Raw genomic sequence first — 452,465 nt, forward strand, 5'->3', positions numbered from 1 at the left:
GCGCTGAAGCTCAAGCCCAAGCCGACCACCGGACGCCTCGGCTGGCTGCAAGCCGGCGTCGAGATCTACGGCGGCCCCCTGCTCACCTCGTGGCTCGATCGCGAGCTGCGCCTCGCCGGACGCCTCGTGCTCGATGACGGCTCGGCCGTGCTGGCCGCGACCGGGCCGCTGCTGCGGCTCCCGCAGCTCGCCATTCACCTCGACCGCGAGGCCAATGACCACCTCGCTCTGCACAAGCAGACCCAGACCCAGCCCGTCTGGGGGCTCGGTGATGCCGCGTCCGCCGACCTGCTCGCCGAGCTCGCCGCCGCCGGCGGCGTCGACGCCGGGCGCATCCGCGGCTACGACATCGTCACCGCCGATGCCGCCCGCGGTGCTGTCTTCGGCAAGGACGATGTCCTCTTCGCCAGCGGCCGCCTCGACGATCTCGCCTCGGTCCACGCCGGCGTCACCGCCCTCGCCGCCGTGGAGCCCGACACCGCGCACATCCCGATGCTCGCCGTCTTCGACCACGAGGAAGTCGGCTCGGCCACACGCTCCGGCGCCGCCGGCCCGTTCCTGTCGGACGTGATCGAGCGGGTGCAGCGCGGGCTCGGGGCCGACCGGGATGAGCAGTTGCGCGCGCTCGCGGCATCCTGGTGCGTCTCCAGCGACGTCGGTCACTCCGTGCACCCGAACTATCCCGACAAGCACGACCCCGTCGTCCAGCCCGTCCTCGGCAGCGGTCCGATCCTGAAGATCAACGCGAATCAGCGCTACGCGACGGATGCCGCCGGCGCGGCCGCCTGGCACGGCTGGTGCGACGCGGCGGGTGTGCTCTCGCAGGAGTTCGTCTCGAACAACGCCGTGCCGTGCGGATCGACGATCGGCCCCATCACGGCGACGCGTCTGGGCATCCGCACCGTCGACGTCGGCATTCCCATCCTGTCGATGCACTCCGCGCGCGAACTCGCCGGCACAGCCGACCTGTTCGCCCTCACCCGCGCGGCGGAGGCGTTCTTCTCCTCCTGAGCGCTGTCGACCTCAGTAGCGGCGGTGCGCCGCCGACGTCGCCAGCAGGTTGACGAGGGCGAACAGGGCGCCCGCGCCGAACAGCAGCGGATAGCCGATCATCGGGCTGAGCGAGGCGAGGACGGCGGGCACGAAGAAGCCGAGGTAGCTGAGCGAGTAGTAGACGGCGGTCAGACCTGCCAGATCGTCGGGGCCGGCGATGCGCTGCACCTCCTGCAGTCCGGTCACCAGCAGGAAACCGTAGGCCGTGCCGAGGGCTGCGGCGGCGATGATCGCGACGGGCAGCGACATGCTCACCGCAGCTCCCGCCGCCAGGGCCAGCCCGATCGTCGTCGCCGCGAATGAGGCGACGATCGTCCGCGCGCTGCCGGCCCGATCGATGCGCCGGACGAGGCTCTGGGCGGCCACACCGCAGCCGAGCGCGATGAGGCACAGCAGGCCCGCGAACCCGACCTCGAAGCCCGGCACCTGGGCGGAGAAGAGCACGGGCAGGATCGCGTAGGCGCTCGCCGCCGTGCCGAACACCCACGGGGCGAGGGGGGCGACGACGAAGAGGAACCGGCGGTGAGCCGCGGCCGGGATCCGGAGGTCGTCGCGCAGTCGACCCGGGTGCGCGGCGCGCGTGCGCGTCTCGGGCGCCGACCACATGAGCGTGAGCGCGAGTGCGCACAGCACGACGTTGACGAGGTAGGGCAGCACTTCCGGAGCCGTCCCCGACTGGGCGATGGCGGCCGCCACCGCCGCTCCCAGGGCGAACCCGACCGTCAACACCAGCGCCGCGCGCCGCGCGCCGGCTCCGGCATCGGCGTCGGTGTCGAACGGGGCCGTCGAGAGCTCCTTGATCCACGCCGTCCCCACGGCCATCACGAGACCGAGTGCGAGGCCGGAGAAGACCCGGCCGACGAACAGTTGCGCGGCCGAGCCGCCCCCGGCGGCGAGCACCGCAGACCCGGTGAGGGCGAGCAGCGGCGCGGGCAGGGCGAGAGCCCGGCGGCCGAACCGATCGGAGAGCGGACCGCCGATGAGCAGGGCCGGCACGATGCCGAGGACATACGCGCCGAGGAGGAGGTTGACGGTCAGAGCGCTGAGGTGCTGCTCCAACCGGTATGTGACCAGCAGGGGGGTGAACTCATTGCCGCCCCACGCGACGGCGAAGACGGCGGCGCTCACCCGCACCCATGGCGTCAGGTGTGTGCGACGGGCGGCCGCAGCGACCGGAATCGGCAGTGAAGAGGTGGCGAGTGACATGCGGTGCCCATCTGTGAGGATGCGGCGCCGTTGTCGCTGGCGGTCGGGGACCGTTCGATGCTACCCCGTTTTCGCGATGTGGTCAGACCACCGAAGATCCTCGTCCGGTACAATCGAGTGTCGTGCTCCCTCGCGGAGCGCGAAGTGCATCTACCTGCTCCACCCAGCCATCCGACCGCGGCGTCGCGGACGGCACCCGGCCCCGGATTCGTTCGGAGGGCAAGGCGGCACGTGAATAACGAGCCCATGTCCCGGAGGAACCCCGTGCACCACCCCTCGACCGCCAGCGGTCGTTCATCGCTGATCGCGCACACCGGCTGGGCCTACTGGCCGATCGCTTTCGTGGCGCGACTGCCCTTCGCGATGATGACCGTCGGCGTGCTCATGCTCGTCGTCCACGCGACCGACTCGGTCGGCTTCGGCGGCCTCACCTCGGCCGCCGTCGGCATCGGCGTCGTGATCGCCGGTCCCGTCATGGGCGACCTCGTCGACCGGCACGGCCAGCGGCGTGTCCTCGTTCCCGTGGGGTTGGCCAACGGCGTGCTGCTCGCGCTGTTCCCGCTGGTCGCGACCGCAGACACGCCCCCCGGGGTGATCCTCGCCGCTGCTCTGGCGATCGGACTGACCGGACCGCAGGCGGCGGCCATGTCGCGCAGCCGGCTGCTGGCGATCGTGGCCGCGCGCATCGCCCCCGAGCGCCGCACGAAGACGACCTCGCGTCTGATGTCCTACGAGTCGGCCGCCGACGAGACGGCCTTCGTCATCGGTCCGTTCCTCGTCGGCATCCTCGCGGCCCTCATCGCGCCGTGGGCGCCCATCGCGGTGGCCGCCGCGCTCAGCTTCGGCTTCGTCCTCGCCTTCGCCCTGCACCCCACCGCGCGCCTGCTGCAGAACCGCGCCGACGCCGCGGCGGAGCGCGCCGCCTTCCGCGCGGTGCTGACGTCGTCGATGCTCGTGCTCGTGGCGGCGACCTTCGGCGTGGGGATGTTTTTCGGATCGGCGTTGACGTCGTTGACCGCCTTCGCGCGCGCCGCGGGCGACGAGGCGCAGGCGGGCCTGCTCTACGGGCTCATGGGCATCGGCTCCGCGGTGCTGGCCCTCGGCGTCGTGCTGCTGCCCGCGCGCTTCGCCCTGCGCCACCGCTGGCTCGTCTTCGCAGGGGTGCTGACCGCGGCATCCGTCGGGTATGCGACATCGTCGAGCCTCGGCGTGGTCGCCGGCTGGCTGCTCGTCATGGGGCTCGGCGTCGGACCGACGCTCGTCACGCTGTTCTCCCTCGCAGGCGAGCGCGCTCCCCGCGGACGATCGGCGACGACCATGACGCTGCTCGCCTCTGCCCTCACGCTCGCGCAGGCGCTCGCCGCGGCGGCCACCGGCTGGATCGCCGAAGAGGTCTCGCTGGGCGTCGCGATGGCCGTGCCCGCAGCGGCCGCGGCGGTCGTGTTGTCGCTGGGCGTCGTCAACATCGCGATCGGCCGCCGCCGCGCCGTTCCCGCTCATCCGGCCGCAGATGTCGCTGCGGACGAGGCGTGGCGACGCGACGGGACGGACGAACACGCCCGCGCGCACTAACACTGCCCGGCAGCGCTGTCAATCCACCTGCGCGGCGGCGCCTCGTCCCCGAGACTGCCGGGATGACCCGCGACCAGTGCACGTTCAGCGATCCGGCCGCCCTCCGCGCCGATCTCTGCGACGACACACGCCGCGGCGCCGGTCGCGTCCGCGGCCATGTCATCGGCGAGACGCCGAACGTCGAGGGCGGCATCCCCTCGCCCTGACCCCTGAACTCCTGTCGGGTCGCGGTCATGCAGGGGGCGGCCCGGCAGGACCCTTCGTCGGCGGACGTAGACTCGCGGGATGACCGAGAACGAGCCCCGCACGATCGTGATCACCGGAGCCAGCAGCGGCATCGGTGCCGCCGCGGCCCGACAGCTGGCCCTCGCCGGGCAGCGGGTCGTGATCGTGGGGCGCGATCCGCGTCGCACGCGGCAGGTCGCCGAGGGACTCGGCGTGCCCTTCCACGTCGCGGACTTCGCCGTGCTCGCCCAGGTGCGTGCGCTCGCCGACGAACTGCGGGCGAGCTACCCGCGCATCGATGTGCTCGCGAACAACGCGGGCGGCATCTTCGGCGATCGTACGGTCACTGTCGACGGGTTCGAGGCGACCTTCCAGACGAACCATCTGGCGGGGTTCCTGCTCACGAATCTGCTGCGCGATCGCCTCGCCGACACGGGGGCCTCGGTCATCCAGACCTCGAGCGTGGCGGCGCGACGCTTCTCGCGTTTCGACATCGACGACCTCAACGCGCAACGCCGGTATTCGGCGAGTTCTGCCTACGGCAATGCGAAGCTCGCCAACATCCTGTTCACGAAGGAGATCGAGCGCCGCTGGGGCGACGACGGCGTCGCCGCGGCCGCCTTCCACCCGGGCGTGATCGGCAGCAGTTTCGCCTCGACGGCGAAGGGACCGTGGCGCTTCCTGTACACCAACCCGATCACGAGCCGTCTGCTGACCTCGACCGACGTCGGCGGGGCACGGCTGGCCTGGCTCGCGTTGGGCAAGCCGGGTCTGGATTGGGCGCGCGGTGGGTACTACATCGCCAACCGCCTCGCGCGGACCTCGCCGGTGGCCGCCGACCCGGTCATCGCCGCGCGCCTGTGGGAGCGCAGCGCGGAGATGGTCGGTCTCTGACCCGGTTCATCCGTCCGCTCCGGTCGCCTCCGGGATGCGAAGGCGGCCAGACGGGACGGATGAACGTGGGTGTCAATCGATGAAGCGCACCCAGTTGGCGCCGTTGCCGGTCTCGGCCCGCTGCAGCAGTTCCAGGCGCTCGCCGTCGACGGCATACAGCGAGACCGTCGTCGACTTCTCGCCGGCGGCCACGAGGTAACGGCCGTCGGCGCTCGTGTCGAAGCCGCGGGGCTGCTGTTCGGTGACGGTGAAGGTCGCGGCATCCGAGAGGCTGCCGTCGGCGGCGACGGGAACCGCCGCCAGGGTGCTCTCCGTGCGCTCCGACGCCCACAGCACGCGTCCGTCGGCGCCGGCGTGCAGGTCGGCGCCCCAGATGTAGTGGTGCGCGAGAGGATCGGCGCCGAACTCGCTGTGGCCGAGATCCTTGGAACGGTCGAAGGCGGATGCCGCGCCCACGAGCTCGAGCGTGCCGGCGGCCGTGTCGCGGGCGTAGTGGAGCACCTCGCCGGAGAACTCGGTCATGACGTACACGGCATCCTGCGCCTCGTTCACGAGCAGATGGCGCGGGCCGCTGCCGGCCGGAGCCGCCGCGGTCGCGGGCTCCAGCGGGACGAGGGCGAGCTCGTCGGCGATCGCGTACTGGGCGACGAGGTCGGCCCCGAGCGAGACGAAGTAGGCGAAACGGCCGTCGGCGCTGGGCAGCACGGAGTGCAGATTCGGGTAGGAGATCTCCGACACCGGCTTGCCGACGGTGCCGTCGGTGACGGGGGAGAGGATGCCGTAGCCGCCGCCGTAGCTTGCTCCGAGCAATGCCGATCCATCACGCGTGAGGGCGAGGTAGTTCATGCCGCCGGCGGGCAGATCGCGGCGCGAGAGGGGGGTGAGCTCACCGCTCGTGCGATCGAGCGAGAGGGTGACGATGCCGGCGGGATCGCCCTTGACCGCCGCGTAGACGAGGTCGCGCGTAGCGTCCACGGCGAGCGTGGAGCACCCCGTCAGCCCCTCGGTCACGGCGATGCGCTCCAGTGCGCCGTCGGTGAGACGGAAGGTCGAGAGGGAGCCGTCTGCAGCGTTGGCGACGAGGACGAGGGCAGTCGTGGCGGTCATGGTTCCAGCGTAGGTGGCGCCGCGTACGCTGGAACCATGGCACGCATCCTCATCATCGGCGGACACGGCAAGGTGGCGCTGAAGACCGAGCCGCTGCTCGCTCGGGCCGGCCACGAGGTCAGCGCGGTCATCCGCACCGCGGACCACGTCGACGACGTGACGACGGCGGGTGCGCATCCCGTGATGGCCGACGTTGCGAGTCTCGACCTCGCCCAGCTGACCGACCTCGTCCGCGGGTTCGACGTCGTCGTCTGGTCGGCGGGCGCCGGCGGCGGCGATGCGGCACGCACGTACGCCGTCGACCGCGACGCGGCGATCCGCACGATCGACGCCGCCGCGACGGCGAACGTCGACAGGTTCGTCATGGTGTCGTACTTCGGTGCCGGGCCCGACCACGGCGTCGACCCCGACAACGGCTTCTTCGCCTACGCCGAGGCGAAGGCCGTCGCGGATGCGCATCTGCGCGCCAGCGGCGTCGAGTACACGATCCTCGCTCCGTCGGCCCTGACCGACGATGACCCCACCGGGCTGATCGAGACCACTGCCCCGTCGGGCACGTCGGTGTCGCGCGCCGACGTCGCCGCGGTGCTCGCGGCCACGGTCGACGAGCCCGCGACGCGGGGGCGCACCGTGAGCTTCAACGCCGGTTCGACGCCGATCGCGCACGCGCTGGCGGACGGCTGAGGGGCGGCATCCGCGCGGGCGCCCGTACGCTGGAGGCATGAGCAAGAGCACCCTCTGGAGCATCGTCGGCGTGATCGTGGCGATCGCGATCGCCTGGGTGATCGTCAACGTCGTCTTCAGCGTGCTGTGGTTCGTGGCGAAGCTCGTCGTGGTGCTGGTCGTCGCGGTGATCGTCTTCTTCGTGCTGCGGCGGCTGTTCGCCCGCAGCGACGGGTGAGTCAGCGCGCCCCTGCTAGCGTCGAAGGGCGCGGCCCGGGTGGGTGCGCGCGGATGCCGAGGGAGGCAACGTGACGGATCGCACCAGCTGGATCCTCGTCGACGGCGAGAACATCGATGCCACGCTCGGCGGATCGATCCTGGGTCGTCGCCCGCAGCCCGACGAGCGCCCCCGGTGGGATCGCCTGCTGAGCTTCATCGAGGAGCGCTGGCAGCAGCCGGTACGCGGCCTCTTCTTCCTCAACGCGTCGACGCATCTGCCCATGCCTTTCGTGCAGGCGCTGCTGGCGCTCGGCTACACCCCGGTGCCGCTGTCGGGTCCGGCCGATGCGAAGGTCGTCGACCTCGCCATCCAGCGGACGCTCCGGGCTCTCGAGGATCGCAGCGGCGACGTCGTCCTCGTCAGTCACGACCGCGACTTCGTCGACGACCTCGCAACCCTCGTCGACGATGATCGCCGCGTCGGGCTGATCGGGTTCCACGAGTTCCGCAGCAGCGAGTTCGCCGCCGTTCCCGGCATCGAGTTCTTCGATCTCGAGTACGACGTGCACGCCTTCGACGCCCAACTGCCGCGCGTGCGCGTCATCCCCATCGAGGAGTTCGACCCCGCCGAGTTCCTCGGCTGAGGACGCGCGAACTCACGGCGCGAACACAGGTGAACGATATATCGTTCACTATCGCCGAGTGGTCGGCGCGATTTCGGGAGGCATCATGAACGGTTCATTCTCCGGTCCGGGCTTCGGCGGACGCGGGTTCGGCTCCGGCCCCTTCGCGGCCGGGTCGGCGGGCATGTGGGACGCGATGGAGAATCTCCGCGCATCCTTCGAACAGCGCACCGGCCCCCGCATGGGACGCGGCGACGTACGCGCCGCGGTGCTGGCCCTGCTCGCCGAGCAGCCGATGCACGGCTACCAGATCATCCAGGAGATCGAGCAGCGCAGCGACGGCGCCTGGAAGCCCAGCGCCGGCTCGGTGTATCCGACGCTGCAGATGCTCGCCGACGAGGGCCTGATCGTCGCCGACGAGGCGAACGGCCGCAAGACCTACGCGCTCACCGACGCCGGCCGCGCCGAAGCGGAGACCTCCGCCGATCGTCCGGCACCCTGGGAGACCCCGGGCCAGCGCGACGGTGGTCGCATGAGCGCCCTGCCCAAGGCCGGCTTCGCGCTCGCCCAGGCCGTCGGGCAGGTCGGGCGCACCGGTACGCCGGAGCAGGTGCAGAGCGCCGTCGAGATCCTCGACGAGGCCCGCCGACGCGTCTACGCGCTGCTCGCCCAGGGCTGATCTGCGGTGCAGTCGGGCTCACGCGCGCGGTACCGGCGCATCCTCCGCTTCGCCGCACTGTCGCTGGCGCAGACCTGGTGGTACGACCTGTTCCTGCCGCGCGTGGGCCTCGGGCGCCTTGCCGAGCGGTCGCGCAGCGCGCGGATGCAGCGCATCGCCCGTCGCTTCCACGCGCTCGCCGTCGACCTCGGCGGTCTCATGATCAAGGTCGGCCAGTTCATGTCCTCGCGCCTGGACGTGCTGCCGCCGGAGATCACGAAGGAGCTGGAGGGGCTGCAGGACGAGGTGCCGCCGGTGCCGTTCGCCGACATCCGTGCCGCCGCCGAGACGCAGCTCGGGATGCCGCTGGAGCGCGCGTATGCCTGGTTCGACGAGACGCCGGTGGCCGCGGCATCCCTCGGTCAGGCTCACCGCGCCCGACTGACGCCGGCCGATGCGACGCTGAGCGGCTTCGGCGCCGTCGTCGTGAAGGTGCAGCGCCCCGGGATCGACGAGATCGTCGACGTCGACCTGGCGGCCCTCCGCCGGGTCGCGGGGTGGCTGAGCCGCGTGCGACTGGTTTCGGACCGCGTCGATGCGCCCGCGCTGGCAGAGGAGTTCGCCGCGACATCGCGGGAGGAGATCGACTACCTCCACGAGGCGCAGAATGCGGAGCGCTTCGCCGCGGACATGGCGGATGACCCTGCCATCGCGGTGCCGGAGGTCGTGTGGGAGCGCTCGACGCGCAAGGTGCTGACGCTGCAGGACGTCACCGCGATCAAGATTTCCGACGTCGCGGGGCTGCGCGCGGCCGGCATCGATCCCGTCGAGGTGGCCGAGGCCTTCGCCACGACGATGTTCACCCAGTTGTTCCGGACGGGCTTCTTCCACGCCGATCCGCACCCGGGCAACGTGTTCGTGACGCCGCGACCGTCCGGTGCCGACCCCGCGGCTCCGCCGTGGACGCTCACTTTCATCGACTTCGGCATGATGGGCACCGTCGACGATCGGCTGCGATCGGGGCTTCGCACCGTGCTGCTGGCGGTCGCGGCCCGCGACAGCAAGCGGCTGGTGCAGGGCATTCTCGACGTGGGCGCTCTTCTGCCCGGCGCCGACACCCGCGAGCTCGAGCGCGCGTACGCGAAGCTGTTCGCCCGCTTCGGCGGCATGGGGTTCGCGCAGCTGCGCGAGGTCGACCCGCGCGAGTTCCGCGACTTCGCGGAGGAGTTCGGCGATGTCGTGCGGAACCTGCCGTTCCAGCTGCCGGAGAACTTCCTGCTGATCGTGCGCGCGATCTCGCTCACCTCGGGCGTGTGCAGCACGCTGGAGCCCGAGTACAACATCTGGGAGAGCGTCGAGCCGTTCGCCGGCCAGGTGCTGCGCGATGAGGGCGGCAACGTGCTCAGAGACGCGCTCGCTCAGATCTCCGAGGTCGCCACCACCGCATGGCGCCTACCCGGCCGTCTCGACGGCCTCATCACCGGGTTCGAGGAGGGGACGGTGTTGGTCGACATGTCGCGCCTCGAACGCCGACTCGACCGCCTGGAGCGGATCGCGCAGCGAGGACTGGCGGCGGTGGTCTTCGGCATCCTGCTCATCGGCGGCATCCTGCTGCGAATGACCGACGAGGCCTTCGGCGTCGCGATGATGATCGCGTCGCTCGTCCCGCTGGCCGTCAGCCTCCTGCCGCGCGGTCGGCGCCGGCGTCGCTAGGGCGCTCAGCCCGTTGCCGCGGTGAGCAGTGCGTCGACGACGGCATCGGTGGCGTGCGGCGCGACGTGCAGGTTGAGGGCGGGCTCGACGAGTTCGACCTCCAGCAGCGCCAGCCCGTATGCGCGCGAGCGCACCGTGTCGACGCGGGCGTACAGGGGGAGCGGGCCGCCGGTGACCGTCTGCACGACCTGCACGACGGCGGTGGCGAAGGCGATCTCGTCGTCGTAGGCGGGCACCTGCTCGGGATGCTCCTCGTAGACGCCGCCGATGAGTCCGCCGCCCACCTCCAGCAGAGCGCCCTTGGAGATGGCGTGCGTGAAACGTCCGTCGATCAGGTAGAGCGCCTTCTCCCACCCGCGTGACAGTTCGGGCACCTCGGGCTGGATCATCGCGGTGCCGCCGGCCTCGATGATCCGTGTCGCCAGTTCGAGCGCTCGCTCGTCGTCGGCGTCGAAGAGGCCGGTGTCGCGCGCCCCCGCCGATACGGCTGGCTTGACGACGACCCGGGCGTGCGCGGCCAGCGCCGCGCGGACGTCGTCGACGCTCGTCGCGTACGCGGTCGGCACCACGCGGATGCCGGCGCCTTCGAGGTCGGCGAGGTAGTGCTTGTCGAGGTTCCAGCGCATCGTCGCCGGAGCGTTGACGACGCGGGTGGATGCCGCCGCGCGCTCGAGCCATGCCTGGAACTCGGCGGGGCGTTCGGGATAGTCCCACGGGGAGCGGATCGCGAGCAGGTCGAAGGCTGCGAGATCGAGGGTGTTGTCGTGCCAGACGACGGCCTCGGCCGCCGCGCCGCGAGCGCGGAGCGCGTCGAGGAGGACCGGCGTGTCGTGGTCGGGGTCTTCGTCGGAATAGAAGGCGGCGTCGGTGACGACGATGCCGATTCGCGGTGCAGGCGAGGTCACGAGAGACCACCCTACCGAGGGCGTTCTCCTTGACCGGGCCCCTGCCGGGCGGCAGGCTGGCAGGAAGAGTACGGAGGTGTTCATGGCAGCCACGGCCGTTCCCCTCTTCGAGAGCAGTACGCTCCCCGGCGTCGTCCTCGTCGAGCGCGTGCGCCGACTCGTCCTGCTGTCGGTGCTTCTCGCGTGCGGCTACGGCATGTTCGTGCGCGGTCAGAAGCAGTCGTGCATCGGGCAGACCTCGGGGCCGGCCGCGTGCACGGAACTCATCATGAGTCCGAGCCCTCTCGTCTTCGTCGCGGCCGCCGTCATCGTGCTCATCTCGCTGAAGCGTGTTGTTCATCACGCGGCATCCGACGACGATGCGCGGCGGATTCTCGGGTGCGCGGCCACGGGCGTCGTCGTGCTCTTCGTCGTCGCGACGGTCGTGTCGCTGACGTGGCTCGCCTTGGTTCCGGTGCCGGACCCCGCCGGGCCATACGCGATCGTCTTCCCGTTCCCTTTCGCTTCGGGTGAGTTCCGTGCGTCGCCGTAGCGGTCGGCGCGTCGTAGCCTGAACGGGTGCCCTCCGACTCCGCCGCTCCCGTCGTCGGGGCACGCGCCGAGCTGACCGCTCTGGCTCGCGATGGCCGGGACTGGACAGTGCCGCTGCGGCACCTACCCGCAGCCGTCTCGCCGCGCGCCGCCGCGGTGCTGATTCTGTTCGGCGTGCTCGATGACGTACCGAGCGCACACGCGGCGCAGGATGCCGCGGTCTCGCGCGACCTCGACGTGCTGCTGCTGGAGCGTGCGACCACGCTCCGCGCTCATCCGGGACAGGTTGCGTTTCCCGGAGGACGCCTCGACCCCGCGGATGCCGGGCCCATCGCGGCCGCGCTGCGCGAGGCCGAGGAAGAGACGGGGCTCGATCCTGCCGGTGTCGAGGTGCTGGGTGCGCTGCCGCCGGTGCCGCTCGAGTTCTCGGGGCACCTGGTGACTCCCGTGCTGGGGTGGTGGCGGCATCCGTCTCCCGTTCGCGTCGTCGACGACGCCGAGTCGGCCGCCGTGTTCCGCGCGCCGGTCGCCGACCTGCTCGATGCGCGCAACCGCGGGGTGACCGTCATCGACCGTGATGGACAGACGTGGCGCGGGCCGGCTTTCGAGGTGCAGGGCCACCTCGTCTGGGGCTTCACCGCGATGGTGCTCGACGCGCTGTTCGACCGGCTCGGCTGGACCGAGCCGTGGGACTTCGGAGCCGACACCCGGCGCATTCCGCTGCCGATCTAGGCTGCCGATTTAGGCGGGGCGCCCTGTGCCCGCGGCGGCGCGGGCCCGGATCGGGGGCGCGATCTGCGGTTTGCGTGACGTCGTGAGCGCCGTTTGTGACCCCGATCGGGTCGCCCGTCGCGCTCTTTGGCGGATCGGTGGCGCGATCTGCGGTTTGCGCGACGTCGTGAGCGCCGTTTGCGACCCCGAGTTTCGGTGGGGTTGCTGGGCGTTTCGCCAGCACGCCCGATGAACCTGCTCGGTCCGTGGAGTTGGCGCGGACCGGCGTGTGACGATCGGCGGGCACGATCGGAGAAGGAGCACATGGACGAACGTCGGCAGGCGCGCGACGCACTCTCGCGACGGAGCCTCCTGACCGCGGGCTTGGGTTCTGCAGCGGCGTTGGCGCTCGCGGCGTGCTCCGCGGTGGCGACGGGCGCTTCTCCGACGCACGACCACGCGACCTCGGCATCCCCTTCTGCGAACGACGCGCCGCTGATCATGCTCATCCGTCATGCGGAGAAACCAGCGGCATCCGGGGCGCCGTACGGTGTGGGGCCCGACGGCTCGCAGGATGCCGAGTCGCTCACCGTCGCCGGATGGCAGCGTGCCGGCGCGCTCGTGGGGCTGCTCGACCCGCGCACGTCGCAGGGCCCGGTGCCCGTGCGTGCGGGTCTCGGACGCCCGACGCGCCTCATCGCGGCCGATCCGGAGAAGGGGAGCAAACGCCCCGCGCAGACGGTGACCCCATTGGCCGCGCGGCTGGGGCTCACTCTGGAGACGACGTGGAAGAAGGACGACACGGCCGCGCTCGCTACGGCCCTGCGCACGACGACGGGGTGCACGCTCGTCGCGTGGGAGCACGAGCTGATCCCCGACATCCTGAGCCGTCTCGGATCGATCGACCCGTCACCGCCGGCCGCGTGGCCCGGGGATCGATTCGATCTTGTGTGGTGCCTCAGCCCCGCGGATGCCGGGGCGTGGCGGTTCACGCAGGTGCCGCAGCTGCTGCTCGCCGGGGACCTTCTCGCGACCGCGTGAGCGACAACGGCCGTCGCGGCGGCTGATAGGATCGTCGACGGAAGTGTGTCCGAGCGGCCTAAGGAGCATGGCTGGAATCCATGTAGGCGGGGTAACTCGCCTCGCAGGTTCAAATCCTGTCACTTCCGCTCAACCGAGAACCCCGTCCACGCGAAAGCCTGGGCGGGGTTCTCGCGTTACGGCGCTCCGTCGGGGCGACGCCGTTCCACCAGGATCGTGTCGCGCCACTGACCCGCCCACGGTCCGTAGGTCATGAGCGCGATGCGCTCCCGGTGACCGACGCGGCGGAAACCCGCCCGCTCGTGAAGGGCGAGGCTCGCGTGGTTGTCCGGGAAGATGCTCGACTGCACGGTCCACGCTCCGGCGGCATCCGTCGCCTCGACGAACGCGGCAAGCAGCGCCCGTCCCACGCCGCCGCCGCGAACCCGGGCGGCGACGTACACGGAGTGTTCGACGACGCCGCGGTACACCGCGCGGGTCGAGACGGCGGATGCCGCGGCCCATCCCGTGACGCCGCCGTCGGCGTCGACGGCGACCAACCGGCCGACGCCCAGCTTGCCGGCGTCGAAGGCGTCCCAGGTGGGCGGCTCAGCCTCGAAGCTGGCGTTGCCCGTGGCGAGTCCTTCGCGATAGATCGCCTCGACCTCCGGCCAGTCCTCGGGCCGCATCGGGCGGATGTCGACAGTGTTCACGGGCGGAGGGCGCTCGCGGCCTGGTCGAGGGCGTCGGTGACGACCCGGAAGTAGGCCCAGCGGCCGCGCTGCTCACGCGTGGCGAGTCCGGCATCCACGAGAAGCTTCATGTGGTGGGAGACGGTCGGCTGGGAGAGGCCGACCGGCTCGGTGAGGTCGCAGATGCAGGCTTCACCGCCCGGCGACGCCGCGATCAGCGACAGCAGGCGCACCCGCGTGGGGTCGCCGAGCGCCTTGAAGGTGCGGGCGAGGGTCTCTGCCTCCTCCGCCGTCAGCGCGTTCGCGGGCGCGGCTGAGCTGCACCCGTCGGCGGTGGTCGTCAGGAGGGGCAGCAGCGTCGGCATCCTTCGATTGTGCACCTCGTATTGACATCTGTCGATGCATGCCGGAATCTTTATCCATCGACAGGTGTCGATACGAAGGAGGAGTCCGGTGGATGACACGCTGCCCGTCGTCGTGATCGGCGCCGGACCCCAGGGTCTCGCCGCTGCCGCCCATCTCATCGAACGCGGGATGCCGGTCGTCGTGCTGGAGGCCGGTGCGACGCCCGCCGCCGCCGTGGCCGAGTGGGGCCATGTGCGGCTGTTCTCCGACTGGTCCGAGATCGTCGACGCGGCGGGTGCCCGGCTGCTGGAGACCACCGGGTGGACGGCGCCGTCGACCGGCTATCCGACCGGCGCACAGTGGATCGGTCGCTATCTCGCGCCCCTGGCCGACGTGCTCGGCGACCGTGTGCGCTGTGGCGCGCGCGTCATCGGCGTCTCCCGCTCGGGACGCGACCGCCTCGTCGATGCGGGTCGTGGCGACCAGCCCTTCACGGTGCACGTCCAGCCGAGCGAGGGCGGCGAGTATCGCCTCACGGCACGCGCCGTCATCGACGCCTCGGGCACGTGGGGTGCGCCCAACCCCGCCGGTGCGGACGGCCTGCCCGCCCTCGGCGAGCGCGCGGCGGCCGACCGGCTCACCTATCGCATCCCCGACTTCCGCGACCGCTCCGGTTTCGAGGGCCGACGCACCGTCGTCGTCGGCTCCGGACACTCCGCCATCACCGCCGTGCTGGCGCTGGCGCGAATGGCGCGCCGCGATCCGTCCACCACGGTGACCTGGGCGCTGCGGCGTGCGAGCGCGGGGAACGCCTTCGGAGGTGGCGAGGCGGACGAGCTGCCCGCGCGCGGAGCCCTCGGCATCCGTGCGAAGGAGTTCGTGGATGCCGGTCTCGTGTCGCTCGTGACGGGGTTCCGTGTCGAGCGCGTCGCGGCGGACGGTGACGGCGTCGTCCTCGTGGCAGAGGATGGCCGTCGCCTCGCTGCCGACCGGGTCGTCGTCCTCACCGGCTTCCGCCCCGACCTGTCGTTCCTGTCGGAGCTGCGCCTGGAGCTCGACTCCACCTTGCAGGCTCCCGTTCGCATCGCCGCCGAGGTGGATCCCAACGTGCACTCGTGCGGCTCGGTCGCCGCCACCGGCGCCGCCGACCTCGCCCACCCCGAACCGGGTTTCTTCATCGTCGGGGCGAAGTCGTACGGCCGCGCGCCGACGTTTCTCGCGCTCACCGGGTACGAGCAGGTGCGCAGCGTCGTGGCCGACGTGGCGGGCGACCACGAGGCCGCGCGGCGTGTCGAGCTGATCTTGCCCGATACTGGCGTGTGCGGCGGTGCCGGGCTCTTCGACGCCTCGGGCGTCTCGCTGGGCGGCGCCTGCTGCGCTCCGCCCCCTCAGCCCGTCTCGATCATCCCGACCGCATCCGCCCTTTCCTGACACCCGAACGAGGAATGCCATGACCGACTCCACCAAGCCCGCCGTTCTCTTCGTCTGCGTGCACAACGCCGGCCGCTCGCAGATGGCCGCGGGCTACCTCCGCGCGCTCGCGGGGGACCAGATCGATGTGTTCTCCGCCGGCAGTGAGCCGGGCAACGCGGTCAACCCGGCCGCCGTGGCCGTGATGGCCGAAGAAGGCATCGATCTGTCCTCGGCGACACCGCAGATTCTGACCACGGATGCCGTGCGCCAGGCCGACGTCGTCATCACGATGGGCTGCGGCGACGCCTGCCCCATCTTCCCCGGAAAGCGCTACGAGGACTGGCAGCTGACCGACCCGGCGGGCCAGCCCGTCGAGGTCGTCCGCGGGGTGCGTGACGACATCAAGGGGCGGGTGCAGGAACTCATCGCCAGCCTGAGCTGAGAAGCTGCGGCTCTCGAGGGGAGCGGGAACCGAGTCCCGACCGCCGGGAATGCACCGGTCATCGCCGTCGTTGGGCTGACGGGCGGTCCGCGCTCGCGTGTCACCCGCGTCATCGTGCGTCATCGTGACTCGCGAGTGCGCCGGCCGCGACGTAACGTCGACACCCTGCGAAGTTCCACCCGGCATCCGCCGAAACAGGAGATATCCCCCCTCATGAGTTCCACCCGCACCACCGCGCCCGCCGCGCGTCCGCCCCAGCCGAAGAAGCCCTTCTACCGCTCGTTCGGCTTCCAGATCACGCTCGCGCTGATCGCCGGCATCCTGCTCGGCATCCTCGCCCTGAATCTGGGTCCGGATGCCGCGGGCAATCCCAACGGCCTGGCCGCGACCCTGTCGACCATCGGCAACGCGTACGTCACGCTGCTGAAGGCCGCCGTCGTCCCGCTGATCTTCCTCGCGGTCGTGGCCAGCATCACGCAGCTGCGAAACGTCACCAACGCCGCCCGCCTGGCGGGTCAGACGCTGCTGTGGTTCGGGATCACGGCACTCATCGCGGTGACGATCGGCATCGTCCTGGGCATCACGATCCAGCCCGGCAACCGCGTCGCGCACGACCAGCTCACGACCGGCGCCCCCTACGCCGTCGGCACGTGGTGGAACTTCCTCAAAGGCCTGATCCCGCAGAACTTCCTCGGCCTCACCGTGTCGAGCTCGGCGAGGGAGTCGACCGGTGCGATCACCTCTACCGTCGGCTTCAACGTGCTGCAGGTCATCGTCATCTCGGTCGCCGTCGGCATCGCGGCGCTCAAGGTCGGCAAGCGCGCCGAGCCGTTCGTCGCGTTCACGCAGTCGTCGCTGAAGATCGTGCAGCGGGTGCTCTGGTGGATCATCCGCATCGCGCCCCTCGGCACGCTCGGCCTCATCGCCTCGGCGGTCGTGCAGTACGGCACCGACAAGCTGCTCACGCTCGTCTGGTTCGTCGTGGCCGTGTACGCAGGCCTCGTGCTGGTGCTCTTCGTCGTCTACCCGATCCTCGTCAAGAGCCACGGTCTGTCGATCAAGCAGTACTTCTCGGGCGTCTGGCCGGCCGTGCAGCTCGGCTTCGTCTCGCGCTCCTCGATCGGCACCCTGCCGCTGACGCAGCGTGTGACCGAGCGCAACCTCGGCGTGCCGCGCGAGTACGCGTCGTTCGCGGTGCCGCTGGGCGCGACGACGAAGATGGACGGCTGCGCCGCGATCTACCCGGCCATCGCCGCGATCTTCGTCGCCCAGTTCTTCGGCATCGAGCTGAACATCGTGTCGTACCTGCTGATCGCCCTCGTCTCGGTCGTGGGCTCGGCGGCCACGGCCGGCACCACCGGCGCCACGGTCATGCTCACGCTGACCCTCTCCACGCTCGGCCTGCCGCTGGAGGGCGTCGGGCTGCTGCTCGCGATCGACCCGATCCTCGACATGGGCCGCACCGCGGTCAACGTCGCAGGTCAGGCCCTGGTGCCGACGATCGTCGCCAAGCGCGAGGGCATCCTGAACCGCGAGCTGTACGACGCTCCGCGCGACGGCGAGCCGTTCGCCGACGACTCCGCCGACGACGCCGACGAGCAGGCCCCCGCGCTGTCGCGCAGCTGACGCCGGATCGCGGCGCGCCGGTTCAGACCGGCGCGCCGCGATCGGCGAATCCCGAGCCCGGCCGCACCACCAGCGACCACGGCAGCGCCAGCGTGCGCGCCCGCCGCGCCGCCGGCATCGCCGCGAGCATGGCGGATCGGATGCCGAGGGCGGCCCTCATCGCCGCGGCATCCGGGCCCCCGCTCGCGGCGCCCGCCGCGTAGTTCGCACGCTCGACGGCGGCCACGAGCCGCGACATCTCCTCCGCGGGCGCGCTGCCGGATGCCACGAGGAAGGCGCCGAAAGCACGCGGAGAGCGCGACGAGGGCACGGGAAGTCCCGCATCGATCGCGGTGTCCTGCACGAGTCGCCAGGCGGCGGCGACCGTTGCGCGCCGGCGCAGCATGAGCCGCCGGAGCGCCCCGGTCAGTCCCGGCAGTGCGGCGAGTACGACGACGCCGCCCAGGACGGTGAGGAGCGGACGCAGGTCGACCAGGGCGGGCCCGGATCCCGCGGCATCCGTCTGCGCCCCCTGCTGCGGGTCGTTCACGTCGGCCGTCGGGGCGGTCGTGGCCGCGGAGGTCGCCTCCGGACGGGGCGACGTCGTCGGCGCCGCGGTCGCGGTCGAGGCGGCGCTGTCGAAGCGCGTCTCGGTGCCGAGGCTCTTGGTCGGCTCGAACGGGACCCAGCCGATGCCGCGGAAGGAGACCTCAGGCCACGCGTGCAGCTGGCGACCCGTCACGTCGATGACGCGCTGACCGTCGATGACCTGGCCGGTGAACGAGCCGGGGAGGAACCCGACGACGATCCGGGTCGGCATGCCGAGGCTGCGTGCCATGAGGGCAAAGGCGCCCGCGAAGTGCACGCAATATCCGGTCTTGGCCTGGAGGAAGGCGGCCACGGCGTCGACGCCCTGCCCGTCGAAGCCCTCCTGCACGGGCGCGTCGAGCGAGTACGTGAACTCCGGACCGCGGAACCAGTCCTGCAGCGCGATGAGTTTGTCGTAGTCGGTGTCGGCCTGCGCGGTGACCTGACGGGCCAGCTGCGCGATGATCGGCGGGCTGCCGGCGGGGAGGGAGTCCACGTCGAGGCTCACACCCGCGCCTCCCGCCGACGACGCGCGGATCTGCTCGAGCGTCGGCTGGGCGATGTCGGAGACGACGGTGTACTCCTGGCCCTGCGTCGCCCCGGCCGCGCCGGCGACGGTGCGGTTGTACGGGGCGAACTGCCACGCGCCGGCCAATCCGTCGACCTCGGTGGCCGGGTACGGGACGGGCGCGTAGGCGGACGCGAGGTTCTTGATCGTGACCGTCGTGCGCGTCGGGGTGACCGCGATGTCCGGGGACACATCGACGGGCTCGAGTGGCGCCGCGCTCAGATCGACGGTGCTCGTGCGGTCGGGCTGCCAGACCGTGCCGTCGAACAGCGACAGCGTCGCCACGCGCAGGTACGGCACGCGGGTGCCGTCGGTACGCAGGGTGAGCACGGTCGCACCGTCCTGACGGCGCAGGTCCTTGCCGAGATCGAGTGACGGATCGATCATCGTGGAGGTGCCGAACCCCGCCGCGGGCACCGACGCCTGCAGCGTGGGGCCGACGGCGAGAGCGGCGATGATCGCGACGGCGCCGATCGCGGTGGCGACGACCGTCACCCCTGCGGCGTTGACCGTGCGCGAGGATGCGCCGGCGGTACGCGCCTCGCGGGTGCGGGTCTCGGCGCGGATGAGCAGCAGCACGGATGCCGCGAGCACCACGAACGCCACGATGTCGACCCCGGCCGGCACGGCGATGGCGGGGATGAGCCAGACGGCGACCAGGGCGATGCTGGCCAGAAGCGGCATCCGCGCCGTGACGACGACGTGATCGAGGGCGACGGTCAGAAGCCCGAGCGATGCGACGATGAGGAACACGAGCGGCTGCGTCGGCGTCAGGGGAGCGACACCGTCCGTGATGAGAGCGGATGCCGTGGTGATCATCCGGGGCAGCGCCTCCACGACGCCGCCGGTCGGGATCGCACCCAGAAGGGCGTTCGCCGGGAAGAAGACGGCGGTGACCGCCCCGGTCCACGCGGCGAGCTCGATGATCGTGACGACGATGACCGGCAGTCGCAGCCGGCGCAGCCCGTAGCCGAGCGCCAGCAGCGCGAACGGCAGGGCGATCGCGCCCCACAGCCACGAGCCGCTCTGCACGACGCGGGTGAGCGGAACGAGCGTGCTCAGGATGCCGAGCCACAGCGCCAGTGCGAGGCGCAGCTCTCCGCGGCGGCGCCGCTCACGAGGCGGCACGGTGCACGCTCCGGGGCTCGCGCGACGCCAGGGCGTCGCTCCAGGCGGCCGCGACGTCGCCGCCCGCGGTCAGCGCGCCGACGCGCCACCCGGTGTCGGCGGCGGCCGCCAGCACCTCCTGTGCCTCCGACACGAGGAGGAGGATCGGCATGGTGCTGTGGTGCGGCACGGGTGCGAGCGCGACGACATCCGCATACGCCAGGCCACCGGTCACGACGATGACGGGACCGGCCGCGATCCCGCTGAACAGCCGTGCGAGTGCGTCGAGGGGCAGATCGCGCCGCGCGGTGATGGTGGCGAGGGTGACGGCGAGATGCTCGACGCCCGCCGTGTCGCCGCCGTCGATCGGGTCGCACAGTACGGCGCCGTCGGCGTCGATGACGGTGACGAGGTAGCCTTCGCGGACCAGTCGCGCCGTCGCCGAGACGCAGGCGGAGACCGCCGTCTCGAAGGCGGGGTCCGCGCCGGCGGCGCGTCCGGCGGCGGGCGACCAGCGCGCCGCGCCGCGATCGAGCACGACCACGGCTTCCGGGGTGGTCTCCTGCTCCTCCTGACGCACCATCAGCTCGTCGCGGTGGGCGCTGGCGCGCCAGTGGATGCGTCGCATCGAGTCGCCGGGCGCGTACGTGCGCGGGATGAGGTTGTCGGCGCCCTGGCCCATCCGATCGGTCACGCTGCGGGTGCTCCCTCCGGCGTCGCCGGGGAGATCATGCAGTTCGTCGAGGTCGACGATCTCCGGCACGATCACCAGCGGCGAGGTGTCGCCGACCGTGCGACGGCGTCGCGTGAAGCCGAACGGATCGGTCGTCACGAGTGCCAGCGGCCCCACACGGCGAAGGCCACGGCGCTCGGCCCGCACGGCATAGTCCACCTCGACCCGCGACGGGCCCGCCATCGCCGACCCGGTCGCCGGCAGCACGCCGCCCGGCGCCGTGTCGACAGCGGATGCCGGGATCACGCCGTCGGGCACGGCGTCTCGCCACCGCGCCTCGCTGGAGGGCAGCGAGGCGCGGATCTCCACGGTGAGCCGTACTCGCACCTCGCTGCCGGTGGCGGCCACGTCGGGGGAGAAGGCGCGGGTCACCCGCGCCGAGCTCGGGAGCAGGTACAGGGTGGCGGCGCTGACGACCACGGCGGACGCCAACAGGGCGCCGACGTAGGCGAGCTCGGCGATGCCGAAGCGCTGGGCGAGCACGCCGCACACCCCCGCGAGTACCAGCGCGCCCACGCCGCGCAGCGTCAGCGGCAGACGGGACAGCAGGGGCCAGCGGGGCATCGCGTGCTCTCGATCAGCGGGTCGCGAGCGGCACGCGCACGGCGCCGACGATCGCGCGCAGCACGGTGCCTATCGTCTCGGCGCCGGAGCGGCCGCGAGCCGATGCGGTGCCGCGCGAGGCGATCAGTCGATGGGCGAAGACGGGCTCGACGAGCGCCGCCACGTCGTCCGGGATGACGAACTCTCGGCCGTCGAGCGCCGCACGCACCTTGGCGGCGCGGACGAGCTGCAGGGTGGCTCGGGGGCTCGCCCCGAGGCGCAGGTCGGGGTGCTCGCGTGTCGCCCGCGACAGCCCCACGGCGTATTCCTCGACGGCGGGGGAGACGTGCACTCTGCGTACCCAGGAGATGAGGGCCCGCACGTCGGCGGCGCCGAGCACGGGCCTGAGCGCGTCGAGCGGGTTGACGCGCTCGCGCTGACGCAGCATGAGGACTTCGCTCTCGGCATCCGGATAGCCCATCGAGATCCGCATCATGAAGCGGTCTCGCTGCGCCTCGGGCAGGGCGTAGGTGCCCTCCATCTCGAGCGGGTTCTGTGTCGCGACGACGAGGAACGGGTCGGCCAGCGCGTGGCTGGTGCCGTCGACGGTGACCTGATGCTCCTCCATCGCCTCCAGAAGCGCCGACTGCGTCTTGGGAGAGGCCCGATTGATCTCGTCGGCGATGACGATCTGCGCGAAGACGGCACCCGGCTTGAACTCGAACTCGCGATCGACCGGGTTGTAGACGCTCACCCCCGTCACATCGCCCGGGAGGAGGTCGGGCGTGAACTGGATGCGGCGCACGCTCGCGTCGACGGATGCCGCGAGCGCCCGCGCCAGCATCGTCTTGCCCACCCCGGGCACATCCTCGATGAGGAGGTGTCCTTCGGCGAGAAGGCAGACGAGCGCGGCGCGCACGGCATCCGGCTTGCCGTCGATGACGCGCGTGATCGAGGACTCGACGGCCTCGGCCGCGCGGGCGAACGATTCGGCGGTGAGCGGGTGGTCGGGCATGCGTCTCCCTGTCTCAGCGGCGGTGCTCGCTCGATGCTAACCCGACTGGCGAGGCAGGAGCCCGTCGTCGGGTAAACTCGCATACAGCTCTCCGCGAGGCGGCATCCAGGCCAACTCCCCCAGGACGGAAACGTAGCAAGGGTAACCAGGCTCTGCCGGGTTCGCGGAGAGTCTTTCTTTTGCCCGGGGACTTTCCGCGCGTGCGTCGGCGTGCGCCACCCGTCCGGATCGCTGCTTCCGTCCCGGCGGAAGGTTTTCTCCGGCAGATCCCTGCCGGGCTCCAGCAACCCCCACCTAGGCTGGAACCCGTGGCGCAGAGCATCTACATCACCTCCACCGAGGGACTGTCCGGCAAATCGACCATCGTCCTCGGAGTGCTCGACGCACTGACCCGCTCCACCCCTCGGGTGGGCGTGTTCCGGGCCATCGCCCGTTCGATCGACGAACGCGACTACGTGCTCGAGATGCTCCTCGATCACATCGGCGTCGACCTCGACTACGAAGAGGCGGTCGGTGTCACCTACGACGACGTGCGACGCGACCCGGATGCCGCGCTCTCGCGCATCGTGGAGCGGTTCAAGGCGGTCGAGGCGAAATGCGATGCCGTCGTCGTCGTCGGCAGCGACTTCACCGACGTCGGCTCCACGAGCGAGCTCGGCTACAACGCCCGCATCGCGGCGAACCTGGGCGCGCCGGTGCTCGTCGTGCTCAACGGCCGGGCCGACCAGGGCGATCGTCTCGGGGTGAGCGTGCCGCGCACGCCGCAGCAGCTGGCACAGGTGACCGAGCTCGCCCTCACCGACATCACGCACCAGCGTGCCGAGCTGTTCGCCGTCATCACCAACCGCGCCGACCCCGCGCACCTCGACGAGATCAACGCGGCGATCGGCGACGTCGTGCGCGGCGTGCCCGCCGTCGACGGCAACCGCGAAGCCGAGGTGGCGGTGTGGTCCATCCCCGAGGACGTCTTCCTCGTCGCGCCTGCCGTGCGCGACATCATGCTCGCCCTCGGCGGCACGCTCCTGCGCGGCGATGAGGCACTGCTCCTGCGCGAAGTGCTCGACGTGGTCGTCGCGGGCATGTCGCTCAACAACATCCTTCCGCGGCTCACCGAGGGTGCCATCGTGATCGTCCCGGCCGATCGCACCGAAGTGCTGCTCGGACTGCTGCTGGCCAACTCGTCGGGCACATTCCCCTCGATCGCGGGCATCATCCTCAACGGACCGTTCCCGCTGCCGCCGGCCGTGCAGGACCTCATGGTGGGGCTCGACTCGCCGCTTCCGATCATCCAGACCGACCTGGACACCTACGACACGGCCGTCCGGGTCATGAGCACGCGTGGCCGCCTCGCGGCCGGCTCGCAGCGCCGCTACGACACGGCGCTGGCCCTGTTCGAGCAGCACGTCGACACCGACGAGTTCACGCGTGCTCTGGGATTGGCCCATTCCACGGTGGTGACGCCCCTGATGTTCGAGTACCAGCTCCTGGAGCGTGCCCGCACCGGCCGTAAGCGCATCGTGCTGCCCGAGGGCGGCGACGACCGCGTGCTGCGGGCCGCGGCGACCGTGCTCGCCCGCGGCATCGCCGACCTGACGATCCTCGGCGACGAGGCCGAGGTGCGCGGTCGCGCCGTCGAGCTCGGTCTCGACCTGAGCGCCGCGCAGGTGCTGAGCCCGTTCGACCCGCAGATCGTGCACCGCTTCGCCGAGGAGTACGCGGAGCTGCGCAAGCACAAGGGCATCACGTACGAGAAGGCGGCCGACACCATCACCGACGTGTCGTACTTCGGCACCATGATGGTGCACCTGGGTCTCGCCGACGGCATGGTCTCCGGCGCCGCCCACACCACGGCGCACACCATCCGGCCCGCGTTCGAGATCATCAAGACCCGTCCGGGCGTCTCGGTCGTCTCCAGCGTGTTCCTCATGGCGCTCGCCGACCGCGTGCTCGTGTACGGCGACTGCGCCGTGATCCCCGACCCCACCGCCGCACAGCTCTCCGACATCGCGATCTCGTCGGCCGCCACGGCGCGTCAGTTCGGCATCGAGCCCCGCATCGCGATGCTCTCGTACTCCACCGGCGAGTCCGGATCGGGCGAGGACGTCGACAAGGTGCGCGAGGCCACGGCCTTCGTCCGCGAGCGCGCGCCCGAGCTGCTCGTCGAAGGACCGATCCAGTACGACGCGGCGGCCGACGCCGCCGTCGCCAAGGCGAAGATGCCCGACTCCGCGGTCGCGGGCCGGGCGACGGTGTTCGTCTTCCCCGACCTCAACACCGGCAACAACACGTACAAGGCGGTGCAGCGCTCGGCCGGAGCGATCGCCATGGGACCGGTGCTCCAGGGACTCAACAAGCCCATCAACGACCTGTCGCGCGGAGCGCTGGTCGAAGACATCGTCAACACGATCGCCATCACCGCGATCCAGGCGCAGAACCAGCAGCAGGGAATCAACGCATGACCGTCGTCCTCGTCATCAACAGCGGCTCCTCGTCGTTCAAATACCAGCTCGTCGACGTCGAGTCCCAGACGGCGCTCGCGTCGGGGCTCGTCGAGCGGATCGGCCAGGAGAGCGGTTCGGCTCGTCACAAGGTGGGGGATGCCGACCACTCGCGCGAACTGCCGATCCCGGACCACACCGCCGGCTTCCGCGTAATGCTCGACGCCTTCGAGGAGTACGGCCCGTCGCTCGTCGAGACCCCGCCGTCGGCGGTGGGCCATCGCGTCGTCCAGGGCGGCGCCCGGTTCTTCCGCCCGACGCTCATCGACGATCTCGTCGAGATCAACATCGACGAGCTGTCGGTGCTGGCGCCGCTGCACAACCCCGGGGCGCTGCAGGGCATCCGCGCCGCGCGGGCCGCCTTCCCGGCGCTGCCGCACGTCGCCGTCTTCGACACGGCCTTCCACCAGACGCTGCCGCCGGCGGCCTACACCTACGCGATCGATCAGACGATCGCCCGCAAGCACCGCATCCGCCGCTACGGCTTCCACGGCACGAGCCACAAGTTCGTCAGCGAGGCCGCCGCGGCCCACGTGGAGCGGCCGCTGCGAGAGCTGAAGCAGCTCGTACTGCACCTCGGCAACGGGGCCTCCATCACCGCGATCGACGGTGGGCACTCCGTCGACACCTCGATGGGGCTCACCCCCCTGGAGGGCCTGGTCATGGGAACCCGCTCCGGCGACCTCGACCCGTCGGTGCTCCTCGTCCTCGCCCGTCGCGAGGACATGAGCCCGGGGGAGCTCGACGAGTTCCTCAACAAGCGCAGCGGTGTGCTGGGCCTGGCCGGCGTGTCGGACATGCGCGACATCGAGGACCGCCGCGCCGAGGGCGCGGGGGCGGCCATGCTCGCCTTCGACGTCTACATCCACCGTCTGCGTGCCTACATCGGCGCCTACATCGCACAGCTCGGCGGCGTGGACGTGATCTCCTTCACGGCCGGAGTGGGGGAGAACTCGCCGCTCGTCCGCGCGGAGGCGATGGCGACGCTGGGTTTCCTCGGCATCCGCATCGACCCGACGCGCAACGAGGCGCGCGAGCGCGGCATCCGCACCATCTCCACCGACGACTCCGCCGTCACCGTGCTCGTCGTTCCCACCAACGAGGAGCTGGAGATCGCACGGCAGACCCTCGCGGTCGTCGCTTCATGACGCGCGGGCCACACCGGGCCACTACGCTGAACCCGTGACAGCCGAGCTTCCCGACCTCAGCGCTCTCGACGGCGTGCTCTTCGACCTGGACGGTGTGCTGACGCCCACGGCCGATGTGCACATGCACGCGTGGCAGTCGATGTTCACCGAGCTGTTCTCGGCCTGGGGCCTCGAGCCGCCGTACACGGAGGACGACTACTTCCGTCATCTCGACGGAAAGCAGCGCTACGACGGCGTCGCGAGCCTGCTGCGCTCGCGCGATGTCGAGGTGCCGTGGGGCGATCCGTCCGACCCGGTGACCGCCGACACGGTCTGCGGCATCGGCAACCGCAAGAACGAGGTGTTCGCCCGGGTGCTGCGCACCGAGGGCATCGCCCCCTACCCGGGATCGCTCGCGCTGATCGAGCAGCTGCGCGCCGCCGGCACTCTGATCGGTGTCGTGTCGAGCTCGAAGAACGCCGAAGAGGTGCTGACGATCGCCGGCATCCGCGACTACTTCCCGGTCGTGGTCGACGGGGTCGTCTCGGCGCGCGAGGGGCTGCGCTCCAAGCCCGCCCCCGACATGTTCGCCGCCGGGGCCCGCCTGCTCGGCGTCGACCCCGCCCGCAGCGCCGCCGTCGAAGACGCCCACTCCGGTGTCGCCTCGGCCGCGGCCGCCGGCTTCGGCCTCGTCGTCGGCGTCGACCGCGGTGCCGGAGCCCAGGCGCTGCTCGATCTCGGCGCGACGCTCGTCGTCGAGGACCTCTCGGCTTTCGTCACCCGATGACCGGCCCCTCCGACGAAAGGATGGACAGGATGGATCGCGACCGCTTCCCGATCGACCCGTGGCGCCTGGTGGAGACGCGCTTCTCGCTCGACGACGTCGGTGTCACCGAGACGCTGTTCGCCCTCGGCAACGGCTACCTCGGCCTCCGCGGCAATCAGCCCGAAGGCCGCCACGCGCACGAGCACGGCACCTTCATCAACGGCTTCCACGAGATCTTCCCGATCCGCCATGCCGAGCAGGCCTACGGCTTCGCGGAGGTCGGCCAGACGATCATCAACGCCCCGGATGCCAAGGTCATGCGCGTCTACGTCGACGACGAGCCGCTGTCGTTCGACCTCGCCGACATCCGCGAGTACGAACGTGCGCTCGACATGCGCAACGGCGTGCTCACGCGTCACGTGCGCTGGATGACGCCCAGCGGCAAGGACGTGGTCATCGACTTCGAGCGGCTGGTGTCCTTCGAAGAGCGCCACCTCGCGGTGATGCGCCTGACCGTGACGGTGCTCAACAGCGATGCGCCCGTGACCGTGAACTGCCAGATCATCAACCGGCAGGACGGCGAAGACGTGTACGGCGGGTCTGCTCCCGGGCGCGGGACGGCGAAGGGCTTCGATCCCCGCAAGGCGGAGAAGATCGAGGACCGTGTGCTCCAGCCCGAGGAGTACTGGCAGGACGGCGACCGTGCCGCCCTCGCGTATCGGGTGACCGCGTCGGGGATGACGATGGCGGTCGTGGCCGACCACGTCGTCGAGACGGAGAACGAGTACTCGTCGCGCACGCTGGTCGAACCGGATATCGCCAAGAACGTGTACCGCGTGCAGGCGAAGGCCGGGGTGCCGACCACGGTGACCAGGCTGGTCAGCTATCACACCTCCCGCGGGGTGCCGGCGCGCGAGCTCGTCGACCGCGGCCGCCGCGCCCTCGACCGCGTCCGCGCGGAGGGCATCGCCCACCAGTTCACGCGTCAACGCGAGTGGATGGACGCGTTCTGGGAGCGCTCGGACGTCGTCATCGCAGGTCACGACGACCTGCAGCAGGCGAGCAGGTGGTGCCTGTTCCAGCTCGCGCAGGCGGCGGCCCGCGCCGACGGTCAGGGCGTTCCCGCCAAGGGCGTCTCGGGCTCGGGCTACAGCGGTCACTACTTCTGGGACACCGAGATCTACGTGCTCCCGTTCCTGATGTACACGACGCCGATCTGGGCACGCAACGCGCTGCGCATGCGCTATCTCATGCTCCCGGCGGCACGGCGCCGCGCGGCGCAGCTGAACGAGGCGGGTGCCCTCTTCCCCTGGCGCACGATCAGCGGCGAGGAGGCCTCGGCGTACTACGCCGCCGGCACCGCGCAGTACCACATCAACGCGGACGTCAGCTTCGCCCTCGCCAAGTACGTGCGCGCGACGGGCGACGACGAGTTCCTCTACCGCGAGGGCGTGGACATCGCCGTCGAGACGGCCCGGCTGTGGGCCACGCTCGGGTTCTGGCGCTACACCGAGGACGGCCAGCCCGAGGTGTTCCACATCCACGGCGTGACGGGACCCGACGAGTACACGACGGTCGTCAACGACAACCTGTTCACCAACGTGATGGCGCGCTTCAACCTGCGTTTCGCGGCGCGTGTGGTGCGCGAGATGGCAGAGGACGCGCCGGAGTACTACGCCCAGATGGTCGAGCGGCTCTCGTTCGACCCCGCCGAGGGCGACGCGTGGGATGCCGCCGCGGAGGCGATGCACATTCCGTACAGCGAGGGCCTCGGCATCCATCCGCAGGATGAGGTGTTCCTCGAGCGCGAGGTGTGGGACCTGGAGAACACCCCGCCCGAGCAGCGTCCGCTGCTGCTGCACTTCCACCCGCTGGTGATCTACCGCTACCAGGTGCTCAAGCAGGCCGACGTCGTTCTGGCGCTGTACCTGCAGGGAAACCACTTCTCCGACGAGGAGAAGCTCGCCGACTTCGAGTACTACGACCCGCTGACCACCGGCGACTCGACGCTGTCGGCGGTCGTGCAGGCGATTCTTGCGGCCGAGGTCGGGTACCAGGACCTGGCGCTCGAATACTTCTCGCAGTCGATCTTCGTCGACCTCGGCGACCTGCACCACAACGCCTCCGACGGCGTGCACGTGGCCTCGGCGGGGGGCGTGTGGACCGCTCTGGTCGCCGGCTTCGGCGGCATGCGTGATCACTACGGCGAGTTGAGCTTCGATCCGCGTCTGCCCAAGGACTGGCCGTCGCTGGCGTTCACCCTGCACTGGCAGGGCACGCCGCTGAAGATCGAGATCACGGCGGAGCAGCTGAGGGTGGATGCCGGGGCCGGCGAGCCGGTCTCCTTCTCGGTGCGCGGCGAGGCGTTCGTCGTGGCCCCGGAGTCGACGTTGACGGTGCCGCTGCGCGGTCAGGGGCCGGAGCTGTCGGGTCGTCCCACGATCAGCGACATCGGCGACGCCCTCCGCGAGGACGGGACGCTCCTGTCGGCATCCGTTCCGACCATGACGACGACGATTCCTGTGATCACCGGGAGCGTGCCGATCGTCGGCGCCTTCCCGCCAGACGACGCCAACCTCGGCATCGACTCCTGACGCGGCTCACGGGCCGGCGGCGTTCGGCCGTGCGCGTCCCCGATCCGGCGCGTCGCTGCGATCGGGGGCGCGAACCGTCGCTACGCCGTTGCGGAGGCGACAGTCTGCGACACTGATTCGCCGGTCACGGAGAGGTCGTGCGCGGACGCGTCGGCCACGATGGCGCGCACCGCATCGCGCCCGGCGCGGTTGGCGCCCACCGTGGACTGCGAGGGTCCGTAGCCGATGAGGAACAGGCGCGGCTCGTCGATCGCGCGACCGTTCGCCACGCGGACGCCGCCGGCTGCGGTACGCAGTCCCAGCGGGGAGAGGTGGGCGATGTCGGCGCGAAAACCCGTCGCCCAGAGGATCACGTCGGCGGGTTCGAACGTGCCGTCCGGCATCCGGACGCCGTGCTCTTCGATGCGTTCGAACATCGGATGCCGCACCAGCACTCCCCGCTCGTGGGCGGCTCGCGCCCACGGCGTCCAGTGCTGCCCCGTCACGGAGATGACGCTCCCGGGAGGGTCGCCGCGACGCACGCGCTCCTCGACACCCGCGATCGCCACCACCCGGGCGGCGGTGTCGAACTGCGCGGCATCCCAGGTCACGTCCTTCCGCGTCACCCAGAACGTGTCGGTGACGCGGGAGATCTCCTCCAGCAGCTGCACGGCCGAGATCCCCGCGCCGACGATGACGACGCGCTGCCCGACGAACTCGTCCGCGGAGACGTAGTCGTGGACATGCAGCTGTCGGCCGGCGAAGTCCTCCTGGCCGGGGTAGTGGGGCCAGAAGGGGCGCCGCCACGTGCCGGTCGCGTTGATGACGTACCGCGCGAACCACACGCCGTGGTCGGTGTCGATGCGCAGGAGCCCATGCGGGTCGTCGTCGACCCTCCGTACCGCCCGTGCGTGCACCGGCCGGTGCACCCGCAGATCGAAGCGACGCTCGTAGTCCGCGAAGTAGGCGGGCAGCACGTCCACGCTGGGCGCCGTGGGATCGGCGGGCGGTACGGGTGCGCCGGGCAGCTCGTGGATGCCGTTGACCGTGCCCATCCGCAGCGACCGCCAGCGATGCTGCCAGGCCCCGCCGGGCGCAGCATCGGCGTCGAGCACCGCGAAGGTGCGGGCGCCGCCGTCGCCCGGGGCGGGGACGAAGCCGCGGCGGCGCAGGTGAAAGGCGGCCGACAAGCCGGCTTGGCCGGCGCCGATGACGAGGACGTCCACCGTCTCGGCGGGGGAGTCGTTGGTCATGCCCCCTTCAACGCGTCACGCCGAAGGATGTTCCCGTCCTGCATGTCGGGAGCACACCGTAGTCTGTTCTGGTGACCACCGCCCTGTACCGCCGCTACCGACCGGAGACGTTCGGCGAGATGATCGGGCAGGCGCAGGTCACCGAACCGCTCATGACGGCGTTGCGCAGCGATCGTGTCGGCCACGCCTACCTCTTCAGCGGCCCTCGCGGCTGCGGCAAGACGACGTCGGCCCGCATCCTCGCGCGCTGCTTGAACTGCGCTGCCGGTCCGACCGACACGCCGTGCGGCGTCTGCGACAGCTGTGTCGAGCTCAGTCGCGGCGGCGGCGGGTCGCTCGACGTGGTCGAGATCGACGCGGCATCCCACAACGGTGTCGACGACGCCCGCGATCTGCGTGAGCGCGCGATCTTCGCCCCCGCGCGCGACCGCTTCAAGATCTTCATCCTCGACGAAGCGCACATGGTGACGGCTCAGGGGTTCAACGCGCTGCTCAAGCTCGTCGAAGAGCCCCCCGAGCACGTGAAGTTCATCTTCGCGACCACCGAGCCCGAGAAGGTCATCGGCACGATCCGCTCGCGCACCCACCACTATCCGTTCCGTCTCGTCGCCCCCGCGGCGATGCTCGAGTACGTCGAGCAGCTCTGCGTCCAGGAGGGGGTGCAGACCGAGGCCGGTGTGCTTCCGCTGGTGGTGCGGGCCGGCGGCGGGTCGCCCCGCGACACGCTGTCGCTGCTCGATCAGCTCATCGCCGGCTCCGACCCCGTCGACGGTGAGAAGGGTGCGACCGTGCGATACGAGCGCGCCGTCGCGCTGCTCGGGTACACCCACGGGGCGCTCCTCGACGAGGTGGTCACGGCCTTCGCAGCGCACGACGCGGCGGCCGCTTTCGCCGCGATCGACCGGGTCGTGCAGACCGGACAGGATCCGCGGCGGTTCGTCGACGACCTGCTCGAGCGGTTGCGCGACCTCATCATCGTCGCCGCAACGGGGGAGGGCGCCGGGGCGGTGCTGCGCGGCATCCCCGCCGACGAGCTCGAGCGGATGGGCCGTCAGGCCTCGGCGTTCGGCACCGATCGTCTCTCCCGCATCGCCGACCTCGTCGTCGGCGCCCTCGACGACATGAACGGGGCGACCTCTCCGCGTCTGCAGCTCGAGCTGCTGGTGGCGCGAGTGCTCGCGCACACCGCCGATGCCGCCGCCGCTTCCGCCCCGGCTGCCGGCGCTCCTGCCGCGGCTGCCGCCGCTCCCGCCCCGGCTGCCGGCGTTCCTGCCCCGACCGCTCCCGCCGCGGCTGCCGCCGCTCCCGCCCCGGCTGCCGGCGTTCCTGCCCCGCCCGCTCCCGCCGCGCCCGCCTCCGAGGCGCCGACGACTCCGGTCGTTGAGCGAGCGAGCGCAGCGAGCGAGTCGAAACGCCCCGACCCCGCGCCGGCCGCCGCCGATCCCGAGCCCACGCCCGCATCGCCCGCGCCCGCCCCGGTCGCGCCGAGCGGTCCGGTCACCCTCGCGCAGGTTCGCGACGCGTGGCCCGAGATCCTCCAGCGCCTCGAGCCGGTGAGCCGGTCGTCGTGGATGATCGCCGTCGACGCCACCCCGGTCGCGTTCACCGACGACGTGCTGACGTTGAGCTTCCGCACGCAGGCGGATGTCGCCGCGTTCAAGAAGCTTGCGGCCGGCAAGGGCCCCAGTGAAGACCTGCGCGGTGCGATCCGCGACGTTCTCGGCATCCGTGTGAAGTACGTGGCGCGTTTCGATGCCGATGCGCCCGCGGGTCCGTCGGCCCCGGGCGGTGCGACGGCGTCGGACGACGGGCCGCGCACCGACGACGGCCCTTCCGGGTCTGCTCGCGCCGACGGCGGCGAGCGGCCTCGATCGACGCCTACCGTCGCATCCTCCGCAGCCGCTCCGGTGACGGAGTGGGCGGTGGCGCGGATCCCGAGCGACCCCGCGCCGCGCGCTTCGGCGCCGAACGATCCTGCTCCGGGTGCACCGGCGGCATCTGCACTCCTCGCCCCTGCCCCGGCGGCGGTCGGGCTGGCGGTCGACGACGAGCCCGAGGACGCCACCGCCGAGACGGTGCGCACGCTGACGATCCCCCGGGACGGCGCCGTTCTGCCCGCCTCGGTGGAGTACACGCACACCGACGACGACGCCCCGGAAGAGGATGAGTTCCCGCCTCCGCTCGAGGACGCTCCGCTGCCGCCGCGTGCTCCCGTCGCGGTCGAACGCCCTGCGCCGCCCCGCGTGCCCCGTCCCGGTGGCATCGAGCGCGTCGGTGAGGCCGTCGTGCGGCAGGTGCTGGGGGCGACATTCGTGCGCGAAGAGCCGTACACGCCCCCGACGAGGTTCAACTAAGCCATGTACGACGGCATCGTCCAAGACCTCATCGACGAGTTCGGCCGCCTTCCCGGCATCGGGCCGAAGTCCGCGCAACGTATCGCGTTCCACATCCTTCAGACTCCGACGTTCGATGTCGCGCGTCTGTCGCAGCTGCTCGGCGAGCTGCGCGAGCGCGTGCGCTTCTGCGAGATCTGCGGCAACGTGAGCGAGCAGGAGCGGTGTGCGATCTGTCGCGACCCCCGCCGCGATCAGACCTTCATCTGCGTGGTCGAGGATGCCAAGGATGTCTCGGCCATCGAGCGGACGCGGGAGTTCCGGGGGCTCTACCACGTGCTCGGCGGCGCCATCAGCCCGATCGCCGGCATCGGGCCCGACGACCTGCGCATCACGCAGCTGATGCAGCGCCTCGCCGACGGCACGGTGCAGGAAGTCATCCTCGCGACCAACCCGAACCTCGAAGGCGAGGCCACCGCGACCTACCTCAGCCGGCTGCTGCACACCCTCGAGATCCGCGTGACACGGCTGGCGTCCGGTCTTCCCGTCGGCGGCGACCTCGAGTACGCCGACGAAGTCACCCTCGGCCGCGCCTTCGAAGGGCGCCGGAGCATCTGATCGCGGTGCCGGCGAACCGGTCCGCCGCGCCCTCGCCCTGCCGGGGGTGGGTGTCGGCCAGCTGAGGCGCTACTCCTCGTCCGCCAGATCGACGCCCGGCGTTCACCGGTGCGTCCGGTCGGTGTCGCCTTGGGCCGCCACTCTTCCCTCGCGGCCGTGTGCACGATCTCCGGTGTCGCGAAAGGGAGAACCATGTCCGCGCGTCTTCTCTACGCGCATTTTCCCGCGGCCTCGCACAAGACCGCACTCGAATGGATGCGCGTCGTCGCCGAGATCGCGGCCGGGCATCCCGGTGTCGGGCCCTTCGCGAGCGGACAGGAACCGCTTCCGGCCGTCGAACCCGCCGTCGCCTGGCGGCTGGTGAGCGAGAACCGGCGCGAGATCGCGCGAGGATGCCGCGTCTTCACCGACGAGGCGGTTGCCCGCGCCGACCTGGCGCAGGTGCTGCGCGCGGCGTCGACGTTCGAGATCCACACCAACCCGGCGCCGCGCTTGCGCAGCACGGGGTGGTTCGTCAGCGCGCGCGGCTCGCTCGTGATGATGGGCGCCCGCCGCTATGAGAAGCGCTCGGCGGCCGAAAGCGCGGCGGCTCTCGCGGTGCGCCTCATGCAGGAGCTGGCCGCCACCTCATCGGGCGGCGCCGACCTCGGGCTCAGCCGGCCGGCGCCGGTGGATCCGCTGATCCTGCAATGAGCGACGGCCTCATCGCCGGGCGGTTCCACCTGCGGAATCTGCGTGGAAGCGGCGGTACGGCCGCCGTGTTCGAGGCCGACGACACGGTGCGCGCGCAGCGCGTGGCGTTGAAGCTGCTGCATCCGCACCTGGCCGTCGGGCCGGCCGCGTGGGAGGCGTTCTTCGAGGAGGTGCGAGCTGCCCAGGCGATCGCCCACCCGAACCTCGCCGAGGTGTACGACGCAGGCCTCGCGCCCGGTGACCCACCCGTCGCGTGGATCGCGATGGAGCTCATCGACGGTGTCAGTCTCGCCGACCACGTGCGTGAGCGCGGGCCGCTCACCGTCACGGATGCCGTGGCCGTCTTCGCCGCCGTGGTCGACGCGACCGGCGCCGCGCACACGGGCGGCATCGTCCACCGCGACATCACGCCCTCGAACATCATGTTCACCCTCAGCGAGAGCGACGACGCGGACTTGCGGGTGAGCGGCATCCGGCTCCTCGATTTCGGGCTGGCCGACGTCCCGGGGCGCACGACGCGCGGCGGCGACGCGTTGCTGAGCGGCGCGGGATCCGACGCGGCGGGTGCGGGCGTCGTCGCCAGCGTCCCCTACGCCTCGCCCGAACAGCTCTCGGGCGCGGCGATCGGGGAGTCGAGCGACCTCTACCAGATCGGTGCCACGCTCTTCTTCGCGCTGACGGGGAGTCCCCCGTTCGAGGGCGAGACCGCGGCGGTCGTCCGTGCGCATCTGTCGTCACCGCCGCCGGTGCCCTCTGCGCGCCGTCGCGGCATCCCGCCCGCTCTCGACCGGGTCGTCACGACAGCCATGCTGAAGCGTCCCCAGGACCGGTACCCGGATGCCGCGGCGATGCGCTCCGCGCTCGACGCCGTCATCGGGGCGTCGTCGGACGCGGCGATGGCCCCATCGACCACGGCCGCGACGCGCGTGTACCGCACGCGGCTGCCCGGTGTCGACGCACCCCTCAGCCCTCCCCGCCCGACGGTTGCAGCGGAACCAGCGGCGTCGTCCCCTTCCCTCCCTCGCGCGCGCGGAGCCTGGCGGGCGCCCCTCATCGCCGCCGCCCTCATCGCCGCCGTGACCGCCGCCGCCGGCTGGTCGGCGATGGCGGCATCGACGGGGGGGAGTCCGACGGCGACGGCGTCGGCCTCGCGGACGGCGTTGGCGACGCCGTCCGCGAGCGCGGCGCCGACCGACACCGCGACGGCGAGCACGCGACGGGTGGTGCCGGAAGTCCGAGGACTCGCGGTCGACGAGGCGGTAGGCGTGCTGGAACGGGCCGGCTTCACGGTCGGCGACATCGGCCGCGACGATGGGCCTGCCGTGCGCGACATCGTGCTCGCGTCCGTGCCCGCCGCGGGCGACCGCGTGTCTGCGGGGGCCGTGATCGCCCTGCGCGCGGCATCCGGCCTGAACGCCGTCCCCGCCGTTGCGGGCATGGCCCTCGCGGAGGCGCAGGGCGCGCTGTCGACCGCCGGCTTCGCGTCTCGCGTCGCCGTCGGCGGATCGGGCGCCCCGGGCGTCGTGGCCGCCACCGTGCCGACGTCCGGACAGTCGGCGCCGGTGGGCACGGTCGTGGTCCTGCAGGTTCCGGCCGAGACCTCCGCGACGCCGAGCGCATCGGCGAGCCCGTCGATCACGCCCGTGCCGTCGTCGAGCCCCACCGCGACTCCCGCGGCGATGGAGCCCCCGCGACCATGACGGATACCTCCCGCACGCGAAGCGGTCACGTGTGCGACACGATCGCAGCGGCCGTCGTTCACCCTCCCGCGTCATCCTGGCTCCGCGAAGCCTGTCCCGAGGGCTCCGCCGCGCACGCGCCCCGGAACGACAGGCGTCGCTCGGTCCCGAGATCCGCTCACCCGTTCCGCACGCCAGGGAGGCGCCATGACCACTGACTCCGTCACGGAGGTCATCCCCGCGGCCCCGACCCCCCGGCCGCGCTCGCTCGTCTCGCGGCCCGTGCAGGCCGACCGGGTCTTCCGTGCCCTGTGCTACGCCGCCGGCGGCATCACGGTCGCGATCATGCTCGCGGTCGGGGTGTTCCTCTCCGGCCGAGCCGGGGAGGCGCTCGCCCGGTCGGGCCCCGCATTCCTGTGGACCCAGGCATGGTCGCCGGAGGGCGGAGACGGCCAGTTCGGCATTGCGGCGGTGCTCTTCGGCACCGTCACGATCGCGTTCATCGCGCTGTCGATCGCGCTGCCGCTGTCGCTGGCGACGGCGCTGCTGATCAGCGAGGTGGTGCCGGGGCGCATCAAGTCCACGCTCATCTCCCTCGTCGACCTCATGGCCGCGGTGCCGAGCGTCGTGTTCGGCCTGTGGGGCGTGTTCTTCCTGCAGGCGAACGTGATCCCGGTCTCGCAGTGGATCTCCACGTACTTCGCGTGGATCCCCCTCTTCGCCGTCACCGATCCCTCGGGAGCCCGCGTGACGGATGCCGGGGCCTTCACCTCTTCCGCCTTCATCGCCGGCATCGTCGTCTCGCTCATGATCGTCCCGACGCAGACCTCCGTCATGCGCGAGGCCTTCTCGCAAGCGCCGTTGGGTGAGCGGGAGGGTGCGCTCGCGCTGGGATCGACCCGGTGGGGGATGATCCGCACGGTCGTGCTGCCGTTCGGGCGCGGCGGCATCATCGGCGGCACGATGCTCGCGCTCGGACGAGCGCTCGGGGAGACGATCGCCGTCGTCATGATCATCTCGCCGATCTTCACCATCAACTGGCAGGTGCTGAAGACGGGTACCAACTCCGTGTCCGCGCTCATCGCCCTCCGCTACGGCGAGGCGAGCCAGTTCGGACTGTCCGCCCTCATGGCCGCCGGTCTCGTGCTGTTCATCATCACGCTGATCGTCAACTTCACGGCATCCACCATCGTCGCCCGCAGCCGCTCGGGCGCGGAGAGCAACTGATGACGATCGTCGACGCAGCGCCGCGCTCTCCGGCCGCGCAGGAGCAGGCGCCGGCCGCGCGCACGGAGATCCCCGTCCGACACGAGGCGGTGGGAGAGCGCCGTGACCTGCGCAGCGTGCCGCTCGACGACGCGTTCAACGTGGTCGGCGCGGTCGCGGCGGGCATCGCGGTGGCGACGCTGCTGTTCGGCTGGCTGACGCCGATGACCGGGTTCATCGGGTGGCTGGTCATCTCCTTCATCGCATTCCTCGGCATCTACGCGGTGCTCTCGTCGCTGCGTGCCGACCGGCTCACCGTCAGCGAGCGGATCATGACGGCCCTCTTCTACTCGGCCGGCGCGATCCTGCTCGGCGCCCTCGTGTTCGTGCTCGGGTACACGGTGGTCCGCGGTGTTCCGGCGCTGATCAACCCGAACTTCTTCGTCGAGACGATGAAGCTCGCCGGTCCGCTCGAACCGCTCAGCGTGGGGGGCATCGCGCACGCGATCGTCGGCACGCTGATCCAGATCTCGATCGCCCTCGTCATCACGATTCCGCTCGGGATCACGACGGCGGTGTTCCTCAACGAGGTCGGTGGACGCTTCGCGAGGTTCGTGCGGACGATCTCCGACGCCATGACCGCGCTGCCGTCCATCGTCGCCGGCCTGTTCATCTACGCCGCGATCGTCACTCTCGTCACGCACCAGCGGTCCGGGTTCGCGGCGGCGCTCGCGATCAGCGTCATGATGCTGCCGATCATCATCCGCGCCTCCGACGTCGTTCTGCGGCTCGTGCCCAACAACCTCCGGGAGGCGTCGTACGCCCTCGGCACGACCCGGTGGCGGACGGTCTGGCACGTCGTGCTCCCGACCTCGCGCTCGGGACTGGTCACCGCGGTCATTCTCGGCACCGCGCGGGGTGTCGGCGAGACGTCGCCGGTGCTGTTGACCTCGGGCGTGACCGCGGAGATGAACCTCAACCCGTTCAGCGGGCCGATGATCTCGCTGCCCCTGCAGGTGTTCGACTTCGTCAAGTCGCCCGAGCCGAACATGGTCGCCCGCGGCTTCGGTGCGGCCGCGACCCTCGTGCTGCTCGTGCTCGCCCTGTTCTTGATCGCACGCCTCATCGGCGGGCGTGGGCCCGGGCAGCTGAGCGACCGGCAGCGTCGGGCTGTCGCGGGCGCGTCTGCCCGCGACCTCCGACGCATCGAGGATGCCGGTGCACGCCGAGAGCGTGCGCTGCCCTCGGCATCCGCATCGACAGAGCCCACCCATCCGATCGAGGAGAACCCGTCGTGACCGCGCGAGCCCGCTGGTACCGTTTCGCCGCCGCGACCGTCGTCGCCGCGCTGATCGCGCTGATCCCGCTGCCCGCGCAGGCGGCCGAGTCGTATGTGCCCATCTCCGGCTCCGGATCGACGTGGTCGCAGAACGCGCTGGATCAGTGGCGCAAGAACGTCGCCGGCAACTACGGCATGACGGTCAACTATTCCGGCACGGGCTCGTCGGCCGGTCGGCAGGACTTCATCAACCAGACCGTCGACTTCGCGATCAGCGAGATCCCGTTCCAAGCGCGCCCGGAGGACGGATCGGCGCCCGAGGTTCCGGCCACGACCTACTCCTACATGCCGATCGTCGCGGGTGGAACCTCGTTGATGTACAACCTCAAGATCGCGGGCAAGCAGGTGACGAACCTGCGCCTGTCGGGCGAGGTCATCGCGAAGATCTTCACCGGTGCGATCACCAACTGGAATGATCCCGCCATCCAGGCCGACAACCCTGCCCTGGCCATGCCAGACAAGTCGATCACGCCGGTCGTGCGTTCGGACGGGTCGGGCACGAGCGCCCAGTTCACGCTGTGGATGTCGTCGCAGTTCCCGAGTATCTGGACGCGAGGCATGACCTCGCAGTTCCCGTCGCTGAGCGGGGCGTTCAAGGCGCAGAGCGGATCGCTCGGCGTCGCAGGCTACGTCAGCCAGAACTACGGCGAGGGCGCGATCACCTATGTCGAGTACTCCTACGCCCTGAAGTCGGGCTTCCCGGTCGCCAAAGTCCTGAACAAGGCGGGGTACTACGTCGAGCCGACCTACCAGTCGGTCGCGGTCGCGCTCATGGGAGCGGCGATCAACTCCGATCTCACACAGAACCTCGACGGTGTCTACAACAACGCCGACGCGCGCACCTACCCGATGTCGAGCTACTCGTACATGATCGTTCCCACCCAGCCGACGAAGGTCTTCACCGCGGAGAAGGGGAAGACGCTGAGCAAGTTCGCGGACTACATGATCTGCGAGGGGCAGCAGCAGGCGTCCGCGCTGGGGTACTCGCCCCTGCCGATGAACCTCGTGCAGGCGGCATCCGACGTCATCAAGACCATCCCCGGAACCGTGGGCGGTGTCGACTTCAACAGCTGCAACAACCCGACCTTCAAGCCCGGCGACTCACCGTCGGACAACCAGCTCGCCGCCACGGCCCCGATGCCGGCCGACTGCGACAAGCAGGGAACGACGCAGTGCGCCACCGGCACGGGGGGAGCGACCGTCGACACGCCCGTGACGGGTACCGGCGGATCGGGGCAGGCGACGAGCGGCTCCGGGGCAGCCGACGCCGCCGCTCCGGCGGCCGCCGCTGGCGCTGCGGCGAGCGGGGCCGACCCGGTCTACGACGCGAACGGCAATCTCGTTTCCGGCTCGACGGGGGGAGGTGCGAAGGCGGTGTCTTCGCCGTTCACCCTTGCCGCCGGTGACTGGGGGACCCCGCAGCTCACGATGCTCGCTGCCGCCGCCCTGCTTCTCGCCGCGATCGTTCTGCCCCCGCTCCTGTCGCGCCGCCTTCGCGGGCCCAAGCGGTAACACCGCGTCTCTCCTCAAAGCGCACTCGCCTCGCCGGGAGTGCGCTGCACTGCGCTGGAATTTTTCGGCCGCTGATCTGGGAATTAGAGAGTTCTCATGTTGAGTACGAGTCGGAGCAGGCTCGTTCCCAGTGGATTCATCTGATGTCCACAACCCGCCCATACCTTGATCACATCCGGCGCAGGTCGCCGCGAATCCCTGGAGAAAACGTGAACGTGTTGCCGCGTGCCCGACGCCGCACGTGGGTCGCATCCGGTCTCACCGGCGTGCTCACCGCGGGTGTCGTCTTCGCCTTGGTCGCGGGTCCCAGCGTCGTCGTCGCCACCGCCGCTCACGCCGATGAGGTGACCTCCAGCGCCGTGACGGTCACCGCCAAGGACCAGGACCCGACCGGCTATCAGGACGCGCCGTTTCCCGATCTTGCGGTAACCGTCTCGCAGACGAAGGGACTGATCGCGCAGGGCATCACCGTCAGCTGGACCGGCGGTCTGCGCTCGACGGAGCCGACGGCGGGCAACGGGGGAGCGAACTTCCTCCAGGTCTTTCAGTGCTGGGGTGACGACCCCGGCTCACCGCGCACGCCCCGGCCGGACCGCACGACCTGTCAGTACGGCGGAGCACTCACCGCGGGGGGCATGCGTGACTCCACGCGACAGATCCCCTACTCCGACATCCCCCTCCAGGATCAGCCCTACTCCGTACCGGGCCGAGGGATCTTTCCGCCGTACACCTCCATCCCCTTCGTCGCCCGTGACAAGACCGTCGTGTCCTCGATCGACACTGCGGCCGACGGGACGAAGCAGGTGAACGCGACGAGCGTGAACACCAACCAGTTCTTCACCAAGTACACGACGAACGAGGTTCCGTGGGCGGGATCGAGTGCGGACGGGGCGGGATCGATCTCCTTCGAGGTGCAGACGGCGGCGCAGTCGCCCGGTCTCGGCTGCGGCAACGCCGTCACGGAAGCGGGGACGACTGTCGGAGCATCGTGCTGGCTCGTCATCCTTCCGCGCGGCACCGCCGACAACGGATCGACCGCGATCACGGACTCGGGCCTGTTCTGGGATTCGTGGCGGCACGCCCTCGCCGTGCGGCTCGGGTTCCAGCCGATCGACGCCCGCTGCCCGGAGGGCGCTGCGGAGCGGCAGTTGGCAGGAAGCGAGCTCGTGGCGCTGGCTGTGACCTCATGGCAGCCCGTTGTCTGCAACCAGCAGGGCGGGTCGGTGTATGCCCTTCTGACGCTTCCCGAATCCGACGCTCTCGCGACGGCCAATCGTGCGGACAGTGCGGCTCCGATGGCTCTCACGAGCCGGTCCCTCCCGTCTGATGCCGGGCCAGATCGGCTGTCTTATGCTCCCGTCGCCCTGACCGCACTGACGATCGCCTTCGGTATCGATCGCGCTCCGTCGCCCTTCGGCCATGTCGACGACAAGTACCGGGCGCGCGCGCGGCAGCCGTTCACGTCGCTGAATCTCACACCGCGCCTCGTCGCGAAGCTGCTCACCGACTCGTACAAGCGAGCGATCCCCACCGGCGCTGACCTCGCCTACCTCGGTAAGAACCCGGAGGTCATCACCTCCGATCCCGACTTCCTCGCCGTGAACGATCCGGAGTGGGCATCGCAGCTGTATCAAACGCCGGCGCTCGCCGACGTGATCTCACCCCAGGGGCGTTCGGACGCCGCCTGGGCACTGTGGAGCTACGTTCTCGCCGACCCCGAGGCCGTTGCGTTCCTCAACGGAGAACCGGATCCGTGGGGAATGCGGGTCAACCCCTGGTACTCGACGTCGGCGGCGGTCAACGCCGGCGGGACTGCGCTCACGCTTCCGCGCGAGGACTTCCCGCGCGCCGACCCCGTCGAAGTCCGTCCTGAAGGGCAAGCGCCGATCAACCTGGTCGCCTGGCGGCCCTACGCGAACGACCTCGACAGCGTCAGTGGTCTGGTTCTGCGAGGTGACGGCTTGACGCTCGGACAATGGGATCCCACGAAGCAGCCGCCCGGCTACTCCAAAACGGGTCGCACGACCGCCGGGTATCACGCATTGATCGGCGTGAGCGACTTCGCCGCCTCGTCCCGGTATCAGGTGATGACGGCCTCGCTGCGAAATCCGGCCGGTGCCTTTGTCGCCGTGTCGGAGAAGTCCTTGACCGCGGCGGCATCCGCCATGACCGGCGCAGGGGCCGGCGGAGCCGTGCTCGCATTCGACAGTTCTTCGGCGGAGGCGCGCCGGGCCGCCGACGCTTACCCCCTGGCCCTCCCCGTGTACGCGGCGGCATCGCCGCGTCTCACTGATTCGGTGCTGCGGAAGTCGTACGCGGACTTCATCCGCTACGCGGCAGGGGTCGGACAGCGCCGAGGTCCCGACGTCGGCCAGCTCCCCGACGGGTACGCACCGCTTCCACAAGCCTGGGTCGACCAAGCGCGGGTGGCGGCTCAGGCCATCGAGGACGGTGCGACGGCACTCGCCACACCCGTCGCGACGTCGACGGCATCGTCTGTCGCGACTCCCCTTCGGGCCGCGACGGCCGTGTCCGCAACTGGTGATTCGGGGCAACCGTCGGTGGCGCCCGCCCCTGTGCCCAGTGCCACGGGTGCGGCCTCAGCGGCCCTCGCAGGCGCGAAGACCCCCGACGATCCGGGCCCCGGAGCTCTCGCCGCCGCCGTACCCGGCAGCCTGCTCGCCGGTGCCGGTGGAGCGGTCGCCGTGCCCCTCATCTCCCGCCTGCGCAGGCGGGTCCTGTGAGTCCTCGTGCTCGCGATGGCTCACCTGCATCACCCGACAAGGAAAAGGAACTCATGAAAATCAAGAAGATCGCTGCGTTCGGCGCTGCGTTCGGAATCGTGATCGCCGGTCTCAGCGTCGCTTCGGCTGCCAACGCAGACCCCGTCACCGACGGCTACGCGTTCGTCGGCTCGGACACACTTCAGGACGCCGTCGGCGCCCTCGCCAACGGCACGAACGTGACGGGTCCCTCGGTCCGCACCCTTGGTGCGGGCAAGTTCGTCGCGTCCTGGAACGCCTTTACGCCCGGAATCTCCGGCGGGCGCGGTCTGATTCAGACGAAGTCCGGCACCGCGGCGTTCCCTCGCCCGACGGGCTCGGGTGACGGAAAGAAGTCGCTCCTGGCCTCGATCGGCGGCGTGACCGGCACCAACCACACCTGGGCGGCCCCCACCTACACCTTCAACGGTGCGTCCGACGGGCTGAACGGCAACTACACGATCAACACCAACACCGTTGACGGGGCGCGTAGCTCCGACGGGCCGACCGCGGGCAACGAGTCCGACGGCGTGCTCTACTACGTGCCCTTCGGCCAGGATGCCGTGACGTATGCGCTGAAGGTCGGATCCAACGTCGACGCCTCGGCGGTGAGCGCTGCGCAGTCCCTCACGGCGTCGCAGCTCGAGGCCATCTACAAGGCGTCGTCGCCGACGCCGATCGGCAGCTCCGACGATGTCATCGTGCCGGTCGAGCCGCAGGCGGGTTCGGGAACCCGGAAGTTCTGGAACAAGGCCCTCAACTCCGCCGACCACAGCACCGAGATCTCGATCGGTGCTGCCGTCGTCAGCGGCGGACCCGAGAACGACGGCACCAACTCGACGCTCGCCGCCGCCGCCGGCGCCGACAAGATCGCGATCATCCCCTTCTCGGTCGCGTCGTACATCGCCCAGAACAACCTGGACAACACGCAGTCCGGCTTCGCTGCCAAGGGCATCGTCAACACCACGACCGGGCTCTCCCTCGGAAGCCTCGGTGGCGTCGCCGGTTACACCGGCAGCGGTCACGCGCTCACGCCGAACACCAGCTACTACAGCGGCTCGAACCCCTTCAGCCGCACCACCTACGTCATCGTCTCCTACGACCGCGTCAACCCGAGTTCGAGCAACTATGACAAGGGCCTCGCGAACGCCGTCGACCCGACTATTCCGACGAGCCTCGCCTACTGGAGCGCGGGCGACAACGGTACGGCCGCGACCTCCGAGAAGGTCAAGAAGACCTTCGGCTTCGCCAAGCCGGTCAGCGCCGCGAAGCGTTCGAACTGATTCCCGCAACCCGCATCACACGAAGAGGAAAACCTGCAATGAAGAAGTCTGTGAAGAGCACCCTCGCCGCTGTCGCGGTCGGGGTCTCGATGACGATGCTTGCTCCGCTCGCGGCGCACGCGGACACCTCGACGCCTCCCCCCATCGGAACCGGTGCCGGGCAGAGTGCGGACAACGTCTACCTGTACAACACCGCCGACTACTCCAAGGTCACCGCGACGTCCCTGCCGTGGGGTGCGTCGGTCGTCGGGGCGCCTGACTCGACAGACGCGAACGTGCCGTTCTCCACCCCCGACTATCTCCAGGGGTTCATCTTCATCTCCCCTCGAGGTCACGAGAACCACAAGACCGACTGGAACTCTTACCTGGCGTTCGCGATGGATGGCGGGAAGGTCTACGCTCCGAGCCTGACGCCGGAGAACACCGCCACGGTCGGTGAAGCCGCCAGTGGCGGACCGGTCGGCGCGGCGGCCGTCAAGGCCGCCGGTGGCGACTACTCCCTTGGGTTCGCCGTCTACGACAACGCGACCTCGACGATCAAGTACGAGTCCTTCCTCTACATCACGGTCACCGCGGGCACTGGAGACTGGACCTACTCGACCCCGGCTCCCGCCGCGACCGCCCCGGCGATCACGACGCAGCCGGCCGACAAGACGGTGCTGCCGGGCCAGTCGGCCGTGTTCACGGCCGCGGCATCCGGCTCGCCGGCGCCGACGGTGACCTGGCAGTCCTCGACCGACGGCACCACGTGGTCGGATGTGGCGGGCGCCACCTCGGACACCCTCACGGTGTCCGACGTGCAGCTGGCGCAGTCGGGTACGAAGTACCAGGCCGTCTACACCAACTCGGCCGGTTCGGCGACGACGACCGCCGCGACCCTCACGGTGACCAACGTGGTGCCCACCGAGCCGACCGGTTCGGACGCGGGCAAGGTCACGATCGCCGACCCTGCCGACGGTGCGACCACGGTGACGATCCCCGCCGGTGTCGGCCTCAAGGCTCAGACGCTGACCGCGTGGGGCTGGTCCACCGCGACCAACCTCGGTCAGGTCACCGCCGACGCCACCTCCGGTGACGTCGTCGTGAACATCGCCGCGCTGGCTCCCGGTGCGCACACCATCGCGCTGACCCAGCCGGGCAGCTCGACGGTCGTCGTGTGGGGCACCTTCACGGTCCCCGTGCCGAGCTACCCTGCGAAGACCGACACGGTCGACCTGCAGGCGGCGGTCACGGCCAGCGACCTGTGGTCGTTGAACGCGGCGCAGACGGCGATCGACTTCGGCAACGTCGCGCGCAACACCGCGTCGACGAAGTCGCTCGGCAAGGTCACCGTCATCGACGACCGCAAGGTGCTCAAGGGCTGGACCCTCGACGCCGCGTGGTCGAAGTTCACGGCGGGCTCCGACGAGATCCCGGCCTCCGCCCTGACGATCACGCCGAAGGCGTTCGACAACGGTTCGCTGCTGCCGGGCGTGACGCTCGGCGCCAACGGCACCAAGATCGCCGAGAGTACGGCGGTGTCGACGCTCACCGACGGTGCGCTGCTCGATGCCGACCTGAAGTTCGCGGCGCCGAAGGATGCCGCGGCTGGTCAGTACCACTCGACGCTGACGCTGACGCTCACCTCCAAGTGAGCCCTGCAGCCCGGCGCTGAGCCGTGTGGGGAGGTCGTTCGCGACCTCCCCACACGGTGCGTTCACGATGCGATCGGGCCGACGCGGCATCCGTCATCTTCCGGAGCCGTCCCGATCACCCCTCGTTCATTCCCGCGACCACCCCTCGTCGCCCATATCTGCGGAGATTGACCGTGCAGTTCTCGACCACCCGATCGGGAAGGCGCATCCGGCACACGTTCGGTGCGTTCTTCTTCGCGCTCGCTCTCGTGCTCCCCGTCGTCGCGGGTGCGTTGCCCGCCCGAGCCGACGACGCCCCCGCGGCGGCTTCAGTGGGTGTCGCAACCCGCCCCGCGGGAGCGGACGGACGCCCCGACGGACGCACCCGGTTCGCGTACGCAGCAGACCCGGGCCAGAGCGTGACCGACCAGGTGCTGGTCGGCAACACGGGCACGCAGCGACAGGACTTCACCGTCTACGCGACCGACGCCTACAACGCGACCAGCGGCGAGTTCTCGCTGCTCGCCACCGCCGAGACCCCGCAAGCCCTGGGTACGTGGGTGCGATTCGAAAACGGCCAGGACCGCATCCAGTTCTCCCTCGAGCCGCAGGAACTGCGTCTGCTCAGCTTCACCGTCGCCTTCCCCGCCGACGCCACCCCTGGTGACCATGCGGGCGGGATCGTCGCCTCGGTCACGGATGAGGGGCAGCAGGTCAGTCTCGATCGCCGGGTGGCGACGGCGCTGTTCGCCCGCGTGTCCGGCGATCTGCAGCCTCGACTGACCCTCGCGAGCTTCGACGCGACCTACCAGGGTGACTGGTGGAACCCGTTCGGCGGCACTCTCAAGGTGCTCTACACGGTCGACAACCCCGGCAACGTCGCGCTCGCGGCGAACGTCTCCATGGGGGCGGTGACGTGGTTCGGCATCCCCGCCGCCGACACGCAGGGTGGAGCGATCCCCGTGCTGCTTCCGGGCAACTCCGCCACGTACGAGTTCGATCTCGTCGGAGTTGGACAGTGGGGCTACCTGAACCCGGCGGCGAAGCTCATCCCGTTCGTCGACGCTCAGGATGCCGCGATGCAGGTCGCGGTCGCGCCGGTGACCCGCGACACGGTCGTCGTCGCCGTCCCGTGGATGCTGCTGATCGCCGCGGCCGTCGTCGCGGCCATCGTGCTGTTGCTGCGCTGGCGGCGGCGCCGCGACGAGGCGCGCGCCCAGGAGTGGATCGCCTACACCGAGCAGCAGGCGGCCGCCGCGGCCGAGGCGAGGGTGCATGCCGCCACGGCGACCGCCCCGGCGGATTCATGACCGGGGTCGTCCGCGCACTGGCGGCCGCGGGAGTCGCGCTCGGGTTGCTGCTCGTGCCCTCCACGCTCGTCCACGCCGCCGACGACGACGGCAACGACGGTGCGAACCTCACCGTCACTGTCACCGACGGATCGACCGCCAGCCCGACGCCGCGACCCGCGTCTTCGTCACCCGCACCCACCCCTTCTGCCTCGTCTGGCGGGTCGGCGCCGAGCAAGGGTGGGACGAGCGGGGGCAAGGGAACCGGCGCTGGCGACGGAACGGGCGGCGGCAGCGGCGCGGGCGCCGGCGGCGGCGCGGGAGCGGCCGGCACCGTCAGTATCGCCGGGATGGTCTACGTGAGCGGCGTGAACTCATCGGTTGCGCTGTCGCCCGATCCCGCGCAGGGGGATGTCACGCTGTGGCTCTCGGTGCGAAACGCGTCCTCGAGCGTGATCGATCTGACCGCCGACTTCTGGATGGACAGCGTGCTGTTCGGCACGGCGCTGGACTCGGCATCCGCCGTGCCTGTGACGGGGCTTCAGCCGGGCGAGACGCGCCTCATCTCGGCGCGTCTGCACGGCGCCGGGCAGTGGGGGCTGGTCAACACTCACGTGACGATCACGCCGCCCGCCACCGTCGACGGCACGCCCCTGACGCCCGTCACCCGCGACGCGCTCGTCGTCGTCTTTCCGTGGCTGAGCACCTCGCTGGCGGCGACGCTGGCGATCGCCTTGCTCGCGTGGCGCGCCGTCGCGCTCGCCCTCGCCGCGAAGCCGTCGGAGGCCGCGGTATGAGCGTCGTCGACGACGCGACCCAGGTCGTCGCGCCGGTCGCGGTATCCCCGGCATCCGCTCCGCCTCCGCCTCCGCCGCGTCGTCCCCGCCGGATGCCGCGGCCCGCGCCGCAGTACGCGCCGCTCACGCCCGGGCAGGCGCTTGCCCGCGGCATCCTCTCGCTCATCGCCGCGCTCGCTCTCGCCTTCGTCTTCCACCTCCTGGTCCTCAGTCACGTGCTCCACTTCGCCGCCCAGCAGCAGCTCTCCGACACGTACCGGGCGCAACTGGCTGCCGGCACGGCGCCGGTCAGCGAGGGCGACTTCAACGACGTCCTCCTCGCCGACGGCGCGCCGGTCGGCATCATCGACATCCCGCGGCTCGGGGTGCACGAGGTGATCGCGGAGGGGACATCATCGGGCGTCCTCGCCGGCGGCCCCGGCCACCGCCGCGATACGGTGCTGCCGGGCCAGGTCGGTGTCAGCGTCGTGATGGGTCGCGCCGCAGCTTTCGGCGGTCCGTTCGGGCGCTTGCAGTCGCTGCAACCGGGGGAGCGGTTCGAGGTACGTACCGGGCAGGGCTTGAACACCTTCGAGGTGCTCGGCGTCCGCTACGCGGGCGACCCGACGCCGCCCGCGCCCGTCCGCGGAGAGAGCCGTCTCATCCTGCTCACGGCGCGCGGGGCGCCCTACGTGCCGACCGGAATCGCGTACGTCGACGCCCGGCTCGTCGACAAAGGCCAGCCCGCGGGGGCCCGCCAGACCACCCCGATCACGCTGCCGCCGTCCCACGCGGCGCTCGCGACCGACACGACGACCGTCTGGGCTCTCGTCTTCGCGCTCCAGTTCCTCGTCGCCGCCGAGGTCGCCGCCGTCTGGGCGTTTCGCCGTGTCGGTGCGCAGAAGACCTGGATCGTCTTCGTGCCCATCCTGCTGCTGGCGAGCGTCTTCGCCTGCGACCAGCTCGTCCGCCTCCTTCCCAACCTCCTCTGACCCTGACCTCCTCTGACCCTGACCTCCTCTGACCCTGACCTCCTCTGACTCGGAGCCTCCGCCATGACTGACGATCTCGACCCCTCCGCCTCTCCCGAGGGACCGACGGGACGCGCCGAGCACCGCGCGCAGCGTGCCGAGGGCACGCGAGGGCCACGGTTCCTGGGTCGTAAGGCGGGGCGCGCTCCGGTCGTCTCCGAGACGCTGGTGGTCAGCGGTCAGGGGGCACCGGAGGGGCACCGTGGCGTCAGTCCCGCACTCGCCGCGCCCGCGCCGGTGCTCGTCTCAGCGCCGGCATCCGCGGTGGCGCTCCTGCCGCCGTCGCAGCTCGAAGCCCGCGCCATCTCCGCGTGGTTCAGCGACCACCAGGTGCTCCACGACGTGTCGCTGCAGATGCCCGCCGGCCAGGTGACGGCGCTCATCGGGCCGTCGGGGTGCGGCAAATCGACGTTCCTGCGCATCCTCAACCGCATGCACGAGCTGGTGCCCTCGGCATCCCTCGCCGGTGAGGTGCTGCTGGACCACGACGACATCTACGACGCTGGACACCGTCTCGTGGACGCCCGCAAGAAGATCGGCATGGTCTTCCAGAAGCCGAACCCCTTCCCGGCGATGTCGATCTACGACAACGTCGTCGCGGGGCTCAAACTCGCCGGCATCCGCTCCAGCCGCAGCGAGAAGGACGAGCTCGTCGAGACGTGCCTCACCAAGGCCGGGCTCTGGCGCGAGCTCAAGGACCGCCTGCGCGCGCCCGGCGGCGGCCTGTCGGGCGGGCAGCAGCAGCGCCTGTGCATCGCGCGTTCCCTCGCCGTACGGCCGCGCGTGCTGCTGATGGACGAGCCGTGCTCCGCGCTGGACCCGACCTCCACGCGCGTCATCGAGGAGACGATGACCGAGCTCGCGCGCGAGGTCACGATCGTCATCGTCACGCACAACATGCAGCAGGCGCAGCGGGTCTCCCAGCAGTGCGCGTTCTTCCTCGCCTCGCAGGGCCAGCCCGGCCACATCGTCGAGCACGGCGACACCGACGCGATGTTCTCGGCGCCGATCGACCCCCGTACGTTCGACTACGTCAACGGCCGGTTCGGCTGAGGCCGGTGCGAGTGGTCGCGCGGTGCTCGTGGCGCGAGGGCGGGCTCGCGCTCGGCGCTGCGGCGCTGCTCGCCGTGTTCCTCGGCGGCGTGATCGCCCACGTCGACGTGGCGTCGTCCGGCCTTGCCGCATCGCCCGCAGCAGCCCGCATCGACTCGCTCGTGGGAGCGTCCGCGAGACGGGATGCCGCCGCCACCGCACCGGCCGCGGGTGATGCGGCCGTCGTCTCGTCGGCCCCGGTGACGCCCGGTCCTCGCGTGGACCCGGTCTGGCTCGCCCGCGTCTCCGCGGCCACCGGCATCCCCGCCCGTGCGCTCCGGGCGTACGCGGGTGCGCAGCTCACGATCGCGGCCGAACAGCCCTCGTGCGGGTTGGGGTGGAACACGGTCGCCGCGATCGGGGCGATCGAGTCCGATCACGGACGGCACGGCGGCGCGGTGCTCGGTGAGAACGGGTACTCCACTCCCGCCATCCGCGGGCCGTCCCTCGACGGTGACGGCGTCGCCGCGATCGCCGACACCGACGGAGGCCGCTGGGACGGCGACACCACGTGGGACCGTGCGGTCGGGCCGATGCAGTTCATTCCCGACACGTGGGACCGTTGGGGCGCAGACGGCAACGGCGACGGTGTCGCCGACCCGAACCAGATCGACGACGCGGCGCTCGCGACGGCGCGCTACCTCTGCGCCGCCGGCACGATGACGGATGCCGCGGGCTGGCGCGCCGCGGTGTTCGCCTACAACCACCTCGACGTCTACGTCGACGACGTCGCCGCCGCCGCGAACCGTTACGCCGCTGCCGTCGCGACCGCTGCCCGCTGACGCGTCCGAGCTTGCGAGGCAGCAGTCACGAACTCCGCAGAAGATCACGTACTCCGCATCCCGCGCGTCATTCGGCTGCGGAGTTCGCGGCATTCTGCGGAGTTCGTGCGCAGGCGCTGCGCGTCGGGGCCGTCGTCACATGGCTCGGGGAGCATGCGCCGATCCCTAGGATGGGGAGGTGGGCGCGGCATCCGAGTGCCCGTCGACATGTCTTCAGGAGTTCCACACGTGGCGCTGATCGTCCAGAAGTACGGCGGCTCGTCCGTCGCCGACGCCGAGAGCATCAAGCGGGTCGCCAAGCGCATCGTCGACGCGCGCCGCGCCGGGCACGACGTCGTCGTGGCGGTGAGCGCGATGGGTGACACGACCGATGAGCTGATCGACCTCGCCTCGCAGGTCGCGCCGATCCCGGCACCCCGCGAGCTCGACATCCTGCTGAGCTCCGGCGAGCGCATCTCGATGGCGCTGCTGGCGATGGCGATCCACTCGATGGGCTTCGAGGCGCGCTCGTTCACCGGCAGCCAGGCGGGCATGATCACCACCGCCGATCACGGCTCGGCCCGCATCGTCGACGTGACCCCGGTGCGGCTGCGCGAGGCGCTCGACGAGGGCGCCATCGTCATCGTCGCCGGCTTCCAGGGCTTCAACCGCGACACCCGCGACATCACCACGCTCGGCCGCGGCGGCTCCGACACGACCGCCGTCGCGCTCGCCGCGGCGCTCGACGCCGACGTCTGCGAGATCTACAGCGACGTCGACGGCATCTTCACCGCCGACCCCCGCGTCGTGCCGAAGGCCCGCAAGCTCGATGTCATCTCCGCGGAGGAGATGCTCGAGCTGGCCGCCAACGGTGCCAAGGTGCTGTACATCCGCGCCGTCGAGTACGCGCGTCGCCACGGCGTGATGATCAACGCCCGCTCGACGTTCAGCTCCGGACGAGGCACGTTCGTGCTCGGCCCGGGCATGAGCGTTCCCGATAGCCTCGCTCCCGACAGTACAGAGGAGTCCTCCATGGAAGAGCCCATCGTCGCCGGTGTCGCCACCGACCTCGGCCAGGCCAAGATCACGGTCATCGGCGTGCCCGACGTTCCCGGCAAGGCGGCGGAGATCTTCACCGTCATCGCCAAGTCGGGCGCCAACGTCGACATGATCGTCCAGAACGTGTCGGGAGCAGCGACCGGTCGCACCGACATCTCCTTCACGCTGCCCAAGTCGGATGCCGCGACCGCCCTGCGGGCGCTTGCCGCCGAGCAGGCGGGCATCGGCTTCGAGAGCCTCGTGCACGACGACCAGATCGGCAAGCTGTCCGTGGTCGGCGCCGGCATGCGCACCCACTCCGGTGTGTCCGCGACGCTGTTCGAGGCGCTGTCGACGGCGGGGGTGAACATCGAGATGATCTCGACGTCGGAGATCCGCATCTCGGTCGTGCTCCGCGGTGACGAACTCGCTCAGGCCGCCCGCGTGGTCCACACCGCCTTCGGGCTCGACAGCGACACCGAGGCCACGGTCTACGCCGGCACCGGTCGCTGACAGTCCTGCGCCGTATCCTCGGTTCATGGCGCCGCGATCCGACTCTGATGCCGCGGCGCACGACGCGGCATCCCGCTCCAGCATGGGGCGCGGCTTCGACGTGCTGTCCGCCCTCGCGGGGCTGACCGCAGAGAACGCGGCGGGCGCGAGCGTGCAGCAGGTGGCGCACGCGCTCGGTCGTGAGCGCTCGCAGATCTCCCGCACCCTCGCGGCGTTGCACGAGCGGGGTCTCGCGGTGCGTGACGATGACGGGGGGTATCGCCTCTCGTGGAGCTGGTACGCCGACGCTCAGGAGCTCGTGCACCGACGGCTGCGCACCGACGGCCTCGCCGTGCTCGACGCCCTGTCGGCGACGACGGGCGAGGCCTGCTTCCTCGGTGTGCTGGCCGGGGACGCGACGGTCACGATCGTGGAGAGCATACCCGCCGGCTCCCGCATGATCGGCTCGTGGATCGGGCGGGCCTACCCGGCGTTCTGCAGCGATGCGGGACGTGCCGTGCTGTGGGATGCCGACGACGACGAGATCCGCGCGGTGTTCGCGGACACGGATTTCGCGAGCGGCGGCCCGCGGGCTGCACGGTCCGTCGACGAGTTCCTCGGCCGGCTGGCGGAGAGTCGGCAGCGGGGCTTCGCGATCGTCGATGAGGAGGCGGAGCCCGAGCTGTTCTCGGTGTCCGCGCCCGTCTGGGACTTCCGGGGCGAGGTCGTCGCGGGGCTGCAGATCGTGGGGGAGCGCGCCGCGCTGTCCGCCCGCGTGGATGAGCTCGGTGCGCGCTGCATCGCGGCGGCGAGCGCACTGTCGCACGCGCTGGGCGCGCGCGCCGCCTCGATCTAGTCCGCGTCGCGGGCGATCGCGCTCAGGCGGTCGGCGATGCGGCGCAGTGCCTCGCGCGTCTCGCGCGTGCGCCGGGATCCGCGTGGGGACATGGACACGGCGACGGCGCCGACGATCCCCGATCCGCCGCGCAGCGGGAGCGCGTACTCCTGCACGCCCTCGACGTACTCCTGCGCGGCGTCGACGATGCCGCTCTCGCGGTCGCGCGCCTGCAACCGCAGCACGTCGGCGACCGATCGGGCCGCGGCGGGCCCCCCGACGCCCACGAACTGCACGTCCCGCAGGAGCACGGCGATGTCGGCATCCGTGTTCTCCCACAGCAGCGCGCGGCCGGCACCCGTGCACCAGATCGGCACGCGCGCACCCGGGTGGAGGTATCCGCCGTCCGCGCCGTTCGGCCTCTCGACCCGCAGCAGCACGGCCGCGGGCCCGTCGGCCGCGGCGATCATGCCGGTCACGCCCTGTGCCCCCGCGAGACGGCGCAGGTCTGCCCGCGCGGCGCGCAACCACGGCCGGGTGAGGGCGGATGCCGTCCGGAACCAGTCCGCGCCGGCACCGAACAGGGCGTCGTCGTCGCGTTCCAGGAAGCCGACGTCGCGCAGCTCCTGCGTGAGCCGGGAGACGCGGCTGCGCTCGATCCCCGTCGCCTCCGACAGCCGCGATGCGTTGTGGACGAGGCGTCCCGACCGCTCCCGCCGCACGACCTCGTCGACGAGCGCGAGGCCCTGCAGGAAGGACGACGGTGATGACATGGGGTGCTCTCGCGGGCCTCAGACGGGAAGGGGCAGCGCGCGCCGCGGCATGAGCCGGCCCCAGGATGTATAGAGGTTAGCCGCGATCTGCCCGCTCGCGCGTTCCAGGTCGGCGGCGTCGATGTGCCCGGCGCCCTGGCGCCCGTACAGCACGACCTCGTCGCCGATGGCGGCGTCGGCCGCATCGCTCACGTCGACGAGCAGTGTGTTCATCGCGAGACGGTCGACGACCGGCATCCGGCGGCCGCGCACGAGCACCTCGGCACGGCCGCCCAGGGCGCGCTGGTAGCCGTCGGCGTATCCGAGCGGCACCGCGGCGAGGCGCGCCGTCCGGTCGAGGCGGTGCGTGCGGTCGTAGCCGACGGTGCGCCCCGCCGGGTACGTCGAGATCGCCGCGATCCGCGACACCAGCCGCATCGCGGGGCGCAGGCCCGGCACGGACGCCGAAGTGTCGCCGTACAGTGCGGCCCCGATCCGCACGAGGTCGAACCGCGAGGCGGGAACGGTCAGGGCGGCATACGAGGTCGCGCAGTGCCGTTCGAGCGGACCGGATGACAGCAGTGCGCCGGCGAGCCGGGACTGCGCGTCGAAGGCCCGCGCGCCGGCGCGCACGTCGTCGGCGTCCTCGCAGGGGAAGTGCGAGGCGACGCCGACGACCGTCAGACGTCGGTCCCCGCCGATCGCGGTCAGCTGCTCCGCGGCGTCGGGCAGGTCGAGGTCGATGCCGTCGCGGCTGATGCCGGTCGCGTTGATCGAGACGTGCACCCGGGGTCGTCGCCCCGTCGCGGCGCCCGCAGCCGCGACGACGCCGGCGTGCGCGGCCCCGGCGACCCACTCTTCGATGTCCAGGTCCGCGGCATCCTCGACCTCGTCGCGAAGCGCCGCGCGCAGGCGCAGGATGCGACCGAAGAACCCGGCCGCTCGCGCCGTGCGGGCCTCATCGTTCGACGTCACCCCGATGCACGCGACGCCGTGTGCGGCGAGCACCGGCACGATCAGATCGGCGCCATGGCCGTAGGCGTCCGCCTTGACCACGGCGCAGATCGGGGTGTCGGGGCCGAGGCCGACCCGCACCGCCGCGAGGTTGTCTGCGACGGCCGCGGTGTCGACCTCGACCCAGGCAGGGCTCGAGCTCACGCCGAGGCGCTGTCGTCGACGCCGACCGGGGCCTCCTCCGACACGGGAGCCCGGTGCGCCGCGCCGCGCCGCCCGTAGCGCCACCAGAAGAACAGGTAGCAGGCGGCGACGAAGGGGATGCCGAAGTACAGCGCGGCGACCTGGTTGGGATCGAACGCGATCGCGACGATCGAGATGAACAGCAGCGCGAACGCGACGATCGGCACGACCGGGAACAGCGGCGTGCGGTAGGCGAGGGTGCGGATGTCACCGCCTTCGCGGACGAAGCGGCGGCGGTGGAAGTACAGCGACGCGACGATCGACATCCACACCGCGACCACGGCGAACCCGGCCACCGAGACGAGCACGAGGTAGACGGTGTCGGCGGCGATGATGCTCGAGATCAGCGAGACGAGCGCGAGCGCCAGGCTGACGCTCAGGGCGACGATCGGGATGCCGCGCGAGGTGAGGCGCATGAGCGCCTTCGGCGCGTGGCCCTCCTCGGCGAGCGAGAAGAGCATGCGCGCGCAGGAGAACAGTCCGCTGTTGCCGGCCGACAGCAGCGCCGTGATGATGACGAAGTTCATGACGTCGGCGGCGAACGGCACGCCCACGTACTGGAAGACGTCGACGAACGGGCTGCTCGTCAGGCCCGCCTGGTCGTAGGGGAGGATCGCGGCGATCACCGTGATGGAGCCGACGAACAGCACGAGCAGGCGCAGCACGGTGGAGCGCAGGGCCCGCGGGATGTTCTTCGCGGGGTCCTTGGTCTCGCCGGCGGCGACACCGATCAGCTCCGAGCCGCTGAAGGCGTAGAAGACGGCCAGGGCCGTCACGACCACGCCGCCGACGCCGCCGGGGAACAGGCCCCCGGGCGTCTGGAAGTTGCTGAAGAGAACCGCCGCGGGGTGCTCGGTCGACAGGGGCGTGAAGCCGAAGATCGCGGCACCGCCCAGGACGATCAGGGCGACGATCGCGAGCACTTTGATGAGCGACAGCCAGAACTCGGTCTCGCCGAACACCCGCGCCGAGATGGCGTTGATCGTGAAAAGGGTAGCGGCGAAGATCAGGCACCACACCCACACCGGCACGGTCGGGAACCAGCGCTGCATGAGGATGCCGGCGGCGACGAACTCGGAGCCGAGGGCGACCACCCAGCACAGCCAGTACAGCCATGCGGTCGTGAAGCCCGTCGCGGGACCGATCGACCGGGCGGCGTAGATGTGGAACGCGCCCGAGACGGGGTAGGCGATCGCCAGCTCGCCGAGGCACGCCATGACGAGGTAGACGACGATCGCGCCGACGAGGTAGGCGATGATCGCGCCGAGCGGTCCGGCCTGGTTGATCGTGTAGCCGGAGCTGAGGAACAGGCCCGATCCGATGACGCCGCCGAGGGCGATCATGATCAGGTGGCGGGCGTCCATGGAGCGCTGCAGACGGCGCAAGGGCACCTGCGTCGCGGTGGTGTGGGGCAGGACGTTCGGGAGGTCCTGCGCGGAGGTGGGGCGCATGTCGGTCTCTCAATCGAGTCGAGGTCGTGAGGATTGGAGGTGCTGCATTTTCACATCGTTGTGATGATGATGCACACCACGTGTTTCCGGGAGATTACTGAGGCGAGCCGTCGGGCACAAGGGTTCGCACCGAACCGGACAGCGCATTCTCGCAGACCGACGAAATGTCAGCCGCGCGGTCAGGTTGTCAGTCGGCGCGGGCGCACCGACAGGCGCGCACCGACATCGGCGCGCAGAAGACTGATCGGGCCCGTCCCCGACCTCACCCCTGACCTGAAGGAGCCCGACGTGGACCGACACGACATCGCACTGATCGGATTCGGCGGCGTGAACCGCGCCCTCGCCCAGATCGTCCTCGACCGCGGCGACGCGCTCGCCGACGACCTCGGCTTCACCCTCCGGATCGTCGCGATCACCGATCTGCGCCTCGGCTCGCTCATGCAGGCCGACGGCATCGACCTGGCGGCCGTCTTCGCGATGGATGCCGACGACACCTTCGCCGGCTGGCGCGGCGGCACCGCGGTGCCTCAGAACGAGTACGTCATCCGCCACACGACGGCCGACATCGTCGTCGAGGCGACCTTCACCAACCCGCGGGACGGGGAGCCGGGCATCTCCCACGTGCGCGCCGCGCTCGAAGCGGGCAAGAGCGTCGTGACGACCAACAAGGGACCGGTCGCGCTCGCCGCCGCCGAGCTCAACCGCATCGCCGCCGCGCACGGCGTCTTCTTCGCATACGAGGGCTCCGTGATGAGCGGCACGCCCGTGCTGCGCTTCGCGAGCGAAACGCTGAAGGGCCTGCGCATCTGCGAGGTCCAGGGCATCCTCAACGGCACGAGCAACTACGTGCTGGGTCGCATGGAGGCCGGCCTGTCGCTCGACGCGGCCGTCGCGGAGGCGCAGGCGCTCGGCTACGCCGAGGCCGACCCGACGGCGGACATCGGCGGCTCCGACGTGCAGTTGAAGGTCGTCATCCTCGCCAACGAGATCCTCGGCGCCGACATCACCCCCGCCGACGTCGAGCGCGTGGGCATCACCGGGGTGAGCGCCGACGACATCCGGCGCGCCGCCGCGGACGGCGCGCGCTGGAAGCTCATCGGCTCTGCCCGGCGCGACGCCTCCGGTGCGGTCGTGGCGAGCGTGCGCCCGGTCGCGCTGCCGGGGACCCACCCGCTGGCCGGCATCTCCGGGGCGACGAACGCCGTCTCGTTCGACACCGACCTGCTGGGGACGGTGACCGTCTCCGGCCCGGGCGCCGGACGCATCGAGACGGCCTACGCGCTGCTGTCGGACATCATCGCGATCGACGCGAAGCGCCACGCCGCGCTCGAGGTGGCCTCGTGAGCGCCCCCGCGATCGACCGGGCTCCGGCGGGCCGGTCCGACCGGCCGGAGCCGCTCGTCGTCACCGCCCCCTACGACGGTCGCGTCATTGGGACGGTTGCCCAGAGCGTCCCCGCCGACGTCGACGGCATCCTGGAACGCGCCCGCACCGGCGCCCGCATCTCGCGCGGGCTCTCCCGCTTCGCGCGACACGAGATCCTCGACCGCGCGACCGCCCTGCTGCGCGAGCGCGCCGAGGAGGCCGCGACGCTCATCGTCGCCGAGGCCGGCAAGACGATCCGCCAGGCCCGCAAGGAGGTGCGCCGCGCCGTGATGACGATCTCGCTGTCGGCGGATGCCGCGCGCTCCCACCCCGGTGAGGTCATCGCCTTCGACGCGTTCGAGGGGTCCGAAAGCCGTCGCGGGTGGTTCACCCGCGAGCCGCTGGGCATCATCCTCGCGATCACCCCCTACAACGACGCGCTGAACCTCGTCGCCCACAAGCTGGGGCCGGCCATCGCCGGCGGCAACGCCGTCGTGCTCAAGCCCTCGCAGCTGACGCCGCTGACGGCCCGGTTCCTCGTCGACCTCCTCGTCGACGCGGGCCTGCCGGACGAGATCGTCACCGTCGTCCACGGCGACCGGGACCTCGCGCAGGCGCTCGTCGCGGCGCGCGAAGTGCGGATGGTGTCGTTCACCGGCGGTTTCGCGACGGGTGAGGCGATCGCCCGCGGCGCCGGGCTGAAGAAGCTGGCGATGGAGCTCGGCGGCAACGCGCCGGTCATCGTCTTCGCGGACGCCGACCTCGACACCGCCGCCGAGGCGTGCGTATCGGGCGCGTTCTGGGCCGCAGGGCAGAACTGCGTCGGCGCCCAGCGCCTGCTCGTCGAGCGTTCCGCGTACGACACGTTCCGCGAGCGGCTGGTCGCCTACGCGGTGGCCCTGCGCGCCGGCGACCCGAGCGACGAGGCCACCGACGTGGGACCGATGATCTCCGCGGAGGCCGCGCACCGGGCGGAGCGGCTCGTCGACGACGCGGTCGCCGCCGGAGGCCGCGTGCTCGTCGGCCACCGTCGCACGGGTGCGGTGTATGCCCCCACCGTGGTGGAGGACGTGCCCGCGTCCTGCGAACTGTGGGCCGACGAGGTGTTCGCGCCGGTCGTCGTGCTCACCGCCTTCGACACCGAGGAGGAGGCGATCGCCCGTGCCGACGACACCGAATACGCGCTGCACGCCGCGACGTTCACGTCCGACATCGCCCGCGCGCTCCGCGTCGCCGACCGACTTGAGGCCGGCGGCGTGATGGTCAACGATTCGTCCGACTACCGCGTGGACAGCATGCCCTTCGGCGGGGCGAAGTACGGGAGCATGGGGCGCGAGGGCGTCCGTTTCGCCTACGAGGAGATGACCCAGCCCAAGGTCATCTGCATCAACGCATGAACGCCGTGCGCATCGAGCACGACGGGCTCGGCCGGCGGGAGATCCCCGCCGATGCCTACTGGGGCATCCACACCGCCCGCGCAACGCGGAACTTCGCGATCAGCGGGACACCGATCTCCCGGCATCCCTCGCTCGTCGTGGCCCTGGCCGAGGTCAAACTGGCCGCCGTGACGGTCAACGCGCGGCAGGGCCTGCTTGAGCCGGTGATCGCGCAGGCCATCGCTCAGGCCTGCCGGCGCATCATCGGGGGAGAGCTGCACGACCAGTTCGTCGTCGACGTCATCCAGGGCGGCGCCGGCACCAGCTCGAATATGAACGCCAACGAGGTGATCGCCAACGCGGCCCTCGAGACGCTCGGCATCGCGCGGGGCCGTTACGACGTCGTGCATCCGATCGACCACGTCAACCGCAGTCAGTCGACGAACGACGTCTATCCCACCGCCATTCGTCTCGCGACGGTCCGCGGTCTTCACCGGCTGTCGCCCGAGCTGACCGCCCTCGCCGCTTCCTTCGAGGCGCGCGGCGACGCGTTCGCGCCGATTCGCAAGGTGGGCCGCACCCAGCTGCAGGATGCCGTGCCGATGTCGCTCGGCGATGAGTTCACCGCCTTCGCGGTCGCGATCGCCGAGGACGTCCGCCGGCTCGAGGAGACCGTGCCGTTGCTGCTGGAATGCGCCCTCGGGGGCACCGCGATCGGCACGGGGGTCACGGCGCCGGACGCGTATCGGGAGGAGATCGTGGCGGCGCTGGCCGCGGCATCCGCTCTGCCGGTCACCCCCGCCGCGCACCTGTTCGAGGCGAGCTGGGACACGAGCGCGTTCCTGCAGACCTCGAGCCTGCTGCGGCGGATCGCGGTGAAGCTGTCGAAGATCAGCAGCGATCTGCGGCTGCTCTCCAGCGGCCCCCAGACCGGGCTGGGCGAGATCCGCCTGCCCGCGCAGCAGGCGGGCTCCTCGATCATGCCCGGCAAGGTCAACCCGGTGATCCCCGAGGCGATGAACCAGATCGCCTTCGCGGTGATGGGAGCCGACGTCACGATCGGGATCGCCGCCGAGTCCGGCCAGCTCCAGCTCAACGCGTTCGAGCCGGTCATCGCGCACACTCTCCTCCAGGCGATCGCGTGGCTGACCAGCGGTGCGCGCATGCTGCGCGAGCGCTGCGTCGACGGCATCCGCGCCGACGAGGACGTGCTGCGGCGCAACGTCACCACCGCGGTCGGCGCGGTCACCGCCCTGGTGCCGGCCATCGGCTACGAGGCGGCGGCACGCGCGGCGCGGCAGTGCCTCGCGACCGGCGAGCCGCTGGCCGATGCGGTCGCCGCCCACGCGGGCCTGCAACGCGACGAGGCGGCCCGGCTGCTGGCCGCGGTGTGAGCCGGGTGTCGACCGCTGCGGGGGCGCCGTCAGGACCGGTCGATCGCGCGCGTGAGCGACACGGCGGTCACGGTGTTCTCGACGCCCGGGAGGGCGGCGATCTGCTCCCAGATCTCGCCGATGCGGTCCATGCTCGCCGCGTGGAGGGTGACGAACAGGTCGTACTCGCCGGAGAGCACGTCGCAGCGGACGACCTCGGGGATGCCGCGCAGGGCGCCGACCACGCGGTCGTCGCGCATGCGATCGGCGCGGTAGATCATCACGATGGCCGTCACACCGCGTGCCGCCGCGGCGCCGGGCACGACGGTGTAGCCGGCGATGACGCCGTCGCGCTCCATCCGCTCCATCCGCTGCTTGACGGCGTTGCGGGACAGGTGCACGCGCGCGGCGATCGCCACGAGCGGGATGCGCGCGTCCGCGGTGAGTGCCGCGAGGATCTCGCGGTCGATGCCATCGAGGGCGCTGCCGATCATGCGTTCTCCGTGCATTAAAGACAATTGTGAGTGCTGATGAAGCACAGTACCGTGTACCGTGAGCGTTCGGAAGATCCGCACCGCCCGGAGAGGAATCCCATGACCGCACGTCCCGACCGCCGCCGCGCCGGCACGCTCTCGGATCTCAGCCTCGCCGTGCACGGCGGCATCCACCTCGACTCCACCCGGGCCCTTCGCACCCCTCTCGTGATGGCGAACTCGTACGAGCTGCCCGAGGATCCGAGCGAGATCAGCTGGTCGGCGACGGCCCCCGGCCTGTACACCCGCAACACCGGCACCAACCAGCAGGCGCTGCAGGACAAGCTCGCCGCGCTCGAGGGCGGAGAGGATGCCGTCGCGCTCGCCTCCGGCGTCGCGGCGCTGCACGCCGTGTTCTTCACCCACGTGAAGGTCGGCGACCACGTCGTCGTCAGCGACGAGACCTATGAGGCGACGTGGCGGCTGTGGACCGAGCTGCTGCCCGGGCGCTACGGGATCGAGGCGACGTTCGTCGACGTGAGCGATCTCGACGCCGTCCGCGCCGCGATCCGGCCCGAGACCCGTCTCGTCTGCATCGAGGCGATCGCGAACCCGACGACGAAGGTCGCCGACGTCGCCGCGCTCGCCGAGATCGCACACGAAGCCGGCGCCCTTCTCATGGTCGACTCGACCTTCACACCCCCGCCGCTGTACCGGCCGCTGGGCGACGGCGCCGATCTCGTCGTCCACTCGCTCACCAAGTACATCAACGGTCACGGCGACGCGATGGGCGGTGCGGTCATCGGCGCACGGGGGCTCATCGAGCCGATCAAGGCCGATGCGATGGTCGACGTCGGCGGGGTCATCTCGCCCTTCAACGCCTGGCAGATCCAGCGCGGCTCGGTCACGCTGCCGCTGCGGATGCGCCAGCACCTGGCATCCGCTCAGGAGATCGCCGCCTTCCTCGAGGGCGACCCGCGGGTCGCCTTCATCCGCTATCCGGGCCTGGAGAGCCACCCCGAGCACGCGCTCGCGGAGCGCCAGTTCGGCGGGCGTGGCTTCGGCGGCATGATGGCCTTCGCCGTCGACGGCGACCCCGACACCCAGAACCGCTTCGTCTCGCGGCTGCGCCTCATCACGTCGGGCTTCTCGCTCGGCCACGACGATTCGCTGATCGTCCACACGGGCACCGGGGGAGGGCGGGTCGCCGCCTACCCGGAGGAGTTCCGCCGGTGGGGACACCTGCGCCTGTCGGTCGGGCTCGAGGACACCGCCGATCTGCTGGCCGACCTCGCCGCGGCTCTCGACGAGACGTTCCACCGGCGCTGAGATCGGCAGGAAAGCGCCCGCACCCGACCGGATGCCGCCGTCACACGGCGCCGGCCCCCGATGCGCGGCCGGTAGAATCTCGGCATCCGCCCGTTCGGGCACCACTCCGCACCGCTGCAAGGATCTGCCATGACCCGCATCTCTGACTCAGGACTCTCTGTCGCCGTCGTCGGCGCCACCGGACAGGTCGGCACGGTCATGCGCGAGATTCTCGCGGAGCGTGCGTTCCCGATCCGCGAGCTGCGCCTGTTCGCGACGGCCCGTTCGGCGGGCACGGCGGTCGAGTTCGGCGGGCAGACGGTCATCATCGAGGACGTCGCCACCGCCGACCCGGCGGGCATCGACATCGCGCTGTTCAGCGCCGGCGCCACCGGCTCCCGCGCGCACGCCCCGCGCTTCGCCGAGGCCGGTGCCGTCGTCATCGACAACTCCAGCGCGTGGCGCATGGACCCCGAGGTCCCGCTCGTGGTGAGCGAGGTCAACCCGCACGCGACGGTGAACCCGCCGAAGGGCATCATCGCCAACCCGAACTGCACGACGATGGCGGCCATGCCCGTTCTCAAGCCGCTGGATGCCGCGGCCGGCCTCGAGCGCCTGATCGTCAGCACCTACCAGGCCGTCTCGGGCTCGGGTCTGGCGGGGGCGCAGGAGCTCCTCGGCCAGGTCGAGGGCGTGCTGGCCCAGGGGCACACGCTCGACCTCGTGCACGACGGGTCGGCCGTCGACTTCCCGCAGCCGGAGAAGTACGTCGCCCCCATCGCGTTCGACGTGATCCCGTTCGCGGGAAACCTCGTCGACGACGGCGACAACGAGACCGACGAGGAGAAGAAGCTCCGCAACGAGAGCCGCAAGATCCTCGAGCTGCCCGACCTTCGCGTCGCCGGCACGTGCGTGCGCGTTCCCGTCTTCACCGGCCACTCGCTGTCGATCCACGCGGAGTTCCGCGACGACATCACGCCCGAGCGGGCGCGCGAGATCCTGGCATCCGCTCCCGGCGTCGTGCTCGAGGAGGTGCCGACGCCGCTGCAGGCCGCCGGCAACGACCCCAGCTACGTCGGCCGCATCCGCGCAGACCAGTCCGCCCCCGAGGGCAAGGGTCTCGTGCTGTTCATCAGCAACGACAACCTGCGCAAGGGCGCCGCGCTCAACGCCGTGCAGATCGCCGAGATCGTCGCGGCGCGTCTGGCCGCCCCCGCCGCCTGACGCCGGTCCGAGCCCGAGCACCGCTCACCGCGAGACCGCCTGACTGCGAGACACGGTCCGCGCACCGAAACACCGCCGGACGGCGCGTGTCTCGGTGCGGAACTCGTTTCTCGCGGAATTGAGCGAGGCGAAAGAACCGCAAGAGTTGACGGCGGTGGATGCCGCGCCTCGCGGAGGCCGTGGAAAACGGCGCCTAGACTGGGTGATCGTGAGTGAACCCGTCGACGTCGTCCTGATCGGCGGTGGCATCATGAGTGCCACCCTCGGAACCCTGCTGAAGCAACTGCAGCCGGACTGGAAGATCGTGGTGCTCGAGCGCCTCAGCGACGTCGCCGAGGAGTCCTCGAACGCCTGGAACAATGCCGGCACGGGGCATGCGGCGCTCTGTGAGCTCAACTACATGCCCGAGGCCAAGGACGGCTCCGTCGACCCCGCCAAGGCGATCTCGATCAACGAGCAGTTCCAGCAGAGCCGTCAGCTCTGGGCGAGCCTCATTGAACGCGGCATCCTCGATGCGCCGTCCACCTTCATCAACGCGACCCCGCACATGACGTTCGTGCGCGGGGAGAATGACGTCGCCTACCTCAAGAAGCGCTACGAGGCGCTGCGCACGCAGCCGCTGTTCGAGGGCATCGAGTACTCCGAGGACTCCCGCGTCATCAACCAGTGGGCGCCGCTGCTCATGCAGAAGCGCAAGAAGTCCGACGAGCCTTTCGCGGCCACGCGGGTGCCCGCCGGCACCGATGTGGATTTCGGCGCGCTCACGCGACAGCTGTTCTCGCACCTCGCCGACCAGGGCGTCGACGTCGTCACCAATCGTGAGGTGCGAAAGCTCCGCAAGAACGCCGACGGCACGTGGAACGTGTCGTATCGTCACACGCTCGGGCGCACCCCGGGGAGCCTGTCGGCCCGCTTCGTCTTCGTCGGCGCGGGCGGCTGGGCGATCAAGCTGCTGCAGTCCTCGCGCATCCCGGAGATCGCCGGCTACGGCGTCTTCCCCATCGGCGGGCAGTGGCTGAAGACCTCCAACCCCGCAATCGTCGCCCAGCACAAGGCCAAGGTCTACTCACAGGCCTCGGTGGGGGCGCCGCCGATGTCGGTGCCGCATCTGGACACCCGCGTCGTGGACGGCGAGACGTCGTTGCTGTTCGGGCCGTTCGCGACCTTCAGCCCCAAGTTCTTGAAGAACGGCCGCATCACCGACATCGTCGCGCAGGTGCGTCCGGGCAACATCGGGCCGATGCTCAAGGTTGCCGTCGACAACCCCGGCCTCATCAAGTACCTCGTCAGCGAACTGCTCAAGAGCCACAAGCGCAAGGTCGACTCGCTTCGCGAGTTCATGCCGACCGCGAAGGCGGAGGACTGGGAGCTGCTGCAGGCCGGCCAGCGTGCACAGGTCATGAAGAAGGATCCGCAGAAGGGTGGCGTCCTGCAGTTCGGCACCGAGGTCGTCACCTCGGCCGACGGGTCGATCGCCGGCCTGCTGGGCGCCTCCCCGGGCGCCTCGACGGCTGCATCCATCATGCTGGGCCTGTTGAAGACGTGCTTCCCCGACCGCATCTCCGCCTGGGAGCCCGAACTGAAGGCGCTCATCCCGAGCTACGGGTCGACCCTCAACGGCAACCCTGCCGCCGCGGACGCGTCGCTCGACGCCACGGCCGGCGTGCTCGGCATCAACCGCTGAGCCGGATCGGGGCTGCACGCGCATGGCGAAGCTGTACTTCCGCTACGGAGCGATGAACTCCGGCAAGTCGACGGCTCTGCTGCAGGCGGCCTTCAACTACGAAGAGCGCGGGCAGCACGTTCTGCTGGCCAAGCCCGAGATCGACACGAAGGGTGCCGATCAGATCTCCAGCCGACTCGGCGTGGAGCGCCAGGTCGACTTCCTCATCGCTCCGGATGCCGATCTGCGCGCCCTCGTCGCGGAGCACGCCGCCCGCTACGGCGGACGGGTCGCATGTCTTCTCATCGACGAGGCGCAGTTCCTCACACCGGCCCAGGTCGACGACCTGCTGCGGATCGTCGTCGACGACGGCATCCCCGCCCTCGCGTACGGCATCCGCACCGACTTCCAGACGCGCGCCTTCCCCGGCTCGGCCCGGCTGCTGGAGCTCGCCCACAGCCTCGAAGAGCTGAAGACGATCTGCCGCTGTGGGCGCAAGGCGCTGTTCAACGCGCGCCTGGTCGGAGGACGATTCGTCTTCGACGGCGATCAGGTCGCCATCGACGAGCTTTCGCACGAGAAGGTCACCTACGAGTCGATGTGTGCAGAGTGCTACCTGCGCGAGTCGGGCGGCCGGCTCAGCTGACGCGCGCGCCGTCTCGGCGGCGCGGCAGCGGCATCAGCATCGAGGTCGTCCGCCGATACTGCGCGTAGGCGGGGTACTTCGCGGCCGAGATCGACTCGGTGAACACGGTCGATCCGACGAACAGGAGTGTCAGCAGGATCGCGCCGATGATGGTCGGGTTGATCACGCCGCCCCACACGCCCGCTCCGGAGGCGACGGCGGCGGTGGCACCGAACGCGTAGACGGCCCACCACTGCGCCTGCTCGAAGAAGAAGTTCGGATGCCGACTGTAGGCGAACAGGCCCGTCGTGAGGAAGCCGTCGGCATCGCCGCGCGCCTTCGCCCGATGGAAGTTCCACTGCTGCTGATCGGCGACGCTCTCGCCGAGGAGAAAGCCGACGAAGAGCACGGCGATGATCACATCGGCCGCTGTCAGCGGAGCCGGATGAGTCCGCGCCATCGCCGCAGGGAGCGTGATGAGCACGAGCAGCGTCATCTGGTAGAGCACGATGAACAGCAGGTTGAACACCTGGAACAGCGCCGGCGACATGCGCCCGCGCAGGATCGCCCAACGGTAGTCCTCGACGCCGGAGTAGCCGCCCTTGCGCGCGAAGTTGAAGGTCAGTCGCGCACCCCACGCGGTCACGAGGACGGCCATGACGACCAGGCGCGCGGCATCCTGAGCCGAGGCGAGGGCGGACGCCGCGAACACCCAGACGTACGCCACGGGGACGATCGACCACAGACGGTCCACCCAGGAGGTGTCCCCGCTGACGAGCGACGCCACCCAGCAGAAGGCGGACGCGACGGCGGCGAGGACGATGACGAGCAGGAGGGGGTCCATGGTCCGAGAGTAGGCCCGTGTCTTCCCCGTCCGGCGATTATTGCCGGTCCGTCGCCGGTGCGCTAGTGTGGCCTGACCATATAGGGATGACGGAATGAGAAGCCGACGATGACGGAGAACACCCCAGCCCGCGCCTGGCGCGTCGTGCTCGAGAAGATCGAGGCCGACCTGCTCAGCGGCGCCCTCGGGCCGGGCGACCGTCTGCAGCCCGAGCGTGAGCTGGCTGCCACCCTCGGCGTCGGCCGCTCCAGCGTCCGCGAAGCCCTCCGCGTGCTGGAGGTCATGGGGCTCATCCGCACCGCGACGGGCTCAGGCCCCACCGCGGGCGCGATCGTCACCGCCACCCCGCACGGTGGTCTCGCACAGTTGCTGCGTCTGCAGGTCGCGGCGCAGGGCTTTCCCATCCCCGACGTGTACGAGACGCGGCTCCTGCTGGAGGAGTGGGCGGTCGCCCACCTGGCCGATCTCGACGAGCCCGATCTCGCCGAAGCCCGGGCGACCCTCACCGCCATGGAGGACGAGCAGCTGACGGCAGACGATTTCCTCGCGCTCGACGCGCAGTTCCACCTGCGTCTGACGGATGCCGCGGGCAACCTCGTCGTCGCCGCGACGATGGCCGGTCTTCGCACGACGATCGAGAGCTACATCCGCGCCGGCGCGCGTCGGATCTCCGATTGGGACGCGACCGTGGAGCGACTGCACCGCGAGCACGGCGACATCCTCGGCGCGATCGAGTCGGGCGACGCGGAGCGCGCCCGTGAGCTCGTGCGCGCCCACATCACCGCCTACTACGCCGATGCCGGTATGCCGGCCCCGTCGACCGCCGTCGTGGCTGTCGACGGCTGACGTCAGCGACGCGCCAGCGTCGGGATGAGGTCGGTGAGATAGGCGGCCGTGTGCTCCCAGCCGTCCACGGCCTGGCAGGTCACGCCCATCGCCAGGACCGGGTAGTCGTTGCCGTGCTCGTCGAGACGGTCGCCGACGAACAGCATGTCGTCGAGGGGGATGCCGGTGACTTCGGCGAGCTTGCGCATGCCGTACGCCTTGTCGATCCCGCGGTGGGTGATGTCGACCGACGTCGAGCCGCCGGAGCGGACCTCGAGATCGGGAATGCGCGCGGCCACCGCGTCGCGCAGCGCGTTCTTCTTCTCGCCCGTCGGGTCCCAGGCCATCTTCGCCTCCAGGGGAGCGCTCTGGCCGAGAGCCGAGAAGGTGATCTGCGAGCCGCGGTCTTCCAGGATCTCGCCCCAGGGCTCGGCCTCCCAGAGGCCGAGGCGGCGCGCCTCCTCTTCGACGGCAGCGAGCGCGCGGGACTTCTCGTCGTCGGTGAGCGCGTGCGCGTACACCGTGCGGACGCCGCCCTCCTCGAGCCGGTAGTACTGCGTACCGCAGGTGGGCATGAGGTGGAAGCGGTCGAGGGTCTCGGCATCCGCTGCGGGCAGCCGTTCGACGACCTGCGACTGGAACTGCTGGAGCTGGCCGCCGGAGATGATCGCCACCTCGACGCGCGCCGCGAGCTCGAGCAGGAGCTCGCCGATGCGGGGGTTGATGGCGCTCTTCGAGGGGGCGAGCGTGTCGTCGAGATCGAAGGCGATCAGGCGGGGGGTGGTCATCGGGTGCTCCCATCCGGTGAGTGATCCGCGAAAGGCTCCGCCCGGATCTCTCCAGGCGGAGCCTCTCTGCTGTCGGGGTGACAGGATTTGAACCTGCGGCCTCTTCGTCCCGAACGAAGCGCGCTACCAAGCTGCGCCACACCCCGTGGCAACCCTCCGAGTCTACCCCGTCGATGCCCCTCGTGACGAATCGAGCAGGCCGTCGTCGTCACGCCGTGCGCGCAGCGTGAGCACCGACGCCTCTGGGCGGCATCCGAAGCGCACCGGGGCATAGATCGAGTGTCCGAGCCCGGCCGAGACGTTCAGCGGCACACGGCGTCCGGCGGCTGTCCATGTGCTGAGACCGCGCGCCTGGTCGAGGGGGATGTCGCAGTTGGCGACCAGCGCGGAGGGGGAGAAGGGGACGCGCACCTGACCGCCGTGCGTGTGCCCGGCGAAGATGGCCTGGGCGCCCAGCTCGACGAACCGGTCCAGGACGCGCTGATACGGCGCGTGCGTCACGCCGATCACGAGATCCGCATCGCGCGCGGCGTGGAAGGGGCGACCGCGTCGCGCGGCCGCGATCGCGGCGGGCAGCGCGGGCAGATCGTCCCACTCGCGATGCGCGTCACTGACCCCGAAGGTCTCCAGCCGCAGGCCACCGGCCTCGACGACGGCCGCGGTGTTGTTCAGGTTCGTCCAGCCGAGCTCATCGGTGAAGTAGGCGTCCATCGCCGCCGTGTCGAGTCTCTCGACGTTGTGCGGGCCGCCCGAAGGGCCGCGGAAGTAGTTGAGAGGATTCCGGGCCGACGGTCCGCTCACGTCGTTCGAACCGTGGACGAAGACGCCCGGCACGCCGCGCAGAGGCGCGAACGCGGAACGGATGCCGCGGAGCCCCTCGGCATGGCCGAGATTGTCTCCCGTGTTCACGACGAGATCCGGTCGGACCGCGTCGGCGAGCAGAGCGATCCACTGCTGCTTTCGATGCTGCCACGGCGCCATATGGGCATCGGAGAGGTGGAGCACCGTCAGTGAGGCAGACCCGGCCGGCAGGATGTCGAGCTCGTGGCGACGGACCGTGAACAGGAAGCGCTCGATGCACGTTCCCCAGATGGTGGCGCCGACGGCCACCGCCCCCGCCGCCGATACGGCGGCGAGGGCGGTGCGTGCCGACGTCACGGACGTCCGCCGCAGTTCTTGGCCTGGTACTGCACGGTGATCTGCGTGCCGCGGTTGACCACGGTTCCCGCGGCAGGGTCTGTTCCCGTCACGGTGCCGTTGTCATCAGCCGTGGGCGAGGCGGTGCACTGCTGGCCCACATTGCTGAAGCCCTGCGCCTTGAGGTTGGCGACCGCGTCGGCGGGCTTGCCGCTCACGGCCGGAACGGCGATGCCCTGCCCGTTGCTGGGGCGGATCGTGACGGTCGTTCCGCCGGCGACCTTGCCCGCACCGGGATCCTGCTGGATGATCGTGCCTGCGGCCTCGGTTCCGTCGACCGGGTCGCCCACCGTCACCGAGAATCCGGCCGTGCTCAGCGTCTGCTGCGCCTGGCTGACGGTCATGCCGATCACCGACGGCAGGTCGGTGAGCTGACGCTTGGTCAGCGCGGTATCCGGGTCGGGGAAGCGGTCGCCGCCGTACTTGGCGTTTGCGGCTCCCTGCATCGCGGGCCAGATCGAGTTGCGGATCCGCGACAGGACGTAGCCGTTCTCGGAGTGGTCGCTCAGCAGGTCGGTGCCTTCGACGTTTCCGACCCAGACGACGGTCGCGACCTTGGTCGATGAGCCGTCCATCCAGGTGTGCAGGTACTCGTGGATACCGGTCTTGCCGAAGACCGGGATGCCATCGCCGATCTGGGCGCCCGAGCCGGTTCCGGTCATGACGCCCTGCAGCGTGTACGCCGCGGTGGCCGCGACCGCTTCGCTCATCGCCGGCTGGCACGTGATCTGCGGGGTGATGTCCTTACCCTGCGCATCGATCGCCTTGTCGATCGCCTTCGAGGGGCACAGCGTTCCCTTCGCGGCGACAGAGGCGTAGACCTGGGCCATGTCGATGGGTGCCACGGCCTGGTCGCCGAGCACGTTGTAGGCGTAGTTGGTCGTATCCAGCGCCCCGCCGCTGCCCGTCATGACGCCCATCTTCATCGCGAGCCGGTTCGTGCTGCAGACCGAGATCTTCTCCGCCATCGTGAGGAACCCGGAGTTGAGGGAGTCTCTCGTGAAGTTGTAGACCGTGCCCACGTAGCCCGAGTTGTTCTCGAAGTTTCCGATCTGGCCGTTGCCGTTGTTGCCGGCGACCACGTTCTGGATCGTCCCGTCGCACTGGTCGACCTTCTTCGGGCCGATGCGCCCGTTCAGGGTCTCGTTGACGGAGTGACCCTGCTCGAGCCAGTTCAACAGGCTGAAGATCTTGTAGGTCGAGCCCGCGGAGTGACCTCCGCCGCCGCCGTTTTCCTCACGCACGTTGTAGTTCACCTGCGTGGTGGGGGCGTTGACGGCGGCATCGTCCGTCGAGAACGGGCGGTTCTGCACCATGGAGAGGATGCGTCCGGTGCCGACCTCCACCTGCACGGCAGAGGCTCCGAGGTTCATGTAGTCCACGTGTGCCGGCACGATCGAGATGGCCTTCAGGCCCTCGTCCTGCAGCGTCGGGTCGAGCGTCGTGTAGATCTTCATGCCGCCGCGGCGCAGGTTCGCCGCGCGCGTGTCGTCGTCGGCGCCGAAGGCAGGGTCCTTCAGAAGGATCGTGCGCACGTACTCGCAGAAGAACTCGGCACCCGTCGCGTTCTGGCAGCCTTGGCTGCGGTTCGTGATGTTCGGCGTGATGGGCGAGGCCATCGCGTCGTCGTACTCCTGCTGCGAGATCTTGCCGTTGGCCAGCATCCGGCCGAGAACGTAGTTGCGTCGATCGAGGGTCAGGGAGTAGCCGTCGGCCTGACTGTTGACCGGGTTGCCGGCCTTGTCGGTCGTGGAGCCCTCTGGCATATCGATGCGGTAGACGTTGGGCGCCTGCACCATGCCGGCGATGGTCGCCGCCTGCGCGATCGTCAGATCGGCGGCAGAGACGCCGAAGTAGTGCTGCGCCGCGGCGCCGATCCCGTAGACCAGGCCACCGAAGTTGGTGATGTTGAGGTAGCCCAGCAGGATCTCATCCTTGGAGTACTGCTTCTCGAGCTGGATCGCGTACCGCATCTCCTGCAGCTTGCGCTGGTATCCCTCGGACCCCTGGTTGGCCGTCGTCGTGGCGTAGCATGCGGCGACTTCGTCGGAGTTCTGCGCCTTGCTCTCACAGTTCTGCTGCAGCACGTTCTTGACGTACTGCTGAGTGATGGAGGAGCCGCCTCGATTCGAGCCGTTGGAGGCGTTGCCCACCAGGGCGCTCAGCGTCCCGACGAGGTCGACGCCGCCGTGCGTGTAGAAGTTCTTGTCCTCGCTGGAGGTGATCGCGTCGTACATCACCGGGTTGACCTGGTCGAAGGTCACCGGAATGCGGTTCTGGTCGTAGAACTCCGCCATCAGTGCATCGTTGCCGTTGGCGTCCTTGCGGTACATCTCGGTCGGCAACATGAGCGGATCGATCTGGAGGAAGCCCGGCATGTTCTCGAACGTGTCGAGGGCGCTGGAAGCGGCGTAGCCGGAGACCGCGATCGCCGGAGTCACGGTGGCCGTGACGAGGATGCCGGCGATGGCGCTCAGACCGACGAGTCCCGCGATGCCACCGAGCACACCGGTGGCCGTCCGTTTGAGTTGGGGCATAGGGTTGATCGTAAGGGAGAACCCTGGGGGATCCCTCGGTGCACCGGGGCGCGCCCCCGTACGCCGCGCCGATTTCCGGGAGTTCGCATGACCACGTGGGAGTACCTCACGACCCCGCTGTTGATCCACAACACCGCCGCCATCCTCAACAACTGGGGAAAGCAGGGGTGGGAGCTCGTCCAGGTCGTCCCCGGCCCCGAAGGCGGGCTCGTGGCCTACTTCAAGCGTCCCACCGGGGGCGGAGCGGCCAACGCCGGTCTCGGAGCGGCCGCCGTGGCTGCCCAGCAGTTCGGAGAGGGAGCATGAGCGTCTCCACCCGCCTCGTCGAGCTCGGCATCGAGCTGCCCGCTGTCGTCCCGCCGGTCGCCGCGTACGTCCCGGCGGTCGTCCACGGCGACCTCGTCTACACGTCCGGTCAGCTGCCGATGGTCGCCGGCGCGCTGCCGGCCACCGGCAAGGTGGGGGAGCGCGACGGGCTCGTCGCGGCATCCGAGGCTCAGGGGCTCGCGCGCCAGAGTGCGCTGAACGCGCTCGCGGCGGCCGCCGACGTGGTCGGCGGCGTCGACCGCCTGACCGGTGTCGTCAAGGTCACCGGCTTCGTGGCATCGGTGCCGGAGTTCACCGGACAGCCCGGGGTCATCAACGGTGCCAGCCATGTGCTCGGCGAGATCTTCGGCGACGCCGGGCGTCACGCCCGATCCGCCGTCGGTGTGCCGGTGCTGCCGCTGGACAGCCCCGTCGAGGTCGAGGTCGTCTTCTCCTTCGCCTGAGCGCCCGCACCGCAACGCCGCGGCGCCACCCGCGGCGCCCGTGACAAGTGCCCATCGTCGATTCCGACGGTGGGCACTTTTCTATGGCTCAGAATTAGGTTAGCCTTACCTAAGAGCTTGGTGAGAGCCGGGGCGGCGACTGTTGGTAGCGGCAGCCGCCCCGGCACCTCATCGGCTCATCGAGCGCCCGCACGAGTGCGGGCGTTCCACCGAGTGCCGAGAGGCACTCCAACCCTAACGATTGGAGTACTCCCTGATGTCCCGAACTCTGCGAAAGCGCACGATCGCCGCCTCGATCGCCGGGCTGAGCCTCGCCCTCGTCGGACTCGTCGGCGTTCCCGCCTTCGCCGCGACCGACCTCAGCCCCGCACCGGCGGTCGACGCCGCCGGCGCGCGCTACTTCGTCGACGGCGATGCCACCACCACGACGGTCACCGGCCTCGCGGCGAACACCGAGTACTACGTCGGGCTGTGCGCGAACGCCTCCTACCTCTTCGGCATCCCCGCCTGCGCCGGCTTCCAGTCGGTGACGACGGATGCCGCGGGCTCGCTGACCGCGACCGTCGTGCTGCAGAGCAACGGCGCGAACACGCATGCCAAGGCGCCCGGGCAGCCGGCGAGCGTGGACTGCACGGCGACGGACGCCTGCGCCATCAAGGTCGCCACCCACGGCAGCAACAAGCAGATCGTCGACGAGAGCGTCTCGTTCCGCGTCGACCAGTAGCCGACGCCCGACCTTCGCGGGTGGGGTCGACCGCTCGACCCCACCCGCCGATCCGCGCGTCGTCACGTCGTAGCGGCATCCGACAGCTTTCACACCCGACCGAGGTATTCCCGCATGTCCGCGCTCCGCCGCATCCCCGTCTTCGCCGCCGTCCTCGCCCTCATCGCCGGGCTTCTCTCCGTGCTCGCGCCCTCGCCCGCCGTCGCCGCGACGACCGACATCACCTCCGGAACCGTCCACTGGGGCGTCAAGGAGTCCTGGCGCAACTACATCGGTTCGGGTGTCATCATGACCGGCGGCGTCACCCGCGCCGACGACGGTGCTTTCGACTTCCCCGTCGCCGAGGGCGCGTTCGACGACGCCGGCAACGCGCTCACGCTCCGCCTCGCGGGCACGGTGCGGTTCGCGGCCTACTGCGACGACGCATCCGCGTTCACCGGCTGCCTGCTGGACTCGACGTTCTCGAACCTGCGTCTCGTCCTCACCGCCGAGCACCAGGAGATCCGCGGCGACTACGACGGCATCTCCCGCGACACCCCCGGCGGCGCGATCACCCACTACGGCGACGTCGTGATCGCGACGGTCGATGCCCTTGGCGCGACGCCGACCACGGAGGGCGGCGCCACGACCTGGCCGGCCCTGCCCACGGTTGCGGGCGACGGATTCCCCCTGTACCCCGTCGGCACCACGATGGACCCGGTGTCGCTGACCTACACCGGTCCCGGCGGCGCGCCCGACCTCGGCGAGCACTGGAGCACGCCCGGTGCGCCCGCGTTCACCGCGGGTGCGACGTGGGTGGGCGCCGCCGACCCGGCCGGCCGCGACGTCCTCGTCGGTGCGCACGCCGTGCACCTGGTGGAGCGCGCCGGAACGACCGCGACCAGCATCAGTGTGCGAGCCCTCGACCCCGCGACGCTCGCGCCCGTCGCCGTGACGCAGATCGCACTGGCGGCATCGGCGACATACGCGGTCGTCAACGACCCGGCATCCGACCGCGTGTTCGTCCTGACCCAGGTGCGGACGAACGTCGGCGGCGTGCGCGGCGGCGACGCGACCCTCACCGCGCTCACCCTGAGCGGGGACCACTACGACGCCGCCGTCGTCGGAACCATCACCGGCAGCGCGTACACCCTCAACGCGATGGCGTGGAACCCGGTGGTCGGTGAGGTCGCCATCGTCACCCAGACCCGAGGCACCGCGGCCGAGCGGTTCACCCTCACCCGTTCCGCCGGCGGCGACGGGGCGCTCTCGTCCGTTCCCATCGTGCTGCCCGCGTCGCTGACGACCGCGCAGCGTGCGGCCGCGCTGTTCGGCGCGAACACGGCGAAGGCGGGCGGCGCGCTCATCGCGCTCCGCGACGGCAGCTACCTCGCCGTCGGCGGCCTCGCCGACGGCAGGCCGCTGCCCGCGCGCCATCTCGTCGCGGCGTCGGGGTCGGCCGCGGTGTCGCTCGTGGACGGCAGCGTCCCGACGGTCCAGCCGTATGTCGCGGAGTGGAACCAGTACTTCGCGTACGAACTCGCGACCCGCGCCGCGGACGGCGGCGTGCTCCTCTACGGCGCCAACTGGACGGGCGTGGTCGGCTATCTCGACGTCGTCGACGGGACGCCGCGCATGCTGGCGAACGACGTGGCCCTCGGCATCCAGGGGTACGCCGATCAGGCGGGCTCCGACCCCGCCCACGGGCTCGACTACGTGCTCAGCCAGACCTCCACCGCCATCGACGTGCTGCGCGAGCACCGTCTGATCTCGAGCATCCCGATCGCCGGCTACGCCCGCGACGCGCTCAGCCGCGACGTGTTCGCCGTGCTGCCGGACGGCGCCGTCATCGTGCAGGTGACCGATGCCGCGACCTCGCGGCGCGCGATCCAGCGCCTCGATCTCGTCGGCACCGCCCCGGTCGTCACTGCCGACCCCGCGGACCGGACGCTCACGCTGCCCGCGGGCACCGCGGCGGCTCCGATCGCCTTCCAGGCCACCGGCTCCGGGCAGGTGCAGTGGCAGCTGCGGCCCGCGGGGGCCACGCGCTTCAGCGACATCCCCGGCGAGACCGCGCCGCTGCTCGCGCTGAACGCGACCGTGAACAGTGACGGCACCCAGGTGCGTGCCGTGTTCACGACCGCCGGTGGCCGCGTGGCCAGCGCGGTGGCGACGATCCGGGTGACGACGGCGCCGATCATCGAGGCCCAGCCGACCGCGACGACCGTCTACGCGGGTCAGCCCTACGAGTTCTCGGTTCTGGCGACCGGGAACCCCGCGCCGACGGTGACGTGGCAGCGCCGGACGGGCGACGGGTGGACGGATGTCGTCGAGGGGGTGGACGGCACGCGCCTGCGGATCGCCGCCGCCGCGGCGAGCGACGACGGCGCGGTCTACCGCGCCCGACTGACGAACAGCGTCGACACCGTCTACAGCGCGGAGGCGAGCGTCACCGTGCGCGAGCGCCCCACTGTTCCCGAGACGACCACCTACTCCGGGGTCGCCCTCGAGTGGACGGGTGCTCCGGAGTGGCAGCACCGCCCGCCGAACGGCAGCACCGCGAACTACTTCTCCGCCGGCGTCTCCGACGGCACTGCGACGACCTACCGCGTGTCCGCCGACGGTATCGAGATCCTGCAGCGGGCGTCCGACGGCGCGAGCACCGCAGCGACCTGGGACACCCGCGGTGCGCACATCGGCGCGGGCGGGCAGGCCGCTCAGGTCATGCGGTTCACCGGCGGCACGGCGGTGATCGAGGCAGGCGGGGCCACCACCATCGCCTGGCCGGGGACGGCGAGCGTCAACTTCTACGACGGTCTCGTTCCATTCACGCTGACCGCACCGCGGCTGGCCGTCGCGGCAGACGGCACCGGCACCCTGACCGCCGACCTGTCCGGCTACGCGGGGGACATGGCGAACCCCGACAAGCCCAAGGAAGCGGTCGCCGCGCGCCAGGGCGTGACCGTCGCGACGTTCCGCGGCGTCGTGGTCGACCCGCAGCGCGGCATCGTCGTCACTCCCGACTTCGCGGGCGTCGAGATCGATCCTCGCGGCGGCACCGCCCAGGTGCGGACGGGGTCGGGGTGGGGCGCGTGGCCGCAGTCGTTCGTCGACTTCCACACGACGACGCACCTGGCGGCGTACTTCTACTCCACCGGCGGATCGATGGATGCCGCGAAGCGCCCGGCATCCTTCGCGGTCGGGTTCTCGGGCGCCGGCATCCCCAGCACACCCGTGACGCCCGAGACGCCGGTGGTGACCCCGCCGGTCGTCGCGCCGAGCGCGCCGACCACGGTCGTCGCCGCGCGCGAGGGCGCGCTGCTGTGGGGCGTGAAGAGCTCGTTCCGCAGCTACATCACCGGGCCGATCGCGAAGGGGGCCATCGCGGTGTCCGGCGGTGCGAGCGCGGAGGACGGCCTCTTCCGCTTCGGCCAGACCGCCAGCGCCCTGACCGACGGGCGCGGCACCGCCAGCTACGGCGGATCCGTCCGCTTCACCGGCCACGCCGGGGTGCTGGATCTGACGTTCTCCGATCCGCAGGTGCGGATCGACTCCGCCTCCAGCGCGGCCCTCATCGTGAGCGTCGGGGGGCGGCGCACCGAACTGGCCGCGCTCGATCTGTCGGCCGGCACGCGCAGCGACGCGGAGGGCGCGATCGCCTACTCGTCGGTGCCGGCGACCCTCACCGCGTCCGGCGCGGGCGTGTTCTCCTACGGCTCGTCGCAGTTCTACGCGCCCGGCACGGTGATGGATGCCGTCACGTTCGTCGTCGGCGCGGATGCCGCCCCCGGCGCCGGCGGACAGGCGCGCACCGTCGCGGCGGCCAGCGCCGTCGCCGCGTGGGCGGCACCGGCCGACCCGCCGTCCCGGACCGGGCTGACGATCGACGCGAGGTATGCCGCGGGCGTGCCCGCCGGCGGCGAGATCTCGGCGTCGGGCGCAGGGTTCGCGCCGGGCGAGACCGACATCAAGGTCGTCGTGTACTCGACGCCGGTCATCCTCGAGCAGGCGCTCACGGCCGATGCCGACGGTGTCGCGACGTGGCGCGGACTGCTGCCGGCGACGCTGTCGCCGGGGGAGCACACGCTCACGTTCCAGGGCAAGGACCTCGCGCTCGGCGCGCCGATCACGGTGCTCGCGCCCCTGCCCGTGAGCGGCTGCACCGTGCAGGACGCGTCGATCGACTGGGGGTTCAAGGAGTCGTTCCGCTCCTACATCTCCGGATCGATCGCGCACGGCACGTGGGAGGTCTCCGACGGCGCCGCCTACACGACCCCGGTGTTCCAGTGGCGCGGCGGAACGGGCACCGCCGAGCTCACGGCCATGACCGGACAGGTCGACTTCGCCGGAACAGTGACCTTCACCGGCCACGACGGGCTGCTGCGGACCACCGTCGGAAACCCCCGCATCCGTCTCGTCGACGACGCGCACGCGCAGCTGCTGCTGGACGTGTCGGGGGTGACGATGGAGGACGCGCTCGCCGGGCGCACCGACCACGTCGTCACCGTCAGCGCGGTGCCGTTCGTCGACATCGATCTCTCGCAGGCGCAGCTCACGCGCGATGGCAGCACGCTCACCGTCACGGGTGCTCCCACGACGATCACGGCCCAGGGCTCCACGGCGTTTCCGAACTACCCCGCGGGCACCGCGTTCGACCCGATCGCCTTCTCCATCACGGTGACCGACTGCGCCGCGCAGGCGCTGCCCGGCGACAGCGGGGTCTCCGCCTCCGGCGCCTCCGCGGACGCCGCGGGGTCGGCGATGCCGGTGTGGGGATGGGCGCTGATCGGCGCCGTGGCGCTGCTGTTCGCGGCCGGGGGATCGGTCGTCACCAGCGTGGTGTCGCGGCGGCGCAGGAACACGGAGGCGTTGCAGTGACGCGCGAGCGACGACAGAGTGGATGTCATGCCGACCCTCGCTCTCCTCGTCTTCGTGATCATGGTGCTGGCGCTGATCGACGCGATCACGCGCCGTGACGACCAGGTCCGCCACCTGCCCAAGTTCGCCTGGATCGTCTTCATCGTCCTGTTGCCGCTCGTCGGCTCGATCCTCTGGTTCGCCCTCGGGAGGGAGTGGGCGCCGGCGTCGGAGGCCATGAGCTTCGGTGACCCGCGGCGATGGTCGCGCGAGCCCGAGCCGGATGCCGCGCCATCCCGCCCGCGGGACACGCGCAGCACCGAGCAGCAGCTCGCGGACCTGGAGCGCGAGGAGCGCGCGGCCCGGCTCGAGGCGGAGATCCGCCGTCGCCGGGCCGCGCAGGAAGGCGGCGGGGACTGAGCCCGCCGGCCGCCGGCGCTACTTCTTCGTGATCTTCGACTGGATCGTGCTCATGACCATGGTGTCGGCCAGCGTCGTCGTGTCGCCGACCTCGCGCCCCTCGGCCACGTCGCGCAGGAGCCGTCGCATGATCTTGCCCGAGCGGGTCTTGGGCAGCTCGGTCACGATGTAGACGTCGCGCGGTCGGGCGATCGGGCCGATCTGCTCGCCGACCCATCGGCGGAGGATGTCGACGATGCCGTCGACGTCGTGAGCCTTGAGGAACGACTCCTTCAGCACGCAGAACGCGACCACCGCTTGGCCGGTCGTCTCGTCGGCGGCGCCGACCACCGCCGCCTCGGCGACAGCCTCGTTGCCCACGAGCGCCGACTCGATCTCCGTTGTCGACAGACGGTGCCCCGACACGTTCATCACGTCGTCGACCCGGCCGAGGAACCAGACGTCGCCGTCCTCGTCCAGGCGCGCGCCGTCGCCGGCGAAGTAGAAGCCCTTGTCGTGGAACTTCTCCCAATAGGTCTCGACGAAGCGCTCGGGGTCGCCCCAGATGCCGCGCAGCATCGACGGCCAGGGCTGGGTGATGACGAGCAGCCCTCCGTTGCCGTTGCCGACGTGCGTGCCTTCATCGTCGACGACGTCGATGCCGATGCCGGGAAGCGGCACCTGAGCCGATCCCGGCTTGGTCTCGGTGACGCCGGGCAGTGCGGACACCATGATCGCGCCCGTCTCGGTCTGCCACCACGTGTCGACGATGGGGGCAGTCTCGCCGCCGATGATCGATCGATACCACATCCACGCCTCGGGGTTGATGGGCTCGCCCACCGAACCGAGCAGACGGAGCGAGGACAGATCGAACCTCTGCGGGATCTCGCGACCCAGCTTCATGAACGAACGGATCGCCGTGGGGGCGGTGTACAGGATCGTGACACCGTACTTCTCCACCAGTTCCCACCACCGACCCGGATGGGGGGTGTCGGGCGTGCCCTCGTAGAGCACCTGGGTGGCGCCGTTGGCCAGCGGGCCGTAGGTGACGTAGGAGTGTCCGGTGATCCAGCCGATGTCGGCCGTGCACCAGAACACGTCGGATGCCGGGTGAAGGTCATGCACCACGCGGTTCGTGAACGCCGCCTGCGTCAGATAGCCGCCCGAGGTGTGCAGAATGCCCTTGGGCTTTCCTGTCGTTCCCGACGTGTAGAGGATGAACAGCGGGTTCTCCGCCGGGAAGGGTCGAGCGTCGTGCTCGGCTGATGCCGCGGTGACCGCCTCGTGCCACCAGATGTCGCGCCCCTCGGTCCACGAGATGTCGTTCTCGGTGCGGCGCACGACCAGCACATGCTCCACGCTCTCCTGCGGTCCGGCACCGCGGTCTCCCAGCGCCTGATCGACGGCCGGCTTGAGAGGCGATACGCGTCCCTTGCGGTAGCCGCCGTCCGCGGTGATGACGAGCTTCGCTCCCGCGTCGTCGATGCGCGAGCGCAGGCTGTCGGCCGAGAAACCCCCGAAGATCACGGAGTGGATGGCGCCGATCCGGGCGACGGCGAGCATGGCGGCGATCGCCTCGGGAATCATCGGCAGGTAGATGGCGACGCGGTCTCCCACGCCGATGCCGAGCCCTTCGAGCACGTTCGCGGTCCGCTTGACCTCCTCGGTCAGCTCCGCGTAGGTGATGCGTCGCTCGTCGCCAGGCTCGCCCTCCCACAGCAGCGCGACGCGGTCTCCGTTGCCGGCCGCGACGTGGCGATCGAGGCAGTTGTAGGCCACATTGAGCTCGCCGTCCGCGAACCACCGTGCGAACGGCGGGTTGGTCCAGTCGAGGACCTGGGTGAACGGGGTGTGCCAGTGCAGGCTGCGAGCCTGCTCGGCCCAGAAGCCGTCGCGATCGGCATCCGCCTGCGCGTAGAGATCGGCGGTGGCGACGGCATCCGCGGCGAACTCAGGGGAGGGGGCGAACCGGCGGGTTTCATTCAGCAGGTGGTCGATCTGGCTGCTCATCTGCGCGCTCCTTTGCGGCGGTGACGGGATCGGGTCCCGGACGATTCACGAAATCTAGCGACGACGCACGACACGGCACTACCTCCGGAAGGAGGGGGCGACGGCGCCCCGCGGTGGGTCGGTGGTTCCACCGATATATCAGCTCCGACACGCCTTTTCGAGTGGAGTGGTGCGGATCGTCTGCGTAAGCTCAATGCGGCCGAACTTTGATTCAGGCAGCGCGACTCCCGACCACCCCCGATTCCGGGATGTCGCGTGGCGGCATCCCATCTCCCCCTATGGGATGCCGCCCTCTCTCTTTTCGCCCACGGGTTCCTCCCCAGGGCCGGCGGTCGATGCGTTCCTCCACGGATGCCGCCGTTCGCTGTCCCCTCGGAAGGGGCGCTCTTAGCGTCGGGGTATGTCCGAGCCGTTCATCGCCCATCGCCGCGGCGCGCGTCGCGCTCCGGAGGCGGTGCGCCGGTTCCCCGTCGACGGATGTGGCGTTGAGGCCGTCGCGGGTGCCCCCGCCGCCGCGGCGGTGCCCACGACGCCCTCAGCGCCGGTTCCGCTGCGCCGCGCGCGCCGCCGGCGCCTTCCCGATCATCCGGCCCTCGACCCGCTTCGTCACCTCCTGAGCGATCCCGACGTGACGGACGTGTTCATCAACGGCACGGACGGTCTGTTCGTCGACCGTGGGGCCGGCGCGGTGCAGGTGGTCGGATGGCGGGCGGATGCCGAGGAGCTGCGCGAGCTCGCCGTCGCGCTCGTCGGCGTCGGCGGGCGACACCTCGATGACGCGTCCCCCGTGGTCGATGTGAGGTGGGAGCACGGCGCGCGCGTGCACGCCGTGCTCCCACCCGTCTCGTGCACGGGCGCGGCCATCTCGATCCGTCTGCCCCAGGTCGAGGTTCCGGACCTCGACGAGCTCGCTCGGCGCGGCCTCTGCGATTCTGAGACCCGCCGGCGGCTCGAGCAGCTGGTGACGGAGCGCCGCAACATCCTCGTGTCGGGTGCGACGGGGGCGGGGAAGACGACGCTGCTGTCTGCGCTGCTGGGCCGCGTGCCCGCCCACGAGCGGATCGTCACGATCGAGGACGTCGCCGAGCTGCGGGTGGACCATCCGCACCACGTGCGGCTCGAGGCGCGCCAACCCAACCTCGAAGGGGCCGGCGCCGTGTCGCTGTCGCGCCTCGTGCGCGAAGCCCTGCGGATGCGGCCCGATCGCCTGGTCGTGGGGGAGTGCCGGGGCGAGGAGGTCCGCGAGCTGCTGACCGCGCTGAACACGGGCCACGAGGGCGGAGCGGGCACGGTGCACGTCGGCCGCATCGTCGATCTTCCGGCTCGACTCGAAGCGCTCGGTGCGCTCGCCGGGATGGACGACCGGGCGCTCGCCCGCCACGTCGTCAGCGCGATCGGTGTGATCGTGCACGTCGAGCGCGGTGCGGATGGCATCCGTCGCGTCGCCGGCTTCGCTCGGCCCGCGCTCGACGTGCATGGTCGGTTGGAGATGGCGGCGGTGCCATGAGCGTCCTGACGGTCGGGCCCGCGGATGCCGCCGAGACGCTCCAGCGGCTCGCCGTTCTGCTGGAGGCCGGTGTCGCGCCGGCGCGGGCGTGGACGCTGTTGGCAGAGGACGGTGATGTCACGGCGCAGCGGATGCTCGGAGACGTCGCACCCGACGGTGAAGGTGTCGGAGGCGCCCTCCCGCGTCCGGATGAGCACCCGCTGCTCGATCCCGCCGAGAGCATGCGTCGCCTCGGAGGCTGCTGGGCCGACGTCGCGGTGGCCTGGCGTGTCGCCCAGACGGTGGGGGCTCCGCTTGCGCCGAGCCTTCGTCAGTTCGCCGGCGCTCTGCGATCGGCCGCAGAGGTGCGCGACGACGTCGCCGTGGCTCTGGCCGATCCGCGGGCGACGGCGCGCCTCGTCGCGTGGTTGCCCGCTGTCGCGATCGTTCTCGGGCTCGCTCTGGGTTTCGACGTGGCCGCGGTCCTCGTGCATCCGGTCGGCATCGGCTGCGTGGTCGCCGGTGCCGCGCTCATGCTCGCGGCGCGCCTCTGGACGGTGCGCCTCGTCGCGCGGGCCGAGCCCGACCCGCGTCTGGCGGGACTGCAGAGCGAGATCGTGGCGATCGCTCTCAGCGGGGGCGTGTCCCTCGAGCGTGCACTCACCGTGACCTCCGCTGCAGGCGCCGGCGAGATTGAGACGGAGGTCCGTGCGGTGCTTCGGCTCTCGCAACGCGCCGGTGCGCGCGCCGTCGAGCTGCTGCGCGCAGACGCGGCCGAGCAGCGTCGCAGTGCGCGCACGCAAGGGCGGCTGCGCGCCGCTCGACTCAGTTCGCGGCTGCTGTTGCCGATGGGCGTGTGCACTCTGCCCGCGTTCCTTCTGCTCGGCGTCGCCCCTCTGCTGATCTCGGTCCTCAGCGGGTCGACGCCCCTCCTCCTCACGTCCGCGGGACTCGCCGCGGCCTGACGTGCCCCCGTCCATATCGAGAGAAAGCAGGAGTTCGCATGTTCCATCCTTCGCCCACCACCGTCACGATCGGCGGGCCCGTCGCCCTGCCGCCGCTCACGCTGCGACGCGCGCGCGAGCTGTACGCCGACGAGTCCGGAGCCGCCACCGCGGAATACGCCGTGGCCACCATGGCCGCCGTGGCTTTCGCTGGCCTGCTCGTCATGATCATGCGCAGCGATGAGGTCCGCGGCATCCTCACCGACCTCGTCCGCCGCGCGCTGACCGTCGCATGATCCGCCGGTGCGATGATGGCGGATCCGCGACTGCCGAGTTCGCCGTCATCGTGCCCGCGGTGGTGCTCCTGATCGCCCTGACCGCGGGGTCGCTGAGCGTGGTCGGTCGCCTCGTGCGGCTGGAACACGCGGTCGCGCAGGCCGCGCGACTCGCCGCTCGCGGGGAGCCCGGTCGCGTTGCAGAAGTCGTCGCGGCCATCGCGGATGCGCGTGTCGATGCGATTGCCGCGGAGGGTGACCTCGTGTGCGTGACGGCGTCCGCCGTCCCCGGCGTGCCGCTTCCGCTTCCTGAGCAGAGCGCGCGTTCCTGCGCACTCGTGGGAGGACGGTGACCATGACGTTCGCGGGTACGGATGACCTGTGCGCCGGAAGGGTCACCTGATGGCCGGGTCCGCCGCCGCCATCGGGGCCCTCGCGGTCGCCGCCGCCGCTGCGATGGGAGTCGGCGCGGTCGGCGCTGCGTCGGTCCACGCCGCACGTGCGGCGGGGGCGGCGGATGCTGCTGCTCTGGCCGCTGCGGACGCCGCGACCGGAGCAGCCACCGGCGTGCCGTGCGATCGTGCCGCCGAGGTCGCCGCCTCGGTGGGGGCGGATCTGATCGCGTGCACGCTCGCCGAAACGACCGCCACCGTGCGCGTCCGCGTCGGCGCCGGCCTGCTCGGCGGCGAGGCTCGGGCGCGTGCCGGACCGCCGCCGGGGCAGGAATGACCGGCCCGCTCCCAGCGTCTTCTCCATCGGGCGGTGTGTATGGTGTGCATCGGAGAAAGGACGCCACGTGGCAGCTGTCAAGAGTGCTGGGGGCAAGAAGCTCGTCATCGTCGAGTCGCCGACGAAGATGAAGTCGATCCAGGGATACCTGGGCGACGGATACGAGGTGCTCAGCTCGGTCGGTCACATTCGTGACCTTGCGGACAAGAAGGACATCCCCGCTGAGCTGAAGAAGACCTCGGTCGGAAAGTACTCGATCGACATCGAGAACGGCTTCACTCCTCTTTACGTGGAGAGCGAGCGCGGCAAGAAGACCGTCGCCGAGCTCAAGCGCGCCCTGAAGAACGCCGACGAGCTCCTGCTCGCCACCGATGAAGATCGCGAAGGCGAAGCCATCGCGTGGCACCTGCTCGAGGCGCTCAAGCCCAAGGTCCCCGTCAAGCGCATGGTGTTCCACGAGATCACGAAGGACGCCATCCGCGCCGCCGTCGACAACACCCGCGAACTCGACCTCGCGCTGGTCGACGCTCAGGAGACCCGCCGCATCCTCGACCGTCTGTACGGGTGGGACGTCTCTGACGTCACCCGACGCAAGGTCGGTCAGGGCACCTCCGCCGGGCGCGTGCAGTCGGCGGCCACCCGCCTGGTCGTCGACCGTGAGCGTGAGCGGATGGCGTTCGTCTCCGCCTCGTACTGGGACGTGGAGGCGCTCGCCGCCTCTGGACAGGAGTCCTTCGCCACGCGACTCGCCCGCCTCGATGGTGCGCCGCTGGCCCGCGGCACGGACTTCGACGACGCCGGTCAGCTCAAGAAGGCCGTCGTCGTGCTGACGGAGACGCAGGCGCGCGAGCTCGCCTCCGCTATCGAAGCGCGCGGCGACGCCACCGTCACCGCGGTCGAGGCAAAGCCCGGCACACGCAGCCCCAAGCCCCCCTTCACCACGTCCACTCTCCAGCAGGAGGCAGGACGCAAACTCTCGATGAGCGCCAAGCACGCCATGGGCGTCGCGCAGCGGCTCTACGAGAAGGGCTTCATCACCTACATGCGCACCGACTCGACCGCCCTGTCGACACAGGCGGTCACGGCGGCGCGCACGCAGGCCGTCGCCCTGTACGGCGACAAGGCCGTGCCGGCGAACCCGCGCAGCTACCGCAACAACAGCAAGAACGCGCAGGAGGCTCACGAAGCGATCCGACCGTCGGGGGAGTCGTTCCGCACCCCGGCATCCGTCGCGTCCTCGCTCGACCGCGACGAGCTTCGTCTGTACGAACTCATCTGGAAGCGCACCGTCGCCTCGCAGATGTCGGACGCCAAGTACGAGACCACCACGGTCACCCTCGAGACCGAGGCCGCCGGCCGCGTGGCCGCTTTCACCGCGTCGGGAACCGTCTACACCTTCAAGGGCTTCCTCGAGGCCTACGAGGAAGGGCGCGATGAGAAGCGGGGCGACGCGGACAAGTCCGACGATCAGTCGCTTCCGGCGCTGGCCGTGGGCGACGTCCTCTCGCTGCGCGACGTCGAGCCCAAGGGCCACGCGACGAGCCCGAAGCCCCGCTACACCGAGGCCTCGCTCGTCAAGGCGCTCGAGGAGAAGGGGATCGGCCGCCCGTCCACCTTCGCGAGCATCATCGACGTCATCATCAACCGCGAGTACGTCACCAAGCGGGGTCAGGCGCTCGTTCCGAGCTGGCTCGCGTTCAGCGTCGTCCGGCTGCTCGAGGAGCATTTCGCCGACCTCGTGGACTACGACTTCACCGCCGCCCTCGAAGACGACCTCGACGCGATCGCCCGCGGCGAGCAGCAGCGCGTGGCGTGGCTGCAGGAGTTCTACTTCGGCTCCGAGAACCACGTCGGCCTCCGTCACATCCTCGACAACCTCGGCGAGATCGACGCGCGCGAGATCAACGCCACCAAGATCGGCGACGTCGCGACCCTCCGCTTCGGACGCTACGGGCCGTACCTCGACGTGCCCAACGACGACGGAACGACCCGCATCGTCAACGTCCCCGGCGATCTGGCCCCCGATGAGCTCACCCCCGAGAAGGCGCGCGAGCTCATCGACGCCCCGATCGCCGGCGACCGCGTGCTCGGGCAGAACCCGGACAACGGGCGCGACATCGTCGTGAAGGACGGACGCTTCGGCCCCTACCTCGAAGAGGTGTTGCCCGCCGAGCCCGAGCCCGAGCCCGAGCCGGTGGTGGCTGAGGGGGCTCCGAAGAAGCGCGTCGCGAAGAAGAAGGTCGAAGCGCCGAAACCGCGTCGTGCGTCGCTGTTCAAGAGCATGTCGCCCGAGACGATCGACCTCGAGACCGCTCTGAAGCTCTTCTCGCTGCCGCGCACCGTCGGCGTCGACCCCGAGACGCAGGCGCCCATCACGGCCCAGAACGGTCCCTACGGTCCGTACCTGAAGAAGGGGACGGACTCGCGGTCGCTCACGAGCGAGGACCAGATCTTCGACATCACGCTCGAGCAGGCTCTGGAGATCTACGCGCAGCCGAAGTACGCGAACCGCGCCGCGAGCTTCCTCAAGGAGTTCGAAGCCGACCCGGTGTCCGCCAAGCCCATCCGCATCAAGGACGGCCGGTTCGGCGCGTACGTCACCGACGGCACCACGAATGTCACCATCCCGCGTGGGCAGACCGCCGATGACATCACGTTCGAGGTGGCTGTGCAGATGCTGGCGGACAAGCGCGCCAAGGGCCCTGCGCCCAAGCGCACGACCCGCCGGGCGACGACCACGCGCAAGCCGGCCGCCAAGAAGAAATGACCCGGGGGCTCTGGGTCACCTTCGAAGGCGGCGACGGCACCGGCAAGACCACGCAGGCCACGCGGCTGGAGACCTGGCTGCGCCAGCAGGGGCGCACGGTCGTGCGCACCCGCGAACCCGGCGGCACCGAGGTCGGCGTCCTCATCCGAGACATCGTCCTTCACCATCGGGGTGAGGTTTCGCCGCGGGCCGAGGCCCTGCTGTACGCCGCAGATCGCGCCCAGCACGTCGCCACGCTCGTGCGGCCCGCGCTCGCGCGCGGCGAGGTGGTGATCCAGGACCGCTATCTCGATTCCTCCGTGGCTTACCAGGGCGCCGGACGAGTGCTGGATGCCGAGCAGGTGCGCGATCTGTCGATGTGGGCGACCGAGGGAGCATTGCCGGATCTGACCGTGCTGCTGGATCTCGATCCGGCGACCGCGCGGCGCCGTCTCGATGCGGCCGACAAGCCCTTCGACCGCCTCGAGGCCGAGAAGAGCGAGTTCCATGAGCGCGTGCGCTCCGCGTTCCTCGCCCTTGCGGCGGCGGACCCCGCCCGCTTCCTGGTGCTGGACGCCGCGCTGCCCGCCGACGAGCTCGCCGCCGCCGTGCGCGCCCGTCTCCACCACCTCCTGTCCTGACCCCGCCCCCTTCGCCGAGCCGCTGTCTTCTCGCCGAGCCGCCACGCTCCGGTGCGCATGATCATGGCGGCTCGCGGGAGGGCGGGCGGGGGGACGGGGGCTTGTCGGTGCGGGCACGTAGGCTGGGGGCATGACGGCGGAGGCGGCGATTGCCACGGGGCGGGAACCGGGCGGTGGCGTGCGTGAGGTGCCGTGGGGCGAGGTGTGGGGACAGGACGAGGCGCTGCAGCAGCTGCAGGCCGCGGCATCCGATCCCAGCCAGCTCGCCCACGCCTGGCTGATCACGGGTCCGGCCGGATCGGGCCGCTCGACGCTGGCGGCGGCCTTCGCCGCCGCGCTCATCGCCGAACCGGGCGACGAGGCGGCCATGCGGCAGGTGCTCGCGGGAACGCACCCCGACCTCACGGCGCTGCGCACCGAGGGCGTCATCATCTCCATCAAGGATGCGCGGGCCCTCGTGGAACGCTCCTACTTCTCGCCGTCGCTGGGTCGGTACCGCGTCATGGTGATGGAAGATGCCGATCGCATGATCGAACGCACCAGCAACGTGCTGCTCAAGGCACTCGAAGAGCCTCCCGAGCGCACGGTGTGGATCCTCTGCGCGCCCAGCGAGGCCGACCTCCTGCCCACGATCCGCTCGCGCGTGCGCACACTGCGCCTGCGCGAGCCCGACATCGCCGACGTCGCCCGGCTCATCGTCGCCCGCACGGGTGTGGACGAGCAGACCGCCGAGCAGGCGGCGCGCCTGTCGCAGCGTCACATCGGCATGGCCGTGCGCCTCGCGACGGATGCCGACGCGCGGGCGCGCCGTGACGAGACCCTCCGCGCCGTCATGTCGGTGCGCGGAGTCGGGTCCGCGGTCGAAACAGCGGCGCGCATCGTGCAGCTGGCCACCGACGACGCGAAGGCGCTGACCACCGAGCGCGACGAGGCCGAGCGGGAGGGACTGTTGCGGACGCTCGGCATCACTCCGGGAGCCGCGGTGCCGCCTGCCGTGCGCAGCCAGCTCAGCGCGCTGGAAGACGATCAGAAGCGCCGGGCCACCCGGAGTCTGCGTGACGGCATCGACCGCGTCCTGACCGATCTCGAGTCGATGTTCCGCGACGTCCTGATGCTGCAGTTCGGCCGCGACGACGATCTCATCAACCGCGAGTTGGCCGACGCGCTGGCAGCACTCGCGGCCGCGTGGAGCGCCCCGCGGACGCTCGTCGTGCTCGACGCGATCGCCGCCACCCGCACCAACCTGGAGGGTAACGCCGCCCCCGCCCTGGCCCTGGAGAGCATGCTCGTGACCGTCGCGAGCGGGAGGACCCTGTGACCGAGACACCCCGCCGTCCCCGCCGAACCCTCATCCGCCGTGCGCTGATCGCGGTCGCATCCGTCGCCGCGGCATCCACGATGCTCACCGGATGCCTCTATGCGGCGATCCCGCCCGAGAGCGCGGCCACGCCGGCGCCGAGCCGCCAGCCCGACGTCGAGGGCGTTCCGGCCGGGTTCGAGCAGTTCTACGCGCAGACGCTGGACTGGAAGGCGTGCACCGGGAGCGATGCCGGCCGCTTCGACTGCACCACGGTGACGGCCCCGCTGGACTGGTCCGACCCTGCCGTCGGGACGATCGATCTCGCCGTCATCCGACGCGCCGCGACGGACGGGGCGCCGATCGGCTCACTCCTGACCAACCCGGGAGGTCCGGGCGCGAGCGGGTACGACCTGATCGCCCAGTCCTCGTCGTTCGCGGTGGGCTCTGCGCTGTCGAACGCCTACGACGTCATCGGTTTCGACCCCCGCGGCGTCGGCCGCTCGACCGCGGTGCGGTGCTTCGACCCGTCAGCGATGGACGCCTACCTCTTCGACATTCCCGCCGATCCGCGCGGCAGCCAGGGGTGGACCGACGAGCTGACAGCACGAAACCGCGACTTCGTCGCGGCCTGCGAGGCCAACAGCGGCGGCATCCTGCCGTACATCACGACCGACAATGCGGCGCGCGACATGGACCTGCTGCGTGCGGTCTTCGGAGACAGCAAGCTCAACTACCTCGGGTACTCCTACGGCACGTTCTTGGGCGCCACCTACGCGAAGCTGTTCCCCGAGCGCGTCGGGCGGCTCGTGCTCGACGGCGCGATCGACCCGTCGGTCTCCGGGCTCGACGTCAGCACGACGCAGGCGATCGGATTCGAGTCGGCGCTGCGGGCGTACATGGCGGACTGCCTGCAGAGCCGCAGCTGTCCGTTCTCCGGCACGGTCGATGAGGGCATGGCGGCGCTCGGCACCCTGTTGGCCAGCGTCGACCGCGTGCCGCTCACCGCTTCGGACGGCCGCAAGCTCGGCGCCGACACGCTGATGACGGCGATCATCGCCGCCCTGTACTCGCAGGACAGCTGGACGTATCTGTCCACCGCTCTGTCGGATGCCCTCGCCGGCAAGCCCGACACGGCGTTCCAGCTCGCGGACTTCTACTACGCGCGCTCCAACGGCACCTATCAGGACAACTCCACCGAGGCGTTCCGTGCCTACAACTGCATGGACTACCCGCTCGACACCGCGCAGGCCGACAAGGATGCCGCGGACGCACTCGTGAAGCAGAAGGCGCCGACGATCGCCCCGTACTGGCAGGGCGTCGACGTCTGCGAGGTGTGGCCGTATCCGCCCACCGGCGTGCGTGAGAAGATCACCGCCGATGGGGCGGCTCCGATCGTCGTCGTCGGCACGACGAACGACCCGGCCACCCCGTACGAGTGGTCGGTGTCGCTCGCGCAGCAGCTGTCTTCAGGCGTGCTGATCACCCGCCAGGGCGAGGGTCACACCGGATACAACAAGGGCAACGCCTGCGTCGACAAGGCGGTGGAGTCCTACCTCGTCGACGGCACCGTTCCGACGAACGGCCTGACCTGCTGACCGCTACCGGCGCAGCACGCGGCGGGCGAGCCCGTTGCCGAGGAACTGCACGAGCTGCACGATCACGACGATGACGAGCACCGCCGACCACGTCACCCACGGGTTGAACTGCTTCGAACCGTAGTTGATGGCGAACTCGCCGAGGCCGCCCGCGGCGACCACGCCGGCGATCGCGGTCATGTCGACGAGGGCTACTACGACGAACGTGTAGCCGAGGATGAGGGGACCCAGCGCTTCGCGCGGAACGAGGCGGAAGAGGATTCGCGACCGGCTGGCACCGGCCGCGCGCGCCGCCTCGATGACGCCGGGGCGCACCGTGAGCAGGTTCTGCTCGACGATCCGACTGATCGCGAACAGGGACGCGATCGTGATCGCGAAGATCGCGAACGGCACCCCGATGCCGGGCAGGCCGATGCCGCGTGCGACCGGTTGGATCGCGAGCAGCAGGATGATGAACGGGATCGGTCGGAACGTGTTGACGATCACGTTCAGGATGCCGAAGACCACCGGGTTCGCGAAGAGGCTGCCCGCGCGAGTGGCGTACAGGGCCATGCCCAGGACGAGGCCGAGCGCTCCTCCGAACAGCAGCGCCGCGGTCGCGACGTAGAGGGTCTCGAGGGCCGCGTCCCACAGCAACGGCAGGAGCTCGATGAGCCTATCCACGGGTGTCCTCCTCGATCAGCGGTGCGTGGACGGATGCCGCGACGAGCGCGGAGGCGACGGCATCCTCGTCCCCGGTCACGGCGAGGGTCAGGTGGCCGAACACCTGCCCGGCGATGTCATTGATGCCACCGTGCACGACCTCGAAGCGCACGCCGTGGGCGGACAGTGCGGCGAAGACGTCGGCCTGCGCTGCTCCTTCCGTCACGTTCAGCGTGACGATCCGTCCGTCGTGGCGTGCCCGGAGCGCGGCGAGCTCGTCCCCGCGGGGAACATCGTCGATGACGCTCGCGACGAAGCAGGCCGTCGCGGGGTGCTGCGGCGCAGAGAGGATGTCGAAGACGGGCCCCGTCTCGATGACTCGGCCGTGTTCCATCACGACGACCCGGTCGGCGAGGCTGCGGATCACCTCCATTTCGTGCGTGATGAGCACGATCGTCACACCGAGCTCGCGGTTGATCCGCCTGAGCAGGCCGAGCACCTCCTGTGTGGTGTCGGGATCGAGCGCGCTCGTGGCCTCGTCGGCCAGGAGGATGCGGGGATTCGTCGCGAGCGCACGGGCGATGCCGACGCGCTGCTTCTGCCCGCCCGAGAGCTGCTCGGGGTACGCGCGCGCACGCGCCGTCAGCCCGACGAAGTCGAGGAGCTCCGCGACGCGGTGACGGATCTCGTCGCGCGGTCGGCCGGCGACCTCGAGAGGGTAGGCGACGTTGCCCGCGACGGTGCGGGAATCGAAGAGGTTGAACTGCTGGAAGATCATGCCGATGTCGGCCCGCAGGCGACGAAGCTGCCGCTCGCCGAACCGCGTGATGTCCGCGCCGTCGATCTCGACCGTCCCCGACGTCGGGGTCTCGAGTGCGTTGAGCAGCCGCAGCAGGGTGGACTTGCCGGCTCCCGAATAGCCGATGACCCCGCACACCTCCCCGGCGGCGATCTCGAGCGAGACGTCGTCGAGGGCGACGACCGGTGCGGCGCCCTTCGTCTGCGGGGGATAGGTCTTGGTCGCGGAGGTCAGCCGGATGAAGCTCATGAAATCTCGCTCGGGTCGGTGGTCGGCACGCACGTGTGTGCGGCCCGGCGAGAGAGCCCGGCCGCACACCGCGATGGTCACTGCGTCGCGCGGATGTCGTCCTCGGTCTTCTTGAGCGCGCTGACGAGGTCGGCGACCGGCGTCTTCAGCAGCACGGCGCTGCCGCCGGATGCCTCGAGCACACCCTGCTGCACCGATGCCGTCTCCTGGTAGATCTTCACGAGCTTCTGGTACGTCGGGTTGTCGGCATCCTTCGCCTTGGCGGCGAAGATGTTGATGTACGGGAAGGCCGCGGGATCGGACGGGTCGTCCTGCGCGAGAAGCTGGTCCTTGGCCAGTCCGGACTTCGCGACGAAGTCGTTGTTGACGACGGCTCCGGCGAAATCGGGGAGGGAGGATGCCGTGAAGTCGGCGGCCACGGCCTCGACCTTCGCCTTGGACCCGGGCTGGATGTCGGCGGGGGTGGAGAAGATCGAGCCGCCGTCCTTGAGCGAGATCAGCCCGGCCGACTGGAGCACGAGAAGCGCGCGGGCCTGATTGGATTCGTCGTTGGGGATGGCGATGGTGCCGCCGTCGGGGATGTCGGCGACGCTCTTGTACTTCGTCGAGTACAGGCCCAGCGGGTAGATCGCGGTCGCGCCGACCGGAACCAGATCGTCGCCCGCCTTCACGTTGTAGGTCGCGAGGTAGATGATGTGCTGGAACTGGTTGAGGTCGAGTTCGCCCGCGGACAGGGCCGGGTTCGGCTGGTCGTAGGCGTCGAAGTTCACGATCTCGACGGTGATCCCTTCGGCGGCCGCGGCATCCTTGTACGTCTGCCAGTACGGGTCGCCCGCGCCGACGACACCGATGCGGACGGGACCCTGCGCGCCGGCGGTGCCGTCGGCGGGAGCGGCGGCACCGGACGCGCAGGCGCTCAGCAGCAGGGCGAGGGGAACGGCCAAGATGGCGGCCAGGGACTTTCGGGACATGGTGGTGCTCCTTGTGGATCGGGGCACCGCATCGCGCGGGATCTCTCGGCTGTCCGCGCTCGCCTCGTTGCGGTGCCTGATCGACGGTAGGCAGAGTTCATCTGCGCTGCAGAATCGCTGCGTAACATGGCGACACCGCCCGGGTGGGCCCGTCGTCTTCGTGGTTCGCGACGAGGCTTGAGACCCTGTAAGATCGATCATCGTGCATGGCGCTCCGGCTCCTTGCGCCGCCTTAGCTCAGACGGCAGAGCGATTCACTCGTAATGAATAGGTCAAGGGTTCGATTCCCTTAGGCGGCTCCACTTCTTCACCGACATCGGGGAGACCCATGGATCACGCGATCGACGCGCTGATCGAGATCTTCACCTGGGTGGGTTTCGGTGCCTTCTTCGTCCTCGCGATCGCCGTCGTGGTCGCCTGGGCGGCAGACGGGACGTGGCTGCCGGCGGAGGCCATCATCGACCGTGACGGCGGTGATCCGATCGTCCGCTGGTTCGACGCAGACGGTGACGCCAACAGTGCGCCGTTGTCTGCGTCCGACGCCGCGGTCATCGGCGACGTCGACGCGGCATCCATCTGGTATCGCCATGGCTGGCAGGGGCGCATGCGCCTGCAGCGACGGCCCGCCGGACTGCGCGCGCTGACGTGGTCGGCAGCGGGCATGCTCGCGTTGGGGGTCGTCAGTCTCGTCGCGGGATGGGTGCTCTACTTCGCCCGCGGCTGAGGGCGGCGCGCGCCCGCAGATCGGGGTGGCGCACTCGGATTATTACTAGATAAGCTAGCGACATGACTGGTCGCACCGACACCCCCACCCGCTGGCTGCGTATCGGCATTCCTGTGCTGCTCGTCCTCATCTGGTTGGTGGGCGGCTCCATCGGTGGCCCGTACTTCGGCAAGGTCGACGAGGTCGCCACCAACGACCAGTCCTCGTTCCTGCCGTCGTCGGCGGAGTCGACGCAGGTGCAGGAGCGGCTCTCGCAGTTCACCGGCGGCGACAGCATCCCGGCCGTGGTCGTCGTCACCGGTGAGGGAGCGCTGAGCGCCGCACAGCTCACCCAGATCAGCGAGCTGGCGACCACGATCTCCGGTGTCGACGGCGTCGAGCAGGTCTCGCCGGCCATTGCGTCCGAGGATGGCGAAGCGGTGCAGTTCTTCGTGCCGATCTCGACCGCCGGCGACGTCGGTGAGACGGTCACCGCGGTCCGCGAGAGCATCGAGAAGAACCTGCCGACGGGTCTGGAGGCCTGGGTCACCGGGCCCGCCGGCTTCACCGCCGACCTGGTGGCCGGGTTCCTCGGCATCGACGGGATTCTGCTCGCCGTCGCGCTCGGCGCCGTGTTCATCATCCTGGTGATCGTCTACCGATCGCCACTGCTGCCCATCCTCGTGCTGCTCACCTCGACGTTCGCCCTGTGTGTCGCACTGCTGACGGTCTGGTGGCTGGCCAAGGCCGGCATCTTCGTGCTCAACGGACAGGTCCAGGGCATCCTCTTCATCCTCGTGATCGGTGCCGCCACCGACTACGCCCTGCTCTACACGGCACGCTTCCGCGAAGCGATCGGCACGGGGGCGAAGCGCTGGGATGCCGCGCTCATGGCCTGGCGCGGCGCCTTCGAGCCGATCATCGCCTCCGGCGGCACCGTCATCGCGGGCCTGCTCTGCCTGCTGCTCAGCGACCTCGCCAGCAACCGCGCGCTCGGGCCGATCGCCTCGATCGGCATCGCCTTCGCGGTGCTGTCCGCCCTCACCTTCCTGCCCGCGCTGCTCGCGATCTTCGGCCGGGCGGCCTTCTGGCCGTTCATCCCGAAGGGTGCCGACGGTGACCCGGGCGACAACGCCGAGCGTCTGGTCACCGACCCGAACGCTCCTGTCCGCGGCTTCTGGGGTCGCCAGGCGCGCCTGGTCGCGCGCCACGCGCGGCCGGTGTGGATCATCTCGACGGTCGTGCTGCTCGCGGCATCCGTCGGGGTGCTGCAGCTCAAGGCCGACGGCGTGCCGCAGAGCGACCTGGTGCTGGGAGCCTCGCAGGCTCGAGACGGGCAGGACGTCCTCGCGCAGCACTTCGCTGCGGGGTCGGGGAGCCCCGCGTATGTCGTCGTACCCCAGGATCGCGTCGCGGATGCCGTGACCGTGCTCGAGAAGGCGCCCGGCGTCGAGTCCGTCGCGGCGACCGCCAAAGACACCGCCTCGGGTCAGGTCGGCGTCTCGGTGCAGGGCGGCACCCCGGTGTACACGCTGGCCGGTCCGCCGAGCGCCACCCCGCCTGAGCCGACGGTGGTCGACGGTGACGTGCTGCTGGTGGCGACGCTGTCGGATGAGGCCGACTCGCTCGCGGCGGAGCAGACCGTGCGCGACCTGCGGACGACCTTCACGAGCGAGCTCGGCGCGAACGTCGCACTGGTCGGTGGCCCGACGGCGATCGATCTCGACACGAACGACACGTCGATCCGCGACCGCACTCTCATCATCCCGGTGATCCTGGCGGTCATCCTCGTCATCCTGATGCTGCTGCTGCGGGCGGTCGTCGCCCCGGTCATCCTGATCCTGAGCGTGATCCTCTCGTTCGGTGCTGCGCTCGGAGTCAGCGCGCTGGTCTTCGACAACCTGTTCCACTTCCCGGGAGCCGATCCGGCGGTGCCCCTGTACGGCTTCGTCTTCCTCGTGGCGCTCGGCGTCGACTACAACATCTTCCTGATGTCGCGCGTGCGGGAGGAGTCGAAGCGTCACGGCACCCGGCCCGGCATCCTGCGCGGACTGGTCGCGACGGGCGGCGTGATCACGTCGGCCGGACTCGTGCTGGCGGCCACCTTCGCCGCGCTCGGGGTGATTCCGATCCTGTTCCTCGCCCAGCTCGCGTTCATCGTCGCCTTCGGGGTGCTGCTGGACACCTTCGTCGTGCGCTCGCTGCTGGTGCCGGCGGCGACCTACGACCTCGGGCGGCGGATCTGGTGGCCCTCGCGGCTCGCGCGCTCGGACCTCGACGCTGCTCCGAACTCCTCCATTCCGGCGGCGGAGGCCGCGACACGCAGGTCGCGGCGGCAGAACCGGAACGACGCCCGGGAGTTGTGAACGGGCAGCGCTGACCGCAGCGGTGTCGAAGGGTTAGCCTCGGTGGTATGACCAGAGCACTGTTCATCGTCGATGTCCAAAACGACTTCACGGAGGGCGGAGCGCTCGCCGTCGCCGGTGGCGACGCGGTCGCGCGCGGCCTGACGGCATACCTGTCCGCCCACGCCGGCGACTATGACCTCATCATCGCCTCGCGCGACTGGCATGAAGGCCACACCGACAACGGCGGTCACTTCGCGACCGATGCCGCCCCCGACTTCGTCGACACCTGGCCGGTGCACTGCGTCGCCGACACGCCCGGGGCCGACTACGACGCCGAACTCGTCACGGATGCCGTGACCCACCATGTGAAGAAGGGACAGGGCATGCCCGCCTACTCGCTGTTCGAAGGAACCACGGATGCCGGTGAGAAGGTGTCGTCGCTGCTGAGCGTGCACGGCGTCACGGACGTGGACGTCGCGGGGCTTGCCACCGACTACTGCGTGCGCGCGTCAGCGCTCGACGCGATCGAACACGGACTCCACGTGCGCGTTCTCACGGAGCTCGTCGCGGGTGTCGCGTCGGAGACCTCCGCTGCTGCGCTTGCTGAGCTCGCTCACGCGGGCGCCGAGCTGGTCGGAGTGGCAGCGTGAGCGCCCCGGCCGGCTGGTACCCCGACCCGGCCGACGCCGCGGCCCGCCGCTGGTGGGACGGGACGCAGTGGACGGCGCAGACCGCCCCGGCGCCCCGGTTCGGCGAGTATGCCCCCACGCCCGGAGCGCCGACCAGCGCCGTCGCCCCTGCAGCGCCCGTCGGGCCGCCGGCTCCCAACCCGCAGGCGGCACCGGCCGCGGGTGGCTCTGCGGTGTATGCCGCCGCACCCGCCTACGTGGGCCCGGGGTCCACCCCGCCTGTCGTCGATGTTCCGACCAGTACGGTGTGGGTGTGGCTGGCGATCGCCGCATCGGTGCTGCCGATGCTGTCGATCTTCCTCATCGACTGGAACGGCTACATCTCGGCCGTCGTGGCGATGTCGCGCGAGGCGTCGTCGGGCATGACCGGCGTGCCGACGGAGCTGATGTCGTGGGAGGCGCGCACGATCGGGATCTCGCTGATCGGATGGCTGTTCTACGCCGCATTCGTGATCTTCAGCTGGCTCGACTGGCGTGAGCTGAAGCGTCGCGGCGTTGTCGCTCCGTTCAGCTGGGCGTGGTCGTTCTTCGTGCTGGTCGGCCTCGGGTCCGCGGTTTACATGATCGGCCGCGCCGTGGTGCTGCGCCGACGCACCGTGGCCGGTGGCTGGGCGCCGCTGTGGACGTGGATCGCCGCCACGGTCATCGCCTTCATCGCGTCGATATCCCTCGTCGTGTGGGTCATCGGAGAGATCGTGCAGGCGGTGTCCTTCACCGTCCAGGGCAGCTGATCGCGGCATCCGAACCGGGGCAGGCGGTGCTCAGCCGCCGCCCTTGCCCGGTCCGCCGCCTTTGCCGCCCCCGTTGTTGCCTCCCGGGCCGCCTTTATCCTTGCCGTTGTCCTTCGGGGCTACCGGTGTGGCCGGTTTCTCCTCGGGGTTCGAGACGGTGTTCGCGTCGGTCGCGGCGGGCGTCGGTGTCGTGTCGACGACCCCCGTCGGCGAGGGCTCGCCGGTATGCGCACCGGACAGTCCCGACCACGCTGCCAGCGCGATGACGACCGCGGCCACCGCCGCGCCGGCGCCGACGAGCACGCGGGTTCGACGCCACCATGGCAATGCGGACGGCGTCGCCGGAGCGAAGCGCGCGGCCGCGGCGGCTGCCGGCTCGGCGGGTGGAGCCGGTGCGGCGAGAACGCGGGTCTCGTCATCGCCGGCGCGGCGCGGGGGAGCGGTGAGCGTGTCGGAGATGGCCGCCGCGCTCGGGCGCGCGGCCGGGTCGCGGCTGAGCATCGCCGGAAGCAGCTCCGCCCACAGCGGAGACAGGTGGTCGGGAACCGCGGGATCCTGCGCGAGCCTTGCGAGTACCTGTGCTGCGCCCTGGGCGGAGGGGAAGGCGCGTGTCCCGGTGAGGGCTTCGAGCAGGACCAGTCCGAGAGAGTAGACATCGGATGCGGGAGCGGGGGCGTGCCCGAGCGCGACCTCCGGGGAGAGGTAGGCGGCGGTGCCGATGAGGGTGCCGGGCTGGGTGATGCGGTCGGAGCCGAGCAGGTGCGCGATGCCGAAGTCGGCGAGCTTCGCCCGCGGCGGACGGTTCGGCGTCGCGCCGGGGGCGAGCAGGATGTTCGACGGTTTGATGTCGCGGTGGACGACGCCGGCGGCGTGCACCGCGCTCAGCGCTTCGGCGAGCTCGCCGGCGATGCGGGTGACCTCGGCATCCGTCATGGGGCCGTCCGCCAGTCGCGCCGACAGCGACGGGCCGTCGACGCGTTCCATGACGAGGTAGCGCGGGCCGGGGCCGGTCAGGCGCGCATCGTGCAGAACGACGAGGTTGGGGTGGGTGAGGGCGGCGAGTGCGGCCGTCTCCACGCGGACCCGCTGTCCGGCATCGAGATCATCGCCTGTCGCCGTGATGATCTTGATCGCGACAGTACGACCCAGCAGGAGATCCTGAGCCGCGTAGACGCGGGACATGCCGCCGGTGCCGATGAGCGCGTCGATGCGGTAGCGCTCGTCGAGCACGGTCCCGGCATCGACGTCCGGTGTCTGATCGTCCACGTTCCGAGAGTAGTCGGGCGATGGATGCCGTGGTGCTGCGCGCTTGCTAGGCTGATGCCGCCCCTATAGCTCAGTTGGTTAGAGCAACGGACTTCAACAGAACACAATGGAGCGCCAGCGTAGAAATGCGTTGGATGACCGCCGCTATATGCTGGAACGCCCTGAGAGCCCGAGGTACTCGCCGGATGCTGGTCATCTGGCAGTGAAAATCCGAGGGATTGGGTAATCAGCAGGTAACCGCAAGGGAACCTCAGAGACTACACGCGGCGCACCTGACCGGTCAGGCCGAAGGTGAAGATATAGTCCAGACTGCAAGCCGGTAGAACGGTGGCGGGGGAAACCTCGTGCAGCAGGTTAATCCGTGGGTCCAGGGTTCGAGTCCCTGTGGGGGCACCACGCAGCGATGTCCGACGATGGTTGTAGACCACCTGTCGTGAATGCAACCGTGCGTCTTCGCGGCGCTACTACGCGGAGCATCGCGAACAACATGTTCGCGTCGTCGTCGCGCGCACCGCGAGGCGTCGGGTCGAGGCGAAAGAGCACCTCCTCGCCTACCTGCGTTCTCATCCGTGCGTGGACTGCGGGATAGGGGACATCCGTGTTCTCGATTTCGACCACAGGCCCCAGAGCTCCAAACGCAAAGACGTGATGCAACTGGTGAAAGAGGGCTTCAGCATCCGGATCATTCAGGACGAAGTCGACAAGTGCGACGTGAGGTGCCGAAACTGCCACGCGATCGCCACCCTCGAGAGGGCCCCACAGAACTGGCGTTCGTGTGCGGAACGAGCACGCTGACGCGACGAGGCCGCCGGCGCGCAGTGCGCCGGCGGCCTCGTCCGGGGGGATGACCGAAACGATCAGTTGGTGGGCATGAGCACCGAGTCGATCAGGTACACCGTGGCGTTGGCGGTCTGAACGCCACCGCAGATGACCTTGGCGCCGTTGACCATGATGTTGTCGCCCGAGCCGGTGACGGTGACGTCGCCGCCCTCGACGGTCTTGTGGGTGCCGTCGATCTCCGACGGGGCGAGCTGGCCGGGAACCACGTGGTACGTGAGGATCTTGGTCAGCGTGGCGCTGTCGGTCTTCAGGGAGTCGATCGTGGCGGCGTCGATCTTGGCGAACGCGTCATCGACGGGCGCGAAGACCGTGAACTGGCTGCCGTTGAGCGTGTCGACCAGGTTCACGTCGGGGTTCAGCTGGCCGCTGACTGCGGCGACGAGCGTCTTCAGCAGCGGGTTGTTCGAGGCGGCCGTCGCGACGGGGGCCTGCGACATCCCCTCGACGGAGCCGGAGCCGGACGGGACAGCCTCGGCGTAGGCGGCGCAGCCCGGGCCGACGAGGTTGGCGGCCGGGTCCATGGTCGACGGAGACGGAGCCATCGACTGCGTCTCTTCGCTCATCGCGGGCGGCGTGGTCGCCGACGTCGACGAGGAACCCATCGAACATGCCGACAGAGCGAAAGCGCCGGCGAGGGTGAGTGTCAGAGCGGCAGTGATCTTCTTCGTCTTGCTGAGCATGATGTCCTCCATGTGAGCGGAATGGTTAGTCCTGCCGAGCCGCGTTGTGCGGTCTCGATAGGTCCTTCGGAGCCCGAGAGATATCGGATGGGAGAAAGTTCGGATCCGTTCGATCTGGTCCGAGATCAATCCGATCGGTCGGTGCCACCGAACAACGCTCGGGCTCCGAGAATCTGCCGGCAGACGGGCGCTCAGCGCCGGGAGGCGCGGTCGTAGCACACGCGGTCTTTCCGCGCCACCCGCGCGCGGGCTGCACGACAGGAGGACGGTGATACGGCATGCTGAGAGAGATGGTCATCGACGGTGTGGACGTACCCGAGGATTCGCCGGCACGCGATCACGCCGGGGAGCTTCTGGTGCGCGTCGCCGCGGGCGACCGCGCCGCGTTCGGACAGCTCTACGACATGCTCGCGCCGCGCGCGTTCGGACTCATTCTGCGGGTGCTGGTCAACCGTGCGCTCAGCGAGGAAGTTCTTCAGGACGTGTTTCTCGAGGTGTGGCAATCCGCTTCGGGCTTCGCTCCGAACAAGGGACAGGGACGGTCCTGGGTCCTCACCATCGCCCACCGTCGCGCCGTCGATCGGGTGCGTTCCACACGCGCCAGCACCGAGCGCGACGAGAAGGCGGGACTGCGCGAACTGAACAGCGGCCAGGACAGCGTCGACGATCAGGTCGCCCTGCGTATCGAAAGCAGGCGCGTCGCCCGAGCGATGGACGCACTTCCCGATGCGCAGCGCGAAGCACTGCTGCTGTCGTATGTCGGGGGATATTCTCAGAGCGAGATCGCCGCACTGGTGGGATCGCCCCTGGGGACGATCAAAACAAGAATGCGCGACGGTTTGTCGCGCCTGAGGCAGGAGATGGGGGTGACGTCATGAACGACCGCGAGTACCGAGACATCGGAGCAGACGAGTTTGCCGAGCTCTCGGCAGGGCACGCGCTGAATGCGCTGTCGCTCGACGACGAGCGCGCCTATCAGGCTGCCCTGGCCGCGCACCCCGAGTGGGAACAGGTCGCCCGCCTCGACGCGGCCACCATCGACGTCCTGGCCGACGGCATCCCGCCCGTCGCTCCGCCGATGGATCTCCGCTCGCGACTGATGCGGGCGATCGACACCGACGAGTCGCCGACCGCGGCGGATGCCGCGGCATCCGCCGTCGAGGAGGAGGAGCGCGCCGCAGCCGCTCCGGTCGCGCCGCCGACAGAAGTGGTGCAGGCGGTGCAGCGTCGAAACTGGACGCGCGGACTTTTCGCTCTCGTCGCCTCGGTCGCACTGCTCGTCGCAATAGGGTGGGGCACCGGAGCCGTCACCAACCTGTGGCGTACGCCGGCCGCGGTGACCGCGCTGGAGCAGATCCAGTCGGCCCCCGACGCCTCGTCGGCGCAGGTCAGCTTCCAGGGCGGCGAGGCCACGGCGCACTGGTCGGCCAGTGTCGGAAAGGTGGTGCTGGTCGCCGACGGGTTGCCCGAGCTGCCGAACGATCGCACCTTCGAACTGTGGTTCGTGCGCGGAACCCAGCCGATCGCGGCGGGCACCTTCGACGCGTCCGGCTCGGTGACCACCGCGGAGCTCAGCGGGACGATGCAGCCCGGCGACACCATCGCCGTGACCATCGAACAGGCCGGAGGCTCGCCCGACGGCAATCCGACCACCAAGCCCATCATCGCCATCCCGACCACCGCCTGAGCCCACCGCTGCGGCCGCCGGTAGCCTGGAACGATGAGCGACGAGCCCCGGGACTATCACCGCCCCGTCCATCGGCCGGCGGACACGTTCGACCGTCGGTTCGGCTCCACCGACCCGGCCGACGTGTCGCGGATCGCGCACGCCACGGCATCCGCCCTGATCACGCGCGTGCGCGACGAGCCCACGGATGCCGTCGTCGAGCGGCTGATCACGTTCACCGACGCCCACGGCCTCGAGACCGTCGCGGAGCTGTGGTCGCACTCCCCGGCGAAGTCGCTGCCCGGGACGCTGTGGCGTCTCTACCTGCTGCAGCTGATGGTGCGCGACGATGCCGCGACCGCCGCCCTGCTGTACGAGCGGGGGCGCACGGTGCTGCACTCGGTCGACGATGTCGTCGCGGGAGCTCCGACACCGGCCGGGCCGGAAGAGCTGATGACGCTGGTCGATGAGATCCTGCGCGGCGTGTTCACCGGCGACTTCGCCGTCGCCCTGGAACGCGCCGCCTCGTTCTGCCGCGTCGAGGCCGCCGGCGCCGCGGACCTCGCCGACGACTACGACGACACCGAACCCAGCCGCGCGAGTACCTTCACCACCCGGGCGCTGCGCCTGGACACCTACGCGGGCGACCTCACGGCGTGCGCCGGGCTGTGGCGGCGTGACGCGCTGACCTGACCGGGCGTGCGGCGTCGCGTTGGGCGCGGGGCGTGGGGGGTTTCGACTCGCTGCGCTCGCTCAACGACCGGGAGTCGGTCGCGCATCTTCGATCGTTGAGCGAGGAGCGCAGTGACCGGGGGCGGGCGCCTCACCCGGTCGTTGAGCGAGGAATGCAGTGACGAGTCGAAACGGAGCGTTCGGACGTCCGGGCAGAGAAGTGCCGGGCCGCAGAACGCCTCTCGGCGCGAGGCCGCTCGGAGCGGCGAAAGATGGAGCCCGGGGTTACTGCGGCCCGGCTGTTCCAGTGTAACGGACCGCCTCTGCGAGCTATTCCCGCGGTCTAGGCTCGGGTCATGGCTTGGCACTTCGCGCTGATGATCGACCCCGCCGACAGTGGCGATACTCGCTCCGATTTCGCGGGCACGTTCACCGAGGTCGATCCGGCCGCCCCGGCACTGACCGTCGGGGAGCTCAGCACTCAGCGCGGCGACGGCATCTTCGAATCGATCGGGGTCGTCGACGGTCACGCGCAGGAGGTGGAGGCGCACCTGTCACGTCTCGCGCACTCCGCCCAGCTGTGCGATCTGCCGCATCCCCACCTCGAGCAGTGGCGTCAGGCGGTCGCCCTCGCCGCCGCCGCGTGCGGTGCAGGGGAGGCCGTGATCAAGCTCATCCTGAGCCGAGGGATCGAGCACGGACCGACCCCGACCGCCTGGGTGACGGCGGCGCCCGCCGCTGATTTCTCGGCGGCGCGCACGCGCGGCATCCGCGTCGTCACGCTCGATCGCGGGTACGCGCTCGACACCCCCGCGCGAGCGCCGTGGCTGCTGCTGGGAGCGAAGACGCTGTCGTATGCCGTGAACATGGCTGCCCTGCGCGAAGCGCACCGTCGCGGTGCGGACGACGCGATCTTCATCACGAGCGACGGCTTCGTGCTCGAGGCGCCCACCGCCTCATTGATCCTTCGCCGCGGCGACAGCTTCGTCACGCCCGCGCCGAACGCCGGCATCCTGCATGGGACCACGCAGCTCAGCCTGTTCGAGCACCTCGAGGCGCGCGGATTCGAGACCGGCTACGAGACGGTCCCCGTATCGGAACTGCAGACGGCCGACGCCGCGTGGCTCGTGTCGAGCGTGCGCCTCGCCGCGCCGGTCACGGCGGTCGACGAGCGCGAACTCGCGGGGGATGCCGCCCTCACGGCATCCATGAACGCGTACCTCCTGAGCCCGCGCGACTGACGCCCGCGCGTCCCGCGTCCCCCGCGTCCCCGGCGGTATGACGGATGCCGAACTGCGAGGTGTCGGCGGCGACGCGCCGCCCGTGGCCGTCGGTGACCGGCGTGTCGAGTTCTGCGCCTTGCAGTTGCGTCGCGAGCAGAGGAGGCGAGGAGCGCAGCGGCGGCGGGGAGGCGGGCGTCAGATGGTGACCCGGGGCGCCTGCGCGAGCGTCGCGAGCATGCCGACGATCGCGGCTTCGACGAGATCCCAGTCGTGCACGATGAGGGCATAGTCGAATCGCAACGTCACCAGGCCCCAGGCGGCCGCGTTGGCATCGCGCACGAGATCCTTGTGGCGGTGCGATGGACCATCGTGATTGTCGACGCCATCCGCTTCGATGAGAAGTCGGTTCCCGATCAGCAGGTCGACCCGCCCGACGCCCACAACAGTGCGCTGGGTCTGCACCCGCAGGTCGAGGCGGCGAAGGCGCCAGCGCAGCAGCGACTCCAGCCCGCTGTCGGCATCGTCGCGGGCGAGGGCGAGAGCTTCGCGCCCCGCGGCATCGACCCGCTCGTGCAGCCACCGCCGACCATCGTCATCGATGAGACCGAGTCGCAGCGCCGATTCGAGCACGACGAAGAACTCTTCGACGCCGTGGCACCGCTGGATCTGCAGCAGGACGCGCGGCACGGACGCGCTCGTCCCGGCACGTCCGAGGGGGCCGTCATCCCAGTGTTCGACACAGCCGCATCCGCGGGGATGGTAGGTCCGCTGTCCGTCGCAGAGCCACACGTGCGTCCGCGCATCGTCGGTCAGAACCCAGAGCCCCAGGTGCCGAGCCGCAGTGACGCAGGCGAACCGTCCGCCGTGGGCGCCTATGTCTCGTGCTGCGTCGCAGGCACCGACGGTCGCGTAGACGCCTCGGCGGCATCGGTGGAACGTACCCCCGCTGATGTGTTGTCGCAACTGGCTTCGCGACAAGCCGCCGCGCAGGAGAGCGCCGGTAGTGAAGACGGCCTGGGACGCATCGCACATGGCGACACCCTGCACAGTTCGCACGCGCATGACCGCTCGCTTCTCGGCATCCGTGGACAAATCCGCACACCGCACGGCCTGTGCAGGACGAGTTGCCGACGGCCGCCGCGTGCCGAACGGCAAGGCCCGTCAGGCGACACGCCGGGCGGATGCCGCCGCGCGCGGCGTGTCGTTACGAAACCCTTGCAGTTCGGTTGCGGTGGCCGTTCTCCGCCGGGCGACTCAGCCGAAGCGGCCGGAGACGTAGTCCTCGGTCGCCTGCACGGACGGGGCCGTGAAGATGGTGTCGGTGTTGTCGTACTCGATGAGCTTTCCGGGCTTGCCGGTGCCGGCGATGTTGAAGAACGCCGTCTTGTCGGACACACGCGACGCCTGCTGCATGTTGTGCGTCACGATGACGATCGTGTAGTCGGTTTTCAGCTCCTGGATGAGCTCCTCGATCGCGAAGGTCGAGATCGGGTCGAGCGCGGAGCACGGCTCGTCCATCAGCAGCACGTCGGGGGAGACCGCGATCGCGCGCGCGATGCACAGGCGCTGCTGCTGGCCGCCCGACAGGCCCGCACCGGGCTTGTCGAGGCGGTCCTTGACCTCGTTCCAGAGGTTCGCGCCCTGCAGCGAGCGCTCGACGAGGGCATCGGCGTCGCTCTTGGAGATGCGCTTGTTGTTGAGCTTCACACCGGCCAGCACGTTCTCCTTGATCGACATCGTCGGGAACGGGTTGGGGCGCTGGAACACCATGCCGACGTGACGACGCACGAGCACGGGGTCGACACCGGCGCCGTAGAGGTCGTCGCCGTCGACGAGGACCTTGCCCTCGACGCGGGCGCCGGGGATGACCTCGTGCATGCGGTTGAGCGTGCGCAGGAACGTGGACTTGCCGCAGCCGGAGGGGCCGATGAACGCCGTCACGGCGCGAGGCTCGATATCCATGGAGACGCCCTCGACGGCGAGGAAATCGCCGTAGTAGACGTTGAGGTTTTCGACTTCGATGCGCTTGGACACAGGGGCCTTCCTTGCTTAGCGTGCCTTCGGCGCGAAGACCATCGCGACGATCCGGGCGATCAGGTTGAAGATGACGACGAGGATGACCAGCAGCAGCGCCGCACCCCAGGCCTGGGCCTGAGAGGCGTCGATGTCCTGCCCCGGGAAACTGTAGGCCGTGTAGGCCATGACCGGCAGGGTCTGCATCGCACCGTTGAACGGGTCGGCGTTGAAGTTGTCGGTGAAGCTCGCGGCGATGAAGATCGGTGCGGTCTCGCCGATGACACGGGCCACGGCGAGCACGACGCCGGTGATGATGCCGCTGGCGGCGGTGCGCAGCACGACCTTGATGATCGTGATCGATCGCGGCACACCGAGGGCGAACGACGCCTCGCGCAGGTCGGCGGGTACGAGACGCAGCATCTCCTCGGTGGAGCGGATCACGATCGGGATCATGAGCACCGAGAGGGCGATGGATGCCGAGAACCCGCTGAATGCCTTCGGACCGACGATGAGGGCGAAAAGCGAGAAGGCGAACAGACCGGCGACGATCGAGGGGATGCCGGTCATGACGTCGACCAGGAACGTGATCGTGCGGCGCAGCGGGTTCTTCGGCTGCGCGTACTCGACGAGGTAGACCGCGGCGAGGATGCCGATCGGCACCGAGATCAGCGCCGCGATCCCCGTGATGATGAGCGTTCCGACGATCGCCTGCAGTGCGCCGGGCGTCGAGACCACGGCCAGGGTGTTGGGGTCGAACGCGGTCCCGCCCACCTTGGTGATGAAGTCCCACGACATGACGCCCATGCCCTTGGAGAACACGGTCCACAGCGTCGAGATGAGCGGGGCCACGGCCAGGACGAAGGCCACCGTGACCAGACCGCGCACGACGCGGTCGGTCGACTTGCGCCTGCCTTCGACGATCGCCGAGAACACGCCGATGGCGAGCAGGTAGACGATCGCGCTGAGGATGAGCCAGGTCGCGACGTTGAAGCCGCCGAGCACGAGCTGGAGGGCGGCGATCACCGCGAGCGAGACGACGAGCACGATGGGCTCGATGAACCGCGGCAGCTGACCGCTGGTGAGCGACAGCGGCGGCGTGGAGGTCGTGGCCACGGGGGTGGTGAGCTCGCTCACGAGCGCTTTCCTCTCTTGCGGCCCTTCGCGCCAGGACCCGTGGCCGCGATGATGTAGCGGGCCAGCATGTTCACGGCGAGGGAGACGACGAACAGCATCAGACCGGTGCCGATCAGCGCGGAGCGCTGCAGGTCGGTGGCGATCGGGAAGTTGAGCGCGATGTTGGCGGCGATCGTCTGCGAGTTGTAGCCGTCGGTGAGCAGGGCCACCGAGAAGATGAGGCTCGGCGAGACGATCAGGGCGATCGCCATCGTCTCACCCAGCGCGCGGCCGAGCCCGAGCAGTGTGGCCGAGACCATGCCGCTGCGGGCGTAGGGGAGCACCGCGAGGCGCACCATCTCCCATCGCGTCGCGCCGAGGGCGAGGGCCGCCTCCTCGTGCAGACGCGGCGTCTGCAGGAAGATCTCGCGCGTGATGGAGGTGACGATCGGAAGGATCATCACGGCGAGCACGACCCCACCGGCGAGCATCGTGGAGCCGGTGCTGGACACCGGACCCCGGAACAGGGGGATCCAGCCGAAGTACTGGTTGAGGAAGTCGGCGAGCGGCAGCAGCAGCGGGCGCATCACGATGATGCCCCAGAGGCCGAAGACGATGGAGGGCACGGCGGCGAGCAGGTCGATGATGTAGCCGAGCAAGCCGGCGATGCGTCTCGGTGCGTAGTGCGAGATGAACAGGGCGATGCCGATGGCGACGGGTGTGCCGAGGACCATGGCGATCAGAGCAGCCCAGATGCTTCCCCACAGCAGCGGTGCGACGTAGTCCCAGAAGCTCGACCAGTCGGCGTTCTGGTATCCGGCGAGATCGCCCTGTGACCAGTTGGCGGTGATGGCCGGAAGGCCCTTGAGGATGAGGAAGATCGCGACGCCCGCGAGGATGATCATGATCGACACGGCGGCCGCGGTCGACAGACCCAGGAACACCGAGTCGCCGGCGCGACGCTTGCCGACGATGTTGGATGCCGGCTTGTGCGCGGGTGCGGTCTTGACGTCAGCCACGACGGCCCTCCGGGTCGGGCAGGGTCATGTGTACTCCTCGGGTCGGGATCGCTGAGTCCGGGTGTGTGTCCGACTCAGCAGGGTCGTCGATCGCGGATCGACGACCCTGCTCAGCCAGGTCCGGTCTGCGCAGCGTGAGCCGCGCAGACCGGACCGGGACGAGGTGTTACTTGATCGCGGCGAGGGTCTTCGCGGCGGCTGCGAGGACGGAGTCCGGCAGCGGCGCGGAGCCGGCGTTCTTCTCGGCGACCGACTGGCCGAGCGAGCTGGTCACGAAGCCGAGGTACGACTTGACGAGCTCGGCCTGCTTGGCGTCCTTGAACGTGGAGCAGACGACCGCGTAGGAGACCAGCGGGATCGGGTAGGCGTCGGCGGTCAGCTTGGTGTAGTCGAACTTCTTCGACAGGTCACCGGGGACGCCGTTGGAGTTGTCGACCGCGGCGACGTCGAACGTCTTCGAGACGGCCTCGCCGCTGAAGGCGACGGCCGTGCCGTTGGTGACGATCGAGGCCGCGTTCAGCGAACCGATCGCGGAGTGGTCGGCGTAGCCGATGGTGCCGGAGCCCGCCTTGACGGCCTCGACGACGCCGGAGCCGCCCTTCTGCTTGGACACGTTGCCCTGGACCGGCCAGTCCTTGCCCGCCGGGAAGGTCCACACCGACGACTGCGTCGCGGCGAGGTAGTTGGTGAAGTTCTGGGTCGTGCCGGAGCCGTCCGAACGGGCGACCGTGGTGATCGCGCCGGCCGGCAGAGCCGTGCCGTTGTCCTTCGTGATGGCCGGGTCGGACCAGTCGGTGATCTGCAGCGCGAAGATCTTGGCGATCGTCTCACCGCTGAGCTTGAGCGAGGTGACGCCCGGGATGTTGAAGATGACGGCGACACCGTCGAGGTAGATCGGGATGTTGATGCCGCCGTCGGTGCACAGCGCCTTCGACTGAGCCGTCTGGTCGGCGTTGAGGGGCGAGTCCGAACCGGCGAAGTCGTACGCGCCGCTGAGGAAGTTCGTGACGCCGCCGCCCGAGCCCTGCGACTTGTCGTAGTTGATCTTCACGTTCTTGGCGGTCGCGTTGTACGCGGTCGTCCAGGCCTGCTGCGCGTTGGACTGTGCGCTCGATCCGCCGGCGGTGATGGTGCCGCTGAGGCTGGGGTCGATCTGGAAGGCGACATCCGAGCTGGTGGCGGTCGGGCTCGCGCTCTCGGCCGGCGTGTTGCTGCCGGACGACGCGCAGCCCGTGAGGGCGAGGGCGGCGACGGCCGCGATGGCGCCCAGCTGGGAGATACGGGTGAGCTTCACTGTGAATCCTTCACGTTGTGTGGGAAATGCGGGCCCGGTGCAGGGCACGCCCCGACGCTAGACAGCCACTCTTACCGGCCGGCGGTGCAGAGGTGAACGAGAGGTTAACGATCGCGAGCGATCGTGTGCGGGGCGCGGGCCGGAGGGCATCGGTTCCCCGGTGGTTCACATGGCACCCCTACGATGTGGGCCATGGGTACGACGAGCAAGAGCGAACGCGCCGCGCGCGATGCCATCACCGACGCGTCCGCGGCGGCCAAGACGGCGGCCAAGACGGCCAAGAACCTCCCGAAGAAGCTCGCGGCCGGGCTCGAGGAGTACATCGACGAGGCACGCGACGCCGCCGATGTGTCGAAGAAGAAGCTGCGCCGGAAGCCCCGCGCGGTGACGAAGCACGCGGAACGCGCGGTGCGGCGCCTGGAACGCGCCGTTGCGAAGGCCGTCGCCGCCGCCGATCGCAAGGCGCGGCTGCGGGCTGAGGCCCGCCGTGCGGCACAGGAGGCGGAGGCGTCCGCTGCACGCGCCGCGGCCGAGGTCGCGGAGGCCAAGGCCCTCAAGAAGGCCGCGCGCCGCGCGGAGGCCGCCGCTGCTCGTGCCGAGCTCGACGCGCGTGCGGCCGACGAGGCGCTCGCCGCCGAGCTCGCCGTTCCCGCGGACGGCGGCGCGCCGCAGCCCGCGGACGACGAGGCGGAGCTGACCGCGCTCACCGTCGCGCAGCTGCGAGAACGAGCGCGTGCCGCGGGCCGGACAGGCTACTCACGCCTGACCAAGGCGCAGCTGATCGACCTGCTCTCCTGACGTGGACGACTCACCTCGAGCGGTCCTCGGTCGCGCGGATGCCGCGGCTCCGGCCCGCACCCTGCTGGACGTGCTGCGCGCCACGGCGCGCGCGTTTCCCGAAGCCTCCGCGATCGACGACGGATCGGGCGCGCTGAGCTATCGCGAGCTGTTGGCCCGGGTCGGCGCCACGGCGGCGCGCCTGCACGAGGCGGGCGTCCGACGCGGCGATCGCGTCGGAGTGCGGATGCCGTCGGGGTCGAAGGAGCTGTACATCGCGATCCTCGGCATCCTCGCCGCCGGCGCGGCGTACGTGCCCGTCGACGCGGACGACCCCGACGAACGTGCACGGCTCGTGTTCGGCGAAGCGGCCGTGCGTGGCGTCATCACCGGGACGGGCACGTACGCCCCGGCATCCGGAGAAGCCGTCCTCGACGAGGGACTGTTCGACGGCGAGGCGCCGCACCCCGCGACACAGGCGATCGTGGCGGTGCCTCCGCCGAACGTCGACGACGACGCCTGGATCATCTTCACGTCCGGCTCGACGGGGGTGCCCAAGGGCGTTGCGGTCACTCACCGCGCGGCGGCCGCGTTCGTGGATGCCGAGGCCCGACTGTTCGTTCCCCACGCGCCGCTGGGACCCGATGACCGCGTGCTCGCCGGGCTGTCGGTGGCCTTCGACGCCTCGTGCGAGGAGATGTGGCTCGCGTGGCGTCACGGTGCGTGTCTGGTCCCGGCCCCGCGATCGCTCGTGCGCTCCGGCGAGGATCTCGCACCGTGGCTGCTGCGCCAGGGCATCACGGTTGTCTCCACGGTGCCCACGCTGGCCGCGATGTGGCCGGCGGAGTCCATCGAGAACGTACGCCTGCTCATCTTCGGCGGCGAGGCGTGTCCGCCCGAGCTCGCCGCGCGCCTGGTCGCCGACGGACGCGAGGTGTGGAACACGTACGGCCCCACCGAAGCGACGGTCGTGGCGTGCGCGGCTCCGCTCGACGGGTCGGTGCCGGTGCGCATCGGCCTTCCGCTGGACGGGTGGACGCTTGCGGTGGTCGACGGTGACGGACAGCCCGTCGGCGAGGGTGGCGCCGGCGAGCTGATCATCGGCGGCGTGGGTCTCGCGCGCTACCTCGACCCGGCGAAGGATGCCGAGAAGTACGCCCCCTTCCCGACACTCGGCTGGGACCGCGCGTATCGCTCCGGCGACCTCGTCCGCTTCGAATCCGACGGCCTCGTCTTCCAGGGTCGCGCCGACGATCAGGTGAAGGTCGGCGGGCGACGCATCGAGCTCGGCGAGGTGGAGGCCGCCCTGCAGGATCTGCCGGGAGTGACCGGCGCCGCGGCCGCCGTACGCACCACCGAGGCGGGGGTGCCCGTTCTCGTCGGCTACCTCGCGGCACCTGCAGACTTCGACCGTCTCGCGGCGCGGGCGGATCTGGCGGCGCGTCTGCCGGCTCCCATGGTGCCGCTGCTGGCCGTGGTCGATGAGCTGCCCGTGCGGACGTCCGGCAAGGTCGACCGCGCCGCCTTGCCGTGGCCGCTGCCGAACGTGGAGCTTCCGGCATCCGATCTCTCACCGGGGGAGGCGTGGCTCGCCCAGCAGTGGCACGCGGTGCTCGGCATGCCGGTCGTCGACCGCAAGACCGACTTCTTCGACATCGGCGGCGGATCGCTCGCCGCGGCGCAGCTCGTGTCCCGCATCCGCACGCGCGTGCCCGAGTTCTCCGTCGCCGACATCTACGACGTGCCGCGACTGGGGGCGATGGCCAAGGCCCTCGGCACCGGTCTGCAGGAGGATGCCCCTGCCACCTTCCACCGTCCGGAGCCGACGCCGCGACGGGCCCAGTGGGCGCAGACGCTGCTGGCGGTGCCGCTGTTCATCCTCTCCGGTATCCGCTGGATGCTCTACCTGCTCACCGCATCCGCCGTCCTGCGGCTCTTCCCCGGGTTCGACGTGCTGCCCGAAGCGCCACTTCCCCTTCTTGCTGTCGGACTGCTCGTGTTCGCGACGCCGTTCGGGCGCATGGCGATCGCAGCGGCATCCGCCCGACTGCTGTTGAGGGGCGTGCGACCGGGCGACTATCCGCGCGGCGGCTGGGTGCACATCCGGCTGTGGCTGGCCGAGCAGATCGCCGACCAGGTGGATGCCGTGGGGCTGGCGGGGGCGCCGTGGGTCAGCTACTACGCTCGCGCCCTCGGCGCGCGCATCGGCACTGGCGTCGACCTGCATGCGCTGCCGCCCATCACCGGCATGCTCGAGATCGGAGACGGTGCCGCGATCGAACCCGAGGTGGATCTGTCGGGGTACTGGATCGACGGTGATGTCGTCCGTATCGGCGCCATCCGCATCGGCGCCGGCGCCACCGTGGGCTCGCGCAGCACGCTCGCTCCCGGCACCCGCATCGGCCGCCGCGCCGAGATCGCGCCCGGCTCCGCCGTCTTCGGACGGGTGCGCGCCGACCAGACCTGGGCCGGCTCGCCGGCGGTCCGCGTGGGCGGGAAGTCCGCGAAGTGGCCGGCCGAGCGGGCACCCGCGCCCACCCGCTGGCTGTGGGCGTACGCCGCCTCCGCGCTCGCCCTGGCGCTCCTGCCGCTGGCGGCGTTCGCCGCGGGCGCGCTCGTCGTTGCGCGCGGTGTCGCCGGCGCGGCCTCGCTCCTGGAGGCGCTCGGCGGGGCGCTGGCATGGCTCGTTCCCGGTGTCGTGGTCGCGGGTGTCTTCTTCGCCGGCGTCGTCGTCGTGACGGTTCGTGTGCTCTCGATCGGGCTGCACGAGGGCGTGCATCCGGTGCGCAGCCGGGTCGGCTGGCAGGCATGGACCATCGAGCGCCTGCTGGACTCGGCGCGAACGATCCTGTTCCCGCTGTACTCGAGCCTGTTCACCCCCGTGTGGCTGCGCCTGCTCGGCGCGCAGGTCGGCCGCGATGTCGAAGCGTCCACGGTGCTGCTCATTCCGTCACTGACCCGTATCGAAGACGGCGCCTTCCTCGCCGACGACACCATGGTGGCTTCCTACGAGCTGCACGGCGGCTGGATGCGCCTCGGGCCGGTGCGCATCGGCAAGCGCGCCTTCCTCGGCAACTCCGGGATGGCGGCGCCCGGACACCGCGTTCCCCGGGACGGACTCGTCGCGGTGCTCTCGGCGGCGCCGGTCAAGGCCAAACCGGGTTCATCATGGCTCGGATCACCCGCCGTGCGCCTCCGGCGCCGCTCCGCCGAGGGTGATGAGTCCCGCACGTATCAGCCGCCGGTGCGCCTGCGCGTCGCCCGGGCGCTGTGGGAGCTCGGTCGATTCGTGCCGGTCGTGGTCACGTGTGCGCTGGGCCTGGTCGTCGTCGTGACGCTCGCCGCGTTGATCGACGTCGTCGGACTCGGCGGCGCGATCCTCCTCTCGGGAATCGTCATGCTCGCCGCCGGCGCGGTCGCCGCCGCGATCTCCACCGCGGCGAAATGGCTGATCGTCGGTCCGATCCGCGCGGGCGAACAGCCGCTCTGGTCCAGCTTCGTCTGGCGCACCGAGGTCTCCGACACCTTCACCGAGATGGTCGCAGCCCCCTGGTTCGCCCGGGCGGCAGCGGCGACTCCCGCGCTTGCCGTCTGGCTGCGTTCGCTGGGTTCCACCGTCGGTCGCGGCGTCTGGTGCGACAGCTACTGGTTGCCGGAGCCCGATCTGGTCACCCTGGGCGACGGATCGACGGTCAATCGGGGATGCGTCGTGCAGACGCACCTGTTCCATGATCGAATCATGAGCATGGACACCGTCGAACTCGAGGCCGGAGCCACGCTCGGCCCCCACAGTGTCATCCTCCCCGCCGCCCGCATCGCCGCCCACGCGACCGTGGGCCCGGCATCCCTCGTGATGCGCGGCGAGACGGTTCCCCTCGGCTCGCGGTGGAGCGGCAACCCCATCGGCCCCTGGCACGCGGTCAAGGTGCGCGCCTACCAGTCCACCTCGTGAGCGGGCACGACCCGTACGCGCCCGAAAGCGGCGATCCTTCGTTCGACGTCGACTCGTACGACGTGGCGATCGACTATCGCGTGCGCACCAACCGCCTCGAGGGACGGGCGACGCTCAACGCCGTGGCGGCGACCGCGGTGTCGGCCGTGAGTGTCGACTTCGTGGGCCTGCGTGCGACGAGGGTGCGGGTCGACGGCGATCGGCGCACCCGGTTCTCGCAGGGCCCGCGGAAGCTGCGGGTCACGCTGCCGCATCGGCTGCAGCCGGGGGAGCGGTTCTCCATCGAGATCGTCTATGCCGGCGCGCCCGCACCGCGTCGTTCCCGCTGGGGCACGATCGGGTGGGAGGAGCTCGAGGACGGCGCCCTGGTGGCGTCGCAGCCGACCGGCGCTCCGACGTGGTTCCCCTGCAACGACCGCCCCGACGCGCGCGCGCCGATGCGTCTGTCGGTGACGACGGATGCCGGGTACCTGCCGGTCCTCACCGGCCGCCCGACCGGCACGACGACGGCGGGCGGTCGGGTCACGGTGACGTCCGAGTCGACCGTGCCCGTGGCCACGTACCTCGTCGCGGTGCACGTCGGCCCCTACGAGCAGACTGCGCTCGAAGGCGGCGAGGGTGTGCGGGTGTTCGCTCCGGCACAACTGCGCCGCGACGTGACGCGGGCGTTCGCCGACGTTCCGCGCATGCTGGCACTGTTCGACGACTCCTTCGGGCCGTATCCGCAGGAAGCCTGCACCCTTGTCGTGACACCGGACGAGCTGGAGATCCCGCTCGAGGCGCAGGGGCTCGCGGTCTTCGGCAGCAACCATCTGGTCCCCGACGAGCAGCGGCTGATCGCCCACGAGCTCGCCCACCAGTGGTTCGGCAACAGTGTCGGCATCGGCCGCTGGCAGGACATCTGGCTCAACGAGGGCTTCGCCTGCTTCGCCGAGTGGCTCTGGTTCGAGCGCTCCGGCGCAGCGAGCGTCGCCGAGAAGGCGGCGAAGCACCACGCTCGTCTGCGGGCGCTGCCGCAGGACCTCGTGCTGTCCGACCCGGGTCCGGACCTGATGTTCGACGACCGGGTCTACAAGCGCGGCGCCCTCACCCTGTACGCCCTGCGATGCGCCGTCGGCACCGCGGTGTTCACACGGGTGCTGCACGAGTGGGTGGCGACCTATCGGCACGCCCTCGCGACGACCGACGATTTCCGCGCGCTGGCCGCCCGCGTCGCCGGCCGCGACCTCGACGACGTCTTCACGCCGTGGCTCGACCGTGTCGAGCTACCCCCGCTGCCGCGCCCGTAGCGGTCACGAGAGCGGCGTTCCCGCCTCATCTGGCGCTCATCGACGCCGTGTCGACCATCGTGTCGACCACGGTGTCGACCACCGCGGCAGAGAGGAGGATCCCCGGCGGGCCGTCGAGATCCAACCCGTGAACGGTCCTCGCCACCCCGGGAACATCGGCGAACCAGCGAGCGCCGTCGGCTGACTCCTCGAGCCTGACGGATGCCGCGTCGATCCGCAGTCCCGTGCCGACGGCCTTGAGCGCGGCCTCGACCCTCACCCACCGGCGCACCCCACCCGGGACGCCGCCGGCGGCTTCGCGGACCGTGTCGTGGAGCGGTTCCGCGTCGACGGCGAAGCCCCCACCGGCGCCCGGGACAACGCCGACCACAGCGAAACGCCCGGCGTACGTCACCCCCGCTCGCCACGCGGCATCCTCCACCCGCACCGGGCCATGCGGGCCCCCGCACTGCGGACACGGGTTCGTCAGCCGCGCCTCCGCCACCGCTTCCGCGCGCAGAAGGTCGCGGATCAGCCCCCATGCAACCGCCCGTCGGCCGTCGCGCGAGGAGGGGGCCGGCGCCCACGCTAGGCGGAGCCCCTCCACGATCTACAGCTTCGGCTCGTGCGTCTCGATCGCGATGATGCCCGAGCCCGGGTTCGTCGCCGACAGGTGCACCACCGAGAAGGCGCCCGTCTCGAGCGCGGACGCGCTGCCCAGGTACGAGCCGTGCAGGGTTCCGGTCGCGAGGGCCAGTTCGGACAGGATGCCGGGGAGCACCGGTCCGTGACTGCACAGCACAGCGGGCTTGCGGGAACGCACGCGCCGGCCGATGACCGCGCGGACGTCGGAACTGCCGTCCTCCCAGGCGTCCTGGCTGAGGGCGGTCTCGCGGTGGATCCGCTTGCCGAGCGCGGCAGACAGCGGGGTCACCGTCGTCACACAGCGCACGGCATCGCTGGAGACGATCTTGCGTACGCCGAACGCGCGCAGCGGGCCGACCGCCGCGGCCGCCTGCTTCGCGCCGCGTGCGGTCAGCGGTCGCGCGGCATCCGTGCCGTCCCAGTCCTCCCGGTCCAGCGCCTTCGCGTGACGCAGCACCACGATCGGGAAGGTCGCCAGCACGCCGTCGTCGACGTAGCGCAGGAACTCCTCCATGATCTCCACATCGACCGGGTACGACAGCTTGGCGAGCGCCTTGCGCGGCGAGAGCCATTCGATCGCGGCGATCTCCTTGTTGGGGACGAACGCGGAGGCGCGGATCGCGTCATCCGTCGCCTCGGCCGACCAGTAGTGGACGATCTTCTGTCGTTTGTTGGGCATCCGGTAGCGCGAGACGCCGACGGGGATGCCGAGGGCCACCTGGATGCCGGTCTCCTCGAAGATCTCGCGCACCGCGGTCTCGGCCAGGCTCTCGCCGGGATCGACCTTGCCCTTCGGGATCGTCACGTCGGCGTAGGCCGTGCGGTGGATCACGAGGACGCGGAGTTTGCCGTCGACGACGCGCCACACCACGCCACCGGCTGCGTAGACGGCGGTGTCGGTCATCGCACCGCCCGAGCCCGACGGCGGCGCTGCACCTGCGCCATCGTGCGGTCCTGCAGGTCGACGAGAGGCTTGCCGTCGGCATCCGTGCTGTGGCGCTTCCACTCGCCGCTGTCCTCGAGGTGCCACGAGCTCGTCTCGTCGCTCATCGCGAGGTCGAACAGATCGACGAGCTCCTTGATCTGCGCAGGCGCCACGACGCGCACGAGCGCTTCGACGCGGCGGTCGAGGTTGCGGTGCATCATGTCGGCGCTGCCGATGAACACCTGAGGATCGCCGGCGCCGGCGAACGCGAAGATCCGCGAGTGCTCGAGGTAGCGGCCCAGGATCGAGCGCACGGTGATGTTGTCGCTCACGCCCGCCAGGCCGACCTTCAAGGAGCAGATGCCGCGCACCCAGACGTCGACGCGGACACCGGCCTGGCTCGCCCGGTAGAGGGCGTCGATGATCTGCTCGTCCACCATCGAGTTGACCTTGATGCGGATGTGAGCCGGCTTGCCCTCCAGGGCGTGGCGGCGCTCGTTCTCGATCTGACGCAGCAGCCCCTTGCGCAGGTGCAGCGGCGCCACCAACAGGCGCTTGAACTTCTTCTCGATCGCGTAGCCGCTGAGCTCGTTGAACAGGCGCGTGAGGTCGCGGCCCACCTGCTCGTCGGCGGTGAACAGGCCGAAGTCCTCGTAGATGCGACTGGTCTTGGGGTTGTAGTTGCCGGTGCCGATGTGGCTGTAGCTGCGCAGCATGCCGTCTTCCTCGCGGATGACGTGCAGCAGCTTGCAGTGCGTCTTCAGACCCACCAGGCCGTAGACGACGTGCACGCCGGCCTTCTCGAGCTTGCGCGCCCAGACGATGTTCGCCGCCTCGTCGAAGCGAGCCTTCACCTCGACGAGGGCGAGCACCTGCTTGCCGCGCTCGGCCGCGTCGATCAGCGCCTGAACGATCGGGCTGTCGCCGGACGTGCGGTACAGGGTCTGCTTGATGGCGAGCACGTGCGGGTCGCGCGCGGCCTGCTCGAGGAAGCTGACGACGCTCGTGGTGAACGACTCGTAGGGGTGGTGGACGAGCACATCGCTCTTGCGGATCGCGGCGAACAGGTCGGCGCGTCCGTTCTGCTCGGCGGGCTGGAAGGCCGGGGCGGTGGTGGGAACGTGCGCCGGGTAGTGCAGCTCCGGGCGATCGATGCGCGACAGGTCGAACAGGCCGCGCAGGTCGAGCGGGCCGGGCAGGCGATAGACCTCCTGCTCGGTGATGTCGAGCTCGGCGATCAGCAGATCGAGCGTGACGTCGTCCATGTCCTCGGTGACCTCGAGGCGGATCGGCGGACCGAAGCGGCGTCGCAGCAGCTCGGCTTCGAGCGCCTGGATGAGGTTCTCGGTCTCGTCCTCCTCGATCACGACGTCTTCGTTGCGAGTGAGGCGGAACGTGTGGTGCTCGAGGATCTCCATCCCCGGGAACAGGTCGCCCAGGTGGTTGGCGATGAGCTGCTCGAGCGGCAGGTACCGTGCGCGGCCCGCCTCTCCCGGCACCGCGACGAAACGCGGGAGCATGGGCGGCACCTTCAGGCGCGCGAACTCCTGCCGACCGGTCTTCGCGTTGCGGATGCGGATCGCGAGGTTCAGCGACAGGCCGGAGATGTACGGGAAGGGATGGGCGGGGTCGACCGCGAGCGGCATGAGCACCGGGAAGACCTGCGTCTGGAAGTACTCCGAGAGATCGTTGCGGTCATCCACCGACAGGTCGTCCCACGACACCACCCGGATGCCTGCATCGGCCAGCGCGGGCTGGACCATGTCGAGCCACACGCTCGCTTGGCGCAGCTGCAGGGCGTGAGCCGCATCGGAGATGTCTGCCAGCACGTCCTGCGGGGCGCGACCGACGTTGGTCGGCACCGCGAGACCGGTCACGATGCGGCGCTTGAGGCCGGCCACGCGCACCATGAAGAACTCGTCCAGGTTGCTGGCGAAGATCGCGAGGAAGTTGCTGCGCTCCAGCACGGGCAGCGACGGGTCCTCCGCGAGCTCCAGCACGCGCTGATTGAAAGCGAGCCAACTGAGCTCGCGATCCATGTAGCGGTGCTCGGGGAGCTGGGCGTCGCCGTCTTCGACCATCTCGTCGAAGTCGTCGTCGTCCTCGTCGCCCAGTCCGGTGTCCAGAACGTCGGTGTCGATCATTCCCTCATCATGTCAGGGCCAGGTGACCGACGCGTTAACCACGGCGTTGCGCGGCGCTGGCCGCCCCCGTCATCACGCCGAAGAGGCCTCATGCGGTGAGGGGATCTGGTCGTCCTCGTAGACGTTGAAGCGGTAACCCACGTTGCGGACCGTGCCGATGAGCTGTTCGAGGTCTCCGAGTTTGGCGCGCAGGCGTCGTACGTGCACGTCGACCGTCCTCGTGCCCCCGAAGTAGTCGTAACCCCACACCTCGCTCAGCAGCTGCTCGCGTGTGAACACGCGCGAGGGATGCGTCGCGAAGAAGTGGAGCAGCTGGAACTCCTTGTAGGTGAGATCCAGCGGCTTGCCGTGCACCTTGGCCGAGTAGGACGACTCATCGATCGTGATGCCAGAGGTCTGGATGCGGCTGGAGACCTGGGATGCGGATTGGCGTCCGACCGCCAGCCGGATGCGCGCGTCGACCTCGGCGGGGCCGGCACCGACCAGGATCACGTCGTCGATGCCCCAGTCCGTCGACACCGCCGTGAGGCCCCCCTCGGTCACGACGAGCACCAGCGGTGCGTCCAGGCCCGTCGTGTTGAGGATCTTGCACAGCGACTTCGCCCCGACCAGGTCGGCACGGGCGTCGACGAAGATGACATCCGAGCTCGGCGCGTTCACGAGCTGGGCCGGCTCGGCGGGAATCTGCCGGACGCGATGGCTGAGCAGCTCGAGCGCAGGCAGGACGGGGCCCCCGCCAGGGGCGGAACTCAAGACGAGAAGCTGAGCCAATGGGGGTCCCTTCCGGTTCGGATGCCCCCGAACCGTGCCCCCATCTTAGAACCCGCTCGCACAGGCGCCGTGCGCGGGTGGCTCGGACGACGTGCGCGGAGTGCGCGCGTCGGTGACAATGGGAGGATGACGCTTCCCGGATTGGCGCCCCGCGCCGAGTACGGCGGCATCGTCGGAGTCTGGGCCGCCGGCGCGGTGATCGCGATCGTGATCGGCGTCGTCGCTCCGGGCGAGTGGCGCGCCGCATGGATGCCGGTGGGCATGGCCGCCTGCCTCATCCTCGCCTTCGTCGTGCAGTTGGTTCAGGGTCACTCGCAGGGCTTCGTGCGCCGGGTGGCGCTGAGTACCCTCGGCGCGTTCGTGATCATGGGCCTGATCGGGCTCGGTCTCGGACTCTCCAGCATGTTCGCGTGACGGTAGAGTGAGGACATGGACCTGCTCGCGCTCGAACTCTTCTTCGTCGGGTTGCTCGCGCTCGCCTCGCTCGCGATCGTCTTCGTGTCGGGTGTCGTGATCAAGAACCTCTACCGCGGCCAGCGCTGATCGGCATGATCGACCTGCCGACCGACCTGCCGGCCGATCTCGTTCCGCTCTCGTGGCTGCTCGGTGTCTGGGAAGGCACCGGCGTCATCGACTATGAGGCCGACGGCGTCGCCTTCCGCGGCGAGTTCGCCCATCGGGTGAGCTTCAGCCACGACGGCGGCGACTACGTCAACTACGCGGCGAACGCCTGGTTCGTCGCCGACGACGAATCCCGCACCCCTTTGGTGGCCGAGACCGGATACTGGCGCCTCGCTCGCCCGCTCGAGCAGGCCGACGCCGGCCCGGCGCTGCTGCCACCGTCGGCGGTGCGCGACACCGCGCGCACGGCCGACGACGTCGAGACCCTCCGCAATGCGGAGGGCGGTTTCGATCTCGAGGTCGCCATCGTCCACTCCGATGGCATCAGCGAGCTCTACGTGGGGCAGGTGCGCGGTCCGCGCATCGACCTTGCGACGGATGCCGTGGTGCGCCCCGCGAGCGCGAAGGTCTACACCGCGGCGACCCGTATGTACGGCCTCGTCGACGGTCACCTGCTCTGGGCATGGGACATCGCCGCGCTCGGCGGCGAGCTCGGTTCGCACGCGTCGGCGCGACTGGCGCGGGCCGAGTGAGCATGTCCGACCTGCGTCCGTCTGCGCCCGCCGCCAGCCCCTTCACCATCGTTCGCGGTGCCGTCGTCGACGAGCGTGGGCTGGCGCATGTGGCCGCGCCCGCGCGTGAACAGCGCGATCTCATCGCCGGACGGGCACTTGCGCCCCTCGAAGACCGGGTCGTGGTCGCGGTCGACGGTGTCGACCGCCTCAGCTGGCTGGACTCCATCACCTCGCAGGCGCTCACGGCGCTCGCACCGGGAACCAGCACCGAGCTGCTCGTGCTCGACCCGCAGGGCCACGTCGAACACGCCGCGGGAGTCGTGGACGACGGTGAGCGCACGTGGCTGATCGTCGATCGGTCCCGCTCCGCGGCGCTCGTGACGTGGCTCAGTCGCATGCGGTTCCGGTTGCGGGTAGAGCCGCAGGACCTCTCGGAGGAGGTGCGCGTCATCGGCGGCACCGCGCAAGCGGTTGCTGCGCTCGACCCGCTCGCGATCTGGCACGACCCGTGGCCTGCGGTCGGCACCGGCGGGTGGGGATACGCCCCCGCCGACCCGCACCCGGGCCAGTCGTACGACTGGGCGGAGGCGATCGTGCCGGTCGATGCGGCGTCCCGCCTCGCCGAGGCCGCGGCATCCGGTGATCAGCCCGTCGCCGGATGGATGGCCGTCGATGCCGTCCGCGTCGCCGCCTGGCGTCCTCGCGCCGCGACCGAGGCCGACGGACGGGCGCTGCCGCACGAGGCCGACTGGCTGCGCACGGCGGTGCACCTGGACAAGGGCTGCTACCGCGGTCAGGAGACGGTCGCGAAGGTGCACAACCTCGGTCATCCGCCGCGCCGGCTCGTCGCCCTGCAGCTGGATGGCAGCGACGCCGACCTGCCGATGAGCGGAGCCGAGGTCTTCCTCGGCGACGAGGCGGTCGGCGCGGTGACCTCCGTCGCACGCCACTTCGAGGAGGGGCCGATCGCCCTCGCATACGTCAAGCGCACGGTTCCGGTCGAGGCCGATCTGACCGTCGCGGTGGACGAGGGGCGGATCGCGGCAGGGCAGGAGGTCATCGTCCCGCCCGACGCCGGGCGCACCGCATCGATCCCGCGGATGCCGCGGCTCTCCCGGCGCCGCTGAGCACGGTGACGTCCGCGCCGCCGCCCTCGGAACGCCCCGGGAACACGGCTGCGCAGACCGCCGCCATCCCGACCGGGTGGCGTTCCCGCTGGCATCCGCGTGTCGGCATCGACCGTGTCATCGTGTCGGCTCCTGCGATCGCGCAGATCGTGATCGCAGCGACCGCGGCGTTCTCGTTCGCCCATTAAGTGCTCGGTCACGCGGCGCCTCTGCTGGCGGCCACCGTCACGGTCTCGAGCCTCGGTCTCGTGAGGGACGCCCGACCGCGCCGGGTGCTGGAGACGGTGATCGGAATGGTCGTCGGAATCCTCGTCGCGGAGCTGATCGTCTTCGTCGCGGGCATCGGGTGGTGGCAGCTCGGCATCACGCTGACGGCCTCGCTGATCGTCGCGCGGTTCCTCTCGCCGCAGCCGGCGTTCGCGATCGCCGCGGCGATGCAGTCGGCGATCGTGATGGTCATCCCGGTGAGTGTGCCGTTCCTCCGGATGATCGACGGTCTCGTCGGGGGTGTCATGGCCCTGCTGGTGACGGCATTGCTGCCGCGCAGCCCGCTGCGTACGGTCGCGCGGGAAGGAGCGGCGCTGTTCTCGGCGTTCGACGGCGCCGTGTCCACCCTCGTGCAGGCCCTGCGCCGCGGTGACGCGGTGCGCGCAGAGCGCGGACTCGCCAAGGCGCGCGCCCTTCAGGGGCTGGTCGACCAGTGGCGCGCCGGAATCGAGTCGGGTTCGGAGATCGCCCGCATCTCGCCGTTCCTGCGCCGCCAGCGCTCGGAGTTCCAGCGGCAGGAGCGCATCCGCCTGCACCTGGACCTGGCCACCCGCAATCTGCGCGTGATCGCCAGACGCGTGGTCTACCTCTGCGACGACCGGCAGCCGCGTCCCATCGCCGCCGATCTGCTCACCGAACTCGCGGCCGGTGCGCGCCTCATTGCGGAGTCGCTCGGCGACATCTCCTACGAGCCGGCCGCCCGCGAAGCCGTCCGTGCCGTGGCGGCTCGTCTGGATCCCACCGTTCTCGCCGATCGCAGCTCGGCCGTCGATCAGACGCTCATCGGTGCGCTGCGCCCGCTGGCGGTCGACCTCATGACGGCGGCGGGGATGCCCGCCGACGAGGCGCGCGCCGCGATTCCGCGCGTCTGAGCCGCCGGCCGCCCCGAACCGCCGATGGCGCGCCCCCGATGGCAGGCACTGTGCCGGGGAGAGGCAGAACGGCGCAGAATCGGCCTGTGCCGGGCAGATCGCCTGCGCTCGGTTGGCCGTTCGCCGACGGGCGCCGGTCAGACGGCGGGAGCGACCAGGCTCCAGGGCACGGTGACCTCGCCCAGCCGCCAGCGCGCGCGACCGCCCACAGGCCAGCCCGCCGCGTGCATCGCGTCGAGCGCGGCGCGCCAGCGCTGCACCGGTCCGAACGACGCGGTGCCGACGGCGCGTGTCCACTCCTCGTCGAGAGTGCGCAGGAAATCGTGCACCGGCTCACCGGGCACGTTGCGGTGGATGAGGGCCTTCGGCAGCCGCTCCGCGGCGATCGACGGAGAGGCGAGCTCGCTCAGACGCAACGACAGCGTGAGCGTTCGTGGCGCGGCGTCGGCGCCGATCTCGACCCACGTGCAGATCCGGCCGAGCTCGTCGCAGGTGCCTTCCACGAGGATGCCGTCGGGATGCAGGCGCCGCGTCATGCGCGCCCACGCATCCTTCACCTCGTGCTCGTCGTACTGCCGCAGCACGTTGAACGCCCGCAGCACCGCAGGTCGGCGCCCTTGCGGCGTCGGCACCTCGAACCCGCCGCGGGCGAAGGACACGTGAGCATCGGGCGAGAACGCCGTGTGCCCCGCGCGCACGTCGAGCAGCTGCGTGCGGGCCCGCTCGACCCGGGCCGGATCGATCTCCAGCCCGAGCACATCGACACCGGGGCGGGCGCGCCGCAGCCGCTCCTCGAGCTCGAGCACGGTGACGGCGCTCGCGCCGTATCCGAGGTCGATGACGAACGGATCGGCGGCGCGCCTCAGCACGGGATGCCGGGCGATCCAGCGGTCGATGCGGCGCAGCCGGTTGGTGTTCGTCGTGCCGCGCGTGATCTGACCGACCACCCCACGGGCGGGGGCTTTCTCCGGCGGCATTCCCCCATGATGCCAGCGCGCGCGCCGGTAGGATGACGAGCATGACCGCGCCGTACACGCTGATCCTCCTCCGCCACGGGCAGAGCGAGTGGAACAAGACCAACCAGTTCACCGGATGGGTGGACGTCCGCCTCACCGAGCAGGGTCGCGGCGAGGCCGCGCGCGGCGGTGAACTGCTGAAGGATTCCGGCATCCTGCCCGATGTGCTGCACACGTCGCTGCTCAGTCGGGCGATCCAGACGGCCAACATCGCGCTGGACGCGGCCGACCGTCTGTGGATCCCCGTGAAGCGGTCGTGGCGCCTCAACGAGCGTCACTACGGCGACCTCCAGGGCAAGGACAAGGCAGAGACGCTCGAGCAGTTCGGTGAGGAGCAGTTCATGCTGTGGCGCCGTTCGTTCGACGTGCCGCCGCCCGCCCTTCCCGACGACTCGCCCTACAGCCAGGTGAACGACCCGCGCTACGCCGGCATCGACGGCGAGGTGCCGCGCACCGAGTCGCTGAAGATCGTGATCGACCGCCTTCTGCCGTACTGGGAGAACGAGATCGTCCCCGACCTGAAGGCGGGCAAGACCGTTCTGGTGACCGCGCACGGCAACTCGCTGCGCGGCCTGGTCAAGCACCTCGACGGCATCAGCGACGCCGACATCGCCGAGCTGAACATCCCGACCGGCATCCCGCTCGTCTACCGCCTCGGTGAAGACCTCATGCCGCTCGAGCCGGGTGCGTACCTCGACCCCGAGGCCGCCGCTGCCGGCGCCGCGGCTGTCGCGAGCCAGGGCAAGAGCTGAGGCTCAGCGGCCGTACGAACGCGAGAGGGGGATGCCGACCGGCATCCCCCTCTTCGTTTTCCGCCTCCGCCGCGGCGGAGGCGACGTCTCACTCGACGCCGTCGACCGATTCGCCCTCGGCGATGATGACGGCGATGGTGTCGGTGTCGGGCGTCCAGTCGCCGGTAGCGAGGTAGGCCACCTTCTTGGCCACCGAGACGGCGTGGTCGGCGAAGCGCTCGAGGTAGCGGCTGGCCAGCGTCGCATCGACGGTGGCTCCTGCCTCGCCCTGCCAGTTCTCACTCAGCACCTTCTCGAAGACCGCGAGGTGGTGGTCATCGACCTTGTCGTCGAGCGTGCGCAGCGTTTCGAGGTAGCTGAGGTCTTCGGTGCGCAGCAGCTCGGTGAGGGTCTTCGCGACCTCGACGTCGAGCTCGCCCATCTTGGTGAAGGTCCCCTTCAGGCCCTTCGGGATGGCGCGCTCGGGGAAGCGCATGCGGGTGAGCTGAGCGATGTGCTCGGCGATGTCGCCCATGCGCTCCAAGGAGGCGCTGACGCGCAGGGCCGCGACGACGATGCGCAGATCGCGGGCGACCGGCTGCTGACGAGCGAGGATCTGGATCGCCAGCTCATCCAGTGCGATCGCCTTGTCGTCGATCGTCTGGTCGGCTTCGATGACCTCTTCGGCAAGGGCGACGTCGCTGGTGCCGAAGGCGCGGGTGGCCTTGTCGATCGCCTCCGTGACCAGCTCGGCGATCTCGACGAGACGCGATTGCACGTCCTCGAGCGACTGGTGGAACACTTCGCGCATGAGAGGGCCTCTCTTCCGGCAGGCAGGCACGGTGCCGCCTCCTGACCCGGTGATCATCGCGGGCCAAGGTTAACGATCGGTGCCGCAGCGATGAACGTTGCCGACGCGGTTTCCGGCGTTGATCCGTATCGTGAATCTGCGGTGTCCAACCACCCTACGCTGGGAGCCATGGAGTCCCTGCAGCCGGCGATCGCGCTGATCCTCGGCCTCGTCCTCGGCGGCGGAGTGGCCACGCTCGTGCTCATCGCGCTGCGAGCGCGTGACCGCGCGCGTGTCGCGGCATCCACCGCCCTGCCCGACGGGACGGCGGCGGTGCTCCAGGGGATGGACGAAGTCGCGGTCGTCGTCGACACGTCGCTGCAGATCGTCGCCGTCTCGGCGCCCGCGGAGTTGTTCGGCATGCACGAGGACTACGCGCTTCCCGGCGATGAGCTGCGCGCCCTCGCCCGGACGGTCCGCCGCACCGAGGCGCCGGAGACGCAGACGATGCGCCTCAAGCGCGGCGTCGAGCCGCGACTGGTCTCGGCTCGGGCGAGCGTGATCACGCCGCGGCTGATCCTCATCGTCATCCGTGACATCACGGAGCGGGAGCGCGTCGAGGAGATGCGCCGTGACTTCGTCGCCAACACCAGTCATGAGCTGAAGACGCCGGTGGGTGCGGTGAGCCTGCTCGCGGAGGCGGTCGAGTCGGCCGCCGACGACCCCGACCAGGTGCGTCATTTCGCCAGTCGCCTCAGCGCCGAGGCGGCGCGGCTCAGCCAGCTCACGTCGCGCATCATGAACCTGTCGCGGCTGCAGTCTGCCGACGATCTGACGGAACTGCGCGACGTGTCCGTCGACGAGGTCGTCGCCGCCGCCATCGAGTCGCAGTCGGTGGCCGCGGACTCCGCCGCCATCACCGTCGCCCGCGGGGGTGAACGGCACGCGTACGTGCGCGGTGACGTCCAGGTGCTCACCGAGGCCGTCGCCAACCTGGTGGCCAACGCGATCGCGTACTCGCCGCAGGGCGGTCAGGTCGGCGTCGGCGTGAAACTCGACGGCGGCGTCGTCGAGATCGCGGTCACCGATCGGGGGATCGGCATTCCCGAGGACGAGCAGGAGCGCGTGTTCGAACGCTTCTACCGAGCCGACCAGGCGCGCTCGCGCCGCACCGGCGGCACGGGGCTGGGGCTGTCGATCGTCAAGCACGCGGTGCAGCGGCACGGGGGAGAGGTCGAGGTCTGGTCGCGTCCGGGGCGAGGCTCGACCTTCACCGTGCGACTGCCCGCCGTCCCTGCGCCCGACGACCTTCCCGTTCCCAAGAAACGCAAGAAGAAGAAGGCCGCCCGCGATGGTGCGCGGGCGAAAGGAGAGAAGAAGCGATGACCCGCGTCCTGATCGTCGAGGATGAGCCCGATCTGGCCGATCCGCTCGCCTATCTGCTGCGCCGTGAGGGATTCGAGGTCGAGATCGCCGAGGACGGCCCCGCTGCCCTCGATGCGTTCGCCTCGCGCGGCGCCGACATCATCCTGCTCGACCTCATGCTCCCGGGGATGCCGGGAACCGAGGTGTGCCGTGTGGTGCGCTCGACCTCCAAAGTGCCCATCATCATGCTGACAGCGAAGGACTCCGAGGTCGATATCGTCGTCGGTCTCGAGCTGGGCGCCGACGACTACGTGACGAAGCCCTACTCGTCGCGCGAACTGCTCGCGCGGATGCGGGCGGTGCTGCGACGCAGCGAAGGACCCGAGCTGGGACTGGACGACAGCGTCGTCGACGGCGGAAGGGTCGTGCTGGACATCGATCGGCACACCGTCGCCGTCGACGGTGAGACCATCCCGATGCCGCTGAAGGAGTTCGAGCTGCTCGAGGTGCTCATGCGCAACGCGGGGCGCGTGCTGACGCGCGGCCAGCTGATCGACCGGGTCTGGGGGAGCGACTACTTCGGCGACACCAAGACGCTCGACGTGCACATCAAGCGCATCCGGTCACGGATCGAACGCAATCCGAGCGAGCCGGTCATGCTCCTGACCGTGCGCGGGCTCGGCTACCGCTTCGAAGCCTGACGCGCCCTTCCCCGCGATACGAAGATCGGCGGCGCCCCTCGTGAGGAGGGGCGCCGCCGATCTTCGTGAGCGCGATCAGCTCGCGGGAATGAAGTCCTTCAGGTACGACAGCGTCCCGTCCAGGACGGGAACGCGGTCTTCGACGGCCTCGCCGGTGCCGGACTGGAACGTCGTACGAACGTCGGTGCCGGGCTTGGCGGACAGGCCGGTGAACAGGAGCGGCTCTGCACCGTCGAAGCCGAGGCTGACGGTCGAGTGTGCGGCGACCCGCACCCGCTGCGTGTCGCCTTCGACGCCGACCAGCAGCGTCTCATCGGTGTCGGTGTCGTTGACGATCGCCGCGAGGAAGTTGGCTTCGGTGCCCTTCTCGTTGGCGACGAAGAGCGCGTTGCGCACCTTCAGCGGTGCCGAGTGCACGATGTTGACACCTTCGGCGGCCGAGTAGCTGATGGTCGTGGCTTGCGGCGAGATCATGCTGCAGCCGGCGGTGGAGAGGACCACAACGGCGGCGAGGGCGACGGACGCGAGACGGCGCGTGTTCACGGATCCTCCTGGACGAGTCGGTGTGTGCTCATTCTATGCCGGGACGGGGTAGCGCCCCGTCGCCCATCGCCGCAGGTGCTCAGCCGGCGAACCTTAGCGTATGTCGCCTGTGGTATTCTGGACTTTGCCGAAAGGACATAACTGCATGCTTTTTGAGGTTGGCGAGACGGTCGTCTATCCGCACCACGGGGCCGCGACGATCATCGAGGTCAAGGACCGGATCATCAAGGGCGAGACCAAGAAGTACCTGAAGCTGAACGTCACGCAGGGAGACCTCATCATCGAGGTCCCTGCCGACAACGTCGACTTGGTCGGCGTCCGTGACGTGATCGGCAAGGACGGTCTCGAGAAGGTGTTCGATGTGCTGCGCGCACCGTTCACCGAAGAGCCCACCAACTGGTCGCGCCGTTACAAGGCCAACCTCGAGAAGCTCGCCTCCGGCGATGTCATCAAGGTGAGCGAGGTCGTCCGTGACCTGTGGCGCCGTGACCAGGACCGCGGCCTGTCCGCCGGTGAGAAGCGCATGCTTGCCAAGGCGCGCCAGATCCTCGTCTCGGAGATCGCGCTCGCGCTCAAGGCCGACGAAGACCACGCCTCGGGCGTGCTCGACGAGGTCCTCGCCAGCTGATCGCTGCGCGGGTTCGCCCGCGCGGACGCGGCTCGGTAGGGTCGCGATGTGACCTCAGATCTGCTCCCCGTTCCCCGCGTCGCCGTGATCGTCGTCGCCGCGGGATCCGGCCAGCGCCTCGGTGCCGGTCGGCCGAAGGCGTTCGTCGGTCTCGACGCGCACACGGTGCTCCGCCACGCTCTCCTCGGAGTCTTCGCCGCGCCGCCGGCCCAGGTGGTCGTCGTCGCTCCCGCAGACCGGGTGGGCGACGCGCTCACCGAGGCGCGGACGGTGGCCGGTGACCGGCACGATCTCGTCTCTGTCGTGGCGGGGGGCGCGACACGACAGGAGTCGGTCGCTGCGGGTCTCGAGGCCGTCTGGCCGGATGTCGACTGGGTGCTGGTGCACGACGCCGCCCGTGCGCTCACTCCTCCCGCGGTGTTCGCGCGCGTGATCGCCGCGTTGGAGAGCGGCAAGGATGCCGTGCTGCCCGTGCTTCCGGTCGTCGATACCGTGAAACGCGTGGCGGGCGACGTGGTCAGCGAGGCCGTCGATCGTTCCGATCTCGCGGCGGCGCAGACGCCGCAGGGCTTTTCGCGGGTCGTCTTGGATGCCGCGTACGCTGCGGCATCCGCCGATCACACCGACGATGCCGCCCTGGTGCAGAGCGCCGGCACGGACGTCTGGACGGTGCCGGGTGATGAGCGAGGGTTCAAGATCACGACCCCCGCCGACCTCGACCGCGCGCGTGCGCTGCTCGGCGCGGCGCCGGTGTCGACCGTGCCCTCACCGCCGCGGGTGGGCGTCGGCACCGATGTGCATGCCGTCGGCGGCGAGGGCGAGTTGTGGCTGGCGGGACTGCAATGGCCCGGTGAGCCGGCTCTGCACGGTCATTCCGACGGGGATGCCGTCGCCCACGCGATCGTCGACGCCGTGCTCGCCGCCGCCGGACTCGGCGACATCGGCACCCATTTCGGCACCGACCAGCCCGAGTACGCCGGTGCGCACGCCGAGGCGTTCCTCGCGCGGACGCGTGCCCTCGTGACCGAGGCGGGCTTCGCGATCGGCAACGTGTCGGTGCAGGTACAAGCGCGCAATCCGCGGTTCGCGCCCCGCCGTACCGAAGCCGAGCGCGTCCTGTCGGCGGCGTTGGGTGCTCCGGTCTCGGTATCTGCGACGACGACAGACGGCCTCGGGTTCACCGGGACGGGGGAGGGCGTCGCGGCTTTCGCCGTCGCGGTCGTCATCCCCCGCTGAGGCGCCCCGAGGGGCGCGGTGCCCGCGGTGCTAGATCTCCTTCGTCATGAACGTCGAGAACGGGTCGGGCGCGTAGTCGCCGAACGGGCCGCACACGACGAAGCCCTCGCTGGCGTAGAGGTGCCGTGCCGCGGCGAACTCTTCAGTCGTGCCCGTCTCCAGCCACAGGCTGGACATGCCCGATGCTGCCGCCTCGGCGGTGATGTGGCGAAGAAGCGCGCGGCCGACCCCGAGACCCAGGAACCGCTCGGCGGTCCGCATCGACTTCAGCTCGCCGCGGTGTGCGTCGCGTCGCTTCAGCGCACCGATCCCGGCGATCTCTCCGGCGATCCATGCCGACCAGAACGAGACGGCGGGATCTTGCAGCGCGTCGATGTCGAGCGCGTGGACGCTGCAGGCGGGGGATGCGGCGTGCATCCCGCTGAGGTGCGCCGCAACCAGAGCGCGGGTGGCCTGCCCGGTGAGGTCGTCCGGGCGGATGATCACGGCATCGGGGGCGTTCATCGTCCGTCAGTGTCCCACACCGCCGTCCGCCGGCGCCTGCGCCGGTAGGCTGGAGCGGTGACGGTCCGGCTCTACGACACCCAGGTGCAGGCGTTGCGCGACTTCGCGCCGCAGGATCCGGCGAACGTCACGATGTACGTGTGCGGTCCGACCGTGCAGTCGGGTCCCGGCATCCATCATCTGCGTGCGGCGCTCGCGTTCGATCTGCTGCGTCGCTGGCTCACCCGCCGTTTCGGACGCGTGACGTTCGTGCGCAACGTCACCGACATCGACGACAAAGTCCTGCAGAACGCCACCGCTGATGAGCCCTGGTGGGCGCTGGCGTATCGCGTGGAGCGGGAGTTCGCACGCGCGTATGGCGCGATCGGCATTCTCGCGCCGACGTACGAGCCGCGCGCCACCGGGTCGATCCCGCAAATGCAGGAACTGATCGCAACCCTCATCGAACGCGGTCATGCCTATGCTGCGGCCGGTGACGTCTACTTCGACGTGCGCTCATGGCCCGCCTACGGCGCGCTGACCCATCAGAGCATCGATGCGATGGAGCCGGCGACCGATGCGGACCCGCGCGGCAAGCGCGACCCGCGGGATTTCGCCCTCTGGAAGAGCGCGAAGAGCGACGAGCCGGCGGATGCCGTGTGGGAGAGCCCCTGGGGGCCGGGCAGGCCCGGCTGGCACATCGAGTGCTCCGCCATGAGCCGCCGTTACCTCGGCGACTCCTTCGACATCCACGGCGGAGGCATCGACCTGCGCTTCCCGCACCACGAGAACGAGTTGGCCCAGTCGACCGCGGCGGGAGACGCGTTCGCGCGCTACTGGGTGCACAACGGACTGGTCACGGTGGGCGATCAGAAGATGTCCAAGTCGCTCGGCAACCATCTGCTCGCGCTCGACGTGCTCGCCGACCGCGACCCGCTCGTGGTGCGCTACGCGCTCGGCGCCGCGCACTACCGGTCGACGCTGGATCTGACCGCGGCATCCTTCGACGAAGCCGAGACGGCTCTGGAGCGCATCCGGACGTTTCAGCAGCGCGCCGCGCGGATCCTCGGCACCGCCCTGCCGTTGGTGGCCGCCGACATTCCCGAGGCATTCGCCGCAGCCATGGACGATGACCTCGGCGTGCCGCAGGCGCTCGCGGTCGTTCACGAGACGGTGCGGGCCGGAAACGCCGCGCTGGATGCGGGTGAGCGGGATGCCGCGGCGCGCGCTCTGGTCGAAGTGGGCCGCATGATGGGCGTTCTGGGCATGAACCCGGCCGACCCGCAGTGGCGGCCCGCGGCCGACGGTGCCGAGGCGCGAGCCCTCGATGCCCTGCTGCAAGCGATGATCACCCAGCGCGCCGAGGCGCGCGCGAACCGAGACTGGGCGAGCGCCGATCGTCTCCGCGATGCGATCGCGGCGGCCGGCGTCGTCCTCGAAGACGGTCCCGACGGGACCCATTGGAGTCTGAACGATGGCTAAGCCGGGCAACCCCTCCGCGGGCAAGGGCAAGAAGAAGGGCCCGCTCAAGGGCACGGGCGGCAACGGACGCAAGGCGCTCGAGGGCAAGGGGCCGACGCCCAAGGCCGAGGACCGCAGCTGGCACGTCGCCGGCAAGCGCAAGGCGGCCATGGAGCGCTACTCTGCGGCCGGCGGCAAGGGCCGGCCGGGTCAGAAGCCGGCGTCCTCCCGCGCGCCGAAGGCGAAGGCCGGCGACGACACCGAGAACGTGACGGGGCGTAACTCGGTGCTGGAGGCTCTGCGTGCGCGCATCCCCGCGACGGCGTTCTACATCGCCCAGCGCGTCGAGATGGACGATCGCGTCAAGGAGATGCTGTCGATCGTGACCCAGCGCGGCATCCCCGTGATGGAGGTCACCCGTCCCGAGCTCGACCGCATGGCCGGCTTCGACGGCGTGCACCAGGGCGTCGCGCTCAAGGTGCCCCCGTACGAGTACGCGCACCCGCAGGACCTGCTGGAGGAGATCATCGGCAAGGGGCAGACCCCGCTGATGGTCGCGTTGGACGGCATCACCGATCCGCGCAACCTCGGCGCGATCATCCGCTCCACCGCCGCCTTCGGCGGTCAGGGACTCATCATTCCGCAGCGCCGTTCAGCCGGCGTCAACTCGGCCGCCTGGAAGACGAGCGCCGGTGCTGCCGCGCGCGTGCCGGTCGCGATGGCGCCGAACCTGACGACGACGCTGAAGGAGTTCAAGAAGCAGGGCGTGTTCGTGCTCGGTCTCGATGGCGGCGGCGACGTCGCGCTGCCCCAGCTCGAGCTCGCAGATCGTCCCGTCGTCATCGTCGTCGGCTCGGAGGGCAAGGGCTTGTCGCGGCTGGTCACCGAGACGTGCGATCAAATCGTGTCGATCCCGATCTCCTCCACGACAGAGTCTCTCAACGCCGGCATCGCGGCATCCGTCGCGCTGTACCAGGTCTCCACCATCCGCGCCGCGTCCGAGTGACGCCCGTATCGCCCGTCCGCGTACACGAAGGGAAGCACTGACAATGGCCATCATCGCCGTTCTGGGAGGCACCGGTTTCGCCGGTCGCCACATCGTCTCCGAGGCTGTGGACCGTGGGCACACCGTGCTGTCGGTGTCGCGCACCGTCGCTGCCGACCGTGTGGCGGGTGCGACCTACGTCGAGGGGACGCTGCTGGACATCCCCGGTCTTCTCGCGCAGGTGGAAGGCGCGGACGTCGTGATCAGTGCCGTCGCGCCGCGCGGTGTGATGGAAGGACTCGTCCGCCCCAACCTCGAGGCGCTCAACAGCGTGCTCCCCGAGAGCGTGCGGCTGGGGATCATCGGCGGCGCCGGCGGTAGCCTCGTCGCCCCCGGCGGCCCTCGCGTCGTCGACGGCGACTTCCCCGACGCTTTCAAGGCCGAGGCGTTGGAGATGATCGGCGTGCTGGAGGACCTGCAGGCCGAGCAGAGCGATCGCGACTGGTTCTTCGTGCACCCTGCGGGCGGCTTCGGCGGGTTCAACCCGGGGGAGCGGACGGGGTCGTACCGGGTCGGCGGTGATGTCATCGTCACGGATGCCGAGGGGCAGTCCTACATCTCGGGCGCCGACCTCGCCGTGGCGGTGCTCGACGAGATCGAGAACCCGCAGCACTCGCGCCGGCGTTTCACCGTCGGGTACTGACGCCGACGCGGACTCAGACGAGATCGCGCCAGTCGACGTCCTCGTCTTCGTCGTCGTCGATCGTCGAGATCGCCGACGTGATCACCGGAATCGCCATCGTCTCGGTGGGCGGGCCCATCACAGTAGCCTCGTCGCGGCGATGGCGCAGCACGTCGTCGATGTAGGACGAGACGACCTCGGCGATGGGAACAGACTGCCCGCGCGCCTGCGACATGTACCAGCGGTGCTCGAGAACCTGGTGGAACACCTCGGCCGGTTCGAGTTTGGCGCGCAGGTCCCAGGGGATCGCCTTCACGACCGGTTCGAACACGCGCGTGAGCCACTCATGCGCCACCATCTCCTCATCGGAGCCGAGGCGTGAGACGCGGGCGCGGAACGCATCCATATCGTTCAGCAGGCGCCGCGCCTGGTTCTCCTCGACGTCCAGACCCGTCAGGCGCAGAAGGCGGCGCTGGTGGTGGCCCGCGTCGACGACCTTGGGCTGGATCGACACCGTCGTGCCGTCCGGGGTCGTGCGGATCGACATCTCCCCGATGTCGAAGCCGAGGTCGTTCAGGCGCTTGACTCGTTCGGTAATGTGCCAGGCCTCGCCGGCGGCGAAGGTCTCCTTGTCGGTCAGCGCCGCCCACAGCGAGCGGTACGACGACATGATGCCGTCGGCGATGGCGACGGCATCCACCCCTCCTTCGAGGCGGCCACCGGCCTCCAGGTCCATGATCTCGCCGGCGATGTTCGTGCGTGCGACATCGAGGTCGTGCTCGCGCTGCCCGCGGGTCAGACCGCTTTCGTGCAGCTCGCCGGTCTCGGCGTCGACGAGGTAGGCGGCGAAGGCCCCGGCATCGCGTCGGAAGAGGGTGTTCGACAGCGACACGTCTCCCCAGAAGAAGCCGACCGTGTGCAGGCGCACGAGAAGAGCGGCGAGGGCGTCGACGAGCCGGCCGGCGGTATCGGGCCTCAGCACCTGGGTGAACAGGGCGCGGTAGGGGAGGGAGAACTTCAGATGGGCCGTGACGAGGGCGGCCGGCAGTGGTTCGCCCTTGGGTGTGCGACGACCGTCGATCACCGCGACCCGTTCCACACACGGGACGTCGAGGCGTCCGAGGGAGCCGAGCATGTCGTATTCGCGGCGGGCCATCTCGCCGGTCGTCTCTTTGACGGCGACCACGCGTCCGGACAGGTCCGCGAAGCGGACGAGGTGGCGGGAGAGGCCCTTGGGCAGCGAGACGATGGTGTCCTTGCCCCACTCGTCGAGGGGCGTGGACCAGGGCAGTGCCAGCAGGCCTGCGTCGACACTGCTCGCGGTGATCGTGAGGGAGTGGGCCACGCGGGTCTTCGCTTTCGTGGGGGGATACGCCGCGGCGCGGGGGTCCGGTCCGTGGAACCGGGCCCCCGCGCCGCGTCTGGTCGGATCAGGCCGAGGCGATCGCCTTCTTGGTGAGACGCTCGCCCGACTCGATGTCGAACGCGTGCACGTGGTGCGGCACGGGGGCGAGCACGACGGTCTCGCCCGCGTTCGGGTGGTTGCGGCCGTCGACACGCGCGACGATGTCGGTGCGCTTGCCGGCGATCTCGGTGTGGCCGTAGAGGTAGCCGTCCGCGCCGAGCTCCTCGACGAGGTCGACGGTCACCGACAGGCCCTGGCCGTCGGCCGGGTTCACGATGATATCCTCGGGGCGGACACCGGCGGTGACCTGCGTCGCGCTGGTGGGACGGTCGATGTCGGCGTCGACGACGGCGGTGCCGAACTGGATGCCGCCGGCGCTCGCAAGGTCGACCTGGAACAGGTTCATCGCGGGCGAGCCGATGAACCCGGCGACGAAGACGTTGTTCGGCTTCTCGTACAGGTCACGCGGCGTGCCGACCTGCTGGAGCAGACCGTCCTTGAGCACCGCGATGCGGTCGCCCATGGTCAGAGCCTCGGTCTGGTCGTGGGTCACGTAGACTGTGGTGACGCCGAGGTTGCGCTGCAGCGACGCGATCTGGGTGCGCGTCTGCACGCGCAGCTTCGCGTCGAGGTTCGACAGGGGCTCGTCCATGAGGAACACCTGGGGCTTGCGCACGATCGCACGGCCCATCGCGACACGCTGACGCTGACCGCCCGAGAGGGCCTTCGGCTTGCGCGTCAGGTAGTCCTCGAGGTCGAGGAGCTTCGCGGCCTCGAGCACGCGCTGGGCGCGCTCTTCCTTGCCGACGCCGGCGATCTTCAGCGCGAAGCCCATGTTCTCGGCGACCGTCATGTGCGGGTACAGCGCGTAGTTCTGGAAGACCATCGCGATGTCGCGGTCCTTCGGCGGGATGTCGGTGACATCGCGGTCGCCGATCAGGATGCGGCCGGAGTTGACCTCTTCGAGGCCGGCCAGCATGCGCAGCGACGTCGACTTTCCACAACCGGACGGGCCGACGAGGACGAGGAACTCGCCGTCACCGACCTCGAGGTTGAGCTTGTCGACGGCCGGGCGGGTGCCTCCCGGGTACAGACGGGTTGCGTTGTCAAAGGTGACGGACGCCATGTTTTCTTCTCCTTCACCGGCAGGTACGTGCCGGACGATCCGTAGTGATGGAATGAGCGGGGGCTTGGCCCGCACGTCCTTCGATGGACGCGTTCTCAGTATCGCACGTTCTCCTGTGCGCGGAAGGGGCCTCGTCTGGGCATTTCACAGGCTCGCTGGCTAGCATCGACACATCGCCTTGCTCCGTCCGCGACGCTGGACCCGATCCGGATCGTGACGACCGGGATGCACCGCGATGTGCCCTCGAGCTGCCTCCCACAGAAGGTCCCATGTCCCACGACGACGCCCCGAACGAGCCCACGCCTGCCGGCCGCCGTGATGCGGTGCGCGAGAAGGCGCAGCTCGTTCACGCGAAGCAGTCGCGGGCACGCGTGCTGCGGCGCTCGGCGCTCGCCGTCGTCGCCGCCGCTGCCGTCGTCGCGGTCGCGGTCGCGGTGTCGTGGGCGGTGCGCTCCAACAGTGACCGTCCGCAGCTTCAGCCGGCCGACGCCACCGCCGACGGCTTCCGGGTGACATCGGTGTCATCGGTCTCGCCGGGAACCCCGATCGACGGTGCGAGCCCCGCGCCCACGGCGGCGGCAGAGCCGCAGGCCACGCCGTCGCCGTCGACCTCGGCATCCGTCGTCGACATCCACGTCTACGTCGATTACCTCTCGCCGGCGGCCCGCCAATGGCAGCTCGCCAACGCGAAGCAGCTGGCGTCGTGGGTGTCGGACGGGGCGGCGACCCTCACCTACCACCCGGTCTCGATGCTCACCGCGAAGTCGAACGGAACGAAGTACTCGTTGCGCGCGGCGAGCGCGGCTGCGTGCGTCGCGACTCTCGATCCGTCGAAGTTCTTCAGCTTCAACAACGACCTCCTCACGCGTCAGCCGGCCGTCGACTCCGACGGCTTCTCCGACAAGGAGCTCGCCGACATCGCCCAGGCGAATGGGTCGGATGACCCGAAGCGGCTTCGCGACTGCATCGAGACCGAGTCGTACTCGTCATGGGTGAAGGGCGCCACCGAACGGGCGATCAGCGGCATCCCCGGGACGAAGGGGCTCACCCTCACCGGAACGCCGATGGTCGTCGTGAACGGTCAGCAGTACGTCGGCGACATGACCGATGCCGCCGAGTTCTCGCAGTTCGTGCTCACGAGCGCGAGCGGGGCGTACTACAAGTCGCAGACCGCGACTCCCACCCCCACCGTCACCCCGACGCCCGCGCCGTAACGCGCGACGCGGCCCCGATAGACTGGGACCCGCTTTGCCGGCTTGGCGCAATTGGTAGCGCACCGTACTTGTAATACGGGGGTTGCAGGTTCAAGTCCTGTAGCCGGCACCGTTCTCTGACACCCTGACCAGCTGAGTTCCGCGAAATCACGCGGAAGGAGGGTGATCGGTGATGGAGCGAGCGCCTCGGCTCATGGAGGACAAGCTGCTTACGGGTGGCGAAGGGGTGGCGAATAGGGCCTATCTTGAGGGCGTTCGGCGACCCCTCGCGCATACGTCGCCGTACCTGACCAGGCTTCTCCGACACATCTCGTCCAGCGCCGTGCATGTGGTGGGTATGAGCGATACGAGTGTTGATCTGGACCCGTTCGAGATGTGGGACGAGGTGGAGCTGTCCGCGCGCACGGGCTTCCACGTCCGCCAGATCCAGCTGGGCGACAGGCCGCTGCGATCACTCTACTCAGACATAATTCCACTTCATCAGATGTTCTGATTCGACAGAGTAATCATCTGGTACCGTGCGTGACATGAGCGTCACTGATCTGCAGTTCGCTGTGCTGTCCTCGCTGGCCTCGGGCCGCAGGCATGGCTACGGTCTTTTGCGCGATGCGGAAGACCAACTCGAGAAGTCCCTTCCCATCGCCACTCTCTACGCTGCGCTCGATTCCATGGCGAGTAAGGGCTGGATTCTTCCCGACGGTGAGGAAGTCGTGCACAACCGCACGCGGCGCTACTACGTGCTGTCCGCAGACGGGATGCAGATACTGAAGCGGCGCGCCGACCAGCTCGCAGCTCAGGCTCAGCTAGCCCAGCAACGACTTCGGGAGGGTAACGGAAAGGCGGTCACGGCATGAGAACCATAGAGCGGGATATCGAACGGATGCTCCGCTGGTACCCGCGGCGGTGGCGCGAAGCCCATGGGGCGGTGCTCATCGATCTGCATATGGAACGTATCGAGCACTCCGGCTCCCAGCTGCTCAGTCAAGCAGACAAGGCAGCGATGCGAGCTGCTGGTCTCTTCGAGCGCACTCGCCACCTCCTTCCGATCGCCGCGTCTGCGCTCGGAACGGTTGCCCTTGCGGTGGGGTACGTCCTTGCGTTGGGCGGCAACAGCGCTGTCGGTAATGCACTGTGGCTCTTCGTCGGTCCGCTCCTGCTCAGCGTCTCGGTCTGGAGCCTTCGTGCAGCTACTGAAGGGCGATGGAGCGTCCGCACCGTTGTGCCGGCGCTCGCGTCTGCATTCGCAGCGCTCGCGGCCTTGGCGACCCTGAACCTTGCAGCTCTTCGAGATGGCGGCGGCGTCATCCCAAACGTGGAGAGCCTGTGGGCGGTGGGGGCATTGAGCGCTGCATTCGTCGGCATTGCCGTGGCTGTAGCGACCGCTCCGAGTCTTCAGCGCGGCGGAATGACCCGAGACTGGGCCCTCACTATCGGCTTCGTCGCTGGTTTCCTAGGCACGGTGCCCCTCTACCTCGGCCTGCTCGCCGCGCCTGCCGCCGTCCTAGCCGGTGTCATCCTGTTCGGGCTCGAAACTCGTTCCGCGGCCCGTAGCCGCAGAGCGGCAGCCGCGACCGCGGTGTAGACCAGAACGACCGACGATGCGTGCGCGAAACCTCACCGGTTCGTTGGTTCTATCGGGTGAATGGTTGACGACGAGGGCCCCAGTTGCGGGCCCTGATGAATGACGTTCTTCTCGACCTGCTCGACGCCGCGGAGCTGACCGGTGACGACCTCTCGGTCGTCGAGATCAGCGGCTCTCCCGCCGCACGGCTCGCGCTCCTGGAGAGTCCTGTCAACGCGTCCCGCTGACGAGGACGGCGGATCGTCGGGGCAGGGACATTCACGGACAGGAGACACACGGCGTTAACGACGCGACCGATTGCTGTCGATATCATCGCGGCATGGCCTATCGCGACCTACCCGCTTCGGAGCGCCGACTCCTGCTGTGGCAACTCGTCGGCGTGGGTGTGCTGATGGTCGGGGTCGGCGTGCTGGTGTGGGCGGCGGTGCTGTACTACCAGGCCGCCAGCGTCGGGTGAACAGGACCGAGGCTCGTCCTGCGTTATCCACGGCGATGCGCTCGGCATCCGCCGGCTCGCACCTCTAGATTGAGTTGCGTGGACGAGCACGAGCCGCGTACCGAACCCGACACCGTCACCGAAGCGATCTGCATTCTGGGCTACGACTGACCGATCGGCTCCTCTCCCACGCGCACGGCTAGGCTGAGGAGTCGTGACCGCACCGACGACGCCCCGGCTTCCCGCCGGTGTGGCTCTTGGCGGTGCCGTGCTGGTGGGGGTGCTGACGGCGCTCCAAGCCCGCATCAACGGGCAACTCGGTCTGCGCATCGGCGACGGATTCGTCGCGGCGGTCATTTCCTTCGGGTCGGGTCTGCTCGTGCTGGCCGTGTTGTCGGCGCTGCTGCCGGCGGGCCGCCGAGGCTTCGGCGCGCTGGTCAGCGGCGTCCGCGCACGCACGATCCCGTGGTGGATGCTGGGAGGCGGGCTGGCCGGAGCGCTCACCGTCGCGACCCAGGGCCTCGCCGTCGCTGTGATCGGCGTCTCCCTGTTCACCGTCGGGGTTGTGGCCGGGCAGACACTGAACGGCCTGGTGCTCGACCGCATCGGGTACGGTCCCTCCGGCGTCGTCGCGGTCACCATGCCGCGCGTGGCGGGCGGTGCGCTGGCCCTCGTCGCCGTCGGCATCTCCCTGCAGGGCGGTGTGCTGGAGCGTGTGCCGGTGTGGATGCTGGTGCTGCCGTTCCTGGCGGGCGTCGGCATCGCGTGGCAGCAGGCGACCAACGGGCGGCTGCGCCAACGCGTGGGGACACCGTTGACGGCGACGTTCGTCAATTTTCTGGGGGGAACGGTGGTGCTCGCCGTCGCCGCCGTCGTCCACGTCGCGTTCGTCGGTGTGCCGCCGGCGCTGCCGACCGAGGCGTGGCTCTACCTCGGCGGCGTGGTCGGCGTGATCTACATCTTCCTGTCGGCGGCGCTCGTCGCGCACACCGGGGTGCTGCTGCTCGGCCTCGGCGTCGTGGTCGGCCAGCTCGCCACCGCGTTCACCCTGGACGCGTTCTGGCCCGCGGATGCCGGTCCCGGCTGGGGAACCGAACTGTTGATGGTCGCTGTCGCGGCGAGCTCGGTCGTCGTCGCTCTCGCGCCCTGGCGGCGACGACGAACCTGAGCGGACGACGGGAGTGTCAGCTCTTCTTCTTGTCTTTCTTCGCGCCGGTCTTCGTCGCCCCGCCGTCCTTGTCGGCGCCCTTGGCGGGGGCCGGCATTCGACTGAGATGCGCACGGGGATCGACGCTCTTGCGGCGACCGGGTCGCGCACCGGTGGGCTTGCCGCCGACGTACAGCCAGCCGAGCAGCTCCTCGTCCTTCGCGAGTCCGTGCGCCTTGGCCACCGCCTTCGCCCGCGTGTAATGACCGGTGCGCCAGATGACACCCCATCCCGCCTCATCCAGCAGAAGGCTGAGCGTGTGGGCGACACCCGAGGCGACCGCCTCCTGCTCCCAGCGGGGAACCTTCTCGCTCTTGCGGTAGCTGGCGACCACGGCGAGCAGCAGTGGCGCGCGCAACGGCTTCGTCGACGGTTTGTCGTCGCCCTCGGCCTTCGCGATCGCCGCCCCGAGCGTCGCCCGGTCCTCGCCACGCAGCTCGATGACGCGCCACGGCCGCAGGGACGAGTGGTCGGCGACCCGCCCCGCCGCCGCGATCAGGGTGAGAAGCTCGGCGCGGGTGGGCGCGGCATCCGTCACCTTCGACCAGGAGCGACGGTTTCGCACCGCCGCCAGGGCCGGGTAGTCCGTGACCGTCTCGATCACGACGCATCCGCCTCCGGGGCCGGGGTGAACGACAGCGACAGCGAGTTCATGCAGTACCGGTCGCCCGTGGGGGTGCCGAACCCGTCGGGGAAGACGTGTCCGAGATGCGAGCCGCAGTTCGCGCACCGCACCTCGGTGCGGACCATCCCGTGGCTGCGATCTTCGATGAGCTCGACGGCCTCGGGGCGCACCGACTCGTAGAAGCTCGGCCACCCGCAATGCGAGTCGAACTTCGTCCCGCTCTGGAACAGCTCGGCGCTGCACGCGGCGCACGTGTAGAGGCCGGCACGGCTCTCGTCGAGCAGTTCGCCGGTCCAGGCGCGCTCGGTGCCCGCCTCGCGGAGCACCGCGTACTGGTCGGCGGTGAGCTCCGAACGCCACTCGTCGTCGGTCTTGGTCACGCGGTAGGTCATGTCTGGCTCCTTACTCCACCCACTATTCAACCCGACGCGGGCCGCGGTCGGCTCAGCCCGCGAGAATGTCACCCATGAGTTCGCTCCCAGAATCGGTGTCGGCGCGCTACGCCCGGTTCGCCCGCGACGAGGCTCCCGGTCGTTCCGCGCTGTACGGCGAGTGGGCCGTCGGAATCGCCGCGGATGCCGCGGTGCAGGAGGTGCTGGAGAGGATCTCGCCTTCGCATCGTCAGCCGCCCCTCGTCTTCGCCGTCGCGCGGATGCTCGGATCCGGCGAGAGCGGGTACCCCCAGTGGCGGGAGTGGGTGCTCGCCCACAGCGACAGACTGGTCACGGAGTGCGCGGCGCGGTCTCTGCAGACGAACGAACCCCTGCGGTGCGCCGCTCTGCTGCCCGCGTTGGCCGGCATCGACGGGCCGATCGCGCTGCTGGAGGTCGGCGCGAGTGCAGGACTGTGTCTCTACCCCGACCGATACTCCTACCGCTATCGCGGCGTCGCCGGCGAGATCGTGCACGACCCTCGCGGCGGCGCATCGTCCGTCGTGCTCGAGAGCGAGCTTCGTGGTCTGCACGTGCCGCCGCTGCGGCATCCGGAGATCGTCTGGCGGGCGGGCATCGATCTCGCACCGCTGGATCCATCCGACCCGGCCACCGAATCATGGCTGACGGCTCTGGTCTGGCCCGGCGAGACCGGACGCGCCGATCGGGTGCGTTCCGCCCTGCGCATCGCGGCAGCGGAGCCGCCCCTCATGTTCGCGGGTGACGGCGTCGACCAGCTCTCTCACGCCGTCGCGGCGGCGCCGCCCGAGGCGACGCTGGTCGTTCAGACCCCCGGCGTGCTGGCGCACCTCGGCTGGCACGCGCGCCACGCGCTGATCGAGCAGGTATCCGCCGTGGGCCGCTGGATCACCCTCGACGCGCCCTCGCTGCACGAGGGATGGCGCGGCGGGCGGATCGCATCGAACGCTCCCGCTGAGGGCTTCGCACTCGCGCGCGACGGCGTCGTCCTCGCCCACGCCGACCCACTCGGGCGATGGCTGGAGTGGCGTCCCGGCGAGCGCGCTGCGCGGGGTTAACGTGAGCAGGTGCCCCTCTCCGAGCGTGATCGCCTCCTCCTCGACTTCGAGTCGCGGTGGACCGTGCACGACGCCGTCAAGGAGGAGGCCATCCGTGCCGAGCTCGCCCTGGCGCCCGCCCGGTACTACCAGCTGCTGGCTCGCATCATCGATCAACCGGATGCCGCGGCGCACGACGCCATGCTGGTGCACCGCCTCCGTCGGCTCCGCGATGCGCGCGAGAGCGAGCGTGCGGGACGCGCGGCCGTTCCCGCCGTCCGCACCGGAACAGGCCGGTAGCATTCTGGGGTGCCGAGTACGCCCCCGCAGAAGGACCGCTTCGATGATCTCGCCCTCGAGGGGGGACGCATCGGCGCGCATCGCGCCGAGAATCCGCGCCTGCGGGGAGGAATCGTGGTGCTGTGGTCGGTCATCGCGATCGTCGTGCTGGTCGCGCTGGGCATCTTCGGCACGCTGATCGCCACCGGGCGCGTCACCCTGTTTCCCACACCGAGCGCCACGCCGACGACCATCTCGACCGCCGAGCCGGTCGTCGACACGTCGTACCCGGTCACCGTTCTCAACGCGACGACACAGTCTGGTCTGGCCGGCTCCCTCGCGCAGACCATCGTCGGGGCCGGCTGGTCGCCCGACAGCGTCACGGCCGGCGACGCCAGCTCCAAGGACTTCCCGACCACGACGGTCTTCTACTCCGACCCCGCCGAAGAAGGCGCGGCGCGGGGACTCGCACAGGTGATCGGCGGGGCGGCCGTGACGCTCAGCGATGCGTACAAGGGCCTCGCGAGCGGCGACGGCGCCAAGCTCCTCGTGGTCGTGATCGGTGCCGATCGCACGGATGCCGGGGCCACTCCGGCCGGCTGACCACCCCGCCCTGCGGGTATCGGCGGGGAGCGTGTTTCGCGCGTGTGAACAGTTTGATGCGCCTGTGTCAACACTTGCCGGAACGGCGATTTCGCCGCTCTCACGCTGGTTAGCATTGCGACGTCCCACCGCAGCATCAGGAGATTCGCATGGCCCAAGGTACCGTCAAGTGGTTCAACGCCGAGAAGGGTTTCGGCTTCATCACCGTGACCGACGGCCAGGACGTGTTCGTCCACTACTCCAACATCGACATGTCGGGATTCCGCGTCCTGGAGGAGGGGCAGACGGTCGAGTTCACCGTCGGCGCCGGTCAGAAGGGCCCGCAGGCCGAGTCGGTCCGCGTCGTCGCCTGACGTCGTTCGGCCCTCCCGTCGCGCCCGCTCGGCGCGGCTTGCACTCGTCATGCCAGAGTGCCAGAATGAGTTAGCACTCAATCATCGCGAGTGCTAAAGACTCATCCTCACGTCCGGGAGGGACGACACACTTATGGCAAAGATCATCGCTTTCGACGAGGAGGCCCGCCGTGGCCTCGAGCGTGGCCTGAACATCCTGGCCGACGCCGTCAAGGTGACCCTGGGCCCGCGCGGTCGCAACGTCGTGCTCGAGAAGAAGTGGGGCGCCCCCACGATCACGAACGACGGTGTCTCGATCGCCAAGGAGATCGAGCTCGACGACCCGTACGAGAAGATCGGCGCGGAGCTCGTCAAGGAGGTCGCCAAGAAGACGGACGACGTCGCCGGTGACGGCACCACGACGGCTACCGTCCTCGCCCAGGCCCTCGTGCGCGAAGGGCTGCGCAACGTCGCGGCCGGCGCAGACCCCATCTCCCTGAAGAAGGGCATCGAGAAGGCCGTCAAGGCGCTCTCCGACGAGCTGCTCGCCTCCGCGAAGGAGGTCGAGACCAAGGAGGAGATCGCCGCCACGGCATCCATCTCCGCCGCCGACCCCGAGATCGGCGCGCTGATCGCCGAGGCGATCGACAAGGTCGGCAAGGAAGGCGTCGTCACGGTCGAGGAGTCGAACACGTTCGGCACCGAGCTCGAGCTCACCGAGGGCATGCGCTTCGACAAGGGCTACATCAACCCCTACTTCGTCACGGACCCGGAGCGCCAGGAGGCTGTCTTCGAGGACCCGTACATCCTCATCGCGAACCAGAAGATCTCCAACATCAAGGACCTGCTGCCGATCGTCGACAAGGTGATCCAGGAGGGCAAGGAGCTCGTCATCATCGCCGAGGACGTCGAGGGTGAGGCTCTCGCGACCCTCGTTCTCAACAAGATCCGCGGCATCTTCAAGTCGGTCGCCGTCAAGGCTCCCGGCTTCGGTGACCGTCGCAAGGCGCAGCTCCAGGACATCGCCATCCTCACCGGCGGCCAGGTCATCACGGAGGAGGTCGGTCTCAAGCTCGAGAACGCCACCACCGACCTGCTCGGCAAGGCACGCAAGGTCATCGTCACCAAGGACGAGACCACGATCGTCGAGGGTGCGGGCGAGTCGGCGCAGATCGAGGGTCGCGTGACCCAGATCAAGCGCGAGATCGAGAACACCGACAGCGACTACGACCGCGAGAAGCTGCAGGAGCGCCTCGCCAAGCTCGCCGGCGGCGTCGCCGTCATCAAGGCGGGTGCGGCCACCGAGGTCGAGCTCAAGGAGCGCAAGCACCGCATCGAGGACGCCGTTCGCAACGCGAAGGCCGCCGTCGAGGAGGGCATCGTCCCCGGTGGTGGTGTCGCCCTCATCCAGGCCGGCAAGCGTGCGTTCGAGAAGCTCGAGCTCACGGGTGACGAGGCGACCGGTGCGAACATCGTCAAGGTCGCCATCGAGGCGCCCCTGAAGCAGATCGCCCTCAACGCCGGCCTCGAGCCGGGTGTCGTCGCCAACAAGGTGTCGGAGCTTCCCGTCGGCCAGGGCCTGAACGCCGCCACCGGTGAGTACGTCGACATGTTCGCCGCGGGCATCATCGACCCGGCCAAGGTGACGCGCTCGGCGCTGCAGAACGCTGCGTCGATCGCGGGTCTGTTCCTCACCACCGAGGTCGTCGTCGCCGACAAGCCCGAGAAGGCCGCCGCTCCCGCGGGCGACCCCACGGGTGGCATGGACTTCTGAGTCCGGATCTCAACGGAAAGGCCCCTCTTCGGAGGGGCCTTTCTGCGTGGAGCGGTGCTCAGTCGGGCGGCCTCAGCGGAACATGCTCGCGGCGGCGCTCTCGGTCTGCGCGTACTGTGCGCCGGCGTGACCCAGCGCCGTACCGATGTCTCCGAGCGCGCTCTCCAGCTCGGTCTGTGCAGCCCGCCACCGATCGACCAACCCTTGGAAGGCAACGGCCGCGCTGCCCGTCCACGCACCCTGGAGCTGGGTAAGTTGGCCGAGCATCGCGGCGGTCTCTGACTGCAGGCGATCGGCGGTGGCGCGGATCGCGCCGGTTGCACTGAGTACGGCTTCCGAGTCCACACTGAACGCGGTCATGGTGACGTCCTTTCGTCGGTGTGGGTTCACGCTAGCCAGCGGTGGGCAGGCCTGAGATGGCCCAGGGCGCGGGTGTGCACAATGCGGTCGCGGAGGGGCTCTGGGGAGGAAGCCTCGAGCGGAGCTCGCAGCCTCGGTGCCTTAGGAGTCGATGTGCAGCCGAGGCAGGGGCTGCGTCTCGATGAAGAGATGCTCCGCGGCGTCGCGGCGCTGCGCGAGCGGGAACGCCACGCGGAACGTGGCGCCGCCGCCGGGCGTCTCGCTGACCACGATCGATCCGTGCAGCGCGTCGACCACCGACGCCACGATCGACAGACCCAGGCCGGAGCCGCCCGTCTCCCGCGTGCGCGAGGTATCGGCACGCCAGAACCGCTGGAAGATCTTCTCCCGCAGCTGCGGGGCGATGCCTTCGCCGTGATCGATGACCGAGATCCATCCCATCCCACCGGACTCGTCGACGCCCACGGCGAGCTCGATGGGCGAGCCGTCCGGCGTGTACCGGCGCGCGTTGCCGAGCAGGTTCGCGACGACCTGACGGATGCGGTTCTCGTCGCCCAGGACCACCGGTTCGCGCTCCGCCAGCAGCGGTGCCTCCGCGGGCGTCGGCGGTGCGCTCACGAGAGCGTCCTCCGCGCGGGGACGACGCCGCAGCAACGCGCCGATCGTGGCCGTGGGCGGGCGCTTGCGGGTCGGGGTGCTGCTGGTCGGCGGCACGGATGCCGGGCGCAGCATCCGCGGGCGCGGCGCATCGTCGCGGAACGACACCGTGCGCTCGGGTGCGGTCGCCCGCGCGTCGAGCACCGCGTCGCGGGCGATGGGGCGCAGATCGACGGGGGCCACGACGATGTCGCGACGTTCGTCGAGCCGGGCCAGGGCGAGCAGATCCTCCACGAGGCCGCCCATCCGGATCGCCTCCTTCTCGATGCGCTCCATCGACTGGGCCGTCTGCTCGTCGCCGGAGATGGCGCCCATCCGATACAGCTCTGCGTATCCGCGCACGGTGACCAGCGGGGTGCGCAGCTCGTGGCTCGCATCGCCGATGAAGCGTCTCATCTGCAGCACCGTGGCGTCACGCTGGGCGATCGCTTGGTCGACGCGATCGAGCATCGCGTTGATCGCGGTCTTGAGCTTTCCGACCTCGGTGCCGGGGGCGATGTCACCCATGCGCTGGCCGAAGTCTCCCCGGGCGATCGACATCGCCGTCTGCTCGACCTGACCGAGGCTGCGGAAGGCCAGGGTGACGAGCCAGCGGGTCAACAAGGCGCTGACGAGCACCGTCAGCACCGCGAGGATGCCGTAGATGCCCACGAAGCTCGCGACCGTCTGGTTGACCGGGGTGAGGGGGAGAGCCAGTAGCTGCACGTTGTTCTCGCGCGCCCCCGGGATCTGCAGGATGTCCACCGCCGCGTGGAAGGTCGTCTTCCCGTCGGCGGAAGTGAGATCGAAGGGGGCCGTGCCCTGCATGAGGGTGCGATCGAGTCCGAACGTCGCCGGGAAGACCGGACCCCCGTCAGCGGTCGGTCCGCCACGGGCCAGCAGCGTGCCGTCGGGTCCGTAGACCGCGATGTAGAAGGACGTGAGCGGTGGATACTCGGCGGGTTCGAACTGTGCCACGCCGTCGACGACCTGCACGCTCAGCAGGCTGCTGGCCTGGTCGAGCGTCACGGTCTGGCTGATCGACTGGTCGCGCTCGGCGATCTGGGCGTTGCGGAGGAACACCGCCGTCCCGAACCCGGCGACGAGCAGGCCGACGGTGAGCACGGCGACAGTGACGCCGGTGACCTTCGCGCGCAGACTGAGGCCGCGCCACCACGAGGTGAGGCGGTCGTTCTTCTTCGCGTGGGCCGCGTACACGCCGTCCGCCGTCATCGCGCGCGGATCAGGTGGTCTTGCCGGCCTTCAGCATGTAGCCGAAGCCGCGCTTGGTCTGGATGAGCGGCTCCGACGAATACGGGTCGATCTTGCGGCGCAGGTACGAGATGTAGCTCTCCACGATGCCCGCGTCGCCGTTGAAGTCGTACTCCCAGACGTGGTCGAGGATCTGCGCCTTGCTGAGCACGCGGTTCGGGTTGAGCATGAGGTAGCGCAACAGCTTGAACTCGGTGGGCGACAGGTCGATCGACACATCGCCGACGGTCACGTCGTGCGTGTCCTGATCCATCGTCAGCTCGCCCGCGCGGATGGTCGACTCCTCGTCGGCCTGCATGGTGCGACGCAGGATCGCCTGCAGGCGCGCGACGATCTCGTCGAGGGAGAAGGGCTTGGTGACGTAGTCGTCGCCGCCCGCATTGAGTCCCTCGATCTTGTCCTCGGTCTCATCCTTGGCCGTGAGGAAGAGGATGGGGGCCGTGTAGCCCGCGCCGCGGAGGCGCTTCGTGACGCTGAACCCGTTCATGTCCGGGAGCATGACGTCGAGGATGATGAGGTCGGGTTCCTCCTCGAGCACGGCCGAGATGGTCTGCGCGCCGTTCGCGACGGCGCGCACCTGGTAGCCGGCGAACCTGAGGCTCGTGACCAGCAGGTCCCGGATGTTCGGTTCGTCGTCCACGACGAGGATGCGCGGTGCGGTCATAGCCCCATCCTGGCATCGCAACCCTTCCCTTTGCTGGATATCGGAGAAGATGGATGGATGACGACGCCCGCGCCGCAGGTCCCCGTCCCTCAGCCAACACCGCTGTTCGCGCCACCGATGTCACCCATCGCGCCCGCGATCTCCCGCGCGGCCCGGGCTCTGCCCGCCGACGCCCTCGTGGGCGGTCTTGCCTTCCACCGCCTGATCTTCGCGCGCCGACGCTCGGGATGGTGGACGCCGCTGGTCACCGGCATCCTGGGACTCGCGATCTACCTCGGGTTCCTGGTCTTCGTCATGGTCGTCATCGGCATCGCGCTCCTCCGCGATCCGGCGCGCCTGGACGACCTGGCGCGCCTCGGTCAGTCGGGCGGCGTCGACATGGGCGACCCGCTCATGGTCGCGATCCTGCTCGGCACGATCGCCCTCATGCTCCCGGCCTACATCCTCGCGTCACTGATCGTGAACGGACCGCGGGTCGGGCTCGTCTCCTCCGTCGCGGGGCGGCTGCGCTGGCGCTGGATGTTGCTCTGCGGTGCGCTCGCCGTCGGCGTGTCGGTCGTGCTGACCGCGGTGGGCTTCCTCCTTCCCGGCGCAATGGAGGAGCCCGGGACGCCCGTCTCGACCTCGACCTGGCCGATCACGCTGCTGGTCGTGCTGCTGCTCGTTCCCGTGCAAGCGGCCGCGGAGGAGTACATTTTCCGCGGGTACCTCATGCAGAGCATCGGGCGCTGGCTGCGGCATCCGGCCTTCGCGATCCTGCTGCCCGTGCCGTTGTTCATCCTCGGTCACGGCTATGACCTGCTCGGTCAGGTCGGTGTGGGGCTCTTCGCCGTCGCCGCCGGCTGGCTCACGTGGCGCACCGGCGGACTGGAAGCGGCGATCGCCCTCCACGTCGTGAACAACCTGTCGGCGTTCCTGCTCTCGCTCGCGTCGGGGTCCAGCCCCACCCAGAGCACGACCGGACTGGTCAGCTTCCTGTGGTCGTTCCTGCTGATCGCCGGATACGTCGCGCTCGTCGAGTGGATGCTGACGCGTCGCCCCCTGCCGCGGACGCTCGTGCTGCCGCCGCCGGCTCCGGTGTGGGGGAACTACGCGGCGGCGATGCCCTCGGCATCCAGGATCGTGTAGCTGTACCCCTGCTCGGCGAGGAAGCGCTGCCGGTTCTGGGCGAAGTCCTGGTCGACGGTGTCGCGGGCGATGAGCGTGTAGAAGCTGGCGGTGTGCCCGTTCGACTTCGGACGCAACAGGCGGCCCAGACGCTGCGCCTCCTCCTGGCGCGAGCCGAAGGATCCCGACACCTGGATCGCGACCGACGCGTCGGGCAGATCGATCGAGAAGTTCGCGACCTTCGAGACGACCAGCACGGGCACGCGGCCCTCCCGGAATGCGGCGAACAGTTCCTCGCGCTCGTCGACGGGCGTCGCGCCGGTGATCTTGGGGGCGTCCAACGCCTCGGCGAGCACGTCGATCTGGTCGAGGTACTGCCCGATCACCAAGATCTGCTCTCCGCTGTGGCGGGCCACGAGGTCCTTCACGACGCCGATCTTGGCGTGCGCGGTGGCGGCCAGGCGGTAGCGCTCGTCATCGGCGGATGCGGCGTATTCGAGGCGGTCGGAGGGCGGCAGGTCCACGCGGACCTCGTAGCAGACGGCGGGAGAGATGAAGCCCTGGGCCTCGATCTCCTTCCACGGCGCGTCGAAGCGCTTGGGGCCGATGAGGCTGAACACGTCGCCCTCGCGGCCGTCCTCGCGCACGAGCGTCGCCGTCAGGCCCAGGCGGCGGCGCGCCTGCAGATCGGCGGTGAGCTTGAACACGGGCGCGGGCAGCAGGTGCACCTCGTCGTAGACGATGAGTCCCCAGTCGAGCGCGTCGAGCAGCGCGAGGTGGGCGTACTCGCCCTTCCGCTTCGCCGTCAGGATCTGGTAGGTCGCGATCGTGACCGGCTTGACCTCCTTGGTCTGGCCGGAGTACTCGCCGATCTCCTCGGGCGTCAGCGACGTGCGCTTGAGCAGTTCGTCGCGCCACTGGCGGGCGCTGACGGTGTTGGTCACGAGGATCAGGGTGGTGGTCTTCGTCTCGGCCATCGCGGCCGCGCCGACGAGGGTCTTGCCCGCACCGCAGGGGAGCACGACGACGCCGGAGCCGCCCTCGCTGAAGATGTCGACCGCCTGGCGCTGATAGGGGCGGAGGGTCCAGCCGTCCTCGTGCAGGTCGATCTCGTGCGGTGTCCCGGGCGTGTAGCCCGCGTGGTCCTCGGCCGGCCAGCCGATCTTCAGCAGCTCCTGCTTGATGTGCCCCCGTGCCCACGCGTCGATGAGGTACGTGTCGGGGGACGGGCGACCGACCAGCAGCGGCTGGATGCGCTTGTTCTTGCCGACCTCGGCGAGCACCGCGGGGTCGGTGCCGCGCAGCACGAGCGCGCCCTCGGCATCCCGCTCGATGACGAGCCGTCCGTAGCGGTTCACGGTCTCGCGGATGTCGATCGACACCGAGGCGGGCACGGGGAAGCGCGACCAGCGATCGAGCGTCGCCAGCATGTCGTCGGCCGTGTGGCCGGCCGCGCGCGCGTTCCACAGCCCCAAGCGCGTGACGCGATAGGTGTGGATGTGCTCGGGTGCGCGCTCGAGTTCGGCGAAGATCGCGAGCTCGTGTCGCGCCGTCTCCGCCTGCGGGTGCGCGACTTCGAGCAGCACGGTGCGGTCGCTTTGCACGATGAGGGGGCCGTCAGCCATAGCGTCCCAGTCTACCGACCTCGCAGCGCCCGGGGCTTCGCGTCGCCGGTACCGCGTGTGTGTGGAGGCGGTCAGAGAGCACGGATGCCGCTGATGCTGGACACCGGCAGGGTGCGCTCCACATCGACGGTGCGATCGAGTCCCCGCAGGCGTCCGCCGCCGAGGCCGGTCGCCTCGATCGTGAACTCGCGCTCGGTGCCGTCGGGCATGCGCACGGCGACGATGATGGTGGCGCGCGCCTTGACGGCGTGATCCAGTTCGCGGCCGAGCCACGCGGCGTCGGCATCGTCGGTGGGAGCGGCGCGCAGCCGCGCGAGGAGCGCGGCGTACGTGTCGCGATCGGGTGAGGGCTCGGTCGGTGTCGGCGCCAGGCGATGGCGGTCGAGGCGTCGGCGTTCGCCGTCGGCATCCACCGCGACGACCGGATATCGGGCGTCGGCGATCATCCAGAACGCCGTGTCGGCCCCGCTGCGGGTCACGAGGCCGTCGCCGTCCGGCACGAGCCCGAGGGGACGAAGAGCCTGATCGACGGCGAGGGTGCGCAGCAGCGCCTCGTCGTCGCTCCAGACCCGGGTGCGGCCCTCGTCGTCGGGACCGACGCGGACCATGCCGTGCGTGCGAGAGGTGCGTTCGATCTCGTACGCCAGCGGCTGGGGCAGGCCGGTGAGCGAGAGCTCGGTGAGAAAGGCGCGCAGCGACTCGGCGCTCTCACCCGCCGTGAGGGCGTCGGCGATGCTCTCGGTCGTGAAGCGGTAGCTCGACGCCTGCGCGCGCGACTCCCGCCGCGCCATCGACCGCAGCCGCATGTCGAGGTGCGGCGACAGCGGCCCGGGCGCGATGGCGGTCAGATCGTTCTGCAGGTACACCCGGTCGACCTCGCTCGGCAGCAGCCGCGAGAGTGCGTCGAGGGCCGCGGAGGAGAACGGTGCGCTCGCGTCGTCGAGGAACGTGTCGCGCGCCCACGAGGTGGGGCGGTCCGTCTCGTCCAGGACGCCCCAGCGTCGAAGGAGCGCACGGAGATTGGTCGCCCTCTCCGGCCAGAGCGCATCCAAGGGGTAGGCCCGCGTCCATGCCGCGGGCGGGAGCCAGCCGCCGGCCGGTCGTCGCAGTCCACGCGGCAACCCCTCGACAAGCGCGGCGGCCACCTCTGTCCACCGCGCGATCGTGTCGGAATGCAGCCACTGAGAGCCCCGGGTCGTGACGAGCCAGGTCTTCTCCCGACCCGACAGCAGACCCGTCCGTTCGGCGATCACGACCAGTTCATCGGCGGCGGCGGCATCGTCGACGATCCCGTCCTCGATGAGGCGGCGACGGTCGGCGGCGCCCAGCGTGCCGGAGCCGATGCGGCCGAACGGATGCGTCAGCGCGGCGTGCAGGATGTCGCCGAGCGAGCCCAGCGAGGAGAACGCCCGCTCCGCCGCACCGGCGTCGTCGGGCCGGGCCTCGGCATCCGTGCCCTCCTGCTCGTCGAGCCCGAGCCCGGCCCCGGGCATCGGTGCCGTGGTGAGGGCTGCCAACGCGGACGACACCGCGTCGTACACTGCGCCCTCCTCGTCCACCAGCGCGAGCTCCTGCAGCCGCGAGCGGACGCCGTCGTCTGCGGCCGGGACGGAGTCGGTGAGGGCCGAGATCTCGCTCGAGGTGAGGCCTCGCAGAGTGCGCTCGATCGATGACGGGTCCAGAAGCGCCTCGGCGGCGTCGAATGCGTCGCTCCAGCTCGCCGTGGGCGACACGTGGCGCGCCGCGAACAGGGCCGTCAGGGCGTCGTCGCTGCGCTGCACGAGATGCTGTGCGAGAGCGCGCGCGTCCGACCCGGTCACGTCAGCGGCCCTTGCCGACCCGGGCCTTCCGCACGAAGGTCATGATGAGCACTGCCATGAGGAGGATGAACGCGACGATCGGCGCGATATAGACGAGCGTGCCGACCAGCGGCCACACGCCCTGGCCGAAGTCGTCGTGCTTCATGCCCGCAGCCGAGCCGATCATGATCGCGACGAAGCAGATCACGGACAGCAGCAACAGGCCCAGGGACATGAACGCGAGGACGCGGTCGATGCGGCGGACGGGAAGATCGTCGGCCGAGCCGGGGGTGCGAGAAGACGAAGAGGGCATCGGGATCACCCTACTGCGTCCCCGCGTCGGGCGTGGCGGTGTCGTAGGCTGGAGTGGGCATGATGCCCACCCTCGTGCCCGCGCGGCACGGGTCACGATGTCACCGCGCCCCAGGGCGCCGACGAGCGAGGTTTTTGCGATGCCCACCGGCAAGGTCAGGTTCTACGACGACGAGAAGGGGTTCGGCTTCATCACCACCGATGACGGCCAGGACGTCTTCCTGCACGCCACGGCCCTCCCCGCGGGCACCGAGGGGCTGAAGGCCGGAACGCGCCTCGACTTCGGCGTCGCCGACGGCAAGCGCGGGTTGCAGGCGCTGGCGGTGCGGGTGCTCGACGCTCCCGTGAGCCTCGCCAAGCGCAACCGCATGAAGCCGGATGACATGGCGATCGTGGTCGAAGACCTCGTCAAGCTGCTCGACAAGGTCGGCGGCGACCTGCGTCACGGTCACTACCCGAACGCGGGACAGGGCAAGAAGGTCGCCGCGATCCTGCGTAAGGTCGCCGATGAACTCGACGCCTGAGTCGGTCGACTCCGGCGCGGATGCCGAGGGCGAGACGCCGGTGATCGTCGCCGACGACCGCCTGCTCGCGGCCCACGACCTGGCGCTGTCCGCGCTGCGCGAGATCACGCCGGCGTCGACGATCGGCGACCCCGCCGGATACACGCTCGAGGCGGACGGCGTCGTCTCCTTGCGTTTCGCCACGACGATGGAGGGCTATCCCGGCTGGTTCTGGACGGTGAGTCTCGCTGTCGTCGACGACGCCGAGCCGACCGTGCTCGAGGCCGAGCTCCTTCCGGGTGAGGGCGCCCTCCTGGCACCCGAGTGGGTGCCGTGGGCGGTGCGTCTGGCCGAGTACCAGGCCGCGCAGGCGGCGCTCGCCGCCGAGCGCGGCGTCGAGGCCGAGGACGCTGCCGACGCCGATGACGAGTCGGACGATGATCTCGACGACGACGACCTCGACGACGTGGACGATCTGGATGCCGCCGACTTCGACGACGACGGCTCGCCGATTCTGCACGCCGGCGACGTCGACGGCGTCGACATCGACGTGCTGGACGACGACACCGACGACACCGACGACGAGGACGACGACACCGACGAGGACTAGCGGCGTTTCGACTCGCGCCGGCGGCGCGCGCTCAACGACCGGGTGTCAGAACGCGACGGTGAACCGCGCGGACTGCAAGACCTCCTCGCGCGACGCCGCGATCCTCGCCGTCATGGACGGCCTGCAGGCGCAGTGGCTGATCGAGCCCGATGCGCTCGATCTCGGGACGGCATCCGAATTCGCGATCGAGGCCATCGTCGCGGCCGTGCGGGACCCACGGCCGTCACCGCTGGACTGAGTCCGCGGCGCGGGGCGGTCGGTCTCAGCCGCGCATGTGCTCGATCGTGTAGTCGATCGCCTTGATGAGCTGGCGGACATCGTCGGGCTCGATCGAGACGAACGTGGCGATGCGCAGCTGGTTGCGTCCGAGCTTGCGGTACGGCTCGGTGTCGACGATCCCATTGGCGCGCAGGCTCGCGGCGACGGCCGCGGCATCCACGCTCTCGTCGAAGTCGATGGTGACCACGACGGGGGAGCGGTCGGCCGGATCGGCGACGAACGGAGTCGCCGCCGCGGAGCCTTCGGCCCACTGATACAGGGCCTGCGACGACTCGGCCGTGCGGGCGGCGGCCCAGCCGAGGCCGCCATTGCCGTTGATCCACTCGAGCTGCTTGTCCAGCAGCACGAGGGTGGCGACCGCGGGGGTGTTGAGCGTCTGGTTGAGTCGCGAGTTGTCGAGAGCGTTCTTCAGGCTCAGGAACTCGGGGATGTAGCGGCCGGATGCCGCGACGCGCTCGATGCGCTCGATGGCGGCGGGGGAGACGGCCGCGAACCACAGGCCGCCGTCGGAACCGAGGTTCTTCTGGGGCGCGAAGTAGTAGACGTCCGTCTGCGACACGGCGAAGTTGATGCCACCGGCCGCGCTCGTCGCATCGATGACGGTGAGCGCGCCCTCGTCTCCGGCGACACGGGAGATGGATGCCGCGACACCGGTGGAGGTCTCGTTGTGCGGCCAGGCGTACACGTCGACACCTTCGACCGCCTCGGCGACCGTGCGCGTTCCGGCATCCGCCTTGCGCACGTCGGGCGCTTCGAGCCACGGCGCGGCGGCCGCAGCGGCGAACTTGCCGCCGAATTCGCCGAAGACGAGGTTCTGCGCGCGGCGCTCGATGAGACCGAACGCGGCCGCGTCCCAGAACGCCGTCGAGCCGCCGTTGCCGAGGATGATCTCGTAGCCGTCGGGAAGACGCAGCAGGTCGCTGAGGCCCATCCGCACCTGGCCCACCAGGTTCTTGATCGGGGCCTGTCGGTGCGAGGTTCCCATCAGCACCGCACCGGGGCCCGCCAGGGCAGCGAGCTGCTCCGGCCGGATCTTGGACGGGCCGCAACCGAAGCGACCGTCGGCGGGCAGGATCTCGCGGGGCAGCGTGACGTGGGCCATGCTCCCGATTCTAGGGTCAGCGCCGCCGGCGCCCCGCCGCGTCGCCGTAAGAAACGGATAGGCTGAGAACACACCCACGAACGTGCACGAGGCCTGCCCATGACGGATCTGATCGACACCACCGAGATGTACCTGCGTACCATCCTCGAGCTCGAGGAGGAAGGCATCGTCCCCCTGCGTGCGCGCATCTCGGAGCGTCTCGGCCACTCAGGTCCGACGGTGTCGCAGACGATCGGACGCATGGAGCGCGACGGTCTGGTCGTGGTCTCCGACGACCGCTCGCTGGAGCTCACGATCCCCGGGCGGCAGAAGGCCGTCGACGTCATGCGCAAGCACCGCCTCGCGGAGCGACTGCTCAGCGACGTGATCGGTCTCGACTGGGCATACGTGCACGAAGAGGCCTGCCGCTGGGAGCACGTGATGAGCGAGCTCGTCGAGCGTCGCCTCATCGAGCTGCTGGGCCATCCCACCGAGTCGCCCTACGGCAACCCGATCCCGGGCCTCGACCAGCTGGGCGACGTGCCGGCCCGCACCTTCGATGACGGCGTGGTTGGTCTCGTGCGCCTGCTGAATGAGACCGGCGGTCCGGTGCACGGCACCGTCCGGCGCCTCGCTGAGCCGGTGCAGGTCGACCCCGAACTCCTCGAGCAGCTGCGCGACGCCGGCGTCATGCCGGGAGGCGTCGGCGACTTCCGGTTCAGTGAGGGCTACGTCCTCGTGCAGATGGCCGGCAAGGTCGATGGACTGGAGCTTCCGGTCGAGGTCGCCTCGCACATCTTCCTCGTCGACGCGGTCCCGCACGCCTGAGCGTCACCCGGGAAGCGCCTGGGCATGAACACCTGTGCGTGACTTATTCGTTACCTTCCGGTAGCCTCGAAAAGTCCACGTGGCGAGAAGCCCGCCACGGACCTCCGCACGGATTGCCTCATCGGTTCGTCGTTCGCGCGGTGACACCCGTACATCTGTGCCCTGACACCGAGTGCCGACGAACCAGCGGACCGTCCCGAGCGGGATCGCAGAGGCGCCGGAGGACAATTGGCTGAACAGTACGACCCGTCGCAGGAGATTCCCGAGTCCGAAGCGTCGACACCGACCCGGCGTAGCCGCGCGCAGCGTGGCGCGTTGACCCGCTCCACGGGCTCCGCCCCTGCTGTGCGAGGAACGGCTGTCTCGACGGCCGCCGCGCCGCGCCGCTCACGCCGCACAGGCCATCCGGTCCGCAGCTTCATCACGGTCGCCGCCGTCGGCGGTCTGATCGCCACCGTCGCGATCGCGCCGGCCTTCGCCGCCTCGACCTCGAGCCCCGCCGAAGCGGTCACGCTGCAGCAGGTGGCCGCGGAGAACGCGCAGTCGCTCGTGATCGCGTCCGAAGCGACGCCGGCGGCCCTGGCCCGCGACAGCTATTCGGCGACGACGCCCGAAGAGATCCAGACCAAGAAGAACGAGGATGCCGCCAAAGCCGCGGCAGCTGCCCGCATCGCGGCGGCATCCACCGCGTCCGCCGATGCTTCGGTCTACTCCGGCTCGCTCGCCGAGACGATCGCTCCGGCCGGCTCGGTCGTGCGCCCCCTGCCTTTCTTCAACCACTTCGGTGAGCCGTACCCGGGCCACAAGGGCACCGACTACATGGTCGACCGCTACACCCCGATCTACGCGATCGCCGACGGCGTCGTGGTGGAGTCGAGCGAGGACGGTCCCGGATGGGGCGTCTACGTCAAGATCGCCCACAACATCGGTGGCAACACGGTGACCTCGCTGTACGCGCACATGTCGTACGGCACCCGTCGCGTGGTCGTCGGCGACACCGTGCGCGCCGGACAGATCATCGGCCAGGTCGGCGACACGGGCCGCGCGTTCGGCACCCACCTGCACCTCGAGATCTACGTCAACGGATCGTGGACCAACGCCGAGGACTTCCTCGTCGCGAACGTCCGCTGACGCTGTCTGCGTCGACACGCGGCATCCGTTCACCTCTGATTCGCCCAGGCGGGCTCTGCGTGCATTAGCCTGATGCCGACGCTCGCACAGCCGAGGGGGAGCCGCATGGACACAGGATCTCGCATTCGAACCGTGAATGCGGTGGGCCGCTATGTCCTTCGGCATCGTGTGCACGACTGCCGCGACATTCGTCGTGGTTTCAAGGCGCTGTCTTCATGACAGCGCCTTTTTTCGTGCCTGCGCCACCGCGCCGGAGCCGCGTCGACAACGGAGAGCCGTCGAAGCCATCGACGGCCGTTCGAGAGGAACGCGCATGCGCACACTGGTGCTGAACGCCGGATACGAACCCCTGGCCGTCGTCTCGTTCAAGAGAGCCCTCGTGCTCGTCATGAACGAGAAGGCGACCGTCATCGAACGCATGGAGGGCAATCCCGTCTGGGGGATCCGCGGATCCTGCGACCGTCCGGCCGTCATCGTGCTCACGCGCTACGTGCGCGTGCCCGGGGCGCGGCGGGTGCCGGTCACGCGCCGCGGGGTGCTTCGCCGCGACGCCCACCGGTGCGCCTACTGCGGCAAGGGTGCCACCACGATCGACCACGTCCTGCCGCGTTCACGCGGCGGCGCCGACTCGTGGGAGAACCTGGTGGCCGCATGCCTGCGCTGCAACAACATGAAGGGCGATCGGACCCCGCAGGAGATGGGGTGGGAGCTGCGGTGGGCGCCGCAGCCACCGCGTGGACCGCAGTGGACCGTCCGCGGCACCGAGCGATCCGAGCCGGCGTGGGAGCCGTACCTGTCGCTCGCTGCGTGACGGGCGCGCCCGCCCGCCACGCGGCGGGCGGTCAGCCGGGCAGCGCCTGGAGAGTCCAGCGTTCGCCCTCGCGCGTGTAGGCGATGCGGCGGCTGGCGGCGAGCGGGTTGGAGACCCAGAACACCAGGCGGTGCGGGGTGACCGCGAACCCGGCCCACGCCTCGGGCGGCATGAAGGAGGGGTCGTCGGGACCTCCGTGGGCCCGCAGGAACTCATCCCAGCGGGCGCGCCGCTCGGCGAGCGGCAGCTGCGCGAACGCGTCGGTGTTCTGCCATGCGAGCTGCTGGAGATAGGCAGAGCGCCGGCGGTAGGCCTCGTCGGACTCGGCGCGCGACGAACGCGCAGCCGTGCCCTGCACGACCAGCTGGCGTGTGAACCCGGGCCACAGGATCGTCAGCGCGACGCCGGGCTGGGCGGCGAGCTCGGCGGCCTTGCGGCTGTGGGCGTCGGTGTGGAAGTAGAACCGTTCGCCGTCGAAGTCGCTCAGCATGGTCGTGCGGGCATCGGGCAGCCCGTCGAGGCCGATGGTCGACACGGTCATCAGCAGGCGGTCCTCGCCGGGACCGGGAAGCCACTCGCCGGCGAGGGCCAGGGGGTCGGCGAGGGGAGCGTCGGACTGCACCGGATCGCTGTCGTGATCGATCACGACGGGCGCGGGCGGGATGCCGGGAGCGTACGAAGCCGTCATCCGAACACGAACCCGTCGATCTCGGCGAGCGCCTCGCACACGAAGTCGACGCCGCGCTCGTAGAGCTCCTTGCCGTGCGCGGCGTTCGCGCCGGTCGCGTCGCCGATCACGCCTTCCGGGCCGAAGTCGTCGCTCGTCCAGCCGAACATCACCGGCTTGCGGTTGAAGCCGATGTGGGTGAGGGCGGCGATGTGCTCGGGGATGTTGCGCGCCGGCATCTCGGGGGCCACGAGGTGCGGCGCCAGGTGCATCACCAGGGAGGTCTCCGAGAAGCCGCCGTGGATGCCCTGGCCCTTCTCGTCGGGGCGTCCGTCCAGACCGTCGCCGGCCCCGGCGGCGGTCGCGGGCATCGAGAACGTGCGCAGGCCGAAGCGGCGGCGCAGCTCGCGGTTCGCCCATCCGAGCAGCATGACGTTGCCGCCGTGCCCGTTGACGAACACGACGGTCTTGGCGGGGGTCATGGCGATGGATCGGCCGATGTCCACCAGCGTGTCCAGCACCGTGGTGCCCTCGAGCCAGACGGTCCCGGGCGCCCAGTGGTGCTCGTCGGACTTCGCGTAGCTGATCGTCGGCAGCACCCATGCGTCGATCCCGTCGGCGGCAACGCGTTCGACCGCTGCGGTGGCGATCGTCTCGGCGACCAGGGCGTCGGTGCGCAGCGGCAGATGGGGGCCGTGGTGCTCGATCGCACCGATGGGCACGACAGCGATCGAGCGCTCCGTGAGCGCAGCCGTGAGCGCCGGCCCGGACAGATCGGCCCAGTGGCGGGAGGTCGGGGTGAACGGGGGCGTGAACGCGGCGGTCATCGGATCGATCCCTTCACCGGACCGGTGTAGTCCGGGTTGAGCTTGCCGGGGTTCAGCAGGCCCCGCGGGTCGGTGCTGCGGGCGAGTGCGACCGTCTCGGGCAGGCGGAAGTCCACGTTCCACTGGTGCGGGCTGTGCACACCGACGCCGAGGTCGGTGAGCGCTGCGATGCCGTCGGCGACCTGCTCCGGGCTCTCGTACACGCCGGCGAGCATGCCGATCGGACGCAGCGCGGTCGCTTCGATGTGCAGGTGCGCACCGGGATAGACGGCCATGACCTCGTCGTGGCGGTCGATGAGCGCGTCGCCGCCCACCTCGACGTGGAAGTAGACGCCCGGTTCGGACTTCTGCAGCCACTCGATCGGATGGTTGTAGCTGAGCACCGAGATCGCGGCCGACACCTGGGGGCCCTCGCGCACGTCTTCGATGCGTCCGCCGGCGCCGGTGATGATCATCGACGCCTCTTCGACGAGGCTCGCATCGATGATCGTCCGCAGCGAGCTGCGGCCCTCGGGGAAGGCCGGGTCGGGTGGCAGCTGGGCGCTCACGTGCGGGTCGTCGGCGGAGACGAGGCGCGGCGTCGGGGTGAGCGCCGCGAGGCGCTGCAGCACCGACATCGAGCCGGTGAAGTCGTCGAAGGACGCGTAGAGCCCGCGCCAGTCGTTCATCCGCTCCAGCCGCACCGTGGCGCGCGCGATGATGCCGGCCGTGCCGTAGTTGTGGACGTACCCGAGCGCCTCATCGCCCTCCACCCGGACGAGCTCGCCCTCGGATGCCGGGGTCACGACGTCCAGCGCGAGGACGAAACCCTCGTGGTTGGCGCCATGCGCGATCGAGCCGGTGCCGCCGGATCCGCCGGAGAGGAACCCGCCGAGCGTCGAGTGGACGGTCGAGGGGTACATCCACAGTTGCTGGCCGTGCTGTCGGGCGGCGAGCTCGAGGGTCGCCATCGGTGCTCCCGCCTCCGCGGTGATCCAGCCGTCGCCCACCTCGACGACGGCCCGTGCGCGCGAGGTGTCCAGGACGAGTCCGCCCGGCATGGGGATCGCCTGACCGTAGTTGCCGGTGCCCTTGCCGCGCGGCGTCACCGGTGCGCCGTGGGCGACGGCGATGCGGACGGTCTCGGCGATCTGGGCGGCATCGGCGGGAAACGCGACGAGGTCGGCCACGCCGAGCGGGAGCTGCTCGGCGATGATCGGTGACATGCGCGCGCCGTCGACCGAGGCCTTCTCGCGCTGACGCGGGTCGCTGGAGACGCCGCGGGGCCCGAGTGCGGCGGCCAGGTCCGCCTCGAGGGCGGCGTAGTCGGGGGTGGAAGCGGCGCCGGTCGCCGCGGGATCGAGGACGTCGGTAGGGGTCGCGCCGGTCATCTCGGTTTCCTTTCGTGTGTCATAGTCTTCAGTCATGTCGGATGCCGTCTCCTCGCGCCGTGGCGCCAAGGGCGACGACGGGCCCGCGTCCGCGTCGCGCGCGCTGGGCGCTCGGATCCGGGCGCTGCGCCAGAGCCGCGGGATGACGCTCACCCAGGTCGCGGTGCAGGCGGAGTTGTCGCACTCGTTCCTGAGCCAGGTCGAGCGCGGGCTGGAACGGATGAGCATGACGTCGCTGTTCCGCGTCGCGCAGGCGCTGGGCACGACCCAGCAGGCGCTGCTGACCGACGACGCCGACGCGGCGCCGCGAGGGGCGGGCAGCTTCCACGTCTTCCGGGCGAGCGAAGCGACGCCGCTGGATGCCGGGGGCAGCCCGATGCGGGTCCTCGCCCGCGACCACCCGCGCTTCGTGCCGATGGTGATGTCGGGAACCTTCACCGATGATCTGTGGTGGGTGCACGACGAGGAGGAGTTCGTCTACGTGCTCCAGGGCCGCCTCATGGTGGTGCTGGACACCGACGAGTTCGCCCTCGAAGCCGGGGACGCGGTGTATTACCAGGGCGGCATACGTCACCGGTGGCGCACCGAACCGGGCGAGAGCGTGCAGGTCCTCACCGTCAAGGAAGGCAGCGCCGGCGCGCACTGAGCGGCCGATCACGATCCGCCTCCGAGTTCCCGTGCGACCGTGGCGAGGTCGGCGGCGTACGCGGCCTCGCCTCCGGGGCGGGCTCCTCCGGCGATGACCACACCGCCGACGGCGCCCGTGGCGAGCAGTTCGCGCCCGTACGCGACAGCGAGGCGGATGCCCTCCGCGCGCACGTCCCGCGCGGCGAAGAGGCGGTCGATGAAGCCGGAGGGCAGCTTCGCGGCGTGGAAGGACGCGAGCAGTTCGGCGCCCTCACGGTCGACGACGAGGGGCACGCCCGCGAGCACGGGCACGTCGGCGCCGGCCGCACGGCACAGCGCCACGAAGGCGGCGACCTCCTCGGCGTCCCCGGCGTACTGCGTGAGGCACATCCGGCCTCCGGCGCGCTGCTTCTCGGCGACGCGTGCGCCGCGTTCGGCGACGGGCGGGGCGGCGGGTGACTCGGCGAACGAGGTGAGAAGCCCGAGGGCGGCGGCTCGGGGCAGCGTCGTGGTGGATTCGAGGTCGAAGACGGGGCGGGCATCGGGCCGGTCGCCCGTCTGCGTGTGATCGCCGGTGACGCAGTGCACCCCGGCGACACCCAGTGCGCGCAGCGACAGCAGTTCGCGCTCCAGGGCGGTGCGGTTGCGGTCGCGGGCGTTGAACCCCATCCACACCCGCAGCCCGGTCGCACCGATCAGCGCCGCACGGTACGACGGGGGGAACTGCACGCGGGAGCGTCCGGCGTCGCCGGAGAGGACGGCGTCGACGCTGCCGGCGAGCGCCTCGGCCGTCGGCCCCACGGCATCGGCACGCAGGGCGCGCACCGGAAAGCCGGTGAACACGAGCGGCCTGCGCGCGGCGATCTCGACCAGTTCGCGCCCGGCGGGCGTCGCCGGCCTGGAGGGGTCTTCGGAGACGGCGTCCGAGGGTGTCTCCTCGGTGGCCGGGCTCGCCCAGCGCACCGGGAGGTCGCGGGTCAGGAACACGCACGGAGTCGGGTGCACCTCGCACGTCCCGTCGGCGTTGACGCCGCCGCAGGGACCGTAGGCCATCGACTTCGGGCACCCGGCGATGCGGCTGGCCGCTGTCGCGGGCGTCGGCGTCACGGCGCTCATGCGGTGCCCGCCGTCTCGGCGGTGATCGTGTCGGCGGAGATCGCGGTCCGAAGCCGCGCGGCCGCCGATGCCAGCGCGTCGACCGCGGCGAGCTCTGCGGCATCCGCCGCCCTGACAGTCGGAGCGGAGGCGGCAGCGGTGATCGCCGACAGGTGGATGCCGACGACGCCGGGGATCGCGAGCGCGCGGCGCGCCCACGAGACCGCGGCGGCGATACCGGCGTCCACCGGGTCATCGGCGCCGGCCACTGCCCTGACGAGCTCGTCCGGCAGGCCGACCCCGGGAAGCGCGGCCAGTCGTCGGGCCGTCGCGACGGAGGTGAGCACCGGCACCGACACGAGGACCGGCACGGGGGCCGCCGTCGCTGCGAGGGCGGCGGTGAAGCGGCGGATCTCGTCGAGATCGCCGCAGAGGTTCAGGATGCCGAGTCCCGCCCCGGCCTGCGCTTTGCGGGCGAGACGGGTGGGACGGTAGTCGACGGGCGGTGCGGAGGGCTGTTCGGCGACCGCGACGAAGAGCCCGGCCCGGCGGGCGAGAGCCGTCAGACGTGTCGCGTCGAGGTCGAAGACCGGCTGCGCCTGCGGGAGCGCGGTCGACGCCGGGTGGTCACCGGTCACCGCGAGGACGCCGGACACGCCCAGGTCGGCGAGGGCGGCCAGCTCTCCCTCGATCGCCACCCGGTTGCGGTCGCGGCAGGTGAGACCGGCCACCACACGCGATCCGGCGGCGGCGAGCAGGAGGGCCTTGTGGGTCGGACTGAGCGCATCGCGCAGCCCCGGCGGCTCGCCGGCGATCACGGCGGTCAGCTCTCGCAGTCGCACGCCCGCCTCGGTGATGACGGCCGGGTCGGTGGAGCGCACCGGGAGGTCGGCCGTGATCACGGCGCCGGCCTCGACGAGGGCGGCGAACGCCGTCGACGCCTCTCCTCGTGGGCGGACCGCCAGCGCGTCGCCGCTCGCGCGGGCCGCGTTCGGAGCGTCCACCTCGGCGGCGGAGAACTCCAGATCGTGCAGCACCGCGGGGTCGTCGACGAATGAGCATCGGATGCCGGGCACTTCGCAGCCGCCGTCGATCGCGACACCGCCGCAGGGCCCGTGGACCATGCGCTTCGGGCAGCGCCGTGTTGCTTCGCGCAGGCGCAGGGGAGCGGTCACGGGTGCTCCTCTCGCGTTCGCGGATCGGTCCGGCGATGTTGGCCTCGCCAACAATGCCACTGTAGAAGTCCGCCGTTTCGCCGGTGTTACGGTCGCGTGTGCGTCGATGTCGCCGCGGAATCACGCGGCGCGCGGGGCTCTAGAGTGAGGCCCATGCCGACGCCCGCGCTCGCCGCCACCCGCCTCGACGACTGGCTGCAGCAGTTGTCCGCGCCCGTCCCCGATCCCGGCGGCGGCGCCGCCGCGGGGATCGTGATCGCCACCGGTGCCGCGCTGGTCGCGATGGCCGCCGGCTACGCGCCGGCCGAGGCTGCGGCGGAGATCGCGGCCGCGGCGACTCGGGTGCGCGGCGATGCGCTCGCCGCCGCGGAGCACGACGGGCGGATGTCGGGCCGGCTCGTCGCGGCCTTCCGACGCCCCATCGACGACCCCGAGCGCCGCGAGGTGCTGCGCGCCGCCACCGTCGCCGCCGCTGACGCCGGCGCCGACCTGGTCGCACTCGCGGCATCCCTCGACGGGCCCCTCCTCTGGCTGGAGCGCTTCGGCGAGGAACGCCTGGCCCCCGATGTCGCCGTCGCCGCGCGGATGCTCGCCTGCGGCATCCGCTCGACGGCCGTGAACATCCGGGGAAACACGACCAGCGCCGCCGCCGCGGGAGTCGACGCCTTGACCCTCGAGCGCCTGCGTGACGCGTGTGATCGGGCGACGCAGGCCGCCGCCGACCTGGACGCGGTGGCAGAACGGGTGACCGCGGCGCTCTGAGCACACGCCGATGCCCTGACCCCCGCGGGGGAGTCAGGGCATCGGCGGTGAGGGCGGTCAGTTCATCTTGATCGACGTGTCGATGAACTGGTTCGTGTAGAGCGCGGACGGATCGATCGCCGAGGCGGCGGCCTGCGTGATGCTGCCGGCGGTGACGAGGAAGGGCGTGAAGTCCTTCACGATCGACCCCATGCGGTCGGGGTCGAACTGCCCGAACACGCCCGATGCCTTGTCGTTGGCGACGAGGCCGAGCTTCTTCTGCTGCTCGACCGAGAACTGCGCGACGCCCTCGGAGTAGGTCCAGCCCGTGTCGTACTTCTCGACGAGATCCAGGATCACGGCGTTGCCGTGCTCGGGGGAGTTGAGGAAGTCGATCTGCGACTGCTGCATGATCGGGACGAGCTTCTTCAGGCAGTCGGCCTTGTCGGTGACGTCGGCCTTTCGCACCGCGAGCGGCTCGGGGTAGATGTTGTAGCCCAGCTCGGACAGCAGCTGGTAGCCGACGTCCTTGCCCCACTGCGAGATCTCGTTCTTGTAGATGTAGGGCTCAGCGGTCGCGAAGCCCTGCTGCAGGATCTTCGGGTCGGAGACGAAGCGCTGCGGGGTGCCCTCGTAGCTCGTGTCGATCTGCGACTTCGTGATGACGCCCTGCGAGAGCAGGAGGTTCGGGATCACGTCGCCGGAGGTGACGATCGGGTCGCCGCCGGAGGCTGCCTCCTTGATCGTCGTCGCGCCGTTGTGGCTGGCCGGGTCCCACATGAGGATCTGCGGGCTGAAGGTCAGCTGCGAGGTCACCGCGACGGTGGGCTGGTCGGCGTTCGCGACGATCGCCGCGTCGGTGTTGACGGCGCCGATGAGGATGTCGGTGTCGAGGTACATCAGGGCGGGGACGGGCTGGAAGTTGACCGCAGGGCCGCCGGAGCGCACCTCGATCTTGACGCCGGTGTCGGTGCCGTTGACGACGAGCGGGCCGGTGACCGTCTTTTTGTCGGTGTCGACGGTGTAGCCGTCGCCGACGAGGTTGTACATGGCGCCGTGCTCGGACTCGGGCTGCCAGTCCTGCTGCATGACGACGGTCGCCGGGCAGACGCTCGCGAGGTCGAGCGGGCCGCCCTTCTCGGCGACGTTCGCCGCCGAGGTGGTCGCCGGAGCCGCGGCGTCGGTGCTGGAACATCCCGCGACGGCGGCGACGGTGGCGGCGAGCGCTCCGATCGCGACGGTGCGTGCGATCACGCGGCGGGAGAGAAAGGCGGGCTGTGACACGGTGTCCTCCTGGAAGGCTTCGGGTGCGGTGTGGACAGGCGGGTGGTGCGTGTTCGTGGTGCGGGAAGGAGAAGAAGAGGTGGTTCAGCGGGTGGCGACGCCGAACAGACGACCGACGACGACGCGGTCCAGTGCGGCGAAGATCGAGAAGACGATCACGCCGAACAGCGCCGTGAAGATGATCGCGAGGAACAGCGGCTCCATGTTCAGACGCAGCGTGTAGGTGCGCAGCAGTCCGCCGATGCCCTGGCTGCCCTGCTGGAAGAAGAAGTCGCCGACGATCGCGCCGATGACGGCGAGGCCGGCCGACTGGCGCAGGCCCGTGAAGATCGACGGGATGGCCGCGGGCAGCATGAGCTTCGTCATCCGCTGCCACTTGGTGGCCTTCTGCAGCGTGAACAGATCGTGGGCGGCGGGCGTGGCCGACTGCAGGCCGAACAGCGTGTTGGAGATCATCGGGAACACCGCGATGATGACGCAGACCACGATGCGGGCCGGCAGCCCGTAGCCCATCCAGATGCCGATCAGCGGGGTGAGGGCGAGGATCGGGATCGTCTGCAGGATGACGGCGTAGGGGTAGAGGATCTTCTCGGCGAGGGTCCACTGCGACATGACGATCGCCCACCCCATGCCGATCACGACGGCGATCGCGAGGCCGATGAGGGCGACGGTGATGGTCTGACCGAGCGCGGCGATCATCGGCCCGATCACCTTGTCGTTGCCGATGGTCTCTGCCAGCACCTGATGGGGCGGAGGCAGCAGGAAGCGGCGGCTCTCGCTGAGCAGCAGGTACGACACGGCGTACCAGATCGCGATGATGCCGAGGAGGGCCGCGACGATCGGGAACGCGCGCGACCAGGCGCGGCGGGCGACGCTCGCCGCACCGCTCGGGCGGGCCGGACGGGCGGCCATGATCGCGGTCGTCGTCTCGGCGGATGCCGCGGCATCCCCGACGGGCGCGGAGGGTGCCGACTCGGCGAGCGATGCCGGGGCCTTCAGGGCGAGGTTCTGGCTCACGAGTGCGCCTCCAAAGCGTGCGAGAGGTGTCCGACGATGCGCCCGAACTCGGGTTCGTAGCGCAGCTCGGGGGATCGGGGATAGGACCAGGGCAGCTCGATGTCGTCGACGATGCGGCCGGGCCGTCCACTCATCACGAGCACGCGGCTGGAGAGGTAGACGGCCTCCGAGATCGAGTGCGTGATGAACATCGCGGCGAAGCCCTTGAGCTGGAACAGGCGCTGCAGTTCGGTCTGCATCTTCAGGCGGGTGATCTCGTCGAGGGCGCCGAACGGCTCGTCGAAGAGAGCGAGCTGCGGCTCGGCGACGAGTGCGCGGGCGATCGAGACGCGCATGCGCATACCGCCGGACAGCGCACGCGGATGCTGGTTCTCGAAGCCCTTCAGCCCGACCAGTTCGAGGGCCTCGGCGGCGCGGCGGCGTCGCTCGGCCGCTCCCACGCCGGCGAGCTCGCCCACCAGCTCGACGTTGCGCTGGGCTGTGCGCCACTCGAGCAGTGTCGCCTCCTGGAAGACGAAGCTGGTCGTGTCGGCGCGGACGTCGACCGCTCCCTCGGTGGCGTCGTCGAGGCCGGCGGCCAAGCGCAGCAGAGTCGACTTTCCGCAGCCGGACGGGCCGACCACTGACACGAACTCGCCGGGACGGACGTCGATCGACACGCCCTCCAGAGCGCGGGTGCCGGTGGCGAACACCTTGGCGACGTCGGTGAAGGCGAGCGTCGGTGCGGTGGTGGGATCCACCGCTGTCGCGGCGGTGGCCGGCGCGACAGCGGATTCGATGGTGGTGCTCATAGCAGGGCTCCCTCGGAGGTCGGGGCGGAGGGCGGGGTGGGCAGGGCGCGCAGGTCGAGCACGCTGCTGACCACGCGGCGGCGGACGGCGATCACGCGCCCGTCGCGGATGACGATGCGCTCGGGGGCGCGCTCGGCGAGCGCCTCGGCGGTGTGCGCGGCGCGCACGAGCACGACGTCGGCGACATCGCCGACGCGACCTCGAGCCGGTGGCAGTCCGAATGCGGCGCGTCCGCCGTGCGAGCTGACGTGCCATGCTTCGGCGGGCGTGAGGTGACCGGCGACGACGAGCTCGGAGGCGACATCGACCATGTCGGCGTTGCCGAGCGGGTTGAAGGGGTCCTGCACGTTGTCGCCGCCGGCGGCCAGCGTGATGCCGGCGGCGAGGATCTCGCGCAGCGGCGGGATGCCGCGGGGCGTGGCGACCGGGTGCTGCCAGCCCTGCAGGTAGAGGTTGGTCAGCGGATTGGTGATGATCGAGACGCCGGCCTCGGCGACGGCGGCGAGGGTGCGGGCGCGCGTGGCGGCATCCTGCGTGGACAGGCTCACGCAATGACCCGCCGAACGGATGACACCGGCCGGCCAGTGGCGTGTGCGGGCGGCGAGTTCGGCGAGACCCGTGGATGCCGGATCGAGCGTCTCGTCGGTGTGCAGGTCCATGCCGAGGCCGAACTGCTCAGCGAAGGCGGCGTTGCGCTCCAGATCGGCGCTCGGGTCCTCGGCGAGGTGGGGGAAGCCGCCGATGAGGTCGATGCCGAGGGCGACCGCCGCGCGCCCGAGGTCGTCGGGGCCGTCGGAGGCGCCGGGGCTGGCGACGATCTGCAGGTCGACGATGCCGGCGAACTCGTCGCGCAGCTCGACGAGGGCGCGCACCCCGCGGAGGGGGTCGTCGCCCAGGTGGTAGTTCGTGTGCGAGCGCACGGCCGTGACACCGGCGTGCAGCGCGGCCACCAGGTGCCGCCGGGCGCCGGCCTTGATGTCGGCGGAGGAGTGGTTCTCGCCGTGGTCGATCCAGCACGCGATCGCGTCGTCGAGCGATCCCTCCGGCTGGCCGAACGAGGTCCAGGTGTAGCCCTTGTCGAGGTGCGCGTGCAGATCCGCCAGCGGCGGCAGGGCGATCCAGCCGGTCGCGTCGACCGTCTCGCCGTCGGTGTCGCCCGCGAGGTCCGACGCGTCCGCATCGACCACGACGCCTCCCGCGAAGGCCAGGCTGTCGCCGATCTCGCCGCACGGGGTGAGGCCCGTCAGGGCGGCGATGCGCTGGCCCGGCTCCAGGAGTTCGGCATCCATCTGATCGTCCTCCTCGGGGTCTGCGGTGTCGCGTGATGTTGTTGGTATGGCCAACATCGGGTGAGAATCAGTAAACGCTCGACGTGTTTCCTGCCAGGCCTGTCGGGATTGCGGCCGTGTTAAATCCGCGCGAAGAGTGCGGCCGGTCGGCGCCCCCGCGCATAGGGGGCGTTGTGCGAGCGGAGAGAGTGGGAGCCATGAGCTACTTCAGTGACGTCGAACGCGACCTCGTGGTCGCCGCCCGCACCGTGCTGGCCGACGGGGTCGTGGCGCTGGACCTCGTCGCGCACAATGGCCGCGACCTGCCGGTCTGGGAGCCCGGGGCGCATGTCGATCTGATCTTCTCCGACGCGCGCGTGCCCGCGGCCGAGCGCGTCGAGCGGCAGTACTCGCTCTGCGGCGACGCGGCCGATCGTTCCACCTGGCGCGTCGCGGTGCTGCGCGAAGACGAGGGGAGGGGCGGATCGGTGCGGGTGCACGAGGAGGTGCAGGTCGGTCAGCGCCTGCGCGTGCGCGGACCACGCAACCACTTCGCCTACGAGATCGTTCCCGCCGTCACCCACCGCTTCGTGGCCGGCGGCATCGGGATCACACCCATCCTCGGCATGGTCCGCGCGTCGGCGCACGCCGGCGCGGAGTGGACCCTCGATTACGCCGGACGATCGCTGTCGACGATGGCGTTCGTCGACGAGCTGCGCGCCCTCGACGCCGGCGCGGGCCGGGTGCGCTTGTACCCTGCCGACCGCGGTGCGCGTCTCGACGTGGCCGGGGTGGTGGATGCCGCGGGCGACGGCGGTCCGGTCTACGCGTGCGGGCCCGCCCGGCTGATCGCCGCCCTCGAGGACGGCTTCGAGGCCGCCGGGCGCGCGGGGGCGCTGCACGTCGAGCGGTTCGAGGCGATCGAATACGGCGAGCCGGTCTGGCCGGATCCGTTCGAGGTCGAGCTCGCCCTCTCGGGCGAGATCGTCACCGTGCAGCCGGGGCAGTCGGTGCTGGAGGCGATCGAAGAGCAGAGTCCCACGACGATGGTGCTCTCCAGCTGCCGGCGCGGCACGTGCGGAACCTGCGAGGTGCCCGTCCTGGAAGGCGAGATCGAGCACCGCGACTCCGTGCTCACGCCGCTGGAGCGCGAGCAGAGCGCGGTCATGATGGTGTGCGTCTCGCGCGCGGCCTGCCCGCGGATCGTGCTCGACGCCTGAGTCGACGTCTGAGCCGATGTCTGAGTCGCGCCGCGGTGTTCAGCGGCCGACGCGCTCCCGGAGGGTCGCGGTGAGGGCGTCTTCGTCGGCGGTGACGAGCCGGTAGTCGCGGACGACGACACGTCCCGCGACCACGACATGACGGGGCCGACGCCCCGGGTGGGCCCAGAGCAGGCCCGCGACCGGGTCGGCCACTCCGGCGTCGGCGACCCCCGAGACGTCCCAGACGCAGAAGTCGCCCGCCGCGCCCGGGGTCAGGATGCCGAGGTCGGCGCGACCGAGGCCGCTCGCTCCGCCGGAGGTGGCCATGGCGAGCACGTCGCGGGCCGGCAGGGCGGTGCCGACCAGGCCCGACACCTGCATCGCCAGGCGCGCGTCGGCGAGCAGGTGCCCGGCGTCGTTGGAGCCGCCGCCGGAGGTGCCCAGTCCCACGGCGATGCCGGCCTCCTGCAGGCGGCGCACCGGCGCGATGCCCCAGCCCATCGGCACATCGCACCCCGGGGCGTGGGTCGCGGTGATGCCGGCGGCGGCGAGCCGCGCGATCTCCTCGTCGGTGACGTCGCACAGGTGCGCGATCGTCACGCCCGGCTCGAGCCAGCCCCATTCCTCGAGGAGGTCCAGGGGTCGCCGCCCGTAGCGGGCCAGGGCGATCTCGGTGTCGACCTGCTCGTTCGCCTGCGTGCGTCGGCGCAGACCGTAGCGCCGGGCGATCTCGCCCAGCGCGCGGAAGGTCTCCTCGCTGTCGGAGTGCACGCCGGCGGGGCCGACGGCGAGCTGCAGCATGCCGTCGGCGCTCGTGCCCCCGGAAGACGACGCTGCAGCCTCGGGCAGCAGGGCGCGCACGATCGCGTCCGCGCTCGCTGCCGCGGCATCCGGCGCATCGCGCGCCGAGCCGCGCACGAACACGAGCCGGGCGCCGAGCGCCGCGGAGGCGGCCGCGATCGCACGCGCGATGTCCACGGTGTCGCCGACCGGGTCGTCGCTTCTGGCCGGGTCGGGCCAGTTCAGCTGATGGTCGGCGACCGTCGTCACCCCGCTCAGCAGTGACTCGGCCACGCCGACGCCGGCGGTCGCGCCGACCAGGGATGCGTCGATATGGGCGTCGGCGTAGGCGGCGGCCATGGCCGGCAGCCACTCGCGCATCGGCACGCCGCGGGTGCCCGGGAGGGTGCGAAAGCCCGACTGCAGCAGGTGGTGATGCGCGTTGACGAGGCCGGGGGTGACGATTCCGCCGTCCGCGTCGAGGGTGTCGATGCTCTCCTCCGGTGCGGGTGCGGATGCCGTGCCGGCGACCCGTCCGCGTCGGATCACGAGGTCGCCGCCGCGGTCGCGGGCGGGGTCGTCGAAGCGTTCCACGATGCGCGCGGCGCCGGTGAGGATGAGCGATCCGGTCATGCCGTCCGTCCTATCAGCCGCATGTTTCGGGCAGATGTGCGGGCCGACGCGCAATGTCCGAACCCGTTCCTATCTTCGAGACAAGCACATTGAAGTAGTCGAATACATGTTCTAATCTGTCGAAGTGAGGCCGATCGTGGGGACCGTTGCTGCCGCGGATGTCGCGGGCACCGTGAGCACCCTGCGCGCTCAGATGGAGCGTATGCAGGGGCGTCGCCTCGACACGCCCGTGCTCCCCGTCGCCCCGGCGCTGGCGGAGCTGCTGCCCGGCGGCGGCCTGCGAACAGGGGGAGCCTACGCGCTCGGGCGGTCGATGGCGCTGCTGTTCGCCCTGCTCGCCGAGCCCTCGCAGGCCGGGTCGTGGTGCGCCGTGGTCGGCATGCCGCACGTGGGCGTCGAAGCGGCCCGCGCCGCCGGGGTCGATCTGTCGCGGCTCGTGCTCGTGCCCGACCCGGGAGAGCGGTGGCTGGCCGTCACCTCGACCCTCGCCGACGTGCTGTCGGTGGTCGCGGTGCGCCCGCCGTCGCGGGCGAAGGACAGCGAGGTCGCCCGGCTGGCCGCCCGCATGCGCGAGCGGGAGGCGGTGCTGCTCGTGCAGGGGCCGTGGCCGCAGACCGAGGCGATGATCGATGTGTCCGATCCGTCGTGGTCGGGCCTCGGCGAGGGGCACGGCATCCTGTCGGGGCGCGAGCTGACGGTCACCGTGACCAGCCGCCGTGCGCCGGTGCCGCGCTCGCGTCGCCTGATGCTGCCCGACGATCGGGGGCGCCTGGGCGGCGGGTCTCAGCCCACCCGCACGCGCCTTCCCGAACCCCTGCCGATGAGACGGGCGGTGTGAGATGGGCGTCGTCCCTGCGGGCACCCCGCCGCGGAGCCTGGTCGTCTGGGTGCCCGACTGGCCGATCGTCGCGACCACCCGCGACGGCGACGAGCCCCTCGACGCCACGGAGCCGATCGCCGTGTTCGAGAAGGGTGCCGTCATCGCCTGTTCCGCGGCGGCGCGCGCCGCGGGTGTGCGCCGGCGCATGCGCCGCCGCGATGCCCAGGCGCGCTGCCCGCAGCTGACGGTGGTGGATGCCGACGCCGTGCGCGATCACCGCGCGTTCGCTCCGCTGATCGCGGCGATCGAAGAGGTCGCGCCGAACGTGCAGGTGATGCAGCCCGGGCTGTGCGCGCTGCGTGCCCGGGGTCCGGCGCGCTACTTCGGCGGCGAGGCGGCCGCCGCCACCGTGCTGGCCGGAGCGATCGCCGCGCTGGGCGTCGACGACGTGCGCGTGGGCATCGCCGACGGCACCTTCACGGCCGAACAGGCGGCGCGCTCCGGCACCCGGCGCGAGGATCCGGTGCGGATCGTGCCCGCCGGCACCGCGGCGGACTTCCTCGCACCGCTGCCGGTCGTCGTGCTCGATGAGGAGCTGGCCTCGCTGTTCGGCCGGCTCGGTGTGCAGACGGTCGGCGAGGTCGCCGCGCTCGGCGCCGACCGCCTGGTCGAGCGCTTCGGTGCCCGCGGCCAGTGGCTGTACGCCCTGTCATCCGGCCGCGATCCCCGACCGGTCACCGCCCGCACGCCCCCGCCCGAACTGCACCGCGAGGTGGCGTTCGAGCCGCCGGTGGAGACCGCCGATCAGATCGCCTTCGCCCTGCGGGTTCCCGCCGCGGAGTTCGTCTCCCGTCTGGGTGCGCAGGGGTTGGTCTGCACCGAACTGCGCGTCGTGCTGACCGGCGATCGCGGCGAGCGCAGCGAACGGGTCTGGCTGCACCCGGGGGCGTTCGATGCGGCCGCCGTCGTCGACCGGGTGCGGTGGCAGCTCGCCGAGCAGGGGCCCGGCGGAGCGAAGAGCGTGGCGCCGTCGAGCCACGTGCCCGGGCAGCTGCGCAGCGCCGTGGCGCGGGTGCGCATCGAACCCGAGGCGGTGGATGCCGCCGCGCACCACACCGCACGTCTGTTCGGATCGGGGCCCGAGGAGCGCGTGCACCGCGCGCTCTCGCGCGTGCAGGCGATGCTCGGCCATCAGGGCGTGCTGACGCCGGCCGTCGGCGGAGGGCGCTGGCTGGGCGAGCGGCAGCGCCTCGTGCCGTGGGGCGATGTCGCGGGCGACCTGCAGGCAGGAGAGCGGCCCTGGCCGGGGAGCCTTCCCGATCCGCTGCCCTCGGCGGTGTTCGCCGAGCCGGTTCCGGTGGCGGTGCTCGACGACGACGGCGACATGATCGCCGTCGATGCGCGTGGCGAGCCCACGGCGACGCCCACCGTGATCGAGCTCGGAGGCAGACGCCGCGGCATCCGCACCTGGGCCGGGCCGTGGCCGGTCATCGAACGCGAGTGGGATCCGGCGCGGGCGCGGCGGGCGCATCGCTTCCAGATGGTCGACGATGCCCAGGGGGCGTGGCTGCTGGTGTGCGAGGAAGGCGTCTGGCAGATCGAGGGGAGGTACGACTGATGGGGTTCAACAATCCGTCGGTGCGCTGGTCCGAGATGGCGCGGCTGCTGGGCTCTCCCGATATCGGCGGCGACACGCAACCCGACGGCGGTGACGGCCCGGCTTTCTCGCGCAAGCGGGGAAAGTACGAGCCGCCTCCGATCGAACGTCCCGCGGATGCCGTGCCCTACGCCGAACTGCACGCGCACTCGTCGTTCTCCTTCCTCGACGGCGCCTCCTCGCCGGCGGAGCTTGCGGAAGAGGCCGAACGGCTGGGGTTGCACGCGCTCGCGATCACCGACCACGACGGGTTCTACGGCATCGCCCGCTTCGCCGAGGCGGCGGAGCAGCTGCAGCTGAAGACCGTCTTCGGGGCGGAGCTGACGCTCGCCGCCGGAGGCGACGGGGACGTGAGCGCGTCGCCGGCCGGACTGCTGAGCGGACCGAGTCCGGCCCGGTCGGGGGCGGCCGATCCGCAGGGCTCGCACCTGCTCGTGCTGGCCCGTCGTGAGGAGGGGTATCACCGTCTCGCCGCGGCGATCACGCATGCTCAGCTCGCCGGCGGCGAGAAAGGGCGTCCCTGGTACGACCTCGACGACCTCGCCGATCGCAGCGGCGGCCACTGGGCGGTGCTCACCGGATGCCGCAAGGGCGCCGTGCGGCAGGCGCTCGCCGCCGGTGGCGCGGAGGCGGCCGCATCGGCGCTCGACCGGCTCGTCGCCCTGTTCGGCTCCGAGGCGGTCTTCGTCGAGCTGATCGACCACGGGGCGCCGACCGATACGCGCGACAACGACGTGCTGGCCGCCCTGGCCGCCGCGCGCGGGCTGCCCGTGCTGGCCAGCAACAACGTGCACTATGCGGTTCCCGAACGTGTGCACCTGGCGGCGGCGGTCGCAGCGGTGCGGGCGAATCGGGGGCTGGACGAGCTCGACGGGTGGCTGCCGTCGCATGCGAGCGCCCACCTGCGCTCGGGCGCCGAGATGACGCGCCGATTCCGGCGCTATCCCGGCGCGGTCGTCCGCACGGTCACCCTCGCCGACGAGCTCGCCTTCCCGCTGCGCCGCGCCAAACCCGCGCTGCCGAAGCTCCCCGTCCCCGAAGGGCACACGCCGATGTCGTGGCTGCGCCGGCTCGTCTGGGATGCGGTGCCGCACATGTATCCCGACCTCGACGGCGACGGGCGGGCGCGCATCGAGAAGGAGCTCGGCGTCATCGAGCAGAAGGACTTCCCCGGCTACTTCCTGATCGTGCACGGCATCGTGGCCGAGGCGCGTCGACGCGGCATCCTCTGTCAGGGGCGGGGGTCGGCCGCCAACAGTGCGGTCTGCTATCTGCTGGGTATCACCGCGATCGACTCGATCTTCTACAACCTGCCCTTCGAGCGCTTCCTGTCGGCGATGCGGGAGGAGGAGCCCGACATCGACGTCGACTTCGATTCGGATCGGCGCGAAGAGATCATCCAGTGGGTCTTCGACACCTACGGGCGCGAGCGCGCGGCGCAGGTCGCGAACGTCATCCAGTACCGGCCGAAGAACGCGGTGCGCGACATGGCCAAGGCGCTCGGGCACTCACCCGGGCAGCAGGACGCCTGGTCGAAGCAGGTGGAGCGGTGGGACGGCGCCGTCGCCGGTGCGCACGACATCCCCGACCGGGTGCTCGCGTACGCCGGCGAGCTGCTGAAGGCCCCCCGCCATCTCGGCATCCATTCCGGGGGCATGGTGCTCACCGAGCGGCCGGTGGGGGAGGTGGTGCCCATCGAGCATGCGCGGATGGAGAATCGCACCGTCATCCAGTGGGACAAGGACGACGCCGCCTGGATGGGGCTCGTGAAGTTCGACCTGCTGGGACTCGGCATGCTCGCCGCCCTGCAGTACTGCTTCGACCTCATCGCGGAGGCGACGGGCGAGACGTGGACGCTGCAGAGCATTCCGAAGGAGGAGGCGGCCGTCTACGACATGCTGTGCCGCGCCGACTCGATCGGGGTGTTCCAGGTCGAATCGCGCGCGCAGATGGGCCTGCTGCCCCGGCTGCAGCCGCGACGGTTCTACGACCTGGTGATCGAGATCGCGCTGATCCGGCCCGGGCCCATCCAGGGCGGCGCGGTGCACCCGTACGTGCGGCGCAAACTCGGGCTGGAAGAGCCGACGTACGCGCACGAGAAGCTGATCCCGGTGCTGGAGCGCACCCTCGGGGTGCCGGTGTTCCAGGAGCAGCTGATGCAGATGGGCATGGCCGTCGGCGACCTCACCGGTGAGGATGCCGATGTGCTGCGCCGGGCGATGGGCTCCAAGCGCGGCATCGAGCGCATCGAGTCGGTGCGCCAGAAGCTCTACGACGGCATGGCACGCAACGGTCTGGTGGGAGCCGTCGCCGACGACATCTACGCGAAGATCCAGGCGTTCGCGAACTTCGGCTTCGCCGAGAGCCACTCCCTGTCGTTCGCGCTGCTCGTCTACGCGTCGTCATGGCTCAAGCTGCACTATCCCGGGGCGTTCCTGGCGGCCCTGCTGCGGGCGCAGCCGATGGGGTTCTACTCGCCCGCGACCCTCACCGCCGATGCCCGCCGCCACGGTGTCGTCGTGCGTCGTCCCGACCTGCACGCCTCCGGGGTGGATGCCGGGCTCGAGCCCCTCGACGCCGACAGCAGCGGTCCCTCGCCGGCTGCAGGGTCTCCGGTCGTTGAGCGAGCGAGCGCAGCGAGCGAGTCGAAACGCATCCCCACCGGCATCCCCTCCTGCACCGATCGTCACCAGCCGCCCGTGCCCCCGTTCGACATCGGAGCTCCCGATGTGTCGGCCGCCCACCGCCGCGACGCCGGTCACGCCGTGCGGCTGGGGCTCGCGGCGGTCACCGGGGTGGGAAAGCGGCTCGCGGAGCGCATCGTCGCCACCCGCGACGCCGAGGGTCCGTTCCGCGACCTGCGCGATCTCGTGCGGCGCACGGGCGCCACCGCCGCGCAGGTGGAGGCGCTGGCGACGGCGGGGGCGTTCGAGAGCATGGGCATCAGCCGCCGCGAGGGCATCTGGCTGGCCGGCGACGCGGCACAGGATCTGCCCGAGTTCCTGCCCGACTCGCTCGTCGCCGTGCAGCCGCCGTTGTTCGGCGACCCCTCGACGTACGACGTGCTGGCCGCCGATCTGTGGGCCACGGGCATCTCGACCGACGATCACCCCCTCACGCACTACCGTGCCCCGCTGGATGCCCGCGGCGTGCTCACCTCGCGAGAGCTCCGCACGCACGAGGTCGGCCGCCGGGTCGAGGTCGCGGGTCTGGTGACCCACCGGCAGCGGCCGGCGACGGCATCCGGCATCACCTTCATCAACCTCGAAGACGAGCACGGTCTCGTCAACGTCATCTGCTCGAAAGGCGTCTGGGATCGTTATCGCCGCGTGCTGCGCGACGCGCCCGCCCTCATCGCCCGCGGCATGCTGGAGCGCTCACCCGAGGGCGTCACCAACCTCGTCGCCGACGCCTTCGAAGACCTGCGCGTCGGCGTGCGCCACCGCTCCCGCGACTTCCGCTGATGCCACCGCCGCGCCGAGGCGTCAGGGGCGCCCGGCGTGCTGCTCGGTCTTGGCGAGTTGGTCGGCCAGGTCGTCGGGGGACAGGGCCGCCTCGCGGAACTCTGTGGTCAGCGGCAGACGCAGGTGCAGGTCGGTGCACAGGCACAGCTCCACCGTGCCGTGGTTCAGCACGAAGTCGAGCACGTGGCCGCCGCGCGTGCGTCCGTCGTCGATGAAGTGCGCGTGGCATCCGGGAACGCCGATGCCCTGCTCGTACAGCGGGGTGCGGAAGGCGACGATCGTGCCGTCGACCTCGTCGAACTGCAGTACGGCATCGTCATCGGTGGCCTCGGTCATCGGGCGGTACGGCTTCTGCTGGCGGGTGACCGTGCGTGCCGTTACGCGGCGGAAGCGCCCCGTGATCCGCAGGGCGTACATGTAGTTGGCCGACGCGGTGATCGCGTCGATCGCGGCCGACGCCTCCGCGCGCGTGACGCCGTCGGGGAGCGTCCGCGTGATGGTGGGCACGAAGTCGGTCACCACCGCGTACGGCGTGGCCGAGTCGGCGGATGCCGCGGCGGCGGTGCCATCGCCGCGCAGGCGGTACGCGACGCCGTCGACGACGACCATCTCGCCGTCGAGGGCATTGAACGTGCCGATGCCGAAATCGCCGTGGCCCAGCAGTTCGCCGACCGTCATGTCGTCTTCGTAGATGCCGTCCAGGAGTGCGGCCATGAGGCTCGTCTGGAACAGGGTGTGACGTTCGGCGCTCATGCGCGGTCCTTTCGGGAGGAGGGAAGGAGGATGCCGGGCGCGGGGAGTCCGCTCACAGCAGCACGTCGGCGAGCAGGTCGCCGCCCAGGCGGTGCAGGTTGTCGCGGTAGTCGACGGGGACGTCGATCACCGAGGGGCCGGGTTCGGCGATGGCGGCGAGGATCGTCGGAACGAGGTCGTCGATGGATGTGACGCGGTGGCCGTGGGCGCCGAACGACTCGGCGAACGCGACCACGTCGTAGGCGCCGAGCTCGACCGCCGCGGTGCGCCCGTACTTCTCGACCTGCTGGAAGGCGACCATGTCGTAGGCGGAGTCGTTGAAAACGATGTGGGTGAAGCTCGCGCCGACCCGCACGGCGGTCTCCAGTTCGACGGCGGAGTAGAGGAACCCGCCGTCGCCCGACACCGACACGACCGGTGCGCCCTCGTCGGCGAGGCTCGCCGCGATGGCCCACGGCAGGGCGACGCCGAGCGTCTGCTGCCCGTTGGAGAACATCAGCGAGCGGGGACGGTAGGTGCGGAAGTGGCGCGCCATGTAGAGGTAGTTCGATCCGACGTCGCAGAGCACGGTGGCCGCGTCGGGGAGGGCGGCGCGGATGCCGGCGACCACCGCGACGGGGTCGAGGCCGAACGCGTCGTCGTGGTCGGGGTCGCCGAGATCGGTGTTCTCGGCGAGGCGGGTGCGCTCGCGGTCGACGATGCGGGCGGTCTCGGCATCGCGCTCGAGGGGAAGGCCCGCGGCATCCACGGCGAGGAGCAGATCGACGAGGGTGGTCGCGAGGTCGCCGACGAGTTCCACCGTGGGCCGGTAGTCGTTGTCGATGTCGGCCGGCACGGTGTCGATGTGGACGATGCGGCGGTCCTTGCCGGCGTTCCATTCCGCGGGCACGAACTCGACGGGGTCGTAGCCCAGCGTCAGCACGAGGTCGGCGCGGTGCAGCAGCACGTCGCCGGGCTGGTTGCGGGCGAAGCCCACGCGTCCGAGGTAGTGGTGTTCGAGCTCGCGCGAGATGATGCCGGCGGCCTGGAAAGTCTCGACCACCGGCAGTCCGGTCGCGCGCAGCAGCGCGTGCAGGGCATCGACCGTGCGGGGATCGCCGCTGCGGGCTCCGGCGAGGATCACGGGAAAGCGGGCCTCACGCAGCAGTGCGGCGGCGCGATCGACGGATGCCGAGGCCGCCCCGCCGGTGACGGCGGGCACGATCGCATCGCGGAAGCCGATCGCGGTCGTCGCGGTCGAGACGTCGTAGGGGAGCACGACGGCGGCCGCGCCGCGGGGCTCTCGGGTCGCGGCGCGGAACGCGTTCACGATCGCCTCCGCGACGTTGTCGGCGGCGGTGACCTCGACCGCCGAGACCGTCACGGTCTGCAGCATGCCGACGGCATCCATCGCCTGATGCGCGCGCTTGAGGTGCTGCGTGCGCGACACGGCGCCGCAGATCGCGACGACCGGGTCGCCCTCGGTCGTCGCGGTGAGCAGCCCCGTCGCGAGGTTGGCGGTGCCGGGGCCGCTGGTGACCAGCACGACACCCGGGATGCCGGTGAGCCGGCCGACCGCGGCGGCCATGAAGACCGCGTTCTGCTCGGTGCGGCACGTGATCAGCTGCGGCGCCCCGGCGACGCCCTGCACCGCCGCGAGCGCGTCGAAGACGGGATCGATCTTGGCGCCGGGCACGCCGAACACCCACCGCACGCCGTGGGCCATGAGCACATCGACGACGCGATCCGCCGCGCGACGTCCCGCGGGCGGCGTCGGCAGGTGCGTGGCGGAGGACGACGTGGGGGGAGTGGCGACCGTGGCGATACTCATGACTCCATGCTCCGTCGCCGGCGTCCGGCGAGGAAGACGGCATCGATGATGCGAGTCATCTGATTCGCAGATGATTTCCGTCGCGTCGGTGAGCACGGCATGATCGAGGCATGGATGTCCGCCACCTCTCCGTCTTCGTCGCCGTCGCGCGGGAGATGAGCTTCACGCGGGCGGCTGACAGCCTGCTGCTGGCGCAGTCCGCGGTCTCCACCACGGTGCGGGAGCTGGAGCGCGAGCTGGGTGTCGAACTGTTCGACCGTTCTCATCGGCAGATCAGACTGACCGGCGCGGGGGAGGAGCTGCTCACGCGCGCCCGGGCGGTGCTGGAGCAGATGCGCGAGATCGGCGAGGCGGTCTCTACGGCGGCGACCGAGCTGCGGGGGGCCGTGACGATGGGCTTGATGACGGGCGTCGACCTCGTCGATGTGCCAGGGCTGCTGGGCCGTTACCACGAGCGGCATCCGGCCGTCTCGGTGCAGCTGCGGGCGACGGGGCTGGGCTCGTCGGGTCTGGTCGCCCAGCTCGAACGCGGCGAGATCGACCTCGCTCTGCTCGCGGTCGTCGATGCGCTTCCGGCGAGCCTGCGGGGTGAGGTCGTCGCCGCATCGCCGTACGTGTTGGTCGTGCCGGGGACGCACCGGCTCGCGGATGCCGACGGCGTCACCCTCGCGATGCTCGAGGGGGAGAGCTTCGTGGACCTGCCGCCGGGGTACGGGTCGCGGCGCATTGTCGACGACGCCTTCGCCCATGCCGGGGTGTCACGCCGCGTGCTCATCGAGGTCGCCGATCTTTCCACGGCCGCCGCGTACGTCCCGCAGGGACTGGGCCTGGCGATCGTGCCGCGCTTCGCGGCGCTGGCGGCCTCGTCGGGCTCGGGGCGTCCGTTCGCCGACCCCGCCCCGCGGATGCCGGTGCGCATCGTCCCGCTCGACGACGCCGTTCCGGCGTTCGAGGTGTCTCTCGCGTGGTCGCGCCGTCGCCCCCTGACTGCCGCTGCGCAGGGCCTCGTCGACCTGCTGCGCAGCGAACTGCTGCCGGGCTGACGGGCCTTCCGTCCTCGGCGCGGCGTCACTTGCCGCAGCGCCACCCGACCTCGGTGATGTCGGTGCCCACCGGACGTGCGCGGACGTCGTGGAGGCTCACCGCGCCCGCGCAGGGAACGGCGAGAAGATCCCCCTCGCGCAGATCTCCCGGCAGGCAGCATGTCGCGGAGGCGGTCCGGTCGAGTTGAGCGAGACTCGCGCCGTCGCGCGCGGCGCCGAGGAGATCGACCGGTCGTGGGCGTGCGGTGGATACCCGTCCGATGAGTCGGCACTCGCCCCAGCGCGCGGGAAGTGCTGCCAGCTGAGCGTCGACCGCCGCGCCGTGCCGATCGTCGCCTTCGTCGAGCGATACCACCCGCATCACGACGACCGTCACGTCCGTGCCGACGCCCCGCGCGCGGGCATCTCGCGCCTTCGGGTGGTACAGGTCTCCCGTCATCACACACGGCGTTCCCTCCCATTGAGCGAGGCGGACGAGCGAGACGGCACCCACGATCACGTCGTCCACAGCGGTCACCGTGTGCTCCGGCCAGAGCCGGTGATCGAGGGGGTCGGGAAGGCTGCGACGGAGCGAAGGAAGAACGGCGGTCAATGTCATGTCGTCCTTCCTACGCCGGCGAGGCACGGCCGCCGAGAGCACTCACGAAACACATACGGGTATCCCGCTCCCACGCTCATGAGGTGGTGTGCATCGCGATGTCGATCCACTCAGAGGACGAGCGCGCCACGGCCTGCGATGACCTCGACCACGGCGAGGACGAGGCCGAGGCTGAGCGAAGTGAACGAGGCGAATGAGACGATCTGGAAGGCCGCGGTCGTCGCAACCGTCCGCGAGAACGCCATGGGGACGAAGGTGGCCGGATTCACCACGCCCCCGATCAGGACCAGGATCGCGGTGAAGACGTTCATCTGCGGCACGGCGAGTGCGGTTGCTGTCATCACCGTGCCCATGATGATCCAGTCCAGGTGCACTTGTCGCACGCGCGCGGGGTCCACGATCCCCATCTTCCGCAGGCGCTCGGGGTAGTCGACCGCCATCAGCAGGATGAAGCCGGAGAGGGCGCCGAGGGCCAACGAGATCATTCCCGCGAGCAGGAGCACGGCGCTCATCCGCGCTCGCCGTCGGTGAAGTGAGCGGACGCGCGGCGCCGCCGGTCGACGCGGAGATCGAACACGTCGGAACGGGAGTAGTGCCCGGCGACGTCGAGGTCCAGGCTCATCCGGTCTCGCTCGTGCAGCGGCAGTATCGCGTGGATGGTGGTGGCCTCGCCGCGCACGGGTGGCACGATCCAGGCGCCGTCGGGCCCGATGACGCCCGAGCCTCCATCGAAAAGGACATGCGCGTCGCCGATGCCGGGGCCGACACCCGCGCGGAAGAGGCCGAGCAAGTCGTCGGGAACGTCGTCGACGGTCAGGTACTGTCCCGCGGCGAGAACGAAACACCGTCCTTCCGCCGCGTACATGCGCGATGCGACATGGTGCATCTCGGGCATGTCCGGCCACGCAGCGATATGGATCTGCTCGTCCTGCGCGTGCAGGGCTTGACGCGCCAACGGGTGGAAGTGCTCCCAGCAGATCAGCCCGCCGACGCGCCCAATGGCGGTGTCGAGCACCCGGAGGCCGGCACCGTCGCCCTCGCCCCACACGATGCGTTCGGTGTGGGTCGGTGTGAGTTTGCGGTGCACATTGAGCAGCGTTCCCTCGGGTCCGATCGTCACCAGGCTGTTGTACACCGTGCCGCTGGTCGGCGACGGTCGCTCGTTGATGCCGACCACGACGGTCGTGGCGTTGCGTTGCGCGGCTTGTCGCAGGGGTGCGAGGTCGTCGTCGGCGTCGGAAGCCGAACCCAGGACGAGGGCGTCGGCGAGGAGGCGAGCATGCCAGTCGCGCGCCAGCGGATCGTCCCATCCGGCCGCACCGAACGCCCACGCCGGGTAGCACGAGACCCATGTCTCCGGAAAGACGATGAGCTGCGCGCCGCGCTCGGCGGCATCCGCGACGTGTCGGGCGCCGCGGCGCATCGTCTCCGTCGCGTCGAGGACACACGGGGGCTGCTGGACGAGGGCCACGTGCACGCTGTCGCCGTTCATGCCTTCACCGCTTCGATGATCTGGAGTTCCTCTTCGCTGCGAGCGATCGCGGCGGCCTCGCGGTCGGCATCGATGCCCCGCGCCAGGAGAGCGTACAAGCCACCCCCGACGAGCAGGCCGGGGATGAAGGCGATGTCGGCGCCGCCGAGAGCCGCGGCGATCGGGCCCGTATAGAACGGGAGGGCGAAGAAGGGAACCATGGCCAGGAACCCGAGTGCGTACGCCAGGATGCCGCGCCACGCCCACGTGCCGTAGACGCCGTGCCGGGCGAAGATGTCGGTGATGGCGTAGTGCCCGCGCCGAACGAGGTAGAAGTCGACCAGATTCACCGCCGTCCACGGGACGAGGAAGTAGAGCATCAGAGCGACGAACCCGTTGAAGCTCGCGAGGTAGGATTCCGGGATCGCGAGTGCGATGACGGTCGACACGACGCCGACGAGTGCGAGGCCGAGGATGCGGACGCGCAGCGTGGGCCGTACCGGTACGAAACCGTCGATGGCAGTCAGTCCGGTGAGCATCGTTCCGTAGCAGTTGACCGCCGTGACGGTCAACTGCGCGATTGCCCCCACCACGACGACGACGAGCCCGAACCCCGGGAAGACGAGATCGCCGGCGGTGGTCAAAGCGGAGATGGCGTCACTCTGCTGCAGATAGCCGCCGAGCAGAGCTCCGAGGGACATGAGCCAGATCGCGGACCCGGCCGCGCCCACGTAGGTCCAGCCGATCAGTCTGGGAGCCGAGGAGTCGGCGGGCAGGTAGCGCGAGTAGTCCGAGACGTACACGGCGTAACTGATGTTGTATCCGGCGGCGAGGGACAACTGGATGAGGAAGGCGGGTCCGTTCCAGGTGTCGGGTGCCGTGATCGGTGTCGCCGTCGAGGGCAGCGTGACTGCGGCGGCGACGGTCAGCAGGCCGAACGCCGCGATGAGGACGTAGGTGAGCCAGCGCTGCACGAAGTGCAGCAGGTCGTACCCGATGATCGCGATGAGGATCGCGATGCCGATCACGAGGGGGTACCAGAGGAACTTCGACCCGGGGAGGAAGAGCTGGATGACCTGCGTGACGAGGACGGTTCCGAATACGGTGAATCCGATGTAGACGAAGATCGTCGCGATGAAGGGGATGATCGCCCCGCGCAGGCCGAACTGGGCGCGCGACTGGATCATCTGGGGTAGCCCCATTCGAGGGCCCTGGTTGGCGTGGAATGCCATGAAGAAGGTGCCGAAGCCGGCTCCGAGCGCGACGGCGAGCATGCTCCATTGCACGCCGAGCCCGAGGGATGGGCCGATGAAGCCGACGACCATCGTCAGGAAGACGAAGTTGCCGGTGAACCAGAACGGGCCCTGGTGCCAGACGCGTCCGCGGCGTTCGTTCTGCGGGATGTAATCGATCGAACGCCTCTCGAGGGCGATTGCGCCCGTCGTCAGGGCAGCGTTCGTGGGGGCGGGTGAAGATGTCATGATGCGTCTTCCTTTCGGCTCCGCGCCATTGCGGAGATGATCTCGTAGGCCACGTGGCTCGCAGCGACGGCCGTCACCTGTGCGTGGTCGTAGGGTGGTGACACCTCGACGACGTCGGCTCCGACGATGCGGTGCGTTCCGAGCGCACGCAGGAGTCCGAGCAGTTCACGGCTGGTGAGCCCACCGGCCTCGGGCGTTCCGGTGCCAGGAGCGTGAGCGGGGTCGAGGACATCGATGTCGACCGAGACGTACACCGGACGAGCTCCGACGCGCCGGTGCAGTCGATCGATCGCGTCGGGCAGACCGTGCTGCTGCAGATCGTCGCTCGTGATGTGCGCGAAGCCGAGGCGGGCGTCGTCGGCGAGATCCTCCGCCGCGTACAGGGGGCCACGGATGCCGATGTGAAGGCTGGCTTCGAGATCGATCAGCCCTTCCTCGGAGGCGCGCCGGAACGGCGTGCCGTGGGTGAGCGGTGCGCCGAAGTAGGTGTCCCACGTGTCGAGGTGCGCATCGAAGTGCACGACGGCGACCGGACCGTGTCGCTCGGCGGCGACGCGGAGCAGCGGAAGAGCGATGGTGTGGTCGCCGCCGAGGACGACCAGCCGGTCGGCCACGCTCGCGAGCTCCCGCGCGGCGGCTTCGATCTGGCCGACGGCCGCGGCGATGTCGTAGGGGTTGATGTCCATGTCGCCCGCGTCGGCGACCTGCTGGGCACGGAAGGGATGAACGTCCACGGCGGGGTTGTAGGGCCGCAGGAGGCGGGACGCCTCCCGGATGTGGGCGGGCCCGAATCGCGCACCGCTGCGGTAGCTCACGCCTGCGTCGAAGGGCGCTCCCACGACCGCCACGTCGGCCCGGCCCACATCGCGCAACGTGGGGAGTCGCGCGAAGGTGGCAATGCCGGCGAAGCGGGGGGTGATGCTGGCATCGATCGGGCCGACGGGCGGGGGCGGCGAGGACGGGGAGGGGGACGGGGGCACGGCTCTCCTTGTGACACTAATACGCAACGAATGATGCGTAATGGAAAACAAGGTCAGCATGGCGGATGACGGCTTCGACCGCAAGTACTTTCTCGTCCGGTGCGACGTTGCCGGGCGTCAGGCGCTCCACAGCGCGGGTGCGAGCACCCAGATCACTTCCGCCGGACGGCCGCCTCTGGCCCGCCACGTGTGGGGTTCTCGACCATCGAACGTGAGGGAGTCGCCGGCTTCGAGCGTGAACCGCTTGTGGGAGAACTCGACCTCCAGTGATCCCGACAGCACGTGCACGACCTCCACCTCGGCAGCGAGGGAGTACCTCTCCTCACCGCCGTGCCCGTCGGGTCCGATCTCGGAGCGGACGACCTGCACCCGCGACTCGCGCCGGGGGGTGACCAGCCGGTCGGTGCTGTCGACGCCGCCGAGATTCAAACGCAGTCGCTCGTCGTTCCGCACGAGGTGCACCTCGGGCGCCTGGAAGAGCGAGCCGACATCGAGGGAGAGGACATCGCAGAGAGCGATGAGGGTGGCGACGCTCGGCGACGCGAGATCGCGCTCCACGCGGGAGAGGAAGCCCCGCGTGAGTCCGCTTGCCTGCGCCACGTCGTCAATCGTCATCTGCTGCTGTTGACGGGCGGCGCGAATGCGTGAACCGATCTCGATCCGGTTGTTGCCGGCTTCGATGGGCGCGGATCTCATAGGGGCATCGTAGCGGCGCGGTGCCGCGGCATCCCGGGCCCCACCGCTGGTCGACGGGTGGTGTCGACACGCGAACGAGAGCGGACTCGACGATCGTCCAACCCCGTGACGCGGACAAGCGGCGTAGCGTCGAACCCATGGCGAACGTTGCAGACTTCTTCATCGACACCCTCAAGCGCGCCGGCGTCACCCGCATCTGGGGTCTTCCCGGCGACTCGCTCAACGCCTTCACCGATGCGCTGCGGCGCGACAGCGGCGACGACGCGATCCGCTGGATGCACATGCGGCACGAGGAGGCCGCCGCCTTCGCCGCCGGCGCCGAGGCCGAGCTGACGGGCGAGCTCGCCGTCGTCGCGGGCTCGTGCGGCCCCGGCAATCTGCACTTCATCAACGGTCTGTTCGACGCCAACCGCAACCGCGTGCCGCTGCTGGCGATCGCCTCGCACATTCCGTCGGCCGAGATCGGCAGCACCTACTTCCAGGAGACCCACCCGCAGGAGCTCTTCCGCGAGTGCAGCGTCTACACCGAGCTGGTGAGCGATCCGGCGCAGCTGCCGTGGGTGCTGGAGATCGCCATGCGCGCCGCGGTCGAAAAGCGCGGCGTCGCGGTCGTCGTCGTTCCCGGCGACGTGTTCTTCGCCGACGCTCCCGATCGGCGGCCGACGGCTCCGATCCGCGCCGCCGGCTCGACGGTGCTGCCTTCGGCATCCGCTCTGGCCGCCGCCGCTACCGCGCTCAACGACGCCAAGAAGGTGACGATCCTCGCCGGGTCGGGTGTCGCGGGCGCCCATGACGAGGTGCTCGCCCTCGCCGAGACGCTGCGGGCACCGATCGTGCATGCCCTGCGCGGCAAGGAGCACATCGAGTGGGACAACCCCTACGACGTGGGGATGACGGGGCTGCTGGGCTTCTCGTCGGGGTACAAGGCGATGGAGTCGTGCGACACCCTGCTCATGCTCGGCACCGACTTTCCGTACCGGCAGTTCTTCCCGTCGAAGGCGACCGTGATCCAGGTCGACATCCGCGGCGAGCAGCTGGGGCGGCGTACCCCCATCGACGTGGGCCTGGTCGGCGGCGTGAAGGAGACGGCGAACGCGCTGCTGCCGCTGCTGCGGGGCGACCGGTCGTCGAAGCATCTGGACGAGAGCGTCGCCCATTACCGCACGACGCGTGAGCGGCTCGACGACCTGGCCATCGACGACGGCAAGGCTCCGGTGCGACCGGAGTACGTCGCGCGCGTGCTCGACGAGCTCGCCGACCAGGATGCCGTGTTCACCGCCGACGTCGGAAGCCCCGTGATCTGGGCGGCGCGCTACCTGCACATGAACGGAAAGCGCCGGCTGATCGGGTCGTTCGCGCACGGGTCGATGGCCAACGCGATGCCGCAGGCGCTCGGGGTGCAGGGCGTCGACCGCTCGCGCCAGGTGATCGCGCTCGCCGGCGACGGCGGGCTGGCGATGCTCCTCGGCGATCTGCTGTCGATCCGCCAGAACGATCTGCCGGTGAAGATCGTCGTGTTCAACAACTCGTCGCTCAACTTCGTCGAGCTCGAGATGAAGGCGGCGGGCATCGTCAACTTCGGCACGGGGCTCGACAATCCGAGCTTCGCGGCGATCGCCGAGGCGATGGGCATCACCGGCATCCGTGTGGAGAAGGGCAGCGAGCTGCGCGGAGCGATCGCGCAGGCACTCGCGACCGACGGGCCGGTGCTCGTCGACGTCGTCACGGCGCGTCAGGAGCTGGCGATGCCGCCGTCGATTACGCTCGCTCAGGCGAAGGGGTTCTCACTCTGGGCGCTGCGCACCGTGCTGTCGGGGCGCGGCGACGAGCTCATCGACCTCGCCGACACGAATGTCTGGCGTCGCCTGTTCCACTGACGCGGCCTGCTCCGTCGCACGTCGGGCCAGGCGGTGGCGACGCTCGATCGCCTGCCCGGCGTAGCTCGCGCCGACGATGAGTGCCGCCCCCGCGACGCCGACAGGCCCGATCGCCTCGCCGCCGATGGCCACGCCGACCACGAGTGCCCAAACCGGTTCGGTGCCCATGAGGATGCTCGCGCGTGCGGCCGACGTGCGCCGCACCGCCCAGAGCTGCACCGCGAAGGCGAACACCGAGCACAGCAGCCCGAGGAACAGCACGTCGGCGAGGGCCGCGGCATCCAGTCGGGAGACCGCGACGGGCAGGGCGGGCCCCGCGATCGCCGAGAACACGACGCTGCCGACCACCAGCTGCACGACGACCACGCCGAGCGAGCTGTCGCGGCGCCCGCGGGTGAGGTGGCCGCTGGCGGTCACGTGCACGGCGCGCACCACTGCCGCGGCGATGACGAGGGCGTCGCCGGCGGTCGGCAGGTGGATGCCGTTGCCGGAGACGAGCAGCGCGACGCCGACGACGGCGGCCACCGCGGCGACGAAGTACGAGCGCGGCAGCCACACGCGCGACGCGATGCCCTCCAGTGCCGGCGTCATGACGAGGGCGAGGCTGATGAGCAGGCCCGCGTTGGTGGCGGAGGTGAGGCTCACGCCCCAGGTCTCCAGCCCGATGACGGCGGCCTGCGTGCCCCCGAGCGCCACCGCGATCACGAGCACGCGTCCGCGGGGGAGGCGCTGTCGGGTGAGGGCGCAGAGGATGCCGGCGCCGGCGGTGGCGACGAGGAACCGCAGCGCATTGGCGGAAGCGACCCCGGTGAGGCTGATGAGGTCTTTGGCGACGAGGAAGCTGGCCCCCCAGACGGCGGCGACCGCGAGGAGGGCGAGGTCGACGAGCAGGTCGGAGCGGCGGGTCATGCGCCCAGAGTGACAGGCGTTGTCGTGAAGAGCATCGGGCAATGTCTTCATCGATGTGTTAGAGATTGCTTATGGATCCGATGCGGCTGCGGCTGCTGCGCGAGCTCGACGATCGCGGCAGCGTGTCGGCGGTCGCGGCGGCGCTGCACGTCAGCGCGTCGGCGGTCTCGCAACAGCTCGCGATTCTGCAGGCGGACGTGCCCGTGCCGCTGACGGTGAAGCAGGGGCGTCGGCTGGTGCTGACGGATGCCGGGCGCGCACTCGCGGCGGCCGGGGCCCGGGTCGACGAGGCGCTCGTGCTCGCGCGGGAGAGCGTCGGAGCGTTCCTCGCCCACGATGCCGCGCCGGTGCGCGTGTCGGCGTTCCACAGTGCGGGCGTCGCGCTGTTTGGACCCCTGTTGGCCGCGCTCGACGGCGTGCCCGTCGCGCTCGCCGACGAGGACGTCGCGCGCGAGGAGTTTCCCGGACTCGTGGCCGCGCACGACCTCGTCATCGCGCACCGGCTCGCGCACGACCCGGATTGGCCGCGCGAGCGGATGGTGGTCACGCCGCTGTTCGTCGAACCGCTGGACGTCGCGCTGCCGCAGGCGCACCCCCTGGCATCCGCCGACCGAATCGATCCCGTGGCCCTCCGCGGACAGACGTGGATCTCGACGCACGAGGGCTTTCCGCTCACCGGCGTGCTGCAGGCGATCGCCGCCCTCAGCGGCGAGCCCCCGATCATCGGCCACCGGGTGAACGAGTTCTTCGTCGCCGCACAGATCGTCCGCGCCGGGGCGGCGATCGCCGTCATGCCGCGGTTCACGGCGCGCGCCCTGGCGACCGACGGCATGGTGCTGCGTCCGCTCGCTGGGGTCACCCTGAGCCGTCACGTGGACGTGCTCGCCCGCCCCGACGCGCTGGCGCGCGCGGCCGTGCGCCGCGTGCGGGCCGCGCTCGTGGATGTCGCCGCCGACCTCGCGCGGTGAGACCGCAGGCATTGCCCTCGCCCTGCTGCCCCGTCCGGTTCGGGGTCGCCTCTGGTCGCTCAGCGTGGGCGAGAACGACCACATGCGACCCCGAACCGGCGGGAGGGGGCGGTGTCAGCCTCCCTGGCGGCGGGCATCGGAGCGGGGCATGCTGGAGGCATGTCCTTCACCATCTGGAACGTGCTCGTCCTGGTCGCGGTGCTGGCCGGGCTCGCGCTGTTCGTCGCGGCGGTCGTCAGCATCGCGTCGTCGGCGGCGACGAGCCTGGAGAAGATGCTCTGGATTCTCGTGACGCTGATGTTCCCCCTCATGGGGCCGATCGTCTGGCTCGCAGTCGGGCGGCGCTCGATCGTCGCGAATCCGGCCGATCGCCGGTGAGGCGCGCGGCTGTCAGCCGGCGAGCGCGAGACCGCAGGCCTCGATCGTCCACCCGATGAACGCCTCGTCGTTCGGGTCGCTGCCGACCGACACCTCCCGGGTGATCCCGCGGTGAGAGCGCTCCCGTAGGCTGGAGTCGACCTCCTTCTCCCCTTTTCAGAACGACTGCGTTCCCGTGCCACTTCGTCGCGACATCCAAGGTCTGCGCGCGCTCGCCGTGCTGGCCGTCATCGGCGCGCACGCCGCCGGCTGGCCGCGGGGCGGCGTCGCCGGTGTCGACGTCTTCTTCGTAATCTCGGGCTTCGTGATCACCGGGATGCTGCTGCGTGAGCAGCGGAAGGACGGTCGCATCCGCCTGGCACGGTTCTACGGCAGACGCGCTCGCCGCCTCGTGCCGGCCGCGCTCGTCACGGTCGGTGCCGTCGTCGGCACCGCCTATGCCCTGTTCGGACGGGCACGCGCGGAGCAGATTCTGTGGGACGGCATCTCGGCACTGCTGCTGGTGTCGAACTGGCGTTTCACGCAGCAGGGCACCGACTACTTCGACGCGGGTGACGCCGTCTCGCCGTTGCAGAACTTCTGGTCGCTTTCGGTGGAGGAGCAGTTCTACCTCGTCTGGCCCGGGTTGCTGATCGTGTCGATCCTGTTCGTGCCGGCCGTTGCGCGTCGCGGTCGGGCGGCTGCCGCGGTCGCCGCCGGGTGGGCGGTCGTCGTGATCGCGGCATCCTTCGGCTGGGCGCTGCCGCAGAGCGCGTCGGCGCCGACGGCGGCCTACTTCTCGACGGCGACGCGCGCGTGGGAGTTCGCACTCGGCGCTCTGGTCGCGGCGGGCGTGCCGCTGCTGCGACGGCTTCCCGCAGCTCTCGGGGCGCTGCTCGCGTGGGTCGGTGTCGCGGGCGTTGTCGCCGCGCTGGTGCTCATCGACCCGGCCGCCGTGGGCTTTCCGGGGCCGTGGGCGGCAGCGCCGACGGTCGCGACCGCGCTGGCGCTGGCCGGCGGCGTCGTTGCGCCGCCGCCGGCGCTGTTCCCGTGGACGAACCCGATCGCGGTCACGATCGGCAACGCGTCGTACTCCCTCTATCTGTGGCACTTCCCGGTGGTCGTGTTCGCCGCCGCGCTGCTGCCCGCGTCGCCGTGGTCGCTGCCGCTGACCCTGGCGATCATCGCCGTCGTCGGATTCGCGTCGTACACGATCATCGAGCAGCCACTGCGCTACGCGCCGTTCCTGGGTGGGCGGGTGCCCGCGACGGCAGCGGCCGAGCCTGAGGAGCCGGCGGTCGAGGCATCGGATGCCGCCGCGCCCGCCATGCCTGCCGAGGCTCCCGCTGTGGCGCCGCCGGTACGCACCCCCGAGATCGCGACGCGGCGGCCCGCGGGGTGGCAGCCGGGCACGCGCTACTTCCCGGGCAGTCCGCGGGTGGCGGCCCAGAGCGCGGGTGTCGAGCCGGTCGCGGTGGCGGCGGCATCCGTTCCGGAGGTCGTGCCCGTCGAGCAGCCCGTGATCGCTCCACCGCCGGTCGAGGTGTCGGAGGTTGCGGCGCTCGCGATGAGCGACAGCGTGCCGGTAGCGAGCGTCGCTCCGATGGTCGCCTGGCGGGAGCGTTTCCGCGCCCAGGTCTCTCTGGCCGCTGCCGGTCTCGTCGCCGCCGCGCTGCTGGTCGTGCTCGTCGTGCAGGTGCAGCAGCCGCGCCCCTTGCCCCCGACGGCCGGGGGTGCGGATCAGGCAGCGCCCGCGATCGAGGATCCGACGGCGGCGCTGCAGGCCGATCTTGCGGCGGCGGTGTCGGCGACGACCTGGCCCGATCTGCACCCGTCGCTCGACGAGGTCATGGCGCAGTCGTCGGGAGCGAACCCCGCGCACGACTGCTTCGCGCCGACGCCGCAGCCGGATGTCGCCGCGTGCACATGGGGGAGCGGTGATGCTCCGCGGCACCTGTACCTCGTGGGCGACTCGACCGCGATGGCGTATGCGCCGGCGCTGAAGGCGCTCGCCGAGCAGAGCGGGGGAGCGATCCGCGTCACGACGGTCGGGCTCTACGGATGCCGCTTCACCGACGTGCTGGTGCAGAACGACGACCCCGCGGTGATGCAGGCGTGCACGCAGCGCAAGAACGACGTCGCCGCGATGATCGCCGCCGACCACCCCGAGAAGGTGCTCGTCTCGAACGCGTACACGCTGGGGCGCACGGTGGACGGGCGCGACCTGAGCGCGACAGATCTGATCGCGGCCGAGGCGGCCGAGATGGCGCGGTATGGGATGCCGGGCCGCGTCGTCTACCTCGAGGCGCCCCCGGAAGGCGCGCCCCTCGGCAACTGCTACACGCGGGTCGGGTCGCCGTATGCGTGCGCGACGAGCATCACGCCCGTGTGGCGCGACATGCAGGCGGCGACGGCGGCCGCCGCAGCGGCGTCTGGCGATCGCGTCGTGGACGCGCTGGGATTCACGTGCTGGCAGGACGTCTGCCCGGCGTTCGCGGGGACGCTGCCGATCCGCTATGACCAGACGCACCTGACCGTCGCGTACTCCGCGCACCTTGCACCGTACCTGCGGTGGGCGTTGGACGGCGCCGTCGCGGCCGGGGCCCCGGCGCCGCCCGGCTAGAATCGTTGCGCCAGCCTCTGTAGCTCAGTGGAAGAGCCACTCCGTCCTAAGGAGCGGGTCGGGGGTTCGAATCCCTCCAGGGGCACCACTTCTTTTTTCTCCTGACCTGGTATTTCTTCCGCGGTCACGCCTCTCAGAGTCGTTTTTGCCCGCTTTTTGCCCGCATTTATAGACGCTGTGAATGGAAACAGAGCCCGTCAGAGCGCTCCATCCGGCGTCCCCGAACGCCAAAATGGCGCCTTCCGTGCGGCGCGGAGCTCGACGAGAAACTGAGCAATCTGCTCTCTACGGCCGGGTCGGCGACACGTAGCCCGTCTGCGGACGCGCCGGCAGCGCGACGAGCGGCATCTGGGCGTTGAGTCGTGCCGCGACGGCATCCAGATCATCTTCGAAGAGGTCGGCGTACGTGTCGAGCGTCATCGCCGCCGACGCGTGCCCGAGCATCCGCTGCACGGCCTTTACATTCGCGCCCGAGCTGATCGCGAGTGACGCGGCCGTGTGGCGGAGATCGTGCGGTGTGAGCCGCGGGATCGACGGGTCCACCGTCTGTGCGCGCTGCACCGCGTTCGCGAACCAGCCCTGGCTGCCGGAGTTGCGCACGTGGTGGACGCCGTCTCCGCAGAGCAGCCCTTCGGAGCCTTTGCCGTAACAGGCTTGCTCGATCATCGGAGCGAGGTGATTGGGGTAGGGGACCGAGCGCTTTTCGTGCATCTTCGATGTGTCGACGTGGATCTCGTAGCCTATTGTCACCGCGTTCTCCTCGATGACGACCGCTTACGCAGCCGGTTGACGCTGCGCACCCGGAGCCCCGTCGCCTCGCCCCAGCGGAGGCCTGTGTAGCCAGCGTCAAAACGAATGTCGGATGCGTTGAGCACGCGGCCAATGTCGCCACCTGATCGTGCGAGAGGTAGACGCGCCGCATGCCCGGCCCCCTTCGAGGGAGATTACGGATGTGACGGGTCGGCCCATCTCGACCTCCGCCCGCAGTCTGGTTGACCGTGAGTATGGCGACAGTGTCGAACACTCCGGTGGCCTCGTCAACGCCGCGGAAGATGTTTGTGGATGGATGGCGCCAATCGCCGTTGGCCGCTTTTGGTTCGACGGGGGCGGTCCTGCCGAGACCGCAGCACATCGGCAGGTCAAGTTTTTCGTTGACCGAGCTCCCCACCCACTAAGCTCGGCCACACCCGGATAAATCCGGCTCAATCCGCATGGGGGCGTGAATGTCCGAGCCGTGGCTCTCTGCCGACGACATCGCAGAGCACTTGGGCGTCACGAAGGACACCGTCTACGCCTGGATCGCCGATAAGGGGATGCCGGCGCACAAGGTGGGTCGTCTGTGGAAGTTCCAGGTGAGCGAGGTTGACGCCTGGGTGCGCGGCGGAGGCAGCGCAGGGAGCGTCGCCTAGTCATGCGGATCATCGACAACGTCTCCGACCTGCTCGGCGACGACCTCAAATCCGAGATCAGCCGCGGCTCGAAGGTGCGCATCGCCGCGTCGACCTTCTCGATCTTCGCGTTCGAAGCACTGCGTAAGGAACTCGAACACGTCGACGAACTCGAGTTCATCTTCACGTCCCCGTCATTCAGCAACGGTCAGGCTACGGACAAGCTGCGCAAGGACCGGCGCGAGTTCTTCATCCCGCACGCCGAGTCATCGCTCTACGGGTCGGAGTTCGAGATCCGCCTCCGCAACAAGCTGACTCAGCGCGCGATCGCCCGCGAGTGCGCGGCCTGGGTGCGCGACAAGGTCACGTTCCGTTCGAACGCCACCGGCAGTCAGATGCAGCAGTTCGCTGTGGTCGACGATCAGGCTGCCTACCTCCAGCTCCAGGGCCTCACCACGGCAGACCTCGGCTACGAGCGCGGCAACTCCGTATCCAACCTGGTCACAAAGCTCGAGGGACCGGCCGAGACCCAGGCGTTCCTCGCCGTGTTCGACCAGATTTGGGCCAACCCCGCTCAGCTGAACGATGTCACGCAAGCCGTGTACGACCACATCGCGAGTGTGTACGCCGAGAACTCCCCGGCGCGCATCTACTTCCTCATCCTCTACAACCTCTTCGCCGAGTTCCTCGACGACATCAGCGAGGACGTGCTCCCGAACGACCGCACCGGCTATCAGGACACCAAGGTCTGGCAGAGCCTGTACAACTTCCAAAGGGATGCCGCGACCGGCATCATCAACAAGCTCGAGACGTACAACGGCTGCATCCTCGCCGACAGCGTCGGCCTCGGTAAGACGTTCACCGCGCTTGCGGTCATCAAGTACTACGAACTCCGCAACAAGTCCGTCCTCGTTCTCGCGCCGAAGAAGCTCGCCGAGAACTGGACGAACTACAACGCCAACCTCACCACGAACGTCTTCGCGAGCGACCGATTCAACTACGACGTCCTCGCCCATACCGACCTCTCCCGAACCCGGGGTGAGTCACTTGGCCTCCGGCTCGATCGCATCAACTGGGGCAACTACGACCTCGTCGTGATCGACGAGTCGCACAACTTCCGCAACGCCGACTACGCCGAAGAAAAGGAGTCGCGGTACCAGCGCCTCATGCGGCAGGTCATCCGCGAGGGCGTGAAAACCAAGGTGCTGATGCTCTCTGCGACGCCGGTCAACAACCGCTTCAACGACCTCAAGAATCAGTTGCAGCTGGCATACGAGGGCGAGAGCGACACCCTCGCCGCGAAGCTCACGCTCTCTACATCGGTGGAGCGGGTGTTCCGCGACGCGCAGACGGTGTTCAACGAGTGGTCGAAGCTCCCCGCGGAGGAGCGCACCGCCGACCGCATCCTGCAGATGCTCGACTTCGACTTCTTCGAGCTGCTCGACGCGGTCACCATCGCGCGCTCCCGCAAGCACATTCAGGCCTTCTATGACACGAGCGAGATCGGCGCTTTCCCGCGGCGCCTGCCGCCGGAATCCGTCCGCGAGCCACTCACCGACCTCGCGGACGTCCCCTCGTTCAACGAGATTTTCGAGCAGCTGCAGGTGCTGACGTTGGGCGTCTACACGCCCCTCGCCTACGTGTTCCCGAGCCGCATCAGCAAGTACGAGGACCTCTACAACGTCACGACCGGAAGCGCCCGCTCGAACCTCGGTCAGAAAGGTCGCGAAGAGGGCCTGAAGAAGCTCATGACCGTCAATCTGCTCAAGCGTCTCGAGAGTTCGGTCGAGGCCTTCCGCTTGACGTTGGCGAAGATCGAGTCCGCCGTCGACAGCACCCTCACGCGGCTCAGCAACCACTCCGGCACCCTCCCGGAGATCCGCGACATGGACGATCTCGACTTCGACCTCGACGATGAGGACGATGCCAACGTCGAGGCGCTGTCGTTCGGAGAGAAGATTCGCATCGACATCGACGACATCGACGTCGAATCGTGGCAACGCGACCTCTGGCATGACCGCGAGACACTGCGCGAACTCCTCGACGAGATGGGCAAGGTGACCCCGGCGCACGACCTCAAGCTCCGCAAGCTGCGGCACCTGGTCCAGCAGAAGGCCGACCACCCGCTCAACCCGGAGAATCGAAAGGTACTGATCTTCTCCGCCTTCGCCGACACCGCGAACTACCTCTACAACGAACTCGCGCCCGCGCTCCAGCAGGCAGGGCTGGAAAGCGCGGTGATCACCGGCGGCAGCCACGGCGCGAAGTCGACAATCGGTACCGGCTTCGACTTCCAGCAGGTCATGTCGATGTTCTCGCCACGATCCAAGCAGCGGCACCTCACCATGCCGAAGGAGACCCGCGACATCGACGTCCTGATCGGCACCGACGTCATCAGCGAGGGCCAGAACCTGCAGGACTGCGACTACCTCATCAACTACGACATCCACTGGAACCCCGTGCGGATCATCCAGAGGTTCGGCCGTATCGACCGCATCGGCTCGACGAACGAGGTCATCCAGCTCGTCAACTTCTGGCCCGACATCTCGCTCGATGAGTACATCAACCTCAAGGAGCGCGTCGAGAACCGGATGGTGATCGCCGACCTTGCCGGCTCAGCCGACGACAACGTGCTGAACCCGGAGGACTCGGATGCCGCGTTCCGCAAGGAACAGCTGCGCAAACTGCAGAACGAGAACATCGAGCTCGAAGACGTCCGCGCAGGGATCTCGATCACGGATCTCGGCCTCAACGACTTCCGCATGGACCTGCTCGCGTACATGAACGAGTACGGAGACATCGCTACCGCCCCGCGCGGCTTGCACACCGTCATCCCCGCAGACCCTGCCATAGGCCTCATACCGGGTGTGATCTTCGCGCTCAAGAACGTCAACGCTGACCCTGCCGTGAACCGGGGCAACCGGCTCCACCCGCACTACCTCGTCTACGTCGATGACGATGGAAGTGTCATCGCTGATCACACCGAAGCGAAGCGCCTCCTAGACCTCATTCGCGCCGGCTCGCGGCCTCACGACGAACCCGTCGCCGACGTCACTCGTGTCTTCAACGAAGCCACCCACGAGGGCGCCGACATGAGCAAGTACTCCGCGCTGCTGACGGATGCCATCCACTCGATGATCGACGTCACCGAAGAACGCGACATCGACAGCCTGTTCAGCGGTGGGCACACCACCGCGCTCACGCAGCAGATCGCAGGGCTCGACGACTTCGAACTGATCGCGTTCATCGCCGTCGTCGACCCACGGGGCGACTCATGACCGACATCCTCTACCAATGGCCGGCCGGTGCACGCTTCGGCGCACGCGTCCCGAAGGAACGGTTCTACGAACGCACCGCCTCGACCGCCGCACTGCGTGAAAGGTTCGTCGCGGAAGTGAACCGCATCAGCTGGGCCTACAAGCTCGCTGCGGAGACCATCAACCTTCCAGGCTCGTCAGAAGTGCCTGAGATCGAGGTCATTCAGATAGACGCTAAGGCGAACGACATCAGCACCCAGGTGCTTGCATCGATTGACAAGGCGATACCGAACCCGGTGATCTTCGAGATCCACCGCGACGATGCCCACGGCGGCGCTGTGCGGATGACCGCCGCACACAAGCCGGTCGGCACGCCTGCGCCGAAGCCCGCCAATGCCTACTTCTCAACGGGCTGGATGCGAGGCGACGCGCCGCGCGCTTCTCTGCCAACCGCGATCTCGATGACGGCCCTGTACTCAGCGCTCCTTGGCCCACTCATGCCGCTCGCGCCTCGGCCGGGCGAGGGTCTCGCCGTTGTCGGCGAGCGGCTGGATGCCGTGCGCCGGCTCGAGCGCGAGATCAGCGCCCTGGAACGCAAGCTTCGGTCTGAACCTCAGCTCAATCGCAAGGTGGACCTGCGGCGTGAGCTGAAAACCAAACAAGCCGAGCTGGATCAGACGAGGTAATCCATGAAAAGACTCCGAATGACATCTCCCGATCTCACCCGCGCCAACATTGACAAGATCGCAGATCTCTTTCCGACTGTTGTCACCGAGACGCTGGACGCCGACGGTGAACCAATGCGCACCGTCGACTTCGACATGTTGCGCCAGGAGTTGTCCAACTATCTCGTCGACGGCCCCCAAGAGCGCTACCAGCTCGATTGGCCCGGCAAGCGTGCCGCCGCCTTCGCTGCCAACGCACCGATCGCGAAGACCCTTCGTCCGGTGCGTGAGGAGTCTGTCGACTTCGATACGACGAGGAATCTCTTCATCGAAGGCGACAATCTAGATGCCCTGAAGATGTTGCAGGAGTCGTATCTCGGCAGGGTCAAGCTGATCTACATCGACCCGCCTTACAACACGGGAAACGACTTCGTCTACGAGGACGACTTCGCTGAGTCAAGCGCTGACTACCTTGCGCGTTCCGGCCAGAAGTCCGAGTCTGGCGAGCGTCTCATCGCGAACACGGAGTCGAACGGACGCTTCCACTCCGACTGGTTGTCGATGATGTACCCGCGGTTGAAGCTAGCGCGCAACCTGCTCTCGTCGGACGGCTTCATCGTAGTGAGCATTGACGATGCCGAGGTATCGGCGCTCGAACTACTCCTCGACGAGGTCATGGGAGCTGAAAACAAGCTCGCCGTACTTGTCTGGGACCGAAATCGTAAGAACGATGCTCGCTATTTCTCGGTTGGCCATGAATACATGCTTGTCTACGCCCGTGATCGGGAGGTGCTCCAAGAGAGCGGCCTACGACTTCGTGAACCTCAGGCCGGACTTGAAGAAGCGCAGGTAGCGTTCGCTGAGATGCAGGCCCGCCATGGGGTGGACTGGGCGGCGATCCAAGCCGAGTGGCGCAAGTGGACCGCATCCTTTGCCGCGAGCGACGAACGACGGAAACTCGGCAGGTTCACCAAGGTCGGTCCGCGTGGCCCTTTCCGCGATGATGGGGACATCTCCTGGCCGGGTGGTGGCGGCCCGAAGTACGAAGTCCTCCACCCGGTGACGAATAGGCCAACGAAGGTACCTGCGGGCGGCTGGGTATATCCGGCTAAGTCATCCTTCGACGCAGCGGTAGCTTCGGGGCGGGTCGTGTTCGGACCTGACGAAACTACGCTTCCTAGGCAGATGCGCTACCTCTTCGATTCAGCCGGACTCGTGATGCCGTCTGTGCACTATAGCTACGCTCAAACTGCCGCCGTCGAGTTCCACGCCCTGATGGGTGGCCGCGTCTTCGATAACCCCAAGAACTGGAAGGACCTCCGCCGACTCATCGACTACCTGACCCAGCCTGGCGATCTCATCGTCGATTTCTTCGCTGGATCTGCCTCGACAGGCCACGCAGTGTTTGATCTCAATGCCGTGAAAGGCAGCGACAGGCAGTTTGTCCTCGTGCAGCTCGATGAGCGAGTTTCAGCCAAGTCGCCCGCCGCTGCCGCCGGCTTCGGGTCTATCGCCGACATTGCCCGCGAGAGGCTGAAGCGGGCCGCCGCCACGTATCCAAGCGGGAGCGATCTCGGCTTCCGTTCATTCCGCGTCGACACGACGAACATGAACGAGCACAGACGCGCGCCAGACGATCTGGTGCAGGCTGCTCTCATCGATCAGACCGACAGCGTGAAATCGGACCGCACCGACGAGGATCTCCTCTTTCAGGTGCTCCTTGATTGGGGGCTCGACCTTTCGCTGCCGATCCTGCGCGAGACCATTGCCGAGACCGAGGTGTACTCGGTCGACGATGGTGCTTTGATCGCCTGCTTTGCCTATGCCGCGACCGGCGCGGTCATCAGAGCCATCGCGGAACGCCGCCCACTTCGCGCCGTATTCAGGGACTCCGGCTTCGTCGACGATTCTGCACGCGTCAACGCTGAGCAGATCTTCCGCGAAGTGTCGCCCGAGACCGAGGTTAGGGCGATCTGACGCGATGAAACTCCAGTTCAAGGTTCAGCCGTATCAGACTGAGGCCGTCGAGGCGGTGTTGGATGTGTTCGCCGGACAACCGTACGCCGATGGCGTGAGGTACCGCATCGACCCAGGCAGAGACACTGGGCGCGTTCTCGTTGAGGACGCTGGGTTGCGGAATGCCGAGATCGCGCTAACCCCGCCACAGCTACTGACGAACGTGCATGGGGTTCAGAGAGCGCGCGGGCTCGAGCTATCGAAGCATCTCAAAGACGAGTTGAAGAAGTCGGCGGCCCCAATCAATCTCGACGTCGAGATGGAGACTGGCACGGGCAAGACGTACGTCTACATCAAGACGATCATGGAGTTGCACAAGCGGTACGGATGGTCGAAGTACATCGTCGTCGTGCCATCGATTGCGATCCGTGAGGGTGTGAAGAAGTCCTTCGACATCACCGCCGAGCACTTCCAGCACTTCTACGGCACCAAAGCACGCACCTTCATCTACAACTCCTCGCGTCTTCATGAGATCGAGCGCTTCTCATCCGACGCCGGCGTGCAGGTGATGATCATCAACGTCCAGGCGTTCAACGCCACCGGCAAGGATGCCCGCCGCATCTACGAGGTGCTCGACGACTTCCAATCACGGAAGCCGATCGACGTGATTGCAGCGAACCGGCCGATCCTCATCATTGATGAGCCGCAGAAGATCGAAGGCGACGCGAAGAAGCCCTCGAAGTCGTTGGAGGCTCTGGCATCGTTCAACGCCCTCTTCGCGCTGCGCTACTCCGCGACGCACAGGATCGAACGCACCAAGGTGCACCGACTCGACGCCATCGACGCATACAACCAGAAGCTGGTGAAGAAGATCGCGGTGCGTGGCATCACCGTCAAACACCTCGCCGGCAGCCGCGCGTACCTCTACGTGGACGGCCTCGAGATCGGCAAGGGTGCCGACTTCCCGAAAGCCCGAGTCGAGCTTGAGGTGCAGACCGCCCAGGGCATCAAGCGGCAGGTGAAGCGCCTCAGCCAGGGAATGAACCTGCATGACGTCTCCGGCGGTATCGAGGCGTACAAGGACCTTTTCATCCGGGAGGTCGACGCTACCCGCGACATCATCGAGTTGAGCAATGGCGAGATCATCGCCGCCGGCGAGGTCACCGAGGACGTAGCCGAGGACCAAAAGCGACGCATCCAGATCCGCGAGGTCATCCGCGCCCACCTCGCCAAGGAACGCGAGCTGTTCGCGCAGGGGATCAAGACGCTCTCGTTGTTCTTCATCGACGAAGTCGCCAAGTACCGCGACTACGAGCGCGAGGACACCCTCGGAGAGTACGCCCGAGCGTTCGAGGAAGAGTACGAGGCCGTGCTCGCCGACTACCTCAGCGAAATCGACCTGGATGAAGCGGCTGAACGCTATCGAGACCACGTCAAGGCGATCCCGGTGCGCTCGACCCACGAGGGGTACTTCTCAATCGACAAGAAGACCAGACAGTTCGTCGACGGCAAGATCGCAGCCCGTGGCGACTTCGCAGGTCAATCGGACGACGTCGACGCCTACGACCTGATCCTGAAGGACAAAGAGAGGCTGCTCTCGTTCGAGGAGCCGGTCCGATTCATCTGGTCACATTCCGCGCTCCGCGAGGGCTGGGACAACCCGAACGTCTTCGTGATGGGCATGCTCAAGAAGAGCGACAACACGACGACGCGCCGGCAAGAGATCGGCCGTGGTCTGCGACTCTCGGTCGACCAGCACGGCGAGCGAATGGACAACCCCGTCACCGTCCACGACATCAACGAACTCACCGTCGTCACCGACGAGTCCTACACCGACTTCGTGACCGCGCTCCAGAAGGAGATCATCGAATCGCTGTCCGCGCGGCCACGCAAAGCAAGCGTCGAATACTTCGCGGGCAAGTCGATCACGCTGGGCGACGGATCCACAAGCGCACTCGAGAAGACTGTCGCTCAGGCGCTCTACTTCCACCTGATCAAGAACGACTACATCGACGAGTCGGGCCTGGTCACACAGGCCTACAAGGATGCGCGCGCCGACGGAACCCTCGCGACGCCGACCTCCGAGGCACTCAAGCCCATCATCGACTTCGTTTGGCCACTCGTCGACGCCCTCTACCTCGACGTGCCGAAGCCGACCGACGGTCGCAAGCCGAAGAAGATCCCGCTCAACGAAGCGAACTTCAACAAGCGCGAGTTCCAGGAACTCTGGGGACGCATCAACCACAAGGCCGTCTACCAGGTCGACTTCGACTCCCAGGAGCTGATCGACAACTGCATCCGCGTGCTCGACACCTCGCTCAACGTCACGGTCATGCAGTACCTCGTCGAAAGCGGCAACCAAGTCGTCGGCCTCCAAGTGGAGCAACTGGAAGCGGGCACGGGTTTCAAAGTCTCCGAGACGAAGGTCGAGCACTCGGCCGTGTCAGCTGGTTCGACCGTCAAGTACGACCTCCTGGGTGAGATCGCGGCGAAGACGCAGCTCACTCGCCGCACGTGTGCTGCAATCCTCACAGGCATCCACCCGGGCACGTTCGCGAAATTCAAGCAGAACCCCGAGCAGTTCATCACCGAGTCTGCCCGACTCATCAACGAGCAGAAGGCAACCGCCATCGTCGAGCACCTCAGCTACGACCCGCTCGACGATCGATACGACTCATCGATCTTCACGGAGAACCAGACCGCACAGGATCTATCCAAGGCCGGTGACAAGTTGAAGAAGAGCGTCTACGAGTACGTCGTCACCGACTCCAAGGTTGAGCGATCGTTCGTTGAGAAGCTCGACGTGAGCGACGAGGTCGTTGTCTACTCGAAGCTGCCCCGCGGCTTCTTTATCCCGACTCCGGTGGGCGACTACAACCCCGACTGGGCGATCGCGTTCCGCGATGACGACACGAAGATCAAGCATGTCTACTTCGTCGCCGAAACCAAAGGTTCGCTGTCCACTCTTCAGCTGAAGGGCGTCGAGAACGCCAAGATCGAGTGCGCCCGCAAGTTCTTCGCCGCGCTCAACGCGAAGACCGATCGAAACGTCACTTACGACGTCGTCTCCGACTACTCCGAGCTGATGCAGTTGGTGACGGCATAGAGGGAACGCCCATGGCAAAGTACAAAGTGACTCAGTCGGCTGTGAGTCAGCTCCTCGAAGACGTCAAGCGTGAGCAGATCGCGATTCCCGAACTCCAGCGGCCGTTCGTATGGGACAGCGTCAAGGTGCGCGATCTGATGGACTCGCTTTACAAGGGGTACCCGGTTGGATATCTCATCACCTGGCAGTCGGTTGGGGCGCATCTCAAGGGCGGTCATGTCGCCGCACACCAGCAGATCCTGATCGATGGCCAGCAGCGGATCTCCGCATTGCGTGCAGCAGTGGCAGGTCTTCCGGTGATCGACAAACGATACAAGCAGGTCCGTATCAAGATCGCATTCAATCCTGTGACGGAGGAGTTTGCGACCCTGACCCCCGTCATCGGCAAGAACCTTGAGTGGATCTCTGACATCAGTGAACTCTTCAACGCCAGTTCTAGTTACGGCTTTGTCAAGGCGTATTTCGAGGCAAACCCCTCGGCTGAGGCGGCGGTCATCGAAGCGAACATCGCACGTCTCGAATCGATCAAGAACGCGCAGATCGGCATCATCTCTCTGAACGACGATCTTGACGTCGAGACGGTTTCGGAGATCTTCATCCGGATTAACTCCAAGGGTGTATCCCTCAGCAGTGCGGACTTCGCGATGAGCAAGATCGCTACGTATGGCGATAGAGGCCGCAATCTCAGGAAGCTCATCGACTACTTCTGCCATCTCGCGATCGCACCGCATGCGTACGCCGACATCGAAAGGAACGACGCCGATTTCGCCAGCAGCTCGTATCTGCAGCGGATCGCTTGGCTTCAGCACGAAGCCGAGGACCTCTACGACCCCGGATACAGCGACATCATCCGTATCGCTGGACTGGTCGGATTTAGTCGTGGCAAGGCGTCTTCAATCGTGAGTGAGTTGTCCGGTCGCGACCCTGAGAGTCGGAAGGTCGACGAGTCGCGAATCCCGCTGGCTTACGACAGGCTGGAGTCCGCCCTTCTCGAGATAGTCAAGAAATACCACTTCGAGAACTTCCTGATGATCGTGAAGTCCGCCGGGTTCGTCAACGCGGGCATGATCGGGTCGCGGAACGCTCTGAATTTCGCGTATGCACTCTATTTGCGTCTGCGAGCTGATGTCGAGTTGGCGGAGGGAGAGCGCAAGCGAATCGTTCGTCGTTGGTTCGTGATGTCGATGCTCACCAGTCGTCACTCGGGGAGTTTCGAGTCCACCTGGGAACAGGACATTCGTCGCATCACTTCGATCGGCGCAGCCGCGTACCTGCGACAGATCGAAGACTCAGATCTCACTGATGGTTTCTGGAACGTGGCTCTTCCGAGCGCGCTTGAGACCACGAGCACGGCGAGCCCGTACTTTCAGACGTTCCTGGCCGCTCAAGTCGCCGGCCACGCTCGGGGGTTCTTGTCGGGAAGCATCACCGTCGCCGCGATGCTCCAACAGTCAGGTGACATTCATCACATCGTGCCGAAGGCTTACCTGCAAGAGAACGGTTACGCGGACCGCGCCGACTACAACCAGGTTGCCAACTTCGCCCTGACTGAAACGTCGATCAATATCAGCATCGGGAAGCGTCCGCCGACGATGTACATGGCGGACGTCGCTGACCAGATCGATTCCGGCGTCCTCCGCTTGGGGGAGATAACGGACCGCGATGCCCTCGTAAGCAATCTCAAGGAGAACGCTCTTCCCGGCAACATCGCAACCGTGACCGCGGCCGACTATGAGGCGTTCCTGCATGAGCGTAGGCGACTGATGGCAGCGACGATCCGGACATACTTCGAGGCACTTTGAAGCTCGTCTGCGGCGAGACGCGAGCAGAGTCTGAGCGAGAGCCCAAAGCAACCCGAGGATCCTCTGCACGGGCGGAACCTCGGTTACAGCCGGTGCGCGGACCCCGCACGCTCTATTCGTTGACCACCGACGTTGGGAGCAGGCGGACTAGTTTGATTGCGCGGGTTTGAGTTCACTCTTCGTTGCCCGCGATGAGGTCGTCGTCTCTTGCGCGGACAGTCAGGCTATCGCGTCGTGAGGGAGCCTTGATCAACTGTCTGGCAGCGGCTATCGCAGGCTGAACCTCTCGGGACACCCGACCGTCGAGGCGACCCCCGAGATCCTCGGCCCTCTCGAGACTCTGTTCTCGAACTGCTCGTGGCGTGCCAGGCGCAACGGCTTCCGAAAGGTACTCAAAGATCATGCCCAGTGCCTCCTCGCCGCCCGACGGATGTCGTCGACCGCCACCGACGAAGGGCGGGTCTAGGCCTGGAGGAAGGACTGCCGAGTACCCGCGCGGCTCGCGGGCGAGGCCCTGTACTATGCCCAGAACCTCTTGGAGGAGCTCGCGGTCGGTCGGGGCTCGCGGAACACTGCTGCCCCCGCCTGCCCTGTCGATGCCATCAATGAGCGGTCGCAACGACGGCCACCATACGTCAAACAACTCGTCGACATCTACCGATACCGGTGAGAGATCCGTGATGGACTTCACGAGCTTCCGGATCCCGATTTCGTCCGCGGCAACGCCGTTGAACTGATTCAGCGGCGAAGCAAGCTTGCTGGGTTCAAACCCTAGAGTCACCGGGACGACCCGGCTGTCGCTCGTTACTCGTTTCGCGAGGGCGCCTGCCTCGAAGTTCAACCAAGGTGATCCGACGTTCCCGGGCGTTACACACAGAATCCCGAAGTCGGTCGCTTCCAGCTCGGTGTTGATTTCGTTGTTCCAGCGCTGACCAGCGCGGATGCCGTCGTCAGAGTAGAAGCACTCGACAGATTGAATCACTTTCGGTAGCCAACCCTTGAGCGCTTCAGCCAGCTGTTTGCTTCGCCTGCCTGACCAGCTGATGAAGATCTTCACGAGCTCAGAGTAGCGGGACCAGCCCACCGAGGGTCCCAGCACCGGCTCGAGCCGCGAGCGAGCCGACCGTGAAACCGATCCACGATGCGGTCGGCGGACTGAGAACGATGTGCGTCTACTTGTCCGAGTCACAACCACTGGTCGCCAACAGTGCGTGGCGCGATGATGAGCCGTGGTCAGGGCGCGGCCCGTCGGCCGTCGAAGAAGGGAATCGATGTTGAGCGGGCGAAGGTCCATTATGAGTGGCGCCGCAAACGGAGTAAGGACAATGACGCAGGCATCAGAGCCGATTCGTGAGACTACTACGTTGATACCCCGAGAACGGCATCGCAGCCAGTGGACGGGGACAAGCGCATAACCACGGTGGACGAGGCCCGCGACGACATCGGCGCGGAGGATGCGATGATTTCGAATGTGCACTCAACGAACAAATCTGGCGACCTCGCGGCGCCCACGCGACCTCGGACCGCAGAGGAGGAGTGCGCGGCCGTTGCTGCGTCCATCGGACACAAGGCGGACGGGAATAAGCGCCGCGCGCGCGCCATGACGATCGCCATGACGGTCACCACGGCGGCAATCCCGGTCCTGATCGGCCTTTCAGGAAGTGATTTTTGGTGGGGAAAGTTCGCGCCGAGTGTGCTCGCGGCGATATCCGCGTTGCTGGTTGCTCTAAATGGACTCGAGCGCCCCCATGAACGGTGGGTCCTTTATCGGCGTTACCAACGGCTCGTTCAAGCGGAAGCCAAGAAGTATCGCTTCAACGCTCGACCCTACGATGGGCGAAAGCGGGACCGGCTGCTCGCATCGAACGTTGCCCAGCTCGAAATCGATCTGCAGATGGAGTGGGAGGGTCTGATTCCGAGCCGGTCCGAACTCGCGTCCGCCGGTTCAACCGTGCGGGGCCAGAGCGCATGATGAGTGAGACCTTCGAACACGCGTCATGCGACTTCAAGAGCCACTATGGCCTCGGGACACTACATGTCTATAGCTTCGGACCTCATGAAGAGGACAACGTCCTATGCATCGAAGTCCCTCCGGCTGACTCGACAGTGGGTGATCCGCTCGTACGGGTACAGAGCGCGTGCTACACAGCTGAAATCTTCCGGAGCACGGACTGCGACTGTCACGAGCAGTTGCACGCCAGCCTGGAAGCGGTCTTCGCCCGAGGTGGCTACGTCGTGTACATGATCTGCGACGGTCGAGGCGCCGGTCTCCTCACCAAAGTCCGTGGTCTTTCTCTCGGTGACAGCGAAGGACTCGACACTCACGACGCCTACAAGCGACTTGGGGTGAGGGTTGATCCCCGCGACTATAGTCGTGTCGCCATGGTCCTGCACGATCTCGGGGTCGACCAGCTGCGCCTGTTGACCAACAATCCGAAGAAGGTGGATGGGCTCGAGGCTACGGGGATCCGAGTCGATCGGGTTGAACTCCAGATCGCCCCCACGCCCGACTCGTGGCGCTACCTGGATACGAAGCGCGCGAAGATGGGCCATCTCTTGGACGCTGTGCTGATGCCTGAGGGCTTGTAGACAGATCCTGCTGTCCCGGCACGATGGCCAACGTGCCGCCCCTCCGCGTCGCCTGAACCCGGTTCCCGGACGGTTTGGGCCATGACCCGGTTTACCGGAACGATTGGTTGCCGTCGTCATCACCCGTCGCGGCAGCCGGGGCACTGCTTCCGGAGAACACTCGCCGCATCACCGTCAGCGGCGGGATCAAGGTCAAGGGCGTGAAGTTCCAGACCGCCGGAACGCTCGTCACCATCGTCCGCGACAAGGCGACGATCGCCTTCTACAGCGTCAACACCGGCGAACTCCTCATCGAACACCCCTGGCCCGAACCCGGCATCCGCTACGTCAGTAACGGACACCCCCGCGGCCCCCGAAAAACCCCGACGACTACGACCGTCACCGAAGTCCCGACACACCAAGCGTCACCGATCTCCTGAAGCACATTCGTCACCGAAGTCCTGAGGCATCACAATCCTTGCTTGAAGAACGGAAAGAAGGTCAGGCCAATTCAGACAGCGCCTGTGGGTCCATCGGCTCAGCCTACGAGCAGGTGGCGCACGGGGAGGGGTACAAACCTGGAGGGCCTCACTCGGCTCGCGTCGCCGCGACGACGTGGGTGGCCCAGACCGCACCACCCTGCGCCGCCGCTCCGACGCTAGGTTCGGTCTCGTGAGTGATAGCCGCCGTGTGCCCATTTCGCCTCAGAGTGTCGATGCTCCGTTGACGACGTCGGCGGTCTTCCTGGTCGTGACAGTGGGCGACGATGCCGACGCGATCGCCACCGCGCGCTCAGCGCTGGCCGACCTCTCGGGACTGCTCAAGACCGTCGGCATCCGCGATCTCGACGCCGCCCTCGCGTGCACGGTCGGCATCGGCGCGCGCGTCTGGCCGGCGCTCACCGGGCGCCCGATGCCGGCGGAGCTCCACGCCTTCCGCCCCGTCGAAGGTGCGGTGCATCGCGCTCCGAGCACCCCGGGTGACCTGCTTTTCCACATTCGCGCGAACCGCCGCGACCTGTGTTTCGAGTTCGAGAGGCTGTTGCTCGACGCGCTGGGCTCGAGCGCTGTCGTCGTCGACGAGACCGAGGGCTTCCGCTACTTCGACATCCGCGACCTGCTGGGGTTCATCGATGGCACGGCCAACCCGGTGGGCCTCGACCTGCCCGAGTCCACTCTCGTGGGCGACGAAGACCCGGCCGGACGCGGCGGGAGCTACGTCGTCGTACAGAAGTACGTGCACCCGCTTGACCGGTGGAATGCGCTTTCCGCCGAACAGCAGGAAGCGGTCATCGGGCGACGCAAGTTCGACGGCGTCGAACTGGACGACGCGGAGTCGGGCCAGAAGGCGCACAAGACCCTCGCGACCATCGTCGACGACGACGGTGTCGAGCACGACATCCTCCGCGACAACATGCCGTTCGGCAGCCCGGCCACCCAGTTCGGCACCTACTTCATCGGGTACTCGCGCCGGCTCTGGGTGATCGAGAAGATGCTGGAGCGGATGTTCATCGGCGACCCGCCGGGACTCCACGACCGACTGCTCGACTTCTCCACTCCGCTCACCGGCTCCACGTTCTTCGTGCCGTCGGCCGACGTCCTCGACGTCTTGGGCGACTCCGCCTAGCCTCGCTCCGAGCTCCGCGGCTCAGCGATCAGTGTCTCGATCCTGGCGAGGCGCTCTGCGGGCGATCCCGTGACCTCCGTCACCGTCAGGCCCGCCGGGATGACGTCAGAGTCGTCGAGAAGGTCCAGCAGCACGTCGTTCATGGTCTCGCGCAGCGCGGCATCCTCGTCATCGCCGACGTGGATCGGATGAGCAGCCGTCAGCGGGAGCACGACGAGGTGATCGACCGTCGCCAGTGCTGTTCGCGTGCGGTCAGCCGCGCTTGAAAGCGTCGAGCGGTCGAGCACCGTACGCCCGAGCTCATCCAGTGCCAGCAGATACGCCAAGAAGTCGAGCGGACCACGCTCGGCGATGAGGTTCTCACCCGATTCTCCCTCGATCAGCCGGCCAGCTGCGATTCGCAGCTGCGAGGCGAACATCGCCGCGGCCGGCCGATCGTCCGACTCGTCGATGAGCTCGAACGGGTCGGCGAGGACGAGGTACTCCGGATGCCGCCGCGCAAAGTCGGCGATGAGCGTGCTCTTGCCGCTGGCATGGGTTCCCGAGACGACGATGCGCACGTGCTGACACTACGCGACGAGCTGAGACCGCCGGGCCGGCAGCTCAGCCGCCGAACTCGGCCTTGATGAAGTACGGCGTCTGGTTCGCATTGCACGCGGCGCCGATCTGCGCCACATCATCCGCAATGCCCGCCTGTGCGGTGCCGGGCTCGGTGGCCGTCGACACCGTGTGCGACATCGACGTGAGCGGCCCCTTCAGGCTCGACGTGGAGGCGGCTGCGAGCGCAGCGAGCTGGGATGATGCCGCGGCGACCCGCGCCGTCCAGGTCGCAGCATCGAACGCCTTGTACTGGGCGTACCCCTGATCCGCATTCATGAGCGCGCTGTACACGTCGACGAACGCGGCGCAGTCCGCGGTGACCGCGGCATCCCGAACGAACTCCTTGGTGGAGAACAGCGGCGTCGCCGTCCAGGGGATGCCGTCGTCCACCGTCACCGCGATAGAGGGTTGGGTCTTCGCATCCACCGGCCACGCGAGCGCCGCCGGCGCGCCGCACGTTCCGCTGATCGGGGACGTGTTCTCCGCCATCGCATCGCCGAACTCGACGACGTAGTGCCCGACGCCCTCGCACGTGAAGTCGATCGACACCGAGCGGGCGCCCGCGGGAACGGGGAAGTCCAGCCCCGGCCATCCCGTCGCGCCCGTCCCCGTCACGGTGGCGCCCGCCGTCGATGTGGCTGTGGCCTCGTCGCCGGCAGAAGAGCTCGGTGACGGTGCTGCACCGGTCGTCGTCGCGCAGCCCGACAGTGCGAACGCTGCGGCGATGAGAGCGCCGAGGACCGTGGTCGTGTGCGTCGTCGTTCGCGAGAGTGTCATCTCTGATGTCTATCAGCGGTGGTCCGCCGGTACCAAGGCCACCGAGCACATCGTCTTTCGCCGCGTCGCACCACTGGTCGTCGCGATCACCAGGGATGCATCGTGCGGAGGGAACGCTGCGCGTCTACTGCGGCGCGCGCACCGAGCTGAAACGTGTGCGGCGACGCAGCGCGAAGCCGAGACGTTCGTACGCGGCGATCGCGCCGGTGTTGGATGCCGCGGCATGCATCAGCGCCCGGTCGCCGCGCTGCTGGATATGGAAGGCCACATCCAGCACGAGCCGCGAGGCCAACCCCTGACGGCGGTGGTCCTCATCGACCGCGACCGCGCTGATCTCGGTCCAGCCCGCGGGATGCAGGCGCTCGCCCGCCATCGCCACGAGACGCCCGCCCCGGTGGATGCCGATGTAGCGGCCGAGCTCGTGGGTGCGCGGGCGGAACGGACCGGGTTGGTTGCGGGCGACGATCGCGAGCATGTCGTCCACATCGTCGGCACCGAGCTCCACAGCTTCTTCGTCCGGGCGCGTCGACAACACTGGCGTCTCGATCAGCTGCACGCCGTCGCCGCCGCCGACGAACTCCCACCCGGCCGGCAGCTCGCCGTCGAAACCCGACAGACCGAACTGCTCCCCGGCATCCACGATCTCGCGCAGAGCGTCCCAGACCGCGGGGTCGTCCCACGTGCGCACGGCGACGAAGGGCGCGACATCGTCCGGGTAGCGGCGAGCGAGGTCACCGCCGATGGCGAACGCGGCGTGCGGTCCCGTCAGCGACGACCACGCCGCGTTGTCCAATACAGCGTCCCGCGCAGCGGCGTCGTCGGAGAGGTCGGGAGCGGGAAGATCGATCGAGACATCGGGCACCACACCACTGTCCGCCGCAACGCGCGAACACGCAAACCGACGCGACCTCGCCACCACGCCGAGGCGCCGTCCACGCACGCGCAAGCCTGCAAGACTGTTCGCGTGCCGGGTTTCCATCACGTCGAGCTGTGGGTCGCCGACCTCGCAGAGGCTCGCCTCGAGTGGGGCTGGTTGCTGCAGCAGCTCGGGTTCGCCCGCGAGAGCGAGTGGCCGGAGGGGGAGTCGTGGAGCGCGGGCGGGGCGTATCTCACGCTCACCACCTCGCCGAACCTCTCGCGCGCGACGCACGATCGCCGCGCGCCCGGCGTGAACCACCTCGCTTTCCACGGGGGAACCCGCGAACGCGTCGACGCCGTCATGGCGGCGGCCTCCGAACACGGGTGGGCGCCTCTGTACCACGATCGGTATCCACATGCGGGTGGACCGGACCACTACGCCGGCTGGCTCGAGAACTCCGCCGGCGCCAAAGCCGAGATCGTCGCCGACGGCTCCTGACGGCGTGCGGCTGCGAGGATCGAGGCATGGCGAGCTCATTCACGGTCATCACCCGCGCACGCGTCCCTCGTGAGCAACTTTTCGACCTCTCGCTCGACATCGATGCGCATCTGGCGTCGATGTCGGCATCCGAGGAGAGCGCGATCGGGGGTGTGACCGCCGGCGGGATCGGGCTGGGGGAGACGGTCACCTGGCGGGCGCGCCACTTCGGCGTGTGGTTCACGATGACCTCGCGCATCACGGCGCTCGACCGGCCCGCAGGGTTCGTCGACGAGCAGACCCGCGGGCCGTTCCGGTCCTTCCGGCACGAGCACGTGTTCGAGGACGACGGCGACGGCGGCACGGTGATGACCGACACCCTCACGCTCGCCTCGCCCGTCTTCGGGGCGCTCGCCGAGCGGCTGATCCTCGCGCCCTACCTGCGGAGGCTGATCGTGGAGCGCAACCGGCACCTCGTCGACGCAGCTGCCGGGTGAGGTAGCGAGGGTCGTCACACGGGGTGCGGCCGAGCTCGTGGCCGGTGATTCGTCTCGCGAGGAAGAGAGGCAGGACGCCGAGCATGAGAGCCGCCGGCTGCCGGGGGACAGCCGAAGAGCCGTGTCCGGCGGCGGCGGATGCTTCAGCCGGCGTCAGCCTGCGTCCTTCACGAAGAACGGCACCACCTCGTCGCTGTCACCCTCGCCGGACTTCTCGAAGGCGACAACGACCGCTTCGCCCAGCGGATTGTCGTCGGCACCGAACCCGCGCAGCTCGGTCCACCACCACGGGCCCTCCTCGAGCTCCACGATGCCGACAATCGTGCGCATCGTGGAACCGTCCGGCAGCCGGTTGTGTGGCGCCGCCCACGAGACGACGTGTCCGCGCCCGGACGCCGGTTCGGGCACGAAGCGCTCCCGATCGAAGGCGATCTCGGTGTGCGGGTCGCACAGTTCACCCGTGGTGGTGTCGCGCAGCAGCAGGAACTGCCCGCGTGCGGTGCCATCGAAGAACGCCGCAGTCGCCGCGTCGCGACGTACCGGAATCATGGCCATGTCATCCTCCTTTTCGGACCGTGCCGAGTTCAGACCGTGCCGAGCACGAGGGTCGCGTGGTGATCGAGGGTGCCGCCGTTGCCCGAGACGAGAATCCGATCGTGCTTCTCGACCTGGCGTTCGCCCGCCTGCCCGCGCGCCTGGATGACGGCTTCCGACAGCGGTGTCATGCCCCAGAGGTAGTACGACGACAGCTCGCCGCCCCCGGTGTTGACCTTGAGTCGGCCGCCGACGCCGAGCATGCCGTCTTCGGCCAGGGCGGGTCCGCCCTCACCCTTCGGCACGAACCCGTAGTCCTCCAGCGTGACGAGGGCGGTGTAGGTGTAGCAGTCGTAGACTTCGACGACGTCGATCTCGTCCAGGGTCGTATCGGCCATGCGCAGGGCGGCGGGGCCGGACCGGGCGGCTCCCGTCACGAGACCGAAGTCGTCGTTGCGGATGCCGCCTCGGCCTGGGTGGGTCTGCGCCCACCCCAGAACCTCCACGGGCGGCTGCGGCAGCTCGCGGGCGCGATCGAGCGAGGTGATGATCATCGCGATCGCCCCGTTGGAGACGAGGCAGCAGTCGAGCAGGTGGAACGGCTCGCTGATCCAGCGTGACGCGTGGTAGTCCTCGCGCGTGATCGGCGTGCGCAACTGCGCCAACGGGTTGAGGCTCGCCCACTCGCGCTGGGCCACCGCGATCGCCGCGAAGTGATCGTTGGTCGTGCCATAGTGCTGCATGTGCCGCCGGGCTGCCAGCGCGTAGGTCGTGTTCGCGCTGACGATGCCGCTGGAAGCGAGCATCCCTTGCCATCCGCCCGGGAGTCGGGCCGACGCGTAGGCGGCGGCCCCACCGCGGTCGGCCGTCAGCGGGTCGTCGGCCCAGACGATCGCAACCGTGCGTGCGGTTCCGCTGTCGATGGCCATCGACGCGTACTGCACCATCTGCGCGGCCGTGGAACCGTACCCCTGCATCACGGTCAGCAGGTTCAGGTCGGCGAGCCCGAGCGAGACCTGAAGGTCCAGCCCGACGCCTCCGCTGAGGCCGCCCGACACCAGCAGGCCGTCGATCTCGCCGAGGGCCAATCCCGCGTCCGCAGCGGCGTTGCGGACGGCGATCGCGGCGAACTGTGCGGCGGTGTAGCCGTACACCTTGCCGAGCGCGCTCATTCCGAGACCGGCGATGGCGGTGCGTGTTCTGGTCATGCTCACTTTCCTTCCCAGCGGGGCGCGCGCTTTTCCGCGAAGGCGCGCAAGCCCTCACGGGCGTCCGCGCTCAACATGATCGTGGCTACCTCGGCGTTCGAGCGCCGCCAGTCGTCGCTCTCGTCGGCGATGACGCCTGCGCTGATGCCTTTCGCGATGCGCTTGCTCATCTGCACGGCGAGCGGCGCGTTGCGCACGATGTCGTCAGCCAGCGCGAACGCCGCCGGCACCAGCTCGGCGAGGGGAACCACGCGATTGACCAGGCCGAGCTCGAGAGCGCGCTGCGCGGTGATCGGCCGGCCCGTGAGGATCGCCTCCAGGGCGACCTTCTCGGGAATCGCCCGCGGCAGGCGGAAGGCGCCTCCCGCGCCGGCGACGATGCCGCGGCTGACCTCGGGCAAGCCGAAGGCCGCGCTGTCGGCGGCGACGGCGAGGTCGCTGGCGAGCGTGATCTCGGTGCCGCCGCCGAGCGCGAAGCCGTTGACGGCGGCGATGATCGGTGTCGACACGTGATGCGCGACGAACCCAGCGAAGCCCCACGCGGCGCGCCGCTCGTCGCCCTCAGCCCCGAGCTCGCCGGCGGCCGCCGCCTTCAGATCGGCGCCGGCGCAGAAGGCCCGGTCACCGGCGCCGGTGATGATGACGACCCAGATGTCGCTGCGTTCGTCCGCGATCTCCAGAGCGTCTCCAATGCCGATGGTCGCAGCACGGTTGATGGCGTTGCGTGCCTCGGGCCGGTCGATCGTGACGAGCAGCACGTGGCCCCGCAGCTCCGCGCGAACGGCGCCGTCGCCGCCGATAGGAACGGGCTCGGCGGGCAGATCGAGGGTGGGGATGGTATCGACGGTCGTGGTCATCTTCTCTGCACTTTCGGTTCTCGCGGTGGTGACGGTTCAGGCCGTCGTGGTCGTGGTCGTGGTCGTGGTCGCGGTCGGGGTCGGAAGCGGGGCCTGTGCCGCGGGGTGCTCTTCGAGGTCCCCGGCATCCAACAGTCGTTGGATCTCCTCCGGCGCCATATCGAGCACGTCCGCGAGCACGGCGCGGGTGTTCTCCGCCGCCAGCGGCGCCGGAGCGAGCGCGGGCTCGGCGAGGGTCATCGTGCGCGCCTCGCCCAAGTTGGTGGGAAGCGGCTCCGCGAACTGCGGCTGCGCGAGCTGGCCGAACGCTCCCCGCAGGCGCAGATGCGGGTCGGTCTGGATGTCGTCGAGGCGGAGCATCGGCCCGGCGGGCACGCCCGCCGCCTGGAGGGATGCCGCGGCATCCGCTCCGCTGCGCTCGTGCGCCCAGGCGGCGAGCAGCGCACGCAGCTCATCCCGGCGCTGCCAGCGGGCCGCCGCGATCGCCAACGCCGGATCCGCCGCGAGGTCGGGGCGCCCGATCGTGCGGCTGACCGCCGCGAAGCGTTCGTCGCCCTGCGCGTCGACGACCAGCCATTCGTCATCACCGGCCGCGCGGAAGACGCCGCGGAACGCATCGCCGCCCCGGTCGTTGCCCTCGGCCCGCGGCGCCGCGTCCGGCTGCAGCGAGGCAGCCGCCAGCGCATCGCCCATCGCCCCGAAGATCGCGTCGACCTGTGCGGTGCTGACGCGGCCGCCGCGGCCCGTGCGGTCGCGGCGCAGCAGCAGCGCGACGATCGCCGCGGCGTTCAGGCGCGCGACGACGTGGTCGGGGAAGATCGTGATGGCGTCGCTGTAGCCATCATCGTCGCCCGGGTAGGACCACAGTGTCGACAGCCCCGCGCTCGCACGCACGAGCGGGCCGTAGCCGAGCCGCCGACTCCACGGGCCGTGGTTGCCGAACGCGCTCGATTCCGACAGCACGATGCGCGGGTTCAGCCGCAGCAGCGTGGGCATGTCGAAGCCCAAGGAAGCGAGAGTGCCGGGCTTGAAGTTGGTGAGGATCACGTCGCTGACCGTGACGAGCTCGCTGAACAGGCGCCGTCCCTCCTCGGAGCGCAGGTTCAGTCCGAGGCTCCGCTTGTTGCGCATACCCCAGCTCGAGCCCTCGCTGATAAGCTCGCCGCCCATCGTCTGACGGGAGCCGTCCGGGAAGGCACTCGACTCGATCTTGATGACCTCGGCGCCGTAGTCGGCGAACAGGCGCCCCAACTCGGCGCCCACGACGATCACGCCCAGGTCCAGAACGCGCAGCCCCTCGAAGGGTGCGCGCCGCGCGTGGGCTCCGGGCTGGAGGGTGGGGGAGCTCTCGCGCGGAGTGAAGGCGAAATCCGCGGCATCCACCGGTCGGGTATCGACGGGCTGAGCGCTGACACGCTGGTCGTCGATCTCGAACCAGCCCGCGGGCGCTACGGCGCCGGCGGCGAGGTCGGGCGCGTCGACGAACGAGCCGCTCTCGCGGAAGGCCTGCTGGGCGAGCACGTCGGCCGCCTCGGCGAGAGCCGCGGTCGGAACGCCCCGCTGCTGGCCCTGCTCGACGGCCTCCTCCATGGTGAGACCGGCGAACATCGACCCGATCATCGGGTACAGCGTCGCGGCGGCGGCGAAACGCGTTTGCGTGTTGTCGTAGCGCGGGTCTGCGAAGGCCTCCGGCCGCCCCAGCCACTCGAACATGCCCTGCCACTGACGCTTCGCGAGCACACAGATGCGCACCCAACCGTCCGTCGTCCGGAAGATCGGATACAGGTGCCGCGCGTCGGGCCGGCCCCGCGGCAGGTCGCTGAGGGGCACCCCGGCGCGCGCGCTGCCGCCGATGCCGAACACCGGATCCAGAATCTGGATGAGCGCCTCCTGCACCGAGAAGTCCGCGATGTCGCCCTCGCCGCTGGCGCGCACGTGCGCCAGCTCCAGCAGCACCACCCACACCGCCTGGATCGCCGCGGACTCGTACGCCAGGAACTCCGGCGGCAGCAGCGGCTCGTCGATGTCGGGCAGCCCCGACCGGGAGAGCACGGTGCTCAACGCCGCATGCACGTCCGGGGTCGCGTGCCACGAGGAGCGGTCACCGAAGCTGCCGAAGTCGCTCATCTCGACGACGACGAGTCGAGGGTTCGCCGCGCGCATCGCCGCCGCCGACAGACCTCGGTCCGCCCAGGTCCACGCCGATCCGTCCCGGATGACCACATCGGAGGATGCCGCGAGACGCAGGAACTCGGCGGCTCCCGGACCGCCGGTCACGTCGACGGTGACATGCCGCTTGCCCCGGTTCTTCAAGCCGAAGGTGAGGTTGTCGGTGCCCACGAACACGCCCTCGCGGCGCGCCGGAGATCCACCGGGCGCCTCGATGCGGATGACCTCGGCGCCGAGGTCGGACAGGATCCGTCCGACGGTCTGCAGCGGCCCGTCTACTGCGTCGACGATGCGGATTCCGGTGAGGGGGCGATCCAGCGCAGGTGAGGAAACGGCATCCATCGTCACTCCTTCGTGTCATGTGTGCCGGCCGAGATGGCCGCCGCGGCGTCGGGTGCGCCGCGGCTTGCTGCCACTTTTGTCACTGCCGCGCCTCACGCCCAGCGCAAACCCGGTCGCCCGCAGCGTGCCCCGCGCGCGCGGTACCGGTACCCCCACCGACGCCGCTGCGCTTCGCGTGAGCCGCACGTTGCACCGGACCGAAAGCGCACGCTGAAGGGGTGAACATCGGACCCGTCGCGACACGAGGCCGATGCGTAGAGTGAGCCCGTGGAGCTTTCGCAGGTGAGGGCGTTCGTCGCGGTGTCGCGTCTGGGCACGATCAGTGCCGCCGCCGACGAGTTGCACGTCACGCCGTCGCCGCTGAGCCGCACGATCCGCGAGCTGGAGCGCCGCCTCGGCGGTGACCTGTTCGAGCGCACGTATCACCAGCTTGAGCGCACGCCTCTCGGTGAGAGCTTCCTGCCGCTGGCGGTGGAGATCATCGCGCAGGCCGACGAGGCCGAGGCGCTTTCCGCGGCAGGCTCCGTCCCCTTCCGCGTCGGAGGAACACCGTGGACCTCGCGCGTCCTCAACCAGCGTCTCGCGGAGGTCAGTGAAGAAGTCGCGGGCAGGGCGCTCGGCTACGCGTCGGAGTTGTCGTCCTCACTTCTCAGAGCGCTGCGACACGGCCAGCTCGATCTCGCGCTGGTCCATCTTCCGACCGACGCCCTCGGCATCTCGTCGCTGCCGCTGGCGCAGTACGGCTACGTCGTCGCGGTCGCCGACGGTGACACGTCGCTCGATCTCGCCAGGCCGCTGCACCTCACGGACCTCGCCGGCCGGCGTATGCTCACCCTGCCGCTCATGATGCAGCCGACGGCGATGAACGCGTTCGTCGATACGATCCGCGCCGCAGGTGTCGAGGCGGTCGAAGAGATCGATCTGCGCGAGATCGTCGGTCTGCGCGGACGCATGGCGCGGACGGGAGAAGTCATGCTGATCACGCACAGTGACGAGTTGCCTACGGCCGCGTTCTTCGATCTGAACACTGCGGCGACCTACCCACTCGCCTCAGGCGAGATCTCCCTGCAGGTCGGTCTGGCGTGGCGCAGCCGCGACATGCTGCACCGCGATCTGATCGAACGAATCGCAGCCAAGCTCTCACCGCCGGCGGGTGAGCTCCCGTACATCCACTAGCCAGAGGCCCTTCGAGAGGGGCATCGGGTGGGTGCTCATGCCACCGCGAGATCCCCGCGCACCAGAGCCCACACCTGCTTGTCGTGGAAGACGCCGCCGTTGAGCCACGCGCCCCGCAGCGTGCCGTCGAGGGTCATCCCGAGACGGCGGGCGACGGCGGCGCTGCGCTCGTTGTCGGCCCGGCAGCGCCACTCTGCCCGGTTCAGACCGCGCTCGCGGAGGGCGTAGTCGACGAGCACCCGGGATGCCGCGGTCACCAGCCCCCGCCCCTCGGCAGCCGGTTCCAGCCAGCATCCGATCTCGCACTGGCCCGCCGGGGCGCTGAAGCTCACGAACATCACTCCGCCGACGAGTTGCCCGTCGCTCCAGATTCCGTAGAGGCGCCCGCCGTCGTCGGCCGCGCTCTGCGCGTACCGCTGCAGGGTGGCGCGGGCGCCGTCGACGGTGTCGGTGACGAACGAGGCGCCGACCCACGGGCGGATGTGCTCGCGCGCCCGGTCCAGGTGTGCGGCGAACTCCTCGGCATGCCAGACCTCGAGCGGTCGCAGCTCGGCTGTGGGGGTGAACTCTCGGCGAAACATGGCACCTTCCGTAACGATCGTTATGTGCGGCAGTCTAGACCCATGCCCCCCTCCGAGCGCTCGCGCCTCGACCGTCAGGCCGAGGTGGCCGAGGCGGTGTGGCGCGTGCTCGACCGCGACGGCTTCGTCGGGCTGTCGCTGCGCGTCGTCGCCGCCGAGATGGATGCCACCACCGGCACGGTCACGCACTACTTCCGCTCCAAGCGCGAGCTCGCCGACTACGCGCTCGAGATGCTCGCCGCGCGGCGAGCCGAGGAGGAGGCCACCGCTCAGGAAGAACCGCTCGCGGCGCTGCGGATGGCGCTGCTGGGCATGCTGCCGCTCGATTCGGCATCGCGGTCGGCGACGCGCATCTGGGTGAGTTCGTGGGATCCGGCGCTCGCCGACGCGGGGCGCGCGAGGGCCCATGCTCGGCGCTATCGCGACAGTCGCGACAAGCTCGCGGGGCTCGTCGCGGCCGCCCTCAGTGCGCGCCCGCAAAACGCGGATGTCGACGGCGACGCGGACGCGGTCGCCGAGCTGCTGCACGCGGCGATGTTGGGTCTTGCGACGCAGGCCGTTCTCGATCCCGCGGCCTACCCGCCGGAACGACTTGCGCAGCTCGTCGACACCGCCATCGCCCGCGGGATCACCGGCCCGACCACCGCCGGTGCCCCGCCGGGCGACAGCACGCCGGCTCAGGCGAGCGGTTCGTAGACCTCCGTGACCAGCTCGTCGGCGCTGACTTCGGCGGGCGTGTTCAGGTAGATGTTGAACGCACGTGCGGCGACCGTGTCGTCGCTGCGCACGCGCAGTCCGTCATCGGCGATCCGCCGGTTGATCAGATCATGGGCTGCCGTGATCTGGTCGTACGGGCCGACCACGCGCGCCACGAGGCAGTCGCGCGCCGGAAGCTCGACGATCTCGAGGGGCGCGTCGACCCGCGTACCGGGCGCGACCGGAACGAAGATCGACAGGTCGACGTCACGCTCGGTGTACTGATCATCGTGTTCGATGACCCCGCAGGGTCCGATCGGCGTGATCGACTGGGCGCTCAGCGCGGGCATCATCCGCCCCCAGAGCTGACCCTCGTCGGAGTAGGTGGGGACGGTGCCGCGGAGACTCGCGAGGGTCATCGCGGGGACGGTCGTGCGGCTGACGGTGATGGACATGGTGGCTTCTCCTTGCTCGAGCAATCTGTTGATGAGAGAGACACGTCCCTGGGCCGCGTGCTGTTCCTCGAGCAGGCTCTCGCGCTGCAGGCGCAGGGCGTTCGTCCACTCCGGGGTGTGGCGGGCGGCGAGGAGGATGCCGATAGCGGAGACACCGAATCCGATGTCGCGCAGGTTGCGGATGTCGGCGGCATCCTGGAGCTGGCGTGCCGCGTACCGCCGATACCCGCTCGCGGGCTCGACGTGCGCGGGAACGAGAACTCCGTGGAGGTCGTAGTGGCGCAGCATGCGCACGGACAGTCGGCTCAGCGAGCTGAACTGTCCGATCGTCATGAGATCCGTGGTCTCGGTCATGTACGCCATCGTGGCGCCTGACACGGTGTGAGAGTCAAGCTCACAGCCTCGTGAGAATCAACCATCCCACGAGGATGCCGATGACCAGCGACCCCACCCAGGCCAGCGCGGCCGACGAGTACCAGTTCTGGCGAAGCTGCAACCCGAGATAGGCGGGATCGTCCCGTGATGCGCGGCGGAGTGAGCGGCCGGTGACCAGTAGCGCCGGCACCATCAGGACGACGACCAGCACCAGGGCGGACAGCTGCAGGACCGCGGTCGACGATCTGCCCCCGGGAGCGACGGTGCCCCAGAAGGCGGAGAGCGCCGACACGATGTCCTGCGGGCCGCAGATCGCGATCAACGCGACCGCGCCTGCGGCCATCACGATGGTCCGGACCGCGGCATCCGCCGTCGTGGCTGCGACTTTCGGGGGGATGCCGCCGTGTTCCGCACGCCAGAATTCGAGGTAGGCGCGGCGGCGCAGGATCGGCCACAGCACGAGTCCCGTGAACGCTGCCATCAGCCACGCGAACACTTGGTTCGGTGACATCTCGATGCCGGCGTTCTTCGTCAGCAGGATGCCGCCGATCCACGCGGCGAGTGCGAGCGGAACCGCCACGACGATGGCGACGATCAGAACGAGCACGTTCACCCCGGGCCGTCTGCCTCGTGGATCGTCCTGGGTGGGAGTCGGTTCGAAGGCCACGCCGTCAGCCTAACGTGGCCCGTTCGGCGCACCTGGGGTACATGTGGCAGGGCGGAATGCAGGAAAGAGCCCGCCTCGACAGCAGTCGGGACGGGCTCTTTCGTGACTCTGGATCAGAGGGCGCGGATGTTCGCAGCCTGCATGCCCTTGGGGCCACGCTCGGCGTCGAATTCGACCTTCTGGTCTTCGCGCAGCTCCTTGAAGCCGTCGCTGACGATTGCGGAGAAGTGCGCGAACAGGTCGGCGGAGCCGTCGTCCGGCGCGATGAAGCCGTAGCCCTTCTCGGAGTTGAACCATTTCACGGTGCCAGTGGCCATCGTGTCTTTCCTTCTGTTTTTCGGGCCGCCGGAGCGACCGGGTGTGCCGCGTCGACGAATGCGATGCGGACGTGTGTGGGTCGAGGTGGGGGCTGCGAGCGCTGCGGTGACGGCTGCGCGCGCGGCGTCCACGTCGAGGTGGATGCCGAGGTCTTGCCCCTGGGCGCCGCAGGCGCGCGCCCCGGCATCCGTCTCATGGACGAACCCGGCGTACTCGCCGAGCGCCGTCGCGACGTACACGTCGTGATCGGCCTGGCGCCAGGTGACCTCGTGCGAGGTGAGGAGAATCATCAATCGTTTCTGTGCGCACCGCCACAGGATGCGCAGGCGGCGAGAAGATGCCGCGGGTAGAAGGTGGTGGTCCGAGTGGTGAGCTCTCGGCGTCGAGAGGGGTGGGACGGACCCGTGCCCGAAATGCGGGACGACTGAGCTTAGCACCATCTGCCCGTGGGTACGCTGGACGTCTGTCGTAGGGTCGAAGCATGCGACGGCCCCTTCCTCTTGTGTTGACCCTCGGTGTTTTCGCCTGCGCCCTTGCGCTGAGCTCCTGCTCCGCGGGGACCCCGAACCCTGCCGGCTCCTCATCCGATGCCGCCGCGCTGACGACCGCCACCGCCTCTGCGTCCGCGGCGGCCGGCGCCGCACCCATCGCCGCCCCGACCGTCTGCGACGCCGTCGACCTCACGGCGGACGCCGCTGTCACCGGCGCCGACCTCGCCGCGTGCGTCGTGGCGTTCTCGAAGGCCGCCGGCAGCGGGCACGAGACGTTCTCGGCATCCGACGGCACGACGGGGACGGCGGACTTCGTCTTCGGTGACGCTCCGGCGCTGTCCGGAACGGTCACCAGCAGCGACGGCACGACGTCGTTCGTGCTCACCCCCGACGCGTCGTGGGTCACGATCGACGGAGCCTGGGTGCAGGGAGACGCGACCAGCTCCGATCCGAAGAAGATGCTGGCGGGCACGATCGGGCAGGCCTACCGGGCGTTCGCCGACCCGTCGGCCACGGCATCCCTGATCGCGTCGGCGCCGTCGTGGACCGTGCAGAAGGATCAGGATCTCGTCGACCTGCCCGACGGCACGCAGGTGCGCGCCTGGCGGGTGCAGGCCGACGCGCCCTTCAGCGCCGTCGGCGCCGACGTGCAGGAGATGACGCTGTGGTTGACGTCCGGGCACGTGCCCGCCGGTGTCCAGGCCACCGTGTCGGTGGCCGGCACGCAGACGACGAGCACGCAGCACTTCTCGGGTTGGGGGATGCCGGTGAGCATCGCCACGCCGCAGCCGTGAACGCCGCGGACGGCGCGCGCGGCGGAAGAGGGAGCGAGAACGGCATCGAGGTCGCCTGGTCGACGTCGCTCGTGTGAGCCGCATTGGTGCGCGGCGGTGTCGAGCCGGTCAGGGGTGCATTCCCCGCCGCAGCCGCAGCGCCCGGTAGCCGACGCCGACGCACGCGACCACCACGCCGCCGACGATCGACGGCCAGGGCAGGGTCGCCACCAGCACGACGCAGCCGATCATGCCGACGATCTGCAGCGCCCGCGGAAAACGGCGGGCCGCGGCATCCTGTCGGAACGCGGCGATGTTGGCGACCAGGTAGTACAGCAGCACGCCGAACGACGAGAACCCGATCGCGGATCGCAGGTCGGTCGCCACGATCAGAAGACTGACCACGGCGGCGAGCACCAGCTCCGCGCGGTGCGGAACGGCGTAGCGCGGGTGCACCGCCGAGAGCCACTGCGGCAGGTCTCCCGTGCGGGCCATCGCCAGGCTCGTGCGCCCGATGCCGGCGACGAGAGCCAGAAGGGCCCCCAGGGATGCCGCCGCCGCCCCGACACGCACGACCGGCGCGGTCCAGGTCCACCCGCCCGCCGCCGCCACCTCGGCCAGCGGTGCCGACGAGGCGGCGAGGCGCTCGGGGCCGAGGGTGGCGAGCGACACGAGGGCGATGGCGACGTAGACGAGCAGGGCCAGGCTCAGTGCGATGACGATCGCGCGGGGGATCGTCCGGCGGGGATCGCGCACTTCCTCGCCCATCGTGGCGATGCGGGCGTACCCCGCGAAGGCGAAGAACAGCAGCCCGGCCGACTGCAGCACGCCGTACCAGCCGTGGGGGCCGGGATCGATCACGAGGTTGTCGGCGGAGCCGGCGCTGGATGCCGAGGCGGCCACGACCACGAGCGCGAGCACCGCCAAGACGACCACCACGATCACCTTGGTGAGAGCCGCCGTGCGGGTGACCCCGACCGTGTTGACCGCCGCGAGCACCAGGACCGCCATGACGGCGACGGGCTTCTCCCATCCCGCGGGGGCGGCATACGAGGCGAACGTCAACGCCATCGCCGCGCAGCTGGCCGTCTTGCCGATGACGAACGACCAGCCGGCGAAGAACCCCGACCACGGGCCGATCATCTCGCGGCCGTAGACGTACGTGCCCCCGGACGTCGGAAACTGCGCGGCGAGCTGCGCCGACGACGTCGCATTGGCGTAGGCCACCACCGCCGCAAGGGCCAGGCCGATCAACAGGCCCGAGCCGGCCGCCGCCGCAGCGGGCGCGAACGCGGCGAACACGCCCGCGCCGATCATCGAGCCCAGACCGATCGCGATCGCATCGACGAGGCCCAGGCGACGGGCCAATGCCGCGGGGGCGCTCATCGGGCCCGGGACGACGTGCGCGGAGGAATCACGCCGCGATTGTAGTGCGCACGCCGAACCCGCCGGTGAACGAGCCAAGGCTCGAGCTCAGGGCCGGTGGCGAATCCAAACGCTCTTCTCGCGCGTCCACTGCTCGAACGCGCGGAGCGATTTCTCCACCCCTCCGAAGCCCGACTGCTTCCACCCGCCGAAGGGCATCGCCAGGTCGCCTTCGCTGTACGCTCCGACCGAGACCAGTCCGGCCTCCACGCCGCGGGCCAGCGCCAGCGCGTCGTCCAGCCGCGTCGTCCACACCGAGGCCGCGAGACCGTAAGGGATGTCGTTGGCCAGAGCGATCGCCTCGTCGCGCGTATCGAACGCCTGCACCGTGACGATCGGTCCGAACAGTTCCTGGCGGGTGATGTCCGACCCGGGCGCCACGCCGGTCACCACCGTCGGCGCGACATAGTGGCCACCGGGCACGACATCGATCTCACCGCCTCCCGTCACGACCGTCGCCCCCTCGCGGAGCGCCTGCGCCACGGCATCCGTCATCCGCCTGGCCGCGGCCGCGGTGAGCACGGGGCCGAGCTGCGTCGCGGGGTCGGCGGGATGCCCGACGCGCAGGGCGTCAGCTGCGGCGGCGAACCGCGCCACCACCTCGTCGTGGATCGAGCGGTGGACGAGGATGCGCGAGCCCGCCGTGCAGTTCTGTCCGGAGGTGAGGAACGCCGACTCGACCATCCCCTCGATCAGCTCGTCGCCGAAGGACAGAGCGTCATCCATCAGAATCTGCGGACTCTTGCCGCCCATCTCCAGGCTCACCCGCTTCAGATTGCTCGCCGCGGCGGCGGCGAGAATCGACCGTCCGGTCGCCGTGGACCCCGTGAACGACAGGGCGCCGATGATCGGGTCGTCGGCCAGCGCCGCCCCGGTCGTCGGCCCGTCGCCGGGCAGCACCTGCAGGACCCCGTCGGGAAGTCCCGCCTCGGCCGCGAGGGCGGCGAGATGCTGCACCGACCGCGGCGTCGCGTCGGCGGGCTTGAGGATGAGGCTGTTGCCGGCCGCGAGCGCCGGGCCCACCTTCCACGCGGCCATCGCGAGGGGGTAGTTCCAGGGGAGGATGGCCGCGACCACGCCGAACGGCTCGCGTTCGGTGAAGGCGAGCACGTCGGGTCCGGATGCCGTCGTCGTGCCGTACTGCTTGTCGACGGCTTCGGCGAACCAGCGGATGGACTCGATCGCCGACGGCACGTCGTTCTCGCGGCACTCGGTGATCGGCTTGCCGGCGTCCTCGCAGTCCAAGCGGGCGAGCGTCTCGGCATCGCGCACCATCAGATCGGCCAGGCGCAGCAGCACCGCGGCGCGCTCCCGGGGCGTTCGTCCCGCCCACACGCGAGAGCGGAAGACGTCGTCGGCGCGACGGGCCGCGGCATGCACCTCTGCGGCCGAGGTGACCGCCGTCTCGCCGAGGACGGTGCCGTCGGCGGGGGAGCGGAGGATGAGGGTGGGGGAGGTCATGCGGTCTCCTTCAGAACGAGGTCGTCGCCGTCGCGGACGACGTGACCGTCGCGCTCCAGCTGGGCGAGGTAGCGGGCCATGCCCCGCTCGCCGCGACGGCGGAAACCGCGCATCAGCTGCGGCAAGGCGTTGGGGACGAGCATGGCGAGGCGGATCAGCACCGACTCCGACGGCTTCGGGTAGATCTCCAGTCGCGGCCGGTCGAGCATGCGCATCATCGCGCGGGCGACCGCCCGGGGCGGCTGGGGCGGGTCTTGGAACTGCAGCGAGTTGCCGCCGTCGATCGCCTCCTGCCGCAGCATGCGCGTGTCGGTCGCCGACGGCAGCACGGAGCCGGCGATGATCCCCTTCTGGCGCAGGTCGAGCCCGATCGAGAGCATCGCGCCGCGCAGCCCGAACTTCGACGCCGTGTAGATCGGGGTCTCACCCAGGGGGAAGATGCCCCCGAGTGAGACGGTCGTGATCACGCGCGGGTCGCGCGAGCGGTGCAACAACGGCAGCGCCAGGCGCGTCAGCACCAAGGGTGACAGGAGGTTCACCTCCGTCTCGAGTCGGATGCTCGCCACCGACCGGGCGTCGAAGCGTTCCGCGCTCGTCATGCCGACGTTGTTGATGAGCACATCGATGCGGCCGTAGGCCTCTCCGATCTCGCCGAGCACACGCTCCACCTGGTCGTCGTCGGTGAGATCGCCGGCGAAGCCCCGATGGCCCCGACCGGGCAGCGCGGCGGCGGCACGTTCGGCTGCTGCGGCGCGGATGTCGACGAGAGCGAGCGCCGCGCCGCGGTGCGCGGCCTCGCCGGCGAAGGCGCGGGCGATGCCCCCGGCGCCGCCCGTGACGACGATGACCTTGTCGCGGTAGTCGAAGCTCACGCCGCGACCTCCGCTGCCCGCGCGGTCCGGCGGCGCGCGGCATCCGGAGCCTCGCCTTCGAGGGCCCAGCCGAGGCGGCGGGCCAGCTTCTTCACGTACTTGACGTACGCGTCGGCGTCGACGTAGCCGCGATGGCGCGGCGAGGAGTCGAAGTGCAGACCGCCGGACAGATCAGGGGTGTCGGCGATGCGCAGACGCTCGAACTCGGACGCTGCGGCATCCCCCGTGCGGCTACCCGCGATAAACGACGCCAGCAGGTGCGCCTGCTGGTCGAACAGTCCGTATGCGCCGCTGTTCGTCTCGATGAAGCCGACGCCGTAGAGCCCGGCGTGGTCTCGGGAGACGCAGTTGAGGTACAGATCGGGGTGCTGTTCGTCACCGAAGTAGCGCTGGGCCACCGGCACGCGGTGCCGGTACCCGGTCGCCATGAGGATGACGTCGAACTCCTCCCGCGTGCCGTCGGTGAACTCCACCGAGAGCTCGTCGGCGCGGCGGATGCCGGGACGCGCGACGATGTCGCCGTGCTGCAGGTAATGGAACAGCTGCGAGTTGAGCACCGGGTGGGTCTCGAACAGCTTGTGGTCGGGCTTCTGCAGGCCGAGCCGGGTGGGATCTCCCGTCAGCAGCTTGAGCACCGGCTGCAGAATCGCCCGCTCCACCGGCTTGGGCAGGAACGACCCCTTGCCGCCGACGATGTCGGAGGGCATCCCGAACACGTGCTTCGGGATGAACCAGTACCCGCGACGCATGCTGATCGCGGCGCGCTGCGCCGAGCGCGCCGCGTCGCACGCGATGTCGCAGGCCGAGTTGCCCCCGCCGACGATCAGCACGCGCTTGCCGGCGAACTCCGACGGTGAACGGTACTCGAGGCTGTGGCGCACCTCACCGGTGTACGAGCCCGGGATCTCCGGAACGAACGGATGCCACTGGCTGCCGGTGCAGACGATGACGCGCTCGTGCTCGGTCGTGGTGCCGTCGTCGAGGGTGACGCGCCAGCGCGGGGCTTCCGCCGCCGAAGAGGGGACCGCGTCGATCGCGCTGACGGTCGAGCCGAAGCGGATGCGGGGAGTGAGCCCGTAGGCGTCGGCGAACGATCGCAGGTAGGCGAGGATCTGCGCGTGACCGGGGTAGTCGGGGTAGTCGTCGGGCATGGGGAAGCCGGAGAAGCCCGACACGGTGCGGCTGGAGATGAAATGCGCCGACTCGTACATCGGGGTGCCCGGGTTCTCGATGTCCCACAGACCTCCGGCTTGCGTGTGGCGTTCGAGGTGCGTGTAGTCGATGCCCTTCTCGCTGAGTGCGCGAGCGACGGCGAGTCCGGCGGGGCCGGCGCCGATGACGCAGACCGTGGTGTCGACAGGTCGGACGGCAGTGGGCGACGTGTTCATCAGCGCTCCTTTGTGCGGGTGAGGACCTCACGGTACGGCGCGCCGCACGGCGCAGGGCGGACGCACGGCATCCAGGAAACGGACACGATCGGCCATCGACCGTGACCTGATCTATCCCTCCGGGTACGCCCGGTCGTTTCGCGAGCCGGTCAGCGGACGATCAGCGGGCGGCGCGCCTCGGCGTGCAGTGCCGCGGGAGAGGAGCCGAACCACCGCAGCGTGCTGCGCCGCAGCGAGCGGTCGTCGCCGTAGCCGAGGCGGAACGCGATCTCGGCTGTCGTCAGCACGGGAGAGGCGAACAGCTCGGCGGCCAGACGCTTGCGCACATCGTCGAGCACACCCGAGTAGCTCGCCCCCACCTCGATCAGTCGTCGCCGAAGCGTCCGCTCGCTCGTCGCGAGTGCACGTGCGTGCGCCGCGAGCGGCAGCACGTCGGGCAGGGTGTCTTCGATCTGCGTCGCGAGCACGGCGACGAGTTCCTGGCGCTCGATGATGCTCTCGGTCTGCGTCTCCAGCAGGGCGACCGTCTCGCGGTGGGTCCAGGCGTCGGCGCTCGCAAGCGCGGCGTGCGCCGATGCGAGGGGCACGTGCCAGGCATTGCGCGCCGCGGCGAACCGCACGGGGCTGCCGAAGTAGTCGCGGTACACCGCGGGCTCGGCCCCCGCCGCGTGTGCCAGCTCGACCAGCTGCGGCGCCGCCAGACCGGCCACATCGCGGGCCATGCGCGTGATGTTCGCGAACCCCTCTTCGATGAGGAACATGCCCACCGGCGAGGCGGGCTCCTGCAGAGCGGCGGTCACCACCAGGCCGCCGGCCTCTTCCGCCGAGCTCCAGCGCACCATCGAGCCGGCGAGATTCTGAAACCGCAGACCCACCCGCACCGCATCGCGCAGGGTCGCGCTCGACATCATGGCGAGGCCCAGCAGTCCCGAGGCGGTGATCGGCTGACGCCGCCCCACCTCGATTCCGAGCGCCGGCACGGGCAGCAGCAGGAGCGCCTGCTCGATGATCACGCGACCCTGCCGGTACGAGACGCGCAGAGCGGGGGAGTCGATCGCGCTCCGGGTCAGGGATGCCGCCCGCAGCGCGCGGTCGAGAGAGGCACCGTGCTCGTCGGCCACCTGCAGCAGGTAGCGGATGATGTTCGGGGTGATGACGGCCGAGGAGGGCGTGACGGCGAGGCGCTCGGACATGGTGGCCATTCTATTTGGCCGATGATGTCCGCTGGCTGGCGGAGGTGGACCGTGACAAATTCCCGCTGATCGCTATCGTCGAGCGCATCCCGTGCCGGCCGGTCGCCGGATGCCCGCGAATCGTCGACGCCGCCGACCCCGAGGAGCCGCCATGCCCGCCACTCCCGCCACTCCCGCCGCCTCCGAACGCCTGATGCGCGCCGTCATCCGCACGCTCGGCGCGCTGCCCGAACCGATCCAGCGGGTCATCGCCGGTCGGCCGGTCGTCGTGGACGGCCAGCGCCTGTACACCGAGGTGCAGATGGCGCTGCGACTGCTCAACGCCCTCCCGGGCTCCGACTTCTCCGACCTGCCGCTGGATCGCGCGCGGGCCCAGATCGATGCCGAAGCCCGCATCTTCGGCGGCTCGCTGCCCGTCGCGAGCGTCGATGACATCGAGATCCCGACGCGCGCGGGGTCCGTCCGGGCACGCCGCTATCAGCACGTGCGCGAGGCCGAAGGCACGGTCGTGTACTTCCACGGCGGCGGCTGGGTCGTCGGCAGCCTCGACTCGGCCGACTCCGTCTGCCGGTTCATCGCGGCCACCAGCGGCCTCGAAGTCATCTCGGTCGACTACCGCCTCGCGCCCGAGCACCCGTTCCCCGCCGGCGTCGAGGACGCCATCGACAGCTATCGCTGGGTGCGTGAGCACCGGCCCGGCCGCCGGATCGCGGTCGCGGGCGACAGCGCCGGCGGAAACCTGAGCGCAGTGGTGAGCCTTGCGACCGTGGGAGATGCGGCGGGCGCGCCCGACTTCCAGGTGCTGTTCTTCCCGGTCACCGATCTGTCCGGCAAGCACCGCTCCTACCGGCTGTTCTCCGACGGCTACTTCCTCACCGAGAAGCAGATGGACTGGTACCGCGGACACTACCTGCCGACGCCCGCGCACGCGCTCGACCCGTTCGCCTCACCGCTGCGTGCCGGGGCGTCCGCGCTCACGAAGCTGCCGCCCGCGCACGTGGCCGTCTCGGGCTTCGACGTGCTGCGCGACGAGGGCATCGCCTACGCCGAAAGACTGAAGGATGCCGGGGTGCCCACGACCCTGCAGGTCGTGGACGGTCACATCCACGCGTTCGTCAACGCGACCGGCGTGGGCCGGCTGAGCTCACGCGCGCTCGCCGAATCGGTCGGCGTGCTCGTCGGCGGGCTCGGCGGGCGCACCGGCATCGCCGACGCCGCCTCGCTCGCACCGTCGAAGCGATGACGCTCCTCCGCTAGCCTGGGTTCTCACCGTGGCTGAGAGGGAGGACCGCCGATGATCGACGCGTTCCTCCTCCTGCTGCGCACGATCGGTGTGGCCGTCGGCATCCTGCCCGCGGGAGCCTCACCGATCACCTCGCTCGCCGTCGTCGCCGCGGTCGCTGCGGGCATCGCGCTCGCCGCGGCCGCCCTCGTCGTGATGGCCGCGGGCGCCGCCACCCGACCCGATCGCTCTGTACACGATCGCATCCATCCGGCACGCAGCGACGTGCTGAGCGCGCCCGTCGCGCAGAGCGACCCCGACGCTCCCGGTCACATCCTCCGCAGAGGTCCGAGCGCGGCCCTTCCGGCCGCGTAGTCACCCCCCCCGTTCGGACGCCGCCCACGGCATCCCTTCGCGGCCGACCAGCTCACCCTGATCGCCTCGTCGGAATGGACATCTCGTGGACATCTTCACGCTGCCGCCCCTGGCGGCTCTGCTCGACCTCTCGGCGCGCGGGCTCATGGCCCTCATCGCCGTTCTCACTCCCGTCGCCGGGCCGGGGGCCGCCGCAGCGGCAGTCGTGCTCGTCACCCTCCTCGTGCGGATGGCGCTCGTGCCAGCCGGGGTCGCACAGGCGAAAGCCGATCAGGCGCGTTCGCGCCTGGCGCCGCGGCTGCGCGCACTGCAGAAGCGGTGGCGCGCACATCCCGAGCGGCTGCAGCGCGAGACCCTCGCCCTTTACCGCGCCGAAGGCGTCTCGCCCGCCGCCGGGTGTCTTCCGCTGCTGATTCAGGCGCCGATCGTTGGGCTCGTGTATGCCGTGTTCCTGCACGGATCGATCGCGGGACACACGAACCCGCTGCTCGGCGAGCACCTCCTCGGTGTGCCGCTGGGGCAGACCGCCGTCGCGGTGGCGACGAGCGGCTTCGACGGGGCGGCCGCGCTGGTGTTCGGCGTCATCGTTGTGCTCATCGCTCTCATCGGCGAGCTCACGCGACGACTGCTGCGACCGGCGGTGGCGATGACGCTGCCACCCGGGCAGCGGCTGCTGGTCGAGACGGCGCCGTTCCTCACCGCCGTCGTCGCGCTGTTCGTCCCGCTTGCGGCGGCCGTCTACCTGCTGACGACCGTCACCTGGACCCTCGGCCAGCGCCTCGTGCTGCGACGGCTGTACCCACCGCACCCGCCGCACCGCGAGTCGTGACGGCGCACCGCGGTCATGCGGACGCCGGCACCGCCCGCGAGGCACGAGCGATGAGTGCCGACCCGGCGACGCTGGCCGCCAACGCGATGACCGCCATGCCGATCATCAGTGCGCCGAACCCGTCGCGGTAGGCGGCCACGGCGGCATCGAACACCTGCGCGTCGGGGCGTGTGCCGTCCTTCGCGTAGGTGCCGACGCCGACCAGAGCGGTGTGCACCGCGGCATCCGACAGTCCCGCCGCCGACAGGCGGGCGGTGATCCCCGAGATCGTGAGCTGGGTGATCACGACGGTCGACACCGCCGTGCCCAGCGAGGAGAAGAGCTGCCCGAAGGTCGTGCGCGAGCTGGTCACCGCCCCGTAGAACTCGGCGGGGGCCTCGCTGAGCACGAGCGTGCCGTAGGGGAGGGCTGCGGCGGTGATGCCGAAGGCGATGAGGATGCCGGCGGGGACGAACGCCAGCGGGGTGGGGGCCTCGCGGGCAAGGAAAGCCGCCCCGAAGCCCGCCGCGGACAGGACGCCGCCCACCAGCAGCGACGTCTGCGGACTCATGCCGCGCGTCATCAGGCGCCCCAGCACGATCGCGCCCACGATCGAGGTGACCGACACCGGCAGCTGCCACACAGCGACGCTGCTGGGCGTCAGAGCGAGAACGTACTGCCACAGGTTCGACAGCTGCAAGAAGGCGACCGCGCCGCCGGCATTGAAGACGAAGCCCGCGCAGAGCGCCGCGAGGAAAAGGGGCCGTCGGAAGAGCGCGACCGGGAAGAAGGGGTTCGCAACGCGTGTCTGCGACCAGACGAACGCGGCGAGAAGCACCACGCCCAGCGCCATGGCTGCCCAGGTCAGCGGGTTGGTCAGCGACGAGGCGAGCTGCGACACGCCGAACAGGAAAACGACCATCCCGGCGATGAGGGAGACCTGCCCGCCCACATCGCGCTTCTCGGCGACGGTGGGTGCGACGGTCGGCAGGAGCACGAGGACGGCGGGGATGCACAGCGCCGACAGCACGGGAACGAGCACGAACGCGAGGCGCCAGTCGATGCCGGCGAGCAAGCCCCCCGAGAAGGTGAACAGCACGCCGGCGGCTCCCGAGCACGCGGCGAAGGTCGCGACGGCGGCGGGCAGCCGGCCCGGCGCGGCCAGAACCTGGATGTACGCGAACGCGGCGGCGTACACGGCGCCCAGGCCGACGCCTGTCACCGCCTGGCCGAGGATGTAGACGAGCGGCATCGGTGCGGCGGCCACGATCAGCTGGCCGACGAGACCTGTCACGAGGGCGGCGATGAGCATGCGGCGGCGACCGATCCGGTCGGCGAGCAATCCGGTTGTGATGACCGAGGCGGCGATCGCGAGGGTCTGCATGGATGCCGCGAGCGCCTGATCGCCGCCGACCATGTCCAGGCCGCGGCTGGCGCCCACGAGCGCGGTCGCCGCGATATTCGGGGCGGAGCCCTGAACCGCGGCGAGCACGCCGAGCAGCGGGATGGCGAGGGTGTGCGCCGAGCGCACGACGAACGTCGGTGATGTCGTGGTCATGAGGGTGCTTTCGGGTGGGGGAGGCGAGCGGAGAGGGAGCTCAGGCGGTGAAGGCGGGAACGCCGTCGATGTAGGTCGCGTGCACGGCGATGCGATCCCAGCTCTCGGGATCACTCGTCCACGGATCGCTGTCCACGACGGCGAAGTCCGCCCGCCGGCCGGCAGAGAGCGTGCCGCGATCGTCGGCGTGGATCTGCCAGGCGGCATCGGCGGTGATCGCCGACAGGGCCTGCGCCGGGCTGACGCGCTCCTCCGGCGCGAGCACCGTGGCGTCGGCCTCGAGACGGCGCAGCACCGCCGTGCGGGCGCTGCGCAGGGGTCGCACCGTCGTCACGTTGTAGTCGGAGTGCAGGCTGGGGCGCAGTCCCGCGCGGTACGCCGAGGCGAGGCGATCGAGCCGCGCGGCGCGCTCGGGGCCGAGGATCGTGTCGCGGAAGGCCGCACCCCAGTAGTAGACGTGGTCCATCAGGAAGCTCGGTGACACTCCGGCCGCCGCCATCCGTACAAGCTGGTCGTCGGTGGTCACCGAGGCGTGCTCGAAGCGGTGACGCAGATCGTTCTGACCGCAGCGCGGCAGCAGCTCCTCCGCCGCCTGGAGGGCGAACTCGACGGCGGCGTCGCCGTTCGTATGGATCATCAGCTGCCAGCCGTCATCGAGACCGGCGCGCATCACCTCGCGCAGGCTCTCCGGCGTCCAGTTCGCGTGGCCTCCCGAGGTCTCGCCCAGATACGGCTGCAGGAAATAGCCGGATCGGCCCTGGTTCGAACCGTCCGCCACGATCTTCCACGCGTCGGCACGGACCATTCCATCTCCGCTGAACGGGGTCACCCCGGCCGCCTTCCACGCCTGGGCGACCTCGGCCGGTGTCGCGCACCCCGCCAGGGAGGAGAACTGCGCCGTCGACACCCGCACCGGCAGCCGTTCGGCGCCGTTGATCTGGTGCAGCAGGGCGACTTCGCTCACCCCGGCCAGCGTGCCGGTCATCGCTTCACGCATCGAGGTCACGCCGGCCGCGGCGAACTCGTTCAGCACCTGACGGATGCCGCGACCCACGTCCGCCGCCGTGGGGCGCGGCAGGTTCGCGAGCAGCATCGTCACCGCGGGAGACTCCCCGACCACGCCGGTGAGCCGCCCGTCGCGCTTTTCCAGCGTGCCCCCGCTCGGCTGCGGTGTGGCATCGGTGATGCCGGCGGCATCCAAGGCCGCGCTGTTGGCGTAGGCGAAGTGCATCGACGCGTTGAGCACGACGATCGGGCGGTCGATCGCGACCCGGTCGAGGATGTCACGTGTGAGGGCCGGCTCGCCGGGGTACAGGCTCGGATCGAACAGCTTCGCGAGCAGGTACTGACCCGCCGGCGTCGCCTGCGCGGCGGCCGTCAATACCGAGACGACGTCGTCGAAGCGCGGGCAGGCGGCGTGCGAGACGTCGGTCCACTCGAGCGTCAGCAGCGACACCCAGATGTGCGCATGCGGTTCGATGAGGCCCGGGATGACCACCCCGTCGGGAGACAGGATCTTCGTCGCGGGGCCGGTGAGGCCGTCCACGTCCGCCGCCGAACCCACGGCGAGGATGCGGCCGTCGCGCACCGCCATCGCCTCCGCGCGCGGAGCGGCGGGATCACCGGTCGCGATGCGGCCGACGATCAGGAGGTCGGCTGTCGCTGTCGTCGTGCCGCGTTCGTCCGAGCGGCTGGGTGCGCCATGGTGGGCGGGTGCGATGGTGACGCCGGCCGCGGCGATGGCGGGCGCGAGGTGGTCGCGGCTCAGGGCAGTGGCGGCGGTGCAGGTGTCGGACATGAGCGGGCTCCTTCGAAGGTGCGCGGCGGCGGCGCGTGGTCAGTGGAAGTCGAGGACCTGATCGCCCCATGCGGCGCGCAGGGCGGCGTCCAGATCGTCGACGACGCTGTCGTGGCGCTCGATCACCAACGTCGCACGGGAGTCGGCAGGATCGTAGGCGGGCCAGTGCGGGGCTCCGGTGACGCTCTCCGCGTCAGGCGTGCGCCCATGAGCGAAGGCGGCCCATCGCTCCTGCATACGGGCAGAGATCGCCTCGCCGGCACGCTTGCCACCGAGGCGGAACGTGAGGTCCTTGGGGCCGCTCGCGAAGACACCCCAGAGGTACGCCAGCTCGCTGCCGTGGGTGGCGCCGAGGCCGATCAGTCGCAGGAAGGGCGCCGCGTGATCGAAGCGGTAGAGCCAGACCGGGGCCGTGGCGGCGTGACCCTCGGCGATCCACACGGTGGGCATGCGGAAGCCGATGTCGCGGGCGACGCCCAGGCCCACGGCGTTCTTGCGCACGTTCTCGTACGCCGTCTGCACCTGGGCGACCGAGGGCAGCTCGACGGTCGGGTTGTCGGCGGCCATGTCGGAGAACATCGTCATGATGCGCTCCTCGGTGATCGGCATGAGGGGCGACTTCATGAACTTGAACAGCGACGCCTCGTCCTTGTTGGTGCCGATCATCAGCGGGACAGGCAGTCCGCGGCCCTCGTGCAGCACGGTCGCCGGAGCCTCCGGCAGCAGGTCGCCGTCGATGATCGGCGCGAACGCGAGCGTGCCGGGCGCCTCGTCGGGCACCTGGGCGTACACGGCCATCCCCGCAGTCACGAGCTCGTCGGCGGATGCCGCGCGCAGCGCCGCGGCGGTGGCGACGGCATCCGTCAGGTCGATGCCGAGCTCTCGCACGAAGCGCTCGGCGACATCTCGCGCCCGGTCGATGCCGTACATGCTGGACGCGGGGGAGGACTGCGCGATCGCCCGGTGGAACAGACCCGCGGCCGAGGGAGTGGCCAGCAGCGTCGTCACCAGGCCGCCGCCGGCGGACTCGCCGAACACGGTCACACGGTGGGGGTCGCCGCCGAACGCGGCGATGTTCTCCTGCACCCACCGCAGTGCCAGCAGCACGTCCTTGAGCGCCAGGTTGCGGTCGAAGCCGCCGTCGGGCAGAAGGCCGGACAGGTCCAGGAAGCCGAACGCGGCCAGGCGGTAGTTGAGGGTCACGACGACCACGTCGCCGCGCGTGACCAGAGAGGTCGCGTCGTAGGTGCGCTGGCTGGACGCGCCGAACGTGTAGGCGCCGCCGTGCAGCCACACCATGACCGGTCGCGCACCCGCCGGGGCGTCGGTGTCGGGTGCCCACACGTTGAGCATCAGGCAGTCCTCGTCGAGGACGGCGTCATCGCCCAGGGCGATCGCGGGTGTGCGCACCTGGGGGCACGCCGCACCGAACGCGGTGGCGTCGACCTCGCCGGTCGCCGGGGCGGCCGGCACCGGGTCGCGCCAGCGACGCTCGCCGACGGGGGCTTCGGCGTAGCGGATGCCGCGCCAGGAGCGCACCGCCTCGCGGACGGCGCCGCGGAAGGTGCCGGCCGGGGTCGTGGCGATGCAGGGGACGGACACGTCGGGGGTCTCGGTGGTGTTCGACATGGGAGGTCCTTTCGGGTCGAGAGGTGTGAGAAGTGGGAGGGGTGGTGCTCAGGCGGCCAGACGGTGGATGACCTGTGCGAGCTCGTTCGCCGCGAGGATCGCGAACAGTACCGTCATCATGGCGGCGTTGTGCGTGATGAGCTGTGATTTCAGCGCCTGCAGGGCGGAGATCACGCGGGCCGTGCCGGTCAGCTGGACCAGCGCCGGGATCACGAGCAGCAGCGAGCCGACCACTGCGACGGCCAGGCACAGGCCGACGGCGGCGAGGGGGGCGAGGTGTGCCTCGCCGATGAGGGCGCCCGCCTTGAGCTCGAGGGGGATGTTCTTCGAGTTGGTCACCGCCATGACGAGGCCCAGACCGGCCGCCGAGAGGGGGGTGACGCTGTCGATGGCCGCGAGCCACTTCGGCGCCGTCGCGGGCTTGCCGGTCTTCGGACGCGACATCCAGCTCACGATGGCGAACACCGTGAAGCCGAGGCCGAGGACGATCGCCAGGATCAGCGAGACCGTCTGCGCTGCGGGGCCGCTCGACGCCGACGCGCGGGCCGCGCCCAGCGCGCCCAGGCCCGTGGCGGCGAAGGCGACCAGCGTGTAGACCGCGGTGTAGACGGGGGCGCAGGCGCGGCCGCGGGGTGCGAGCACGATCGCGACGATGGCCACGATGGGCAGCGGGGACAGGAGCATGCCCACCGCGAGGGGAAGAAGGTTGTGCAGGTCGTTCACGTCGATTCCGTTTCATCGCTTCCCCCGGGCCGGGTGTCCGGGGGTGCGATGACGACGTTATGACGGGGGTGCGGCCTGCTTTTCGGGATGTTCGGCTGACACGACAGGAGTGGTCGGCGGCAGGGCGAACAGCGCCTCGAGCAGCGTGTCGCGACCGTCTGTGCGCAGGCGTGCGCCGAGGTCGCGCGCGTGGGAGGCCGGTCGCAGCTCGGCATCCGGCGCCGTGCGCCCCCGCGAGCGCACGCGAGCGCGCAGCCGGCTGCCCGCGCCCGTCGCGACGACATCGAGGCTCACCTCCGCACGCTTCTCGTCGCTGTGCTTGACGGCGTTCAGAAGTCCCTCGGCGATGACGTCGTACACATCGCGCGCGAGGCGGGGATGCGCATCGAGCACGGACAGCGCCCGGGGATCGAGCGTGGTCTGCAGAACGATCACCCGTCCCCACGTCGCCAGCAGCGCTCGCAGCGCCGCAGCATCCGTGCCGGGGTCGGCTGCCGCGTACGTCGACGTCAGCCGATGCACGAGCGTGAGAAGATCGTCGCGCAGTGCGGAGGCGTCTGCCGGGGACGGGTGCGGATGCGTCAACGCGAACTGCACGCACGCTCCCTGCCCGTCGCGGTGCAGCAGCTCCGCCGTGCGTCGCAGGCCTTCGCGGGCGGGACCGACACCCTCACGGCTCGCGCGCTGAGAATGCGTGATCGTTCCCGACAGTCGACGCTGTTCTCGGCGCAGTCTCTGCACGGCGCCCGCGCACAGGGCGACCGCGAGCGCGAAGGCGAGGTAGTCGATCGCCGGCAGAAGCACGATGAGGCCGCGATGTCCGTAGATGGCTGTCAGTGCGGAGAGTGCGACGCCGCCGATGGCCGCGCCGAGCAGATAGACCGTGGCGCTGAGACGGGCGCTGCGCACGAACATCCGGCGTCGCGCGACATGGTCGACAAAACCCGTCACGGCGACGACGGCGACCAGACCCGCGATCAGCTCGGCGGGGACCGTCGTTCGCAGAGCGTAGGGCAGTGTGCAGGCGATGTAGACGATCGCGACCGTCCCGCGTGGTGGAAGGCGCAGCGGCGGCAGCGCCAGGCCGCGACGGCGAATCGAGATCTCATCCGTGGCGGGTGCGACCCGCGGCGCCGAGGTCGTCGCCGCATCGTCCGCCACCTGTTGCAAGCGGTGGCTCCAGGTGCGGAAGGCCTCCGCCCCGAGCGCGTGCACGCCGCTCGGCCCCGTCGCGGGATCCCACCGATCGATCGCCCGGGTGAGGGCGGATGCCGCGGCATCCACTTCGCGGCGGGCGCGCCGGTCGACGACGACGGCGCGGTCGGGCGCGGCGGCGAGCTCTGCCGCCACCTCGCGCAGCAGCGCGTTGGTGCGACGCAGCGTGTGCACGGCGTTCTCGAGCACGGCGATCATCGCGAGCACGACCGGCCAGACGACCACGTTCGTCGCGATACGGAACGGCAGTTGGGCTGCTGCCGGGATCGGCAGTGCCCACAGTGCGGCCCACGCGTCCTGCACGAGCGGGCGCAGGGCGGCGCACGCGACGATGCCGACGATGAGCACGATCGCGCGCACGAGTGGCGCGGACAGGTGCCGCTCGATCAGCGCGAGGGCCCCGAGCGCAAGCACGAAGCATGTCGTCGTGGCCAGCGTCGCCGGAGCCAGCGCCGCGACATCCACGCCCGCACCCACGGGCGCCATGATGGTCATCGACAGGACGAGGGTCGCCGCGAGCGACCACAGGCTCAGAAACCGTCCGTCGGCCACGACACGGCCGATCGCCGTGGCGAACCGCCTCACTCGCGGCCTCTCACCGGGCGGGGCCGAACGCGGCCAGGTACATCGCCGCAGCGGCGACGCGTGGGCTGACGGTCGGGTCGCCCGTCACATCCAAGCGGTCGAACAGGCGGCTGATCGAACGTTCCACGGCCCGCACGCTCGACGCGGTCTCTTCGGCGATGCGCTCGTTCGACCATCCGCGAGCGACCATCGCGAGGATCTCGAGCTGATGGCGGGTGAGCGCGCCGAGGCCGTCGCGGGCATCGGGTGCAGGCAGAGCCGTCGCCGCCGGCACACGCCGCGTCGACAGCGCCTGCTCCAACGCCGACACGAGCGCGTCGGCCGAGTCGAGATCCTGCTTGGAGACGAAGACCGCATGGGCGATGCCCATCGCCGTCGCGCCGGCCGCGGCTCGTGGATAGCTGCTGAGGAAGACGATCGCCAGATGCGGGGCGAGCTCGGACAGCATGGCCGCCAGTTCCGCGCCGGAGGGTCGGCTGCCGAGGTCGATATCGGTCAGCAGCGCGTCGGGGTCGAACTCGGTGAACAGCTGGGTGGCCGTCGCCGCGTCGGCCGCGGCGGCCGTCTCGAACCCGTGACGCTGCAGCAGCTCGCACACGAGCATGCGCAGGGCGGCCTGGTCTTCGACCACGAGCACGCGACGGGTCCAGTCCGAGGCCACGACATCACCCTAGCGCTCGCGCCGCGCGTCCCGTCGTTGCGCCGACGAGCACCGGTGTTGCTCCCTGCAGTCGTCAGTGAGCGGCGTCGTAAGCCTCGAGAACGGATGCCGGAACGCGCCCGCGCTCGGACACCGTGAAACCGTTCTTGGCGGCCCACTCGCGGATCGGGCCGTAGTCGCGCTGCTGGGAGCGGCGTTGGCCGCGGGTGCCGGCACGGCGCGGTGCGGCGGAGCGCGACGAGACGCTGCGCGCGGCGGAGACATACGGCGCGAGCACATCGCGGAGTGCGGCGGCGTTGTCGGTGGTGAGGTCGATTTCGTACGCGGTGCCGTCGAGCGAGAACAGGACGGTCTCACCGTCACCGACTTCGAGAACGGTGCCGTCCAGGTCATCGACGAGCTGGTGAACGATTTTGCGGGCCATAGGCAGAGCCTACTGATACTGACGGCTGATCAGGGGAGCAGTCCCGCGCGTCGCGCCCGTGTCACCGCGGCGTGACGCGTTCCCGTGTCGAGTTTGGCCATCGCCGACTGCAGATACGACTTGACGGTGCCCTCTCGCAATCCGAGCGCGACCGCGATCTCGGCGTTGGTCTGGCCCAGCGCCGCACACGCGAGCACATCGATCTCACGCGGCGACAGCTTCACGTCGAGCGTCTCCGTGGCCGCACCGTCTTCGCGGGTCAGGTCGGCGAGACGCTGCTCGATCTCGGCGAGGCGGCGCCGGATGGCGGCGTCGGGCACGTCGGCGGCGATGCGGCGCAACTGCGCGTACGTGTCGCGCAGGTGCTCGCGCAGCACGGGGTCGACGCCCGAGGCGGATGCCGGGGCGAGGGTGAGTCGCCGCTGCACTTCTTCTCTGACGCGAAGCTCCGTCGCCAGATCGCTGGCGACCTGGAGCGCCATGCGTGCGGTGGACTCTCCGAAGGGGGACGGCGACCACGAACCGCAGTAGAGCACGCCGCGTGCGCGCCCGGCGACGAGGACGGGAACAGCGAACAGCGTCGAGATCCCCTCGCCGAGGATCGCGCGATCGTAGTCATGGGTGATGTTGCGCGAAGACCGGTAGTCGAGCGCGAGTCGCGGGCGCCGCTCGACGAGCGCCCGTCCGCCGAGGCCGCGGCTGGCGTGCACGACGAGTCCGGACAGGTGCGGAGTCCGGTTTCCGACGACCGAGGTGACCTCGACCGCGTTCGCCCGCTCGAACCCGCCGAAGGCGACGGGAAGGCCCGTGCGGGTGGCCAGATCTTCGACGGCGTGCGCCAGCAGATCGCTGTCGGTGAGCGGGGTCGGCGTCGCCATCTCGCCTCCCTGACCTCGAGGGTGACGGCTGCGTCACCCGTGCGCTCGAGGATATCACCGGGCGTCGTCGCGGGCTCCGCCAGCGATCCACCCGAGCTCCACCCGGGATCCGCCAGCGATCCACCCGAGCTCCACACGGGGCTCCCGCGTTGCGCCGCGGGAGCCCCGTGCCGCGACCGGCCTACACGGCGGCGGATCGAGCGGTGCCGTTTCGTACGACGCGGGCTTCGAGATCGAGGAGGAACCGTTTGCGTTCGGGGTGACCGCCGTACTCACCGATGGAACCGTCGGCACGCACGACACGGTGCGCCGGAATCACGATCGAGATGGGCGTGCGGGCACACGCCGATCCCGCCGCGCGGTGCGCGCCCGGTGAGCCGGCGAGAATCGCCAATTCGCCGTATGAGGCCGTCTCGCCATACGGGATCTCGTCCATCGCCTCCAGTGCCCGGCGCGCGAAACCGTCGACCCCGTGCAGGTCGAGACCGAGCGTGAAGCGTCGCCGCGTGCCCGCGAAGTACTCGTCCAGTTGCGCGGCCACCTCGGCGGTGGCCGCGGCATCCGGCACCACGATGCCCTGGCGGCGGGCGCTGATCGCTTCGAGGCGGCGGTCGGCCGCCGTCAGCGACACATCCAGCACGTCCAGGGCGACGAGGCCCCCATCGGCGACGACGATGAGGGCCTCGCCGATCGGTGTCGGGTGCACCGAGTATGCGGCAGTCGAGGTCATGACTCCATGATGCTCGCGACGGTCGACATCATCGTCGCGCGGTCGCGGTCTGTGGAGGCGCAGAGCCTCCGGGTCGGTTGGGGAGGAGGCTCCACGGTGCCGCCCCACCTGTCACATCAGCCCCAATACCGCGAAAACCCGCCGCGCTAACCGGGAACGCCGTGATCGGGACTTTAGGGTGTCGAGTGTGTGGAGAGCAGACGATGGCGCCGTGCGAGGCGTGGACGACGCCGACCACGGTCATGCGGTGAGCCCGGCGGACCTCGACCTGTCTGAGCCGGGGGTCGTCGTGACCCACGTCGCCGCCGGTGAGCGTGCGCGCCTGCGCGAGGAGTCGGCGTGGCTCGGTGGCCGGTCCACCCTGCTGCACTACACCGACGCCGGCGATGCGGGCATCGACATCACGAAAGCCCATCCCGGCAGCCTGCCCCAGTTCATCACCGGGCGCTCCACGCTGCTGTCCAACCTCTTCCGTGACGAGGTCGCCCTGCGCACGGCCCGCCTGGCAGCCGAGCGCATCGCCGCCAAGGACGTCGAGATGCGCACGACCCGTGGCATCGACACGGTGCACCTGGCGGTCGGCATCGCCGGCTGGCGCATCGGCGGCGTCACCTACGCCGCCCCGGTGCTGCTGCGCCCGCTCGCCATCCGCCGTCACCACTCCGACTTCGATCTCAAACTGCACGGCACCTTCACGATCAACCCCGAGCTCGTCGTCGCCGCGCGCACGCACTTCGGTCTCGTGATCGACGGGCGCGCGCTCGCCGAACTCGCCTACGACGGTGGCGTCTTCAAACCGCAGCCGGTCATCGACCACCTGCGCGCGCTCACCGCACACGTCGACACCTTCACCGTGCAGCCGCGCCTTGTCGTGTCGACGTTCGCCGACGCGTCGTCGCCGATGAGTCGCGACGCCGAGAGCCTCGATCACCCGATCCTGAACGCCCTCGCCGGACACGAGTCCGACCGCGAGGATCTGTCGATCGTGCGGGCGCCCGCCCCGCCCGTCAGCTCCGATGAGCGCCCGCCCGCCGCCGACCGGCTCCTGCTCGATGCGGATGCCGAGCAGGAGGCCGTGCTCGCGCGCATCGCCGCCGGACAGTCGCTCGCCGTGCACACGCTGCCCGGCACGGGCGGCACGCAGACGGTGATCAACGCGGTCGGCGAGCTCGTGCGCGCCGGCAAGCGCGTGCTCGTGGTCAGCGCGCGGCGCTCGACCCTCGAGGGCGTCCGCCACCGTCTCGCCGGCATCGGACTGCCGGGCCTGGCTGTCTCGCCGCGTCATCTCCACCGCGACCTCATCCGCGCGATCACGCGCAACGAGAAGGCGGAACAGCCCAAGGTGGCCGACGTCGACGATGCGCTCGTGCGCCTGCGCACCGTGCTGCGCGATTATCGCGACTCGCTCACGCAGCGGCATCCGCGCGTCGAGGTCTCTCCGCTCGAGGCGTTGCGCACCCTGGCGACGATCGCGTCGATGACGCCGCAGCCGTCGGCGGCGACCCGATTCGACATCGCCACCCTGCAGTCGCTCGGCACCCGCCGTGCCGAGGCGGCGCAGGCGCTGGCGACCGCCGCCCGTCTCGGCGAGTTCCGCTTCGGCCCCGACGATTCGCCGTGGTACGGCGTCGCCTTCGCCTCCACGCAGGAGGCCCGCGACACCCACGCGCTCGCCGGGCGGCTGCACCGCACCGAGGTGCCCGCCATGCTCGAGCGCGGGTACGAACTCATCGCGCAGACGCGCATGCGCCCGTTCTCGACGCTGGCCGAACTCGGCGCCTACGTGCAGCTGCTGCAGGGCATCCGGGCATCGCTCGATCGCTTCAGCACGACCGTGTTCGAGCGCCCGCTGGCGGAGCTCATCCAGGCGCACGCGCCGCGTCGTGACGCTCCCGCGATGACATCGCCCCAGCGCCGGCGCCTGAAGAACCTGTCGCGCGAGTACGTGCGCCCGGGCATGCACATCACCGACATGCACGAGTCGCTGGTGCGCGTGCAGCAGCAGCGTGCGCAGTGGCAGCAGCTTGTGGATCCGGGCGTCATGCCCGAGATCCCCCTGGGCCTCGACGACGTGGCCACGGCGTGGCAGCGGGTGGCCGCCGACCTGGGGGCACTCGATCGCGCACTGGGACGCACCGAACCGCTCGCGTCGTTGCCGATCCCCTACCTGCTGCGCACGCTCGCGGGCTTGGCGGCGACCTCCGACGTCTTCGACAACCTGGTCGAGCGCGCCACCCTGCGCGGCGAGCTCGCCGAGATGGGCCTGGAGGAGCTGCTCACCGAGCTGTCGGTGCGCCACGTTCCCGAAGAGCACGTCGCCGCCGAATTCGAGTTCGCGTGGTGGCAGTCCGCTCTCGAAGCGATGCTGCGTTCGGACCGGGCGCTGCTGGGCGCGAACACGTCGGTCGTCGACCGGCTCGAACGCGACTACCGCCTGGTCGACGAGGCGCACGCCGCCTCGGCGGGTCCGCTGCTGGCGGCGGAGCTGGCGACGACGTGGAAGATCGCCGTCGTCGACGAGGCCGGGGAGGCCGCCGCCCTGAAGCACCTGCTGCGCGGCGGCGGAGCCTCGGCGACGGAGCTGGTCGCGGCGGCACCGAAGCTCGTGCGCACGCTGGCGCCGGTGTGGCTCGCGTCGCCCTACGAAGTGCCCGCCATCCCCGAGTCGCCCCTGTTCGACGTGGTCATCGTCGCGGATGCCGCGGCGCTGTGCCTCGCCGAGGCGGCGCCGGCACTGCGACGCGCCCGCCAGGTGGTCGTCTTCGGCGACCCGGTGACGCAGCGTCCCACCGCGTTCCGCGTCGGTGCCGGGCACGCGAGCGCGGAGGACGAGCCCGACGTGCCGTTCGACGAGGTCAGCGTGTTCGAGCGGCTCACCGAGCTCGTTCCGGTCGAGACGCTGACCCGCAGCTACCGCGCGGGCGGCGAGGACCTCGCCGAGCTCGTCAACGGCGCCTTCTACGAAGGCCGGCTTGTCTCGTACCCGTGGGCGGGCTCGTACCTCGGGCGCGGCAGCCTCAGCGTCGACTACGTCGAAGGGGGCACCGGTACGCCCGACCCCATCACGGGGGCCGTCGAGAGCCCGGATGCCGAGGTCGCCCGCGTCGTCACGCTCGTGGTCGAGCACGCGGTCAACCGTCCCACCGAGACCCTGATGGTCGTGACGGCATCCGTGCGCCACGCGGAGCGTGTGCGCGCCGCCGTCGCCGCCGCCTTCGCGGGCCGGTCGGATGTCGCCGAGTTCGTCGGCCGCGACACGGCCGAGCCGTTCGCCGTGCTCGGACTCGAGGAGTCGGTGGCGGAGAGCCGCGACCGGGTCGTGTTCTCCCTCGGATTCGGGTTGACCAAGCACGGCCGGGTGCTGAGCGACTTCGGCGATCTGTCGGGCCCCGACGGAGAGCGCCTGCTCACGGTCGGTATGACGCGCGCGCGCCGGTCGATGGTCATCGTCTCCTCGATCCGTCCCTCTGCCTTCGACGAGGGACGTCTGGAGTCCGGTGCGGCGACGCTCATGTCGATCCTCGGCGGCATCGCCGCGCGGGCCCGCGAGTCCCGGCTCGAGGACCTCGCCGATCCGCTCACGCTGGCGCTCGCCGGTCACCTGCGCGCGCTCGGCATCGCCGTGGACGTCAACTATCGCGGCATCCTTCCCCTGGTCGCCCAGCACCGCGGCAAGGCGGTCGTGGTGGAGAGCGACGCCGACAGCATGGGGGAGACCCTGCGGGAGAGTCTGCGCTTGCGCCCGCAGGTGCTGCGCCGCCTCGGCTGGCATTACGTTCGTGTGCACGCCTTCGACCTGTACAGCGACCCGGCCGGCGTCGCGGGACGGATCGCGGCGATCCTCGGCGCTTCACCCGAGACTCCGCGCGCCGAGACCGTCACCGAGCCGCTCGATCTGCGCTGAGCGCCGTGGACGACGAGAGCCGTCAGCGCGTCGAGCGCGTGCGCGGGTCGCGCCGGGCACGACTGACTCCGGCGCCCGGGACCGATCCCTCGCCCGACGTCCCCGTCGCACGCGACGATGCCCCGCCACCTGCGGGTGACGGGGCATCGGGGCCTAACGATGAGCGCTTGCGGCGGGACGTGCCGCCGCACTACTAGGGCGTTTCGACTCGCTGCGCTCGCTCAACGACCGGGGCGCGCTCGCCGGTCGTTGAGCGAGGAGCGCAGCGACGAGTCGGAACGCGCTCAGCGCGTGGTGGAGTTCTTCTCCAGCAGGTCGCGGATCTGGATGAGCAGTTCCTGCTCGGTCGGCAGCTTCTCCTCGGCATCCTCGGCCACGCCGAGCTTGGCGGCCTGGCGCTCTTTCCAGACGTTCATGGGGAACACGAACACGAAGTAGACGACGATCGCCACCGCGAGGAAACTGACGATCGCGCTGACGAGGCCACCGATCGGGAACGTCACCGTCCCGCCCCAGACCGCCGGAACGGGGATGCCGGGAACGCCGTTCTCGTCGGGCTTCCAGAACACCTCGATGAGTGGGGTGATGATCGACGCCACGATGGCGTTGACCACGGCGGTGAACGCGGCGCCGATGACGACAGCGACCGCGAGGTCGATGACGTTGCCGCGCATGATGAAGTCTTTGAAGCCCTTGATCACGGTTCCTCCGGTTCTCCGGCGTTCGCCGGTCACGATCCCGACGATGCGGGCGAGGACTTCGCCTCGGATTTCGATGATGTCGAAGTCGATGCGCCCGCGCCAGCGCCCCCGCCGGAGGTGGACGAACGCGAGTCGGTGCGATAGAAGCCGGAGCCGTTGAAGGTCACGCCGACGGTTCCGTACTGCTTGCGCAGCGCGCCGCCGCACTCGGGGCACTGCGTCAACGCGGCATCCGAGAACGACTGCACGGCATCGAAGCGGTGTCCGCACTGCGTGCAGGCATAGGCGTAGGTGGGCATGGTGTCCTCCGGGAAGGGGCTCAGCGTCGCGGCGACGCGAGTTCGACAGTGCGGGTGGGGGTGACGACACCGGTGACCGGCTGGTCGTGGAGGTCGCGGGGGACCTCGTCCAGCAGTTCGGTGTCGAAGACGACGGCGTAGACGGGCGGGCAGTGCTGCATCGAACCGAGGGTCTTGTCGAAGTAGCCCCGCCCCCAGCCGAGGCGCATGCCGGTGCGATCGACGGCGGCGGCAGGGATCACCAGCAGATCGACGTCGTTGACGGACAGCGGGCTCAGCACCTCGCCGACCGGTTCGGGCATGCCGAACAGGCCCTCGGCGATATCGGCGCCGGGCTCGGCGACGACCCAGTCGAGAAGGCCGTCGGCGCGGGTGATGGGCAGCAGCACGCGGATGCCGCGCTCGACGGCATCTGCCACGAACTCGTGGGTGCCCGGCTCGGTCGGAGCCGACAGGAAGCAGGAGATCGAGCGCGCGCCGGTGCGGGCGATCAGCGCGTCGAGCTGCGCCTTGACGCCGGCGGCGTCGGCGGTGCGCATCGCCTCGGAGCGTTGCTGACGGCGCTCGCGCAGGTCGGCGCGCAGCGCGCGTTTCGCATCGTCGATGCCGTCGGTCATGGTCCGATTGTAGGCGGCGCACCGACATGCACGGCCGCGAGGGTCACGGATGTGGCGGCGCGCGCCGGTAGGGTGTGGGTCATGTCAGCTCCTGCGATCAAGGCCGTCATCCCCGCTGCGGGTCTCGGCACGAGGTTCCTTCCCGCCACCAAGGCGATGCCGAAGGAGATGCTGCCCGTGGTCGACAAGCCCGCGATCCAGTACGTCGTCGAAGAAGCGGTCGCCGCGGGCATCGATGACGTGCTGATCATCCTGGGGCGCAACAAGAACAACATCTCGAACCACTTCGACTCGGTGCCCGAGCTCGAGTCGAGCCTGCTCACCAAGGGTGCCCACGACAAGCTGCGCAGCGTCCAGCGCTCGACCGAGCTCGCCGACATCCACTTCGTCCGCCAGGGCGAGCCGAAGGGGCTCGGGCACGCCGTGCTGCGTGCACGCCATCATGTCGGCGACGCGACGTTTGCCGTCATGCTCGGCGACGACCTGATCGACGCGCGCGACGAGCTGCTCTCGAAGATGCTGGCGGAGAACGCGGCATCCGGCCTCACGGTCATCGCGCTCATGGAGGTCGACCCCGACCAGATCCACATGTACGGCGCCGCCGCCGTAGAGCCGACCGATGATCCCGATGTCGTCCGCGTCACGGGGCTCGTCGAGAAGCCGAAGAAGGAGGAGGCCCCCTCCAACTACGCCGTCATCGGGCGGTACGTCCTCACCCCGGGCGTCTTCGACATCCTCGAGCGCACCGAGCCGGGCAAGGGGGGCGAGATCCAGCTGACCGATGCGCTGCAGGAGCTGGCCGTCACCGACGGCGTGTTGGGCGTCGTGTTCCGCGGTCGCCGCTACGACACCGGCGATAGGGTGGATTACATCAAGGCCATCGTGCAGCTGGCCGCCGACCGCGACGATCTCGGTCCGGAGCTGCGACCGTGGTTGAAGGACTTTGCGGAGAAGCTCTGACGCTGATCCTGAGCGGCGGACATGAGGGGTGCCGATGGAACTGACGGCTCCCCGTGAGCACGGTCCGATCGCGATCCGACTCATCAAGCAGCGCGACGCGCGCGTGCTGCAGTCGGAGTTGATGAGCAACCGCTCGTGGCTGCGGCCGTGGGAGGCGACGAGCCCCGACGGGCCCGTCTCGTTCGATATGCGCCTCGGCATCCGTCGCCTGCTGCAGCAGTACCGCGACGGCGGCGGCGTGCCTTTCGTCATGGAGTACGACGGCGAGGTCGCCGGGCAGCTGAACGTCTGGGGGATCGCCCGCGGGTCGCTGTCGTCGGCGACGATCGGCTACTGGGTGAGCGAGCGCTTCGCCGGCCGGGGAATCACGCCGACGGCGGTCGCGCTGGCCACCGACGTGTGCTTCCGTGAGCTGGGGCTGCACCGCATGGAGATCTGCATCCGTCCGGAGAACCGGGCGAGCCTGCGGGTCGTCGAGAAGCTGGGCTTTCGCTACGAGGGACTGCGGCGGCGATTCATCCACATCGCGGGCGATTGGCGCGACCACTATGCGTTCGCGCTGGTGCGCGAGGAGGTACCCGAAGGCGTGTTGCAGCGGTGGCTGCAGGGTGGCGCGCCGGAGAGCGCGGCGACCGTCCCCCTCACGGATCGCCCCGCCGGCTGACCCCGTCGCTGCGCGGGAGGATGCCGCGAAACCTTCAGGTTCGACATGAAGGTCAGACACGCGGTCGGATGTCGCGTGATCGCGTCGGCTCGGCCCTACCGTGGGGGACATGGGTGGACAGGTTCTCGGCGGCGGCGTGGTCGTCCTCGTCGCCGTGGCGCTGTGGATGATCTACCTTCTGCCGTCGTGGCACGGCCGGCACCAGTTCAATGCCGCCGAGCGCAACGCGGTGCGGTTGAACCAGGCGCTGCGTGTGCTCGCCGAGACCAGTGAGACGCCGCAGGAAGTGCGGCTCGAGCTCACTGCGCGCACGGCCATGGCCCAGCAGCGGCTGGCCCGTCAGGCCCAGTCCGAGCGCGAGCAGGCGGAGCTTGCCCGCGTGCGCGCCGAGCTCGAAGTGACCACGCTTCAGGCGCGCGCCGAGGCAGCTGCCGCGCGTGAGGCTGCGGCCCGTGCGGCGGCTCGCGAGCGGGCGCGACCCGAGATCCGTCGCGCCCAGGCCCGTCGCCGCGCGCGTCTTGTCGTGACCCTCATCGCCGTCGCCGCCCTCGCGCTTGGCGCGTGGGGTGGGGTACAGCTGGCCGCGACCGGTGCGCAGCTGTTGCTCTGGCTCGCGGGAGCGCTGTTCGTGGGATGCGCCCTGCTGCTGCAGCGGATGTCGCGCGTCCAGCGTCGTGCTGTCGTTCGTGAGGTCGTTGCGCCGATCGAGCGCGTCGCGGCCGACGTGCAGGACGTCGCCTTGGATGCCGAGCGCACCTCGTGGGTGCCTCGCGAGCTTCCCCGGCCGCTCACCGCGTCGGCCGGCTCGCGTGCCGCCGCCGTGCTCGACGAGGCGGATGCTCGTGAGGCGCTGCGTCGCAGCGCGGTCGAGGAGGCGATGCGCGCGCGTGCCGAGCGTCAGCGTCCCGTCACGCTGCAGCCGCGGCCTGCGGCCCGAGACGACGAGCTCGTCGGCGGTGCCGCCGCGGGTGATGCCGCCATCGAGGCCCACGTGCGCCGCCTGCTGGAGCGTCGCGCCTCCGGCCAGTAGCACCCGGCTGGTGACACCGACCGGTCGGCTCAGCCGACCAGGAGGCGTCCGCCGCCGATGACGACCTCGCGTCGCGGCGTGCGAACGAGGGCGTCCATGGCGTTCTCGGCATCCACGAGCACGATGTCGGCGCGGTCGCCCACCTGCAGGTGATTGGTCGCCACGCCGGCGAAGGGGCCGGAGCCACCCGTCGCGATGTCGACGACGCGGCGAAGGTCCTCGTCGCGCACGATGCTCGACGCGCGGGCGTACTGCCAGGCGATGCCGAGGAGGTCTCCCGTGCCGTAGGGGCTCCACAGGTCGCGGATGCCGTCGGTGCCGAATCCGAACGCGACACCGGCTTCATCGAGCTCGTGCAACGGCAGCTGGGGGAGTCGGAGCGGGGCGACGGTCGTCATCGTGACGCCGAGGCCGCCCATTCGTGCGAGCAGGTCGCTGCGGCGGGCGGCATCGAGCTGGGCGACGGCGAAGCCGTGCGCGATGTTGACGCGGCCCTGCAGCCCCAACCGCTCGACGCCGTCCAGGATGAGTTCGATCTGGAAGGCCCCCAGTTCGGCGGGGTCGTGCAGGTGGATGTCGACGCCGACGCCATGGGCGGCCGACAACGCGAGCAGGGCGTCGACCTGTCCGACGGGATCGCGGTCGATCGTGGCGGGGTCGAGCCCACCGATGTGCTCGACGCCTTCGCGCGCGGCGCGGTCGAGGAGGGCGAGCACGCCGGGGCGGCGCAGCACCCCGTCTTGCGGGAAGGCGACGATCTCGACAGCGAGGGCGCCGTCGTAGGCGGCGACAGCCTCGCGCACGGCCTCGATGCCGCGCAGTTCGAGTCCCAGATCGACGTCGACGTGGGTGCGGATCGCGGTCGTGCCGTGCGCCACGAACTGCTCGAGGACGTTGCCGGTGATCTGTGCCGACGGCATCCCGATCTCGTCTCGGTGGGCGCGCTCGTGACGGATGCGGCCCTCGGTCGTGCCCTCACCGCCATAGGACTGCCAGGGAAGCCCCCACCACGACTTGTCGATGTGCGCGTGTGCGTTGACGAGGCCGGGCAGGGCCAGCAGGCCGCGTCCGTCGACGGCGTGGGAGACGGCGGCATCCTCCGTCGGCGTGACGGCCGTGATCGTCCCCTCCTCGATGCGGAGGTCGACCGAGTCGGCCGGGTGCGACCACAACCGGACGTTGCGAACGAGGTCGGGCGCAGGTGCCGTGGAGCTCATGCCTCCATCCTGCCGGTGCATGCGGTGCTCGAGACGCGTGATAATGTTGAGGACATACAAGGGCCTATGGCGCAGTTGGTAGCGCGCCTCGTTCGCATCGAGGAGGTCAGGAGTTCGAATCTCCTTAGGTCCACCAAGAAGACGGCTGATCGGGCATGAGAAATCATGGCTGAGCGGCCGTTTCTTTTTCCTGCATCCGCCGATCCGGTAGCGACTTTGCTGATTGAAGCGACCTTCACACGTGCGATCGCGTGCGGGGTGAGTGCTCCGAGCGCGCGGCGATCGTCAAGCTCACTGCCCTAGGCTGGATGACGCTCGGCTCTGCGATCGGACCCGATGGCTGGAATGAGCCGCCAGTGTGGTGAGGTGCCGCAGAATGCGAAGATCCACGATCGCTGTGCTTGCAGCGGCATTGAGCAGCCTGGTGCTCTCGGGGTGTTCGTCGTCTCAGCTCTACTTTGGCGCAACGGTTCCGCAGGTGACAGGAGCGTGGGAGCGGAGTTCTGCGCCTCAGGCGAAACTTGTCATTGACGAGAATGGAACCTTCCGAGCGACGGTGTGGCCGGTAGCGGTGGCCTGTGAGCCGGGAAGTGCGCAGACGCTTGATGATCTCGAAGGCGGAGACACCCGTGATCTCTCCGGAACCTGGGCAACCTTCGGAGAGGGCGCCTATCAGTTGGAGTTTCTGTTCGATCGTCACCAGTGTTCCGGTGCCGGATTCGAGGGCTTCATATGGAAGCGCGGTGATGGTCAGCTCGACATCTGCGTCATCATCTCGGAAGCGATCCTCCCGGATGATGCGAAGGCAAGGAACTACCTTGTTCTCCGGAAGCTCCCGGATTGACCTTCGCGACCTGGAGGACAGCGCTGATTTGTCCGGGGCTTTCACCTGCCTTGCGGCCTGATGGTGTCATCTCGCAGGACATCGGTGACGGTTCTGCGTCAGGACTTCGGTGGCAGTTCCGGGGCTGTTCGTGGTGACACTTCCGCCGCTCTGATGTAGGTGTGCGCAGAATCGAGCCTGCTGATCCCCGTGTCCGTCTCGCGATCTCGCAGTGGCTCGAGGACGCGCCTGTCGTCAACGTCTCGGTGTTGGCGCGAAGGGCCGTGTGGGGTGCTTGGGGAAACCCCACACGCGCAGAGAGTCGTGGACGTCATCCGCGATGACGGGTCCCCCGACCCGTCATGCCGAGCGGCCACCGCAGACAGAAGCAGCCGCACAAGTGGAGACGGCGGTCGCCGCATTTCATGACGCGAGTGTGCGGCATCCGTGGAGGATTTTTCGGACCGCCGCCGCTGATGCGCCGGCCGAAAGGTAACACCCGTGAAACACCTCGACGGGATTCACGAAATGTAAAAGCTTTACGTTGGGGGCGTCCCGCGAACGAGATGGAGGTCTCACAGTGACGCACCCGACTCCGCGCGCCTCATCCGATATGGCGCACAGCTCCTCCCGCTCCACACGCTCCGCCCGCTTCACCCGTCGTACTCGCCTCACCACCGCCCTGGCAGCCGCGGTCACCGCGGCCGTCCTGCTCTCCGGCTGCGCGAGCACGCCGGCGGCATCCACCAGCTCCGCCGGCGCCGCCGACTTCGGCACCGGAGGGGTCGCCCTCAGCTGGATCAAGAACTACGAGTTCGCCGGCTATTACTACGCCGACAAGAACGGCGACTACACCAAGAACGGCTTCTCCTCGGTCGACATCATCGCCGGCGGCGGCACCACGAACCCGTGGGACACCGTGCTGGCCGGCAACGCCACCATCGGCCTCGCCTCCGACCTGACCGGCATCACCGGCGCCATCCAGGGCGGCGCGCCGCTGAAGATCATCGGCGCTCAGTTCGTGAAGAGCCCGGTCGGCTTCGTGTCGCTCAAGGCGAACCCGATCGCCTCGGTCGCCGACCTCAAGGGCAAGAAGATCGGCGTCGACGCGGGTGGCAAGCTCGCCGTCGAGGCGGTGCTCGCGGCCAACAAGCTGCCGGCCGACACGGTGAGCTTCGTCTCCGTTCCCAACGGCATCGATCCGCTCATGAAGGGCGACGTCGACGCGCTCGTCGGCTTCCTGACGAACTACCCGATCGCGGTGAAGCAGGCCGGCGGCGACGTCGTCACGCTCAGCTTCAGCGACGCCGGCTACGCCCAGTTCGGCGACGCCGTCGTCGTGAGCGATGACATGCTCACCAATCACCGCGACGAGGTCAAGGCGATGATGAAGTCCGTCATCGAAGGCTGGAACGCGGCCCTCACCGCCGGCCCGCAGGGCATCGCCGACATCGCGATGGAATACGGCGGAAAGGACAACGACCTCGACGCCAAACTCCAGCTGTCCAGTGCGACGGTGCTGCCGAGCTTCATGCTCACCAGCGACACCGTCAAAAACGGCATCTTCACGCTCACCCCCGACCTGGTCACGCAGGCCGTCACCTCGCTCGGCGCCGCCGGCATCACGGCCGACGCGTCGCAGTTCGACACGTCGCTGCTGAGCGAGCTGTACGCCGAGAACCCGGACCTGATCCCGGGCTTCACCGTCCCCGCTGCGCAGTAGCGGTGACATCGACGGATGCCGGGGCGACCCGAACGCGCCCCGGCATCCTTCCCGCCCTCCCCCCTCTTCTCTCGCGACAGGAGATGACATGACCGCTCCATCCCTGCGGCTCACGCGGCCCTCCCGCCCCGCCGCGGCGGCCGCGCTGACCACCGTCGTCGCGGTCATCGTGATCGTCGCGGCCTGGCAGCTCGTCGCCGTCGTCTTCTTCACGCGGGAGAACGGCACGCCCGGCGCGATCCCGCCGCCGGCCGCCGTGCTGGCGCGCGTCGCGCAGAACCTGACGGATGCCGGGTACTGGTCGGGCCTGGCCGCGACCGCCGGCGCCGCGCTGACCGGATACGCGATCGCCGTCGTCATCGCCCTCGTGCTCGGCACGGCCGTCATCCTCATCCCCGCCCTCGAGGCCTTCGCGACCCAGCTCGGCATCATCGCGGCGTGCATCCCGGTCGCCGCCGTCAGCCCCATCGTCGTGATCATGTCGCCGTCGGGATCCCGGGCGGTCAGCGTCGTACTGGCCGTGCTCGCGGTGATCTTCCCGATGATCATCGGCGTGCTGCTCGGCCTTCGCGCCGCCAGCCCCGCCCAGCTCGACCTCGTGCACGTCTACGGCGGCACCGAGCTCACGGCGATCCGCCGGGTACGACTGATCAGCGCGCTGCCGGCCCTGCTCACCGCGCTGAAGATCGGTGCGCCGGCGGCCTTTCTGGGTGCGATGACCGGCGAGTTCTTCGCCGTCGGGGTCGACGCCGGCATGGGGCGCCTCCTCATCTCCCAGCAGTACGTCGGCGACTACGCCGGCATGTGGGCCATCGCCGTCCTCGCCGCCGGCGTCTCCGCCCTCGGGTACGCCCTGCTCGCTACCGTCGCCGCGGTGATCGCGCCGTGGACCCGCCACCTCGGGGGAGGCGCACGATGAACCGTCTGCGCCCGGTCGCGGCATCCGTGCTCACCACCCTCGCCACCCTCGTCGTCCTGCTCGTCGCCTGGCAGCTCACCGTCTCGCTCAGCCACGTCAGCCCGTACCTGACGAAGACGCCGCTCGACGTCGTCGACTACCTCTTCGTCGACGGGCGCTTCAAACCCGCCGCGGCCGCCGATCGCCGCGCGGCACTGCTGCCGATGATCGGCGTGACCCTGCTGCACGCGAGCGTCGGTCTCGTCTGCGGCGTCACCCTCGCCCTCGCCGGCTCGGTCGCCATGTCGCTCTCGCGCGGCCTTCGCACCACGTTCCTTCCGATCGCGCTCGTGCTGCAGACCGTGCCGCTCATCGCCATGGCGCCGGTCATCTACGCCGTCTTCGGCGCGGGCATCGTCACGGCGGCGGTCATCGCCGCGATCGTCACGTTCTTCCCGCTGCTGATGAACGTCACGACCGGACTCGCCTCGGCATCGCCCGAGACGGTCGATCTCGTGCACGCCTACGGCGGCGGCCGGCTCACCCTCCTGTGGCGGGTGCAGCTGCCGAGCGCCCTGCCGTTCCTGTTCGCGGGCCTGAAGATCGCCGCCCCGGCGACGATCTCGGCGGCGACCCTCTACGAGTTCCTGTTCTCCTTCGAGGGGCTCGGCGCGAACCTCCTGACGAGCAAGTCCTACTCCGACTACGGACTGCTCTGGACGCTCGTCGTCGTGACGATCGCCCTCGCCCTCGCCGCCTACGCCGTCGTCGCCCTCGCGGAGCGGCTCGTGCTGTCGGGTCGCTTTCCCCCGCCGTCCGCCGTCATCCGTCGAGGAGCACCGTCATGACCAGAACGTCCTCCGCACGTCCCGCCCCGGCCGCGCCGACCGAGACGCTGCCGGCCGACTCCGGCGTGCACCTGCGCGGACTGACCCGCGAGTTCGCGACGCGCAGCGGCGTGGTCACCGCCGTCTCCGACGTCGACCTCGACACGGCGCGCGGCTCGTTCCTGTCGCTGCTCGGCCCGAGCGGCTGCGGCAAGTCGACCATTCTGCGCATCCTCGCCGACCTCGACACCCCGACCGCCGGCGCGGCGCACATCAACGGGATGACGCCCGCTGCGCTCCGCCAGGCGAAGCAGGTCGGCATCGCCTTCCAGGACCACGCCCTGCTGCCGTGGCGGAGCGTCGAGACCAATGTGCGCTTTCCCTTCGACGTCGCCGGCGTCGACGTCGATCGCGCCTGGATCGCCGAACTGCTCGCGATGGTCGGCCTCACGGAGTTCGCCCGCGCCAAACCCTGGCAGCTCTCCGGAGGCATGCGCCAGCGCGTCGCCATCGCCCGGGCCCTGGCCCTCCGCCCCAGCGTGCTCTTCCTCGACGAGCCCTTCGGTGCCCTCGACGACATGACCCGCCAGCGCCTCAACCTCGAGCTCCAGCGCCTGTGGAGCGAGCAGGGCGCCACCGCGGTCATGGTGACCCACGGCATCCAGGAGGCCGTGCTGCTCTCCGACCACATCGCCGTCATGAGCCCGCGCCCCGGAACGATCAAAGAGGTCATCCACGTGGACCTTCCGCGTCCGCGCACGATCGACATGATGGCGACCCCCGAGTTCCATCACTACGTCGACCGGGCCACCGCCCTTCTGTTCCACTGACCGGTGTTTCACTGACCGGTGCCCGCCGCATCCACCCCTCCCCGCCGCAGCGAAAGTAGGCAGTTCCATGGCTCTCACCCCCGTCGCCGCCACCGGCGCCCCCGCCGATCTCGACGCCGCCGAGCGTGCGTACCGCGCGTTCATGATCGCCCTCGGCCTCGACGCCGATCACCCCACCATCGTCGACACCCCGCGCCGCGTCGCGCAGGCCGGCCTCGACCTCTTCAGCGGTCTGCACGGCGACCCGGTCCGTGCCCTCGGCGGGGGAGAGCCGATCGAAGGCGTCTACCCGGGACCGGTCGTCGTGCGCGACATCCCCTACTCGTCGGTGTGCGAGCACCACATGCTCCCGTTCAAGGGCGTCGTGTCGGTCGCGTACCTGCCCGATCGGATGCTCGCGGGCATCGGCGACTTCGACGCCATGATCCGTGTGCTGGCGGCGCGTCCGCAGATGCAGGAGCGGCTGGCGGACCAGATCGCGCAGACCGTCGTCGACACGATCGGTGCGCGCGGCGTGCTGGTCGTGCTGTCGGCCGAGCAGGCGTGCATGTGGGCGCGCGGTGAGCGCACGGTGGGCTCCGAGGCCTACTCCGTGTCGAGCCGCGGCGTCTACGACACCGATCCGGTGCAGCGCGCCGAGGCCCGCAGCCTCATCGGGTTGCACGGATGAGCCAGCCGACCTGGTCCGACGTCGCCGCCCTCGCCGCGGCCGGCGGCATCGCCGTGCAGCCCATCGGCGCGACCGAGCAGCACGGACCGCACCTTCCCCTCGCGACCGACGCCGTCATCGCGACGGCGCTCGCCGACGCCGCTCGCGACGTGCTCGCGGCGCGCACCGCAGCGGACGTCGCGGGGGTGCCGCCCCTGTGGGTACTGCCGACGCTCGCGTACGGCACGTCTCCCGAGCACGCCGCGTTCGCGGGCACCGTGAGCCTGTCGTCGACGACCCTGCGGGCGATCTGCCTCGACGTGGCACGGTCGGTGGCGGCGGCGGGTTTGCGTACGCTCGTGTTCGTCAACGCGCACGGCGGCAACCCCGAGCTGCTGCACGTGGTCGCGCGCGAAATCCGCGATGAGACGGGCGTGCTGGTCGTCGTCGTGCACGGGCCCGCTCTGCCGCTCCCGCCGGAACTGACGGATGCCGTGCCGCGCCCCGACCTCGACGTGCACGCCGGCTTCTACGAGACCAGTGTGCTGCTCGCGGTCGATCCGGCGTCCGTGCGACCGGCGCTGGCCGCACCCGACGGGGTGTCGCGCACCGATGAGCTCGCCGAGGGCGCCCGCACACCGCTGGTGGGCCCGTTCGCGGCGATCTCGCTGCCCTGGCGCACCGAGGATGTCTCGGCATCCGGCACCATCGGCGACCCGACGGGAGCCAGCGCCGAGTGGGGACGGGCTGCCCTCCGGGTGCAGGCCGACGCGCTCGCCGACGCCCTGATGGAGATCGCCCGCCTGCGTCCGGAATTCCCATGACCGGGCGCGACAGGGGCGAGTCGGGCCTCCTCTACACTCGTGACGGGTCGCGCACCGACGCGGCCGACGCACGCGCGGGAGGTCGGGCGATGGAACGCAGCACGCCGGCGGACGGTCCTGCGCGTACGCCGACATTGCAAGAGGTGGCCACCGCGGCCGGAGTCTCGCTCGCGACGGCATCCAACGCCCTCAGCGGACGCCGCGGCGTGAGTGTGGCGCTGCGCGAGCGGGTGCTCGAGGCGGCCGCCGGACTCGGCTACTCCCGCGGCGGAGGTTCGCGCTCGCGCTCCCGCACCGATCGGGTCACCGTCGGCATCGTGCTGCCCGACGTGCGCAACCCCGCGTACGCCGAGCTGGCGCACGCGTTCGAGCAGGAGGGCACCGCTCGGGACTGGTCGATCGTGCTGGCCTCGTCGGGATACGAGCCCGACCAGGAACTGGACGTCCTCGAGACGCTCGTGCAGACCGCCGACGGCATCATCGTCTCGCCCTCCCGTCCGCCCCGATCGGGACTGCACCGCCTCGCCGCCTCGCCCGTTCCGATCGTCACCTGCGACGAGCCGGCCGACTCCCTGCTGATCGCCGGATCGGTGCGCTCGGACAACTTCGGGGGAGGGCGGGCGGCAGCGCACCACCTCGTGGATGCCGGGGGCACCCGATTCGGCCTCGTGGGAGGACACGGCTACCTGCCCTCGACGCAGGAACGCCGTGACGGCTTCCTCGCGGGGCTGGCCGATCGCGGGGTCCCGGCATCCGCCGTGACGATCGCGGGATCCCTCTACGGAATGGACGGCGGACAGGCGGGCATGGCCGAGCTTCTGGAGGAGGCGCCCGATGTCGACGCCGTCTTCGCCCTCAGCGACATGCAGGCGATCGGCGCGCTGTTCGAGGCGCAGCAGGCGGGCCGGTCCATTCCCGGCGATCTGCTGCTGTGCGGATACGACGGCATCGGGTGGACGCAGCGTCTGTCGCCGACCATCACGACCATCCGCCAGGACTGGCCGGGCATCGCCGCGCGGGCCCTGGAGCTGCTCGACGAGGCCATGAACGGCGCCAATCCGTCCGCCTACGGGTCGGCGCGGGTTCTCGCCGTCAGCCTCGTCGAAGGCGAATCGACGCGCCGGCCCTGAGTAGCATCGCCCCGCGGCCGGTCGGCGGGGAGCCGTCGACCGCGGGGGCGTGCATCCGAGCGCGGGAGAGCGCGTAAGATGTATGCATCTGAATCCAACTTGGAGGGCATCACCCGCATGACCACGTACAACGTCGGCATCATCATCGGCAGCATCTCGTCGACCTCGATCAACCGTCGCCTCGCGAACGCCCTCGTTCGCCTCGCGCCGCAGGCCGACCTCACCCTCACCGAGCTGCCCATCGCCGCTCTGCCGTTCTACTCCGCCGACAACGACGGCGCCGTCCCCGCCGAGGCGGCCGCCTTCAAGTCCTCGATCGAGTCGTCCGACGCCGTCATCATCGTCACCCCCGAGTACAACCGCTCGGTGCCCGGTGTGCTGAAGAACGCGCTCGACACCGCGAGCCGCCCGTGGGGGCAGAACAGCTTCGCCGGCAAGCCCTCGGCCGTCATCGGTGCCTCCATCGGCGCGATCGGCACCGCGGTCGCCCAGCAGCACCTGCGCTCGATCCTGTCGTTCCTCGCCTCGCCCGAGCTGTCGCAGCCCGAGGCATACATCCACCTGCGCGACGGCCTCATCACCGACGACGGCGAGGTCACCGACGAGTCGACCGCCGAGTTCCTCGTGTCGTGGCTGAAGGCCGTGCACACGCACGTCGCGAAGTCGCTCAGCCCCGCCGAGTGATCCTCACTGCTCACTGAAGGGGTGCCCGCCGTCCGGCGGGCACCCCTTCGTGTGTCGTCGGAAGCGGATGCGGAACGTCACGCACCGTCTCGCGCGCGCACGAGCCGGCTCTCCCAGTCCGCCGGCAACCGATCTGCGGGGCCCGGCACCGCCTGATCGAGCGGATGGCTCGTCGGCGCCGCGAGCGAGGGGCCCATGACGGCCGTCTGCGCGGTGTAGTCCCACCACCAGGTCTCGCCCGGCTCATAGCTCTGGACGTACCGGTGCCCGGCCGTCGCCGCGTGCGTGGACGCGTGACGATGCGGCGACGAGTCGCAGCAGCCCACGTGACCGCACGCCGCGCAGCGGCGCAGATGCAGCCACCACCCGCCGACCTCCTCGCAATCCGCGCACCCGTCGCCGCTGGGTGCGGCATCCACATCGATCTGCGGCATCCGTCGACCTCCTTACCGCTGTGCGTACCCGAGCGCTCGCCTCAGCCGATCTCGGCCGGGCCGTCGATCTGCTCGTGTCTCGGTCATGGCGCGCTCCGTCTCTGTGCGGGGCGTCGACCGGATGCCGGGTCGCTCCCGCCGGGCCACCGTAGGCAGCGCCGGCCCGAAGAGGGGAGGGTCGGCTGTCGAAAGAGCGCCTCGACATCTGTCGAAGCCGGGGCGACGGACACCCGGCCGCCGACGCGGGGGACAATGGCAGGTGCCCCGTCGCGCCGCGTCGTGGCGAGAAGGGAGACCCCGTGCCCGCTGCACGTCGTCGCATCGGATTTCTGCTCTTCGACGGAGTCAAGGCTCTGGATGTCATCGGTCCGGCGGAGGTGTTCGCCGAGGCCAACCTCACCGCCGACACGTACGACCTCGTCTTCCTCTCCGCGTCGGGGCGCGACGTCATGACGAGCATGGGCTTGGCCTTCGGCGTCCACGCCGCGGCATCCGACAGCGGTCCGCTCGACACGATCGTCGTCCCCGGAAGCGAGTGGGCGCCCGACGTGTTCGACGACGCCGACCTCCGGGCCGCCATCGTGCTGCTATCGCGTCGGGCGCGTCGAGTCGCGTCGATCTGCAGCGGCGCGTTCGGTCTCGCCGCCGTGGGGCTGCTCGACGGCGGTCCGGCGACGACGCACTGGAAGTTCGCGGACGAGTTGGCCCGTCGCCATCCTGCCGTGCGCGTGGATGCCGAGCACCTCTTCACCCGGCACGGGGAGATCTTCACCTCTGCCGGCGTCGCGGCCGGCATCGACCTCGCGCTGTGTCTCGTGGAGGACGACCTGGGCGCGGACGTGGCCCGCACGGTGGCCCAGGGCCTGCTGGTCTACATGCGCCGTGCCGGCGGTCAGGCGCAGTTCTCGGCACCGCTGCGCGCTCGCACGCCGCGGACATCGCTCGGCGCCGCCATCGCGGCCTACATCGCCGAGAACCCGACGCGGCCGCTGACGGTGGCCGAGCTGGCCGGGCACGTCAACGTCAGCACGCGACACGTGACCCGCGTCATCCGCGAGGAGCTGGGCGTGACGGCGGCGGCCTACGTCGCCGCGGTGCGCCTCTCGATCGCCGTCGGGCTGCTCGAGTCGGGGGCGGCGGTGACGGAAGCTGCGACGTCGGCAGGGTTTCCCTCCGTCGTCGCTCTGCGGCGCGCGTTCGCGGCGCAGTACCGGATGACGCCCTCCGAGTATCAGCGCCGATTCCGACGCACCGCGTCGGTCTAGACCGACGCCTCAGGAGGCGATCTCCTCGGCATCCGCATCATCGGCGACGGTGATCGGGTCGAGCTCGGCGGCGACCACCACGGCCTCCGGTGCGCAACCGTCCGATGGCGCACTGTTCGCGGCGCGGACCAGATCGGCCAGTGCGGCGACACCGGGTGTCTGCGGCTCCGCGAAGAAGAGGGTGATCGTCCACCCTCCCGTGCCGGCGAGGGCGAGCGACTCGGCACGCAGCGTGACCCAGCCGTGGGTGTCGATGTGCACCATCGGCCAGGCGTTGAACTGCGGCCCGACGCCGCACGCACCCCAGATGCGGCGGAATCGGTGATCGGTGCGGCTGAGCTCCGCGACGATGCGGCGGAGCCTCGCATCGCGGGGGTCCGCGTGGTATCTCAGCGACGCGACGAGGGCGCGCGCCGTCCGCTCCCAGTGCACTTCGGAGTGCGGCTGGGGATAGTGGGCGAACACCGACAGCACGAGGTTCATCCCGGGATGGAGCCCGCCCGGAGCGAGCAGCAGTCCGGGCCGGTTGACCGCGACGACGTCCATCGTCGCGTTCGACACGTAGGCCGGGGTGTCGCGGTGCAGCCGCAGCAGGTCGAGGGCGCCCGACGGTATGTCGCCGCTGACCGGTGGTTCGGCATGCCCTGCGGCCAGGGCCGCCATGCGACGCAGGTACTCGTCGCCGTAGTGGTCGAGCCGCAGCGCGCGGCTGAGTGCGGAGAGCACCTGCTGAGACGGCTGGTGGCCGCGGCCCTGCTCCAAGCGGAGGTAGTAGTCCGCACTGATCCCGGCGAGGTGCGCGACCTCGCTGCGTCGCAGGCCGCTCACGCGTCGTCCCGGCTCCACCGGCAGACCCACGCTCTCGGGCTCCAGCGATTCGCGGCGGTCGCGCAGGAACTCGGCGAGGGGATTGCGCGAGCCGTTCATCGTTCTCCTCCGGATTCTGGAGAGGGCACTCCAATTCTGGATGCCGCGGCACGTCCGCCGCGGGGCGCAAACGGACACGAATGCGCCGGATCGGGACGGATACCCGCGGGGGCCGACCGCGGTGGCGGTATTTTCGACACCGTGGGTCGACCCCGGCGATACGACGAGAACGAGCTCCTGGATGCCGCCCAGGAGCTCTTCTGGGCGCGTGGATACGATCGCACCTCCGTCGAGGACATCGCCGCGGCATCGGGCGTTGCCACCAGCAGCCTGTACGCGACGTACGGATCCAAGCGCGACCTGTTCGTGCACGTGCTCCGGCGGTACTGCGCGGGCCGCGTCGACGTCGTGACGGATGCCGTGTCGGACAGCACCGCCGATGGCGATGAACTGCTCGCGAGCTTCCTGCGCCGCGTGGTCGACGACTGTGTCTCCTTTCCCGACCGCCGCGGATGCCTCATGCTCACCAGCCTGGCGGAGCTGCGCGAGCGCTTCCCCGAGGTGGTCGAGATCTCCACTGCCACGATCGCGGCGATGGAGGATGCCGTCGCGAACGCGCTGGTGCGAACCGCCCACCGCGCCGGGCGGCGGGTGCACACGCGCGATGTCGCCGCGCGCGCCGCGCAGGCGGTGCTCGCCTCTCAGGCGGTCATCCACCTCAGCCGGCTTCCCCTGTCGAGGCCGCGACTGCTCGAGATGGGCGAGGCTCTGCTGAGGTCTTGACAGAATCCGTCAGACGTCGAAAGGCGTCGCGGACCTCGCGCGGTAGATTCGCACCAGGAGGCGACCATGGCAGAGTTCAGCAGAGGTTTCGGAGCCCGCCGCCGCGCGTCGGATGCGCAGCTGCCGCCGGGGCAGTACCTCACGACGGACTTCCCGGTGCTGTCGGCGGGACCGACGCCGCGGATCGCGACCGAGGACTGGGAGTTCTCGGTGGTCACCGAGCACGGTCAGAGGGCGTCGTGGTCGTGGGAGCAGCTGCAGGCCCTTCCGATCGAGGACATCCACACCGACATCCACTGCGTGACCCGGTGGTCCAAGCTCGGCACGCGGTGGCGCGGCGTGTCGGTCGACACGCTGCTGGACGGGGTGTCGACGACGGCGGTGTCGGCGATGGCCCACTCGTACGGCGGGTACACGACCAACGTGCCGCTTGCCGAGCTCCGCGGCGGACGCGCGTGGGTCGCGTTCGAGTTCGACGGTGCGCCCCTCGCGCCCGAGCACGGGGGCCCTGCCCGCCTGCTCGTGCCGCACCTCTACTTCTGGAAGAGCGCGAAGTGGGTTCGCGGGCTCGTGCTGCAGGAGCGCGACGATCCCGGCTTCTGGGAGCAGAACGGCTACAACCTGCACGGGGATCCGTGGCGGGAGGAACGCTACTGGTGAGCGCATCCGCTTGGCTTCCGGCGCACGTGGCCGGCGTGGCCGCCCTCACCGCGCACGCGCGGCGGATCTCGCTGGATGTGCCCGACTGGCCGGGCAACCTGCCGGGACAGCACCTCGACGTACGTCTGACGGCCGAGGACGGCTATCAGGCCGAGCGGTCGTACTCGATCGCGAGCATCGGAGAAGGCCCGGTCGTCGAGCTGGCGGTCGATGAGATCCCCGACGGCGAGGTCTCGCCCTATCTCGTGCGCGACGTGCAGCCGGGCGACTTCCTCGAGGTCAAAGGGCCCCTCGGCGCCTACTTCGTCTGGCGTGAGGACGATCCCGCGCCCGTGCAGCTGATCGCCGGGGGATCGGGCATCGTGCCGCTGCTGGCCATGGCCCGCGCCCGCGCCCTCTCCGACAGCGCGGCCCCCTTCCGGCTGCTCTGCTCGACGCGTTCGCCGGCCGACGCGATGTACGCCGACGAGATCTCCCGCCTTCCGCCCGCCGCATTCACGGTGTCGTGGGTCTACACCCGCCGGCCGCCGTCCGGGTGGCCGCGGGAGGCGGGACGCGTCACCGACGCGGAGCTGGCGGCGTTGTGCTGGCCGCCCGCGCGGCGCCCCATCGTCTTCGTCTGCGGGCCGACATCTTTCGTGGAGGCGGTCGCCGATGCGCTCGTCCGCATCGGACACGAGCCCGCAAGGATACGCACGGAGAGATTCGGAGGGTCATCATGACGACGGATGCCGCGGCGCACCCGACACCTCTCGGAACCCGCGTCGCTCGGGTCGACGGCAATGCGCTGGCGGGGATGCTCTCCGGCGTGTTCGCCGGCGACGCGACGTCGATGACGCTCGTCTGCGGCCACTGCGCGGGCTCGCAACCGTTGGCCGAGGCCGTCGTGGAGCGCGACGAGTACGGCGCGATCGTGCGCTGTCGCGGATGCTCCCGGACGCTCATGACGGTCGTGGTCGCGGCGGATTCGGGCCCGGCGATCAGAATCGCCGCCCTCGCCGAGCTGATCACCGCGACGGCCGCGCCCTAAGCCGACACGAGCTCGGGGCGGGCCTGCCACAGCCTCGCCGTCTTCAGTGCGAGGTGCAGGGTGCTGCGCTGCAGGCCGTCGGCCAGCGCCTCGCGCACCGCCGGGGGCATGTGCTCCAGGCGGTAGTAGAGGGTCGTGCGATGGATGTGCAGTCGCGCACACGTGTCCGGCGCCCGGCCCGCTTCGTCGAGGTACGCCTCGACGGTCTGACGTTGCACCTCGTCACCGTCGGTCAGCAGCGCGTACGCGGCGGGGGAGACGAGCTGAAGCAGGCGCGGTGAGGTGGGAACCGACTGCACCAGCATCCACCCCCCGAGCTCTTCCGCACGCGGCGCAAGCCTCTCCGGCATCGCTGCGCGCAGGCGTGCGGCGTCCAGCGCCTGCCGGATCGTCGGCAGCGGATCGTCGCGGTCGGGCGGGCAGTCGGCGGTCGCGAGGGCACGCAGGCGCGCACCGTACGCACGTGTCTCGCGCTCGACGGCGGCGACGCAGAACGTCATGTCGACCGTCGCGGGCGAGATCAGGACGACGGCGTCGTCGATGACGTCCACGAAGTCGGTCGGGGCGGGCAGGGCGGTGGCGAGGTGGCGCCCCAGGGCGATCTGCTCCACGTCGCCGGCCTGTTCCACGAGCACGGCCCAGACCCGCAGCGGTTCATCGGGCGCGACGACCCATCGCCGGGAGCGGAGCTCCCACAGCGCATCGGTGCGCGCGGTGGCATCACCGGCGAGCAGGGCGGCGCAGACGCGCTCGCGTCGGCCGCCGTCGCCGCCGTGTGCGCGTGCCAGCAGATGGACGGCGGCGTCGACCACACCCCAGGCACGCGAATCCAGGTCGCCCGCCGAGCGACCGATGACGCGCAGGGTCAGTGATCCGACACCGACTGCAACATCGACGAACCGCGCACCGGCGACGGGCTCCGATACCGCCGCCGCCGGCTGTCGGTCGCCCGACGCGCTGCCGGTCAGGCGCACCCGCGCCCCCAACGACCGCGCCACCTGGTCGATCACCTCGGTCGTCTGCATGCCCGTCTCCTCGCCTCGCCCCGGTGATGCCACGGTAGGACCGACACGGCCCGTCGAGCGTGGCCCTTTCGTGGCCACCACGGTGCGCGGGCGGCGGGGGCGCCGTCAGCCGGCGTGCTCGCGGGCGCGGAGGTCTTTGCGCAGGATCTTTCCCGACGTCGACTTCGGGATCGCCTCGATGAACTCGACGCGGCGGATCTTCTTGTGGGGCGCGACGTTGTCCGCGACGAAGGCCATCAGCTCCTGCGCGGTGAGGCCGGAGTCGGGCGCGGGGACGATGAAGGCCTTCGGGATCTCCTGCTTGTCGTCGTCGAGCACGCCGATGACCGCGGCATCCATCACCTTCGGATGGCCCAGCAGCAGCGCCTCCAGCTCGGCCGGCGCGATCTGGTAGCCCTTGTACTTGATGAGTTCCTTGACGCGATCGACGATCGAGAAGTAGCCGCCCTCGTGGTACACGGCGATGTCGCCGGTGTGGAGGAAGCCCTCGGCATCCAGGGTCTCGGCGGTCGCCTCGGGCTTGTTCAGGTAGCCGAGCATGACGTTCGGGCCCTGCACCCACAGTTCGCCCGGTCGGGTGCGCCCGTCGTCGTCGATCGCGGTGATCTCCTCGCCGGTCTCGGTGTCGACGAGCTTGCACACGATGTTCGGCAGGATCGTGCCCACCGAGCTCACCGGGATGTCATCGCGCGTGTACGGCATGGCGTGCGAGACGGGGCTCAGCTCGCTCATCCCATAGCCCTGCATCATGCGGGCGTTGATGCGGCGCCCGGCGATCTCGGCCGTCTCGCCGTCGAGCGGGGCGGCGCCGGAGAACACGGTGTGCACCGTGGAGATGTCGAACTGGTCGACGATCGGGTGCTTGGCCAGTGCCACGGCGATGGGCGGCGCGATGTAGAGGTATGTGCAGCCGTAGGTCTGGATGTTGGTGAGGAACTGCACGAGGTCGAACCTGGGCATGGTGACCAGCGTCGCCCGCTGCTTCAGCGCGAGGTTGAGCAGCACCGTCATGCCGTAGATGTGGAAGAAGGGGAGCACCGCCAGGACCCGGTCGGTGTTCTTCAGGTCGATGTTGATGCGGCACTGGGCGACGTTCGCGACGAGGTTGCGGTGGCTCAGCATGACGCCCTTGGGAATGCCGGTGGTCCCCGACGAGTAGGGCAGCACCGCGACGTGCCTCGCCGGATCGAAGGACACCTCCGGCGCGGCGCGGCCCTCACCGAGCAGGGTGCGCAGATCGGGGTGTCCGTCCGCGCCGTCGAGCACGATGACCCGCTCGGCGGGGATGCCGACGGCCTCCGCCGCCTGCTGCGCCCCGGCCAGCAGCGGGCTCACCGTGATGAGCCAGCTGGCCCCGGCATCGCGCAGCTGCTTCTCGATCTCGCCGGCGGTGTACAGGGAGTTGATCGTCGTCACCGTCGCGCCGGCGCGGAGGATGCCGTGGAAGACGGTGGCGAAGGCGGGCACGTTCGGACACAGCAGACCGAGCACGGTGTCGGTGTCGACACCTCGCGCCGCCAGTGCGCCGGCGAACGCGTCGACCTGCGCCTTGAGCGCGCCGTAGGACGTCTCGGCGCCCGTGGCCGGATCGATGAGGGCGATGCGTGCCGCGTCGTCCGCGCTGAGATCGGCGAACAGGTCGTCGTAGATGCTGACGTCCGGGATCTCGACATCGGGGAAGGGGCTGGTGAACACGGCGGTCTCCTTCGACAGCACGACGACCGGCGACGCTGCCGGGTGCGTCCATCATGCCACCGCCGACGCGTGTGCGGCACGCGGTCTCCGTTTCGGGGAGACCGCGTGCCACCCGGCGCCGGCGTCAGACGAGGACGGCGCTGTGCTGCGCGCGACGCCCGGCCGCGAGACGCTCTGCGGCGCGCTCCTCCGCGGCATCCAGTGGCGTGATGCCGCGTGCGGCGGCATCGGCGAAGATACTGCGCACGGTGTCTCCGATCGCGGCGACACGATCCATGATCTGGCTACGTGTGCCCCGCTGCTTCGCCTCCAGGTCCAGGTAGACGACGCCGCCGGCGTTGACGACGAAGTCGGGCGCGTAGAGGATGCCGCGCGCCGCGAGGCGGTCGGCGCCGGAGCGGTGGGCGAGAGGGTTGTTCGCGGGGCCGCAGACGGCGCGGGCGGCGAGGGCGTCGATGGTGTCGGCGTCGAGCACGCCGCCGATGCCCGCGGGCACGAACACGTCGGCTTCGACGAGATGCTCGGAGCCCGGCTCGACCCACCGTGCGCCGAGCTCGGCGGCGAGGCTGCGTGTGGCGGGGTTGACATCGGTCACCGTCAGCGCCGCGCCTTCCGCGCTCAGGCGGACCGCGAGTCGGCTGCCGACCTGCCCGAGCCCGGAGATCGTGATCCGGCGGTCGGCGACCTCGGGCGCGCCGGTCACCTGCTCGAGCGTGGCGCGCAACGCCTCGTACACGCCGAGGCTCGTCGGGCCCGCGGGCTCGCCCGACCCGCCGACGGCGTCGGGCAGGCCGACCACGTGCGCCGTCCGCTCGCTGACCACCAGCATGTCCTCCGTCGTCGATCCGACGTCCTCCGCCGTGCGGTAGCTGCCGTCGAAGCGGTCGACGGCATCGCCGAGATCCAGGTACGCCGCGCGCCGACGATCGGCGTCGAGGGTCGTTCCCGGCGGCAGGCAGATCACCGACTTGCCGCCGCCGGCGTCCAGTCCTGCCGCAGCGTTCTTGAGCGTCATCGCGGCCGAGAGACGCAGGGCGTCTCCGACGGCGTCGCTCCAGTGCGGATAGGTCCACATGCGGGCACCGCCGAGGGCGGAGCCGAGTGTCGAGGAGTGCAGGGCGACGGTGATGAGCAGACCGCTCCGGGCGCCCGTCGTCACCTCCACGCGCTCGTGGGAGAAATCGGGCAGGGGCAGGGTGTGCGTCATCGCATCCTCTTTCGGCGGGCCTTGTGGGCGGTGCTCGGTGGATGCCGCCGCGTTGCGGCATCCACCCCCTATTCTGCCTCCGCCGGCACCGATCCCGCGGGTGCATGCGCGTGAGCGTCGTCGACCGCGCCGGTGGTGCCGCGGTCGGAGAGATCGAACGGGCGTCCCCGCAGCGCGCGCAGCGCGTACAGGATGGTCGCCAGATCGATCACTTCCTGTCCGAGCGCGCCGATAACGGCCGGCACCAGGCCGGTCGTCGCGAGCAGCATCGCCGCGACGCTCAGGGCGATGCCGATCCAGATGGCGACGTAGGCCACGCGCAGGGTGTCGCGACCGATCGCGACCGCTTCGGCCACCTTCGTCAGCGAGTCCTTCAGCACGACGGCATCCGCCGCATCGCCCGCGGCCGTGGCTCCCCGCGCGCCCATCGCGATGCCGATGTCGGCGGCGGCGAGCACCGGCGCATCGTTGACCCCGTCGCCCACCATGAGCACCGGGCGCGGCGTCATCATCGCGGCCAGGTGCACCTTCTCGGCGGGCAGCAGGTCGGCGTGCACCTCGTCGACGCCGACCGACGCCGCCACGGCATCGGCGGTGGGCCGGGCATCGCCGGTGAGCATCGTGACGCGTTCCACGCCGTGTCCGCGCAACCAGCGCACGACGGCCCGCGACTCCGGCCGTGCGCCGTCGGCGAGCACGAGGGCTCCCGCGAAGCGCCCGTCGACAGCGACGTACGCGGCCGCATGCCCCGCCTCCAGCGCGGTGAGCGTGGTGTCGGGCGCGAGTGCCGCGACGTAGGCCGGCTTTCCGACGACGACGCGTCGCCCGCCGATCACGGCGGTCACCCCGTTGGTCGCCTCCTCGTGTGCGTCGTCGGCCGCCTCCACGGCGATCCCACTGGCGGACGCGGCGCGACGGATGCCGTCGGCCAGCACGTGCGCGGAGTACTGCTCGGCCGAGGCCGCCCACGCCAGCAGGCGGTCGGGATCGATGCCGGGCGCAGGACGCACATCCACCAGCACGGGCCGGCCCTGGGTCAGGGTCCCGGTCTTGTCGAAGGCGGCGGAGCGCGCGCGTGCCAACTGCTCGATGACGGCGCCCCCCTTGACGATGATGCCCGCTTTCGCCGCCCGCGAGATGCCGCCGAGGAAGGCGACCGGGGCCGCGATCAGCAGGGGGCACGGTGTGGCGAGCACGAGCACCTCAGCGAATCGGACGGAGTCGCCCGACAGCCCCCACGCCGCTCCGGCGATGGCGAGCGAGACCGCCGTGAAGGGGATCGCGAACCGGTCGGCCAGGCGCACCATCGGTGCGCGCGACTCCTGCGCGGCACGCACGAGCGCGATGATCTGCTGGTATTGGCTGTCGGCGCTGCGCCGCAGAGCCCGCACCCGGATCGCCCGCGATCCGTTGACCGCTCCCGAGAGCACGGTCTCGCCGGCGGTGCGCGTCACCGGCATGCTCTCTCCGGTCAGCGACGACTCGTCGAAGCTCGCCTCGTCCGACAGGAGGACACCGTCGACGGGAACGACCTCCGCGGGGCGCACCAGCAACTCGTCGCCGACGGCGACCTCGTCGGCGGGAAGATCCCGGGTCTCGTCACCGGCGCCCGGACGGCGCACGTGCGCGATCTGCGGTGCGCGATCCAGCAGCGCCGTCAGCTCGCGCGTCGCGCGACGGCCCGCGTAGTCTTCGAGCGCCTCGCCCCCGGAGAGCATGAGCACGATGATCAGCGCCGCGATCGTCTCGCCGACAGCGAGGGTCGCGACCATCGCGACGACGGCGAGCACGTCGAGTCCGACATGACCACGCATCACGTCGCGGACCATGCCGATGATCGTCCAGACGACGATCGCCGAGACGTAGGCGGTGGTGATCGCGGTCGCCCACCCGCCCTGCCCCGCGCCGACCAGTGCAGCGGCGACGATGCCCACGACGACGGTCGCGGTGATCACGGGATACCGCCCGAGGGCGGCGACGATGCGGCGCATGCCCCCAGCATTCTCCTCGTACCGCGGGCCCGCCAGTAAGGCTGGATTGCCTTGCCTGGACGATGTCGGCGACGTTCGCGGGGCGGTCCGCCCTAGGCTGGCGACATGACCGAGAACCTGTCGCCGCGCAGTCGCATCGTCCACGAGGCCCTTCGCTCCGCCGGAGTTTCGGGGGAGATCATCACGCTTCCGGATGCCGCATCGACGGCGGCGCTCGCCGCTGCCGCGCTCGGCGTCGAGGTCGGGGCCATCGCGAACAGTCTCGTCTTCATGTCGGACGGCGAGCCGCTGCTCGTGATGACGAGCGGGGCGCACCGCGTGGACACGGCGGCTCTCGCCCAGCGCCTCGGCCGGCGCAGCATCGTGCGGGCCTCGCCGGATGAGGTGCGCGCCGCGACCGGCCAGGCGATCGGCGGCGTGGCGCCCACCGGCCACCCCGCCCCGCTGGCCACGGTCGTCGACGAGGCGCTCGCCGGGTTCGACGAGATCTGGGCGGCCGGCGGCACTCCCCACACGGTGTTCCCTCTCACCTTCGACGAGCTCGTCCGGCTCACCGGCGGCACCGTGAGCGCCGTGGACTGAACCAGCTCAGTCGCCCCGCAGCACCTCCCAGGCGGTGACCGCGGCGGCCGCCGTCCACGCCTGCGGGCGGCACGCGGCGGGGTAGGGAGCGGGCGCGCGCACCTCGTCGGCGCCGTCACCGGCGTACAGCTCCGGCACGCGGAAGTCGAAGGCCTCGGCTCCGGCGAGCATCTGCGCGACGATCCGTCGGGCATGCCCGAGCAGGCCGGCGCGCAGCATTCCGCGGGCGATGATCGCCGTGTCGTGGATCCAGACGCTGCCGCCGTGATAGCTGAGCGGCCAGTAGCCGCCTGCGTCGGTCGAGAGGGTGCGGATGCCGAAGCCGGACGCCATCCGCGGCTCGATCAGCAGGTCGGCGACGCTCGCCTCCTCCGCGGGGTCGAGGATGCCGGTACCCAGGAGGTGTCCGATGTTGGAGGTGAGCGTGTCGACCGCGCGGCCATCGCGGTCGAGGGCGATCGCCGGGAATCGTCCGGACGGCGTCGTCACCCAGAAGCGCTGCGCGAAACGCTGCTTGAGATCGCGCGCCCACGTGCGCAGCCGCTCGGCGCCGGGCCGGCCGAACCGCTCCAGCAGGTCGGCTCCGCCGATCGCCGCCTCGTACGCATACCCCTGGACTTCGCAGAGCGCGATGGGGCCGGCGGCCAGGGAACCGTCATGCCATTGGATGGAGTCGCCCGAGTCCTTCCACCCCTGATTGGACAGGCCGTGGCCTGTCTCGTCGACGTACTCGAGGAAGCCCGTGCGCTCCGCCGAGGTGACGATCCACTCGAGCGCGGCTTCCATCGCGGGCAGCAGCGCGCTCACCTCGGCATGCGGCATCCGCTCGGCCGTCTCGGCGAGCACGCAGACCCACAGCGCTGTCGCGTCGACGGTGCCGTAGTACAGCGGCGGTAGCACGATGCCCTCACCCGGCATCGTCAACGTCGACGCACGAAGCTCGTGCATGATCTTGCCCGGCTGCTCGGCCGTCGCCGGGTCGTCTCGCGTGCCCTGCAGACGTGCGAGGACGCGCAGCGTGGATGCCGCGAGCCGTGCATCCAGCGGCAGTAGCAGTCGAGCCGCCCAGAGCGAGTCGCGTCCGAACAGGGTGAAGAACCAGGGTGCCCCGGCTGCGAAGAACTCGTCCTCCGGTGCGTCGGGAAGGGTCAGGCGCAACGCGCCGAGATCGTCGAGGGCGCGGTCGAGCCAGCGCGGCAGACGTGGATCAGTCCCCGTGGGTGTCGACGGGCGCTCCCAGGGGATCGTCGCGGCTGCCCCGCGCACCACCAGGGCGGCGTCGGCCAGGATCGCCGTCCACGACACGCTCATCCGCCCTCGCGGCGGGCAGTCCAGGCGCCATTCCACGCTGATCTCGCCGTCGTCGTCGGCGGCGAGCGCGGCACCCGGTGCCGTCAGCTGAACGGATGCGTCGCCCCGACGGACGATGACCGTGCCGTCGGAGATCGTCAGCTCGCCGTGCGTCCGGCCGGACGCACCCGCCTTCACGTCCTGCAGGGCGCCGATGTCCACGCGCACGCGGGCCCGCAGCCGGAGGAGGACCGGTGCGTCGCGGGCGGAGCGCACGGTGAGCGACTCGGTGACGCGCCCCTCGACCACGGTGCGCTCCCGCTGCAGACGCACCTTCGGATCGGGCGTGTCGTCGTCCACGCCACGCAGGAGCGCGTCCATCCGCACGGCGCCGGCCGCGATCGGATCCGTCGCGATGTGTTCCGGGCGACGCCATGCGCCGTCGGCGCCGGCATAGTGCACGTCCAGACCCCGGACGAACCGGGTGTCTCCGTGGTAGATGCCGTCGATCGGGGCCGCCCCCATGTCGCCGTCACGCCCCGACCATGCCTGGGTGGGCGCGGCGAGCGCAACGATCCGGTCGGACAGGAATGGCTGCAAACCGGCCGTCATCCCTTCACTGCTCCTTCGCTGGTGTTCATGATCTTCCTCTGGAAGATGAAGAAGAGGACGGCGACGGGGATCGTCATGATCGCCGCGGCCGCGAGCTTGAGAGGGTACTGCGTGCCCTGGCTGAGCTGGCCCGAGGCGAGCGACGCGACGCCCTTGGTGAGCGTCGTGAGCTCGGGCGACTGGGTCGACACGATGAAGTGGCTGAGTTCGTTCCACGAGCCCTGGAACGAGAGGATCACGATCGTGATCAGCGCGGGCCGGGCCATCGGCAGCACGATCGACCAGAACACCCGGAAGGTCCCGGCCCCGTCGATGCGGGCCTGCTCTTCGACGGAGTCGGGGATCGACTCGAAGAAGTTCTTCATGATGAACACGCCCGCGGCGTCCACCAGCAGCGGCAGGATCATGCCGGCGTACGAGTTGTAGAGGCCGAGCTGGTTCAGCACGAGGAACTTCGGGATCAGCAGCACGACCGTGGGCACGGCCATCACCGCCACGACCAGGGCGAACACGACGCCGCGCCCTCGGAAGCGGAGCCGCGCGAGCGCGTACCCGGCCAGGGAGACGAAGAACACGCGGCCGACGGTGACGCAGAGCGTCACGATGGTCGAGTTGGCGAACCACAGCGGGAAGTCGCTGTGCAGGAACAGACGTTCGTACGCGGCCGTCGAGAACGTCGCGGGGATCAGGGAGACCGGGTCGGCGGCGGCATCCGGTTCGGTCTTGAACGAGGTCGCCACCTGCACCAGGAAGGGGTAGATGTAGACGAGGGCGAGCAGCACTAGCATCCCGTACAGCAGCACCTGGCCGGTGAGGCTGCGGGGGGTGATGCGCCGGTGGCGCCGCGGCGGTCGCGTCGGCGGCGCGCTCTGCACCTCGACGGTGCCGAGGGTGGTGGTCATGCGTCGACCTCCTTCGAGGGCGAAGGGCTCGTGGATGCCGCCGCGCGCGGCTGATAGGCGCGGATGCGCCGCTTCGAGACCGGGCGGTCGCGGAGCACCCAGCGCTGCAGGAGCGTGAAGGCGATGATGATGACGAAGAGAATGAAGGCGATCGCCGCTCCCACACCCCAGTCCTGGTTCTGGAAGGCGGAGGTGTACGAGAGGTAGGCCGGTGTCATCGTCGTCTTGGCGGGACCGCCCTGCGTGCCGGTGTAGATCTGGTCGAACACCTGCCAGCAGCCGATGAGTCCGAGCGTGATCACCGTGAACAGCGTCGGCCGCAGCTGAGGGAGCGTGATGTGCCAGAAGCGCTGCCATCCGTTGGCGCCGTCCATCATGCCTGCCTCGCCGAGCTCGACGCCGATGTTCTGCAGCGCGGCGATGAACAGCAGCATGAAGGTGCCGCTCGTCGTGAACACCGCCATCAGCACGAACGCCGACATCGCGACCGACGGACCCGCCAGCCAGTCCCACCAGGAGACCCCGAGAAAACCCGCTCCGGTGAGTGCGTCCGGCCCGTTCGAGACGCCGACCGCCCCGAGTGCGACGTGCACGATGCCGCGGGGATCGTTGAACCAGTTGGGGGCGGCGACACCGATCGCCGACATGATCTGGTTGACGGGGCCGGCGAACGAGAACAGGAACAGCCACAGCACCGTGATCGCGACCGAACTGGTCACCGACGGGAAGTAGAAGGCGGTGCGGAAGAAGCCGCGCCCGCGGAGGATGCGGCGGCTGACCAGGACGGCGAGGAACAGCGACAGCACCGTCTGCAGCGGCACGACGAGCAGCACATACCACGCGTTGTTGCGCAGCGCCGTGCCGAAGTCGCGCTCGGCCAGCCCGCCACCGGTGGTGATCGCGGCGTAGTTGTCCAGGCCGACGAAACCGACCGAACCGGAGAGAGGGCTTCCGCGCCCCGACCAGTCCGAGAAGCTGACCCAGAGCGCCATGAGCACGGGCACGAGCAGGAACACGCCGAGGATGAGGATGACGGGCGACACGAACAGCCAGCCCGCGCCGGCCTCGCCGCGGCGGATTCCGCGGGAGCGCGGATGCCGGGGCGGGGCCGGGCGCGAGGGCGTCGCGGCCGGGGCGACGGAAGCGGACATGATCAGCCGACGACGGCCTCGAGGTTGGACTGCACCGTGTCCAGGATCTTCTTCGGGTCGCCCGTCTTCGGGGACTCCAGTTGCGCGTTGAAGTCCTTGATGACATCGGCCGCACCCTTATTGGTGGGCACGCCCTGCGCGTAGTCGGCGCCGTTCAGGAACGCGACGAGCGACGGGTTGTCGCTCTTCCACGTCTGAGCGGCGGACTGCACCGACGGCATCGGTCCGAACGCCTTAGAGAACGCAAGCTGCTGGTCGGCGCTGGTGAGGTACTCGACGAGGTCGAGAGCGGCCTTCTGGTTCGGGCTGTCGGCGGCCATCCCCCAGCAGTTGGTGAACTGCAGAGTGCCCTTGCCGGCGCTGCCGGCGGGGAGCTCGACGACCTTGGCCTTCACATCGGGGTAGTCGCCGAGGGCGCCGGTGATCCAGTTGCCCTCGATCGTCATGGCGCCCAGCTGCTTGCCGAACGCCTCGCCGCCCCAGCCGGCCCCGACATCGGAGGCGTAGGCGAACGTGCCGTCCTGCAGGTGCTTCTGGACATAGGTGAGCGCCGTCACGTTGGCGTCGCTGTTGGCTTCGGCCGTCTTGCCGTCCTCGGAGACGAGGCGGCCGCCGGCCTGGGCCATGAAGGCGCCGAGACGGGCGTACTCGCCGCCGAAGACGAGCCCCTTCGTGGAGCCGTTCGTGAGCTTCGCGGCCACGGCGGCCAGCTGGTCCCAGGTGGTCGGGATGTCGGCGTCGGTCAGGCCCGCCTTCGTCCACAGGTTCTCGTTGATGACCAGCTGCAGCGTCGAGAAGTCCTTCGGCGCGCAGAAGAAGGTGTTGTCGTAGGTGAAGTTCTTCACGAGCGACGGGTAGAAGTCGTCCTTGTTGCTGAGCTGGTCGCCGTAGGCCTTCAGCGAGCCGTTGCTCGCGAAGCCCGCCAGCTGGTCGGTGCTGAGGTAGAAGAGGTCCGGCGGAGAGCCCGCCGCGAAGCCCTGCGACAGCTGCTGGGCGAGGTCGGTCGCGGCGACGACCGACGCCGACACACCGGATTTCGCGGACCAGGCGGCGACGGCATCCTGCACGGCCTTGGTCTCGGCGTCTCCGGACGAGCCGATCATGATCGTCAGCGGCTTGTCGGACGACGTCAGATCCCCGGCGCTGGCCGAGGGGTCAGAGCCCGACCCGCTGAATCCCTGTCCGCATCCGGTCAGCAGCAGGCTCGAGGCCACGGCCAGGCCTCCTGCCGCGAGCAGCGTCCGTGCTGTGTGTCGCTTCATCGCATCTCCTTCGATCGCGGGGCTCGCGCGTGGGCAGCGCGGCCCATGGTGCCATCCCGCGCGGATCGTCCGTGCGATCCGCCCTTGGATCGATCATTTGATCGTTCAAATTGTGGGATGCTTGAAAAGATAGACGACGAGGCCGAGACCGTCAAGGAGGACCGCGTGAACAGATCGGCGACGATCGAAGACGTGGCGCGGGCCGCGGGCGTCTCGCGTCAGACCGTCAGCAACGTGATCAACTCTCCTCAGATCGTGCGCGAGCAGACCCGCGCGCGGGTGGCAGACGCGATCTCGCGCCTCAACTACGCGCCGCACGCCTCCGCCCGTCGACTGCGCACGCGACGCAGCTCGACCATCGGCATCCACCTCGACCCGTACGCCGGCGGGATCTCGGGCGTCGTGCTCGACCGCTTCGTTCACGCCCTCACCGAGCAGGCGGGCGAGCGGAGCCTGCGCGTCATGCTCTACGCGGCGCGTACCCCCGAGGAGGAGATCCGACGGATGGGGGATCTGCGTGAGGGCGGAGAGATCGACGCGGTCGTCATCACCGGAACCTTCCCGGGTGATCCTCGTGCGGAGTGGCTCCTGGAGCGCGGCGTGCCCTTCGTCTCGTTCGGCCGTCCCTGGGGCCGTGACGACGTGGGCGCCCCCAGCCATCACTGGGTCGACGTCGACGGGGCCGCCGGCACCGCCGAGGCGACACGGCATGCGCTGGCGACGGCGGGCCCGCGCGTCGCCTTCCTGGGCTGGCCCGCGGGCTCCGCAACGGGCGACGACCGCGAACGAGGGTGGCGTCGGGCGCTGGATGCCGGGGACGTGCCCGCGGCCGGATGGACGCCGATCCGTGTCGTGAGCGACGAGAACGTGGCGCGGGCGCGTGACGTCGCCGCCCACCTCGTCGCCTCCGACGAGATCGATGCCATCGTGTGCGTCAGCGACTCTCTGGCGGTCGGTGCGCACCTGGCCGCGGTGGCGGCCGGGCGCCCCGCCCTGCCGATCATCGGCTTCGACAACACCCCGGCCGCCGAAGCCTTGGGTCTGTCCAGCGTCGAGCAGCTGCCCGAGGAGGTCGCCGTCGGCGCCCTGGATCTGCTGCTCGGAGGCGCGGCCTCCATCGAGCACCGTGCCGCCGAACCCGGGAGTGCCCACGTCCTCGTCGAGCCGCGCCTCGTCGTGCGCGAGACGGCGCCGCCGAGCGTTCAGCCGTAGAGCCGGCGCTGCAGTTCGTCCGCCGCCGCCGTCACCGCCGGTGCGAGCGCCTCCGCGGTGTGACCGGCCTCGGCGGGCCACGTCACCGCGATCGCCGCGACCGGCCAGTCGGCGTGGTCGCGCACTGCCACGGCCACCGAGCGGAAGCCCAGGGTGACTTCGCCGTCTTCGCTCGCGAAGCCCGCCGCGCGCGTCTGACGCAGCAGCTCGCGGAGCTCGGCGGGGCGCCGCGGTCCGCGGCCCGTGCGGTCGGCGAAGGCCGCGGCATCCGGGTAGAGCGCGCGCACCTGCTCGCGCGGCAGGGCGGCGAGCATTGCGCGTCCCGTCGCCGTCAGGTGAGCCGGCAGCCGCACGCCCACGTCGGTGACGAGCGCGGGGCGCCGCGGAGCCCGCTCCTCGACGATGTACAGCACGTCGCGTCCGGTCATCACCGCCACGTGCGTGCTCTCGCCGACACGGTCCGACAGGCCCGCCACGAGCGGCCGGCCGAGACGAGCGAGAGGCTGCTGGCGGGCGTAGCCGCCGGCCAGCTCGAACGCGGCCGTCCCCAGCCCCCAGCGCCGATCGTGGGGCAGATGCACCACGAATCCGTGCGCCGCCATCGCCGCCAGCAGGTGGTAGACGCTGGAGCGGGGGATGCCGAGACTGTCGGAGATCGTCCGGGCGGCGACCGGTCCGCGCTGGCGTGCGAGGTAGGAGAGGATCCGCAGCGTCTGATCTGCGGCGGGGACCTGCGCGGGGGCCGGCGACGAGCCCGCATCGCCGGCATTGTCTGGGATCACAGACACAGAATGCCACGCTCGTGTGGCCGCGGGGGCGGAACCGGGATGGAATCGGGACATGACCACCGTCGCCGCTTCGACCCTTGCCGATCACGTCCTCGTCGGCGCGCGCCCCCTGACACCCGCCGAGGTCGTCGCCGTGGCCCGCCACGGCGCCGCGGTCGAGATCGCCGCCGACGCCTGGACGCGGATCGGCGCGGCGCGGGAGCTCATCGAGCGCCTCGCCGATGACCCGGAGCCGCACTACGGCATCTCGACCGGCTTCGGCGCGCTGGCGACGACCTTCATCGCGCCGGAGCGACGCCGTCAGCTGCAGGCGAGCCTCATCCGCTCCCACGCGGCCGGCACCGGTGCGGAGGTGGAACGCGAAGTCGTGCGCGCCCTGCATCTGCTGCGCCTGCAGACTCTCGCGACCGGACACACGGGCGTGCGCCCGATCGTCGTCGAGACCTACGCCGCGATGCTCAACGCCGGCATCACCCCGATCGTGCGGGAGTACGGCTCGCTCGGGTGCTCCGGCGATCTCGCCCCTCTTTCGCACCTCGCGCTGGCGGCCCTCGGCGAGGGGGACGTGCGCGATGGCACGGGCGCGCTCGTGGCGGCATCCGACGCCCTCGCCGCCGCCGGCATCGCGCCCCTCGTGCTGGAGGAGAAGGAGGGGCTCGCCCTCATCAACGGCACCGACGGCATGCTCGGCATGCTCGCTCTCGCCCTCTGCGACCTCGACAATCTGCTCACCGTCGCCGACATCACCGCCGCCCTCTCGATCGAGAGCCAGCTCGGTACCGACGCGGTGTTCGCCGCCGACCTGATGGCGCTGCGTCCGCAGAGCGGGCAGGCGGCGTCGGCGGCGAACCTGCGCGCCCTGCTCGCCGACTCGCCGCTGGTTGCGAGTCACCGCGACCCGGCGGTCTGCACGCGCGTGCAGGACGCGTACTCGCTGCGCTGCTCGCCACAGGTGCACGGCGCCGCGCGCGACACCGTCGCTCACGCCCGTACCATCGCCGAGCGGGAGCTGGCCTCCGCCGTCGACAACCCGGTCGTCACCGGCGACGGCCGCGTCGAATCCAACGGCAACTTCCACGGCGCCCCCGTCGCGTACGTGCTCGACTTCCTCGCGATCGCCGTCGCCGACCTCGCCTCGATCGCCGAACGTCGCACCGACCGGGCGCTCGATCGCACCCGCAGCCATGGTCTGCCGCCGTTCCTCGCCGACGAGGTCGGCGTCGATTCGGGGCTCATGATCGCGCAGTACGCGGCCGCGGGAATCGTCTCGGAGCTCAAGCGGCTGGCGGTCCCGGCATCCGTCGACTCCATCCCCTCGTCGGCGATGCAGGAAGACCACGTGTCGATGGGGTGGGCCGCCGCACGCAAGCTCCGCCGCGCCGTCGACGGACTCGCCCGGGTGCTCGCGATCGAACTCGTCACCGGGTGCCGGGCCCTCGACCTGCGGGCGCCGTTGCAGCCGGGGCCCGCCACCGCCGCGGTCCGCGCCGCGGTGCGCGCCGCGGGCATCGCAGGGCCCGGGCCCGACCGGTTCGTCAGCGCCGACCTCGAAGCCGCCACCGCGCTCGTGCTGTCCGGCGCGGTCGCCGACGCTGCGTTCACAACTCCGGACAACCGTCCCTGATCGAAGGAGATCACGATGACATCACCCGTTGACGCCCAAAACTCCGGAGTTGTGAACCGGGCGGCGCCGAGCCGCGGCCCCGTCCGCGCCCCGCGTGGGGGCGAGCGGACCGCCAAGAGCTGGGGGGCCGAGGCCGCGAAGCGGATGCTGATGAACAACCTCGACCCCGAGGTCGCCGAACACCCCGAAGACCTCGTCGTCTACGGCGGCACGGGGCGGGCGGCGCGGTCGTGGGAGGCGTACGACGCCATCGTCCGCACGCTCGATGAGCTCGAGCCCGACGAGACGCTTCTGGTGCAGTCCGGAAAGCCGGTCGGGGTCTTCCGCACCCACGAGTGGGCCCCGCGCGTGCTGATCGCCAACTCCAACCTCGTGGGCGACTGGGCGAGTTGGCCGGAGTTCCGCCGGCTCGAGCAGCTGGGACTCACGATGTACGGGCAGATGACCGCGGGATCGTGGATCTACATCGGCACGCAGGGCATCCTGCAGGGCACGTACGAGACGTTCGCCGCCGTCGCCCGCTCACTCGGGCGGGACTCGCTCGCGGGGACGCTCACCCTCACCGCCGGAGCCGGCGGCATGGGCGGCGCCCAGCCGCTCGCGGTGACGCTCAACGGGGGAGCGGCGCTGATCGTCGACGTCGACGCGTCGCGTCTGGAGCGCCGGGTCGCGCACGGATATCTCGACGAGTACACCGACGACCTCGACGCCGCCCTCGCGCGGGCGGTGGCGGCGCGCGCGGCGGGACAGGCGCGGTCGGTCGGCCTCGTCGGCAACGCAGCCGAGGTCTTCCCCGAGCTGCTGCGCCGCCGCCGGGCCGGCGCCGCCGCGATCGACATCGTCACCGATCAGACCAGCGCCCACGACCCGTTGGCCTATCTGCCCGTCGGAGTGAGTGTCGGACAGTGGCGGGATGCCGCGGCATCCGACCCGGAGGGCTTCACCCTCCGTGCCCGCGCCTCGATGGCGGCGCACGTCGAGGCGATGGTCGGGTTCCAGGATGCCGGGGCCGCCGTGTTCGACTACGGCAACTCGATCCGCCGCGAGGCCGAGCTCGGCGGCTACGACCGGGCGTTCGCGTTCCCCGGGTTCGTGCCCGCCTACATCCGGCCGCTGTTCGCCGAGGGTCGGGGCCCGTTCCGGTGGGTGGCGCTCTCGGGCGATCCGGACGACATCGCGAAGACCGACCGTGCGGTCGCGGAGCTGTTCCCCGACGACGTCCCGCTGCGCAGATGGCTGGAGAAGGCGGGGGAGACCGTGCACTTCGAGGGGCTGCCCGCGCGGATCTGCTGGCTCGGCTACAAGGAGCGCCACCTCGCCGGATTGAGGTTCAACGAGATGGTCGCCTCGGGCGAACTCGCCGGACCGATCGTCATCGGCCGCGATCACCTCGATGCCGGCTCGGTCGCCTCGCCCTACCGCGAGACCGAGGCGATGGCCGACGGTTCGGACGCGATCGCCGACTGGCCGCTGCTGAACGCGCTGCTGAACACGGCCTCCGGCGCGTCGTGGGTGTCGATCCATCACGGCGGCGGGGTCGGCATCGGTCGCTCGATCCACGCCGGTCAGGTCGTCGTGGCCGACGGCACGGCGCTCGCCGCGCAGAAGCTCGAACGGGTGCTCACGAACGATCCCGGCACGGGGGTCATGCGGCACGTGGATGCCGGCTACGAGCGTGCGCGCGAGGTCGCGCGCGAGCGTGGACTGACGGTTCCGATGCTGCGGGACGACGTGCCGTGAGCACGCTCATCCTCACGAACATCGGTGAGCTCACGACGAACGTCGAGGGCCTGGGCGATGACCCCGCCGACCCGACCGGCCTCATCCGGGGCGCCGCCGTGGCTATCGTCGACGGCCGTGTCGCCTGGGTCGGTCGCGCTGCGGACCGACCCCGCTCCCTCGCCGATGTCTCGGCGGTGGTGGTGGATGCCGAGGGGCGCGCGGTCATCCCGGGGTTCGTCGACAGCCACACGCACCTCGTCTTCGCGGGCGATCGCGCCGACGAGTTCGCCGCCCGCATGGCCGGCCATCCGTATGTCGCCGGCGGCATACGGCGCACCGTGGCGGCGACGCGCGCGGCATCCGACGACGAGCTGCGGGCGCGTCTGAGGGGCTTCGTCGACGAGATGCACCGGCAGGGCACCACCACGTTCGAGGTGAAGACGGGCTATGACCTCACCGTCGACGGCGAGGCCCGGCTCGCGCGCCTCGCGCGCGAGGTCACCGACGAGGTCACCTTCCTCGGTGCGCACGTCGTGCCCGACGAGTTCGCCGGTGATCGCGACGCCTACATCGATCTCGTCTGCGGTCCGATGCTCGACGCCGTGCTCCCCTTCGCCCGATGGATCGACGTCTTCTGCGAGAGGGGGGCGTTCACGCCCGCCGAGAGCCGCCGCATCCTGCTGGCGGGGATCGGCGCGGGACTTCTCCCACGGCTGCATGCCAACCAGCTGGGTCACGGGCGCGGCGCGCGGCTCGCGGCCGAGCTCGACGTCATCTCGGTCGATCACTGCACCTACCTCGATGAGGAGGATGTGCGCCTGCTCGCAGCGAGCGACGTCGTGGTCACGCTGCTGCCCGGCGTGGAGTTCTCGACCCGGCAGCCCTATCCCGATGCGCGTCGGCTGATCGACGCCGGCGTGAGCGTCGCCCTCGCGAGCGACTGCAACCCGGGCACCAGCTTCACCAGCTCGATGCCGCTCATGATCGCGCTGGCCGTGCGCGAGATGGGGATGACGGTCGCCGAGGCGGTCTGGGCGGCCACCGCGGGCGGCGCTCGGGCCCTGCGCCGCAGCGATGTGGGCTCCCTCACCCTCGGCACGCGGGCCGACCTGGTGCTGCTCGACGCGCCGACGCGGACCCACCTCGCGTACCGCCCGGGGGTGCCGCTGGTGCGCGCCGTCTACCGCGGCGGGGAGCTGATCGCGTAGGCGTTTCGGCTCGGCGCCGCGAGTCGAAACGCCCCGTGCCGCACGGCGTCAGGGGCGGTCGAAACTCCACTCCTGCGGATCCGTCGCCGTCGCGACATCCCAGTCGTCGGTGGACCACACGAACGTCGCGACGGCACAGGTCGGCATATGACCGATCCCGCCGCCGGAGAGCCGCTCCGCGAGCGCGGTCATCCCCGGGTCGTGCGCGACGACCATGACGGCCGGGACGCCACGGCCGGCGGCCGCCCGCAGGAGCGTGGCCGCCGCGGCACCGTACAGGTCGCCGTCCAGCTCCGCGTCGAGGCCGAACGCGGAGGCGAAGAAGGAGGCCGTCGTTCGGGCGCGCAGCGCCGTCGACGACAGGATGGCCTCGAGCCGGATGCCGGTGCCGGCCAGCCGCTCCGCGAGCACGGGTGCGTCGCGCAGGCCCCGCTCGTTGAGCGGACGGTCGTGATCGTCGAGACCGGGATCGCCCCAGTCGCTCTTGGCGTGGCGGACGAGCACGAGCGTCGTCATACGGTGACCTTTCGTCGGTGCAGGCCGGCCAGCAGCTCCAGCACACACAGGGCGGCCAGGCGCACGGTGCGCCCGTCGGCCGCGTCGGCCGCGGCATCCACTTCGACGATATCCGCGCTGCGCACGCCGGCGTCGGCGGCCAGGCCCCGCACGAGCGTCCGCAGCTCCCACGCCTGCAGGCCACCGGGAACCGACGCCGGGCAGCCGGGCGCCACGGCACGATCGCAGACGTCCACGTCGATGTCGAGATGGATGCCGCCACCCCCGCGCCCGGCCACCTCGCGCGCCTCGGCGATCACGTCGTGCGCGCCGCGCCGACGAAGCTCGTCGAGGGTGATGACACGGATGCCGAGGTCGGCGGCGCGCTGGGCGTACGCCGCGGAATTGGCGAAGTCGGCGATGCCGATCTGCACGATGCGCGTCGGGTCGAGGCCGTCGTCGACGAGGCGACGCACGGGGGAGCCGTTGGACACGCCGTCGCGCAGGTCGAAGTGCGCGTCCAGCGTGATGAGACCGCCGGCGCCGGCGCCCTGGGCCGTCGCATACGTGATCGAGTTGTCGCCGCCGAGCGCGATCAGCAGCGCGGTGCGCGCCGTCAACGCGGCGGTGCGAGCGCGCACGCGCGCCTCGCCCTCGGAGCCGTCGGGCTCGGCGACATCGCCCGCGTCGGCCAGCCGCAGCGCGGCGGCGAGGTCGACGGGTGGCGGCCCCAGGAGCGTCGGGCTGTACCGGCGCAGCGCCTCACGGACCGCGCCGGGCGTCGCATCGGCGCCGGTGGGTGAGAGCGATGTGCGACAGGCCGGCACACCCAGCAGCACGGCGTCGAGGCGCTCGGCCACCGACGCCTCCTCGAGCGCGGGCCAGTCGCCGGCGCGCGGCCAGAGCGGGTCGTGGGACAGGGCAGCCGTCATCAGCCGACGTACACCCAGGCGGTGCGCCCGCTTCCCAGCGTCACCCGCACGCGGCGGTACAGCGACACTTCGTACTCGTCGGCGGCATCCACTTCATCGGCCGTGAGGTGCAGAACGCGGCCGACCACTTTGTCCAGCGGGCTGCCGGTCTCGCGCAGCACGGGATGCACTGAGGCGCCCGACAGGTCGACGACGCGCTGGTCCTCGATCTCGACGTAGTCGATGGTGTAGCCGGGCAGTACGTCGGGCTCGCCCGCGATCAGGCGCCCGAAGGTGTCCAGCTGCACCTCGGCATACTGGAGCGTGCCGTAGGTGAACAGCAGCTCGTCCGCCGGTTCGCCCATGTCCGTCAGGCTACTGCGCCGGGTCGCGGCCAGCCAGAGGCGCGCGTGCGTTCACCGGCCGTCCCCAACCGTCCCCCGAGCACGTGTGCTCAGCCCAGCAGCGCGTGCGCGACGGCGAAGATGACCAGTCCGGCCAGGGCGCCCACGATCGTGCCGTTGAGGCGGATGTACTGCAGGTCGCGCCCGACCATGAGTTCGATCTTCTCGGTGGTCTCGGCGGGATCCCACTTCTCCACGGTGTCGGTGATGATCGAGGCGATGTCGTGGCGGTACCGATCCACGACGAACACCGCGGCCCCCGCGATGCGATCATCCACACGGTGCTGGAGTGCGGCATCCGTCGACAGGCGCTCGCCGATCTCGACCAGCGCTGCGCTCACGCGTCGGCGCAGCCCGCTGGCGGGATCGGCCAGTGCGGTGAGCAGGCCCGTCTTGGCCGTGTTCCACGCCTCGGCGGCCAGCTCGCGCACACGCGGGCTGTCGAAGACGGCCGACTTGGCCTCTTCGAGTCGCGCGATCGTCGTCGGATCGCTCTGCAGGTTGTCGGCAAGGCGCGCGAGGTAGCCGTCGACGGCGCGCCGCGCGGGGTGGTCGGGGTCGTCCTGGATCGCGGCGACAAACTTCACGGCCTCGTTGTACACGGTGTCATCGACGAGGCGCATCGCGACCGACGGCACCCACGAGGGCAGTCGTCGGGAGACCAGACCGCTGAAGGCGGCGTGGTTGGCGTGCAACCACGTCGCGATGCTGTCCACGCCCAGATCGACCGCGCCACGGTGCGCGTCGGCCTGCACGACCCGACCGAGCCACGCGCCGACGGTCGGTCCCCACTGCGGGCTGAGCAGGTGCTCACGCGCGAGGTCGCTGATCAGATCCTGCACCTCGTCGTCGCTGAGGGCGCGCAGGATGCCGGAGGCCACCGTCGAGGCCTCCGCCGCGACGGTCTCGGCGTGCGCGGGATCGCGCAGCCAGGCACCGGCCGTGCGGGCGATGGGCGTCGACTCGAGCTTCGCGCGGACGACGCCCGCCTCGAGGAAGTTCGTCTCGACGAACTCGCCCAGGGTGCGCCCGATCTCGTCCTTGCGGTGCGGGATGATCGCGGTGTGCGGGATGGGGATGCCGAGGGGGTGACGAAACAGCGCGGTCACCGCGAACCAGTCGGCCAGGGCGCCGACCATGCCGCCCTCCGCCGCGGCGCGGACGTACTGCAGCCACGGGAAGCGCTCCTGCAGGATGAACGCCACGACGAACACGACCGCCATCAGGATCAGTGCGCCGAGGGCGACGCCCTTCATCACGCGCAACGCGCGGCGACGTTCCTGGTCGGCCGGGCTGAGCAGTTCGGTGGGGGTGCGCGCCATGCCCGTAGTCTCGCATGCGGCGTATCCTGGCCGCGTGATCGAAGACATCCAGAAGCGCGCCCTGCATCGCACCCGCATCCTCGAGGGGCAGGTGCGCGGGCTCGCACGGATGATCGAGAACGAGGACTACTGCATGGACATCATCGCCCAGTCCCGTGCGATCCAGCGGGCGCTCGCGTCACTGGACAAGCTGCTGATCGAGAATCATCTGCGCACGCACGTCGCGCACATGTTCGCCGAGGGCGGCGATCAGCGCGAGCTCGCCGTCGCCGAACTCCTCAAGGCGTACGACCTCGAAACGCGCTGACCGCGGCATCCCTCCGGTCCGACCGAATCGCAAGGCCGTCGCCGCGACACGCCGGGTGCGGCGGGATCCGGGCGGCGTGTCGCGCGGCAACCCTTGCAGTTCGGTTCTGAACAGGGCGGATGCCCGGGGTGGATGCCGCAGCCGGATGCCGGGGGCAGCTCAGGAGCTGACGGGGCCGAGCCAGGCGGCGGCGACGGTGGCGTGCGCCGATTCGGGGTCGGACGGGTGGAACATGCCGGCGAGCACGTCGCGGTAGAGGCGGCTGAGCTCGTTGCGCTGGAAGTACGACGATCCTCCGGCGACGAGCATCGCCTCGTCGACGATCTGCTTGGCGGTCACGACCGCGCGGTGCTTCAGACCCGACAGTCGGGGGAACCACTGCCCGCCGTGATCGACGAGGACGTCCACGTCGTGCGCGATCGCCGCGACCTGGGGGAGCAGGCCGTCGTAGGCGAGCGCCATCTCCGCGATGCGCCAGCGGATGTCGGGATCGTCGCTGTACGGGCGCCCGGTCTTCTTCGACGTCCGCGTCTTCGCCGCCGCGACCGCCAGGTCGAGCGCGCGGCGCGCGACGCCGGTGTAGACGGATGCCAGGAGCACCTCGAACACGCTGAAGATGCCGAAGACGATCGGATCGGGGTTCGGGCCGGGCGCGACGCGGCGAACGACACGGTCGGCGGGGGCCACGGCGCCGTTGAGTACCGTCGTGCGCGATTGTGTGCCGCGCATGCCGACGGTGTCCCAGTCGTCACGGGTCTCGACGGCGTCGGTACGTTGCACGAACGCGTAGACCATCTTCGGATCCGCGGGGTCGGTCGTGTCGAGTCCGTGCAGACCCAGCTGCGTCCACACCGGCCCGAGCGAGGTGAAGATCTTGGTCCCCGTGAAGGAGTACGAGCCGTCGGCGGCGGGGACGGCCTGCGTGTCGCTGCCGAAGAGAACCAGATCGTTTCCCGCCTCGCTGATGCCGAACGCGAAGACCTCGCCGGCGACCGCGCCGGTCTGCACGAACCGCAGGTCATCGATGCCGCGATCGGACATCACCTTCGCGACTCCCGTCCACACGAGGTGCATGTTGATCGCCAATGCCGTCGCCGGCGCGGCGCCCGCGAGCCGCTGCTGCAGCACCGCGGCCTCCGCGAGCCCGAGACCTGCGCCGCCCAACGCGGCGGGGACGAGGATCGAGAGGTATCCGGCCGCCGTCAGTTCCGCGAGATCCTCCGTGGGGAAGCGGTTCTCGGCATCCACGGCGGCAGCACGCGAGCGGATGCGCTCGAGCAGGTCGTCCGGCAGGTATGCGGTCGCATCGAAATCGGTCACCCCTCCATCCTGCCCCTCGTCACCTGCCTCAGGGTCGCCGCCGGTCCCGTGGTGCCGCCGACGCGGCAGGATGGAAGCATGATCTCCACCGAGTTGGCCCTCGCCCTGCGCGATGCCGGTCTGCTGTGGCGCCCGGCATCCGGGGACCGATTTCAGCTCGACGAGCCGGAGTTCGAAGCGGATGTCTTCACCGTGAGCGAGATGACGATCGAGCCGCGGCAGTACGCGACCGGGGCGATCCTCGCCTTCAACGGCACGACCGAGTGGGCGCTGGACGCGGTCGCCCAGACCGATGCGCTCTGGCTGCCGCGAGAGGATCAGCTGCGGGAGCTGCTGCGCGGCGCGTTCCGCCGACTGGAGAGGCTGGCCGACACCCACCGCGTCGAGATCGAGTTCGCCGGCGAAACGCACGCGTTCGAGCATCCTCAGCCCGAAGACGCGTACGCCCTCGCGGTGCTGCACGTGCTGCGCCGCATCTCCTGACGACGCCGCGATACGGATGCCGCGGCGTCAGCCGAGGGCGTCGAGGAGATGGCGCATCGTGTCCTCCGGGAGGTCGCGGTGCGGGGAGTGCCCGGCCCCGGTCACCACCGACATCGTGACGAGCGGGTTGCGGAGCACCTCGGCGGCCAGCTCGCCCTGGAAGATCGAGAACACCTCCGGGTCCGCCGCGATCACGTGCGTCGGCACCGAGAGCCTCGCGGCGGCCGCGCGCACGTCCCACGGCGTGTTCTGCAGGCTGGTCTGCTCGACCGCCCAGCGGCTCGCCTGCTGCGCGGCGCGGGCCTTCAGCTCGACGTCGAGCGCATGCCAGCTGGGGTGCTCCGCCCGCACCGCGTCGATCGACGGGTCGGCGAAGGACTGCTCCTGCCCGACGCGGACGTTCTCGCGATCGCGGTCCGCGAGATGGATCGCGGGGTCGATGAGCACCACTCGACGGGTCCAGTCGGGGTCGGCGGCGCTCGCCACGGTGACCGCGGCGCCGCCGAGCGAGTGCCCGATGACGAGGTCCCAGGGGTCGCCGTCGTCGGTGCGCGTCTGGCCCACGTCGGCCGCGTACGCGTCGATGCTGTAGTCCAGCGTGCGCGGCGCGGTGCCGTGGCCGCGCAGGTCGACGGCCGTCGCGAGCCACCCGGCATCCGCCAGGGCCACGCCGTAGCGCCACATGAGGGCACCGGTCGATCCGAGTCCGTGCACGAGCAGTGCGCGACGTCGGGCGCGCACGTCGCCCCACGAGAGCCGGGGCAGGGTCACAGCGGCAGCCATGTCGTCAGCCTACGGTCGCGCGCTGTCCGTGGGCGATGAGGATGTCAGGTGATGACGGGGACGGGTTCGGTGTCGGGGATCGGGCTCGCGTCGCGTCCGCGCAGGTCGGGGAAGCCCCGCACGAAGAGCGTCGAGACCAGCGCGCCCACGATCGCGAATCCGGCCGCGGCGGCGTATGCGCCGGCGGGCCCGGTGCTGTCGATGAGGAAGCCGGCGACGGCCGAGCCGAGGGCCGCGCCGATGAGCTGTCCCGTGCCGATCCAGCCGTACGCTTCGGCGGTCTCGCTGAACTTCACGGATGCCGAGGTCATCGCGAACATGACGGCCAGCGCCGGGGCGATGCCGACGCCCGCGACGACCAGGCAGGCGCCGACCCACCACGGGGTGGACGCTCCGATGTCGCCGACGACGAAGACGGAGGCGACGAGACCGACGGCGACGACGCTCATGCGTCGCGCCATGGCCCACGGCCCCATGGGGATGTGTCCGAAGGCGAGGCCTCCGGCGAGACTGCCGACGGAGAAGACCGCCAGGACGAGACCGGCCTCCAAGCCGCCGTGGCCGAAGGTCGCGACCACAGCGGCCTCGACCGCCGCACATGCGCCGATGAGGAGGAAGCCGATCACCGTGGCGAGGAGGACCACGGGCTTTCCCAGCACCTTGCCGAACGCGCGGCGGCTGCGCGGGATGCGCACGCGCCCGACTTCGGGGGAGAGGATGAACCACGCGCCGCCGGCGACGAGGATCGAGACGATCAGCAGCAGGGCCGGCACCGTGCCGATCTGGGTGGCGACGAGGGTGATGACGACCGGCGCGAGGATCCAGATGATCTCCTGCAGGCTCGCGTCGAGGGAGAACAGCGCCGTCAACTGCCGTGCGTTGACGAGCTTGGGGTAGATCGTGCGCACGGCCGACTGTACGGGAGGGGTGGAGAGGCCCGCGATGAGTCCGAACACCATGTATCCAGCGACCCCGAGGGGGATCAGGGCGAGGGCGAGCAGCGCCGCCGCGCACACGGCGGTCGTGAGTGTGAGGACGCGCCGCATGCCCCAGCGGCCCATCCACCGGCTGGTGACGGGGCCGGCCGTCGCCTGACCCACGGATGCCGCCGCCAGCACCAGCCCGGCGGAGGCGTAGGAGCCCGTCATCTGCTCGACGTGGAGCAGAATCGCCAGGCTCGTCATCCCGTTCGGAAAACGCGCGGTCAGCTGTGCCGCGATGATGCGCGCCACGCCCTGCGTGCGCAACAGTTCCCGGTATCCCGCCACCCCTCCACGGTACCCGTCGGCGCCGACACCGCGACACGCCGGACGGATGCCGCGACACGCCGCAGTCGAGATTCCACAGGCTGATGGATGTCGGAAGCCCCCCGTATCGTCCGGGCTGTGGATGGCCGTCGCGAGGGCGATCGAAATCCGCGCGATTCAGGCTTTTTCCAGGCTTCGCGATTCGCGGCATCCTGTGGATGAAACGGTGGAAAAGCTGTGTTGTACATGGGGAGAGCGGTGCAAAACTACACGGATGTAACTACTAGCCCTTGTGGTGCTATCCAATGTCCGTACCCATATGTAGTATTGGACTCCCGGCGGGGGCACGGCCGGGATCACAGGCGAGAAGAGGGCGGAATCCCAACGGGATCGATCCGCGCAGACCAAGGGGAGAGAAGGAACGACATGGCAATCACCGTCTACACCAAGCCCTCGTGCGTGCAGTGCAATGCGACCTACCGCGCACTGGACTCGAAGGGGATCGACTACGAAGTGCTCGACCTCTCGGAGGACCCGGCGGCGCTCGAGCACGTGAAGTCGCTCGGGTACCTGCAGGCTCCGGTCGTCGTCACCGACGAAGACCACTGGTCGGGCTTCCGTCCCGACAAGATCGACGAGCTCGCGAGCCGTCTGGCCTGACATGCCGACACTGACGAGCGCCCCGCTGCTCGTCTACTTCTCGAGCGTGTCGGGCAACACGGCGCGATTCATCGAGAAGCTCGGTCTGCCGGCCGTCCGCATCCCGCTCGCCCCTGGCGACGCGCCTCTCGAGGTCGACGAGCCCTTCGTGCTCGTGACACCGACCTACGGAGGCGGCCAGGGGCGCGGCGAGGAGAAGGGCGCCGTTCCCAAACAGGTGATCCGGTTCCTCAACGACGAGCGCCATCGTCACCTCATCCGCGGAGTGATCTCCGCGGGAAACACCAATTTCGGCGAGTCGTTCTGTCGCGCCGGTGACATCATCAGCCGCAAGTGCACCGTGCCGCACTTGTACCGGCTCGAACTTTTCGGCACGCCCGACGACGTCGCCCGTGTGAGCGACGGATTGGAACGATGGTGGAAGCTGCAGTGAGCCCGGCGACCTTCAAGACCGACGCACGCTTCGAGGGAATGGACTACCACGCCCTCAACGCGATGCTCAACCTGTACGGCGAGGACGGCAAGATCCAGTTCGACGCCGACAAGCGTGCCGCGCGGGAGTACTTCCTCCAGCACGTCAACCAGAACACGGTGTTCTTCCACTCCCTCAAGGAGCGCCTCGACTACCTGGTCGAGAAGGAGTACTACGAGGGCGCGGTGCTGGAGAAGTACCCGTTCGAGTTCATCCAGCGCCTCAACGACCGCGCCTACGGCGCGAAGTTCCGCTTCGAGACCTTCCTCGGCGCCTTCAAGTACTACACGAGCTACACGCTGAAGACCTTCGACGGCAAGCGGTACCTCGAGCGCTTCGAGGACCGCGTCGTCATGACGGCCCTGGGCCTCGCCGACGGCGATCAGCAGCTCGCCGAGAAGCTCGTCGACGAGATCATCTCCGGCCGCTTCCAGCCGGCCACCCCGACCTTCCTCAACACCGGCAAGGCGCAGCGCGGCGAGCTCGTCAGCTGCTTCCTGCTGCGCATCGAGGACAACATGGAGTCGATCGCCCGCGGCATCAACTCCGCCCTGCAGCTGTCCAAGCGCGGTGGCGGCGTCGCGCTTCTGCTCAGCAACATCCGTGAGGCCGGCGCTCCGATCAAGCAGATCGAGAACCAGTCCAGCGGCATCATCCCCGTGATGAAGCTGCTCGAAGACAGCTTCAGCTACGCCAACCAGCTCGGCGCGCGCCAGGGCGCCGGCGCCGTCTACCTGTCGGCGCACCACCCCGACATCCTGCGCTTCCTCGACACGAAGCGCGAGAACGCCGACGAGAAGATCCGCATCAAGACGCTCTCGCTCGGTGTCGTGATCCCCGACATCACGTTCGAGCTCGCCCGCAACGGCGAGGACATGTACCTCTTCTCGCCGTACGACGTCGAGAAGGTCTACGGCGTGCCCTTCGGTGACATCTCCGTCACCGAGAAGTACCGCGAGATGGTCGACGACGCGCGTATCAAGAAGACCAAGATCAACGCGCGCGAGTTCTTCCAGACCCTCGCCGAGATCCAGTTCGAGTCGGGCTACCCGTACATCATGTTCGAGGACACGGTGAACAAGGCCAACCCGATCAAGGGCCGGATCAACATGTCCAACCTCTGCAGCGAAATCCTGCAGGTGAACACTCCGACGACGTACAACGAAGACCTCTCGTACGCCGAGATCGGCAAGGACATCTCCTGCAACCTGGGCTCGATGAACATCGCGCTGGCGATGGATGGCAAGGACATCGCCGGCACGGTCGAGACCTCGATCCGCGCTCTCACCGCGGTCAGTGACCAGAGCCACATCGCCTCGGTGCGCTCGATCGAAGACGGCAACGACCGCTCGCACGCCATCGGCCTCGGCCAGATGAACCTGCACGGCTACCTCGCGCGCGAGCACGTGCACTACGGCTCCGAAGAGGGCATCGACTTCACGAACATCTACTTCTACACGGTGCTGTTCCACGCGCTGCGCGCCTCCAACCGCATCGCGATCGAGCGCGGCACCGCCTTCGACGGCTTCGCCGACTCGACCTATGCGTCGGGGGAGTTCTTCGACAAGTACCTCGAGCAGGAATGGGTGCCGCAGACCGACCGGGTGGCGGAGCTGTTCGCCGGCATCCACATCCCCACGCAGGAGGACTGGCGCGAGCTGAAGGCGTCGATCCAGGCGCACGGCATCTACAACCAGAACCTGCAGGCGGTGCCGCCGACCGGCTCGATCTCGTACATCAACAACTCGACGAGCTCGATCCACCCGATCGCGTCGAAGATCGAGATCCGCAAGGAAGGCAAGATCGGCCGCGTCTACTACCCGGCGCCGTTCATGACGAACGAGAACCTGGAGTACTACCAGGACGCGTACGAGATCGGCTACGAGAAGGTCATCGACACCTACGCGGCCGCCACCCAGCACGTCGACCAGGGCCTGTCGCTGACGCTGTTCTTCAAGGACACCGCCACCACCCGCGACATCAACAAGGCGCAGATCTACGCATGGCGCAAGGGCATCAAGACGATCTACTACATCCGTCTTCGTCAGATGGCGCTCGAGGGCACGAACCTGTCCGAGTGCGTCTCCTGCATGCTGTGACGCTCGCTCCACGACCGTTCGAAGGAATGACGACATGACCCCGTCCGAGCCGCTCAAGCTCATCGACCACGTCCAGGCGATCAACTGGAACCGCATCCAGGACGACAAGGACCTCGAGGTGTGGAACCGCCTCGTGAACAACTTCTGGCTGCCCGAGAAGGTGCCGCTGTCCAACGACATCCAGTCGTGGGCGACGCTCACCCCCGACGAGCAGACCACCACGATGCGGGTGTTCACCGGACTCACGCTCCTGGACACCATCCAGGGCACCGTGGGGGCGGTGTCGCTCATCCCCGACGCGATCACGCCGCACGAAGAAGCCGTGTACACGAACATCGCGTTCATGGAGTCGGTGCACGCGAAGAGCTACTCGTCGATCTTCTCGACGCTGTGCTCCACGCCCGAGATCGACGACGCGTTCCGGTGGTCGGTGGAGAACCCGAACCTTCAGAAGAAGGCCCACATCGTCATGGATTATTACCGTGGCGACGAGCCCCTCAAGCGCAAGGTCGCCTCGACCCTGCTGGAGTCGTTCCTGTTCTATTCGGGCTTCTACCTGCCGCTGTACTGGTCGAGCAAGGCCAAGCTGACGAACACGGCCGACATCATCCGCCTCATCATCCGTGACGAGGCCGTGCACGGCTACTACATCGGCTACAAGTTCCAGAAGGGGCTCGAGAAGCTGACGCAGCCCGAGCGCGACGAGATCAAGGACTACACGTTCTCGCTGCTGTATGAGCTCTACGACAACGAGGTGCAGTACACGCAGGACCTCTACGACGGCATCGGGCTGACCGAGGACGTCAAGAAGTTCTTGCACTACAACGCCAACAAGGCGCTGATGAACCTCGGCTACGAGGCGATGTTCCCGTCGCAGCTGACCAACGTGAACCCGGCGATCCTGTCGGCCCTGTCGCCGAACGCCGACGAGAACCACGACTTCTTCAGCGGGTCGGGCTCGTCGTACGTCATCGGCAAGGCCGTCGCGACCGAGGACGACGACTGGGACTTCTGATCTGACCGACGTCGTCAGACGGATGCCGCGACGCCCCCGGACTGTGCTCGATGAGCCGGTCCGGGGGCGTCGTCGTCTCCGCATCCCTCCGAGCATCATGCCCGCGAGGTGGTTAGGAGATCACGACGGGCCCGAAGGTCACCGGTCCCGGGCAGGAGCCGCCCTCGGATGTGTAGGGGATCTCGATCTGCAGATCCCGTGTGACGACGCCGTCGCGATCGGTGATCACCACGCGCACCGTCGTGCCGGGCTCGATGCTGACGATGCTCGTGTCGCCGACGTACGGCTGCTCCAGCGGCAGCTCTCCGCGGCCGTCGCCGTTGAGGCGGAGGGTCGCCGGGATGCAACCGTCGCCGAAACAGGCTGCGACGTCACCGACGGTCAGGGCGGGGGCGACCTCGATCGTCACGGGGCCGGGGTTGACGAAGCCGATGGCGGGACACACCGGTACCAGCGGCGCGCACGCCCCCAGTATCGCCGTCGTCGTCAGAGCGGCGAGCGCCACCGGAAGCGCACGGGTCATGACCGTCACCCTACGGAATCGGTCGGCCGGGGATCGCCCTCTCACAGGAAGCGCCCAGGTCGATGGAGCGCCTTCAGTTATGCTGAAGGAATGCTCCGCACTCCGCTGTCACTGTTTCGCACCCTCGCGTTCGCCGAGGCGGTGTCGTGGACGCTGCTCATCGCGGGGCTCATCGTCCGGGCGACGACCGGGTGGGCGCCCGCCGTCACGATCGGCGGCGGCATCCACGGGTTCGTGTTCCTCTCCTACGGCGCCACGGTCGTGCTGGTGGCCCTCAACAATCGGTGGCCGGCGGGGCCGACGGTCGTCGCCCTGATCTCGGCGATCGTGCCCTATGCCACCATTCCGGTCGAGCTGTGGGGGCACCGCCGCGGCCTGCTCGCAGGCGCCTGGCGCGCGGAGACCGACGCCGACGCGGCGGATGCGCGCTGGTACGACGGGCCGCTGGCCTGGTTCCTGCGGCGCCCGTGGCTGCTGTTCGTCGGCATCCTCGTCGCCGTCGTCGGTGTCTTCGCCGTGCTGCTGATCCTCGGCCCGCCGGGCGGCGCCAAGGGCTGAGTGCGCAGGGCACGACGCCTCCCGTGGCGACCGACCTGGAGAAGTCACGGGACGGCGACCCGCTGTGCGCACAGCGCATGGATAGCATGGACCGCATGACTCAGGACGGTCCCCGCTTCAGCCCCGTCATCGCGCTGCTCGCGGTGTCGGCGATGTGGGAGGAGCAGCTGGCGTCGATCCTCAAAGACCTCGGCATCAGCACCCGCAAGTTCGGTCTCCTCGGTCACATCTACGCCGAGCCCGGCATCTCGTTCTCCGAGCTGGCGCGCCGCTCGCACATCACCGTGCAGTCCGCCCACACCGCCGTGCGCACACTCGTCGACGACGGCCTCGTGCAGGATGCCACCGCCCATGCCGGCGCCGCCAGCGATCTCCACGTCACCGCGAAGGGCGCGCGGGTTCTGCAGGACGCTCGAGAGCGCCTCTTCGAGCTCGACGACGTCCTCGCCCAGCGCCTTCCCAAGGTCGCCGATTCGCTCGACGGCATCCGCGCCGGCATCGTCTGAGCGCACGGCCGCGCGCCGCGGGCGCCGCTCAGCGCTTCGTCGACACCGTGACGGTGAACTTCGGGTCGCGGGAGACCTGACGCGTCGGCCCCACGACGCGCTCGAGCGTGCCGCGGTACCGCAGCGGCGAGTTCCACACGCACCACAGCTCGCCACCGGGCGCGAGAACCCGTGCAGCGTCGGCGAACAGACGCTCCGCGATCGTGGTGGTCAGCGCGGCACCGGAATGGAACGGGGGATTCAGGGCGATGAACGACGCGCTCGCATCCGGGCGCTCCTCCAGCCCATCGGCGCGCGCGACGTGCACGCGATCGCCCAGTGCGTTCGCGGCCACGGTCGCCTTCGCCGACGCGACCGCCGCGGCCGACTGATCGCTGGCGTATACGTACGCGAACGGATGCCGCCGCGCGAGCCAGGCGCCCACGATGCCGGTGCCGCAGGCGAGATCGATCCAGGGGTCCTCGCTGCTGCCGCCTCCGGGAGCGTGGGGCGCGGCGTCGAGCGCCGCCAGCAGTGCCCGGGTGCCGATGTCCAGGCGTGCGCCCGCGAAGGCCCCGCCGAAGGCGCGCACCTCCAGCTCGTCGACACGCGACGCCGCGGGCATCGGGTCGCGGCCGTCGCGCGGGCCCCGGGCGATCAGCACCCGCGACTTCTGGCGGGCGTGAGCCACATCGACCGTGGTGAAGAACGCGCGCAGCACCTCGTTCATCGCGACGCTCATGTGCTTGATGCGACCCCCGGCCACCACGACGACGTCGGATGCCGCATGCGCCGCGATCAGTCCGGCGATATCGCGCAGGGCGTCCAACGAGCGCGGCAGGCGCATCAGCACGACGCGCGCGCCGGTGACGAGAGCCGCGTTCAGCGGGCCGGAGGAGACCTGCTCGGCCAGCCCCAGCGCGACGGCGTTGGCGTGCAGTGCCCGTTCGCCCAGGAGGGCGTCCTGGTGCACGCGCACCCCGGCGGCGCCGTCGTGAGCAGCACCGAGGGCGAGGGCGCCGTACGCGTCACCGATGACGGCGATCTGACCGGCCCCGGCTCCGGCGCGCAGAGCGGCCGATTCGTCGAGGATCAGGCGGTCGGCGGCATCCACCGCACCGAGCCCCTCGCCCTCGACGTCGGGCGCGCGTCGAAGCAGCTCGAACGGCATGCTCACGAACCCTCCGCGTAACGCAGGACGGCATCTGCCGGTGTGCACTCATCGCCGATGCGGATGCCGTCGGCGAGCCGTCCCGCCTCGCGCAGCTCCTGCAGTCCGGCGACGGTGCGCCGGCGCAGCTCCCACGGATCGATCGTGTTGACGTAGATCTTCGTGCCGCCCTCGAAGCCGGCGGGAGTGGAGATGCGCCACTTGAGCACCACCCGCCAGGGCATCGGCCACGGCGCGCCGGGCGGCCGGTAGTGCCACTCCTCGTTGGTCGGCACGTGCACACCCGTCGCCGCATGCAGCGCGTGCAGCAGGTCGGAGACGGCGCGCCGCTCGGCATCCGTGTGCTCCTGGGGCAGGTTCGCGGCCGACGTCGAGAAGATCTCGAACGCCGGGTAACGGTGACCGACGCCGGCGAAAGCGACGGCGCCCTCCGTCGCCGCGACGACGAGTCCTTCGGACACCGCCAGATCGGCGATCTCGTGCTGATACAGGCCACGGTCGTGCGAGAGCAGGCGCAGCTCGTGATCGACCTGCGGGCCGTGGTCGTCGATCGCGACGAGCTGCTTGTGGAGGTGCTCGAAGGAAGCTCCCGCCGGCCGCAGCCAGTTCTGGAAGACGCTGACGTATGCGGCGTGCGGCTGCGCCGCCTGGATCTCCGCCAGCGCCTGCACGGTGAAGGCGACGTAGGCTGCATGCTCGTCGGGGCTCAGCGTTCCCGACGATGCCAGCTCGGCATCCGTGGTCGCGCCCTCGACGACGTGACGCCGGGCGACGACGACGTCGTGGGATCCGCCGAGCAGGTCCAGTGCCGCTTCCTCGAGGCTGGTCTCGGTGCCGGCTGCGCGTGCGCGAATCTCGGCGAGCTTTTCCATGTGCACGCGTCCGACGGGATCGGACAGGTACTCCTCGGCCCACTGCACGATCCGCGCCGGCTGGCGGTAGCCGTGGTTCTCGCGCCAGTACTCGGCCGACACGATCTCGAACAGGTTACCGAAGCGGCGGAACTCGGCGACGGAGTCGTTCAGCGCGTGCGCGGGTACCCGGCGCACCTCCTCGAAACGCGGGCCCACCAGTCGCGCCTTCTCAGGCGTGGTCTCGAGGTAGCGGTCGACGCAGAACGCGCAGAGTCGTCGATCCTCACCGGGCCCGAGACGGTGCACATCCTCGCGGGGTGCGGAGAGGGGACGGTTCGCGCGGCCCGGAACCGTCCAGACCCGCGTGCCGGTGAGAGGGCCGATCTGCTTGACGGTGCCGTCGGGCAGGCGCCGGATCGCTCGTGGTGCTCCGTCGCTCATGCCTCCAGCCTATCGAGGCGGAGCATACTGGCCTGATGAAGACGTTCGCGCGATGGCTCCTGGCTGCCGGCATGATGTTCGCCGGCCTGTCCCACCTGTTCTGGGCCCGCAAGGAGTTCCAGGCGCAGGTCCCCGACGTCGTCACCGATGTCCTGCCGATCGACAAGGACGCCGTCGTGGTCGCCTCCGGCGCGGTGGAGATCATGCTCGGGGCCGCTCTGGTCGTGCTGCCGAAGGAACGCAGGCGTGTCGGCGCCCTTCTCGCCGCGTTCTTCATCGCGATCTTCCCCGGCAACATCGCGCAGGCCGTGGATCGGCGTCCGGCCTTCGGCCTGGACGGCGATGCCGCTCGTCTGACGCGCCTGCTCTTCCAGCCGCTGCTGGTCGCCTGGGCGCTGCTCGCGACCCGCGACTGAGACGAGCGGGGGCGGATGCCGCGGCATCCACCCCCGCATCTGCGCACCAAGCGCTCAGCGCGTGGCCTGCACCCGCACCGTTCCCGTCTCGCTGACCAGGCGCTCGCGATCCACGCGGTCGAGTTCGTGCAGGGAGCTGCCCTTGGTCTCGCGCATCGAGACCACCGCGATGAACGTGATCGCGGCGGCGACCGCCAGATACAGTGCGACGGGGATGTAGCTGCCCGAGGCCGACAGCAGGGCCGTCGCGATGATCGGCGCGAGCGAGCCGGCGACGATGGACGTCACCTGGTAGCCGAGCGAGACGCCGGAATACCGCATGCGGGTCGGGAACATCTCCGACATGATCGCCGGCTGAGGGGCGTACATGAAGGAGTGGATCACCAGGCCCAGGCAGATCGCCAGGATGATGATCGCCGGCTCCTTCGTGTTGAACATCGGGAAGGCGATGAAGCCCCACGCCGCCGCGCCGACCGTGCCGATCGCGTAGACGGGCTTGCGCCCGATGCGGTCGGCGAGGGCACCGACCAGCGGGATGACGATCATGTGGACGATGTGGGCGATCACCAGCATGCCGAGGATCTCGGCCGTGTTCACCTCGAGGGCGATCTTCAGGTACGTGATCGAGAAGGTGACCACGAGGTAGTACATGATGTTCTCCGCGAAGCGCAGACCCATCGCGGTGAGCACGCCGCGCGGATAGCGGCGGACGACCTCGAACACGCCGTAACGGTCGTGCTTGTGCTCCTCCGCCTCCTTCTGCGCTTCGAGGAAGATCGGCGCATCGCTGATCTTGGTGCGGATGTAGTAGCCGATCGCCACGATCACCACCGACAGCCAGAACCCGACCCGCCAGCCCCAGGCGAGGAACGCCTCCGCGGACAGGGTGCGGCTGAGCACGAGCAGCACGACGGTCGCGACGAGGTTGCCGATCGGCACAGCCGCCTGGGGGAACGACGCCCAGAATCCGCGGGTCTTGTCGGGGGAGTGCTCGGCGACCAGCAGGACGCCGCCGCCCCATTCACCGCCGACGGCGAAGCCCTGGGCGAAGCGCAGCAGCACCAGCAGTGCCGGGGCCCAGTAGCCGACCTGCTGGAAGGTCGGCAGGCAGCCCATGAGGAACGTCGCCACACCGACGAGGATGATGGCCAGCTGCAGGAGCTTCTTGCGTCCGTACTTGTCACCGAAGTGGCCGAAGACGATGCCGCCCAGGGGGCGGGCGATGAAACCGACCGCATAGGTGACGAATGCCGCGATGATGCCGGCGTACGGGTCGTCGGACGGCGGGAACATGATCAGGTTGAAGACAAGCGTGGCCGCCGTGGCGTAGAGGAAGAACTCGTACCACTCCACGATCGTTCCGGCCATCGAGGCGCTGACGACCCGGCGAAGACCGGACTGCGGGGGCGTGCCGTGCGATGCGGTCGCTGAAACCATGCGCTGATACCTCCTTGTAGAGCGCGGTGCGGCGGGGGATACCGCGCCATGGACGCTACCTGAAAAGTGATTCAGGTACAAGGTTGAATGCTGCACAGCGCCTGTGCGCTCGCGCACCGGCCCCCGCGCGCGGGCTCGGCTACGTGCGGCGCCGCGCGTACCGGTGCTCTGGGCGGCCGGTGGTGCCGTAGCGCAGCCGCACCTCCACGATGCCGCGGGTCGCCAACGCCGCGAGGTGACGCTGGGCGGTGGCGCGGGAGACGCCGGCGCGATCGGCGATCTCCGATGCCGAGGACTCGTCGTCGCCGAGCGCCCCGAGGATCACCTGCTCCGTCGCCGATCGCGACACCGAGGACGTGTCGCTGCCCGCGTTCAGGATGCCGAGGGCCCGATCGATCTCGTCCTGAGTCACCGTGCGCTGTTCGTCGAGCACGTTGCGGAAGCGGGCGTAGCGATCGAGGACGTCGACGAGCGTGCGCCGCTCGAACGGCTTGACGAGGTAGCCGAGGGCGCCGGCGCGCAGGGCGCGGCGCACGCTCGCCGCGTCGGTCGCGGCCGAGAGCACGAAGGCATCGATCGGGGTCTCGCGCACGAAGGCGATCCCGTCGCCGTCCGGCAGATACGCGTCGACGAGCAGAAGGTCGGGGTGCTCGGAGCGGACGGCGGCGGTCGCGTCGGCGAGCGTGCGCGCCGGCTCGAGCGCGTGGTAGGCGGATCTCTCCGCCACGATCTCGCGATGCAGCCCCGCGACACGGAAGTCGTCGTCGACGACGAGGACGCGCAGAGGTGTCGTCATGGGGTGGGATCCCTTCGGTCGGCGAATCCGTCCGGTGCAGGGCCGGGTTCGGGGGAGTCCTCGGCGGGGACGTCGCCGAGAACGCCGTGCAGCCGGGCGCCGAACACGGCACCCGTGTGCGGCGAGGTTCCTCCGGCCGCGATGAGCCACACCTCGCCGCCGCGGCGGCGCGCGAGCTCGCGGGACAACGGCAGGCCCACGCCGAGCCCGTGCACCCGGTCGATGTCGGCGCCGTCGCGGCGGCCGCGTGAGAAGAGATCGATGTCGGCGGCCACCCCTGCGCCGGAGTCGGCGACGGTGAGGACCAGATCGTGCCCGTCGCCGAAGCATCCGATCTGCACACGGCGCGGCGGGGCGCCTTCGACGGCGGCGCGCACCGCGTTGTCGACGAGGTTGCCGAGCACGGCGGCCACATCCTCCACCTCGATCAGCGGTGCCAGCAGCAGCGAGTCCGGGTCGACGGATACGCGTACGCCGCGCTCGCCCGCCTCGAGGCCGTGTGCGCCGATGAGGGCATGCAGGAGGCTGTCGCCGATGCGGTCGATGTTCTCGACCGGGTAGTCGACCGGTCCGCGATGCAGCTGCTCGCCCAGGAACTCCCGGGCCTCGCCCGGGCGGTCGGCGTCGAGCATGCCGACGGCGACGTGGAGGCGGTTGGCGAACTCGTGGCGCTGAACCCGCAGCGCGCCGGTCATGGCCCGCACCGTGTCGAGTCGTTCGCTGAGCGCGGCGACGTCGGTGCGGTCGCGGACGATCAGCACGGTGCCGAGGTCGCGCCCGCCGCGGCGCACCGGCTGCGCATCGGCGTAGAGCACCCGCTCACCCACGACCACACCCTCGCTCGCCGTGCCGTCACGGGCCGCTGCGAGGATCGCGGGGGCGATGCCCAGCTGCTCCAACGTCGCTCCCGTGGGCTCCTCGAGCCCCAGCATCCGCCGCGCTGCTTCATTGCAGAGGCGCACGACGCCGTCGTCGTCGAGGGCCACGACCCCGTCGCCGACCCCGTCGAGGACGGCGGCCTGATTCTGCACGAGAGCGACGAGCTCTTCCGGCTGCAGACCCAACGTGAGCCGTTCCCATCGCCGTCGCAGCATGATCCCGGCGACCGCCGCGAGCAGCACGCCGGCACCGGCGGCCGCGGCGACCCCGCCGAGCAGCGCCGGCAGATCATCGAACACGCTGGCCGGTTCGAACCCCACGCTCACCTCGCCGACCGGGGAGGCGTTCGCCGGGCGGACGCCCTCCGCTCCCGGAGGCCAGATCGGCACCTTCGCGCGTGCCGAGACGCCGAGCGTGCCCTGCTGCCACGTGACGACCTCGTTGCCGGCGAGCACCTCGCGGAAGTCGGTGCTGACCGGCTGGCCGAGCAGGGCGGGATCCGGGTGGGCCAGCCGGATGCCGTGGTCATCGGTGATCACGACGAACAGGGTGCCGGTGCGTGCGGTGACGTCGGCGGCCAGATCCTGCAGCGGAGCGTCCCTCAGGTCCGCGCCGCGGGGTGTTCCGGGATCGGCGCTGATCTCGGCCACCGCCGCGCGCACCTGTGGATCGACGGCGACGGTGCGGGCGATGTTCAGGGCCGATGTCTCGGCCGCGGCCCGCAGCTGCTGGATGCCGAGCAGCACGAAGACGAGGACGCAGGCGGCGACGACGACGGCGACCGTCGCCAGCTGCACGAGCATCACCCGCGTCGCGAACCTCATCTGGTGAGCATAATGCGCTGAACTCGCGTTGCGCGCAGAAGTCCGTGCAATGAGAGATACCGCGCGCGGGCGCGGCGGCATCCCTAGAGTCGCGGAATCCGGTCGACGAGGCGCGTCGGCCGCAGACGAAGGAGTCGAGATGCCCCCTGTTCTCACGTCACTCGCGGCCGCGGCCGACGATGGCTACGACCTGGCGTTCACGCCGTCGGACGGTGTGCTGGTCGTCCTCGGGTTCACGATGGTGCTGACGTTCATGGCGCTGATCATGACGCGCCGACTGACCCCCATGGTCGCCCTGATCGTGGTGCCGACGATCTTCGGCCTGTTCGCCGGCGCCGGCTTCGGTCTGGGGGACATGATCATGGACGCCATCAAGTCCATGGCGCCGACGGCGGCCCTGCTCATGTTCGCGATCATGTACTTCGGGATCATGATCGACGTCGGTCTGTTCGACCCCCTCATCCGTCTGATCACCCGCGTGCTCGGCGACGATCCCGCCAAGGTGGTGCTGGGCACCGCGCTGCTGGCCGGGGCGGTGTCGCTGGACGGCGACGGGTCGACGACGTTCATCATCACGACCTCCGCGATGCTGCCGATCTACCTGCGTCTGGGCATGAGCCCGGTCGTGCTCACCTGTGTCGCGGGACTCATGAACGGCACGCTCAACATCGTGCCGTGGGGCGGTCCCACCGTGCGCGCGGCATCCGCCCTGTCGCTGCAGCCGACGGACATCTTCGTGCCCATGCTCCCCTCGCTCGCGACCGGTCTCGTGATCTCGCTGGCCTTCGCCTGGTTCCTCGGCCTCGGCGAGCGTCGCCGCCTCGCCGGCTCGATCGACACCACCCGCATCGAGTCGACCCGCGGCGACGGCATCTTCGCCGCGCCTCGCCTCTTCCGCGGCGCCGAGCCGAAGCCCGGTGCCGCCGCGACGCTGCGTACCGGCAACATCGTGACCGTCCGGGGTGCGCGCGAAGCGGTCGCAGCCACCGCGCTGGTGGATGCCGCCGACACGGCCATGGCCGACACCATGCTCGACCCGAACCGACCCACGCTGCGTCCGCGTCTGATCTGGTTCAACCTCGCGCTGACCGTCGCCGTCATGGTGCTGCTGGTCCTCGACCTGTTCCCGCTGGCGTTCGTGTTCATGGTCGGTGCGGCGATCGCACTGATCGTCAACTTCCCGAAGCTCAAGAGCCAGGCGGACGAGATCGTCGCGCACGCCCCCTCGATCGTCGGCGTCGTGTCGATGGTCCTCGCCGCCGGTGTGCTGGTCGGCGTGCTCAACGGCACCGGGATGGTGACGGCGATGGCCTCGTGGATCACGGCGGTGATCCCCGCCGAGATGGGACCCTTCCTCGCGGTCATCACGGGCGTGCTGTCGATCCCGTTCACGTTCTTCATGTCCAACGACGCGTTCTACTTCGGCATCCTGCCGGTGCTGGCCGAAAGCGCGTCGCACTTCGGCATCGCACCCGTGGAGATGGCGCGCGCGTCCATCACCGGGCAGCCCGTGCATCTGCAGAGCCCGCTCGTCCCGGCGATCCTGCTGCTGGTGTCGCTGGCGAACGTCAACCTCGGAGATCACCACAAGAAGGTGCTGTGGCGCGCCGCGCTCGTCTCGCTGGCGATGCTCGCCGTCGGCGTGCTCGTCGGGGTGATCCCGCTCGCCGCCTGAGAGGGATCACGGCACGGCCGACGGCATCAGCTCCCGTCGGCCGTGCCGTCGTCGCCGGAGTGGGGACGCACGCGCACGATGTTCGTCGTCTCGTCGATGTCGGCGACGCCGGGGTAGGCCTTCACGAAGTCGGAGAAGGACCGGTGCCCCAGCGCCTTCTCGCTGAAGGACGGATCCATCCGCTTGAGCAGGTTCTTCACCGCCGACAGGTGCACCCACTCGTCGTCGGTGCGCTCCTGCTCCAGACGCAGCGCACGCCCGAGAAGCTCCGCCGTCGGGTCTTCGGTCTTCTTGCGCCGGCGCGACGAGGAGGGGGCCGAGGTGGCGGCGGCATCCGCCTTCTTCTGGGTCGCAGCCGACGCGGGCAGCACCACTCCGGGCAGCGAGTCGTAGGAGTCGAACTGGTCGCACGCCGCTGCGAGCGACTTGGCCGTCGAACCGGCCACGCCGACACCCACCACGACGCGTCCGAGACGCTTGCAGCGCTGGGCGAGCGGGACGTAGTCGCTGTCTCCGGCGACGATCACGACGTGGGTGAGGTCGGGCAGGCGGAACATGTCCTCGACGGTGTCGACCGCCAGGCGGATGTCGGCGCCGTTCTTCGCGTACGCCGCCGCGGGGAACAGCTGCACGAGGTCGACGGCGCGGGCCACCAGCTGCGATCGGTAGAGCGCGTTGACCGGCGACGACCAGTCGGCATAGGCGCGCGTGAGCACGAGGGTTCCGAAGGAGGCCGCGTAGTCGATGATCGCCCCGACATCGATCGTGGCATCCTTCAGACGCTGTGCGATCTCGGGGGCATCGGGGTCGGCGATGATCTTCTGGCGGTCGGCGGCGTAGGAGTTGCGCCCGTGCACGCGGTCGTACCAACTCATGACGATGTTGTCGAAGTCGAGGTAGACGGCGACGCGGTTGCCCTGCAGTTCGACCATGTCAGCGCACCTTCGGGTAGGTCACGCCGAGCTGGCCTCGCACGTCGTCGAGCGCGTGCATGATCGCGATCGACTCCGCGAACGGCAGCAGGTCGCTGTCGGTGCGCCCCTCCCGCAGCAACCGCTCGGCGGCGAGGGCCTGGAACTGCATGCCGCGGCCGTCGACGTCGCCGCGGTACTCCTCGATCACGGTGCCGTCGGTCGCGGTGACCCGGAACGAGGTGGGCTCGTACCAGACGCGATCGATGTCGATCCGCGCGTTCGTGCCGACCACGTGGGCCGTGTTCGGGCCGGCGGCCCGCGAGCTGGTCGCGATCGACGAGAGCGCGCCGCCCGTGTGGACGGCGGCGATCGCGACCTCGGTGTCGGCTCCGGTGTCGCCGAGGCGGCCCACGGCGCGGATCTCGGTCATCGGTCCCAGCACGTCCCACGCGAAGGAGACGGGATAGATGCCGAGATCGAGAAGAGCGCCCCCGCCGAGCTCGAGAGCATTCAGACGATGTGCCGGGTCGGTGGGAAGCGACTGCGTGTGGTCGGCGATGACGGTGCGCACCTCGCCCAGCGCGCCGTCGGCGATGAGCTCGCGGATGCGGACCATGTGCGGCAGATACCGCGTCCACATCGCCTCCATCGCCAGCAGTCCGCGCCCGGCGGCGATGTCACGGATCGCGATGGCCTCGTCGGCATCCAGGGTCACGGCCTTCTCGATGAGAACGTGCTTGCCGGCCTCCAGGGCGAGGATCGCGTGCTCTCGGTGATGACTGTGCGGGGAAGCGACGTACACGATATCGACGTCGGGGTCGGCGACGAGCTCTTCGTACGATCCGTGCGCGTGAGGGATGTCGTACGCGGCGGCGAACGCACGCGCCGACTCCGGGCGGCGCGATCCGACGGCGGTGACGGTGAGCCCCGCCGTCCGCAGGTCCTTCGTGAAGGCGTGGGCAATGCCGCCCGTGGCGAGGATTCCCCAGCGGATGGGCGCGGTCGGCACACTCGTGCCGGGGGCGTTGTCGGTCATGCGACGAGCCTAGCCGCGCGCGCGTAGGCTCGAGCCGTGAGTGCCGACACCGAGGCGTCGATCGCCCGATTCCGTGAGCTGCTGCAGATTCCGACCGTCTCGCACGCGGACGAGAGTCTCGTGGACGCGGATGCGTTCACGCGCTTCATCGACACGCTGGCGCGTCTGTATCCGACGGCGCATGCCGCTCTCGAGCGTGAGGTCGTCGATGCCCACTCCCTGCTGTTCCACTGGGCCGGAAGCGGCGGCGGCAGCGGCGGCGCGGCGGATCCGCTCGTGCTGATGGCCCACATCGACGTCGTTCCCGTCGTGGAGGAGGAATGGGGCCACCCGCCGTTCGGCGCCGAGCTCGTCGGCGAAGGGAAGGATGCCGAGATCCACGCGCGCGGCGCCATCGACGACAAGGGCGCGCTCGTGGCGATCATGGAAGCGGTGGAGGAACTGGCCGCGGAGGGCTACGCGCCCACCCACGACGTGTATCTCTCCTTCGGCCACAACGAGGAGACGGCGGGCGGAGGCGCGCGCGCGATCGTGGCGCTGCTGCGTGAGCGCGGGGTCACACCCGCTCTCGTCCTCGATGAGGGCGGCGCCGTCGTCGAGGGCGCCGTCCCGGGCGTCGCGGTGCCGACCGCGATGGTCGGGGTCGCCGAGCGCGGCGTGCTGACGCTGCGGCTGACCGCGCGCGAGAGCGGAGGGCACGCGTCCACGCCGCCCGCCTTCCCCGCGACGGCGCGGCTCGCCCGTGCGATCGATCGTGTGCAGCGGCATCCGTTCCCCGCCCGCATCGCCCCGCCCGTGCGCGCTCTGTTCGCGACGCTCGCCCCGCACGCCGCACAGCCGCTGCGCACCGTCTTCGCGAATCTCGGAGCGCTCGCCCCGCTGGCCGCGCGGGTGTTCGCGCGCTTCGGGCCCGAGCTGAACGCGATGGTGCGGACGACGGCCGTCGCGACCGAGCTGTCGGGCGCCCCGGGCGAGAACGTGCTCGCGACCACGGCGCGTGCCTCGATCAACATCCGCTTGCTGACCGGCGACACCGTCGCCTCGGCGACGGCGCGGATCCGCCGCATCGTGGCAGACCCCGCCGTCGAGATCGAGGTGCGCCACGGGTCCGACCCCTCGCCGGTCTCGCCCTGGCGCGGCGAGCCGTGGCAGCGCATCGCGACCGCCGTCCACGACGCCCTCGGCACCGACATCGTGACGACGCCGTACATCCAGCTCGGGGCGAGCGACAGCCGCTGGTTCACGGCGATCAGCGCGCACGTCTACCGCTTCACGCCCTTCCACCTGACGCGAGGTGAGCGCGACGCGCTGCACGCGCACAACGAGCGCATCCGCGTCGAGTCGTGGCTGAACGGCATCCGCTTCTACCGCGCGCTGCTCACCGCCAGCTGAGCCGACGCGCATCGCCGCAGATCTTCACGTACTCCGCATCGGATCGGGCGAAACGGTGCGGAGTTCGTGCGATCCTGCGGAGTTGCTGGGTGGGTGGGTGCGTCCGCGGAAGCGGCGGCTGCCGCCTCAGGCGGAGAGCGCCTTCGTGATGCGGGGGAGCGAGACGGGCTCGGCGGTGCCGAGCGCCTGGGCGAACAGGCTGACGCGGTACTCCTCGAGCAGCCAGCGTGCGTGCGCGATCGCGGGCGGCGCATCGGCGGCAAGGGGGAGCGCACCGCCGGCCTCCGCGTAGAGCGCCGCCGCGCGTTCGAACTCGGTCAGACGCTGGCGATCCCGGCCCGGATTGTCGGCGAGTGCACGCACCCGCTCCAGGGCGCCCTGCAGGTAGCGGGGAAGATGACGCAGCCGATCGAGGCCGGTGCGCGCGATGAATCCGGGATAGATGATCCCGCTGAGCTGCGCTTTCACGTCGCCGAGCGCAGCCAGCAGCGTCATCGCGTTCTGCGACTTCACGGCACGCTCGACGTCGCGCTGCAGCGTCAGGATGCGTGCCGTCAGCGAGACCGCCTGGAACAGCTCGTCGACCACGGCCGACGACAGGGCGTCGCGGACGGCGGCGAACTGCTCGGGCGTGCGGACACCGCCCGGGGCGACGCGCGCCATCACCGCGTCCGCGACGGCGACACGCGCATCCTCGATGAGCGCTTTCGCGGACGGGTACGGTGACGCCGCGAGTGAGAGCTTCTCGGCAGCGGTGAGATGCTCGAGCACGTACGCGCTCGGCGAGGGCACGGCGAGCAGCAGCAGGCGACGGACACCGGCGTGCGTGAGGCGTGCGGCACGCTCGGGCGTGGACTCGATGCGCAGGGCGACGGCATCCTTCTGGTCCACCAGTGCGGGGTAGCCGCGCACGACGCCGCCGGCGACCTTCGTGTCGACGACCTCGGGCAGCGTGCCGAGATCCCACGTCAGAATGCCGTCGCGCTCGACGATCTGCGGTGCCCCCGGGGCGGATGCCGTCGCCGACGCGTCGCGGGAAGGTATCCCCGAGGCCGACACCCCTGAGGCGCGGGCGACGCGCCCGGCGGGCTGCTGCTCACGCGTGAGCGTGCGGGCGACCTGTTCGCGGGCGCGGCCGGCGAGTCGGCGCTGCAGCTCGGCGAGGTCGCGGGAGGTGCCGACCGTGCGTCCGCGGTGATCGACGGCCCGGAACGTCATCAGAAGGTGTGCGGGCACCCGCTCGAGGTCGAACTCGTCGGCGGTCACGGGCTGGTTCGCCACGCGCTGGATGCGGGCGGCGAGAGCGCTGCGCAGCGTCTGGGGTGGCAGGCCGTCGTGGTGCTCGGGCCCGGCCGCCGCCAGGTCGTCGCCGAGCTTCGCAGCCCAGTCGGCGGCGGGCACCACGTGCCTGCGGATCGTCTTCGGCAGCGCTTTCAACAGTGCCGTCATCAGCTCCGCCCGCAGTCCCGGCACCTGCCAGTCGAAACCGTCGGGGCGAAGCGCTGCCAGCAGCGGGAGCGGCACGACCACGCTGACGCCGTCTTCGGGACTTCCGGGTTCGAACCGGTACGCGAGCGAGAGCACCTGGTCGCCCTGCTGCCAGCGTCCCGGGAACGCGCGTTCGTCCGAGCGTGATGCGTCGCCCTGCAGATCGGCCTCGGTCATGTCGAGCAGCCGTGGCGTGCGGCCGGAGGCGTCGCGCCACCAGGTCTCGAACGAGCGCGCGTCGAACACATCGTGCGGCAGGCGTGAGTCGTAGAACGCGAACACGGCCTCGTCGCCCACGAGGATGTCGCGGCGGCGCTCCCGCTCCTCCACCTTCTCCAGACGGCGGCGCAGGTCGAGGTTCCGCCGCTCGAACGCGGTGAGGCGCTTGTCGAGGTGCTGGCTGTTCCAGTCGCCGTCCACGAGCGCGTGCCGCACGAACAGCTCCCGCGCGAGCGGGCGGTCGATGCGGGCCAGCTGCACGCGGCGGCGCGGGATGATCTCGACGCCGAACAGGGTGACCTTCTCCGCGGCCACGGCGGCCCCGGCATCCTTCGACCAGTGCGGATCGCTCAGCTGGCGGTGCGCGAGATCGCCGGCGAGCTCCTCCGCCCAGGCCGGATCGATCGCCGCGACCGTGCGGGCGAACAGGCGCGACGTCTCGACGAGTTCGGCCGCCATGACCGCGTCGGGGGTCGCCTTGCGCAGCCCCGAACCGGGGAAGATCGCGAACGATGCCCCACGCGCCCCGCGGAAGGTCGCGATCGGCTTGCGCTTGTCGCCGCCGGTGTTCTTGGCGGCGCCGACGGAGCGGGTGTCGAGGATGCCGATGTGCGAGAGCAGACCGGCCAGGATCGCCCGGTGCACGCGTGCGGGGTCGGCGGCGGCGCCGTCGGAGGTCGAGCCCGTCTTCACGCCCATGAGCTGGCGCAGCTGTCGGTGGACGTCGGCCCACTCGCGCACGCGGACGTAGTTGAGGAACTCGCTGCGGCACAGGCGTCGGAAGGCGCTGGAGCCGAGGTCGCGCTGCTGCTCCTGAAGGTGGTTCCAGAGGTTGAGAAGGGTGAGGAAGTCGCTCGTCGGATCGGTGAAGCGTGCGTGCAGCCGGTCCGCCTGCTCGCGGCCGCCGGGGTCTTCCGCTGAAGGGCGCTCGCGGACGTCCTGGATCGACAGCCCGGCGACGATCGCGAGCACGTCGGGCAGCACCTCGAGGCGGCGCGCCTCGATGAGCATGCGCGCGAACCGGGGGTCGATCGGCAGGCGGGCGATCTCCCGTCCGAGGGAGGTGAGCCGGCGCGACGGCGAGACGGCGCGCAGTTCGCTGAGCAGGTCGAACGCCGCCTTCACGCCGCGGCTGTCGGGCTTCGTCAGGAACGGGAAGTCCTCGATGTCGCCGAAGCCGAGGGCGAGCATCTGCAGGATCACCGACGCCAGCGAGGTGCGGAGGATCTCTGGCTCGGTGTACTCGGGCCGTGAGAGGAAGTCGTCCTCGCTGTAGAGGCGGATCGCGATGCCGTTCGAGGTGCGTCCGGCGCGGCCGGAACGCTGCTGCGCCGACGCCTGCGAGACGGCCTCGATCGGCAGTCGCTGGATCTTCGACCGCGCGCTGTAGCGCGAGATGCGCGCCGTGCCCGCATCGATGACGTAGCGGATGCCGGGAACGGTGAGGCTCGTCTCGGCGACGTTCGTCGCCAGGATCACGCGGCGACGCACGCCGGCGAGCGTGGAGCGCTCGAACACGCGGTGCTGCTCGGCGGCGGAGAGCCGACCGTACAGGGGGAGGACCTCGGTGGGACGGGCGTCCTTCGCGTACATGCCGCGGATCGCATCCATCGCGTCGCGGATCTCGGCCTCACCGGGAAGGAAGACGAGCACGTCGCCGTCGGCCTCGCGGTCGAGTTCGCGCAGCGCCGCCATCAGCGCGTCGACGTCGTCACCGTCGGTGGGCGTGTCGACTCGGCCCTTCGGGTCTCGCGCGGCGGCCGGGGTGTCCTTCGGGTCTCGCGCGGCGGCCGGGGCCTCGGGGACGGCCGGGCGGTAGCGGATCTCGACCGGGTACGTGCGTCCGGAGACCTCCACGATGGGAGCCGGAGTGCCGGCGGCATCCGCGAAGTGCTTCGCGAAGCTCTCCGGATCGATCGTCGCCGACGTGATGATGAGCTTCAGGTCGGGGCGTTCGGGCAGGACGCGCGCGAGGTAGCCGAGCAGGAAGTCGATGTTCAGCGAGCGCTCGTGCGCCTCGTCGATGATGATGGTGTCGTAGCGGCGCAGCAGCCGGTCGCGGTGGATCTCATTGAGGAGGATGCCGTCGGTGACGAGCGCGATCTGGGTGTCCTCCGACACCTGATCGGTGAAACGCACCTTGTAGCCGACGGCGCCGCCGAGCGGCACCTGCAGCTCCTCGGCGATGCGCTCGGCGATCGTGCGCGCGGCGATGCGGCGCGGCTGCGTGTGCGCGATCTTCGTGCGCCCGAGCTCGAGGCAGATCTTCGGCAGCTGCGTCGTCTTTCCCGACCCGGTCGCGCCGGCCACGATCACGACCTGGTGATCGCGGATGGCGCGCGCGATCTCGTCCCGCGCGGCGCTGACGGGCAGCTCCGGCGGATAGGAGATCACGGGGACGACGGGAGGCATAGCCCTCCATCGTATTGCGTGCGCGTCAGCGCGCGGCGGCGCCCGCGGCGTCGACGGCGGTCTCGGGCGCCGAGCGGAACCCCGACACCTCGACGATGGCATCGAAGTAGGCGAGGAGGGCGTTCGGGATGTCTCCGAGCGGGGTGGAGAGCACGACAAGGCCAAGCTTCTTGGAATCCGGCACGGGGTACCAGTACTGCGCCACGAGGCGCCGCTGGGTGAACCGCTCGCCGTTTTCGACCTCGACGGACTCGTCGATCCGATGCGCGCGGACGACCTCGCCGTCCGCGAACGGGCGCCGCACGGCCGTCTCTGCCATCTCGGGAGCGATCCGCGGCAGGGCCTCTTCGAGCACAGCGAGCACACGCTCGGGGTTCGTGCCGATCGAGGGGCTCATCCGGAACCGGTCGTCGTCGAACAGCGTCAGCATCGCGGACATCGGCTCTCCGGGGGTGAGCTCCGTCTGCAGCAGCAGCAATCGCCCGTGTGCCTCGCGGGCGGCACGTGCCGCCGCGACCAAGTCGTCACGCATCCGCCGTCGCGGCGTGGCGTTCTCGTCCGCGGTGCCGAGCGTGCCACGCGCGATCTCGGTGGCCGACGCGCGGGCGGCGTCATCCGAGTCGAGATCGACCCGCCACCATATGCCCAAGAGGCGAAAGGCGAGCTCGGGCTCGTGTGTGGTGCTCATGGAACGCGGAGAATCAGCCGAGCGCGGCAAGATCGCTCATCGGCACCACGAGGCCGCCGTCGATCCAGATCGTGGACAGTCCCGAGGGCAGGCCTCGGATGGCATCGGACAGATCGAGGATCTGCTTCGGGTTCGAGGCGTCGCGCGCGACGAGATCGAGCATGTCGGCATCGCCGTGGGCGGAGTCTCGCACGGCGATCAAAACGGCCGTCAACGTCTGGGTCGACACCGGCTCGCTCCCGGTGATGCGGATGACGACCGTGAGCTGGCGGGCGGCTCCCGAAAGGCTCGAGGTCACGGTGCTGGCGCGCTCGACGCGCGGGTCGGAAGTGGCGATCGCGTCGTACACGGGCTGAAAAGCGTCCACGCTACTCTCCAAGGGGGTCGGGACGGGCTGTGGGGCGGCGAACGGGGAGGAGCATCCCGCGAGAGCGCCCACGGCGAGCGCGGCGATGAGAACACTCGTGAACCGGCGATGTGATGCTCCTGCCGTCATCGTCACTCCTTCCACGTGTAGTAGCTCTCCTCGTAACCATACGCACCCTCATCGCCGATGAAATAGCGGTCGAGATCGTCGCGGGTGGCCGCCGGAACCTGTCCGATGTTGTTCTGCAGCGTGGAGTTGTAGGCGGGCGAATAGTGGATGCCGCCGACGCCCTGCGAGGCGAGGGGCGAGTCCTCCTGAATCGTCGTCCAGTTGGGCCTGTCGGCGGGAGCGTAGCCGCCGGTGCCGACCGAAATGACACTGTCGAGCCGCGGGACGGGATCCCCGTTGTGCTGCACCGAGACGACGGTGGTCGTGGAGGGGATGGGCATGCTGTCGATCGGCGCGCCCGCGACGACGACGGCGTCCCAGTTGTAGTCGTCGTTGTAGGCGGCGAGCGTCCCAGCGAGGATTCCACCCTGGCTGAAGCCCACCAGCATCACCGGGTCGTCGGGTCCCACGCCGGCCTGCTTCATCGCGTCGAGCACGGCGCGCTCGTACTGCGAGCGCAGGGACGGCGTCAGCATGAGCGCCAGGTTGCTGTCCAGATCATTGACCGCGCCCTGATCGCCGTTGAAGCGGGAGAGCCACTCCTGGGTGCTCGGCAGTGTGACGCGCCAGCGCACGACACCGTCGGCATCCACCACCTTCGTCACACTGATCACCGTCTCGTCAGCGGAGTCCTTGGTGTGGTGGCCGAGCGAGTCCACGAGCGTGGTCTCTTTCAGCGCGTGCGCGAGGTCGGTCGGCTGACCGCGGTAGTTGTCGACCTCGGAGTCGGTGAGGTCGCGTCTGCGGACGGTGGGCGTGGGCTTCGTGACGTCCGACAGGATGCTGGCGAGGAGGAACCCTGCGAGCAGGCTGACGACCAGCGCCGCGATGAACGGGCCGATGAAGGGGATCAGCGACAGCAGTGCGTACACGAGCACCAGGATGAGCACCGTACCGATCAGCGCGAGAACGGTCGAGACCAGCCGTTGCAGTTCGTTCCACAGATCCTGGAGGAAGTCGCCGATCCACTTCCCGAGGTCGGCGAAGAACGAACCGATGCCCTCGAAGAAGTTGCCCACCTGGTCGAGCCAGCCCTCGTTGGTGGCGTCGATCGCGCTGTCGATCAACGACATCGCGCGCTGGGCCGCGGCCTCCATGTCGCGGCGCGCCTGCTCGTGAGCCTCGCGTGCCGCCGACGCGGCGTCGTCGTAGCGGCGGGCGGCAGCACGCGCCTCGGCGAGCTGACGCTCGGCCGCTTCGATGTTTCCGGCGGGGGCCGTCGACTGCTCGAGGGTGCGGAGCTGACGGTTGTACGCGGACACCTGCGTGTCGGCGCTGCCGGCGTGTCGCTCGGCGTAGGCCTCGCTCGCGTCGGCGTCGTCGGCCTTGCGGTGGGCCTCACGCAGGGCGGCCGCGTACTCCACGAGCGCGTTCGCCGTGCCCGCGTAGCGTCCGTACGCGGCGCTGAGATCGCCGGCCACCTGGCCGCTGCGCTCGCGGATCGCGTCGAGCGAGCGGGCTGTGCTGGTGTAGGCGAGGGCGCGCAGGTCGTCGGCGGCGCGCTCGATGCGGGTCGCGGACGAGACGTACGTCGATGCCCGCTCGGCGAGGGCCTCGGGGTTTCCGGGCAGCGCCATCAGTTGCCTCCTGCCGCGGGCGGAGTCGGGGAAGGCCCCGGCGACGGGCTCGGCGTCGGCGCGGGGGCGGCCGGGGCGGCGGGTGCGGTGCTCGTGCTGATCTCGTCGTTCAGGTTGTTCGCGGCGGTCTGATCGCCCATCGCCGACTGCTGGAGGGACGCAGCGAGGTCGGTGTCGAGGTCCTCGAACGTGTCGACGACGGCGCGCAGGTAGTCGGCGATGAAGGTGAGGTTCTCCTCGAGTTTGCCCCGGGCGATGTCCCACTTGCCGCCGAAGTCGCGCACCTTTCCTGCCAGTGCGTCGTGGCCGGTGTATCCCGCCGTCTCGTCGGCGATGCGCTCGGATGCCGAGAAGTCGCCGGCGATCCGCTCGGCTCTCGACGCGCTCGCCAGCACCTCACCGACATCGATCTTCAGGTCGCTCATGTGTCCGCCTCCCTGCTGACAACCTAAGCGAACCCTCCGACGGCGCGCGATGGGCAGAACAACCCATGCCGGTGGATGCCGCGGCATCCACCCTCGGTGTCGGCGCGCGCGCCTACGCTGGAGACATGACGATCCCCCTCCTCACCCTCAACGACGGACACACCATCCCGCAGCTCGGCTTCGGCGTTTTCAAAGTCGATCCCGCGCAGACCGAGCGCATCGTGAGCGACGCCCTCGAAGCCGGTTACCGTCACATCGACACCGCGGCCATCTACGGCAACGAGGAAGGCGTCGGACGTGCCATCGCCGCCAGCGGCATCGCGCGGGACGAGCTGTTCATCACGACGAAGCTCTGGAACGACCGTCAGGCTGGCGATGAGCCGTTCGCCGCGATCGACGAGAGCCTGCAGAAGCTGGGCCTGGACGCCGTCGACCTGTACCTCGTGCACTGGCCCGCGCCGGCCAACGGCAACTACGTGAACGCGTGGGAGAAGATGGTGCAGATCCGCGAGGCAGGCAAGGCCCGCAGCATCGGTGTCTCCAACCACCTCCCCGCACACCTGTCCGAGATCATTGCCGCAACCGGCGTCACGCCGGCCGTCGATCAGATCGAACTGCACCCGGCCTACCAGCAGCCTGACGTCACCTCGTTCGCGAAGGAGCACGGCATCCTGATCGAGGCGTGGGGTCCGCTCGGACAGGGCAAGTACCCGCTCTTCGACGAGGCGCCCGTAGCCGCCGCCGCGGCGGCCCACGGCAAGACGCCCGCGCAGGTGGTGCTCCGCTGGCACATCCAGCAGGGCCACATCATCTTCCCGAAGTCGAACAACCCCGAGCGCATCCGCGAGAACCTCGACCTGTTCGATTTCGAGCTGAGCGACGACGAGCAGTCGGCGATCACCGCGCTCGAGCGCGGGGGCCGTGTCTCCGCGCACCCCGACGAGGTCAACTGACCCGCGGGCACCCGTGCGCCGCGCTCACTCGCTGAGCCGGCGGTAGCGCTCCAGGCGCCGTCGCCCTGCGACGTCTGCGCGCGCGGCGGGGGCTGAGGCGAGCGCGTGCAGCGCGGTTTCGGCTTCGGTCGCGTCGAGGTCGACGCCGATGGCGACGAGTTCGCCGATCTCGGGCGGTGACGGCAGTGCGGACACGTGGATCGACCAGCCGACGACGTCGACGAGATAGCCGTGATCGCGGCCGGCGCCTTGCACGCGCACCCGCCCCTTGAGGCGATACGCCCCGCGGGGCGGGTGCTCGAGCAGATCGACGAGCGCCGACGGCGACACGGGAGCGCGCAGCGGCACGGAGGCGGAGCGTGCGTGCTCATGCGCGTGGTGGCCGGGACCGTGGTGCGCCTCGCGCGCGATGCGCGCGAGCGGCAGCTCGTCGATCGGGTCGTCGCGATCGGCCACGTCGAACACGAGGGCCGGGTCGATCGCTCCCGCGCGCGCCGTGGTCAGGTGTGCGCGGGGATTGCGTGAGCGCACACGCCCGGCGATCCGCGCGATCGTCGATGCCCGCTCGGATGCCGGCAGCAGATCGGTCTTGCCGATCACGACGAGCGACGCGGTCGCGTAGCGCGCCGGCACGTCGTCGCCGGCGTCGATCGTCGTGAAGTGGTTCGGGGCGTCGATCACGTCCACCACGCCGCCCGGGCGCACGCGGGCGACGCCGCTGAAGCGGATCAGCCGGGCGAGGGCGGCGGGCTCTGCGACGCCGCTGGCCTCCACGACGATGGCGTCCAGGCGTAGCCGCGGATGGGCCAGCCGGCCCAGCGTATCGTCGAGTCCGCCCGCGTCCGGCAGGCAGCAGACGCAGCCCCCGGAGATCGCGGCCGCCTCATCGACCTGACCGGTCACGAGGGCGGCATCCACGTTGAGGGCGCCGAAGTCGTTCACCACGACGCCGAGGCGAGCGCCGGGCGTGCGCAGCAGGTGGTTGACGAGGCTCGTCTTCCCCGCGCCGAGGTGGCCTGTCACGGCGACGACGGGAACGCGGCCTGCCGCGGTGCCGGCGGGTTCGCGTGTGTGCGGCATCCGTCCTCCCGCACACACCCTATCGAGAATCGTTCTCGATAGGGTGCTAGACCCACCCTTGCATCCAGTTGTGCAGGCGGTAGAAGTCGTAGGGCACCTGCGTCGCAGACCACAGCGGGTACCAGAACGCCGACAGTACGACCGCCGCGACGAGGAAGACGATCACGACCCGCTGCCCGGCCAGTCGGCGCTCGTGCAGCGCGTGCGCCGTTCCGGTGATCTCTCGCAGCGCGAACGTGAGCGCCAGCAACAGGAACGGCCAGATCACGATCGTGTAGAACTGGAACACCGTGCGCTCGGGGTACATCAGCCACGGCAGCCAGGTGGCTGCGATGCCGACCAGCACCACGGCGTAGCGCCAATCGCGAGCGACGGCGAAGCGGTAGACCAGGTACAGGGCGGCGATGACCGAGGCGTACCACAGCAGGGGGTTCGGCATGCTGTACAGCACCTGCAGGCAGCCGTTGTCGCCGCTGCAGCCGTTCTTGCCGTCAGGGCTGGAGAACGCGTACATGGACGTCGGACGCCAGAGGAACGGCCACGCCCACGCCGCACTGGAGTAGCTGTGCGGGGAGGTCATGCCCGCCATCGAGGCGTAGATGGTCTCGTGGTACTTCCACAGACTCTGCAGGGGAAGCGGCACCCAGGAGAAGAACCCCGTGGCGGGGCTGATCTCGGCGACCTTGCGGTCGTAGCCGCCGTCACTGAACAGCCATCCGGCCCACGACCCGAGGTACACGACGAACGCGACCGGCACGAGCAGCACGAAGGAGGCGAGCCCCTGCCGCACGGCATCCATCGGCCAGAAGGTGACGCCGAGTCGTCGACGTTCGAGGGCATCGGTGACGACCAGGTAGAGCCCGATGGCCGCGAGGACCCATACCCCCGACCACTTCACCGCCGTCGCCGCACCCGCCGCGGCGCCGGCCGCGATGACCCACGGTCGGTTCCAGAGCACGGCTCCCCAGGCGAGGGGCGCGTCGTCGACCCGGCGGGCGATGATCGCAGCGGCGAGGCGGTCCAGATGGCGTCGACGGTCCAGAAGAGCGAACCAGAAGGCCAGCAGAATGAAGAAGGCCAGGAACACGTCGAGCAGGCCGACGCGGCTCATGACGATGCCGAGGCCGTCGATCGCGAGCAGGAACGAGGCCACGGTCGCGAACATCGTCGAGTTCGTCAGCGTCTTGGCGACGAGGAAGAGCAGCAGCACGAGGGCCGTGCCGAACAGCGCCGCCATCGCGCGCCACCCGAAGGAGCTGTCGGGTCCGAACAGCCACATGCCGAATCCGATGAGGTACTTCCCGAGCGGGGGATGGACGACGAAGCTCGGATCGGTCGTGAAGATGTTCGGCTCGCCCGCCGCGAATCGCGCATCGGCGCCGTCGGGCCAGCTCGCCGCATAGCCGAGGTTCCACTGACTCCACGCATCCTTGACGTAGTACGTCTCGTCGAAGACCAGCACGTGCGGATGCCCGAGATTCCAGAAGCGCAGGATTCCGGCGAGCAGCGTCACCAGCAGGGGAGCGAGCCATCCGTACAGCCGCTGGAGTCGCGGTTCGCCCGCGACGCGCTCGCGCCAACGGTCGTAGACCGACCGGCGCACGGGCGACAGCAGCGGCGGGATCGGCTCGGCGGTGGTCGACACGGCCACCAGCCTAAGCTGAAGCGGTGATCATCCTCGGCGCGACTCCGATCGGAAATCTGGGCGACGCCTCGGCGCGGTTGGTTGCTGCTCTCGAGCAGGCCACCGTCATCGCCGCCGAGGACACCCGCACGACCCAGCGACTGCTCCAGGCGCTCGGCATCGCCAACCGGCCTCGTCTGGTCGCGCTGCACGACCACAACGAGAAGCAGCGTGCGGCCGAGCTCGTCGCCCGCGCGCGGGAGGAGGACCTCCTCGTGCTGAGCGATGCGGGCATGCCCACGGTCAGCGACCCCGGGTACGGTCTCGTCGCCGAGGCCGTCGCGCAGGGGGTCGCCGTCACCGCTCTGCCGGGACCGAGCGCCGTGGTCACCGCACTGGCCGTCGCCGGGTTGCCGACCGATCGCTTCACCTTCGAAGGGTTCCTGCCGCGCAAGGCCGGAGATCGTGCGCGCGCTCTCGCGCTCGTGGCGAGCGAGCCGCGCACGATGGTCTTCTTCGAAGCGCCCTCGCGTCTGGCCGAGACCCTCCACGCCATGGCCGCCGCCTTCGGCGCCGACCGGCCCGCGGCCGTCTGCCGGGAACTCACGAAGCTGCACGAGGAGGTCGTCCGCGACGGCCTGGCAGCCCTCGCCGACTGGGCGCAGGCCGGGGTCCGCGGGGAGATCGTCGTCGTGGTCGGCGGCGCGCCGGCCCGAGAGGTGTCGGCCGAGGATGCCGTCGCGCAGGTGCAGGCCCTCGTCGCCGACGGCATCCGCCTGAAGGACGCGGCCGCCGAGGTCGCGGCAGCCACCGGCCTGTCCAGCCGCGATCTCTATCAGGCGGTGCTCGCCTCGCGGTGATGCCCGCTCAGACGGCGGGACCGCCCAACTGCGCGAAGGCCTCCGGCGTTGCGACGGACCGCTCCGCACGCGCGGGCGGAGCGGTGACGCCCGGCAGCGTCCAGACGGCGAAGCTCGCTCCTCTGCCGTGCAGGCGCACCGCGCCGTCGTCGGCGAGAAGTTCGACCGTTCCTGCCGCATAGCGCGAGGTTGCCGCCGTCGCCGCGCCGACCAGGGCCATGTCAAGACGGATCTCGACGTCGGTACGAGCGGCGAGGACCAGCACCGCCTCGTCCGCGTTCTCGCGGATGAACACGATCGCATCGTCGTCGGCGTGCAACCATCGCAGGCCGCCGGTCGAGAGCGCCGCGTGCGCTCGGCGAAGGCCGATGAGCTCACGGTAGAGGCCGATGCGGGCGGCGATCTCGGGTTCGCCGACGCGGTCCCAGGGGAGAGGGGTGCGGCTCATCTCACCGTCCACGGCCTCGAGTCCGAACTCGTCGCCGGCGTAGACGACGGGGATGCCGGGCAGCGTCATCGACAGACCGACGGCGAGCGGGATCATCTCCTCCGCGGCGTAGGTGGCGAACCGGGCGGTGTCGTGGGTGTCGAGGGCCGACATCGTTCCGCGCTGCACACGCCACGGAATCTGACTGGTGAAGAGCCGGAGCTGGCGCACGAACTGCTGCGCGGTGTACCGCGGCATCCCGGTGGGTAGTCCGAAGAACCACATCTCATCGCTGACGCCGCCGTCGAAGCCGCGGTGAGGGATGCGTCGGGGCTCCGCGAGCCACGACCACACGCCGCGCGTGAACGCAGGGTAGGTCATGCCGCCGTGCCAGGCATCTCCCTGCAGGTCGCTGGCGGCATCGTTCGTCGACTCGGCGAGCAGGAGCGTGTCGGACGAGACCTCGATCATCGTCCGGCGCACCGTTTGACGTACGACGGCATTGAGGTCTTCGGCGCCGAGACGGCCGGTCATATTGGCGACGTCGATGCGCCACCCGTCGATCCCGTACGGCTCCGCGAGCCAGCGCGCGACGACGGAGTCGGGTCCCTCGATGAACCGACGCCGCAGTTCGGCGCTGTTCCAGTCGAACTTCGGCAGCGTCGCCGCATCCAGCCACGTCTCGTAGGTGGTGTGGGCCGCATCGTGGAAGTAGTAGAAGTCGGCTTCCGCCGCGTCGGGCCGGCCGTACGCGTTGCGGAACCACTCATGGGCGACGCCGGAATGGTTGGTGGTGAGATCGCCGATCACGCGGATGCCGCGCGCGTGCGCTGCCTCGATGAGACGTCGGTAGGCCTCGTCGCCGCCGAGGAGTGCATCGACGTGATCGAAGCTGGCGGCGTCGTATCGGTGATTCGACTCCGCGGGGAAGATCGGCGTGTGGTACAGCGCGTTCACACCCAGATCGACGAGGTGGTCCAGCCGGTCCACGACGCCGTCGAGGTCTCCGCCGTAGAGCTGCCGGCTGCGCCCCGGGTGGGAGGGATCCAGCGGGTCATCCCAGGCTGCGGGGATCGCCCACTCCGGAAGCGGTCGGTCGGCTGCGGCATCCGATCGCGCGAAACGATCGGGGAAGATCTGGTACAGCACGGTGTCGGCCATCCACGGCGGCGGCGGGTTGCCGGCGACGAGGGCGAAGTCCTGGGCGTCGAGGACGTCGACGTCGCTGAGCCCGCCCTGGTTGAGGATCTGTACCGTTGCGTCGCTGCGGACGAGATGGAAGCGGTAGCCGTGGCGCGGGTTGGCGACGACGATCCGCGCCGACCACCAGTGCCACCCGTCCCGTTCGCCGTCGCACTCGGCCTCGACCCACGCCGGCTCGTGGTCGGGGTTGCTGCGCACCACGACCCGGTCGACTCCGCCGTAGGCGCGGGGCACGCGGAGGCGGACGGTCACCTCGTCGCCGAGAGCCGGATCGGGGTGCGAGACGTACAGCGGCGAGCCGTCGTGGTGCGGGCAGGTGGGATCGATCATGGGAACCTCCGTGGAACGCCGACAACACGTCGGCACTGGTGCGACGTGGTTGCACGGACATCCGTGGCAGAGCCCTCTGATTGTGTGGTGTGCGGCCCGGGTCGGGTCGTGCGCTACTTGACCGAGCCGGCCGTGAGGCCGCCGACGATGAAACGCTGGAGGCCCAGGAACAGTGCCATCGGCAGGATCGCCGCGAGCACGGCGCCGGCGGCGAACACGCTCCAGTTGCGCGCCGTCTCCTGCGAGACGAACTGGTACAGCCCCACCGCCAGCGTCTGCTTGTCGGGATCGACGAGGACGACGGACGCGATGAGGAAGTCGTTCATGGTGCCGATGAACGACAGCAGGCCGATCACAGCCAGCACGGGGGCGACCAGGCGCAGGATGATGGTGAAGAAGATGCGTGCGTGTCCGGCGCCGTCGATCTTCGCGGCCTCGTCGATCGAGGCCGGCACGGTGTTGAAGAAGCCGTACATGAGGAACGTGTTCACGCCCAGCGCGCCGCCGAGATAGACCATGATCAACCCGATCTGGGAGTTCAGACCCAGTGCCGGGAAGATGTCGCCGATCGCCGACATCAGCAGGAAGATCGCCACCACGGCGAGCAGCTGAGGGAACATCTGCACGAGCAGCAGCGTCAGCAGTCCGAAACGGCGGCCGGTGAAGCGCATGCGCGAGAAGGCATAGGCGGCGAGCGCGCAGAGGACGACGGTGAAGAACGACGTCGTCAGCCCGATGAACACCGAGTTGACGAACCAGTTGCCGTACGGGCGCAGCGGGTCTTGGAACAGGGCGATGTAACTGCCGATGTCGACCGTGGCGAACAGGCTGTTGGCGGTCAGCAGCGTCCCGCCCGGGTTGAGTGAGGCGGAGAGCACGTAGACGAGCGGGAACGCCGAGAAGACGAGCATCGCGATGCCGACGAGGTGACGCCAGCCGGTCTCGCGGAACCACCTGCCGAACCGGCGACGCGTCTCGTGGGCGACGGTCGGGCTCGGCGGGGTCGCTGCCGTACCGGTGACGGGGAGGGTCTCAGCAGTGGTCATGTCAGTTCAGCTCCTCGAGCACCTTGGTCTGGCGGAAGCTGAGGTAGGAGATGACCGCCACCAGCACGAAGATGATGATCGAGAACGCGCTGGCGAGGCCGTAGTCGCGTTCGGCTCCCACGAAGGCCACCTTGTAGACCATCGAGATCAGAATGTCGCTCGCGCCGACGTTGATCGACGCGTCGGCGAAGCGCGGACCGCCGCCGGTGAGCATGTAGATCAGATTGAAGTTGTTGAAGTTGAACGCGAACGAGGAGATCAGCAGCGGCGCCACCGACACCAGCAGCAGCGGGAACTTGATGTGGCGGAAGATCTGCCACGCACCGGCGCCGTCGACACGCCCCGCCTCCTGGATGTCGTCGGGGATCGCCTGGATGGCGCCCGTCGTGACGAGGAACATGTAGGGGAAGCCGAGCCAGAGGTTCACGACGAGAATCGACACCTTCGCCAGCAGGGGATCCTGCAGCCAGGGGATCGACGCACCTCCGAGGATGGACTGGTTGATGAAGCCGAAGTCCTGGTTGAACATTCCCTGCCAGACCAGCGCCGACAGGAACGCAGGGAAGGCGTAGGGGAGGATCATGATGACCCGGTAGTACTTCTTGCTCTTCATCCGCGGATCGTTGAACACGATCGCGAGGAACAGGCCGAGCGCGAAGGTCGTCGCCACCGAGAGGATGGCGAACACGAACGTCCAGATGAGCACGGCGAGGAAGGGCCCACGGATCGACTCGGTGGAGAACGCCCGGACGAAGTTGTCGACGCCGACCCAGACCTGCCATCCCGTGGCGAGGGTCTGCCCATCTGCGGAGGCGAAGGAGCCGTTGCCGTTGTCCGTGTAGACGACGCCCGTCTGCGTGTTCGTCATGGTGCCTGCGGCGGCATCCCACACGAGCGTGGAGACGTACTGGTAGGCCGTCGAGCCGTCGCGGGTTTGGAGCGTGCCGTCGTTGGGATCGGTGGAGAACGGCACCGCCATCGACGAGATCGTCGCCTGGTTGGCCACGAGCTGAGCGAAGTTCAAGGTGGTGTACCCGGGAAGCGCCGCCGCGCGGCCGCCCGTGAACTCGGCATCCGATGCGGCCTGGAGCGGCCGCTCGGCGCTGCCGATCTCGGCGGTCCCGTCGGGAGTGGTCACGAGGAAGAAGAGGGCGCCGTCCTTCTCGAGGACCGACACCGGGTAGGCGGCCGAGTCCTCGACGCGCTGCTGGTTCTGGATCAGCAGCGCGTTGACGGCGTCGTCCTTGGTCGACACGTGTCCCGACCCGTAGTTCGTGAACGCGATGTAGATGCAATACAGGACCACGAAGATCTGGAAGACGAAGAGGAAGACCAGGCCCGGCGTCAGGTACTTGGCCGGCAGAAGGCCGGGCTTAAGATAGACGACGTTGATCGCGAGGATGCCGAGGGCAACGACCGCTGTGATGACGACGCTGTCCTTGGTCAGCAGGACGAGGATCGCATAGACGGCCATCGCGTCGATGACACCCAGGCACACGATCTTGACCAGCCAGACCTTCCACCCGGCGCCTGCGGCTTCCGCCCAGGCTTCGGCGCGTCGGCGGCGCCGTGCCGCGGCGCGGTCTTCGGGCGCGCGCGTGGGCGGCGCGGCGATCGTGGGGCCAGTCATCTTCGACTCCTGTCGGAACGTGTGGGGATCGGGGTGCGGAGGGGCGAGCGTGAGCCCACCCCTCCGCACGGGGTCAACCGAGCTTGGCGGCGATCGAGTCGGCCATCTGGGTCCACTGGGCGGCGGGGTCGCCGCCGCCCTTGATCAGGGCGGCCTCCGTCTTGCCCCAGTCGTCCCACACCGAGCCCATCTGCGGGATCGACGGCATCGGCACCGCGTTCGCGCCGACCTTGGCGAAGCCGGCGACGATCGGGTCGGACTTGGCGGCGTCGAACGCGGCGGTCAGTGCCGGGGGACGCCCGCCGGCCTTGAAGAGAGCCGTCTGCACGTCGGCGGTGGCGATGTAGTTCACGAGGAACTCGTTCGCGATCAGCGCGTTGGCGCTCTTCGCGCTCACGAAGAACGTCTGCACGCCGGCGAAGGGCTGTGCGTCACCGCCGCCCGCCGTCGGAATCGCGTCGACCGCGACGTCGATGCCGGCCTTCTGGGCGTCGGCGACGTTCCACGGGCCGGTGAGGAAGTACGGCGACTTGCCGGCGTTGAAGGCTTCCTTGGCCAGGTCGCCGGAGAGGTTGAGGTTCAGCACCTTGGTGCCGGTGTCTCCCTGCGCGGTGAGCCACGCGGCGAACTTCTGCCCGCCCTCGTCGCCGATCGTCAGCTTGCTCGCGTCGTACGAGCCATCGGCGTTGCGTCCGAAGACCGAGGTGCCGAAGGACGTCTGGAACGGGTACAGGTGGTACGGGTCGGACGCCTGCGGGTCCAGGCCCACGACGAACGGGTACTCCGTGCCGGCGGCGCGGCCCTTCGCGATCATCTCGTCGTAGGTGACCGGGGTGGAGTCGGCCAGCGCGGTGTTGCGCAGCACGGCGATGTTCTCGATGGCGTACGGAAGGCCGTAGGTCTTGCCGTCGTAGGTGACCGCCTCGATGGCGACCTTCTCGAAGTCGGCTGCCTTGTCGCCCAGTTCGACCGGCGCGACGATTCCGTCCTTGACGAACGCGCCGATCCAGTCGTGCCCGCCGATCGTGATGTCGGGTCCCTTGCCCGTAGGCACCTGTGCGGTGAACTCGTCGCGGATCTTGCCGTAGTCCTTGACGACGAGGTTGACCTTGACGCCCTTCTCCTGCTCGAACTTCTTCGCCACATCCTCGAGCGCTCGAGCACGGTCGGCGTCGACCCATACGGTCAGCTCGCCGCTGGTGGCGGCCTGTGCGTCGCCGCTGGTCGTCGGTTGTGCGGTCGTGCTGCCGGAGCAGCCGGCGAGCGCCAGGATGCCGGACGCCACGAGCAGTCCGAGGGCGACGGCGCCCTTCTTCTTCACCTTCATCGGTGTGCCTCTCTCTGAGATCACAGGGGGAGAGGGGCCGTAGCTCGGCTGCTCCGCCGCCCTGTCGTGATGTCGCACCGGGTGCGAACGCCCTCCATTGTGCGGTCGAAAAGCGCGCGATCACGGGTTCGTTATGGAACTGTGACCGGTTACAGTCAGTGGACTGTGATCGGTTACAGTGAAGGGTGCGGTTGTGGCCGGATTCGTTGTAGACACCGGTAGAGTCGGCTCTCGTGACACCCAGCGATGTGCCGAAGAAGCCGACCATCCGCGACGTCGCCGCCGCGGCCGGCGTCTCGTACGGAACGGTCTCGCGCGTGCTCAACGGAGGGCACTGGGTGTCGCCCGAAGCCCGCGCCGCCGTCGATGCCGCGATCGTCTCCACGGGCTACACGACCAATCAGGCTGCGCGCAGCCTCGCGACCGGAAAGACCGGCTCGCTCGCGTTCCTGCTCACCGAGTCCCAGCACGTCCTGCTGTCGGATCCGAACATGGCGCTGCTGCTGCGAGGGGCGACCGATGCGGTCTCCGAGCGCGGGATGACGCTCGTGCTCCTCATCGCCGACACCGAGCGCGAACAGGCCAACGCGGCCCGATATGTGCGCGCCGGTCACGTCGACGGCGTCCTGCTCGTCTCCTCTCACGAATCCGACGATCTGCTCGGCTCGCTGGTGAACGCGGGCGTGCCGACCGTGTGCTCCGGCATCCCGCTGTGGGAAGGGCGCACCGTTGCGCACGTCGCCATCGACGAGGTCGGCTCGGCACGCACCATGACGCGGCATCTCATGGATGGCGGGCACCGCCGCATCGCGCTGATCACCGGACCGCTCGACACCCCCAGCGGCCGCTTCCGCCTCGACGGCTTTCGCGACGAACTCGGCGACCGCTTCGACGGGGACCTCGTCGAAGTGGTGCCTTTCACCCGTGAGGCCGGCGCGGAGGCGATGGCTCGACTTCTCGAGCGCGCGCCCGACGTCGATGCGGTGTTCGCGGCGAGCGACCTGCTCGCCGTCGGTGCCGCCCAGACGCTCGCCGCGCAGGGGCGACGCATTCCTCAGGACGTCGCGCTGGCCGGATTCGACGACTCGGGGCTTGCGGCGGCGCACACGCCGCCGCTGACCACGATCCGCCAGCCGTGGGCCCAGATCAGCGCCACGATGGTCGAGATGGTGCTGGATGCGATCGCCGGCGGCCATCCGGATGCCGTGGTGCTGCCCACCACGCTCGTCGTTCGCGAAAGCGCCTGAGAACCTCACCGACGCACCGACGGCTCGTCGTCACACGCGGGAGCCGTCGGGCCGGCCGAACTAGACTCGTCGGGTGACATCTGGTCAGTCTTTCTACATCACGACGCCGATCTACTACCCGAGCGATCTGCCGCACATCGGGCACGGGTACACGACGGTCGCCGTCGACACGCTCGCGCGCTGGCACCGCCAGGCGGGCGATGACACGTGGATGCTCACGGGTACCGACGAGCACGGACAGAAGATGCTGCGCGCTGCGGCCGCGAACGGTGTGACCCCGCAGGAGTGGGTCGACAAGCTCGTCACCGAGTCGTGGTTCCCGCTGCTGACGACCCTCGACGTCGCCAACGACGACTTCATCCGCACGACGCAGCCGCGCCACGAGGAGCGCGTGCAGCAGTTCGTGAAGGCGCTCTACGACCGCGGCTACATCTACGCCGGCGAGTACGAGGCTCTGTACTGCGTGGGCTGTGAGGAGTTCAAACCCGAAGCCGAGATCGTCGACGGCACGGGTGCCTTCGAGGGGCTCAAGGTCTGCGCGATCCACTCCAAGCCGCTGGAGCTGCTGCAGGAGAAGAACTACTTCTTCAAGCTCAGCGAGTTCCAGGACCGCCTGCTCGAGCTCTACAAGACCGAGCCCGACTTCGTGCGCCCGGAGTCGGCGCGCAACGAGGTCGTCTCCTTCGTGCGCTCGGGACTGAAGGATCTGTCGATCTCGCGCTCGGCCTTCGACTGGGGCATCACCGTGCCGTGGGATCCGTCGCACGTCATCTACGTGTGGGTGGACGCGCTGCTGAACTACGCGACCGCGGTGGGCTACGGCACCGATCCCGTGCAGTTCGAGCGACGGTGGCCGGCATTCCACGTCGTCGGCAAGGACATCCTCCGCTTCCACGCGGTGATCTGGCCCGCGATGCTGATGGCGGCCGGGCTCGACGTGCCGCGCGGTGTGTTCGCGCACGGCTGGCTGCTCGTCGGCGGCGAGAAGATGTCGAAGTCGAAGCTGACCGGTATCGCCCCGACCGAGATCACCGACGTGTTCGGTTCGGACGCCTACCGCTTCTACTTCCTCTCGGCGATCGCGTTCGGTCAGGACGGCTCGTTCTCGTGGGAGGACCTCTCGGCGCGCTACCAGGCCGAGCTCGCGAACGGGTTCGGAAACCTCGCGTCGCGCACGACGGCGATGATCGAGAAGTACTTCGAGGGCATCGTGCCGCCGCCCGCCGCGTACACGGAGGGCGATCTCGGCATCCAGAAGATCGTGGCAGATGCCGCGACCGCCGCCGACGCCGCGATCGAGCGCTTCCGACCGGACGAGGCGATCTCCGCGATCTGGACCATCGTCGACGCGCTCAACGGCTACATCACCGAGAACGCGCCGTGGGCGCTGGCGAAGGACGAGGCACAGCGTGCGCGTCTCGGGACGGTGCTCTACACGGCCGCGGAGGGTCTGCGTGCGCTCGCGGTGCTGCTGAGCCCCGTGATGCCGATCGCCACCGAGAAGCTGTGGGTCGCGCTCGGGCACGCGGGGCGTCTGCAGGATCAGCCGCTGCGCGAGGCGGGCGCGTGGGGTGTGCTCGTGCCCGGCACCAGCGTCAACGGCCTCCAGCCGCTGTTCCCGCGCATCGAGCAGTGACGCGTCCCGGTCGTTGAGCGACGAGCGAAACGAGGAGTCGAAACGTCATGACCGATCCGTCGACGTACGTGCGCGTGCGCGAGAAGAGCGCTCGGGACGTTTCCTACCCGCCGGCGCCGGAGCCGCTGCCCGTGGCCGTGTACGACAACCACACGCATCTCGAGATCGAAGACGGCGAGGGTCTCCCGCTCGATGAGCAGATGCGGCGCGCCGCCGAGGTGAACGTGATCGGTGCCGTGCAGGCGGGCGGCGACATCGAGTCGAGCCGGTGGTCGGCGTGGGCCGCGGCATCCCACCCTCGTGTGCTGGCGGCGGTGGCGATCCATCCCAACGAGGCACCCGTGTATGCCGAGCGGGGCATGCTGGCCGAAGCGATCGCGGTGATCGACCAGCTCGCCGCGCAGCCGCGGGTGCGGGCGATCGGGGAGACGGGGCTGGACTTCTTCCGGACCGACGAGGCGGGGCGCCCGGCGCAGTTCGAGAGCTTCGAGGCGCACATCGCACTGGCGAAGAAGCACGGCATCGCGATGCAGATCCACGACCGCGACGCGCATGACGCCGTTCTCGAGACGCTGGAGCGGGTGGCAGCGCCGGAGCGGACGGTGTTCCACTGCTTCTCCGGCGACACCGACATGGCGCGCATCGCCGCCGATCGCGGCTACTGGCTGAGCTTCGCGGGCAACATCACGTTCAAGAACGCGCAGAACCTCCGCGACGCGCTGGCGGTGACGCCGCGCGAGCGGATCCTCGTCGAGACGGATGCGCCGTTCCTCACGCCCACGCCGCTGCGCGGTCGGCCGAACGCGCCGTACCTGATCCCGGTGACGGTGCGCTTCATGGCCGAGGAGCTGGGGATGGCGCTCGAGGAGCTGTGCGCACAGTTGGCGGCCAACACGCGCGAGGTCTACGGGTCGTTCGAGGACTGATGTCGGCCGATCACCGGCTTCACGGAGAGTTCGGGGCGGGCAGGTCACGAAGGGCTGACGGAGGAGTTCTCCTACACACTGTGGCGCTACCTCGAGGATCGTTCCGACCCGCGTAACGAGATCGAACTCGACGAGAAGACACGGCGTGCCCTCGAGGACGAACCTCCGTGGGGGCGGCCCGCCTGGCTCGTCGAGTAGGGAACCGCGGCCTGCCGGCTCGGGCGCGCCGGTCCGCGGCTCAGCGAGTGGTCGAGCCGCGGACCAGCTCGAACGGCAGCTCGATCGCGCGCGGCGCCTCGCCGGCATCGAGCGCGGCGAACATCACCTCGGGCGCCTTCTCGGGGTGCAGGCACAGGTGGGTGATTCCCAGGCGGGCGTTCATCTCGCAGTCGATCGTGCACAGCACCAGCAGTTGCAGATCGCGCGGCATGACGGTGTCGATCTGCTCGAGATGCAGATAGATCTCGGGCCCTTCCTCGCAGTAGGCGAAGACGGCGTCGACGTCGGTGTCCAGCAGCTCGTGCAGGGCGGGCACGAGCCGTCGGCGCCCGGCATCCACCCGCGCCACGAGCGGCGTGCGGCCATTCACGGCGCTCCAGGCGAGGTAGGCGCTCTCGCCGAGCTGGTCGCGCGGCACCTCGCTCTCGTCCACGAGGAAGCCGATGCGCTGCGCTCCGGCCTCCGCGAGGTGCGCGAGTCCGGCCCGGACCGCCGCGGCGTAACCGGTGCGGATCGTCAGCACGCCGCCGGGGACGGTGAGATCGTTCGCCGCGACGGGGATGCCGGCGGCCACCGCGTCGCGCAGGATCGTGCGGTCGTCGGCCGGATCCGGAAAGTAGAGCGCATCGATCTGGGCGCCCGCCAGCAGGTCGGGACGGCTGTCGGGCAGCACGGTCACGGTGAATCCGCGCTCGGCTCCGGCCTGCACCAGCGCGTCGAGCTGGCGTGCCCGCTGCAGCGCCCGCCGACCGTCCTGCAGCGAGTTGGCCGCCATCACGAAGCCGATCGACATCGTCCGACCGCTGCGCAGTGCGCTCGCATGCTTGTTCGGGGCGTAGCCGAGCTCAGCGGCGACCGCCTTGATGCGCTCGCGCGTCTCCGCGCTGAGGTTGCCGCGACCGTTGAGGGCCTGGCTGATCGCCGCCGTCGACACCCCCGCCCGCGCGGCGACGTCGCGGAGCGTGACGCGTGTCATCCGCGTCCGCCGTCGCTGTCCCGACTGCGGCCGTCGGTGCCGGCGGCCACGTGGTGGGTGGCGGTGGCAGCGGGGAAAACCGTCTCGACGGCGCTCGTCCATCCCGTGCCCGACCCGGCGGCGGCGAGGGTGTGGCCCTGCGAGATCAGACCGTGCAGCAGCGCACCGGAGAAGTGGCGGAGAGCGGCTTCGGTCTCGGCTCCCGCGCCGCGTGAGCGCGCCCGCTCGATCTCGCGATCGAGCACCGCCTGCACGTGGGTGCGCATCTGGACGACCGCGGGCGCCACCTCGTGCACGCGGCGCGCCATCGCGTGACGCTGAGCGGCGGTCTGCACGATGAGGCGGGCCTCGCCGATCGTGGCGAACTCGTCGATCGGTGCGTGGACGCGGATGGTGTCGAGGTCGAGCAGCTCGATGTCGGGGAGCGAGCGCAGTCCCGGGTCCACGTTGCGCGGCATCCCGAGGTCGATGATCAGCTGCGGCGTCGACACCCCGGACCGGGCAGCGCCGTGACCCTCCAGATCGAGGGCGAAGGTGTCGGTGGTCGTCGTGCAGGTGACGATGACGTCTGCGCGGGCGGCCTCGGCGGCGAACGCGTCGGCCGAAACGGTCGTGAGGTGCTCGCGCTTCGCGAAGCGGTCGCGCCCCGATCGCGAGTGCACGCGGATATCGACGGCGCCGACGTCGCGCAGCGCCGCCAGGGATGCCGCGGCGTAGCGCCCGGTGCCGACGAGGAGGACCCGCGCCTCCTCCCACGACCCGATGCGCGAGCCGGCGAGCTCGACCGCAAGGCGCACCAGGGAGCGCCCCGACTCGCCGAGCTTCGTCGAGTTCTTGACCGCGCGGGACGTCTCGGTGGCGCGCTGGAACAGGTGCTCGAGGGGAGCGGTGGTCACGCCCTCCCGGCGTGCGGCATCGAGCGCGCGCCGCACCTGCCCGGCGATCTCGTCCTCGCCGACGGCGACGGAATCGAGCCCCGACGCGACCGAGAACAGGTGCTGCGCCACGTGGTTGCCGTGCGCGAACTCGACGGTCTCGCGGACGTCGCGGAAGGGCAGCGCCGACAGCTCGGCGAGGCGCTCCATCGCGGCATCCATCGCCGGCAGCGGCGACGCGTCGTCGGGACCGTCGGCGAGATCGAAGTACGCCTCGAACCGGTTGCAGGTCGCCAGGACGACCGCTCCGCGGATGCTCTCGTGCGCGGCCGTGAGGTCGGTCGCGACCGCATCTCCGACCACCGACAGTCGCTCCAACGCCTCGAGAGGGGTGGTGCGCTGATGGGCGGAGAGGCAGACGAGCACGCGGGTCCAGTCGTGAATCGAACGGAAGGGAACGAGGTTAGTATAACGATTAACGCCCACTCGAGTCCGTCCCACGGGGAGCATCATCATCACCTCTGCCACCGCCGCCGCTCATCCTCTGACCGCGCACGGCACCTCCGCCTCACGTCTGGTCCGCGCCCTCCGCGGCGATCGTCCGGAGATCACCCCCGTCTGGTTCATGCGTCAGGCCGGACGCTCCCTGCCCGAGTACCGGGCGCTGCGCGCCACCGGCACGATGCTGGACGCGTGCCTGAGCCCCGAGCTGGCCAGCGAGATCACCATGCAGCCGGTGCGTCGACACGGGGTGGATGCCGCGGTGTTCTTCAGCGACATCATCGTGCCGTTGCACCTCGTCGGGGTGGAGGTCGAGATCGCCGCCGGCCGGGGTCCCGTCTTCCGCAACCCGGTGCGGACGGCGGCGGAGATCTCACAGCTCGTGCGCACCGACCCGGCGCTCGTGGAGGAGCGCGGCGAGGCGGTCGTCGACGCCGTACAGCGCACCGTCGCGATGCTGGCGGAGGAGGGTGAGCGCCGCGGCGAGCCGCTGCCGCTCATCGGCTTCGCGGGGGCACCGTTCACCCTCGCCGCCTACCTCGTGGAAGGCGGCCCGTCGAAGGACCACCTCGGCGCCCGCAGCCTCATCCACTCCGATCCCGCCGCCTGGGCCGACCTCACGGCGTGGCTCGCCGAGGTGACCGGACGCTTCCTCGCTCTGCAGGTGCGGGCCGGCGCCAGCGCAGCGCAGCTGTTCGACTCCTGGGCCGGAGCGCTCGCGCCCACCGACTACCGGCGCGCGGTGCTCCCGGCATCCGCGGCTGCGCTGGAGCCCGTTCGCGCCGTGCGCAGCGAGGGCCTCGACGTACCTCTCATCCACTTCGGCGTCGGCACCGGTGAGATCCTCGCCGACATGGCGTCGATCGGCGTGGACGCCCTCGGCGTCGACTACCGGGTCGATCTCGACGACGCCGTCGCCCGCATCGGCCGCGACGTCACCGTGCAGGGCAATCTCGACCCCGCACTCCTGTTCGCCCCCGAGGACGTGCGCCGCCGGGCCGCGCACGCCGCCCTCGAGTCCGGACGCGCGGCGCGGGCGCACGTCTTCAACCTCGGCCACGGCGTGCCCATGAACACCGACCCCACCGTGCTCACCGACCTCGTGCGCACCGTGCACGAGTGGCGCGCCCCGGAGGAGTCGGCGCGGTGATCGCCTCCGGCGACGTCGCACCCGTGAGCGCTGCCGGCGCCGACGTCATCGTCGTCGGCGCCGGCATGGGCGGGCTGGTCGTGGCACACGATCTCGCCCGCGCCGGGCGCGACGTGGTCGTGATCGACGCGGCGTCGGAGGTCGGCGGGCTGCTGCGGCGCGGGACGCTCGCCGGGGTGGACATCGATCTCGGGGCGGAGTCGTTCGCGACGCGTACCGATGCGGTGGCCGCTCTCGTCGCGGATGCCGGGCTCCCGCTCGAGCTGGTCGCGCCGCGCCCCCAGGGAGCCTGGCTCGCCGTCGCCACGGACGACGGCGTGCGCCGCGCTCGCCTGCCGCGGCGGACCGTTCTCGGCATCCCCGCCGATCCCGACGCCGACGACGTCGTCGCGATCATCGGCGCCGACGGCGCCGCCCGCGCGCGCGATGAGCGACGGGTGCCTCTCACCGCCGACGCCGAGCCGTCGCTGTACGACCTGGTGGCCGAACGCCTCGGTGAGCGTGTCGCCGATCGGCTCGTCGACACGCTCTGTCGGAGCGTCTACTCGCGACCCGCGGCCGACGCGCGGCTCTCCCAGCTGCATCCCGGGATGTGGCGCGAGGTCGTTTCCCGCGGCTCGCTTCTCGAAGCCGCGGACGCGATCGCGACCGGGCAGCGCGCCGGCGCCGCCGTCGGCGGCATCGCCGGCGGAATGTGGCGGCTTCCCGCGGCACTCGCGGAGGCCGCGGAGGCCCACGGTGCGAAGATCCGCACCGGTGTCGCGGTGCGTGCTGTGCGCTCGGATGCCGAGACGTTCACCGTCGAGACGACGAGCGGAGCCCTGTCGGCGCGTCAGGTCGTGATCGCGACGGGGCCCGCGGGAGTCGCGCGGCTGCTGGCGGGGCACGACGTTTCGACGCGCTCGGCGACCGGGGGTGAGCGCAGCGACGAGCCGGCACAGACCCCGGCGGGGGTCTACCTCGCCGCCGCCGCGATCGCGCACCCGGGGCTCGCCGCCGAGCCGATCGGTTCGGGCGTCATCGTCGACGCCGCGCTGCCCACGGCGGCCAAGGCCCTCACGCACATCACCGCCAAGTGGGACTGGGCGCGCGCCGCCGCACCCGACGGCATCCACCTGGTGCGTCTCTCGGCGCGCGACGCCGCCGCCGGCGGGCTGAGCACCCCCGCCGACGTCGCCCGCGAGGTTTCGATCCTCACCGGCGTCGACGTGGCCGCGGCCGATGTCGTCGACCTGGTCGTGCAGGAGTGGACGGATGCCGTGGCCGGCGCCCGTGTCCCCGACGACCTTCCGGCGGGCATCCACGTCGCCGGGGCCGCCGCCGCCGGTACCGGCCTCGCCTCCGTCATCCCGCACGCCCGCGACCTCGCCGCCCGTCTCGACCGCGCGCTCGCGGCATCCCTCCCGTCCTCCTCCCTCCACACCCACCCGGTTTCCTAGGAGCACCGCATGACCGAACAGATCCCGCTCGGATACACCCTCTTCGCCGTCCTGGCCGGACCCCGTCCGCGGGTGGCGCCCGACGCCGCGGCGATCGCCGAGCTGTCCGCCGCCGTCGACGCGGTCACGGCCGGCGGCGTCAGCGTGCGCGGCCTGTACGACGTCACCGGCATGCGCGGCGAAGCCGATCTCATGATCTGGCTGCACACGACGCCGGGTGAGCTCGACGACCCCGCCGTGCTCCAGAAGGCGCTGCGGGCCCTGCGCCGCACCGGCGTGCTGCAGGCCTACACCGCCGTCTGGACCGCGATGGGTGTGCACCGCGAGGCCGAGTTCAACAAGCGTCACGTGCCCGGCTACCTGCGCGGGGAGAGCGCGCGCGGCTGGCTGTGCCTGTACCCGTTCGTGCGCAGCTACGAGTGGTACCTGCTGCCCGAGCAGGAGCGCGCCGGCATGCTCGCCGAGCACGGCCGCAAGGGTGCGCGCTTCACGGACGTCGTCGCCAACACCGTCTCGACCTTCGGCCTCAGCGACTACGAGTGGCTGCTGCCGCTGGAGAGCGACGATCCCATCCACCTCGTCGACATGATGCGCGATCTGCGCGCCACGGACGCCCGGCGCCACGTGCGCGAGGAGGTCCCGTTCTACACGGGACGGCGCCTCGAGCTCGACGAGCTGGCGGAGGTGCTGAGCTGATGGCCGAGAACATCGCCCCGAGCAGCGCATCCGCGCACCCCGCCTTCCGCCCGAAGCCGCCCCGTGCGAGCGCCGCTCCCGTCTGCGGCGACGGATGCCGCGTGCCGGCCGCCACGGCGGCGACGTGCGCCGGCGATCCGCACGTCACCGTTCCCGTCGCCTACGACGGCGTGCTGCTGCTCGGCTTCGGCGGCCCCGAGGGTCAGGACGACGTGATCCCGTTCCTGCGCAACGTCACGGCCGGCCGCGGCATCCCCGACGAGCGCCTCGAAGAGGTGGCGCACCACTACCGTCACTTCGGCGGGATCTCGCCCATCAACGAGCACAACCGGGAGCTGAAGGCGGCACTGGATGCCGAGCTCGCCGCCCGAGGGATCGACCTGCCCGTGTACTGGGGAAACCGCAACTGGATGCCCTACGTCGCCGACGCGCTGCAGGACGCCCACGACGCCGGGCACACGCGCCTGCTCGCGATCGCGACGAGCGCCTACAGCTCGTACTCGTCGTGCCGTCAGTATCGCGAGGACCTCGCCGACGCCGTGGAGGCCACCGGGCTCAGCGGCGCCGTCGAGATCGACAAGGTGCGTCAGTTCTTCGACCACCCGGGCTTCGTCACGCCCTTCGCCGAGGGCGTCGCCGACGGCCTCGCGCGCCTGCACGAAGGCGGGTTCGTCGACGACGAGATCGAGATCCTGTTCTCGACCCACTCGATCCCCAACAGCGACGCCGACCGTTCCGGTCCGCCCGAGCGCGGCTTCGGCGCCGGAGGCGCGTACGTGGCACAGCACACCGCCGTCGCCGAGACGATCATGGCGCGACTGGGCTCCTCGTGCGCCTGGCAGCTCGTCTTCCAGAGCCGCTCCGGCCCGCCGCAGGTGCCGTGGCTCGAGCCCGACATCAACGACGCGATGGCCGAGCTGCCCGCCCGCGGTCGCAAGGCCGTGCTCATCGTGCCGCTCGGCTTCGTCAGCGACCACATGGAGGTGCTCTGGGACCTCGACACCGAGGCGATGGAGACGGCCGACGAGCTGGGGCTCACGGCGATCCGCACGCCCACTCCGGGTACGCATCCGGCGTACGTCTCGGGCCTGGTCGACCTCATGGTCGAGCGCCTGGACGGCACCGCGGCCGCCGACCGACCGCACGAGACCGACCTCGGTCCCTGGTACGACGTGTGCCGCCCCGGATGCTGCGAGAACAAGCGCCTCGGCTTCCAGCCGGCGCTCGCCGGGATCGCGCCGTGACGGCGACCGACGCCTCTGGCGCCGAGCCCCTGCGACTCGGCACGCGCGCGAGTCTGCTCGCCACGACCCAGTCGGGTCACGTCGCCGAGGCGGTGCGGGCCGTGACCGGGCGCCCGGTGGAGCTCGTGCCGATCACGACCGCGGGCGACGTGCTCACCGGACCCCTCGCGCAGCTCGGCGGTACCGGCGTGTTCGTCGCGGCGCTGCGTGAAGCGCTGCTGCGTGACGAGTGCGACCTCGTCGTGCATTCGATGAAGGACCTTCCCACGGCCGACGTCGCGGGTCTCGCGATCGGAGCCGTTCCACCGCGGGCTCCCGTGGCGGACGTGCTGTGCGCGCGCGACGGCCTCACGCTCGAGACGCTGCCGCACGGCGCCGTCGTCGGCAGCGGGTCGCCGCGCCGGGTCGCCCAGCTGCTGCGCCGCCGCCCCGACCTGCACGTGCGCGGCATCCGCGGCAACGTCGACACGCGACTGCGCAAGGTCGACGAGGGGGAGTACGACGCGATCGTGCTCGCCGAGGCAGGTCTGACCCGCATCGGCCGCACCGACCGGATCACCGACCGCTTCGACGCCGACAGCTGGCCCACCTCCGCCGGCCAGGGAGCTCTCGCGGTCGAGGTGCGCGCGGGTTCCCCGGTCGCCGCCGAGATCGCCGCGATCACCGATGCGGATGCCGAGATCACCGCGCTCTGGGAGCGCGCCGTGCTGCGTCTGCTGGAGGCCGGGTGCGCCGCGCCGGTCGGCATCTCGGCCCGGCGTGCGCCGGACGCCGTCACGCTGATCGCGGAGGTCTACGCCCTCGACGGCGCCCGCACCGTCCGGGTCGCGCACTCCGCCGACCCCGCCGAGCTTGCGACGCCGGCCGGGCGCGCAGCGCAGGCCGGTGTCGTCGTCACCGCGCTGATGGATGCCGGGGCCGCCGAGCTCGCCGAGCTCGGTCCGCGACCCGCGGGAGACCCGCGGTGACCGCACTCGCCGGCGCGCGGGTGCTCGTGCCGCGCGGCGGCGCGTGGGGCGAGCACGTCGCGGGTGAGCTGACGCGTCGGGGCGCCGAACCGGTGATCGCGCCCCTGATCCGCACCGCCCCGCCCCGCGACACGGCCGCGCGCGACGCCGCCTTCGGCCGTCTCGCCGACGGTGACTACGAGTGGCTGTTCGTCACCAGCGCCGCCAGCGTCGAGCAGCTCGCGCTGTTCCTGTCGGCGAGCGGACGCGCGTTGCCGACGTCGTTGCGGGTCGCGGCGGTCGGTCAGGCCACGGCGCGCGCCGTCACCGAGCTGGGTGCGAACGTCGACTTCATCCCGCTGGGGCGCTCGTCGGCCCACGCGATGATCGCGCAGTGGTGCGCGGCGCACACGGCGTCCTCGACCGGGCGCTGCCTCGTGGTTCGCTCCGATCTCGCCGGAGCTGTCGTCAGCGATGAACTGGAACTTCGCGGCTTCGCCGTCGACGTGTGCATCGGCTACCGCACGGTCGGCATCGATCTCGCCGCCGACGTGGCTGCCGATCTCGCCGCCGGCCGCTTCGCGATCGTGCTGCTGACCTCGCTGAGCGTCGGACGCGAGCTGCGCCGACAGGTCGGGGCGCTGCCGGCATCCACCCTCGTCGCCTCGATCGGTCCGGGCACCACCCGCGACGCGGAGCGCCTCGGCTTCGTCGTCGGTCACACCGCGCGTACACAGAGCATCGACGCCCTCATCGCCGAGCTCGACACCCTTCCCCGACTCCAGGAGGTCACCCGATGACCGCGTTCCCCGTCCGCCGCCTGCGCCGCCTGCGCCAGAGCCCGGCCCTGCGACGCCTCGTCGCCGAGACCGACCTGAGCCCGCGCCGGCTCGTCCTGCCGGTGTTCGTGAAGGAGGACATCGCCGAGGCGCAGCCGATCGCGAGCATGCCCGGGGTGCACCAATACCCCCTCGCCCAGCTCGCGGCCGTGGTCGATGCGGCAGCGGAGGCCGGCATCGGCGGCATCATGCTGTTCGGCGTGCCCGCCGTGCGCGACGCCGTCGGCAGCGGCGCGACCGACCCCGACGGCATCCTCAATCGCGCGATCGCCGTGGCGGCCGCGGCGGCGAAGGGGCGGCTGACGGTGCAGGCGGACCTCTGCCTCGACGAGTTCACCGACCACGGCCACTGCGGCGTGCTCGCCGCCGACGGGTCGGTCGACAACGACGCGACCCTCGAGGTGTACGCGCGGATGGCGCTCGCCCAGGCCGAGGCCGGAGCCGACATCCTCGGCCTGTCGGGCATGATGGACGGCCAGGTCGCCGCGTGCCGTGCGGCGCTGGATGCCGCGGGGCGCAGCGACGTCGTGATCCTCGCCTACTCCGCCAAGTACGCCTCGGCGTTCTACGGTCCGTTCCGCGACGCCGTCGAGTCGACCCTCACCGGCGACCGTCGCACCTACCAGCTCGACACCGCCAACGGCCGCGAGGGCGTGCAGGAGGCCCTCGCCGACATCGACGAGGGCGCCGACATCGTCATGGTCAAGCCCGCGGGCCCGTATCTCGATGTGCTCGCCGAGGTCGCCGCCGTGTCGTCCGTGCCGGTCTGGGCCTACCAGGTGTCGGGGGAGTACGCGATGATCGAGCACGCCGCCGCCGCCGGTGTCATCGACCGTGAGCGTGCGATCGGGGAGAGCATCCTCGGCATCCGCCGCGCCGGCGCCGAGGCGATTCTGACGTATTGGGCGATCGAGGTCGCCGGCTGGCTCCGAGAGGGACGCGCACTCGCATGACCGACACCAACGACGCCCTGTTCACCCGTGCCCGCGCGGTCATCCCCGGTGGCGTGGATTCGCCCGTGCGCGCGTACGGCTCCGTCGGCGGCACGCCGCGCTTCCTCGTCGAGGCCGCGGGCGCGTATGTGACGGATGCCGAGGGCCGCCGCTACGTCGACCTCGTCGCCAGCTGGGGGCCGGCGCTGCTCGGCCACGCCCATCCGGAGGTCGTCGCCGCCGTCCAGGCCGCCGCCGCGCGCGGACTGTCGTTCGGAGCGCCGACCCCGGCCGAGGCGGAGCTCGTCGAGGAGATCGTGCGACGGGTGCCGGCCGTGCAGAAGGCGCGGCTGGTCTCCACGGGCACCGAGGCGACCATGACCGCCATCCGCCTGGCGCGCGGCGCCACCGGCCGCGACCTCCTCATCAAGTTCGCGGGCCATTACCACGGTCACTCCGACGGTCTGCTGGCCGCCGCCGGGTCGGGGCTGGCGACCTTCGCATTGCCGGGCTCTGCCGGCGTGCCGGAGGCCGTCGCGGCGCAGACGTTGGTCGTCCCGTACAACGACCGTGCCGCGCTGGAGGAGGTCTTCGCCGCCCACTCCGGCCGCATCGCCGCCGTGATCACCGAGGCGGCGGCGGCGAACATGGGCGTTGTCGCCCCGGCATCCGGGTTCTCCACGTTCGTCGCCGAGCTCTGCCGCCGCGAGGGCGCCCTGCTGATCAGCGACGAGGTGCTCACGGGATTCCGCGCCGCCCCGGGCGGCTACGCCCAGGTGCTCGCGGACGCGGGTGAGACGGTCGTCCCCGACCTCGTCACCTTCGGCAAGGTCATCGGCGGCGGGCTGCCGGTCGCCGCGGTCGGCGGACGCGCCGATGTCATGGACATGCTCGCCCCGCTGGGGCCGGTCTACCAGGCCGGCACGCTGAGCGGAAACCCCGTCGCGGTCGCCGCGGGGCTCGCGACACTGCGCCTGGCCGATGCCTCCGCGTACGCCCGGCTGGCAGCGGCGGCCGACGCGGTCGCCGATGCGGCGACGGCGGCGCTGACCGCGGCGGGGGTGCCCCACGTGCTGCAGCGGGCGGGAACCCTGTTCAGCGTCTTCTTCGGCGCCGAGGTGGTCGGGGGTGTGTCGGACTACGCGACGGCGCAGCGTCAGGACACGGCAGCCTACGGCCGCTTCTTCCATGCGATGCTGGACGCCGGCGTCTCGCTCCCGCCGTCGGCGTTCGAGGCGTGGTTCCTCACCGCCGCGCACGACGATGCCGCGGTGGCGCAGATCGTCGACGCCCTGCCCGCGGCCGCCCGCGCCGCGGCATCCGCCTGATCGCGCGCTTCGGTTGGCGCGTGCGCCGAGAACGCCGCGCGCGTTCCCGGTGCGCGCGCCAGGTGAATGCCGGCGTCGTGCGCGCAGCGATGTCGGTGGCCGGGGCTAGCGTCGGGGCATGAACACCGACGAGCTGTTTCTGCGTTCCGACGCGGCCCTGCGCGACGTGATCGACCGGATCGATCCGGCCGATCTCACCCGGTCGGCGCCTGCCGAGTGGACCTCCACGGCGAACCCCACGTTCCGTGACATCCTGCAGGCGCACACGTACGACGAGGCGTGGGTTCCCGACGTCCTGCGCGGACGTGCGGCGGCCGACGGCGACGACCTGCGCGGCGTCGATCTGCTGGGCGACGATCCGATCGGCGCCTACGACGCGCGCAACGATGCCGCGACGGCCGCCGTCCGCGCCGGCGGCTACGCCGACACGTTCCGGTTCAGCTACGGCGACTACCCGGCCGCCGAAGGGCTCGCGCACCTGGCCACATACCGGGCATTCCAGGCGTGGCAGATCGCGAAGCATCTCGGCATCCCGTTCCACCTGTCACCCGAGCTGATCGCCGGTCTCGAGGAACACGTCGTGGCGTTCGCTGACGAGTGGCGCCAGTGGGGCGTGTTCCCTCCCGCCATCACGCCGCCTGCGGATGCCGACGACGAGACGCGTCTGCTCTGTGCCGTCGGCTACTGGGCGCCCTAGGCGACGATCCCGCCGTCGATCGTGGTGCGGGCCCCGCCGGATAGGCTGGAGCGCATGCCCGTGACCCTGCTCGGAGCCGCCGAGATCCGCGCGCTCGCCGCCGACCTCGACGTGACGCCGACGAAGAAGCTCGGTCAGAACTTCGTCGTCGACGCCAACACCGTGCGAAAGATCGTGCACGTGGCGGAAGTGACGGCCGCCGACCGGGTCGTCGAGGTGGGCCCCGGCCTGGGCTCTCTCACGCTCGCGATCCTGGAGACCGGCGCTGCGGTCACCGCCGTCGAGATCGATCATCGCCTCGCCGAGCGTCTGCCGGCCACGGCCGCGTCGCACGGCGTCGCCGCCGGTGCGCTGACGGTCGTGGATGCCGACGCCCTTCGCGTCACCGCGCTTCCGGGTGATCCGAACGTGCTCGTCGCCAACCTGCCGTACAACGTCAGCGTGCCGGTGCTGCTCCACTTCATGGAGACCTTTCCGGGCCTTGAGCGCGGCGTCGTGATGGTGCAGGCGGAGGTGGGGGAGCGGCTCGCCGCTCCGCCGGGATCCAAGGTCTACGGAGCGCCCAGCGTCAAGGCCGCCTGGTACGGCCCGTGGCGGCTGGCCGGCACCGTCTCTCGGCAGGTCTTCTGGCCGGTGCCCAACGTCGACAGCGTGCTCGTCGGGTTCCGTCGCGACCCCGAGCCGCGCGGCGACGAGGCTCTTCGTCGCGCGACGTTCCAGGTGGTGGATGCCGCGTTCCAGCAGCGCCGCAAGATGCTGCGGCAGGCGCTGGCGCCGATACTCGGCGGCTCATCGAGCGCGGCTTCGGCGGTGCTGGAGTCCGCGGGTGTCGACCCGACGGCGCGCGGTGAGCAGCTCACGATCGCGGACTTCGTCGCCATCGCCCGCGTCCCCCGGTAGGCGCCGGAAGGCACGCCGGCGTCGTCGCCGCGAGCCCGCCGACGCTCGATCGGCAACACGACGCGCAATGTTCACCACGCCGTCACGAAACATGCTTGTAACATTGCGCCCATGCGTATGGCCGAGCATCCTGCTCCCGAACGGGTCCTGCTCCATCTCAGCGACACCCATCTGCGCGCCGCCGGCTCGCGCATCTGGGACCGCGTCTCGGGGGAAGAACACCTCGCTCGCGCGTTGGCCGGAATCGAAGCGTCGGGCGTGCGTCCCGACGCGATCGTGGTGACGGGTGACCTCGTCGACCTCGGCGAACGTGCCGCCTATGCCACGCTGCGCGCGATGGTGGAACCCGTGGCCGCACGCCTCGAGGCGCCGGTGGTGTGGGTGATGGGAAACCACGACGATCGCGCCGCGTTCCGCAGCGAGCTCTGGGACGACGAGGATGCGGACCTTCGCCCCGTCGATCGCGTCGACGAGTTCGACGGCCTGCGCATCGTCACGCTGGACACCTCCGTGCCGGGGCATCACTACGGCGAGATCAGCGACGCGCAGCTGGCCTGGCTCGCCGCCGTGCTCGTCACGCCCGCGCCGCTGGGCACGATCCTCGCCATGCATCATCCGCCCGTGCCGAGCGTGCTCGCGCTCGCGGCGAGCGTGGAGCTGCGCGATCAGGCGCGGCTCGCCCGTGTGGTGCGCGGCACCGACGTCCGCGCGATCATCGCCGGGCATCTCCACTACTCGACGTTCGCGACGTTTGCCGGCATCCCCGTGTCGGTCGCCTCATCGACCTGCTACGCGCAGGATCTCACCGTGCCGGTCGGCGGCACTCGTCCGCAGGACGGCGCGCAGTCCTACAATCTCGTCCACGTGTACGACGACACCGTCGTCCACTCCGTGGTCCCGGTCGACGTATCGCGCGTCATGGAGTACACCGACCCCGAGGCGGCTCAGCGACTCCTCGCGGACGCGGGGATCACCGGCGTCGGCGTGCAGCGGCCGTCGGCGCCGCCGACACGCCCGGTGTCCGTGCTGCACTGACCGGCGTCTCCCACGGGGCACGCACCGGGAACATCCGCTCGAGCGTCTCGCGGAGCATCCGCACGCGCAGCTCCTCCGGCACCTCCGTCTCGCCGCCGTCGTTCAGGCAGAACATGTCGGCGTCGCGGCGCTGCTCCAAACGGCGCATCTTCTTCAGTGACGAGGCCATCGTGGTCTGCACGTACTGCACGCGCGGCTCGTTCGTCGCGATCGCGCGTCCGGTCATCAGTGCGTAGTAATGATAGAGGCTGTTGGTCACCGAGACGTCGGTCGCGCTGCGGAAGCGGGATGCCGCCGTGCGCGCGATGTCGTCGGCGAACTCGCGCTCCACCTCCGCGGCCACGCTTCGCCGCATCGGGGCCGCGCAGTGCTCGAGGTCGCGCAGGATCACCCGCCCGAAGCGCTCCCGCAGGAGCTCTCGATTGACGCGCAGCGCGTTGTCGTGGCCGGATCGTTCCGTGCGTGTGGGGCCGGCCCCGATGCGGACGTCGCACTCGACGAACTTGGTGAGACCGCCCGCGGTGAAGAACATCTCCGCCGTCACGGGGCGGCCGAAGAACATGTCGTCGTTCGAGTAGAGGAAGTGCTCGGCCAGCCCGTCGATGCGGTGCAGTTGCGCCTCGACGGCGTGGGAGTTGTGCGTGGGGAGCACGGACGGGTCGGCGAAGAACTCCTCGCTGCGCACGACCGTCACCCGCGGGTGCTCCGCCAGCCAGGCGGGATGCGGCGAGTCGGTGGCGATGAAGATGCGTCGCACCCAGGGTGCGTACATGTGGACGCTGCGCAGCGCATACCGCAGCTCGTCGACGTGACGGTAGCGGGCGGGCCCGTCGTCGCCCTTGCCGACGACGTACTCCTCTTGCTGCGCGGCGCGCTGTCGCTGGAACTCGCTGGCCGATCCGTCGACCCAGGAGAAGACCATGTCGATGTCGACGCTGACCTGGTGGGGGCGTGCGTCGAACATGCCCACCACGGTGCGCCACGACCTGCAGTAGCGCCAGACCGTCGTGGGAACGAGGTCGGATGCCGGGAAGACCCGCCGCGTGAGCGCGTTGGGTCGTGGCGTGTGGACCAGCTCGCCGGCCGTCCGCCACGTCTCCAGACGCACCCCCTGCGCGCTGCCGTAGCGCAGTGATCCGCTCTGCGTGATCCGCGGGCGAAACAGCCGCAGAGCCCACACGGCGTCGGCGTCGGGGAGGGGCAGATCGACGGCGAGGCGGGCGGGACCGCCCGGCGTCTTCGCGTACAGCGGCTCTTGCGCTCCGGTGGCGGCGAGGGCACGCAGGGCCGCGCGTCCCTCCGCGGCATCGACCACGATCACCACGGCGCCGTGGTCGTCTTGGGCGAGCAGCGGATCGATGCCGGCGGCGACCAGGGCGTCGGCGACCAGTCCGATGTCCGCGATGCGCGCCATCTCGGGCGTGAGGTCGTCGTGGACGACGTGGAGGATGCCGTCCACCCAGCGCAGGTCGTCGCGGGCCAGCAGGCTCGACCAGGGATGCGGGTGCGGCGAGAGTGCCTCCAGTGCTGCCATTACGCGGACCGCCCTTCATCGTCGGAGAGCCTCAGCGTACGTTGCCGGCGTTTCCCGCGCGTTTCGGGAGCGACAGGCCCGGTGAGCGGTCGCGGTCGATAGCCTGGACGGGTGACCGACACCTCCGAGCGTTTCCCCGCCTCGCGCGGCGGCGACCTGCACCGTCCGTACGCCGCGGCATCCGACCGCTACTCCGCCTCCGCGTTTCGTCAGGTGGGCTCGAGCGGGCTGTATCTGCCGGCGATCTCGCTGGGGCTGTGGTGGAACTTCGGCGACAACGTGCCCTTCGACAACCAGCGCGCGCTGCTGCGTCACGCCTTCGACCGCGGCATCACCCATTTCGATCTCGCGAACAACTACGGTCCGCCCTACGGCAGCGCCGAGACGAACTTCGGGCGCATGATGCGAGAGGACTTCCGGCCCTACCGGGACGAGCTGATCATCTCGTCCAAGGCCGGGTACGACATGTGGGACGGGCCCTACGGCCAGTGGGGTTCGCGCAAGTACCTGCTCGCCAGCGCCGAGCAGTCGCTGACGCGCATGTCGCTCGACTACGTCGACATCTTCTACTCGCACCGCTTCGATCCGGTCACCCCGATCGAGGAGACGGTCGCGGCGCTGGACACTCTCGTGCGTCAGGGCAAGGCGCTCTACGTCGGCATCTCGTCGTACGAGCCCGAGCAGACGGCGAAGGCGGCCGCGGTGGCGCGTGAGCTCGGCACACCGCTGATCATCCATCAGCCGTCCTACTCGATCCTCGGGCGATGGATCGAAGACGGCCTGACCGGCGTGCTCCAGGAGGAGGGGATGGGGGCGATCGCCTTCGTGCCGCTCGCGCAGGGCCTGCTCACCGATCGCTATCTCGGCGACGGCACCTCGACCCGGTCGCAGGAGCGCTCGTCGCTGCCCGGGCGCCGTCTGACCGATACGGCGCTGGAGGGCCTGCGCGCGCTGAACGTGATCGCCCGTGAGCGCGGACAGAGCCTCGCGCAGCTCGCGCTGCAGTGGGTGCTGCGCGACGGCGTGGTGGCCTCGGCGCTCATCGGCGCTTCGCGCCCGCAGCAGCTCGACGAGAACCTCGCGGCCGTGGACGGTCCCGCCTTCGACGCGGAAGAGCTCGAGCGCATCGACGTCATCTCCGCCGGTATCGGCGAGGTGTGGGCGGACGCTTCGTGACGACCGCTGCGGCGGCCGGTCGCCGGGTGCACGTGCGTGCGCCCGGCAAGATCAACATCGCCTTCGACGTCGGTGACGTCCAGCCCGACGGGTACCACGATGTGGCCTCGGTGTATCAGGCGGTGTCCGCGTACGAAGACGTGTGGGCGCGGGTCGCGGACGACTTCACGCTCACGGTGACCGGCGATCTGGACGTGTCGGGTGTGCCTCTCGACGAGTCCAACCTCGCCGTGCGCGCCGCGCGGCGCGTCGCGGAGCGGCTGGGGTGGCGCGGCGGCATCCACCTCGACATCCACAAGGGCGTACCCGTCGCCGGCGGCATGGGCGGAGGCTCGGCGGATGCCGCGGCGGCTCTCGTGGCCGTCAACGAGCTGCTCGGCGGAGCTCTCACGACCCTCGAACTGCAAGAACTCGCGGCGCCCCTGGGCGCGGACGTGCCGTTCGCGGTGCTCGGGGGGACGGCCATCGGCACGGGGCGCGGCGACGAGCTCGCTCCGGCGCTGGCACGGGGCCGCTTCGACTGGGTGCTCGTGACGAGTGAGGACGGACTGTCGACCCCCGCCGTGTACCGGGAACTGGACCGGTTGAGAGAGCTGCCCGACATCGCGCCCGCCCACGGTGTGCCCGCCGCCGACCCCGTCGTGATGCAGGCGCTGCGTGCGGGCGATCCCGCCGCACTCGCCGTGGCCGTGCGCAACGACCTGCAGGACGCCGCCCTCTCGCTGCGGCCGTCGCTGGCTGAGACGCTGCGCGCAGGTCATCGCGCGGGCGCGCTGGCAGGGCTCGTCTCGGGGTCCGGACCGACCGTCGCCTTCCTCGCCGCCGATGAGCGCGGGGCGTCGGCGCTGGCGTCCGAACTCGCCGCTTCGGCGGCACCGGGATCGCGTGTGCTGCACGTGCACGGACCCGTCCCCGGCGCACGCGTGATCACCTCCTGACCATTGCGCGTCTGCCGCATCGGGCAGACACCGACCGAAGAGCGTCCTCACGAACGGAGACCGCATGTCCGATCGCCACCCTCACCACGATGCGTCGCTGGATCGCACCATGACAGACGATCTCGCCGGCCGCGGGCTCGTCGTGCGTCGGGTCGACGATGCGCTGCGCACCGAGACCGACCCCTGGTTGGAGGCCGTCTCCCGCGGCTTCCTGGGCGGTGAGCGCACCGACGTGCAGCGTGATGCGTTCTTCGCGCACACGGCGTACCGGCGCAAGATCGGCGTGTTCGATGAGACCGCGCCCCAGCCGGACGTGCCGGTGGCGACCTTCGCCTCGTGGGCGGCGGAGCTGACCCTTCCCGGAGGGACCGTTGCGGCCTGTGCGATCAGCTCGGTGACCGTCGCCCCCACCCATCGCCGCCGCGGCATCCTGCGCTCGGTGATGACGGGGGAGCTGCGTACCGCCGTGGAGCGCGGGCTTCCCGTCGCGATCCTCACCGTGAGCGAGTCGACGATCTACGGCCGCTTCGGCTTCGCGCCGGCCGCGCTCGCCGCGCAGTGGACGATCGACGCCCGTCGGGCGCGGTGGGTGGGCCCCGACGCGCCGGGACGCATCGACTTCGTCACTCGCGCGCAGGGGCGCGAGATCGCTACGGCGCTGCACGAGCGCGTGCGCGCGCAGACGCCGGGTGAGATCGACATGCCCGGTGGGCACTGGGACCGCTTCTTCGGCACCCGGGCCGACGTCGAGAAAGCCGAGGAGCTGCGGGTGGTCCAGTACCGCTCCGCAACGGGAGACGTCGACGGCGTCGCCCTGTACAAGGTCACGGAGAACGAGCACGACTTCGCGGCGTCCACCGTCGATGTCCTGCTGCTGGTCGCGGCGACCGACGAGGCGTACGCGGGGCTGTGGCGCTTCCTGCTGACGATGGACCTCATCGCCACGGTGCGCGCCGGCGAACTGTCGGTCGACGAGCCGCTGTGGTGGATGATCGCCGACCAGCGGGCCGCGACCGTCACCGTGCGCGACCACCACTACACGCGGATCCTCGATGTACCGGCCGCCCTGTCGGCGCGCACCTACGACGTCGCCGATGCCGTGACGTTGCGGGTCGCCGACCCGCTCGGCATCGCCGCCGGCACGTTCGTGCTGACGGTGGATGCCGAGGGCCTCGCCGGGGTCGACATCGTCGACGAGCCGCCGGTGGGAGTGCCCACGGCGACGCTCGGGGTGGCCGAGCTGTCGGCCATCCTGCTGGGCGGAGTCTCACCGGTCACGCTGGCGCGGGCCGGCAGGCTCGTCGCCGACGATCCGTCGCGCCTGGCGCGGCTGTTCGCGTCGACGGTGCCGCCGCGTCTGAGCTTCTGGTACTGAGCCGCGGGGCTCAGCCGCGCGGATCGTGCGGGAGGATGATCTCCGCGATCGTGCCGCCGTCGTCGGCGCGGGACAGCTCCACGCGTCCGCGGTGCTGGCGCACGACGCGAACCGCATCCGCCAGCCCGTCGCCGGTGCCGCCGTCGTCCACGTCGGCGTACCGGCCGCGCTCGCCGTCGAGCAGCACGCGCTGCATGTCGTCGGGATGGATGCCGCGGCCGCGGTCTTGGACGCGGATCGTCACGGTGCGATCGGCGTCCACGACGTCGAGGCGAAGGACATCGTCCGAGTACTTGGCTGCATTCTCGATGACGTGCGCGATGGCGCGTCGGAGGGCGAACTCATCGCCGAGCACCGGCCCGCGATCGAGTCTGCCGTAGACGACACGGTTGCCGGCGGCCCCGGGGAGCACCAGTGAGGCCGCGCCGCGCACGACGTCGTCGACGAAGATCCGATGGGGGGCGAACGGTGCGTCGCGCGCATCCACGCTGCTCGACATCTCTTTCGCCATCTCGACGATGTTCTCGGTGGCCCGGGCGACGTGCCGGAGGAGGCGGGTCTGTTCGGCCAGCGCATCTCCGATCATCTCGATGTAGCCGTTGAGCGCGGTCACGGGGGACAGGAGCTCATGAGCGACGCTGCGCTGGTGGGCGGCGCGCTCGTCCTCCCGCTGCTTGTCCGCGGTGATATCTCGGGTGAGCTTGACGAAGCCGACCACCTCTGCGTCGTCTCCGCGGATGGCGGAGATCGTGACGTGCGCCCAGAACTCTCGACCGTCTCGGCGCACCCGCCACCCGGCATCCTCGACGCTGCCGTCCTCGCGGGCTCGGGACAGGAGATAGCCGGGAAGGCCGCGCCGACGATCCTCGTCGCGGTAGAAGACCGAGAAGTTCTGTCCGAGGATCTCGTCCTGCGTCCACCCCTTGATGTGCTCGGCGCCCTCGTTCCAGTCGATGACGGCGCCGTCGCCGGACAGCTTGACGATCGCGACACGGCCGATCTGATGCTCCCAGTGGGGCGGAAGCCCGCGGGAGGGTCCGGCGGAAGGCTGAGGCGACGTCATCGGTGGGTCCAACGTGAGGCGGTCTTGTTCCTCGATTATCCACGCATGCGCCGCTCGTCGCCGGAGGGCGGCGGTTCGCGTGTCCCGCCGACCGCGTAGCCTGGATCCGATATGGCGCATCTGCTCGGGGCTGAAGGCCTCCACCTGGAATTCCCCACGAAGGTCGTCTTCGACGGCGTCTCCCTCGGTGTCGACGAGGGGGATCGCATCGGCATCGTCGGGCGCAACGGCGACGGCAAATCGAGCCTGATGGCGATGCTGGCCGGTCGCCTGGAGCCGGATGCCGGGCGCGTGACGGTGCGCGGCGGTGTGCGCGTCGGCGTGCTCGACCAGGGCGACACCCTCGATGACTCGTTGAGCATCGCGCAGAGCGTCGTCGGCGACCGTGCCGAGCACGACTGGGCGGGTGACGCGGGTGTGCGCGATGTGATCGCGGGTCTCGTGGGCGATCTGGATTGGGACGGTCCGGTCGCCGGTCTTTCCGGAGGGCAGCGGCGACGGGTCGCTCTCGCGCACCTCCTCGTCGGCGACTGGGACGTGCTGGCGCTCGACGAGCCCACCAACCACCTCGATGTCGAGGCGGTGGCCTGGCTCGCCGCGCACCTCAAGCGCCGCTGGTCGGCATCCCAGGGAGCGCTCCTGGTCGTCACGCACGACCGGTGGTTCCTGGACGAGGTCTGCACCAAGACATGGGAGGTGCACGACCGCATCGTCGAACCGTTCGAGGGCGGCTACGCGGCCTACGTCCTGCAGCGCGTCGAGCGCGACCGCCAGTCGGCCGTCATCGAGCAGCGTCGCCAGAACCTGGCCCGCAAAGAGCTGGCGTGGCTGCGTCGCGGAGCGCCCGCGCGCACCAGCAAGCCGCGGTTCCGCATCGACGCGGCCAACGAACTCATCGCGGACGTTCCCGAGATCCGCGACAAGGTGCAGCTGCAGTCGCTCGCCGTGTCCCGACTCGGCAAGGACGTCGTCGACCTGCTCGAGGCGGGCGTGACGTACGGCGACCGAGAGGTGCTGCGGGGCGTCGAGTGGCGCATCGCGCCGGGGGAGCGCACCGGCATCCTCGGCGTCAACGGCGCCGGCAAGTCCACGCTCCTCGGTCTCATCGCGGGCACGGTCGAGCCCACCCTGGGGCGGGTCAAGCGCGGAAAGACCGTGAAGGTCGCGACCCTCACGCAGCGGATGGACGAGCTCGATCAATACCTCGACGATCCGGTGCGCGTGGTCATCTCGGGGCTGCGCACGAGCTACACCATCGGAACGGGCTCCAAGGCGTCCGAGCTCACGCCGGGCCAGCTGCTGGAGCGCATGGGCTTCAGCTCCGCACAGCTGTCGACGCCCGTGAAGGATCTCTCCGGTGGTCAGCAACGGCGCCTGCAGCTGCTGCTGATCCTGCTCGATCAGCCCAACGTGCTGATCCTCGACGAGCCGACCAACGACCTCGACACCGACATGCTCGCTGCCATCGAGGACCTCCTCGACTCGTGGGCCGGAACGCTGCTGGTCGTCTCCCACGATCGCTACTTCCTCGAGCGCGTCACGGACCAGCAGTACGCGGTCATGGGCGGGCGGCTACGGCACTTGCCCGGAGGCATCGACGAATACCTGAGGCTCCGCGCCGTTCAGCGCGACCAGCCGGCTGCGCCCGTCGTGGCCGGCTCGGAGGGCGACACTGCTCCGGCGCTGGCCGGCGCCGACCTCCGCGCCGCGCAGAAAGAGCTCGCCGCGGCGGAGCGGCGCATCCAGAAGCTCACCGCGCAGGCGGATGCCGCGCGCACCGCCCTCGCCGACCACGACCAGTCCGACTACGCGGGGCTGGGCGAGAAGATGCGCGCGATCGGCGAGATGGAGGCCGAGATCGCGACGCTCGAGGAACGTTGGTTCGAACTGTCCGAGCTCATCGGCTGACGTCTCGCTCCCGCACAGCGTCACGCCGTCTGCGGGGGATTTGCCTCTGCACGGCGCCTTTGCGAGAATGATTATCAGTACCAGGGCTGCACTCGCGATGGCCCGATCACCGCGATGGAGGCTCCGTGCTCACTCTTGCCGACGTGCGCGTCCGCGCCGCCGACGAGACGACTCCGCTGTTGGAGGTCCCTCGCCTGGAGGTGGCCGCCGGCGAACGAATCGTCGTGCGCGGGCCATCGGGTGCGGGCAAGAGCCTCCTGCTGTCGGTTCTGGCCGGGCGGCTGCTGGGCGGTCTCACCCTGACCGGGCGCCGTGACGCCCCCGGCCTCGAGCGCGTCGGCTTCGTGCCCCAACGCGGCATCGAGGCGTTCCATCCGCTGATCCGACTGGGCCGTCAGCTGCGGGTCGTGACCGGTGCGGATCGCACGCGCGCAGGCGACGCGCTGGCCCGGGTGGGCCTCGGGGATCCGCGTTTTCGTCGCCGCCGCCCCGCCGAACTGTCGGGCGGTCAGGCGCAGCGCGCCGCCATCGCGCTGGCCGTGCTGAGCGGTGCCGGCCTCGTCGTCGCCGACGAGCCAACCAGCGCGCTCGATCCGCAGACCCGCGACGAGGTGCTCTCGCTGCTCACCGGCGCTCTCGCCTCCGGTGCCGCGGGCGCACCGGCCCTCGTCGTCTCCACCCACGATCCCGAGGTCGCCGCGGTGCTCGGCGCACGCCGTCTGGAGGTGCGCGACGGTCGCATCGTCGCCGACATCCCCGCGCCGTGCGCGCCTGGGACCGGCGCATCCCCCGCGGCGGGGGAGGGCTCATGACGGCGCTGGAGGTGCGCGCGGTCACGTTCGTCCACGGCGCCGGCCGCGCGCGGACGACGGCGCTCGCACCGACGGAGCTGACGCTGGAGGCCGGTCAGAGCCTCGCCGTCATCGGACGCTCGGGCGCCGGCAAGTCCACCCTCGCGGAGATCGTGCTGGGGCTGAAGCGCCCGGCCGCCGGGACGGTGCGGGTGCAGGGCGAGCCATGGAACGACGCGACCCGTGGTCCGCGTCGGGCTCGCCGATGCCTCGTCCAGGGGATCCCGCAGGATGCGGCCGCGTCGTTCGTGCCGTCGCGCGCCGTCGGCTCCCAGATCGCCGATGCCCTGCGACGGCTCGGCGTCGCGGACGGCTCCGATGCCGCGGTGCGGGTGCGGCGGGCGGCGGAGATCGCCCATCTCGACCCGTCCCTGCTGGCCCGCCGGCCCGGCGAGCTGTCGGGCGGTCAGGCGCAGCGCGCCGCGATCGCCCGTGCCGTCGCGGCGGAGCCCGCGGTGATCGTCGCCGACGAGCCCACGAGCGCGCTCGATGCGGCGACGGCGGATGCCGTGGCATCCGCCGTCCTCGCCCTCGCCCCGTCCCTCGGCACGGCGCTGCTGATCGTCACCCACGATGCGGCGCTGGCGGCGCGGTGCGACGCGATCCTCGAGATCCTCCCGGCGATGGAGCTCGCGTGAGCGCGTCACCCCGGCTGCGCGTGATGCTGGCCGCGCAGGCCGCCTTCATGATCGGCTTCTCGAGCGTCGTCCCCTTCATCGCGGTGCTCGCCGACGACCGCTTCCACCTCGGTCCCGCCGCGATCGGCGCGATCGTCGGGGCGCGTGTCGCCGTCCAGCAGGGCCTGTTCATCGTCGGCGGCGCTCTCGCCGACCGGCTCGGGGCCCGGACTCTGCTGCTCACCGGGTGCGCCGTGCGGGCGGTGGGCTTCGTCCTGCTGGCGCTGGCTCCGACTCCTGCGGTGTTCGTGATCGCGGTCCTCCTCATCGGTATGGCCGGTGCGCTGTTCTCGCCCGCGGTCGACGCCTATGTCGGGGCCGCGGATGCCGCATCGCGTGCGCGTCCGCGCCCGTTCGGTGCGCGTCGGTGGAGCGCTCCGACCCCCTTCGCCGCGCTCGCGCTGGCGGGGGAAGCAGGAGGCATCGTCGGCGCGGCGGTCGGCGCCCTCTTCATGCCCGCCTGCGCCGTGCCCGTCGTGATCGTCGCCTCCGCGGTCTTCCTCGCCGCGCTCGTCGTGCTCGCGCGGCTGCTGCCCGCGCGCCCGCCGGCGGCCGTCGTGCCCGTCGCGGCACCCGGCGATCACGCGGAGCCCGGGCGCCTGCGGCGGGTGCTCCCCTCCGCGATCGGCGCGGCCACCGTGCTCGCCGTCTACACGCAGCTGTTCTCGTTGCTTCCTCTCGGGATGGCGGCGCGCGGGGTCGGCGGAGGCTGGGTGGGCGTCGTGTCGATCGTCCTGTCCGCGACCATCGTCCTCCTGCAATGGCCGCTGTCGCGGGTCGCGGAACGGCTCACCCGGCCCTGGGCGGTCGCCGCCGGCGTCGCCGCCGCCCTCGCCGCCGCCTTGGCGGGCGCGGTGTCGGCCGACGCGGCATCCGTCCCGGCCTTCGCGGCCCCGGCCGCCGCCGCGGCGGTGTGCACGGCTCTCGCGGTGATGCTCGCCACGCCGTCCGCGCAGTCGCTCGTCGCGGCCGCCGGCCCGGTCTCCCGCCGGGCCACGCGCCTGGGGGCCCTCGCCTCCGCCGGCGGCGTGCTCGCGCTGGGCGCCTCCGCGCTGGCCGGCGCCGTCGCCGGGGCATCCGGTCTCGCGGCGGCGTGGCTGATCGTGGCGCTCCTGCCCGCCGCCGGGCTCGTCTTCGCGTGCATCGGAGCACGCACCGTCCCCGATCCCACCACCAGAGAGGAACACCATGACCACCCCCCGACGATCCCTGAGGATCGCCGCCGTCGCCCTGACCGCCCTTCTCCTGCCGGCACTGAGCGGCTGCTTCGCCGGCGGTGGCGCCGCCCCCGGCGCCGCGTCCGATGAACGCGTGTCCGTCGCCATGCTGCAGCCGCCGCGTTCGGGGCTGTCGCCGCTGAGCGACGACGCGTTCAAACTGTCGCGCTGGAGCACGGCCGAGACCCTCGTCGTCCTCGACGACGATGCCGTCGCCCAGCCCGCGCTCGCGACCGCCTGGACGCAGACTGCCGACACCACCTGGCGCTTCGAGATCCGCGACGGCGTGCGCTTCCACGACGGCACGGCCCTGACGGCCGACGCCGTCGTCGGCTCGCTCCAGCGCGCCGCGGCCGCCAGTCCCGTGCCGCGCATCCTCACCGGCGTGGGGCTTCAGGCCCGGGCCGACGGGAACGCCGTCATCGTGACCACGGCCGACGTCGACCCGCTGCTGCCGCAGCGCCTGTCCAGCCCGCAGCTGTCGATCCTCGCTCCCTCCGCGTACACGGGCGACACCGTCTCGCCGATCGGCACCGGCACCGGTCCGTTCCGCCTCGTCGCGGTCGACGGCATCACCGGTGCCACCCTCGACCGGTTCGACGGGTACTGGGGCGGGCGCGCCAAGCTCGCCGGCATCGACGTCTCGTTCGTGCCGGACGGCACCGCGCGGGCGGCCGCCCTTCGCACCGGCACGGCCGACATCGTCGAGGCGGTCCCCGCCGGACAGGTCGCGACGGTCGACCCGGAGCTGGTCCACGAGGTCCCGATGCCTCGCACGAACACGCTGTACCTGAACACGGCGAAGGGGCCCTTCGCCGACCCGGCCGTGCGCGCGGCGGCGCGCGCCGCGATCGACCGCGCCGCGATCATCGCGTCGGTGTACGAGGGACGCGCCGACGAGGCCCGGGGCCTGCTCGGTCCGGCCCTCGCGTGGACGGTGGGCGCGCGCGACACCACCGCCTACGAGGCGCTGCTGTCGTCGCGGGCGACCCCCGGCAGGGTGGACGCGGTGCCGATCACCCTCGGCACCTTCACCGACCGCGCCGAGCTGCCCGAGGTCGCGGTTCTCGTCGAGCAGCAGCTGGAGGCGGCGGGCTTCGTCGTCACGCAGGACGTGCGCGAGTACCAGTTCATCGAGGCCGATGCGCTCGCCGGTGCGTTCGACGCGTTCATCCTGTCGCGTGCGACGGTGCTCGACTCGGGCGACCCGGTCGCCTCCTTCGCCTCCGACTTCTCCTGCGGCGGCGGATTCTCCCTTTCGCAGCTGTGCGATGCGGAGGTCGACGCGGCCATCTCGACCGCTTCGCAGACGGCACCGGGCGTCGAGCGTCAGCGCGCGATCCTCGCCGCCGAGGCGCGGAGCCTCGCGACCGACGCCGCCGTGCCGATGCTCCACGAGCGCGTCGTGCAGGGCGAGTCGAGGCGCGTGCGCGACGCGGCTCGCGACCCGCGCGAGCGCACCCTTGTGACCATCGACACCTGGATCGATGCGGCCGCGACGGGCGATGCGCAGGGCTGACACGGCGGCGCTCGTCTCGCGGGTCGTCGCCGTCTTCGCGCTGCTGACGATCGCCGGGGCCCTGCCCTGGCTGTCGCAGCGCGACCCGGCGGCGTCGATCCTGCGGGCACGCTACGCCGAGCTCGAGCCGACGCCCGAGGCGCTCGCCTCGATCCGCGCCGAGCTCGGGCTCGACGGCGGCCCCCTGGCCATCAGTGCGCGCTGGTGGTCGGGGGTCCTGCGCGGCGACCTCGGCACGTCGTGGGTCAGCGGCGGCGCGGTCGGGCCGGGAGCCGTCTCGGCGTTCGGCGTCTCGCTCACGCTCGCCGGCTTCGCCCTCGCCGTGGCGCTCATCGTCGCGGTGACGCTCGTCGCACCGGCGTGCCGTCGTGTGCTCCGCGACCGTCCGGTGCGCGGTGCCGGACCCGCCGGCGTCGTCCTCACCGCGATGCCGGAGTTCCTCCTCGCGAGCGCGCTCCTGGTCGTCTTCGCCGTGCAGCTGCGACTGTTCCCGCCCTACGGCTGGCACGGCATGGTCAACGTCGTGCTGCCCGCGCTCGCGCTCGGCATCCCGGCCGGCGGTCTCATCGGACGCCTGCTGGTCGACGCCCTCGCCGGAGCGAGCACCGAGCGCTGGACGCAGATCTGGCGGCTGGCCGGAGCGGCGCCCGCGACCGTGCTGCGCGGTGTCGTCCGGCGCGCTGTCGCCGCCGTCGTGGATCAGGTGGGACTCGTGCTCATCGGGATGCTGGGGGGAGCGGTCGCCGTCGAGCAGGTGTTCGCGATCCCCGGGCTCGGGCGCTACCTGCTGGGCGCGGCCAATGCGCAGGACCTGCCGGCGCTGCAGGCCGGGGTGCTGTTCATCGCCCTCGCGGCGATCGCCGTGGGGGTGGTCTTCGGCGCACTCCGCCTCTGGGCCTGGGGCGGGCCGCTGCCCGAGGGTGCTCTGGCGCCGCCGCCGGAACACCGGCCGCGCGATCGCGTCGCCCTCGTCTCACTCGTCGTCGCCGGATCTCTGCTGGCGCTCATCGTCGCCGCGGGCATCGTCCGCGACCCGTATACGAGCGCGCATCCACGGTTGGCTCCGCCGTCGTGGGCCCTTCCGTTCGGTGCCGACGCCTCCGGGCGCGACCTCCTCGCGCGGGTGGCGCACGGTGCCCTCGGCACCCTGGGCCCGGCTCTGGTGATCGTGCTGGCGAGCGTGCTGATCGGCGTGCTCGTCGCCTTCGCGGGCGCGGCGGCGGAAGGTCCGGTCGAGGTCGCGAACGCGACGCCGCCGATCATCGCGGGCGTCATCGTGGCCGCCCTCGTCGGCCCGACGGCCGGGGGAGCGGCGGCGGCCGTTCTCTGGGTGAGCTGGCCGCCGCTGGCCGCACACGCGCGGAGCCTTCTTGCTGAGGCGCGGGCCCTGAGCTACGTGCGGTGGCTTCCCGTGTTCGGCATGGGGCGCGCCGAGGCGACGCTGCGCCATGTCGTGCCGACGGCGCTGCCGCCGCTCGCGCGCCACGGGATGCTGCGTCTTCCGGGTATCGCGCTGGCTCTCGCCTCGCTCGGCTTCCTGGGTCTCGGGGCGCCGCCGCCGACGCCCGAGTGGGGGCTGCTGCTGGCCGAGGGCATCGCCTACGTCGAGCGCGCGCCCTGGACGACCCTCGCGCCGGCCTCCGCCCTGATCCTGGTCTCGGTCATCGCGGTCGCGGGGGCGAGCCTGCGGATGCCGCCGCGCCGCGGTGCGGTGCGGCGGGAAGCGGCCGGGGTGCTGTGAACGGCAGAAGGGGTGGTGAGGGAGAATCCCTCACCACCCCTTCTGCGTGCGGTGCGCTGAGGCGGGCTCAGTGCTCGTCGTAGTGGTCGCCGTGGGCGGCGTGCTTGTGGCCGTCGTGCACGTAGTCGACGTGGTCGTCGTGCGGGACGGCGTCGTGGCCGCACTCCTCGCCGTGGGCGTGGTCGGCGGAGGTGTGCTCGGCGACGGCCTCGTGCTCGTCGTAGTGGTCGCCGTGCAGGGCGTGGTGGTGCGTGCCGTGCACGTAGTCGACGTGGTCTTCGTGCGCAACGGCCTCGTGGCCGCAGTCCTGGCCGTGGAGGTGCTCGGCGGTCGTGTGCTCGGCGTGGATCTCGGTGGTCATGTCGTGTCCTTCGTGATGTCGATGCTCAGTCGAGAGCGGTGAGGTCGGTGGCCCCGTCACGGTCGGCGGGCTCCTGCACGTGCGTGAGCGCGTCGGCGATCACGTGGGCCACGTGCAGATCTGCGAGGCGGTAGTCGATCTCCTTGCCCGACCGGGTCGCCGTGACGAGTCCGGCCTGTCGGAGCGTCCGAAGATGCTGCGACACGAGGGGCTGGGACATCCCGGTCGCCTCCACGAGGGAGCCGACCGTGGTGGACGCGTCGCCGATCAGCCTCAGGAGGGTCAATCGTGACGCATTCCCGAGCACCTTGAAGAGCTCCGCCGCCTCGGCGAGCCCCGGCTCGGTGTCCATGGATCCATCACACCAGACGTATAAACAAATTGCAATGTGTCTGCGCAGTTGAGGGCAGTTCTCAGATGAGGGCCGTTCTCAGCGTGCGGCGTCGTTCACGCGTCGAAGCCGAGCGACAGCTTGCGCAGCAGTGCGGCGAGGCGCTCGCGATCGCCGCGCGAGAGCACGCTCAGCAGCAGCGCTTCGGCGTCGACGAGGCGTGTGATCGCGGCATCCACGCGGGTCTTGCCCTCGTCCGTGATCGTCACGAGCACACTGCGCCCGTCGCCGGGATCGGCTTCGCGGCGCACGAGGCGGCGCCCGACGAGGCGATCGATACGGTTGGTCATCGTGCCGCTGGAGACGAGGGTCTGCTGCAGCAGCTGCTTGGGACTTAGCTGATAGGGCTCGCCGGCGCGGCGCAGCGCCGACAGGACGTCCCACTCCCAGGGTTCGAGATCGCTGCGACGAAACGCCTCGCGCCGAGCCCGATCGAGGTGACGCGAGAGGCGGTCCACCCGTGACAGCACCTCCAGGGGCGAGAAGTCGAGGTCCGGGCGCTGGGCGCCCCACGCGCCGACGATGCGGTCGACTTCGTCGTGCTCGGTGGACATGCCTCCATTATCTGCGTCCGTCGCTCCGAGTTGCGTCAGGATACCCCTGGGGGTATCCTGACGCAGGAACGTACCGAGAAGGAGAACACATGCGCATCGTGATCGTCGGGGGAGTCGCCGGAGGCATGAGCTGCGCCGCGCGTGCGCGCAGGCTCGATGAGACGGCCGAGATCATCGTCCTCGAGCGGGGTGCGCACGTCTCGTTCGCGAACTGCGGCCTGCCCTACTACGTCGGCGGCGAGATCGCCGAGCAGTCGGCTCTGCTCGTGCAGACCCCGGCCTCGCTGAAGGCGGCGCTCGCGCTGGACGTGCGCCCCGGCCACGAGGTGACCGCGGTGGATGCCGCGGCCAAGACGGTCACCGTCATGAGCGCCGACGGTGTCGACACCCTGCACTACGACGCCCTCGTGCTGGCTCCGGGCGCCGCCGCGGCGACGCCGCCCATCGCCGGACTCGACTCGCCGCGGGTGCGGACCCTGCGCAGTGTCGAGGACGCCGTCGCACTGCGCGACCGCGTGGAGGCCGGTGCGCGCCGCGCCGTCGTGCTGGGCGCGGGCTTCATCGGGATCGAGGCGGCGGAGGCGCTCGCACAACGCGGACTGCACACCACCGTCGTCGAGTTCGCGTCGCACGTGCTGCCCCCGCTCGAGGACGAGCTGGCCGCCCTCGTCACCGCGGAACTGCGCACGCTCGGCATCGACGTGCGCGCCGGGACGGCGGCCACCGCCGTCGAACCCGGCGAGGAGGGCGACGTCGTCGTCCTCGACGACGGCACCCGACTGGACGCCGACCTCATCGTGCTGTCGGTGGGCGTGCGTCCCGACACCGCCGTCTTCGAGGCTGCGGGCGTCGCGTGCGTCCGCGGAGCCATGATCATCGACGAACACGGACGCACCTCGCTGCCCGACGTTTACGCCGTCGGCGATGCGACGGCATCCGTCGACGCCGTCACCGGCGCGGTCCGCCCCGTCGCGCTCGCCGGACCCGCCAACCGCGCCGGACGACTCGTCGCCGACGCGATCCTCCGCCCCGAGCAGGCCCGTCCGCTGCCGCACCCCGTCGGCACGGCGATCGTCCGCGTCGGTGCCCAGACGGTGGCCATGACCGGCGCGAACCGCGCCGCCCTGGCCGCCGCCGGGATCGATGCCGACACGTTGCACCTTCACCCCGGCCAGCACGCCGGGTACTTCCCCGGCGCCTCGCAGATCCACCTCGTCGTCCACATCCGTCGCGGCGACGGGCTGCTCCTCGGGGCACAGGCCGTCGGCGCCGACGGGGTCGACAAGCGGATCGACGTGCTCGCCACCGCCATCCGTGCGGGCTGGGTGGTCGACGACCTGATCGACCTCGACCTGGCGTACGCACCTCCGTACGGGTCTGCGAAGGACCCCGTCAACATGGTCGGGATGGTCGGGCAGAACGTCCGCAGCGGCGCACTGCGCCTCTGGTACGCGCAGGACGTCGACGCGGTCGCCGAGACCGCGCTGATCCTCGACGTGCGCACACCCGCGGAGCTGTCCACCGGGCATCTGCCCGGGGTGCTCGCCATCGCGCACACCGCGCTGCGCGGCCGGCTCGACGAGGTGCGCGCGGCCGCCGCCGGGCGACCCGTGCGCGTCATGTGCCAGTCGGGTGTGCGCTCCGCGATCGCGCACCGCGTGCTCGCGCAGGCCGGCTTCGACTCGGCATCCCTCTCCGGCGGCATGCTGACGCTGCGCGCCGTTCTCGGCGAGCGGGCGGATGCCGTGCTCGTCTCCGACCACGCCCGCATCTGAGCGGCGCGGACTCTTCCCCCTCACGACCGACGAACAACGATCAGGAGAACTCCCATGTGCTCAGCAGTGACCTGCCGAACCTGCGGCAAGACGACGTGGGCTGGCTGCGGCCAGCACGTCGATCAGGTGATGAAGAACGTGCCGGTATCCCAGCGCTGCCCCGGCCACGAGCAGGCAGCCGGCGGCGGCTTCCTCGCCCGCGTGTTCGGGCGGTGACGACGAACGTGTCCACGTCCGACGCTGCGACGGCGCACGACGGCGCCGCGCAGCGCAAGATCGCCAACCGTCTGCGCCGCGCGCGGGGCCAGCTCGATGCGGTCATCGCCGCCGTCGAGGAGGGAAAGCCCTGCCGCGACGTCGTGACGCAGCTGGCTGCCGTCTCCAGCGCGCTGGACCGCGCCGGCTTCGCCATCGTGTCCACGGCGCTGCGGGAATGCCTCGCAGATCCGGAAGGTGCGGCAGCGCAGGACGGCCTCACCGCCGACGAGCTGGAGAAGCTCTTCCTCATGCTGGCCTGAGCCCTGCGATGCGGTCATCCGGGGCCGGGACTGGCAGACTGGAGCGGCACACCCGCCGTCTCGTGGGGTGCGGTCCGCCGTAGTGTAACGGCAGCACGACAGCCTTTGGAGCTGTGAGGTTCAGGTTCGAATCCTGGCGGCGGAGCATGACAGAGAACACGTTGGACGCGTCCCTCGCCGTCGTGATCCTCGCCGCGGGGCAGGGTACGCGCATGCGCTCGTCGCTGCCGAAGGTGCTGCACCGCATCGGGGGTCGCCCCCTCGTCGGGCACGTTCTCGATACGGCGCGCGACCTGTCGCCCGCCCACGTCCTCGTCGTCGTCCGCCACGAGCGCGATCTCGTCGCCGACGCGGTGACCGGCATCTCGCCCGAGGTCGTCGTCGTCGACCAGGACGAGATCCCGGGCACGGGCCGCGCCGTCGAGGTCGCGCTGGATGCCGTGCCCGACTTCGTCGGTGATGTGTTGGTGCTCTCCGGTGATGTGCCGCTCCTCGATGTCGACACGCTGAGCACACTGATCCGCGACCACCGTTCGTCACGGGCCGCCATCACGCTTCTGTCCGCCGTGCTCGACGACGCGACCGGTTACGGCCGTGTCGTGCGCGCCACCAACGGCGGTGTCGAGCGCATCGTCGAGCAGAAGGATGCCACGGCCGCCGAAGCCGCGATCTCCGAGATCAACGCGGGTGTCTACGTCTTCCGGGCCGAGCTGCTGCGCGCGCAGCTGGCGAGGGTCGGCACCGAGAACGCCCAGGGCGAAAAGTACCTGACGGACGTTGTGGGTCTGGCCCGCGCAGCGGGGCACGTTGTCACGGCATCCGTCGTTTCGGACGTATCCCTCACCCTCGGCGTGAACGACCGCGCACAGCTCGCCGAGGCCGGGCGCCTCCTCAACGCGCGCACCGTCCGCCGCTGGCAGCTGGCCGGGGTGACGATCCAGGACCCGGCGACGACGTGGATCGACGTCACCGCGACGCTGGCCCCCGACGTCACCGTCCTGCCGAACACGCACATCCTGCGCGCGAGCGCCGTCGCCGCCGGCGCCACGATCGGACCCGACACGACGCTGGAGGACTGCGAGGTCGGGGAGAACGCCGTCGTCCGCCGTGCCGACGCGACCCTCGCCGTCATCGGCGCCGGTGCCAGCGTCGGTCCGTTCGCGTACCTGCGACCGGGAACCGTGCTGGCCGACGGCGGCAAGATCGGCACGTTCGTCGAGACGAAGAACTCCACGATCGGTGAAGGCAGCAAAGTGCCGCACCTGTCCTACATCGGCGACACGACGATCGGCCGCGGCGTCAACCTCGGCGCGGGCGCCATCACTGCCAACTACGACGACATCGCCAAGCACCGCACCGAGATCGGCGACGAGGTGCACTCGGGCTCGCACAACGTCTTCGTCGCGCCCGTTAGGATCGGAGATGGCGCCAAGACCGGTGCCGGTGCGGTGATCCGTAAGGACGTCCCGCCCGGAGCCCTCGCCTTGAGCGTTGCCCCCCAGCGCAACGTCGAGGGGTGGGTCGAGAACCACCGACCGGGAACGGGTGCGGCTGAGGCTGCCGCACGTTCCCGCACTGCACAGGAAGCGGACCATGGCGCGCAAGAAGCACACGGTTGACCTGGACGTCGAGCGCGGGATCGCCCCCGGGCTCGTCGCCAAGACCAAGAAGCGTCTGGTCGTGGCGAGCGGCAGCTCTCATCCGACCCTCTCGCACGACGTGGCGCAGGCGCTGGGCACCGAGCTGGTGCCGACCGAGCACCGCACCTTCGCGTCCGGCGAGATCCTGACCCGTTTCGAGGTGTCGATCCGCGGCTGCGACGCGTTCATCATCCAGTCCTTCGGGCCGCCGGTGAACGAGTGGCTCATGGAGCTGCTGATCATGCTGGATGCCGCCAAGCGCGCCTCCGCGAAGCGCATCACCGTCGTGGCTCCCTACTACCCGTATTCGCGCCAGGACAAGAAGGGGCGCGGTCGCGAGCCGATCAGCGCTCGCCTCGTCGCCGATCTGCTGAAGACGGCCGGCGCCGACCGCGTCATGAGCGTCGACCTGCACGCCGCTCAGATCCAGGGATTCTTCGACGGTCCGGTCGATCACCTGTTCGCCAAGCCGGTGCTGCTCGACTACTTCCAGAAGAGCCTGTCGGTCGAAGATCGTTCCAAGCTCACCGTCGTCTCGCCCGATACCGGTCGTGTCCGCGTCGCCGACCAGTGGTCGGACTCGCTCGGGGCGCCCCTCGCGATCATCCACAAGCGCCGCGACCCGAACGTCGCCAACCAGGTCACCGTCAATGAGATCGTGGGCCACGTCGATGGCCGCGTGTGCCTCCTCGTCGACGACATGATCGACACCGGCGGCACGATCGTGAAGGCGGCGCAGGCGCTGAAGGCCAACGGCGCCGAGCGGGTCATCGTCGCGGCGACGCACGCGGTGTTCAGCGCGCCGGCGACGGAGCGTCTGCAGGATGCCGCGATCGACGAGGTCGTCGTCACCGACACGATCCCGCTGCCGGCCGAGAAGCGCTTCCCGGGGCTCACCATCCTTCCCATCGCTCCGCTGCTCGCGCGCGCGATCAAAGAGGTCTTCGAGGACGGCTCGGTCACGAGCATGTTCGACGGGGCGGCCTGAGCGCGCGTCGTCCCTGACCGCGCGTCGTCGGATGGCGCCGCCGTTCTTCCGGGCCCGTGGCCAGCGCATCGGCGGCGGTCCTCCTAGGATCGCGATATGACGCCTCACGCCGCGAACGCCGAACTCACCGTCACCGGGGCGCACGGCCGCGAGGCGGAGGAGGTCCGCTCCGCGCTCGGCGTCGGCGTCGACGGGCTGCCGCAGCACGAGGCTCACGAGCGCCGGGATCGGGTCGGTCCGAACCTGTTGCCCGAGCCCGCTCGCACGCCCGCGTGGCTGCGATTCCTGTCGCACTTCAACGACACCCTGATCTACATCCTGCTCGCCGCCGCCGCGATCAAGGCGGTGATGGGCGACTGGCTCGACTTCTGGGTGATCGTCTCGGTCGCCGTCATCAACGCGGTGATCGGCTACGTGCAGGAAGGGCGCGCCGAGAAGGCGCTCGCCGGCATCCGCGGCATGCTGTCCACCGATGCGACGGCGCGCCGGGACGGACGCTGGACGACCGTGCCCGCTGCGGATCTGGTGCCCGGAGACCTCGTGCGGCTCATGCCGGGCGACAAGGTGCCGGCCGATGCCCGCATCCTCGAGGCGTCTCAACTGCGCATCGACGAGGCGGCTCTGACGGGGGAGTCGGTGCCCTCGTCGAAGGATCCGGCCGCCGTCTCCGCGGATGCGGGCGTCGGTGACCGCTCCTCGATGGCCTTCTCCGGAACGATCGTCACCGGCGGGCAGGGGGTCGCGGTCGTCACGGCCACCGGCGGGGCCACGGAGATCGGCAAGATCCAGGCGCTCGTCGGCGACGCCGGCACGCTGGAGACGCCGCTCACCGTCCAGCTGAACGCCTTCGGCAAGAAGCTCACCCTCGTGATCCTCGGGATGGCGCTGACCATGATGGTCATCGGCCGCTACCTGCACGACATGCCCGTGCCCGATCTCGTCTCGGCCACGATCGGCTTCGCCGTCGCCGCGATCCCGGAGGGGCTGCCCGCCCTCGTCACGATCACCCTGGCGATCGGCGTGCAGCAGATGGCGCGCCGGCACGCGATCACCCGCAAGCTCCCCGCGGTGGAGGCCCTCGGCTCGGTCACGACGGTCTGCTCCGACAAGACCGGCACCCTCACGAAGAACGAGATGACCGTCCGCACGATGCTCACCCCTGTCGCGCGCTACGAGGTGTCGGGGCTCGGCTACGACCCGACCGGCGGCATCACGCCGACCGGCGGCGGTGATCTCGCCGCGCTCCTCGCCGTGGCGGAGCTCTGCAACGACGCCTCCCTCGAGCGCGTCGCCGTCGGAGCGGATGCCGAGTCGACCCGCACCGTCGGCTGGTCGCTCGTCGGCGAGCCGACCGAGGGCGCGCTGAAGGTCGTCGCGATGAAGGGCAGCGCGGATGCCGTGGGCACGCGCCGCATCGGCGTGGTGCCCTTCGACTCGGCGCACAAGTTCATGGCGACCCTCAACGAGAGCGCCGACGGCTCGCGCGCGATCCTGGTCAAAGGAGCACCCGACCGTCTCCTGGACCGTGCGCTGACCCAGCGCGGAGCCGACGGTTCGGAGCCGGTCGACCGCGACTTCTGGGAGCGTGCGGTCGACGAGCTCAGCGGGCAGGGCCTGCGGGTGCTGGCCGCCGCACGCAAGCCCACGCGCGCCGACACGCTCGACGTCGACGACCTCGCAGACCTGGAGCTCCTCGGCTTGTGGGGCATCGTCGACCCGCCGCGCCCCGAGGCGATCGTCGCCATCGCCGACTGCCACGCCGCCGGCATCCGCGTGAAGATGATCACCGGCGACCACGCCGGAACGGCGCGCGCGATCAGCCGCGAGATGGGTCTCGTCGCCTCCGCCGAGGCGCGCGTGCTGACCGGTGCCGAGCTGGAAGCGCTCAGCCAGGAGCAGCTGAAGGAGCTCGTGCAGGACGTCGACGTGTTCGCCCGCACGAGCCCGGAACACAAGATCCGCATCGTCCGCGCGCTGCAATCGCGCGGTGAGGTCGTCGCGATGACGGGCGACGGTGTCAACGACGCGCCCGCGCTCACCCGAGCCGACGTCGGCATCGCCATGGGCATCAAGGGCACCGAGGCGACGAAGGAGGCCGCCGAGATCGTCCTCGCGGACGACAACTTCGCGACGATCCGCAGCGCCATCGCCGAGGGTCGGCGCATCTACGACAACCTCCGCAAGTCGGTGGTCTTCCTCCTGCCCACCAACGGCGCACAGTCGCTCGTGATCCTGGTGGCGGTGCTGTTCGGGCTCACCCTGCCGCTGACGCCCGTCCAGGTGCTGTGGGTGAACATGGTGACGGCGATCACCCTGTCGCTCGCGCTCGCCTACGAGCCGGCGGAGCGGGGGATCATGACACGCCCCCCGCGCGCCACCGGCGGCTCGATCGTGTCGGGGCGTGAGCTCGGGTTCATCCTCACCGTGTCGCTGCTCATCGGCGGGGCGACGCTGGCGGTGTTCGGCCTCGCGCTGGCCCGTGGTACCGACATCGACGTCGCGCGGACCGAGGCGGTGTCGACCCTCGCATTCGGACAGCTGGCCTTCCTGCTCAACTGCCGCTTCCTCTCGCGGTCGAGTCTCACGGTGGACGTGCTGCGCGGCAACCCGGTGATGTGGTGGTCAGCGCTCGCGCTCGTCGTGCTGCAGGTGCTCTACACGTACGTGCCGGGTCTCAACCGCCTCTTCGGATCGGAGCCGCTGGACGCCCTCGGGTGGCTGGTGCCGATCGCGGCATCGGTCGCGATCTTCTTCGCGGTCGAGGGGCTCAAGGCGCTGCGGCGCGCCGGGGACACCCGGGCGTAACCCGCGGGTCACGAAGCGTTTACTGAGGACCATTCTCAATGCAAACGCATAAGTAATCCGCGGGGGTGTCCGGCCGCGACGCCAGTAGCGTTGATCGAGCCACCGCGATGCGCCCCCGCGCATCTGAAGCGGCAGGGCACGACAGAAGGAGGACCGTCATGATCCGCACCACCGCCGTACCCCGTTCCGTCCGCGCCGGCGCTGCCGCCGCATCGGTGTTCGGAATGATCGCCCTCGCGGGCTGCTCCGCCTCCACGGCGAGCACCGCGTCACCGACGACCGCCCCCGCCGGGGACGCCACCCCGTCGGCCGCCGCCTCGGCATCCGCGACCGGCAGCGCCGGATCCGCCGCCTCCGGCGCCGTGTACAAGAACGGCACCTACTCCGCCCAGGGTTCGTATTCGACCCCCGAGTCGGTCGAGACCATCTCGGTGACGGTCACGCTCGCCGATGACGTCATCACCGACGTGCAGGTCAGCGGCACCCCCACCAAGAGCGAGTCGAAGCAGTATCAGGGGCAGTTCATCGGCGGCATCAACTCCGAGGTCGTCGGAAAGAAGATCGAGGACATCTCGGTGTCACGTGTCGCCGGCTCGTCGCTGACCAGCGGCGGGTTCAACAAGGCGATCGAGGAGATCAAGACCGAAGCGAAGGCGTGACCGCGCCCGAGGCGGCCGGCTCGTCCCTGCCCTCCGGCTCCCGCTGGGAGTTCGAGGCCATCGGCACGCGCTGGCAGGTCGACACGGACGTGGAGCTGTCCGCCTCCGTGCGCTCCGAGGTCGGCGCGGAGATCGAGGCCTTCGACCGCGCGTGGTCGCGGTTTCGACCCGATGCCGAGATAGCCGCGCTCGCGACGGCCGGTGGTTCCATCCCCGTACCCGTCGACGCGGCCCCGATGCTGGAGCTGTACCTCGCTCTGAGCGCGGCAACAGCCGAAGCCGTCAACCCCCTCATCGGCGACGCGCTCGCGCGCCGCGGCTACGACGCCCACTACGGGCTCGTGGACCGCGGCGCGCAGCCGGCTCCGGCGGGGTGGTCGCAGCTGCTGACGTGGACCGACGACCGGCTCACCCTGCGCACGCCCGCCACGATCGACATCGGAGCGCTCGGCAAGGGGCGCCTCGTCGACCGGGTCCTGCGTCGCGTCGGCGCCCGCGTCGACGGCGCCGTCACGGTCGACGCCGGGGGCGACATCGCCCTCCGCGGCAGCGAGACGATCGCGCTCGAGCACCCGTTCGACCCCACCCGCGCGATCGGGGTGTGGCAGGTGACGGACGGCGCGCTCTGCGCGTCGGCGATCCAACGGCGGGCCTGGCCCGCCGCGGACGGCGGCGGACTGCACCACGTCCTGGACGCACGTACCGGCGAGCCGGTGCGCACGATCGCGGCCACGTGGGCCGTGGCCGCCGACGCGATGACCGCGGATGCCGCGGCCACCGCGCTCTTCTTCGAGGGCGGACCCGCGTTCGCCCATGCTCACGCCGCGGCGTGGGTGCGGATGACCACCGACGGCCGCGTGGAGTGGTCGTCCGACAGTAAGGCAGAGTTGTTCCTGTGATGAGCTCACTCACCGCGGCATGGAACCGCACCCTGGCGGTGCTCGGTCGCGTGTCGATGTACCGGCTGGTCGTCCTGGCGCTGGCCGTCTTGGCCGCGATCGCCCTGGTGCTCTCCTTCGCGGGAGCCGTCGGGCCGTCGCCGTGGGAGCTGCTGGCGACCCTCGTCGTCCTCGCGGTGTGCTGCGCCGCCATCGACGCGATCGCGCACCGCGTGCTCCGCACGGACTGGCGGTGGGAGTCCTCGCTCATCACCGTGCTGATCCTCCTGTTCGTTCTGCGACCCACCGTCGAGCCGGTGGGACTGATCGGCATCGTGATCGCGGGCGTGGTGGCCTCGGCATCCAAATACCTGCTGGTGTGGCAGGGACGCCACATCTTCAATCCGGCTGCCGTCGGAGCGAGCGTGCTCACGGTGCTGAGCGTGTGGCTGCCGGATCTGGGCTCCTCCGCGTGGTGGGTGGGTTCCCCCTTCCTCGCCGGCCCCGTCATCCTGCTCGGCCTCGTCGTGCTGGTGCGCACGGAGAAGGTGCGCATCGTCGCTCTCTTCCTCGTCGTCGCGGTCGCCGTCGCGTTCGTGCGCACCACGCTGCAGTACCAGCAGGCGGGCCTCGAACTCGATGCGGGGACCGTGTTCGGCAACATCCTCTGGTCGTCGCCGTTCCTGTTCCTCGGCGCGTTCATGCTCTCCGAGCCACTCACGCTGCCCCCACGCCGGTGGCAGCAGTTCACGGTGGCGGCGGTCGTCGGCATCCTCGCCGGCTGGCCGATCGACGTCGGCGACGTCAGTCTCGGCCAGGAGCGGGCGCTGCTGATCGGTAACCTCCTCGCGTTCGTGTTCGCCCTGCGCGCGGCGGTACGCCTCACCTTCCAGGGGCGCACCGCCCTCACGCCGACCGTCCGCGAGCTCTCGTTCCGGGCCGAACGGCGTTTCCGATTCGTCGCGGGACAGTATCTCGAGCTCGAGGTGCCGCATCGGCGTCCCGACGCGCGCGGGACGCGCCGAGAGTTCAGCATCGTGTCGGCGCCCGAAGAGCTGCCCGACGTGCGCATCGCGCTGCGTGAAGGGTCGCAGTCCAGCTACAAGAAGGCGCTGGCTCTCGTGGAGCCGGGCGAGAAGCTCGCCGTGACCGGCGTGTGGGGCGACTTCGTGCTGCCGAGCCGCGCGTCGGCGCCCGTGCTCATGGTCGCCGCCGGAATCGGCGTGACGCCTTTCGTCTCGCAGCTGCGCCACCTGCGCCTGTCGGGGGAGCGGCGTGACGTCGTGTTCGTCTACGTCGCCTCGGAGGCCGAGGAGCTCGCCTTCCGCAGCGAGCTCGAAGACGCCGGCATCCCTGTCATCGTCTTCACCCGTACCGAGCCGGCGACGCTTCCGGCGCACTGGACGTGGGCGCAGGGCGTCCGTCTGGATGCCGCCGGGCTGCTGCAGGTGGTGCCCGATCTCGCGACGCGGCACGCGTTCGTGTCGGGTCCGCCGCGTCTCATCGCGGATCTTGCGCCCGCTCTCGAGAAGGCTCGCACCCTGACAACGGACGCGTTCTCGGGCTACTGACCCGCCGCGCGCCGGTGGGCGGCGTCGCGCTGTGGGCCTGGGCGTGCGCGTGCGACTGTGCGTGTGCGTGTGCGTGTGCGTGTGGGCGTGCGCGTGACGGATCGGTGGCGCGGTGCGCGGCCTCAGGTGAGCGGATGCCGCAGTTTGCGCCACCTGCTTCGGGGCGCGGCGGCGAGGCCGTGCGGCTGTGCCGAATCGGTGTCGTGGTCTGCGCGGAGGGGTGGGTGGATGCCGCTGTTTGCGCCACCTGCTCAGGAGCGGTGGCGGGGCAGCCCAGCGCGCCGAGTCGGTGTCGCGATCTGCGCAGACGGGCGCGAGGATGCCGCACGTTGCGCCACCCTTGCGAAATACTCACGTGGGGGTGGGCGTGGGGGTGGGCGTGGGCGTGGGCGTGGGCGTGGGCGTGGGCGTGGGCGTGGGGGTGGGCCTGCGCAGAGGCGGCGGCGTGGCGCGCGCGTCCGCCCGGGGCGCGCCGCTGACGGCGGCCCTGCCGCGTCTCAGCTGAGCTGGCCGCGCCAGCCGCGGCGCTCGAGCACGGCGCGCACGACGCGGGCTCCATCGGCGCCGCGTCCACGGATCTGACTAGCGCCCAGCCGCACGAGTTCGTAGCCGGCGGCCGCGTAGGCGGCGTGCTTCTGAAGGTCGCGCAGCCACTGCTCTCGCGACGTGCGATGGTGATCGCCCTCGATCTCGACGATCACCGCATACCGCTCGTAGAGCGCGTCGGCGATGCCGAGCAGCCGCCCCGACGCGTCTCGGATCTCGGCATCCAGCACCGGCTCCGGCAGCGCCTCGCCGAGCGCGAGAAGACGGAAGTCCGTCTCCAGCGGCGACATGGCGCCCACGCGGATCTCGTCGAGTGCGCGCAGAAGGATGCCGCGACGACGACGGCCGGGTGCCTGTGCCGCGGCGAGAAGCTCCGCCGGGGTCGCCAGTTGCTGCCCGGGCAGACGCCGCGCGCGCTCATCCCGGGGGATGCGGACGATCGCGTCACCGATCCTCACGAGGTCGCGAAACGACACCGTGTCGGCGAGATACGCCCAGGTCGTGGCCGGACTGGTCGCGCGGATGCCGCTGCACATGACCACGCTCGCGAGCGTGGGAGACAGCTTCACGCCGCGCACGCCCGGCCGCCGCGGCGCACGGTGAGGAGCCAGGACACCCACGCACAGCTGGTCGCCGGGATCGCACGGAAGATCCCAGGCCACCGCGGCCGACCGCCCGGCGAGGAAGGCATGGGCGGGCGCGACCGCGAGGCACGCGGCGGCGTCCGAGAGCACGATCGCGCGTCCGCGTCGAGAATGCTCGGCCGCTCCGACGGTGCTCGCGTCGGCGGGCAGCGGTCGTCCGCGTCGGCGGACGCCGTGGAACGGGCGCTCGAGGTCCCGCGACCGCAACCTGGCCGGCGTGATCCCGGCTTCGAGCGCTGCGGCAACGGTGAAGACCTCCCCGAGGTCAGCGTCCAACGGGCCCGGGCGTCTCGACATGACCCGACTCTGGCGCGTCACCGGCGCCGCGAGTCGCGGCATCCCGCGGTCTGTGGATCCCGCGGCTTATCCCCTCGCGGGGGAGGAGCCCACGGCGTGCGCATTCGCGGTGTCACGATCTGCGGCTCGGACCTGCCTCATGCCGCCGAATGCGCCCCCTTTCGGCGCGCGCCGCCCGGCGCGGCGGATGCGGTGTCGCAATCTGCGGGCTCGGATGTCGGGACACCGCAGAACGCGCCACCTCTCTCCGCAGCCGAGGCGCCCGCCGAACCTCGGCGCGCACAGCCGGGTCAGACCGGTGCGTCGGCCGTGCGCGGCACCGCCGGCCGGGCCGGCAGTCGCACTTCGAAGACCGTCCGTCCGGGCGCACTGTCGACGGAGATCGTGCCGTGGTGCGCTGTCATGATCGCCCGTGCGATCGATAGCCCCAAGCCGGTGCCACCGGTCTGCCGCGCCCGCGACGTGTCGCCGCGGGAGAATCGCTCGAACAGCGCATCGACGATGGCGGGGTCGATGCCGGGACCGTCGTCGGCGATCCGCACCACGGCGTCGCTGCCCTCGACGGCCACGCCGGCTGTGACGGTGGTTCCCGCGGGCGTGTGCACGCGGGCGTTGGTCAACAGGTTGGCCACCACCTGGTGCAGACGCATCGCATCTCCGGCGACGACGACCGGCTCCTCCGCGGCATCCAGCTCCCACTGGTGGGCGGGGCCGGCGGCCTGTGCGTCGGCGACACTGTCGACGACGACTCGGGTGAGGTCGACGGCGCCGTAGACCAGCTCTTTGCCCTCGTCGAGGCGGGCCAGCAGCAGAAGATCCTCCACCAGCGCGGTCATCCGCAGCGATGCGGACTGGATGCGCTCCAGGCTCTGCTCGGACTGCTCCGCGCTGATCGCCACCTGTGCCGGTGTCGCCTCGTCGCCCGCAGCCTGCACCGTGCGCAGTGAGCGCAGCGACAGTTCGGAGTAGCCGCGAATGGCGGCCAGCGGGGTGCGCAGCTCATGGCTGGCGTCGGCGACGAACGAGCGCATGCGCTCCTCGTTGCGCTGGCGCGCCGCGAGCGAGGCGTCGACATGATCGAGCAGGGTGTTCAACGCCGCGCCGACGCGTCCGATCTCGTCGGTCGCATCTGCCTCGGATGCCGGGACGCGTTCGGAGATGGTCACGTCGCCCGAATCCAGCGGTTGGCCGGCGACGCGGGTGGCCGTGGCTGCGACGGCGCGCAGCGGACGGAGGGAGTAGCGGATCACGAGTGCGATGACCGCGGCAAGAAGAAGCAGGCCGCCCGTGGTCACAAGGGCGACCGTCGTGAGGATCTGCGCGATGGTCGAGCTCACGGTCGACAGGGGCAGCCCGACCATGATGATGTCGTTGCCGACGCCGGCGATGAACAGACGGTACGTCCCCACGGTGTCGATCGTGACGGTGGTGTACTGCGCGTTGTCCTTCGTGAACGAGGCGATGATCTGATTGACCTGGGCATCGCTGAGGCTGACCACCTTGTCGTTGCCCGACTGGTAGGCGCCGTCGATGCCCGTGATGCGTGATTTCACGACGAGCAGGATGTCCGACGTGTTCAGCCGGCTCTTGGTCAGCACGTCGTACGCGTCGGCGGGACCGGTGAGGTTGGTCTGCCAACCGACGATCTGCGAGGCGACCCGCTGCACGGCGACCTGCACCTGGTTGTCCAGCTGAGCCGAGAGGATGTTGCCGAGGATCGCGCTGGTGGCCACGCCGATCATGGCGAGGATCAGCGCGACCATACCGACCACCGTGGCGATCAAGCGGGTCTGCAGGCTCCACTTCACCCGGCGGCGCGGGTGCGCGGGGGCATCCGCCGCGCCGTTCACTGCGGGGCTTTGATCATGTAGCCCACACCGCGGACGGTGTGGATGAGGGGATCCCGACCGGCGTCGATCTTCTTGCGGAGGTAGGAGATGTACAGTTCGACGACCGATGAGCGCCCGCCGAAGTCGTAGTTCCAGACGCGGTCCAGGATCTGCGCTTTCGACACGACGCGACGCTGGTTGCGCATGAGGAAGCGCAGCAGCTCGAATTCGGTCGCCGTCAGCTCGATCTCCGCGCTGCCGCGCATGACCTCGTGCGAGTCCTCGTTGAGCGTCAGCTCGCCCACGCGCAGCACGGGGTCGGCGCCTCCTGCCGTGGCGGTACCCGCGCGGCGCATCAGTCCGCGCAGGCGTGCGACGACCTCCTCCAGGCTGAAGGGCTTCGTCACGTAGTCGTCGCCGCCGGCGGTGAGCCCCGCGACACGGTCGGCGACGGCATCCTTGGCCGTGAGGAAGAGCACGGGCACGTCGTTGCCCGCGTGACGCAGCCGCTGCAGCACCGCCATGCCGTCGAGGTCGGGCATCATGATGTCGAGCACCATCGCGTCGGGATCGAACTCGCGGGCCTGGGCGAGAGCATCGAACCCGGATCCCGCCGTGCGGACCTCCCAGCCCTCCATGCGCAGCGCCATCGACAGCAGATCCGTGAGCATCTGCTCGTCGTCGACGACGAGGACGCGAAGCGCCGACCCGTCGGGGCGGTGCAGGACAGGGGAGGCGGCGAGAGCGGTCATGGCATCCATTCTCCTGACCTGTCTGTGAGCAGCCTATGGTGCGCGCTGTGAGGAGCCTATGTGTGCGCGAGGCAGCAGCCGAGCAACGGTTGTGCCCGTGTCGACGGCCCTAGGGTTGCTCTCATGGCTCAGCCCCAGTGCGTCGTCTACGACGGCGGCATCGCTCACCCCACCGACGCCGCTCCGGCCGATGCGCTCGCCGAGGCGCGCCGCCGGGGCGGGATGCTCTGGGTCGGCCTGAGTGCCCCGAGTGCTGACGAGGTGAGTGCGCTCGCCGACGTGCTGCAGCTGGAACGGCTCGGCGTCGCGACGGCGCTGCGCACTCATCAGCGGTCGAAGCTCGAGCGCTTCGGCGATCACCTGTTCGTCGTCGTCCAGCCCTCCCAGTACGACGAGCCGACCGAGACGGTGCAGTGCCGCGAAGTCGACCTCTTCGTCGGCCCCGACTTCTTCGTCGTCATCTCCGGCGACGGCGCGGTCGACATCGATCGGCTGCGGGCGCTGCTCGACGAGCATCCCGACATCGCGGCTCGAGGGCCCCTGGGCGTGCTCTGGGGAACGTTCGAGTACGTCACGCGCGGGTACCGGTCCGTCATGGACGAGATCGAGCACGACATCGACGAGATCGAGGAGGAGCTGTTCGGGGAGGACGAGGGCGTCTCCCGGCGGATCTTCGCCCTGCAGCGCGAGGTCATCGACCTGCGGCACGCGACGGCGCCGCTGCCGACCATCATGGATCGACTCGAGCACTACGTGGCGAGTCGCAACCCCAGCGGCGAGGCGCCGGGATACCGGGAGATCGCCGACCGCGCACGCTACATCGACGCCCGCGTGGCGGCGTTCCGCGAGACGCTCGACAACGCCCTCACGATCCACGCGACGCTGGTCGATCAGCGTCGTAACGATCAGATGAGCGAGATGACGCGCCGAAGCATCGAGCAGAACGACCAGGTGAAGAAGATCTCGTCGTGGGCGGCCATCGGCTTCGCTCCCACTCTCGTCGCCGGCATCTACGGGATGAACTTCCAGCACATGCCCGAGCTGGCCTGGCCGTGGGGCTACCCCTTCGCGCTCGGGCTCATGGTCGCGGTGAGCGCGGGGCTCTACCTCGTCTTCAAGAAGAAGGACTGGATCTAGGCGTTTCGACGGGCAGCTGCGCTGCTCGCTCGACGACCGGTGGGTTCCTCTCCCGATCGTCGAGCGAGCGCAGCGAGCCGAAACGTCCTCGCTTGAGCGCGTCGCCGGCGGTCAGTGGGTGTCTTCGGCCTCGACCTCGGTGCGGTCACCCGACCACAGCGTGTGGAAGGTGCCGTCCTTGTCGATGCGCTTGTAGGTGTGCGCACCGAAGAAGTCGCGCTGACCCTGAATGAGGGCGGCGGGAAGGCGGCGGGCGCGCAGCCCGTCGTAGTAGGCCAGCGACGACGAGAAGGCGGGAGCAGGGATGCCGGATGCCGCAGCCAGGGCGACGATGTTGCGCCACGCATCCTGCGCGCGCGTGAGGGCGTCGACGAAGTAGGGCGCCGTCAGCAGAACGGCGAGGTCCGGCTCGGCCTGGTAGGCGTCGGCGATGCGGTTGAGGAACTGGGCGCGGATGATGCAGCCGGCGCGCCAGATCTTGCTGACCGCGCCGAGGTCGATCGACCAGTCGTAGTGGGCCGCTCCGGCGCGGATCTCGTCGAAGCCCTGAGAGTAGGCGACGATCTTCGACGCGTACAGCGCCAGACGCACCTGCTCGATGAAGGCGTCGGCGTCGGCGCCGGTGAGGTGCTCGCCCGTCGACTCGTCCGGCCCGGGCAGTGCGCCCGAGATGGAACGCTGCTCGGGGTGGCTCGACAGCGATCGGGCGAAGACGGCCTCCGCGATACCGGACACCGGCACACCCAGGTCGATCGCGGTCTGCACGGTCCAGCCGCCGGTGCCCTTCGCGCCGGCCTGGTCGAGGATGACGTCCACCAGCGGGGCGCCGGTCTCGGCGTCGACCTGGCGGAGCACCTCGGCGGTGATCTCGATCAGGTAGCTCTCCAGCTCGCCCGTGTTCCACTCGGCGAAGACGTCGGCGATCTCGGCGGGCGACTTGCCCGTGGCGCGGCGGATGAGGTCGTAGGCCTCCGCGATGAGCTGCATGTCGGCGTACTCGATGCCGTTGTGCACCATCTTCACGAAGTGGCCGGCCCCGTCGTGGCCGATGTGGGTCACGCAGGGCTCGCCTTCGGCGACCGCCGCGATCGAGCGGAGGATCGGACCGAGGGTGACCCACGCTTCGTCGGGGCCGCCGGGCATGAGCGACGGGCCGAGGAGCGCGCCCTCCTCGCCGCCGGAGACACCCATTCCCACGAAGTTGAACCCGCGCTCGCGCACGGCCTTCTCGCGACGGATGGTGTCGGTGAACAGCGCGTTGCCGCCGTCGATGATGATGTCGCCGGGCTCGAACACGTTCATCAGCTCGTCGATGACGGCGTCGGTGGGGCCGCCCGCCTTCACCATGATGAGCGCCGTGCGCGGCTTCTGCAGGCTCGCGGCGAACTCCTCGTACGAGAACGCGGGGACGAAGCCGGCCTCGGGGTGCTCGGCGATGAGCTCGTCGGTCTTGGAGCGCGAGCGGTTGTAGACCGCGACGGTGTTCCCCTCCCGCGACGCCAGATTGCGGGCGAGGTTCGAGCCCATCACCGCGAGCCCGACGACTCCGATGTTGGCCGTGGGTGACACGGGCGTGGTGGACTCGGCAGCGGTCTGTTCGGGCACGTCGAACTCCTCAGGGTCGGTCGGGGATTCACGTCTCAGCGTAGTCCGCCCCGGCCGCCGTGGGCGCCCCGAGACGTCTGGCCGTCAGGCGACGCGTGACCGAGATGTCGCGGTCGCCGAGGCCCGCGTCCACGATCTCGTCGAAGAGCGCGCGCAACGCGGGCAGCAGGGCGGTCGCGGTGTGTGTGGATGCCGCGACGTCGGCGGCGAAGCCCAGATCCTTCACCATGTAGGCGGCGGCTCCCGAGGGGCTGTCGTCACCGGCGACGAGGCGGTCCTTGCGGCTTGCCAACAGGTTCGACCCCGCGTAGCCGCCCGCCAGCAGCGACCACAGCGCGTCGAGATCGAGCCCCGATCGCGCGGCGAGCTCTGTCGCCTCTCCGAGAGCGACGATGGTCGCGGCGACGACGAGCTGGTTGCAGGCCTTCGCGACCTCGCCGGCGCCCAGGGGGCCGAGGTGGACGGGCGTGCCGCAGGGGGAGAGGATCTGTGCGGCCAGGGCGGCGTCGGCATCCGTCCCGCCGAGCATGATCGACAGTGTGCCGGCGCTCGCGCCGTCGACGCCTCCCGAGACCGGGCAGTCCACGACCCGCACACGGCCCCCGCTCTGCCGATGGAGTCGTTCGGCGATCGCGCGCACGCCGGTGGGTGAAGAGGTCGAACCGATCAGCAGGAGCAGGTCTCCGGCGCCGGCGAGCAGGCCGTCGTCGCCGTCGAGGAGCTTCTCGAGGTCGGGGAGGTCGGGCAGCATGACGAGAACGGCGTCGCTCTGCGCGGCGAGCTCGCGGGGCGTGCCCGCGGCGCGCGCGCCGACGTCGACGAGATCGGGCCGCGGTGCGCGCGACCAGATCGCCAGCCGCCCGCGGGCGCTGATGAGGTGGTGTGCCATCGGCGTGCCCATGGCGCCGGTGCCGATCATTCCGAGGCGGACGTCCTCCGCTGTGAGAGACGATGTCATGACGACACTGTAGACAAAGTCCAACAGGATGGACAGGGTTCAGTAAAATGAACCTGCGATAGAGTGGCCGCCGACCACGTCCACCCGATGAAGGGAAACGAATGTCGGATCACGCCGTCCGCACACTGCGCGCCGTCGCCGCCGTACCGCTGCGGGAGGACCTGTGCCGACTGATCGAGCAGCTGGAGCCGCGCGTCCACATGGTTCGGGAGCCCGAGCTGCTTCCGCCCATGCGCGGCGCCGCCGACTGGTCCGGCGACCCCGCGTTCCGGCGCACGCCCGCCCAGCAGCGCCGCTTCGACGACCTGGTCGACTCGGCCGACGCCTTGTTCGGCATCCCGGATGTCGATCCGGCGGCGCTCGCACGCACGGTCGCGGCCAATCCGCGGCTGCGGTGGGTCATGACCACGGCGGCCGGTGGCGGCGCGCAGGTGCGGGAAGCGGCGCTTGCGCCCGAGGCGCTGCGGCGCATCGTCTTCTCGACCACCGCCGGTGTCCACGGGGGAGCGCTCGCCGAGTTCGCGGTGTTCGGCGTGCTCGCCGGTGCGAAGGACCTGCCGCGTCTGCGCGCCGACCAGGACTCCCACACGTGGCCACTGCGATGGCAGATGCGCCAGCTCGATGAGATGACGGTGCTGATCGTCGGGCTCGGCGGCATCGGGTCGGCCTGTGCGCGGCGCTTCGCCGCCCTCGGCGCGACGGTGTGGGGCACGACCCGTTCGGGGGAGTCGGTGGAGGGCGTGGACCGCCTCGTTCCGCTGGAGGAGCTCGCGTCGGCGATCTCTCAGGTGGATGCCGTCGTGGTGACGCTGCCGGGCACGACGCAGACCCACCATCTCATCGACGCCGCCCTCCTGTCGGCGGCGCGTCCGGGGCTGATCCTGGCCAGCGTCGGACGCGGCAGCGTCATCGATGAGGCGGCGTTGCTGCAGGCGCTGGACGATGGCACGGTCTCTTTCGCCGCCCTCGACGTCTTCGAGGCGGAGCCGCTCGCGCAGGACTCGCCGTTGTGGTCGCACCCCCGCGTTCTGGTGAGTCCACACACGGCCGCGCTCAACGCTCAGGAGGAGGAGCGGATCGCCCGCCGGTTCGCAGCCGACGCGACGCGTCTGCTCGATGGCGCCGCGTTGCACGCCGTTGTCGATACGGTCGAGTTCTACTGACATCGACGCGCGGCGGCGTGCGTCGTGAAGGAGGACCATGACCGACGACCTCGACGACCGCGCGGTACGCGACCCCGCTCCCGCCGTCACCCGTGGCATCCGCCTGCTCGAACTCCTCGCGGATGCGGGGCGCCCGCTGACGCTGACCGAGATCGCGGGAGGACTGGGCCTGGCCAAGTCCTCGACCGCGAACCTGTGCCTGGCGCTGGAGGCGGCGCGCATGATCGAGCGGGGTGCGCAGGGCTATCGCCTGGGCCTGCGCACCGCCGAGCTCGGCGGAGCCTTCGCCGCGCAGTTCAATCAGGTGCGCGAGTTCTACGGTGTCTGTGACGCGTCACCGGTCCTCGCGGCCGAGCTCGTGCAGGTGGCGATCCTCGACGGGGCCGACGCGCTCTACATCGCCCGGCACGAGGGCTCGCGCGCGGTGCGGATCGGCACGCCGCTCGGCTCCCGCCTTCCGGCGGCCCTGAGTGCGACCGGGCGGGCCATGCTGTCCACGCTCTCGGATGCCGAGGTCACCGCGCTCGTGGGCGCCGATGCCGCCTCGCGGTCCGCCGCCGACCCGGCGGGTCGTGAGCTCAGCGGGCTGCTGCGGCGCCTCGCGGACGTGCGCGAGCGCGGCTGGGCGCTGGATGCCGAGGAATCGTGGCCCGGCATCGTCGGGGTGGCCGTGCCGCTGGAAGGGTGGGCGCCGGGCGACCCGCAGCTCGCCATCGGCGTGGGACTGCCTGCGGGTGAGGCGGACGAGCGCCGCATCGCGGAGGTGGCGGCCGCGCTCAACGACGCTGCGCGCCAGCTCACGAATCCGTTCAGCGCGGCCGCCCGTCGGGAGTGAGTGTCGCGACCGATCGCCGCCGGCGTGAGGTGTCGCAGCCGGGTTCGGAACACCTGAATCCAACATATTGAACATCGTTCACTGGGTTGATACTCTGATCGCACACGCGGCCGTGCCGTGCCGATCAAAGGAGATGGCAGTGACAGACCTTCGAACCCCGGTGGACACCACCTCGGACGACCCCGGATACGCGGCGAACCTGCGACGGGCGACTCTGGCATCCAGCATCGGCAGCGCTCTGGAGTACTTCGACTTCGCTCTGTACGGGCTGTCCACGGCGCTCATCTTCAACGTGCTGTTCTTCTCGCAGGACGATCCGGCGATGGCGACCGTCGCGGCCTTCGCCACGTTCGGCGTGGGCTTCGTGGCCCGCCCGTTCGGTGGATTGTTCTTCGGGGTGCTCGGCGACCGTCTCGGACGCAAGTGGGTGCTCGTCATCACGATCCTCCTCATGGGTGGCGCGTCCACCGCGATCGGGCTGCTGCCCACCTACGCTCAGATCGGGCTCTGGGCACCCGCGCTGCTGGTGCTCATGCGCCTGCTGCAGGGCTTCGGCGCCGGAGCCGAGCAGGCGGGCGCCACGGTGCTGATGGCGGAGTACGCCCCCGTGCGCCGACGCGGCTTCTTCTCCGCACTGCCGTTCATCGGCATCCAGGCGGGCACTCTCCTCGCCGCCGTGGTCTTCAGCCTGATCACGCTCCTGCCGGAGGATCAGCTGCTCTCCTGGGGATGGCGCGTTCCGTTCCTCTGCTCCTTCGCGCTCATCCTGGTCGCGCTGTTCATCCGCATGCGCCTGCGCGAGACCCCGACGTTCGTCGAGCTCGAAAAGCACGAGCAGGTCAGCGACCGTCCGATTCGCGAGATCTTCGGTCACGGGCTGCCGGGGGTCATCGTCGGCATCGGCCTGCGCATGGCCGAGAACGGCGGCTCCTACATGCTGAACACCCTCGCGCTGACCTTCTTCGTCGCCGTCGCGGGATCGGGCGCCGACAAGAGCCTGCTCACGTGGGGCGTCACGCTCGGCTCCTTGCTGGGCATCTTCACGGTGCCGCTGTCGGGGGCCTTGTCGGACCGCTGGGGTCGTCGCACGGTCTACCGGATGGGCGCGCTGTTCCTGCTGCTGTATTCCTTCCCGGCGTGGTGGCTGTTGACGCTCGGCAACTACGCGATCGCCATCGCGGTGATCGCGGTGGGCATCGGATTTGGAGTGAACGTGATGCTCGGACCGCAGTGCGCCCTGCTCCCGGAGATGTTCGGCAACCGCCATCGCTATCTCGGGGTCGCGATGGCGCGCGAGCTGTCGGCGGTGCTGGCCGGCGGGCTGGCGGGCGTGCTCGGGGCCTACCTCATCGCCGTGAGCGGCGGCAACTGGGTGCTGCTCGGCATCTACATGGCCACGCTCGCCCTGATCACGACGGCGGCCACCTTCCTTGTGCCGGAGACTCTCCGGCGAGACCTCACACGCACCGACGACGCGGTGAAGGTGTCGCGAGACGAGGCCGGCGAGGGCGTGTCGTCGACGACGGTGACCATCCGGACGGTGCGCTGGTGATGCGCCGCATCGGAGCAGGAGCGCCCTCGTGCTGATCGGGAGGGCGCTGATCGACGGCAAGAGCGTCGACGTGCGGTGGAGTCCCGAGGGGCCCGTGCCGATCTCGTTCCCCGATGACGGCGACGCCACCGGAGGGCTTCCGCGTGACGTCGCAGCGCCCCGTCCGGATGCCGAGATGATCGCCCCGGCGGCTCCTCTGGTGCTCGTCGGGATCGCGCAGAACGGGCCCGGTCATCCCGCTCCGGTGCAGGCGTGGTTGAAGAGTCCGCGCACCATCGTCCCGTCGGGGCGCTGCGTGCGGTTGCGCCGCGATGCCGGTCGGAGCGTGGCCGAGGGGGAGATCGCCGTCGTGATCGGTCGTGACTGCACGGCTCTGACGGCGGCGACGGCCGACCGGTTCGTGCGCGGCGTGACCGCGGTCAACGATCTCTCCAGTCCCGATCGAGCGGCGATCGACGTCCGCAACTTCGAATCGAAGTCGGGGGTCGGCTACACGCCGCTCGGGCCGTGGATCGATACGCGGGCCGACATCGACCACGTCGCCCTGCGCCTCGAGATCGACGGTGCGGTCGTGGCGCAGACGGATGCCGGGGCCCTGCCCGTCTCCATTCGCGAGTGTCTGGCCTACGTCGCGTCGTGGACGACGCTCGGCCCGGGCGACGTCGTCATGACCGGAGCGCCGTTCAGCGCCGCTCCGATCGAGCCGGGTCAGCGCGTCGACGTGATCGTCGGTGATGTGAGGCTGACCACGCCCACATCCTGATGATGCTGCCCGCGCCTCAGAGGTGGGCGACTTCGCCGGACACGAGCGTCAGGTGCTCGCGTGCCGAGGCCTCGGCGCCCGCGCCGTCGCGCTCCACGATCGCCTGCGCGGTCGCGACGTGCGCTTCCAGGGTGCCCACGCGCGGCAGGCTCGGCGTGAGGCCGCGCACCGCCCGGCCGCGGAGGATCTCGGCGATCGGCTCGCTGAGCTTGCCGAAGAGGGGATTGCCGCCGGCGCGCAGCAGAAGCGAGTGGTAGGCGATATCCGCCTCGAGGTACTCCTCGGAGTCGCCGAGCCCCTGTGCGCCGAGCTCGTTCAGCCGCGTGGCCCAGCTCAGGAGCAGCTCGCGTTCGGTGTCGTCGGCCCGCTCGGCCGCCAGGCGCGCCGCGACGGGTTCCACTGCGGCGCGCAGCTCGGTCAGCTCTCGGAGCACGTCGTGGCGACGCGGACCGTCCAGGCTCCACTCGATGACGGTGGCGTCGAGGCTGTCCCACTCTTCGCGCGGGCGCACGACGAGTCCCACCCGGCGTCGAGACCGGAGCAGGCCGTGGGCTTCGAGCACGCGCACCGCTTCGCGTACGACGGTGCGAGAGGCGGAGAACTCCTGCTCGAGTGCGGCGACCGTCATTCCGGCCCCGGGTGCGAGCGTGCCGCCGGCGATCCGGCGGCCGAGGGTCTCGACGATGTGCGCGTGCGACGCGGTCGGGGCGGTGGTGGGCATCGGCGTCCTTCTGTCACGGGACACGCTACCGGGAGGCGGCGCCTCCCGCGGGGTAAGCGCCAGAAAAGTACGACTATTCGCTTGCGATAAGTACTACTTTTGTGAAACGGTGGTCGCGCCGCCGGGAACGACCCCGGCGTATGGACGATTCATCGGAGAAGCCCCCATGCAAGAGTGGACGCAGACGCTCGGCGCCGTTCCGCTGCTGCTCATCGCAGCCGGCGCCATCGCGCTCATCCTGATCCTCATCATCTGGGCGCGGATGCACGCCTTCCTCGTGCTCGTGCTCGTCTCGCTGCTGACGGCGCTGGCGACCGGCATCCCGATCGACGGGGTAGGCAAAGTCCTCATCGACAGCTTCAGCGGCACCGTCGGCGCCGTCGCCCTGCTGGTCGGGCTCGGGGCGATGCTGGGGGCGCTCGTGGAGACCTCGGGCGGCGCTCGCGTGCTGGCCGAGAAGATGGTGTCCGTCTTCGGCGAGAAGCGGGCAGCCTTCGCGCTCGGCGTTGCGTCGCTCATCATGGGCTTCCCGATGTTCTTCGACGCCGGTCTGATCGTGATGCTCCCGGTGATCTTCGCCGTCGGACGGCACATCGGCGGCAAGCACATGCTGCTGTACGGCATCAGTGCCGCGGCCGCCTTCTCGGTGATGCACGTCTTCGTGCCGCCGCACCCCGGCCCGATCACCGCGAGCGAGACGTACGGGGCGAACCTCGGGCTCGTGCTCGTCATCGGACTCGTCGTGGCCCTGCCCACGTGGTATCTCACGGGCTACCTGTGGGCGAGGTTCACCGACAAGCGCATTCCTCTGGCGATCGTCGACCTCTTCGGCGGCCGCGACGTCGATCCGGTCAACCCGCCCAAGGCCGGCACGGTCATCGGCGTGCTCGCCATCCCGCTCGTGCTGATCCTGCTCAACACGGGGATCTCGGCACTGGTGTCGGCCGGCGTCGTCGAGGGCTCGCTCGTCTGGGTGCAGGCGTTGCGCCTGATCGGCACGAGCCAGATCGCTCTGCTCATCTCCGTGTTCATCGCGCTGTTCGTGCTCGGCACCCGCCGCGGCGTGCACGGGAGCGCACTCGAGAAGATCGTCGACTCCGCCCTCGGGCCGATCTGCTCGGTCGTGCTCATCACGGGCGCCGGCGGCATGTTCGGCGGCGTGCTGCGGGCCTCGGGCATTGGTTCGGCGCTTTCGGACTCGCTCTCCTCCCTCGGCATCCCCGTGATCTTCGCGGCCTACCTCATCGCCGTCGTGCTGCGCGTGGCCCAGGGATCGGCGACGGTCGCACTGGTCACGGCGGCGGGCCTGGTCTCGCCCGCGGTCCTCGCCGCCGGCTTCAGCCCCCTGCAGGTGGCATGCGTCGTTCTGGCCACCGCCGCAGGCTCCGTGTTCGCCGGTCACGTCAACGACTCGGGCTTCTGGCTCGTCGGTCGCCTGATGGGCATGGATGTGAAGACCACGCTGAAGACCTGGACGGTGCAGCAGGCGCTCGAGTCGGTCGTCGGCTTCGCCTTCGTGCTCGTCATCTTCGGGGCGGTGTCCCTTGTCTGATCTGTTCGACCTCACCGGGCGCACCGCCCTGGTCACGGGGTCCTCCCGCGGCCTCGGCCAGAGCCTCGCGGCGGGGCTCGCCGAGGCCGGCGCGCACGTGATCGTCCACGGCCGCAGCAGCGAGGGCGTGGCGGAAAGCGCCGCCCTGCTGGCCGCGCAGACGGGCACTCTTCCCGAGACGGTCGTCTTCGACGTGACGGATGCCGCGGCCGTCGAAGTCGCTCTCGCCGACCTCGTCGCGCGCGTCGGCGTCCCCGACATCCTCGTCAACAACGCCGGCATCCAGCGGCGCGCGCCGTTCGCGGAGTTCTCGGTGTCCGACTGGGACGAGGTCATCGCCACGAACCTGTCCAGTGCGTTCTACGTGTCGCGCTTCGTCGTGCCGGGGATGATCGCGCGCGGCTCGGGCAAGATCATCAACATCGCCTCGGTGCAGTCGGCCCTGGCGCGACAAACGATCGCGCCGTACTCGGCGAGCAAGGGCGGCATCGCGCAGCTGTCGCGGGGGATGGCCGCCGACCTGGCACGCCACGGCATCCAGGTCAACACCCTGTCGCCGGGCTACTTCGCCACCGAGATGAATGCGGCCCTGGTCGCCGACGAGGACTTCACCGCCTGGGTCGCCCAGCGCACCCCGGCGGGCCGCTGGGGCCGTGTCGAGGAACTGCGCGGACCCCTGACCTTCCTCGCCTCGGCGGCGAGCGACTTCGTGAGCGGACAGAACCTGTTCGTCGACGGCGGCATGACCGCGGTCGTGTGATCGAGAGGAGCAACCCATGGATGCGGTCGTGATCAGAGGACGCCAGGACGTCGTGGTCGGACAGGTCGACGTGCCGCCGTGCGCCCCCGGACAGGTGCGCCTGCGGGTCGGTTACGTCGGCATCTGCGGCTCTGACCTGCACTACTACTTCGACGGGGCGAACGGGGCGTTCGTGGTGACCGAACCTCTGGTTCCCGGTCACGAGCTTGCGGGCTGGGTCGACGTCGATCCCTCGGGAACCTGGCCGTCCGGCACCCCCGTGACCGTGCATCCGGCGCGTTTCGGGCACTGTCTGCCCGCCATCGCGCAGGCGCCGCACCTGTGGCCCGGCGGCTCGTACCTCGGCAGCGCCTCGACCACCCCGCACACGCAGGGGGCGATGGCCGACTACCTCGTGGTCGACGCCGCGATGGTGCGTGTCCTGCCGGACACTCTTCCGGTGCGGCGTGCGACGCTGGCGGAGCCGCTCGCGGTGGCGCTGCACGGCGCCGGCCGCGCAGGTGATCTCCAGGGGGCCCGCGTGCTGGTGTGCGGGGCCGGGCCGATCGGACTGCTCGCCGTGGTCGCCGCCCGCGCGCGCGGCGCGGCCGTCGTCGACGTCAGCGACCTGCTGCCCGAGGCGCTCGATCGCGCCGTGGCACTCGGCGCCGATCGCACCTGGCGCGCCGGCAGCGACGATGTTCCCGTGGAGGCCTACGACGTGGTGCTCGAGTGCTCGGGCGCGGCGGCCGCGGTCAACACCGCCCTCGGCGCGGTGCGTCGGCGCGGCGTCGTCGTGCAGATCGGGATGCTGCCGAACGAGCCGCGTCCGATCAACCTCGCCCCCGTGGTCGCCAAAGAGGTGACGCTCACCGGTGCCTTCCGTTTCCTCGATGAGATGGAAGAGGCGATCGCTCTGCTGGATGCGCAGCCCGGCGTGGAGAGCGTCATCACGCACGAGTTCGCGCCCTCGAATGCCGAGGCGGCGTTCGAGACCGCTCGCGACTCGGCATCCAGCGCCAAGGTGATCGTGGCCATGGCGTCCGCGCGAGAGGCAGGGGAGTGAGCATGGCCTCCCGCGCACCGCGCATCGTCGTGATGGGCCCGAGCGGCTCGGGAAAGACCGCCGTCGGGGCCGCGCTGGCGGTCGACTTCGGCGTCGACTTCGTGGATGCCGACGACCTGCACCCCGCACACAACGTCGCCAAGATGGAGTCGGGCGTGCCGCTCGACGACGACGACCGCCGTCCCTGGCTCGACGTCGTCGGGCAGCGCCTGGCCTCGTCGCCCGGACTGGTCATGGCCTGTTCCGCTCTCGCGCGTCGCTATCGCGATCGCATCCGCACGGCCGCGCCCGATGCCCGCTTCGTCGAGCTCGTCGTGTCGCGCGAAGAGCTCGACCGCCGGATGCGCTCGCGCCAGCACTTCATGCCGGTGGCTCTCCTGGAGTCCCAGCTGGCGACGCTCGAGCACCTCGGTGCGGACGAGGACGGGGTCGCCGTCGAGAACATCGGGGGCATCATCGAGGTCGCCGCTCGCGCGCGCACCGCTCTCGACCAGGCAGACCGGCGATAGCGGGCACGGGTGGCGATGCGCGGGCGAGGTACGCTCGCATCGCGGGTCCGAGCGGTCGGTCCCGACGGGGCAGCGGAGGTGAAGATGGCGCGGGTCGTGCTGATGGGTTCGTCGGATGCCGCGGTCGAGCTCACCGGAGCTGCGCTCGCCGCGCGACTGCGCTCCCGCTACATCGACGGCGACGAGTTGCGACCGCCCGCGCGGCGACGGCGCCGGCGCGGTGAGACGATGCCGATCCCGTCCGACGCCGAGATCTGGCTGGACGCGCTTCGTCTCGTGCTCGTGGAGGCGGCCGCCGTCGTCGTGACGACCGGTCCCCTCACGCGCGTGGCCAGAGACGCCGTTCGCGCCCGTGTTCGCGACGTCGTGTTCGTCGAACTCGTCGGCCGAGACAGTGTCGGCGAGCCTCTGACGCAGGACGAGGCGGGCTTCCGTGTTGCCACGGGGGCTGATCTGCAGGTCGTCGTGGACCGGATCGCCGATCTGCTCACGGCGCGGTGATCTCGACGCCGCGTCGCGGATGCGGGCCGCGGCGGGAGCGGATCAGTCCTTGCGGTAGCCGGAGCGGCCGAGCGTGAAGAGTGCTCCGACGACGGCGACGGTCGCTCCCACCGACATCAGGCCGATGATCCACAGGAGTGCGTGCGACATCCAGCCGTAGTCCATGGGTTCCTCCGGAGTGAGAGACGAGTGAGCGGGGCCTCGGCCGCGCAAGCGCGCCCGTTCGGGCACCGTCTCCATCGTAGCGGCGTCGCTGGTAGACTGATGTCCTCCCTCGGCGAGGGATGCCGCGCGTTCGCGCATCGGCATCCGTGATCGACGCGGTGATGCGGGCCCACGCGGTTCGGACGCACAGTCCGGGCGGGCTCTCCTCACGTGACCACGTTCGAGTCGAGACCCAGACCCAGACCAGGGCGAGATGCCCGCAAGGAGAATCCATCATGTCGACCGAGACCGACACCAAGGTCATCGCCGAGCTTCGCGAGAACTTCGGCAAGGGCTTCGCCCGCCGCCTGCGCGCCGCGGGCAAGATCCCCGCCGTCATCTACGGCCACGGCACCGACCCGGTGCACGTCGCGCTGCCCGGCCACCAGGTCGCGCTGCTCGTGCGTCGCGCCAACGTCGTGCTCGAGCTGGAGATCGCCGGCGCGCAGCAGCTCACGCTGGTCAAGGACGTCCAGAAGGACCCCGTGCAGCAGATCATCGAGCACATCGACCTGCTCGTCGTGAAGAAGGGCGAGAAGGTTCAGGTCGACGTTCCCGTCGTCGTCGTCGGCGAGCCCTTCGCCGGCACGATCGTCAACCTCGACAACACGACCGTGTCGCTCGAGGTCGAGGCCACGCACATCCCCGAGAACGTCGAGGTCGACGTCGACGGGCTCGAGGAGGGCACGCACATCACGGCCGCCGACCTGAAGCTCCCGCGCGGTGCGGTGCTGGTCACCGACCGCGAGACCCTCATCGTCGCGATCTCCGCGCCGGCCACGGCCGAGGCCGACGAGATCGAGGCGGCCGACGAGGCCGTCGCCGAGGAGCAGTCGGAAGAGGCTGCCGAGTAATCGACGCATCATGAACGAAGCCCGTCGCCGCCGATACTGGTGGGGCGGGCTTCGTCGTGGATCGACCGGTGAGGATGTGAGCATGGCCGAAACGTGGCTGGTGGTGGGCCTGGGCAACCCCGGCGTCCGCTACGAGAACACGCGTCACAACGTGGGGCAGATGGTGATCGGTGAGCTCGCGTCACGGCGGGGGGAGACGTTGCGCGCGCACAAGGCGCACGCGCGTGTCGCGGAGAGCTGGCTCCGTCCGGGGGGTGCCAAGCTCGTGCTGGCGACCCCCAACTCGTACATGAACGTGTCGGGCGGGCCCGTGTCGCAGCTCGCGCGCTTCTACGACGTGCCCGCCGAACGCATCGTGCTCGTCCACGACGAGCTCGACATCCCGTTCGACACCATCAAGCTCAAGACCGGCGGCGGACACGGCGGCCACAACGGCATCCGCGATGTCGCCAAGGCCCTCGGCACGCCGGACTTCCCGCGCGTGCGTGTGGGGATCGGCCGCCCTCCGGGACGGCAGGATCCGGCGGAGTGGGTTCTCGATCCGTTCTCATCGACCGAGCGGGCCTCGCTGGCGCTGCTGATCTCGGACGCTGCCGACGCGGTCGAGCTGCTCGTCGAGGAGGGGCTGCTCGCCGCGCAGCAGAAGCATCACGCGCCGCGCGCCTGAGCCGACCGGTTCCGCCCGCCGAGCGGTCTGGAGACGTCAGGAGTAGCTGGGAATCGCGGCGACGACGCCGGCGAGAACGGCGAGCGTGACCGCGACGGCATAGACGATCGGCCCTGCCGCGGCGACGATGACGGCGCCGACGCCCTGCCCCCGTCCGCGACGGCTCGAGATCGCGACGATGCCCTGGATCAGTGCCCAGATGCCCAGGGCGGTTCCGGTCCAGAACCCGATCTCCGCCCACAGCACGAGCCCGCGCACGGGGCTCAGCAGGGCGAGGGTCTGATCGTCCGAGAGGTGTTCGAGGGAGCTGGTGGATGTCAGGCCGGCGTGGGCGACGGCGCCCGTCGCGGCGGCGAAGCTCGTGGTCGCGCTGAGCACCGAGGCCACAGCGACGGCGCAGATGGCGATGATCACCGCGATCGTGCCCAGAGCCTTCGAGGGGGCCGGCGGGGGCGTCGTCGCCGATGGCGGCAGATAGACCGGAGGAGCACCCGGCACGGACTGGACGTAGCCGCCGGCGTGCCATGCGGGGCCGCCCGGTCCCGGCGCTCCCGCCACGGCGGGCGGTACGGGGGCGTGCTGCGGGTTCTCGCTCACCAGCTCATCCTAGGGACAACCCCGGTGAGAGCAGGAGCCACATCGTCGCGCACCGCTCACGCGGGGCCGGCGGGCGAAGCGCGTGTCGGTGGGGCGCCGTAGACTCGTTCGGTGACAGTTTCCGGGATCGTTCGCGCCCTCCTTCAGGCGGACGTGGTCCGCGAATCGGTCGAGTCGGCGCTGTCAGACGCCGATTTCTCGATGATTCCGGGGCTGGACGCACCGCTGCTGGCCGCGCTGCTGGATCGTCGGCGCGCGGCGGGTCTGCCGGGCGTGCTGTTGGCCGTGGCGCCCACGGGGCGCCGGGCGGAGGCGCTCGGGGCGGCGTTGTCCGACGTCATCCCGGATGCCGAGGTGCTGCACTTTCCGGCCTGGGAGACGCTTCCGCACGAGCGGCTGAGCCCCTCGCCCGAGACGGTCGGACGCCGCCTGGCTCTGCTGCGTGCCGTCGCGAGCTGGGACGGACGACGCCCGCTCGTCGTGACCGCCTCCGTGCGCAGCGCCCTTCAGCCCCTCGCGGCCGGACTCACCGACGCGGGGGTCATCGCACTGTCGGTGGGCGGACGTGGATACGACCTCGATGGCGTGACGCGCCGCCTCGTGGACCTGGCCTACCACCGGGTCGACATGGTGTCCCGCCGCGGCGAGTTCGCCGTTCGCGGCGGCATCCTCGACGTCTTCCCGCCGGCGGCCGACCACCCGTATCGGGTCGAGTTCTTCGGCGACGAGATCGATCAGATCCGCGCGTTCTCCGTCGCCGACCAGCGCTCTCTGCCCGGAGAGATGACAGAGATCAAACTCCTGCCCAGCCGCGAGCTGCTGTTGACGCCCGAGGTCCGGGAGCGCGCGGCGGCGCTGCGCGAGCGCTTCCCCGGTCTGCGAAGCATGCTGGAGAAGATGAGTGAGGGGATCCCCGTGGAGGGAATGGAATCCCTCCTGCCCGTGCTCGCCGACGCGGTGGTGCCGCTCATCGACTACCTGCCGTCCGGTGCGGCGGTCGCACTCGTCGATCCGGAGCGTGCCGTCGGCCGCGCCATGACTCTGGGGGAGACGAACCGCGAGTTCCTCGAGGCGGCGTGGAGCGCCGCCGTCGCCGGCGCCGACACCCCGATCGACCTGGGCTCCGGAGACTTCCTCACCCTGCCCGAGCTGCAGGCGGCGACGTCGGTCCGCTCCGGCGTGTGGTGGACCCTCAGCGGCTTCGATTCGGGTGAGGCGGATGCCGCGGCCGACCTCGCCGGCCTCGCCTCCGCGCCGCGCAGCGATGTCGTCCGCGTGCCCGGATCGGCGGTGCCGTCTTTCCAGGGCAACGTCGACGGCGCGACCGCGCACGTCGCACACCTGCTCGCCGAGGGGTGGCGTGTCGTGGTCGCGGCCTCGGGTGTGGGACTGGTCGATCGCGCCCGCGACGTGCTCGCCGAGCGGGGCATCGCCGCGCGCAGCGTCGACGGGCTCCACGATGCTCCGGAAGCGGGCGTCGCCGTCACGGTCGTCGGAGCGTTGGAGAGCGGCTTCGAGCAGCCCGAAGCGCGACTGGCCGTGCTCACCGAGGCGGAGTTCTACGGCCGCACGATCGGCGCCGACAGCCGGGTCGTGAAGAAGCTCGCCTCCCGTCGCCGCAACGTCGTCGACCCGCTGCAGCTGAAGGCGGGCGACATCGTCGTGCACGCCACCCACGGCATCGGCCGCTTCGTCGAGCTGGTGCAGCGCGAGGTCTCCAGCGGCGGCCGCAACGCGGTCAAGACCACACGCGAGTACCTCGTGCTCGAGTACGCCCCCTCCAAGCGCGGGCACCCCGGCGACAAGCTCTTCGTCCCCACCGACCAGCTCGATCTGCTGAGCAAGTACGTCGGCGGCGAAGCGCCCACGCTGTCGAAGATGGGCGGCAGCGACTGGGCGGCGGCCAAGGGCAAGGCCCGAAAGGCCGTCCGCGACATCGCGGTCGAACTCGTGAAGCTCTACTCCGCGCGCATGGCCGCCAAGGGCTACGCGTTCGGTCCGGACACGCCGTGGCAGCGCGAGCTGGAGGAGGCGTTCCCCTTCGCCGAGACTCCCGACCAGCTGCAGACCATCGAGGAGATCAAGGCCGACATGGAGCGGCCGATCCCGATGGACCGCCTGCTCTCGGGCGATGTCGGCTTCGGCAAGACCGAGGTCGCGGTGCGTGCCGCCTTCAAGGCTATCCAGGACGGCAAGCAGGTCGCCATGCTCGTGCCCACGACGCTGCTGGTCAAACAGCACCTCGACACGTTCACCGAGCGGTTCGCAGGCTTTCCCGTGAAGGTGCGTCCGCTCTCGCGGTTCCAGTCCGACAAGGAAGCGCGCGAGATCGTCGCGGGCCTTCTCGAGGGCAGCGTCGACATGGTCATCGGGACCCACCGCATCCTCACCGAGAAGGTCGCCTTCAAAGATCTCGGGCTCATGATCATCGACGAGGAGCAGCGCTTCGGCGTCGAGCACAAGGATGCGCTGAAGAAGCTCAAGACGAATGTCGACATCCTCGCGATGAGCGCGACCCCGATCCCGCGAACACTCGAGATGGCCGTCACCGGCATCCGCGAGATGTCGACGCTGCAGACGCCGCCCGAGGACCGGCATCCGATCCTCTCCTACGTCGGCCCGCGCAGCGACAAGCAGATCGCCGCGGCGATCCGCCGGGAGCTCCTGCGCGAGGGGCAGATCTTCTACGTCCACAACCGCGTGCAGTCGATCCAACGCGTCGCCGCCCAGCTCGCCGAGCTGGTGCCCGAAGCGCGGGTCGCCGTCGCCCACGGTCAGATGGGCGAGCATGCGCTCGAGGAGGTCGTGGACGGCTTCTGGGAACGGCGCTTCGACGTGCTGGTGTCGACGACCATCATCGAGACCGGCCTGGACATCTCCAACGCCAACACGATCATCATCGACCGTGCCGACAAGTACGGCCTCAGCCAGCTCCACCAGCTGCGCGGGCGCGTCGGTCGCGGGCGGGAGCGCGCATACGCGTACTTCCTCTACGACGAGATGAAGCCGCTGTCGGAGACCGCGGCCGATCGCCTGGAGACCATCGCCGTCAACAACGACCTCGGCAGCGGCATGCAGGTCGCCCTGAAGGACCTCGAGCTGCGCGGTGCCGGCAATCTCCTGGGCGCCGAGCAGGCCGGCCACATCGCCGGCGTCGGCTTCGACCTCTACCTGCGCATGATCGGCGAAGCGGTCGCGACGTTCCGCGGCGACGAGGTGGACGGGCCGACCGAGCTGCGCCTGGAGCTGCCGATCGACGCGCGTCTGCCCGAGAGCTACATCGACAGTGAGCGGTTGCGTCTGGAGGCGTACCAGAAGCTCTCCGCAGCGGCCTCGCCCGATGCGCGCACGCGCGGCGGGGATGCCGGGTCCTCGACCGACCCGATCGACCTCGTGATCGAGGAGCTCACCGACCGCTACGGCACGCCGCCACGCGAAGTCGATGGGCTCGTCGCCATCGCGCGCCTGCGCCGTCGCGCCGCCGTCGCGGGCCTCAGCGACGTCGTCGCGATGGGGCCGAACCTGCGGGTCGTGCCGGCGCCGGCATCCGATTCTCTGCGCGTGCGGCTGCAGCGGCTATATCCGAAATCTAAGGTGCTGGCGGGCGGCGAGGCGATGATCGTTCCGCTGCCGACGGCGGCGGGGGAGCCGCTCGGCGACGGCGATCTCATCGCCTGGGTCGCTCAGCTCATCGACCAGCTCTACCCGCTCCCGGTCGCCGAGGCCGTCGAAGCCTGAGCGCGCTCTCGGGCCCTGCGCCGGTGGCCCGCGCTCAGACGGTGATCGTCCCGAGCGCCAGCAGCACGGCGGCAGCGATCGCCGCCGCGCCCGCGACGGCGAAGACGACCCCCTCCCACGGGGTGAACACGCGCTCGCCGTTCCGACGTCGGGCGAGGGCGAACAGCAGGGTCCCGGGGACGAGCACGAGCGTCGCGAGCAGCAGGTACTGGCCGCCCGCGGCCGCCAGGAGGAAGATCGTGTACCCCGTGGCGCAGACGGCGACCACGACCGCGCCGGCGACGCGCAGCGACGGCGCCGACCGGGCATCGGCGAGCGCGACGCGCAGGTCGTAGCCCGCCGTCAGCACGTAGGGGATGAGCGCGAACGCACTCGTCAGGCTGAGGGCGACGTTGAACGCGTTCGTCGAGAAGAGCACCACGATCAGGAGCACCTGCACGAGCAGGGTGGACATCGTGAGCGCGCCGACGGGGACGTCTCGGTCGTTGGTGCGGGCGAACACCGGGGGCAGGTCGCCGTCGCGTGCGGCGACGAGCAGGACCTCCGCGGCCATCAGCGTCCAGGAGAGGTACGCCCCGAGCACCGCGACGATCAGGGAGACACCGACGAACCCGGCTCCCCACGGCCCGACGACCTCGGCCAGCACCCCGGCCATGGAGGGCTGCGCCAGCGCCGCGATGCGCTCGCGCGGCAGGATTCCGAACGACACGATCGTGACCGACAGGAAGATCGCCAGGACGCTGACGAATCCCAGCACCGTCGCCCGTCCCACATCGCGCCGACGGCGGGCATGCCGGGAGTAGGCGCTGGCGCCCTCCACCCCGATGAAGGCGAACACCGTCACGAGGAGGGTCCCGCGCACCTGGTCGTACAGCGGCAGGTCGGCGGGGCCGGAGATGTTCGCCGCGAAGACGGCGGGGTCGAACGCGAACAGGCAGAGGAAGACGAACGCGACGATCGGCAGCACCTTGGCGACGCTCACGATGCGGTTCACGGCGGCGGCCTCGCGCGTGCCGCGGCGCACGAGGAGGAAGAACACCCAGAGGCCGGCCGACGAGACCGCGACGGCGACGGGCGTGTCGCCCCCGGCGACGGCGGGGACGACCGCGCCCACCGTCGACATGATGAACACCCAGTAGAAGACATTGCCCGCGCACGCGCTCGCCCAGTAGCCGAACGCGGAGAGGAACCCCAGGTAGCGCCCGAAACCGGCGCGCGCGTAGGAGTAGACCCCGGCATCCAGCTCGGGGCGCCGGGCGGCGAGGCGCTGGAAGACGAGCGCCAGCATGAACATCCCCGTGCCCGCCACGGCCCACGCGACGAGGGAGCCGACGACGCCGGTCTGCGCCGAGAACGTGCCGGGAAGCGAGAAGACACCCGCGCCCACCATCGAGCCGACGACGAACGTCGACAGGGTGAGGGTCGAGACGGTCGCGGGTGCGGGCACGGACCGGGCGACGACGGAATCTGACACAGCGGAACTCTCCGGCCGCGGACACGGTCGGTGCGGCCTGTAACACCCTAACGGCGGTGCGCCGGGCCTCGACGTCGCCCCTCGCGCGTCCTAGGGTGAGGGCGGGAGGACGATCATGCAGTTCGAACACCTCGGGGTGCGCCCCCGTATCCATCCCGACGCGGTGATCGCGCCGACCGCGGTGATCTCGGGGGACGTCGAGATCGGCGCCGGATGCCAGATCCTGCACGGCGCGGTGCTGACGGCCGAGGGCGGGCCGATCACGCTCGGAGCGCACGTCATCGTGATGGAGAACGCCCTGATCCGGGCGAGCGCCGCTCATCCCGTGCACATCGGCTCGCACGTCCTCGTCGGGCCCACCGCGAGCATCTCGGGTGCGACGGTGGGCGACGAGGTCTTCCTCGCCACCGGGGTCCGCGTCTTCAACGGCGCCCGCATCGGCGATCGCACCGAGGTGCGCGTCGGTGCGATCGTGCACCTGCGCACGGTCGTGCCGCCGGATGCCGTGGTGCCGATCGGATGGGTCGCCGTGGGCGATCCCGCTCAGATGCTGTCGCCCGATCGTCACGAGGAGATCTGGGCGCTGCAGAAGGAGCTGGACTTCCCGGGGTTCGTCTTCGGTCTGGATCGGGAGACGCCCGATCTCATGGTCCAGCTCACCGAGCGCTACGGCGCGGCGCTCGCGCGCCACACCGACGACCGCCGCGTGGACTGAGCCCCCGCGGCGGTCGTCATCGGGACGTGATCACCCCGTGTTCTGCAGTCCGGCCGAGACGCCGGAGACGCTCAGCAGCAGCAGACGTTGCCACTGCGGCAGGTCGGCTTCGTCGTGCTCGCCCGTGCGGAGCGTCCGCAGGGCACGCAGCTGGAGCAGCGAGAGCGCATCGACGTACGGGCTGCGCATCTTGACGGCGCGCTGCAGGACGGGCTTGTTCGACAGGAGCTCGTCACCCCCGACGATGCGGACGACCCAGTCGCCGGTGAGCTGCAGCTCCTCCACGACGAGGTCGGCCAGATCCGCGCGGTCACCGAGGTCGAGGTAGCGGCGCGCGATGCGACCGTCGGCCTTCGCGAGGCTCATGCCGACGTTGTCGATGACGGTGCGAAACAGCGGCCACTCGGCGTACGCCCGACGCAGCAGGTCGACATCTCCGACGGCCTCCAGCGCGGAGCCCAGACCGAACCAGCCGGCCAGGTTGATGCGGGCCTGCGACCATGCGAAGACCCAGGGGATGGCGCGAAGGTCTTCGAGGGACTCGACCGACAGGCCGCGTCGAGCGGGACGTGAGCCCAGCGCCAGCAGACCGATCTCCTCCATCGGCGTCACGGTCGCGAACCACGACGCGAATCCCTCGGCCTTGACCAGCGAGAAGAACCGCGCACGCGAAGCGGCATCCATCGTCGCCGCGACCTCGGCGTAGCGCTCGGCTGCGGCGCTGTTGCGCTTTTCGATCGACGGAGCGGAAGCGAGCAGGACGGCGGCGGCGACCTGGTCGATGTGACGCATCGCGATGTTGGGGTCGCCGTAGCGCGCGAAGATCACTTCGCCCTGCTCGGTGAGCTTGAATCGTCCGTCGACCGAGTGCGGAGGCTGCGCCAGGATGGCCGAGTTGGCCGGTCCGCCGCCGCGACCGAGCGCGCCGCCGCGTCCGTGGAAGAGGGTGAGGTGGATGCCGGACTCCTTGGCCCACGCGGCGATCTTCGCCTGTGCCTCGTAGAGCGCGAGGTTGGCGGCGACGGGGCCGACGTCCTTCGAGGAGTCCGAGTAGCCGAGCATGACCTCGAGGCGCCGGTCGGTGGCTTCCAGCCGTGCGGCGAACTGCGGGTGATGGACGATCTCGGCCATGATGCCGGGCGCGGCCTGCAGATCGGCGAAGGTCTCGAACAGCGGAATCACGTCGAGGACCGGAACGGCGCCCCCGGGCCCGACCGCCAGGCGCGCGAGCTCGTGCACGGCGGCGAGGTCGGCGGCGGACTGCGTGAACGAGACGATGTAGCGGCCGGCGGCGCGCGGTCCGTAGCGGTTCTGGATCTGCGCGATCGTGCGGAAGACCTCGAGGACCTCCTCCGCCTGCGTGCTCAGCGGCTCACCGCTGGCAGCTTCGGCGAGCACCTTGGCGTGGACGGCGGAGTGCTGACGCACCTCGAGTTCGGCGAGGTGGAAGCCGAACGTCTCCACCTGCCACAGCAGCTGCTGGAGGTGTCCGTACGCCTGGCGCGGGGCACCCGCATCGACGAGGGACTGCTGCACGGTGCGCAGATCGGCCAGCAGCGCGTCGGGGTCGCGATACGCGAGATCGGCGTCGCGCTTGCGCGTGGCGGTGATCCGGCGGGCGATCAGCAGCATCGTGCGCTTGTGCGGCTCGACCTTGGCGCGCTTGGCGGCATCCGCGGCACCGTCCTCGTCGGCGTCCGCCAGACGCTGCAGCAGGCCGAGCAGCTCCGCGGTGGGCGGGGTCGTGTCCTCGGACAGCGTGAGCGTCTTGGCGATCCGCACGGCGGAGCGCTCCAGGCCCAGCAGGATATGCTCCGCACCGATCGACGCGGCCTTCTTCGTGACGGCCGCGGTCACGAACGGGTTGCCGTCGCGGTCGCCGCCCACCCACGTGCCGAGGCGGACGAAGGGACGGATGACGGGTGCCCGGCCGCCGGCAGCGGGTCCCTGCAGCGCATCGTCGACGCGCCGGTAGACGTGAGGGACGGCCGTGTAGAGAGTCTCGTCGAAGACCGCCATGATGGCACGCACCTCGTCGACCGGCGTCGGCTTCTCCGCCCGCAGCGGCGCCGTGCGCCAGAGCGTGTCGATCTCCTCCAGCATGCGCCGCTCCGCACGCCGCTCGTCCGCGCCGCCGTCGAGCGAGGCATCGCGCTCGGTGAGCAGAGTCACCAGACGTCGGATGCTGGTGGACACCGCGCGACGGCGCGCCTCGGTGGGATGAGCCGTGAACACGGGGTGAAAGCGCATCGCCTGCAGACGGGCGAGGGCGGTGTCGTCGCCGACCTCCGCCGCCAGGCGCACGAAGGCCGCGGCCACCGAGTCGGCCGCGTCCTCTCGCTCAGGGCGCCCGTCGCGCTCGCGCAGGACACGCACACGCTGGTGTTCTTCGGCGAGGTTGACGAGATGGAAGTAGACCGTGAACGCACGGGCGACCTCGTCGGCGCGCTCCACGGAGAAGGACTCGGCGATCTGCGCCGCCCGCTCGAAGGCCTCCGCTGACTCATCGCTGTACGCGGCGATGGTGGCCAGGCGCAGTCGCTCGACGTCGTCGTAGAGCCCTGGGGAGCCGCTTTCGCGCAGGACACGACCGAGCAGAGCGCCGAGCATCCGCACGTCGGCACGCAGGCGCTCCGGCAGTTCGTTCTCGGCCTCATCGCGGCCGACGAGGTCGATCGCTTCGGTTCGGGTGAGTTCGCGCATGAGACCACGGTAATGGCACGGTGTTTCACATTTGTCACGGGGTAGGCTGACAGGGCGGGGTGACGACGTTTTATGACACCCCGACTGCGACGCGACGGCTCCGTTTGCTCTGCGCGTCGTCGGACGGTGTGCCGGGAAGCCTGGTCGGCAAGTCCCGTTCGTCGACCCTCCGGAGTGACCGTGTCCTTGTTGCGATCTGCCCGCTTTCCCGCCGTTCTGCTTCTCGTCGCCGCCTCGATCGGCCTGGTGCTGGCCAATAGCGCGGCTGCGCCGATCGCCTTCGCCGTCGCCGACGACGCGCACATCGGCATTCCGGGTGTCATCGATCTGTCCGTGCGCCACTGGATCTCCGACGGCCTGCTCGCCGTCTTCTTCTTCGTCGCCGCGGTCGAACTGCAGTTCGAGCTGACGAGCGGTCAGCTGGCGTCCCCGCGACGCGCGGTCCTGCCTGCGATCGCGGCAGCCGGCGGCGTGCTCGTACCCGTGGCGCTGTATCTGCTCATCGCCGGCGGGCACGCGACCGGTGCCGGATGGCCGATTCCCACAGCCACCGACATCGCCTTCGCGCTGGGCGTGCTCGCCGTCTTCGGCCGCGGGCTGCCCTCCGGTGTCCGCATCTTCCTGCTCGCGCTGGCCATCCTCGACGACATCGTGGGCATCGTCTTCATCGCGGTGCTGTTCACGGCGGATGTCGACTTCGCCATGATGCTGCTCGCGCTGGTGTTCGTCGTCGTGTTCGCCACCTGCAGTCGGCTCCTCGACACCCGTGCCCGGCCGGTCGCCATCGTCGGCCTCATCGTGAGCGCGATCGGCACCTGGTACGCGGTGCACGAGTCGGGCGTGCATGCGACCATCGCCGGGGTCGTCCTCGGGCTGACGATGGCCCAGCAGCCCGCCTTGCGGGCTCGTCACGCCATCGAACCGTGGGTCAACGCGATCGTGCTGCCGCTGTTCGCGCTGTGCGCAGCCCTCGTCACGATCCCCGCGGTGTCTGCCGGAGAGCTCTCGCCGGCCTTCTGGGGCGTTCTGGTCGCCCTGCCCGTCGGCAAGATCATCGGCATCGCCGTGGCGGGCGCCCTGGCGCAGCACCTGCTGCGGGTTCCGAAGACCGACCGGCTCGCCGGCGGCGACCTTCTCGCGGCGGGCGCCCTCGGCGGTATCGGCTTCACCGTGTCGCTGCTGCTCAGCGAGCTGGCGTTCTCCGGGGCGCCCGACATCCGCGATCAGGCCACTCTCGGCGTGCTCGCCGGATCGGCGATCTCGCTCGTGATCGCCGGGATCCTCGTATCGTGGCGGGCATGGCATCATCGACGCCGGAGCACGGCGACCGTCTGAGTCCGATCGATCCGGCGCCGATCGCCCGCGCCGACGCCCTCCGACGCGCCGCCGACGTCATGGCGGCGGTACGGGAGCGATGTGTCTGGTCGGCGCGCATCACGCATGAGGATCTCGTGCCGTACCTCGTGGAAGAGTCGGCCGAACTGATCGACGCGGTCGAGGCGGGAACGCGCGCGGACCTTCGCGAAGAGCTCGGCGATCTGCTCTGGCAAGTGCTGTTCCACGCCGCGGTGGCCGCGGACGCGACGGAGGATCCGTTCGACATCGACGACGTCGCCGACGCGCTTGCCGACAAGATGATCCGGCGGCATCCGCACGTGTTCGGGGATGCCGTCGCCACCACCCCCGAAGAGGTGCTCGTCCACTGGAATGCCGCGAAGACCGCCGAAAAGCGCGACCGGCGATCCGTGCTCGACGGGGTCTCGGCCCACATGCCCTCCCTCGCGCTGGCGCAGAAGCTGCTGGGCCGCGCCGCCGCGCTCCCGTTGTCGTCGTCTCGCACGCCCGGTGGGCAGGACCGGACGCCCGTGGGCGCCCAGAGCGAGGAGGAGCTGGGGGAGGCGCTGCTCGGGCTCGTGTCGCTCGCGCAGGAGCGTGGGTGGGATGCCGAGCGGGCGCTTCGGGTCAGGATCCGAGGCCTGGAGGACGAAGTGAGGGCCGTCGAGGCCTCGTCGGCATCCGACGACCTGGAAGAATGATCGCGTGGCATCCGTGAACCCGCCGCGCGGAATGCGCGACTTCCTCCCCGCCGACAAGACCCGTCGCGAGCGCGTGCTCGCCGTCATCCGTGAGCGCTACCGCGCGCACGGGTTCGATGAGATCGAGACCCCGGTGATGGAGGACTACGACCGGCTCCACGCGGGCATCGGCGGCGACAATGAGAAGCTCGCTTTCAACGTCCTCAAGCGGGGACTGGATGCCGATGCGATCCGCGCCGCAGCCGATGACGCGGCCGCGCTCAGCGACCTGGGCCTGCGTTACGACCTCACCGTGCCTCTGGCGCGCTTCTACGCGACGCACCGCGCCGAGCTGCCGACGGTCTTCCGCTCCATTCAGATGGCGCCGGTGTGGCGCGCCGAACGGCCGCAGAAGGGGCGCTACCGCCAGTTCGTGCAGTGCGACATCGACATCATCGGTGACGCGACGGGCCGCGCCGAGGCGGAGCTTCTGGTTGCGAGCCTCGACGCGCTCGATGCGCTCGGTCTGGTCGGCGGCAGCATCCGCATCAACGACCGCCGCGTGCTCGACTGGATGCTCGGCAGCTTCGGTTTCGCTGCGGAGGAGCGTGCCGGCGTACTCATCACCATCGACAAGCTCGACAAGATCGGTGCCGAGGGCGTCGCCGCCGAGCTTCGTGAGCGGGGGGCCACGCCGAACGCCGTCGACGCCTTCGACGCGTTCCTGCGTCGACCACAGACGCGTGAGTACCGTCCGTACGGGCAGGGGCAGATCCTGAAGGCGCTGCCCGAGGGGGCGCCCGCCGACATCGTGGCCGACCTCGTGGCGATCGGCGCGGCGGTCTCGGCGGCCCGCGGGGTCTCTGCGGACGACGCGCAGGGCGCGCCGCTCGTTTTCGATCCGTTCCTCGTGCGCGGGATGGGGTACTACACCGGCACCATCTTCGAGCTCGCCCACCCGAGCGTCACGTACTCGCTCGGCGGGGGCGGTCGCTACGACGGGATGATCGGACGCTTCCTGGGCCAGCAGGTGCCGGCGGTGGGGTTCTCCCTCGGCTTCGAGCGCATCGTCGACCTCCTGGAGGATGCCGACGACGCGGGCATGTCGGCCATCGTCCTCGTGCACGAGCGCGACGTGCCGGTGGGTGAGCTCCTCGCGCTCAAGGCCGCACTGGTCGCCGAGGGGGCGCGGGTGCGTGTGGAGCAGCGCACGAAGAACCTGAAGGCGCTGCTGGAGCGCGCGGCATCCGACGGGTACACATCCTTCGCCACAGTGGCGGCCGGTCAAGCGCCGGAGGCGCTGGAGATCAAGCCGCTCGGCTGAGACGGCGCGGGGGTCGATCCGGACAGCACCGGCTCCTCGGCGGCGTAGCGGGCGAGCACGTCGAGTCGGCGCGCCGTCGCCGCATCCTGCGGGCGGAACCAGACCACCCGCTGTCCGCCGGCCTCGCCCGTCCAGAGGCTCGTCATCGCCAGCTGGAGTGTTCCCCAGCGCGGATGCTCGAGGCGCTTCACCGCGTTGTGTTCGGTGCCCACGTCGCCGCGGCGCCACAGCTCGGCGAAAGGTGGGGACTGCTCCTCGAGCTGGGCGATGAAGCGCTGCCAGCCCGGCTCGTCGTGGTGGCGCCCGTAGGCGGCGCGCAGGCGCGCCACGATCCGCTGCTGGGCGTTGTCGAGGTCGGTGTGCGCGTGTTGCCATGCCGGATCGGTGAAGATGCGGACCGCGCAGTTGCGGCCTTCGGGAGCGATCGTGTCCAGGTCGGCGAAGAGAAACCGGTACGACCGGTTTTACGCACGGATGTCGAAGCGAGCTGTCTGCACGCCGGCGGGATACGGCATGAGCTTGGACAGCAGATCGAGGTGCGCCGCGCTCACGCAGGCGTGCTCGTCCCGTTCGGGAGGAGTCGCGCCGGCCAAGGCGAACAGATGGTCCCGCTCGTCCTCCGTCATGCGCAGCGCCCGGGCGATCGCGCCGAGCACCTGGTCCGATGCGGCGATCGGTCGGCCCTGCTCGAGCCAGGTGTACCAGGTGAGCCCCACCCCGGCGAGTGTGGCGACCTCCTCGCGGCGAAGACCGGCGACGCGCCGCCGGGTGCCCGCGGGAAGGCTGACGTCGGCCGGGCTCAGCCGTTCTCGGCGGGTGCGCAGGAACGCGGCGAACTCGTCCCGGCGATCCGTGCGCATGTCCGCCAGCGTACTGCGCGTCGCAGCCGGGGAGCGCGCGGAGCAGGGTGGCGTCGATACCAGGATGAAGGCACTCCTGGTACCAGGATGGCTCCGCCCGCAGGATGAGCGCTATGACCACGACGGCCTCCCTTCCCACCGTGCCGGCAGGGCACGTGCACACTCTTCCGACGGCGGTGCCCACGTGGCGCTACGTCGGGTTTCTCATCGGTCCGGGTGCGGGTTCCTTCGCCTTCAACGCGGTCACCGTGACGATGCCCCAGCTCCACCAGGCGTTCGCCGCGTCCGAGGTTCAGCTCGAGCTCGTCGTTGCGGGGTACGGCATTCCCTTCGCGGTGCTCCTCATCCTCGGCGGGCGCCTCGGCGACCGCTTCGGACGCCACCTGCTCTTCGCCCTCGGAATGGGGCTGTTCCTGCTGTCAGCCGTGGCCTGCGCGGCCAGCCCGACGATCGAGGTCCTCATCGCCGCACGCGTCCTGCAGGGTGTCGGAGCTTCCCTGTGCACCCCGCAGGTCCTCGCGACGATCCAAGCCACCTCCACCGGGGGAGCGCGCGTGCGGGCCATCGCGGCCTTCGGCGCCAGCGGAGGCATCGGCGCCGCCGCCGGCCAGGTGCTCGGCGGTGCATTGGCGGGTACGACGGTGGCGGGTATCGCCGGCTGGCGGGTGATCTACGTCCTCGTCGCGCTCGCCGCCCTCGCGGCGATCGCCCTCGCCCCGCTCGCGCCGCGATCGCGCGCTCACGAAGCGGTGACGATCGATGTCGCCGGAACGGTGGAGCTCGGTGTCGGCGTTCTGCTGATCGCCTCCGCGCTCACCTTCGGGCCGTCGGCGGGATGGGCGTGGCCGACGCTCGTCGCCCTCGCTGCCGGGGCGGCGGCGCTCGTCGCGCTCTGGGTCCACCAGGATCGCATCGAGCGCTCCGGTCGTGTTCCCCTGCTGCCGCCGAGCATCCTGCGACTGCGCGCCCTGCAGCTCGGACTGGTCGCGGCCGCTCTCTTCTTCACCGGCTACGGTGCGGTGCTCTACGTCATCCCGCGCGCGGTCGAGGCCGGCCTCGGGTACGACTCGCTGACGGCGGGGCTGCTCCTGCTGCCGTTCGCGGTCGTGTTCGCGGTCGTATCTCTCTCGCTCGTGCCGATCCAACGCCGGCTCGGCGTGCGCACTCTCGTCTGGGGTGTGGCGCTGCAACTGATCGCCCTCGTCGGGTTCCTCCTCGTCTCGTTCATCGCGTGGGGGCCGTCGCTGATCTGGTGGGCCCAGCCTGCGCTCGTGTTGCTCGGCGCGGGGCAGGCGCTCGTGTTCTCGCCGCTGACCCAGGCGGTGGTTCGGGAGGTTCCCGTCGAGACGGCGGGTCTGTCGGGGGGCATGTTCAGCACCGTCCAGCAGCTCGCGCTCTCGCTCGGCGTCATCGCGATCGGGGCCGTCACGACGGCGACCGGGTGGAGCGGGCGCGAGGAGGTGGTGGCGGGCTTCGTGCTGGACGCCGTCCTCGCCTGCGGCGTTCTCGCGGTCGCGCTCGTCCTCACGGCAGCGGCCGGGCGCGGGCATCGCTGAGCCCGGCGTCCGTGCCAGGGCACGGCCCGTCACCTTCCGTCCACCCGACGGGAGCGTGTCGTTCACCCGGGGGGAGTGTGATCTGTCCGTGGCATCGCGTTCGCATCGTCGGCGTGCTCTCCGCCCGCGCGTGGCGACGAGCGCGGCGCTCGCCGGCGCGGTCGTCGCCGGTGCGTTCGCCGCGCGGAGCGTGCTGACGCGTCAGGCCGCCCTTGCGCGGCTGCGCATCGGCAAGCCGCTCGGTGAGAGCGCGTTGGAGGCTGACCGCGTGTGGCGGCCGAAGCTCGCCGGCGCGCCGCTCGAGCTGCTGGTTCTGGGCGACTCGATCGCGGCCGGCCTCGGCGCACAGCGGCCCAAAGACGTCCTGGGGGCGCGACTGTCCAAGGGCCTCGCCGACTTCCTGCATCGGCCGGTGCGCCTTCGCACCGTCGCGGTGGTGGGTGCCGAGTCGAAGGATCTCGCGGACCAGCTCGATCGCCTTCCCCCGGACTATCGGGCGGATGCCGCGGTCATCATCGTCGGAGGCAACGACGTGACGCATCGCACGCCGGTCTCGCAGGCGGCGGGTGACCTCGAGGCGGCCGTGCGGCGCCTGGGCGACGCGGGTGCGTCCGTCGTCGTCGGCACCTGTCCCGACCTGGGCGCGTTGCGACCCGTGCCCCAGCCCCTGCGGGCGCTGGGGGCTCAGGCCTCGCGACAGCTCGCCCACGCTCAGGCCGCTGCGGCCCGTCGGGCCGGAGCCCGCGTCGTCTCACTTCGCCGGGCTGTCGGTGCGATGTTCATCGAGAACCCCGACGACATGTTCAGCGTCGATCGCTTCCACCCCAGCGCACTCGGCTACCGGCGCACGGCGGATGCGCTGCTCCCGGAGATCGTCGCAGCGCTCGCCCAGGGCGTGCGCACTCGGGGGTAGTCGGGGGCCGACGAGATTCTTCCGTACGCAAACTGTTCTATTTGTCATAGAATTGTTGTCGGGAGGCCGACATGCTGATCCGCATCGACGCGACGAGCGACGTGCCGCTGTTCGCACAGATCGCGGCATCCGTCCGGGCGGATGCCGTCGCACGTCGCCTCCGCCCCGGTGATCGCCTGCCCTCGGCCCGCGAGGTGGCGTCGGCCCTCGGCATCAACCTGCACACGGTGCTCCACGCCTATCAGCAGCTGCGGGACGAGGGGCTCGTCTCGATGCACCGTGGTCGCGGCGCCGTCGTGACGGCGGCGGCGGACCGTTTGGCTGAGCTGCAGCCCGACATCGCCGACATCGTCGCCCGCGCCCGCGAGCGCGGGCTGTCCCGGCAGGCACTCGCCGCCCTGATCCACCACACGTCCGACCCCGAGGAGTCACCATGACCACGCCACGATCGCGCGCCGTCTCGCGCTTCATCCTCGTCGCGGTGGCGACACCCGTCGTCGCTACCGTCGTCGGCGTGCTGCTGCAGCTCACTGCGGCCGCCGCGCTCCCGGATCCGATTGCCATCCACTGGGGCGCGACGGGGATGCCCGACGGGTTCGGCCCGGCGTGGGTGACGCTGCTGCTGACCGTTGTGGTCGGTCTGGGGATGCCGCTGATCATCGGAGGGTCCGGGCTCGCAGGCCTGCGCCGTGGCGATCGCGGCCCGACCTACCGTCTGATGGGGGCGCTGGCGCCCGCGCTGTCGGTCTTCCTGAGCGCGCTCACGACGGCATCCGTGCTGATCCAGCGCGGTCTGACCGAGGCCGCCGACGGCCCGTCCATCTTCCCGTGGCTGCTCGTGGCCGGAGTCCTCGCCGTCATCGTGGGCATCGCGGCGTGGCTCGTCCAGCCCGACGAACGGTCGGAGCCGGACAGGGCGACCGCGGCGATCGATCCGCCGCTGGCGGCGGGGGAGAGGGCGGTGTGGCTGCGCCGCGTGCGCCTCACCTGGAGCGGCTTCATCGTGCTCGTCGCCGCACTCCTGCTCCTGGTGGTCGTGGCGGCCATCACCATGACCGCCAGCGGCAGCGGCACGGCCTCGACACTCCTCGTCGTCCTCATCGTGCTGCTGGCCGCGACGATCGCGGCCAGCAGCATGTTCCACGTGCGCGTCGACGCGACGGGGCTCTCCGTCACCTCCGTCATGGGCTTCCCGCGCGTGCGCATCCCGGTCGCGCAGATCGCGGATGTCGAGGTCGTCGTGGTGTCTCCGATGGGGGAGTTCGGCGGGTGGGGACTGCGGTGGGCGCCCGGCGGCGGATTCGGGGTCGTGATGCGGACAGGCCCCGCCATCCGCGTGCGGCGGACGAACGGCACCGTGTTCACGGTGACCGTCGACGACGCCGAGACGGGGGCGGCGCTGCTCACGGCCGAGACCGAGCGCGCACGAGGTCGTTGACCCGGCGAGTCCAACCCGGTTGGCTGTCGTCATGCCCGCGCTCTCTCTCGCCGCCGCCCATGAGGTCGACCGTTACCTCGTCGACACGCTCGTCGGCCGCGACGACGCGCTCGAGGCGGCGGTAGCCGCCCAGCGCGCCGCGGACATGCCCGCGATCGAGGTGGCGCCCACGGGCGGCAAGCTGCTGTGGCTGCTCGCACGCCTCAGCGGTGCGCGGCGCGTGCTCGAGATCGGCACGCTCGGGGGATACTCGACGATCTGGCTGGCTCGCGGCATCCCGGACGACGGTCGGGTCGTGACGATCGAGGCCGAGCCCCGCCACGCCGAGGTCGCTCGCGCGAGCATCGACCGCGCCGGCGTGGGCGAGCGCGTCGACATCCGCGTCGGGCGAGGGGCGGACGTGCTGCCGACCCTCGCCCAAGAGGGCCCCTTCGACCTCGTCTTCATCGATGCCGACAAGGAGTCGAACACCGTCTACCTGGACTGGGCGGCTCGTCTGGGGCGGCCCGGCACTATCGTCGTCGTCGACAACGTCGTCCGGGACGGTCGGGTCGCGGATGCCGAGGACCCGAGCCCGCAGGTGCGCGGCGTGCGCGCGGGGTTGGAGATGCTGCGCGACGATCCGCGCTTCACCGCGACGGCGCTGCAGACGCTCGACGCCAAGGGGTGGGACGGCATCGCGCTCGCGCTGGTCGTTTGATCCGGTGGTCGGCCTGTGGGCCCGTCATCCAGGTCACTAGACTCGATGACGGAGCTGGAGTACACCGATGACGCTCCGAGATTCATCCTCCACAAGCAAGGAGTCCCCTGTGGCACTGATCGAGGCTGTAGGCGCACGCGAGATCCTGGATTCGCGTGGCAACCCGACCGTCGAAGTGGAGGTGCTGCTCGACGATGGCATCGTCCAGCGCGCGGCCGTCCCCTCCGGCGCGTCCACCGGCGCCTTCGAGGCGTACGAGCTGCGGGACGGCGACAAGAGCCGGTACGGCGGGAAGGGCGTCCTGAAGGCGGTCACCGCCGTCATCGATGAGCTCGGCCCGGCCATCGAGGGCGTCGAGGCGAGCGAGCAGCGCGTCATCGACGAGATCCTCATCGCCACCGACGGCACGGAGAACAAGTCGCGCTGCGGCGCCAACGCCATCCTGGGCGTGTCCCTGGCCGTCGCGAAGGCCGCCGCCGACAGCGCCGACCTCCCGCTGTTCCGCTACCTCGGCGGACCCAACGCGCACGTCCTGCCCGTGCCGCTGTTCAACGTCATCAACGGCGGCGAGCACGCGGACAACGGCATCGACTTCCAGGAGTACTTCCTCGCGCCCATCGGTGCGGAGACCTACGGCGAGTCCCTCCGCTGGGGCACCGAGGTCTACCACGTCCTCAAGGGCGAGCTGAAGGCGGCGGGCTACAACACCGGCCTCGGCGACGAGGGCGGCTTCGCGCCCGACCTGCCCAGCAACCGCGAGGGCCTCGACTTCCTCATCAAGGCGATCGAGAAGGCCGGCTTCACCCCCGGCAAGGACGTCGCGGTGGGTCTCGACGTCGCGGCGACCGAGTTCTACAAGGACGGCGTGTACACGGTCGAGGGCAAGGCCTGGTCGGCCGAGAAGCTGACCGACTACTTCGCCGACCTCGTCGCCAACTACCCGGTCGTCACGATCGAGGACGCCCTCGCCGAGGACGACTGGGAGGCCTGGAAGCACCTCACCGATGCCATCGGCTCGAAGGTCCAGCTCGTCGGTGACGACCTGTTCGTGACCAACCCGGTGCGCCTGCAGAAGGGCATCGACCTCGGTGTCGCGAACGCTCTGCTCGTGAAGGTCAACCAGATCGGCACGCTGTCCGAGACGCTCGACGCGATCTCGCTGGCCACCCAGAACGGCTACCGCTCGATGCTGTCGCACCGCTCCGGTGAGACCGAGGACACGACCATCGCCGACCTGGCCGTCGCGGTCAACGCGGGTCAGATCAAGACCGGTGCGCCCGCCCGCAGCGAGCGCGTCGCGAAGTACAACCAGCTGCTGCGCATCGAGGAGGAACTCGGCGACGCCGCGGTCTTCGCCGGTCGCGGCGCGTTCCCGCGCTTCAAGGCCTGAGGGTGCTGGAGATTCGCTGAGCGATTCGGGGCGCCTTCCGTCGCACGTCCGCGTGCCACGTAGGCTGGTCCCATGACGAGAGAGGGAGCCGTGCGCACTGCGCCGGCTCCCTCTTCCGCGTCCCGCACGTCGGGCGGACGCCGGGGGTCGGGCCGTGTGGACGTGCGCGCCTGGGCCGGCGGCATCCGCTTCTCGGCCTTCACCGCGATCATGTTGGGCCTGGTCGTGCTGGCCGTCTTCACGCTGGTGCCCACGGTCGGCACGTATCTCGGCCAGCGTCAGCAGATCGCGGCGCTGGCGCACTCGGTTCAGCTGAGCGAAGCGGATGTGGCGAGCCTGCAGCAGCAGAAGGACCGTTGGAACGACCCCGCGTACGTGACCTCCCAGGCGCGGGAGCGACTGTATTACGTGCGACCGGGTGAAGTCGTCTATCTCGTCGACAACGATCTGCCCGCCACCGCGATGCCCCCGACGCAGGCCGCCGTGAGCGCTCAGGTGCAGGAGACCCGCACCGACTGGATGGCGCAGCTGGTGCGCTCGGTCGCCGGGGCGGGTCTGGCTCAGACGGCGGCGGTGCCCCCGGCCGCGCCCGCCGGCTGATCCAGCGGTCGGTCAGCGCGCCCCGGTACCCTTGACGGGTGCCGCATCCCCCTCTCAGCCCCGCTTCCGCCGCCGACCTCGAGGCCATGCGGTCCCAGTTGGGGCGTCCGATGCGTGGCGTCGTCGGCATCGCCGCGCGGTGCGTCTGCGGCAACCCGACGGTTGTCGCCACAGAACCGCGGCTTCCCGACGGCACACCGTTTCCCACGTTCTACTACCTCACCCATCCCGGGGCGACGGCCGCGATGTCGGCATTGGAGGCGAACCAGGTGATGCCCGAGCTCGCCGCCCTGCTTGCCGACGATGAGGACGTCGCCGCCGCGTATCTGGCGGCGCACGAGGCGTACCTGTCCGATCGAGCGGTCTACGGCGACGTGCCGGAGATCGACGGCATCTCCGCGGGCGGGATGCCGACGCGGGTGAAGTGTCTGCATGCCCTGGCGGGGCACGCGTTGGCCGCCGGGGCCGGCGTGAACCCGATCGGCGACCTCGCGCTCGCGCGCGCCGAGTGGTCGCCCGAGCGCTGCACGTGCGCGCACCCGCGGAGCGCGGTGTGAGCGCTCGGCGGCGGCGTGTCGTCGCCGTCGTCGCGGCCGTGCTGATCGCGCTGGGCGGGCAGCTGGCGGCGGGCGCGGCGAGTACTCCTCCTGTCGTCGCTGCGGGCGCGGGCGATCCCGCCCCGGCGGCTCTCACCGCGGCAGCGGCGCCTCTGACGACGGTACCTCCGCCGGGCACGGGCGATCCCGCCCGCGCGGCGGAGTACTGGCTCGACGCGTACGGCGTTCGTCAGGCCTGGCAGACGACCCGTGGCAAGGGGGTGACGATCGCTGTCATCGACACCGGCATCGGCCGTTCTCCGGTCGAGTTCTCCGGCGCCGTCGTCGGGGGAGCGGACTTCTCCGGAGCCGGGTCGTCCGACGGGCGCACCCCGGTGGGAGCCGTCGACGCCAACCACGGCAGCTGGGTCGCCTCGCTGGCCGCTGCGCGCGGAACGGGCGCCGACACCGGCATGATCGGCGTCGCCCCGGAGGCGAGTCTCCTCTCGCTGTCGATCGGGTTCGGCGCGGCATCCTCGGTGCCCTTCGTGCAGCAGGTCGCCGATGCGATGAAGTGGGCGGTCGATCACGGCGCCGACATCATCAACCTGTCGTTCACGACGAACACCCTCACCTGGGATCCGTCCTGGGACGATGCCTTCCAATACGCGTTCGACCACGACGTCGTGGTCGTGGTGGCAGCCGGAAACAAGGGCAGCGGCACCGAGGAGGTGGGTGCACCCGCAACCATCCCCGGGGTACTGACGGTCGGCGGCGTCAACCGTGCGGGCACCGCCAGCGAGCAGGCCTCCACGCAGGGCATCACGATCGGTATCTCCGCACCGAGTGAGCAGCTCCTCGGCGTCTCTGCCGATGGGCAGCTCGTGGTCTGGGACGGCACGAGCGGGGCCGCGCCGATCGTGGCCGGCATCGCCGCGCTCGTGCGTTCGGCCCATCCAGAACTGGATGCCGACAACGTCATCAACCGCATCATCAAGACGGCGCGGCCGGCCGCAGCGGCCACGAAGCTGCCCGACGAGAAGTACGGCTACGGTCTCATCGATGCCAACGCCGCGGTAAGCGCGTCCGTCGGGAGCGTCGACAGCAACCCGATGGGAAGCCTCTCCGACTGGATCCGGCTGTATCGCCGCGCCGACGCCGGTCCGCAGCCCGCGCCGACGTCCTCTCCGGTCACCATCGACCAGCTGCCGGCCGCCGAGACCCTCGACCGGCGTTCTCCGCTGCTGCCCAGCGTCGAGACCCTCCTCTACGGAACCGTGCCGCTCGTGGGGGTGACCCTGACGGCTATACTGGTCGCGCTCGGTGTCACTGCTGTTGCCCGGCGCATCAGATCGGAGCGCGCACCTCGTACTCCGAGCCGTTGATTCAAGGAGTGCTTCCACCTGTGACTCACACAGAGACCAGCACGGCCGCGCGTGCCGTGCCCAAGATCCTCATCGTCGGCGGCGGTTACGCCGGCTTCTACACCGCATGGAAGCTCGAGAAGCACCTGCGCAAGGGTGAGGCCGAGGTCACGATCGTCGACCCGCTGCCCTACATGACGTATCAGCCCTTCCTGCCCGAGGTGGCGGCCGGTGAGATCGAAGCTCGTCACGTCATCGTGGGCCTGCGCCGCCACCTGAAGAAGACGCGTGTGGTCACCGCCAAGGTGACCGGAATCGACCACGCGACGCGCACCGCGACGATCACTCCGGCCGAAGGCGAGCCGTGGCAGGAGAACTACGACCAGATCGTGGTCACCGCCGGCGCCGTCTCGCGCACCTTCCCGATCCCCGGCATCGCCGAGAACGCGATCGGCCTGAAGACGATCGAGGAGGCCGTCGCCGTCCGCGACCGCATCCTCACCAACTTCGACCGTGCGGCCAACCTGCCCGCCGGTCCCGAGCGCGACCGCCTTCTGACCGTCGTGGTCGTCGGTGGCGGATTCGCGGGCATCGAGGTGTTCGCCGAGACGCGCGCTCTGGCTTCCTCGCTGCTCAAGGACTACCCGCAGCTGCGCTTCGAGGACACGCACTTCCACCTCGTCGAGGCGATGGGGCGCATCATGCCCGAGGTGTCGCTGAAGACGAGCGAGTGGGTGCTCAAGGACCTCGCGAAGCGGGGTGCGAACGTGCACCTCGACACCCAGGTCACCGGCGCGGTCGACGGCAACGTCGAGCTCTCGACCGGTGAGGTCCTCCCGACCGATCTGATCATCTGGACCGCCGGCGTCATGGCCAACCCCACCGTCGTGCGGGGCAGCGACCTGCCCGTGGAGGAGCGCGGCCGCATCCGCACCCGTGCCGACCTGCGTGTCGGAACGGCGGACGAGGTCGTCGAGGGTGCATGGGCTGCCGGCGACGTGTCGGCCGTCCCCGACCTCACCGGCAAGGGCGTCGGCGGCTATTGCGTGCCCAACGCGCAGCACGCCGTCCGTCAGGCGAAGCTGCTCGCGAAGAACCTCGTCGCCGTCCTGCGCGACGAGCTGCCTCGCGAGTACATCCACCACAACCTCGGCGCCGTCGCGGGCCTCGGCCTGTACAACGGCGTCTTCCAGTCGCGCAACATCGCGCTCAAGGGCTTCATCGCGTGGTGCGCGCACCGCGGCTACCACGGTCTGGCCATGCCCTCGTGGGAGCGCAAGTGGCGCGTGATCGGCGACTGGTGGCACAACTTCTGGCTCCGCCGCGACAACGTGTCGCTGCAGACCGTCCAGAACCCGCGCTACGTGTTCGAGGAGTTCGCCTCCCGTCCGCGCCCCGCGGCTCCGGCGGCAGCACCGGCAGCACCGGCGATCGACCCGAAGTCCGTCGCCGCCGAGAAGACCGGTGCGGCCGAGCCCAAGGTCGAGGAGAAGGCCACCGCCGCCAGCTGAACCGCGGTTCGCACGTCATGAACCCCCCACCCGCCCCGGCGGTGTGGGGGTTTCGTGCGTGCGGCGTCGCTACCCTGGTAGCGGGCCCCCGTAGCCCAATGGCAGAGGCAGGCGACTTAAAATCGCTTCAGTGTCGGTTCGAGTCCGTCCGGGGGTACTCCCGCCGATGCGCGTCAGCCGGCCGAAAGATCCCTCGAGTTCCACTGCGGATGACACCCCGTGTCATCTAGGCTGGAGCCCTCACGAGCGAAGGAGCCCGAACCGATGAGCCTGGACCTCCTGAGCCTTCCCCCTGCCACCGGCCCGGGCTGGGATGATCCGGCGGCGTTCTGGGCGGCGAGATCGGCGGCGGTCTCGGCAGTGTCCGGACCCGTCGCCGCCATCGACCTCGATGCGCTCCGGTTCAACGCGATGGATCTCGTGGTCCGCTCCGCGGGTGTGCCGATCCGCGTGGCCAGCAAGTCGATCCGCGTCCGTGAGGTCCTGGACGCCACCCTCGCGATCGGGGGCTACCGCGGCATCCTCGCCTTCACGCTTCCCGAGGCGCTCTGGCTCGCGCGCGAGCATGACGACATCGTGCTCGGATATCCCAGCGTCGACCGGGCGGCGCTGGAGCGGCTGGTCCACGACGACGACCTCGCGCGTCGGGTCACCCTGATGATCGACGACCCTGCGCAGCTGGACGTGGTGGATGCCGTCGCCGCCCCGTCTGCTCGCGCGCGCGTCCGCGTGGCGATCGACGCGGACGCATCGTGGCGGGCACCCGTGCTGGGCCACATCGGCGTGCGTCGCTCGCCCGTGCACGAACCGGCGGAAGTCGTGCGGCTTGCGCGCTCCATCGTCGCCCGTCCCGGTTTCGAGCTGGTCGGCCTGATGATGTACGAGGCACAGATCGCCGGACAACCCGACCACACCGGTTCCGGCGACGGTGTCATCCGCTGGATGCAGCACCAATCACGGGACGAGCTCGTCGCCCGGCGGGGAGCGATCGTGGCGGGGCTGCGTGAGATCACGCACCTGGAGTTCGTCAACGGCGGCGGCACCGGTTCGCTGGAGTACACGGCAGCCGACCCGGCCGTCACCGAGACGACGGCCGGCAGCGGGCTGCTCGCCGGTCACCTGTTCGACGGCTACCGCGCTTTCACGCCGGCGCCCGCCGCAGCCTTCGCGCTCGAGGTCGTGCGCAAGCCGCTCGAGGACATCGCCGTCGTCCTGGGAGGCGGATGGATCGCATCGGGCCCACCCGTCGCCTCTCGCCAGCCCCGCCCGGTGTGGCCGACCGGGCTCAAGACCCTCGCGCGGGAGGGCGCAGGGGAGGTGCAGACGCCCCTGCAGGGCGAGTCGGCGCGCCGCCTTCGCGTGGGCGACAGGGTCTGGTTCCGCCACGCGAAGAGCGGTGAGCTGTCCGAGCGCGTCGACCGCTACCACCTCACCCTCGGCGAGAGCCTCGTCGGCGAAGCCGCCACCTACCGCGGCGAAGGGAAGAGCTTCCTGTGACACGACCCGGCGGCACATGGCAGAACTGGGCGCGCACCGAGAGCGTGCGCCCGCAGCTGGTGGAGTACCCCACGACGATCGAGGCGGTGCGCCGTTCCGTGCGCTCGGCCGGCGCTCGCGGGCGCGCGCTGAAGGCTGTCGGCGCCGGACACAGCTTCACCGGGATCGCGGCGGCGCCGGGAACCCTGCTGGATCTGAGCGAGCTGAGCGGCGTGATCGCCGTCGATCGCGAGCGCGGGCGTGTGCGCCTGCTGGCCGGCACGCGACTGCACCGCATTCCGGCGCTGCTCGCGCCTCACCGTCTCGCGATGGCGAACCTCGGCGACATCGATCGTCAAACCATCGCCGGAGCGCTCTCGACCGGCACCCACGGCACCGGTCTCGGTCACGGGGGACTGGCGACCCAGGTCGTGGGTGCCACGCTCGTCACGGCGGATGGAGAGCTGCTCACCGTCGACGACGAGAACGAGCCCGACCTGCTGCCTGCCGTCGCGCTCGGTCTGGGCGCCCTCGGCATCCTCGTCGACGTGACGCTCCAATGCGTGCCGGCGTTCGCGCTCGGCGCACAGGAACAACCCGAACCTCTCGACGCCGTCGTGGACGACCTCGATGCGCGCGTCCGCGGCGTCGACCACTTCGAGTTCTACTGGTTTCCGCACACCACTGTCGCCCTGACGAAGACGAACACCCGGATGCCGACAGATGCGCCGACGTCCCCGCTGTCGCCCCTGTCGCGCATGCTCGATGAGCGGATCGTGGGCAACGGCGTGCACCAACTGGTGTGCAGCGCCGGTCGGCTCGCCCCGCCGCTCGTGCCGGCAATCAATCGGCTGTCCGCCCGGGTGTGGGGGGATCGGCGGTTCTCCGATGCGTCGCATCGCGTGTTCACCACGCAGCGCAGCGTGCGCTTCCGTGAGATGGAGTACGCCGTGCCGCTGGACGAGCTGGCGTCGGCGTTTCGGGAGGTGCGCGACCTCGTGGACGCGTCGGGGTGGCGCATCGAGTTCCCGATCGAGGTGCGGGTGGCGCCCGCGGACGACCGGTGGCTCTCGACGGCCTACGCGCGTGACAGCGGCTACATCGCCGTGCATCGATACTGGCGCGCCGACCACCGTGCCTACTTCGCCGCCGTCGAGGAGATCATGCGCGCCCACGCCGGCCGGCCGCACTGGGGAAAGCTGCACACGCTCGATGCGGCGGCTCTGCGCGAGCGGTATCCGCGCTTCGACGACTTTCTGGCTCTGCGCGACCGCCTCGACCCCACGCGCATGTTCCGCAACGCCTATCTCGACCGCGTCCTCGGCGCGTGAGGGTCTGTCTCGCACCTGTGCAGATGGGGAACCGCTGGGAGTGCTGGCCGCGGCGGATGACGTGGCCCCTCCCGCCGATAGGATGATCCTCAGTCGATGGGAGTCGTATGGAATGGCTGATCCCGGTCCTGATCGTCGTCGCTCTGGTGGTGATCGCCGGAATCTATCTCTGGGCGACCTACAACTCGTTGGTCGCGCTCGGTGTGCGCGTCGACGAGGCGTGGAGCGACATCACCGTGCAGCTGAAGAGGCGCGCTGATCTGCTGCCCAATCTCATCGAGACGGTCAAGGGGTACGCGGCGCACGAGAAGGCGGTCTTCGAGAACGTCACCCGCGCCCGCGCGGAGACGCTCACCGCCGGCTCACCCGCCGAAGCCGGCGTGGCCGAAGGCCACATGCAGCAGGCGCTGAAGTCGCTGTTCGCGGTCGCCGAGGCGTATCCGCAGCTGCAGGCGAGTCAGAACTTCCTCCAGCTGCAGCAGTCGATCGTCGACACCGAAGACAAGATCCAGGCGTCCCGTCGCTTCTACAACGGCGGCGTGCGCGAGCTGAACACGAAGATCAAGGTGTTCCCGAACAACATGTTCGCGCGCAACCTCGGCTTCCACGAGCGGGAGTTCTTCGAGGTCGTCGACGGCGCCGCCATCGCCGAGCCGCCGCGCATCCAGTTCTGATCGGGCGCGCGGCATGTACTCCGCGATCGCCCGCAACAAGCGCAACACCTGGCTGATCATGGCCGGCTTCATCATCGTCCTCGGACTGATCGGCCTGGCGGCGGGATGGCTCGCGGGCAACAACTGGTGGATCTCGGCGTTCGTGCTCCTCGGGGCCACGGGCTACGCGAGCGTGCAGTACTTCGTCGCCGACCGCGAAGCCCTCGCTCTGTCGGGTGCGCAGGAGGTGACGCGCGAGGAGGCTCCGCGCTATTACCGGATCGTCGAGAACCTGTGTCTGACGACGGGGACCCCGATGCCCCGCCTCTACGTCGTCGAGGATGCCGCGCCCAACGCGTTCGCGACCGGACGCACGCCCGAGCGTGCCGCGATCACGGTGACGACAGGCCTGTTCGAGATCATGACGGATCGTGAACTGGAGGGCGTGCTCGGTCACGAACTGGGGCACATCCGCAACTACGACATCCGCGTCACGCTGGTCGTGTTCGGCCTCGTGGTCGCCGTGGGGCTGGTGGCGGACATCCTGCTGCGCGTGGCCTTCTTCGGGGGCGGCAGGCGCGGCGGAAACAGCCAGTCTCAGATCTTCTTCCTCCTCTTCGGCCTGGTGGCCGCCATCGTGGCGCCGCTGCTGGCCGCGGTCGTCCAGGCAGCCATCTCGCGCCAGCGCGAGTACCTCGCCGACGCGACCAGTGCGCTCACCACGCGCGACCCCGACGGCCTGGCATTCGCCCTCGCCAAACTGGGGGAGTACGGCCGGCCGCTCGCCAAGGCGAACACTTCGATGGCCCACCTCTGGATCAGCGACCCGCTGCGCCGCGGTGCCGTGGAGCGCATGTTCGCGACGCATCCGCCGATCCCGGATCGGATCGCCCGCCTCCAGGAGATGGGTGGCCGGTTCTGAGTTCTAGACTGGCGGGATGAGCGGCACCGACGACAGACCCGGCGCCGCGCCGCGCGGGTCGTTCCTCGACACTCTGCGTGAGCGCACGGTCGCCTCCGACATCGACCGCGGGCTTCCTCGAGGACTCAGGGTCGCGACGGCGTATGCCTGGCGATTCGTTGTCATCGCCGTCGCGGCGGGCATCCTGATCTGGCTCGTCATCCAGCTGAAGCTCCTCGTGATCCCGCTGATGGTGGCGATTCTCGTCACCGCGCTGCTGTGGCCGGCCTTCACCTGGATGCTGACGCGTGGGGTACCGCGGTGGCTGGCGATCGTCCTATCGGTGCTCGGCACGGTTGCGGTGGTCGCAGGGCTGCTGTGGCTGGCCATCTGGCAGATCACTCGTGAGTGGTCGAGCGTGCAGGTTCGCACCACCGAAGCGATCGGTCAGTTGCGTCAATACCTCATCGACGGGCCGCTCCACCTCACGGCGCAGCAGATCGACGATCTCCTCGTCCAGGCTGGCGGCTACCTGCAGCAGCAGGCGGAAGTGCTCTGGTCGGGCGCGCTGGCCGTCGGATCCACCGTCGGGCACGTCGCCACCGGCGCGGTGCTCGCGCTGTTCATCCTGCTGTGCACCCTCGCCGACGGCGGCGGCATCTGGAGCTGGGTCGTGCGCCTGTTCCCGCGGCGCGCGCGCAGCGAGGTCGACGGCGCCGGCCGCGCCGGCTGGCGCACCGTGGTCACCTACGCGCGCACGCAGTTGCTCGTGGCGACGATCGACGCGACGGGCATCGCTCTCGGCGCCTTCCTCCTCGGCGTTCCCCTGGCCATCCCGATCGGGGTGCTCGTCTTCCTCGGCGCCTTCGTCCCGTTCGTCGGTGCCGTCGTCACCGGGGCGCTGGCGGTGTTCCTCGCCCTCGTCTACAACGGGCCGTGGATCGCGCTGTGGATGCTGGTGGTCGTCCTCGGCGTCCAGCAGCTCGAGGGGCACGTGCTACAGCCGCTGCTGATGGGCTCCGCCGTCAAAGTCCATCCGCTCGCGGTCGTTCTGGTCGTCGCCGGCGGTGCGATGATCGCCGGTATCCCCGGCGCGCTCTTCGCCGTGCCGCTGGCGGCTTTCATCAACGTCGTCGCCGTCTATCTGGGACGTCGCTCGAACGATTCCACGGCCTCACCCGATCGGGCCGACCTCATCTGGAGCACCGTTCCCCGCAGTAGGAAGAAGCCCGCGTGACCCTCCCGACCCTGGCGGAGTTCGAGGACGCCGCCGCCGTCCTGCGCGACGTCATCGTGAAGACGCCCTTCGACGTCTCCGACCACCTCACCGAGGTACTCGGTGCGCCCGTCTACCTGAAGCTCGAGAACCTGCAGCGCACGGGCTCGTTCAAGATCCGAGGGGCGACCTACCGACTGTCGCGTCTGAGCGCACAAGAGCGTGCACGCGGCGTGGTGGCCGCCTCTGCCGGCAACCACGCCCAGGGCGTCGCCTCGGCCGCACAGAAGCTCGGCATCCCCGCCACGATCTTCATGCCGCTGGGCGTGCCGGTCCCCAAGCTCCTCGCGACCCGCGGCTACGGCGCCGAGGTCGTGCTGGAAGGGGCGACCGTCGAGACGCCGCTGCGGCTCGCGGCGGAGTTCGCCGAACGCACCGGCGCCGTGATGATCCACCCCTACGATCACCGCGACATCATCGTCGGCCAGGGGACGATGGGTCTGGAACTGTGGGACGGCGTGCCCGAGCTCGAGACCGTCGTCGTCGGGATCGGTGGCGGCGGACTGATCGCCGGGGTCGCCGCCGCGGTGAAGGCGCGGGCAGCCCTCGAGGGCAGACGCGTTCGGATCATCGGCGTGCAGGCCGAGAACTCCGCCGCGTACCCGTCCTCCCTCGCCGCCGGCGTGCCGCTGACGGTTGCCACGACGCCGACCATCGCCGACGGCATCGCCGTCGCGCGTCCCGGTGATGCGCCGTTCGAGGTGATCAGCGAACTCGTCGACGAGGTCGTCACCGTGAGCGACGACGACATCGCCCGGGCGCTGCTGGTGCTGCTGGAGCGCGCGAAGCAGGTCGTCGAGCCCGCCGGCGCCGTGGGCGTGGCCGCGATCCTCGCCGGCAAGATCACGGCGAGCGGCCCGACGGCCGTCATCCTCTCCGGAGGCAACATCGACCCGCTGCTGCTGCAACGCGTCGTGGCGCATGGACTGGCGGCATCCGGACGCTACATGACGCTGCAGATCCCGCTGCCCGACCGGCCGGGCCAGCTCGCGCGCGTGTCGGAACTGCTCGCCATAGCCGGAGCGAACGTGATCGAGGCGCTCCACACGCGCCACGGCCAGGGTCTGCAGATCAGCGAGGTCATCCTGCAGCTCAGCGTCGAGACCCGCGGCGAAGAACACCGGGCCCACGTCATCAGCGTTCTGGAGGAGGCAGGCTTCCGCCCCCGCGTCGCGCAGGACTGACGCGGGGCGCGCCGCTACTGGCCGTTGTAGGTTTCGACCTTGACGATCTCCACCGAGATCTCGCGACCGTTCGGCGCGGTGTACGAGGTCTTCTCGCCCTCCGCCAGGCCCAGGATCGCAGCGCCCAGCGGGGAGGCCTCGCTGTAGACGTCGAGCTCGGAGCCCGCCGCGATCTCGCGGCTGCCGAGCAGGAACACCTCTTCGCCGCCGGCGACGATCGCCGTCACCACGGTGCCGCCCTTCACGGTGCCGTCGGACTCCGGGGCCTCGCCGACCACGGCGTCCTTCAGCAGCGCCTGCAGGGTGCGGATGCGTGCTTCCTGCTTGCCCTGTTCGTCCTTGGCGGCGTGGTAGCCGCCGTTCTCCTTGAGGTCGCCTTCTTCGCGGGCGGCCTCGATGCGCTTGGCGATCTCTTCGCGACCCGTCGTCGACAGGTGCTCGAGCTCGGCGGCGAGCCGGTCGTAGGCGTCCTGGGTGAGGAAGGTCTCCGTGTTCTCGGCCACGTCGTCTCCTTGTCGATGGGGGCGGTCGATGCGCGTGTGCGGCACCGGCCGCCGACACTATGCCAAACGCCCCGGCAGCTGCCAGGGCGCATGTGTCGAATCAGCCTACGGGATCCAGCACGAGGGGACCAAACCGGTCGTCGCAGCGGCGGTGGTCGCCACCCGCTCGCTGAACGTGCGGCTGTGGGCGTCGTCGGCCGGGTAGGAGACGACCTTCCACCCGACGATGCCGTGCTCCTCGTCCTGGGCCTCGACCACGCAGCTGACGGCGCTTCCACGCGCGAGCGTGAGCTGGAAATCGACCGTCACGCTGTGCGGAGCATCGCTGAGATCGAATCCGGTGACGTCGATGTCCACGGACTGAGCCGCCTGTGTGTAGGTGTTCCATCCGAAGTAGCCGATGAGCGCGAGAACGACCGCGCCCCCGAGGATCCAGGTCCAGCGACGGCGCCCCGCGCTGCGTGCTCGGCCGTAGCGGTCGTCGAGCTCCTGCTGTGTGCGCATCGCGGTCATGACACTTCCCGAGGTTCTAGGCTGGACTTCCAGGCTAGGCGCTCCGCGCGGAACAGAGGAACGATGCACGCACTGACGATCGCGCTGTCGGCGATCGCCGACCCGGCGATTCCGACTCCCACCATGACCGTCAACCCTGACGCGGTCACTCCGGGGTTCGTGGGCTTCGTCGGCATCGCGGTGGTCGCTATCGCCGTGATCTTCCTCCTCATCGACATGCTGCGACGCATCCGTCGCGCCGGCTACCGTGCGGAGATCGCCGAAGAACTCGACGCGACGACTCAGGCGGATGCCGAGGCGCGCGCCCACGAGCAGGCCGCCGCCGCCGTCGAGGCGAGCGAGACCGACGACCAGGACATCGATCCCGCCTCGCGCTGACGCTGCCGCGGGCGCCCGGGGCGTTCTCCTCCGCGCTCAGCCTGCCGAGCCGAGTGAGGGGGTCAGCGGGTGTAGTGCGATCAGCAGGCACGCCGTCCAGTGGCAGAGAAACGCCAGCACGGTGCACACGTGGAAGATCTCGTGGAAGCCGAAGTGGCCCGGCCAGGGGTTGGGCTTCTTCAGCGCGTAGACGACGGCTCCGCCGGTGTAGAGCAGGCCGCCCACGATGACGAGGATCATCATCGCGACGTTCGCGTGCAGGAGGTCGCCGAGATACATCACCGCAGCCCAGCCGAGCAGCAGGTACAGCGCCACGTAGAGCCAGCGCGGTGCGTTGATCCAGAAGACGCGGAAAAGGATGCCGAGGATCGCGCCCGACCAGACGAGCACGAGCAGGAGGGTGCCTTTGTCGGGCGTCAGCGCCAGCACGGCGATCGGCGTGTAGGTGCCGGCGATCAGCAGCAGGATGTTGGCATGGTCGATGCGCTTGAGCACCGCCTTGGTCGTCGGCCCCCAGGTGAACCGGTGATACAGCGCGGAGTTGCCGAACAGCAGGAGCGAGGTCAGCATGAACACGGCCGCGGCCCACTTCGCGGCCGCGCCGTGGGCGAAGACGATGAGCAGCACCCCGGCGGCCACGGCCACGGGGAACGTTCCGGCATGGATCCAGCCGCGCCACGTGGGCTTCAGTTCGACCTGCGCGCTGACGGAGCCTGCTTCGAGGAGCGGGAGCTGGGGCATGTCGGCGCCCTCGGCGGATGCGTGTCGGGTCACGGCACTGAGCCTACGCGTACCCTCATGCCGACTTTTGTACATACGGCGTGTGCGGTGTGGGGTACGGCCCGCGCGGTAGCGTAGGAACGTGACACCCACCGGTTCGGGCGAGGGGCGTGGATTCCTCTATCGCCTCTACAGTTCGCGCCTGCGTCGCGAGTTGACCCCCGACACGGTTCCCCATCACGTCGCGATGATGATCGACGGCAACCGTCGCTGGGCCCGTCAAGCGGGCTTCACCACCGTCGCTCACGGACACCGTGCCGGGGCGGCGAAGATGCACGAGTTCCTGCGGTGGTGCGACGATCTCGGCATCCGCGTCGTCTCTCTCTACCTGCTCTCCACCGACAATCTCACCAAGCGCGACTCGCAGGAGCTCGCCGATCTCATCGAGATCATCGCGGAGCTGGCCGACGAGCTGTCGCTCGAGCCCGGCTGGCGGGTGCAGCACGTGGGTCGGGCGGAGATGCTGCCGCCGGATCTCGCCCGAGTTCTGCGGACGGCGGAGGAGCGGACGGCCGGCAACACGGGTCTGCACGTCAACCTCGCGGTCGGCTACGGCGGGCGCAGCGAGATCGTCGATGCGGTTCGCAGCATCATCGCGCAGCACGACGAGCGCGGCGGTTCACTCGAGGAGCTTGCGGCCAGCCTCACTCCGGAGCAGATCGGCGAGCATCTGTACACCGGAGGGCAGGCCGATCCCGATCTGGTGATCCGTACCTCCGGCGAGCAGCGTCTCAGCGACTTCCTGCTCTGGCAGTCGGCGCATTCCGAGTTCTACTTCGTCGAAGCGCTCGGGCCGGATCTGCGCGAGGTCGACTTCCTCCGCGCGATCCGCGACTACGCCACGCGCGATCGCCGCTACGGCAGCTGACGGGGGCCACTCGATCCGTCCCCGAACGACTCGGCGTGGGACAATGGGCGACGTGAACGACCTGCAGCCCTACCTCGATACCTTCGACAGCGCAGCGGGGTATCTGGACTGGGCGGCATTCGGACCGCTCTCGCCGGCGGTTCGAGCCGAGACCCTGGCCGACGCGGAGCTTCTCGGCAGCGGGCGCCGTTCGGGCATCGATCTGGTGTCGGAGAGATCCGACGAGGCGCGCGGGCTGGTCGCACAGGTTCTCGGATGTGCCGTCGACGAGGTCGTGTTGCAGCCGTCGACGACCCACGGACTGCAGCACGCGATGCAGGGGCTTCGTGGCACGGTCATCGTCTCGGCTCAGGAGTTTCCCGCCCTGCGGGTGACGGCACGCCGCGCGCAGGACGCTCGCGGTGTGCTCTCGGTTCGCGAGATCGAGCCCGTCGCCGGGATCGTCACGGCGGATGCCGTGGCGGAGGCGCTCGATGACGATGTCACCGCCGTCGCCGTCAGCCTGGTCGATTTCCGCACGGGCGCCGTCGCCGACGTGCGGGAGATTCGTGAGCGGATCGGCGACCGCCTGCTGATCGTCGATGCCGTTCAGGGCTTCGGCGTCGTCGACGCCGACTGGGATGCGGCCGATGTCGTCTGCGGCAACGGATACAAGTGGCTTCGGGCCGGTCGGGGCACCGGCTTCGCGAGGTTCTCCGATCGGGCGCGCGAACGGATCGAGCCGGTGCTGTCAGGGATTTCCGGCATGCAGGGCGACGCGACCAGCGTGGGTGTGCCGGCGCCGCTGCCGACGGCGGCCGCATACCAGGTCGCCCCGGCCGACCACCTCGCTGCCGGCCGCCTCGCGGCGGCGTTGCGCGAAGTGGTCGACGCGGGCATTCCCGCCATCGCCGCCGAGCTACGCGCACGCGCACGGGCCGTGATGGAGCTCGCCGATCGCTACGGGGTCCCCGTCCTCACCCCGCGCGACCGGCACGCGGGCATTGTGACGCTGCAGCCTGCACCTCACGAGGCAGCGCCGCTGGCCGCAGCCCTCGCCAATCAGGGCGTCACCGTCACCGCCCGCGGCACCACGATCCGGGTCGCGCCGCACGTGGGAACGGGCGCCGACAGCTTCGTCCTGCTCGGCGACGCGCTGGCCGAGGTCGCCGCCAGCCGCGTCATCATCGACCCCGCTCCCGCGTCGCTCGCGCTGTCCGAGCCCGGTTCTGCGGATGACGCGCCGATCTCGCTCGAGGTCGTCGCACCCCCCGCGGAGGCCGTCGAGGCTGCGTCCGCCGACGACATCACACGTTAACGTCCCCGTCATCGACCGGCGGCGTGTCGTGGCTGGCGCGCCAGCATCGCCGGCCGTACGGTCATCACATCGGGCAAGGCGCCCGGTCGGGTCGGCCTCCACACGACTCGTGGCCACGGTCGACTCGAAACTGCCGGGTGCTCCACCCGGGGCGGGAGTGAGTTGTGACCACACGGGCTTCACTGCAGCAACGCCGGATCGATGAGAGCCTCGAGGGGGCCGCGGACACCGATCTGCGGACCTACGTCCTCGACACCTCCGTGCTCCTGAGCGATCCGCGCGCGTTCTTCCGGTTCGCGGAGCATTCCGTCGTCGTCCCCGTGGTGGTGATCACGGAGCTCGAAGGCAAGCGGCACGACCCGGAGATCGGCTACTTTGCCCGGCAGGCTCTGCGCCACCTCGACGAGCTGCGTGTCGAGCACGGTCGACTGGACTTCGCCGTCCCGGTCGGGGAGGGGGGAACGCTGCGTGTCGAGCTGACCAACACCGATTCCTCCGTTCTGCCCGCCGGCATGCGCCTCGGCGACAACGACACGCGGATCCTCTCCGTCGCCATGCACCTCGCTGCCGACGGTCAGCAGGTCACGGTCGTCTCCAAGGACCTCCCGATGCGCGTCAAGGCCGCCTCCCTCGGCATCCACGCCGAGGAGTATCTCGCGGAGCAGGCCGTCGACAGCGGGTGGACGGGCATCGCCGACATCGCGATCTCCGGCGACGACATGAGTGACCTCTACGAGGCGGAGGTCGCGACCAGCGACGAGGTGCACGGCTTCCCGGTGAACACGGGACTCGTGATCCACTCCGAGCGGGGGTCGGCTCTCGGCCGGGTCGCCGGAGACGGCGCATTCCGTCTCGTCCGCGGCGACCGGGACGTGTTCGGGCTGCACGGCCGCAGCGCCGAGCAGCGCATCGCGATCGACCTGCTCATGGATCCCGAAGTCGGAATCGTCTCTCTCGGCGGACGCGCGGGAACGGGGAAGTCGGCCCTCGCCCTCTGCGCCGGCTTGGATGCCGTCCTCGAGCGCCAGCAGCAGAAGAAGATCATCGTCTTCCGCCCGCTCTTCGCCGTCGGCGGCCAGGAGCTCGGCTACCTGCCGGGCGACCAGTCCGAAAAGATGAACCCGTGGGGGCAGGCGGTCTTCGACACCCTCGGCTCGGTGGTCTCCGGAAACGTCCTCGAGGAAGTCGTCGCGCGGGGGATGCTCGAGGTGCTGCCGCTGACGCACATCCGCGGACGTTCTCTGCACGACGCTTTCGTGATCGTCGATGAGGCGCAGTCGCTCGAACGCAACGTGCTGCTCACGGTGCTCAGTCGGATCGGACAGAACTCGCGCGTCGTGCTGACCCACGATGTCGGCCAGCGTGACAACCTCCGCGTCGGCCGCCACGACGGCATCGCCTCCGTGATCGAGACGCTGAAGGGGCACAGCCTCTTCGGTCACGTGACACTCGTGAGATCCGAGCGTTCCGCCATCGCCGCGCTCGTCACCGATCTGCTGGAGCAGGGCGAGCTGAGCTGACGCGGCCCGCCCGTACCCGCGTCGTCCGCGGCGAGGTCTACTCCCAGCGGTAGCCCTCGCCGCGGACGGTTGCGATGTGGTCGGCGCCGAGCTTTGCCCGCAGATACCGCACGTAGACGTCCACGACGTTCGAGCCCGGATCGAAGTCGAGGCCCCAAATGCGGCTGAGCAGCGTCTCACGCGTGAGAACCTCACCGGCGTGCCGCAGGAACTGCTCAGCAAGTGCGAACTCGCGCGCGGAGAGGTCGACGTCGTGACCGGCCACCGTGCAGCGACGCGCCAGCAAGTCGAGCGTCACATCCCCGCGGGAGAGGACCATCGTGATGGCACCCGTGCGCTCCCGAAGACGCGAGCGCACGCGCGCCATCAGCTCAGCGAGGGAGAACGGCTTCGGAACGTAGTCGCTGGCCCCGGCATCCAGACCGTCCACCGCGTCGCGGGCCGAACTGCGAGCCGTCAGCATGATGACCGGGAGGGACTGCCCGTCGCCACGCAGGCGGCGGAGAACCTCGAATCCGTCCATGCCCGGCAGTCCGACATCGAGGATCACGAGGTCGATGTCGCCTCGCGACGCGCGTTCGAGCCCGGCGGCGCCGTCCTCGCAGGCGGTCGTCTCATACCCTTCGGCCGACAGGGCGCGCGTGACCATCGACACGATATGCGGCTCGTCGTCGACGATGAGGATGCGAGTCATCCGGAGGCCTCCCGTTGTTGGACGACATCCCCCGCACGCACCGGTGTGGGCAGTGTCGCCTGCGTGCCGATGGGGATCTCGATGGTGAAGGTGGCACCGCCACCCGGCGTGTCGGCCACGGTGCAGTGACCGCCGTGGGCCTTCGCGATCGCGTCGACGATGGCGAGGCCGAGGCCCGATCCGCCGACCGACCGCTTGCCCGTGCCGCGGTCGAAGCGACGGAAGATGCGGTGGCGCACGGCGGGCGCGATTCCCGGGCCGTGATCGCGCACCCACAGCTGAGCTCCGGAGGGATGCACGGCGCTGCCGATCTCGATCGCCGAGCCGGCGGGGGTGTACTTCGCCGCGTTGTCGGCCAGTTGCAGCCACGCCTGCAGGAGGCGATCACGGTCGCCGTGGATGATCCCTGCCGCGCTCTGTTCGACTCCCCAGGCGTGGTCGGCGATGACGGCGACCAGCTCCGCGACGCGTCGGGTCAGCATGTCCAGATCGACATCGCCCATCGTGAAACTGTCGCTCTCGACCGCGGCAAGCAGGTCGATATCGCCGATCAGACGCGTCATCCGGTCGAGTTCGGCGATGCCGAGGGCACGCGTTGCGGCGACGTCGGAGGGGTCGGCGGCGTCCATGAGCTCCAAGTGTCCCCGCACGATGGTGATCGGGGTCTTCAGCTCGTGTCGCACATCGTCCAGGAGCCGCCGCTGAGCGTCGAAGAGAGCATCCGGGGTCTCGACGCCGTCCGGAAGCTCCGGCGTGTGGCGCCGCTCGTCCAGGAGCAGCCAGCCGACCAGAGCCGTCACCGCGAGCGTCAGCGCCGCGGCCGCGGCGAACACGACCACCGACACCCAGGTGGTCGGCGCCCCGGTCGCAGCGTGCACCGCGAGCAATGCGAGGGCCGTCAGCCCGAAGCCCGCCGCGACCACGGCGAGAACGACGCCGAGCCCGCGTGCGCGCCCGCTCGCGCGGGCAGGGCGGACGGCGCGATTCACCCTCTGATTATGACCCCGACACGGGTCCCAGGCGATCAGCCGGGGTGCGTCATCGACAGGAGGTCGAGCTTCGTGTCGAGTTGCTCCTCGGTCAGCTCACCCCGCTCGAGGTAGCCGAGGTCGATCACGGCCTCGCGTACCGTGATGCCCTTGGCGACGGCGTGCTTGGCGATCTTGGCGGCCGCTTCGTAACCGATGAGCTTGTTGAGCGGGGTGACGATCGACGGGGACATGCCGGCGAAGGCGGCGGCGCGCTCGAGGTTCGCCTCCAGGCCGTCCACCGTCTTGTCGGCCAGCACACGCATGGCGTTCGACAACAGTCGGATCGACTCGAGAAGGGCCGTGCCCATCACCGGGATGGCGACGTTGAGCTCGAACGAGCCGGATGCGCCCGCCCATGCCACGGTCGCGTCGTTGCCGATCACGCGCGCGCAGACCATCAGGGTCGCCTCGGGGACGACGGGGTTCACCTTGCCGGGCATGATCGACGATCCGGGCTGCAGGTCGGGGATGTGCAGCTCGCCGAGACCCGTGTTGGGGCCCGAGCCCATCCACCGCAGGTCGTTGTTGATCTTGGTCAGCGAGACCGCGATCGTGCGGAGGGCGCCGGATGCTTCGACCAGCCCGTCGCGGTTCGCCTGCGCCTCGAAGTGGTCCTGCGCCTCGGTGATCGGAAGTTCGGTCTCCTCGGCCAGCAGTGCGATGACCTTCTGCGGGAAGCCGAGCGGCGTGTTGATGCCGGTTCCGACAGCGGTACCGCCCAGCGGCACCTCGCCCACGCGGGGGAGCACGGCACGCACCCGCTCGATGCCGAGGCGGATCTGACGTGCATAGCCGCCGAACTCCTGCCCGAGCGTGACGGGGGTCGCGTCCATGAGGTGCGTGCGGCCCGACTTGACGGCGTCCTTCCATAGCAGCGCCTTCGCCTCGAGGGCGACGGCGAGATGGTCGAGCGCGGGGATGAGGTCGTCGATGAGCGCCTGCGTGACGGCGATGTGGACGGAGGTCGGGAAGACGTCGTTGGACGACTGCGACGCGTTGACGTGGTCGTTCGGGTGCACCGGCGCGCCGAGCTTCTGCGTCGCGAGCGAGGCGAGCACCTCGTTCATGTTCATGTTCGACGAGGTCCCTGACCCCGTCTGGTAGGTGTCCACGGGGAAGTGGGCATCGTAACGACCGGTGATGACGTCGTCGGCCGCCGCTGCGATCGCATCGGCGATCGCGCCGTCGAGGGTGCCGAGGTGCTTGTTGGCCAGCGCCGCGGCCTTCTTGATGCGCGCGAGCGCAGCGATCTGCGTCGACTCCAGCCCGGTGCCCGAGATCGGGAAGTTCTCCACGGCGCGCTGGGTCTGCGCTGCGTAGAGAGCGTCCTTCGGCACGCGCACCTCGCCCATCGTGTCGTGTTCGATGCGGTACTCGGTGGTCTCGGTCATTGCGGTCACGTCCTCGTTTCCTGTGCGCTTGCGGTTGTGATGGTGGGGTGGAGCCGGCTCAGGCCGGGTCGAGGCCTACGGCGACATGCGGCACTGCCGTGCCCTCGCTCAGTCGGTAGTTCGCGCCGACGATACCCAGTCGACCCTCGGCGACGGCGTCGGCGATGAGCCGCGACGAGGAGAGCAGGTCGTCGACCGTGTTCTTGAGGTGCTCCCGTCCGACGTCTTCGGCGTCCAGCTCCCGCGGGTCGACCTCGCCGCCGGCGCCCCGGAGCACGGTGCGTGCCGCCGGTACGATCCGCGCGATCAGGCGCCAGATGTGCGGGGGGAGTTCGGGGGCGCCGAGCGCGGTGGAGTCGATCGCGGCGCGCACGGCGCCGCACGCGTCGTGCGCGAGCACGATGATGAGCGAGACATCCAGCGCCGCCACCGCGTACTCCAGGCTGGCCACGGCGGAGTCGGAGGCGACCTGGCCGGCGTTGCGGACGACGAACAGATCGCCGAGTCCCTGGTCGAAGATGATCTCCGCCGCCAGGCGGGAGTCCGCGCAGCCGAACAGCGCGGCGCGCGGTGTCTGGGCAGCGGCGAGCTCGTTGCGCCGTTCGACGTCCTGTCGCGGATGCCGCGGCGCGCCCGCGACGAAGCGGGCGTTGCCCTCGAGCATCTCCTCCCACACCAGGGAAGGACTGGGGCGGACGGTTGCGCTCATCTCTTCTCCTCGCGCATCGTGAGAATCTGATCGGTGACCCCGGCGGCCGCGACGGCGGCGGTGGACGCGTCGGTCGCTCCGTAGATCAGCACCGTGTCGGAGCCTGCCGTCGTCGAGATGGCGTACGAGACCGTGTCGGTGCGGGCGGCGGAGGGGATCGTGTACTCGTCCCAGGTGATGTCGTCGATGGTGACGGTGCCGGAGGGTGCGAAACCGCCCAGCACCTTCGTCGCCCATCCGGCGTCGACGCCGACGCCCTGAGCCACGCGCACGTATCCGCTTGGCGGCGCGTACACGACTCGCCACATCGAGCCCTCCAGCCGCGCCGAGTTGGCGCGCCAGTTCTCGGGAACGACAGGAACCAGGAGGGGATGGCCGATGGATGCCGACGCGCTCTGCGCGGCTGCGGCCACGTCCGCTTCCTCGGGGTCGGGAAGCGAACCGCGGGGCACGCCGAAGTAGACCACGGCGACGACGGCCATCGTGACGAGGAGGGCAGCCACCAGGTTGCGGAAGGTCTTGCTCTGGCGGTAGGCCCGCGACGCGGCCGCCTTGCGGTCGGCGGTCTCGGCGGGCGTCTCGGGACGGCCGAGTTCCGCGACGATGCGAGGAGCCGATGCCATCACGAGTCCGCGTCCGCGGGACGGGCGGCATCGAGAAGCCGCTTCGCGCCGAGCAGCCACTCCTCGCACCGCGCAGCGAGAGCCTCGCCCCGGGTCCAGAGGGCGAGCGACTGCTCGAGGGTCGGGGCACCCTGCTCGAGTTCGGCCACGACGCGGACGAGTTCGTCCCGGGCCTGCTCGAACGACAGATCGGCGACGTCGGTGGCCGTGTCGCTGGTCATGGCGTCCATTCTAGGGCGCCCCGCCGACGTCTTCTGCGAGTGGGCCCTCCGATCGGGCGGTGAACGAGCCGTCGGCGACGGTGACCGTCACCGCGATGCCGGCCGGTACCTGACGAGCGTCGCGGACGATGACGCCGGCCTCCAGATGCGCGATGGCGTAGCCACGTTCGAGCGTCGCACCGGGGGAGAGGGCGCGCAGGGACGCGCGCAGCTGTGCGGTGGTGCGTTCAGCGGCATCCATCCGCCGGTTCACGAGGTCGCGGCCGCGTGAGACCAGTGTCCAGAGCTCGTGCGCACGCGGTGTGAGCAGCGACTCGGGCGCGCGCAGCACGGGACGCGAGCGCAGCTGTTCGAGCTGGGCGATATCGTGCCCGACCCGCTGCGTCAGACGGGTGCGCGCGCGCGAGCGCAGCTGATCGACGAGCGCGCGCTGCTCCGCGACGTCGGGAACGACCCGCTTAGCGGCATCCGTCGGTGTCGACGCCCGCACGTCCGCGACGTCGTCGAGCAGGGGATGGTCGTTCTCGTGGCCGATCGCGGAGACGACCGGAGTGGATGCCGCCGCCACCGCATGGACGAGACGTTCATCGCTGAAGCCGAGCAGGGTCTGCGGATCGCCGCCGCCGCGGGCGATGATGATCACGTCGACCTCCGGGTCGGCGTCGAGCGCCGTGAGCGCCGCGATCGTTTCGGGAACGCAGCGCTCGCCCTGGACGGCGGCATGGATCGTGCGGAAGCGGACGCCCGGCCAGCGCAGTTCGGCGTTGCGGTGAACATCCTTCTCGGCGTCGCTGCGCTCACCGGTGATGAGGCCGACGAGCTGCGGGAGGAAGGGGAGGCGCTTCTTGCGGGCGGGGTCGAACAGCCCCTCCGCCCGGAGCTGCCCGCGGAGCTTCTCGAGCCGCTCGAGCTGATCGCCGAGGCCCGTGTGGCGCATCGCGGAGACGGTGAAGGTGAAGTCCCCGGTCTTCACGAAGAAGTCGCTCTTCACGCACGCCACCACGAGGTCGCCGACCTTGAGGTCGTCGGGCAGGCGCTGCAGCGTGGATGACCACAGACGGAACGAGAGCATCGCGTCGCCGTTCGCGTCCTTCAAACGCCCGAAGACGTGCCCGCCGCGAAGGTTCCATGCAGTGATCTCACCCTCGACCCAGACGGATCCCCACGTCGAGACGAACCCGCGGATGGTCTCGTTCAGACGCGAGACCGACGTCGGTGCGTCCGCGCGCGACTCTCGCGGTGCGACCGCATCGGGGGGAGGGACGTGCCCAGGAGCGGACGCGAACGATGCCATCGATGCCTTTCCGCCGCGCGCATGCGGCCCTCACTCAGCCCGCTCTCCCTAGAATCAAGGGGTGAGCAGCACAGCCATCCGTCTTCCGACGCCCCATATTCCAGGCCCGCGCGGACGGCTTCAGGATAACCCGGTCCCCGGACACAAGCGGGTCCTCCTCGCCTCGCCGCGAGGGTACTGCGCCGGCGTCGACCGCGCAGTGATCGCGGTCGAGAAGGCGCTGGAGCGCTACGGCGCGCCCGTCTACGTGCGCAAGCAGATCGTGCACAACATCCACGTCGTCACCGAGCTCGAGGCGAAGGGGGCCGTCTTCGTCGAGGAGGTCGACGAGGTGCCAGAAGGCGCCCACGTCGTCTTCAGCGCGCACGGCGTCTCGCCCGCTGTCGTGAACGCGGCATCCGATCGGGGCCTTCAGGCCATCGACGCCACCTGTCCCCTCGTGACGAAGGTGCACCGCGAGGCGGTGCGCTTCGCCCGCGACGACTTCGAGATCCTGCTCATCGGCCACGACGGCCATGAAGAGGTCGAGGGAACGGCAGGAGAGGCCCCCGACCACGTCACCGTCGTCAACTCGCCCGAGGAAGCCGACCGCGTCGTCGTCAAGGATCCGGCGAAGGTCGTCTGGCTGTCGCAGACGACGCTGTCGGTCGACGAGACCATGGAGACGGTCCGCCGCCTGCGCGAGCGATTCCCCGAACTGCAGGATCCGCCGTCGGACGACATCTGCTACGCCACGCAGAACCGCCAGGTCGCCATCAAGAAGGTCGCCAAGGATGCCGACCTCGTCATCGTCGTCGGTTCGGCGAACTCCTCCAACTCGGTCCGACTCGTCGAGGTGGCGCTGGAGTACGGGGCGAAGGCGGCCTACCGCGTCGACTACGCCCACGAGATCCAGCAGGACTGGCTCGACGGCGTCGAGACGGTGGGCGTCACCAGCGGCGCCTCGGTGCCCGAGGTGCTCGTGCAAGAGGTGCTGGCCGACCTCGCGGGCGCCGGCTATGCCGACGTCGAGCAGGTGCGGACGGCGGAGGAGGATCTGATGTTCTCCCTCCCCAAAGAGCTCCGCCAGGATGCGAGTGGACGTCGGGACGACCGTGCACTGGGCGGGCGGTCGCGCGGATGACCGACCCGACCGGATCGTCGACGCACGCCGAGACGCCGCGCCCGCGTCCGCAGTACGGCGAGTATGCGAGCCCGGAGGAGCAGCGGGCGCGCATCCAGCAGCCCGAGCCGGCTTCCGTCTCGCCGCATCCGGCGCTGCCGCACACGGTGCCGAGCCGCGCGCACCCGCCCACCGCGCCCGCCACGACGGCTGCCGCGCGCCCGACGCGCGCCGCGGACCGCATCATCACGTTCGCCCTTCTCGTGTACGGCTTGGTGACCGTCGTCAGCGCGGTGCCCCAGCTGTGGGACTTCTCCGGGTTCGCACAGACCTGGATGCAGGTCGCCGGCATCGACGCGACCTTCACCAACACGGCGCAGGGCGAGCTGTGGGGTCGTATCGGCGCCTTCGTCTTCATCGGCGGGTGGATGCTCACCGCGTTGCTGTCGTGGGTCTCGCTGCGCGCGCGGCGGCTGTCGTGGTGGATTCCTCTCGTCGGTGCGATCGTGACCTTCATCCTCGCCACGGTGTGCCTGACGGTGCCGCTGCTCGGAGACCCCGCGATCGTCGCCCACTTCGCACGCTGAGCGACAGCGGGCTGGTTCTCGCGGTCGGCGTCGTGCGGCGGCTGCGCCGTGCCCTGGACGAGGCGCTCTACGCGTACGCGCAGGAGCATGCCGAGTTCCGGGAGGGCGAGCCGAGTGCGCGGCTTCCGCCGGGGCGGTGCGGCGAGAGCCTCCGCGTCGAGGTCACGATGCCGCGCACGCCGCGTCAGAGCTTCGCGCGCTCGCGCGGCTCAGGGGCGCAATCAGCGGCATCCGCGGGGGTGAGGACGCCGAATGCGTCACTCATTTCTGCGGATGCCGCGAGGCGTGAGCCGGGAGCGTCGCGGGCGGGTCGGGACGTCGCGCGCTCACGGCACGAGAAACGCCCCCGGAAGCGCGAGCTCCCGGGGGCGTCCTCGATGCGGATCAGAGGCTGATCGAGTGACCAGCCGAACCGAGCTGCTGCGTCGCCTCGATGACGCGCGCGGCCATCGCCGTCTCGGCCACCTTGCCCCAGGCGCGCGGGTCGTAGGCCTTCTTGTTGCCCACCTCGCCGTCGACCTTCAGCACGCCGTCGTAGTTGCTGAACATGAAGCCGGCAACCGAACGCGTGAACGCGTACTGCGTGTCGGTGTCGATGTTCATCTTCACCACGCCGTTGGACACGGCGGTTGCGATCTCCTCCGCCGTCGAGCCGCTGCCGCCGTGGAAGACGAGGTCGAGGGGCTTCGCGTCGGTGCCGAAGCGCTCCGCGATGCCCGCCTGGATCTCGCCGAGCAGCTCGGGGCGCAGCTTCACGTTGCCGGGCTTGTACACGCCGTGGACGTTGCCGAACGTCAGGGCGGCGATGTAGCGGCCGTTCTCGCCGAGGCCGAGTGCGTCGACGAATCGGGACACGTCGGCGGTGGTCGTGTAGAGCGCCTCGTTGGAGCCCTCGTGCTTGACGCCGTCTTCCTCGCCGCCGACGACGCCGATCTCGACCTCGAGGATCGCGTTGATGTTCTTCATGCGAGGCAGCAGCTCCTTCGCGATGGCGATGTTCTCGTCGAGCGCAACGGCGGAGCCGTCCCACATGTGCGACTGGAAGATGGGGTTGCGACCGGCGCGGACCTCTTCCTCGGATGCCGCGATCAGCGGGAGGACGAAGTCCTCGAGGGCGGGCTTGGGGCAGTGGTCGGTGTGCAGGGCCACCGTGATCGGATAGTTCTTGGCGACCTCGGTCGCGAACTTCGCGAACGCCAGCGCGCCGGTGGCGCGGCCCTTCACGGTGTGGCCGGCGAAGTAGTCGGCCCCGCCCGTGGTGACCTGGATGATGCCGTCGGATCCGGCTTCGGTCAGACCCTGCAGGATCGCGTTGATCGACTGCGAGCTGGCGGCGTTGATCGCGGGGAACGCGTACCCACCGGCCTTTGCACGGTCCAGCATCTCGGCGTACTGCTCAGGGGTGGCGACTGGCATTTCTGCTCCTCAGTTCTGCGGGGATTCCTGGCTCAGCCTATCGAAGCACCGGCGACGTCGGTGAGGCCACCGCCGGGCAAAAGCGTCTGGTCGGGCTTACCGCAGCGGTAAGAAGTGCACATCCTTCCTCAGGCATTGGCTGAAAACACCGCGTCCGCGACGCGCGGCCGCCTAGGCTGGCGTCATGGTGAGCCTGACCGCGGACATGAGCCCTTTGCACCCCGACCGAAACCTGGCGATGGAGTTGGTGCGCGCAACAGAGGCGGCGGCCATCCGCTCCGTGCCGTTCATCGGCCGCGGACAGAAAGAGAAGGCCGACGGGGCGGCCGTCGATGCCATGCGGGCATTCCTGACCACGGTGAACTTCGACGGCGTCATCGTCATCGGGGAGGGCGAGAAAGACAACGCCCCCATGCTCTTCAACGGTGAACACGTGGGAACGGGGCGTGGCCCCCAGTGCGACGTCGCCGTCGACCCCATCGACGGAACGTCGCTGACCGCCGAAGGCCGCAACAACGCGCTCTCCGTCCTCGCCGTCTCCGACCGCGGCTCCATGCTGGACGCGTCCAGCGTGTTCTACATGGACAAGATCGTCACGGGTCCCGCCGGAGTGGGCGTCGTGGACATTCGCCTTCCCGTCGGAGAGAACATCCGCCTGCTGGCAAAAGCGCTCGGCAAGCCGGTCGACGAGCTCGTGGTCTCGGTGCTCAACCGGCCGCGCCACGCCCGACTCATCGAGGAGATCCGCGAAGCCGGCGCCGGAACGCGGCTGATGAGCGACGGTGATGTCGCCGGTGGAATCAATGCGGCACGGCACAACGCCCGTACCGACATGTGCATCGGCATCGGAGGCAGCCCCGAAGGCGTCGCGACCACCTGCGCGATCAAGGCGCTCGGCGGGCACATCCAGGGACGTCTGTGGCCGCGCGACGACGACGAGAAGCAGCGCGGAATCGACGCGGGTCTGAAGCTCGACGGGTACGTCTACGAGGCCGACGAACTGGTCACCGGCCGCAACACGATCTTCGTGGCCACGGGCGTCACGAACGGTGAACTGGTCGCCGGTGTTCGCCGCGACGGCGACTTCGTCTATACGGAGAGCGTCGTTCTGCGGGGGGCTTCGGGCACGCTGCGGCGCATCTCTTCGGAGCATCTCACGTCGAAGTGGCTCTGAGCGCGGACCATATCATCGGCGCGGCGCGCCCGGTATGGGGGACGCGACAGCCGGACCTCTGGCACAATGGGCAGCGGTGTCACCGGCGACACAGACGTTTCCACGCAGTCCGGGGGTCACATGTCCGCAGCATCCAGCAGTCCCAGAACGGGTCAGGTGAGCGTTCCCGTGGACCCCGCACGCCGACCCGACGTGCTGTTGCGTCGCCGGATGCCGGAGGGTCACCAGGTCAGTGCGTGGTGGATGATCGGCGCGTTCGTCGCGGTCTCCCTGTCTGTCGTCGGGCTGCTCAACCTGTTTCCCGCCTGAGCGCGCTGTTTTCCGCCTGAGCGCGCCTCCGCTCACAGCCGGTCCCTGAGCGACCCGAGATCGGCTGCGATACCCGTTGAGGCTGCGTCGGCATTGGCGTCGGCGTCGGCGTCGGCGTCGGCCGAGTCCACCATCAGTTCCGGGGCGACGAGCTTTCGCGGTGTCTTCTCGATCGGCGCGGGAGCAGCCGCGGCATCCAGCTTCGTCTCGTCGATCCCGGGGAACTTGCGTGCCGTGACGAGCACGCGCGACTCGAGTGATCCGGTGAAGCGGTTATAGGTGTCGACCGTTCGCTCGATGGCGCGGCGGAGATCCTCGGCGTGCCCGGCGAGTCCTCCCAGCCGCTGATACAGCTCGGTTCCCAGCTCGAAGAGGCGGCGGGCCTCCGTGGAGACCTCCTGCTGGGTCCAGGTGTAGGCCACCGTCTTCAGGACGGCCCACAGGTTCACGGGAGAGGCGAGCGCCACACGCTGGCGGAACGCGTGATCGAGCAGCGTCGGATCCTCCTCGAGTGCGGTCGCGAGCAACGCCTCGTTCGGCAGGAAGCACACGACGAACTCGGGGCTCGAGTCCAGTCCCGACCAGTACGACTTCTTGGCGAGGGCGTCGACATGGGCGCGGACGGCCCGCACATGACGTTGGAGCAGACCCGCACGACGGGTGGCCTCCTCGCCGGTCGCGGTGACCGCAATCGCCGAGGCTTCGATGTAGGCATCGAGAGGCACCTTGGCGTCGACCGCCAGCGACATGCCGCCCGGCAGGCGAACGATCATGTCGGGTCTGCCGTCACCGGCGTGGGAAGTCACCGACGCCTGCAGATCGAAGTCGACGTAGCGGGTCAGCCCCGCTGATTCGACCACGCGCCGCAACTGCGTCTCGCCCCAGACGCCGCGTGTGGCGTTGGAACGCAGGGCCCCCGCGAGGGACTCGGTGGTCGCCCGGAGCGCCTCATCGCTGGCGCGGGCCGCGCGCAGCTGCTCGGCGAGGGAGCCGTACTGACTCTGGCGATCGCGTTCGAGGTCGGTCACCTTCTGCTGCATCGCCTGCAGGGACTCCTGCACCGGCGCCAGCGCGCGAAGGACCAGTTGGTCGCGGCGTTCACGTTCCTGCTGCGCGCTGAGATCAGCACGGGCCTGAGCGCCGAGATCTCGGGTGAGCGTGCGCTCATGCTCCAGCTGCGCGCTCAGCGCGCGAGCGGAGGTCTCCGCGGCAGCCAGCCGTGCCGTCAGATCTGCGCTCTCGCGCGCGGTGCGCTCTGCGGCGCGCGCCCCGGCGGTGATCCAACCTCCGGCGGCGCCGGCGATCAGGCAGAGCACTCCGACGACGATGACGATGACGATGACGATGAAGGCGTCCATAACTCCACAGTGGCGCACCCCTCCGACATCGACGGGCGCCGCGCGGTGAGTCCGCGTGGGGGCGCTCAGCCGACCGGGCCGGCGACGGGCGTGAGGCGACCGCTGCCGGCGAGGCGGGGGACGCGCACACCGAGCAGCATGGCGAGTTCGACGACGTCGTGCACACCGGCACGGGCCGCCGCGTCGATCATGATGTGCGCGCAGGCGAGCGCGTCGGACGCGGCGTCATGGTGGGCGAAGTCGAGGAAGCCCGCAGCAGCGGCCACCGACGGCAGCCGATACGAGGCGAGGTCGTAGGTCTTGCGGGCGATCTGCAGGCTGCACAGGTAGCGGTACGACGGACACGCGGCATCCGTCGCTTCGCAGGCGCGTCGCAAGACGCTCATGTCGAAACCGGCGTTGTGCGCCACGACGACATCGTCACCGATGAAGGCGTCGAGGGCGGTGAGCTGGTCGACCCACGCCGACGCATCGACGACATCCTCGGGATGGATGCCGTGGATGCCGATGTTCAGCTCGAAGAACCGGTCGTGGCCGGGCGGGGGCTTGATGAGCCAGCCCGCCGTCGCGACGACACGACCATCGCGGACACGCGTGAGACCGACGGCGCACGCCGAGGCGCTCGAAGAGTTCGCCGTCTCGAAGTCGATCGCGGTGAAGTCCAAGGCCACAGCTCTACTGTGCGCGTCGATGCCCCGCGGCGGCGGCAGGCGCGCCGCGGGGAGCACGTGGCCCCGACGTGCCGAGCGGGGAGCGAACCTGCTGCGCTCGCTCCCCGCTCGGCCGTTGCGGCCGGATCAGTACCGCATGACGATGCGACCGTCGATCTGGCCCTTCTCCATCCGCTCGAAGATGTCGTTGACGTCCTCGAGGTTCTCCACGTGCACGGTCGGGTGGATCTGACCGCGCGCATAGAAGTCGAGCGCCTCGATCATGTCCTGCCGGGTACCGACGATCGAACCGCGGATCGTGATCGCGCGCAGCACGATGTCGAAGATGTCGGCGTCGAAGGTCCCGGGCGGCAAACCGTTGAAGACGATCGTGGCTCCCCGCCGCACGACGCTGAGCGCCTGGTCGAAGGCTCTGGGATGCACCGCGGTGACGAGGACGCCGTGCGTTCCTCCCGTGTGCTCCGAGATGGCGGCGCCGGGATCGGCCTGCGCGGCGTTGACCGTGACCTCCGCGCCGTGGCGGCGAGCGAGTTCCAGCTTGGCGTCGTCGACATCCACGGCGGCCACGCGCATGCCCATCGCCCGTGCGTACTGCACCGCGATGTGGCCGAGCCCGCCGATGCCCGAGATGGTCACCCACTCGCCCGGTCGCACGCCGGTCATCTTCAACCCCTTGTACACCGTGACCCCGGCGCAGAGGATCGGGGCGACCTCGACCGGGTCGGCGCCGTCGGGGATCCGCGCGGCGTACTTCTCATCGACGAGCATGAACTCGCCGAAGCTCCCGTCCACCGAGTATCCGCCGTTGTGCTGCGCGGGGCACAGCGTCTCCCATCCGGTGCGGCAGTACTCGCACGTTCCGCACGCCGACCACAGCCAGGCATTGCCGACCTTCTGGCCGACGGTGAGCGTCGTCACGCCGGGACCGAGCGCGACGACCTCGCCGTAGCCTTCGTGTCCGGGGATGAGATCGGCCTTCGGGGCGACCGGCCAATCGCCGCGCGCCGCGTGAAGGTCGGTGTGGCAGACGCCGCTGGTGATCACGCGCACGAGCGCCTGCCCGGGACCGGGGCGCGGGACCGGCACGTCGGAGACGATCAGCGGCTCGCCGGGCGCGGTGACCACCGCGGCGCGCATGGTCGTGGCGATCGCCTCGGTCGCGGCGGCAGCAGGGGTGTCGGTCAGAGTCGTCATTGACATCACTTCCTCTCGGCGGAGCCGTTCCGCCCGATGTCTCGACGGTAGGAACGTCGAGGTTGCAACAGGTTGCAGGCGTAGGGTCGGCCCATGGCGACACGCGACGAGATGGCTGTCAGCTTCGGCTCGGCGGCGGGGGAGTACCAGGCGGGCCGGCCGTCGTACCCGGCGGCGGCCGTGGAGTGGTTGCTGGCTCCGGCCGGTGAACATCCGCGCGTTGCGGATGTCGGGGCGGGTACCGGAAAGCTCACCGCCGCGCTGCTCGATGCGGGTGCCGACGTGATCGCTGTGGAACCGGATGCCGCGATGCTCGCCGCCCTGAGAGAGGCCCTTCCGGCCGTGGAGACGCTGATCGGCTCCGCGGAACGCATGAAGCTTCCCGATGAGAGCGTCGACGCCGTCGTCTTGGGTCAGGCGTGGCACTGGGTCGATGTGGTCGCGGCATCCGCCGAGGTGGGACGCGTCCTGAAGCCCGGCGGCGTCCTCGGTCTGGTCTGGAACATCCGCGACGTGAGCACGCCGTGGGTGGCCCGCCTCGGCGCCATCATGAAGGGCAGTCACGCTGAAGAGCTTCTGTCCGGCGCGGGGCCGGCCGTCGCCGCACCCTTCGGCGCGCTCGAGCATGAGAGCTGGCGATGGTCGCGACGACTGACGCGGTCAGAGCTCGCGGCCATGGTGCGCTCGCGCAGTTACGTCATCACCGCCACGCCCTCGGAGCGGGACCGCATCCTCGCCGAGGTCGAGGAGCTCTTCGCCGCGTCGTGTCACCGGACCGAGGACGGGGTCGAGATCGTCGACCTGCCGTATCGCACCGAGGCGTTCCGCAGCATCCGCCGATGAGCGAGCGGACGCCGCGCCGAGGTGTCAGGCCGCGTAGACGACGGTGCCGCCGTCGACGGTGATCCGGACGTCGTCGCCGACGGCGGGCAGCGGCGACCCGACGGCGCACAACGGCACGCCGACCGTGGTGCCGTCGGCACAGGCGATCGTGGCGGTGGCTGTCGCGCCCACGACCGCGATGGCGATCACACGGGCAGGCGCCGCGCCGGCATCCGTCGTCAGTCTGAGTTGAGTCGGGCGCACCATGGCGACGACCATCGATGAGCCGTCGGAGAAGTCGGCATCCACGGTGAGCGTGCCGAGCGGGCAGCGGAACCCACCGGTCGCGGTCTTCGCGCCCGCAAGCAGGATCGTGTCGCCGAGCAGACGCGCCACGGATGCCGAGACAGGACGCGAGAACACGTCCGCGCACACACCGGCCTGCTGCAGCCGCCCGTCGTCGAGGACGGCGACGGAGCGCCCGAAGGCGAGTGCCTCTTCGGGGTCGTGGGTCACGAGGACGCTCGTGACCTGCGCCCGCGTCAGCGCATCGACGACCTGTGTGCGCACCTGCGCCCGCAGTTCGGTGTCGAGCGCGCTGAAGGGCTCGTCGAGCAGAAGCACGCGCGGGTGCGGGGCGAGAGCGCGAGCGAGAGAGACGCGCTGCTGCTGACCGCCGGAGATCTCGTGGGGATAGCGCTCGAGGAGTTCGGGCTCGATACCGGCGAGCGCGGCGGCGGCCGCGACCGCACCGGCGCGCTCGCCGCTCGCTGAGCCCCGGAGCCCGAAGGCGATGTTGCGTCGTGCGGTGAGGTGAGGGAAGAGAGCGCCGTCCTGTGCGACGTAGCCGATCCGTCGCCGATGCGGGGCCAGGTGGCGTGTCGCCGTGGCGGCGACCTCGTCGCCCAGACGGATCTCGCCGGCCGCGATGCGCTCGAACCCGGCGATCGCGCGCAGCAGTGTGGACTTGCCGCTTCCCGACGGGCCCACGATCGCGAGTCTCTCCCCGTCGGGGACGGACAGGTGCACGCCGGCGAGTACGAGATCGCCACCGAGGCGGACACCGGCATCCGTGACCGTCAACGAGGTCATCGATCGCTCCGCCGTCGGGCATCGGCGAGAAGGAGGGCGACGCTCGGGACCGACAGCACGATGAGCATGATCGCATATGGGGCACCGGCGACGAAGTCGGCGTTCGAGGTCTCCGACCAGAACTGGGTGGCGAGGGTGCGCGTTCCGCTGGGTGCCAGCAGGAGGGTCGCCGTCAGCTCGTTCGCGCAGCCGAGGCCCACGAGTGCCAACGCCGCACCGAACGACGATGCCATCAGCGGCGCCGTCACCTCGACCGTCGCCGCGAACCGCGTCCGGCCGAGGGTCTGCGCTGCTTCCTCGAGGCGCGGGGGCACCTGCGCCAAGCCGCTGCGGAGGCTCACCAGTGCACGGGGGAGGAACACGATGACGTAGGCCGCGATGACGGTTGCGGGGGTCTGGTACAGCCCGGGAACGACGCGAAGGGTCACCGTGACCAGCGCGAGCGCGACGATGATCGTCGGCAGGCTGCTGGCCAGGTACATCGCGCCCTCGATGCCGCGGGCGAGGCGGCTGGGGTGCCGCACGCTCAACCAGGCGCAGGGGAGGGCGACGACGGTCGCGGCGAGCGCTCCGCCGCCCGACAGCAGAAGGGTCTGGGTGAGTGCCGGCAGCAGATGGATGCTCTGCCACCCCTCGGGGCGCAGCGCCCACCGCAGCAGGCTCGCGCCGGGAATGCCGACGGCGAGGATCAGGAAGCCGCTGAGCGCCGCCGTGACGGGGATCGCCGCCCGACCCAGCCGGTAGGGGACGGCGGGCCGCGCGGCGCCGCGTCCGATCCGCGCGTACCGCAGCCGACCGCGAGCGTTCGCTTCACCGACGAGCAGCACGAGGCAGAGGGCCGCGAGGACGACGCCGAGCGCGTTGGCTGCGGGGCCGGCGAAGCTGGACTGGAACTGGCTGACGATCGCCGTGGTGAAGGTGTCGAAGCGCAGCAGCGCGAAGGCGCCGTACTCGGCGAGCAGGTGGAGTGCGACGACGAGTCCGCCGCCGAGGATCGCCACGCGCAGTTGGGGGAGGACGACCCGCCAGAAGGTTGCGAGGGGACTGAGCCCGAGCGAGCGGGCCGACTCCTCGAGCGCCGGATCGAGGCGTCGGAGCGTGGCCAGTGCCGGGAGATAGACGAGCGGATAGTAGGCGCCGACCGCGATCAGCACTCCACCGCCGAGTCCCTGAAGAGAGGGCACGGCGGAGATCCAGCCGTATCCGCTGACGAAGGCGGGCATCGCCAACGGGGAGGCGAGCGCGATCGCCCAGATCTTCCGGCCGGGCAGGGCCGTGCGTTCCACGGCCCAGGCCGCGCCGACGCCCACCGCGACGCACAGCGGCACGGCGAGAACGAGCAGACCGAGGGTGTTGGCGAGCAGCTCGCCGACCCGGGGGCGGAACACCTGGGCGCTCAGCTGCGACCAGCCCTCCGAGATGGCGACCCACACGACGAAGCCGACGGGAACGAGCAGCAGCGCCGCCGCGACGACGGCGAGCGCCAGCAGCGGCACCGGCGTGGTGAGCACGCGGTGCCGCTGCACGGGTGGGCTGACCGCAGGGCGGTCGGCGGTGGCGAGGCTCAGATCAGCCCCGCGGCCGTCATGAGGTCGGTGACCTTCTTGCTGTTCAGCGTCGAGGGGTCGATCGCCGGCGGCTGCAGAGAGCTCAGCGGCGGCAGGGCCGGGTTGGAGGCGACGTCGCTGCCGATCGCATATTCGAAGCTCGTGCCGTCGCGGAGAACCTGCTGTCCGTCCGGGCCGGTGATGAAGGCGAGGAACTGCTGCGCGGCGGCGGCGTTCTTGCTCGAGGCGAGCACTCCTCCGCCCGACACGCTGACGAACGCCCCCGGGTCCTGGGGGCCGAAGTAGGCCAGTTTCGTGTTGGCGCTGTTCTCCTTCGTCTTGGCCTGATCGATGAACCAGTAATAGTGGTAGATCACGCCGAGCGGGATCTCGCCGGCGTTGACGGCCTTCATGACGGTGCTGTTTCCCTTGTACGCAGAGGCGTTCTCTTTCATGGCGGTGAGCCACGCGGCCGTCGCGTCCTCGCCCTTCTCCTGCAGGATGGCGGAGACGATCGCCTGGAAGTCCGCTCCGGTGGGCGACGCCGCCCACCGTCCCTTCCACTCCGGCTTCTGCAAGTCCATGATCGATGTCGGCAGCTGGTCTGAGGAGATGAGTGACGGGTTGTAGACCATCACCGTCGACCGTGCTGCGATCCCTGTCCAATCGCCACTCGCGGGGCGGTACTGCGTGGGGACGTTTGCCAGCGTCGCGGCGTCGACCGGGGCGAGCAGACCCGCGTTCTCGACGAGGGACATGGCGGGGGAGTTCTCGGTGAGGAAGACGTCGGCCGGTGAGGCGGAGCCCTCCTGAACGATCTGGTTTCCGAGCTCGGAGTCGCTGCCGTTACGCAGCACCACCTCGATGCCGGTCTTCTTCGTGAAGGCGTCCGCCCACGCTTGGGTGAGTTCTTCGTGCTGCGCGTTGTAGACGGTGATCGACGTGCCGCTGAGGCTGGACGAATCCGTGGAGGAGGATGCGCCGGGCGCGGTGGAACCCGCGCAGGCGGACAGACCCAGCGCGGCGATGACGAGAACGGATGCCGCCGCGAGGCGGCGAGGGACAGACACAGGCATAACGGCACTCTCTTTTGAAGATAGGTAACCCTTACTTTACTCGGAGGTCGGATGTGGTGACGAACCAGGGCGGCGCGGGAGAGGAGGGTGCGCTCACCCCCGTAGACTTGACCCCCGTGGCTCTTACCATCGGAATCGTGGGTCTTCCCAATGTCGGCAAGTCGACTCTGTTCAACGCACTGACGAAGAACCAGGTGCTCGCTGCGAACTATCCGTTCGCGACGATCGAGCCGAACGTCGGAGTCGTGAACCTTCCCGATCCGCGGCTGGACAAGCTCGCTGAGGTCTTCGGCAGCGAGCGCACCCTTCCGGCCGCCGTCTCGTTCGTCGACATCGCGGGCATCGTCCGCGGCGCGAGCGAGGGCGAGGGCTTGGGAAACAAGTTCCTGGCGAACATTCGTGAAGCCGACGCCATCGCACAGGTGGTGCGCGGCTTCGCGGACTCCGACGTGGTGCACGTGGACGGCAAGGTCGACCCGGCATCCGACATGGAGACCATCAACGCCGAGCTCCAGCTCGCCGACCTCGAGACGCTCGAGAAGGCGATCGTCCGCTACGAGAAGGAAGTGCGCGGCAAGAAGCTCGACCCGGCCGTTCTCGAAGCCGCGGTCGCGGCGCGTGACGCACTGCAGCGCGGCGTGCTGCTCTCGGCATCCGGGATCGACCTCGCTCCTATCAAGGAGCTGGGCCTGCTCACCGCGAAGCCGTTCATCTTCGTCTTCAACGTCGATGAGGCGGTGTTGACGGATGCCGCCCGCAAGGCCGAGCTGGCCGCGCTCGTCGCGCCGGCGAAGGCGGTGTTCCTCGACGCGAAGATCGAGTCGGAGCTGATCGATCTCGACCCCGAGGAGGCGGCGGAGCTGCTTGCCTCCACCGGGCAGGACGAGTCGGGCCTCGACCAGCTGGCGCGCATCGGTTTCGACACGCTGGGGCTGCAGACGTATTTGACGGCGGGTCCGAAGGAAGCGCGGGCGTGGACGATCGGCAAGGGGTGGAAGGCGCCGCAGGCCGCCGGGGTGATCCACACCGATTTCGAGAAGGGCTTCATCAAGGCCGAGGTGATCTCGTTCGACGACCTCGTCGCGCTCGGGTCTGTCGCCGAAGCGCGCGCGAAGGGCAAGGCGCGCCTGGAGGGCAAGGACTACGTCATGCAGGACGGCGACGTCGTGGAGTTCCGTCACAGTTAGGTATCTCACGAACGCTCGGCCCCGCATCTCGTCGTAGTGGGTGCGTTGGGACCAACGCGCCCCGGCGCTGTGAGAATCGGAAGCCATCACCCTCAATCGGTGACGCCGGATCGGCGCGATACAATTTCGGGACGAACGAGCTTCGACCAGGAGGACTGAGCGATCGCTGAGGCAACGGCAACTCCAGATCTCATCCCGATCAAGAGTCAGACACGGACCATTCAGACGTGCTTCCAGCAGTGCTTGTACGAAGTGCCTAATTTTCAGCGGCCATACAGTTGGGACTCTGAGCAGCTCGAGGATTTCTGGAACGATGTCGTTCTAGCGCACGGCGATTTCTTCTTCGGGTCCACGGTCACGTGGGTGAGCGCCGTCAGAGACCTGTTCAACGACACCTACTCGATCATCGATGGTCAGCAAAGACTGACGACGAGCGCGATCTTCCTGTCAGTGATCCGCGATGCCTTCACGAAAATCGCGGAAGACGCGAGTGAGGTGAGACCCGACGTTGCCCAGGCGGCCAAGAGCCAGGCTGACGCCACTCAGAAGTACCTGATCACCACGGACGATGACGGTAAGGCATATGCGGTCCTTGCCCGCTCGGAACCCATGTTCTACGAGCAAATTCAGAACCCGAACGCTATTCCGTCCGGCTCCAAGTGGAATGGCAGCGCTGAACGGATCGGTGCGGCGCGATTCTTCTTCGAAACGCGTGTGCTCGCAGAGTTGTCCAGCGGCGGCCATGACGCGCAGCTGGAACGATTGAAGGCCATCCGCGCTAACGTGCTTAAGGCCCGCGTCATCCAGGTAGAACTGGCGTCGGAGGAAGACGGATTCCTGATTTTCGAGACCCTGAATACTCGCGGGGCCGATTTGAGTCTCGCGGATCTCGCCAAGAATCTGCTGATCCGGGGTGCGGCGACTTCAGTCCCGGACCGAGATGCGATTGCGATGCGCTGGGACCGGATAGTGGATCGAGTCCAGAACGGGCGGCTTGACTCGGATGTGGTCGATCGCTTCATCTGGCAGTCCTGGAATTCAAGGCGGGACGCTGTTAAAGCCCCCGAACTCTTCAAGGAGATTGGAAAGCTTGTCGGCTCGGAGCCAGTGAAACACATCGAGTATCTAGAGGAACTCGAGACGGACTCACTCGTCTATCAATACCTCGAAGACGAGGACGTACGTGTTCAAGCGAAGGTGTCGGGCGTTCGCAATGCAATGGCAGTTTCGCAGTATGTGGACAGCATCCGAGCGCTGGCCATCTTCAATGTCTCCGTAGCCAACTCGACTGCCATAGCGATCGCGCGTAAGTATCAGGAGACGAAAATTGTTAGTGAGGCCCAGCTCGTCGAGGTGATGCGGCTGGTCGAAAGTTTCCATTTCCAGTTCACGTCCCTGACCAACGGTGGATCAACCGGCGGTACGCGGGGTCGCTACAACCGCTTCGCGGTTCGTCTCGAGAAGGCTTCCACGAAGACCGAAGTCGCCGACGCCATTAGGGACTTCGCAGACAAGTTGCGTGCGAGTCTGCCCGCGCGGGAAACGGCGATGAAGGCATTCGAGCAGCTGTTCTACGCGCCTAACCTACAGTTGACCCAAGCTCAAAAAATACGAGGGAGAAAGATCTTCATCTCGTACGTCCTCATGTCGTTTGCGAAGTGGAAGCGCTTGTTGCCTCCCGGCCAAAGCCTTTCGTCGTGGTCGATCGAACACATCAAGCCACAATCTCTAGCAGCGGACGACCCAAAGGATCCGACTTACTCGATCGGTAACCTCACTCTCCTCACGGAGGCTTTGAACAGTGAGTTGGGCAACGCTGACTTGCAGACGAAGATCAAGTCGTTGAAGAAGGGCAGCGCCTACTTCGATGCTGACCTGGAGTCGTGGTCGGGCGATGGCGTACTAGTGCCCTCCGATGACCAACTTGCACAGAGGGCGTCGGCCTTGGCTGCAGAGGCCCTCGACAGCGTCTGGAAGTTGTAGACCGGACGACCTCTTGCATGGCCGGGCCCGCCTTCGACGCCGATCGCCATTGAGGCGCAAGACGGCGACGTCGTGGAGTTCCGTCACAGTTAGACCACTACTTGGCGTACTTGTCGAGGAGTTCCAATCCCGCCACAACGAAGTCTCGATAGTCCGCGTGCTGGGTCGCCTCGACCTCAGCCGCTGATCCGATGACGAGGTGGAAGAGACACTCGCTCACTGCTGAGTTGAGTTCGAGGGCTTGAACGAGTGCCTGATCGTCCGGCCGCGTGTTCCTACTGTTGCGGTTATTGCGGAGCACCCACACGTAGTCGTCCAACTCTTGCAACGGCGGCAGGTTCTCCTGCTTCTGGTAGTACTCCCAGTCGATGACGCCGTAAGAGTGCGCGTGCTGGTTGCGATAGTCCGCGACCTGCCTGAGCGCATCGAGGAGCGTCTTGGGTGAGGGCCACCGCGCGGGCCAGAGGAGGTCGAGTAGTGCGACCTTGTCGGCGAAGGAGCGCCGGGCCACTGCCTTGTGCCCGTCCTTGCTTCGGGTCCGCGACAAGGTGGCCACGACCTCCGCCAACGCATGCTCGATTTGTGCGCCTTCGTTTGCGATGAGTCCGATGCGCGCGACTAGGCGGACAGAGTCTGGCAGTCCTTCGAGGTCTTTGGCGGAGATGATGGGCACGCGCGCAGTCTAGGGTGCGCTGGGCCGGGTTTCGCGACGCGGTCGTAGTCTTTGGTGCATGACATCAAGGAACGAGTACGCCGCGACCGGCATGGCCATTCTGTCGTCAATGGTTCTCGGTGATCGGGAGGGATTCATGGCCCTCACGGAGGACTTGGAGCCTGCACAGGTGATTGGGTACCTTGGACGCTCTGCTGAACTTGTTGTCAACGTCCTCGCTCAGGCGCTTCAGGTGTCGAAGGAAGAGGCATTGAGGATCGTCGCTATGTCGGTTGCTGTCGTCGACCAGGATGATTGACTGGGCCTTGACTTCTAGGTCGTTGCCGCGCCTACTGCGTCAAAAGGGTCCAGCCGTCCGTGTCAACGCGGTATTCGGCCCGCGTGTGTTCGTGTTCAACCGCTAGGCCCGGGCGAACTTCTCGTCCCAGTGGCATCCGCGTTCCGTGGTTCGTGCCCGCGCACCCGCAGACACAGTCCCATGCGCGGTCGGGATCGCCATTCCAGCAGGCGTCCACGCACGTGATCTTTCTTGTGCCGTGGATGATCACGATGACGGTGCCGAACTCCTCCACTAGGCCGTCGATTAGATGGCCGCCGTTATCCCTCGGCACGGAAAACTCCCTCGTCCGAGCGTTGTACGCGGGAGTCTGGGTACGCGGGCCGCGGATTTGCTGGAGAAGCCGGTAGTTCGCACCGTGTGCGCGGTAGGGAAGCCACACGGTGGTGTGCTCGCCTGGGCGAAATGTGACAGTCGGTCTCATGCCGCCGATGCTAGCGGCTAGCCCATGCGGCCGAATAGTTTGTTCAGGAGCGCCCCACCGGCCGCGCCAGCGGCGGCACCACCGCACGCCAGACCCACTTCTCCAGACTGCGGATGCGTGACTCGTGGTCATCCACGTCGGCCTTGAGTTCGGTGGTCTTGAGTGTGGCGACATCGCCGCGAACCTCCAGCACAAGGTCGTAGACCTCCCTGAGCGTGATCACGGCAGGGCCCTCTTGAGCATTCACAGTGCGTCCTTCCAGGTGGTGCCGTCGCTGACCTGTACGCGCGATCCCAGCCAGGCCGTGCCGTTGCTCACGTAGACGGGAACAGCCATCCAGATCCCGTTGACCGACGCGTAGGCGCCGGACGAGGTCATGGCGCTCAGGGTGTTCGACCAACCTCCCCACCCGACTGCGTTGTGCCCGCGCGAGCGGCATTAGTAGGTGGTGGCCGGGGTGAGAGAGGTGAACGTGGTGGTGCCGGAACTCGTCACCGTCTGGAGGTTGGCAGTGAACGCAGAATCGGACGCCACCTGTGCCTGCCACTGGTCGATTGCGGCTCCGCCGTTCCCGTTGCCGGAGAAGATGTAGCGCAGGCTCGAAGGGGCGATCTGGTCGATGCTGACGCCCGTAGGAGCGTCCGGCGCGGTTGCGGTCCCGTACGCCGTGAACGAGCCGCTGGGTGATGCGTTCCCGATCCCGGAGTCCATGCTCACCGATGCCGACGCGCCGAACGTCGAGGTGAGCGCGGGGCGACTGTATGAACCCGACGCGATCAGGATCGAGGAGGTTCCGCGGTAGTCGTAGGTGTAGGCACCTGACCAGTTCTGACCGTTGATGGATACGGCCCACCCCTGAGCGTCGGACGTCCAGAAACCGGAACCGGCGAGCTTATCGCCGTACAGCGCCCAGCCGCCCGTCTCATTCGTTTCGAGGCGAGCGCGATAGTTCCCGGATTCCGAGAACCCTGCGAGGAAGGTGGGCATGCGTCAAGCCGGAATCTTGATCCAGACGCGCCCGTTGGCCGGGGTCGGTGGACTGGACGTAGATGCCGAGGTTCTTGAGTGCCTGCGTCGCGGTCGTCGCGCCGGTTCCGCCCTTGGCGACCGGGCGCGTCTCCAGCTTGACGCTTGCGGCCATGTCGCGCGTGGCAGTGATCGCGTCTGCACCGTCCTTGACGAGGTCGGTGTTCGGGTTGACCTTCGTCCAGCCCGCGGCCAGCGTGTCGTCTCCGAGAGCCATATCAGGCGTCCTTCCACTTCAGTGTCGAGTTGACGGCGCTCCAGACCTGCGTGGGGTTCCACAGAGCCCACGAGCCGGGGTATGCATCGGTAAGCCCGCGCGTGCCGAGATCCATGAGCCCCGTGCGCAGGTCGAAGACAACCTCCCGGACCTTTCCCGTCTGCGGCAACGTTTCGGGCAGTGAGATGGTCACGTCCTGACCGGGGGTGGCCGTGTACTGGCTAAGCGCGGTGACCTCCTGGGTGCGCCCCTGCCCCTGAAGGCGAGCGAGGGCGTACGCGGCGGCACCAGAGCCGGGATACTCGCGGTCGTAGCGGACGGTCACGCACTTGCCGGTCGGGCTACCTGCGAAGTCGTAGGCGATCTGAGCGTTGCCGTCTGCGTCGTCCCACTCGTAGACGGCCACAACAGCGTCCGCCCAGGTGTCATCGTTGCGGGTGATCTTGTCGACGCCGCGCGTTGCGGTGTACTTCTCCTGAACGGTGACGTAGCCGGGAACGTCGTGCGTCTCGGGGTTGACCAAGCGCCACTTGCGCGCCTCGTCGCAGAACAGGCGAAGCCCCGACGCCTCCAGGAGAGGCTGAAGGAAGCTCCAGAGCGACTGGCCAGGACGCCAGTCAAAGAGCGCGGGCAGGCGCTCCAGCGTCGCCTTCCCCTTGCTGAGTGACTGATCAGCGGTGCTTGCCCGATCATAAGGTCTATCTACTACGTAATTGGGTGGAGTTCCGCTTCAACGTCTGACGAAGAGCCCGAAACGCTGCACGGAGCCGGGCCTGCCGGTCGGCCCTTCAGAGGGCGCTGCACCGTCCGACGATTCTGATCCGCAGGAGTCCGTCGATGCTCGTCGAGTCACGAATGCTCATCGTTTGGATCGGAAGGTCGAGGCTGTAACGGATGTCCTCGTGCAGTGCCCTGTCGTAGGTAGCCCGCGGCATCCCACACCCGGAGGAGCTGCGTCAGAGTGGCGGCGTTGTCGCTGGTCTGAAACTCGAGGGAGAGCGATGACGCTGAGCCGTCGGTTCCGCATGTGGACGTGCGCAGAGGGACGGCTTCGGGGATGATCGCGGTGCCATCTGCCGCGCGGACAGGCCCCACAGAAGCGGCCAGCGATCTGCGCAGCATCTCCACAACGTCGGCCCGGGTTCCGGGGAGGGCGAGTGGCGAGGGGGGTGTCGTCGGTCGCGCACCGGCGGGCGGCGCCACGTCGATGCCGCACAGAGGTGTGCGATCGCGCCGTTCCGGGAGGGCGAAGGCGGGAGTGCCGGCGCCGGACGGCGGCGCGGGCGCGACGGAGCCATTGTTGTTGTACCAGACGCGGACGATGCCGTCCTCGGTGGTCGCGATGTAGTTGCCGTCCGCGATCGGCTGGTATCCGTCGTCGCCGACCGTGCGAGCCACTCTGGTGGCGAGGATCCCGTCGGTGCGGTAGACGGATCCGCTGCCGTGGAGAAGGAACGAGCGCTCCGCGACGACATACCCCGTGTCGCAGGAGTCGCTCACGAGGGGACTCACGGTCAGCGGACCGGAGAGCGCGGCGGCGGCCGACGCCAGCAGCGTGCACAGGATGGCCACGACCCGTGCCGGAACAAGCACGAGCCGCCATATGGCGGGAACACGAATCACGCACAGGCCGACGGCGAGGGCCGCGAACGCGAAGAATGCGGCCGCAGAGACGAGCTGTTCCGACCCGAAGCCTCCGACGAGCAGAACGGTGTCGCCATCAGATGCAGTATCGACGATCAGTGCGGCCGCCATCACCATGGTCGCCGCAGCGAGCACGAGACCCGCGACCCACGCACTGCGCCGCAGGCGACGAGTGGTGGCGCGTGATGCCGCCGGCCGGTCCGGATGCGGCGTGGTCGTCATGTCTACACCCTAGGAGCGCGATGATGACGCCTCGCGCTCACCGGCGACTGTGCCGCGGAGCGCTCGCATGTACCTGCGGCGTGCGACCTTCTGGGCGAGAAGGAGAACGGGGAAAGCGAACCGCCAGCGAGAGTGGTCCGCCGCGCGGGCCAGCGAGCGGATCGTCAGCACGACGTGTTCGTGGTCTCTGTGAACGATGAAGGCCTCTTCCCCGGAGACGGGGTGGCCGGCCAGGGTTCGATAGGCGAAGCCGACGCGATCAGACGTCTGCACCACTTCGACGACTTCGACGGGCTCTCGGATCGACACGCCGAACGCACGAGCAGTGATGAGAGGGCGGATGCCGACGGTGACCGCTGACGCGGGGGAGACGGAGAACCCACTACGCGTCTTGACCCCCCACCGCATGACTTCAGTTGTCACCCACTCCCACAGCTCCGTCCCGGATCCGAGAGTCGTGGACTTCTCCCAGCGCCGGTAGCCGCGACCGCCGCACGTCCACGACGCTTGAGCGGGTTGTGTTCGTGATCTGAATTCGGCGCCCACCACGCCTCGATCCTGACACGTCAAGGCGCCGCCGCGATCGGAGGAACGTGCATCGCCCGATGGCGCCGGACTCTGCAGTGAGCACAAGGACTCTGCAGGACCGGCGCCCGAGGTGAGCCCGCCGCGTGCACGAGCGCTCTTGCTACGCGGGCTCTGTCGTGCGGATCGCGCCGCACGACAGGCAGGACCATGCGACGAGGAAGCGCTCGTCATCCAGGATCTCGAAGCCCAGGCGGTCCCCACAGAGAGGACAACGTGGGCCTGGGCCTACGGGGGTGCGCATCAGCCCAGTATCTCGCCAGTCCAGGCAGGGTGGACGTGCCGCGGGCGAGGCGACACGCCCGGGACGCGGGTGTGATTTGCTGGATGGTGTCGTGGCGCGTAAGTTATTACTTGTTCGCCCCACAGGGAAGAGCGAAGGGCCGGAAGGTCTCGCCCCCTCAAGTGGAGAACGAAATCCCGTCCCGAACCTCTCGGTAGAGAGAAGAGGACTTCTGGTCTAGGATGGGTATTCTCTCGTAGCTGTTGTCGC

At 70.1% G+C, this 452,465-nt stretch carries 419 protein-coding genes, 8 tRNA genes, 1 other RNA gene and 1 pseudogene (1 of these 429 cut by a window edge); 251 read left to right on the plus strand and 178 right to left on the minus strand.

Annotation, left to right across the window (positions count from 1 at the left end; genetic code table 11):
- On the plus strand, positions 1–1,011 hold the 3' portion of the coding sequence (locus DEU37_RS03500; protein ID WP_121189265.1) for a M18 family aminopeptidase. The gene continues 270 nt to the left of window position 1, outside the view; 1,011 of the gene's 1,281 nt are visible here — the last part of the coding sequence; the start codon falls outside the window, past its left edge; the stop codon is at positions 1,009–1,011.
- A 12-nt stretch (positions 1,012–1,023) separates the two neighbouring features.
- Here the strand turns inward: DEU37_RS03500 and DEU37_RS03505 are convergent, their stop codons facing one another.
- Positions 1,024–2,259 (minus strand): MFS transporter, encoded by a 1,236-nt coding sequence (locus DEU37_RS03505; RefSeq protein WP_121189266.1) that lies wholly within the window; start codon positions 2,257–2,259, stop codon positions 1,024–1,026.
- 264 nt (positions 2,260–2,523) lie between these two features.
- On the opposite strand from DEU37_RS03505, the gene DEU37_RS03510 reads away from it, so the two are divergent.
- The 3 genes from DEU37_RS03510 to DEU37_RS03520 all read left to right on the plus strand — a co-directional run bounded on the left by DEU37_RS03510 (position 2,524) and on the right by DEU37_RS03520 (position 4,950).
- Complete coding sequence (locus DEU37_RS03510; protein WP_121189267.1) at positions 2,524–3,831, plus strand: MFS transporter; 1,308 nt, start codon at positions 2,524–2,526, stop codon at positions 3,829–3,831.
- A 62-nt stretch (positions 3,832–3,893) separates the two neighbouring features.
- Positions 3,894–4,037, plus strand: a complete 144-nt coding sequence (locus tag DEU37_RS14995; RefSeq protein ID WP_259457118.1) for a hypothetical protein — start codon at positions 3,894–3,896, stop codon at positions 4,035–4,037.
- Between the two features lie 79 nt (positions 4,038–4,116).
- Positions 4,117–4,950, plus strand: a complete 834-nt coding sequence (locus tag DEU37_RS03520; RefSeq protein WP_121189268.1) for an SDR family NAD(P)-dependent oxidoreductase — start codon at positions 4,117–4,119, stop codon at positions 4,948–4,950.
- Between the two features lie 72 nt (positions 4,951–5,022).
- On the opposite strand, the gene DEU37_RS03525 is transcribed toward DEU37_RS03520, so the two are convergent.
- On the minus strand, positions 5,023–6,057 hold the full coding sequence (locus DEU37_RS03525) for a beta-propeller fold lactonase family protein (protein ID WP_121189269.1): 1,035 nt from the start codon (positions 6,055–6,057) through the stop codon (positions 5,023–5,025).
- Between the two features lie 36 nt (positions 6,058–6,093).
- Between DEU37_RS03525 and DEU37_RS03530 the strand changes: the two genes are divergently transcribed.
- From DEU37_RS03530 to DEU37_RS03550, 5 genes are all read left to right on the plus strand, one after another.
- Complete coding sequence (locus DEU37_RS03530; protein ID WP_121189270.1) at positions 6,094–6,741, plus strand: SDR family oxidoreductase; 648 nt, start codon at positions 6,094–6,096, stop codon at positions 6,739–6,741.
- 37 nt (positions 6,742–6,778) lie between these two features.
- Positions 6,779–6,958, plus strand: a complete 180-nt coding sequence (locus tag DEU37_RS03535) for a hypothetical protein (RefSeq protein WP_121189271.1) — start codon at positions 6,779–6,781, stop codon at positions 6,956–6,958.
- A gap of 70 nt (positions 6,959–7,028) precedes the next feature.
- Positions 7,029–7,583: an NYN domain-containing protein gene (locus DEU37_RS03540; protein ID WP_005051328.1), complete on the plus strand. Its 555-nt coding sequence runs from the start codon at positions 7,029–7,031 to the stop codon at positions 7,581–7,583.
- 85 nt (positions 7,584–7,668) lie between these two features.
- A complete protein-coding gene (locus tag DEU37_RS03545) occupies positions 7,669–8,241 on the plus strand; it encodes a PadR family transcriptional regulator (protein WP_121189629.1) in 573 nt (190 codons plus the stop codon).
- Positions 8,242–8,247: 6 nt separating this feature from the next.
- Positions 8,248–9,933 (plus strand): AarF/ABC1/UbiB kinase family protein, encoded by a 1,686-nt coding sequence (locus DEU37_RS03550; protein ID WP_121189272.1) that lies wholly within the window; start codon positions 8,248–8,250, stop codon positions 9,931–9,933.
- A gap of 5 nt (positions 9,934–9,938) precedes the next feature.
- On the opposite strand, the gene DEU37_RS03555 is transcribed toward DEU37_RS03550, so the two are convergent.
- Positions 9,939–10,838, minus strand: coding sequence for a RimK family alpha-L-glutamate ligase (locus tag DEU37_RS03555; protein WP_121189273.1), 900 nt, complete (start codon positions 10,836–10,838; stop codon positions 9,939–9,941).
- A gap of 82 nt (positions 10,839–10,920) precedes the next feature.
- Here DEU37_RS03555 and DEU37_RS03560 point away from each other — a divergent pair, with 82 nt between their 5' ends.
- The 4 genes from DEU37_RS03560 to DEU37_RS03575 all read left to right on the plus strand — a co-directional run bounded on the left by DEU37_RS03560 (position 10,921) and on the right by DEU37_RS03575 (position 13,249).
- A complete protein-coding gene (locus DEU37_RS03560; protein WP_121189630.1) occupies positions 10,921–11,370 on the plus strand; it encodes a cell division protein FtsK in 450 nt (149 codons plus the stop codon).
- 26 nt (positions 11,371–11,396) lie between these two features.
- Entirely contained in the window at positions 11,397–12,101 is a 705-nt protein-coding gene (locus tag DEU37_RS03565; protein ID WP_121189274.1) for a CoA pyrophosphatase, read from the plus strand.
- Between the two features lie 303 nt (positions 12,102–12,404).
- Complete coding sequence (locus tag DEU37_RS03570) at positions 12,405–13,121, plus strand: hypothetical protein (RefSeq protein WP_220699813.1); 717 nt, start codon at positions 12,405–12,407, stop codon at positions 13,119–13,121.
- A gap of 39 nt (positions 13,122–13,160) precedes the next feature.
- Positions 13,161–13,249: transfer RNA gene (locus DEU37_RS03575), tRNA-Ser, on the plus strand.
- 48 nt (positions 13,250–13,297) lie between these two features.
- On the opposite strand, the gene DEU37_RS03580 is transcribed toward DEU37_RS03575, so the two are convergent.
- The gene (locus tag DEU37_RS03580) at positions 13,298–13,813 is read right to left on the minus strand and encodes a GNAT family N-acetyltransferase (protein WP_121189275.1); all 516 of its coding nucleotides are present in this window, start codon (positions 13,811–13,813) and stop codon (positions 13,298–13,300) included.
- A complete protein-coding gene (locus DEU37_RS03585; RefSeq protein WP_121189276.1) occupies positions 13,810–14,157 on the minus strand; it encodes a metalloregulator ArsR/SmtB family transcription factor in 348 nt (115 codons plus the stop codon). Before DEU37_RS03585 ends, DEU37_RS03580 begins: the two co-directional genes overlap by 4 nt.
- Before the next feature lie 88 nt (positions 14,158–14,245).
- On the opposite strand from DEU37_RS03585, the gene DEU37_RS03590 reads away from it, so the two are divergent.
- The 3 genes from DEU37_RS03590 to DEU37_RS03600 all read left to right on the plus strand — a co-directional run bounded on the left by DEU37_RS03590 (position 14,246) and on the right by DEU37_RS03600 (position 17,618).
- Positions 14,246–15,568: an NAD(P)-binding domain-containing protein gene (locus DEU37_RS03590; RefSeq protein ID WP_121189277.1), complete on the plus strand. Its 1,323-nt coding sequence runs from the start codon at positions 14,246–14,248 to the stop codon at positions 15,566–15,568.
- A 19-nt stretch (positions 15,569–15,587) separates the two neighbouring features.
- The gene (locus tag DEU37_RS03595) at positions 15,588–15,992 is read left to right on the plus strand and encodes an arsenate reductase ArsC (RefSeq protein ID WP_121189278.1); all 405 of its coding nucleotides are present in this window, start codon (positions 15,588–15,590) and stop codon (positions 15,990–15,992) included.
- 213 nt (positions 15,993–16,205) lie between these two features.
- The gene (locus tag DEU37_RS03600) at positions 16,206–17,618 is read left to right on the plus strand and encodes a dicarboxylate/amino acid:cation symporter (RefSeq protein ID WP_121189279.1); all 1,413 of its coding nucleotides are present in this window, start codon (positions 16,206–16,208) and stop codon (positions 17,616–17,618) included.
- A 22-nt stretch (positions 17,619–17,640) separates the two neighbouring features.
- Here DEU37_RS03600 and DEU37_RS03605 read toward each other — a convergent pair whose 3' ends face one another.
- Genes DEU37_RS03605 through DEU37_RS03615 form a run of 3 tightly spaced genes read right to left on the minus strand, consistent with a single transcriptional unit; the run spans position 17,641 to position 22,151 of the window.
- Positions 17,641–19,881, minus strand: coding sequence for a DUF3488 and transglutaminase-like domain-containing protein (locus DEU37_RS03605; protein ID WP_121189280.1), 2,241 nt, complete (start codon positions 19,879–19,881; stop codon positions 17,641–17,643).
- Positions 19,868–21,157, minus strand: a complete 1,290-nt coding sequence (locus DEU37_RS03610) for a DUF58 domain-containing protein (RefSeq protein ID WP_121189281.1) — start codon at positions 21,155–21,157, stop codon at positions 19,868–19,870. The genes DEU37_RS03605 and DEU37_RS03610 overlap by 14 nt, the downstream gene beginning before the upstream one ends.
- Positions 21,158–21,170: 13 nt before the next feature.
- A complete protein-coding gene (locus DEU37_RS03615; RefSeq protein WP_121189282.1) occupies positions 21,171–22,151 on the minus strand; it encodes a MoxR family ATPase in 981 nt (326 codons plus the stop codon).
- 82 nt (positions 22,152–22,233) lie between these two features.
- Here DEU37_RS03615 and ffs point away from each other — a divergent pair.
- From ffs to DEU37_RS03640, 5 genes are all read left to right on the plus strand, one after another.
- Positions 22,234–22,330, plus strand: an RNA gene (gene ffs, locus DEU37_RS03620) — signal recognition particle sRNA small type.
- Between the two features lie 129 nt (positions 22,331–22,459).
- Positions 22,460–24,610 (plus strand): phosphate acetyltransferase, encoded by a 2,151-nt coding sequence (gene pta / locus DEU37_RS03625; RefSeq protein ID WP_121189283.1) that lies wholly within the window; start codon positions 22,460–22,462, stop codon positions 24,608–24,610.
- Positions 24,607–25,797 carry an acetate/propionate family kinase gene (locus DEU37_RS03630; protein ID WP_121189284.1) on the plus strand — a complete coding sequence of 397 codons (1,191 nt, stop codon included), beginning with the start codon at positions 24,607–24,609 and terminating at the stop codon, positions 25,795–25,797. The genes pta and DEU37_RS03630 overlap by 4 nt, the downstream gene beginning before the upstream one ends.
- Positions 25,798–25,831: 34 nt before the next feature.
- A complete protein-coding gene (locus tag DEU37_RS03635) occupies positions 25,832–26,563 on the plus strand; it encodes an HAD family phosphatase (protein WP_121189285.1) in 732 nt (243 codons plus the stop codon).
- A 29-nt stretch (positions 26,564–26,592) separates the two neighbouring features.
- Positions 26,593–29,136, plus strand: coding sequence for a glycoside hydrolase family 65 protein (locus DEU37_RS03640; protein WP_121189286.1), 2,544 nt, complete (start codon positions 26,593–26,595; stop codon positions 29,134–29,136).
- Positions 29,137–29,216: 80 nt separating this feature from the next.
- Here DEU37_RS03640 and DEU37_RS03645 read toward each other — a convergent pair whose 3' ends face one another.
- Positions 29,217–30,368, minus strand: coding sequence for an NAD(P)-binding domain-containing protein (locus DEU37_RS03645; protein ID WP_121189287.1), 1,152 nt, complete (start codon positions 30,366–30,368; stop codon positions 29,217–29,219).
- Positions 30,369–30,439: 71 nt separating this feature from the next.
- Here DEU37_RS03645 and DEU37_RS03650 point away from each other — a divergent pair, with 71 nt between their 5' ends.
- The 17 genes from DEU37_RS03650 (at position 30,440) to DEU37_RS03730 (ending at position 52,741) form a co-directional block, all read left to right on the plus strand.
- On the plus strand, positions 30,440–32,722 hold the full coding sequence (locus DEU37_RS03650; RefSeq protein ID WP_183043567.1) for a DNA polymerase III subunit gamma and tau: 2,283 nt from the start codon (positions 30,440–30,442) through the stop codon (positions 32,720–32,722).
- Positions 32,723–32,725: 3 nt separating this feature from the next.
- The gene (gene recR, locus DEU37_RS03655) at positions 32,726–33,319 is read left to right on the plus strand and encodes a recombination mediator RecR (RefSeq protein WP_016464447.1); all 594 of its coding nucleotides are present in this window, start codon (positions 32,726–32,728) and stop codon (positions 33,317–33,319) included.
- 192 nt (positions 33,320–33,511) lie between these two features.
- Positions 33,512–34,012 (plus strand): hypothetical protein, encoded by a 501-nt coding sequence (locus tag DEU37_RS03660; protein ID WP_121189289.1) that lies wholly within the window; start codon positions 33,512–33,514, stop codon positions 34,010–34,012.
- Positions 34,009–35,712, plus strand: coding sequence for a protein kinase domain-containing protein (locus DEU37_RS03665; protein ID WP_121189290.1), 1,704 nt, complete (start codon positions 34,009–34,011; stop codon positions 35,710–35,712). The genes DEU37_RS03660 and DEU37_RS03665 overlap by 4 nt, the downstream gene beginning before the upstream one ends.
- A gap of 186 nt (positions 35,713–35,898) precedes the next feature.
- Positions 35,899–36,918: a phosphate ABC transporter permease subunit PstC gene (gene pstC / locus DEU37_RS03670; RefSeq protein ID WP_005051277.1), complete on the plus strand. Its 1,020-nt coding sequence runs from the start codon at positions 35,899–35,901 to the stop codon at positions 36,916–36,918.
- The gene (pstA, locus tag DEU37_RS03675) at positions 36,918–38,195 is read left to right on the plus strand and encodes a phosphate ABC transporter permease PstA (protein WP_121189291.1); all 1,278 of its coding nucleotides are present in this window, start codon (positions 36,918–36,920) and stop codon (positions 38,193–38,195) included. Before pstC (DEU37_RS03670) ends, pstA (DEU37_RS03675) begins: the two co-directional genes overlap by 1 nt.
- Positions 38,192–39,748, plus strand: coding sequence for a phosphate ABC transporter substrate-binding protein PstS (gene pstS, locus DEU37_RS03680; protein ID WP_121189292.1), 1,557 nt, complete (start codon positions 38,192–38,194; stop codon positions 39,746–39,748). The genes pstA (DEU37_RS03675) and pstS overlap by 4 nt, the downstream gene beginning before the upstream one ends.
- Positions 39,749–39,957: 209 nt before the next feature.
- Positions 39,958–42,492 carry a hypothetical protein gene (locus DEU37_RS03685; protein WP_121189293.1) on the plus strand — a complete coding sequence of 845 codons (2,535 nt, stop codon included), beginning with the start codon at positions 39,958–39,960 and terminating at the stop codon, positions 42,490–42,492.
- Between the two features lie 53 nt (positions 42,493–42,545).
- Positions 42,546–43,793, plus strand: a complete 1,248-nt coding sequence (locus DEU37_RS03690) for a hypothetical protein (RefSeq protein WP_121189294.1) — start codon at positions 42,546–42,548, stop codon at positions 43,791–43,793.
- Positions 43,794–43,831: 38 nt separating this feature from the next.
- The gene (locus DEU37_RS03695; protein WP_121189295.1) at positions 43,832–45,427 is read left to right on the plus strand and encodes an immunoglobulin domain-containing protein; all 1,596 of its coding nucleotides are present in this window, start codon (positions 43,832–43,834) and stop codon (positions 45,425–45,427) included.
- Positions 45,428–45,600: 173 nt separating this feature from the next.
- Entirely contained in the window at positions 45,601–46,716 is a 1,116-nt protein-coding gene (locus tag DEU37_RS03700; RefSeq protein WP_121189296.1) for a WxL protein peptidoglycan domain-containing protein, read from the plus strand.
- Complete coding sequence (locus DEU37_RS03705) at positions 46,713–47,492, plus strand: hypothetical protein (protein ID WP_121189297.1); 780 nt, start codon at positions 46,713–46,715, stop codon at positions 47,490–47,492. The genes DEU37_RS03700 and DEU37_RS03705 overlap by 4 nt, the downstream gene beginning before the upstream one ends.
- Entirely contained in the window at positions 47,489–48,463 is a 975-nt protein-coding gene (locus tag DEU37_RS03710) for a sortase (RefSeq protein WP_121189298.1), read from the plus strand. Before DEU37_RS03705 ends, DEU37_RS03710 begins: the two co-directional genes overlap by 4 nt.
- A 312-nt stretch (positions 48,464–48,775) precedes the next feature.
- The gene (locus tag DEU37_RS03715; protein ID WP_220699821.1) at positions 48,776–49,555 is read left to right on the plus strand and encodes a phosphate ABC transporter ATP-binding protein; all 780 of its coding nucleotides are present in this window, start codon (positions 48,776–48,778) and stop codon (positions 49,553–49,555) included.
- A 5-nt stretch (positions 49,556–49,560) separates the two neighbouring features.
- On the plus strand, positions 49,561–50,376 hold the full coding sequence (locus tag DEU37_RS03720; RefSeq protein ID WP_259457119.1) for a lytic transglycosylase domain-containing protein: 816 nt from the start codon (positions 49,561–49,563) through the stop codon (positions 50,374–50,376).
- Positions 50,377–50,604: 228 nt separating this feature from the next.
- Positions 50,605–51,906, plus strand: a complete 1,302-nt coding sequence (locus DEU37_RS03725; protein ID WP_016464448.1) for an aspartate kinase — start codon at positions 50,605–50,607, stop codon at positions 51,904–51,906.
- Positions 51,907–51,931: 25 nt separating this feature from the next.
- Entirely contained in the window at positions 51,932–52,741 is an 810-nt protein-coding gene (locus DEU37_RS03730) for an IclR family transcriptional regulator (RefSeq protein WP_121189300.1), read from the plus strand.
- Here DEU37_RS03730 and DEU37_RS03735 read toward each other — a convergent pair.
- The 3 genes from DEU37_RS03735 to DEU37_RS03745 are packed head-to-tail and all read right to left on the minus strand — an operon-like array spanning position 52,738 to position 56,120.
- Positions 52,738–53,493, minus strand: coding sequence for an IclR family transcriptional regulator C-terminal domain-containing protein (locus DEU37_RS03735; RefSeq protein ID WP_121189301.1), 756 nt, complete (start codon positions 53,491–53,493; stop codon positions 52,738–52,740). The two genes, DEU37_RS03730 and DEU37_RS03735, sit on opposite strands and share 4 nt — an antisense overlap.
- An 18-nt stretch (positions 53,494–53,511) precedes the next feature.
- A complete protein-coding gene (gene alr / locus DEU37_RS03740) occupies positions 53,512–54,630 on the minus strand; it encodes an alanine racemase (protein WP_183043568.1) in 1,119 nt (372 codons plus the stop codon).
- The gene (locus DEU37_RS03745; protein WP_121189303.1) at positions 54,627–56,120 is read right to left on the minus strand and encodes an amino acid permease; all 1,494 of its coding nucleotides are present in this window, start codon (positions 56,118–56,120) and stop codon (positions 54,627–54,629) included. Before DEU37_RS03745 ends, alr begins: the two co-directional genes overlap by 4 nt.
- 288 nt (positions 56,121–56,408) lie before the next feature.
- Here DEU37_RS03745 and DEU37_RS03750 point away from each other — a divergent pair, with 288 nt between their 5' ends.
- Genes DEU37_RS03750 through DEU37_RS03760 form a run of 3 tightly spaced genes read left to right on the plus strand, consistent with a single transcriptional unit; the run spans position 56,409 to position 60,255 of the window.
- A complete protein-coding gene (locus DEU37_RS03750) occupies positions 56,409–57,464 on the plus strand; it encodes a homoserine dehydrogenase (protein ID WP_121189304.1) in 1,056 nt (351 codons plus the stop codon).
- Positions 57,461–58,882: an aldehyde dehydrogenase family protein gene (locus DEU37_RS03755; RefSeq protein WP_259457120.1), complete on the plus strand. Its 1,422-nt coding sequence runs from the start codon at positions 57,461–57,463 to the stop codon at positions 58,880–58,882. Before DEU37_RS03750 ends, DEU37_RS03755 begins: the two co-directional genes overlap by 4 nt.
- Positions 58,879–60,255: an aspartate ammonia-lyase gene (locus DEU37_RS03760; RefSeq protein ID WP_121189305.1), complete on the plus strand. Its 1,377-nt coding sequence runs from the start codon at positions 58,879–58,881 to the stop codon at positions 60,253–60,255. Before DEU37_RS03755 ends, DEU37_RS03760 begins: the two co-directional genes overlap by 4 nt.
- A gap of 29 nt (positions 60,256–60,284) precedes the next feature.
- Here the strand turns inward: DEU37_RS03760 and DEU37_RS03765 are convergent, their stop codons facing one another.
- Positions 60,285–60,728 carry an Lrp/AsnC family transcriptional regulator gene (locus DEU37_RS03765; protein ID WP_121189306.1) on the minus strand — a complete coding sequence of 148 codons (444 nt, stop codon included), beginning with the start codon at positions 60,726–60,728 and terminating at the stop codon, positions 60,285–60,287.
- 99 nt (positions 60,729–60,827) lie between these two features.
- Here DEU37_RS03765 and DEU37_RS03770 point away from each other — a divergent pair, with 99 nt between their 5' ends.
- The 4 genes from DEU37_RS03770 to DEU37_RS03785 all read left to right on the plus strand — a co-directional run bounded on the left by DEU37_RS03770 (position 60,828) and on the right by DEU37_RS03785 (position 65,548).
- Complete coding sequence (locus DEU37_RS03770) at positions 60,828–62,036, plus strand: PLP-dependent aspartate aminotransferase family protein (protein ID WP_121189307.1); 1,209 nt, start codon at positions 60,828–60,830, stop codon at positions 62,034–62,036.
- Between the two features lie 129 nt (positions 62,037–62,165).
- On the plus strand, positions 62,166–63,239 hold the full coding sequence (locus DEU37_RS03775) for an aspartate-semialdehyde dehydrogenase (RefSeq protein WP_121189308.1): 1,074 nt from the start codon (positions 62,166–62,168) through the stop codon (positions 63,237–63,239).
- Positions 63,240–63,447: 208 nt separating this feature from the next.
- Positions 63,448–64,923: a malate:quinone oxidoreductase gene (locus DEU37_RS03780; protein WP_121189634.1), complete on the plus strand. Its 1,476-nt coding sequence runs from the start codon at positions 63,448–63,450 to the stop codon at positions 64,921–64,923.
- Positions 64,924–64,945: 22 nt separating this feature from the next.
- Positions 64,946–65,548, plus strand: a complete 603-nt coding sequence (locus DEU37_RS03785) for a thymidine kinase (protein WP_121189309.1) — start codon at positions 64,946–64,948, stop codon at positions 65,546–65,548.
- Here the strand turns inward: DEU37_RS03785 and DEU37_RS03790 are convergent.
- Positions 65,541–66,371: a DUF1295 domain-containing protein gene (locus tag DEU37_RS03790; RefSeq protein ID WP_121189310.1), complete on the minus strand. Its 831-nt coding sequence runs from the start codon at positions 66,369–66,371 to the stop codon at positions 65,541–65,543. The genes DEU37_RS03785 and DEU37_RS03790 overlap by 8 nt on opposite strands.
- A gap of 108 nt (positions 66,372–66,479) precedes the next feature.
- Between DEU37_RS03790 and DEU37_RS03795 the strand changes: the two genes are divergently transcribed.
- Entirely contained in the window at positions 66,480–67,217 is a 738-nt protein-coding gene (locus DEU37_RS03795) for a FadR/GntR family transcriptional regulator (RefSeq protein WP_121189311.1), read from the plus strand.
- Between the two features lie 2 nt (positions 67,218–67,219).
- Here DEU37_RS03795 and DEU37_RS03800 read toward each other — a convergent pair whose 3' ends face one another.
- The 4 genes from DEU37_RS03800 to DEU37_RS03815 form a co-directional block, all read right to left on the minus strand.
- Positions 67,220–67,984, minus strand: coding sequence for an HAD-IIB family hydrolase (locus DEU37_RS03800; RefSeq protein ID WP_121189312.1), 765 nt, complete (start codon positions 67,982–67,984; stop codon positions 67,220–67,222).
- Between the two features lie 72 nt (positions 67,985–68,056).
- Positions 68,057–68,130, minus strand: a tRNA-Pro gene (locus DEU37_RS03805).
- 16 nt (positions 68,131–68,146) lie between these two features.
- Entirely contained in the window at positions 68,147–69,142 is a 996-nt protein-coding gene (locus DEU37_RS03810; protein WP_121189313.1) for a metallophosphoesterase, read from the minus strand.
- Positions 69,139–71,718: a transglycosylase domain-containing protein gene (locus DEU37_RS03815; RefSeq protein ID WP_121189314.1), complete on the minus strand. Its 2,580-nt coding sequence runs from the start codon at positions 71,716–71,718 to the stop codon at positions 69,139–69,141. The genes DEU37_RS03810 and DEU37_RS03815 overlap by 4 nt, the downstream gene beginning before the upstream one ends.
- 87 nt (positions 71,719–71,805) lie before the next feature.
- Here DEU37_RS03815 and DEU37_RS03820 point away from each other — a divergent pair, with 87 nt between their 5' ends.
- The 5 genes from DEU37_RS03820 to DEU37_RS03840 all read left to right on the plus strand — a co-directional run bounded on the left by DEU37_RS03820 (position 71,806) and on the right by DEU37_RS03840 (position 78,468).
- Positions 71,806–72,024, plus strand: coding sequence for a DUF4177 domain-containing protein (locus DEU37_RS03820; protein WP_121189315.1), 219 nt, complete (start codon positions 71,806–71,808; stop codon positions 72,022–72,024).
- Entirely contained in the window at positions 72,021–72,488 is a 468-nt protein-coding gene (locus tag DEU37_RS03825) for a RidA family protein (protein ID WP_121189316.1), read from the plus strand. The genes DEU37_RS03820 and DEU37_RS03825 overlap by 4 nt, the downstream gene beginning before the upstream one ends.
- Positions 72,489–72,744: 256 nt before the next feature.
- Positions 72,745–73,212, plus strand: a complete 468-nt coding sequence (locus DEU37_RS03830; RefSeq protein WP_121189317.1) for a neocarzinostatin apoprotein domain-containing protein — start codon at positions 72,745–72,747, stop codon at positions 73,210–73,212.
- Positions 73,213–73,326: 114 nt separating this feature from the next.
- Complete coding sequence (locus tag DEU37_RS03835) at positions 73,327–78,069, plus strand: HtaA domain-containing protein (RefSeq protein ID WP_121189318.1); 4,743 nt, start codon at positions 73,327–73,329, stop codon at positions 78,067–78,069.
- A 27-nt stretch (positions 78,070–78,096) separates the two neighbouring features.
- Positions 78,097–78,468 (plus strand): PLD nuclease N-terminal domain-containing protein, encoded by a 372-nt coding sequence (locus tag DEU37_RS03840; RefSeq protein WP_121189319.1) that lies wholly within the window; start codon positions 78,097–78,099, stop codon positions 78,466–78,468.
- Positions 78,469–78,486: 18 nt separating this feature from the next.
- Here the strand turns inward: DEU37_RS03840 and acs are convergent, their stop codons facing one another.
- Positions 78,487–80,457, minus strand: a complete 1,971-nt coding sequence (gene acs / locus DEU37_RS03845; RefSeq protein WP_121189320.1) for an acetate--CoA ligase — start codon at positions 80,455–80,457, stop codon at positions 78,487–78,489.
- Positions 80,458–80,857: 400 nt separating this feature from the next.
- On the opposite strand from acs, the gene DEU37_RS03850 reads away from it, so the two are divergent.
- The 9 genes from DEU37_RS03850 to DEU37_RS03890 all read left to right on the plus strand — a co-directional run bounded on the left by DEU37_RS03850 (position 80,858) and on the right by DEU37_RS03890 (position 90,173).
- A complete protein-coding gene (locus tag DEU37_RS03850; RefSeq protein ID WP_121189321.1) occupies positions 80,858–81,964 on the plus strand; it encodes a TadA family conjugal transfer-associated ATPase in 1,107 nt (368 codons plus the stop codon).
- Positions 81,961–82,908 carry a pilus assembly protein TadB gene (locus DEU37_RS03855; protein WP_121189322.1) on the plus strand — a complete coding sequence of 316 codons (948 nt, stop codon included), beginning with the start codon at positions 81,961–81,963 and terminating at the stop codon, positions 82,906–82,908. The genes DEU37_RS03850 and DEU37_RS03855 overlap by 4 nt, the downstream gene beginning before the upstream one ends.
- A 38-nt stretch (positions 82,909–82,946) precedes the next feature.
- Positions 82,947–83,183, plus strand: coding sequence for a DUF4244 domain-containing protein (locus DEU37_RS03860; protein ID WP_121189323.1), 237 nt, complete (start codon positions 82,947–82,949; stop codon positions 83,181–83,183).
- Positions 83,180–83,515: a pilus assembly protein gene (locus DEU37_RS03865; protein WP_121189324.1), complete on the plus strand. Its 336-nt coding sequence runs from the start codon at positions 83,180–83,182 to the stop codon at positions 83,513–83,515. Before DEU37_RS03860 ends, DEU37_RS03865 begins: the two co-directional genes overlap by 4 nt.
- 49 nt (positions 83,516–83,564) lie before the next feature.
- Positions 83,565–83,891 (plus strand): helicase, encoded by a 327-nt coding sequence (locus DEU37_RS03870; RefSeq protein ID WP_121189325.1) that lies wholly within the window; start codon positions 83,565–83,567, stop codon positions 83,889–83,891.
- A 127-nt stretch (positions 83,892–84,018) separates the two neighbouring features.
- Positions 84,019–86,658, plus strand: coding sequence for a type I DNA topoisomerase (gene topA / locus DEU37_RS03875; RefSeq protein WP_396652194.1), 2,640 nt, complete (start codon positions 84,019–84,021; stop codon positions 86,656–86,658).
- Complete coding sequence (gene tmk, locus DEU37_RS03880) at positions 86,655–87,278, plus strand: dTMP kinase (protein ID WP_121189327.1); 624 nt, start codon at positions 86,655–86,657, stop codon at positions 87,276–87,278. Before topA ends, tmk begins: the two co-directional genes overlap by 4 nt.
- A gap of 130 nt (positions 87,279–87,408) precedes the next feature.
- Positions 87,409–88,596 (plus strand): DNA polymerase III subunit delta', encoded by a 1,188-nt coding sequence (locus DEU37_RS03885; protein ID WP_121189328.1) that lies wholly within the window; start codon positions 87,409–87,411, stop codon positions 88,594–88,596.
- On the plus strand, positions 88,593–90,173 hold the full coding sequence (locus DEU37_RS03890; RefSeq protein WP_121189329.1) for an alpha/beta hydrolase: 1,581 nt from the start codon (positions 88,593–88,595) through the stop codon (positions 90,171–90,173). Before DEU37_RS03885 ends, DEU37_RS03890 begins: the two co-directional genes overlap by 4 nt.
- A 3-nt stretch (positions 90,174–90,176) precedes the next feature.
- On the opposite strand, the gene DEU37_RS03895 is transcribed toward DEU37_RS03890, so the two are convergent.
- The 3 genes from DEU37_RS03895 to DEU37_RS03905 all read right to left on the minus strand — a co-directional run bounded on the left by DEU37_RS03895 (position 90,177) and on the right by DEU37_RS03905 (position 92,834).
- On the minus strand, positions 90,177–90,836 hold the full coding sequence (locus DEU37_RS03895) for a methionine ABC transporter permease (RefSeq protein ID WP_121189330.1): 660 nt from the start codon (positions 90,834–90,836) through the stop codon (positions 90,177–90,179).
- Entirely contained in the window at positions 90,829–91,863 is a 1,035-nt protein-coding gene (locus DEU37_RS03900; RefSeq protein WP_121189635.1) for a methionine ABC transporter ATP-binding protein, read from the minus strand. The genes DEU37_RS03895 and DEU37_RS03900 overlap by 8 nt, the downstream gene beginning before the upstream one ends.
- A 77-nt stretch (positions 91,864–91,940) precedes the next feature.
- Entirely contained in the window at positions 91,941–92,834 is an 894-nt protein-coding gene (locus tag DEU37_RS03905; protein WP_121189331.1) for a MetQ/NlpA family ABC transporter substrate-binding protein, read from the minus strand.
- Between the two features lie 226 nt (positions 92,835–93,060).
- On the opposite strand from DEU37_RS03905, the gene DEU37_RS03910 reads away from it, so the two are divergent.
- The 5 genes from DEU37_RS03910 to DEU37_RS03930 all read left to right on the plus strand — a co-directional run bounded on the left by DEU37_RS03910 (position 93,061) and on the right by DEU37_RS03930 (position 97,305).
- Positions 93,061–93,136, plus strand: a tRNA-Thr gene (locus DEU37_RS03910).
- A 26-nt stretch (positions 93,137–93,162) separates the two neighbouring features.
- The gene (locus DEU37_RS03915) at positions 93,163–93,558 is read left to right on the plus strand and encodes a hypothetical protein (RefSeq protein ID WP_121189332.1); all 396 of its coding nucleotides are present in this window, start codon (positions 93,163–93,165) and stop codon (positions 93,556–93,558) included.
- A 62-nt stretch (positions 93,559–93,620) separates the two neighbouring features.
- Complete coding sequence (locus tag DEU37_RS03920; protein WP_121189333.1) at positions 93,621–95,903, plus strand: efflux RND transporter permease subunit; 2,283 nt, start codon at positions 93,621–93,623, stop codon at positions 95,901–95,903.
- A gap of 47 nt (positions 95,904–95,950) precedes the next feature.
- A complete protein-coding gene (locus DEU37_RS03925) occupies positions 95,951–96,535 on the plus strand; it encodes an isochorismatase family protein (protein ID WP_121189334.1) in 585 nt (194 codons plus the stop codon).
- Entirely contained in the window at positions 96,532–97,305 is a 774-nt protein-coding gene (locus DEU37_RS03930) for a DUF2510 domain-containing protein (protein ID WP_121189335.1), read from the plus strand. The genes DEU37_RS03925 and DEU37_RS03930 overlap by 4 nt, the downstream gene beginning before the upstream one ends.
- Before the next feature lie 30 nt (positions 97,306–97,335).
- Here DEU37_RS03930 and DEU37_RS03935 read toward each other — a convergent pair whose 3' ends face one another.
- Both DEU37_RS03935 and DEU37_RS03940 read right to left on the minus strand, forming a co-directional pair.
- Positions 97,336–98,571, minus strand: a complete 1,236-nt coding sequence (locus tag DEU37_RS03935) for a serine/threonine-protein kinase (protein WP_121189336.1) — start codon at positions 98,569–98,571, stop codon at positions 97,336–97,338.
- An 857-nt stretch (positions 98,572–99,428) separates the two neighbouring features.
- A complete protein-coding gene (locus DEU37_RS03940) occupies positions 99,429–100,091 on the minus strand; it encodes a fasciclin domain-containing protein (RefSeq protein ID WP_005051175.1) in 663 nt (220 codons plus the stop codon).
- A gap of 278 nt (positions 100,092–100,369) precedes the next feature.
- On the opposite strand from DEU37_RS03940, the gene sigK reads away from it, so the two are divergent.
- The 4 genes from sigK to DEU37_RS03960 all read left to right on the plus strand — a co-directional run bounded on the left by sigK (position 100,370) and on the right by DEU37_RS03960 (position 103,670).
- Positions 100,370–100,969: an ECF RNA polymerase sigma factor SigK gene (gene sigK, locus DEU37_RS03945; RefSeq protein WP_016464474.1), complete on the plus strand. Its 600-nt coding sequence runs from the start codon at positions 100,370–100,372 to the stop codon at positions 100,967–100,969.
- Positions 100,966–101,778, plus strand: a complete 813-nt coding sequence (locus tag DEU37_RS03950) for an anti-sigma factor domain-containing protein (protein WP_183043569.1) — start codon at positions 100,966–100,968, stop codon at positions 101,776–101,778. The genes sigK and DEU37_RS03950 overlap by 4 nt, the downstream gene beginning before the upstream one ends.
- Positions 101,779–101,811: 33 nt before the next feature.
- Positions 101,812–102,450, plus strand: a complete 639-nt coding sequence (locus tag DEU37_RS03955; RefSeq protein WP_121189337.1) for a DNA-directed RNA polymerase subunit beta — start codon at positions 101,812–101,814, stop codon at positions 102,448–102,450.
- 335 nt (positions 102,451–102,785) lie between these two features.
- Positions 102,786–103,670: an aminodeoxychorismate lyase gene (locus DEU37_RS03960; protein WP_121189338.1), complete on the plus strand. Its 885-nt coding sequence runs from the start codon at positions 102,786–102,788 to the stop codon at positions 103,668–103,670.
- A gap of 177 nt (positions 103,671–103,847) precedes the next feature.
- On the opposite strand, the gene DEU37_RS15000 is transcribed toward DEU37_RS03960, so the two are convergent.
- The 5 genes from DEU37_RS15000 to DEU37_RS03985 all read right to left on the minus strand — a co-directional run bounded on the left by DEU37_RS15000 (position 103,848) and on the right by DEU37_RS03985 (position 109,094).
- The gene (locus DEU37_RS15000; protein ID WP_259457121.1) at positions 103,848–104,339 is read right to left on the minus strand and encodes a DUF559 domain-containing protein; all 492 of its coding nucleotides are present in this window, start codon (positions 104,337–104,339) and stop codon (positions 103,848–103,850) included.
- 567 nt (positions 104,340–104,906) lie between these two features.
- Entirely contained in the window at positions 104,907–105,686 is a 780-nt protein-coding gene (gene pstB, locus DEU37_RS03970) for a phosphate ABC transporter ATP-binding protein PstB (protein ID WP_121189339.1), read from the minus strand.
- Positions 105,687–105,701: 15 nt separating this feature from the next.
- Positions 105,702–106,802, minus strand: coding sequence for a phosphate ABC transporter permease PstA (gene pstA / locus DEU37_RS03975; protein WP_121189340.1), 1,101 nt, complete (start codon positions 106,800–106,802; stop codon positions 105,702–105,704).
- Positions 106,799–107,800 (minus strand): phosphate ABC transporter permease subunit PstC, encoded by a 1,002-nt coding sequence (pstC, locus tag DEU37_RS03980; RefSeq protein WP_121189341.1) that lies wholly within the window; start codon positions 107,798–107,800, stop codon positions 106,799–106,801. Before pstC (DEU37_RS03980) ends, pstA (DEU37_RS03975) begins: the two co-directional genes overlap by 4 nt.
- A gap of 166 nt (positions 107,801–107,966) precedes the next feature.
- Positions 107,967–109,094 carry a phosphate ABC transporter substrate-binding protein PstS gene (locus DEU37_RS03985; RefSeq protein WP_121189342.1) on the minus strand — a complete coding sequence of 376 codons (1,128 nt, stop codon included), beginning with the start codon at positions 109,092–109,094 and terminating at the stop codon, positions 107,967–107,969.
- 192 nt (positions 109,095–109,286) lie between these two features.
- Between DEU37_RS03985 and DEU37_RS03990 the strand changes: the two genes are divergently transcribed.
- The 3 genes from DEU37_RS03990 to DEU37_RS04000 are packed head-to-tail and all read left to right on the plus strand — an operon-like array spanning position 109,287 to position 115,112.
- Complete coding sequence (locus tag DEU37_RS03990; RefSeq protein WP_259457122.1) at positions 109,287–109,892, plus strand: hypothetical protein; 606 nt, start codon at positions 109,287–109,289, stop codon at positions 109,890–109,892.
- A gap of 1 nt (position 109,893) precedes the next feature.
- Positions 109,894–113,823: a Pls/PosA family non-ribosomal peptide synthetase gene (locus DEU37_RS03995; protein WP_121189344.1), complete on the plus strand. Its 3,930-nt coding sequence runs from the start codon at positions 109,894–109,896 to the stop codon at positions 113,821–113,823.
- The gene (locus DEU37_RS04000; RefSeq protein WP_121189345.1) at positions 113,820–115,112 is read left to right on the plus strand and encodes a M1 family metallopeptidase; all 1,293 of its coding nucleotides are present in this window, start codon (positions 113,820–113,822) and stop codon (positions 115,110–115,112) included. The genes DEU37_RS03995 and DEU37_RS04000 overlap by 4 nt, the downstream gene beginning before the upstream one ends.
- Before the next feature lie 25 nt (positions 115,113–115,137).
- Here the strand turns inward: DEU37_RS04000 and DEU37_RS04005 are convergent, their stop codons facing one another.
- The 4 genes from DEU37_RS04005 to DEU37_RS04020 all read right to left on the minus strand — a co-directional run bounded on the left by DEU37_RS04005 (position 115,138) and on the right by DEU37_RS04020 (position 119,576).
- Complete coding sequence (locus tag DEU37_RS04005) at positions 115,138–115,698, minus strand: chemotaxis protein CheY (RefSeq protein WP_121189346.1); 561 nt, start codon at positions 115,696–115,698, stop codon at positions 115,138–115,140.
- Positions 115,699–115,701: 3 nt separating this feature from the next.
- On the minus strand, positions 115,702–116,640 hold the full coding sequence (locus tag DEU37_RS04010; RefSeq protein WP_121189347.1) for an NUDIX domain-containing protein: 939 nt from the start codon (positions 116,638–116,640) through the stop codon (positions 115,702–115,704).
- Positions 116,637–118,805 carry an RNA degradosome polyphosphate kinase gene (locus DEU37_RS04015; RefSeq protein ID WP_121189348.1) on the minus strand — a complete coding sequence of 723 codons (2,169 nt, stop codon included), beginning with the start codon at positions 118,803–118,805 and terminating at the stop codon, positions 116,637–116,639. The genes DEU37_RS04010 and DEU37_RS04015 overlap by 4 nt, the downstream gene beginning before the upstream one ends.
- A gap of 72 nt (positions 118,806–118,877) precedes the next feature.
- A complete protein-coding gene (locus tag DEU37_RS04020; protein ID WP_121189349.1) occupies positions 118,878–119,576 on the minus strand; it encodes a response regulator transcription factor in 699 nt (232 codons plus the stop codon).
- A gap of 126 nt (positions 119,577–119,702) precedes the next feature.
- On the opposite strand from DEU37_RS04020, the gene DEU37_RS04025 reads away from it, so the two are divergent.
- The 5 genes from DEU37_RS04025 (at position 119,703) to DEU37_RS04040 (ending at position 122,978) form a co-directional block, all read left to right on the plus strand.
- Positions 119,703–119,990: a hypothetical protein gene (locus DEU37_RS04025; RefSeq protein ID WP_121189350.1), complete on the plus strand. Its 288-nt coding sequence runs from the start codon at positions 119,703–119,705 to the stop codon at positions 119,988–119,990.
- A gap of 134 nt (positions 119,991–120,124) precedes the next feature.
- Complete coding sequence (locus tag DEU37_RS04030) at positions 120,125–120,730, plus strand: FABP family protein (RefSeq protein ID WP_121189351.1); 606 nt, start codon at positions 120,125–120,127, stop codon at positions 120,728–120,730.
- Between the two features lie 2 nt (positions 120,731–120,732).
- On the plus strand, positions 120,733–121,839 hold the full coding sequence (locus DEU37_RS04035; RefSeq protein WP_121189352.1) for a folate-binding protein YgfZ: 1,107 nt from the start codon (positions 120,733–120,735) through the stop codon (positions 121,837–121,839).
- Between the two features lie 5 nt (positions 121,840–121,844).
- Positions 121,845–122,027 carry a hypothetical protein gene (locus DEU37_RS15005; protein ID WP_259457123.1) on the plus strand — a complete coding sequence of 61 codons (183 nt, stop codon included), beginning with the start codon at positions 121,845–121,847 and terminating at the stop codon, positions 122,025–122,027.
- Positions 122,028–122,978 carry an aromatic acid exporter family protein gene (locus DEU37_RS04040; protein ID WP_396652189.1) on the plus strand — a complete coding sequence of 317 codons (951 nt, stop codon included), beginning with the start codon at positions 122,028–122,030 and terminating at the stop codon, positions 122,976–122,978.
- Positions 122,979–123,115: 137 nt separating this feature from the next.
- Here the strand turns inward: DEU37_RS04040 and DEU37_RS04045 are convergent, their stop codons facing one another.
- Positions 123,116–123,955 carry a class I SAM-dependent methyltransferase gene (locus tag DEU37_RS04045; protein WP_121189353.1) on the minus strand — a complete coding sequence of 280 codons (840 nt, stop codon included), beginning with the start codon at positions 123,953–123,955 and terminating at the stop codon, positions 123,116–123,118.
- A gap of 41 nt (positions 123,956–123,996) precedes the next feature.
- On the opposite strand from DEU37_RS04045, the gene DEU37_RS04050 reads away from it, so the two are divergent.
- A complete protein-coding gene (locus tag DEU37_RS04050) occupies positions 123,997–124,746 on the plus strand; it encodes a phosphoglyceromutase (RefSeq protein ID WP_121189354.1) in 750 nt (249 codons plus the stop codon).
- Between the two features lie 88 nt (positions 124,747–124,834).
- On the opposite strand, the gene phoU is transcribed toward DEU37_RS04050, so the two are convergent.
- A complete protein-coding gene (gene phoU / locus DEU37_RS04055; RefSeq protein ID WP_005051128.1) occupies positions 124,835–125,536 on the minus strand; it encodes a phosphate signaling complex protein PhoU in 702 nt (233 codons plus the stop codon).
- 90 nt (positions 125,537–125,626) lie between these two features.
- Between phoU and DEU37_RS04060 the strand changes: the two genes are divergently transcribed.
- Both DEU37_RS04060 and DEU37_RS04065 read left to right on the plus strand, forming a co-directional pair.
- On the plus strand, positions 125,627–126,901 hold the full coding sequence (locus tag DEU37_RS04060; RefSeq protein WP_121189355.1) for a cell wall metabolism sensor histidine kinase WalK: 1,275 nt from the start codon (positions 125,627–125,629) through the stop codon (positions 126,899–126,901).
- The gene (locus DEU37_RS04065) at positions 126,898–127,581 is read left to right on the plus strand and encodes a response regulator transcription factor (protein WP_005051122.1); all 684 of its coding nucleotides are present in this window, start codon (positions 126,898–126,900) and stop codon (positions 127,579–127,581) included. Before DEU37_RS04060 ends, DEU37_RS04065 begins: the two co-directional genes overlap by 4 nt.
- Before the next feature lie 75 nt (positions 127,582–127,656).
- Here DEU37_RS04065 and DEU37_RS04070 read toward each other — a convergent pair whose 3' ends face one another.
- On the minus strand, positions 127,657–128,124 hold the full coding sequence (locus DEU37_RS04070) for a hypothetical protein (protein WP_005051119.1): 468 nt from the start codon (positions 128,122–128,124) through the stop codon (positions 127,657–127,659).
- Positions 128,125–128,269: 145 nt separating this feature from the next.
- Here DEU37_RS04070 and DEU37_RS04075 point away from each other — a divergent pair, with 145 nt between their 5' ends.
- Together DEU37_RS04075 and ispD are read left to right on the plus strand one after the other, a co-directional pair.
- A complete protein-coding gene (locus DEU37_RS04075) occupies positions 128,270–128,752 on the plus strand; it encodes a CarD family transcriptional regulator (RefSeq protein WP_005051117.1) in 483 nt (160 codons plus the stop codon).
- Positions 128,753–128,800: 48 nt separating this feature from the next.
- A complete protein-coding gene (gene ispD, locus DEU37_RS04080) occupies positions 128,801–129,988 on the plus strand; it encodes a 2-C-methyl-D-erythritol 4-phosphate cytidylyltransferase (RefSeq protein WP_121189356.1) in 1,188 nt (395 codons plus the stop codon).
- A 30-nt stretch (positions 129,989–130,018) separates the two neighbouring features.
- Here ispD and DEU37_RS04085 read toward each other — a convergent pair whose 3' ends face one another.
- Complete coding sequence (locus DEU37_RS04085) at positions 130,019–130,492, minus strand: GNAT family N-acetyltransferase (protein WP_121189357.1); 474 nt, start codon at positions 130,490–130,492, stop codon at positions 130,019–130,021.
- Between the two features lie 57 nt (positions 130,493–130,549).
- On the opposite strand from DEU37_RS04085, the gene cysS reads away from it, so the two are divergent.
- The 3 genes from cysS to DEU37_RS04100 are packed head-to-tail and all read left to right on the plus strand — an operon-like array spanning position 130,550 to position 133,620.
- Positions 130,550–131,953 (plus strand): cysteine--tRNA ligase, encoded by a 1,404-nt coding sequence (gene cysS / locus DEU37_RS04090; protein WP_121189358.1) that lies wholly within the window; start codon positions 130,550–130,552, stop codon positions 131,951–131,953.
- On the plus strand, positions 131,946–132,938 hold the full coding sequence (gene rlmB, locus DEU37_RS04095; RefSeq protein ID WP_121189359.1) for a 23S rRNA (guanosine(2251)-2'-O)-methyltransferase RlmB: 993 nt from the start codon (positions 131,946–131,948) through the stop codon (positions 132,936–132,938). The genes cysS and rlmB overlap by 8 nt, the downstream gene beginning before the upstream one ends.
- A 43-nt stretch (positions 132,939–132,981) precedes the next feature.
- Entirely contained in the window at positions 132,982–133,620 is a 639-nt protein-coding gene (locus DEU37_RS04100; protein ID WP_121189360.1) for an NAD(P)-dependent oxidoreductase, read from the plus strand.
- 13 nt (positions 133,621–133,633) lie between these two features.
- On the opposite strand, the gene DEU37_RS04105 is transcribed toward DEU37_RS04100, so the two are convergent.
- Both DEU37_RS04105 and DEU37_RS04110 read right to left on the minus strand, forming a co-directional pair.
- Positions 133,634–134,944, minus strand: coding sequence for a DUF4032 domain-containing protein (locus DEU37_RS04105; protein WP_121189361.1), 1,311 nt, complete (start codon positions 134,942–134,944; stop codon positions 133,634–133,636).
- An 85-nt stretch (positions 134,945–135,029) separates the two neighbouring features.
- Positions 135,030–136,130 carry an ABC transporter ATP-binding protein gene (locus tag DEU37_RS04110; RefSeq protein WP_005051102.1) on the minus strand — a complete coding sequence of 367 codons (1,101 nt, stop codon included), beginning with the start codon at positions 136,128–136,130 and terminating at the stop codon, positions 135,030–135,032.
- Between the two features lie 269 nt (positions 136,131–136,399).
- On the opposite strand from DEU37_RS04110, the gene DEU37_RS04115 reads away from it, so the two are divergent.
- The 8 genes from DEU37_RS04115 to DEU37_RS04140 all read left to right on the plus strand — a co-directional run bounded on the left by DEU37_RS04115 (position 136,400) and on the right by DEU37_RS04140 (position 140,530).
- A complete protein-coding gene (locus tag DEU37_RS04115) occupies positions 136,400–137,344 on the plus strand; it encodes a thioredoxin domain-containing protein (protein ID WP_005051100.1) in 945 nt (314 codons plus the stop codon).
- A 36-nt stretch (positions 137,345–137,380) separates the two neighbouring features.
- Positions 137,381–137,453, plus strand: a tRNA-Thr gene (locus tag DEU37_RS04120).
- Positions 137,454–137,537: 84 nt separating this feature from the next.
- Complete coding sequence (locus tag DEU37_RS14925) at positions 137,538–137,837, plus strand: hypothetical protein (protein ID WP_147424846.1); 300 nt, start codon at positions 137,538–137,540, stop codon at positions 137,835–137,837.
- Between the two features lie 34 nt (positions 137,838–137,871).
- Entirely contained in the window at positions 137,872–138,198 is a 327-nt protein-coding gene (locus tag DEU37_RS04130; RefSeq protein WP_121189363.1) for a PadR family transcriptional regulator, read from the plus strand.
- The gene (locus DEU37_RS04135; RefSeq protein ID WP_147424847.1) at positions 138,195–138,926 is read left to right on the plus strand and encodes a hypothetical protein; all 732 of its coding nucleotides are present in this window, start codon (positions 138,195–138,197) and stop codon (positions 138,924–138,926) included. The genes DEU37_RS04130 and DEU37_RS04135 overlap by 4 nt, the downstream gene beginning before the upstream one ends.
- Positions 138,927–139,021: 95 nt before the next feature.
- Positions 139,022–139,153 carry a hypothetical protein gene (locus DEU37_RS15010; protein ID WP_259457126.1) on the plus strand — a complete coding sequence of 44 codons (132 nt, stop codon included), beginning with the start codon at positions 139,022–139,024 and terminating at the stop codon, positions 139,151–139,153.
- Between the two features lie 92 nt (positions 139,154–139,245).
- Positions 139,246–139,383 carry a hypothetical protein gene (locus tag DEU37_RS14805; protein WP_005051092.1) on the plus strand — a complete coding sequence of 46 codons (138 nt, stop codon included), beginning with the start codon at positions 139,246–139,248 and terminating at the stop codon, positions 139,381–139,383.
- A 193-nt stretch (positions 139,384–139,576) separates the two neighbouring features.
- On the plus strand, positions 139,577–140,530 hold the full coding sequence (locus tag DEU37_RS04140) for a DMT family transporter (protein ID WP_121189365.1): 954 nt from the start codon (positions 139,577–139,579) through the stop codon (positions 140,528–140,530).
- Between the two features lie 16 nt (positions 140,531–140,546).
- Here DEU37_RS04140 and DEU37_RS04145 read toward each other — a convergent pair whose 3' ends face one another.
- On the minus strand, positions 140,547–141,173 hold the full coding sequence (locus tag DEU37_RS04145) for a nitroreductase family protein (RefSeq protein WP_061682318.1): 627 nt from the start codon (positions 141,171–141,173) through the stop codon (positions 140,547–140,549).
- Positions 141,170–141,586, minus strand: a complete 417-nt coding sequence (msrB, locus tag DEU37_RS04150) for a peptide-methionine (R)-S-oxide reductase MsrB (protein WP_121189366.1) — start codon at positions 141,584–141,586, stop codon at positions 141,170–141,172. Before msrB ends, DEU37_RS04145 begins: the two co-directional genes overlap by 4 nt.
- Before the next feature lie 74 nt (positions 141,587–141,660).
- Between msrB and DEU37_RS04155 the strand changes: the two genes are divergently transcribed.
- The 5 genes from DEU37_RS04155 to groL all read left to right on the plus strand — a co-directional run bounded on the left by DEU37_RS04155 (position 141,661) and on the right by groL (position 145,629).
- Positions 141,661–142,662 (plus strand): DUF2332 domain-containing protein, encoded by a 1,002-nt coding sequence (locus DEU37_RS04155; RefSeq protein ID WP_121189367.1) that lies wholly within the window; start codon positions 141,661–141,663, stop codon positions 142,660–142,662.
- 9 nt (positions 142,663–142,671) lie between these two features.
- Entirely contained in the window at positions 142,672–142,941 is a 270-nt protein-coding gene (locus tag DEU37_RS04160) for a DUF3263 domain-containing protein (protein WP_016464506.1), read from the plus strand.
- A gap of 9 nt (positions 142,942–142,950) precedes the next feature.
- Positions 142,951–143,523, plus strand: coding sequence for a LytR C-terminal domain-containing protein (locus DEU37_RS04165; protein WP_121189368.1), 573 nt, complete (start codon positions 142,951–142,953; stop codon positions 143,521–143,523).
- A gap of 149 nt (positions 143,524–143,672) precedes the next feature.
- Positions 143,673–143,876: a cold-shock protein gene (locus DEU37_RS04170; RefSeq protein ID WP_005051075.1), complete on the plus strand. Its 204-nt coding sequence runs from the start codon at positions 143,673–143,675 to the stop codon at positions 143,874–143,876.
- 133 nt (positions 143,877–144,009) lie between these two features.
- Complete coding sequence (groL, locus tag DEU37_RS04175) at positions 144,010–145,629, plus strand: chaperonin GroEL (RefSeq protein ID WP_005051072.1); 1,620 nt, start codon at positions 144,010–144,012, stop codon at positions 145,627–145,629.
- Between the two features lie 72 nt (positions 145,630–145,701).
- Here groL and DEU37_RS04180 read toward each other — a convergent pair whose 3' ends face one another.
- The 3 genes from DEU37_RS04180 to DEU37_RS04190 all read right to left on the minus strand — a co-directional run bounded on the left by DEU37_RS04180 (position 145,702) and on the right by DEU37_RS04190 (position 148,561).
- On the minus strand, positions 145,702–145,989 hold the full coding sequence (locus DEU37_RS04180) for a WXG100 family type VII secretion target (protein WP_016464508.1): 288 nt from the start codon (positions 145,987–145,989) through the stop codon (positions 145,702–145,704).
- 141 nt (positions 145,990–146,130) lie between these two features.
- Positions 146,131–147,858: a cell wall metabolism sensor histidine kinase WalK gene (locus DEU37_RS04185; protein ID WP_121189369.1), complete on the minus strand. Its 1,728-nt coding sequence runs from the start codon at positions 147,856–147,858 to the stop codon at positions 146,131–146,133.
- Between the two features lie 10 nt (positions 147,859–147,868).
- The gene (locus DEU37_RS04190; RefSeq protein ID WP_005051066.1) at positions 147,869–148,561 is read right to left on the minus strand and encodes a response regulator transcription factor; all 693 of its coding nucleotides are present in this window, start codon (positions 148,559–148,561) and stop codon (positions 147,869–147,871) included.
- A gap of 57 nt (positions 148,562–148,618) precedes the next feature.
- Between DEU37_RS04190 and DEU37_RS04195 the strand changes: the two genes are divergently transcribed.
- Entirely contained in the window at positions 148,619–149,689 is a 1,071-nt protein-coding gene (locus DEU37_RS04195; protein ID WP_259457127.1) for a CPBP family intramembrane glutamic endopeptidase, read from the plus strand.
- On the opposite strand, the gene DEU37_RS04200 is transcribed toward DEU37_RS04195, so the two are convergent.
- From DEU37_RS04200 to DEU37_RS04210, 3 genes are all read right to left on the minus strand, one after another.
- Positions 149,650–151,293 carry a DNA repair helicase XPB gene (locus DEU37_RS04200; protein WP_060959853.1) on the minus strand — a complete coding sequence of 548 codons (1,644 nt, stop codon included), beginning with the start codon at positions 151,291–151,293 and terminating at the stop codon, positions 149,650–149,652. The two genes, DEU37_RS04195 and DEU37_RS04200, sit on opposite strands and share 40 nt — an antisense overlap.
- A 71-nt stretch (positions 151,294–151,364) precedes the next feature.
- Positions 151,365–153,113 carry a helicase-associated domain-containing protein gene (locus DEU37_RS04205; protein ID WP_121189370.1) on the minus strand — a complete coding sequence of 583 codons (1,749 nt, stop codon included), beginning with the start codon at positions 153,111–153,113 and terminating at the stop codon, positions 151,365–151,367.
- A 1-nt stretch (position 153,114) separates the two neighbouring features.
- Positions 153,115–153,405 carry a hypothetical protein gene (locus DEU37_RS04210; protein ID WP_061682338.1) on the minus strand — a complete coding sequence of 97 codons (291 nt, stop codon included), beginning with the start codon at positions 153,403–153,405 and terminating at the stop codon, positions 153,115–153,117.
- Between the two features lie 139 nt (positions 153,406–153,544).
- Between DEU37_RS04210 and DEU37_RS04215 the strand changes: the two genes are divergently transcribed.
- Genes DEU37_RS04215 through DEU37_RS04225 form a run of 3 tightly spaced genes read left to right on the plus strand, consistent with a single transcriptional unit; the run spans position 153,545 to position 154,755 of the window.
- Positions 153,545–153,928, plus strand: coding sequence for a cold-shock protein (locus DEU37_RS04215; protein ID WP_005051055.1), 384 nt, complete (start codon positions 153,545–153,547; stop codon positions 153,926–153,928).
- Positions 153,912–154,517, plus strand: coding sequence for a DUF3027 domain-containing protein (locus DEU37_RS04220; RefSeq protein WP_121189371.1), 606 nt, complete (start codon positions 153,912–153,914; stop codon positions 154,515–154,517). Before DEU37_RS04215 ends, DEU37_RS04220 begins: the two co-directional genes overlap by 17 nt.
- 58 nt (positions 154,518–154,575) lie before the next feature.
- Positions 154,576–154,755, plus strand: a complete 180-nt coding sequence (locus tag DEU37_RS04225; protein WP_396652190.1) for a hypothetical protein — start codon at positions 154,576–154,578, stop codon at positions 154,753–154,755.
- 24 nt (positions 154,756–154,779) lie between these two features.
- On the opposite strand, the gene serC is transcribed toward DEU37_RS04225, so the two are convergent.
- The gene (serC, locus tag DEU37_RS04230; protein ID WP_121189372.1) at positions 154,780–155,898 is read right to left on the minus strand and encodes a phosphoserine transaminase; all 1,119 of its coding nucleotides are present in this window, start codon (positions 155,896–155,898) and stop codon (positions 154,780–154,782) included.
- 99 nt (positions 155,899–155,997) lie between these two features.
- Between serC and DEU37_RS04235 the strand changes: the two genes are divergently transcribed.
- The 3 genes from DEU37_RS04235 (at position 155,998) to DEU37_RS04245 (ending at position 158,647) form a co-directional block, all read left to right on the plus strand.
- Complete coding sequence (locus DEU37_RS04235; protein ID WP_005051044.1) at positions 155,998–156,705, plus strand: metal-dependent transcriptional regulator; 708 nt, start codon at positions 155,998–156,000, stop codon at positions 156,703–156,705.
- 315 nt (positions 156,706–157,020) lie between these two features.
- A complete protein-coding gene (locus tag DEU37_RS04240) occupies positions 157,021–157,836 on the plus strand; it encodes a M23 family metallopeptidase (protein ID WP_259457128.1) in 816 nt (271 codons plus the stop codon).
- Between the two features lie 313 nt (positions 157,837–158,149).
- Positions 158,150–158,647: an HNH endonuclease gene (locus DEU37_RS04245; protein ID WP_121189374.1), complete on the plus strand. Its 498-nt coding sequence runs from the start codon at positions 158,150–158,152 to the stop codon at positions 158,645–158,647.
- 31 nt (positions 158,648–158,678) lie between these two features.
- On the opposite strand, the gene DEU37_RS04250 is transcribed toward DEU37_RS04245, so the two are convergent.
- The 3 genes from DEU37_RS04250 to DEU37_RS04260 are packed head-to-tail and all read right to left on the minus strand — an operon-like array spanning position 158,679 to position 161,511.
- Positions 158,679–159,335, minus strand: a complete 657-nt coding sequence (locus DEU37_RS04250) for a pyridoxal 5'-phosphate synthase (protein WP_121189375.1) — start codon at positions 159,333–159,335, stop codon at positions 158,679–158,681.
- A complete protein-coding gene (locus DEU37_RS04255; protein ID WP_121189376.1) occupies positions 159,332–160,141 on the minus strand; it encodes a creatininase family protein in 810 nt (269 codons plus the stop codon). Before DEU37_RS04255 ends, DEU37_RS04250 begins: the two co-directional genes overlap by 4 nt.
- Positions 160,138–161,511, minus strand: a complete 1,374-nt coding sequence (locus DEU37_RS04260; protein ID WP_183043571.1) for an FAD-binding oxidoreductase — start codon at positions 161,509–161,511, stop codon at positions 160,138–160,140. The genes DEU37_RS04255 and DEU37_RS04260 overlap by 4 nt, the downstream gene beginning before the upstream one ends.
- A gap of 34 nt (positions 161,512–161,545) precedes the next feature.
- Between DEU37_RS04260 and DEU37_RS04265 the strand changes: the two genes are divergently transcribed.
- Entirely contained in the window at positions 161,546–162,157 is a 612-nt protein-coding gene (locus DEU37_RS04265; protein WP_121189378.1) for a helix-turn-helix domain-containing protein, read from the plus strand.
- An 8-nt stretch (positions 162,158–162,165) separates the two neighbouring features.
- On the opposite strand, the gene DEU37_RS04270 is transcribed toward DEU37_RS04265, so the two are convergent.
- Positions 162,166–163,254 (minus strand): methylenetetrahydrofolate reductase C-terminal domain-containing protein, encoded by a 1,089-nt coding sequence (locus DEU37_RS04270; protein ID WP_121189379.1) that lies wholly within the window; start codon positions 163,252–163,254, stop codon positions 162,166–162,168.
- Positions 163,251–164,408, minus strand: a complete 1,158-nt coding sequence (locus tag DEU37_RS04275; RefSeq protein ID WP_121189380.1) for a methylenetetrahydrofolate reductase C-terminal domain-containing protein — start codon at positions 164,406–164,408, stop codon at positions 163,251–163,253. The genes DEU37_RS04270 and DEU37_RS04275 overlap by 4 nt, the downstream gene beginning before the upstream one ends.
- A 153-nt stretch (positions 164,409–164,561) precedes the next feature.
- Between DEU37_RS04275 and DEU37_RS04280 the strand changes: the two genes are divergently transcribed.
- Complete coding sequence (locus DEU37_RS04280) at positions 164,562–165,170, plus strand: cyclodeaminase/cyclohydrolase family protein (protein ID WP_121189381.1); 609 nt, start codon at positions 164,562–164,564, stop codon at positions 165,168–165,170.
- A gap of 57 nt (positions 165,171–165,227) precedes the next feature.
- Here the strand turns inward: DEU37_RS04280 and DEU37_RS04285 are convergent, their stop codons facing one another.
- The 4 genes from DEU37_RS04285 to DEU37_RS04300 all read right to left on the minus strand — a co-directional run bounded on the left by DEU37_RS04285 (position 165,228) and on the right by DEU37_RS04300 (position 169,530).
- The gene (locus DEU37_RS04285; RefSeq protein WP_121189382.1) at positions 165,228–166,433 is read right to left on the minus strand and encodes a hypothetical protein; all 1,206 of its coding nucleotides are present in this window, start codon (positions 166,431–166,433) and stop codon (positions 165,228–165,230) included.
- Positions 166,434–166,517: 84 nt separating this feature from the next.
- Entirely contained in the window at positions 166,518–167,450 is a 933-nt protein-coding gene (locus DEU37_RS04290; protein WP_121189383.1) for an ABC transporter permease, read from the minus strand.
- A complete protein-coding gene (locus DEU37_RS04295) occupies positions 167,447–168,241 on the minus strand; it encodes an ABC transporter ATP-binding protein (protein WP_005051015.1) in 795 nt (264 codons plus the stop codon). The genes DEU37_RS04290 and DEU37_RS04295 overlap by 4 nt, the downstream gene beginning before the upstream one ends.
- On the minus strand, positions 168,238–169,530 hold the full coding sequence (locus DEU37_RS04300) for an amidohydrolase family protein (protein ID WP_121189384.1): 1,293 nt from the start codon (positions 169,528–169,530) through the stop codon (positions 168,238–168,240). The genes DEU37_RS04295 and DEU37_RS04300 overlap by 4 nt, the downstream gene beginning before the upstream one ends.
- Before the next feature lie 197 nt (positions 169,531–169,727).
- Between DEU37_RS04300 and DEU37_RS04305 the strand changes: the two genes are divergently transcribed.
- Positions 169,728–170,729 (plus strand): PDR/VanB family oxidoreductase, encoded by a 1,002-nt coding sequence (locus tag DEU37_RS04305; RefSeq protein ID WP_121189385.1) that lies wholly within the window; start codon positions 169,728–169,730, stop codon positions 170,727–170,729.
- 39 nt (positions 170,730–170,768) lie between these two features.
- On the opposite strand, the gene DEU37_RS04310 is transcribed toward DEU37_RS04305, so the two are convergent.
- Positions 170,769–172,124, minus strand: coding sequence for an amidohydrolase family protein (locus tag DEU37_RS04310; protein WP_121189386.1), 1,356 nt, complete (start codon positions 172,122–172,124; stop codon positions 170,769–170,771).
- 136 nt (positions 172,125–172,260) lie between these two features.
- On the opposite strand from DEU37_RS04310, the gene DEU37_RS04315 reads away from it, so the two are divergent.
- From DEU37_RS04315 to DEU37_RS04325, 3 genes are read left to right on the plus strand one after another with little or no spacing between them, the layout of a single operon-like run.
- Entirely contained in the window at positions 172,261–172,962 is a 702-nt protein-coding gene (locus DEU37_RS04315; RefSeq protein WP_036289927.1) for a hypothetical protein, read from the plus strand.
- Position 172,963: 1 nt separating this feature from the next.
- Positions 172,964–174,562, plus strand: coding sequence for a DNA polymerase Y family protein (locus DEU37_RS04320; protein ID WP_121189387.1), 1,599 nt, complete (start codon positions 172,964–172,966; stop codon positions 174,560–174,562).
- Complete coding sequence (locus DEU37_RS04325; protein ID WP_121189388.1) at positions 174,562–178,065, plus strand: error-prone DNA polymerase; 3,504 nt, start codon at positions 174,562–174,564, stop codon at positions 178,063–178,065. The genes DEU37_RS04320 and DEU37_RS04325 overlap by 1 nt, the downstream gene beginning before the upstream one ends.
- A 21-nt stretch (positions 178,066–178,086) precedes the next feature.
- Here DEU37_RS04325 and budA read toward each other — a convergent pair whose 3' ends face one another.
- Together budA and alsS are read right to left on the minus strand one after the other, a co-directional pair.
- On the minus strand, positions 178,087–178,818 hold the full coding sequence (gene budA / locus DEU37_RS04330) for an acetolactate decarboxylase (protein ID WP_121189389.1): 732 nt from the start codon (positions 178,816–178,818) through the stop codon (positions 178,087–178,089).
- Between the two features lie 52 nt (positions 178,819–178,870).
- A complete protein-coding gene (alsS, locus tag DEU37_RS04335) occupies positions 178,871–180,628 on the minus strand; it encodes an acetolactate synthase AlsS (protein ID WP_121189390.1) in 1,758 nt (585 codons plus the stop codon).
- A 110-nt stretch (positions 180,629–180,738) separates the two neighbouring features.
- On the opposite strand from alsS, the gene DEU37_RS04340 reads away from it, so the two are divergent.
- On the plus strand, positions 180,739–181,671 hold the full coding sequence (locus DEU37_RS04340) for a LysR family transcriptional regulator (RefSeq protein WP_121189391.1): 933 nt from the start codon (positions 180,739–180,741) through the stop codon (positions 181,669–181,671).
- A 25-nt stretch (positions 181,672–181,696) separates the two neighbouring features.
- On the opposite strand, the gene DEU37_RS04345 is transcribed toward DEU37_RS04340, so the two are convergent.
- The 6 genes from DEU37_RS04345 to DEU37_RS04370 form a co-directional block, all read right to left on the minus strand.
- Positions 181,697–182,269, minus strand: coding sequence for a hypothetical protein (locus DEU37_RS04345; protein WP_121189392.1), 573 nt, complete (start codon positions 182,267–182,269; stop codon positions 181,697–181,699).
- A 110-nt stretch (positions 182,270–182,379) separates the two neighbouring features.
- Positions 182,380–182,781, minus strand: coding sequence for a hypothetical protein (locus DEU37_RS04350; RefSeq protein ID WP_121189393.1), 402 nt, complete (start codon positions 182,779–182,781; stop codon positions 182,380–182,382).
- Positions 182,778–183,761: a carbon-nitrogen hydrolase family protein gene (locus DEU37_RS04355; RefSeq protein ID WP_121189394.1), complete on the minus strand. Its 984-nt coding sequence runs from the start codon at positions 183,759–183,761 to the stop codon at positions 182,778–182,780. The genes DEU37_RS04350 and DEU37_RS04355 overlap by 4 nt, the downstream gene beginning before the upstream one ends.
- Positions 183,758–185,221 (minus strand): cytosine permease, encoded by a 1,464-nt coding sequence (locus tag DEU37_RS04360; protein ID WP_121189395.1) that lies wholly within the window; start codon positions 185,219–185,221, stop codon positions 183,758–183,760. The genes DEU37_RS04355 and DEU37_RS04360 overlap by 4 nt, the downstream gene beginning before the upstream one ends.
- Positions 185,218–186,201 (minus strand): agmatinase, encoded by a 984-nt coding sequence (speB, locus tag DEU37_RS04365; RefSeq protein ID WP_259457129.1) that lies wholly within the window; start codon positions 186,199–186,201, stop codon positions 185,218–185,220. The genes DEU37_RS04360 and speB overlap by 4 nt, the downstream gene beginning before the upstream one ends.
- A 117-nt stretch (positions 186,202–186,318) precedes the next feature.
- Positions 186,319–186,897 carry a helix-turn-helix domain-containing protein gene (locus tag DEU37_RS04370; RefSeq protein ID WP_121189397.1) on the minus strand — a complete coding sequence of 193 codons (579 nt, stop codon included), beginning with the start codon at positions 186,895–186,897 and terminating at the stop codon, positions 186,319–186,321.
- A gap of 137 nt (positions 186,898–187,034) precedes the next feature.
- Between DEU37_RS04370 and poxB the strand changes: the two genes are divergently transcribed.
- Positions 187,035–188,774, plus strand: a complete 1,740-nt coding sequence (gene poxB, locus DEU37_RS04375) for a ubiquinone-dependent pyruvate dehydrogenase (RefSeq protein ID WP_121189398.1) — start codon at positions 187,035–187,037, stop codon at positions 188,772–188,774.
- Here poxB and DEU37_RS04380 read toward each other — a convergent pair.
- A complete protein-coding gene (locus DEU37_RS04380) occupies positions 188,682–189,683 on the minus strand; it encodes a DMT family transporter (protein WP_121189399.1) in 1,002 nt (333 codons plus the stop codon). The genes poxB and DEU37_RS04380 overlap by 93 nt on opposite strands.
- Before the next feature lie 71 nt (positions 189,684–189,754).
- Here DEU37_RS04380 and DEU37_RS04385 point away from each other — a divergent pair, with 71 nt between their 5' ends.
- The 4 genes from DEU37_RS04385 to DEU37_RS04400 all read left to right on the plus strand — a co-directional run bounded on the left by DEU37_RS04385 (position 189,755) and on the right by DEU37_RS04400 (position 193,719).
- Positions 189,755–190,651, plus strand: coding sequence for a LysR family transcriptional regulator (locus DEU37_RS04385; protein WP_121189400.1), 897 nt, complete (start codon positions 189,755–189,757; stop codon positions 190,649–190,651).
- A 159-nt stretch (positions 190,652–190,810) separates the two neighbouring features.
- Positions 190,811–191,029 (plus strand): PLD nuclease N-terminal domain-containing protein, encoded by a 219-nt coding sequence (locus DEU37_RS04390; protein WP_259457130.1) that lies wholly within the window; start codon positions 190,811–190,813, stop codon positions 191,027–191,029.
- Positions 191,030–191,204: 175 nt separating this feature from the next.
- The gene (locus tag DEU37_RS04395; protein ID WP_121189402.1) at positions 191,205–193,631 is read left to right on the plus strand and encodes an acyltransferase; all 2,427 of its coding nucleotides are present in this window, start codon (positions 191,205–191,207) and stop codon (positions 193,629–193,631) included.
- Positions 193,632–193,644: 13 nt separating this feature from the next.
- Positions 193,645–193,719: transfer RNA gene (locus tag DEU37_RS04400), tRNA-Arg, on the plus strand.
- 197 nt (positions 193,720–193,916) lie between these two features.
- On the opposite strand, the gene DEU37_RS15015 is transcribed toward DEU37_RS04400, so the two are convergent.
- Positions 193,917–194,342, minus strand: a complete 426-nt coding sequence (locus DEU37_RS15015; RefSeq protein WP_259457131.1) for a site-specific integrase — start codon at positions 194,340–194,342, stop codon at positions 193,917–193,919.
- A 512-nt stretch (positions 194,343–194,854) separates the two neighbouring features.
- Between DEU37_RS15015 and DEU37_RS04410 the strand changes: the two genes are divergently transcribed.
- The 6 genes from DEU37_RS04410 to DEU37_RS04435 are packed head-to-tail and all read left to right on the plus strand — an operon-like array spanning position 194,855 to position 205,805.
- Positions 194,855–195,040 carry a helix-turn-helix domain-containing protein gene (locus DEU37_RS04410; protein WP_121189403.1) on the plus strand — a complete coding sequence of 62 codons (186 nt, stop codon included), beginning with the start codon at positions 194,855–194,857 and terminating at the stop codon, positions 195,038–195,040.
- 2 nt (positions 195,041–195,042) lie between these two features.
- Positions 195,043–198,297, plus strand: coding sequence for a helicase-related protein (locus DEU37_RS04415; protein ID WP_121189404.1), 3,255 nt, complete (start codon positions 195,043–195,045; stop codon positions 198,295–198,297).
- The gene (locus DEU37_RS04420) at positions 198,294–198,962 is read left to right on the plus strand and encodes a DUF4391 domain-containing protein (RefSeq protein ID WP_121189405.1); all 669 of its coding nucleotides are present in this window, start codon (positions 198,294–198,296) and stop codon (positions 198,960–198,962) included. The genes DEU37_RS04415 and DEU37_RS04420 overlap by 4 nt, the downstream gene beginning before the upstream one ends.
- A gap of 18 nt (positions 198,963–198,980) precedes the next feature.
- Positions 198,981–200,918: a site-specific DNA-methyltransferase gene (locus DEU37_RS04425; protein WP_259457132.1), complete on the plus strand. Its 1,938-nt coding sequence runs from the start codon at positions 198,981–198,983 to the stop codon at positions 200,916–200,918.
- A gap of 4 nt (positions 200,919–200,922) precedes the next feature.
- Complete coding sequence (locus tag DEU37_RS04430) at positions 200,923–204,003, plus strand: type III restriction-modification system endonuclease (RefSeq protein WP_121189407.1); 3,081 nt, start codon at positions 200,923–200,925, stop codon at positions 204,001–204,003.
- Between the two features lie 11 nt (positions 204,004–204,014).
- Positions 204,015–205,805: a DUF262 domain-containing protein gene (locus DEU37_RS04435; RefSeq protein WP_121189408.1), complete on the plus strand. Its 1,791-nt coding sequence runs from the start codon at positions 204,015–204,017 to the stop codon at positions 205,803–205,805.
- A gap of 172 nt (positions 205,806–205,977) precedes the next feature.
- Here the strand turns inward: DEU37_RS04435 and DEU37_RS04440 are convergent, their stop codons facing one another.
- Positions 205,978–206,862, minus strand: coding sequence for a toll/interleukin-1 receptor domain-containing protein (locus DEU37_RS04440; RefSeq protein ID WP_183043572.1), 885 nt, complete (start codon positions 206,860–206,862; stop codon positions 205,978–205,980).
- 336 nt (positions 206,863–207,198) lie between these two features.
- Here DEU37_RS04440 and DEU37_RS04445 point away from each other — a divergent pair, with 336 nt between their 5' ends.
- From DEU37_RS04445 to DEU37_RS04460, 4 genes are all read left to right on the plus strand, one after another.
- On the plus strand, positions 207,199–207,777 hold the full coding sequence (locus DEU37_RS04445; RefSeq protein WP_121189410.1) for a DUF4231 domain-containing protein: 579 nt from the start codon (positions 207,199–207,201) through the stop codon (positions 207,775–207,777).
- Positions 207,774–208,394: a GTP cyclohydrolase II RibA gene (ribA, locus tag DEU37_RS04450; RefSeq protein WP_121189411.1), complete on the plus strand. Its 621-nt coding sequence runs from the start codon at positions 207,774–207,776 to the stop codon at positions 208,392–208,394. The genes DEU37_RS04445 and ribA overlap by 4 nt, the downstream gene beginning before the upstream one ends.
- A 107-nt stretch (positions 208,395–208,501) precedes the next feature.
- Complete coding sequence (locus tag DEU37_RS04455; RefSeq protein ID WP_121189412.1) at positions 208,502–208,813, plus strand: hypothetical protein; 312 nt, start codon at positions 208,502–208,504, stop codon at positions 208,811–208,813.
- A 232-nt stretch (positions 208,814–209,045) separates the two neighbouring features.
- A complete protein-coding gene (locus DEU37_RS04460; protein ID WP_121189413.1) occupies positions 209,046–209,999 on the plus strand; it encodes a Dyp-type peroxidase in 954 nt (317 codons plus the stop codon).
- On the opposite strand, the gene DEU37_RS04465 is transcribed toward DEU37_RS04460, so the two are convergent.
- The 3 genes from DEU37_RS04465 to DEU37_RS04475 all read right to left on the minus strand — a co-directional run bounded on the left by DEU37_RS04465 (position 209,996) and on the right by DEU37_RS04475 (position 212,238).
- The gene (locus DEU37_RS04465) at positions 209,996–210,559 is read right to left on the minus strand and encodes an AAA family ATPase (RefSeq protein WP_121189414.1); all 564 of its coding nucleotides are present in this window, start codon (positions 210,557–210,559) and stop codon (positions 209,996–209,998) included. The genes DEU37_RS04460 and DEU37_RS04465 overlap by 4 nt on opposite strands.
- A gap of 43 nt (positions 210,560–210,602) precedes the next feature.
- Positions 210,603–211,376, minus strand: a complete 774-nt coding sequence (locus DEU37_RS04470; protein WP_259457134.1) for a hypothetical protein — start codon at positions 211,374–211,376, stop codon at positions 210,603–210,605.
- 124 nt (positions 211,377–211,500) lie between these two features.
- Complete coding sequence (locus tag DEU37_RS04475) at positions 211,501–212,238, minus strand: GNAT family N-acetyltransferase (protein WP_121189640.1); 738 nt, start codon at positions 212,236–212,238, stop codon at positions 211,501–211,503.
- A 102-nt stretch (positions 212,239–212,340) separates the two neighbouring features.
- Here DEU37_RS04475 and DEU37_RS04480 point away from each other — a divergent pair, with 102 nt between their 5' ends.
- Entirely contained in the window at positions 212,341–212,733 is a 393-nt protein-coding gene (locus DEU37_RS04480) for a VOC family protein (RefSeq protein ID WP_121189415.1), read from the plus strand.
- Between the two features lie 26 nt (positions 212,734–212,759).
- On the plus strand, positions 212,760–213,209 hold the full coding sequence (locus tag DEU37_RS04485; RefSeq protein WP_121189416.1) for an SRPBCC family protein: 450 nt from the start codon (positions 212,760–212,762) through the stop codon (positions 213,207–213,209).
- A 153-nt stretch (positions 213,210–213,362) separates the two neighbouring features.
- Here DEU37_RS04485 and DEU37_RS04490 read toward each other — a convergent pair whose 3' ends face one another.
- Genes DEU37_RS04490 through DEU37_RS04505 form a run of 4 tightly spaced genes read right to left on the minus strand, consistent with a single transcriptional unit; the run spans position 213,363 to position 218,319 of the window.
- A complete protein-coding gene (locus tag DEU37_RS04490) occupies positions 213,363–213,764 on the minus strand; it encodes a Zn-ribbon domain-containing OB-fold protein (protein ID WP_121189417.1) in 402 nt (133 codons plus the stop codon).
- A gap of 29 nt (positions 213,765–213,793) precedes the next feature.
- Positions 213,794–214,951, minus strand: coding sequence for a thiolase family protein (locus DEU37_RS04495; protein WP_121189418.1), 1,158 nt, complete (start codon positions 214,949–214,951; stop codon positions 213,794–213,796).
- 2 nt (positions 214,952–214,953) lie between these two features.
- Entirely contained in the window at positions 214,954–215,808 is an 855-nt protein-coding gene (locus DEU37_RS04500) for an enoyl-CoA hydratase-related protein (protein ID WP_121189419.1), read from the minus strand.
- A gap of 36 nt (positions 215,809–215,844) precedes the next feature.
- On the minus strand, positions 215,845–218,319 hold the full coding sequence (locus tag DEU37_RS04505; protein WP_220699814.1) for a CoA transferase: 2,475 nt from the start codon (positions 218,317–218,319) through the stop codon (positions 215,845–215,847).
- A gap of 267 nt (positions 218,320–218,586) precedes the next feature.
- On the opposite strand from DEU37_RS04505, the gene DEU37_RS04510 reads away from it, so the two are divergent.
- The gene (locus DEU37_RS04510; protein WP_121189420.1) at positions 218,587–219,495 is read left to right on the plus strand and encodes a LysR family transcriptional regulator; all 909 of its coding nucleotides are present in this window, start codon (positions 218,587–218,589) and stop codon (positions 219,493–219,495) included.
- A gap of 35 nt (positions 219,496–219,530) precedes the next feature.
- On the opposite strand, the gene DEU37_RS04515 is transcribed toward DEU37_RS04510, so the two are convergent.
- Positions 219,531–220,076 carry a GNAT family N-acetyltransferase gene (locus tag DEU37_RS04515; protein WP_121189421.1) on the minus strand — a complete coding sequence of 182 codons (546 nt, stop codon included), beginning with the start codon at positions 220,074–220,076 and terminating at the stop codon, positions 219,531–219,533.
- A gap of 42 nt (positions 220,077–220,118) precedes the next feature.
- Here DEU37_RS04515 and DEU37_RS04520 point away from each other — a divergent pair, with 42 nt between their 5' ends.
- On the plus strand, positions 220,119–220,772 hold the full coding sequence (locus DEU37_RS04520; protein ID WP_220699815.1) for a TetR/AcrR family transcriptional regulator: 654 nt from the start codon (positions 220,119–220,121) through the stop codon (positions 220,770–220,772).
- Here the strand turns inward: DEU37_RS04520 and DEU37_RS04525 are convergent.
- The 3 genes from DEU37_RS04525 to DEU37_RS04535 all read right to left on the minus strand — a co-directional run bounded on the left by DEU37_RS04525 (position 220,754) and on the right by DEU37_RS04535 (position 222,586).
- The gene (locus tag DEU37_RS04525; protein ID WP_121189422.1) at positions 220,754–221,581 is read right to left on the minus strand and encodes a GyrI-like domain-containing protein; all 828 of its coding nucleotides are present in this window, start codon (positions 221,579–221,581) and stop codon (positions 220,754–220,756) included. The genes DEU37_RS04520 and DEU37_RS04525 overlap by 19 nt on opposite strands.
- Positions 221,582–221,621: 40 nt before the next feature.
- The gene (locus DEU37_RS04530) at positions 221,622–222,269 is read right to left on the minus strand and encodes a hypothetical protein (RefSeq protein ID WP_147424849.1); all 648 of its coding nucleotides are present in this window, start codon (positions 222,267–222,269) and stop codon (positions 221,622–221,624) included.
- A gap of 113 nt (positions 222,270–222,382) precedes the next feature.
- A complete protein-coding gene (locus DEU37_RS04535) occupies positions 222,383–222,586 on the minus strand; it encodes a cold-shock protein (protein ID WP_036283106.1) in 204 nt (67 codons plus the stop codon).
- 482 nt (positions 222,587–223,068) lie between these two features.
- On the opposite strand from DEU37_RS04535, the gene DEU37_RS04540 reads away from it, so the two are divergent.
- Positions 223,069–223,872 carry a hypothetical protein gene (locus DEU37_RS04540; RefSeq protein WP_121189424.1) on the plus strand — a complete coding sequence of 268 codons (804 nt, stop codon included), beginning with the start codon at positions 223,069–223,071 and terminating at the stop codon, positions 223,870–223,872.
- Positions 223,873–223,980: 108 nt separating this feature from the next.
- Here DEU37_RS04540 and DEU37_RS04545 read toward each other — a convergent pair whose 3' ends face one another.
- From DEU37_RS04545 to DEU37_RS04565, 5 genes are all read right to left on the minus strand, one after another.
- Positions 223,981–225,237 carry an APC family permease gene (locus DEU37_RS04545; protein ID WP_121189425.1) on the minus strand — a complete coding sequence of 419 codons (1,257 nt, stop codon included), beginning with the start codon at positions 225,235–225,237 and terminating at the stop codon, positions 223,981–223,983.
- A gap of 87 nt (positions 225,238–225,324) precedes the next feature.
- Positions 225,325–226,737, minus strand: coding sequence for an aldehyde dehydrogenase family protein (locus tag DEU37_RS04550; RefSeq protein ID WP_121189426.1), 1,413 nt, complete (start codon positions 226,735–226,737; stop codon positions 225,325–225,327).
- Positions 226,734–227,609 (minus strand): SDR family oxidoreductase, encoded by an 876-nt coding sequence (locus DEU37_RS04555; protein WP_121189427.1) that lies wholly within the window; start codon positions 227,607–227,609, stop codon positions 226,734–226,736. Before DEU37_RS04555 ends, DEU37_RS04550 begins: the two co-directional genes overlap by 4 nt.
- A complete protein-coding gene (locus DEU37_RS04560) occupies positions 227,606–228,997 on the minus strand; it encodes an NAD(P)/FAD-dependent oxidoreductase (protein ID WP_121189428.1) in 1,392 nt (463 codons plus the stop codon). Before DEU37_RS04560 ends, DEU37_RS04555 begins: the two co-directional genes overlap by 4 nt.
- Before the next feature lie 149 nt (positions 228,998–229,146).
- Positions 229,147–230,190: an AraC family transcriptional regulator gene (locus DEU37_RS04565; RefSeq protein ID WP_259457135.1), complete on the minus strand. Its 1,044-nt coding sequence runs from the start codon at positions 230,188–230,190 to the stop codon at positions 229,147–229,149.
- Positions 230,191–230,341: 151 nt separating this feature from the next.
- Between DEU37_RS04565 and DEU37_RS04570 the strand changes: the two genes are divergently transcribed.
- The 3 genes from DEU37_RS04570 to DEU37_RS04580 all read left to right on the plus strand — a co-directional run bounded on the left by DEU37_RS04570 (position 230,342) and on the right by DEU37_RS04580 (position 232,616).
- Positions 230,342–231,433, plus strand: coding sequence for an alpha/beta hydrolase (locus tag DEU37_RS04570; RefSeq protein ID WP_121189430.1), 1,092 nt, complete (start codon positions 230,342–230,344; stop codon positions 231,431–231,433).
- Positions 231,434–231,484: 51 nt separating this feature from the next.
- Positions 231,485–231,787, plus strand: coding sequence for a hypothetical protein (locus DEU37_RS04575; RefSeq protein ID WP_121189431.1), 303 nt, complete (start codon positions 231,485–231,487; stop codon positions 231,785–231,787).
- Between the two features lie 85 nt (positions 231,788–231,872).
- The gene (locus tag DEU37_RS04580) at positions 231,873–232,616 is read left to right on the plus strand and encodes a membrane protein insertase YidC (protein WP_121189432.1); all 744 of its coding nucleotides are present in this window, start codon (positions 231,873–231,875) and stop codon (positions 232,614–232,616) included.
- A 13-nt stretch (positions 232,617–232,629) separates the two neighbouring features.
- Here the strand turns inward: DEU37_RS04580 and DEU37_RS04585 are convergent, their stop codons facing one another.
- The 9 genes from DEU37_RS04585 to DEU37_RS04625 form a co-directional block, all read right to left on the minus strand.
- Positions 232,630–234,153: an MFS transporter gene (locus tag DEU37_RS04585; protein ID WP_121189433.1), complete on the minus strand. Its 1,524-nt coding sequence runs from the start codon at positions 234,151–234,153 to the stop codon at positions 232,630–232,632.
- A gap of 40 nt (positions 234,154–234,193) precedes the next feature.
- On the minus strand, positions 234,194–235,951 hold the full coding sequence (locus tag DEU37_RS04590) for an amidohydrolase (protein WP_121189434.1): 1,758 nt from the start codon (positions 235,949–235,951) through the stop codon (positions 234,194–234,196).
- Positions 235,952–235,990: 39 nt separating this feature from the next.
- Positions 235,991–237,580: a carboxylesterase/lipase family protein gene (locus tag DEU37_RS04595; protein ID WP_121189435.1), complete on the minus strand. Its 1,590-nt coding sequence runs from the start codon at positions 237,578–237,580 to the stop codon at positions 235,991–235,993.
- A gap of 48 nt (positions 237,581–237,628) precedes the next feature.
- Entirely contained in the window at positions 237,629–238,303 is a 675-nt protein-coding gene (locus tag DEU37_RS04600) for a GAP family protein (protein WP_121189436.1), read from the minus strand.
- A 57-nt stretch (positions 238,304–238,360) separates the two neighbouring features.
- Positions 238,361–240,103, minus strand: coding sequence for a hypothetical protein (locus DEU37_RS04605; RefSeq protein ID WP_121189437.1), 1,743 nt, complete (start codon positions 240,101–240,103; stop codon positions 238,361–238,363).
- A gap of 10 nt (positions 240,104–240,113) precedes the next feature.
- Positions 240,114–240,764 carry a response regulator gene (locus DEU37_RS04610; protein ID WP_005050918.1) on the minus strand — a complete coding sequence of 217 codons (651 nt, stop codon included), beginning with the start codon at positions 240,762–240,764 and terminating at the stop codon, positions 240,114–240,116.
- Between the two features lie 73 nt (positions 240,765–240,837).
- Positions 240,838–241,188 (minus strand): Lsr2 family protein, encoded by a 351-nt coding sequence (locus DEU37_RS04615; protein ID WP_036290056.1) that lies wholly within the window; start codon positions 241,186–241,188, stop codon positions 240,838–240,840.
- A 29-nt stretch (positions 241,189–241,217) separates the two neighbouring features.
- Positions 241,218–242,066 carry a LuxR C-terminal-related transcriptional regulator gene (locus tag DEU37_RS04620; protein WP_121189438.1) on the minus strand — a complete coding sequence of 283 codons (849 nt, stop codon included), beginning with the start codon at positions 242,064–242,066 and terminating at the stop codon, positions 241,218–241,220.
- Positions 242,067–242,247: 181 nt separating this feature from the next.
- The gene (locus tag DEU37_RS04625) at positions 242,248–242,796 is read right to left on the minus strand and encodes a methylated-DNA--[protein]-cysteine S-methyltransferase (RefSeq protein ID WP_121189439.1); all 549 of its coding nucleotides are present in this window, start codon (positions 242,794–242,796) and stop codon (positions 242,248–242,250) included.
- A gap of 211 nt (positions 242,797–243,007) precedes the next feature.
- Between DEU37_RS04625 and DEU37_RS04630 the strand changes: the two genes are divergently transcribed.
- Positions 243,008–246,700, plus strand: coding sequence for an AAA family ATPase (locus tag DEU37_RS04630; RefSeq protein ID WP_259457136.1), 3,693 nt, complete (start codon positions 243,008–243,010; stop codon positions 246,698–246,700).
- Between the two features lie 284 nt (positions 246,701–246,984).
- Here DEU37_RS04630 and mscL read toward each other — a convergent pair whose 3' ends face one another.
- The 3 genes from mscL to DEU37_RS04650 are packed head-to-tail and all read right to left on the minus strand — an operon-like array spanning position 246,985 to position 248,317.
- Entirely contained in the window at positions 246,985–247,401 is a 417-nt protein-coding gene (gene mscL / locus DEU37_RS04640; RefSeq protein WP_121189442.1) for a large conductance mechanosensitive channel protein MscL, read from the minus strand.
- Between the two features lie 29 nt (positions 247,402–247,430).
- Positions 247,431–247,700, minus strand: coding sequence for an FmdB family zinc ribbon protein (locus DEU37_RS04645; protein WP_005052217.1), 270 nt, complete (start codon positions 247,698–247,700; stop codon positions 247,431–247,433).
- 20 nt (positions 247,701–247,720) lie between these two features.
- Entirely contained in the window at positions 247,721–248,317 is a 597-nt protein-coding gene (locus DEU37_RS04650; protein ID WP_121189443.1) for a 5-formyltetrahydrofolate cyclo-ligase, read from the minus strand.
- A gap of 81 nt (positions 248,318–248,398) precedes the next feature.
- Here DEU37_RS04650 and galU point away from each other — a divergent pair, with 81 nt between their 5' ends.
- The 3 genes from galU (at position 248,399) to DEU37_RS04665 (ending at position 250,971) form a co-directional block, all read left to right on the plus strand.
- A complete protein-coding gene (galU, locus tag DEU37_RS04655; protein ID WP_121189444.1) occupies positions 248,399–249,277 on the plus strand; it encodes a UTP--glucose-1-phosphate uridylyltransferase GalU in 879 nt (292 codons plus the stop codon).
- Between the two features lie 34 nt (positions 249,278–249,311).
- A complete protein-coding gene (locus tag DEU37_RS04660) occupies positions 249,312–249,941 on the plus strand; it encodes a GNAT family N-acetyltransferase (protein WP_121189445.1) in 630 nt (209 codons plus the stop codon).
- 109 nt (positions 249,942–250,050) lie between these two features.
- Positions 250,051–250,971: a large exoprotein gene (locus DEU37_RS04665; RefSeq protein ID WP_121189446.1), complete on the plus strand. Its 921-nt coding sequence runs from the start codon at positions 250,051–250,053 to the stop codon at positions 250,969–250,971.
- Between the two features lie 29 nt (positions 250,972–251,000).
- On the opposite strand, the gene DEU37_RS04670 is transcribed toward DEU37_RS04665, so the two are convergent.
- On the minus strand, positions 251,001–252,188 hold the full coding sequence (locus tag DEU37_RS04670; protein ID WP_183043574.1) for an amidohydrolase family protein: 1,188 nt from the start codon (positions 252,186–252,188) through the stop codon (positions 251,001–251,003).
- 60 nt (positions 252,189–252,248) lie between these two features.
- Here DEU37_RS04670 and DEU37_RS04675 point away from each other — a divergent pair.
- The 10 genes from DEU37_RS04675 (at position 252,249) to DEU37_RS04720 (ending at position 260,576) form a co-directional block, all read left to right on the plus strand.
- A tRNA-Ala gene (locus tag DEU37_RS04675) sits at positions 252,249–252,324 on the plus strand.
- Between the two features lie 240 nt (positions 252,325–252,564).
- Positions 252,565–253,032 carry a hypothetical protein gene (locus DEU37_RS14730; protein WP_220699816.1) on the plus strand — a complete coding sequence of 156 codons (468 nt, stop codon included), beginning with the start codon at positions 252,565–252,567 and terminating at the stop codon, positions 253,030–253,032.
- A 559-nt stretch (positions 253,033–253,591) separates the two neighbouring features.
- Entirely contained in the window at positions 253,592–254,734 is a 1,143-nt protein-coding gene (locus DEU37_RS04685) for an ABC transporter substrate-binding protein (RefSeq protein ID WP_220699817.1), read from the plus strand.
- A gap of 88 nt (positions 254,735–254,822) precedes the next feature.
- The gene (locus DEU37_RS04690; protein ID WP_121189450.1) at positions 254,823–255,653 is read left to right on the plus strand and encodes an ABC transporter permease; all 831 of its coding nucleotides are present in this window, start codon (positions 254,823–254,825) and stop codon (positions 255,651–255,653) included.
- Positions 255,650–256,480 carry an ABC transporter permease gene (locus DEU37_RS04695; protein WP_121189451.1) on the plus strand — a complete coding sequence of 277 codons (831 nt, stop codon included), beginning with the start codon at positions 255,650–255,652 and terminating at the stop codon, positions 256,478–256,480. Before DEU37_RS04690 ends, DEU37_RS04695 begins: the two co-directional genes overlap by 4 nt.
- The gene (locus DEU37_RS04700) at positions 256,477–257,289 is read left to right on the plus strand and encodes an ABC transporter ATP-binding protein (protein WP_121189452.1); all 813 of its coding nucleotides are present in this window, start codon (positions 256,477–256,479) and stop codon (positions 257,287–257,289) included. Before DEU37_RS04695 ends, DEU37_RS04700 begins: the two co-directional genes overlap by 4 nt.
- A 67-nt stretch (positions 257,290–257,356) precedes the next feature.
- Entirely contained in the window at positions 257,357–257,959 is a 603-nt protein-coding gene (folE, locus tag DEU37_RS04705; protein ID WP_121189453.1) for a GTP cyclohydrolase I, read from the plus strand.
- A complete protein-coding gene (locus DEU37_RS04710) occupies positions 257,956–258,762 on the plus strand; it encodes a creatininase family protein (RefSeq protein ID WP_121189454.1) in 807 nt (268 codons plus the stop codon). Before folE ends, DEU37_RS04710 begins: the two co-directional genes overlap by 4 nt.
- 89 nt (positions 258,763–258,851) lie before the next feature.
- Positions 258,852–259,892 (plus strand): LacI family DNA-binding transcriptional regulator, encoded by a 1,041-nt coding sequence (locus DEU37_RS04715; protein WP_220699818.1) that lies wholly within the window; start codon positions 258,852–258,854, stop codon positions 259,890–259,892.
- Between the two features lie 117 nt (positions 259,893–260,009).
- On the plus strand, positions 260,010–260,576 hold the full coding sequence (locus DEU37_RS04720) for an NADPH-dependent FMN reductase (RefSeq protein ID WP_183043575.1): 567 nt from the start codon (positions 260,010–260,012) through the stop codon (positions 260,574–260,576).
- A 77-nt stretch (positions 260,577–260,653) separates the two neighbouring features.
- Here the strand turns inward: DEU37_RS04720 and DEU37_RS04725 are convergent, their stop codons facing one another.
- The gene (locus DEU37_RS04725) at positions 260,654–261,010 is read right to left on the minus strand and encodes a UBP-type zinc finger domain-containing protein (protein ID WP_005052240.1); all 357 of its coding nucleotides are present in this window, start codon (positions 261,008–261,010) and stop codon (positions 260,654–260,656) included.
- A gap of 299 nt (positions 261,011–261,309) precedes the next feature.
- Here DEU37_RS04725 and DEU37_RS04730 point away from each other — a divergent pair, with 299 nt between their 5' ends.
- On the plus strand, positions 261,310–262,275 hold the full coding sequence (locus tag DEU37_RS04730) for a GlxA family transcriptional regulator (protein WP_121189457.1): 966 nt from the start codon (positions 261,310–261,312) through the stop codon (positions 262,273–262,275).
- A gap of 9 nt (positions 262,276–262,284) precedes the next feature.
- Here the strand turns inward: DEU37_RS04730 and DEU37_RS04735 are convergent, their stop codons facing one another.
- Positions 262,285–263,202 (minus strand): helix-turn-helix domain-containing protein, encoded by a 918-nt coding sequence (locus tag DEU37_RS04735; RefSeq protein WP_121189458.1) that lies wholly within the window; start codon positions 263,200–263,202, stop codon positions 262,285–262,287.
- A 141-nt stretch (positions 263,203–263,343) separates the two neighbouring features.
- Here DEU37_RS04735 and DEU37_RS04740 point away from each other — a divergent pair, with 141 nt between their 5' ends.
- The 4 genes from DEU37_RS04740 (at position 263,344) to DEU37_RS04755 (ending at position 265,615) form a co-directional block, all read left to right on the plus strand.
- Positions 263,344–263,925, plus strand: coding sequence for a TetR/AcrR family transcriptional regulator (locus tag DEU37_RS04740; RefSeq protein WP_121189459.1), 582 nt, complete (start codon positions 263,344–263,346; stop codon positions 263,923–263,925).
- Positions 263,926–263,991: 66 nt separating this feature from the next.
- On the plus strand, positions 263,992–264,585 hold the full coding sequence (locus DEU37_RS04745; RefSeq protein WP_005052249.1) for a sulfite oxidase-like oxidoreductase: 594 nt from the start codon (positions 263,992–263,994) through the stop codon (positions 264,583–264,585).
- Positions 264,582–265,307, plus strand: a complete 726-nt coding sequence (locus DEU37_RS04750; protein ID WP_121189460.1) for an FAD-binding oxidoreductase — start codon at positions 264,582–264,584, stop codon at positions 265,305–265,307. The genes DEU37_RS04745 and DEU37_RS04750 overlap by 4 nt, the downstream gene beginning before the upstream one ends.
- The gene (locus tag DEU37_RS04755) at positions 265,304–265,615 is read left to right on the plus strand and encodes a DUF6510 family protein (RefSeq protein ID WP_121189461.1); all 312 of its coding nucleotides are present in this window, start codon (positions 265,304–265,306) and stop codon (positions 265,613–265,615) included. Before DEU37_RS04750 ends, DEU37_RS04755 begins: the two co-directional genes overlap by 4 nt.
- Here DEU37_RS04755 and DEU37_RS04760 read toward each other — a convergent pair.
- From DEU37_RS04760 to DEU37_RS04775, 4 genes are all read right to left on the minus strand, one after another.
- Positions 265,612–266,640 (minus strand): helix-turn-helix domain-containing protein, encoded by a 1,029-nt coding sequence (locus DEU37_RS04760; RefSeq protein ID WP_121189462.1) that lies wholly within the window; start codon positions 266,638–266,640, stop codon positions 265,612–265,614. The genes DEU37_RS04755 and DEU37_RS04760 overlap by 4 nt on opposite strands.
- A 105-nt stretch (positions 266,641–266,745) precedes the next feature.
- Entirely contained in the window at positions 266,746–268,335 is a 1,590-nt protein-coding gene (locus DEU37_RS04765; RefSeq protein WP_121189643.1) for an AMP-binding protein, read from the minus strand.
- 124 nt (positions 268,336–268,459) lie between these two features.
- The gene (locus tag DEU37_RS04770) at positions 268,460–269,542 is read right to left on the minus strand and encodes a Glu/Leu/Phe/Val dehydrogenase family protein (protein WP_121189463.1); all 1,083 of its coding nucleotides are present in this window, start codon (positions 269,540–269,542) and stop codon (positions 268,460–268,462) included.
- Positions 269,543–269,610: 68 nt separating this feature from the next.
- Positions 269,611–271,533: a heavy metal translocating P-type ATPase gene (locus DEU37_RS04775; protein ID WP_121189464.1), complete on the minus strand. Its 1,923-nt coding sequence runs from the start codon at positions 271,531–271,533 to the stop codon at positions 269,611–269,613.
- A gap of 105 nt (positions 271,534–271,638) precedes the next feature.
- On the opposite strand from DEU37_RS04775, the gene DEU37_RS04780 reads away from it, so the two are divergent.
- The gene (locus tag DEU37_RS04780; protein WP_005052264.1) at positions 271,639–272,115 is read left to right on the plus strand and encodes a YbaK/EbsC family protein; all 477 of its coding nucleotides are present in this window, start codon (positions 271,639–271,641) and stop codon (positions 272,113–272,115) included.
- 6 nt (positions 272,116–272,121) lie between these two features.
- Here the strand turns inward: DEU37_RS04780 and DEU37_RS04785 are convergent, their stop codons facing one another.
- From DEU37_RS04785 to DEU37_RS04800, 4 genes are read right to left on the minus strand one after another with little or no spacing between them, the layout of a single operon-like run.
- Positions 272,122–274,017: a glycogen debranching N-terminal domain-containing protein gene (locus tag DEU37_RS04785; protein WP_121189465.1), complete on the minus strand. Its 1,896-nt coding sequence runs from the start codon at positions 274,015–274,017 to the stop codon at positions 272,122–272,124.
- Positions 274,014–274,919 (minus strand): carbohydrate ABC transporter permease, encoded by a 906-nt coding sequence (locus tag DEU37_RS04790; RefSeq protein WP_005052269.1) that lies wholly within the window; start codon positions 274,917–274,919, stop codon positions 274,014–274,016. Before DEU37_RS04790 ends, DEU37_RS04785 begins: the two co-directional genes overlap by 4 nt.
- Positions 274,916–276,070 (minus strand): carbohydrate ABC transporter permease, encoded by a 1,155-nt coding sequence (locus DEU37_RS04795; RefSeq protein WP_121189466.1) that lies wholly within the window; start codon positions 276,068–276,070, stop codon positions 274,916–274,918. Before DEU37_RS04795 ends, DEU37_RS04790 begins: the two co-directional genes overlap by 4 nt.
- 2 nt (positions 276,071–276,072) lie before the next feature.
- A complete protein-coding gene (locus DEU37_RS04800) occupies positions 276,073–277,332 on the minus strand; it encodes an extracellular solute-binding protein (RefSeq protein WP_121189467.1) in 1,260 nt (419 codons plus the stop codon).
- Positions 277,333–277,449: 117 nt separating this feature from the next.
- Between DEU37_RS04800 and DEU37_RS04805 the strand changes: the two genes are divergently transcribed.
- Entirely contained in the window at positions 277,450–278,544 is a 1,095-nt protein-coding gene (locus tag DEU37_RS04805; protein ID WP_121189468.1) for a LacI family DNA-binding transcriptional regulator, read from the plus strand.
- Here the strand turns inward: DEU37_RS04805 and DEU37_RS04810 are convergent.
- Complete coding sequence (locus tag DEU37_RS04810) at positions 278,535–279,332, minus strand: IclR family transcriptional regulator (RefSeq protein WP_121189469.1); 798 nt, start codon at positions 279,330–279,332, stop codon at positions 278,535–278,537. The genes DEU37_RS04805 and DEU37_RS04810 overlap by 10 nt on opposite strands.
- Before the next feature lie 52 nt (positions 279,333–279,384).
- On the opposite strand from DEU37_RS04810, the gene hutH reads away from it, so the two are divergent.
- The 3 genes from hutH to hutI are packed head-to-tail and all read left to right on the plus strand — an operon-like array spanning position 279,385 to position 283,886.
- Positions 279,385–280,956 carry a histidine ammonia-lyase gene (gene hutH / locus DEU37_RS04815; RefSeq protein WP_121189470.1) on the plus strand — a complete coding sequence of 524 codons (1,572 nt, stop codon included), beginning with the start codon at positions 279,385–279,387 and terminating at the stop codon, positions 280,954–280,956.
- 15 nt (positions 280,957–280,971) lie between these two features.
- Positions 280,972–282,696 (plus strand): urocanate hydratase, encoded by a 1,725-nt coding sequence (gene hutU / locus DEU37_RS04820; protein ID WP_121189471.1) that lies wholly within the window; start codon positions 280,972–280,974, stop codon positions 282,694–282,696.
- Positions 282,693–283,886, plus strand: coding sequence for an imidazolonepropionase (gene hutI, locus DEU37_RS04825; RefSeq protein ID WP_121189472.1), 1,194 nt, complete (start codon positions 282,693–282,695; stop codon positions 283,884–283,886). Before hutU ends, hutI begins: the two co-directional genes overlap by 4 nt.
- A gap of 48 nt (positions 283,887–283,934) precedes the next feature.
- Here the strand turns inward: hutI and DEU37_RS04830 are convergent, their stop codons facing one another.
- The 4 genes from DEU37_RS04830 to DEU37_RS04845 all read right to left on the minus strand — a co-directional run bounded on the left by DEU37_RS04830 (position 283,935) and on the right by DEU37_RS04845 (position 287,018).
- Positions 283,935–284,402 carry a histidine phosphatase family protein gene (locus tag DEU37_RS04830; RefSeq protein ID WP_121189473.1) on the minus strand — a complete coding sequence of 156 codons (468 nt, stop codon included), beginning with the start codon at positions 284,400–284,402 and terminating at the stop codon, positions 283,935–283,937.
- Positions 284,399–285,313 carry an arginase family protein gene (locus DEU37_RS04835; protein WP_121189474.1) on the minus strand — a complete coding sequence of 305 codons (915 nt, stop codon included), beginning with the start codon at positions 285,311–285,313 and terminating at the stop codon, positions 284,399–284,401. Before DEU37_RS04835 ends, DEU37_RS04830 begins: the two co-directional genes overlap by 4 nt.
- Complete coding sequence (locus tag DEU37_RS04840) at positions 285,313–285,657, minus strand: gamma-glutamylcyclotransferase family protein (RefSeq protein ID WP_005052293.1); 345 nt, start codon at positions 285,655–285,657, stop codon at positions 285,313–285,315. Before DEU37_RS04840 ends, DEU37_RS04835 begins: the two co-directional genes overlap by 1 nt.
- An 89-nt stretch (positions 285,658–285,746) precedes the next feature.
- Positions 285,747–287,018, minus strand: coding sequence for a DUF445 domain-containing protein (locus tag DEU37_RS04845; protein ID WP_121189475.1), 1,272 nt, complete (start codon positions 287,016–287,018; stop codon positions 285,747–285,749).
- 34 nt (positions 287,019–287,052) lie between these two features.
- Between DEU37_RS04845 and DEU37_RS04850 the strand changes: the two genes are divergently transcribed.
- On the plus strand, positions 287,053–287,325 hold the full coding sequence (locus tag DEU37_RS04850; protein ID WP_005052299.1) for a metal-sensitive transcriptional regulator: 273 nt from the start codon (positions 287,053–287,055) through the stop codon (positions 287,323–287,325).
- A gap of 159 nt (positions 287,326–287,484) precedes the next feature.
- On the opposite strand, the gene DEU37_RS04855 is transcribed toward DEU37_RS04850, so the two are convergent.
- Entirely contained in the window at positions 287,485–288,645 is a 1,161-nt protein-coding gene (locus tag DEU37_RS04855; RefSeq protein ID WP_121189476.1) for an acyl-CoA dehydrogenase family protein, read from the minus strand.
- A gap of 78 nt (positions 288,646–288,723) precedes the next feature.
- On the opposite strand from DEU37_RS04855, the gene DEU37_RS04860 reads away from it, so the two are divergent.
- Positions 288,724–289,128, plus strand: a complete 405-nt coding sequence (locus tag DEU37_RS04860; RefSeq protein ID WP_121189477.1) for a pilus assembly protein CpaE — start codon at positions 288,724–288,726, stop codon at positions 289,126–289,128.
- Between the two features lie 27 nt (positions 289,129–289,155).
- Here DEU37_RS04860 and DEU37_RS04865 read toward each other — a convergent pair whose 3' ends face one another.
- Both DEU37_RS04865 and DEU37_RS04870 read right to left on the minus strand, forming a co-directional pair.
- Positions 289,156–289,911 (minus strand): alpha/beta fold hydrolase, encoded by a 756-nt coding sequence (locus DEU37_RS04865; protein ID WP_121189478.1) that lies wholly within the window; start codon positions 289,909–289,911, stop codon positions 289,156–289,158.
- A 44-nt stretch (positions 289,912–289,955) separates the two neighbouring features.
- Positions 289,956–291,179 (minus strand): MFS transporter, encoded by a 1,224-nt coding sequence (locus DEU37_RS04870; RefSeq protein WP_121189479.1) that lies wholly within the window; start codon positions 291,177–291,179, stop codon positions 289,956–289,958.
- 405 nt (positions 291,180–291,584) lie between these two features.
- Between DEU37_RS04870 and nrdH the strand changes: the two genes are divergently transcribed.
- The 4 genes from nrdH to nrdF are packed head-to-tail and all read left to right on the plus strand — an operon-like array spanning position 291,585 to position 295,404.
- A complete protein-coding gene (gene nrdH / locus DEU37_RS04875) occupies positions 291,585–291,818 on the plus strand; it encodes a glutaredoxin-like protein NrdH (RefSeq protein ID WP_005052310.1) in 234 nt (77 codons plus the stop codon).
- 1 nt (position 291,819) lies between these two features.
- The gene (gene nrdI, locus DEU37_RS04880; protein WP_016464602.1) at positions 291,820–292,251 is read left to right on the plus strand and encodes a class Ib ribonucleoside-diphosphate reductase assembly flavoprotein NrdI; all 432 of its coding nucleotides are present in this window, start codon (positions 291,820–291,822) and stop codon (positions 292,249–292,251) included.
- Entirely contained in the window at positions 292,233–294,389 is a 2,157-nt protein-coding gene (gene nrdE, locus DEU37_RS04885) for a class 1b ribonucleoside-diphosphate reductase subunit alpha (protein WP_121189480.1), read from the plus strand. The genes nrdI and nrdE overlap by 19 nt, the downstream gene beginning before the upstream one ends.
- 34 nt (positions 294,390–294,423) lie before the next feature.
- The gene (nrdF, locus tag DEU37_RS04890; protein WP_005052315.1) at positions 294,424–295,404 is read left to right on the plus strand and encodes a class 1b ribonucleoside-diphosphate reductase subunit beta; all 981 of its coding nucleotides are present in this window, start codon (positions 294,424–294,426) and stop codon (positions 295,402–295,404) included.
- A 112-nt stretch (positions 295,405–295,516) separates the two neighbouring features.
- Here the strand turns inward: nrdF and DEU37_RS04895 are convergent, their stop codons facing one another.
- Positions 295,517–295,927, minus strand: a complete 411-nt coding sequence (locus tag DEU37_RS04895; RefSeq protein ID WP_121189644.1) for a hypothetical protein — start codon at positions 295,925–295,927, stop codon at positions 295,517–295,519.
- Between the two features lie 90 nt (positions 295,928–296,017).
- Here DEU37_RS04895 and DEU37_RS04900 point away from each other — a divergent pair, with 90 nt between their 5' ends.
- Both DEU37_RS04900 and DEU37_RS04905 read left to right on the plus strand, forming a co-directional pair.
- On the plus strand, positions 296,018–296,485 hold the full coding sequence (locus DEU37_RS04900) for a DUF3817 domain-containing protein (RefSeq protein WP_121189481.1): 468 nt from the start codon (positions 296,018–296,020) through the stop codon (positions 296,483–296,485).
- A 95-nt stretch (positions 296,486–296,580) separates the two neighbouring features.
- Complete coding sequence (locus DEU37_RS04905; RefSeq protein ID WP_259457138.1) at positions 296,581–296,991, plus strand: MarR family winged helix-turn-helix transcriptional regulator; 411 nt, start codon at positions 296,581–296,583, stop codon at positions 296,989–296,991.
- Positions 296,992–297,019: 28 nt separating this feature from the next.
- On the opposite strand, the gene DEU37_RS04910 is transcribed toward DEU37_RS04905, so the two are convergent.
- Together DEU37_RS04910 and DEU37_RS04915 are read right to left on the minus strand one after the other, a co-directional pair.
- On the minus strand, positions 297,020–298,141 hold the full coding sequence (locus tag DEU37_RS04910) for a class I SAM-dependent methyltransferase (RefSeq protein WP_183043593.1): 1,122 nt from the start codon (positions 298,139–298,141) through the stop codon (positions 297,020–297,022).
- Positions 298,142–298,143: 2 nt separating this feature from the next.
- On the minus strand, positions 298,144–299,436 hold the full coding sequence (locus DEU37_RS04915) for a DUF4921 family protein (protein ID WP_121189483.1): 1,293 nt from the start codon (positions 299,434–299,436) through the stop codon (positions 298,144–298,146).
- 35 nt (positions 299,437–299,471) lie between these two features.
- Here DEU37_RS04915 and DEU37_RS04920 point away from each other — a divergent pair, with 35 nt between their 5' ends.
- Positions 299,472–299,852: a hypothetical protein gene (locus tag DEU37_RS04920; RefSeq protein ID WP_121189484.1), complete on the plus strand. Its 381-nt coding sequence runs from the start codon at positions 299,472–299,474 to the stop codon at positions 299,850–299,852.
- Positions 299,853–299,906: 54 nt separating this feature from the next.
- On the opposite strand, the gene DEU37_RS04925 is transcribed toward DEU37_RS04920, so the two are convergent.
- The 3 genes from DEU37_RS04925 to DEU37_RS04935 all read right to left on the minus strand — a co-directional run bounded on the left by DEU37_RS04925 (position 299,907) and on the right by DEU37_RS04935 (position 303,767).
- Positions 299,907–301,289 carry an MFS transporter gene (locus tag DEU37_RS04925; RefSeq protein ID WP_121189485.1) on the minus strand — a complete coding sequence of 461 codons (1,383 nt, stop codon included), beginning with the start codon at positions 301,287–301,289 and terminating at the stop codon, positions 299,907–299,909.
- 139 nt (positions 301,290–301,428) lie between these two features.
- Entirely contained in the window at positions 301,429–302,085 is a 657-nt protein-coding gene (locus tag DEU37_RS04930; RefSeq protein ID WP_121189486.1) for a response regulator, read from the minus strand.
- Positions 302,082–303,767, minus strand: coding sequence for a sensor histidine kinase (locus tag DEU37_RS04935; RefSeq protein WP_121189487.1), 1,686 nt, complete (start codon positions 303,765–303,767; stop codon positions 302,082–302,084). The genes DEU37_RS04930 and DEU37_RS04935 overlap by 4 nt, the downstream gene beginning before the upstream one ends.
- A 160-nt stretch (positions 303,768–303,927) precedes the next feature.
- On the opposite strand from DEU37_RS04935, the gene DEU37_RS04940 reads away from it, so the two are divergent.
- Positions 303,928–305,463: a CitMHS family transporter gene (locus tag DEU37_RS04940; protein WP_121189488.1), complete on the plus strand. Its 1,536-nt coding sequence runs from the start codon at positions 303,928–303,930 to the stop codon at positions 305,461–305,463.
- Between the two features lie 26 nt (positions 305,464–305,489).
- Here the strand turns inward: DEU37_RS04940 and DEU37_RS04945 are convergent, their stop codons facing one another.
- The gene (locus DEU37_RS04945; protein WP_005052342.1) at positions 305,490–306,395 is read right to left on the minus strand and encodes an NYN domain-containing protein; all 906 of its coding nucleotides are present in this window, start codon (positions 306,393–306,395) and stop codon (positions 305,490–305,492) included.
- A 1-nt stretch (position 306,396) separates the two neighbouring features.
- Positions 306,397–307,413 (minus strand): Gfo/Idh/MocA family protein, encoded by a 1,017-nt coding sequence (locus tag DEU37_RS04950; RefSeq protein WP_121189489.1) that lies wholly within the window; start codon positions 307,411–307,413, stop codon positions 306,397–306,399.
- Positions 307,414–307,449: 36 nt separating this feature from the next.
- Here DEU37_RS04950 and DEU37_RS04955 point away from each other — a divergent pair, with 36 nt between their 5' ends.
- Positions 307,450–308,805, plus strand: a complete 1,356-nt coding sequence (locus DEU37_RS04955) for a M20/M25/M40 family metallo-hydrolase (protein WP_121189490.1) — start codon at positions 307,450–307,452, stop codon at positions 308,803–308,805.
- A 126-nt stretch (positions 308,806–308,931) separates the two neighbouring features.
- Here DEU37_RS04955 and hrpA read toward each other — a convergent pair whose 3' ends face one another.
- The 5 genes from hrpA to DEU37_RS04980 are packed head-to-tail and all read right to left on the minus strand — an operon-like array spanning position 308,932 to position 316,149.
- On the minus strand, positions 308,932–312,924 hold the full coding sequence (gene hrpA / locus DEU37_RS04960; RefSeq protein WP_121189491.1) for an ATP-dependent RNA helicase HrpA: 3,993 nt from the start codon (positions 312,922–312,924) through the stop codon (positions 308,932–308,934).
- A 25-nt stretch (positions 312,925–312,949) separates the two neighbouring features.
- The gene (locus DEU37_RS04965; protein ID WP_121189492.1) at positions 312,950–313,612 is read right to left on the minus strand and encodes a hypothetical protein; all 663 of its coding nucleotides are present in this window, start codon (positions 313,610–313,612) and stop codon (positions 312,950–312,952) included.
- 13 nt (positions 313,613–313,625) lie between these two features.
- On the minus strand, positions 313,626–314,108 hold the full coding sequence (locus DEU37_RS04970) for a hypothetical protein (protein WP_121189493.1): 483 nt from the start codon (positions 314,106–314,108) through the stop codon (positions 313,626–313,628).
- A 2-nt stretch (positions 314,109–314,110) separates the two neighbouring features.
- Entirely contained in the window at positions 314,111–315,724 is a 1,614-nt protein-coding gene (locus DEU37_RS04975; protein WP_121189494.1) for an EI24 domain-containing protein, read from the minus strand.
- Positions 315,724–316,149, minus strand: coding sequence for a hypothetical protein (locus tag DEU37_RS04980; RefSeq protein WP_121189495.1), 426 nt, complete (start codon positions 316,147–316,149; stop codon positions 315,724–315,726). Before DEU37_RS04980 ends, DEU37_RS04975 begins: the two co-directional genes overlap by 1 nt.
- Positions 316,150–316,274: 125 nt before the next feature.
- Between DEU37_RS04980 and DEU37_RS04985 the strand changes: the two genes are divergently transcribed.
- Positions 316,275–317,102, plus strand: a complete 828-nt coding sequence (locus DEU37_RS04985) for an aldo/keto reductase (RefSeq protein WP_183043576.1) — start codon at positions 316,275–316,277, stop codon at positions 317,100–317,102.
- A 24-nt stretch (positions 317,103–317,126) separates the two neighbouring features.
- Here DEU37_RS04985 and DEU37_RS04990 read toward each other — a convergent pair whose 3' ends face one another.
- A complete protein-coding gene (locus DEU37_RS04990; RefSeq protein WP_121189497.1) occupies positions 317,127–318,182 on the minus strand; it encodes a GTP-binding protein in 1,056 nt (351 codons plus the stop codon).
- Between the two features lie 46 nt (positions 318,183–318,228).
- Positions 318,229–319,827 (minus strand): dolichyl-phosphate-mannose--protein mannosyltransferase, encoded by a 1,599-nt coding sequence (locus tag DEU37_RS04995; RefSeq protein WP_121189646.1) that lies wholly within the window; start codon positions 319,825–319,827, stop codon positions 318,229–318,231.
- A gap of 23 nt (positions 319,828–319,850) precedes the next feature.
- On the opposite strand from DEU37_RS04995, the gene rsmI reads away from it, so the two are divergent.
- Positions 319,851–320,666 carry a 16S rRNA (cytidine(1402)-2'-O)-methyltransferase gene (gene rsmI / locus DEU37_RS05000; protein ID WP_121189498.1) on the plus strand — a complete coding sequence of 272 codons (816 nt, stop codon included), beginning with the start codon at positions 319,851–319,853 and terminating at the stop codon, positions 320,664–320,666.
- A 7-nt stretch (positions 320,667–320,673) separates the two neighbouring features.
- Here the strand turns inward: rsmI and DEU37_RS05005 are convergent, their stop codons facing one another.
- The 4 genes from DEU37_RS05005 to DEU37_RS05020 form a co-directional block, all read right to left on the minus strand.
- Positions 320,674–322,626 (minus strand): glycoside hydrolase family 13 protein, encoded by a 1,953-nt coding sequence (locus DEU37_RS05005; protein ID WP_121189499.1) that lies wholly within the window; start codon positions 322,624–322,626, stop codon positions 320,674–320,676.
- 113 nt (positions 322,627–322,739) lie between these two features.
- Complete coding sequence (locus tag DEU37_RS05010; protein ID WP_121189500.1) at positions 322,740–323,672, minus strand: sugar ABC transporter permease; 933 nt, start codon at positions 323,670–323,672, stop codon at positions 322,740–322,742.
- Position 323,673: 1 nt separating this feature from the next.
- A complete protein-coding gene (locus DEU37_RS05015) occupies positions 323,674–325,302 on the minus strand; it encodes an ABC transporter permease subunit (protein ID WP_121189501.1) in 1,629 nt (542 codons plus the stop codon).
- A 73-nt stretch (positions 325,303–325,375) separates the two neighbouring features.
- Positions 325,376–326,629, minus strand: a complete 1,254-nt coding sequence (locus DEU37_RS05020; RefSeq protein ID WP_121189502.1) for a maltose ABC transporter substrate-binding protein — start codon at positions 326,627–326,629, stop codon at positions 325,376–325,378.
- A gap of 233 nt (positions 326,630–326,862) precedes the next feature.
- Here DEU37_RS05020 and DEU37_RS05025 point away from each other — a divergent pair, with 233 nt between their 5' ends.
- The 3 genes from DEU37_RS05025 to DEU37_RS05035 all read left to right on the plus strand — a co-directional run bounded on the left by DEU37_RS05025 (position 326,863) and on the right by DEU37_RS05035 (position 330,438).
- Entirely contained in the window at positions 326,863–327,876 is a 1,014-nt protein-coding gene (locus DEU37_RS05025; protein WP_016464622.1) for a LacI family DNA-binding transcriptional regulator, read from the plus strand.
- Between the two features lie 73 nt (positions 327,877–327,949).
- Positions 327,950–329,512, plus strand: coding sequence for a methionine--tRNA ligase (metG, locus tag DEU37_RS05030; protein WP_121189503.1), 1,563 nt, complete (start codon positions 327,950–327,952; stop codon positions 329,510–329,512).
- Between the two features lie 47 nt (positions 329,513–329,559).
- Complete coding sequence (locus DEU37_RS05035) at positions 329,560–330,438, plus strand: TatD family hydrolase (protein ID WP_121189504.1); 879 nt, start codon at positions 329,560–329,562, stop codon at positions 330,436–330,438.
- Between the two features lie 238 nt (positions 330,439–330,676).
- On the opposite strand, the gene DEU37_RS05045 is transcribed toward DEU37_RS05035, so the two are convergent.
- Both DEU37_RS05045 and DEU37_RS05050 read right to left on the minus strand, forming a co-directional pair.
- The gene (locus DEU37_RS05045) at positions 330,677–331,633 is read right to left on the minus strand and encodes a LacI family DNA-binding transcriptional regulator (RefSeq protein WP_121189505.1); all 957 of its coding nucleotides are present in this window, start codon (positions 331,631–331,633) and stop codon (positions 330,677–330,679) included.
- Positions 331,630–332,934: a glutamyl-tRNA reductase gene (locus tag DEU37_RS05050; RefSeq protein ID WP_259457139.1), complete on the minus strand. Its 1,305-nt coding sequence runs from the start codon at positions 332,932–332,934 to the stop codon at positions 331,630–331,632. The genes DEU37_RS05045 and DEU37_RS05050 overlap by 4 nt, the downstream gene beginning before the upstream one ends.
- Positions 332,935–333,082: 148 nt before the next feature.
- Here DEU37_RS05050 and hemE point away from each other — a divergent pair, with 148 nt between their 5' ends.
- The 11 genes from hemE to DEU37_RS05105 all read left to right on the plus strand — a co-directional run bounded on the left by hemE (position 333,083) and on the right by DEU37_RS05105 (position 344,216).
- A complete protein-coding gene (hemE, locus tag DEU37_RS05055) occupies positions 333,083–334,159 on the plus strand; it encodes a uroporphyrinogen decarboxylase (protein ID WP_121189506.1) in 1,077 nt (358 codons plus the stop codon).
- A complete protein-coding gene (locus tag DEU37_RS15145) occupies positions 334,129–335,598 on the plus strand; it encodes an FAD-dependent oxidoreductase (protein WP_310790681.1) in 1,470 nt (489 codons plus the stop codon). Before hemE ends, DEU37_RS15145 begins: the two co-directional genes overlap by 31 nt.
- A gap of 9 nt (positions 335,599–335,607) precedes the next feature.
- Positions 335,608–336,294: a hydrogen peroxide-dependent heme synthase gene (gene hemQ, locus DEU37_RS05065; protein ID WP_121189507.1), complete on the plus strand. Its 687-nt coding sequence runs from the start codon at positions 335,608–335,610 to the stop codon at positions 336,292–336,294.
- Positions 336,294–337,538, plus strand: coding sequence for a ferrochelatase (locus DEU37_RS05070; protein ID WP_121189508.1), 1,245 nt, complete (start codon positions 336,294–336,296; stop codon positions 337,536–337,538). Before hemQ ends, DEU37_RS05070 begins: the two co-directional genes overlap by 1 nt.
- A complete protein-coding gene (hemC, locus tag DEU37_RS05075) occupies positions 337,535–338,506 on the plus strand; it encodes a hydroxymethylbilane synthase (protein WP_121189509.1) in 972 nt (323 codons plus the stop codon). The genes DEU37_RS05070 and hemC overlap by 4 nt, the downstream gene beginning before the upstream one ends.
- Positions 338,503–339,285: a uroporphyrinogen-III synthase gene (locus DEU37_RS05080; RefSeq protein ID WP_005052409.1), complete on the plus strand. Its 783-nt coding sequence runs from the start codon at positions 338,503–338,505 to the stop codon at positions 339,283–339,285. The genes hemC and DEU37_RS05080 overlap by 4 nt, the downstream gene beginning before the upstream one ends.
- Positions 339,282–340,277 (plus strand): porphobilinogen synthase, encoded by a 996-nt coding sequence (gene hemB, locus DEU37_RS05085; RefSeq protein ID WP_121189510.1) that lies wholly within the window; start codon positions 339,282–339,284, stop codon positions 340,275–340,277. Before DEU37_RS05080 ends, hemB begins: the two co-directional genes overlap by 4 nt.
- Positions 340,274–341,584: a glutamate-1-semialdehyde 2,1-aminomutase gene (gene hemL / locus DEU37_RS05090; RefSeq protein WP_121189511.1), complete on the plus strand. Its 1,311-nt coding sequence runs from the start codon at positions 340,274–340,276 to the stop codon at positions 341,582–341,584. Before hemB ends, hemL begins: the two co-directional genes overlap by 4 nt.
- Positions 341,585–341,702: 118 nt before the next feature.
- Complete coding sequence (locus DEU37_RS05095; protein ID WP_121189512.1) at positions 341,703–342,281, plus strand: hypothetical protein; 579 nt, start codon at positions 341,703–341,705, stop codon at positions 342,279–342,281.
- A 54-nt stretch (positions 342,282–342,335) separates the two neighbouring features.
- A complete protein-coding gene (gene rsmA, locus DEU37_RS05100) occupies positions 342,336–343,181 on the plus strand; it encodes a 16S rRNA (adenine(1518)-N(6)/adenine(1519)-N(6))-dimethyltransferase RsmA (RefSeq protein ID WP_121189513.1) in 846 nt (281 codons plus the stop codon).
- 111 nt (positions 343,182–343,292) lie between these two features.
- On the plus strand, positions 343,293–344,216 hold the full coding sequence (locus tag DEU37_RS05105; RefSeq protein ID WP_121189514.1) for a phosphodiesterase: 924 nt from the start codon (positions 343,293–343,295) through the stop codon (positions 344,214–344,216).
- Here DEU37_RS05105 and DEU37_RS05110 read toward each other — a convergent pair.
- A complete protein-coding gene (locus tag DEU37_RS05110; protein WP_121189515.1) occupies positions 344,152–345,750 on the minus strand; it encodes a stealth conserved region 3 domain-containing protein in 1,599 nt (532 codons plus the stop codon). The two genes, DEU37_RS05105 and DEU37_RS05110, sit on opposite strands and share 65 nt — an antisense overlap.
- Before the next feature lie 111 nt (positions 345,751–345,861).
- On the opposite strand from DEU37_RS05110, the gene DEU37_RS05115 reads away from it, so the two are divergent.
- The 3 genes from DEU37_RS05115 to DEU37_RS05125 all read left to right on the plus strand — a co-directional run bounded on the left by DEU37_RS05115 (position 345,862) and on the right by DEU37_RS05125 (position 349,239).
- Positions 345,862–346,926, plus strand: a complete 1,065-nt coding sequence (locus DEU37_RS05115) for an aldo/keto reductase (RefSeq protein ID WP_121189516.1) — start codon at positions 345,862–345,864, stop codon at positions 346,924–346,926.
- Positions 346,923–347,864: a 4-(cytidine 5'-diphospho)-2-C-methyl-D-erythritol kinase gene (locus tag DEU37_RS05120; RefSeq protein ID WP_061683030.1), complete on the plus strand. Its 942-nt coding sequence runs from the start codon at positions 346,923–346,925 to the stop codon at positions 347,862–347,864. The genes DEU37_RS05115 and DEU37_RS05120 overlap by 4 nt, the downstream gene beginning before the upstream one ends.
- A 64-nt stretch (positions 347,865–347,928) precedes the next feature.
- Complete coding sequence (locus DEU37_RS05125; protein ID WP_121189517.1) at positions 347,929–349,239, plus strand: GNAT family N-acetyltransferase; 1,311 nt, start codon at positions 347,929–347,931, stop codon at positions 349,237–349,239.
- A gap of 10 nt (positions 349,240–349,249) precedes the next feature.
- On the opposite strand, the gene DEU37_RS05130 is transcribed toward DEU37_RS05125, so the two are convergent.
- On the minus strand, positions 349,250–350,302 hold the full coding sequence (locus tag DEU37_RS05130; protein ID WP_121189518.1) for a PAS domain S-box protein: 1,053 nt from the start codon (positions 350,300–350,302) through the stop codon (positions 349,250–349,252).
- A 111-nt stretch (positions 350,303–350,413) separates the two neighbouring features.
- Here DEU37_RS05130 and DEU37_RS05135 point away from each other — a divergent pair, with 111 nt between their 5' ends.
- The 6 genes from DEU37_RS05135 (at position 350,414) to DEU37_RS05160 (ending at position 358,215) form a co-directional block, all read left to right on the plus strand.
- Positions 350,414–352,210 carry an ABC-F family ATP-binding cassette domain-containing protein gene (locus DEU37_RS05135; RefSeq protein WP_121189519.1) on the plus strand — a complete coding sequence of 599 codons (1,797 nt, stop codon included), beginning with the start codon at positions 350,414–350,416 and terminating at the stop codon, positions 352,208–352,210.
- 125 nt (positions 352,211–352,335) lie between these two features.
- Positions 352,336–353,022, plus strand: coding sequence for an ATP-binding cassette domain-containing protein (locus DEU37_RS05140; RefSeq protein ID WP_259457140.1), 687 nt, complete (start codon positions 352,336–352,338; stop codon positions 353,020–353,022).
- Positions 353,019–353,699, plus strand: coding sequence for an ATP-binding cassette domain-containing protein (locus DEU37_RS05145; protein ID WP_259457141.1), 681 nt, complete (start codon positions 353,019–353,021; stop codon positions 353,697–353,699). The genes DEU37_RS05140 and DEU37_RS05145 overlap by 4 nt, the downstream gene beginning before the upstream one ends.
- On the plus strand, positions 353,696–355,045 hold the full coding sequence (locus tag DEU37_RS05150; RefSeq protein WP_121189521.1) for an MFS transporter: 1,350 nt from the start codon (positions 353,696–353,698) through the stop codon (positions 355,043–355,045). Before DEU37_RS05145 ends, DEU37_RS05150 begins: the two co-directional genes overlap by 4 nt.
- On the plus strand, positions 354,927–356,474 hold the full coding sequence (locus DEU37_RS05155; RefSeq protein WP_183043577.1) for an ABC transporter substrate-binding protein: 1,548 nt from the start codon (positions 354,927–354,929) through the stop codon (positions 356,472–356,474). Before DEU37_RS05150 ends, DEU37_RS05155 begins: the two co-directional genes overlap by 119 nt.
- Positions 356,461–358,215 (plus strand): ABC transporter permease subunit, encoded by a 1,755-nt coding sequence (locus DEU37_RS05160; RefSeq protein ID WP_259457142.1) that lies wholly within the window; start codon positions 356,461–356,463, stop codon positions 358,213–358,215. Before DEU37_RS05155 ends, DEU37_RS05160 begins: the two co-directional genes overlap by 14 nt.
- 67 nt (positions 358,216–358,282) lie before the next feature.
- Here the strand turns inward: DEU37_RS05160 and DEU37_RS05165 are convergent, their stop codons facing one another.
- From DEU37_RS05165 to DEU37_RS05175, 3 genes are all read right to left on the minus strand, one after another.
- Positions 358,283–358,576 (minus strand): hypothetical protein, encoded by a 294-nt coding sequence (locus DEU37_RS05165; protein ID WP_121189523.1) that lies wholly within the window; start codon positions 358,574–358,576, stop codon positions 358,283–358,285.
- Between the two features lie 25 nt (positions 358,577–358,601).
- A complete protein-coding gene (locus tag DEU37_RS05170; protein WP_121189524.1) occupies positions 358,602–358,928 on the minus strand; it encodes a helix-turn-helix transcriptional regulator in 327 nt (108 codons plus the stop codon).
- Between the two features lie 95 nt (positions 358,929–359,023).
- Positions 359,024–359,521 (minus strand): MarR family winged helix-turn-helix transcriptional regulator, encoded by a 498-nt coding sequence (locus DEU37_RS05175; RefSeq protein WP_121189525.1) that lies wholly within the window; start codon positions 359,519–359,521, stop codon positions 359,024–359,026.
- Between the two features lie 89 nt (positions 359,522–359,610).
- On the opposite strand from DEU37_RS05175, the gene DEU37_RS05180 reads away from it, so the two are divergent.
- The 10 genes from DEU37_RS05180 to DEU37_RS05220 all read left to right on the plus strand — a co-directional run bounded on the left by DEU37_RS05180 (position 359,611) and on the right by DEU37_RS05220 (position 370,355).
- A complete protein-coding gene (locus DEU37_RS05180) occupies positions 359,611–361,296 on the plus strand; it encodes an FAD-dependent oxidoreductase (protein ID WP_121189526.1) in 1,686 nt (561 codons plus the stop codon).
- A gap of 54 nt (positions 361,297–361,350) precedes the next feature.
- The gene (locus DEU37_RS14810) at positions 361,351–361,512 is read left to right on the plus strand and encodes a hypothetical protein (protein WP_183043578.1); all 162 of its coding nucleotides are present in this window, start codon (positions 361,351–361,353) and stop codon (positions 361,510–361,512) included.
- Positions 361,509–361,814: a metal-sensitive transcriptional regulator gene (locus DEU37_RS05185; RefSeq protein ID WP_121189527.1), complete on the plus strand. Its 306-nt coding sequence runs from the start codon at positions 361,509–361,511 to the stop codon at positions 361,812–361,814. The genes DEU37_RS14810 and DEU37_RS05185 overlap by 4 nt, the downstream gene beginning before the upstream one ends.
- Positions 361,815–361,887: 73 nt before the next feature.
- Positions 361,888–361,959: transfer RNA gene (locus tag DEU37_RS05190), tRNA-Gln, on the plus strand.
- Between the two features lies 1 nt (position 361,960).
- Positions 361,961–363,433, plus strand: coding sequence for a bifunctional UDP-N-acetylglucosamine diphosphorylase/glucosamine-1-phosphate N-acetyltransferase GlmU (gene glmU / locus DEU37_RS05195; RefSeq protein ID WP_121189528.1), 1,473 nt, complete (start codon positions 361,961–361,963; stop codon positions 363,431–363,433).
- Positions 363,408–364,442 (plus strand): ribose-phosphate diphosphokinase, encoded by a 1,035-nt coding sequence (locus DEU37_RS05200; RefSeq protein ID WP_121189529.1) that lies wholly within the window; start codon positions 363,408–363,410, stop codon positions 364,440–364,442. The genes glmU and DEU37_RS05200 overlap by 26 nt, the downstream gene beginning before the upstream one ends.
- A gap of 96 nt (positions 364,443–364,538) precedes the next feature.
- A complete protein-coding gene (locus DEU37_RS05205) occupies positions 364,539–367,247 on the plus strand; it encodes an HAD-IC family P-type ATPase (protein ID WP_121189530.1) in 2,709 nt (902 codons plus the stop codon).
- 158 nt (positions 367,248–367,405) lie between these two features.
- A complete protein-coding gene (locus DEU37_RS05210) occupies positions 367,406–367,906 on the plus strand; it encodes an FMN-binding protein (protein WP_121189531.1) in 501 nt (166 codons plus the stop codon).
- A complete protein-coding gene (locus DEU37_RS05215) occupies positions 367,903–368,805 on the plus strand; it encodes an FAD:protein FMN transferase (RefSeq protein WP_121189532.1) in 903 nt (300 codons plus the stop codon). The genes DEU37_RS05210 and DEU37_RS05215 overlap by 4 nt, the downstream gene beginning before the upstream one ends.
- Positions 368,805–370,355 (plus strand): FAD-dependent oxidoreductase, encoded by a 1,551-nt coding sequence (locus DEU37_RS05220; RefSeq protein WP_121189651.1) that lies wholly within the window; start codon positions 368,805–368,807, stop codon positions 370,353–370,355. The genes DEU37_RS05215 and DEU37_RS05220 overlap by 1 nt, the downstream gene beginning before the upstream one ends.
- A gap of 497 nt (positions 370,356–370,852) precedes the next feature.
- Here DEU37_RS05220 and DEU37_RS05225 read toward each other — a convergent pair whose 3' ends face one another.
- The 3 genes from DEU37_RS05225 to DEU37_RS05235 all read right to left on the minus strand — a co-directional run bounded on the left by DEU37_RS05225 (position 370,853) and on the right by DEU37_RS05235 (position 374,423).
- Positions 370,853–371,842 carry a hypothetical protein gene (locus DEU37_RS05225; RefSeq protein ID WP_147424852.1) on the minus strand — a complete coding sequence of 330 codons (990 nt, stop codon included), beginning with the start codon at positions 371,840–371,842 and terminating at the stop codon, positions 370,853–370,855.
- Positions 371,843–372,132: 290 nt separating this feature from the next.
- Positions 372,133–373,692 (minus strand): cell wall metabolism sensor histidine kinase WalK, encoded by a 1,560-nt coding sequence (locus DEU37_RS05230; RefSeq protein ID WP_121189534.1) that lies wholly within the window; start codon positions 373,690–373,692, stop codon positions 372,133–372,135.
- Positions 373,689–374,423, minus strand: a complete 735-nt coding sequence (locus DEU37_RS05235) for a response regulator transcription factor (protein ID WP_121189652.1) — start codon at positions 374,421–374,423, stop codon at positions 373,689–373,691. Before DEU37_RS05235 ends, DEU37_RS05230 begins: the two co-directional genes overlap by 4 nt.
- A 123-nt stretch (positions 374,424–374,546) precedes the next feature.
- Here DEU37_RS05235 and DEU37_RS05240 point away from each other — a divergent pair, with 123 nt between their 5' ends.
- On the plus strand, positions 374,547–375,560 hold the full coding sequence (locus tag DEU37_RS05240) for a magnesium and cobalt transport protein CorA (RefSeq protein WP_121189535.1): 1,014 nt from the start codon (positions 374,547–374,549) through the stop codon (positions 375,558–375,560).
- A gap of 111 nt (positions 375,561–375,671) precedes the next feature.
- Here the strand turns inward: DEU37_RS05240 and gndA are convergent, their stop codons facing one another.
- Both gndA and DEU37_RS05250 read right to left on the minus strand, forming a co-directional pair.
- Complete coding sequence (gene gndA, locus DEU37_RS05245) at positions 375,672–377,165, minus strand: NADP-dependent phosphogluconate dehydrogenase (RefSeq protein ID WP_121189536.1); 1,494 nt, start codon at positions 377,163–377,165, stop codon at positions 375,672–375,674.
- Positions 377,166–377,193: 28 nt separating this feature from the next.
- Positions 377,194–378,123: an NAD(P)-dependent oxidoreductase gene (locus tag DEU37_RS05250; RefSeq protein WP_121189537.1), complete on the minus strand. Its 930-nt coding sequence runs from the start codon at positions 378,121–378,123 to the stop codon at positions 377,194–377,196.
- 101 nt (positions 378,124–378,224) lie between these two features.
- Here DEU37_RS05250 and DEU37_RS05255 point away from each other — a divergent pair, with 101 nt between their 5' ends.
- From DEU37_RS05255 to DEU37_RS05270, 4 genes are all read left to right on the plus strand, one after another.
- A complete protein-coding gene (locus DEU37_RS05255; protein WP_121189538.1) occupies positions 378,225–379,286 on the plus strand; it encodes a D-2-hydroxyacid dehydrogenase in 1,062 nt (353 codons plus the stop codon).
- A 37-nt stretch (positions 379,287–379,323) separates the two neighbouring features.
- Positions 379,324–380,121 carry an IclR family transcriptional regulator gene (locus DEU37_RS05260; protein WP_121189539.1) on the plus strand — a complete coding sequence of 266 codons (798 nt, stop codon included), beginning with the start codon at positions 379,324–379,326 and terminating at the stop codon, positions 380,119–380,121.
- 133 nt (positions 380,122–380,254) lie between these two features.
- Positions 380,255–381,673: an MFS transporter gene (locus DEU37_RS05265; protein WP_121189540.1), complete on the plus strand. Its 1,419-nt coding sequence runs from the start codon at positions 380,255–380,257 to the stop codon at positions 381,671–381,673.
- A gap of 28 nt (positions 381,674–381,701) precedes the next feature.
- Positions 381,702–382,436 (plus strand): fumarylacetoacetate hydrolase family protein, encoded by a 735-nt coding sequence (locus tag DEU37_RS05270; protein ID WP_121189541.1) that lies wholly within the window; start codon positions 381,702–381,704, stop codon positions 382,434–382,436.
- A gap of 16 nt (positions 382,437–382,452) precedes the next feature.
- Here DEU37_RS05270 and DEU37_RS05275 read toward each other — a convergent pair whose 3' ends face one another.
- Positions 382,453–383,157 (minus strand): FadR/GntR family transcriptional regulator, encoded by a 705-nt coding sequence (locus DEU37_RS05275; RefSeq protein WP_121189542.1) that lies wholly within the window; start codon positions 383,155–383,157, stop codon positions 382,453–382,455.
- A gap of 166 nt (positions 383,158–383,323) precedes the next feature.
- On the opposite strand from DEU37_RS05275, the gene DEU37_RS05280 reads away from it, so the two are divergent.
- The 7 genes from DEU37_RS05280 (at position 383,324) to pth (ending at position 389,249) form a co-directional block, all read left to right on the plus strand.
- A complete protein-coding gene (locus DEU37_RS05280) occupies positions 383,324–384,709 on the plus strand; it encodes a GntP family permease (RefSeq protein WP_121189543.1) in 1,386 nt (461 codons plus the stop codon).
- A complete protein-coding gene (locus DEU37_RS05285; protein ID WP_121189544.1) occupies positions 384,702–385,469 on the plus strand; it encodes an SDR family oxidoreductase in 768 nt (255 codons plus the stop codon). Before DEU37_RS05280 ends, DEU37_RS05285 begins: the two co-directional genes overlap by 8 nt.
- Before the next feature lie 16 nt (positions 385,470–385,485).
- Positions 385,486–386,514 (plus strand): zinc-binding dehydrogenase, encoded by a 1,029-nt coding sequence (locus DEU37_RS05290; RefSeq protein WP_121189545.1) that lies wholly within the window; start codon positions 385,486–385,488, stop codon positions 386,512–386,514.
- A 2-nt stretch (positions 386,515–386,516) separates the two neighbouring features.
- The gene (locus DEU37_RS05295; protein ID WP_121189546.1) at positions 386,517–387,023 is read left to right on the plus strand and encodes a gluconokinase; all 507 of its coding nucleotides are present in this window, start codon (positions 386,517–386,519) and stop codon (positions 387,021–387,023) included.
- 84 nt (positions 387,024–387,107) lie between these two features.
- Positions 387,108–387,524 (plus strand): shikimate kinase, encoded by a 417-nt coding sequence (locus DEU37_RS05300; RefSeq protein WP_121189653.1) that lies wholly within the window; start codon positions 387,108–387,110, stop codon positions 387,522–387,524.
- Between the two features lie 440 nt (positions 387,525–387,964).
- A complete protein-coding gene (locus tag DEU37_RS05305) occupies positions 387,965–388,582 on the plus strand; it encodes a 50S ribosomal protein L25/general stress protein Ctc (RefSeq protein ID WP_061682942.1) in 618 nt (205 codons plus the stop codon).
- A gap of 82 nt (positions 388,583–388,664) precedes the next feature.
- The gene (pth, locus tag DEU37_RS05310; protein ID WP_121189547.1) at positions 388,665–389,249 is read left to right on the plus strand and encodes an aminoacyl-tRNA hydrolase; all 585 of its coding nucleotides are present in this window, start codon (positions 388,665–388,667) and stop codon (positions 389,247–389,249) included.
- Between the two features lie 36 nt (positions 389,250–389,285).
- Here pth and DEU37_RS05315 read toward each other — a convergent pair whose 3' ends face one another.
- Positions 389,286–389,846 carry a hypothetical protein gene (locus tag DEU37_RS05315; protein WP_121189548.1) on the minus strand — a complete coding sequence of 187 codons (561 nt, stop codon included), beginning with the start codon at positions 389,844–389,846 and terminating at the stop codon, positions 389,286–389,288.
- Positions 389,847–389,957: 111 nt separating this feature from the next.
- Here DEU37_RS05315 and mfd point away from each other — a divergent pair, with 111 nt between their 5' ends.
- Entirely contained in the window at positions 389,958–393,584 is a 3,627-nt protein-coding gene (mfd, locus tag DEU37_RS05320; RefSeq protein ID WP_259457143.1) for a transcription-repair coupling factor, read from the plus strand.
- Between the two features lie 34 nt (positions 393,585–393,618).
- Here mfd and DEU37_RS05325 read toward each other — a convergent pair whose 3' ends face one another.
- Complete coding sequence (locus tag DEU37_RS05325; protein ID WP_121189550.1) at positions 393,619–395,058, minus strand: basic amino acid/polyamine antiporter; 1,440 nt, start codon at positions 395,056–395,058, stop codon at positions 393,619–393,621.
- Between the two features lie 115 nt (positions 395,059–395,173).
- Between DEU37_RS05325 and DEU37_RS05330 the strand changes: the two genes are divergently transcribed.
- On the plus strand, positions 395,174–395,773 hold the full coding sequence (locus DEU37_RS05330; protein ID WP_121189551.1) for a gamma carbonic anhydrase family protein: 600 nt from the start codon (positions 395,174–395,176) through the stop codon (positions 395,771–395,773).
- A gap of 30 nt (positions 395,774–395,803) precedes the next feature.
- Here DEU37_RS05330 and DEU37_RS05335 read toward each other — a convergent pair whose 3' ends face one another.
- The gene (locus DEU37_RS05335; protein ID WP_121189552.1) at positions 395,804–398,476 is read right to left on the minus strand and encodes a phosphoenolpyruvate carboxylase; all 2,673 of its coding nucleotides are present in this window, start codon (positions 398,474–398,476) and stop codon (positions 395,804–395,806) included.
- A 180-nt stretch (positions 398,477–398,656) separates the two neighbouring features.
- Here DEU37_RS05335 and DEU37_RS05340 point away from each other — a divergent pair, with 180 nt between their 5' ends.
- The 3 genes from DEU37_RS05340 to DEU37_RS05350 are packed head-to-tail and all read left to right on the plus strand — an operon-like array spanning position 398,657 to position 401,815.
- Complete coding sequence (locus DEU37_RS05340; protein ID WP_121189654.1) at positions 398,657–399,811, plus strand: Na+/H+ antiporter NhaA; 1,155 nt, start codon at positions 398,657–398,659, stop codon at positions 399,809–399,811.
- Entirely contained in the window at positions 399,775–400,512 is a 738-nt protein-coding gene (locus DEU37_RS05345) for a MazG family protein (RefSeq protein ID WP_121189553.1), read from the plus strand. Before DEU37_RS05340 ends, DEU37_RS05345 begins: the two co-directional genes overlap by 37 nt.
- A gap of 31 nt (positions 400,513–400,543) precedes the next feature.
- Positions 400,544–401,815, plus strand: a complete 1,272-nt coding sequence (locus DEU37_RS05350; RefSeq protein WP_220699823.1) for a HisS family protein — start codon at positions 400,544–400,546, stop codon at positions 401,813–401,815.
- Here the strand turns inward: DEU37_RS05350 and DEU37_RS15025 are convergent.
- Positions 401,776–402,267: pseudogene (locus DEU37_RS15025) on the minus strand (XRE family transcriptional regulator); the annotation flags it as partial. The gene DEU37_RS05350 and the pseudogene DEU37_RS15025 overlap by 40 nt on opposite strands.
- Positions 402,268–402,279: 12 nt before the next feature.
- Complete coding sequence (locus tag DEU37_RS15030; protein ID WP_259457144.1) at positions 402,280–402,675, minus strand: helix-turn-helix transcriptional regulator; 396 nt, start codon at positions 402,673–402,675, stop codon at positions 402,280–402,282.
- 113 nt (positions 402,676–402,788) lie between these two features.
- Here DEU37_RS15030 and DEU37_RS05360 point away from each other — a divergent pair, with 113 nt between their 5' ends.
- The 17 genes from DEU37_RS05360 (at position 402,789) to ilvA (ending at position 419,504) form a co-directional block, all read left to right on the plus strand.
- Positions 402,789–404,231 (plus strand): MFS transporter, encoded by a 1,443-nt coding sequence (locus DEU37_RS05360; RefSeq protein ID WP_121189555.1) that lies wholly within the window; start codon positions 402,789–402,791, stop codon positions 404,229–404,231.
- Between the two features lie 130 nt (positions 404,232–404,361).
- Entirely contained in the window at positions 404,362–405,144 is a 783-nt protein-coding gene (locus tag DEU37_RS05365) for an SGNH/GDSL hydrolase family protein (RefSeq protein WP_121189556.1), read from the plus strand.
- A gap of 71 nt (positions 405,145–405,215) precedes the next feature.
- Complete coding sequence (locus DEU37_RS05370) at positions 405,216–405,581, plus strand: GntR family transcriptional regulator (RefSeq protein WP_121189557.1); 366 nt, start codon at positions 405,216–405,218, stop codon at positions 405,579–405,581.
- Entirely contained in the window at positions 405,578–406,582 is a 1,005-nt protein-coding gene (locus tag DEU37_RS05375; protein ID WP_121189558.1) for a DUF1648 domain-containing protein, read from the plus strand. The genes DEU37_RS05370 and DEU37_RS05375 overlap by 4 nt, the downstream gene beginning before the upstream one ends.
- 31 nt (positions 406,583–406,613) lie before the next feature.
- On the plus strand, positions 406,614–407,282 hold the full coding sequence (locus tag DEU37_RS05380) for an O-methyltransferase (protein WP_121189655.1): 669 nt from the start codon (positions 406,614–406,616) through the stop codon (positions 407,280–407,282).
- A gap of 109 nt (positions 407,283–407,391) precedes the next feature.
- A complete protein-coding gene (gene eno / locus DEU37_RS05385; RefSeq protein ID WP_005052537.1) occupies positions 407,392–408,672 on the plus strand; it encodes a phosphopyruvate hydratase in 1,281 nt (426 codons plus the stop codon).
- Positions 408,673–408,744: 72 nt separating this feature from the next.
- Entirely contained in the window at positions 408,745–409,272 is a 528-nt protein-coding gene (locus DEU37_RS05390) for a septum formation initiator family protein (protein ID WP_121189559.1), read from the plus strand.
- 86 nt (positions 409,273–409,358) lie between these two features.
- Positions 409,359–409,829: a DUF501 domain-containing protein gene (locus DEU37_RS05395; RefSeq protein ID WP_121189560.1), complete on the plus strand. Its 471-nt coding sequence runs from the start codon at positions 409,359–409,361 to the stop codon at positions 409,827–409,829.
- Positions 409,826–411,193 carry a S8 family serine peptidase gene (locus tag DEU37_RS05400; RefSeq protein ID WP_259457145.1) on the plus strand — a complete coding sequence of 456 codons (1,368 nt, stop codon included), beginning with the start codon at positions 409,826–409,828 and terminating at the stop codon, positions 411,191–411,193. The genes DEU37_RS05395 and DEU37_RS05400 overlap by 4 nt, the downstream gene beginning before the upstream one ends.
- Positions 411,194–411,213: 20 nt before the next feature.
- Positions 411,214–412,683: an NAD(P)/FAD-dependent oxidoreductase gene (locus DEU37_RS05405; protein ID WP_396652191.1), complete on the plus strand. Its 1,470-nt coding sequence runs from the start codon at positions 411,214–411,216 to the stop codon at positions 412,681–412,683.
- An 84-nt stretch (positions 412,684–412,767) separates the two neighbouring features.
- Positions 412,768–412,840: transfer RNA gene (locus tag DEU37_RS05410), tRNA-Leu, on the plus strand.
- 107 nt (positions 412,841–412,947) lie between these two features.
- The gene (locus tag DEU37_RS05415; RefSeq protein WP_121189562.1) at positions 412,948–414,180 is read left to right on the plus strand and encodes an alanine racemase; all 1,233 of its coding nucleotides are present in this window, start codon (positions 412,948–412,950) and stop codon (positions 414,178–414,180) included.
- Positions 414,177–415,490 carry a D-arabinono-1,4-lactone oxidase gene (locus DEU37_RS05420; protein ID WP_121189563.1) on the plus strand — a complete coding sequence of 438 codons (1,314 nt, stop codon included), beginning with the start codon at positions 414,177–414,179 and terminating at the stop codon, positions 415,488–415,490. The genes DEU37_RS05415 and DEU37_RS05420 overlap by 4 nt, the downstream gene beginning before the upstream one ends.
- Before the next feature lie 107 nt (positions 415,491–415,597).
- A complete protein-coding gene (locus tag DEU37_RS05425; protein WP_005052555.1) occupies positions 415,598–416,164 on the plus strand; it encodes a LemA family protein in 567 nt (188 codons plus the stop codon).
- Between the two features lie 13 nt (positions 416,165–416,177).
- Complete coding sequence (locus tag DEU37_RS05430) at positions 416,178–417,065, plus strand: M48 family metalloprotease (RefSeq protein ID WP_121189564.1); 888 nt, start codon at positions 416,178–416,180, stop codon at positions 417,063–417,065.
- A gap of 16 nt (positions 417,066–417,081) precedes the next feature.
- The gene (locus tag DEU37_RS05435; protein ID WP_121189565.1) at positions 417,082–418,281 is read left to right on the plus strand and encodes an AI-2E family transporter; all 1,200 of its coding nucleotides are present in this window, start codon (positions 417,082–417,084) and stop codon (positions 418,279–418,281) included.
- The gene (gene ilvA / locus DEU37_RS05440; RefSeq protein WP_121189566.1) at positions 418,278–419,504 is read left to right on the plus strand and encodes a threonine ammonia-lyase; all 1,227 of its coding nucleotides are present in this window, start codon (positions 418,278–418,280) and stop codon (positions 419,502–419,504) included. The genes DEU37_RS05435 and ilvA overlap by 4 nt, the downstream gene beginning before the upstream one ends.
- A gap of 14 nt (positions 419,505–419,518) precedes the next feature.
- On the opposite strand, the gene greA is transcribed toward ilvA, so the two are convergent.
- Positions 419,519–420,007, minus strand: coding sequence for a transcription elongation factor GreA (gene greA, locus DEU37_RS05445; protein ID WP_005052563.1), 489 nt, complete (start codon positions 420,005–420,007; stop codon positions 419,519–419,521).
- A 105-nt stretch (positions 420,008–420,112) separates the two neighbouring features.
- A complete protein-coding gene (locus tag DEU37_RS05450; protein WP_005052566.1) occupies positions 420,113–420,520 on the minus strand; it encodes a DUF4307 domain-containing protein in 408 nt (135 codons plus the stop codon).
- A 63-nt stretch (positions 420,521–420,583) separates the two neighbouring features.
- Between DEU37_RS05450 and DEU37_RS05455 the strand changes: the two genes are divergently transcribed.
- Positions 420,584–420,898, plus strand: coding sequence for a hypothetical protein (locus tag DEU37_RS05455; RefSeq protein WP_121189567.1), 315 nt, complete (start codon positions 420,584–420,586; stop codon positions 420,896–420,898).
- A gap of 36 nt (positions 420,899–420,934) precedes the next feature.
- Here the strand turns inward: DEU37_RS05455 and DEU37_RS05460 are convergent, their stop codons facing one another.
- Positions 420,935–421,639, minus strand: a complete 705-nt coding sequence (locus DEU37_RS05460) for a hemolysin III family protein (RefSeq protein ID WP_121189657.1) — start codon at positions 421,637–421,639, stop codon at positions 420,935–420,937.
- Positions 421,640–421,760: 121 nt separating this feature from the next.
- Here DEU37_RS05460 and DEU37_RS05465 point away from each other — a divergent pair, with 121 nt between their 5' ends.
- From DEU37_RS05465 to DEU37_RS05475, 3 genes are all read left to right on the plus strand, one after another.
- Positions 421,761–422,546, plus strand: coding sequence for an isoprenyl transferase (locus DEU37_RS05465; RefSeq protein WP_005052573.1), 786 nt, complete (start codon positions 421,761–421,763; stop codon positions 422,544–422,546).
- 43 nt (positions 422,547–422,589) lie between these two features.
- Positions 422,590–423,843, plus strand: coding sequence for an aminotransferase class V-fold PLP-dependent enzyme (locus tag DEU37_RS05470; RefSeq protein WP_121189568.1), 1,254 nt, complete (start codon positions 422,590–422,592; stop codon positions 423,841–423,843).
- Between the two features lie 164 nt (positions 423,844–424,007).
- Positions 424,008–425,363 carry a PhoH family protein gene (locus DEU37_RS05475; protein WP_121189569.1) on the plus strand — a complete coding sequence of 452 codons (1,356 nt, stop codon included), beginning with the start codon at positions 424,008–424,010 and terminating at the stop codon, positions 425,361–425,363.
- A 37-nt stretch (positions 425,364–425,400) separates the two neighbouring features.
- On the opposite strand, the gene DEU37_RS05480 is transcribed toward DEU37_RS05475, so the two are convergent.
- Genes DEU37_RS05480 through xseA form a run of 7 tightly spaced genes read right to left on the minus strand, consistent with a single transcriptional unit; the run spans position 425,401 to position 431,326 of the window.
- The gene (locus tag DEU37_RS05480) at positions 425,401–426,057 is read right to left on the minus strand and encodes a response regulator transcription factor (RefSeq protein WP_005052579.1); all 657 of its coding nucleotides are present in this window, start codon (positions 426,055–426,057) and stop codon (positions 425,401–425,403) included.
- Entirely contained in the window at positions 426,054–427,046 is a 993-nt protein-coding gene (locus DEU37_RS05485; RefSeq protein ID WP_259457146.1) for a cell wall metabolism sensor histidine kinase WalK, read from the minus strand. The genes DEU37_RS05480 and DEU37_RS05485 overlap by 4 nt, the downstream gene beginning before the upstream one ends.
- Before the next feature lie 35 nt (positions 427,047–427,081).
- Positions 427,082–428,479: an aspartate ammonia-lyase gene (locus tag DEU37_RS05490; protein WP_005052583.1), complete on the minus strand. Its 1,398-nt coding sequence runs from the start codon at positions 428,477–428,479 to the stop codon at positions 427,082–427,084.
- 58 nt (positions 428,480–428,537) lie between these two features.
- Entirely contained in the window at positions 428,538–429,188 is a 651-nt protein-coding gene (locus DEU37_RS05495; RefSeq protein WP_121189570.1) for a carbonic anhydrase, read from the minus strand.
- Positions 429,185–429,811, minus strand: coding sequence for a DUF4245 family protein (locus DEU37_RS05500; RefSeq protein ID WP_121189571.1), 627 nt, complete (start codon positions 429,809–429,811; stop codon positions 429,185–429,187). Before DEU37_RS05500 ends, DEU37_RS05495 begins: the two co-directional genes overlap by 4 nt.
- Entirely contained in the window at positions 429,811–430,041 is a 231-nt protein-coding gene (locus tag DEU37_RS05505) for an exodeoxyribonuclease VII small subunit (protein WP_005052590.1), read from the minus strand. Before DEU37_RS05505 ends, DEU37_RS05500 begins: the two co-directional genes overlap by 1 nt.
- Position 430,042: 1 nt before the next feature.
- Positions 430,043–431,326, minus strand: a complete 1,284-nt coding sequence (xseA, locus tag DEU37_RS05510; protein WP_121189572.1) for an exodeoxyribonuclease VII large subunit — start codon at positions 431,324–431,326, stop codon at positions 430,043–430,045.
- Positions 431,327–431,423: 97 nt separating this feature from the next.
- On the opposite strand from xseA, the gene DEU37_RS05515 reads away from it, so the two are divergent.
- Positions 431,424–432,449, plus strand: coding sequence for a 4-hydroxy-3-methylbut-2-enyl diphosphate reductase (locus DEU37_RS05515; protein ID WP_051498718.1), 1,026 nt, complete (start codon positions 431,424–431,426; stop codon positions 432,447–432,449).
- Positions 432,446–433,015: a DUF6264 family protein gene (locus DEU37_RS05520; RefSeq protein ID WP_121189573.1), complete on the plus strand. Its 570-nt coding sequence runs from the start codon at positions 432,446–432,448 to the stop codon at positions 433,013–433,015. Before DEU37_RS05515 ends, DEU37_RS05520 begins: the two co-directional genes overlap by 4 nt.
- 384 nt (positions 433,016–433,399) lie before the next feature.
- Here the strand turns inward: DEU37_RS05520 and fbaA are convergent, their stop codons facing one another.
- Positions 433,400–434,431, minus strand: coding sequence for a class II fructose-bisphosphate aldolase (gene fbaA, locus DEU37_RS05525; RefSeq protein WP_121189574.1), 1,032 nt, complete (start codon positions 434,429–434,431; stop codon positions 433,400–433,402).
- Positions 434,432–434,615: 184 nt separating this feature from the next.
- Between fbaA and glpX the strand changes: the two genes are divergently transcribed.
- Positions 434,616–435,605: a class II fructose-bisphosphatase gene (gene glpX / locus DEU37_RS05530; protein WP_005052605.1), complete on the plus strand. Its 990-nt coding sequence runs from the start codon at positions 434,616–434,618 to the stop codon at positions 435,603–435,605.
- 156 nt (positions 435,606–435,761) lie between these two features.
- Positions 435,762–435,914, plus strand: a complete 153-nt coding sequence (locus DEU37_RS15035) for a hypothetical protein (RefSeq protein WP_259457147.1) — start codon at positions 435,762–435,764, stop codon at positions 435,912–435,914.
- Between the two features lie 32 nt (positions 435,915–435,946).
- Here the strand turns inward: DEU37_RS15035 and rmuC are convergent, their stop codons facing one another.
- The 3 genes from rmuC to adhP form a co-directional block, all read right to left on the minus strand.
- Entirely contained in the window at positions 435,947–437,272 is a 1,326-nt protein-coding gene (rmuC, locus tag DEU37_RS05540; RefSeq protein WP_121189576.1) for a DNA recombination protein RmuC, read from the minus strand.
- A gap of 65 nt (positions 437,273–437,337) precedes the next feature.
- Positions 437,338–437,943 carry an exonuclease domain-containing protein gene (locus DEU37_RS05545; protein WP_121189577.1) on the minus strand — a complete coding sequence of 202 codons (606 nt, stop codon included), beginning with the start codon at positions 437,941–437,943 and terminating at the stop codon, positions 437,338–437,340.
- A gap of 126 nt (positions 437,944–438,069) precedes the next feature.
- Positions 438,070–439,137: an alcohol dehydrogenase AdhP gene (adhP, locus tag DEU37_RS05550; RefSeq protein ID WP_121189578.1), complete on the minus strand. Its 1,068-nt coding sequence runs from the start codon at positions 439,135–439,137 to the stop codon at positions 438,070–438,072.
- Positions 439,138–439,230: 93 nt separating this feature from the next.
- On the opposite strand from adhP, the gene DEU37_RS05555 reads away from it, so the two are divergent.
- Positions 439,231–439,980: a class I SAM-dependent methyltransferase gene (locus DEU37_RS05555; protein WP_121189579.1), complete on the plus strand. Its 750-nt coding sequence runs from the start codon at positions 439,231–439,233 to the stop codon at positions 439,978–439,980.
- Positions 439,981–440,004: 24 nt separating this feature from the next.
- Here the strand turns inward: DEU37_RS05555 and DEU37_RS05560 are convergent, their stop codons facing one another.
- The 3 genes from DEU37_RS05560 to DEU37_RS05570 are packed head-to-tail and all read right to left on the minus strand — an operon-like array spanning position 440,005 to position 443,674.
- Complete coding sequence (locus tag DEU37_RS05560) at positions 440,005–441,051, minus strand: ABC transporter ATP-binding protein (RefSeq protein ID WP_121189580.1); 1,047 nt, start codon at positions 441,049–441,051, stop codon at positions 440,005–440,007.
- Positions 441,048–442,562, minus strand: a complete 1,515-nt coding sequence (locus tag DEU37_RS05565) for an iron ABC transporter permease (protein WP_183043579.1) — start codon at positions 442,560–442,562, stop codon at positions 441,048–441,050. Before DEU37_RS05565 ends, DEU37_RS05560 begins: the two co-directional genes overlap by 4 nt.
- A 53-nt stretch (positions 442,563–442,615) precedes the next feature.
- Complete coding sequence (locus DEU37_RS05570) at positions 442,616–443,674, minus strand: iron ABC transporter substrate-binding protein (RefSeq protein WP_121189582.1); 1,059 nt, start codon at positions 443,672–443,674, stop codon at positions 442,616–442,618.
- 116 nt (positions 443,675–443,790) lie between these two features.
- On the opposite strand from DEU37_RS05570, the gene ychF reads away from it, so the two are divergent.
- Positions 443,791–444,861, plus strand: coding sequence for a redox-regulated ATPase YchF (gene ychF / locus DEU37_RS05575; RefSeq protein ID WP_121189659.1), 1,071 nt, complete (start codon positions 443,791–443,793; stop codon positions 444,859–444,861).
- A 252-nt stretch (positions 444,862–445,113) separates the two neighbouring features.
- Entirely contained in the window at positions 445,114–446,844 is a 1,731-nt protein-coding gene (locus DEU37_RS05580; protein WP_220699819.1) for a DUF262 domain-containing protein, read from the plus strand.
- Between the two features lie 97 nt (positions 446,845–446,941).
- Here the strand turns inward: DEU37_RS05580 and DEU37_RS05585 are convergent, their stop codons facing one another.
- Entirely contained in the window at positions 446,942–447,517 is a 576-nt protein-coding gene (locus tag DEU37_RS05585) for a hypothetical protein (protein ID WP_147424853.1), read from the minus strand.
- 58 nt (positions 447,518–447,575) lie between these two features.
- On the opposite strand from DEU37_RS05585, the gene DEU37_RS05590 reads away from it, so the two are divergent.
- The gene (locus DEU37_RS05590) at positions 447,576–447,815 is read left to right on the plus strand and encodes a hypothetical protein (protein WP_147424854.1); all 240 of its coding nucleotides are present in this window, start codon (positions 447,576–447,578) and stop codon (positions 447,813–447,815) included.
- Between the two features lie 506 nt (positions 447,816–448,321).
- Here the strand turns inward: DEU37_RS05590 and DEU37_RS05595 are convergent.
- From DEU37_RS05595 to DEU37_RS05620, 7 genes are all read right to left on the minus strand, one after another.
- The gene (locus DEU37_RS05595; RefSeq protein ID WP_121189586.1) at positions 448,322–448,501 is read right to left on the minus strand and encodes a hypothetical protein; all 180 of its coding nucleotides are present in this window, start codon (positions 448,499–448,501) and stop codon (positions 448,322–448,324) included.
- A 20-nt stretch (positions 448,502–448,521) separates the two neighbouring features.
- Complete coding sequence (locus tag DEU37_RS15040; protein WP_259457149.1) at positions 448,522–448,656, minus strand: hypothetical protein; 135 nt, start codon at positions 448,654–448,656, stop codon at positions 448,522–448,524.
- A 60-nt stretch (positions 448,657–448,716) separates the two neighbouring features.
- The gene (locus tag DEU37_RS14735) at positions 448,717–449,265 is read right to left on the minus strand and encodes a hypothetical protein (protein WP_147424855.1); all 549 of its coding nucleotides are present in this window, start codon (positions 449,263–449,265) and stop codon (positions 448,717–448,719) included.
- Complete coding sequence (locus tag DEU37_RS05605) at positions 449,201–449,521, minus strand: hypothetical protein (protein ID WP_121189588.1); 321 nt, start codon at positions 449,519–449,521, stop codon at positions 449,201–449,203. The genes DEU37_RS14735 and DEU37_RS05605 overlap by 65 nt, the downstream gene beginning before the upstream one ends.
- 1 nt (position 449,522) lies before the next feature.
- A complete protein-coding gene (locus tag DEU37_RS05610) occupies positions 449,523–450,044 on the minus strand; it encodes a hypothetical protein (RefSeq protein ID WP_121189589.1) in 522 nt (173 codons plus the stop codon).
- A 326-nt stretch (positions 450,045–450,370) separates the two neighbouring features.
- A complete protein-coding gene (locus tag DEU37_RS05615) occupies positions 450,371–451,387 on the minus strand; it encodes a hypothetical protein (protein WP_259457150.1) in 1,017 nt (338 codons plus the stop codon).
- A gap of 9 nt (positions 451,388–451,396) precedes the next feature.
- A complete protein-coding gene (locus DEU37_RS05620; RefSeq protein ID WP_183043580.1) occupies positions 451,397–451,936 on the minus strand; it encodes a DUF1990 family protein in 540 nt (179 codons plus the stop codon).
- Positions 451,937–452,465 lie beyond the last annotated feature (529 nt).

It is taken from the genome of Microbacterium sp. AG790 (assembly GCF_003634765.1).
Taxonomy (GTDB): Bacteria; Actinomycetota; Actinomycetes; order Actinomycetales; family Microbacteriaceae; genus Microbacterium.

Bases quoted from the DNA above. Each gene is read 5' to 3' on its own strand.
- DEU37_RS03505 (WP_121189266.1), bottom strand. From the start codon at position 2,259: ATGTCACTCGCCACCTCTTCACTGCCGATTCCGGTCGCTGCGGCCGCC.
- DEU37_RS14995 (WP_259457118.1), top strand. From the start codon at position 3,894: ATGACCCGCGACCAGTGCACGTTCAGCGATCCGGCCGCCCTCCGCGCC.
- DEU37_RS03520 (WP_121189268.1), top strand. From the start codon at position 4,117: ATGACCGAGAACGAGCCCCGCACGATCGTGATCACCGGAGCCAGCAGC.
- DEU37_RS03525 (WP_121189269.1), bottom strand. From the start codon at position 6,057: ATGACCGCCACGACTGCCCTCGTCCTCGTCGCCAACGCTGCAGACGGC.
- DEU37_RS03530 (WP_121189270.1), top strand. From the start codon at position 6,094: ATGGCACGCATCCTCATCATCGGCGGACACGGCAAGGTGGCGCTGAAG.
- DEU37_RS03535 (WP_121189271.1), top strand. From the start codon at position 6,779: ATGAGCAAGAGCACCCTCTGGAGCATCGTCGGCGTGATCGTGGCGATC.
- DEU37_RS03545 (WP_121189629.1), top strand. From the start codon at position 7,669: ATGAACGGTTCATTCTCCGGTCCGGGCTTCGGCGGACGCGGGTTCGGC.
- DEU37_RS03560 (WP_121189630.1), top strand. From the start codon at position 10,921: ATGGCAGCCACGGCCGTTCCCCTCTTCGAGAGCAGTACGCTCCCCGGC.
- DEU37_RS03570 (WP_220699813.1), top strand. From the start codon at position 12,405: ATGGACGAACGTCGGCAGGCGCGCGACGCACTCTCGCGACGGAGCCTC.
- DEU37_RS03585 (WP_121189276.1), bottom strand. From the start codon at position 14,157: ATGCCGACGCTGCTGCCCCTCCTGACGACCACCGCCGACGGGTGCAGC.
- DEU37_RS03595 (WP_121189278.1), top strand. From the start codon at position 15,588: ATGACCGACTCCACCAAGCCCGCCGTTCTCTTCGTCTGCGTGCACAAC.
- DEU37_RS03600 (WP_121189279.1), top strand. From the start codon at position 16,206: ATGAGTTCCACCCGCACCACCGCGCCCGCCGCGCGTCCGCCCCAGCCG.
- DEU37_RS03610 (WP_121189281.1), bottom strand. From the start codon at position 21,157: ATGCCCCGCTGGCCCCTGCTGTCCCGTCTGCCGCTGACGCTGCGCGGC.
- DEU37_RS03615 (WP_121189282.1), bottom strand. From the start codon at position 22,151: ATGCCCGACCACCCGCTCACCGCCGAATCGTTCGCCCGCGCGGCCGAG.
- DEU37_RS03630 (WP_121189284.1), top strand. From the start codon at position 24,607: ATGACCGTCGTCCTCGTCATCAACAGCGGCTCCTCGTCGTTCAAATAC.
- DEU37_RS03640 (WP_121189286.1), top strand. From the start codon at position 26,593: ATGGATCGCGACCGCTTCCCGATCGACCCGTGGCGCCTGGTGGAGACG.
- DEU37_RS03645 (WP_121189287.1), bottom strand. From the start codon at position 30,368: ATGACCAACGACTCCCCCGCCGAGACGGTGGACGTCCTCGTCATCGGC.
- recR (WP_016464447.1), top strand. From the start codon at position 32,726: ATGTACGACGGCATCGTCCAAGACCTCATCGACGAGTTCGGCCGCCTT.
- DEU37_RS03660 (WP_121189289.1), top strand. From the start codon at position 33,512: ATGTCCGCGCGTCTTCTCTACGCGCATTTTCCCGCGGCCTCGCACAAG.
- DEU37_RS03665 (WP_121189290.1), top strand. From the start codon at position 34,009: ATGAGCGACGGCCTCATCGCCGGGCGGTTCCACCTGCGGAATCTGCGT.
- pstC (WP_005051277.1), top strand. From the start codon at position 35,899: ATGACCACTGACTCCGTCACGGAGGTCATCCCCGCGGCCCCGACCCCC.
- pstA (WP_121189291.1), top strand. From the start codon at position 36,918: ATGACGATCGTCGACGCAGCGCCGCGCTCTCCGGCCGCGCAGGAGCAG.
- DEU37_RS03690 (WP_121189294.1), top strand. From the start codon at position 42,546: ATGAAAATCAAGAAGATCGCTGCGTTCGGCGCTGCGTTCGGAATCGTG.
- DEU37_RS03695 (WP_121189295.1), top strand. From the start codon at position 43,832: ATGAAGAAGTCTGTGAAGAGCACCCTCGCCGCTGTCGCGGTCGGGGTC.
- DEU37_RS03705 (WP_121189297.1), top strand. From the start codon at position 46,713: ATGACCGGGGTCGTCCGCGCACTGGCGGCCGCGGGAGTCGCGCTCGGG.
- DEU37_RS03710 (WP_121189298.1), top strand. From the start codon at position 47,489: ATGAGCGTCGTCGACGACGCGACCCAGGTCGTCGCGCCGGTCGCGGTA.
- DEU37_RS03730 (WP_121189300.1), top strand. From the start codon at position 51,932: ATGGCGCCGCGATCCGACTCTGATGCCGCGGCGCACGACGCGGCATCC.
- DEU37_RS03735 (WP_121189301.1), bottom strand. From the start codon at position 53,493: ATGTCATCACCGTCGTCCTTCCTGCAGGGCCTCGCGCTCGTCGACGAG.
- DEU37_RS03745 (WP_121189303.1), bottom strand. From the start codon at position 56,120: ATGCGCCCCACCTCCGCGCAGGACCTCCCGAACGTCCTGCCCCACACC.
- DEU37_RS03760 (WP_121189305.1), top strand. From the start codon at position 58,879: ATGAACGCCGTGCGCATCGAGCACGACGGGCTCGGCCGGCGGGAGATC.
- DEU37_RS03765 (WP_121189306.1), bottom strand. From the start codon at position 60,728: ATGATCGGCAGCGCCCTCGATGGCATCGACCGCGAGATCCTCGCGGCA.
- DEU37_RS03770 (WP_121189307.1), top strand. From the start codon at position 60,828: ATGACCGCACGTCCCGACCGCCGCCGCGCCGGCACGCTCTCGGATCTC.
- DEU37_RS03775 (WP_121189308.1), top strand. From the start codon at position 62,166: ATGACCCGCATCTCTGACTCAGGACTCTCTGTCGCCGTCGTCGGCGCC.
- DEU37_RS03785 (WP_121189309.1), top strand. From the start codon at position 64,946: ATGGCGAAGCTGTACTTCCGCTACGGAGCGATGAACTCCGGCAAGTCG.
- DEU37_RS03790 (WP_121189310.1), bottom strand. From the start codon at position 66,371: ATGGACCCCCTCCTGCTCGTCATCGTCCTCGCCGCCGTCGCGTCCGCC.
- DEU37_RS03795 (WP_121189311.1), top strand. From the start codon at position 66,480: ATGACGGAGAACACCCCAGCCCGCGCCTGGCGCGTCGTGCTCGAGAAG.
- DEU37_RS03800 (WP_121189312.1), bottom strand. From the start codon at position 67,984: ATGACCACCCCCCGCCTGATCGCCTTCGATCTCGACGACACGCTCGCC.
- DEU37_RS03815 (WP_121189314.1), bottom strand. From the start codon at position 71,718: ATGCCCCAACTCAAACGGACGGCCACCGGTGTGCTCGGTGGCATCGCG.
- DEU37_RS03820 (WP_121189315.1), top strand. From the start codon at position 71,806: ATGACCACGTGGGAGTACCTCACGACCCCGCTGTTGATCCACAACACC.
- DEU37_RS03825 (WP_121189316.1), top strand. From the start codon at position 72,021: ATGAGCGTCTCCACCCGCCTCGTCGAGCTCGGCATCGAGCTGCCCGCT.
- DEU37_RS03830 (WP_121189317.1), top strand. From the start codon at position 72,745: ATGTCCCGAACTCTGCGAAAGCGCACGATCGCCGCCTCGATCGCCGGG.
- DEU37_RS03835 (WP_121189318.1), top strand. From the start codon at position 73,327: ATGTCCGCGCTCCGCCGCATCCCCGTCTTCGCCGCCGTCCTCGCCCTC.
- DEU37_RS03840 (WP_121189319.1), top strand. From the start codon at position 78,097: ATGCCGACCCTCGCTCTCCTCGTCTTCGTGATCATGGTGCTGGCGCTG.
- acs (WP_121189320.1), bottom strand. From the start codon at position 80,457: ATGAGCAGCCAGATCGACCACCTGCTGAATGAAACCCGCCGGTTCGCC.
- DEU37_RS03850 (WP_121189321.1), top strand. From the start codon at position 80,858: ATGTCCGAGCCGTTCATCGCCCATCGCCGCGGCGCGCGTCGCGCTCCG.
- DEU37_RS03855 (WP_121189322.1), top strand. From the start codon at position 81,961: ATGAGCGTCCTGACGGTCGGGCCCGCGGATGCCGCCGAGACGCTCCAG.
- DEU37_RS03860 (WP_121189323.1), top strand. From the start codon at position 82,947: ATGTTCCATCCTTCGCCCACCACCGTCACGATCGGCGGGCCCGTCGCC.
- DEU37_RS03865 (WP_121189324.1), top strand. From the start codon at position 83,180: ATGATCCGCCGGTGCGATGATGGCGGATCCGCGACTGCCGAGTTCGCC.
- DEU37_RS03870 (WP_121189325.1), top strand. From the start codon at position 83,565: ATGGCCGGGTCCGCCGCCGCCATCGGGGCCCTCGCGGTCGCCGCCGCC.
- topA (WP_396652194.1), top strand. From the start codon at position 84,019: ATGAAGTCGATCCAGGGATACCTGGGCGACGGATACGAGGTGCTCAGC.
- tmk (WP_121189327.1), top strand. From the start codon at position 86,655: ATGACCCGGGGGCTCTGGGTCACCTTCGAAGGCGGCGACGGCACCGGC.
- DEU37_RS03885 (WP_121189328.1), top strand. From the start codon at position 87,409: ATGACGGCGGAGGCGGCGATTGCCACGGGGCGGGAACCGGGCGGTGGC.
- DEU37_RS03900 (WP_121189635.1), bottom strand. From the start codon at position 91,863: ATGAGCTTCATCCGGCTGACCTCCGCGACCAAGACCTATCCCCCGCAG.
- DEU37_RS03905 (WP_121189331.1), bottom strand. From the start codon at position 92,834: ATGTCCCGAAAGTCCCTGGCCGCCATCTTGGCCGTTCCCCTCGCCCTG.
- DEU37_RS03915 (WP_121189332.1), top strand. From the start codon at position 93,163: ATGGATCACGCGATCGACGCGCTGATCGAGATCTTCACCTGGGTGGGT.
- DEU37_RS03920 (WP_121189333.1), top strand. From the start codon at position 93,621: ATGACTGGTCGCACCGACACCCCCACCCGCTGGCTGCGTATCGGCATT.
- DEU37_RS03925 (WP_121189334.1), top strand. From the start codon at position 95,951: ATGACCAGAGCACTGTTCATCGTCGATGTCCAAAACGACTTCACGGAG.
- DEU37_RS03940 (WP_005051175.1), bottom strand. From the start codon at position 100,091: ATGCTCAGCAAGACGAAGAAGATCACTGCCGCTCTGACACTCACCCTC.
- sigK (WP_016464474.1), top strand. From the start codon at position 100,370: ATGCTGAGAGAGATGGTCATCGACGGTGTGGACGTACCCGAGGATTCG.
- DEU37_RS03950 (WP_183043569.1), top strand. From the start codon at position 100,966: ATGAACGACCGCGAGTACCGAGACATCGGAGCAGACGAGTTTGCCGAG.
- DEU37_RS03955 (WP_121189337.1), top strand. From the start codon at position 101,812: ATGAGCGACGAGCCCCGGGACTATCACCGCCCCGTCCATCGGCCGGCG.
- DEU37_RS03960 (WP_121189338.1), top strand. From the start codon at position 102,786: ATGGCTTGGCACTTCGCGCTGATGATCGACCCCGCCGACAGTGGCGAT.
- DEU37_RS03990 (WP_259457122.1), top strand. From the start codon at position 109,287: ATGGGTACGACGAGCAAGAGCGAACGCGCCGCGCGCGATGCCATCACC.
- DEU37_RS04010 (WP_121189347.1), bottom strand. From the start codon at position 116,640: ATGACCGACACCGCCGTCTACGCAGCCGGTGGCGTGGTGTGGCGCGTC.
- DEU37_RS04015 (WP_121189348.1), bottom strand. From the start codon at position 118,805: ATGATCGACACCGACGTTCTGGACACCGGACTGGGCGACGAGGACGAC.
- DEU37_RS04025 (WP_121189350.1), top strand. From the start codon at position 119,703: ATGACGCTTCCCGGATTGGCGCCCCGCGCCGAGTACGGCGGCATCGTC.
- DEU37_RS04030 (WP_121189351.1), top strand. From the start codon at position 120,125: ATGATCGACCTGCCGACCGACCTGCCGGCCGATCTCGTTCCGCTCTCG.
- DEU37_RS04035 (WP_121189352.1), top strand. From the start codon at position 120,733: ATGTCCGACCTGCGTCCGTCTGCGCCCGCCGCCAGCCCCTTCACCATC.
- DEU37_RS04045 (WP_121189353.1), bottom strand. From the start codon at position 123,955: ATGCCGCCGGAGAAAGCCCCCGCCCGTGGGGTGGTCGGTCAGATCACG.
- DEU37_RS04050 (WP_121189354.1), top strand. From the start codon at position 123,997: ATGACCGCGCCGTACACGCTGATCCTCCTCCGCCACGGGCAGAGCGAG.
- phoU (WP_005051128.1), bottom strand. From the start codon at position 125,536: ATGCGCGAAGTGTTCCACCAGTCGCTCGAGGACGTGCAATCGCGTCTC.
- DEU37_RS04060 (WP_121189355.1), top strand. From the start codon at position 125,627: ATGAACGTTGCCGACGCGGTTTCCGGCGTTGATCCGTATCGTGAATCT.
- DEU37_RS04065 (WP_005051122.1), top strand. From the start codon at position 126,898: ATGACCCGCGTCCTGATCGTCGAGGATGAGCCCGATCTGGCCGATCCG.
- DEU37_RS04075 (WP_005051117.1), top strand. From the start codon at position 128,270: ATGCTTTTTGAGGTTGGCGAGACGGTCGTCTATCCGCACCACGGGGCC.
- DEU37_RS04085 (WP_121189357.1), bottom strand. From the start codon at position 130,492: ATGAACGCCCCCGATGCCGTGATCATCCGCCCGGACGACCTCACCGGG.
- rlmB (WP_121189359.1), top strand. From the start codon at position 131,946: ATGGCTAAGCCGGGCAACCCCTCCGCGGGCAAGGGCAAGAAGAAGGGC.
- DEU37_RS04100 (WP_121189360.1), top strand. From the start codon at position 132,982: ATGGCCATCATCGCCGTTCTGGGAGGCACCGGTTTCGCCGGTCGCCAC.
- DEU37_RS04110 (WP_005051102.1), bottom strand. From the start codon at position 136,130: ATGGCGTCCGTCACCTTTGACAACGCAACCCGTCTGTACCCGGGAGGC.
- DEU37_RS04115 (WP_005051100.1), top strand. From the start codon at position 136,400: ATGTCCCACGACGACGCCCCGAACGAGCCCACGCCTGCCGGCCGCCGT.
- DEU37_RS14925 (WP_147424846.1), top strand. From the start codon at position 137,538: ATGGAGGACAAGCTGCTTACGGGTGGCGAAGGGGTGGCGAATAGGGCC.
- DEU37_RS04130 (WP_121189363.1), top strand. From the start codon at position 137,872: ATGAGCGTCACTGATCTGCAGTTCGCTGTGCTGTCCTCGCTGGCCTCG.
- DEU37_RS04135 (WP_147424847.1), top strand. From the start codon at position 138,195: ATGAGAACCATAGAGCGGGATATCGAACGGATGCTCCGCTGGTACCCG.
- DEU37_RS15010 (WP_259457126.1), top strand. From the start codon at position 139,022: ATGAATGACGTTCTTCTCGACCTGCTCGACGCCGCGGAGCTGACCGGT.
- DEU37_RS14805 (WP_005051092.1), top strand. From the start codon at position 139,246: ATGGCCTATCGCGACCTACCCGCTTCGGAGCGCCGACTCCTGCTGTGG.
- msrB (WP_121189366.1), bottom strand. From the start codon at position 141,586: ATGACCTACCGCGTGACCAAGACCGACGACGAGTGGCGTTCGGAGCTC.
- DEU37_RS04155 (WP_121189367.1), top strand. From the start codon at position 141,661: ATGAGTTCGCTCCCAGAATCGGTGTCGGCGCGCTACGCCCGGTTCGCC.
- DEU37_RS04170 (WP_005051075.1), top strand. From the start codon at position 143,673: ATGGCCCAAGGTACCGTCAAGTGGTTCAACGCCGAGAAGGGTTTCGGC.
- groL (WP_005051072.1), top strand. From the start codon at position 144,010: ATGGCAAAGATCATCGCTTTCGACGAGGAGGCCCGCCGTGGCCTCGAG.
- DEU37_RS04180 (WP_016464508.1), bottom strand. From the start codon at position 145,989: ATGACCGCGTTCAGTGTGGACTCGGAAGCCGTACTCAGTGCAACCGGC.
- DEU37_RS04185 (WP_121189369.1), bottom strand. From the start codon at position 147,858: ATGACGGCGGACGGCGTGTACGCGGCCCACGCGAAGAAGAACGACCGC.
- DEU37_RS04190 (WP_005051066.1), bottom strand. From the start codon at position 148,561: ATGACCGCACCGCGCATCCTCGTCGTGGACGACGAACCGAACATCCGG.
- DEU37_RS04195 (WP_259457127.1), top strand. From the start codon at position 148,619: ATGACGACGCCCGCGCCGCAGGTCCCCGTCCCTCAGCCAACACCGCTG.
- DEU37_RS04200 (WP_060959853.1), bottom strand. From the start codon at position 151,293: ATGGCTGACGGCCCCCTCATCGTGCAAAGCGACCGCACCGTGCTGCTC.
- DEU37_RS04210 (WP_061682338.1), bottom strand. From the start codon at position 153,405: ATGCCCTCTTCGTCTTCTCGCACCCCCGGCTCGGCCGACGATCTTCCC.
- DEU37_RS04215 (WP_005051055.1), top strand. From the start codon at position 153,545: ATGCCCACCGGCAAGGTCAGGTTCTACGACGACGAGAAGGGGTTCGGC.
- DEU37_RS04220 (WP_121189371.1), top strand. From the start codon at position 153,912: ATGAACTCGACGCCTGAGTCGGTCGACTCCGGCGCGGATGCCGAGGGC.
- serC (WP_121189372.1), bottom strand. From the start codon at position 155,898: ATGGCCCACGTCACGCTGCCCCGCGAGATCCTGCCCGCCGACGGTCGC.
- DEU37_RS04235 (WP_005051044.1), top strand. From the start codon at position 155,998: ATGACGGATCTGATCGACACCACCGAGATGTACCTGCGTACCATCCTC.
- DEU37_RS04245 (WP_121189374.1), top strand. From the start codon at position 158,150: ATGCGCACACTGGTGCTGAACGCCGGATACGAACCCCTGGCCGTCGTC.
- DEU37_RS04250 (WP_121189375.1), bottom strand. From the start codon at position 159,335: ATGACGGCTTCGTACGCTCCCGGCATCCCGCCCGCGCCCGTCGTGATC.
- DEU37_RS04255 (WP_121189376.1), bottom strand. From the start codon at position 160,141: ATGACCGCCGCGTTCACGCCCCCGTTCACCCCGACCTCCCGCCACTGG.
- DEU37_RS04260 (WP_183043571.1), bottom strand. From the start codon at position 161,511: ATGACCGGCGCGACCCCTACCGACGTCCTCGATCCCGCGGCGACCGGC.
- DEU37_RS04265 (WP_121189378.1), top strand. From the start codon at position 161,546: ATGTCGGATGCCGTCTCCTCGCGCCGTGGCGCCAAGGGCGACGACGGG.
- DEU37_RS04270 (WP_121189379.1), bottom strand. From the start codon at position 163,254: ATGAGCGCCGTGACGCCGACGCCCGCGACAGCGGCCAGCCGCATCGCC.
- DEU37_RS04280 (WP_121189381.1), top strand. From the start codon at position 164,562: ATGCCGACGCCCGCGCTCGCCGCCACCCGCCTCGACGACTGGCTGCAG.
- DEU37_RS04295 (WP_005051015.1), bottom strand. From the start codon at position 168,241: ATGAGCACCACCATCGAATCCGCTGTCGCGCCGGCCACCGCCGCGACA.
- DEU37_RS04300 (WP_121189384.1), bottom strand. From the start codon at position 169,530: ATGGATGCCGAACTCCTGGAGCCGGGCCAGCGCATCGCCGCCCTGACG.
- DEU37_RS04305 (WP_121189385.1), top strand. From the start codon at position 169,728: ATGAGCTACTTCAGTGACGTCGAACGCGACCTCGTGGTCGCCGCCCGC.
- DEU37_RS04310 (WP_121189386.1), bottom strand. From the start codon at position 172,124: ATGACCGGATCGCTCATCCTCACCGGCGCCGCGCGCATCGTGGAACGC.
- DEU37_RS04320 (WP_121189387.1), top strand. From the start codon at position 172,964: ATGGGCGTCGTCCCTGCGGGCACCCCGCCGCGGAGCCTGGTCGTCTGG.
- DEU37_RS04325 (WP_121189388.1), top strand. From the start codon at position 174,562: ATGGGGTTCAACAATCCGTCGGTGCGCTGGTCCGAGATGGCGCGGCTG.
- budA (WP_121189389.1), bottom strand. From the start codon at position 178,818: ATGAGCGCCGAACGTCACACCCTGTTCCAGACGAGCCTCATGGCCGCA.
- alsS (WP_121189390.1), bottom strand. From the start codon at position 180,628: ATGAGTATCGCCACGGTCGCCACTCCCCCCACGTCGTCCTCCGCCACG.
- DEU37_RS04340 (WP_121189391.1), top strand. From the start codon at position 180,739: ATGGATGTCCGCCACCTCTCCGTCTTCGTCGCCGTCGCGCGGGAGATG.
- DEU37_RS04345 (WP_121189392.1), bottom strand. From the start codon at position 182,269: ATGACATTGACCGCCGTTCTTCCTTCGCTCCGTCGCAGCCTTCCCGAC.
- DEU37_RS04350 (WP_121189393.1), bottom strand. From the start codon at position 182,781: ATGAGCGCCGTGCTCCTGCTCGCGGGAATGATCTCGTTGGCCCTCGGC.
- DEU37_RS04355 (WP_121189394.1), bottom strand. From the start codon at position 183,761: ATGAACGGCGACAGCGTGCACGTGGCCCTCGTCCAGCAGCCCCCGTGT.
- DEU37_RS04360 (WP_121189395.1), bottom strand. From the start codon at position 185,221: ATGACATCTTCACCCGCCCCCACGAACGCTGCCCTGACGACGGGCGCA.
- DEU37_RS04370 (WP_121189397.1), bottom strand. From the start codon at position 186,897: ATGAGATCCGCGCCCATCGAAGCCGGCAACAACCGGATCGAGATCGGT.
- poxB (WP_121189398.1), top strand. From the start codon at position 187,035: ATGGCGAACGTTGCAGACTTCTTCATCGACACCCTCAAGCGCGCCGGC.
- DEU37_RS04380 (WP_121189399.1), bottom strand. From the start codon at position 189,683: ATGACCCGCCGCTCCGACCTGCTCGTCGACCTCGCCCTCCTCGCGGTC.
- DEU37_RS04385 (WP_121189400.1), top strand. From the start codon at position 189,755: ATGGATCCGATGCGGCTGCGGCTGCTGCGCGAGCTCGACGATCGCGGC.
- DEU37_RS04390 (WP_259457130.1), top strand. From the start codon at position 190,811: ATGTCCTTCACCATCTGGAACGTGCTCGTCCTGGTCGCGGTGCTGGCC.
- DEU37_RS15015 (WP_259457131.1), bottom strand. From the start codon at position 194,342: ATGCACGAAAAGCGCTCGGTCCCCTACCCCAATCACCTCGCTCCGATG.
- DEU37_RS04410 (WP_121189403.1), top strand. From the start codon at position 194,855: ATGTCCGAGCCGTGGCTCTCTGCCGACGACATCGCAGAGCACTTGGGC.
- DEU37_RS04415 (WP_121189404.1), top strand. From the start codon at position 195,043: ATGCGGATCATCGACAACGTCTCCGACCTGCTCGGCGACGACCTCAAA.
- DEU37_RS04420 (WP_121189405.1), top strand. From the start codon at position 198,294: ATGACCGACATCCTCTACCAATGGCCGGCCGGTGCACGCTTCGGCGCA.
- DEU37_RS04425 (WP_259457132.1), top strand. From the start codon at position 198,981: ATGACATCTCCCGATCTCACCCGCGCCAACATTGACAAGATCGCAGAT.
- DEU37_RS04430 (WP_121189407.1), top strand. From the start codon at position 200,923: ATGAAACTCCAGTTCAAGGTTCAGCCGTATCAGACTGAGGCCGTCGAG.
- DEU37_RS04435 (WP_121189408.1), top strand. From the start codon at position 204,015: ATGGCAAAGTACAAAGTGACTCAGTCGGCTGTGAGTCAGCTCCTCGAA.
- ribA (WP_121189411.1), top strand. From the start codon at position 207,774: ATGATGAGTGAGACCTTCGAACACGCGTCATGCGACTTCAAGAGCCAC.
- DEU37_RS04470 (WP_259457134.1), bottom strand. From the start codon at position 211,376: ATGACACTCTCGCGAACGACGACGCACACGACCACGGTCCTCGGCGCT.
- DEU37_RS04485 (WP_121189416.1), top strand. From the start codon at position 212,760: ATGGCGAGCTCATTCACGGTCATCACCCGCGCACGCGTCCCTCGTGAG.
- DEU37_RS04490 (WP_121189417.1), bottom strand. From the start codon at position 213,764: ATGGCCATGATTCCGGTACGTCGCGACGCGGCGACTGCGGCGTTCTTC.
- DEU37_RS04495 (WP_121189418.1), bottom strand. From the start codon at position 214,951: ATGACCAGAACACGCACCGCCATCGCCGGTCTCGGAATGAGCGCGCTC.
- DEU37_RS04500 (WP_121189419.1), bottom strand. From the start codon at position 215,808: ATGACCACGACCGTCGATACCATCCCCACCCTCGATCTGCCCGCCGAG.
- DEU37_RS04505 (WP_220699814.1), bottom strand. From the start codon at position 218,319: ATGGATGCCGTTTCCTCACCTGCGCTGGATCGCCCCCTCACCGGAATC.
- DEU37_RS04515 (WP_121189421.1), bottom strand. From the start codon at position 220,076: ATGTTTCGCCGAGAGTTCACCCCCACAGCCGAGCTGCGACCGCTCGAG.
- DEU37_RS04520 (WP_220699815.1), top strand. From the start codon at position 220,119: ATGCCCCCCTCCGAGCGCTCGCGCCTCGACCGTCAGGCCGAGGTGGCC.
- DEU37_RS04525 (WP_121189422.1), bottom strand. From the start codon at position 221,581: ATGACCGAGACCACGGATCTCATGACGATCGGACAGTTCAGCTCGCTG.
- DEU37_RS04535 (WP_036283106.1), bottom strand. From the start codon at position 222,586: ATGGCCACTGGCACCGTGAAATGGTTCAACTCCGAGAAGGGCTACGGC.
- DEU37_RS04540 (WP_121189424.1), top strand. From the start codon at position 223,069: ATGCGACGGCCCCTTCCTCTTGTGTTGACCCTCGGTGTTTTCGCCTGC.
- DEU37_RS04545 (WP_121189425.1), bottom strand. From the start codon at position 225,237: ATGAGCGCCCCCGCGGCATTGGCCCGTCGCCTGGGCCTCGTCGATGCG.
- DEU37_RS04550 (WP_121189426.1), bottom strand. From the start codon at position 226,737: ATGACCTCCCCCACCCTCATCCTCCGCTCCCCCGCCGACGGCACCGTC.
- DEU37_RS04560 (WP_121189428.1), bottom strand. From the start codon at position 228,997: ATGAACACGTCGCCCACTGCCGTCCGACCTGTCGACACCACGGTCTGC.
- DEU37_RS04565 (WP_259457135.1), bottom strand. From the start codon at position 230,190: ATGTCCGAGCGCCTCGCCGTCACGCCCTCCTCGGCCGTCATCACCCCG.
- DEU37_RS04570 (WP_121189430.1), top strand. From the start codon at position 230,342: ATGCCCGCCACTCCCGCCACTCCCGCCGCCTCCGAACGCCTGATGCGC.
- DEU37_RS04575 (WP_121189431.1), top strand. From the start codon at position 231,485: ATGATCGACGCGTTCCTCCTCCTGCTGCGCACGATCGGTGTGGCCGTC.
- DEU37_RS04585 (WP_121189433.1), bottom strand. From the start codon at position 234,153: ATGACCACGACATCACCGACGTTCGTCGTGCGCTCGGCGCACACCCTC.
- DEU37_RS04590 (WP_121189434.1), bottom strand. From the start codon at position 235,951: ATGTCCGACACCTGCACCGCCGCCACTGCCCTGAGCCGCGACCACCTC.
- DEU37_RS04595 (WP_121189435.1), bottom strand. From the start codon at position 237,580: ATGTCGAACACCACCGAGACCCCCGACGTGTCCGTCCCCTGCATCGCC.
- DEU37_RS04615 (WP_036290056.1), bottom strand. From the start codon at position 241,188: ATGGCCCGCAAAATCGTTCACCAGCTCGTCGATGACCTGGACGGCACC.
- DEU37_RS04620 (WP_121189438.1), bottom strand. From the start codon at position 242,066: ATGGCGACGCCGACCCCGCTCACCGACAGCGATCTGCTGGCGCACGCC.
- DEU37_RS04625 (WP_121189439.1), bottom strand. From the start codon at position 242,796: ATGACCTCGACTGCCGCATACTCGGTGCACCCGACACCGATCGGCGAG.
- DEU37_RS04645 (WP_005052217.1), bottom strand. From the start codon at position 247,700: ATGCCCACCTACGCCTATGCCTGCACGCAGTGCGGACACCGCTTCGAT.
- DEU37_RS04650 (WP_121189443.1), bottom strand. From the start codon at position 248,317: ATGACCGACGGCATCGACGATGCGAAACGCGCGCTGCGCGCCGACCTG.
- galU (WP_121189444.1), top strand. From the start codon at position 248,399: ATGTCAGCTCCTGCGATCAAGGCCGTCATCCCCGCTGCGGGTCTCGGC.
- DEU37_RS04660 (WP_121189445.1), top strand. From the start codon at position 249,312: ATGGAACTGACGGCTCCCCGTGAGCACGGTCCGATCGCGATCCGACTC.
- DEU37_RS04665 (WP_121189446.1), top strand. From the start codon at position 250,051: ATGGGTGGACAGGTTCTCGGCGGCGGCGTGGTCGTCCTCGTCGCCGTG.
- DEU37_RS04670 (WP_183043574.1), bottom strand. From the start codon at position 252,188: ATGAGCTCCACGGCACCTGCGCCCGACCTCGTTCGCAACGTCCGGTTG.
- DEU37_RS14730 (WP_220699816.1), top strand. From the start codon at position 252,565: ATGCGAAGATCCACGATCGCTGTGCTTGCAGCGGCATTGAGCAGCCTG.
- DEU37_RS04690 (WP_121189450.1), top strand. From the start codon at position 254,823: ATGACCGCTCCATCCCTGCGGCTCACGCGGCCCTCCCGCCCCGCCGCG.
- DEU37_RS04695 (WP_121189451.1), top strand. From the start codon at position 255,650: ATGAACCGTCTGCGCCCGGTCGCGGCATCCGTGCTCACCACCCTCGCC.
- DEU37_RS04700 (WP_121189452.1), top strand. From the start codon at position 256,477: ATGACCAGAACGTCCTCCGCACGTCCCGCCCCGGCCGCGCCGACCGAG.
- folE (WP_121189453.1), top strand. From the start codon at position 257,357: ATGGCTCTCACCCCCGTCGCCGCCACCGGCGCCCCCGCCGATCTCGAC.
- DEU37_RS04710 (WP_121189454.1), top strand. From the start codon at position 257,956: ATGAGCCAGCCGACCTGGTCCGACGTCGCCGCCCTCGCCGCGGCCGGC.
- DEU37_RS04715 (WP_220699818.1), top strand. From the start codon at position 258,852: ATGGAACGCAGCACGCCGGCGGACGGTCCTGCGCGTACGCCGACATTG.
- DEU37_RS04720 (WP_183043575.1), top strand. From the start codon at position 260,010: ATGACCACGTACAACGTCGGCATCATCATCGGCAGCATCTCGTCGACC.
- DEU37_RS04725 (WP_005052240.1), bottom strand. From the start codon at position 261,010: ATGCCGCAGATCGATGTGGATGCCGCACCCAGCGGCGACGGGTGCGCG.
- DEU37_RS04735 (WP_121189458.1), bottom strand. From the start codon at position 263,202: ATGAACGGCTCGCGCAATCCCCTCGCCGAGTTCCTGCGCGACCGCCGC.
- DEU37_RS04745 (WP_005052249.1), top strand. From the start codon at position 263,992: ATGGCAGAGTTCAGCAGAGGTTTCGGAGCCCGCCGCCGCGCGTCGGAT.
- DEU37_RS04755 (WP_121189461.1), top strand. From the start codon at position 265,304: ATGACGACGGATGCCGCGGCGCACCCGACACCTCTCGGAACCCGCGTC.
- DEU37_RS04760 (WP_121189462.1), bottom strand. From the start codon at position 266,640: ATGCAGACGACCGAGGTGATCGACCAGGTGGCGCGGTCGTTGGGGGCG.
- DEU37_RS04770 (WP_121189463.1), bottom strand. From the start codon at position 269,542: ATGACGCACACCCTGCCCCTGCCCGATTTCTCCCACGAGCGCGTGGAG.
- DEU37_RS04775 (WP_121189464.1), bottom strand. From the start codon at position 271,533: ATGCGCCGCATCGTCGCCGCCCTCGGGCGGTATCCCGTGATCACCGCG.
- DEU37_RS04780 (WP_005052264.1), top strand. From the start codon at position 271,639: ATGACCGAGAACCTGTCGCCGCGCAGTCGCATCGTCCACGAGGCCCTT.
- DEU37_RS04785 (WP_121189465.1), bottom strand. From the start codon at position 274,017: ATGACGGCCGGTTTGCAGCCATTCCTGTCCGACCGGATCGTTGCGCTC.
- DEU37_RS04790 (WP_005052269.1), bottom strand. From the start codon at position 274,919: ATGACCACCACCCTCGGCACCGTCGAGGTGCAGAGCGCGCCGCCGACG.
- DEU37_RS04795 (WP_121189466.1), bottom strand. From the start codon at position 276,070: ATGTCCGCTTCCGTCGCCCCGGCCGCGACGCCCTCGCGCCCGGCCCCG.
- DEU37_RS04800 (WP_121189467.1), bottom strand. From the start codon at position 277,332: ATGAAGCGACACACAGCACGGACGCTGCTCGCGGCAGGAGGCCTGGCC.
- DEU37_RS04805 (WP_121189468.1), top strand. From the start codon at position 277,450: ATGCTTGAAAAGATAGACGACGAGGCCGAGACCGTCAAGGAGGACCGC.
- hutH (WP_121189470.1), top strand. From the start codon at position 279,385: ATGACCACCGTCGCCGCTTCGACCCTTGCCGATCACGTCCTCGTCGGC.
- hutU (WP_121189471.1), top strand. From the start codon at position 280,972: ATGACATCACCCGTTGACGCCCAAAACTCCGGAGTTGTGAACCGGGCG.
- DEU37_RS04830 (WP_121189473.1), bottom strand. From the start codon at position 284,402: ATGACGACGCTCGTGCTCGTCCGCCACGCCAAGAGCGACTGGGGCGAT.
- DEU37_RS04835 (WP_121189474.1), bottom strand. From the start codon at position 285,313: ATGACGGCTGCCCTGTCCCACGACCCGCTCTGGCCGCGCGCCGGCGAC.
- DEU37_RS04840 (WP_005052293.1), bottom strand. From the start codon at position 285,657: ATGGGCGAACCGGCGGACGAGCTGCTGTTCACCTACGGCACGCTCCAG.
- DEU37_RS04845 (WP_121189475.1), bottom strand. From the start codon at position 287,018: ATGGCGCGCACCCCCACCGAACTGCTCAGCCCGGCCGACCAGGAACGT.
- DEU37_RS04860 (WP_121189477.1), top strand. From the start codon at position 288,724: ATGATCTCCACCGAGTTGGCCCTCGCCCTGCGCGATGCCGGTCTGCTG.
- DEU37_RS04865 (WP_121189478.1), bottom strand. From the start codon at position 289,911: ATGGCTGCCGCTGTGACCCTGCCCCGGCTCTCGTGGGGCGACGTGCGC.
- nrdH (WP_005052310.1), top strand. From the start codon at position 291,585: ATGGCAATCACCGTCTACACCAAGCCCTCGTGCGTGCAGTGCAATGCG.
- nrdI (WP_016464602.1), top strand. From the start codon at position 291,820: ATGCCGACACTGACGAGCGCCCCGCTGCTCGTCTACTTCTCGAGCGTG.
- nrdE (WP_121189480.1), top strand. From the start codon at position 292,233: ATGGTGGAAGCTGCAGTGAGCCCGGCGACCTTCAAGACCGACGCACGC.
- nrdF (WP_005052315.1), top strand. From the start codon at position 294,424: ATGACCCCGTCCGAGCCGCTCAAGCTCATCGACCACGTCCAGGCGATC.
- DEU37_RS04895 (WP_121189644.1), bottom strand. From the start codon at position 295,927: ATGACCCGTGCGCTTCCGGTGGCGCTCGCCGCTCTGACGACGACGGCG.
- DEU37_RS04900 (WP_121189481.1), top strand. From the start codon at position 296,018: ATGCTCCGCACTCCGCTGTCACTGTTTCGCACCCTCGCGTTCGCCGAG.
- DEU37_RS04905 (WP_259457138.1), top strand. From the start codon at position 296,581: ATGACTCAGGACGGTCCCCGCTTCAGCCCCGTCATCGCGCTGCTCGCG.
- DEU37_RS04910 (WP_183043593.1), bottom strand. From the start codon at position 298,141: ATGCCGTTCGAGCTGCTTCGACGCGCGCCCGACGTCGAGGGCGAGGGG.
- DEU37_RS04915 (WP_121189483.1), bottom strand. From the start codon at position 299,436: ATGAGCGACGGAGCACCACGAGCGATCCGGCGCCTGCCCGACGGCACC.
- DEU37_RS04920 (WP_121189484.1), top strand. From the start codon at position 299,472: ATGAAGACGTTCGCGCGATGGCTCCTGGCTGCCGGCATGATGTTCGCC.
- DEU37_RS04925 (WP_121189485.1), bottom strand. From the start codon at position 301,289: ATGGTTTCAGCGACCGCATCGCACGGCACGCCCCCGCAGTCCGGTCTT.
- DEU37_RS04930 (WP_121189486.1), bottom strand. From the start codon at position 302,085: ATGACGACACCTCTGCGCGTCCTCGTCGTCGACGACGACTTCCGTGTC.
- DEU37_RS04935 (WP_121189487.1), bottom strand. From the start codon at position 303,767: ATGCTCGTGCAGCTGGCGACGGTCGCCGTCGTCGTCGCCGCCTGCGTC.
- DEU37_RS04940 (WP_121189488.1), top strand. From the start codon at position 303,928: ATGCCCCCTGTTCTCACGTCACTCGCGGCCGCGGCCGACGATGGCTAC.
- DEU37_RS04945 (WP_005052342.1), bottom strand. From the start codon at position 306,395: ATGGTCGAACTGCAGGGCAACCGCGTCGCCGTCTACCTCGACTTCGAC.
- DEU37_RS04950 (WP_121189489.1), bottom strand. From the start codon at position 307,413: ATGACCGACAACGCCCCCGGCACGAGTGTGCCGACCGCGCCCATCCGC.
- hrpA (WP_121189491.1), bottom strand. From the start codon at position 312,924: ATGCCTCCCGTCGTCCCCGTGATCTCCTATCCGCCGGAGCTGCCCGTC.
- DEU37_RS04965 (WP_121189492.1), bottom strand. From the start codon at position 313,612: ATGAGCACCACACACGAGCCCGAGCTCGCCTTTCGCCTCTTGGGCATA.
- DEU37_RS04970 (WP_121189493.1), bottom strand. From the start codon at position 314,108: ATGACGGCAGGAGCATCACATCGCCGGTTCACGAGTGTTCTCATCGCC.
- DEU37_RS04975 (WP_121189494.1), bottom strand. From the start codon at position 315,724: ATGGCGCTGCCCGGAAACCCCGAGGCCCTCGCCGAGCGGGCATCGACG.
- DEU37_RS04980 (WP_121189495.1), bottom strand. From the start codon at position 316,149: ATGAGCGACCTGAAGATCGATGTCGGTGAGGTGCTGGCGAGCGCGTCG.
- DEU37_RS04985 (WP_183043576.1), top strand. From the start codon at position 316,275: ATGACGATCCCCCTCCTCACCCTCAACGACGGACACACCATCCCGCAG.
- DEU37_RS04990 (WP_121189497.1), bottom strand. From the start codon at position 318,182: ATGCCGCACACACGCGAACCCGCCGGCACCGCGGCAGGCCGCGTTCCC.
- DEU37_RS05005 (WP_121189499.1), bottom strand. From the start codon at position 322,626: ATGATCGATCCCACCTGCCCGCACCACGACGGCTCGCCGCTGTACGTC.
- DEU37_RS05010 (WP_121189500.1), bottom strand. From the start codon at position 323,672: ATGACCACTGCTGAGACCCTCCCCGTCACCGGTACGGCAGCGACCCCG.
- DEU37_RS05015 (WP_121189501.1), bottom strand. From the start codon at position 325,302: ATGACTGGCCCCACGATCGCCGCGCCGCCCACGCGCGCGCCCGAAGAC.
- DEU37_RS05020 (WP_121189502.1), bottom strand. From the start codon at position 326,629: ATGAAGGTGAAGAAGAAGGGCGCCGTCGCCCTCGGACTGCTCGTGGCG.
- DEU37_RS05035 (WP_121189504.1), top strand. From the start codon at position 329,560: ATGACCGATCCGTCGACGTACGTGCGCGTGCGCGAGAAGAGCGCTCGG.
- DEU37_RS05045 (WP_121189505.1), bottom strand. From the start codon at position 331,633: ATGACACGCGTCACGCTCCGCGACGTCGCCGCGCGGGCGGGGGTGTCG.
- hemQ (WP_121189507.1), top strand. From the start codon at position 335,608: ATGACCGAACAGATCCCGCTCGGATACACCCTCTTCGCCGTCCTGGCC.
- DEU37_RS05070 (WP_121189508.1), top strand. From the start codon at position 336,294: ATGGCCGAGAACATCGCCCCGAGCAGCGCATCCGCGCACCCCGCCTTC.
- hemB (WP_121189510.1), top strand. From the start codon at position 339,282: ATGACCGCGTTCCCCGTCCGCCGCCTGCGCCGCCTGCGCCAGAGCCCG.
- hemL (WP_121189511.1), top strand. From the start codon at position 340,274: ATGACCGACACCAACGACGCCCTGTTCACCCGTGCCCGCGCGGTCATC.
- DEU37_RS05095 (WP_121189512.1), top strand. From the start codon at position 341,703: ATGAACACCGACGAGCTGTTTCTGCGTTCCGACGCGGCCCTGCGCGAC.
- rsmA (WP_121189513.1), top strand. From the start codon at position 342,336: ATGCCCGTGACCCTGCTCGGAGCCGCCGAGATCCGCGCGCTCGCCGCC.
- DEU37_RS05105 (WP_121189514.1), top strand. From the start codon at position 343,293: ATGCGTATGGCCGAGCATCCTGCTCCCGAACGGGTCCTGCTCCATCTC.
- DEU37_RS05110 (WP_121189515.1), bottom strand. From the start codon at position 345,750: ATGGCAGCACTGGAGGCACTCTCGCCGCACCCGCATCCCTGGTCGAGC.
- DEU37_RS05125 (WP_121189517.1), top strand. From the start codon at position 347,929: ATGTCCGATCGCCACCCTCACCACGATGCGTCGCTGGATCGCACCATG.
- DEU37_RS05130 (WP_121189518.1), bottom strand. From the start codon at position 350,302: ATGACGTCGCCTCAGCCTTCCGCCGGACCCTCCCGCGGGCTTCCGCCC.
- DEU37_RS05135 (WP_121189519.1), top strand. From the start codon at position 350,414: ATGGCGCATCTGCTCGGGGCTGAAGGCCTCCACCTGGAATTCCCCACG.
- DEU37_RS05145 (WP_259457141.1), top strand. From the start codon at position 353,019: ATGACGGCGCTGGAGGTGCGCGCGGTCACGTTCGTCCACGGCGCCGGC.
- DEU37_RS05155 (WP_183043577.1), top strand. From the start codon at position 354,927: ATGACCACCCCCCGACGATCCCTGAGGATCGCCGCCGTCGCCCTGACC.
- DEU37_RS05160 (WP_259457142.1), top strand. From the start codon at position 356,461: ATGCGCAGGGCTGACACGGCGGCGCTCGTCTCGCGGGTCGTCGCCGTC.
- DEU37_RS05165 (WP_121189523.1), bottom strand. From the start codon at position 358,576: ATGACCACCGAGATCCACGCCGAGCACACGACCGCCGAGCACCTCCAC.
- DEU37_RS05170 (WP_121189524.1), bottom strand. From the start codon at position 358,928: ATGGACACCGAGCCGGGGCTCGCCGAGGCGGCGGAGCTCTTCAAGGTG.
- DEU37_RS05175 (WP_121189525.1), bottom strand. From the start codon at position 359,521: ATGTCCACCGAGCACGACGAAGTCGACCGCATCGTCGGCGCGTGGGGC.
- DEU37_RS05180 (WP_121189526.1), top strand. From the start codon at position 359,611: ATGCGCATCGTGATCGTCGGGGGAGTCGCCGGAGGCATGAGCTGCGCC.
- DEU37_RS14810 (WP_183043578.1), top strand. From the start codon at position 361,351: ATGTGCTCAGCAGTGACCTGCCGAACCTGCGGCAAGACGACGTGGGCT.
- glmU (WP_121189528.1), top strand. From the start codon at position 361,961: ATGACAGAGAACACGTTGGACGCGTCCCTCGCCGTCGTGATCCTCGCC.
- DEU37_RS05200 (WP_121189529.1), top strand. From the start codon at position 363,408: ATGGCGCGCAAGAAGCACACGGTTGACCTGGACGTCGAGCGCGGGATC.
- DEU37_RS05205 (WP_121189530.1), top strand. From the start codon at position 364,539: ATGACGCCTCACGCCGCGAACGCCGAACTCACCGTCACCGGGGCGCAC.
- DEU37_RS05210 (WP_121189531.1), top strand. From the start codon at position 367,406: ATGATCCGCACCACCGCCGTACCCCGTTCCGTCCGCGCCGGCGCTGCC.
- DEU37_RS05220 (WP_121189651.1), top strand. From the start codon at position 368,805: ATGAGCTCACTCACCGCGGCATGGAACCGCACCCTGGCGGTGCTCGGT.
- DEU37_RS05225 (WP_147424852.1), bottom strand. From the start codon at position 371,842: ATGTCGAGACGCCCGGGCCCGTTGGACGCTGACCTCGGGGAGGTCTTC.
- DEU37_RS05235 (WP_121189652.1), bottom strand. From the start codon at position 374,423: ATGACCGCTCTCGCCGCCTCCCCTGTCCTGCACCGCCCCGACGGGTCG.
- DEU37_RS05240 (WP_121189535.1), top strand. From the start codon at position 374,547: ATGGCTCAGCCCCAGTGCGTCGTCTACGACGGCGGCATCGCTCACCCC.
- DEU37_RS05250 (WP_121189537.1), bottom strand. From the start codon at position 378,123: ATGACATCGTCTCTCACAGCGGAGGACGTCCGCCTCGGAATGATCGGC.
- DEU37_RS05255 (WP_121189538.1), top strand. From the start codon at position 378,225: ATGTCGGATCACGCCGTCCGCACACTGCGCGCCGTCGCCGCCGTACCG.
- DEU37_RS05260 (WP_121189539.1), top strand. From the start codon at position 379,324: ATGACCGACGACCTCGACGACCGCGCGGTACGCGACCCCGCTCCCGCC.
- DEU37_RS05265 (WP_121189540.1), top strand. From the start codon at position 380,255: ATGGCAGTGACAGACCTTCGAACCCCGGTGGACACCACCTCGGACGAC.
- DEU37_RS05275 (WP_121189542.1), bottom strand. From the start codon at position 383,157: ATGCCCACCACCGCCCCGACCGCGTCGCACGCGCACATCGTCGAGACC.
- DEU37_RS05280 (WP_121189543.1), top strand. From the start codon at position 383,324: ATGCAAGAGTGGACGCAGACGCTCGGCGCCGTTCCGCTGCTGCTCATC.
- DEU37_RS05290 (WP_121189545.1), top strand. From the start codon at position 385,486: ATGGATGCGGTCGTGATCAGAGGACGCCAGGACGTCGTGGTCGGACAG.
- DEU37_RS05295 (WP_121189546.1), top strand. From the start codon at position 386,517: ATGGCCTCCCGCGCACCGCGCATCGTCGTGATGGGCCCGAGCGGCTCG.
- DEU37_RS05300 (WP_121189653.1), top strand. From the start codon at position 387,108: ATGGCGCGGGTCGTGCTGATGGGTTCGTCGGATGCCGCGGTCGAGCTC.
- DEU37_RS05305 (WP_061682942.1), top strand. From the start codon at position 387,965: ATGTCGACCGAGACCGACACCAAGGTCATCGCCGAGCTTCGCGAGAAC.
- pth (WP_121189547.1), top strand. From the start codon at position 388,665: ATGGCCGAAACGTGGCTGGTGGTGGGCCTGGGCAACCCCGGCGTCCGC.
- DEU37_RS05330 (WP_121189551.1), top strand. From the start codon at position 395,174: ATGCAGTTCGAACACCTCGGGGTGCGCCCCCGTATCCATCCCGACGCG.
- DEU37_RS05335 (WP_121189552.1), bottom strand. From the start codon at position 398,476: ATGCGCGAACTCACCCGAACCGAAGCGATCGACCTCGTCGGCCGCGAT.
- DEU37_RS05345 (WP_121189553.1), top strand. From the start codon at position 399,775: ATGGCATCATCGACGCCGGAGCACGGCGACCGTCTGAGTCCGATCGAT.
- DEU37_RS05350 (WP_220699823.1), top strand. From the start codon at position 400,544: ATGCGCGACTTCCTCCCCGCCGACAAGACCCGTCGCGAGCGCGTGCTC.
- DEU37_RS15030 (WP_259457144.1), bottom strand. From the start codon at position 402,675: ATGCGCACGGATCGCCGGGACGAGTTCGCCGCGTTCCTGCGCACCCGC.
- DEU37_RS05360 (WP_121189555.1), top strand. From the start codon at position 402,789: ATGACCACGACGGCCTCCCTTCCCACCGTGCCGGCAGGGCACGTGCAC.
- DEU37_RS05370 (WP_121189557.1), top strand. From the start codon at position 405,216: ATGCTGATCCGCATCGACGCGACGAGCGACGTGCCGCTGTTCGCACAG.
- DEU37_RS05375 (WP_121189558.1), top strand. From the start codon at position 405,578: ATGACCACGCCACGATCGCGCGCCGTCTCGCGCTTCATCCTCGTCGCG.
- DEU37_RS05380 (WP_121189655.1), top strand. From the start codon at position 406,614: ATGCCCGCGCTCTCTCTCGCCGCCGCCCATGAGGTCGACCGTTACCTC.
- DEU37_RS05390 (WP_121189559.1), top strand. From the start codon at position 408,745: ATGACGAGAGAGGGAGCCGTGCGCACTGCGCCGGCTCCCTCTTCCGCG.
- DEU37_RS05395 (WP_121189560.1), top strand. From the start codon at position 409,359: ATGCGGTCCCAGTTGGGGCGTCCGATGCGTGGCGTCGTCGGCATCGCC.
- DEU37_RS05415 (WP_121189562.1), top strand. From the start codon at position 412,948: ATGAGCCTGGACCTCCTGAGCCTTCCCCCTGCCACCGGCCCGGGCTGG.
- DEU37_RS05425 (WP_005052555.1), top strand. From the start codon at position 415,598: ATGGAATGGCTGATCCCGGTCCTGATCGTCGTCGCTCTGGTGGTGATC.
- DEU37_RS05430 (WP_121189564.1), top strand. From the start codon at position 416,178: ATGTACTCCGCGATCGCCCGCAACAAGCGCAACACCTGGCTGATCATG.
- DEU37_RS05435 (WP_121189565.1), top strand. From the start codon at position 417,082: ATGAGCGGCACCGACGACAGACCCGGCGCCGCGCCGCGCGGGTCGTTC.
- DEU37_RS05450 (WP_005052566.1), bottom strand. From the start codon at position 420,520: ATGACCGCGATGCGCACACAGCAGGAGCTCGACGACCGCTACGGCCGA.
- DEU37_RS05455 (WP_121189567.1), top strand. From the start codon at position 420,584: ATGCACGCACTGACGATCGCGCTGTCGGCGATCGCCGACCCGGCGATT.
- DEU37_RS05460 (WP_121189657.1), bottom strand. From the start codon at position 421,639: ATGCCCCAGCTCCCGCTCCTCGAAGCAGGCTCCGTCAGCGCGCAGGTC.
- DEU37_RS05470 (WP_121189568.1), top strand. From the start codon at position 422,590: ATGGGCGACGTGAACGACCTGCAGCCCTACCTCGATACCTTCGACAGC.
- DEU37_RS05480 (WP_005052579.1), bottom strand. From the start codon at position 426,057: ATGACTCGCATCCTCATCGTCGACGACGAGCCGCATATCGTGTCGATG.
- DEU37_RS05490 (WP_005052583.1), bottom strand. From the start codon at position 428,479: ATGACCGAGACCACCGAGTACCGCATCGAACACGACACGATGGGCGAG.
- DEU37_RS05495 (WP_121189570.1), bottom strand. From the start codon at position 429,188: ATGAGCGCAACCGTCCGCCCCAGTCCTTCCCTGGTGTGGGAGGAGATG.
- DEU37_RS05500 (WP_121189571.1), bottom strand. From the start codon at position 429,811: ATGGCATCGGCTCCTCGCATCGTCGCGGAACTCGGCCGTCCCGAGACG.
- DEU37_RS05505 (WP_005052590.1), bottom strand. From the start codon at position 430,041: ATGGACGCCATGACCAGCGACACGGCCACCGACGTCGCCGATCTGTCG.
- xseA (WP_121189572.1), bottom strand. From the start codon at position 431,326: ATGGCATCGTTCGCGTCCGCTCCTGGGCACGTCCCTCCCCCCGATGCG.
- DEU37_RS05520 (WP_121189573.1), top strand. From the start codon at position 432,446: ATGACCGACCCGACCGGATCGTCGACGCACGCCGAGACGCCGCGCCCG.
- fbaA (WP_121189574.1), bottom strand. From the start codon at position 434,431: ATGCCAGTCGCCACCCCTGAGCAGTACGCCGAGATGCTGGACCGTGCA.
- glpX (WP_005052605.1), top strand. From the start codon at position 434,616: ATGGTGAGCCTGACCGCGGACATGAGCCCTTTGCACCCCGACCGAAAC.
- rmuC (WP_121189576.1), bottom strand. From the start codon at position 437,272: ATGGACGCCTTCATCGTCATCGTCATCGTCATCGTCGTCGGAGTGCTC.
- adhP (WP_121189578.1), bottom strand. From the start codon at position 439,137: ATGACGACTCTGACCGACACCCCTGCTGCCGCCGCGACCGAGGCGATC.
- DEU37_RS05555 (WP_121189579.1), top strand. From the start codon at position 439,231: ATGGCGACACGCGACGAGATGGCTGTCAGCTTCGGCTCGGCGGCGGGG.
- DEU37_RS05560 (WP_121189580.1), bottom strand. From the start codon at position 441,051: ATGACCTCGTTGACGGTCACGGATGCCGGTGTCCGCCTCGGTGGCGAT.
- DEU37_RS05570 (WP_121189582.1), bottom strand. From the start codon at position 443,674: ATGCCTGTGTCTGTCCCTCGCCGCCTCGCGGCGGCATCCGTTCTCGTC.
- DEU37_RS05590 (WP_147424854.1), top strand. From the start codon at position 447,576: ATGACATCAAGGAACGAGTACGCCGCGACCGGCATGGCCATTCTGTCG.
- DEU37_RS15040 (WP_259457149.1), bottom strand. From the start codon at position 448,656: ATGACCTCGTCCGGCGCCTACGCGTCGGTCAACGGGATCTGGATGGCT.
- DEU37_RS14735 (WP_147424855.1), bottom strand. From the start codon at position 449,265: ATGCCCACCTTCCTCGCAGGGTTCTCGGAATCCGGGAACTATCGCGCT.
- DEU37_RS05605 (WP_121189588.1), bottom strand. From the start codon at position 449,521: ATGGCTCTCGGAGACGACACGCTGGCCGCGGGCTGGACGAAGGTCAAC.
- DEU37_RS05615 (WP_259457150.1), bottom strand. From the start codon at position 451,387: ATGACGACCACGCCGCATCCGGACCGGCCGGCGGCATCACGCGCCACC.